Raw genomic sequence first — 451,589 nt, 5'->3', positions numbered from 1 at the left:
GGGATCAAGGCCACCTACGACATTCATGACAGCAACGAGGTGCTGGAATCCAAGCTGATGACCGGCAACACCGGGTATGACGTGGTCAGCCCTTCAAACCATTTTCTGTCGCGCCTGATCAAGGCCGGCGCCGTGCAGAAACTCGACAAGAGCCAGCTGCCGAACTGGAAAAACCTCGACCCGGTATTGCTGCACAAGCTTGAGGTCAACGACCCGGGCAACCAGTATGGCTACCCCTATATGTGGGGCACGGCGGGCATTGGCTACAACGTCGAGAAGATCAAGGCGATTTTTGGCAACACCGATATTACCCGTTCCTGGAAATTGTTCTTCGACGAAGAGAACATCAAGAAGCTCAGCCAATGCGGCGTGGCGATCATTGATAACCCCACGCAAATCCTGCCGATCACCCTCAACTACCTGGGCCTGCCGCCCCACAGCCACGAGCCGGCGGACTACAAGAAGGCCGAGCAGGCGTTGCTGAAAATCCGCCCTTATGTGCAGTACTTCCATGCCTCCAAGTACATCAGCGACCTGGCCAATGGCAATGTCTGCGCAGTGATCGGCTTCAACGGCGACGTGGTGCAGGCGGCGGCCAGTGCGAAGGAAGCCAACAATGGCATCAACATCGCCTACTCGATTCCGGATGAGGGCTCGACCCTGTGGTTTGACATGGTGGTGATGCCCAAGAGCGCGCCGCACGAGAAGAACGGTTACGCCTACATGAACTACCTGCTCGGACCCCAGGTGATTGCCAATATCAGCAACAGCATCCACTACGCCAACCCCAATCTGGCGGCGGATCAATATGTGGTACCGGCGGTGAAGCAGGACCTGGCGATCTATCCGCCGAAGACGGTGCTGGAGAAGCTGTTCACGGTCGAGGAGTTGCCGGCGGCGATTGCGCGGTTGAGTACGCGTTTGTGGACTCGGTTAAAGACTAATACCTGATCCGTCGCAAAGACCGCATTGCGATAATCGCCGGCAAGCAGGCTCCGGGGATCTGTGATACCTCGTCTTTCTGCGGGTCCCCCCGATCCCATGCAGCCGCCGGCTTGCTGGCGATGGTGGTCTAACGTTCACTACCAAAGTGCAGGATCAGTCACCCAACGCAGGCGTAAACCACCAACTCCACCAACATTTCTTCCCGCGCCAACCCCGCCACCACCACCGCCGCACGGTTGGGGAAGGGCGCCTGGAAGTATTCGGTGTACATTCCATTCACGGTCGCCAGATAGCTGCGGTCGGTGACATAGATCAGGACCTGGGTCACGGCGTCCAGCGAGCTGCCGGCGGCGTCCAGGGTGTGGCGCAGGTTGTCCAGGGTCTGCCGGGTCTGGGCTTCGATTCCCCCGGGCACCACCTGCCCCTCCCGATCGATGGGAATTTGTGCGGTGTACAGCGTGCCGTTGCCGACGACGGCCCATTCCAGCGGAGCGCGAGAGGCGAAGAGGTCGGTCTTGACTGCGTATTTCATGCAAATATTCCTGAAGCGTTGATAGAGAGTTGATCAGGCGTCGCTGCTTTCACCGGCACCACGTCGTCGGGATTCTTCGGTGCTTTCCACCAGCACTCGTTCACCGAGTTTTTTCAACCTGGCCCACACCTCGTCATCCACCTCCAGCCCGCCCACGAACGTGTGGTAATGCCGGGTAGTCAGGCCCGGGCACGGCAGGAGGGTGAAGTGGCGGGAGATCAACACGTTGATGCTCTGCTCATCATCCATGGCTGGTTGCGGCAGATCATGCACGCGCAAGGATGGCTGGCTGTCGCCGGCACTGAAGGTCGCGACCAGTTCCTGCCGCGCATCCCGCCAGTACGCGCAGAAGTTCAGCCCCTGATCGGCGCAACGAGCCAGGTAACCCAGCAGCAGGATGCGGTTGTGGCAATGGCGGATGCGGATCAAGGCGCTGCCGCCACGCAAAGCCTTGCTCACGCCCAGCTCGACGGCCTGGGCGGCGCAGCGCAGGATGCTTTGGCCGTGAGCGTCGAGGGTCAATTGCGCGGCGTCTTCATAGTTGGTTTCGATGGGCCGATCGACCTCATCATGCAGGAACGCCAGGGCTTTTTTCAGCGCGCCAATGCCGTCCAGGCCCTGCTGCTGCAGGCGGGCAATCATATCGGCAGCGTCGTCGCAGTCACCCGGTGCAAAGCCCAGGCCTTCGAAGGCCTTGCGGCAGATCACCTGTACTTCGTTGTACGAAACACGCATCAGACTTCTCCGTCCAAGGTGGGCATGACGGCGAAGTTCCAGTCGTCGTCAAAAGGCTGGCCGATCTCGCTGACCAGCGGCGCGCCTTGGAACAAGGTGATGCGCACCCAGCGGCTGGATTTCGGATCGAACTTGCCAGCGCCGAAGAACGCCAGTTTGCAGCGCAACAAGTCGATGGGCAGCATGTTGCGATGCAACAGATTGGCGCGGATCTCGCCATAGGCGCAGCAAGCCATGCCCTGCAGACGGCACACCGTGCCCTTGAATTGCGGTTGGGCGAGCAGAAAGTGCGCCGTCAGCTGCTGCGGGTGCTGCTCCAGATAGGCCAGTAGTGCTGTGTGGCAGCGCTGGATGTTGTGCGCGATGCCCAGCTGCATTTCCTTTTCCGCTCCCGGCTCCATGGCGCGCTCACCCAGGCGCGGCTCCTCTTTTTCTACCGAGCGATACCAGAAAAAGTGATTGGCTGCGGGGCTGTCCAGATCAAGCTCCAGTGCCCAACGGTAGTGGTTCTCCATCAGTACGCGCAGCTCCGTCAGCGGCATGTCGGCGTTGAGGCGAAAACCTTCGCTGACGGCCATCTGTTCCGCCAGGGGATCGACCAGCTGCGGGTACAGCTCCAGCAGCAGGCTCACCAGCAATTCCTGGCAGCCTTTACCGCCATGGCTCTGCGCCCAACCCTGGACTCGCGTCCACAGATCAGGACTGACAGGCTGTGCGTCGAACCACTGAATCAAGCGTGCCAGGTCAGCCAGCGTGCACTGATCGAGCGCCGCCTGGCGCTGGTCGTCGGTGACTGTCTCTTGCACATGTCGGCGCCCCCGGTCCAGCAATGCCCGCAGGCGCTCAACCCGCGGCAGATCCGCCGCTTGCCCCAGGACCTGCGCCAGTGCGGTTTCCCGAGCCCAGACCCACTGGTTAACCAGCTGCGGATGATTGATCAGGAACGGTGCCATGCCCAGGCCTGTGGAATTGCCGACACCCAGGTAACGTTGCAGGGCAATCGCCAGGCCAACCGCCCGTTGCGGATTGCGCGCCCGCGCCATGTGTTCGATCTGCTCGATACTGAAATGGCGCAGCAGGTACACGGTGAACATTTGCGCGCTGAAGGGCTGGGTGAAATCCTCATTGCCTTGCAGGCAGCTGAAGTCGGCGATGCCGAACTTGCCATTGCCGTACACGGCGGTGGTGCGATACAGATAGCCCACTTCGGCCAGCTGCTGGGGATCGGGCTGGGTGCCTTCGGCCAAGGCAGCGACGAACCGTTCAAAGTTGCGCAGGCTTCGATTGGCCCGGGACAACACCAGCACTCGCGAGTCAAATCGCCCGGCTTCCTGCAGTGGCACGTTGCGGCGCAGGTCCTGCAGTTGCAGCTCATCGACGTCACCAGCCAGCAGGACGAAGCTGACGTCCCATTGATCGGCGATCACCCGGTCGCTACGTTTTTCCGGGGGCAGGTAGGCCGAGAAAATCACGCAGTGGTAGTGGGCGTGGGGCGTATCGATTCGATAAATGGCGGTGCCGAAACCTTCGCCATCGAGGTCGAAGCGGCGGCGCCGGATACGCCATTGCTGGTTCATCATGCGGCGCATGCTGCTGCGCACGAAACTCAGGCGGCTCTGGAACTGGCTGCCCAGGCGATCGAGGTCCATGACCTGATCGGCCGGGCGCAGTATCGGCTGCGATGGTTCGCAAGGGGAGTACCACATCGTGACGCTTCCTGGATTATTCATGTTCAGACCGCCTGCTCGCGGGCCATGTACCGGGCGATTTTCAGCGCGTCCCAGAGCGACGGCAGGATCAGCAGCGACACTGGCACGGCGGTAATCACGATAAACGATTGCAGCGCGGTTACGCCGCCCGCACCAATGGTGATGAGCACCACGGCGGCCAGGCCCATGCCGATGGCCCAGAAGGCCCGCAGCCATTTTTTCGGCTTGTCGTCTCTCGACATGGCCATGGCGACGGTGAACGCCATGGCGTCACCATTGGTCGCTACCGAGATGAAGCTCAGGAACAGGAACAATGCCGAGACCAGGCCACCCAGCGGCAGGTTCTGCGTGACACCCAGCAGCAACGCTTCAGGCTGCGCGCCATTGGCGGTGACGATGCCCGGCGATTGCAGTTCCATGCCGATGCCGGTGCCGCCGACCACGGTGAACCAGAACATGGTCACGATGGGGGCGATGATGGACAGCGTCATGATCACTTCGCGGATGGTTCGGCCGCGGGAGATCTTCGCCACGTACAGCGCCACCATCGGTGCATAGCCAATGAACCAGCCCCAGTAGAATACTGTCCACCAGTCGAGCCATTTCGGGTCGGCGCGGAACAGCGTCATCGGGATGAACTGTTCCACGTGCAGTGCAAATGCAGTCGGGAAACCGCCCAGGATGAACGCGGTCGGTCCGAACACCACCATGAACACCGCCAGGCCAATCATCAACCACACGTTTATTTCACTGACGAAGCGAATGCCCTTCAGACCCACCAGGCATGAGGTGGTGTACATCACCGTGACCAGGATGATGGTGATGGCCTGGGTCGTCAGGTCGTTCTGAATACCCCACACTGAATGCAACGCGCTACTGATTTGCAGACCCAGGAATCCGATCGGGCCGATGGTCCCGGCGACTACGGCGATGATCGAGGTGGCGTCTGCCAGGGTACCAATCGGACCTTTGAGCGCACGCTCGCCAAGCAGCGGATAGAGCAGGGTTCGGGGTGCCAGTGGCAAGCCTTTGTCGTAATGCAGGTGCATCAGGACAATCGACAGCAGGCTGCCAAGCACCGCCCAGGCGAGGAAACCCCAGTGTACGAAGGACTGTGCAAGCGCGGCATGCGCAGCGGCCTCTGTATGCGCCTGCACACCGGTGAACAGCGGCGGCGGGCTGGCGAAATGCATCATGGGTTCAGCCGCGGCCCAGAAGGCACCGCCACCGGCGAGCAACGCGCACATGATCACGGCTATCCAGTTGAAGGTACTGGTGTCGGGTCGCTGGTCAATACCGCCAAGGCGCACCCGCCCGCATTTGCTGAAGCAGATGAACAGGCTTACGGCAAACGTCAGTAGCATGAGGATTTGCCAGTACAGGCCAAAGAACCGGGTCGACCAGGTGAACAGGGTGTTCACCAGTTTCGAGGTGCCTTCGATGTCGACCAGCGCGGCGATCAGAAAGGCGCCGAGGAAGCCGCCACTGATCAGGAACAGCGGCCAGTCGAGATCTTTTTTCGGCGGCGCGAGGGCCAGTGGCTGGCTTTCGGCTTGCAGGCTGCTAGATGTTTTCATGATGCCTCCAACATACGCGCTTGAGGCTGTGCATCGCCGATGAGGGAGATGAACGGGAGGCTATTGTTGTTGTTTTTCATAGTGTCCTCACGGTGAATTTCAGGGTCAGGCAATGGCAGTGGTGGCGGTTTCCAGCAGGCGCAGCCAGTTCAGTCCCATGATGCTGCGCACCTCGTCCTCAGCGAAACCACGGGCGCGCAGGCCCTGGGCGATCACCGGGAAATCCCGGCTGTCGCGGAACCACTGCAGCGGTTGCGGCCAGTTGGCGTTGTCGGCCGATCCCTCGCCGTAGTCCTTGTCCTTGCTCCAGCGTCCATTGCGCATCCATTCCAGGACACTAAGGGGTTGTTGCTGGCACAGGTCGGTGCCGATGCCTATGTGCTCGACGCCCATCAGGTCGGCAGTGTTGGCGACCATGTCGCAGAACGATTCGAGACTGCAGCCGGATGCGCCCTTGAGGTGGAACGGATAGGTGCTGAAACCCAGCAGGCCACCGGAATCGGCGATGCCGCGCAGCACTGCGTCGGATTTATTGCGCTTGGCGGCGTGGAAGCTCGAGGGGTTGGCGTGGGAAACGATCACCGGCCGGCTCGACAGGTCGATGGCTTCCAGGGTGCTGCGTTCGGCACTGTGGGACATGTCGATTAACATGCCCACGCGGTTCATCTCGCTGATCACCTGGCGCCCGAAGCGGCTGATGCCGTTGTCTTCGCGCTCGTAGCAGCCGCTGGCGAGCAGGCTCTGGTTGTTGTAGGTCAGTTGCATGACCAGCACGCCCAACTGCCGGAAGATTTCCACCAGGCTGATGTCGTCTTCTATGGGTGAGCAATTCTGGAAGCCGAAGAAAACCCCGACGCGACCTTCCTGATGCGCCAGGCGAATGTCGGCGGCTTCACGCACGGGGCGGATCAGCTCGGGCCAGGCCTCGAAGCGGCGGTTCCATTCACCCAGGCGCGACAGGGTTTCCCGCGCATTCTCGTGGTACGCGATGGTGGCGTGGACGGCGCTGAGGCCACCTTCCTGCATCTGGCGAAAAATCTCTTCACTCCAGTTGGAGTACTGCAGGCCGTCGATCATCAACAAGTCTTGCATAGTGCTCTCCGATTCAGGGCCGCACGTAGGTGGTCTTGACCACGGTGTAGAACTCGCGGGCGTACTGCCCCTGTTCACGCGGGCCGAAGCTCGAGTTTTTACGACCGCCGAACGGCACGTGGTAATCGGTGCCGGCTGTTGGCAGGTTGACCATCACGCATCCGGTGCGGGCGCGGCGTTTGAATTCGCTGGCATGGCGCAGGGACTGGGTGATAATTCCGGCCGTCAGGCCGTATTCGGTGTCGTTGAGTACCGCGAGGGCTTGTTCGATGTCGCTGACCCGGATCACGCAGGCAATCGGGCCGAATACTTCTTCGCGGTTGATGCGCATGTCGTTGCTGCTATCGATGAACAGCGCAGGGCGCATGTAATGGCCGGCAGGTTCCAGCGCCAGCACTTCACCGCCTTCGACCAGCGTGGCGCCTTCGGCCTTGGCCAGTTCCAGGTACTGTAGATTCTGCTCAAGCTGACGGGCTTCGGCGACCGGGCCAATGTGCACGCCTTGTTCAAGGGCATGCCCGACTTTCAACTGCCGCATGCGCGCGGTGAGCGCGGTGACAAAGCGATCATGAATGCCGTCGCAGACGATCAGTCGGGAGGAAGCGGTGCACTTCTGGCCGGTACCGAAGAAGGCACCGTTCAAGGCGCACTCGACAGCGATTTCCAGGTCGGCATCGTCGAGCACCACCAAGGCATTTTTACTGCCCATTTCGAGCTGGCAGCGCACCAGGTTGGTCGCGGTAGCGACGGCCACCCGGCGTCCGGTGTGTAGTGAGCCGGTAAACGTCAGCGCGTCGATATCGGCAGACTGGATCAGGCTTTCACCCACCACGCTGCCGCTACCCATGACCAGGTTGAAGGTGCCGGCGGGCAGGCTCTGGCGGCTGATGATTTCAGTCAGTGCCCAGGCGCTGGCGGGCACCAGGTTGGCAGGCTTGAACACCACGGCGTTGCCGAAGGCCAAGGCCGGGGCGATCTTCCAGGCGGCGGTGGCCATGGGGAAGTTCCATGGGGTGATAATGCCTACTACGCCTACCGGTTCGCGCTGCACTTCGATCTCGATGCCAGGGCGTACTGAGGCGGCTGTTTCGCCCAGCTGGCGCAGCACTTCGGCGGCGTAGTAGTGGAAGAACTGCGCGGAGCGACTGACCTCGCCAATGCCTTCGGCGAGAGGTTTGCCTTCTTCGCGAGAGAGCAGTTGACCGAGCTCTTCCTTGCGCGCCATCAACTCGTTGCCGATGGCCATCAACACCTGTTGGCGCTGTTCCAACCCGGTCGCGGCCCACACCGGTTGAGCGTCACGGGCCGCAGTGATGGCGCCCAGGGTCTGTTCTACGCTGGCCTGTTGGTAATGACCAACCAGATCGTTTACGTCCGACGGGCTGTGGTTAGCGATGACATCCATGCCGTCGCACCAGTCGCCAGCGATGTAGTTTTTATGAGTTTGCAGTGCCATGGGGAACCTCCGATTGCGTGGTTCCCATCTTGCGAGTATTAGTGTGCAAATAAAAATTAATAATAAATATGATTTGATAAGGAAAACTTACCGTGTTGCCAGAGCTGAAGATCACTCAATTGCGTTACTTCGTGCTGGTCGCGCAGCTCAAGAGCTTCCATGGCGCGGCAAAACAGGCGTATCGCACCCAGCCCGCGCTGTCCCTTGCTGTGCGTGAGCTGGAACAGAAACTGGGGCAGGCGCTGTTTGAGAAAGGCGGCAAAACCGAACTGACGCCTTTCGGTGAGCATTGCCTGCCGCTGTTCCAGGATTTGCTCGCGCATCACGACCGGATCGCCAGTGAAGTGAGCCTGCTGGCCCGGCATGAAATTGGCCAGGTGAGCATCGCGACGGTGCCGTCGGTGGCGAGCCGGCTACTGCCCCGGCTGCTGGCACAGTTTGTCAGCGAGCACCCGAAAATCCAGATCAGCATTCAGGATGGCAACGCCGATAGCGTGCAGCAACTGTTGGTGCAAGGTCAGGTGGATTTCGGCATAAGCAGCGTCTGGATGCCGGATGACAATATCGATTTCCTGCCAATCCTCAGCGACCGGGTGGGCGTGGTGTGCCGCAAAGATCATCCATTGGTGGCGGCGGGCGAGCAGTTGCACTGGTCAAGCCTGCAAGCCTACCCGTTGGTGCGTAACGGTACCTCGCGCCTGCTCGAAGGAACACAGGCCCACGAGTTGCTGCAGAGCAGCTTATTGTTTGTCTCCAACATGATTTCGCTGATCGCCATGCTTGAAGAGGGCATCGGCATAACGACATTACCGTCTTTGGCGTTTCCGTTGGGCAATGATCAACTGGTGTTCTTGCCGCTGGCGGAACCCAAGGTGGAGCGGCAGATTGGCATCCTGTGCCGCAAGAACCGCAGCCTGTCGCCAGCCGCGGCGGAGTTGATGGAGTTTTTGCGGGTGAATATCCAGTCGAGCTGAGTGAAGCTTGATATCTCGTGATGGTGTTTTGGCCGGCGACATTGATGGTGATACCCAGTCCATCGCGAGCAAGCTCGCTCCCACAGGTGTACTACGCTGTGTGGAATCGCAGGCTTATAAAAACAACGATCTCGGGAGATTCCTCCATGTTTGCTCCGGTTCACTCAATGCGCCGCTGCCTCGCTGTCGCCCTGGCCGCCACTGTACTCGCCACACCGGCCTTCGCCCTCGACACCGTCAAGTTCATGGCCCCCGGGTCGGTGGGGGGCGGTTACGACCAGACGGCGCGGATTCTGGGCAAGGCCATGGTCGAGGCGGGCACCGCCAAGTCGGTCACCTTCGAAAACAAGGGCGGTGCAGGTGGCACCCTGGGGTTGGCGCAATTTGCCAATAGCACCAAGGGCGACCCCAACGCATTGCTGGTGATCGGCGCGATCATGGTCGCCGGCATCGAGCAGAACAAACCGCAAATCAGCCTGAAGGACGTGACGCCCATTGCCCGTCTGTTCACCGAGTACAACGTGCTCGCCGTGCGCAAGGAGTCGCCCTATAAAACCCTGGATGACCTGATCAAGGACTTCAAGGCGAAACCCACCAGCGTCACTTTCGGCGGTGGTTCCAAAGGCTCGATCGATCATATCGGCATCGCCGAGTTGGCCGGCAAACTGGACATTCCGGTGAACAAGGTCAACTACGTCGCCTTCGCTGGCGGCGGCGAAGTGGTGGCGCAGGCCCTTGGCGGCCAGATCAAGGTCATCACCGGCGGCTATGCCGAGTTGGGGCAGTACATCAAGAACGGCCAGTTCCGTGTCCTCGCCATCGGGGCGCCGACCCGGGTCGAAGGCATTGACGCACCGACGCTCAAGGAGAGCGGCTACGACGTGACCATCGGTAACTGGCGCGGTGTGTACGGTGCGGCGAACCTCACGCCCGAGCAACGCACCCAGGTAACCGAGGCAGTGTTAGGCGCGACCAAGAGTAGGGTCTGGCAAGACAATGTCCAGCTCAACGCCTGGTCGCCCAGCATCCTGACGGGTGATGAGTTCGGCAAGTTCGTTGAAGAAGAACAGGTGCGATTGCGCGCGATGCTGGTCAAGGTCGGGCTGCTTTGAGATGGCCGGCACCCGGTCGGTCCTGCCCGCGCAACTGGCTATCGGTGTCGGTCTGATCGCCCTCAGCGCGGTGCTCGCGTATGGCGCCTGGCAGTTTCCGCCCGAAATGGGCTTTGTGATCCTGCCGGCCTATGTCTACCCCTATGCCTTGGCGGCGTTCGTCGGCGGCGTTGGGCTGTTGTTGTGCTACCAGGCAGTCACCGGCGGGTTTCGCGAACTGGCGGATCACGATGAGGAATCTGCCAAGGCGCTGCCCGGTGGCAAGGCTGGTGCCGCCTGGGTGACGGCGGGGCTGGTGGCGGTGGCGGTGCTGATCGATGTCATCGGTTTTGTCCTGGCCGCCGCCTTGTTGTTCGCCTGTGCGGCCCGAGGCTTCGGCAGCCGGCGGCCAGTGCGCGACCTCGCCATCGGCATGGCCCTGACCCTGCCGATTTACTGGCTGTTCAATGCGGGCCTCGGGGTTTCCCTGCCGCCGCTCGTCAATGCCTGGATCTGACTGCAGGAGATCGGCACCGTGGACATTCTCTCAAGCCTGGCGATGGGTTTCTCTGCAGCGCTGACGCCGATCAATCTGATGTGGGGCTTCATCGGCTGCCTGCTGGGCACCGCCATTGGCGTGTTGCCGGGCATCGGGCCGGCACTGACGGTGGCCTTGCTGCTGCCCATCACCGCCAAGGTCGACCCGACCGGAGCGTTGATCATGTTCGCCGGGATCTATTACGGTGCGCAGTTCGGCGGCTCCACCACCTCCATTCTGCTCAACACCCCTGGTGAGTCGTCGTCCATGGTCACGGCGCTGGAGGGCAATCTCATGGCGCGCAACGGCCGGGCCGGCCCCGCCCTGGCTACGGCGGCGATCGGCTCATTTGTGGCCGGCACCATTGCCACAGTCCTGCTCACGTTGTTCGCCCCGGTGGTGGCCAGGCTGGCGCTGAACTTCGGGCCGGCGGAGTACTTCGCGATTCTGGTGTTGTCATTCACCACGGTGTCGGCAGTGCTCGGCGCTTCGATGCTGCGCGGTTTTGCGTCGCTGGGGCTGGGGTTGGCGATCGGCTTGATCGGCCTGGACTCGACCTCCGGCATTGCGCGCTACACCCTGGGCGTGCCCGAGTTGGTGGATGGCATCGAGGTGGTGCTGGTGGCGGTCGGGTTGTTCGCGGTGGGGGAGGCGCTGTACAGCTTGTTGTATCAGAAAGAAGAAACCTCGGGCCGACATCGCCTGACTTCGCTGTGGATGACCCGCTCGGACTGGAAACGCTCGGTGCCCGCCTGGCTGCGCGGAACCCTGATCGGCTTTCCGTTTGGCTCGATTCCGGCTGGCGGTGCGGAAATCCCGACCTTCCTGTCCTATTCCACGGAACGCAAACTGAGCAAATACCCCAAGGAGTTCTCGGCGAACAAAGGCGAGGGTGCCATTGAGGGCGTCGCCGGCCCTGAAGCGGCGAACAACGCCAGCGCCACCGGCTCGCTGGTGCCGCTGCTGACCCTGGGCATCCCCACTTCAGCCACTGCGGCGATACTGCTGGCTGCGTTCCAGAACTACAACCTGCAGCCGGGGCCGATGCTCTTTGAAACCTCCGCGGACCTTGTCTGGACGCTGGTGGCTTCGCTGTACATCGGCAACGTGATTCTGCTGGTGTTGAACCTGCCGTTGGTGGGCCTGTGGGTCAAGCTGTTGCAGATCCCCAGGCCCTACCTCAATGCCGGCATCCTGGTGTTTGCCACAATCGGCGTGTACGGCATGCGCCATTCTTCGTTCGATCTACTGTTGATGCTGGGGATCGGTTGGGGCGGGGTGTTGATGCGGCGATTCGATTTCCCTGTGGCCCCGGTGATCGTCGGCATGCTGCTGGGGCCCATGGCGGAGAAACAGCTGCGCAACGCCTTGTCGATCAGCGAGGGCGACTGGCTGATCTTCGTCACGCAACCGATATCGGCTGCGTTCCTGGCGTTGACGCTGCTGGTGCTGGTGGTCCCGCCGCTGCTGCATGCCCGTGGCATCAAGCTGCATGAGGACGACTGAGCCGGCTTAGAAGGTGGGAGTGTATTTGACGCTGAACATCAGGTTGCGCGGCTCACCGAAGTAGTTGTTGCCATTGAGCTGGTTGTAGCCGGCGGAATAGTAGTGCTTGTCGAACAGGTTGTTGGCGTTCAGTGCCAGGCCGATTTCCGGAGTGGCCTGATAGCCGAGTCGCGCATTCCACACGGTGTAACCCGGCACCTCGTAGGTATGTTCGTAGCCCAGTGTATGGCTTTGCGTGGTGAAACCCAGGCCGGTGCTGACGCGGCTGAAGTCGCCGCTGAACTGGTAGTCGCTCCACACCCGCAGCATGTGCTTGGGTGTCCAGGTGCTGAAGGTCTTGCCTTCGTTGTCCGGGTCGTCGAGGTATTTGGTGGTGTTGTAGGTGTAGCCGGCGAACAGCTGCAGGCCATCGAGCACTTCACCGCTGATCTCCGCATCGAGCCCCTGGCTGCGGACTTTCCCCGAAGCAGTGGAGCAATACCAGTCGTCACAGGCGAACCCCGAGGCCATATCGTTGACCGCGCGGTTTTCCTGGTCGTAGCGGAACAGCGCCAGGGAGGTGTTGACACGGCCGTCCATCAGCTCTCCTTTGAGGCCGATTTCGTAGTTGCTGCCGATAACCGGCTTGAGCACCGAGCCGCTGACGGTGCGTGCGGTCTGGGGTTCGAACACGTCGGTGTAGCTGGCGTATACCGCCCATTCGCGGTTCAGGTCGTAGACAATGCCGGCGTAGGGCGTGACTTCACCGTTCTCGCTCATGGTGCTTGGCGCGTTGGTAGTGGCGACATTGGCGAAGGCTTGCTGGTCCGCCGATTTGTAGCTGTAGTCGTACCAGCTGACCCGGGAGCCGAGCACCAGGGTCAGCGGCTCAATCGGCTTGACCCGCCAACTGCCGTAGATACCTTTTTGCCGGATGTCGTATTTGCTGAGAGTCGCGCGGCCACCGGCAGTATTGAGCAAACCCTCGTAGCTGATCTCGGGCCGATGGTGGTCGATGTCGAAAATCGTGTCGCTGCTGTTGTTGAAGGTGCGGGCGAATTTGTCGTCGGACTTCAACTTTGAGTAGTTGCTGCCAAGCATGATTTCCTGGGGCATGGACAAGGCTTCAAAGCGCCCTGTGAGGTTCATGTCCAAGCCGATCTTGGTGGCATCGAAGTCAGTCGCGAAGTCGGCATATTGCACCCCGCTACCGTCGGCATTGATACCGGCTCCGGAGGACTGCAGGCGCTGGTTGATAGCGTCGTTGTCTTCGGTCATGCGCACTGCACCGACCTTGAGTGCCCAGTCGTCGTTGAAGCGATGTTCCAGGTCGGCATACACAGTGGTCACGTCAATTTGTGAGTGGTTCCAGGTGGCGCCGGTGAAGGTCGAACGGGGCACGTTCAACCCGTCGCCATTGGCATAGCGGGGCAGGCCGCGAATGATCGGGCGCGACTCGTTGTCGGAGCGGCTGACGGCCAGGCCCAGGGTGGTGTCCTCGCGCAAGTCGACGTCGAGAGCGCCGTACAGCGAGTGGGTTTTGCTCCACTCGTAATCGGTGAACGAATGGCTGTCGTCCTCGTCGGCAACCAGGCGTCCCCGCACCGTCCCGCTCTCGTTCAGCGGGCCACCGGCATCCAGTTGCAGACCATAACGGTCCCAGGAGCCGGCCCTGCCGGTGAGGGTCACGGTAGGTGCGTTCTGCCCGCGTTTGCGTACCAGGTTGATCGCACCGCCAGGGCTGCCGGTGCCTTGCAGCAAGCCTGATGCGCCGCGCAGTACTTCCAGGCGATCGAAGAAGATCAGGTCCTGGGTCGCCCAGTTGCCCAGGGCGTAGGTGTTGCGTGGGATCGGCACGCCGTCGTACTGCCAGTCATCGATCTGGAAGCCGCGGGAAGTGAGGATCATGCCTTTGCCCACGCCTTGCACACCGACCAGGCCGGTGGTCTGGTTGGCGGCGTCCTTGAGGTCGGTCAGGCCCTGGTCGTCCATCTGTTTGCGAGTCATCACGGTGACTGACTGCGGAATTTCCTTGAGGGTGTGGGTTCCCTTGCCGATGGTCACGGCCCGCGCGGCATAGGAGCCGGAGCCTTCAGTCGTGGCCACGACGCTGTTCTCAACGATGGTGGTCGCCCCCAGCTGCACTGCCGCGCTGCCATCGGCGCCAGGCTCGACGCTGAAGTTGCCTTGCCCGGTCACGCGCAATTGCAGGCCGCTGCCGGTCAGTGCCTGGTTCATCGCCTGTTCGGGGAGCATCCGGCCGACCACCGCAGGCGCCTGCTTGCCTTGTACCAGCGCCGGTTCAAGCGAGACGATATGCCCGCTTTGGCTGGCAATCGCATTCAACGTGGCGGCCAAGGGGCCGGCCGGCAGGTTGAAGGTCAGGGGTTGCGCCTGAGCCAGGATGGGGCTAGCCAGGGTTGCCAGGGCAACGGCGACGGAAAGGGCGTGGGGCCACGGGTTGAACACAGCGTTCTCCTGATGATGTGAAAGTGTCAGGAGATAGGTGGGACGAGAAACGAAAACCGGACACGAATAAGAAGTATTTTCAAAAATATTTTCCGCTTGGAGTTTTGCACCCTTCTTGTGGCTAGCGCCACAGGGTCACAGCTTCCAGTTCCATTCACGTGTTTCGTGCCCGGATCAACGTCAGCCACGGGCTGTAGCTGTCCACCTGGATCGGTAAGGTTTCTGCCAGCGCGGCGAGGGTCCGGGCCGGGTCGTCGAGGGGGAATACACCCTGGACCCGCAAGTGACGCACCTGCGGGGCAATCCGGATGAGTCCGCGCTGGTACGGACGCAGGGCCTCGACCACTTGCTCGAGGGGTTCGTCGAGCACATTCAGGCGTCCAACCAGCCAGTCGGCGCGACCACGCTGGTCGCCGGCCGTTGGCGTGATGCGCCCAGTGGCCAGCAGGGCGGACTGGCCTTCCTGCAGATCCCGTGTGGTGCCGTCCGGCAGTCGCAGCTGCACCGAATGCTGCAGCACAACGACCCGTGTGACGTCCTGTTCCTGGGCCACCAGGAAACGTGTGCCCAGGGCCTGCACCTGCCCTTGAGCGGTGCGCACACGCAATGGACGTTGCGGATCGGGTGCCACCTGAATCACCAATTCGCCGTGACGCAGAACCACCAGGCGTTGCTGGTCGTCGAAGCGCAGGTCCACCGCGCTGTTGGCGTTGAGGTTCAGACGGCTGCCGTCTGCGAGGTCGAATGCCTGGCGCTGACCGCGCCCGGTGCTCAGGTCGGCCAGTAACGAATCCCCCAGCGGGGTGCGGGCGCACAGCCACAGACTGCCGCCCAGCAGGCCCAGCCCGGCAATGACCCGCAGAGCATCCCGTCGAGAGCCTTGGGGTTGCAGCAGGATCTGCCGCGCTTCACTCGCCTGGCCGGGCAATCGGCGATCAAGGGCGCGAACGGTGTTGAACGAGGCACCCAGCCGGTCCTGTAATTGAGTCCAGGCCTGCAGGTGCGCCGGGTCCATCGCCAACCAGGCATTGAAGCGCGTTTGCAATGCGGCATCCGGGGTGTCGGCGCGAAGCTTGACCATCCAGTCGATGGCTTGCTCGCTGACCGGGTCCAGGCGCAGCTTGCTCATGGCGTCATCTCGCTCAAATAGCACTGACGCAGGGCCTGCTTCATGTAGCGGCTGACGGTGCGCTCCGATAAGCCCAGTTTCTGCGCAATGGCGACGTAGCTCAGCCCGTCGAGCTGGCTGTAAAGGAAAGTCGCCTTGACGATCGACGGCAAGCCATCGATGGCCTTGTCGATGGCGACCAGTGCTTCAATCAGCAGCATTTGCTCTTCAGGGGAGGGCGCCAGTGCTTCCGGCAGCAATGACAGGCGTTCCAGATAGGCCAGTTCCAGTTTGCGCCGACGGTGGCGGTCAAAGATCAGCCGGCGGGCGATGGTCGACAGGTAGGCGCGCGGTTGTTCGATGCTGTCCGGGTCGACCCGCGCCGCCAATAGCTGGCAGAACGTATCGGCGGCAGTGTCCTCGGCATCCGCGTGATTGCGCAGGCGTTGCTGGATGTGCTGCAGCAACCAGCGGTGATGGTCGCTGAAAAAGAAGCCCAGCTTGCGAGTCGAGGAAGGTTGCACCGGTCGGCTTTCCAGGTGTGAGTGAGAATCGATCGCAATATTACCTGTGAGAGGATGGCCACTGCAATCACACGATAGTGGCGTCGGTCGGCGTCGAAGATGCAACGAATGCCGCCCCAGGCCCTCATATGAAAACGAGCGGTGCCATTGAAGCGCAATGGCGACTGCGATTTCGATTCTCGAGCACAGGTGATTGTTATATGACGGCAGCGGAAAATAACCATGTGGCCTGGCTGGTTCAACAATCAATGCTGCACGCCGCCCGCCAGCGGGCCAAGCTTTACTCGGGGCAGGGCCGCTTGTGGCAACAGCCGTTTGCCCATACCCGCCCGCGAGATGCTTCGGCGCTGTCTTCAGTGTGGTTCACCGCGTATCCGGCATCCATCGTCACCCGTGAAGACGGCACCGTGCTTGAGGCTCTTGGCGATGAAACCCTGTGGCATGCGTTGTCGAAAATCGGTATCCAGGGTATTCACAATGGGCCGCTGAAAATGTCCGGTGGTTTGCGCGGCACGGTCCAGACGCCGACCATCGACGGTAATTTCGACCGCATCAGTTTCGAGATCGACCCGCAACTGGGCACCGAGGCGCAGTTGCAGGCGCTGACCCGCATGGCCGCCGCGCATAACGCGGTGATCATCGACGATGTGATCCCTTCGCACACCGGCAAGGGCGCGGATTTTCGCCTGGCCGAGATGGCGTACGAGGATTACCCGGGCCTCTACCACATGGTCGAGATCCGCGAAGAAGACTGGCCCCTGCTGCCGGAGATCGAAGAGGGGCGCGATGCGCACAACCTCAGCCTGCAGCAGGTTGATGTCTTGCGAGACAAGCATTACATCGTCGGCCAGTTGCAGCGGGTGATTTTCTTCGAGCCAGGGGTCAAGGAGACCGACTGGAGCGCTACACCGGTAGTGGTCGGCGTCGACGGTAAACCGCGGCGCTGGGTGTACCTGCACTACTTCAAGGAAGGCCAACCGTCATTGAACTGGCTGGACCCGACCTTCGCTGCACAGCAGATGATCATCGGCGACGCCCTGCACGCCATCGACGTGATGGGCGCGAAGATCCTGCGCCTGGACGCCAATGGCTTTCTCGGCGTGGAGCGCAAGCTCGATGGGACCGCCTGGTCGGAAAGTCACCCGCTGTCGATCACCGGCAACCAGCTGTTGGCGGGGGCGATCCGCAAGGCCGGCGGGTTCAGTTTCCAGGAGTTGAACCTGACCGTGGATGACATCGCCGCCATGTCCCATGGCGGCGCGGACCTGTCCTATGACTTCATCACCCGTCCGGCCTACCAGCATGCCTTGCTGATGGGGGATACCGAGTTCCTGCGCCTGATGCTGCGTCAGATGCACACCCTGGGCATCGACCCCGGCTCGCTGATCCACGCGTTGCAAAACCACGACGAGCTGACCCTGGAGCTGGTGCACTTCTGGACGCTGCACGCCCATGATACCTATCTGTATCAGGGCCAGACCTTCCCCGGCAATATCCTGCGCGAGCACATCCGCGAACAGATGTACGAACGCCTGGCCGGCGAACATGCACCCTATAACCTTAAATTCGTCACCAACGGCGTGTCATGCACCACGGCGAGCATCATCACGGCGGCATTGGGGATTCGTGATCTTGACGCGATCACTGCGGCAGATATCGCGCAGATCCGCCAGGTGCACCTGCTGCTGGTGATGTATAACGCGATGCAGCCAGGCGTGTTTGCGTTGTCCGGCTGGGATCTGGTGGGCGCCTTGCCACTGCCCGCTGAACAGGTCGAGCACTTGATGCTCGATGGCGATACCCGCTGGATCCATCGGGGCGCCTATGACCTGGTCGATCTGAACCCTGATGCGCCACTTTCAGCCGGACAGATGCCGCGGCCGAAGACGCTTTATGGCAGCTTGCCGACCCAGTTGAACGACCCTGACTCCTTCGCGTCCCAGCTGCAGAAAATCCTCGCCGCGCGCCGCGCCTACGACATCGCCGCCAGCCGCCAGATCCTGGTGCCAGATGTGCAGCATCCGGGGCTCCTGGTCATGGTGCATGAGCTGCCCGCCGGCAAAGGCACGCAAATCACCGCGTTGAACTTCGGCTCGACGCCGATTACCGAAACCCTGCACCTGCCGAACATCGCGCCGGGCCCGGTGGTCGACATCATTAATGAACGAGTAGAAGGCGACCTCACGGCCGAAGGTGATTTCACCATCACCCTGGATGCCTACGAGGGCCTGGCGCTGCGGGTGGTGAGCACTTCGCCGATGATCTGATTAACCAATAGCTACCTGAAAAACTCCCCCGGCGTTTCGCCAAACTGCTGCCGAAACGCCGCAATGAATGCCGAGGTCGATTCGTAACCGCAGGCCAGCGCCACATCGGTCACTCGTTCTTCCCGTTCCAGCGGGGTGAGCGCGCCCAGCAGGCGCAGACGCTGGCGCCAGGCGCGGAAGGTCAGGCCGGTATCGCGAAGGAAAAGGCGGCTCAGGGTCTTTTCCGTCACGCCGAATTTCTGGCTCCAGTGCGCCAGGGTTGTCTGTTGTTCCGGATGGGCCTGCAGGCTCTGGTAGATCTGCCGCAAACGAAGATCCTGAGGCAGCGGCAGCATCAAGTCGATCGTCGGCGCCTCCGCGAGCTGGTCCAGCAATACCTGAGTCAGCCGCCCATGGGCGCCGTGCTGCTCATACTCTACGGGGATTTTACTGAACGCCCTGATCAACTCGCGCAGCAGATCACTGACCCCCAGCACATGGCAACGCGGCGGCGCCCATTGCGTCACGCTGCAATCCAGGTACAGGCTGCGCATTTCCGTGCGCGGCGAGCTGAACACCCGATGCGGCATGCCCGCCGGTATCCATACCGCCCGTTCGGGTGGCGCTACGAAGCGGCCCACACTGGTCTGGACCTCCAATACGCCCTGAATCGCATACGACAACTGCACCCATGGGTGACTGTGGCGGCGGGTCAGCGCGCGATTGGGCAGTGATTCGGTACGACCGTAGACCGGTCTTGGCAGGCTGGGAAGCCCGGGTACACTGCGCCTTACGCTTTTTTCATGTCCTTTAGGCGGCATCAGCTGGCTCATCGGCGTTAGTCGGTAATCAGCAGGCACGTTAGAGTCGGTCCCACGTACTTGGCAACCCCCGGATGATGATCTGATGACTCGCCCTCGTTTCCTGCCCGACAATTTCACCCTGACCCTGATTGGCGTGGTCGTTATCGCCAGCGTGCTGCCTGCCAGCGGTCAGGTCGCAGTGGGCTTTGGCTGGCTGACCAACATCGCCATTGCGCTGCTGTTTTTCCTGCACGGAGCCAAACTTTCCCGTGAATCGATCATCGCCGGCGCCGGTCACTGGCGCCTGCACCTTTTGGTATTTGGCCTGACCTTCGTGCTGTTCCCGCTGCTTGGGCTGGCGCTCAAACCGCTGTTGTCGCCACTGATTGGCGACGAGCTTTACATGGGCATGCTGTACCTCTGTGCTTTACCCGCCACAGTCCAATCGGCAATCGCCTTCACGTCCCTGGCACGGGGCAATATTCCGGCGGCCATTTGCAGTGCGGCGGCGTCCAGCCTGTTCGGGATTTTCCTGACGCCTTTGCTGGTGACCTTGCTGCTGGACGTGCACGGCGACGGCGGATCAACCCTCGATGCGATCATGAAGATCAGCGTGCAACTGCTGCTGCCCTTCATTGCCGGGCAGATCGCCCGACGCTGGATAGGGGCGTGGGTGGGACGCAACAAGAGCTGGCTCAAATTCGTCGACCAGGGCTCGATCCTGCTGGTGGTCTACGGTGCTTTCAGCGAGGCGGTGAACGAGGGCATCTGGCAGCAGATTCCGGTATGGGAGCTGGCGGGCCTGGTGCTGGTGTGCTGCATCTTCCTGGCGCTGGTGCTGGCTTCCGCCACGGTGCTGGGCAAGGTGTTCGGGTTCAACCAGGAAGACCGCATCACTATCCTGTTCTGTGGCTCGAAGAAGAGCCTGGCCACCGGGGTGCCGATGGCACAGGTGCTTTTCGCCGGCAGCACCATCGGCGTGCTGATCCTGCCGCTGATGCTGTTCCATCAAATTCAGCTGATGGTCTGTGCAGTGCTGGCGCAGCGTTATGCCAAGCGCCAAGAGAGCGTTGCCGAATTGATGGGGCAGGTGGACCCCTGATGTGGCAGCAGGATTCGTATTGAACGGCAAGGAATTTCAGGCTGGTTTTAGCTTCACGAGGTTCTAGCGCCAGAGCGAATCAATCTAATCGAGCAGTTTGAAAATGGAGGTTTTTTGCTATCCTGAAGGTGTAGGTGAAGACGCAGACTGATGCGCAAGCGGATAGCGAGGAGACGCGGGGCAGCGTTCCGAAGGGTACACGGTTAGAAAGATCTCCGCGCTGAGATCCAGCCCTGATGCCGTGTGAAGCACTAGTGCAGTAAATACAAAGCGCTTGTGTGGGAGTCCTGATAAACCTTGTAAGCCGGAGACCAGCACTGGCCACCTACTCGAAATCCGAAGCCCGCTTAGAGCGGGCTTTTTCGTATAGTCGATAAAACCCTGCGACGTCCATTTGCGGACAAGTATTTTGGCCGTTTCGATCCCCTTTTGGCCAATCGCCCACTGTGAACCGACCCTGCTGTCAGCAAGAATCGGTAGCAGTCGCTACGACGACCAGATTCCTGCTGCTCCTTGCCTTTGGCTATTTTTCAAGCCTGCTGCCGTGTACAGAACATAAAAACCATCGTACTGACGTCACACTTGGGGAAATCAATGCAAACGATGAAACGCATTCTGGGTGCAGGCCTGTGCGGGCTGACACTGCTGGCCGCCGCGGCACACGCCGAACAGCGCGAACTGAGAGTTTATAACTGGGCAGACTACATCCTGCCATCGGTGCCCAAGGACTTCGCCAAGGACACTGGCATCAAGGTGACCTGGGACACCTTCGACACCAACGAGTCACTGGAAGCCAAGCTGTTGACGGGTAACTCCGGGTACGATCTGGTGGTGCCGTCGAACCAGTTCATCGAAACCCAGATCAAGGCTGGCGTGTTCCAGAAACTCGACAAATCCAAGCTGCCGAACTGGAGCCATCAGGACCCGGAACTGCTCAAGCTGTTGAACAAGAACGACCCCGGCAACCTCTACGGCGTGCCCTATATGTACGGCACCGTGCTGATCGGCTTCAACCCGGCCAAGGTCAAGGCTGCACTTGGCGAGAATGCCCCGGTGGACAGCTGGGACCTGGTATTCAAGCCCGAGAACATGGAGAAGCTCAAGGCTTGTGGCGTGGCCATGCTCGACTCGCCTTCGGAAATCCTGCCGCTGGCCCTGCATTACCTTGGCCTGGATCCCAACAGCCAGAATCCCGATGACTACGAAAAAGCCAAGGCGTTGATGATGAAAATCCGCCCGTATGTCACCTACTTCAACTCTGCCAAATACATGACCGACATTGCCAACGGTGACATCTGCGTCGCCATTGGTTATTCAGGCAGCTTTTATCAATTCGGCAACCGCGCCAAGGAAGCGGGTAATGGCGTAGTGGTGGACTGGCGCCTGCCCAAGGAAGGCGCGCCGATCTGGTTCGACACCTTCGCCATTCCCAAAAGTGCGAAGAACGTCGAGGAAGCCCACGAGTTCCTCAATACCCTGCTGGACCCTAAAGTCATCGCCCCGATCAGTGATTTCCTCGGGTACCCCAACGCCAACAAGGATTCGATCGCGCTGATCAACAAAGACATCACCGGCAACCCGAACCTGACCCCGACCAGCGAAGCCCTGAAAACCCTTTACGTCGTGCAACCGCTGCCACAGAAACTTGAGCGGGTGCGTACTCGGGTGTGGACCAGTATCAAGTCCGACAAATAACCCCTCGCTCCACACCGTCGGCGAAACGACGGTGTGCGCGGAGCTTCGCCGGCCAGAGCGACAGCTATGTGCTGCCCAGGCCTGAATCAAGCAGCTCGCGCACCCGATGGCCCAGATCGTTGAGGCTGAACGGCTTGGGCAATACCTGGGTGGACGCATCCACCGTGACCAGGCGCGAACCTGCGGCAAAACCGGTAATGAACAGCACATTGAGCGACGGGTATAGCCCCCTGAATTCCGCAGCCAGGCTGACTCCGTTCATCACGCCTGGCAAACCTATATCCGTCAGCAACAAGTCCAGATGGTCGAGTTTTTCCGCCTGCTTGATGGCTGACACGCTGTCCACGGCTTCGATCACGCGATAGCCCATCTCGCTCAGAAACTCCGAGACCATCTGCCGGATGGCTTTTTCATCGTCCACCAGCAGGATGACTTCGTTGTGGGCAGCCCGTAGCGTGGAATGCGCTTCGCTGGCTTTTTTTCGGCTATGCCCCGGCAGCGAACGGTCTACCGGGAAGTACATGGTGACGGTCGTACCGACCCCGAGGCTGCTGTGGACCTTGATCTGGCCCCCGGATTGCTGGGTGAAGCCATAGATCATCGACAGGCCCAGGCCGGTGCCTTCACCTATTTTCTTGGTGGTGAAGAAAGGGTCGAAGATGCGCGAGAGGATATCCGGGCTGATACCCGTACCCGAATCGGTGACCGAGATGCTGACATAGGTCCCCTGGGGCATATTCCTGTCAGCGGACGCTGCCGCATCAATGGTGCAGCGATCAACCATCAAGTTCAAAGTGCCGCCGTCGGGCATCGCATCCCGGGCATTGATGGCGAGGTTGAGCAGGGCATTTTCCAGCTGGTTGAGGTCGCAGCGGATGCGGTCGCTCGCTCTGAACGAGCACTCGACGACAATGCTGGGCCCCACCGTACGCCTGATCATTTCTTCCAGGCCCGCGACGACGGTGCGCGGTTCGAGCAGTTCGGGCTCCAGTGATTGTTGTCTGGAAAACGCCAGCAGCCGCTGAGTCAGGGCGGCCGCCCTGGAGGCGGAAGTCATGGCGACTGAGTTGTAGCGGGTGAGCTGATTGTGCTGACCCGCGTCGATGCGGCGCTGCATCAACTCAAGGCTGCCAATGATCCCGGCCAACAAGTTGTTGAAGTCGTGGGCGATGCCGCCGGTCAGCTGGCCGACTGCTTCCATTTTCTGACTTTGCCGAAGCTTGGATTCTGCCATGGCCCGCTCGTGCTGTTCGGCCTCAAGCTGCGCGGTGCGCTGGGCGATTCGGTCTTCCAGCAAATCGTTCCAGTCGCGCAGCGCTGACTCAAGTTGCACCCGGTCATCAACGTTCTCCAGGGTGCCATACCATTGCTCGCTGTGCCCGCCAGCGTCGAGGCTGCACAAGGCGCGCACCCTGAACCAGGGTAGCTCGCCATCGTGCTTGCGCAATCGGACGTGCAGATCGAAAGGTTCCAGGGTCGCCAGCGAATGATCCCAGCCTTGCGCCAGGGATTGGCGATCATCAGGGTGGGCGGCTTGGGTCCACTCCCGACCCAGCGTTTGCGCCGGGTTCAGCCCGGTGTATTCGTACCAGCGCTGATCGATGGAAATCAGCGCGCCTTGACTGTCGGCGCTCCAGGGCCACAACGGATTGAGCTCTGCGGCGATCCGGTAATGCTTCTCGCTTTCGCGCAGTTTTTCTTCGGTGGACCGCATGACCTGCAAGGTATTGAAGCGCTTGAGGACCGCCCCCAGCAGATTGCTGTAGACCCGCAGGAAATCAATGTCACTGTCGGTAAATTCACGAGGGCAGCGGCTGTCGACTTCGAAAATCCCGAACGGACGCTGCTCGGTGGCACCGTACACCAGCACGTTGACAAACGCTTGCACGCCATTCCTGATCTGGAAGTCGTGGTAGCGGAAGCGAGTTTCGGTGGCGACATCCACCGAGATCACCGGCAGATCGGTGTCCAGGGAGTAGCGCTCCGGGCTGCCTTCACAGGCTTGCACCTGGACCTTGCCCACGACATCCGGCGTCCAGCCAATCCCGTTGCGCACCAGGAAAGTGATGCCGTCTTCACGCAGCAACATAAACTTGGCGAGATTGGTTTCCAGCGCCTCACCCACCAGGCGACAGGCCTCGTCGAGGATGTGCTCAAGATCGTCCGACACCAGGGCCAGCTCGCCAAATTCGGCAAGCACCTTGCGCTGGCGCAGCAGTGTGTCCTCGATGTCCATGGGTGTACCCACTCAGGTTTTAATATCCGAGGGGCAGGGCGGCGGGTAGGTTCAACCGGTTTGATCGAAGGCTCGGGGTTTTGCTTGCACAGCAAGGCCGCGGCCGAACTTACAGCCAGGTATCTGCCAGACGCCGGTCCAGCTCCTCCAGATCTGCCATGCCCAATACACGCGTGGTGTTCAGGCCGCGCAGGTAGCCGCGCAGCTGATTGGCAGTGTCCCGCGCCAGCTCCGGGCTCGGCGCAGGCTCGCTCAATAACACGCTTTCGTACTCCACCAGATATTCGGCCACCCGTTCACGGTACTGGGGCAAGACGGCGTCGCGGATAAAGTCAAAAGTTCTCAAATAGAGACCCTCATCGATCTTGTTAGCTGGCATGCCTGCCGGGCCGGCGGGCAACTATTGCTAGAAGTAATAGTGAACATCACCAAAGGCAAGTTCTACTTTGCTGACAATACCCGGAAAATCACCATCATCGAACAGGGCGATGCCGTTCAACTGCTGAATCGCCCAATTTTTTTCAGGATGAGATTGATGCGTGCTCTTTTTGTTTTTGCCATGGCGTTTGCCTCGTTGCTGCTGGCCGGTTGTGCCTCCGCGCCGAACGATCCAACCATGACCTTGCAAACCAGCAAGACTCCGGCCCAGTACGCTGACTGCGTCGTACCCAAGTTGCAGGGCAGTGCGTTGCATCCGACCGTTTCCCAGACACAGCGCAGCTACCGGATCGTGGTGCCGAGCAAAATCTCGGCGGACAACGTGCTGGAAGCCTACAAGGCCGGCCACGGCGGCAAAGTGTTCATCTATGAGCGGCACTTGCTGGCGTCGAATTTACTGCCTTCCAGTTTTGAACGTGCAGCACAGGACTGCATCTAAGGTTTACTACAGAGCTCCTTTGGTTGGCCGCAACCAACCAATTTTTTAACCCCGCACCTCATTCGGTTGCGGGGTTTTTTTTGTGCTTCAGTTACCCCGGTAGGTCGAAAACCCGTAAGGACTGAGCAGCAGGGGGATGTGGTAGTGAGGAACGGTGCCATCCACCTCGAAAATCACCGGTACTTCCGGGAAGAAACTGGCCACTTTGTGCGCCTTGAACCACTCGCCAGTCTTGAAGGTGACGCGGTACGTGCCTTTCTCCAGGTTCTGGCCTTCCGGATACAAACCGGTAACCCGACCCTGTTCGTTGGTCGCGGCGCTGTTGAGCATGTCCCAGTTCTTGCCGTCCTGTTTTTCCAGCGTGACGTTGACCCCGGGGGAGGGCAGGCCATCCTGCAAGTTGAGTACGTGGACGCTCAGCGGGTTGGCTGCCGCTGATGCCAGGGTCGACAGGGCGCTCAATACGACGCCGGCGAAGAGAGATTTCAATACAGTCATGGTGATTTCCTTAGTTTTTAACAGCGGGGAGGACTTGGTTGATAGCAGCCAGTGCACAGCCTTCATCGAATGCAGCGCCACCGGCGCCGGCCACTCCGATGGCGCCGATCACCTGGCCCTCGAACTGCAACGGCACGCCCCCACCCAGCAGTAACAATTCACCCAAGGTGTTGAGGTTTTCTGCATCCGGGGTGCTGCGAGCGCGTTCGGCGAGAAGGCGCGTCGAGGTCTTGGTCGATAGCGCGGTGTAGGCTTTGCGTTGAGCGGCCAGCGTGTTGTGCGGGCCGACGTTGTCGTCGCGCTGCACGGCGACCAGGTTGCCGCCACGGTCGACGACGGCGGCAACGGCCGTGCGGCCATCGGCGTGGCAGGCGCCCAGCGTGGCATTGAGCAAGTCATTGGCCAGCGCCAGCGTAATGTCCATGCGCGGCACTGGCGCCTGGGCGGCGTGGACGAATACAGGGCTCATGGCGAGAGTGATCAGCAATGAAGTCGATAGGCCGGTACGCATGCTTGTTCCTTGATCGGGGCGGGTTAAGTCATTGGTCGCCATGATGCCCGGCACGTCCGCTCAGGATGATTGCCCGATCATTACCAATATGTAATGTGAGAACCGCGCGAAGCGGGCTAGCCTATGCGCCAGTACTGGAGGAAAAAATGCGTATCCTGGTGGTTGAAGACGAAGCGAAGACGGCGGATTACCTGCGCAAGGCCCTGACTGAGTCGGGCTATGTGGTCGAGATCGCCCTGAACGGGCTGGACGGCCAGCACCTGGCTCAGGAGAGCGAGTTCGACCTGATCATCCTCGACGTCATGCTGCCCGGCCTGGATGGCTGGCAATTGCTGCAGATCATCCGGCGCAAATGGCAGACCCCGGTACTGTTCCTGACGGCCCGGGATTCGGTGGACGATCGGGTCAAAGGGCTGGAACTGGGTGCTGACGATTACCTGGTCAAACCTTTCTCTTATGCCGAATTGCTGGCCCGGGTGCGCACCCTGCTGCGCCGCGGCCCACCGCGTGAGGTCGAACATTTCGTGGTCGGCGACCTGAGCCTGGATCTGCTGCGGCGCAAGGTCACCCGCGGCGGGGAGCGCCTGATCCTGACCAACAAGGAGTTCGCCCTGCTGCACTTGCTGCTCAGTCGGGAAGGGGAGGTATTGTCACGTTCGCTGATCGCCTCGCAGATCTGGCAGATGAACTTCGACAGTGACACCAACGTGGTCGACGTCGCGATCCGTCGCTTGCGGGCGAAGGTGGATGATCCTTACCCGCTTAAGTTGATCCACACCGTGCGCGGTATTGGCTACATGCTCGAGGTGCAATCCTGAACCTGTTCCCGCGCGCCCTCAGCCTGCGCCTGGCGGTGATGTTCGCGCTCGTCAGCGCACTGTTGCTGGGCGCGATCGGCTTTTACCTGTATCAGTCCCTGGAGCGGGAGATCGCCTGGCGCGATGACCAGGCCTTGCTCGGTCGCCTCGAGCGCATGCAGGCGTTAATCAACGACAGCGACAGCGTCGAGCAATTGCGCAGTCGGCCCAAGCTCTATGAGAACATGCTGGGCAATCGCGACAACCTGCTGTGGATCCTCGATGAAAGCGGCCAGGTGCTGATCGAAATCAACCCGGCCCAGATGAACCTGCCAAGGTTGCCAGCCACCCCCCAGGCGCTCGTTGCTGACGCAGATGCGTCAGAACCCGTGCGTCTTGCCTGGAAGGATGTCACCCAGGGCGACCGCCGTCTCACCCTGATCGCCGGCAAGTTGCTTGGTGAGCGAGAGCAGATGCTGGCGGCCTATCGATTCAAGCTCTGGCTGGCCATGTCGGTCGGTGCGCTGCTGGCTTTTGTGCTGGGCTGGTGGGTCAGCCAGCGTGGTTTGCGACCGGTGCGCCTGTTGGCCAGGCGTGCTGCCGGGATCGATGTGCAGCACCTGCATTTGCGCCTGGATGAGTTCAGTGAACTCAGTGAGCTGCAGGCGCTGAGCCATGCACTCAACCAGATGCTCGCACGACTGGAAGACGGCTTTGCCCAGCTGTCGCGTTTTTCCGAAGACCTGGCCCATGAGATGCGCACGCCGCTGAGCAACCTGATGGGCCATACCCAGCAGACACTGCGGCACAGTCGTTCAATCGAGGATTACCAAAACCTGCTGGTATCCAATCAGGAAGAATACGAGCGTCTGGCGCGAATGATCGACAGCATGCTGTTTCTCGCCCGCACCGAGCAGTCCGACGCGGCGGTGAAAGCCGTTCAAATCGACTTGCACGAGCTGATCGAGCAGCTCTGTGATTACTTTGAAGGCGTGGCGCAGGAGCGCGAGGTAGGGCTGATCAACCAGGCCCATGATCAGTTGCTGGCCGACCCCGGCCTGGTGCGCAGGGCACTGGCCAACCTGCTGGCCAATGCCCTGCGCTACGCGACGCCTGGCACGGCGGTGACGATCAGCAGCACCCTGCTGCAGGACCGCCTGGAGATCACGGTGCACAACCAGGGCGCGCCGATCGCTGCGGAACATCTTCCGAGATTGTTCGAACGGTTCTACCGGTGCGACCCGTCACGCAATCAGCCTGATGATTCCGGCGGGTTGGGCCTGGCCATCGTCCGGTCGATCATGCACCTGCATGACGGTTGGGTGAGCGTGGACAGTGACGAAACCGGCACGCGCTTTCGCCTGGGTTTTCCGCTCGCCGAGACTTGAGCGAATCACCCGGGACAGATGGTTTAATCAATTCGCGGATGCTGCTGCACCAGACGCTCGCGCTTGGCTTGCAGCTCGGCGATTTCGGCATCGAGGTCCTCGATCTTCTGCTCGATGTTGTCATGGTGCTCCTGCAGCAGCTCCCGTGCTTCTTCAAGGTCGGAAGCCGCTGGCGCCGCACCGCGTAGTGGTTTGTTGGCCGTTTCTTTCATCGTCACGCCCGTGACCAGGCCGACTACGGCGATCACCATCAGGTAATAGGCCGGCATGTAAAGGTTTTGTGTGCTTTCCACCAGCCAGGCGACGATGGCCGGCGTCAGGCCCGCGATCAGCACCGAGACGTTGAAGGCGCTGGCCAGCGCGCTGTAGCGGATATGCGTAGGAAACATCGCCGGGAGGGTGGACGCCATTACCCCGATGAAGAAGTTCAGCAGCACCGCCAGCATCAGCAACCCGGAAAAAATCAGGCCGAGCTTGCCGCTGTTGATCAGCATGAACGCCGGAATAGCGAGGAAGAACAAGCCAACGCTGCCGCAGATGATGAAAGGACGACGCCCAATCTTGTCGCTGACCAGCCCGATCAGCGGCTGGACGAACAGCATGCCGACCATTATCGCGATGATGATCAATACACCGTGATTTTCGCTGTAGTGCAGGTTGTGCGTGAGGTAGCTCGGCATGTAGGTGAGCAGCATGTAGTAAGTGACGTTGGTCGCCGCGACCACGCCGATGCAAGTCAACAGGCTGCGCCAGTGCTTGGTGGCGACTTCCTTGAAAGACACCTTCGGCCCACGGGCCAGGCCGTCGCGATCGTCCTGCTCCAGCTGCTCTACATGCTGCTGGAACGCCGGAGTCTCTTCCAGCGCATGACGCAGATAGAGCCCGATCATGCCCAGGGGCAGGGCGAGGAAGAACGGCAGACGCCAGCCCCAGGCTTCGAACTGTTCTTCACCTATGATGGTGGAGATCAGCACGACCACCCCGGCACCGAGCACAAAACCGGCAATCGAGCCGAAGTCCAGCCAGCTGCCGAGGAAACCACGCTTGCGGTCTGGGGCGTATTCGGCGACGAAGATCGAAGCGCCGGTGTATTCCCCTCCAACCGAGAAGCCCTGCGCCATTTTGGCCAGCAGCAGGAGGATCGGCGCCCAGATGCCAATCGAGGCGTAGGACGGGATCAGCCCGATGGCGAAGGTGCTCAGCGACATGATCACAATGGTGGCGGCCAGGACTTTCTGCCGGCCGTACTTGTCGCCCAGGGTACCGAAGAACAAACCGCCCAGGGGCCAGATCAGGAAAGGCACGGAGAAGGTCGCCAGCGCGGCGATCATTTGCACGCCAGGGTCGGCGCCGGGGAAAAATACCTTGCCGAGCACGTACGCGACAAACCCATAGACGCCGAAGTCGAACCATTCCATGGCGTTGCCCAGTGCGGCGGCAGTGATCGCCTTGCGCATCTTGGCGTCGTCGACAATGGTGATGTCTTTCAACCCGATTGGATTGACGTTTTTCTCAGATGATTGCATGCGAGCCACTCTGTACCTGATCAGTCTTGATGCAAGCCACCAGCCCGGTATAGCCCGGTCTAGAGGGGTTACCTTGGCCATGCCATCTTTTTGATGGCATGGCCTCTTGCTGTTCAGATACATAAGGACACTAAATAATTCACCACTTGCTGGTATTTTTTGCATTTGCCCAAAGTGGCAGGATCTTCGCCAAGCTGGAACTGTGCGAACTAAAAGCTGACCTGGCGGTCAGGATGATTTGCAGCACTTCTTTCATTCCGAGGATCGATCATGCGCAATTTCACGGTGCAATACCTGTTCAACGGCGAGCTCCGCTCCCACCTGTTCGAGCTCAAGCAAGAGCAACTACCCGCTCATGAGGCCGCCCTGCATCTGTTGGAGTTACATTATGGGGACGCGGAAAACGGCCTGATCATGCCCCCGGCTGACGCATCGCCGGAGGAAATTGTGCAACAAGCTGAGGTGGTAGGCTTGACGCAGATTAAGGTGCTCGATTGAGTGCAATCGCATTCCCCTTGGGAATGCACGCAACACGCGCCAGCGAGTACGCCACGCAGAGCCGTATTGCGTTAGCCGGCTAAGACGCTTGCTCACGGGCAAGTCGAATCGTCGCACCGCCGCTCCCATAGGTATTGTTGGTGGACACAGCATTTGTGTACGGCGCAGATCACTGTGGGAGCCAGCCTGCAGGCGATGGCGTCTGCACATTCGACATTGATGTGGCAGGGAGATAGCCATCGCGGGCAAGCCCGCTCCCACAGTGGAATGGTGGTGGACGCAGTATTTATGTTCGACGCAGACCACTGTGGGAGCCAGCCTGCTGGCGATGGCGTCTGCACATTCGATATTGATGTGGCAGGGAGATTGCCATCGGGGGCAAGCCTTGCTCCCACAGGTATTGGTGGTGACGCAGTATTTGTGTTCGGCGCAGATCACTGTGGGAGCCAGCCTGCTGGCGATGGCGTCTGCACATTCGACATTGATGTGGCAGGGAGATAGCCATCGCGGGCAAGCCCGCTCCCACAGGTTTTTTTTTGGCGGGCGCAGCATTTGTGTACGGCAGATATCTCTGTGGGAGCCGGGCTTGCCCGCGATGGCGTCTGCGGATTCGACATTGATGTGGCAGGGAGATTGCCATCGCGGGCAAGCCCGCTCCCACAGGGTTTTTGTGGTGGGCGCAGCATTTGTGTACGGCAGATATCTCTGTGGGAGCCGGGCTTGCCCGCGATGGCAATCTCCCTGCCACATCAATATCGAATGTGCTGACGCCATCGCGGGCAAGCCCGCTCCCACAGGGTTGTTGTGGTGGGCGCAGCAGTTGTGTACGGCAGATATCTCTGTGGGAGCCGGGCGTGCCCGCGATGGCGTCTGCACATTCGATATTGATGTGGCAGGGGGAAGACAATTGCTCCAACTGGGATTTGTGATGTGGGTCAGAACGTTGTCTGCCAGAGATTGCCGAACTGTTGCATCGGGAAGGTTTGGGTAAGGCACTTGACGAGGCTTACTCAGCAGAACGACAAACCCGGCGCGAGGCTTTCAAGGTCCGGGCAAAGCCCGCTTAGTTTGATAGTGAAACTGCGAGGTCGACCGCAGTGATAGGCACGTACATCAGGGTAATGAACGAATACGTTTTACGTGACCGGGCCAGGAATGCGCAGACCGGCAGGACGATCATGATCACATCCAGGACTCCCCAAAGCGCAAGCGGCGAGGCCTTGAAAAACCACACGTTAACGCACAGCCCGAGCAGCAGGTAGGTCGACAGCGACAGCAGGGCGTAGCGGCCATCCTGCTCGAAGTAGATGCGCAGGCCGTGCTGTTCGTCTTCGCTGCGGCTGGGAAGCAGCAGCGCTGCGGCTACGAACAACGATAACGCCAGCAGGACCAGCACCAGGAATTCGGTGAACGAAAAGGTCGTCTTGACCGCCGGCAGGGAGTTCACCGCCCACCAGAAATCCAGCTGGGTGGCGAACAGCATGATCGCCCAGACCAGGGGCACCCAGTCAGGTTTGGCGACCCGGCGAATGCGGAAAACGGTCAATGCACCCAGGAGCAGGCGGGTAACGGACAACCCCAGGATCATGGAGAGTACCGTGGCCACAATGGCGAAGTTGTTCATCACACCTCCTGTTCAGATCGCCAAACTGCGCAACACCGCAAAGTTGTCGCAAGCGTAGACCACCACCCAGCGACGTGCAGGCCTCAGCGCAGGCTCCACGACACCCCGGCGTACACACCCAGGCCTTCACCCGGCGTCGACCGCGCGGCATCCAGGCCCTTGTCGTCATAGCCCGGCGTGACCGTGGCGGCGTAGTGCTTGTTGGTCAGGTTGCGCAGGTCCAGCCAGGTCTGCCAGTCGTCCTTGGGCGAGTTGTAGCCTACCGTCGCACCGAACAGTGCATAGGGATCGGCGTAATAGCTGTTGGCGTAATCGACCGCCACTTTGGACACCCACTGGGTGTTCAGCCCGGCAAAAAATCCCTGGGGCCAGTCATAACGCAGTTCGCCCTGGTAGTAGTGCATTGGCAGGCCCGGCAGGCGGTTGTCGCCGAAGCGATCGTCGTCGCGGTAATGGAAGTCGCTGAACGTATAGCTCTGGCGCAGGCTCAGTTGACCGCCGTCGTCCCGGGACCAGAGGTTACTCTGCAGGCCGGCTTCGACACCCTGATGCACGGTTGGGCTGGCGTTGAGTTCGTATGGCGTGGTGGCGTTGGCGTCCGGCAGCACCGAAAGCAACTCGTTATGCACCTGGGCGTAGTACCAGGCCAGGCTCCATTGACCGAGGCGACTGTCGCCGCGCCCGCCGAGTTCCAGGGTGGTTGCGGTCTGGTTTTGCAGCTTGACCGGGTCACGTTGAGTGCCTGTGGCGGCGCCGCTGCCTGCCGGGAAGCGCTGGTTGGCGCTGTAGATCAGCGACCACGGATGCGGCCCTTCAACGGATCGGCTGAGGTTGCCAAACAGTTGCAGATCCGGGTTCACCTGATAGCGCAGGCCCAGGCGCGGGGCGTAGTCCCAGTCATTGAGGCTGGTCTTGCCGCCGCCGTCGGGGTAGGTCACGGCGCTTTCGCGGCGGGTGTAGATGGCGGCGAGGCCGGTGGTCAGCCACAGGTCGTCGGCGATCTGCAGATCGTTGCCTGCGTGCAGCACAGTGTCCGAGCCCTGATAGGTGAAATTGCGCATGGCGGTGCCCGGGGCGTACCCGGCGGTGTTGCCGGTGGGAATGCGCACCGATTCACTGGCGCCGGCGTTGGGCAGGTGCCTGGTCACTCGCAGGCCGACATTGCTCTGGCTTTCCAGGCCCCACAGAGTATCGCGACGCTTGTAGTCGAAGGTGCCGCTGACATCCGAGTACGCTACCTTCAGGCGGTTGGGGCCTTCGCGCAGGTCCATCGGATAGTCGTGGTAGACCAGCCCGGTCTGGATGCTTGAGTCGTCATCGATGAACCAGGTGGTCTTGTTGCCGATGAACGTGCTGCCCGGCTGATCGCGGCTGTCGTCCCGTGCGACATAGGCCGGGTTGGCCGCCCGTGCGTCGTGTTCGATGGAGTGCTTGCTCACGCGTCCGGCCAGATCGTTGTCAGTCTGGCGGTGACGCAGATAAAAGCGTGTTTCCAGGTTCGGGTTGAAGCGATAACCGAAGTTGGCGATCAGCCCCTGGCTTTTACTGGCGGTGTGATCCTGATACCCGTCGGCGCTCGCGTCGGTCACCGCCACGTAGTAATCGAATGCGCCCAGCACCTGCCCGGAACTGATCTGGCGCTGCTGATAGCCGTGACTGCCTACCGCATAGCGCACCTGCAACCGCGCCGCGTCGTAGCCAGTGTGGCTGATATAGTCGATGGCCCCACCCAGGGCCAGCGCACCCCGGTCAAACCCGTTGGCACCGCGCAGCACTTCCACATGATCGAGCCACAGCGGCTCGAGCAACTCATAAGGCGTGCCCCCCGGACCCGTCAGCGGCAGGCCGTCGAGCATGGCGTACAGCCCCGAGGCATGGGCGCCGGGCGCACGGTTGATTCCCGAGCCACGGATCGAAATCTTCACTCCTTCATTGCCCGCAGACTGTGCATAGACGCCCGGCTGATAGGCCAGCACATCCTGATTGCTGGCAACTCGACCCTGCAGCGCACGGCGCATGTCGACCACGTTAGTGCCGCCAGGCACCTGGCCCAGCCGCTCGCGGGCGTCTTCGATGGACGAGTCTGCGGTGCCTTGTCCGTCAGCTTCGATCAGCACCTGTCCCAACTCCATGCCCTGGGCCGCGGCGATGGCCGGACAAACGAAAGCCAGGCCCAGCAAGGCTGCCGGGAAGGAATGGGGCGAGGGCATGGGGAACTCCGGGTGAAAGGGGCGGGCAGTGAGAAGTGCGACGCAGGAAACACCGAAGGGAGCACATAACGGCCGAAAAACTAATGCTCCAGGCGGTATGCTGACCCTGATAAGCCCTCATTACGCGTCACATCCACCCCGAGACTAATTCACCGAGCCTGCTCGCTTGATATCACCGCAAAAAATATCGAGATTGCCGCTGTCCGGGGCAGTTCGCACGACGACCGAGTGCTCACTGGCAAGCAACACCGGCAGTTCCACTGGCGCACTTCTTGAGAATACCCAGCCGCGGATGGCCTGGCGTTCGGTGTTGACCTGGTCGTTCATTTCGTAGGCAACGGGGCCGGGCTGCTGGCAGCTGCCTTTGTTGATGAAGGTATATAGCCGCAGTGGCAGGGAGGCGCCGTCCGGAACGCCACTGATGATGAAGTTGAATCCGGTTTTCTTGCCCCAGTTGGCCAGGGTCACATTGCCGATTTGCCCGGTGTTATGCCGGGTGGCCTGGAGCGGCACGGATACTCCTTTCTGGGCTGGAGTGGTGCAACCGACCAAAGTGACGGTGATCAGCAATGCCAATGAGTTTCCGAGTTTCATGTCGAATCTCCAGAGTGGAAAAACTGCACTGGTAGATTAGTAGGTTTGTCGCTGTCGAATCTGCTGATTAGCGGGTTTGACTCTGACGTGGCGACAGGCAACTTATCGGTTCGCGGCGACCGGTTTTGGGGCCGTTTTGCCACCTGGCGCGAGCAAGCTCGCTCGCCATGGGGTTGGTGGTGCCCGAAACCTGGAGTAAGGCGATTGCTGCGTTGGGTGCACTCATACAGTGCTCACAAGTCAGTTATCGGAGAATTTGACGGTTGCTAGACTTCGCGGCTCTTGAGCTTTCTTGTTCAGCAATCAAACGGGACCCATGATGTTCAGTGAAATCCTGGTGGCTATCAACGGCAATGCCCAGAGCGACAAGGTCCTGGAGTTGGCCATGAAAGTGGCCCATGACGCGACGCGGGTGCATGTCGTGAGCGTGATCGCTTACGAATTCAGCGCACCGGATCTTGAATCCCGGCAAGCATCGCCTGCTTCGTGGACAGAGCAGTTGCACTGCGAAGAAGTTGTCGAAAAGGCCCGCCTGTTTCTTCAGGCTCGACACATCAAATGCACCGCCACCGTCATTGCCGGCGACCCGGAGAATGCCATCTGCAAGCACGCCCGGGAGCAGGGCTGCGATCTGATAGTGATGGGGCATCACCACATGTCGACGTTTGAGCGGCTGGTGGGCAACTCGGTGGCGTATGAGGTTTTGCAGAATGCTCCCTGCCCGATTCTGATTGAGGCGGGGTGAGGGGTGTCGTTATTTGCCACTGCGCAGCTGCCCCGGACTCGCCCCCAGCCGTTGTCGGAACAGCGTCGCCATATGCGCCTGGGAATTGAAGCCGCAGGTCAGGGCGATATCGGCCAGGCTGGCGCCTGAGTCGCGCAGCAGGGCGCGGGCCTTGGCCAGGCGCCGGTCGATCAGGTAGCTGTGCGGGCTTTTACCGGTGGCCTGCTTGAACGCCCGCATGAAAAACCCTTCCGACAGTTCAAGCAGGCCGGCCATCGCCTGCACACTCAGCGGCCCCTCAAGACCTGCATCGATGAACTCATCCAGCAGGCGCAGGCGATTGGCCGTCAGGGAGCCTGTCGGTTGCGCAGGCGAGGCGAAGTGCGCCGTTGCCCGCTCAGCCAGGGCCAGTGCCCAGGCCTGCCAATCGTCATCCACGGTGGCGTGCAGCATTGCGTTGCGCATGCGCAGCGCGAGGCGAATCGCTTGCGGATCGATGCGATTGTTAAAAGCGTGATCGCCCGGCAATTCCAGGCCATCGGTGCGCACCACCCGCAGGTATTCACCGCCCTGCGAGGACTCGGACAACACATCGCAACCGGTCGGGACAAACGCCAGGCCGTTGGGAGTGGCGAGGAAGGGCCGGACCCGGTCGCTGCCGATAGCGTGCACGCCACGCTGGCTGTCAAAGGCGAAACCAATGGCGGCCTGGCTTGCCACGTAACGGGTCGCGTAGGCGGAGGCGGGCAACAACTCAATCGCCCACGCCCCGGCGTCGACCCGGCGCACCGGTTCGGTCATGAGCGTTGAGGGCAGGCGATTTCGCGGGTTCATGCCCGCATAGTAGTGAAGATGGGGCAAAAAAGTCAGGTCGGTTTTCTGAAAGCCGACGTATCGCCTGCGTGCCTAGACTGGGCAAAACATCACGGAGACTGCCCATGCACACATTGACTCGCGACGACATCGAACAGGCGGCCCGCCTGGTGTACCAGGTCATGCCCGCCACGGCTCAGTACGCCTGGCCGTTGCTGGCAGAACGGCTGGGCTGCACAGTGTGGGTCAAGCATGAAAACCATACCCCCACGGGCGCCTTCAAGGTACGTGGCGGCATTACCTTCATGCACTGGCTCAAGCGCAACCACCCCGGCGTGAAGGGCATCGTCACCGCGACTCGCGGCAACCATGGCCAGAGCCTGGCGCTGGCTGCCAGTGCCGTGGGCTTGCGCGCGTTGATCGTGGTGCCCGAAGGCAACTCGGTGGAGAAGAACAACGCCATGCGTGGCTTCGGGGGAGAGGTGGTCGAGTGCGGTCGCGACTTCGATGATGCCCGGGTCGAGGCTGCCCGCCTGGCGCAGGCGCATGATCTGTTGCTGGTGCCGCCGTTTCACACTGAACTGGTCAAGGGCGTGGCCACCTATGCCCTGGAACTGTTCACTGCGGTGCCCGACCTCGACACCGTCTATGTGCCGATCGGTTGTGGTTCGGGGATCTGCGGGGTGATCGCCGCGCGCGATGCGTTGGGCCTCAAGACCCAGGTGGTGGGTGTGGTGTCGACGGAGGCTGACGCTGTCAGGTTATCGTTTGAGGCGGGAAAGATCTGTGAAACCCCTTCGGCGAACACCTTTGCCGATGGCCTGGCGGTGCGCAAGCCGATTCCCGAGGCGTTTGCCATCTACAGTGCGGGCGCGGCGCGAATTGTCGCGGTCAACGACGGTCAGATCGCCGAAGCGATGCGCATGTATTACACCGATACCCATAACCTTGCAGAAGGCGCGGGCGCCTCGGCCCTGGCGGCCCTGGTACAGGAGCGTGACGCCATGGCGGGCAGGACAGTCGGGGTGATCCTGTCGGGGGGCAACGTCGATCGTGGGGTATATGCACAGGTGATCCAGTAGCGGGACTGGCGATCCTTAAGCTTGGCGAATCGAATGATAGCTGTAACCGGGCGCAGGTGACTCCAGTCGCGGCGCTCGACTCTCAACATGGAAACATTTCCTCATACTCTCTTTATTTTAGTAGTTGTACGACGTCGTACGTACTGTGTTGGAATGCGCCCGTTCTCACAAAAAAAATAACGGAGATACCTTCCATGACGAGCATTCCTTCCGTCGAAGGCAAAGTCGCGGCGCCCGCGCAAAATCGTTTTGCCCGAATACTCAAGCTGCTGGGGCCCGGAATCATCGCCGTTTTGTCCTGGCTTGGCGCCGGTGATCTGATCACTTCGTCTGTGGCAGGGGCCAACTACGGCTACGCGATGATGTGGGTGCTGGCCGTCTCCCTGCTGTTGAGATACCTGATCGTCAACATCATTGCCCGCTTCCAGCTGTGCAATATCCAGGGCATGACCATCCTCCAGGGCTACGCCCAACTCAATCCGTTTTTTGCCTGGTTCATGCTTGTGTACGCCCTGTTGATGGGGCATTTGATGAACGCCTATATGATCAAGGGGGCCGGTGAGTCCCTGGCGATGCTGTTGAAAATCGACCAGCCTTTGTTATGTTCCCTGGCGGTGGTGCTGGCGGTGTGGCTGCTGGTGGGTCGCAACATCTACTCGATGATCGAAGGCGTCATGAAGGTGCTGCTGGCGATCATGACCCTGGCGTTCATTGCCCTTGCCGTCATGTCCGGTCCCGACGTGACCGGTATCATCAAAGGCACCATCGGTTTCAGCATTCCGCCAGATGAAGGCGTGCATGGCGCCTTGCTGGTGGCGGTATCGGTGATCGGCGCGGTGGCCGGCTCCATTGCCAACTTCGTGCACCCTTATGTCATGCGCCAGAAGGGTTGGACCGGACCGGAGCACAAGCGCATCCAGCGCAACGATCTGCTGTTTGCCGTGTTCGTCGGAATCGTGATCAACCTGGCCATCTGGATCGTCGGCGCGGAAATACTGCGGCCCAACGGCATCGAAGTAAAAACCCTCGCTGACCTGGGCAAGGCGCTGGAAATCTTCTTCGGCCCGATCGGCTGGTATGTGTTCTTCATTGGCGTATTTGCGACCCTGTTCGCCAGCATCTCCGGCAAAACCACCGCCTTTCCGATGCTCATCACCGACGCCTTCCAGCACGTGCGGCCCAAGCGTCGCGAGAAGTACGGCAAAGAGTTTCACCATGATCCGATGCACAAGTGGTTCATGCTGTTCATCCTCGTGACTCCGCTGGTCTGGTCGCTGCCTGGCATGCCGGACTTTGTGACCCTGACCATTGGTGTCAGCGCGCTGAACATCATCGGTTTGCCGGTCATCTCCCTCGGGCTGCTGATCATGTCCAACCAGAAGTCGTTGCTGGACAAGCAGTACCGCAACAATCTGTTCGAGAACATCGCACTGTTGTTTGCCACCGGCCTGGCCTTGTGGGTCGCGTTCCAGCTGGGCGTTGACCTGTTCAGCCTGTAGCAGCTGCAACCCTCGAGGGGCTCCTTGGCCCCTTGGCGGCGGGCATGCGGTTGATGGATTTGTTCATCGCTGAAAGCCTTACGAAAGTTTCCAGGCGCACCCTCCAAGCCACGCTCTGCTATCGTAAGAAAACCTCTAATCGTCCATCCGGGCGATTTTCCGTAAGCACGCTTTACGGCACCGTCATCACGGTCAGGTTTGCGAGTTAACGGAAAACCATTCCATGGAAACCCCGCCAGTAGATCGTCCACCCTCCGAACCCCAGTCTCGCGCCGAGAAGATTGTCGAGTTTCGAAGGCAGAAAAGCCTGCTCAAGACCGGTGCCCTGCAAGACGCAATTTTCAACAGCGCCTACTTTTCCAGCATCGCCACCGACGAAAAAGGCGTGATCCAGATCTTCAACGTGGGCGCCGAGCGCATGCTTGGGTATCTGTCCGAAGACGTGGTCGACAAGATCACCCCGGCGGACATTTCCGACCCTGCCGAGCTGATCACCCGTGCCGCAGCCCTGAGCCTGGAACTCAAGACCGTAATCACACCGGGCTTCGACGCGCTGGTATTCAAGGCTTCCCGGGGCATCGAAGATATTTATGAGCTGACCTACATCCGCAAGGACGGCAGCCGCCTCTCGGCAATGGTCTCGGTGACTTCATTGCGCGACAGCGCCGAAGTCATCATCGGCTACCTGCTGATCGGCACCGACAACACCGCACGCAAGCAGGAAGAAGCCACCCAGGCCCTGCTCGATCAACGCCTGCGCGACCAGCAGTTCTATACCCGCTCGCTGATCGAGTCGAACATCGATGCGCTGATGATGACCAATCCCCAGGGGATCATCTCCGACGTCAACAAGCAGATGATGGAGCTGACCGGCCGCACCCGCGACGAGTTGATCGGCGCGCCGTGCCGCAACTTCTTCACCGACCCTGCACGAGCCGATGCGGCCATCAAGCGCGTGCTCAGCGAGAACAAGGTCAGCGACTACGAACTGACGGTGCGTGCCTACGACGGCACCGAAACCGTGGTGTCCTATAACGCGGCGACCTTCCACGACCGAGATCGCAAGTTGCAGGGGGTCTTCGCCGCCGCCCGCGACGTCACCGAGCGCAAGCGCTTCGAGCGCACGCTCGAAGAGAAAAACGTCGAACTCGAACATGCCAGCCTGATGAAGTCGGAGTTCCTGGCGACCATGTCCCACGAACTGCGCACTCCGTTGAACGCCGTGATCGGTTTTTCCGAAGCGCTCAAGGACGGCATGGTGGGTGACATGACCGACACCCAGCGCGAGTACATCAGCGACATCTTTTCCAGCGGCCAGCATCTGCTGTCGCTGATCAATGACATCCTTGACCTGTCCAAGGTCGAAGCCGGGATGATGGCCCTGGAGCTCGAATCCGTCGAGCTGCAAGGCCTGCTGAGCAACAGTTTATTGATCGTGCGCGAAAAAGCGGCCCTGCAACGTATTCAATTGAAACTGGAAACCGACGCCGACCTGGGCACCTTCGAGCTGGACCTGCGCAAGACCAAGCAAATCGTCTACAACCTGCTGGCCAACGCGGTGAAGTTCAGCGCCGCTGGAGGCGTGGTCACGCTGGCAGTCAAGCAGGTTACGCGCGAGCAGGTCGGGATCATCGAAGGCGACTGGCCGGTGCACGGCTTTGAGGTGCCGTCCAGCGAGCATGAGCAGTTTCTGCAACTGAGTGTCAGCGATACCGGTATCGGTATCGCCCAGGCGGACATGGACAAGCTGTTCAAGGCCTTCAGCCAGATCGACAGCAGCCTGGCCCGCAAATTCGAGGGCACTGGCCTGGGTCTGGCAATGGTCAAGCAATTGACCGAGTTGCAGGGTGGCAGTGTCGCGGTTGCCAGCCGCGAAGGGGCAGGGGCCCGGTTCGTGGCCTGGTTGCCCATCCGTGGAACAACAATTGTGGAGGCGCCGTGGCTGAAATCCTGATCGTCGAAGACAACGCCGCCAATATGCGCCTGGCCCGGTTGCTGCTCACCAGTGCCGGTCACAGCGTCATTTGCGCGGCTGATGCGGAAACCGGCCTGAAGCTGGCACGCGAGCGGCAACCTGCACTTATCCTGATGGATATCCAGCTGCCGGGCATGGATGGCCTCAAGGCCACCTCGCTGCTCAAGGAGGACGCGGCGACAGCGGCCATTCCGGTGGTCGCGCTCACCGCCATGGCCATGAAGGAAGACGAGGAAAAGACCCGCCAGGCGGGTTGCAACGCCTACATCATCAAACCACTACGCTACAAGGAGCTCTACCGGGTCATCGACACGTTGCTGCAAAACACTCTGCCTCAACAGCCCTCTACCTGAGCTCTCTCCATGTCCGACACTGCCGCTACCCTGTTGATCGTCGACGATGAAACCCATGTGCGCAAATTGCTGCAGATCCTGCTGCAGAACCAGGGTTATCAGACACAAACCGCCAGTTCGGGGGAAGAGGCTCTCGCGATGATTGCGCAACAGCCGCCCGACCTGATCCTGCTCGACATCATGATGCCGGGGATGGACGGCTACGAAGTCGCCCGGCACCTGAAAACCGACAAGGCCACCTCGAACATCCCGATCATCATGCTCTCGGCCCTGGGGGAGCACAGTGCGCGCATATCGGGCCTGGAGGCGGGCGCTGAAGATTTTCTCAGCAAGCCGGTGGAAAGTGCCGAATTGTGGCTGCGGGTGCGCAACCTGCTGCGGCTCAAGGCGTTCGGCGACTACCTCAAAAGCCACAGCCTGATGCTCGAAGAGCAGCTGCAGCAGCGCACCATCGACCTGGAGCGCTTTCGCTCGGCAATGGATGCGTCGGGGGATGCGATTTTCCTGGTCAACCGCAGCAGCATGCAGCTGATCGAATTCAACCGGCGGGCCTGCCAGGTACTGGGTTACACCCCTGAAGAGCTCCTGCGCATGACCCCTGCGGACCTCAGCGACCAGACCATTGAAGAGCTCAAGGGCTTATATGACCAGATCATCGCCGGCACAGGGCCGATCGAGCCTGCGGAGTCGCGCATCCGTTGCAAGGACGGCAGTTTCCTGGAGGTTGAAGTCCATCGCCAGGCCTACAAGACCGGCGACGACTGGATCATTGTCGGCATCGCGCGCGACATCACCCAGCGCAAGGAAAACGACCAGCGCATGCTGCAAATGGCCCACTACGACACCTTGACCGGCCTGCCCAACCGCAATCTTTTTTTTACCACCCTGGAGATGGGGCTCACCCAGGCGGCGCTCAGCGATTGGCAGTTGGCCGTGGTGACGGTAGATCTGGACGACTTCAACAACGTCAATGAAACCTGGGGCCACCTGCTGGGTGACCAGATGCTGGCTGAACTGGCTCAGCGCCTGACCGGCTGCCTCAACGTCAGCGATACCCTGGGGCGCTTGCACGGTGACGAATTCGCCCTGATCCTGATGCTCCGCCAGGGCCAGGCGGACCCGCTGCAGACCGTCGAGCGCATCCGTGAAGTGCTGCGCCTGCCGTTTCAGCTCGACGGCCAGGACACGTCGATGACCGCCAGTATCGGCATTTCCCTGTACCCCAACGACGCCGCCGATGCCCAGAGTCTGATCAAACAGGCCAACACGGCCAGGCACCGGGCGAAGAAGATCGGCCGCGATACCTACCGGTTTTATACCGCGCAAATGAACGTGGAGGCATCGGCTCGCCAGGAGATGGAAAACGCCCTTCGCGAAGCCGTGCAACAGCAGGCGTTCGAACTGTTCTACCAGCCCAAGATCGGTCTGGAAGACGGCGCGGTGTGCGGGCTCGAAGCCCTGTTGCGCTGGCCGCGGCCGGGGCAGGCCAATGTGTCTCCGGCGGTGTTCGTACCTATCCTGGAAAGCATGGGGCTGATTACCGAGGTAGGTAACTGGGTGATCACCCAGGTCTGTCAGAAAATGGCCGAGTGGCAACGTGCCGGACAGGGACCGTTGCAGGTGGCGGTCAACGTGTCCGGCCAGCAGATCATCGAGGGCGACCTGATCGCCAGCATCCGCCAGGCCCTGATCGACAATCAGATTGATCCACACTGGCTGGAAATCGAATTGACCGAAAGCTCGCTGATGGAAAATACCGCCCACACCATCGCCAGCCTGCAAACGCTCAAGCAACTGGGGGTCAAGGTTTCCATCGACGACTTTGGCACCGGTTATTCCAGCCTGGCCTACCTGCGGCGATTCCCGATAGACAAACTCAAGATCGACATTGCCTTCATCCGCGAGGTGACCAGCAACCCCCAGGACGCCGCGATTGCCCGGACCATTATCGAACTGGCGCACAGCCTTGATCTGCAGGTTATCGCCGAGGGTGTAGAGACCCCAGAGCAGCTGGCATTCCTCACGGAAAACGGTTGTGATCAGGTGCAGGGTTACCTGTTCAGCCGGCCCTTGCCGGTCCCGGAGCTGGAGAAGTTCCTGCTCGCGCGACAGGCGTTTCACTGAATAAAATGATACTCGCCATAAAATTTTGAAACCTTTTGCCGTGGATCGCAATCCATCGCCCATAGGGGGGCAATTTTGCGCTTGCCGTCAGGTGGGCAAAAAGCAAAGGTTGGCTTTACACAAGACGACGTTGCCCAGTGCACGAAGGGCAGTCTCACAATGAGCCGGACTCAACATGCCAACTAATCATTTACCCGGGGCCGGGGCCGGGGCTGGCTTCCTGGCTTACGACACCCATCGGCTCGCCCTTATAGAGATAGGCGAGCGGATTCGCGACCTGGATGACACGCCCGCGCTGGCCTATGCGGCAGCGGAGATACTCGGCCGCACATTGCAGGTCAGCCGGGTTGGCTACGGCACCATTGACCCGGTGGCCGAGACCATCACGATCGAACGCGACTGGAACGCGCCGGGGATCGAAACCCTGGCCGGCGTCTTGAGTTTTCGCGAGTATGGCAGCTACATCGAAGACCTGAAAAAAAGCGAGACGGTGGTGGTGCGCGATGTTGCCGAGGACCCGCGAACTCGCGACAGTGCCCAGCAGCTCAAGGCGATCAGCGCCCAGTCGTTTATCAATATGCCCATCACCGAAAAAGGCCGGCCGGTGGCACTGCTCTACCTCAACCATTGCGAAGTTCGCGACTGGTCGGATGATGAACTGGCGCTGATTCGCGAAGTCGCCGAACGCACCCGCATGGCAACCGAACGCTGCCGTGCCCGGGATGATCTGCGCGATTTGGCCGCGTCCCTTGAGCATCAGGTACAGGTGCGCACGGAACAATTACGCCAGTCGCAGAAGATGGAGGCCGTGGGGCGCTTGACCGGACGCTTCGCCCATGACTTCAACAACCTGCTGACCGTCATCCGGTCGTCCTGTGACTTGCTCAAACGCCCTGGCAGTTCCGAGGAACGCCGTCTACGCCTGGTCGAAGCGATTTCCGAGGCCGTGGAAAGAGGCAGCAGCCTTACCGGTCAGTTGCTGTCATTTGCGCGCCGTCAGGCGCTCAATCCGTCGGCGCTGGATGTGAACGCGAGTGTCACAGCTATCGCCGACGTCATGAAGTTGGAGGCGGGGCCGGGGATCAACGTCGTCATCGATTTGCCCGGAGAATGCTGTGCGATTCTCGCTGATCCAGGCCAGTTCGAAGTGGCGCTGCTCAACCTGGCCAACAACGCCATTGAAGCCATGAACGGCCAGGGTGAACTGGTCATCAGCGTGACCCGGGCTGACCGTATTCCGGCTACCCGGGGTGACCCTGCCATTGACGGCAACTTCATTGCCATCGCTATCAGCGACAACGGCTCGGGTATAGCCCCGTTTTGTCTCGAAAGGATTTTCGAACCTTTTTTCACCACCAAGACCGTTGGCCAGGGCACCGGGCTGGGCTTGAGCCAGGTGTTCGGATTTGCCAAGCAGTCTGGTGGCGAGATACGCGTGGAGAGTTGCCTGGGTCAGGGCAGTGCGTTCACCTTGTATTTACCGTGTGCCTGAGCGGGCGAGTGGATAGCCCGAATCGTAAAATGGCGTTAGCATCGTAGACCTTCGGCCTGATGGCCTGTAGTTCAGATCAGGGTTGCATTTTGGAAAAGCTAAAACGCCTTCAAAGCGGAATCGAGGGGCTTGATGCTCTACTCAAGGGTGGGCTGGTCGCGGGTTCGTCCTATATCATTCAAGGACGCCCCGGTTCTGGTAAAACCATCCTTGCCAACCAGCTCGGGTTTCATCATGCGCGCAATGGCGGCCGGGTCCTGGTCGCCACGTTGCTGGCTGAATCCCACGATCGTCTGTTTCAGTTTCTCTCGACCCTGAGCTTCTTCGAGCCTGCCCGGGTCGGCGCCGAGATTCAGTTTGTCAGCGCTTTTGATACCCTGGAAAACGAAGGCCTGGACGAAGTGGTCAAACTGCTGCGGCGTGAAATCAGCCGGCAGAAAGCCACGGTGCTGGTGGTCGACGGTTTGCTCAATGCGCGCTCCAAGGCCGACTCACCCATCGACACGAAAAAATTCATCTCCGAGCTGCAAGGCCACGCGGCCTTCGCTGGTTGCACCGTGCTGTTCCTCACCAGCTCCCGGCTGGATGACGGCAGCCCCGAGCACACCATGGTCGATGGCGTCATTGAGATTGGTGAAGAGCTGTTCGGCACCCGCTCCGTGCGGCGAATCCAGATGCGCAAGACCCGGGGCAGTGGCGCGCTCACCGGCCTGCACGAATGCGAAATCACTGACGACGGCCTGGTGGTCTATCCACGCCTGGAAAGCCTCTACAGCCATCCATCCAGGCCTGACAGCGCAGACCTGACGCGCATCACCAGCGGCATTGGCGCGCTGGACGGCCTGATCGGCGGCGGACTGCACAGCTCCTCCGTAACCTTGGTGATGGGCCCCTCAGGGGTCGGCAAAACCACCCTGGGCCTCAAGTTTCTTGCTGAATCGACAGTGGACGCCCCCGGCCTGCATTTCGGTTTTTATGAAAGTCCGCAACGGTTGCGGCTCAAGGGCCAGTCGTTGGGGATCGACATCAAGGGCATGGAAGAAAGTGGGGCGCTGAGCATTGCCTGGCAGCCCACCACCGAGGGCTTGATCGACGGTCTGGGTGCACGCCTGCTGAGCATCGTCGAGCAGAAGGACATCAAGCGCGTGTTCATCGACAGCCTCAGTGGCCTGGCACGGGTGTCGACCACGCCGGCGCGGATCACTGATTTCTACAGCGCCCTGATGAGCGAACTGCGCGCCCGGGGCGTGACGGTATTCGCCTCGTGGGAGATGCGTGACGTGTTCGGTTCCGAAGTCAGTGCCCCGACGCCGGACCTGTCGAGCATCGTCGATAACCTGATGCTGATGCGTTTCTTCGAGACCCAGTCTGAACTTCGACGACTGCTTTCGATTCTCAAGGTACGAGACAGCTGCTATGACCCCTCGCTCCTTGAAGTGGTTATCCATGAACACGGCGTTGAACTGAAAAAGGCCTCACGACATGCAACGGCAGTCCCCAATGATTCTGCGTTGCCCCGTTCAATTTCCTAAGTCTGTGAGTCGGGTTGAATTGACATGACCACCATCCTGGTCGTCGACGACGAGTACTTGATCGCTGATATCCTCGGCTACGCGCTGGAGGATGAGGGGTTCATGGTGGTAAAGGCCAGCAATGGCCAAAAAGGACTTGAGGTGCTGGAGCGCGAGCGTCCTTCGCTGGTCATCACCGACTTCATGATGCCGGTGATGGACGGTCTCGAATTCGCCAAGGCGATTCGGGCACTGCCGGTGGCCAGTCAATTGCCGATCATCCTGATCAGCGGTGCCCAGGCCCACATCGGCATGCAGCGCTCGGACCTGTTCGATGCGGTGCTGGAAAAGCCGTTCAACATTGACCTGGTGATCGCCAAGGCGCGGGAGCTGCTGGCGTTGAGCTGACCGGCCTGGCAAACCTGCCATCACCGCCAGTCTGTTTGCCCCTTCTGGATCAATTGCGGCACTCCGACAACACTACCTTGCAGGTCCTGGGCGTGCCGCCTGATCGTCCGGCATAACGAATGCAGTTGTTCAGCGACTTCTGCCGGGCGATGCTCAGGGTAGCCCCCCACGCCAGGCCGCCTTCGCCGGCGGTGGGCAAGGCCTTGGCATAGCAACTGGAACCGACGTTCGAAGCCGTGTAGCGAGCGGTTGTGGTTCTGCCGGAACAACCAGCAGTCAGCGCCAGGTTAATGGCGAGCAGGGAGGGTATGACCCAGGTTGAGCAGGGATGCGCTGTTTTGGCGGTCATTCCCGTGTCCCCTGTAGCGACGTGATGGTGACCTGTTTAGCGTAGTCGGTTTATTTTCTACGCAATATTGAGTTTTCATTCCTGTAATGACAATGCCTTCGCAGCCGCTTTTGCTTAGCTGACCGGCCAGCTCAGTCTGGGCCCCGGTCCGTTGCTGGCGGGTCTTTGGGGTTATGCGCTGGTTTCATTCACACAACCTCCTGCGGCTCGCCGCGGCGGTCGTGAAGGTCGTGATCGAGTTGATGCATGGCATAGTCATGACGTAGACCTTAACTTTGGCGCGCCGGTCATGCGATAAGTCAGCAAAACGATGCCGGTGACCACAATCACCCCTCCCAGCACCTGCCCCGCGCTGAGCATTTGATCCAGCACAATCCAGCCCATCAGCAGCGTCGCCAACGGTTCGATGTTCATGACCGGCGCATTGCGTGGCATGTTCAGTCGCGGCACTGAAATGAACAGCACGATAAAGCCGGTGCCATACAGCACCACCAGGGTGGCGAGGGCCAGCCATCCGGTCGAGGTGGCGGGCAGGTTCAGTCCGCCTGGCAGGGCGCCAGTCAGGCCCGCCAGATTGACGCTGCTGAAGACGATAAAAATGGTCAACAGACTGCGCACCGAACCACGTACCTGCGCCAATTTGTGGTCGGTGATCCACAGCGCGCAGGCGAATACGCTGGCGGCGCAGAACGCGAGTGCGACGCCCAGGAGCCATTCCGGGCTGACGTCAGTGGTAGTCGAAAGGCGCCCGGGAACGTCGAGCACAAACACCAGCCCCACCAGAATCAAACCCATCAACATAGCGGTGCGCGCGGTCGGTTTCGGGCCGCCCATTGCCCAGGTAAGCAACGCCAGCAGGATGGGGAACACGTTGGCCACCAGCAGTGCCAGCGCCACCGGCACCCGCGCGACAGCCGAGTACAGACACAGGCTCTGCGCGGTAATCAGGAGGCCCAACAACAATTGCCAGCGCCAGGCACCTGCCGGCAGACGCAGACTCTGTTTTTGCCACAGCACCAGGATGGCGAGTACCAGCAAGGTCCCGCCAGAACGCAGCAAAATCGCCAGCAATACACCCGCGCCGTCATCGAAAGCGACCCGTGCCGCCACATGGTTGCCGGCGAACGCACAGCCCATGCACAACAGAATGATCACGGCGAGGTGGCGGGGGAAAGGCGCCGGTAGGGTTTGGGCAAGGGCAGGGCGGGGCATGGCAAATCTCGAAGGGTGACAGGCCAACTCGGGATGGCTCGTGGGTTTTTATTATGTTGTCGTACAACCGCTTCGATTTGTACCGTATTCAGCCAGGTCGGGCAAGAGGGTTGTTGAGCTATGAAGGCTTTAGGATTGGGCTTGGTGGGATTCTTCTAGTGCTTCGGCGAAGCTGTAGAGGTCGTATGACTCGTTAACTTAGCTTCTGTACCTCAGCGCCTCCACCAATGCAGAAAACGCCGCAGACGTCTGGCGTCTGTTGGGATAGTACAAATGGTAGCCCTGGAACTGAGGGCACCAGTTGGCCAGGACTTCCTGGAGTCGGCCGTCGGCCAGGTACGGTGCAACCAGTTCTTCGGGTACGTAGGCCAAGCCTATGCCATCGGCGGCGGCATTGAGTACGTGCATGATGCTGTTGAACACCAGTTGGCCGTCAACTTTGACCGTAAAAGCCTTGCCATCGTTTTCGAATTCCCAGGCGTAGATCGCCCCGGATGGTCGGTGGCGGATGTTCACGCATTCATGCCCGGTCAACTCATGGGGGGTTGTGGGAGCCGGGTTGCGGGCGAAGTATTCTGGAGAACCCACCACGGCCAACCGCCAATCCGGGCCTATGCGAACGGCGATCATGTCTTTGCTGATCGATTCGCCCATGCGGATGCCGGCATCAAATCGCTCCTCGACGACGTTGGTGAAGCCATAGTCGACGTAGAACTCCAGCGTGATATCCGGGTAGCTGGCCAGGAATTCTGCAAGCATCGGCCGCACGCACAATTCAATCTGATCGTCAGTACAGGAAATACGAATCGTGCCACTGGGCTTGTCCCGAAGCTCGCCCAGCGCTTCAAGCTCCGCAGTGATCTGGTCAAAGAGCGGGGCAATCGAGCGCATCAACCGTTCTCCCGCCTCCGTGGGCGACACATTGCGTGTCGTGCGGGCCAGCAGTCGGATCCCCAGTCTTTGTTCGAGTGCGCGGATCGTATGGCTTAGCGCAGAAGGCGTGACGCCCAGTTTGGCGGCGGCTTTGGTAAAACTCTGATCTCGCGCTACCGCCAGGAAAGCCTGCAGATCGTTGACTTTGGTATTGGCCATTACTGAATTTTTCTCAAAACCGCATGATGATTATGCCTACTAATCAAGATATCCCCTATCAGTCAAGCTATGTCACCTACGGGCGCTGGCTTGGGTTGCCGGTGCGGGTCAGGTGCATCGGTATGACCGCGTGGACTTGATTCCCTGGACCCGGCTCAACGCCTTTTTTACCCGGCGGCTGACAGTGGTTGGCTAACCGGGCAGGGCTGCCCCCCACAAACTTTGGATAAGAGGTTTTTGCATGACGGCTCAAGTATTCGACACCCCGGCAGGTGATGTTTCAGGCCGGCCTGGGACTGGCGAACAGCCGGCGTGCTGGAGTGGCATTTTCGCGATGACACTGTGCGTATTCGCGCTGATTGCCTCGGAATTCATGCCTGTCAGCTTGCTGACGCCGATTGCATCAGACCTGCAAATCAGTGAAGGGCTGGCCGGTTACGGGATCGCCATATCCGGCGCTTTCGCGGTGCTGACCAGCCTTTCGATTTCCAGGCTGGCAGGCTCGCTGGACCGCAAGACGCTATTGCTGCTATTGACCGGGATGATGTGTGTGTCGGGGCTGGTGGTAGGCCTGGCTCCGAACTATACGGTGTACATGATGGGGCGTGCGCTGATCGGCGTGGTGATCGGCGGGTTCTGGTCGATGTCGGCGGCAATGGCCATGCGCCTGGTACCTTCCCATAGCGTGCCCAAGGCGCTGGCGATCTTCAACGGTGGCAATGCGTTGGCAACCGTAGTGGCCGCACCGCTGGGAAGCTATCTGGGCAGTGTCATCGGTTGGCGGGGCGCTTTTTTGTGCCTGATTCCGGTCGCGATCATCGCGTTGATCTGGCAATGGATCAGCCTGCCAGCCATGCCGGCGGCGCCGCGCAAAGCGGGTGCTGGCAATGTCTTTCGATTGTTCAAAAGGCCATTGGTCAGTTTTGGCATGTTGAGTGTGGGCCTGTTCTTCATGGGGCAATTTGTGTTGTTCACTTATCTGCGCCCGTTCCTGGAAACTGTCACCGGTGTAGATGTCTCCCTGTTGTCGATGATCCTGCTGGTCATCGGAGTGGCGGGTTTTGTCGGGACCCTTGTGATCGGCACATTCCTGAAAGCCGGAATGTATCGCGTACTGGTCTGCATTCCACTGTTGATGGCCGCCATTGCACTGTCCTTGATTGTCCTCGGCGACGGAGTCGTGGCAGCGTTTGTATTGCTGGGTCTGTGGGGCCTGATCGCAACGGCGGCACCGGTGGGGTGGTGGTCATGGCTGGCGAAAGCGTTGCCCAGGGACGCGGAAGCCGGTGGCGGCCTGATGGTGGCCGTCATTCAGCTATCCATCGCGCTGGGCTCCACCCTCGGCGGACTGCTGTTCGACGCAAGCGGCTATCGCCTGACATTTCTCGCCAGCGCCATCTTGCTGGTGCTGGCGGCAGTGGCGGCCTTTTTCACGTCGCGAAATCAGCTTTGATGGGAGGCGGATTTGATCACGGCAGGCTAATGTCCGCCGCTTGAAACCCTCAAGGCAACCGTTCAATGGCAGAATCTCCCGAACCTGATCTTTTTGGAGACCACCATGCTTCGTGCATTTGAACGAAGGCTTGACCCTTTTCCTCCCGACGAGGTACCCCCGCCACCCGATGGCCTGGCGCGGTTCCTGTGGGCCTGCACACGGGGCGCGCGCGGTTATATTCTTGCGTTTGTGCTGCTGAGTGCCGGCGTGTCGATCTACGAAGCCTGGCTATTTTCTTTCCTGGGTCAGGTCGTGGACCTGCTCTCGACCTGGAAAGCCGGTGGTGATGCCGCAGCCCAGGAAAGTCGCGTGCTGTGGGGCATGGGCATCGTAATGGTGACCAGTGTCGCACTGGTGGCGTTGCGCACCATGGTGCAGCACCAGATATTGGCGATTAACCTGCCATTGCGGCTGCGCTGGGACTTCCACCGCCTGATGCTGCGGCAAAGCCTGTCGTTCTTTTCCGATGAGTTTTCCGGCCGGGTCACCACCAAGGTGATGCAGACTGCGCTGGCTGTGCGCGACGTGCTGTTCACGCTTATTGAGATCATCCCTGGCATCGGCGTGTACTTCATCGCGCTCATTGCGCTGGCGGGCGGCTTCGCACTGAAACTGATGCTGCCTTTCATTGCCTGGATCCTGTTGTTCGGGCTGGCCATGCTTTACTTCGTACCCCGTCTGGGGAAAGTCGGGCAGGAACAGGCGCACGCGCGCTCCTCAATGACCGGGCGGATCTCTGACGCCTATACCAACATCACGACGGTCAAGCTGTTCTCCCACTCCAATCGTGAAGCGCACTTCGCGCGCGCAGCCATGGAGGATTTCAAGCTGACCGGCTTTCGCCAGATGCGCCTCGTCAGCCAGTTCGAGATCGTCAACCAGGCATTGGTGGTGGCCTTGATCATGGCGGCCGGCGGCTATGCCCTGTGGCTATGGCACCAAGGCGAGGTCGGCGCAGGTGCCGTGGCGGCCATCACCGCCATGGCGTTGCGCATCAATGGCATGTCGCACTGGATCATGTGGCAAATGACCTCGCTGTTCGAGAGCATCGGCACCGTGCAGGACGGCATGTCCACACTGACCCGCGGCCCCAAGGTGCAGGATGCGCCGGACGCGGGTGTGCTGGTGACTTCCGGCGGGGCGGTCACTTTCGACAACGTCAGCTTCAACTACAACGGCGAACGCCAGGTGCTCGATGGCCTGAGCCTGAACATCCGCGCGGGCGAAAAAATCGGTCTGGTGGGCCGCTCCGGGGCAGGGAAGTCGACGCTTATCAACCTGCTGCTGCGCTTTTACGACGTCGACAAAGGAGAGATTCGCATCGACGGGCAAAACATCGCACACGTCACCCAAGACAGCTTGCGTAGCGCCATCGGCATGGTCACCCAGGATACTTCCCTGTTGCACCGCTCCATCCGCGACAATATCGCCTACGGCCGACCTGACGCGAGCGACGCGCAAATCCGCAGTGCTGCGGCCAGTGCGCAGGCCCATGAGTTCATCAGCCAACTGAGCGACCGACAAGGCCACACCGGCTACGACACCTTGGTAGGCGAGCGCGGCATCAAGCTTTCGGGCGGCCAGCGCCAGCGCGTCGCGATCGCCCGGGTGATGCTCAAGAACGCCCCGATCCTGCTGCTTGACGAGGCCACCAGTGCACTGGACTCGGAAGTCGAAGTGGCAATTCAGGAAAGCCTCGATGACATGATGCAAGGCAAGACCGTGATCGCAATCGCCCATCGGCTGTCCACGATCGCGGCCATGGATCGACTTATTGTCATGGATGACGGCCGTATCATCGAGCAGGGCACTCACAGCGAACTGCTCGCGAAGAACGGCATCTATGCGCGGTTGTGGCATCACCAGAGCGGCGGTTTTCTGGGGGAGGATCGAGGAGTGGCCGAGTTTATGGAGCAGGAGTGAGCGTGAAGCGTCCGGCGCGTCTATGCTTGCGCCGGCTCCACATTGGCCGCTGACCACAGTTCGTAAGCTTCTTTCATCCTCTGCCAGGTATCAGCGTCGGCGGGGATGAGGTGCTCGATGCGCAATGACGCCACGGTGATATCGAGCGGCATGCCGAACGTTGTAAAGGTGGATAAGAACCGCAGCTCCCCGTTGTTGGTGCGCACTCGGGTCAGTATCAAGGGTGACGATGGTGCATCCAGCGGGATGTCTGTAGGCCCTGCCAGGTTTTCGATAAGGCGCGCCAGGTCGGGATTGCTGATGGCTTCCCTGGTGGCGCGTTGCCACGCAATTGCCCGGATTTCCTGTGCGTTTACCAGACAGTCTCCCAAGCCACCGGGACGCAACAGGGTGTCGAGCAGGTTGAGACGCGACTCGCCATCGGCGCATACACCGGCCATCTCGAACAGCAACCCCGCGCTGGCATTGGCTGCGGTAATGTCCCAGTTACTGCTGATGACGATGGCGGGCGCAGGGTTATTGGCTTGCAGGATGTGATCAATAGCAGCATGCACCGCTTCCAGCGCCGGAGCGTCGAGCGCAGAAGCCGCGTAGCGGGGCGCATAGCCAGCCTTAATGAAGACCGCGTTGCAGTGCTCAAGGGGCACGTCCAGGGCAGTTAATAGAGCGTGCAATGTGGCGGGGCTAGCCTTGGCGCGACCTGTCTCGACGCAGCTCAGGTGACGCTGGGATACACCGACCAGAAGGGAAAGGTCCAGCTGGCTGAGCCCTGCTTGCTGACGAAATCGTCGCAGATGCTCGCCAGCGGTGGTGCAGGGTGCGGAGTGCGGGGGATGGAAGTTGTGGTGGCCCATGATTCAACTCTGACTGTCCATGTGAAGAGTGTCCATGACCTGTCAGGTCATTGTGAGACGCGCAACATTATCACTACTGTGTAGACGCCACCTACCAGGGAGAAGGACATGAGAGCCGACTACATCGCACTGCCTGTCTTGTTGATTTTTTCGTGTTATACCGGCTGGACGCTACTCACGGCCGAGCAGTCGCTTTTCGCCTTTGGTATCGAGTTGATGTCCCGGCCTGACACCGCGCAAGTGGTCATCGATCTCTACCTGATGGCGGCACTCGCTTGCGTGTGGATGGTGAACGACGCCAGGTCCAGAGGCGATTCATTGCCACGTGTACTGCCGTACCTTTTGCTCACGCTCGTATTCGCCTCCATAGGGCCACTCCTTTACATCGCGGTCAAAGGGGGGAGGGGGCAGGGCAGGGATGAAGTTTCCCGATAGCTATCCCGATAGGTGCAACAACGCATGAATCACATCCACAGCCATCTGTTCAGCGCTGTCCGTCCCGCCGAGTCAAAGGTTCTGCTAGATGGGTACAAATTTGCTATCTGTTCGAGAAACACAATCCATGAGAGTTATCCGTAGCAAGGACTTCACCGCCACTCGCGCCTGGGGCGCTGACGACATCGCTAATATGGGTGGAACCACCGTTCGCCTGCACTGGACCGACCAGCCGTACATATGGCATGTGAATGATGGCGAGGAGGTATTCGCCGTCCTCGACGGCACGGTCGATATGCATTATCGCGAAGCAGGCATCGAGCGCGTCGTGACATTGGTGGTGGGCGACGTGTTCTTCGCAGGGGTTGGATGTGAGCACGTTGCGCATCCTCGTGGAGAAGCGCGGATTCTGGTCGTAGAACGTGAGGGCAGCGTTTGAGCGGCCTGGTTTTCGCTCATCATTAGCAGTGCTCTGATAGACCGTTTCAGGATTTATAGCGTGCATTGGCGACAGGTTGCTCCTGGCCGATTCTGTTGAAAACGGGCGCACACAGCATCGTCCGGCAGTCCATGCGGCGCAATCCCAACGAGTAGGCTATGGTTCAAGCGCGCACGTGTCCCAATGTTCGTGAACGGCAAAAACAAAAAAGGATAGGTTATGCACTCATCCGTTATTTTTCGTCCGGCTGCGCCCGGTCGGTCGCTCCTTCTCTCACTGGGTCTGCTCGCTGCGGGTATCACCTCGGGCGCATGGGCTGACGACTATCCCCACTCCCAGGAGACGATTGGCACCGTCGAGCAGATCTATGACGGCGCCATGCTCCCCGATCTTGCGGTCAGTACCTACCGCAACATCGACCGGCTGTTCCCGACCCACAGGATCAAGGCCGGCGATCACCCGTATGCGCTGGTGAAATCGGACAAACAGTTGCCCAACGTTCGCTTCACGGTAGGGGACAAAAAGTACGATCTGTATGACTTCGTCGCACTGGACAGCATTACGGCGATGCTGGTGCTCAAGGACGGCAAGGTCGTGTTCGAGACCTATCAGCGTGGCAACACCGAGAAAACCCGCTGGATGTCGATGTCGATGGCTAAATCCATTACCTCCACGCTGGCGGCTGCAGCGATCAAAGACGGCCTTATCAAGGACCTCGATGCGCAGGTGGTGGATTACGTTCCGGAACTAAAGGGCAGCGCCTACGAAGGCGTGACCGTGCGCAACGTGCTGATGATGTCGTCGGGGGTGAAGTGGAACGAGACCTACACCGATCCTGCGTCTGACCGTCGCGCGCTACTCAAAGCGCAAATATCGCAAAAACCGGGTTCGGCCATGGCGTTGATGGCAAGTTTGCCGCGAGCCGCTGAGCCCGGCACGACCAACAATTACAGCACTGGCGAAACGCAGGTACTCGGAGAAATCGTTCGTGGCGCTGTGAAGATGCCGCTGGCCGATTATCTGTCGAAGAAGATCTGGCAGCCGTTCGGTATGGAGAGTGATGCCAGTTGGTGGCTCGATTCACCCGACGGCGTGGAAATCGGTGGCAGCGGTATCAGCGCCACGCTGCGCGATTATGGACGCTTCGGGCTGTTTTTCATGAACGGCGGCAAGATCGATGGAGCGTCGATTTTACCCGAGGGTTGGGTCAAGGAGGCGACGCTGCCGACTACCCTCAAAGGCGGCAAATCCCTGGACTACGGCTACATGTGGTGGACGGCATGGACCGAGCCGTCGGTGAAAGACGGCGCCTATTCCGCAGTCGGTATCCAAGGCCAGAACATCTACATCAACCCCGCCAATAACGTGGTAATTGTCACCTTCGGTGCCCAGCCCAAGCCGGTTGATAAAGAGCCGATCGACCCAATGGTATTCTTCGATGCCGTGGTAGCCGCGTTAAAGTAAATTGCGCGTGTCCAGGTATTCGATCAGCATCCTGACGATGGGTGTGTTCGTAGACGGGCCTTTTTCGATCTTGCAGTTTTTTTGAAAGGCCCGTTCAACCTCAGCGCCTACTCAGTCTTGTGGCGGTCCGCTAATAATTCCTCATCAACTATTCGCCAGGATGTTTCAGTGAGTTGGCCGCAAGGTTGGCACACCCAGGACCTGGCTCTTGAATGAGGACACCTATGAGCATCCGTATCTGGCATCAAAGTTTCACTGTTCTAAGCGACCTCGGTGCTTACGACGAAGCGTTGCGCGCACATTTTCGCAAGGTTGCCCGCCCAGGCACGCAAATCCATATGCACGGGATGCTCCCTGGCACGTACCGCAACAACTATCCCGGCGATGACATCAAGTATTCAGCGCTGCAGTACTTGCATGGCCTGCAGTTCATGGCGGCGGGCATCAACGCCCAGGATCTGCACCATTGGAAGGTTCGCGTGAAACGGATAGCACTAATGCCTATCTTCAACAGTTTGAACACCCGGCAGGGACGCAATGGCTACCGCATAGTTATTGACCATTAGCAGACATGCGCTCGGTTATCGTGGACTGGTTTGAAGTTTCGGAGTTCATCTCAGCTTCCCGGCCGTTTTCCAAACACCTCAAAGGCTGTTTATGCGAGACCCAAAGGGCGAGATGTTGCGGACTGGTCCAATCCACAGCCGTTTTCTGCCCGTCGCGACGGGCTGCAGCTGGCCAGGTGCAGACACTGAAACCGGGTTCTGAACGATCAGGTTTTCAGGTGGTGAAATGCTCCAGCCGTCGTACCATGGGCAGGTCGACAGAATGGAGGTTGATATGGGAAATGCTCAGGACAAACGAGTCGTTGTCATTGGTGCAGGCATCGTGGGTGCTTCGCTGGCGTATCATTTGGCTGATAAAGGCGCAAATATCACCGTGGTTGAGGCTGAAGATATCGCGTCGGGAGTGACTGGAACTTCATTCGCATGGATCAACACCCAGCACGGAAAACCCGACCCCATTGCAAAACTGCGCGCAGCTGCAATCGAGGCCTATCGTCGACTCGAATCCCGGTTACCTGACCTGAACATACGATGGACAGGTGCTTTGTCTTTCAACGCGACGGCGAGTGAAGCGCTGCCAGATTCAGGTCATCAGGTTTCGGCAAATCTGGTAGATCGATCGCAGATTCTCGGCCTTGAACCAAATCTCAGGAATCCTCCTCAATCTGCTGTGTATGCGGCTGATGAAGGGGCGCTGGACGCAGTGGCAGTGACCCATGCGTTGATCGCAGGTGCCCAGGCAAATGGGGCGAAGATTCTCACTCAGACGCGTGTTCTGGGCTTTGTAACCCGGGGCGCCACGGTGACGGGCGTTGAAACGACAATGGGTATCATCGATGCTGATGTGGTCGTACTTGCGGCCGGAACAGGCATCACGACCTTGACAGATAGGCTTGAGGTGTCTCTTCCAATAGAGGCCTCGCCTGCCATTTTCATCCGTTACAAGTCTCAACCCGGACTCGTGCACACCCTCATATCCAGCGCTGAGATGGAAGTGCGACAAAGTGCGGAGGGGGCGTTGCTGGCAGCAGAAGATTATCTGGATGACGCCATCGAGAATCAGCCCGCAGCGATCGCGCTTCGAACTGCCAAGACAATCCGGAACCAACTCCATGGGACGGGTTCCATCGATGTGCAATTGGCTTGTGTCGGACTTAGACCCATGCCTGCGGATGGCTTACCCATCATCGGTTATCTACCCAAAGTGGGCGGCGTCTATGTGTGTGTCATGCATCCTGGAGTCACTTTGGCGGCGATAGTGGGACGTCTTGCCAGCGAGGAAATCATCGACGACAAGGTATCCAACGCCCTTAGCCCATGCCGGCCCGATCGATTCCTTCAAGTGTAGCGAGGCCGCTTGCAAGGCCGCTATGGGCCGATTCCAATCTGCCGCAGAGGGATACTAGCGTCCGTTCGTGGATGGCGGTTATTGGCTGCATCGGCCATTGTCCGCCGAGATTCAGGCATCGGATGATCCGTGCAACCCTACTGCAAATGCCTCAGAAACAATCACAAAACAGGACTTTGGCCTGAACTGTGCGGATCGATTTCATAAAAAACCGAACGGTGCCAAAGACTCAAGCAAGCGCAACAATGCTGGTTTTTCGGCGGGTTGTTCTCCGATGCAACACACATGCGGGTCGCTGAGAGAGCACCAGACCGAAACCGGGTCGCCGACCTTTAACCCGTACGAGGCTTTTTTGAGGGTTTCGGTTGACCACGCGTCAATGGTTTCGTTGAGAGACCTGTGATACCGCTTGCCATTGACGCTATAGCTGAAGCTCATGAACCTTGCTCCGATCCACGGTCCCTCACTCCCCAGAAAGGTTACGTAGCCTCGTATCACTTGCCCAACGGGCACGTCATCAGCGCTCATCAATCATCTCCTGAGAATGTGCCCGATATGCAGGGGCGACGCGGTCACCGATGTTCTTCCTGTTTCGATGAGGCGCGCCGTTCACACGTTCATCGGCCTGGCGAATGTCATCAAGATTGCACAGCCGGGCCTTTCAACTCGATTTGATTTTCATCAGGGTCATTGAGGTAAATGGACAACCCTGTTCCCTCTGCGCCATAGCGCATCTGCGCCTTCTCCGCAGATACCCCGCGCTCAGCCAAGTGGCGGAGAATGGCCTGTTCATCAAACGGCTCAACCCGAAGGCAGACGTGATCGACGTTGTGTCCTTGCTTGCCCGCCGGCTGACCACCCTGACGACCAATCAGCCCGTTCACATCAACCAGGTCAATCATGGATGCGCCTGCACTCAGATGAATCATGCCAAGGTCGTCACGGCGCTTGTTGACCTCACATCCCAGGACTGATGTGTAAAACGCGAGGCTGCGCTCAATGTCCTGCACCCGAAGTACAACATGGTCTATACGTTGAATAGAAAAACTGCGCATGACGATCACTCCTGTCGGATCACCGATTTTAGTCCATCCCGACAGGGCGTGATCATTTCTCCGCGCGTTGCTGAAAAAGCAAAAGTCATTTGCGATTTGACCGGATTGTTGCGCCAACAGACCGAAGTTAGGATCAATCCATCGCTGCAACTCATAAGACCTTTGGCGTGAGCTCAGACAGTCATCTGTCGCTCAGCTGATCGTCCTTTCACTCGATCAACTCTGGAAACTCCAATGTCGACACTCTTCGAAGAATTCCGCATGGGCGATACCACGCTCAACAATCGTATTGTCATGGCGCCGTTGACCCGCTCTCGCGCACCCCATGATGCCGCCGATGAGCGGGTGGCGTTGTATTACACGCAGCGCGCCACCGCAGGCTTGATCGTCAGCGAGGGCACGCCGATATCCCGTGAAGGCCAAGGCTACCTCTTCAATCCCGGCATCTTCACCCCCGAACAAATCGCTGGATGGCGCCTCACCACCGATTCGGTTCATGCGGTGGGCGGCAAGATGTTTGCGCAACTCTGGCACGTGGGTCGTGTGTCCCATCCGTCGATCCAGGAAGGCGGGAAACTGCCGGTGAGCGCCACGTCGAAGCAAGCGGTTGGTGCGACAGCGTTCGGTTACGACGCTGACGGCAAGCCGGCGTTGGTAGCTCCACCTGCGCCGCGCCAACTGACAACGGCCGAAGTTTCGCGGATCGTCGGTGAGTTCGCCCAAGCGGCGGAAAATGCGATCGAGGCAGGTTTTGATGGCGTGGAAATCCATGGCGCTAATGGCTATCTGTTCGAGCAGTTCATGAATCCGCTGGTCAATGATCGAACCGATCAGTACGCCGCGGATCAGTTGGAAAATCGTCTGCGCTTCACCCTGGAAGTCATCGACGCGGTGGTTGAGCGAATTGGCGCGGGCCGTGTGGGCATTCGTATTTCGCCCTATGGGCAACTGTTCGATATGCCGCTGTATGAGCAGATCGATGAAACCTACACCGCGCTCGCGACCGAGATCGGCGCTCGGAAACTGGCGTATGTTCATGTGATGGATCAGTCCGGATTTCCTGCCCCGGGTACCGAGGCTGGCGGTGGTGGCCCGAAAGCGACCTTTATCAATTTGCTCTCGATCATCAAATCAAAACTGCCTGGTACCGCGCTCATTTTGGCCGGCGGTATGTCGCGCCAACGTGCGCAAGACATGATCAATGACTGCATCATCGACCTCGCTGCGTTTGGCACCGCTTACATCAGCAACCCTGATCTGGTGGCGCGCCTGCAGAACAACTGGCCGCTCACCGAAGCCAAGCGCGAGACCTTTTACGGCGGCGCAGCCGAAGGTTATGTCGATTACGCGCCCCATCGAGGGTAAGCAGCCGCGACCTTCCTGAAATGTTGGCAGCCGTCACCGGTATCCGGTGCGGCTGCTTTTTCATGCCTGATGCAAAAAGACGCAAGAGGACAATCAGCAGCCGTTCTGGTTTAGTACAGGTCACTGCGCCTTCTGCTGGAGACTTCCCCTATGCACCTCAAAGCGCACCGGTACTTTGCCATGGTCGCCGTGACCGGCAGCTTCTCGGCGACAGCTCGACATTTTCGCGTCCCGGCGTCCTCCGTCTCACGCTTCATCGCGGCGCTGGAGCGGGAGGTGGGCCAGCAGCTGCTGTATCGCAATACTCGGGCAGTCAAGCTGACGGATGCGGGCGAGCGCTATTACGTGCAGATCCGCGAAGTGTTGGAATTGCTGGATGCCGCCAATGAGGAAGTCACTGGCAAGGGTGGCGAGATTCGGGGCCTGGTGCGGATCAACGCGCCGGTTGCGTTCGGCAGTCTGCACATCGTGAAACTGCTGAATGGTCTGTATGACAGGTACCCGCAATTGACGGTTGAACTGACGGTCACCGATGCCTTTATCGATCCGGTTCAAGAGGGCGCAGACATCACCTTTCGGGTGGGGCACCTGGAAGACTCCGGACTGATCGGCCGAAAAATTTGCGACCAGCAATACGTGCTATGCGCTAGTGCAGACTACCTTGCGAAGCATGGGAAACCCGCTTCGCCAGATGATCTGCAGGACCAGGCGTGCCTGGTCTACAAGGGTACCGGTGGGGCGCAGCGCTGGTATTTCCGCAAGCCCGCCAGCAACGAAGTGACAATCATCGAGGTCCATGGCCCGCTCAGAAGCAACAATGCGCAGGTACTGGTAGAAGCGGCGCTCGCAGGGCGGGGAATTGTGTTTTTTCCTTCCTGGCTCTTCAGCAGAGAGAGCTTCATCAACAAGCAACTCATTCAGCTTTTGCCCGATTGGGAAGGGGCGGTCGAGGAGTCGCCCAGCCAGATACATTTGATTTCACCCGAGAATCGACTCCGCTCCCAGAAGGTACGCGTGGTGTGGGACTACTTCATCAGCGCGATTGGCTCTCCTCCTTATTGGGATGATCTCAGTGGGGTTTGAACTGACAGGCAACCTCAATGCGCCGACCATCATGCTCGTCTACGCGGAGATCACCTTGCTGAAATAAGCTTGTAGGGCCATGATCCTTTCTCCCGATGACTTTTTGATCACCGGTGTGCCATATAAATATTCCGTTGGCGCAGACCAATATGTGATTGTGAAATAGGTTGCGCTTCTCACCGTGACCGTTCGCTACCGGCCGATTACTGCCCTGACGAAAGGCTGTAATCGACCTCATGCGACTCTAGTTCGGTTTCCGCCGTAGATCGAAGAGCTGTAAGCGATCAGCGATTAGGGAACTAAACGGTGCTGACTGCCAACGTTTTTTGTCGACGATACAGGATCGTCGTCGCCGTGAACCCGCACACCGCCGCGAACATCAGCCAGTAGGCAGGTGATGCCTTGTCGCCGGTGGCCTGGACCAGCAGTGTCGAAATTGCCGGAGTAAAACCGCCAAACACCGCAGTGGCCAAGCTGAAGGCCAGTGAGAACCCGACTACCCGCACGTTCTGTGGCATGACTTCGGTCAGTGCCGCGACCATGGCGCCGTTGTAAATGCCAAAGAAGAATGAGAAGTACAGCAGGACAGCGAGCAGTCGTTCGAAACTCGCCGCCTCTGCCAGCCAGTGCATGGCGGGATAGGCGGTGAAAATGCACAGTAACGATATTGCCAGCAACAGTGGCCGACGGCCAATGCGGTCGGAGAGAGCGCCGCCAATAGGCAGCCAGATAAAGTTGCTGATGCCGACCAGCAGTGTCACAACCAGGCTGTCGGTGGTGCTCAGGTTCAGTACTGTCCTGCCAAACGTCGGAGTGTAGACCGTAATCAGGTAGAACGTGGTGGTGGTCATGGACGCCAGCAAGCCGCCCGCCAGGACGGTGCGCCAGTTGTCACGCATCGAGCGAAACACTTCGCGAGTTGTTGGACGATGGCTGCGAGCAGTGAACGCAGCGGTTTCTTCCAGTGAACGGCGAATAATGAAAATGAACGGGATGATTACGCAGCCAATGAAGAACGGGATACGCCAGCCCCAATCGGCGATTTCAGCGGCTTGCATCGTGGCATTGATCGTGTAGCCCAACGCGGCCGCGACGACGATCGCCACCTGCTGGCTGGCCGATTGCCAACTGGTGTAGAAACCGGTGTGACCGGGGGTGGAAATTTCCGCCAGATACACGGAAACACCGCCCATTTCCGCGCCTGCGGAGAAGCCCTGGAGCAGCCTGCCCAATAACACCAGAATTGGTGCTGCCACGCCGATGGTGGCATAGCCCGGTACCAGGGCTATCAATACCGTACCGGCGGCCATGATCGACAGCGTCACGATCAGCCCCTTGCGACGGCCCACCTTGTCGATGTACGCCCCCAGCACAATGGCGCCTAACGGACGCATCAGGAATCCTGAGCCGAAAACCGCGAAGGTCATCATCAGCGAGGCAAACTCGCTGGTGGCTGGAAAGAAGGTTTGGGAGATGTAGGTCGCGTAGAACCCGAACAGAAAGAAGTCGAACTGCTCGAGAAAATTACCGCTGGTGACCCGCAAAATGGCGCCCAATTTGGACCCCTTGGCTCGGGTTGTTGCCGTTGTCGTTTTCATCATGGCTACCGTTTTGCTCACTATTGTTTTTGGAATGAGTGCTTTAACCGTCAGTCGCTGCCGGCGTTGATCGGGTTGGGTTGACGCTTCTCGATGGCGTGTTTGAGCAGCGCTGCGCTGCGGAATATTCCATGGGCGAATTTGCTGTAGGGCATGGTCAGGAAAAACGCCATGACCAGGCCGAGATGGATGGCCAGCATCAAGCCCAAGGCGCTGGTTTCACGCAAAGCCAGCAGGGCCAGGCCGCTTGCGCTGACCAGAAACAGCAGCGCAATGAAGCCGCGATCCATGGGTTTCTGGTTCTCGTCGCCGTGAGCAGGATTGCGACGCAGGTTCAGCCAAAGTAGACCCGCCGGGCCGATCAGCAGGCCGATGCCACCGGCAATACCCAGCATCACCGGCAAGCTGAAGATCGGATAAGGCGCCGACCAGTTCAGCAGATAGTGAAAGAGCGTGGCGACACCGGTGGCGGCGAAGCACAGCATGAAGCCGTAGAAGGTGAGGTGGTGGAATCGGCGTCGCCACAAGGTGAATTGATCGTCGGCGTTGTTGCAGCCTTCGCCGTGGCCACCGTCCAGGTATTTGAGCTTCGCGACGTTGGCCGTAGCCTCCAGTGCAGCGGACGTTTTCAACGGCAGGGGCGCCGCAACCGGTGAAACGTTGCGCCAGAAGCGCCGTACACCCATGGTCAGGGCAAGTACGGCAAAGCCGAACACCGAGCCGAACATCAGGGCCAGGGTGTTATGCGGGAAAATCTTGTAGAAGTCGCCCCCGGGAATGGCCGTGAACAGGTTGCCCATGAGCATCAGGGTCAGGCATAAAAACAACGCCAGCCCCCCACCGGAAGCCAGTGCCAGGGTCAGGCCGTTGCGCTGATACAACCTGCCCATCACCTGCGGCCAAGCGTATTCGGCGTAAGTATCCAGGCGCACTTTGGCCATGGCTTTGGGTATGTTGACTTCGAATTCGTGTGGGGCGGCGTACTGGCAGGCGTGCAGGCACGCGCCGCAGTTATGGCACAGGTTCGCCAGGTAGTGGATGTCAGCCTGAGTGAATTCCAGGCGCCGGGTCATCGCCGGAAATACGGCGCAAAAGCCTTCGCAATAACGGCAGGCGTTGCAGATGGTCATCTGCCGCTGGACTTCACTTTCGTCAAGATTCAACACCGGGATCAAACCGCCCGACGCTTGGGGATCAAACAGTTGCATGTCGAGACTCCGAGTTTGCAGAGGAAACGCCAAAGCCCACCGACGCGGCTGCCTGCACGCCGGCGATGCGGCCAAACGCGGTACCGATGGCCATGCCGATGCCGGCGGTGTAGCCCTTGCCCAGAACGTTGCCGGCCATCATTTCTCCCGCGACGAACAGGTTGGGGCTCGCTTTGCCGTTGAAATGCACGGCAGCGGTTTCGTCGGTGGCGAGGCCGAGGTAAGTGAACGTGACACCCGGTTTAAGCGGGTAGGCGTAGAAAGGTGGTTTCTCCAATGGCCGCGCCCAATGGGTTTTGGCGGGCGTCAGTCCTTGGGTGTGGCAGTCGTCCAGCGCCGTGTGGTCGAACGTGCCAACGCGGCAGGCGCTGTTGTAGTCCTCGACCGTCTTGACGAATGTTTCTTGAGGCAGCTTCAACTGGCGGGCCAGGTCTTGCAGAGTATTGGCGGTGGTGCCGGGAAAGACCGGCGGCATGAAGCGGCCGATGGCTTGTTGATCGATGATCGAATATGCCTGCTGACCGGGTTGTCCGGCCACCAGACGCCCCCAGATCGCATAACGTTTTGGCCAGAAATCCTCTCCTTCGTCGTAGAAGCGTTCGCCATCACGATTGACCACCACACCGAGAGATACGCAGTCGATTCGGGTGCAGATGCCACCGTCGTAGAGTGGCGCGCGGGCATCAATGGCGACCATGTGTGCTTGCGTCGGATCGCCGATCACATCGGCGCCAAGGTCGAGCATGCGCCGCAGCAAAATGCCGGTGTTGAATCGGGTGCCCCGGATCAGGAAATTGTCCGATGGCCATTCACCGCGTTCGTTCTGACCCCAGGCTTCGCGCAGCCATTCACGATTGGATTCGAAGCCGCCGGCCGCCAATACACAGGCCCGCGCCTCAATGCGTTCGGCGGCGAAATGCTGACCATCGACTTCATGTTCGCCCACATGGGCGGCGACGAATTTCCCCTGATCCAACTCGATGTCGGTCACTTGCGTGTTGTAGCGAACTTTTACTCCCAGGCGCTCGGCGCTGCGGAAATACGCATTGACCAGCGCTTTGCCGCCGCCCATAAAAAATGCATTGGTCCGCGCCACGTGCAGCGCGCCGGACAGCGGTGGCTGAAAATGCACGCCGTGTGAACGCATCCAATCCCGGCAAGAGGAAGATGCCCGAATGGCAATGCGTGCAAGCTTTTCATCGGTGAGGCCACCGGTGACCTTCAACAGGTCTTGCCAGTATTCTTCTTCCGGATAGGTATCGATCAGCACGTCCTGCGGTTCGTCGTGCATGCACCGCAGGTTACGGGTGTGTTGGGAGTTGCCACCGCGCCAGATTTTCGCAGAGGCTTCCAGCAGCATCACGCTGGCGCCCGCTTCTCGCGCCATCAGGGCGGCGCACAAGGCAGCGTTGCCACCGCCTATGATTAAGACATCGATCATTATCGCTCCTCGATTTGCAAGGAAGCGGGAACGAAGTGCTCCTTGCGAGTGGGGAGAACGATAGGGTGGGGAAGCAGTGGCCGAAAGGCTGCTTTTGACGCGGGGTGTTTAGTTTTTCTAAAGGCTTTTCTCGTCAGGAGAGACTTATGCGTCCTGGGATTGAAGGAAGATTACGCGTCGACCCCTTCTAGCCACGTAGCGCCAGGCCATTGCTTGTCGAGGACCAACTGTCGCGCCACATCGACAATGACCAACCGCGTTGCCAGCGCCGCCGGAGAGAGTTCGTCATCAGCCAGCGTCGCCAGAAGATTACGCCGGCCCACGTGGGGATCGGCGATCCTGATCAGTGAAAGTCCGGACCCGTCTTTCAATGCAGCGGCCGCCCCCGGTTGTATCGTTGCCGCATGACCGGCCCGCACGGCGTTCATCAAAACAGCGAGACCGTCGACTTCCATAATGACATTGGGTGTCAGCCCGACCCGTTCGAACGCGCTCATCAATGCCGAGCGCAATCCATGTTGCGCGCTGGGCATCACCAGTGGCAGGCCGCCGAGGTCTGCTAATTGCACGCTGTCACCGGACGGCGCCTGGGGCAGACTGGGCGAGGCGATGACAAACAGCTTTTCATCCAGCAGCGGAGTCACGCTCCAGCGTTTACCCCCTTCCAGCTGAAACAGGATGGCCAGATCAATTTGCCGTGCGTTGAGCTGCGCCGCCAAGTGGCCGGAAAGCATTTCCACCAAATGCAGTTGTATGTCCGGATAACGCGCACGCATTGCGTTGATCAACGGCAACGCGAGCACCGTAGCGGTAGTCGGTGGTAAGCCCACGCTGACATAACCGCTCATTCGCCCGCGATGGGCGGCCATGATTGCGTTTTCCGCCTGGCGTAGCGTCAATTGGGCATGGTGTAAAAACGCAAATCCGGCGCTAGTGGGCGTCACGCCGGTAGAGGTTCGATTCAGGAGGCGAGTGCACAGTTCGCTTTCCAGCTTGGAGATTTGCTGACTAAGGGCTGAAACGCCAACATCCAGTTCAAGTGCCGCACGCCCCAGGCTGCCAAGCTCGATGATTTTTACGAAATAGCGCAGTTGTCTCAATTCCAATGTGGCTGCTCCCCGCGAATTTGTTATTCGAATACCTGAACGTTTGCCACGCAAGTTACGAAGCCCGAAGAGGCAGCATTGTCGCAGGTTTGGGGTGGCCGTTCAGCACGTGCGCTTTGTCGAGGACTGGTAGCACTTAGCCGATGGCTGCCCGTCGCGACGGGCAGCCATCGACGGGTCATCGGTTGAATCGCTCGACCAATGAATACTGAATTTTAGCGGTCTGGGTCAGTTCCTTGCTCAGCTCTGCCGAATGCCTGGCCTGTTCAGACGTCTGGTCTGCCAGATTGGCAATGGTCGTGATATTGCGGCTGATTTCCTCGGCTACGGCGGTCTGCTCTTCGGTCGCTGCGGCAATCTGGGTAGTCATGTCCGTGATGTTTGCCACCGCTTCACTGATCCCGACTAATGCTTTATCTGCTTCAAGCACCCACGCCACGCCTTCTTCGGCCTGGCGATGACCGCTTTCCATGGTTTTCACCGCATTGTTCGACGAGACCTGCAGCTTGGAAATCAGCCCGTGGATTTGCGCCGTGGACTCCGTCGTGCGCTGCGCCAACTGGCGCACTTCATCGGCGACTACCGCAAAGCCTCGACCCATGTCGCCCGCTCGCGCAGCTTCGATGGCGGCGTTCAGCGCCAGCAGGTTGGTCTGGTCGGCAATGCCCTTGATCACATCGACTACCGTGCCGATTTCATTGCTGTCCCTGGCCAGTTGCGCGACGGTCATCCCGGTTTCACCCACCACCACCGAGAGGCGCTGGATGGCTTCTCGGGTGTCCCGGGCCACTTCGCGTCCACGCCCGGTCAACACATTGGCTTCCTGGGTAGCGTCGGCGGTGCGCTGGACGTGGCTGGCGACTTCCTGTGTGGTGGCGGCCATTTGATTGACTGCGGCCGACACCTGCTCGGTCTCGACGCGTTGGCGGTCGAGCCCACGGGAACTTTCGGTGGCGAGGCCGTCGGATCTGCCGGCCAGGCCGGTTAGTTGTTCCGCCGTATCCTGCAACCGGGTGAGGCACGTCTTGAGCCGGGCGGCCTGGCTGATAAACGCCGTTTCAAGGCTTGCCTGGGGGCCACGTTCGTCGCTGTACATTTTTGCCAGCAACGCGTCGCAGGTTGAGGCTTCAGCCATTTTCAGCAGACGCAGCGCGCCGCGGTTCTGTCGACTCGACACCCATAGCCCGAGCGGCACCGATACCCCGACAGCCAGAATGATCGCCTCCGACATACCGAGGAACACGCCGCCGCATGCACCCACCAGGCCCATGGTCAACACCGGCAGTCAGGCGAGCAGGGCGGGTTGCCATTGATCACTGACCGGGACGGCCGACTTGCCCAGGCTAAGGCGTTTATAGAGCGCTTCGGCGCGACGGATCTGCTCGGCCGTCGGCTTGACCCTGACCGATTCATAGCCCACAACCTCTTGCCCCTGGAAAATCGGCGTGACGTAGGCGTTGACCCAGTAGTGGTCGCCATTTTTCGAGCGATTCTTGACGATGCCCATCCACGGCTTGCCAAGCTTGAGCGCACCCCACATATGCGCAAAGACGGCGGAAGGCACGTCGGGGTGGCGAACGATGTTTTGAGGCGCGCCGATCAGGTCGGATTTGTTAAAACCGCTGACTTCGACGAAGGCGTCATTGCAGTAAGTGATGACGCCCCGTGCATCCGTTGTCGAGATGAGTTTTTGTTGAGGCCCAAGGGCAACCTCGCGCTGCGTAACCGGTTGATTGTTTCTCATCTGTATTGCTCCTATGCCCTAAGCCATGGACATCGGCTGCAATATGAGAAAGGTTAATGAGTCATGCTAAAAAGGCAGGTCATGCGTCCGGAAAGAGGGGGGCTTAGACACTGCTAGTGACCAAAAACGGGCTTCCGGCGAAGCGTCTATTTTTTGCCGATAGTGCCTCAGGCAGTATCCGACCCAATGGGGACGCTGACCAGCCTCTGGTTAAGCCCGTCCCTGTGAGCGAAGCGAACGGTTTGAACCGGTCTGGAATCCAACGTATCAATCTTGATTTCCATCTATTGCTCCGTTCATTCAACTCTTAGGTGCTTTCACTGCCTGAAAAGCGGTGGGCGAGCTTTTGCTGCTCAAATCTCTCGCTGACGAAATCGATGAACACCCTGGTCTTGGCTGGCATAAGTGAGCGGGTGGCGAAGTACATGGCAATGGTTCCCGCATCGGCATACCAGTCCGGGACCAGGCGCAATAGGTCTCCTCGCTCTATCCAGCGCTGCACATCCGCCACCACGAGGAATCCGACACCGAGTCCAAGCAGGACTGCCTCGCGCATGGCGGCAGGGTCGTTGACGATAAAGCTTTCCCGCACACGGGCAGCCATTTCCACGCCGCGTTTGTCACGCATACTCCAGTGCCGGACACGGCCAGTACGACCGGAGCGCATGACGATTCCTTCCAGGTCTTCGAGTGCTCCCGGATTCATCGGTAGTGTTCTTCCACGCATGAAGGCTGGCGAAGCGACTGCAATAACATGAGCGGGGGCCAGTGGGCGGGAGATCACACCTTGGGCCAGTTCAAACCCTCCTCCAATAGCCACGTCGAACCCTTCGGCAATCAGATCGACTTGCCTGTTCTCGAAATGCCATTCAGGACGAATCAGCGGGTACTTGGCCAGAAACTCCGGGAGTAATGGCAATATCTGGCTGATACCAAAGGTGGGTGCCATGCTTACTTTCAATAGGCCGGCCGGTTCGCCTTTATCTGTCGCGACTGAGTTGATGGCATTTTGCAGGGCGTCCAGGTGACCGCCAATGGACGCCAGAAAGTGCTCGCCGGCTTCGGTCAGCGTCAATTTTCGAGTCGACCGATGAAACAATCGTACGCCGATGTTTCGCTCAAGAATGGCTACATTACGACTGACAGCGGCAGGGGTTAGCGCCAGTTGACGTGCAGCGGCCGAAAAACTGCCAGTCTCTGCGCTGTGGGCGAAACACTCGAGGTTGGCCAGCGTTTCCATGGGTCACCTGATACTGATGCTTGAAAATGAATCAAGTCATTACACTCTAATCAATTGATCTTCACGAGGCCATGATGATTTCACCTTAATCCAAGAGTGAAATATTCATGCCTACCCCAACTCTCCCGCTCGCTGGAAAAGTCGCCCTGGTTACTGGCGGTTCCCGTTCAATCGGTGCGGCTGTTGCCAAGCGTCTGGCCGCCGATGGTGCATCAGTTGCGCTGACTTACAGTGCTTCACCTGCCCAGGCTGAGAAAGTCGTTCAAGCCATTGCCAGTGAAGGAGGGCAGGCGATTGCGATTTCTGCTGATGCTGGCGATCCGGCAGCCGTGCGTGCAGCCGTTGCACGCACCGTTGAAATGTTTGGTCGCCTCGACATTCTGGTAAACAACGCCGGCCTCGCGCTCGGGGGCTCGATTGAGGGCATCGAGTTTGAAACGTACCAGCGCATGATCGCCGTCAACGTCACGGGCGTGTTCATCGGCACGCAGGAAGCCGTTCGCTACATGAAAGACGGTGGCCGGATTATCCATATCGGCTCTTCCATGACACGATACGCAGCGTTCCCGACGGCCTCGCTCTACACGCTGACCAAAGGCGCGATCACTGGTTTCAACCGCAGCCTGGTGCGTGATTTGGCACCTAAAGGCATCACCGTCAACACTGTTCACCCAGGCCCAATCGATACCGACATGAACCCGGATGGCGGCCCGGTGAGTGATATCGTGAAACCCGGCATCGCGCTTGGTCGCTACGGTCAGTCTCACGAAATTGCCAGTGTGGTCGCATTTCTTGCAGGTCCTGATGCCTCTTTTGTTACGGGTGCAGACATCGTCGCTGACGGTGGTTTCACCGCCTGATTTACTCTTTCATTGAGGGCGGTAAGTTACTTTGAGCGATCGACAGGCAGTTTCTGGCCGTCCAATGCATGCCGTGATGGGTGGCACTGGTTCGCACCATCGCCGCGCCTGAATGATTCGCCTGTCGTACCAATGGGTCATTGTTGCTTTTCGCGAAGGGCTGAGTGGCCAAGAGTGATCTGCAACAATGACTTGGACCCATTCAGCGCTAGCGGAATACTTTGTTACAAAACTACGCGTTGTCTTTTTACATGCACTTGCAGCGCTGTTCTATACCCACTTCAAGCGCATGGAAGTGTTGGCTCTTCATCGCAACAGTCGTATTGGTTGGAGCCCATTGGCTACTCGCCCTCCCTAAATGGCCGTTTCTGCTTTTCCATCGCGCATTCACTCACCAAACGCTTTAGAACATCGCCCCTAACTCCACCGGGAGGTTTCATGAGTGCATGGCAGCAGCTACGAGTGCGAATCAAACGAAAAGGCCTGCGTCGCACCATTAATACTCTGTGGAAGCGCTATGTGTTTTTCCACTGGGAGTTACTGTGGATGGAGCGTGACCTGGTCACGTCGGTTCCAGCTCAAAAGCTCAGGCCCTATTCGGGATTACGCTTGGTCCAGATCGATACTCGGAACGCAGATGCGTTCGCCAGGCACTTTGGCGATCGAGTGGAAATCATGCGCGAACTGGCCGCCGAAGGGCATACCGGGCATATGTACCTGGACGACAAGGGTGATGCCGTAGCATTCATTTGGGGCAGCAAACGCGACTACCATGATCGCCATTATTACGGCTGCTGGTTCCCGGTCAAGGACGGCGAGTTCTTCGCTTTCGGGGGCGAGATGACGCGACGTTACTTCGGTACGGCACTGTCAGTCGATGGCCAGATCTGTCTGTGGCAGGCCATGCAAGCACAAGGCTGCAACAAAGTGGTGGACGTCTGTGAGGCGCACAACATTCCTGCCCTTAAAGCGCACATTCGTATGGGGTATCGTGAGCAGGGGAGGATCAGGCATGTCTACGGGTTGTTCGGGCGCTGGCGTTTATTCCGCGAATCCCGCTACAGCGGCTCGCGACTCGATAGCCTTTGCAAGGCTCGGCGTTCCGCGTTGGCCGCGCCAGCGTGAGATGCAAACGCTCCTTTCACGCAAGCCGCTCACGTCCTTCCCTGGACATTAGCCGGCGAACAACTATTCAGAAGCTGTACCGGGCAGTCAGTTTCACATTACGTGGGTCGCCGTAGATGTCATACGGGCTATAGGCGCCATTGGCCACGCTGCTGTAGTAGGTACGGTCGAACAGGTTGCCTCCTCAAATCAAAGCCACTTTTGCTTCCCTGGAAATCGAGCCGTGAAGTTCGTCCCTGTCTCAGGCGTCGAAGTCACTTTCAAGTTTCCGCTGTGCGCGGTGGCGATCTGCGATGCGATGTACAAACCCAATCCGAGGCCCTCGCCACGTTGACCTGATTCCGATCGTGTGAAGGGTTCGAACAATAGCGGCAACAGGTTGGCAGGGATGGGGTCGCCCTGATTGGTCACGGAGATGACGATGTCATCAGCGTCGGCATAGGCTTGTACGCTGATGACGGCGGTCGTAGAGCCATGGGTGACTGCGTTGCCCAACAGGTTTGAAAGCAACTGGCTGATGCGCAGCGGATCGCAATACACCCCCGCAGGTAGGGCTATCGAACTGCTCAAGCGTGCGGCCGGGTTGGATGATTGAATTTCATCAACGGTCAGGCGCAGCGTGCGTTCCAGGTCATCTACCACCTGTCGTTTGCACGGTATCCCGCCGCCCATTCGGCCCCGGGCAAAATCCAGCACGTTTTCGATCAGGGTTCCCATTCGTATGGAGCTTTGGCGGATGGCTGCAACCAGACCCAGCGAACGTTTGTCGGCCGATTGGGTTTGCAGCAGTTCAGCACTCATGCGAATGGCGCTCAGTGGCGTACGCAAATCGTGTCCGAGCACGGCAATGAACTGCTCTCGCAGCCGGGCACTTTCATTGGCATCCACCAGCGAGGCTTGCGCAGCATGCAGGTCGCGCTGGGTATCGAGGTTCATGGCGATCAATTGAGCGAACAGCGTAAGCGTTTTCTCGATAGCAGGATCGTCCAGCTTTGCAGTAACGGAGTCGATGGCACACAAGGTGCCAAAAAAGTCGCCATTGGCTTTGATGATGGGGATGGAAATGTAGCTTTCCAGGCCGTAGATCCTGGGAGTGTGATGTCGCGAAAAAACCGGGTCTTGGCTCGCGTGGCCGAAAATGACCGGCTTTCTGTGCTGGCGGATTTCGTGGCAGATAGTCGATTCCAGCACCAGCTCTCCACCGGGCTGGAGCCCGAAGTTGATGGAGTCATCCACCGCGCAGGCAATCCACTTCTGCTCGGTCACTCTCGCCACCGCAGCAAATCGCATCCCGGTGATGTGTTTGACCATACTCAAGATGACCGGAACGGCGTCTATGCTGCGTATGGCCTCTACATCCGAGGAAAACTCTGGGCTGGTCATGATTTGGCGATTCGTATGGGGATGAGCAAAGACTATCTCCAAATGTGCCGCCGGGCCAATCCGAGGCCATCTGCCGCGGAGCGAGTATCGGGCCAGTGAGCGCTAACGTCAGTTGACCCGATCGGTCCTCGCATTGTGCAAGCCTCAGAAAGCAGGATTACCTGCAGCAAACGCCGCTCCCTCGATGTGATAGACCTGCGGTTCTGCCGAGAAATATTCCTGCAGGCCCGTCATGAACAACCGATGGTCTTCACTCGCTTCAAAGCCCGGGACGTGGTCCTCGAGTGATTGCCAGCGGACGATCAGGTTGAATTGCTGCGGGGTTTCGATCCCTTGGGCCAGCATGTGCCCGCCGTAACCTTTTGCGCGGCAGAGCAAAGAAGCCACCTGTGCAAATGCATGCCGGAAGCTTTCAATCTGGTCTTTGTGAACGGGCAGCAGAGCGATTTCATAAATCATGGGATTCCCCTGGAGTGAGTTCAGCGCTGGTGAGAAGCGACGGCACGACGGCAATCGCGATTTTTCCTTGAATACCGTTGTTAGGGCTTTCCAGTCGCGCATGGGCGAGCGCGAGGTCGGCGAGTGAATAGACGGCGCCAACGTGCGGGCGCAACTGACCGCGCTCAATCAATGCGCTCAACTCATCCAGCTTGCCGCGGTTTTGCCGGGTGAAGACAAAGTGATAACTCGCGTTCTTGCCCCAGGCCTGAACCAGGTTCTGTGGCTGGGCAATGTCCACGATGGAGACAACCCGGCCGAGTTGGGCGAGGGCGTCCGGGCTGCGGGCTAAGGTGTTGCCGCCGATGGTGTCAAATACCACGTCGACTCCGCGGCCATCCGTTTCCCGATTGATGGCGTCGACGTAATCCTCCTTTTCGTAGTCGATGATCACATCGGCACCCATGCTTCGTACGAACTCAAAGTTCGCTTCGCGCACGGTCGTGAAGACCCGCGCGCCAATGGCTTTTGCCAACTGGATCGCGACATGACCGACGCCTCCCGCGCCGCCGTGGATCAGAATGCTTTCGCCCACTTTGAGCGCCGCTCGCACGGTCAGTGCTTCCCACGCCGTTCCGCCGACCAGGCTCAGGCTGGCCGCCTCGAGATGGCTCAGGGAGGCGGGCTTCTTGCCGACAATGTTTTGGGCCGCAACGTGGTACTCGGCATAACTGCCCGAGCCGTCAAATATTTGCGGGGTGTACCAGACTTCGTCGCCGGGAGCGAAAGCCGTGACGCCCGGCCCGACTTCCTCAACAACGCCAGATACGTCGTGCCCGCTTATCGCCGGAAGTGGCACCAGGTCGGGATAATCGCCGCGACGCACCTGGTAATCCAGAGGGTTGATGGAGGTAGCGTGTACGCGTACCAGGACTTGTCCCGTGCCAGGTACTGGCTTGGTCACGTCGCAAAGTTCGAACGATTCCGGGCCACCGAAGGATTTGATGATCATCGCTTTCATTGTGAAACCTCACTTCTGGAAAAAGGGATATCGGGAATTATCGATGTGTGACCGCAGAGATAATAACTGCGTGTGTTCCTAGCTCTCACAGTGTCTTATTTCGGTTAAAAGGGATATCGAGAAATTTCGATATCATGCGGTAAAATATTACAGCTCTGTACCGATTATCTCGGCGAGTGCACGGATGGTTGCTTCGTTACGCTTGTAGTAGGTCCACTGACCAATGCGCCTGACTTCGACCAGCCCGGCTCGTTGCAGCGTTGCAAGATAGTCAGACACCGTCGACTGAGACAGACCGACGCCTTCTTGAATACTGCTGACGCAAACGCCAACCGTAAGCACATCTCCCTCATCCTGCGCAGGAAAGCTGTTCACCGGATCCTTCAATCCTTTGAGGATTTCGAGCCGGGTACGGTTTGACAGTGCTTTGAAAATTTCAAGTAAGTCCATTGCTTCAGGATATCGAAATTTACCGATATGTCAATGAGTGGACTAAGGCTCTGCAGGTGCTGCTGCGCCTAGTGGTGCAAAACAGGCGTCCAATCGCTAGCCATGGGTGGGTTGGTTTAAGCGTGCAGCCTTGAATTACTCATTTCCGCATGAGGTCTTGAGCGACGGCTGTTGGTCGATTATCTCCTGCTCCCTCACCGTGTTCATCCCAAGCAATGGCAGTCCCAACAGGGTCAACCCGACGCCCACCAGTGCACTCACGGTCAGCGGATCGCCGAACTGCAGCCACGCCCATAGCAGGGTCACCGGGGGCGTCAGGAACAGCGCACCGCTGATGCGTTGGATGCTGAAACGCTGCAGGCACAGCCAATAAAATCCATAACCGCCCAGAGTCGAGAAGACCACCAACCACACCACGCCCCCGGCAAAGCCGGCGCTGGTCGGCGGCAATATCGCTCCTTCGAGGCACGCCAGCACGGCAAACAACGGGATCACGGCGCATACCTGAATGAACAGCGCAGTGGAGGCGGGCATCAATGCGCCGGGCGAGGCTTTCTGGTACAGCGTGGCCGCCGCCAGGGAAAGGACTGCCAGCAGTGGCAGGCTGTAGACCCAGAGGTCTGTGGCGTCCCATTCCACGTTGGCGCCGCTGGCTACCAGCATGCCGGTCAGACACAACCCCAGGCCGACCCACTGCCAGCCGCGGGTGCGTTGCCCGGGCACGTTGACCGCCAGCACCACAATGGTCAGTGGTAGCAAATTGGCCAGGAGTGAGGCGGTGCCCGGCGCGACACCCAGTTGAATCGATGCGGCGATGGGGCCTATGTAGCCGCCAATCGCAAACAACCCCAGCAGGGCTTGATGGGCCACATAACGGCCGCCCAACGTCCGCAAACCCGCCCAGGCAAAGGGCAGTAACACAGCCGCCGCCAGGATAAAACGCCACACAGAGGCCAGGTAGACGCTTCCCTGATCCGCGACATAGCGGTAACCGATGAAACCAGAGCTCCAGCTGACGACCATGGCCGACAGCAGCACGGCGCTGATCAAAATAGGTGAGCGTATGACGTTCATCGAATGGCACCTGACAGGGGGCTGAGTTCGATGGTATGAATGATTGACTGATGCAATCAAACGATACGATTAGCACCACTGATGCAGGATTCATGAACCATGGCCGAAGCGTTTGATATCGATCTCCTGCGAACGTTTCACGCCGTCTTGCGCTTTGGGCAATTCCTGGCGGCGGCCAGCTTTTTGAACAAAAGCCCATCGGCGGTCAGCCTGCACGTTCGCCGCCTGGAAGCCGTGGCCGGGGGACGCTTGCTGGAGCGCGATAACCAGGCAGTCAGCCTGACTCCGCTGGGCCGTCGCTTTGCGCTCCAAAGCGCCGAACTGCTGCGGCTGCACGACGGGCTGCTAGCCAGCTTTATCGCGCCGGTGGCCAGTGGTCGAGTCAGGCTGGGCATTTCTGAGGAGTACGCCGGCGCGGTACTGGCTTGTACGCTGCCGCACCTGGCGGCGGATTTTCCCTGTGTCGAGCTGGAGGTTGAAACGGGTTCCAGTGGCCGTTTGAACACACGCCTGCAGCGTGGTCAACTGGACATGGCGCTGTTAGTGGCACCGGCTGATGTTGCTGTGTCGCAGGCGCGCTGCATCAAGACCTTCGGCATCACCCAACCTGTCTGGGTGGCCGCCCACGGCTACCTGCAGGACCTCGCCAAACCGGTGCCCCTTGCATTGCACGGCAAGGGTTGCCCCTATCGAAGCGTGGCTGTCGACGCGTTGAGTCAGCAGGGTCGCCGCTGGCGAACGGTGATCATCAGCGCCGGGGTGATCGCTTTGGAAGCCGCCATCGAGGCCGGATTGGCCGTTGGCATCGTTGATCGGGCCCGGGTAAGCCAAGGCATGCGCGTGCTGACGGTTGCCGACGGCTTCCCTGAGCTGCCCGTACACGAATTGCGCCTGATGCTGGCCCCAGGGGAATTAAGTGAGGCGGGGGAGGTGCTGGCTAGATTGATCAGCCTTGGTTTTGAGTGTTAGTGCCAGAGTTACGTTATCGTGCTGCATACGGTGCTGCGCCAAAAAACCCTCTGGAATGGCCCCGAGATGAGCGTCGATCGCCTTCCAGGCATTCACTCAAAGGATGAACACTATGGACCGCACCAACCATATCTGTCTGATGGCGATCTACAACGATTGGATGAACGCGAAGGTTTATGAGGCGGCCAGAAGTCTGACAGATGAACAGCTGTCAGTGGATAGGCAAGCATTCTTCGGTTCTATTCTCGGGACGTTGAACCACCTGGTAGCGGGGGACACGGTGTGGCTGCAGAGATTTGCCAAGCACCCAGCGAACTACTTGGCTCTGAAGCCGATTCAACAGCTCCCGGTCCCCCAAAGCCTCGACCAGTTACTGTTCTCGGATATCCGCGAACTGTCGGCACATCGCGTTTGGCTCGATCAGGTAATTGTCGCGTGGTCTCGCTCCATCAAAGAGTCGGATCTAGATTATCCCCTCAGTTACACAAGCATGAAGGGAGCCCCCGCTGACAGGAACTTTTATGGCTTGGTCATGCATTTCTTCAACCACCAGACTCATCACCGAGGGCAAGTAACGACTTTGCTCTCACAAAGTGGCGTCGACGTAGGCGATACTGATCTGGTCGCCCTTGTTCCTTCCGAGTCCCGCACATAAGCTGAAAAACCAGCTGGCTGATCTCTATGCCTGCTTCTTCGCTTGACTCGCTCAGAGCGCTATCTACAGTGAACGAAGGGACGTTTTTGGCCGTTTTCCGCGCCTCGCGACAGGCCTATGGGCCTGAAGCTAACCTTAGACTTTTCTACAACCGTTGACCGTTTCGCTGCTGTTTCACCTTATACATCTCGCGGTCTGCCAGCTTTGTGGCCTCATCCACAGTGATGTTGCCCGGTATCACGGTCACTACGCCAACACTCGCGCCGGTGTATTCAATTCCACCAAGACCATGGCCCAGTTCATATCGCCCGATTGTGGCTTTGGCCAGGCGAGCCTGAAGCAGTTCGGCGGCATGTCGCATGTCTTTTTCCTGGTCCGAGTGGCCGGAAGGTGTGCCCAGGGCGATCACGATGAACTCATCGCCGCCAGTACGCCCGATGATGTCGCTGCTCCTGAGGCCATGCTGCAGTTGGGCGGCGATGCCGCACAGTAGTCGGTCTCCCGCCAAGTGGCCGCGGGTGTCGTTGATGAGCTTGAAGCCATCCAGATCGATGACACTGATGAGGATGTACTTGTTCTCCCGCTGGGCGAGGGCGAACAGGCGCGCGGCGTCGTTCAGAGCGGCACGCCGGTTGGCCAGACCAGTGAGTGGGTCTGTCAGGGCCAGCTTGGTCAGCTCGGTGTTGGCGGCCTGGAGTTGCTCAACCAGCAGCCCACGTTCAAGGGCATATCCCAGTAACGCTGCCAGCAGCATCAGCAAGGGTTCCACTTCAGGGGAGCGAGCCACCTGATCGGAGCTGGCGGCGCATACGGTCCCCAACACCTGCCCATTCTGGGATCGGATGGGCGCGCTTACGTAAGTCCTGATACCCAAGGCTGCGGCGGCCTCCGAGTCACCCCAAATTTCGGCGACGTTATCCGAGTACATGCGATTTTCGTCCAGCGCGCGCTTGCACAAGGTGTCCGCCCAAGGCACGACCAACCCTTCGGGAATGACCATGTCACCGACGTTGCGTGCAAATTCGACACGCTGGACACCCTTGTCGGTGTCAATGGTCGTCAGGTAGGTCGACTCCATGCCGGTGACCTGGTTGAGCAGGGTCAGCAGGGGGCGCGTCAGCTGCTCCAGGGTCCGGGCTGTTGGAAGGGTATCGGAGAGAAAAGAGAGGATCTGATCCATTAGGGGTTGCCGATAACTAAGGGGTGGTTCAATTATCGACTGATCGGCGGATTACTGAACAGTGCAGAGTGTTACCAAAATAGAGTGACCGCTTCTTGCCGATTTTTACCCGTGATGGCAGCAATCGACCGAGCTGCCGGTCGGCAGCGGCTGAATTCGACCCAAGCAGGCAGTTAATACACTCGAACGGAACCTACGTCCATGTGGACCTTGGGCAGGTATTTTTCGTTTCAATCCCAAAAGTCCCGAGCCCGACTTACTCGATTACGTTCTCGATGCCCAACGCCGCCAATACCCCACGAACGTCGCCCGCCTGGGTTTTCTTGTCGTAGCCTCCCTCTGGAATAGACGATAAGCCCAGGCCGCGGAGGTCCGGCACCACGACGGTGTGATCCTTGGCCAAATCGGCGGCCAACGGTGCCCACATATCGCCGGTATCGCCGAAGCCATGCAGCATCACGACGGCCGGCCCTTTGCCGCCCACTCGCACATGGATTTTGGCACCGTCTACTGCGATGTCTTGCATATGAAACGAAGAAGGGAACGGCGTCACTTCAGCAGTAGCTGGGACGCTGACGGTCACGAGCATGGAAGCGATCAGTAGGGCTCGGATCATCACGGCGTCTCCAGATGTGTGTAATGGAGAAGCTTAGACCTACATCCGAAAATACGGATTTTGCGAAGCTTTACATTGTTTAGTGAATGCGATTTTCCTCGCGAACCTACAGCTATTTTATTTCTTTGATTGGCCGATAGCTGTCACTCGGGCGCCATCATGGCGGTGAGCGTCGCCGTGATGATTATTATTTATGGTGGTGGTCAAGGAGACGAGGATTGATGAGTGGGGGAGCTAACTCGGCGATATTTGACGAATGATTTTTTTCAAACTCCGCCTGGGCTTCATAGAACGTATCCCGCGCGGACAGCCACTCATCTAGATCTTCTATGGTGGGCGAGGATTTGGCTTGCAGCAGATCCCATTGACCCCTTTAGAATCGCGGTGTAATTCTGCGCGGAATTACGCCAGCACTGCCTATCGTGAAGGGCTGCAATCGACACAAAGCAGCCGGTCATTTTGGAAGCGACGGTGAGCATGAGCGGGATTTCAAACCAGGCTGAAAATGCTCGCTTCTCCAGTCTGTACATCGTACGCAACTAATGCCTCTTGAAAGGCGTCAGCGCTGCAAACGAGTTCACCGTGACTGTTCCAGATGGCAGAACAACCTGCTGCTACAAAGTCGTCGGCAGTGCCTATACAGTTCGCCATCATCACCGTCATGGAATGCTTTTTAGCAATCATCGGATAATGACTGTTTGCCGATGCAATACCTCTCTCAGACTTGGCCACGCTTGCCAGATACACCTGAGCGCCTGACTCTGCGGCTTGTGCGGCGTGGCTTGGTTGCAGTGACTCGTAGCAAATGGCGGGTGCAAGGACAAAATTTGCCTGACTCAGCACAAGCTTCTCGGTGCCCGGAGTGAAAAAAGGTAATTCGTCGAAATGTAGATGCTGTTTTGAATAGCTCGTGCGCTCCAGGCCGGGCTGGAAGGTGATCATGCTGATCTCGGTGCCTTTAGTTCCCTTCGTTGGCGCGCCAACAGCGATGGTCATCCCATATAGGTCGCTTAATCTCTGGAACTCATCAAAACGGCCGTCGCTCGGATGCACCGCCAAGACCTCAGCCAGCCTCGGTTCGTAACCGGTGAGGGAAAGCTCGGGAAAAAGCACGAGATCGGCGCCTTGGCTTGCAGCCAGGTGGATGACATCAATGTGTCTGGTGATGTTTTTCTGATATTCCCCGGGTACAGGGAGGATCTGCGCAGCGATTAGCTTCATTTCCCGTCTCGCTTCCATGTGTAGGGTTAACTTCGAGAGTGACTGAACGGTTGCTCAGCCTCTGCTTAAAAGTCAATGCATGCTGCACGAACGTTGGCAGTTTGAAAAGTGCGTACGCGGGAGTTTGCACGAACGACAATGGCCGCTCTTGGCCGATAACTGCCTACGAACGAGGCATGTAGTCGACTCATGGCTTACGGTTAAAACAGACGGAAATCGGCCAATAGACGAGGCCGGCGACAGGTAAAAGACTGGCCTGTATTCCCGGGCTTAAGCAGTAAATGGCTCAAGCGTATGTTTCGGCGCTGTTCGCCCATCAGCGTTTTAATGATATTGCTGTACCGGTTTTGTGACGCTCAGTCTGTACATCTGCGCTTGACGATTTTCCGTTTGCCGACTGTCATCCGGTTTTCAGTCGAGCGTTACGGTTCTTGGTTGCCATGCTCATAGCGCATTAGCAGGCTCCTCCAGCCTGCGCACATCGCCCAAAGAATCTCGCTGCATCGACTGCAGGTTTTTCTCGATGGTTTCGCAGAGGTCTTCCATCTGGATCTGGTGTTCGCTGTGGCGGAACGGGCTTTGCAAGTCGGTGCCGATGCGTTCGATGGCCAATAGCATAAAGCCCACGACGGTCGACGCCAGTGGCGTGAACCAGCCGAGGGATTCCACCAGGCCCACCGGCACGATCAGGCAGAACAGCGAGATAAACAGCCGCGGAAAATACACGTAAGGGTAGGGCAGCGGGGTATTGGCGATCCGCTCCATGCCTCCCTGGCTGTTGGACAGGTCCACCAGGGTTGACTCCAGCCGGGCCAGGCGAATGCTGTCCAGCCGCCCGGCCTTGTACTCCCGGGCCAGCAACGCTGCTGAGCCGGTGAGGATGTCGTTGGCAAAGTTATTGGTGGTGGCACTGCGAGCAAATTCCTCAGCGGGAATAAACGCGCGGACTTCCTCCGGACAAGCATGGCCTTGCAGATGCGCCGCCAGGCAATTCACATACGCCACGTGGCGGCGCAGCAGGGTCGACTTGACCGGATTGACCTCTGGGCCAGGGTCATCCAGCAGCGTCAGCACTTGACGGGCGAAGCTGCGAGAGTTGTTTATCATCGAACCCCACAACGTCCGCGCTTCCCACCAACGGTTATAGGCACTGCTGTTGCGAAAGCTGATCAGCACCACCAATGCCGAACCGAGCAATGTCAGGGGCATCAGCGGCAGGTTGATCTTGGCGTTGAGAAACAGCATGAAGTCCACGGTGACCGCAATGTCCCAGAGCAACAGCCAGAACAACGCCCAGCCCACATAACCCATGGTCTTGATAATCAGTCGGTATTTTTTGATGACGGCAGCTTTCAAACGGAAACCTCGTGGTGAGCGGTAAGCATTAACGCCTTACCTCGGACGCTGTTTTCGGGGGAAAGGTTCGGTTTGCGCCGCCGATTCATGATGAGTTCTACCAAGGCTGGCGGCGTTGCTTCTTCCTCAAATCGAACGCTGATTGACACGCGCCATCAGTTGCTCGGCACTTTCCTTGCGCTCCGAGTAGCGATCGACCAGAAAATCCTGGCGGTCGCGCAGCAGGAGGGTGAACTTCACCAGCTCCTCCATGACATCGACAACCCGATCATAGAACGGCGATGGTTTCATTCGCCCGGCGTCGTCGAATTCCATGTAGGCCTTCGGCACTGACGATTGATTGGGGATGGTGAACATGCGCATCCAGCGTCCCAGCACACGCAGCTGATTGACCACGTTGAACGACTGGGAGCCGCCACACACCTGCATCACTGCCAGGGTCTTGCCCTGGGTCGGACGAACTGCGCCGAGCTCCAGCGGGATCCAGTCGATTTGTGCCTTGAACACCGCCGACATCGCGCCATGGCGTTCCGGTGAACACCAGACCTGACCTTCCGACCACACCACCAGATCGCGCAGTTCCTGCACCTTTGGGTGTTCGACCGGAACATCGTCAGGCAACGGCAAGCCGGACGGGTTAAAGATGCGCACCTCAGCGCCGAAGTGCTCGAGCAGGCGGGCGGCTTCTTCTACCAGCAGTCGGCTGAAGGAGCGTTCGCGGTTCGATCCGTACAGCAGCAGGATGCGTGGTTTGGGGGCGCCCGGGGTCGATGTTTGCGAACCTTCGAACAGGGTGGCATCGAGGTTGGGCAGGTGTTCTGACATGGATTGTTCTCCTCAGAGAGTGCCGATGCGATCGAGCTCGTGTTTGAGTTCATCGCGGCTGAGACGGTTGAAGGGCAGTTCGAGGAAGGCCTTGCAGCGTTGTTCAATGCGCGCGAGCGTGGCACGGAAAGCGGCGTCGATCAGCGCTTCGTCACCGCTGACGTCGGATGGATCTTCCAGCCCCCAGTGGGTTTTCAGTGCCGGGCCGAAGTACACCGGACAGGTTTCGCCTGCGGCTTTGTCGCAGACCGTAATGACGATATCCGGCGGGTGTCCTTCGAAGGCGTCGTTGCCTTTGCTGTACAGACCATCGATGGAGATACCGGCCTGCTGCAAGGTAGACAGGCTGCGCGGCAACACCTGGCCCTTGGGAAAGCTGCCAGAACTCACCGCTTCGAACCCGGCGGGCGCCAGATGATTGAACATGGCTTCAGACAGAATGCTGCGGCAGCTGTTGGCCGTGCACATGAACAGGACTTGCATGGGGTACTCCAGCCGCTATGGGCGGACATCAAAGGGCGGATCGAAGGGGTTTCAGCAGCAGGCGCTTTCGCGCACAGGCCGTACATTCATGTTCTGCAGGCGTGAGGAGTTGTCCATGAGCCAATCGGCATTAGCCTTTGCCGTCACTCGCAGGATTTCGTGAACCCACTCCGGCAGCTGCGGGTTAAGACGGTAATACACCCACTGGCCCTGACGCCGATCCAGCAGCAGGCCGTTGCTGCGCAATTGTGCGAGATGGCGGCTGATTTTCGGTTGGCTATCGTCGAGCGCGCACATCAGTTCGCAGACGCATAACTCGCCCTGCTCGGCGATCAGCAGGGTGGCGCGCACGCGGGTCTCGTCGGCCAGGCTCTTGAAGATTTCAAGGGGGGTGATCATCGCAAGCGCTCTTTACATATGGATAATCGAATATACGGATAACCATATGTATTAAGCAAGTCAGAAACTCATGCGGCTTAGCCGAGGAGGCGTGGCGGCAATGCCATCTGCTTTTGTGTGCGTAATGGTTGTAGGGCCAATGGTTGCCAGGCTTGTGGCCTGGACTGTGCACGCGCGGTAGGCATGGGATGGAGTGTCTGCACTTTTCAGCTTTCAGCAGCAGTGCTTGGCTCCTGACCCGCCTCAGCTTCCATTTTCAAGCGGTCAGCCTTGCTGATGTATTTCGCCTTGGCCGGTGCCAATTTGGCGCTGGCCTTTTTCGCGTGAGCCTTCAATAACTGCTTTATTTTTTTCTGCCGGTTCATTTTTCTCTGCCCAACTTGTAAGTTCATCAATGATATCAGCTTACAAATTGAGGCAGATCCACATATGGACAAAACCTCCAGCGAGCTTCCACGGTTGCTCATCCGCCTGCCCATTCCCGCCGATGCTCGCGCGATCGCCACGTTGCACATCCGCAGCTGGCAGGCGACCTATCGGGGGCTGCTGTCGGATGGATACCTGAGTGCGCTGGACGCCAGCATAGATCGGCGCGTGGCCTTTCTGGCCAAAGCCATCGAGGATGGTAGCCAGGCAATTCGAGTGGCAGAACTGGAGGGCAACCTGGTCGGCTGGAGTTCATTCGGGTCCAGCCGTGACGAGGATGCCGCCGCAGGCGATGGCGAGCTGAAGGCCATCTACCTTGACCCACAGGCTTGGGGCCAGGGCATCGGCTCGGCGCTGTGGGCTGTGTCGCGCGAGGTGCTGGTGGGTGAGGGTTTGCAGCGAGTCAGCGCCTGGGTGCTGGACGGCAATGAGCGCGCCAGTCGCTTCTACCGCAAACTCGGTTTCACGGCAGAGGCGGCCAGCCAGCGCACCTTCGAGGAAAATGGCGAGCCACTACCGCTGACTCGCTATCACCTTCAGCTCAACGCTGGGTTGTGATCAATGGCTGCGCCAGGAACTCATCGATCAGCCCTACGACCTGCTGCTGGATTGCCTCTCGAGAGCGTCTGCCTTCGCCATCCTGGCAGATGATCCCGTCGCCTGGTACGTCCTCTTCAAGCATCGCCACCGCACCCGGTTTGCACAATGACAGGAAGCTGAAGTGACTGGCATCGCTGATCTCGATGTAACGACTGGATGCCGGGGGCAGGCGTCTGGCCAGGTTGGCAGATTCCAGCTCAGCGGGAAGGTCGGCAGATGGAGCGCCGGCAGCGATCACCAGGGTCGGCACCGGCAGCGCTGCCAGGCTGGCGTCGGTCATTCCCCGTGACTGGCCCAGGTCCAGGCTGACGACAGAGGTGACACGTTTATCGCGCAAATCCGCAGCCAGTCGGGTTCTCGCGTCCGGGGTGCTGGCGGGATTGATCTGTTGGTAAACGGAGCAACTGGCCAGCGTCGTGTGGACTTTGCAATCCAGGTCGAAGCGCTCGGGATCGAAACGTGCCCCGCCGATTTCCAACGCGGTCCAGCCGCCGAGTGAATGGCCCACTACGGCAACCCGTCCTGTCGCGACCTCGCCAAATCGTTTCGGCTGAGCCTGCACTGCATCGATGGCCCGGCTCAAATCGGCAGGGCGTTGCCATAACTGTGCTGCAGCCTGGGGGCTACGGTCATGAGTGGTGGTGCCGGGGTGGTTAACAGCGGCGACGATATAGCCCTTATGGGCCAAGGCAGTGGCGAGCCACGCCTGATTGCTCCAGTTACCGCGATAACCATGAGAGATCACCACCAGAGGATGCGCGCCGGCTGCCACGGGCGCATTGCGCACTGCAAGTACTCCGACGAATGCCGGGTTGTCAGCGATCAACTCGGGGGTTGCGGTAGATGCTGTGGGGTACCAGACGGCCAGCTCCAGTGGGCGGTGGTCTTGGGTGTCAGGTAGTGTGGAGCTCTGGAAGCCGACATGGGTGGTGTCAGCGACTGCACGGGTGGCCAGGCAGATGAGCAGAAGGGTGCCTATAGCGCTTTTCATTGTTTTTATCTTCCTTGAATGGATTCAGCCTGCGCATCAAAGCGTAAATCGTGCCGTCGTCAAGGCGGCTGGCTTAATGGCGGGTTTATGCGATCGATTGGCGGTTAGGCGCCAACACCGCTTCCTCCCCGGCAGTAGGCAAGGTTTCCGGCATGCCCACAACGAGCAAAACCAGCGCCACCGTTGCCACGCCAGCCAGCGTCAGGAACGCCGCGCTGTAGCCGGCCTCTTGCACGACAATGCCCGCCAGCCCGTTACTGAACGCCGCCCCCAGGCCGAAAACGGTCGTGAGCGCGCCGAGGCTGATGTTGAAGTGCCCGGTGCCTTTGGTGAGGTCTTTGACTACCACGGGAAACAGCGCGCCGAAGATCCCCGCACCGACGCCGTCGAGCAACTGCACGGCGACCAGCCAATAGGGGTCGTTGGACACGGTGTAGAGTGCGCCGCGCAACGGCAGAATCAGGAAACCGGCAAGCAGCAGCGGCTTGCGTCCCCAGACATCCGCCTTGGCACCCACCAGCCAGGCAACCGGCACCATGACCAACTGCGCCGCGACAATGCACGCCGACGTCAGTGGTGTCGCCATCTGTAGATTGACCTGGGCCAGCTTCTGACTTACCAGTGGCAGCATCGCGGCGTTGGCCAGATGGAACAGCGCACAACAGATGGCGAACACCAACAGTGGCTTGTTGGTGAGCAGCACTGACCATCCTGATGGTTGTTTTCCGTGCCCTGCATCGGCGGGATCGAAGCCTCGCGCGAGCTCGTGGTCGATCGCCCCGGCTGAAATAAACGTGACGGCCACCACACTGCCCAGCGCCATGACTGCCATCAGGTAGAACACGGCCACCGGGCCAAACAGGTACGCAAAACCGCCTGCAAGCAGCGCCGCGCAAGCGTTCCCCGCATGATTGAACGTCTCGTTACGCCCGGTCCGCTGGGTGAATGCCCGGGGACCGGTGATGCCCAGCGAAATGGCGCAGATCGCAGGGGCGAATACCGAAGCGGCGACGGCACTGATCGCTTGAGTCAGGGCCACCAGGCTGAACGAGGTCACAAATGGCAGCAGCAGGCAGCTGCCCGTCACCACCAGGGCCGCAATTGCAATAATCGCCCGCTTGCTACGTGCCCGGTCGATCAACGCTCCGGCAGGCGTCTGGGCCGCGAGCGCGGCGACACCCGCCAGCGTCATCACCAGGCCAATACTGGCCGGCTCCCACTGATGAACGGCCAACAGGTAGATGGCCAGATAAGGGCCGAGACCGTCGCGCACATCAGCGAGGAAGAAATTCACGCTGTCCAGCGAGATATTGTTACGGCGATCTTGATGGCTGACCAAGGCGATATCTTCAGTAATCGAGGTCTGGGGAAAGGACTCAACCTCCGCATCGCTAGTGACTGCCGGTGATGACGGTAAGTTTCATCAGCGCAGCTCGGGTGTGTGAGTAAGGAAAAACCCTGGATGCGGACAGCTCCACCTTCGAGATATCTGCCCCATTTGATCTAAGATTAAAGGAACCCTGCGGGAGGAAAAACGCCATGCCACTCGCGTTCGCACATGCACCCATCCTGGCCCTCGGTGTCCTGTTCTGCACGGCAGCATCCGCTGAAGGCGAAGCAGACCCCCATCACCCACCGCCAATACTTCCACTGGAATCCGAGGCGGTTCCGGCCCTGATCGCCTATCCGCCGCTTGCCGAGCCGCTCGCCCGCGGGGTTGTGATCATCCAGTATCGAGCAGAACACGCCAGGATCATGCCGGTATTCGGCAAAGCAGCGGTTGAGGTATCACCTCGTATGGCTCACCTTCACGTGACCGTCGACGACTGGCAGGGCACGTGGGCGCACACCAGCGAAGACCCGATCATCCTGGTTGGCCTGACCCCGGGTGCCCACAAGGTGCTGCTTGAGGTGGCAGACCCGACCCACAAGATCCTCACCCGTACGACCGTGAACTTTGTTGTTCCGGAAACGAAGCCGATGGACGATGCTCACTAAAAAGCATCCGCGCATTGGCTGACCATGGTCTGAAGGTGCTACTGCAACGACTCACGCTGGCGCACTGACAGGCGCCGACGCCAATCCCCGCCATGCTGGACTTGGCATTCCTCTTCAGAGTCGAACCGCACGCAGCGGTCCAACTGCACTGGATCGACACCCGCTTCGTGCAGCGCAATGGCCGTGAGTGCCCGCATGCGTGTGTCCTGCCCACAGGACAGGGCTTGCTCCTTGCTCGCGCGGGTCTCAAACACCCAGATCACCCTGAGGCTTTGTGGAAAAGCATCGTAGTCGACGGTGTGGGTCAGCCAGTCAAACCCGGTGATTTCAGCTTTCGCCGTTTCGCAGGCTTCGGTCAGCGTAGCGACCAGGCGGCGTTCGATACGGGCGCTGTCGCGCTTATTGGCAGGCATGTTGACTCCTAAAAGATAGTTGAAGCAAAGCGTGTGCGATCCGCGGCATTCAGCGCGGCAACCGGTGGATCCGCTCGTTGATCCACTCCCGACTGTACGTCAGCACCCTGTCGGCCAGCGCCGTCGGAAAATGGATGAACCCGTGTGCGCACTCCGGCAGATGGTGCACCTCAACAGATCGATTCGGTCAATGCGCTGGTGCGCTCGCACTACCTTCCCCTGTTTTCGCGCCTGGGCTGTTATTCACCCGGCTTGCTTGATCAGGCGGCCTGGAGTCAGGGGCGGCAGCGCACGCTGTTTGAATATTGGGGGCATGAAGCGTCCCTGCTGCCCTTGTCGATGTTCCCCTTGATGCGCTGGCGGATGGCGCGGGCAAGGCGGGGCGAAGATATTTATCAGCAACTGGCGCGTTTCGGTCGCGAGCACCAGGACATCATCCGCCGCGTCCTTGGCTCGGTTCAGGAACTCGGGGCGTTGGGCGCAGGCAGCCTGTCGACTCGCCAGGAAAGAGCCGGGCCATGGTGGGACTGGAGCGCGGAAAAACACGCGCTGGAATGGTTGTTTGCCGCCGGTGAAGTGACTGTCGCCGGACGACGTGGATTCGAGCGGTTGTATGACTTGCCGGAGCGGGTGCTTCCCGCGGTCATCCTCCAGCAGCCGATGCTCTCGGAAGATGAGGCCCAGCGTGGCCTGTTGCTGCATGCGGCCAATGCCTTGGGCATCGCGACGGAAAAGGACCTGCGTGACTACTTTCGCCTGAATCCGGGCGATGCGCGTTCGCGCCTGGCGGAACTGCTGGAGGCGGGCGCATTACTGTCCTGTGAGGTCCAGGGTTGGCGGCAACCGGCCTTTTGCCTGCCCGAGCCGAAAGTGCCACGCAAGGTCGAGGCCAGCGCCTTGCTGTCGCCCTTCGATTCACTGATCTGGGAACGCGGCCGTACCGAGCGGTTGTTTGATTTTCGCTATCGGCTCGAGATTTATACGCCCCAGGATAAACGGGTTTATGGCTATTACGTGCTGCCGTTTTTGCACAACGAACGAATATCTGCGCGGGTAGATTTGCGCGCGGAGCGCGCGCACGGCCGCTTGGCGGTGCATGGCGTGTACGAGGAAGAGCCGGGGCTGGATGATGAGGGGATGCTGGCGTTGGCGGTCAATTTGCGGCGGATGGCCGATTGGCTGGGGCTGGCGCAGGTGCAGTTGAGTTGCCAGCGGGTGAGTGCAGCCAGATTAAGAGTGGCATCGGCTGGGATTGAGGGTGCCTGAGCTGGCCTCATCGCGAGCAGGCTCGCTCCCACAGTTGGCCGCGTTTGGCAGAACAACGCGGTCAAAATGTGGGAGCTAGCCCGCTAGCAATTGTTTCAAAGTGGTTTACCGCCGGACTTGTTTCAACGTCTCGGCAATCAAGAACGCCAATTCCAGCGACTGATCCGCATTCATCCGCGGGTCACAATGGGTGTGGTAACGGTCTGACAAACCGTCCTCGGTAATCGGTCGCGCGCCGCCGATGCATTCGGTCACGTTCTGCCCGGTCATCTCGATATGAATCCCGCCGGCGTAACTGCCTTCGGCCTGGTGAACCTGGAAGAATTGCTTCACTTCGCCCAGGATCTGCGCAAAGTCGCGGGTCTTGTAGCCGCTGCTGGCCTTGATGGTGTTGCCGTGCATCGGGTCGCAACTCCATAGCACCTGTTTGCCCTCGCGCTGCACAGCGCGGATCAGGGCGGGCAGGTGGTCACCGACCTTGTTGGCGCCCATTCGGGCGATCAGGTTCAGGCGGCCAGGGTCGTTGTCCGGGTTGAGCACATCAATCAGGCGGATCAGGTCGTCGGGGTTCATGCTCGGGCCGACCTTGACCCCGATCGGATTGTTCACGCCACGCAGAAACTCGACGTGAGCACCGTCCAGTTGGCGAGTGCGGTCGCCGATCCACAGCATGTGCGCCGAACAGTCGTAGTAATCGTTGGTCAGGCTGTCGCGACGAACAAAAGCTTCTTCGTAATTGAGCAGCAAGGCCTCGTGCGCAGTGAAGAAACTGGTCTCGCGCAGCTGTGGCGAGCTGTCCATGCCGCAGGCGCGCATGAAGGCCAGGGTTTCATCGATGCGATCGGCCAGGTGGCTGTATTTCTCAGCCAGTGCCGAGTTGGCGATGAAGTCCAGGTTCCACTTGTGCACCTGATGCAGGTCGGCAAAGCCCCCCTGGGCAAACGCGCGCAGCAGGTTGAGGGTGGCGGTGGACTGGTGGTAGGACTGCAGCAGGCGTTCCGGATCCGGCACGCGGCTTTTTTCATCGAAGCCGATGCCGTTGACGATATCGCCACGGTAGGCCGGCAAGGTGACGCCGTCGATGGTTTCGTCATTGGCCGAACGGGGTTTGGCGAACTGCCCGGCCATGCGACCGACCTTGACCACCGGGCAGCCGGCAGCAAAGGTCATGACGATGGCCATTTGCAGCAGCACCTTGAAGGTGTCGCGAATTTTTGCTGCGGAGAACTCGGCAAAACTTTCAGCGCAATCGCCGCCCTGCAACAGAAACGCCCGACCCTGTGTCACTTCGGCGAACTGGCGACGCAACTCCCGGGCTTCACCGGCAAACACCAGCGGCGGATAGCTGGCCAGGGTCTGCTCGACCTGCAGCAAATGTGCAGCGTCGGGGTAGGCGGGTTGTTGCTGGATCGGCAGGGCGCGCCAGCTGTCAGGGCTCCAGGGTTGGCTCATCACGGTCTCGGTAGTTTTACGCTCGGACCCTCATGTTATCAGCAATTAGTGCGTGACCTGTTCCCGTTGCATCGCTGACAATCGCGCCTTTGCAGCCGCATCAGCGGTTGACTGCGCCGCTGTTTCCCCAAGCTGCAGGCCCGAGACGACCAGGAGACGAAATGACCGAGGAGCGCGTCGAGCATCTGCTCGCCGAGGTACAGGATGAGTTCGGCGTGATACGCGTGCTGGAAGTGGCGGATTACCGATTTCTCGAGTTCGGTGACGCCATCGAACAGAGTTGCGTGTTCACCGCCGACCCGAGCTGGCTCGAATACGATTACACCCGCGCGATGCTGATCGGCGCGTTGTGCCACGAGCAGCCGGAAAGTGCGCTGTTCCTGGGGCTGGGCGCCGGTACGCTGACCCAGGCCTGCCTGAAATTCCTGCCGCTGGAAGACGTCGAAGCCATCGAACTGAGGCCCGATGTGCCGCGCCTGGCCATTGAATACCTGGGGCTGGATGATGATCCGCGCCTGTATATCCGGGTCGGCGACGCGCTGGAGTTGCTGGACACTGCTGAGCCTGCAGACCTGATTTTCGTCGACCTGTATACCGATGTCGGGCCTGGGGTCGGCCACCTGGCCTGGAGTTTCCTGGAGAACTGTCAAAAGCGCCTGAATCCGGGCGGATGGCTGGTGATCAATCAGTGGGCCACCGACGATGGCAAGCCGCTGGGCGCTGCGCTGTTGCGCGGGCTGTATCACCGCCATTACTGGGAGTTGCCGGTGAAAGAGGGCAATGTGATTTTGCTGGTGCCGTCAGAGCTGGATCAGGAGCTGGACATGGACGCCCTGGTGGCCCGGGCCGAAGGGCTGGCGCCGCGATTGGGGTATTCGTTGCAGTCGCTGATCAAGGCGATTCGCCCGGCGACATGAGTCGGCGTCTGTGAGGGTCTCATCGCGGGCAAGCCCGCTCCCACAGGTTTCGAGTACGACGCAAATCACTGTGGGAGCGGGCTTGCCCGCGATGAAGGCCTCACAGTCAATACCTGCCTCAAAGCCCCTTAAACACGCCGGGTCGCTTCTCGATCATCGACCGCACCCCCTCCCTGGCATCCTCACTGCCCAGCAGCTTCTTCGCCAGCGGCGCCAGCCCCAGCGCTGCCGCCGTTTCTCCTTCATAGCGCGCCTGGCGGGCCGACATCAGGGTCGCCTGCACCCCAAGCGGCGCCTGACGGGCGATCCGTTCAGCCAACTCCAGCGCCCGTGGCAGCAAATCCTCACTGGCCATGACTTCCTGGACCAGGCCCAGGTGTAACGCCTCATGGGCATCGAACTCATCCCCGGTAAGTAACCAGCGCATTGCATTGCCCCAGCCGGCAACCTGATGCAGGCGCAAAGTGGCGCCGCCGAACGGGAAAATTCCCCGTTGCACTTCTTTCTGGGCGAAGCGGGTATTGCTGGCGCACAGGTTGATATCAGCGGCCAGCATCAATTCGATGCCAATGGTCAGGCAGTATCCCTGGGCGGCGACGATCACCGGCTTGCTCACCCGAGGGCCGGCCTGGATTCCCCATGGATCGCAGCCACCGGCGGGCACCTGCCAGCCTTCGGCCAGGCTGGCACTGGCGCTGACCAGGTCGAGCCCGGCGGTAAAATGCTCGCCGTGGCCAAACACCACCGCCACCCGCGCTTCGCGGTCGGCTTCGAACTCGCCATAGGCCAGGCTCAGTTCATTCAGCAGGTCGAGGTCGAACGCATTGCGCTTGGCCGCCCGGTTCAAACCGATCAACAGCACATGACCGCGCCGTTCGCGGCTGACTCGACTGGAGCAGGGCTGATTCATGGGGCAATTCCTCGGGCGGGAAGGGGGCGGTTGCCGGGCGCAGGGCAAAGGCGGCGGCTTAGCAGGGTGAACCGTTTTAGCGCCATCTCCAGCAGGGCCGGGCCTTTGAAAAGTAGACCCTGGTTGGATTCTGCGCAAAGCCTGTGACACAACGGCGTATGCGTCAGTTTTCCGACAAATAATGCTCCCTTTTTGCCCGAATTCCGGTATAGTGCGCGCCGGCCTTTAACCAGGCCGCGTTTAGGTAGCGCAATTCCCCGAAGTCAGCTTCGGCTGCACGTCCGCACAGCGGACTCTCCCTTGACGAATCTTTTTCATTCATTCGTTTTCGCAAATCCCCGCCGACAAAGCAGCCAGGGCGACTCTTGAGTCTTACACGGCATGCGCAGCTTTGGAGCATGGGTCTTTGCGGATGCACTTAGAGGCAGACCCATGACCCAGGAAACCGGCGGCTTCGCCGCTTTTAATCTTAATCCGAATATCCTTGCAGCCGTCATTGCGACTGGCTACGAAGAACCTTCGGCTATTCAGCAGCAATCGATCCCGATCATCATGGCCGGCCAGGACATGATTGGCCAGGCGCAAACCGGTACGGGTAAAACCGCTGCGTTCGCCCTGCCTATTCTGCATTGCATCGATCCTGCCAAGCGCGAGCCGCAAGCCCTGATCCTGGCGCCAACCCGTGAGTTGGCGCTGCAAGTAGCAACCGCTTTCGAAACCTACGCCAAGCAAATGCCGGGCGTTACTGTTGTGGCCGTTTACGGCGGCGCGCCTATGGGCCCACAACTGAAAGCAATCCGTAACGGCGCACAAATCGTTGTCGCCACCCCGGGCCGTCTGTGCGACCACCTGCGTCGCGACGAAAAAGTCCTGTCGACCGTGAACCACCTGGTTCTCGACGAAGCTGACGAAATGCTCAAACTGGGTTTCATGGACGACCTCGAAGTCATCTTCAAGTCCCTGCCTGCAACCCGCCAGACCGTATTGTTCTCGGCAACCTTGCCGCAGTCGATCCGTGCCATTGCCGAACGCCATCTGCGCGATCCGCAACACGTGAAGATCCAGACCAAGACTCAGACCGTTACCGCGATCGAACAGGCTCACCTGTTGGTTCACGCTGACCAGAAGACCTCGGCTGTATTGAGCCTGCTGGAAGTTGAAGATTTCGACGCCCTGATCATGTTCGTACGCACCAAGCAAGCAACCCTGGACCTGGCCAGCGCCCTGGAAGCCAAAGGCTACAAAGCCGCTGCGCTGAACGGTGACATTGCCCAGAACCAGCGTGAGCGCGTGATCGACTCCCTCAAGGATGGCCGTCTGGACATCGTTGTAGCGACCGACGTTGCCGCTCGTGGCCTGGACGTTCCGCGCATCACTCACGTGTTCAACGTTGACATGCCGTACGATCCAGAGTCCTACGTCCACCGTATCGGCCGTACTGGCCGTGCCGGTCGCGAAGGTCGTGCGCTGTTGCTGGTGACTCCACGTGAGCGCCGCATGCTGCAAGTGATCGAGCGTGTAACCGGTCAGAAGGTTGCCGAAGTTCGCCTGCCGGACGCACAAGCTGTTCTTGATGCCCGCATCAAGAAACTGACCAACAGCCTGTCGCCACTGGTGGCTGACGCCGAATCAACCCACGGTGATCTGCTGGATCGCCTGACCGCCGACATCGGTTGCACTCCGCGTGCCCTGGCCGCTGCCCTGTTGCGCAAGGCAACCAACGCCCAGGCGTTGACCCTGGCCGCGATCGAGAAAGAACGTCCACTGGTGCCGAACAATGCACCGCGTGGCGATCGTCCAGAGCGTACCGGTGATCGTCCGGACCGTGGTGATCGTGAGCGTCGCGCTCCGGTTCCATTGGCTGAAGGTCGTGCTCGTTGCCGTACCGCGCTGGGTGCGCGTGATGGTATCGCTGCCAAGAACCTGCTGGGCGCCATCCTGAACGAAGGCGGCCTGGCCCGCGAAGCCATCGGTCGCATCCAGGTGCGTGACAGCTTCAGCCTCGTCGAGCTGCCGGAAGATGGTCTGGAAAAGCTCCTGACCAAGCTGAAGGACACTCGCGTTGCTGGCAAGCAGTTGAAGCTGCGTCGCTATCGCGAAGATTGATCGGCCCTTGGGTTGATTGATCGAACATAAAAAATCCCCGACTGGTTCGGGGATTTTTTTTGCCTTTGAAGAGGTGCCTGCCGCTGCTGCTGCTGCTGCCGCTGCCGCTGCTGCCGCTGCTGCCGCTGCTGCCGCTGCCGCTGCTGCCGCTGCTGCTGCTGCTGCTGCCGCTCGGACTCACTGTAGGAGCTGCCGCAGGCTGCGATCTTTTGATCTTCAATTGCCCAAGATCAAAATCAAAAGATCGCAGCCTGCGGCAGCTCCTACGGGGTAGGTTAGTCAGTCGAGGTTGTTTGCGCTATCGGTCCGCCGCCCGCCGTTACCACCTGCACACTCATGCGCGGCGTTGCCAGATCCATTCCTGCCTCATCCAGATGGCGTTTGAGCGACAGGTTGAACGCCCGCGACACTTCCCACTGCTTGATCGGTGCCGTCTTGAACCGGGCGCGCAGGATCGCGTTGCCTGACTCGAAACTCTCGACGCCCTGGATCTCCAGCGGAGACCAGATGTTGCGCCGCTGCAGCGGGTCGGTGCGCATTTTCTGGCCGACGTCACGCATCAGCTTGATCGCTTCGTCGATGTCCATGCTGGACGGCACCGCCACCCGGAAAATCGCGTAGCCGAACTCCCGGGAGTAGTTCTTGATGCTTTTGATTTCGCTGAACGGGATGGTGTGCACGATACCGTCGATGTCCCGCAGGCGTACCGTGCGGATCGTGAGGCCTTCGACGGTCCCCAGGTGCCCGCCGACGTCCACGTAGTCATCAATGGCCAGTGAGTCTTCAATGATGATGAACAGGCCGGTGATCAGGTCGGCGACCAGGGACTGCGCGCCAAAACCGATGGCCAGGCCGATTACGCCGGCACCCGCCAGCAGCGGCGTGACGTTCATGCCCATGTTGGCCAGGGCGACGATCAGCGCGATGATGAAAATGGCCACGAACAGCACGTTGCGAATCAGCGGCATCATCGTTTGCGCCCGGGCGTTTGCCAGGCCTTTGCGCGAGCGGGTCAGGGCGTGGTGCACCGCGGTGTCGCTGAGAATCCAGATCAGCCAGGCGAAAATCAGCGTGCCGGCGAGGCTGAACAGCTTGACGCTGATTTCATGGCCTTCACCCTCGGTGAAGGCTATCAGCGACATGCCCCAGACGCGCAGGCCCAATTCGATGAACGCCAGCCAGACCACCAGGTGGGCCAGGGTGTAGAAGAAGCTTTTGAGACGATCTGAGTACAGTGCATGACGCTTGACCCCACGTTGCGGCCTGAGCGAGTGACGCCGCACCAGGCCGTTGATCACCATGCACAACACCAGCAGCACGGTACAGATCAGCGACTGGCGCAGGGCGGTGCTGGTGTCACCGGCGGATACGAACGTGGCAAACAGCGAGATCGCCACCAGCACCAGCGCCGGTACATACCAGAAGGTGCCCAGGATATCGATGCTGTCGCTGAGTGCGCGGCGGGTCAGGCGGCGCGACAGTGGCTGGTTGCGGATCAGGTGGGCGATCGGGCGGCGGAAACGCAAGATGAACAGGCCCGTGGACAGGGCTGCCAGGACATTGGCTATGGTCGCGGCGGTGTGGGCCAGGTGGGTGCCAAGGCTTTCCACCAGGCGCGGGTCGCTCAGCGCCTCACCAAACGCGGCAAAACTGCCGATCAGCCACAGTGGCCGGAAGGCCTGGTGCCGCAAGATGAACAAGGCGCGGTGCCGGTGCGGGCCGTCCAGAACGGAAAAAGCGATCACGCAGATAGCCGAGAAGCAGGTGCCCACCACCAGCGCATAGGCAAGGACCATGGCCAGGCTCTTGCCCAGTGACGAGGGCAGGGCGTAGGTCATGTAGACAGTCATGACCAGGGCGATCAACCAGGGCCCGAGTTTGCGCAGGGCGAAGCGCAACATATCCAGGGCCTTGGGGTGTTGGGGCAGCTCTTCGGTCAGGCCGAAGCGCATGCGCACGCGGTGGCCGAGCCAGATCAGCACGGCAGCAAGCAGGCTCCAGACCATCAGGATCATGGCGAAGGCGAAGATGATCGGCAGCCATTCGTTGGCCGGCAGAATCAGCGCTTGCAGCTCGTCCTTGGCCAGGTCGTACTCTTGGGACCAGCGGGTAATCGGGCTGTCCTCCCCGGAAAACTGTTTCTCGAAACTGGCCAGCGTGCCGCCGATCAAACCAAGCACACCTTGTTCGGCGGCTGGCTGGGCTTGCTTGGTGGCATCGCGGAGTTTTTTCAGGTCGGCCAGCAGTTTGCCGCGTTGCTGGTCGTTTTCCAGCGACTTGATGACATCGTCCAGGGACTGCCCGAGAGGCGCTTGTGCCTCCGGCTGGGGTTTCGCCGAGCCATTGAGCAGCCCGGGCAGGCCGACCGCCTCGGCAGACGCCAGCGGTAGCAGCGTCATGAGGCAGACGAAGAGGAAATACGGCAGGGCAAAAAGACGAACAAACACTAGGCGGTCAACCTTGGGAGATCAGATTGCCCGAGTGTACGAGCCCGCCAAAATCAATGCGAGTCGGGGCGAGTATTTATTCGTTGAGTTTGGCGAGGATCTTGAACACCACGGTGCCAAGGATCGTCAGCATGCCAATCCACATTGCGAACACGCCGGCATTCTTGTCGCGGAAATTGAATCCGATGGCCAGCAGGATCATCCCGGTGAGGATCGGGATCAGCATGGCGTGGAAGGATTGCATTGTGATCATGGCGACGGCCTTGTCGAAAGGGATTACTTGAATTCTAGGCGGGTTTGGTGGGTCGAGCACGGGCCGTGGGAGACTGGATTGCCGGCGATGGAGTCATTGAAATGGCCATCGCCGGCAAGCCAGGCGCCTACACAGGTGTCATGGCAATTCGTGACTGGCGTAGAACGCGCTCAGTACTTTCACCAGGTGCGCCAGGTCATGGCTGCCGCACAACTCGCGGATCGAGTGCATGGCGAACGTCGGCAAGCCGATGTCGACCGTGCGCACACCCAGGTGGCTGGCGGTGATCGGGCCGATGGTCGAGCCGCAGCCCATGTCGCTACGCACCACGAAGCTTTGCACCGGCACTTCTTCAGCCATGCACAAGTGACGGAAGAACCCGGCGGTTTCGCTATTGGTGGCGTAGCGCTGGTTACTGTTGACCTTGATGACCGGGCCGGCGTTGAGTTTCGGGCCGTGGTTGGCATCGTGCTTGTCGGCGTAGTTGGGGTGCACGCCATGGGCGTTGTCGGCCGATACCAGCAGTGATTTCTGGATGGTGCGGACAAACTCGTCACCCTCCGGCAGCAAGCGGCGCAAGGTTTGCTCAAGCATTGGGCCGTCGGCACCGCAGGCCGAGCAGGAGCCGACTTCTTCGTGGTCGTTGGCCACCAGCACGCAGGTTTCATCGGTCTCGGCGGTGAGCAATGCCTGCAAGCCGGCATAACACGACAGCAGGTTGTCCAGGCGCGCACCGGCAATGAAGTCGCCATGCAGGCCGATGATCGCAGCGGCCTGGGTGTCGTAGAAGCTCAGCTCGTAGTCGAGCACCACGTCGGCATTCAAGCCATGTTCCAGGGCCAGCTGGTTGGTGAGCACCGCACGGAAATCCACGCGCTCGTCACCGGCAAACTGCGCGAGGATCGGCGGCAGTTCGGTTTGGGCATTGATCGCCCAGCCCATGTTGGCTTCACGATTGAGGTGAATGGCCAGGTTGGGAATGATGGCAATCGGCAGCTTGAAATCGATCAGCTGGCTTTCGACCTTGCCGTCGCGGCGGAAAGTGACCCGCCCGGCCAGCGACAGGTCGCGGTCGAACCAGGGGGCCAGCAGGGCGCCGCCGTAGACTTCCACGCCCAGTTGCCAGAAACCCTGGCGTTGCAACTCCGGCTGCGGCTTGACCCGCAGGCACGGGCTGTCGGTGTGAGCGCCCACCAGGCGGATACCGCTGTTGAGTGGGGAGTGGCGGCCCATCTTGATCGCGACAATTGAAGAGTCATTGCGGGTGACGTAGTAGCGACCGTTCGCTTCGGTGTTCCAGGACTCGCGCTCGTCAAGGCGCTGGTAGCCCGCCGCTTCCAGGCGCTGTACAAGGCTGGCAGTGGCATGAAAGGGGGTAGGGGAGGCCTTGAGAAAGTCGATCAGGCCTTGGTTCAACTCTTCGCGCATAAAAAGCTCCAGACAGCAGTGGCGCCAGTTTAACGTATTGGGCGGCTAATGTGCCTATGGAGCCGATCCCTGTGGGAGCGGGCTTGCCCGCGATTGGCTGCCGCACGCATTAGCCTAGAACGGTGCGGGACACTCGAAGCGCAGGCGTTCGCCGGATTGCGGATGGGTGAAGCTCAGCATGCTGGCGTGCAGGCACAGCCTTGGCCAGGCGGCCAGTGCCTGTTCGTGGGCATAGAGCCCGTCGCCCAGCAGTGGATGACCAATGGACAGCATGTGCACGCGCAGTTGATGGGAGCGGCCAGTGATGGGCGTCAGTTCGACCCGGCACCAGTCACCGCAACGCTCCAGCACTCGCCAGAACGTCAGCGCGTGCTTGCCAAATTCGTGATCCACCACGTGGCGGGGTTTGGTCGGCGGGTCGTAGCGCAGGGGCAAGTCAATGCTGCCACTGTCCAGCTCCGGCTGGCCCCAGCACAGGGCGGTGTAGGCTTTCTCCGTTTCGCGGTCGTGAAACTGCCTGGATAACTCGCGATGAGTATCCGGGTCACGCGCCAGCAGGATGATGCCGGACGTCTCCCAATCCAGCCGGTGGACGATGCGAGCCTCGGGGTAGCCATTTTCCTGCAGGCGGGTGATCAGGCAGTCCTTGTTGTCCTCGGCCCGGCCAGGGACGGAGAGCAGCAAGGTCGGTTTGTTCACCACCAGGACGCCGGCGTCCTGGTGGATGATCTGGATGTTGGACAGCGGCATTAAAACAGCCTCGTAACAAACGCCAACGGCGACTCACGCCCTTCATTGTCCCCGCAGGAGCTGCCGCAGGCTGCGATCTTTTGATTTTGCATGAAGAACAAGATCAGAAGATCGCAGCCTGCGGCAGCACCTACACGGTCCCGAAGGGCCTAAGCCGCCGTGGCTCCAGCCGGATCGACTCAGCGATCAGGCAGGGTGATATTGAGTTCCAGAATCGAGCAGCTGCCCTGGTTTTCCAGAGCGACATGCACGTCATCGGACCCGATATTGACGTACTTGCGGATCACCTCCACCAGTTCCTTCTGCAAGGCTGGCAGGTAGTCCGGTGTACTGCGTTGGCCGCGTTCATGCGCCACGATGATCTGTAGACGCTCTTTCGCTACCGAGGCTGTGCTTGGCTTCTTGTTGGCTCGAAAGAAGTCAAAAATGTTCATTACCTACCTCCAAACAGGCGCTCGAAGAATCCCTTCTTCGTGACATCGAGGAAACGATGCTCCACGGTTTTGCCCAGCAGACGATCGACGGCATCGCTGTATGCCTGGCCGGCATCGCTCTGGTCGTCGAGAATCACGGGCACACCCGAGTTGGAGGCCTTGAGTACAGCCTGGGATTCCGGAATCACGCCCAGCAGGGTGACAGACAGGATTTCCTTGACGTCTTCGACGCCGAGCATCTCACCGTCATTCACGCGTTGCGGGTTGTAGCGGGTCAGCAGCAGGTGTTCCTTGATCGGATCCTCGCCCTTTTCAGCGCGGCGTGACTTGCTGGCCAGCAGGCCCAGCATGCGATCCGAGTCACGTACCGAGGACACTTCCGGGTTGGTCACGATGATCGCTTCATCAGCGAAGTACATCGCCAGGTGAGCGCCTTTCTCGATACCTGCCGGGGAGTCGCAGACCACGAATTCGAAGTCTTCCTTGAGCGCCATCAGGACTTTTTCCACGCCTTCGACGGTCAGCGCGTCTTTGTCGCGGGTCTGGCTGGCGGCCAGTACGTAAAGGTTTTCCAGGCGCTTGTCTTTGATCAGGGCCTGTTGCAGGTTGGCTTCGCCGTTGACCACGTTGACGAAGTCGTACACCACGCGGCGTTCGCAACCCATGATCAGGTCGAGGTTACGCAGGCCCACGTCGAAGTCGACGATAACTGTCTTGTGGCCGCGCAGTGCGAGGCCGGTACCGATAGCGGCACTGGTGGTGGTCTTACCCACACCACCCTTGCCGGATGTAACCACGAGAATCTTGGCCAAGGTGTTTCACCCCTAAGGAAAAAGGACATTTAGCCCCTGAAAAAACATCTCTGGAAAACTACTGCAGTCGGACAGCCTTGGCTGGAATCCGGCCCTGAACGGCGCTTACCTTCGGTAAACACTGCTTTCTGGCCATTTTCCCACTTCGTTCAAGCCGTTTTCGCTACGTTTTAGAGATGCTTGGAAAATGCGGCAGTATCCGTTAAAGCCGAATGATGTTCAACACATCGCCCGACAGGCTGACCTGAACGCCTGAACCCCATAAAGGGTCGCGTCGCAGGTCCTCCGAAACCTTGTAGTGGCCTGCAATGGAGACCAGTTCAGCGCTCATCTGCTGACAGAAAATCCTGGCCTTGGTGTCGCCTTTGACCCCGGCCAGCACGCGACCGCGCATCGGGCCGTATACATGGATGTTGCCATCGGCGAGAAGTTCCGCCCCCGGGCTGACGGAGGAGATCACCACCAGGTCGCAACCCTGGGCGTAAATCTGCTGGCCGCCGCGCACGGGGGAGGTGATGATTTTGGTCGGCTTGATCGTCGGCTCCGGTGGTTTCTCCGGTTTTTTCACGACAACCCCTTCATTCGGGTCCAGGGCTCGCTCACGGGCACCGGACGGTGGCAGCACCGGCAGGTCGACCGCGATGGCCGCAGCAATGTCCTCGATGCGACTGGCGCGGATCGCCAGGGTGCGCAGGCCATGCTGGCGGCACACGCGCATCAGGCCCGGCAGATCAACGGCGCCCTCACCCGGTGGAAGTTTGTCCAGGGCCAACACCAGTGGCGCGTTGCTGAAGAAGTTAGGCGCCTGGGCGACCTTGGCGGCCAGTTGTCGATCGAGGTTCTCGAGGTCGTTACGGGCCAGTTCCAGCACCGTAATGGCGAGCATGCTGCCCTTCAACTGGAACACGGGATCTTTGTCTAGCGGTTCGGTTTGGCTCATGGTCGGCATACAACGACTTGTCACTAAAAGTGCCGAGACTTATAACGAGAACGCCCGCAGGCCGCAAGCCGGGTCTAACGATGTAGAATGCGCGGCCATTGTCTTGACGGAACCTTTAATGGATCGCCCGCGTTTTCGAAGAGCATTTCTTTCCCCGCGTTTCTGGCCGCTGTGGTGTGGTCTGGGGCTATTGTGGCTGATTGTCCAACTGCCTTATCCGGCGTTGCTGTCCATCGGTCGGCTCCTGGGCGCCGTGATGTATCGCCTGGCGGGCGACAGACGGCGCATCGCCAAGCGCAATCTCGAATTGTGTTTTCCGGAAAAATCCGCCGCCGAGCGCAAACACCTGCTCAAGGAAAATTTCGCTTCCACCGGCATCGCCTTCTTTGAAATGGCCATGAGCTGGTGGTGGTCGCGCGAGCGGCTGGCGAAGCTGGCGCATGTCGAAGGCCTGGAGCATCTGCAAAAAGCCCAACGCGAAGGCAAGGGGGTGATCCTGATGGCCGTGCATTTCACCACCCTGGAAATCGGGGCGGCGCTGCTCGGCCAGCTGCACACCATTGATGGCATGTACCGCGAGCACAAGAACCCGCTGTTCGATTACATCCAGCGCCGCGGCCGCGAGCGCCACAATCTCGACTCGCTGGCCGTGGAGCGTGACGACGTGCGCGGCATGCTCAAGCTGCTGCGGGCCGGGCGCGCGATCTGGTATGCACCGGACCAGGACTACGGCGCCAAGCAAAGTATCTTCGTGCCGCTGTTTGGCATTCAGGCCGCAACTGTGACGGCCACCAGCAAGTTCGCACGGTTGGGCAAGGCACTGGTGGTGCCGTTCACCCAGGAGCGCCTGGCGGACGGCAGCGGCTATCGACTGATGATCCATGCGCCGCTCGAAGGCTTTCCGGGGGAAACCGAGGAAGCCGACTGCATTCGCATCAATCAGTGGGTCGAAGGCGTGCTGCGCGACTGTCCGCAGCAATACCTGTGGGCGCATCGGCGTTTCAAGAGCCGCCCACCCGGTGAACCCAAACTGTACGCCAAGCGCGGTTGAAACATGATCCCCTGCAGGAGCGGACTACCAACAAGCACCATGGAGCGTTGCGATGAGTCCCGTTGAACCGGTTACAGGCTTGATTCTTTCCGGCGGTGGGGCTCGGGCGGCCTATCAGGTGGGAGTGCTGGCGGCGATTGCCGAGTTGCTGCCGCAGGGTGCACGTAATCCGTTCCCGGTTATTGTCGGTACCTCGGCGGGTGCGATCAATGCGGTCAGCCTGGCCAGTGGCGCGCTGGATTTCCGTGCTGCCATCGAGCGCCTGACGGCGTTCTGGCAAGGCTTTCGCAGTCATTTGGTGTTGCGCAGCGACTGGCCTGGGGTGATCCATCAGGCCAGCCGCTTTGTCGGCCACAGCCTGCTCGGGATCGGTGCCCAGGTGCCGGTGGCCTTGCTTGACAGTTCGCCATTGCGCGGGCTGCTCGACGACAAGCTGCAGTTGTCCGGGATCGCTGAGGCGATCGCGCAGAAACAGTTACAGGCCGTGGCGGTCACTGCGTTCGGCTATGAGTCGGGTCAGGCCGTCACGTTTTACCAGGGCGGCGGCACCATCGACGCCTGGTTACGCCATCGTCGCATCGGCGTGCCTACGCAGTTGACCATTGAGCACCTGCTCGCCAGTTCCGCGATTCCGCTGCTGTTCGCGCCGGTGAAAATCGGTGAAGAGTATTTCGGCGACGGCGCGGTACGCCAATCGGCCCCCATCAGTCCGGCCCTGCATCTTGGGGCCAGCCGCGTGCTGGTGGTGGGGGTCAGCGGCAACCCGCGCGGGGTCGATCCCGAGCAGCCGCTGCAACGCGCCTATACCGGCCAGCAGCCGACCCTCGCGCAAATTGGCGGGCACATGCTCAACAGCACGTTCATCGACAGCCTGGAAAGCGACATCGAGCTGCTGCAACGTCTCAACCAGTTCAGTCACCTGATGCCCAATGGCACACCCACCCGAGCGCTCGGCGTGGCGCCGGTGGAGGTGCTGGTGATCTCTCCGAGCCAGCCGCTCGATGAGATCGCTGCGCGGCATCGGCAGGAATTACCAGCGGCGCTACGCCTGTTCCTGCGCGGGCCGGGGGCGACCAAGACGAGTGGAGCGGGGGTGTTGAGTTATCTGTTGTTCGAGGCGGGGTATTGCAGCGAGTTGATTGATTTGGGGCGGCGGGATGCGCTGGCCAAGCGTGAGGAGTTGTCCCGGTTTCTGGGGTTGCTGTAGGAGCGAGCTTGCTCGCGATGGACGTGAACGATGACGCTGGGAGCCTGACACCCCGTGGCGCTCTCTGGTCCTTCGCGAGCAAGCTCGCTCCTACAAATCGTGGCGCTCTCTGTCCTTCGCGAGCAGCCTCACTCTTACAAAATCAGAAGTGAACCTTGACCAGGAAGCTGGTCACGCTCTGATCGGTTTTGAAGCCCTGGCTGTCTTCGATACCGTATTTGTTTTTCCAGTAGTCATACTCGACACCGACGTACAACTGCTTGGCACCCAGGCTCAGGGCTTTGCCCAGGTCGTACTTGATTTGCGGATTGAAGTGCAGGTTGGCGTGGTATTCGCCTTTGTCGTTCACGTCGTTGTCGACGACCCAGTCCATGAAGCCGTCGATCAGCACGTCCGAGTCACCCACCGGGATGGTGTAGGACCAGGCTGGCGTGATCTGCCAGACGTCGTCACCCGGACGGTCGCCTTCGGTGTGACGGTTGTAGAAGTTCAACTGGAAGTAGTCGAAGCCGGGGATGGCCAGGTCGAAACCCGGACCGATCAGGTACGACTCGGTGTCGTCTTCGCCGAACTCATAGGTCATGGCCAGCAGCACGTCCTTGATCGGGCCGAACTCCAGCTTCTGGTTGAAAATCTTGTTGAATGACAAGCGCGGGCTGAATTCGCCGTAGTGAGTGTTCTTGCCGGCGAAAGAGTCTTCCTTGCCGTTGTAGAAAATCTTGTCGATGAAGAAGAAGTTGTCTCCGTATTTCCAGCCGTCGGCGTGTTCGAATGTCACGGTCTGCTGGATGCGCGGGTTGACCTGGAAGTCTTTGCCATACAGATAAGTCAGGCTGTTGTCCTGCCATTGCAGCAAGTCGCCGGCCATGGCCTGGCCCCCCGCCAGTAACGATCCTGCCAGCATCAGGCTAGTGCACGTACGTTTCATTCGGTTGCTCCCAAAAAGTAGTGGTATCACGTTATTTTTTTAAGGTCGGCGCTCTGGTGTGGCGCCTTTTTCTCAAGCTGCAAAAATCATCCATTCGGTCAGCTTTATTGCTGTTAGCAAAAGCTGCGCCAAGGCTTTGCGAAAACCAAAAAACTCCCGCTCGGCTGCTCAAAAACAGTCGATTGAGAGTGGTTCGGGGAGGCCTTGATACCGTCCAGAGCCGGGATAAGTTGGCTTTCTGGTCAGGAATTAAATCCGGGCTTTTTTTTAAAGCGGATTCAGGCGGCCGCGGAGAATACTGACTCCTTGGCCAGGTCTCAAGTGCCCCGCAACAGCGCACCGGCGACAGGTTTGGGGCACGGTTGCGGGTCATCTTAGAAGTGCACCTTCACCAGCAGGCTGGTGGTGTTTTCATTGGTGTCGAAACTGGCGCTGTTTTCGATGCCGTACTTGTCTTTCCAATAGCTGTATTCGATGCCGACGTACACCTGTTTCTCCCGCCAACCCATGGACTTGCCCAGGTCGTACTTGATCTGTGGGTTGAAGTGCACGTTGGCGTGATAAGTGCCACGGGCGTTCTGGTCGTTATCCACCACCCAGTCCAGGTAGCCGTCGATCAGTACACTCGAATTGCCGAGCGGAAGGGTGTAGGACCAGGCCGGGCTGACCTGCCAGACATCGCTGCCGGGGCGTGAGCCTTCGGTCTGGCGATAGTAAAAATTCAAGGTGAAAAAGTTGAAGCCCGGTATTGCGAGGTTAAAACCGGGGCCGATCAGGTAGGCCTCGCTGTCGTCTTCGCCATTCTCGTAGGTCATGGCCAGCAACACGTCCTTGATCGGGCCGAGTTCGAAGCGTCGGTCCAGGATCTTGCCGAAGGACAGTCGCGGGCTGAACTCGCCGTAATAGGCGTGAACGCCTTTGTTGCGGTCTTGCTCGCCGTTGTAGTAGGTGCTGTCGATGAACATGAAGTTGTCGCCGTACTTCCAGCCATCGGCGTGCTCGAATGTCACCGTCTGCTGGATCGACGGGTTGACCGCAAAGTCCTTGCCATAGAGATAGCTCAGGCTGTTGGTCTGCCACAGCAACAAGTCGCCGGCCATGACCTGGCTAGTGGTCAGCAGGGCGGCGCCCAACAGCAGGTTTTTCTGAGTCCGGATCATCTGGTGCTCCTTCTTGTTTTTATTGTTCAAGGCACGGGGGCTCCAACCCTGTGGGAGTGAGCCTGCTCGCGATGGCGGTGTATCAGTCAATGAAGTGTTGAGTCTGATAACGTCATCGCGAGCAGGCTCGCTTCCACCTGGCCGGGCGTGTACTTGTTTGTCAGTGCGCGTGGCAGTCGTTGATGGCGGCGCGTTCCTTGCCGCCGAGGATGTTGAACAGCAGGTTCAGCGACAGCGCGCTCAACGTCGCCATCGCAATTCCGCTGTGGGTGATCGGGCTCATCCACAAGGGCAGGTGGGCGAAAAACTCCGGCCGGACCACCGGGATCAACCCCATGCCGATGCTCACCGCCACCAGCAACTGGTTGCGACGGTCACCGATGTCGGCTTCCTGCAGAATCTTGATCCCGGTGGCCGCAACCATGCCAAACATGGCAATGGCTGCACCGCCCAATACCGCCGGTGGAATGGACGCCACCAGAAACGCCGCTTTGGGCAGCAAGCTCAGTACGATCAGCAAGCCGCCGGCGACGATGGTGACCGAGCGGCAGCGCACTCCGGTCATCTGCACCAGGCCGATGTTCTGGGCGAACGAGGAGTGGGTGAAGGTGTTGAAAAAACCGGCAAAGAATGAAGCACCGGCGTCGCACAACAGGCCGCGTCGCAGCATCCGCGGGCAAACTTCCTGCCCGGTGATCTTGCCCAGGGCGAGAAACATGCCGGTGGACTCGACGAAGATGATCACCACCACCAGGCACATGGACAGGATCGGTGCGAGCTCGAATTTCGGCATGCCGAAATGCAGCGGAGTGACGATCTGTACCCAGGGCGCCTGGGCCATGCCGCTGAGGTCGACCATGCCGATCAGGCCGCAGATCACATAACCCAGGCACATGCCGATCAGCACCGAGATATTGACCCAGAAGCCGCGCATGAAACGGTGCACCAGCAATATGGTGCCCAGCACCAGGGCGGCGATGGCCAGGTAGATCGGTGAGCCGAATTGCGCCGCACCGGCGCCACCGCCGGCCCAATTGACGGCCACGGGGAACAGCGACAAACCGATTGAGGTGATGACCGTGCCGGTCACCAGGGGCGGGAAAAAACGTACGACCTTGGACATGAACGGGGCGATGATCATGCCGAAAAAGCCCGCGGCAATGGTCGCGCCGAAAATGCCTTGCAGGCCGATGCCAGGCATTCCTGCCATGGCAACCATGCTGCCGACGGCGGCAAAGCTGGCGCCCATCATCACCGGCATGCGGATGCCCATCGGGCCGATGCCCAGGGACTGCACGATGGTGGCGATGCCGGCAACCAGCAGGTCGGCGTTGATCAGGAAGGCGATTTCTTCGCGACTCAGGCCTGCGGCCTGTCCGATGATCAGCGGCACCGCAATGGCGCCACCGTACATCAGCAGAACGTGCTGCAGTCCGACCAGGATCAGTTGCAACAGGGGCAAACGCTGAATAGCGGGTGCGTCGGGGATGCGCGCTTCGGATAGCTCGGACATGCAACACCTCGGATCTTTTTTATTCTTGTGATTTTGTGCATCAGGTCGACCGCGCCGCGGCCAATCGCGGGCAAGCCTTGCTCCTACAGAATTCCTGGGAATCCAGTGGGAGCAAGGCTTGCTCGCGATGCTTTTCAGCGGTTAATTGGTCTGGGCTCCCTGCACAATCCAGGCACCAATCAGGTCACGTTCCTGCTGGGTCATCTGGGTGATGTTGCCCAGTGGCATGATCTGGCTGGTGACCGCTTGCGCCTGGATACGCGGGGCGTTCTGGCGGATCTGGTCGGGGGTGTCGAACATCACGCCAGCCGGTGCAGCACTGAACAACGGGCTGGTCGGCTTGGCGGAATGGCAGACCGTGCAGCGTTCCTGGATCACGTTGTGCACCTTGTCAAAACCCGGGCCGGCATTCGCTGCCTGGGTTGGTGCCGTTGCAGGAGCCGTCGCTGGTGCAGCTTCAACCGGCTTCTTGTCACCGCCCAGGGCGGTTTCCGGCAGTGGCTGGTACTCGATGGCGGCCTTGGCGACTTCAGGCGCGCTGGACATCGGCTTCGGACCGGACACATAGGCCAGGCAAATCATGCCCACCGCTGCCACCGGCAGGGTCCAGGCAAATTTGTGGCTGTCGTGACGGGTGTTGAAGTAGTGACGTACCAGCACTGCCAGTACCGCGATCCCGGCCAGGATCAGCCAGTTGTACTGGCTGCCGTAGGTGCTCGGGAAGTGGTTGCTGATCATGATGAACAGCACAGGCAAGGTGAAGTAGTTGTTGTGCCGTGAACGCAGCAGGCCTTTGGCCGGCAGTGCCGGATCGGGCGTGCGGTTCTCGGCAATAGCCGCCACCAGCGCACGTTGTGCTGGCATGATGATGCGGAACACGTTGCCGACCATGATGGTGCCGATGATCGCGCCGACGTGCAGGTACGCACCGCGGCCGCTGAACACTTTACTGAAGCCGTAGGCGGCGCCAATGATCAGCACGAACAGAATGAAACCCAGCAGTGCAGGGCGCTTGCCCAGGGCCGAGTCGCAGAGGAAGGAGTAGACGAACCAGCCGACGAACAGCGAGCCGATGCCCAGCAGAACGCCTTCAGGACCGGTCAGGCTGCTGCCGGGTGCCAGCAGGTAGAGCGTCGGGTTGGAGTAGAACACCACGCACAGCAGCGCGATCCCCGACATCCAGGTGAAGTAGGCTTCCCATTTGAACCAGTGCAGGTTGTCCGGCATGGTCGGTGGAGCCAGTTTGTATTTTTCCAGGTGGTAGATACCGCCGCCATGGATCGCCCACAAATCACCGGCCAGGCCACTTTTCGGGTTGACCCGATTGAGGTTGTTTTCCAGCCAGACGAAATAGAACGACGCACCGATCCAGGCCACGCCAGTAATCATGTGAACCCAGCGCACGCTCAGGTTCAGCCATTCCAACAGATGTGCTTCCACAGTCTTTACCTCTCGCCTGTCACTCTGTTGTCGAGTGATCAGACCTTCTCTTATTGGTGGGGGGCAAGGATCAAACGCTCATCCTCTTTGAAAAAATGCTCATCGCAGTTATTGCCTGTGCCACTGCGATCAACCACCAGGAAGTCATCCCGCTTTTCGATCGTCAGCACCGGATGGTGCCAAACGCCGCGATGGTAATTAATGCCCTGCCTGCCGTTGGTGACGAAGGCGCGGACCAAGCCTGATACAGGTTCATCGCCAACTGGCGCGACCACGATCAGAAAGGGGTTGCCGAGCAGCGGAATGAAAGCCTGGCTGCCCAGCGGATGGCGCTCCAGCATGCAAACGGTCAGTGGCATGTCCTGCGCGTCGGCGCGGAAGATGCTGATGATGGCGTTGTCCTCCGGCGCAGCGGTTTCAACCGTCGCCAGTTTATGGAAGCGCATGGTCGAACCGTTGTTGATCATGAAGTGATCGCTGCCGTCGGTTTCAATGACGTCACCGAAAGGGGCGAAGGCTTCTTTGGTCAGCGGTTCAATCGTCAGTGTGCGCATGCTGTTCTTTTCCGAATTCTGTGTTGTTGGTTCTGTTGCTATCGCCAGCAGGCTGGCTCCCACAGGGGAATGCATTGCAAATGTGGGAGCCAGCCTGCTGGCGATTGGGTTCAGCGCTTATTTAGCGACCTTGCCGAGAACTCGCAGGCGGCTCACACCACCGTCCGGGAACACGTTCAGGCGGATGTGGGTGATGGGGCCCAGTGCCTTGATCTGCTCGGCGAAGGTGTGCTCGGCGTGCATTTCCAGCTTCTGCGCCGGCAACAGCTCACGCCAGAACAGCGACTGGGTTTCGATCTGGCTGTCGGTACCGCCTTTCACGAACGCGCCCTGGATCGAGCAGGTGTCCGGGTAGTTGCCCTTGAAGTGCAGGGTGTCGACGATGATTTTTTCGATCTCGCCCGGATGACCCAGCGCTACGATGACCCAGTCATTGCCCGGGGTACGACGACGTGCGGTTTCCCAACCGTCGCCCATGTTGATGCCACGGCCCGGGTTCAGAATGTTGCTCATGCGACCGAAGTGTTCGTCAGAGCAGGCAAGGGCGCGGCCGCCGTTCAGGGCTGCAGCCAGGTCAACTTGCTCGTTGTCGCCCACAGCCGACCAGTCGCGGAATGGAATGCCGTACACGCGCAGTCGAGCCACACCACCGTCCGGGTAGATGTTGAAACGCAGGTGGCTGAACGACTGGTCGTTGCTGATTTCGTGGTAGTGATGGCTGTTGCCCTGCAGCTCGACGGCCGACAGCACTTCAGTCCACTGGGTGTTGTCGTCTGGCTCGCCCGAGGCCAGGAAGCAGGCTTCCAGTGAGGCCGATGGCGGGAAGTTGCCGGTGAAGAATGAAGTGTCGATGTCCACGCCCTTGATCGAACCTGGTACACCCAGGCGGATCACGGCGCTGTCGTAACCTTCGAAGCGCTTGCGGCGCGACTCCCAGCCGTCCATCCACTTGCCGTTGTCATCGAACACGCCCTCCTTCCATACGGCCGGGGTCGGTTGGAACAGACGGTTGGCGTCTGCGAACCAGTCATCGGTGACCGAGATGATCTTGGTGCCCAGGCGGGCATCGGCCAGGTTGACGAACTTCTCGAAAGGTACGGCGTAAGCTTTCATTCTTCTTGTCTGCCTTTAATAAGTTGGCTTGGGATGCTTGCAAGGCCCCGGGTGTCATTTGCGTTTGAAAACACCTGGGCCAGGCTCGCTTATAGGGTCAGTAATCGGAACAGGGCGATCTTGTTGATCTCCGCCAGCGCGCATTTGAATTCGGTGTCGACCGAGTTGTTGATGCGCGTTTCGAACGCCGCGAGGATCTGATGCCGGTTGCTGCCTTTTACCGCCATGATGAAGGGAAACTTGAACTTGGCTTTGTAGGCGTCGTTCAGCTCGGTGAAGCGAGAAAACTCTTCTGCCGTGCATTGGTGAATACCGGCGCCAGCCTGTTCATTGGTGCTGGCTTCGGTCAACTGGCCCTGGACGGCAGCTTTGCCGGCCAGGTCCGGGTGAGCGTTGATCAACGCCAGCTGGCTGGCGTGATCGGCGCTCAACAGGATGTCGCTCATGCGCTGGTGCAGGGTTTCGATCTGGTCGATCGAGGCGTCCTGGCCCAGGTCAAAGGCCTTCTCGGCCACCCATGGCGAATGTTCGTAGATGTCGGCAAAGGCTTTGACGAAGGCGTCGCGGCTCAGGGTCGAGGGTTTGAGAGTTTGAAAAGTGCTCATTTTGCAGGCCCTTGGTACGGGTGGGTTTCGTGCCAGTGGCGAGCGATGTCGACGCGACGGCTGAACCACACCTGTTCATGACTTTTAGCGTATTCGATAAAGCGTTTGAGCGAAGCCAGGCGCGCCGGACGGCCGATCAAGCGGCAGTGCAGGCCGATCGAGAGCATTTTCGGTGCTTCGGCGCCTTCGGCGTACAGCACATCGAACGCGTCTTTGAGGTATTCGAAGAAATCATCGCCCTTGTTGAAGCCCTGGACCTGGGTGAAGCGCATGTCGTTGGTGTCCAGGGTGTAAGGGATCACCAGGTGCGGCTTGCCGGTCGGATTGTTCGGTTCCCAGTAGGGCAGGTCATCGTCGTAGGTGTCGCAGTCGTAAAGGAAACCACCTTCTTCCATGACCAGGCGCCGGGTGTTCGGGCCGGTGCGGCCGGTGTACCAGCCCAGTGGGCGCTCACCGGTGATCTCGGTCAGCACACGGATCGCTTCGAGCATGTGCTCGCGCTCCTGGGCCTCATCCATGTACTGGTAGTCGATCCAGCGATAGCCGTGACTGCAGATTTCGTGGCCGGCGTCGACCATGGCGCGGATCACGTCCGGGTGACGCTGGGCGGCCATGGCCACCGCGAAGATCGTCAGCGGAATGTCGAATTCCTTGAACAGTTTCAGGATCCGCCAGACGCCGGCGCGGCTGCCATACTCGTAAAGCGATTCCATGCTCATGTTGCGCTCGCCTTGCAGCGGCTGCGCCGAGACCATTTCCGAGAGGAACGCTTCAGACTCCTTATCGCCATGCAGAATGTTGCGCTCGCCACCTTCTTCATAGTTGAGCACGAAGGACAAGGCGATGCGGGCATTGCCCGGCCAGTGTGGGTGCGGAGGGTTACTGCCGTAACCGACCAGGTCGCGTGGGTAGTCAGCGCTCACTGCAGTCTTCCTTCTTGTTCGTTAACAGGTTGTGTGGCGGCCTGGCGGTGGAATCACAGGCTGGCGTCACAGCGATGGGATTATTGTATACAACTTTATGTGCACATTGTAAGTCTGAATTTTCGCATTTTTTACCCGCTGTCATCTTGCAGTGGTAGTGCAAGAAACCTGCCTGATTGGTCAGCTAATGGATCGAAGGTCCTTATGCGGCGTGCTGAGCGGCCGGATACGGCACTGATCCGCGGTTGGCGATAGCTGTGTGAAAAATGTCGTTTTTATTGTGTACAATTTTTTTGAGAAGTGTCTTAATCAGTCTCTAGCCGCAGCGTTTCGTGCTCCGAATCGGTGCGGTCTCCTTTTTAACTGACTTCGGGAGGCGCGAGGCCTGATGGCTCAACACCACAGGCGCGCAGAATCAATGGGACGTTTGACTACTCACGTTTTGGATGCAGCACACGGTTGCCCGGGCAGCTCGATCAAGGTCGAGCTCTACCGCGTTGAAGGCTCGCAGCTGGAATTGGTCGCCAGCGCGATAACCAACAGCGACGGGCGGGTCGATGCACCGCTGCTGCAAGGCGATGACTACCGTACCGGGGTTTATCAGGTGCAATTTCATGCAGGCGACTACTACCGCGCCCGTGGCGTGCAGTTGCCGGAGCCAGCGTTTCTGGACGTCGTGGTGTTGCGGTTCGGCATCTCTGCCGAACAGGATCACTACCACGTACCGCTGCTGATCTCGCCGTACAGCTATTCCACGTATCGCGGCAGCTGATCCCCCAAGCAGCTGCCCCAACCGGGAAGCGACTGCGCATATAGCTTCTTTGGTCTTTCGCCCGCTCACACTGCGGGCTTTTTTTTGCCTGCTGGAAAGTCAGAAGAGCACCACAATCCACTGTGGGAGCGGGCTTGCCCACGATGGGGCCCCAACAGGCAACATCACCTCCAGATCGTCCGAAGGCTCGGGCCGCGTTCGGACGATCTTTTGATTTTGCCTTGCTAACGGCTCAACAGCGACGCCGCACCCGCACCACTGAACAGGCCGGCACTGATCCGGTTAAACCAACTCTGCCCCTTGCCGCTTCGCAGATACCGCGCCGCGCCGTGCGCACCCAGCCCATAAGCCAACTTGCACAGCAGATCCAGCACCGTCCACGTCGCAATCATCACCAGCAACTGAGGCAGGAACGGTTGTTCGGCGCTCAAAAACTGTGGCAGAAACGCAGCGAAGAAAAGAATGTCCTTCGGATTACTTGCGCCCAATACAAATGCGCGCCCGAACAGTGCGCGAAAGCGCGGAACAGCCGCCGCCAGGGGCACTTCAGCGCCCACCGACGGTTGGCGCGATTGCTGCCAGCTCTGCCAGGCGAGGTAGAACAGGTACAGCGCGCCGACAATCTTCAGCGCGCTGAACAGCTGTTCCGAAGCCAGCAGCAGGGCGCCCAGGCCCAATGCCGAAGCGCTGAGCAGGCAGATCGAGGCAATCACACCCCCCAGGAAAGCGGGGTAAGACCGTCGCAGACCGTAATTCAGACTGTTGCTGATCATCAGCAACGATAGCGGTCCCGGGATCAGGATCACCACCAGTGCAGCGCCGCTGAACAGCAGCCAGGTTTCCAGACTCATCACTTTCCTCCATTTGCGCAAAAGCCCCACCCGACGGGGTGAGGCTGGTTCGGAACGCTTACTGCGTAACGCTTACAAGAAAACAAACTTGGCGATGAAGATCGCGCACAACACCCACAGGCTGACGGAAATTTCCTTGTACTTGCCCGTGCCGGCCTTCAGTGCCACGTAGGTGATGAAACCCAAGGCGATACCGTCGGCAACCGAGAACGTCAGGGGCATCATGATCGCGGTGACAATCGCCGGGATACTGTCGGTCGCTTCATCCCATTCGATGTGAGCCATGCCGCCCATCATCAACATGGCGACATAGATCAGCGCGCCGGCTGTGGCGTAAGCGGGAATCATCCCGGCCAGCGGTGCGAAGAACATCGCGGCAATAAATAGCACACCTACGGTGACTGCGGTAAGACCAGTCCGACCACCAGCGGCAACGCCAGCGGCACTTTCCACATAGCTGGTGACGGGCGGCACACCCACTACCGCACCGAAGACACTGGAAGCACTGTCGGCCTTGAGGGCGCGGGAGAGGTTTTCGATCTTACCGTCGGCATTCACCAGGCCGGCGCGCTGGGCCACGCCCATGAGGGTGCCGGCGGTGTCGAACATGTGCACGAAGAGGAAGGCGAGTACCACGCTGATCATGCTGACGTTGAACACGCCGGCGACGTCCATGGCCATCCAGGTCGGAGCCAGGCTCGGCGGGGCCGACATGATGCCTTCGTAGTGAACGAGGCCCAGGCCCCAGCCTGCCAGTGTCACGGTGATGATGCTGATCAGAATTGCGCCAAATACCCTGTGGTAGCTGAGAACAGCAATCATCAGGAAGCAGATGGCTGCCAGCAGCGGGCCAGGTTCGCGCAGGGAGCCCAGTTTGATCAGGGTGGCCGGGCTATCGACGACGATGCCCGCGGTTTTCAGGCCGATCAGCCCCAGGAACAACCCAACGCCGGCGCCCATGGCGTAGCGCAAACTCACCGGAATGCTGTTGAGCAGCCATTCGCGGATCCGCGAGAAGGTCAGGAACATGAACAGCACGCCAGACACGAACACCGCGCCAAGAGCCGTTTCCCAGTTGTAGCCCATGGTGCCGACCACGGTGTAGGTGAAGAACGCGTTAAGCCCCATGCCCGGCGCCAGGCCGACCGGCCAGTTGGCATAAAGGCCCATCAGCAGGCAGCCCAGCGCAGCGGCGATGCAGGTGGCGACAAAAGCCGCACCGTGATCAATCCCGGCATCGGCCATGATGTTGGGGTTGACGAAAATGATGTAAGCCATGGTGATGAAGGTTGTCAGACCGGCAATCAACTCGGTCTTCACCGTGGTGCCATGCAAGCTGAGTTTAAACAGACGCTCCAGCCAGCCGGTGGGGGCGGGCGGCGAGAGGTCCAGCGTCGATGCTTCGGATTTGCGGCTTTCCACAGCGAGTACTCCTCAAGAGTTTTATTGTTATTTCCAGGACCGGACCCATGAGGGCGGCAGCGGTCCTTTGAGGCACTTGCGAATTTGTTGACCGCTTGGTCAGGAACTCGCACGAGGTGGATTATGCTTTTGTGTACAAATAAAGCAAATATTGTTTTTGATCTTGTAGACGAAAAGTTTGCAGATCGGAGTATATCGCCTGACATGCCGCCTTCGCGAGCAAGCCCGGCTCCCACAGCGATATCCGCCGAACGCAAATGCTGCGTGCATCACCAACACCCTGTGGGAGGGGGCTTGCTCGCGAAAGGGCGAGGTCGGGCAATACATGCCCATCACGCCAGACTTAGCCGGTTGCATGGCTCCCCCCCAAAGCCAGATTCACCGCCAGCCAGCCATTCACCGCCGCCTCCCCAGCCTCGGCGAACACCTTCTCCAGCAGCTTCACCTGCTCGCGGCGCAACGACTGCTCGAATCGCGCGCCATCGCCAGTCAGTTCCAGCAGACGTTTGCGCTTGTCGGTCTCGGACGCCACGCTGGCCACCAGCTGCATTTCCGTCAGCTGGCGCAGGGGCATGTTCAGGGCCTGCTTCGTGACGCCTAGCAACTCCAGCAGTTGCTTGACGCTCAGGTTCGGGTAACGGGCAATGAAAAACACGATTCTCTGATGCACCCGGCTTAAGCCGCGACGCTCGAGCATTTCGTCAGCCTTGGCGGTGAACGCCTGATAGCCGAAGAAGAACGCTTCCATCGCCTGTTGTTGGGATCTTGGGTTTTTAAGGTCAAGCATATTGACGTATCCGCCTAAGCTGTCGTAATTTTGGTCAATCAGTTTGACTCATTTCCTTCAGGCCTCGCTACCGGTGATCCCATGGCATTTTCCGAACGTGTCTCACGCCTTAAAAGTTCGTTGATCCGAGAAATACTCGCCGCCGCTCAGCGCCCGCAAGTGATGTCGTTCGCTGGCGGCCTGCCGGCCGAAGTCATGTTGCCGAAGGTCGAATGGTCAGATATGCCCACTTCGATGGGTCAGTACGGCATGAGCGAAGGTGAGCCGGCCTTGCGCGAAGCGCTGGCGGCTGAAGCGCGGGCGTTAGGTGTGCCGTGTGAGGCGAGCCAGGTGCTGGTTGTCAGCGGTTCGCAGCAGACCCTCGATCTTGCGGCCAAGTTGTACATCGACAAAGGCACGCAAATTCTGCTCGAGGCCCCGACCTACCTGGCGGCGCTGCAGATTTTCCAGCTGTTCGGCGCCGACTGCATCACTGTGCCGCTGGAGGCCGATGGTCCTGACCTGATCAAATTGCGCACGCGCCTGGAACAGCACAAGCCCGCTTTCATCTACCTGATTCCGACTTTCCAGAACCCGTCGGCCGTGCGCTACAGCGAAGCCAAGCGTGATGCGGTGGCAGCGTTGCTCGATGAGTTCGGCGTGACGCTGATCGAAGACGAACCCTACCGCGAGCTGACCTTCGATGGCGGCAGCGCAACGCCAATCGTCAGTCGCTTGCGCAACAGTAGCTGGATCTATACCGGCACCGTGTCGAAGACCCTGTTACCCGGGTTGCGAGTGGGCTATCTGATTGCCAGCCCCGACCTGTTCCCGCATTTGCTCAAGCTCAAGCAGTCGGCCGACCTGCACACCAATCGGGTCGGGCAGTGGCAGGCGCTGCAGTGGATCGGCAGCGAGAAGTATCAGCGGCACCTGAGTGAGTTGCGCGATTTCTATCGACTGCGCCGTGATGCCTTCGAGTCGGCGCTGCACACGCATTTCTCCGACCTGGCAGATTGGCAGGTGCCGCAAGGTGGTCTGTTTTTCTGGCTGAAGCTCAAGCAGCCGCTGGATACTCGCACGTTGCTCCCGGCAGCACTGGCGGCGGATGTGGCGTTCATGCCGGGGGAGCCTTTTTTCCCCGAGCCTGATAAGCATCATGGCCATCTGCGCTTGAACTTCAGTCACATTGACCCGGCGCGATTGGATGAAGGTCTTGGCCGGTTGGCGGCGGTAGTGCGTCAGGCCGGGGTGGCGGACGCTGCCTGAGGCTGAGAACAAATAAACCGGCGCAGGGCCGGTTTATTGTTGTCAGGAATTTGTGGCCATCAACGGCATCAGAGAGTCTCAGGCCGCTGCAAATCGCTTATCCAGATAATCAATGATCACCTTTGACTCATACATCCAGGTGGTCTGCCCATTTTCTTCGATGCGCAGGCACGGCACCTTGATCTTGCCGCCTTGTTCCAGCAGGGTCTGGCGATCCTGTTCGTTGTTCTTCGCATCGCGCAGCGCGACCGGAACATTCAGGCGGCGCAGGGTACGGCGGGTTTTCACGCAGAACGGGCAGGCGTGGAATTGATACAGGGTCAGGTCCCTGGCGGCGGAGTTGACCTTGGCCTGAACCTCGGCTGGGCGCTGCTTCTTGCCCGGGCGGGTGATGAAGTCGATGAAAATGATCAGTTGGCCAAGGCCGACACGAAGCGCTTTTACGAACACGGTACAAGCCTCACGGTGGGAATTGATAAAGGCGCGCAGCTTACCTGATTTTTGCCGGACGAAAAAAAACCGGCGATGAATGCCGGTTTTCTCCGTGTTGCGAATTACTTGATGAGGCTGAGGAATTCGCTGCGAGTCGCGGCGTTCTCACGGAACTCACCGAGCATCACAGACGTGATCATCGACGAATTCTGTTTCTCCACACCGCGCATCATCATGCACATGTGCTTGGCCTCGATCACCACTGCAACGCCCAGGGCGCCGGTGACTTCCATTACCGCGTCGGCGATCTGGCGGCTGAGGTTTTCCTGGATCTGCAGGCGGCGGGCGTACATATCGACGATCCGCGCGACTTTCGAAAGCCCCAGCACCTTGCCACTCGGAATGTAGGCAACATGGGCCTTGCCGATGAACGGCAGCAGATGATGCTCGCACAACGAGTAGAGCTCGATGTCCTTCACCAGCACCATTTCGCTGTTGTCGGAGCTGAACAAGGCACCATTGGTGACTTCTTCCAGCGTCTGTTCATAGCCGCGGCAGAGGTACTGCATGGCTTTGGCGGCACGCTTTGGCGTGTCGAGCAGGCCCTCGCGGGATACGTCCTCGCCCAATTGGCCGAGAATCGCGGTGTAATTCTGTTCCAGGGACATGAAACTACCTGTGGGATTCTACGCAAAGGGCAAGGGTACGGTGGCGGACACGGCGCTGCAAGCGTGAAGCGACAGGTTTACTCGTCGCGACCTTCCATCATGGTGCGCTTGAGCATCACATAAACCGCTCCGGCACCGCCGTGTCGGGCCTGGCACGAGGTGAAGCCGAGCACCTGGGAATGCTGGCGCAGCCAGGTGTTGACGTGGCTTTTGATCATCGGGCGCTTGCCGTCCAGGCGCACGGCTTTGCCATGGGTGACGCGCACGCAGCGGATTTCGAACTTGGTGGCTTCGGCGAGGAAGGCCCAGAGGGTTTCCCGGGCTTTTTCCACGGTCATGCCGTGCAGGTCGAGGCTGCCTTCGAAAGGGATCTGGCCGACCTTGAGCTTGCGCATCTGGCTTTCCTGCACCCCGTCACGGGCCCACATCAGCTCGTCTTCGGGGCCGACGTCGATCACGAACTGGTCGGACAGGCCGTCAACGGTGGTGGCATCGGTGCGCACGGTGGCGGCCTGGCGCAGCTTGGCGATCTGCGCACGGTCAGCCTTGGGTTTGCCGGTTTCGGCGCGATCGTGCTTGATCGGCTTGACGCCTTGGATCGCACTTTTGAACAGGGAAAAATCGTCGTCTTGCATGTCAGCCTCCGCGAAGGGCGGCCAGTTTACCCAAGTCGGGGCTTGAGCCATAACAATTGAGGCCCGTCAGCAGGCGGGCCTTTGCATCAATCGTGTTTTTTCATCAGGTGCGGCGACATGTTCAGTTCCCGTGATTGCCGCGCGCGACGACGGCAGCGGCGCCACAACCATACGCCCAGGTACAAAACGAACAGCCCGACAGCCAGGATGATCGTCGAGCCCAGGGGGCTTGCATTCAGTTCGCCGAGTGCGGGCGGGCGGCCGAGCAGGCTGGCAGCGCCGGCCATCGCCAGCAGCACGCCGCAGGTGGCCAGCAGCGCAGCAAACGCGGCGCCAAAACGAAAACGCCAGTTGCTCTGGCCTTTGGGGCGCAGGCGCCGAGCGTCAAAACCATCGGATAACTTCATTCCGACCTTCCTCAATGGGTATCGGCCCTTCGACCGGGAGTTGACCGGGATGTTCCTGAGGCTAAGACAATTACAGCAAACGAGAGGCTTTTGCGGATGAGCGGCGATATGCACCGCTCGTCAGGCATCGGTCAAATCAGTTCGTGAGTCAGGGCGAGGGTGGCGAAGTTGTCCGCCATGATCGCCATTTCTGTCTGCTGCACGTGTTCGGCGCTGAGGAGTGTGCCCTTGTAGGGCAGGTCGCGGGTGGCACAGGCGTCTTCGACGAGGGTGCAGCGAAAGCCCAGGTTCTTCGCCGCGCGCACGGTGGTGCTGACGCTGGAATGGCTCATGAAGCCGCATACGATCAGGTCCAGCGAGCCCAGATTCTGCAGGCGCTCCAGCAGTTCGGTGCCGTGAAACGCGCTCGGCAGCAATTTGCCAATAATGGTTTCGTCTGCAAGGGGCTCCAGGCCCGGAATGAATTCACCGCGCTCGCCCTGGGGGTCAAACAGCCCACCCACGGTGCCAAGGTGGCGCACATGCACGATCGGCCGGCCGGCGGCGCGGGCAGCGCTTACCAGTTGCTTGATGTTCGCGACGGCAGCATCCATGCCGTTCAGGGCCAGGGGACCACTGAGGTATTCCTTCTGGGCATCGATGATGACAAGGGTCGCATGACTCAGATTGGCTGCTGCATAACCGCGGCCGCTGAGTTGAAACATCGTTTTTGGAACGGACATTCTGGGGCTCCTTCGGGTGGGGCTTTTGCGACATTGTCCTCTGGCTGAGCGCTTCTGTGAATCGCTACCATCGCAGATGCCGTCTTTACTGGCTTGCAGCCTTGTCAATACTCACAATTTGTTCATTGGCCTGGCATAAAAACAGAAAAGTCCTACATTTGCCGGGATGTTTTTACGGCGTCGTCGCAAGGCGTTTTGGCTGGTAGAATCGCCAGTCGTTTTTTCAGAGAGTTTGCCCCCGTGATCACTTCCCGACTTCGTACCCTGCGCGACCATATCCGTTGGGCCGTCAGCCGCTTCCATGGGGAGGATCTGTTCTTCGGCCATGGGACCGACAACGCCTGGGACGAAGCTCGTCAACTGGTGTTGGGTGCATTGCACCTGCCGTGGGAAATGGCGGACAGCTACCTCGACTGCAACCTGGAAGATGACGAGTTGGTCAACCTCCAGCGGTTGCTCAAACGGCGCATCGAAGAACGTATTCCCACTGCCTATTTGCTCGGTGAGGCCTGGTTCTGCGGCATGTCGTTCATCGTGGACGAACGCGTGCTGATCCCGCGCTCGCCGATCGGCGAGCTGATCGAAAAACGTTTCGAGCCATGGTTGGGCAGCGAGCCTGCACGAATCCTCGACCTGTGCACCGGTTCCGGTTGCATTGGCATTGCCTGTGCCTACGAATTCCAGAACGCCGAGGTAGTGCTGGCTGATTTGTCCTTCGAAGCGCTGGAAGTGGCCAACCAGAACATCGAGCGCCATGGCGTCGATGAGCGCGTGTACACGGTGCAGGGCGATGGGTTCGATGGGTTGCCGGGGCAGCGCTTTGACCTGATCGTGTCGAACCCGCCTTATGTCGATGCCGAAGATTTTGCCGACATGCCGGACGAGTACCAGCATGAGCCGGAACTCGGCCTGGCCTGCGGCGACGATGGCTTGAACCTGGTGCGCCGCATGCTCGCGCAAGCCGGCGAGCATTTGACCGAGAAGGGGTTGCTGATTGTCGAAGTAGGTAACAGCCAGGTGCACGTCGAGGCGTTGTACCCGGAAGTCGATTTCGCCTGGCTGGACTTCGAGCGCGGTGGACACGGGGTGTTCATGTTGACGGCGCAGCAGTGCCGGGAGCATCAGGCGCTATTCGCGTCCCGCGTCTGACCCGAGGACGCCATCGCTGGCAAGCCAGGCTCCCACAGGTTTTTGTGTCGCTCAGCCAGTATCGGAGCGACAGGAAAACCCGAGGACGCCATCGCTGGCAAGCCAGGCTCCCACAGGTTTTTGTGTCGCTCAGCCAGTATCGGAGCGACAGGAAAACCTGAGGACGCCATCGCTGGCAAGCCAGGCTCCCACAGGTTTTTGTGTCGCTCAGCCAGTATCGGAGCGACAGGAAAACCTGAGGACGCCATCGCTGGCAAGCCAGGCTCCCACAGGTTTTTGTGTCGCTCAGCCAGTATCGGAGCGACAGGAAAACCTGAGGACGCCATCGCTGGCAAGCCAGGCTCCCACAGGTTTTTGTGTCGCTCAGCCAGTATCGGAGCGACAGGAAAACCTGAGGACGCCATCGCTGGCAAGCCAGGCTCCCACAGGTTTTTGTGTCGCTCAGCCAGTATCGGAGCGACAGGAAAACCTGAGGACGCCATCGCTGGCAAGCCAGGCTCCCACAGGTTTTTGTGTCGCTCAGCCAGTATCGGAGCGACAGGAAAACCTGAGGACGCCATCGCTGGCAAGCCAGGCTCCCACAGGTTTTTGTGTCGCTCAGCCAGTATCGGAGCGACAGGAAAACCTGAGGACGCCATCGCTGGCAAGCCAGGCTCCCACAGGTTTTTGTGTCGCTAAGCCAGTATCGGAGCGACAGGAAAACCTGAGGACGCCATCGCTGGCAAGCCAGGCTCCCACAGGTTTTTGTGTCGCTCAGTCATTATCGGAGCGACGGGAATCCTGTGGGAGCCTGGCTTGCCAGCGATGGCGGCACCACAGCCCCCAAGGCCTACCTGTGCGTAGCAATCCAGATCAACAACCCCGCCTGAAACACCGCAAATGCCACCAGGCATGAGATGGTAAAGCGCAGCGCCGTGTCCTCGCGCCGGTACTTGCTGACCTTTTCCTCGTGTTGCTTGAGTTTGACCTCCTGCTCGGCCAGGTTCTGCTCGGCCTGCTGGAGCATCTGCGCCGCCTCGAGAATTTCCACCACCTGCACCTTCTCGCTGTTCCACTGCGCCTTCAGGTCGCCGACCGGCACCTCCTTGACGCTGCCCTTGAGATGCTGGGCATCGGCATAGATCACTTCAAAACCGTGCCCCTTGAGGAAGTCATCACGACGCAGGCGGGTGTCTTCGTTCAGCGCGTCCTTGTTATTGAGATCGCGGCCGTTGACCTTGTACCCGGGCCAGTGTTGCTTCAGCCAGGTGATGCCTTGGGTCGCCATGAAGCGACCGACGCCACGATTCATCGGTTCGATCTGCAAGCCGCTGTCGGGGCCGAAGTGCACGCTTTTGTCCTGGTGATCGACCCACACATCCAGCAGGTTCTGCTCCTTGCGCACTCGCTGGCCGGGCAGGGTGATGCTCATGCGCATCAGGCTGCGTTCCTTGTCATGACGTTCGGCGTAGCCGAATTCGACAAAGCGCAGCGGTCGTCCGCCGGTGTTGCGATCAGTCTGCAGGGGGGCCAGGCGCAGCATCTGGTGATGCTCGGCGTGCACGTCCGCCCACGGCAGCTCGACCGCTGGGGGCGCGTCCTGTTCAGCTGCGGTCGGGGTGTCAGTCATAACGGCAAGGTCCTGTCCAAGCTCGGCGTGTCGCCAGGCTTAATGCTGGCGACACCGGCTTATCGGCCGTTTTCTGCAGGACTGGAGGGTCAATAGCGCTTAGCTGGCACGAAGTCCGTCAATAAACCCGATGATGCGTGAGCCCAGCTCCGCGGCTAGCGGCAAATTCGGATCCTTGTAAGACGCCAACTGGCGCTTCACGTCGTTGGGTACGATGCGCATCACGTGGTTCATGCCTTCGATCAGTGCCAGTTCGGCGTCCGGCTTGGCCGCCTTGAGCAGCTTGGCGTCACCGACGCCGACCTGGATGTCGTTACTGCCCTGGATGATTAGCGCCGGCATCGCCAGCTTGGCGAACGCCGCTGCCGGATCCTGGCGAAACAGTGAGATCAGGTACGGCTGCACGCTCGGGCGGAAAATCACCTGCAGTTGCGGCGGCACGTTGTCGTCGGTGCGGCCGGCCTTGAGGCTGTCGAGCAATTCGTTGGCGCGCAACATCAAGGGCGCAGGCAGACGGTTGCTCAATTGCTGGCGCAGTACCTGGTCAATTGGCCGGGCGCTGCCGGACATGGAAATCACCGCCGCGGCATCAACATCGGGCGCGGCGAGGCTGGCGATCAAGGCACCTTCGCTGTGCCCCAGCAGAATCAACTGGCCGAATCGCGGGTCGGCCTTGAGCTTGCGCCCCCACGCCTGGGCGTCGGACACGTAGCCCTCCACTGACAGATTGCGCTCGTCCGGGGTGGCGGGCAGGCTCGCGGCAACGCCGCGCTTGTCGTAGCGCACGCTGGCGATGTTGTGTTTGGCCAGCACCCAGGCCAGGCGCTTGAGGCTGTCGTTGCGCCCGCCGTCGGGGTTGTTGCCGTCGCGATCGGTCGGGCCGGAGCCGGAAATGATCAGCACCACGGGCACGGGGGTGTCGGACTTTGGCAACAACAACGAACCAAACAGTTCGCCGCTGCCGGTGTCCAGCGAGATGGGACGTTGCAGGACAGTGGCCTGCACAAATCCGGTAAACAAGGTAAGGCTCAAGGCTAGAACTCGCAGCATCATCACGCCATCATTCACAAAGGTGCCGGTTGGACTCGCGGGCACCCATAAGGTTCGAGGATGAACTACTTGGGTAGCCTGCGTATACTGGCACGCATTACGTATTCACGTTCAATTCACGGAGCGTCCTGCATGTCCGGCAATACCTACGGCAAGCTGTTCACTGTCACCACCGCTGGCGAAAGCCATGGTCCGGCGTTGGTCGCCATTGTCGACGGCTGCCCGCCGGGCCTGGAAATCTCCCTGGAGGATTTGCAGCGCGACCTCGATCGCCGCAAACCCGGCACCAGCCGTCACACCACGCAACGTCAGGAAGCCGATGAGGTGGAAATCCTTTCTGGCGTGTTCGAAGGCCGCACCACCGGGTGTGCGATCGGCCTGTTGATTCGCAACACCGACCAGAAGTCCAAGGACTACTCGGCGATCAAGGATCTGTTCCGTCCCGCCCACGCCGACTACACCTACCACCACAAATACGGCGAGCGCGATTACCGCGGTGGCGGTCGCAGTTCTGCCCGTGAAACCGCGATGCGCGTGGCGGCCGGCGCGATCGCAAAAAAATACCTGGCGACCCAGGGCATCGTCATTCGGGGCTACATGAGCCAGTTGGGCCCGATCGAGATCCCGTTCAAGACCTGGGATTCGGTAGAAGACAACGCCTTCTTCAGCCCGGACCCGGACAAGGTGCCCGAGCTTGAGGCCTACATGGACCAGTTGCGCCGCGATCAGGATTCGGTCGGCGCGAAGATCACCGTGGTTGCTGAAGGGGTGATGCCAGGCCTGGGCGAGCCGATTTTCGACCGTCTTGACGCCGAGCTGGCCCATGCGCTGATGAGCATCAACGCGGTCAAGGGCGTGGAAATCGGCGCCGGCTTCGCCAGCGTCGCCCAGCGCGGCACCGAACACCGCGACGAAATGACCCCCGAAGGTTTCCTCAGCAATAACGCCGGGGGCATTTTGGGCGGCATTTCCTCCGGCCAGCCGATCGTTGCGCACCTGGCGTTGAAGCCGACGTCCAGCATTACCACGCCAGGCCGTTCGATCGACGTCCACGGCAACCCGGCGGATGTAATTACCAAGGGCCGTCATGACCCGTGCGTGGGCATCCGCGCCACGCCGATTGCCGAAGCGATGATGGCCATCGTGCTGATGGATCACCTGCTGCGCCACCGTGGGCAGAATGCCGATGTGCGAGTGAGCACGCCGGTGCTGGGTCAGCTTTAATGGCTGGCCTCACGGCCGCTGCTGTCTGATGACGACAGCGGCACTCCCGTACTGGCGGCTTTCCAGTTTCTATCTGTTCTATTTCGCCTTGCTCGGTTCGACGGCGCCGTTCCTGGCGCTGTACTTCGATCACCTGGGGTTTTCCAGCGCGCGCATCGGCGAGCTGGTGGCCATCCCGATGCTGATGCGGTGCGTGGCGCCCAATATCTGGGGCTGGCTGGGCGACTACAGCGGCCGGCGCCTGGCGATCGTGCGCTTTGGTGCGGTCTGCACGCTGCTTTCGTTCTCGCTTATTTTCGTCAGCAAGACCTACGCCTGGCTGGCCATGGTCATGGCCTTGCACGCGTTCTTCTGGCACGCGGTGCTGCCGCAGTTCGAAGTCATTACCCTGGCGCACTTGAAAGGCCAGACCTCGCGCTACAGCCAGGTCCGGTTGTGGGGCTCCATCGGTTTTATCATCACCGTCGTTGCGCTGGGGCGCTTGTTCGAGTGGCTGAGCCTGGACATTTATCCGTTGGCGCTGGTGCTGATCATGGCCGGGATCGTGATCAGCAGCCTGTGGGTGCCCAATGCCGATCCGGTGCAGAGCGAGCGGATCGCCGGCGACGGTTTTCTGCAACAGCTGCGCAGCCCGGGCGTCCTGGCGTTTTACGCCTGCGTGGGCCTGATGCAACTGAGCCATGGCCCGTATTACACCTTCCTCACCCTGCACCTTGAGCAGTTGGGCTACAGCCGTGGCCTGATCGGCATGCTCTGGGCATTGGGGGTGGTGGCCGAAGTCCTGATGTTCCTGGGCATGAGCAAGATCCTTGCGCGGTTCTCCGTGCGCCGGGTGCTGTTGGCGAGTTTTCTGCTGGCGGCGCTGCGCTGGGTGCTGCTGGGCTCGTTCGCCGAATATGTGTGGGTGCTGCTGTTTGCCCAGGTGCTGCACGCGGCCACCTTCGGCAGTTTTCATGCCGCTGCCATCCAATTCGTGCAACGTAGTTTCGGTGCGCGCCAGCAAGGGCAGGGCCAGGCGTTGTACGCAGCCCTGGCTGGCACCGGCGGCGCATTGGGTGCGCTGTACTCCGGCTACAGCTGGAATGCCCTCGGGGCGACGTTCACCTTTAGTATCGCCAGTCTCGCGGCCTTCGCCGCTGCCGTTATCATAGCCACACGCATGCAAGAGGACCGGCCATGAGCCTTACCCGTGAACACCTCGCCCAGGAAATCATCGATGCCGGGCGTTTTCTTTATGGCCGCGGCTGGTCGCCGGCCACCAGCAGCAACTATTCGACCCGTCTGTCGCCCACCGAGGCGCTGCTGACTGTGTCCGGCAAGCACAAAGGCCAGTTGAGCCTGAACGATGTGCTGGCCACCGACCTGTCGGGCAACAGCCTGGAACCGGGCAAGAAACCCTCCGCCGAAACCCTGCTACACACCCAGCTCTACAGCTGGCGCGCGGACATCGGCGCGGTGCTGCACACCCATTCGGTGAACGCCACGGTGCTGTCGCGCCTGACGCCGCAAGCCTTCATCGAGTTCGAAGATTACGAATTGCAAAAAGCCTTCAGTGGCGTATCGACCCACGAATCCCGGGTGCGCGTGCCTGTCTTCGACAATGACCAGGACATTGCGCGCCTCGCCGCCAAGGTTCAGCCTTGGCTGGAGGCGCACCCTGATTGCGTGGGATACCTGATTCGCGGCCACGGCCTCTACACCTGGGGCGCGCGCATGAGCGACGCGTTGCGGCAGATCGAGGCCTTCGAATTTTTGTTTGAGTGCGAGTTGAAGATGCGCTCGCTCTCCAACCGTAACGCATGAACCGTTAAGGAGTTGCCCTGATGAGCAGCCTGTCCGTTTACCACGTCTCAAGCCCTGACATTCCGAACAAGGTGCTGACCCATTTCGAAGACATCGCTTCGACCCTGGCCGAGCAGGGCGTGCGCTTCGACCGCTGGCAAGCGGCGGCGAAGATCCAGCCCGGCGCCAGCCAGGAAGAAGTGATCGCGGCGTACCAGGAGCAGATCGACAAGCTGATGACCGAACGAGGCTACGTGACGGTCGACGTTATCAGCCTCAACAGCGATCACCCGCAGAAGGCCGAATTGCGCGCCAAGTTCCTCGACGAACACCGGCATGGCGAAGACGAAGTACGCTTTTTCGTCGCCGGCCGCGGGTTGTTTACCCTGCACATCGACGATTACGTCTACGCCGTGCTGTGCGAGAAGAACGACCTGATCTCGGTGCCGGCCGGTACCGCGCATTGGTTCGACATGGGCGAACATCCGCACTTCGTGGCAATCCGCCTGTTCAACAACCCTGAAGGCTGGGTGGCCAACTTCACCGGCGAAGACATCGCCAATCGCTTCCCGCGACTCGAGGACTGAGCCGATGCCGATCAAAGCAATCCTCACCGACATCGAAGGCACCACCAGCGCCGTGAGCTTTGTGTTCGACGTGCTGTTTCCCTATGCGGCCAGGCACCTGCCGGATTTCGTACGGCAACAGGCCGGGCGCGCCGATGTGGCCAAGCAATTGGACGCAGTGCGCCAGGACAGCCATGAGCCGCAGGCGGATGTCGAGCGCGTCATCGAGATACTCCTGGGCTGGATTGCCGAAGACCGCAAGGCCACGCCGTTGAAGGCGTTGCAAGGGATGGTCTGGGAGCAGGGGTACAAGGCAGGGCAGTTGCAGGGGCATGTGTACCCGGATGCTGTTGAAGCGCTCAAGGCGTGGCATCAGGCGGGTTTTCAACTTTTCGTTTATTCGTCAGGCTCGATTCAGGCCCAGAAGCTGATTTTCGGCTGCTCGGAGGCAGGGGATTTGTCGCCGTTATTCAGCGGTTACTTCGATACGACCTCGGGGCCAAAGCGTGAGGCGCAGTCTTATCAGCGCATCACCCAGGCGATTGGCCTTGAAGCGGCGCAAATTCTGTTTCTGTCGGATATCGTCGAGGAACTGGACGCGGCGCGAGAAGCCGGCATGGCCACCTGCGGCCTGGCACGTGAAGGCGGGACGCTGACTGGTCACGTGACTGTCGACAGCTTCGCGAGCATCGATCCGACCAGATACTAAACAGTCTCCGGATAGACTATTGCCTGTAGGAGCGAGCTCGCTCGCGATGGTCGTCAACGATGACGCGGCAAGCCTGAGTGGCCAAGGCGCCTGGTAGTTTTTCGCGAGCAAGCTCGCTCCTGCAGGGCGCGTCTAAGGAGTCAGGCAGGGGCGTGTTTAGCCTTACAAACACCAGAAACAACTCAGGCCGTGAAGCGAAAGCTCTCACGGCCTGTCTGTTTGCAGCCCAGCAACAATTTACGCCGAATGATAAGTCGGCAGAGCGAACCGTTGCTGGCTTTGCAGCATCGAAATCTGTGGCAACTCGCTGGCTTGCTCAGCCAGGTCACGACGGATCGCGCTGATCACCCAGGACAACTGGTCGCCAGCATGCAGTTGCTGGTAGGAAATCGAGCGTTTGAAGACTTTGCCTTCCTGACTGCGCAGTGTCAGCAGGATGCCGCCGTCGGGGCGTGGCTGAGTGTTCACTTCGAAGTTGGAGAACAGGGAGGTAAATTTTTCTTGGATCAGGCTCATGTCTATCAGCTCCGTTAGCACTTGATTGGCAAGCATGGAGAGGTAGTTGCACCCTTTGTGCCAGCATTTGAAAATATTAAAACCTTTATAAATCAATAGGATAAAAAATCAGCCAATTTTTGCTTTCGTGCAATCTGCATGAAAGGCCATCGTGCATCCTGCATTTTGCGAGATTCGTGCGGTTTCAATGGAACCAATCGCCAAAACCGGGCTCACGTTGTCGCCGGTCTGTTATGCGGATACAAAACATTGCAAAAACTGCGTGTACAGCCCCTGAATCACTCACGTACTTTCGGCCACCACCCGACAATAAAAAGATCGAACGGGAGTAACGATGAGCCGCGCGCTGAACGACACGATTACCTGGGGCATGATGCTGCGCAAACTGCCCACCATCGCCAAGGCCCTGCCACGAGTGGTCCGGGGCATGAAAGCTGCCAACGTCAAGGATCCAACCCAGTCCTGTGGCCTGGGCTGGAGCTTCGAGCAAGCGACGTTGCGCAATCCCGACGGCCCGGCATTGCTTCAGGGCGATGTGCTCCTGACCTACGCCCAGGTGAACGAGTGGGCCAATCGCATGGCCCACCATTTGAGCGGGCAGGGCATCCGCAAGGGTGATGTGGTGGCGGTGTTCATCGAGAATCGTCCGGAACTGCTGGTGACTATCCTGGCGGTGGCCAAGGCGGGTGCGATCAGCGCGCTGCTTAATACCTCGCAAACCCGTGACACCCTGGTGCACAGCCTGAACCTGGTAGCGCCTGCGGCGATCATTGTCGGCGAAGAACTGGTGCCGGCGTTCTCCGCTGTTCGCGAGCGCGTGGCGCTGGAGCCCGCCCGCACCTGGTTCGTAGCGGATCAGGACACCTGCCGGCACCCGGGCATTGCGCCCGATGGTTTCATCAACCTGATGGCGGCCATCGCCGACAGCCCAAGCGCAAACCCGGTGACCAGCCAGCAGGTATTCTGCGACGATCCCTGCTTCTTCATCTACACCTCAGGCACCACCGGGTTACCCAAGGCCGGGGTGTTCAAGCACGGTCGCTGGATGCGCAGCTCCGCCAGTTTTGGCACGATCGCGCTGAACATGGCCCCGGACGATATCGTCTACTGCACCCTGCCGCTGTACCACGCCACCGGGCTGTGTGTGTGCTGGGGCTCGGCCATCAGTGGCGCCTCAGGTTTCGCCATTCGCCGCAAGTTCAGCGCCAGCCAGTTCTGGAATGATGTGCGCAAATACCGTGCGACCACCCTCGGCTATGTCGGTGAACTGTGTCGCTACCTGGTCGATCAGCCGCCCACTGCCCAAGACAGCCAGCACCGGGTCACCAAGATGATCGGCAACGGCCTGCGCCCCGGCGCCTGGGCTGAATTCAAGACTCGCTTTGCGGTGCAGCACATCTGCGAGCTGTACGCTGCCAGTGACGGCAATATCGGCTTCACCAACGTTCTCAACTTCGACAACACCGTAGGTTTTTCCCTGATGTCCTGGGAGCTGGCTGCCTACGACCACGACAGTGGCCAGCCTCTGCGTGACGCCAAGGGGTTCATGCGCAAGGTTGCCAAAGGTGAGCAAGGGTTGCTGCTGGCGAAAATCGACGACAAGGCGCCACTGGATGGCTACACCGACGCGCAGAAGACCGCAAAGGTGGTGCTGCACGACGTGTTTGAAAAGGGCGACCGTTACTTCAATACCGGCGACCTGTTGCGCAACATCGGCTTCGGTCACGCCCAGTTTGTCGATCGACTGGGCGATACCTATCGCTGGAAAGGCGAGAACGTCTCGACCACCGAGGTGGAAAACATCCTGCTGCAGCATCCGAATATTTCCGAGGCGGTGGCCTACGGGGTGGAAATACACAACACCAATGGCCGTGCCGGCATGGCCGCGATCACCCCGGCCGAATCCCTGGCGACCCTGGATTTCAGTGAGCTGCTGGCATTCGCCCGCGAACAGATGCCCGCGTATGCCGTACCGTTGTTCCTGCGGGTGAAGGTGAAAATGGAAACCACCGGCACCTTCAAGTACCAGAAGACCCGCCTCAAGGACGAAGGGTTTGACCCCGGTAAAACCGGCGACGATCCCATCTATGCCTGGTTGCCGGGAACTCACACCTATGTGCAGGTGACTGAACAGGTGCTGGCCGAGATTCATGATGGCAAACACCGTTATTGAATCTGGCTATGACCCTTGATCAGAAAAAAGAAGTGACAGTCTCCAGGCTGCTCGGGAAACTGTCGCCCTTTGCACTTACACAGAAAGTGGAGCCACCATGTCAGACCAAAGCCGCCAGATGACCCCCGAAGAAGCCGCTGAATTCGCCGAACAGGTATTCAACAAGGCGCGCGAGGGCGATGCGGCCATGATGGCCGCATTGCTGTCCAAAGGCCTGCCGCCGAACTTGCGCAACCACAAGGGTGACACCCTGTTGATGCTTGCGGCCTACCATGGCCATGTCGACACGGTGAAAGTGCTGCTCGAGCACAAGGCCGACCCGGAAATCCGCAACGACAATGGCCAGAGCCCGATTGCCGGCGCCGCGTTCAAGGGCGATCTGGCCGTGGTCAGCGCGTTGGTCGACGGTGGCGCGCAAGTCGAAGGCTCATCCTTCGACGGCCGTACCGCGCTGATGATGGCGGCCATGTTCAACCGAGTTGCCATCGTCGACTATCTGATCAGCAAAGGCGCTGATCCGAAGGCCAAGGATGCCAATGGCGTATCGGCGCTGGATGCTGCGAAGACGATGGGCGCAGTGGACACCACGGCGCAGCTGGAGAAGTTGCTGAGCTAATGGCTCAAGCCGGTCGAAAAACCCGTAGCGAGCAAGCCAGCTCGCCACGGGGGCTGTGACAGATTCCAGTTACATTCAGTAAACCCAGACCTCAACCCGCCGATTCCTGATCCGTCGCTCATCCGCGCTGTTCGCCGCCACGGGCATCTGCGCGCCAAAACCGCGGATCTCGCGCAGCACCACACCGCGCTTGGCCAGCTCCCGCCGCACCGCCATGGCCCGCAGCTTCGACAACAGGTCGGCGCGTGCCGGGTCCGTCTTGGCATCGCCAAATCCCACCAGTGTCACCTGCCGATCGGCCTTGTCGCGCTGTTTTATGTAATCCAGCACCCGCGACAAGTCCTGGCGCGCCTTGTTGTCCAGAGTGGCGCTGCCTTCTTCAAAGCGAAAATTCACGGTCAGGCGCTGCGCATGTCGGCTGAGGGTTTGATACTCCTCTGGCATCAACGCATTGGGTATCACGGACATGGCCTGGACGGTCTGCGCGATAAACCCGTTGGCTGCGACAATCTCCTGGCCCTGACTGCCCTGGGCGAATTTCACCAACGCTTGTGCCCAGGGATTGTTGCCCTTGGGCGGCAGGTAAAGGAACAGTCGACGTGACAGCGGGTAGTCTTCGGTGGCGATCAGATTGTTCAGTGGCAGCATCGCCTGGGAGGCACCGTCGGCAATCGCCACGGCTCTGGCCTGGCGCACGTAAGGCAATCCGATAAACCCGATCCCTTGAGGGTCCTGGCTGACGGCGTCCGACAATTGCTCGCTGGACTCGAAGCGTTGTGCGCTGGTGCTCAGGGTTTTCCCACGACCGTTGAGGACCAGTTCCTTCAAAGTGTCGTAGGTACCGGAGTGATCATCTCGCGCATACAGATGGATCGTCCCGCCGCTGCCACCGACTTCTTCCCACGTCCGGATGTCACCACTGAAGATGCGCGCCAGTTGATCGGTAGTCAGTTGTTTCAGCGGATTGTCTGGATGCAGGATGATCGCCAGGCCGTCGATCGCAATGACCTGCTCGGCGCCGGCACTCTTCAGGTCGCCCAGGGATTGCAGGCTGGCCAGTTCATTGTCCTTGATCGGGCGCGAGGCGGCGGCGAGGTCGGCAGAGGCTCTATGCAGCGCAGTGAAGCCGGTGCTGGAACCGTGCGCGGCGATCTCGACCTCCACCCGACGCCCCTCGGCGGTTTCGCCGACGACGCGCACTTCGTTGGTCTTGCCTGGCGCTTCGCGATGAACCTTGAGCACACCTTGTTCGCGCAGTAGCCCTTCGACCAGCGCCGGGCCCAAGGCTGCGCCGATGGTGTTGGAACCCTGGATGCGCAATACCGGGCCGTGCTCGGGCAGGGGTAACGCAACCGCCAGCGCCGATACGGGCGTGACAATGCTCAGCAGCAACAGGAACAATACGCGCAGCGGCATGCTGGCACCCTACAAGAGCAAAGGAAGTGCCCGCAGATTAAGTCAGTAGGGTTTCACAAAGATGACAGCTCAAAAGATCGCAGCGTACGCAGGAGCTGCGTAGGAGCTACGTAGGAGCTGTGTAGGAGCTGTGTAGGAGCTGTCGAGTGGAACGAGGCTGCGATCTTTTAAATATCAACTCAACTCAACTCAACTCAAGCCAGATCGGCGCATGATCCGACGGTTTTTCCATCCCGCGCAATTCATAGTCCACACCCGCATCCTTCACCCGTGGCAACAAGCCATGGGACGCCATGATCAGGTCGATCCGCAGCCCCCGCTTGGGTTCATCCTCAAAGCCACGGCTACGGTAATCGAACCAGCTGAAGCGATCAGCCACGTCCGGGTTCAGATGCCGGAAGCTGTCCACCAGCCCCCAATTCTTCAACCGCGCCATCCACTCACGCTCTTCCGGCAGGAAGCTGCACTTGCCGGTCTTCAACCAGCGCTTCATGTTGTCCGGCCCGATGCCGATGTCGCAGTCTTCCGGGGAGATGTTGACGTCACCCATGACTACAACCGGCTGCTCATTGCTGAACTGACTTTCCAGCAGTTGCTGCAAGTCATTGTAGAAGCGTTCCTTGGCCGGGAACTTGGTCGGGTGATCGCGGCTTTCACCTTGTGGGAAGTAGCCGTTCATGATCGTCACCGGCACGCCGTTGGCATCAGCGAACTTGCCCCAGATGAATCGGCGCTGGGCGTCTTCGTCATCGGTGGCGAAACCTTTGTGCAGCTCCAGGGGTTCCTGGCGAGAGAGCAGGGCGACACCGTAGTGGCCTTTTTGCCCATGGAAATACACGTGGTAACCCAGCGCTTGCACGTCGGCCAGCGGGAACTGGTCATCGTGGACCTTGGTTTCCTGCAGCCCGATCACGTCGGGCTGATGCTTCTCGATCAGCGCCGCCAGCTGATGCGGGCGAGCACGCAGCCCGTTGATGTTGAAGGAGACGATCTTCATGGTCGGCAGTCCTGGCGCAAAAGGGCGATGCTAACTGACATGCCTTCGAGGGGCCAGCCGTTGGTGTGTTTTCGGCTGTACTTGTCCATCCTGCGGCTCGCGGGTCGGCGAGCCCCGCGCACACCTGCGATCCACTTGGTCTATACCTTGTTAGACCCAGCGCACCTGCTGTTTTCAAACCAGCAAGGAACTGTGCCCGCACCCAGAGGCTCGTACCAACAAGAGCGCCGCCATTTTGAGCGGTGCCCCGGGGAGATTTGCCGTTATGCCCGAAACCTCGACCGCCATTGCCGATATCCACATGCTCGACAGTGGTTACTCCCGCGAAGCCCGCTCATTGCTGTACCAGGCCTACCGTCACGAGCCGACGTTCAGCTATCTGTTCGAAGCCGAACGTCCCGGCTACGAGCAGCGAGTGCGCGCCACCGTGCGCGAGCTGGTCAAGCAGCATTTCCTCCAGGACTTGCCCGCCATTGGCCTGCTGGTTAACGATCGCCTGATTGGCATCGCCCTGATCGCGCCGCCGCAACGTCGCCTGGGGATCACCGAAAGTTGGGCATGGCGTTTGCGCATGGTCCTCAGCACCGGGTTCCGCTGCACCCGCCGCTACCTGGAATACCACGATGCGGTCATGGCGTGCGTGCCGTCCGACTCTGTGCACCTGCTGCCCTTGCTGGGTATTCATCCGCAATTTCAGGGCAAGCACTTCGGCGAACAATTGTTACAGGCTGTGCACAACTGGTGCGCCGTCGATGAGCACTCCCAGGGCGTTGTGCTGGACACCGGCAACCCGCGTTACCTGGAATTTTACAAGCGCCAGGGCTATGAGGAGATCGGTGAAGTGGCTATTGGCCCGGTACGTGAGCACGTATTTTTTCACGCCAACCCCCAGGTCCTGCAAACCGCCACCGCATAAAGGACGAACTTTGCGCGCAAACCAGGCTCTATCACGCTCCCAAGCTCGTGATAGCATCCGCGCCTATGAAGTTTCCAGGAAGAATTACCAGTAGCGTGCTGATGCTGATAACCAGCTGCACAGCGCTGGCGCAAAGTGAATTGGATGTGCGGGTCAAACCGTCCAACGATGAACTCAAGGCCAATATAGAGGGCTATATCGGCAGCCTCGGCGATCGTGACGAAGAAGCCTTGTTGCGCTTCAGCCGCGGTGCCGAGGAGCAGGCGCGCAAGGCTGCCCAGGCCCTGGGTTATTACCAGCCGCAGATCGAGACAGACGTGAAGGGCGGCAAGAGCCCTCGGCTGATTCTCAACGTCGATCCCGGTGAGCCGATTCACCTGCGCAATGTCACTATTCGAGTCGAAGGACCGGCGGCGTCGCTGAAATCCTTTCGTGTTCCCAAAAGTGCTGCGCTGAAAACCGGCGCAGTGCTCAACCATGGCAATTACGAAGACGCCAAGCGCCTGATCCAGAACCAGGCTTCGCGTTTCGGTTTTTTCAGTGGGCATTTTTCCCGCCAGACTCTGTCGGTCGACCCCAGGGCCGGCGTAGCCGATATCGATCTGGTCTACCAGAGCGGCCCGCGTTACTCCCTGGGCAAGGTCAGTTTCGAGGGCGACACGCCATTCGACGAAGATTTGCTCAGGCGCATGGTGCCCTTCAAGGAAGGCGCTCCGTACGACTCCGAGCTGATCGCCGAACTCAATCAGGCGATGCAGTCCAGTGGCTATTTTGAAAGTGTGCGGGTCGATGCAGCCCCCACCGCTTCGACAAACAATGTGATCCCGGTCGACGTCAAGCTCGACACCCGCAAGCCGCGCACCATGGGACTGGGCCTGGGTTATTCGACCGACGTCGGCCCGCGGGTCAAGGCCAACTGGACGCGTCACTGGGTCAATCCCCAGGGCCACAGCTACGGCTGGGAAACCGAAATATCGGCACCCAGGCAGAACGTCGGGATTTTCTACGACATCCCCCTGGACCCGCCCCTGACGGACAAGCTACGTTTCGCTGGCGGCTACCAGAGCGAAGAAATCGCCGACAAGGACTCACTCAGCAAGCTGCTGACCATAGGTCCCGAGTGGCACAGCAAGCTGCCCAGCGGTTGGCAGCGCGTGGTGTCGCTGAAGTGGCAGCGCGAGGAATATCGACTCGGCGACGACTCGGGTCTCAGTACCCTGTTGATGCCCGGGGTCAGTTATTCCTATTTGAAAAGCGACAACCGCATCGACCCACACAACGGCTATCGCCTGCAATTCGAGACCAAGGTGGCCAAGGAGGGATTGGGCTCGGACAACAACCTGCTGTACGGCACGGCGCTGGTCAAAGGCCTGACCACGGTATTCGACAAACACCGCTTCCTTGGCCGGGTCCAGGTCGGCGGCAGCGCCACCAACGGCTATAAGTCGATACCACCGTCGCTGCGGTTCTTCGCCGGGGGTGATCAGAGCGTACGTGGTTACGACTACCAGAGCCTGTCCCCGGAAAACTCCGAGGGCGACCGGATTGGTGGCCGGTACATGGTCACCGCCAGTGCCGAGTACCAATACTCGGTCGCCGAAAAATGGCGGGTGGCGACCTTTGTCGATCAGGGCAACTCCTTTAATAAGCTCGAATTGCCGAACCTCAAGACCGGCGTCGGCATCGGCGTGCGCTGGATCTCGCCGGTGGGGCCGATCCGCCTTGACCTGGCCCACGCGCTGGATGACGACGGTGGTGTTCGACTGCACTTTTCCATGGGGCCCGAGTTGTGAATCGTGGTTTGAAGATAACGCTGCTGGCCATCCTCGGCCTGTTGCTGCTGATTATTCTGGCTATTTCCACCGTGCTTGGGACGGCGGCGGGCAGTCGCTGGGCGCTGGGTTTCGTGCCGGGCTTGAGTGTGGACAATTTCCAGGGTCGCCTGGGCGGTCAATGGAGCGCCGATCACCTGGTATGGCAGCAGGACAGCAGCCGGGTAGAGTTGAGCAAGGCGATCTTCGCCTGGTCACCCGGTTGCCTGGCCCGCCGGACCCTGTGCATCGAGCAGTTGCAGGCCGAGCAGGTCAGCCTGCAGTTTCCACCGGGCACCGACCAAGACAGCAGCGGGCCAATCAGCCTGCCTGACCTGGACCTGCCGCTGGCCATCGAGCTGGGTGATGTCAAGGTCGGGAGCCTGCTGTTCAACGGCAGCGAAGAACTCAGGGGCTTGCAACTGGCCGCCCACTGGACCGCCCAGGGCTTGAAGATTGACTCGGTCAAGCTGCAGCGCGACGAACTGAGCCTGAATCTGTCCGGCCTGCTGCAACCCAGCGGCAATTGGCCCGTGACCGCTGAAGGCAGCCTGACGCTGCCCGCGCCTGGCACCGGTCCTTGGGCCCTGGCCCTGAAAATCGACGGAGACCTGCTCAAAACCCTCAACCTCAAGGCCGACAGTAGCGGCTATCTGAACGGGCAGTTGACGGGTGAACTGCAGCCGCTGGTGGAGAACCTGCCAGCCAAGGTGCGCATTACGGCGGACGGCTTCAAGGCCAGCGCGGATCTTCCGGATACCCTGCAACTCAATAGGCTTGAACTCTCGGGCGCCGGTGACCTGAAAAACGGCTACCAGCTCCTCGGCACGGCTACGCTGCCGGCGGAACAAGGCCCGGTCGCCCTGGCGCTGCAAGGCAAGGTCGACGCACAGGGCGCGCAGATTGCCGGTCTGGACCTGAGCGCAAACGACAAACAGTACCTCAAACTCACCGGCCAGCTGGACTGGAGCAAAGGCCTGAGCGCCGATGCCAAGATCGACTGGCTGGACTTCCCCTGGCACCGCGTCTATCCGCTGATCGATGAGCCACAAGTCGCATTGCGCAGCTTCAACGGCGAAGTCTCCTACACCGACGGCAAATACCTGGGGCACTTCAAGGCTGCGCTGGATGGCCCGGCCGGTGCCTTCAGCCTGCAGAGCCCGTTCGCAGGCGACCTGACTAAAATCTACCTGCAGCAAATCCAGCTGGAAGCCGGGCAGGGCAAGGCCCAGGGACACCTGAACCTGCAATTTGCCGATGGCATCGCCTGGGATACCGCGCTGGATCTGTCGGCAATCGATCCGGCGTACTGGGTCGCGGAGTTGCCGGGCACGTTGGCCGGCCCGCTGCGCAGTACCGGTGAGATGAAAAATGACAAGCTCAGCCTTAACGCCGACCTCGACCTCAAGGGCAAGCTGCGTGGTCAACCTGCGGTCATCCAGGCCAAGGCCGATGGCGCCGGCGAGCAATGGAACCTCAGTGCCTTGCAGATTCGCCTGGGCGACAACAGCATCAATGGCAAGGGCAGCCTGGAGCAGAAACTCGCCGGTCAGATCGATATCAAGATGCCGCGTCTGGCGCAGCTGTGGCCACAACTGCGCGGTCAGCTCAACGGCCGGGTGGACGTCGCCGGTACACTCAAGGCGCCACAAGGCAAACTCGGCCTGCAAGGCACTCAGCTGGCTTTCCAGGACAATCGCCTGCAAAGTCTGAACCTGGACGCGACCCTGGACAGTGCGCAGCGGGCGAAAATCGACCTCAAGGGCAGCGGCATCCAGGCTGGCGATACTGCGCTGGGCACGCTGACGGCAAGCGGTCAGGGTGACATCAAGAAGCAAAAACTCAGCCTTGCCCTGCAAGGCCCGCAGCTCAAGCTCGCCCTCGGTCTGGACGGCGCGCTGGACCAAGGCAACTGGCGCGGACGCCTGGCCACGGGCGATATCCAGGCCGGCGGCCAGGACTGGAGGCTGCAAGGCCCGGCGAAGCTCGAACGCCTGGCCGACGGTAAAATCAACTTCGGCGCCCATTGCTGGCGGTCCGGCCCGGCCAGCCTGTGCGGTGAAGACCAGCGCCTGATGCCCGAGCCGAAGCTGCGCTATCACCTCAAGCAGTTCCCGATCGAAAGCCTGGCGCAGTGGTTGCCCAAGGACTTCGCCTGGAAAGGCGCGCTTAACGCCGACCTGCAGCTGGATCTGCCGGCCAGCGGTCCGAATGGCCAGATCAGCATTGATGCCAGTGGCGGCACACTGCGAGTGCGCGACAAGGATCAGTGGCTGGACTTCCCGTACCAGGCCTTGCTGCTCACCAGCAAAATGACCCCCAAGCGCATCGACACCGACCTGAACTTCGTCGGCGGCAAGTTGGGTGAGCTGCGGGTTCAGGCCCAGATCAACCCGCTGCCGGCAAACAAGCCCATGAGCGGCACGTTCCGCCTCAATGGCCTGGACTTGTCCGTGGCCCGGCCGTTCGTGCCGATGGTCGAAAAAATCACCGGGCGCCTGAATGGCAGTGGCACGATCGGCGGCACCCTGATGGCGCCTTTGGTTAACGGCAATCTGCTGTTGAGCGATGGCGAAGTGTCCGGACCGCAATTGCCGATCGAACTGCAAGCCTTGCAGCTGCAGGCGGTGATCGCCGGGGAAACCGTGCAGTTGAACGGCGGCTGGAAAAGTGGCAAGACCGGGCAGGGCACGCTCAATGGCAATATTGCCTGGGGCCAGGCACTGGTGGTCGACCTGGCACTCAAGGGCTCGCAGCTTCCGGTGTCCGTCGAACCCTATGCAAAGCTTGAGGTGGCCCCTGACCTGAAGATCTCGATGAAAGGCGATGAGCTGGCGGTCGCCGGCAAAGTGCTGGTGCCCAGAGGGGAAATCACCGTGCGCGAGTTGCCGCCATCGACGGTCAAGGTCTCCGATGACACGGTCATCGTGGGTCAGCAGACCGAGCAAGGCAAGGCGCCACTGGCGATGAAAATGGACATTGACGTGGAGGTGGGCGCCGACAAACTCAGCTTCGCCGGGTTTGGCCTGACGGCCAATCTGCAGGGCCACGTGCACATCGGCGACAACATGGACACCCGCGGTGAGCTCTGGCTCAACGACGGTCGTTACCGCGCCTACGGCCAGCGCCTGACCGTGCGCCGGGCCCGTTTGTTGTTTGCCGGGCCGCTGGATCAGCCATACCTGGACATCGAGGCCATCCGCCAGACCGATGACGTCATCGCCGGCATTCGCCTGAGCGGCAGTGCCGAACAGCCCACCACGCAGATCTTCTCCGAACCTGCCTTAAGCCAGGAGCAGGCCCTGTCCTACCTGGTGCTGGGGCGGCCGCTGAGCACGGATGGCGGTGATAACAACATGCTTGCCCAGGCGGCACTGGGCCTGGGGTTGATGGGCAGTGCCGGGGTGACCAGCGGGTTGGCCAAGAACCTGGGCATCCAGGACTTCCAGCTCGACACCCAAGGCAGTGGCGACCAGACCGCCGTGGTCGCCAGCGGCAATATCTCGGAAAAACTCAGCCTGCGGTATGGGGTTGGGGTGTTCGAGCCGGCCAATACCATTGCGTTGCGCTACAAGCTGAGCAAGAAGGTTTACCTGGAAGCGGCGGGTGGCGTGGCGAGTTCACTGGATATCTTCTACAAGCGGGATTTCTAAGCCGCGTTCCCTCTAGAACCCAGTCGCTGCCTTCGCGGGCAAGCCCGCTCCCACAGGGATCGGATGTCCTGCACGGATCTCACTTCAAGCGTCACCCATCCCACAGGTGTAACCCTGAACCTGTGGGAGCAAGCTTGCTCGCGATGGCGTCATCAAGGCCACCAGTACCCCCCCGTTTATCATCCAAATACAAAGCATCCTAACTATTACGTTGACATTCGCTGCCTAGGCAGTAACATCTTGTCATACATTCTCTGCCTAGGCAGCTAATCGGTGGCCAGATGAAACACTTCACCCCGGACGACTTCAAGAACTGCCACCTCGGGCTCCTGCTCGGGCGGGCTGCGCTGCTCAAGGACCGGATCATCGACACCCACATGGAACCTCACGGCATCACCGCCGCGCAGTTCAAAGTGTTGATCATCATGGCCCAGTTCGGCGTCGACACCCCGGCCGAACTTTGCCGGCACCTGTCCCTCGACAGTGGTTCGATGACCCGAATGCTTGATCGCCTGGAGCACAAAGGTTTCCTCGCCCGCCAGCGCTCGGAAGCCGACCGTCGTCAAGTGCAACTGGTACTCACCGCGCAGGGCCAGCAGCTGGCTGACCGCCTGCCAGACATCGGCGCGGCAGCCATGAACGAACTGGCTGGCGCCATCACCGAGCAAGAGCTGGCGACCCTGGAACAGATCCTGAAGAAAATTTTAGTCGCGGCGGGTGACTCCATCACCTTGCTGCGGGTAGGTGATAAATGAGCAGTAAACTCTCGCGCACCCGCTTGAGCCTGGTGCTGGTGGCCATGACCCTGGCGGGTTGTGCCAATTACAGTGGCTTGAAAACCGAAGGCGTCAGTCTGGATGCAAAAAGTCTCAAGGCCGGGCAGTCGCTGACCGGCGTCACCTTGTCGCCGGCCGCCTGGCCGAAAAGCGCCTGGTGGACGAGCCTCGGCGACCCGCAACTTGACGGGCTGATCCGCGAAGCCCTGCAAGACAGCCCCGACATGCAGATTGCCGAGGCTCGCGCGCATCAGGCCAGCGCCGCGGCCTACGCCGCCGATGCCGAGCGCATGCCGACGCTCGATGCCAGTGCCGGGGTCAGCCGGTCCCGCCTGGCTCGGGATCAGGACCCGCAGGGGCAGGGCGGGGCGTATTCCACCCTGCGTAACCTCGGTGCCAGTTTCAATTACAACTTCGACCTTTGGGGCGGTCAGCGGGACGCCTGGGAAGCTGCACTGGGCGAGGCCCGTGCCGCCGAAGTCGACCAACAGGCCGCGCAGTTGACCCTGGCCGCCGACGTCGCCCGGGCCTACAGCGATCTGGGCCAGGCCCACATCATCCATGACCTGGCCAGCGAAGACCTCAAGCGTACCCGGCAGATGCTCGACCTGAGCAAACGCCGCTTGAGTTCGGGTATCGACAGCCAGTACCAGTTCCAGCAGACCGAGAGCCTGGAAGCCAGCTCGCAGGCCAGCCTGATCGACGCTGAAAAACGCCTGAACAGCGCGAAGATCGCCATGGCGGTGCTGCTCGGCAAGGGCCCGGATCGCGGCAATGAAATCCCCCGGCCCAAAGTCCTCCAGGCCAGCGCCGTGGCACTGCCATCGGTGTTGCCGGCCGAACTGCTCGGTCGCCGACCGGACCTGATCGCCGCGCGCTGGCGGGTCGAAGCCGCGAGCAAGAACATCGCTGCCGGCAAGACCCGCTTCTACCCCAACCTCAACCTGAGCGCTGCCGCTGGTTTCGAATCGCTGCTGGGGGATGCAATGTTTGGTTCGGCCAGTCGTTTCTTCAACGTCGGGCCGACGATCTCCCTGCCGATTTTCGACGGCGGCCGCCTGCGTGCCGACCTCGATTCCCGCGACGCCGACTACGACCTCGCGGTGGCGCAGTACAACAAAAGCCTGGTCAAGGCACTCGGCGATGTCAGCGACTCGATCAATCAGCTGCGAGATATCGGCCGGCAGATCGGCGCGCAGCAGCACGCCACCGAGATCGCCCGGCAATCCTACGACACCGTGGTCCAGCGCTACGGTTCCGGCATCGGTAACTACCTGGACGTGCTCAGCATCGAGCAGCAATTGCTCCAGGCCCAGCGTCAGCTGGCCAACCTGAATGCCGAGCAGATCGACCTGTCGATCCAACTGATGCAGGCGCTGGGCGGAGGCTTCCAGGGTGACACCCTGGCAGCCGCCACTTCAGCCACGCAGCACAACTAATTCAAGGTAACTGTCATGGCCACTGCCGAAAACACTCAAAAAGCCGCCGATGCTCATCAGGACACCGGCAATCCGCGCAAGCGCAAGATCATGCTGGTGCTTCTGGCCATTGTCGTGATCCTCGCCGGTGCCGGCGTCTGGGCCTATCACGAGCTCTACGGGCGCTGGAACGAGAGCACCGACGATGCGTATGTGAACGGCAATGTGGTGGAGATCACTCCGCTGGTCACCGGCACCGTGGTCAGCATCGGTGCCGACGATGGCGACCTGGTGCATGAAGGCCAGGTGCTGATCAATTTCGACCCGAATGACGCCGAAGTCGGGCTGCAAAGTGCCCAGGCCAACCTGGCCCGCACCGTGCGTCAGGTTCGCGGCTTGTACAGCAATGTCGACGGCATGAAAGCCCAGGTCAACGCCCAGCAGGCGGAAGTGCAGAAGGCTCAGGACAACTTCAATCGCCGCAAGAACCTGGCAGCCGGCGGGGCGATCTCCCAGGAAGAACTGTCCCACGCCCGCGATGACCTGACCTCGGCGCAAAACGCCCTGGCCAATGCCCGCCAGCAACTCAAAACCACCAGCGCGCTGGTGGATGACACTGTGGTTTCGTCGCACCCAGACGTCATGTCCGCCGCCGCGCAACTGCGCCAGGCCTACCTGACCAACGCCCGCAGCACCTTGATCGCTCCGGTCACCGGTTATGTCGCCAAGCGCACGGTGCAGTTGGGCCAGCGGGTTCAACCGGGCACCGCGCTGATGGCGGTGATTCCCCTGGATCAACTGTGGATCGATGCCAACTTCAAGGAAACCCAGCTGCGCGACATGCGCATCGGGCAGCCGGTGGACATCGAAGCCGACCTCTATGGCAGTGACGTGAAGTACAGCGGCACCATCGACAGCCTTGGCGCCGGTACCGGCAGCGCGTTCGCCTTGCTGCCGGCACAGAACGCTACCGGTAACTGGATCAAGATCGTCCAGCGGGTGCCGGTGCGGATTCATATCAACGCCGAAGAGCTGGCCAGGCATCCATTGCGCGTCGGGCTGTCGACCCAGGTCGATGTGAACCTGCATGACCAGAGTGGTCCGGTGCTGGCGCAACAGCCGCCGCAAAAGGCCTCGTTCAGCACCAACGTCTACGACCGTCAGTTGGCCGAAGCCGATGCAATGATCGCCCAACTGATCCATGACAACAGCGCCGCGGCGAGCAAGACCGCGCAACGCTGATTCGCAACCACACAAACCCTGTGGCAGCGGGCTTGCCCGCGCCCACAGGGTCTGAAGCTCCAAAGGATTTGCGATGAGCAATAACGCCTCTTTCACGCCGCCCAGCCTGCTGCTCAGCACCATCGGCCTGTCGCTGGCGACTTTCATGCAGGTGCTCGATACCACCATTGCCAACGTGGCGCTGCCGACGATCTCCGGCAACCTGGGGGTCAGTTCGGAGCAGGGCACCTGGGTCATCACCTCGTTTGCCGTGAGCAATGCGATCGCCCTGCCGCTGACTGGCTGGCTAAGCCGGCGCTTCGGTGAGGTGAAGCTGTTTCTCTGGGCGACCATCCTGTTCGTGATTGCCTCGTTCCTGTGCGGCATTTCCACCTCTATGCCGGAGCTGATCCTGTTCCGGGTGATCCAGGGCCTGGTAGCAGGGCCTTTGTACCCGATGACGCAGACGTTACTGATTGCGGTCTATCCACCTGCAAGGCGCGGCATGGCCCTGGCGTTGCTGGCGATGGTCACGGTGGTGGCGCCGATTGCAGGCCCGATCCTCGGCGGCTGGATTACCGACAGCTACAGCTGGCCGTGGATCTTCTTCATCAACGTACCGATCGGTATCTTCGCGGTGATGGTCGTGCGTCAACAACTGAAGGCGCGCCCGGTGGAAACCAGTCGCCAGCCGATGGATTACGTCGGCCTGATCACCCTGATCATCGGGGTCGGCGCCTTGCAGGTGATCCTCGACAAAGGTAATGACCTGGACTGGTTCGAATCCAACTTCATCATCATCGGCGCGGCCATTTCGGTGATTGCCCTGGCGGTGTTCATCATCTGGGAAATGACCGACCAGCATCCGGTGGTCAACCTGCGCCTGTTTGCCCACCGCAACTTCCGTATCGGCACAATAGTGCTGGTGCTGGGGTATGCCGGATTCTTCGGGATCAACCTGATCCTGCCGCAGTGGCTGCAAACCCAGATGGGCTACACCGCGACCTGGGCCGGGCTGGCGGTGGCGCCGATCGGCATCCTGCCGGTGATCCTGTCGCCGTTTGTCGGTAAGTACGCGCACAAATTCGACCTGCGCCTGCTGGCCGGCCTGGCGTTCCTGGCGATCGGCCTGAGCTGCTTCATGCGCGCCGGTTTCACCAACGAAGTGGACTTCCAGCACATCGCGCTGGTGCAGTTATTCATGGGCATTGGCGTGGCACTGTTCTTCATGCCAACGCTGAGCATCCTGATGTCAGACCTGCCACCGAGCCAGATCGCCGATGGCGCCGGGCTGGCGACTTTCCTGCGTACCCTGGGCGGCAGCTTTGCGGCATCGCTGACCACCTGGATCTGGATTCGCCGGGCGGATCAGCACCACGCCTACATGAGTGAAAGCATCAGCACCTACGAGCCCGCCACCCGTGACGCGCTCAATGCGCTGGGCGGCCCTGGCAACCCGGCCTATGCACAACTCGATCATGTGCTGACCAGCCAGGCGTACATGCTTTCCACCGTGGATTACTTCACGCTGCTGGGGTGGGGGTTCATGGGGTTGATACTGATCGTGTGGCTGGCCAAACCGCCCTTTGCCGCCAAGGCCGGGCCTGCGTCGGCAGGGCATTAATGGTTGTGGCTGTAAAAAGATCGCAGCCTGCGGCAGCTCCTACAGGTGTACACATGACCCTGTAGGAGCTGCTGCAGGCTGCGATCTTTTGACCTTAAGAGGCTGTAAAATCAAACGGGGCCAACGCAAATCCGTTCTCATCGACCTGCAACGCCCACCCCTGGCGATCCCAGTCCCCCAGCACAATGCGCCTGGCCGCCTGCTCGCCAATCTGCAATTTGTGAATGGCTGGGCGGTGAGTGTGGCCGTGGATCAGGGTTTTTACCCCGTATTGCTGCATCACCCGCGGCACTTCCTCGGGGGTCACATCGACAATGTCATTGGCCTTCATTCGGGTCTGCGCCCGGCTTTCACTGCGCAGTTTGCGCGCCAGCTTGTGCCGCGTGCCCAGGGGCAGGTGGCGCAGGATGAACAGGGTGAGGGGATTGCGCAGGTAGCGACGCAGCTTCATATAGGCTTCGTCGCGGGTGCACAGGCTGTCACCGTGCATCAAGAGCACCGGTTCGCCTGCGAGTTGCACGATGCTCGGGTCTTTCAACAGCGTGCAGCCGGCCTGTTTGCAGAAAGCCTGGCCGAGCATGAAGTCGCGATTACCGTGCATCAGAAAAATGGCCGTGCCGCTGTCGCTGAGATCGCGCAGGGCCTGGCAGATGGAACGCTGGAAGGCGGTCATGGCATCGTCGCCAATCCACGCTTCGAAAAAGTCGCCGAGGATGTACAACGCACTCGCCGAGCGGGCGCGCCCGGAGAGCAAATCCAGAAACGCCCGGGTAATGTCCGGGCGCTCCTCTTCCAGATGCAAGTCTGAAATCAGCAGTATCACTCAATGATCTCGGCTTTCTCGATGATCACGTCTTCTGCGGGAACGTCCTGGTGGCCGGACTTCATGGTGGTGGAAACACCTTTGATCTTGTCGACCACTTCTTCACCGGCAACCACTTTGGCGAACACGGCGTAGCCCCAGCCCTGGGTCGTCTTGGCGCTGTGGTTGAGGAAGCTGTTGTCCGCCACGTTGATGAAGAACTGCGCGGAAGCCGAATGCGGCTCCATGGTACGGGCCATGGCTACGCTGTACTTGACGTTCGGCAGGCCGTTGTCGGCTTCGTTCTGGATGCTTGGGCGCTTGTCTTTCTTTTCTTTCATGCCTGGCTCGAAACCGCCGCCCTGGATCATGAAGTTACCAATGACGCGGTGGAACACGGTGTTTTCGTAGTGGCCGGCCTTGACGTATTCGATGAAGTTGGCAACGGTCAGCGGTGCCTTTTCAGCGTTCAGTTCCAGGACGATGTCGCCATGGTTGGTGGTCAGTTTGACTTGGGTCATGATCGGTACTCTTGATGAATTAAAGCTTCATGAGATAAAGCGTTTTCAATGAATTCGTGGTTTTGGGCATTGGTGCCTGCAACCGGTTCAGCCTGTATTGGGCCAAGAAACGCAGTTTAGCGCGACAGACGCGAATTTCGAGGCTGTTTTTCATTTGCAGGCGATTAAATGCAGCCGTTTTCGGGCCTGCTCTGTCAGCAGCTTGACGGCATCGGCTATGATAGCGGCTTTGATTTGTCAGGCCCCGTCTGCGGCCGCGCACTTGTACGTTCAAGGATCCTATGAGCAAGCCCACTGTCGAACCTACCTCGAATTCCAAGACCGGCCCAGCCGTGCCGGCCAATTTCCTGCGCCCGATCATCCAGGCGGACCTGGACTCGGGTAAGCACACGCAGATCGTCACCCGTTTCCCGCCCGAGCCCAATGGCTACCTGCACATCGGTCACGCCAAGTCGATCTGTGTGAACTTCGGCCTGGCCCAGGAATTCGGCGGCGTCACGCACCTGCGCTTCGACGACACCAACCCGGCCAAGGAAGACCAGGAATACATCGACGCGATCGAAAGCGACATCAAGTGGCTGGGCTTTGAATGGTCCGGCGAAGTGCGCTACGCCTCGCAATACTTCGACCAGTTGCACGACTGGGCAGTCGAGCTGATCAAGGCCGGCAAGGCCTACGTCGATGACTTGAGCCCGGAACAGGCCAAGGAATACCGCGGCACCCTGACCGAGCCGGGCAAGAACAGCCCGTTTCGTGATCGCTCCGTGGAAGAGAACCTCGACTGGTTCGCGCGCATGAAAGCCGGTGAGTTCCAGGACGGCGCGCGGGTACTGCGGGCCAAGATCGACATGGCCTCGCCGAACATGAACCTGCGCGACCCGATCATGTATCGCATCCGTCACGCCCACCACCACCAGACCGGTGACAAGTGGTGCATCTACCCCAACTACGACTTCACCCATGGTCAGTCGGACGCCATCGAAGGCATCACCCACTCGATCTGCACCCTGGAATTCGAAAGCCACCGTCCGCTGTACGAGTGGTTCCTCGAGCACCTGCCGGTACCGGCCCACCCGCGTCAGTACGAGTTCAGCCGCCTGAACCTGAACTACACGATCACCAGCAAGCGCAAGCTCAAGCAACTGGTGGACGAGAAGCACGTGCATGGCTGGGACGACCCGCGCATGTCCACGCTGTCGGGCTTTCGCCGCCGTGGCTACACGCCCAAATCGATCCGCAACTTCTGCGACATGGTCGGCACCAACCGTTCCGATGGCGTGGTCGACTTCGGCATGCTGGAATTCAGCATTCGTGATGACCTCGACCACAGCGCACCGCGCGCCATGTGTGTCCTGCGTCCATTAAAAGTGGTCATCACCAACTACCCGGAAGGCCAGGTCGAGAACCTCGAACTGCCGTGCCACCCGAAGGAAGACATGGGCGTGCGCGTCCTGCCATTCGCTCGGGAAATCTACATCGACCGTGAAGACTTCATGGAAGAGCCGCCAAAAGGCTACAAGCGCCTGGAACCCAACGGCGAAGTGCGCCTGCGCGGCAGCTACGTCATTCGTGCCGACGAAGCGATCAAGGACGCCGACGGCAATATCGTCGAACTGCGTTGCTCCTACGACCCCGAAACCCTGGGCAAGAACCCTGAAGGCCGCAAGGTCAAAGGCGTGGTGCACTGGGTACCGGCCGCGGCCAGCGTCGAATGCGAAGTGCGCCTGTACGATCGCCTGTTCCGCTCGCCGAACCCTGAGAAGGCCGAAGACAGCGCCAGTTTCCTGGACAACATCAACCCTCAATCGCTGCAAGTTCTCACCGGTTGTCGTGCCGAGCCTTCGCTGGGCAACGCACAGCCGGAAGACCGTTTCCAGTTCGAGCGCGAAGGTTACTTCTGCGCGGATATCAAGGACTCGAAACCAGGTCATCCGGTATTCAACCGCACCGTGACCTTGCGTGATTCGTGGGGCCAGTGATTCAAGGAAACAACTAAAGTGCTATCGATCTACAACACGCTCACCAAGAGCAAAGAAGTCTTCAAGCCGCTGGATGGCAACAATGTGCGCATGTACGTCTGCGGGATGACCGTGTATGACTACTGCCACATTGGCCACGGCCGCAGCATGGTCGCGTTCGACCTGGTGACCCGCTGGTTGCGGTTCAGCGGTTATAACCTGACCTACGTGCGCAACATCACCGATATCGAAGACAAGATCATCAACCGGGCGCGGGAGAACGGCGAGCCGTTCGACGCGTTGACCGAGCGCATGATCACCGCCATGCACGAGGACGAGGCGCGCCTCAACATCCTCAAGCCGGACATGGAGCCGCGTGCCACGGATCACATTCCGGGCATGCTGAGCATGATCCAGACCCTGATCGACAAGGGTTACGCTTACGCACCGGGCAATGGCGACGTGTACTACCGTGTGGCCAAGTTCATGGGTTACGGCAAGCTGTCGCGCAAGAAGATCGAAGATCTGCGCATCGGCGCCCGTATCGAAGTCGACGAGTCGAAACAGGACCCGCTGGACTTCGTGCTGTGGAAGGCCACCAAGCCGGGCGAGCCAAGCTGGCCATCGCCTTGGGGCGACGGTCGTCCGGGCTGGCACATCGAGTGCTCGGTGATGTCCACCTGCTGCCTGGGTGAGACCTTCGATATCCATGGCGGCGGCAGTGACCTTGAGTTCCCGCACCATGAAAACGAAATCGCCCAAAGCGAAGCGGCCACCGGCAAGACCTACGCTAACGCGTGGATGCATTGCGGCATGATTCGCATTAATGGCGAGAAGATGTCCAAGTCCTTGAACAACTTCTTCACCATTCGCGACGTGCTGGAAAAGTACCACCCGGAAGTGGTGCGTTACCTGCTGGTATCGAGCCACTATCGCAGCGCGATCAACTACTCCGAAGACAACCTCAAGGACGCCAAGGGCGCACTCGAGCGTTTCTATCACGCCTTGAAAGGCCTGCCGAGTGTTGCTCCGGCCGGCGGCGAAGCCTTTGTCGAGCGTTTCACCCAGGTGATGAACGACGACTTCGGTACACCGGAAGCCTGTGCGGTGCTGTTCGAGATGGTCCGCGAGATCAACCGCCTGCGTGAGACCGATATGGACGCGGCGGCGGGTCTGGCGGCGCGCTTGAAGGAACTGGCCAGTGTGCTGGGTGTGTTGCAGCTTGAGGCCGATGACTTCCTGCAGGCTGGCGCTGAGGGGCGGGTTGATGCGGCTGAAGTCGATGCGCTGATTGCTGCGCGTCTGGCCGCTCGGGCAGGTAAAGACTGGGCCGAATCGGACCGCATCCGCGACCAGCTCACCGCCATGGGCGTGGTGCTGGAAGATGGCAAAGGCGGCACGACGTGGCGTCTGGCTGACTGATTGCTTAGTTTGCTGCAAAACAAAACCCGCCTTGTGCGGGTTTTTGTTTTGTCGGGTGGATGCAGGTTCGGTGGCGTCTCGACTGTCATCGCGAGCAGGCTCGCTCCCACATTGGATCTTCGCCAGGTATGGGTTTTGTGGTGGACATAACACCCTGTGGGAGCGAGCCTGCTCGCGATGATCTCAAGCCGAACACTGCCAGTGCGGTTGAACACTCATTCAGCCTGGCGCAACCTTTTGTACAAGGTATTACGACTAACCCCCAACCGCCGGGCCAGGTGCGAAATATTCCCGCCCACAGCCTGCAACTGCCGACTTAAATCCTCGGCATCATCCAGATCCACTGCCAGCGGCTCCGGTGCGTCCACCGGCTCCATCTCCATATCGACAAAAAAATCATCGGGCAAATGCTCCGGGCGCACCGGTTGCTCCTCGGCCATGGCCAGCGCCACCTGCATCACGCTGCTGACCTGGCGCAAATTCCCCGGCCACGGGTGGCGAGCAAACAACTCCAGCACCTCACGACTCAAACCCGCCCACTGCGACGGTTCGCGATGCTGTTCCCACAATCGTTTGAACAGCTCCTGTTTGTCACTGCGTTCCCTTAACGGCGGTAACTCCAGAGTCAACCCGCCGATCCGGTAATACAAATCTTCGCGAAACCGGCCCAGTTGAACCTGTTCGCGCAGGGATCGATTGGTTGCGGAGATGATACGGATGTCGACCGGGAACAACTCACTGCTACCGACCGGTTGCACGCAACGCTCCTGCAACACTCGCAACAGACGAGCTTGAGTCGGCAGCGGCATGTCGCCGATTTCATCGAGAAACAGGGTGCCCTTGTCGGCCTTGCGAATCAGCCCGATGCTGCCTTTCTGGTTGGCGCCAGTGAACGCGCCTTTTTCGTAGCCGAACAGTTCGGACTCCACCAACTCGGCGGGGATCGCTGCACAGTTCACCGCGATAAACGCCTGGTTGCTGCGCGAGCTGGCCTGGTGCAGAGCCTTGACGAAAACTTCCTTGCCCACACCGGTCTCACCGTGGATGAGCAGCGGAATGTCCTTCTCCAGCAACCGCTCGGCCTGGCGAACCGCTTTTTCCACCCGGCTGTCGCCAAAATGCAAGGTATTGAGACTGATTGCAGCCGATGGCACTGCTGGTTGCTCGACGAACACTCGAGCCTTGACCGGCACTTGCTTGGGCCGTTTTAACAGGCACTGGAAGCGATTGCGTCCCGAGGTCTGCAGGGCGAAGGGCAGATCATCCGGCTGATTCAACAGTTCCAGCAATGACACCTTGAACAGGCTCTCGACGCTCACTCGCGACAGGCTGATGCCGAGCAGATTGTCCGCCCGTCGATTGGCCGACAGCACCTGGCCGCTCTCATCAAAAATCAGCAAGCCGGCCCACTGGCTGTCGAGGTTGTTCAAGCCGGTGTTGAACGTCAATTGGAAGTGCTGGCCGTGGAACAGGTTGAGAATCAGCCGGTTCTCCACGGTCTGACTCATCATCTTGACCATGCCCAGCGTGTGTGACGGTGGCAGGTAGCTGTCGCTGGACACATCCAGCACGGCGATCACTTTGCGCTCGGCATCGAAAATCGGCGCGGCAGAGCCGGTCATGAAGCGGTTGGCCTTGAGGAAATGTTCATCGTGTTCGATATGCACCGCCTGCTCACAGGCCAGCGCGGTGCCGATCGCGTTGGTTCCGCTGCAGCGCTCCATCCAGCTGGCCCCGGCGCTGAAGCCTCGGGTCAGTGTCGGCTCGATGAATCGCTGGGTCCCCCACGATGTCAGCACCTGGCCCTGATTGTCGGCGAGCATGATCAGGCAGTTGGAGTTACTGAGGATGTTCTCGTAGTACGGCAGGACTTCCTGATGAGTGGTCTGTACCAGCGAATGCTGGCTCTCCAGCAGTTGCGCTATGCCAGCAGCCGGCAGCTGATCGAAGGCCGGGGCGCTTTGATGGTCCAGACCAAACGCGCGGCAGCGGGACCAGGAGTCCTGAATGATGGCGTCATGGGAGAGCGGCGAGGCAGGTACGGCCATGGCAGGCGATCTCTGAGCTGACTTTTATTGTTTTTATGGGTACTTCAGTTGCCCACGACCTGCGTAGGAGCTGCCGAAGGCTGCTCCTACGGGGACCGTGAACGGTCCATAGAGTGTTGTTCACTATTGTTCATTGTCAACCGGCCAACTGTTCAATTGTTCATTGGCGGTTGTTCATTTCTGTTCAGCATCGAACCCCGGTCGCTCGCCAATTTGGCGTTTTTCCCGGTGGTTCAACGACTTGCGTTTCCTGGCATGAAACTCGCTCTACAGCCTGGGTCGCTTGACTCCAATAATAAAAAGGCCGAGCCATGTCGCTAACCCTGGAGCACGTCAGCCGCACCGTCGAAGGCCAGACCTGGATCGACGATGCGTGCCTGAATTTTGAAGCCGGTTCTTTCAACGTTCTGCTCGGTCGCACGCTGTCCGGCAAAACCAGCCTGATGCGCCTGATGGCCGGCCTGGACAAGCCCGACAGCGGGCGCATCCTGATGAACGGCGTCGACGTCACCCAGCGCCCGGTGCGTCTGCGTAACGTTTCGATGGTGTATCAGCAGTTCATCAACTACCCGACCATGACCGTGTTCGAGAATATCGCCTCGCCTTTGCGCCAGGCAGGGGTGTCCAGGGACCTGATCGAGAGCAAGGTTCAGGAAACGGCGAAGATGCTGCGCATCGAGAAATTCCTCCAGCGCCATCCGCTCGAACTGTCTGGTGGCCAGCAACAGCGCACCGCCATGGCTCGTGCCCTGGTCAAGGATGCCGAACTGATCCTGTTCGACGAACCGTTGGTCAACCTCGACTACAAGTTGCGCGAAGAGCTGCGCCAGGAAATGCGCGAGCTGTTCAAGGCCCGGCACACCATCGCGATCTACGCCACCACCGAACCCAATGAAGCTTTGGCGTTGGGCGGCACGACGACCATTCTTCACGAAGGACGGGTGATCCAGAGTGGCAAGTCGTCCGAGGTCTACCACCAGCCGCAGAGTGTGCTGGCGGCAGAACTGTTCTCCGAGCCGCCGATCAACCTGATGCCCGGGCGCATTGCCGGCAACGAAGTCAGCTTCGCCAATTTCGTGCACTTCCCGCTGAACGTCGACCTGCGACCGGTCGGTGAGGGTGAATACCGCTTTGGCGTGCGGCCCAGTCATATTTCCCTGGTGCCGAGCAACGACGATGACCTGGAGCTGGCAGTAACGGTCGAGGTGGCGGAAATCAGCGGATCGGAAACCTTCCTGCACGTGCGCAACGAACATTTCCTGCTGGTGCTGCACTTGCCCGGGGTTCACGAATACGACGTCGACGCGCCGATTCGCATCTATATCCCGACCCACAAACTGTTTGTGTTCGATGCCCAGGGCCGCTTGGTCCAGGCACCCGGGCGCCGTATCGCGAGGGTTGCCTGATGGCCGAGATCCGCTTGCAGAACCTCGCCCACAGCTATACGCGCACGCCGAGCGGTCCGGAGGACTACGCGATCCGCGAGATGGATCACATCTGGGAGCAGGGGGGCGCCTACGCCTTGCTCGGCCCTTCGGGCTGCGGCAAGTCGACCCTGCTCAACATCATTTCCGGCCTGCTCAGCCCGTCCCAGGGCCAGGTGCTGTTTGACGGCAAAGTGGTCAACGACCTGACCCCGGAAAAGCGTAACATCGCCCAGGTGTTCCAGTTCCCGGTGGTCTACGACACCATGACGGTGTTCGACAACCTGGCCTTTCCATTGCGCAACCAGGGCATGGCCGAAGCGAAAATCCACAGCAAGGTCCAGGAGATTGCCGAGGTCCTCGACCTGCAGGCGTTGCTGGGCAAGAAGGCGCGCAACCTGACTGCTGACGAAAAACAGAAAGTCTCCATGGGCCGTGGGCTGGTCCGCGATGACGTTTCCGCGATCCTGTTCGATGAGCCGCTGACCGTGATCGATCCGCACTTGAAGTGGAAGTTGCGGCGCAAGCTCAAGCAGATCCACGAGCAGTTCAACATCACCATGGTCTACGTCACCCACGATCAGCTGGAGGCCTCGACCTTTGCCGACAAGATCGCCGTGATGTACGGCGGCCAGATCGTGCAGTTCGGCACTCCGCGGGAACTGTTCGAGCGGCCGAGCCATACTTTCGTGGGCTATTTCATCGGCAGCCCCGGGATGAACCTGATCGACGTGCAGCCCCAGCCTGGGGGCGTCGGGTTTGCTTCGACCCACTTGCCGTTGTCCGACGCGCAACAGCAGCGTATCGCTGAATCCGAATGGCAGACCCTGAAGGTTGGCATTCGTCCGGAGTTCGTCCATGTGTGGGACGAGCCGTTCGATGACGCGATGCAGGCACAGGTCGTACACGTCGAGGATCTCGGCACCTACAAGATCATGACCTTGAACCTCGACGGCGCCCCGCTGAAAGTGCGCCTGGCCGAAGACAAGCCGGTGCCGCAAGGCACTGCCTACATCAGTTTCCCGGCCCAGTGGTTGATGGTCTATGCCGATGATTACCTGCTGGAGACGCAGCCATGAACAAGGTGCAGAACAACAAGGCCTGGTGGCTGGTGTTGCCGGTATTCCTGCTGGTGGCATTCAGCGCAGTGATCCCGATGATGACCGTGGTCAACTATTCGGTGCAGGACATCTTCGATCAATCCAGTCGTTACTTCGTCGGCGCCGACTGGTACAAGCAGGTGCTGCTGGACCCGCGGCTGCATGACTCGTTGCTGCGCCAGTTCATTTACTCCGGTTGTGTGCTGCTGATCGAGATCCCCCTGGGCATTGCGATCGCCCTGACGATGCCGACCAAGGGGCGCTGGTCGTCGCTGGTGCTGATCATTCTGGCGATACCGCTGTTGATCCCGTGGAACGTGGTGGGCACCATCTGGCAGATCTTCGGCAGGGCCGACATCGGCCTGCTGGGTTCGAGTCTCAACGCCATGGGCATCAGCTACAACTATGCGGCGAACACCATGGACGCCTGGGTCACGGTGCTGGTGATGGACGTCTGGCACTGGACTTCGCTGGTGGCGCTGCTGTGCTTTTCCGGCCTGCGGGCGATCCCGGACGTGTACTACCAGGCGGCACGGATCGATCGGGCCTCGGCCTGGGCAGTGTTCCGCCATATCCAGCTGCCCAAGCTGAAAAGCGTACTGCTGATCGCGGTAATGCTGCGCTTCATGGACAGCTTCATGATCTACACCGAGCCGTTCGTGCTGACCGGCGGCGGCCCGGGCAACGCCACCACCTTCCTCAGCCAGACCCTGACCCAGATGGCGATCGGCCAGTTCGACCTTGGCCCCGCTGCGGCTTTCTCGCTGGTGTACTTCCTGATCATCCTGTTGGTGTCCTGGCTGTTCTACACCGCCATGACTCACTCTGACGCCAACCGCTGAGGTCTGCCATGAGCAAAAGAAAGCTGATCCCGTTGCTGATCTACATCCTGTTCCTGCTGGTGCCGATCTATTGGCTGCTGAACATGTCCTTCAAGAGCAACACCGAAATCCTCAGCGGCCTGACCCTGTTTCCGCAGGACTTCACCTTGGCCAACTACAAGGTCATCTTCACTGATCCGGCCTGGTACACCGGCTACCTCAACTCGCTGTATTACGTGAGCCTGAACACGGTGATTTCCCTGAGCGTGGCGTTGCCGGCCGCCTATGCGTTCTCGCGTTATCGCTTCCTGGGCGACAAGCACCTGTTCTTCTGGCTGCTGACCAACCGCATGGCGCCCCCGGCCGTGTTCCTGTTGCCGTTTTTTCAGCTGTACTCCTCGATTGGTCTGTTCGATACGCACATCGCCGTGGCCCTGGCGCACTGCCTGTTCAACGTGCCGCTGGCCGTGTGGATCCTCGAAGGCTTCATGTCCGGGGTGCCTAAGGAAATCGACGAAACGGCCTACATCGACGGCTACAGTTTCCCCAAGTTCTTCGTGAAGATCTTCATCCCGCTGATCGGCTCCGGGATCGGTGTTACGGCATTTTTCTGCTTCATGTTTTCCTGGGTCGAGTTGCTGCTGGCGCGCACCCTCACTTCGGTGAACGCCAAGCCGATCGCGGCGGTGATGACTCGCACGGTCTCGGCGTCCGGTATCGACTGGGGTGTGCTGGCGGCGGCAGGGGTACTGACCATCTTGCCCGGGATGCTGGTGATCTGGTTTGTGCGCAACCACGTGGCCAAGGGTTTTGCCCTGGGCCGGGTATGAGGAGCTGATGATGGAATGGATGAGCTGGACTGTCCCCACCGCGGTGTTTTTCATCGTCATTGGCCTGATCCTGGTGGGCATGACGACGTGGGAGCTGCGTTCTCCGAGCGTCCTACGCCGCGGTTTTTTACCGATTGCCACCACCCGTGGCGATCGGCTGTTTATCGGTCTTCTCGGTAGCGCCTACCTGCATTTGCTGGTGATTGGCGCCACCGACTGGAGCATCTGGGTAGCGTCCGCGTTCTCCCTGGTGTGGCTGTTGGCTGTGATGCGCTGGGGCTAGTCGACATCGCTCGGCAAAGTTGCTCCAAAACTCAAACAGGAGGTCTCTATGTTCGACAAAAACAATAAGCTGCGACATAGCGTTTCATTGGCAGCCATGCTGGCACTCAGCGGGTTGAGCGCTGCGGCCTGGGCCGATGCCTATGAAGACGCCGCCAAGAAATGGATTGGCAGCGAGTTCAAGCCGTCCACGCTGACGCCAGAGCAGCAGCTCGAAGAGCTGAAGTGGTTTATCAAGGCTGCCGAGCCCTTTCGCGGGATGAACATCAAAGTGGTCTCGGAAACCCTGACCACCCACGAATACGAGTCCAAGGTGTTGGCCAAGGCCTTTACCGAGATCACCGGGATCAAGCTGACCCACGACCTGCTGCAGGAAGGCGATGTGGTGGAGAAGCTGCAAACCGTGATGCAGTCAGACAAGAGCATCTATGACGGTTGGGTCAACGACTCGGATTTGATCGGTACGCATTTCCGCTACGGCAAGACTGAATCAATCACCGACCTGATGGCCAACGAAGGCAAGAACTTCACCTCGCCGACCCTGGACATCAAGGATTTCATTGGCATTTCGTTCACTACCGCGCCGGACGGCAAGATCTATCAACTGCCGGACCAGCAGTTCGCCAACCTCTACTGGTTCCGCGCGGACTGGTTTGAACGTCCGGACCTGAAGGCCAAGTTCAAGGAAAAGTACGGCTACGAATTGGGTGTGCCGGTGAACTGGTCGGCTTATGAAGACATTGCCAAGTTCTTCAGCGAGGACGTCAAGGAAATCGACGGCAAGCGGATCTACGGGCACATGGACTACGGCAAGAAAGACCCGTCCCTGGGCTGGCGATTCACCGATGCCTGGTTTTCCATGGCCGGTGGCGGCGACAAGGGTATCCCCAATGGCTTGCCGGTGGACGAGTGGGGCATCCGCGTCGAGGACTGCCATCCGGTCGGCTCCAGCGTGACCCGTGGCGGCGATACCAATGGCCCGGCAGCTGTTTATGCGACGCAGAAGTACGTCGACTGGATGAAGGCCTACGCTCCACCGGAAGCCGCAGGCATGACGTTCTCCGAATCCGGCCCGGTGCCGTCCCAGGGCAACATCGCCCAACAGATCTTCTGGTACACCGCCTTTACCGCCGACATGACCAAACCGGGCTTGCCGGTGGTGAACGCCGACGGCACGCCGAAATGGCGCATGGCACCGTCACCGCGCGGGCCTTATTGGGAAGAGGGCATGAAGCTTGGTTATCAGGACGTGGGGTCCTGGACGTTCATGAAGTCGACGCCTGAAAAACAAAAACTGGCGGCCTGGCTGTACGCGCAGTTCGTGACCTCGAAAACTGTCTCGCTGAAGAAAACCATCGTCGGCCTGACGCCTATTCGCGAGTCGGACATCAATTCGCAGGCCATGACCGACCTCGCGCCTAAACTCGGCGGCCTGGTGGAGTTCTATCGCAGCCCGGCCCGTGTGCAATGGACCCCGACCGGCACCAACGTGCCGGACTATCCGCGCCTGGCACAACTGTGGTGGAGCCACATCGCCGAAGCCGCCAGCGGCGAAAAAACCCCGCAACAGGCACTCGATGGCCTGGCCAAGGATCAGGACGCGATCATGACCCGCCTGGAACGCTCCAAGGCACAGCCGGTATGCGGGCCGAAGATGAACCCGGAACGGGATGCGCAATACTGGTTCGACCAGCCCGGTGCGCCGAAGCCGAAACTGGCGAACGAGAAGCCAAAAGGTGAAACCGTGAACTACAACGAACTGCTGAAATCCTGGGCGGATGCGCGTAAGTAAAAGCTGACCGCGAATGGCGAACGGCACCGGAAGGTGCCGTTTTTATTTATGCCTGTACGACCGCAATCGCGAGCAGGCTCACTCCCACAGTTAGCCGCAGGCGTTCACACATGTTGTGTTCACCGCAGATCCACTGTGGGAGCGAGCCTGCTCGCGATTGCAGAGTATCAGGCACCACAGGTTTCGACTGACCTGACGCTTTCGCGGGCAAGCCCGCTCCCACAGGTAACCGCAGGCGTTCACACATGTTGTGTTCACCGGAGATCCACTGTGGGAGCGAGCCTGCTCGCGATTGCAGAGTATCAGGCACCACAGGTTTCGACTGGCCTGACGCTTTCGCGGGCAAGCCCGCTCCCACAGTTAACCGCAGGCGTTCACACATGTTGTGTTCATCGGAGATCCACTGTGGGAGCGAGCCTGCTCGCGATTGCAGAGTATCAGGCACCACAGGTTTCGACTGGCCTGACGCTTTCGCGGGCAAGCCCGCTCCCACAGTTAACCGCAGGCGTTCACACATGTTGTGTTCATCGGAGATCCACTGTGGGAGCGAGCCTGCTCGCGATTGCAGAGTATCAGGCACCACAGGTTTCGACTGGCCTGACGCTTTCGCGGGCAAGCCCGCTCCCACAGTTAACCGCAGGCGTTCACACATGTTGTGTTCATCGGAGATCCACTGTGGGAGCGAGCCTGCTCGCGATTGCAGAGTATCAGGCACCACAGGTTTCGACTGGCCTGACGCTTTCGCGGGCAAGCCCGCTCCCACAGTTAACCGCAGGCGTTCACACATGTTGTGTTCATCGGAGATCCACTGTGGGAGCGAGCCTGCTCGCGATTGCAGAGTATCAGGCACCACAGGTTTCGACTGGCCTGACGCTTTCGCGGGCAAGCCCGCTCCCACAGTTAACCGCAGGCGTTCACACATTTTGTGTTCACCGGAGATCCACTGTGGGAGCGGGCTTGCCCGCGATGACAGAGTGTCAGGCACCTCAGTTTTCGACTGACCTGACGCCTTCGCGGGCAAGCCCGCTCCCACAGTTTTCAGCGCGTCAGGAATTCTGCGGCCTCCGGCGGTAAAGAGCCGGGCTGGCGTCCGGAGCCTGAAATCTCAGTGCGCCAAACGCAAAAACGGCACCCGAAGGTGCCGTTTTGTTTTCTACCGATTACCGCCAAGCGATCAACCCGCCAATACCGCCTGCTGAACCAGGGTCAGCAACGGCTGTGGGTACACGCCGAGGAAGAAGGCGACCACAGCGATGGCCAGCAGCATCACGCCGCCTGCACGTTGTTCCCAGTGCAGTTGCGCATCGTGGCGACGCAGGTTCGGCTCGATCAGGTACAGGGTGACCATCACGCGCAAGTAGTAGAAGACGCCGATGGCGCTGCCCAGTACCAGGGAACCGACGAGCCACCATTGATGCGACTCGACGCCGGTGGCGATGATGTAGAACTTGCCGATGAAGCCCGCAGTCAGCGGGATACCCGCCAGGGACAGCATCATCACGGTCAGTACCGCAGTCAGGTACGGACGGCGCCAGAACAGGCCGCGGTATTCGTACAGGGCATCGGCGTCACGGCCGTTGTACGGCGAGGACATCAGCGTGATCACGCCGAAGGCGCCGAGGCTGGTGATGACGTAGGTGACCAGGTACACGCCAATGGCTTCCACGGCCAGGCCCTTGCTCGCCACCAGGGCGATCAGCAGGTAACCGAAGTGCGCGATGGACGAGTAACCCAGCAGACGCTTGAGGTTGCTCTGGGTCAGGGCCAGCAGGTTACCGAACAAAATCGACGCGATGGCGATGATGGTCAGCACGTCACTCAGCACACCGCTGCTTGCGGCTGGGGAGATCTGGAACAGACGCACCATCACGGCGAACACAGCGACTTTCGACGCGGTGGCCAGGAACGCGGCCACAGGTGCCGGAGCACCTTCGTAAACGTCCGGGGTCCAGAGGTGGAACGGTACCAGCGACAGCTTGAATGCCAGACCGACTAGCATCATGCCCAGGCCCAGTTGTGCCAGCGAGCTCGGCAGGCCGGTGGCCGCGAGGGCCTGGCCAATACCGACGAAGCTCAGGCTGCCGGAATCGGCATACAGCAGGGCCATGCCGAACAACAGGAATGCGGAACCGGCGGCCGACAGCACCATGTATTTGATGCCGGCTTCCAGCGAACGCTTGTTGAAGAAGGCATACGCCACCAGACCGTAGACCGGTACCGACAGCAGTTCCAGACCGATGAACAAGCCGGCCAAGTGCTGCGCGCTGACCAGCACCAGACCGCCGAGGGCGGACATCAGGATCAGCAGGTACAGTTCTTCACGGTTGCCCGGGTAACCCGAGCCGCCATCGCCGAGGTAGGCGTGGGCGAGGGTTACACAAGCGAGGGTGGCGACCAGGATCAGCGCCATGTACAAGCAGGCGAAACTGTCGATTTGCAGCAATGGAGTTACGGCCAGAGGCGCAACTTTCAGGGCAGGAAGGATCGACAGCAGCGCCAGGTTCAGACCTGCCACGGAAATCAGGAAGGTCTGCGAGTGGTTACGGCGCCAGGCAATCGCCAGCATCACCACGATGATCGTGACGGTGGTGATCAACAGCGGCGCCAGCGCGATAAAGTGTTGAGTCGTAAATTCCATAGCGCTCTTACCGGGCCGAAGCGAGTTGAGTGAAGGCGGTACTGAGCCATTGCTGCACGCCATGCATCGTGGCGGCAGAAGTATCGAGGAACGGTTGCGGGTATACGCCGAGGTAAATCAGCAGTACCGCAAGGCCCAGCACCATGATCAGTTCGCGAGCATCCATGCCATGCAGCACCGCGTCCGATTTGGACGGGCCGAAGTAGGCACGGTGAATCATGATCAGCGAGTACACCGAACCGAACACCAGGCCGGTCGTGGCAATCGATGTGATCCATGGAGCGCTGGCGAACGTGCCGATCAGGATCAGGAACTCACCCACGAAGTTACCGGTACCCGGCAAGCCCAGGGACGCGGCAGCAAAGAACAGGCTGATGGCGGGCAGGTAGGCGATCTTCGACCACAGGCCGCCCATCTGACGCATGTCGCGGGTATGGGTGCGCTCGTACAGCTGGCCGCTGAGGATAAAGAGCGCCGCTGCCGAAACACCGTGCGCCAGCATCTGCATCACTGCGCCCTGCAGCGCGAGCTGGCTGCCGGAATAGATGCCGATCAGCACGAAGCCCATGTGGGAAACGGACGAGAAGGCAATCAGACGCTTGATGTCGGTTTGCGCGAACGCCAGGAATGCGCCGTAGAAAATCCCGATCAGACCCAGGGTCATGGCGATCGGTGCGAACTCGGCCGAGGCATTCGGGAACAGCGGCAAGGCAAAACGCAGCAGGCCGTAGGCGGCGGTTTTCAACAGGATACCGGCCAGGTCGACCGAACCTGCAGTTGGCGCCTGGGCGTGAGCATCAGGCAACCAGGAGTGGAACGGCACGACTGGCAGCTTCACCGCGAAGGCAATGAAGAAGCCCAGCATCAGGATGTACTCGGTGGTGAGCGACATCTTGGTTTTCAACAGGTCGGCGTAGTTGAACGTGATCACGCCGGTGTTGTTGAAGTTGACCAGTACCAGACCGAGGATCGCCACCAACATGATCAGGCCGGAAGCCTGGGTGAAGATGAAGAACTTGGTCGCCGCGTAGATCCGGGTTTTCTTGCCGTCCGAAGAACTGTGACCCCAGAGCGCGATGAGGAAGTACATCGGCACCAGCATCATTTCCCAGAAGAAGAAGAACATGAACAGGTCGAGGGCGAGGAACACGCCGACGACACCGCCCAGGATCCACATCAGGTTCAGGTGGAAGAAGCCAACGTGACGCTGGATCTCTTTCCACGAGCACAGTACCGAGAGGATACCCAGCAGGCCGGTGAGCAGGATCATCAACAGCGACAGGCCGTCGAGGGCCAGGTGCACGCTGATGCCGAAACGCTGGATCCAGGTGTGCTTGAACTCAAGCGCCCAGGTTGGATCGGCGCCAGGCGCCGGGGCAAATGAATAGTTGCCGGTTGCCCACAGCCAGAGGCCAAGAGCGAGCAACAGGGACATGGTGATCAGCGCAATCCAGCGCGGGAGGGTAGCGCCGAAGCGCTCAGCCATCCAGCACAGCAGGCCGCCGATGAAGGGGATCAGGATTAGCCAAGGCAGAATCATGACGGGCTCAATTCCTTTCGCAAGTTCGCAAGGTTCATATTCAGACCGCTACCAGCACAATGGCGCCGATGACCAGCACGGAGCCGGCTGCCATCGAGGCCGCGTACCAACGCAGTTGACCGGTTTCGGTACGGCTCAAGGCGGTGTGACCGCCCTTGGCCATACGCGGGATCAGGCCGATGGTCTGGTCCAGCGGGTCTTTGCGCAGTACGTGGCTGATCGCCAGGTATGGCTTGACGAACAGTTTGTCGTAGATCCAGTCGAAGCCCCAGGCAGCGAACCACCAGGCCGAAAGGAAGCGGCCAATGCCGCTGTTGGCGATTGCAGTAACGAAACGACGCTTGCCGAGGAACAGCAAGGCAGCCAGCAGGATACCGGCCAGGGCGATGGCGCCCGAGGCGATTTCCAGACTGTGCTTGGCTTCGCCGCCGGCATGGCCGACGCTTTGCGGCAACACACCTTGCAGTGGCGGAACGATCATCGCGCCGATGGCGGTGGACAATACGATCAACACCGACAGGGGCAGCCAGTGAGCGATGCCATGACCGGCGTGCGCTTCAGTCTTCGCTTCACCGTGGAACGCGATGAAGATCAGGCGGAAGGTGTACAGCGAGGTCATGAACGCGCCGACCAGACCTGCATACAGCAGACCGTGGTTGCCGCTGGCAAACGCCTCCCAGAGGATTTCGTCCTTGGAATAGAAGCCTGCGGTCACCAGTGGCAGGGCCGACAAGGCCGCGCCGCCGACGATGAAGCTGGCGTAGGCCAGTGGCAGTTTCTTCCACAGGCCGCCCATCTTGAAGATGTTCTGCTCGTGGTGGCAGGCGACGATCACCGCACCGGAAGCGAGGAACAGCAGCGCCTTGAAGAAGGCGTGGGTCATCAGGTGGAAGATCGCACCATCCCAGGCACCAACGCCCAACGCCAGGAACATGTAGCCGATCTGGCTCATGGTCGAGTAGGCGAGGATACGTTTGATGTCGGTCTGCACCAGCGCGGCAAAACCGGCCAGCACCAGGGTCACACCGCCGACGATGCCGACCAGTTGCAGGATGTCCGGGGCCAGGGCAAACAGGCCGTGGGTACGGGCAATCAGGTAGACACCGGCGGTGACCATGGTCGCGGCGTGGATCAGTGCCGAAACCGGAGTCGGACCGGCCATCGCGTCCGCCAGCCAGGTTTGCAGTGGCAGTTGCGCGGATTTACCCACGGCGCCACCCAGCAGCATCAGGGTCGCCAGGACGATCCAGAAATCACCGACCTGGAACTTCTGCGGTGCCAGTACCAGCAGTTCCTGGACATTGAGCGTGCCCAGTTGCACGAACAGGATGAACAGGCCGATGGCCATGAACACGTCGCCGATGCGGGTCACGATAAAGGCCTTGAGTGCCGCGTTACCGTTGTTGCGGTTGCTGTAGTAGAAACCGATCAACAGGTACGAGCACAGGCCCACGCCTTCCCAGCCGAAGTACAGGAACAACAGGTTATCGCCCAGGATCAGGAACAGCATGCTGGCGATAAACAGGTTGGTGTAGGCGAAGAAGCGCGAGTAACCGTCTTCACCGCGCATGTACCAGGACGCGAACAGGTGGATCAGGAAACCGACGCCCACTACCACGCCGAGCATGGTTACGGACAGGCCATCCAGGTACAGCGCGAAGTTCGGCGTAAAGCCTTCAACCGCCATCCACTGCCACAACACCTGGGTGTAGTGGCCGCCTTCCGGCGGGGCGACGTTGAATTGCCAGATCACGTAGGCCGTGACGATGGCAGACAGGCCGATGGAGCCGACGCCGATCAGCGCCGAAAGGTTTTCCGAAAAGCGTCCCCGGGAGAACGACAGCAGCAGGAAACCTATGAGAGGGAATACGAAAGTCAGATAGAGAAGATTCATCCGCGCATCTCGCTGGCAGCGTCGATATCGAGAGTGTGGAAGCGGCGATACAGCTGCAACAGAATCGCCAGGCCAATACTGGCCTCGGCGGCTGCCAGGCTGATCACCAGGATGAACATGATCTGTCCATCCGGCTGGCCCCAGCGGCTACCGGCGACGATGAACGCCAACGCGGAGGCATTCATCATGACCTCCAGGCTCATCAGCACGAAGAGAATGTTGCGGCGGACCATCAGGCCGACCAGACCGAGGCAGAACAGGATGCCGGCGACCGCCAGACCATGCTCCAAAGGGATAGCAGGCATCGTCATTGCTCCTTGGCTTCGTTACGGCCCAAGTGGAACGCCGTGACGGCTGCAGCGAGCAGCAGCATCGAGGCGAGTTCAACCACCAGCAGGTAAGGACCGAACAGGCTGATGCCCACGGCCTTGGCGTCTACGGTGGTGTGGCCGATGGCCTGGCCGCTCTGATGGGCGAACAGCACATACAGCAGTTCAGCCAGCAGCAGCACGCCGAGGATGGTCGGGCCGAGCCAGATGCCAGGCTTGAGCCAGACGCGCTCTTGCTGAACCGAGGCCGGGCCAAGGTTGAGCATCATCACCACGAACACGAACAGCACCATGATGGCGCCAGCGTAGGCAATCACTTCCAGGACACCGGCAAACGGTGCGCCGAGGGCGAAGAACGTCATGGCCACGGCGATCAGCGAAATGATCAGGTAGAGCAGGGCGTGCACGGGGTTGGTGTGAGTGATCACGCGAAGCGTGGACACCACAGCGATACCCGATGCGAAATAGAAAGCGAATTCCATCTTTCTTCCTTAAGGCAGCAAGCTCTTCACGTTGATCGGTTCGGCTTCATTTTGCGCGGCGCCCTTGGGCTTTCCGGCAATGGCCATACCTGCAACACGATAGAAGTTGTAATCAGGGTTTTTGCCGGGGCCGGAGATCAGCAGATCTTCTTTCTCGTAAACCAGGTCCTGACGTTTGAACTCGGCCATCTCGAAATCCGGTGTCAGCTGGATCGCGGTGGTCGGGCAGGCTTCCTCGCAGAGGCCGCAGAAAATGCAGCGCGAGAAGTTGATGCGGAAGAACTCCGGGTACCAGCGACCGTCATCGGTTTCAGCTTTCTGCAGCGAGATGCAGCCGACCGGGCACGCCACGGCGCACAGGTTGCAGGCTACGCAACGCTCTTCGCCATCAGGGTCACGGGTCAGAACGATACGGCCACGGTAGCGCGGCGGCAGGTAGACCTGCTCTTCCGGGTACTGCAGCGTGTCACGCTTGCGGAAGGCATGGCCGAAGATCATCACCAGGCTGCGAAGCTGGGTGAAGAAACCATGCACGATGTCAATTATGTACTTCATGATTCTCTATCCTCACTGAGCCGCGACGGCGGGCGTGTTGAGCAACACGATCGCAGCGGTCACCAGCATGTTGACGAGGGTCAGCGGCAGGCAGAACTTCCAGCTGAAATCCATCACTTGGTCATACCGTGGGCGCGGAATCGAGGCGCGCAGCAGGATGAAGATCATGATGAAGAACGCGGTTTTCAGCGCGAACCAGATGAACGGGATCTGCGGCAGAATGCCGAACGGGCCATGCCAGCCACCGAAGAACAAGGTCACCAGCAGCGCCGAAATCAACACGATGCCGATGTACTCGCCAACGAAGAACATGCCCCATTTCATGCCGGCGTATTCAATGTGGTAACCGTCGGCCAGTTCCTGCTCCGCTTCGGGCTGGTCGAACGGGTGACGGTGAGTCACGGCGACGCCGGCGATGAAGAAGGTCAGGAAACCGAAGATCTGCGGAATGATGAACCACAGGTTCTGCGCTTGATATTCGACGATGTCGCGCATGTTGAACGAGCCGACCTGGATCACGATGCCCATTAGCGACAGGCCCATGAACACTTCGTACGACACGGTCTGCGCCGAGGCCCGCAAGCTGCCCAGCAGGGCGAACTTGTTGTTACTCGACCAGCCGGCGAACAACACCGCGTAGACCGACAGGCCCGCCATGGCGAAGAAGAACAGGATGCCGATGTTGATGTCCGCCACGCCCCAGGTCGGGGTGATCGGGATGATCGCGAAGGCAATCAGCAGGGCGCTCATGGCCACGACCGGTGCCAGGGTGAAGATCATCTTGTCGGCGAACGGCGGAGTCCAGTCTTCCTTGAAGAACATCTTGATCATGTCGGCCGCGATCTGGAACGCGCCGAACGGGCCGACGCGGTTCGGACCGTAACGGTCCTGCCAGAGGGCAAGCAAACGACGCTCGACCCAGCTCAGCAGCGCGCCGCACACCACCACGGCGAGCAGAATCACGATGGCCTTGAGAACCGCGATGATCACGTCAATCACTTCAGGCGTGAACCAGGTCATTGAGCTGCCTCCTGCAGACCGTCAACGGATTTGCCGAAGATCGCCGGTGGAATCCCGGCGATACCCGCTGGCAATGCAACCAGACCGGCACCCAGTTCTTCGTTGATCCGCAGTGGCAGACGCAGGGTCTGGCCAGCCACGTTCAAGCTGAGCAAGGCACCCTCGTTGACACCCAGGCGATCGGCTTCGGATTTGGCCAAAGCGACATAAGCAGCCGGAATACGCTCTTGAACCGGCGCGGCCTTGGAAGAGTTCTCTTCGCTGCCGAACAAGTGGAAGAACGGCACGACCTGCCAGGTACCCGGAGCCGGGTTGAATGCACGCGGTACAGCGGCGAACCAGTTCAGCGAATCGCCGGTGCTTTCGATCAGGCGGGTGCCTGGGTCGCCAGCGCGGATGTGACCACCGACTTCATCCTGGAACTTGTTCCAGGCTTGCGGCGAGTTCCAGCCCGGGGACCAGGCGAATGGCACTTGCTGACGCGGTTCGACCGAGCCCGAATAACCTTCCATCGAGAAGTTGAACGCGGTGTCGTTGTCCTGCGGTGTACGCGGTTCGTGCACGCTGATGTCGGCGCGCATGGCGGTACGACCGGAGTAACGCAGCGGTTCACGGGCCAGTTTCATGCCCTTGATGCGGAACGCGGCGGACGGTGCGGCATCGACGATACGGTTCAGTTGCGGCGTGCTGGCAGCAACGGCAGCGGTAACGTGGTCCAGCTGGGTCCAGTCGATCGGCTGGTTCAGCAGGGTGGCACGCAGGGCATGCAGCCAGCGCCAGCCTTCGTGGACCAGAATGCTCGCGTCCATGTACTTCGGATCGAACACCTGGAAGAAGCGCTGGGCGCGGCCTTCCTGGCTGACCAGGGTGCCGTCGCCTTCAGCAAAGCTGGCAGCGGGCAGCACCAGGTGAGCACGATCGCTGGTGGCGGTCTTCTGGTGGTCGGCGACGATCAGCACTTTCGCAGCGTTCAGGGCAGCATCAACCAGCGCCTTGTCGGTACGGGTGTACAGATCGTTTTCCAGCACGACCAGTGCGTCGGCCTGGCCATCGATCACGGCCTGCAGCGCTTCGTCGACCGAGTTGCCACCCAGCATGGCCAGGCCGAGGCTGTTGGCCTCTGGCACGATCAGGCTGATGGAACCGTTCTTCTCGCGCAGTTTAAGGGCTTTGGCGATGTTGGCAGCGGCTTCGATCAGCGCCTTGGAACCCAGGGAGGTGCCGGCGATGATCAGTGGACGCTTGGCGGCCAGCAGGGCGTCGGCAATGCGTTGGGCCAGTTCAAGGGCTTCGGTGTCGAGGCCTTCAACTGCTGGAGCGCTGGCGTCGAGGGCATGAGCCACGGCGAAACCGATGCGCGCCAGATCGTCTGGAGCGGCGTGCACGCACTCTTCGGCGATATCGTCGAGCTTGGTTTCAGCCAGGCTGGCGATGAACAGCGGGTTCAGCGCGTGCTGGCCGATGTTCTTCACGGCGGCGTCGAGCCAGGGCTGGACGCGCATGGCGTCGGCCATGTCTTCAGCCTTGCCCTTGACCGACTGACGCAGGGACAGTGCCATACGGGCAGCGGTCTGGGTCAGGTCTTCACCGAGGACGAAGATCGCGTCGTGGTCTTCGATGTCGCGCATGTTCGGGATCGGCAGCGGGCTGTCTTTAAGCACCTGCATGACCAGGCGAATGCGTTCCAGCTCGGCGGCTTCGATACCGGAGTAGAAGTGCTCGGCGCCGACCAGTTCGCGCAACGCGTAGTTGCTCTCGAGGCTGGCACGGGGCGAACCGATACCGACGATGTTGCGACCGCGCAGCAGGTCAGCGGCTTTATCCAGCGCTTCGTCGAGGCTCAGCTTGGCGCCATTGGCCAGCAAAGGCTGACGCGGGCGGTCTTCGCGGTTGACGTAGCCATAGCCGAAACGGCCACGGTCGCACAGGAAGTACTGGTTGACCGAACCGTTGAAGCGGTTTTCGATACGACGCAGTTCACCGTAGCGCTCGCCCGGGGAGATGTTGCAACCGCTGGAGCAGCCATGGCAGATGCTCGGCGAGAACTGCATGTCCCACTTGCGGTTGTAGCGCTCGGAGTGAGTCTTGTCGGTGAACACACCGGTCGGGCAGACCTCGGTGAGGTTGCCGGAGAACTCGCTTTCCAGGGTGCCGTCTTCAACGCGACCGAAGTACACGTTGTCGTGGGCGCCGAATACACCGAGGTCGGTGCCGCCGGCGTAGTCTTTATAGAAGCGCACGCAGCGGTAGCAAGCGATGCAGCGGTTCATTTCGTGGGAAATGAACGGGCCCAGTTGCTGGTTCTGGTGGGTACGCTTGGTGAAGCGATAACGGCGCTCGTTGTGGCCGGTCATCACCGTCATGTCTTGCAGGTGGCAGTGACCGCCTTCCTCACAGACCGGGCAGTCGTGGGGGTGGTTGGTCATCAGCCATTCGACGACGCTGGCGCGAAACACTTTCGCTTCTTCGTCTTCGATGGAGATCCAGCTGCCGTCGGTGGCGGGCGTCATGCAGGACATGACAATCCGACCACGGGTATCGTTGGCGTCGGTGTACTGCTTGACCGCGCACTGGCGGCAAGCGCCAACGCTGCCTAGGGCGGGGTGCCAGCAGAAATACGGAATATCGAGGCCTAGCGACAGACATGCCTGTAACAGGTTGTCTGCCCCGTCGACTTCGAGCTCTTTGCCGTCTACGTGGATAGTGGCCATGGTTCAAAGTTCTTCGTTGGCCCGGTGTCAGCGGGCGTGGCTAATGGAATCTTGTTATTCGCGTGATTCAACACAGCCGTTCAAGGCGTCATCACACGACAAAGCGAAGAGCACGGGCCCTTCGCCTTTTTAAGCGTTTACGCGCCGATTACGATCGGCCGTGCCAGAGGCGGGACGACGGCGCTGACAGGCGCGATGCCGGCTTCGAACTCATGGCGGAAGTATTTGATTGCGCTGCCCAACGGCTCCACGGCGCCCGGTGCGTGAGCACAGAAGGTCTTGCCCGGGCCGAGGAAACCGACCAGACCCAGCAGGGTCTCGATGTCGCCGGCTTGCCCTTCACCGTTCTCGATTGCGCGCAGCAGCTTGACGCTCCACGGCAAACCGTCACGGCACGGGGTGCAGAAGCCGCACGACTCACGGGAGAAGAACTCTTCCATGTTGCGCAGCAGGGACACCATGTTGACGCTGTCGTCCACCGCCATGGCCAGGCCGGTACCCATGCGGGTGCCCACTTTGGCGATGCCGCCGGCGTACATTTGTGCGTCCAGGTGTTCCGGCAACAGGAAACCGGTACCGGCGCCGCCCGGCTGCCAGGCTTTGAGCTTGAAGCCGTCGCGCATGCCACCGGCGTAGTCTTCGAACAACTCGCGACCGGTGACGCCGAACGGCAATTCCCACAGGCCCGGGTTCTTGACCTTGCCGGAGAAGCCCATGAGCTTGGTGCCCATGTCTTCACTGCCTTCACGGGCCAACGATTTGTACCAGTCCACGCCGTCGGCAATGATCGCCGGCACGTTGCACAGGGTTTCAACGTTGTTCACGCAAGTCGGCTTGCCCCACACGCCCACGGCGGCAGGGAAGGGCGGCTTGGAGCGCGGGTTGGCGCGGCGGCCTTCGAGGGAGTTGATCAGTGCGGTTTCTTCACCGCAGATGTAACGCCCGGCACCGGTGTGGACGAACAGCTCGAAATCAAAACCCGATCCCAGGATGTTCTTGCCCAGAAGGCCTGCAGCCTTGGCTTCTTCCACGGCACGGTTGAGGTGCTTGGCCGCGGTGGTGTATTCGCCACGCAGGAAGATGTAGCCACGGTAGGTTTTCAGCGCGCGAGCACTGATCAGCATGCCTTCGATCAGCAGATGGGGCAGTTGCTCCATCAGCATGCGGTCTTTCCAGGTGTTCGGCTCCATTTCATCCGCGTTGCACAGCAGGTATCGGATGTTGATAGCTTCGTCTTTGGGCATCAGGCCCCACTTCACGCCCGTGGGGAAGCCTGCACCGCCGCGACCCTTGAGGCCGGCGTCTTTCACGGTCTGGACGATGTCGTCCTGGGCCATGTCGGCGAACGCCTTGCGCGCAGCGGCATAACCGTTCTTGGCCTGGTACTCGTCGAGCCACACGGCTTCGCCGTCGTCACGCAGGCGCCAGGTCAGCGGGTGAGTCTCGGCCGACCGCTTGATGCGGTTGGCAGGACCAAAGGAAGTCAGGGTCATACGTAGCCCTCGAGCAATTTGGCAACGCCTGCTGGCTGCACATCACCGAAAGTGTCGTCGTCGATCATCAACGCCGGCGCCTTGTCGCAGTTGCCGAGGCAGCAGACCGGCAGCAGGGTGAAACGACCGTCGGCGGTGGTCTGACCCAGGCCGATGCCGAGCTTACTCTGGATTTCGCTGACCACAGACTCGTGGCCGCCGATGTAGCAGACCATGCTGTCGCAGACGCGAATGATGTGGCGGCCCACCGGCTGACGGAAGATCTGGCTATAGAACGTCGCCACGCCTTCTACGTCGCTGGCCGGGATGCCGAGGATTTCGCCGATGGCGTACAGGGCACCGTCGGGCACCCAGCCACGTTCCTTCTGGACGATCTTCAGGGCTTCGATCGACGCCGCGCGCGGATCTTCGTAGTGATGCAGCTCGTGCTCGATGGCCGAGCGCTCGGTTTCACTCAAGGTGAAACGGTCTGTCTGGATAAGCGTGCTGTTCATGCTTAGCGGTCCACGTCGGCCATAACGAAATCGATACTACCCAGGTACGCGATCAAGTCCGCGACCATGCTGCCTTTGATCACCGAAGGGATCTGCTGCAGGTGGGGGAAGCTTGGGGTGCGAATCCGGGTGCGGTAGCTCATGGTGCCGCCATCGCTCGTCAGGTAATAACTATTGATGCCCTTGGTCGCTTCGATCATCTGGAAGGATTCGTTGGCCGGCATGACCGGGCCCCACGAAACTTGCAGGAAGTGCGTGATCAGGGTCTCGATGTGCTGCAGCGTGCGTTCTTTCGGCGGCGGCGTGGTCAGCGGGTGATCCGCCTTGTACGGGCCTTCCGGCATGTTGCGCATGCACTGTTCGATGATCTTGATGCTCTGGCGCATTTCTTCGACGCGAACGATGCAACGATCATAGGCATCGCCATTGGCCGCCAGCGGCACTTCGAATTCGAAATTCTCGTAGCCGGAATAAGGACGCGCTTTACGCAGGTCGAAATCGCAACCGGTCGAACGCAGGCCAGCACCGGTGACGCCCCATTCAAAGGCTTCCTTGGTGTTGTAGGCGGCGACACCGATGGTCCGGCCTTTGAGGATGCTGTTGTCCAGGGCGGCTTTCTGGTATTCGTCCAGACGCTTTGGCATCCACTCGACGAAGTCTTTCACCAGTTTTTCCCAGCCGCGCGGCAGATCGTGGGCGACGCCACCGATGCGGTACCAGGCCGGGTGCAGACGGAAACCGGTAATGGCCTCGATCACCGTGTACGCCTTCTGGCGGTCGGTGAAGGTGAAGAACACCGGGGTCATTGCGCCGACGTCCTGGATGTAAGTCCCCAGGAACAGCAGGTGACTGGTGATCCGGAAGAACTCGGCCATCATGATGCGGATGACGTCGACCTTCTCGGGCACCTTGATGCCGGCCAGCTTCTCGACCGAGAGCACGTACGGCAGGTTGTTCATCACGCCGCCGAGGTAGTCGATACGGTCGGTGTACGGGATGAAGCTGTGCCAGGACTGGCGCTCGGCCATTTTCTCGGCACCACGGTGGTGGTAACCGACGTCTGGCACGCAGTCGACGATCTCCTCGCCGTCCAGCTGCAGGATGATGCGGAACGCACCGTGCGCGGAAGGGTGGTTCGGGCCGAGGTTGAGGAACATGTAGTCCTCGTTTGCCCCGGAACGCTTCATGCCCCAGTCTTCCGGCTTGAAGCGCGCGGCTTCTTCCTCGAGCTGTTGCTTGGCCAGGGTCAGGCTGAACGGGTCGAACTCGGTGGCCCGGGCCGGGAAGTCCTTGCGCAGCGGGTGACCTTCCCAGGTAGGCGGCATCATGATGCGGGTCAGGTGCGGGTGACCTTTGAAGTCGATGCCGTACATGTCCCACACTTCACGCTCGTACCAGTTGGCGTTAGGCCAGATACTGGTAACGGTCGGTACGCTGAGGTCGCTCTCGGACAAGGCGACCTTGATCATCACGTCACTGTTACGTTCGATCGACATCAGGTGATAGAACACGGTGAAGTCGGCGCCGCTCGGCAGCCCTTGACGCTTGGTGCGCAGGCGCTCGTCCACGCCGTGCAGGTCATAAAGCATGACGTACGGCTTGGGCAGGTTGCGCAGGAAGCTCAGGACTTCAAAAAGTTTGGCACGGGCAACCCAAAGCACCGGCATGCCGGTGCGGGTCGGCTGGGCGGTGAACGCCTCCGGGCCAAAACGGTTGTTCAGTTCGACGACCACATCCTGGTCGTCTGCCTTGTAAGGCGGGATGTACAGAGCACTGCCTGTAGTCATGGTTATTTATCGCTTTCGGTCAACGTAAAGAATGAAGCCAGTGTCTCGTTCTATAAAAGAAGCAGATCTGGATCAGACTTCGTCGGGGCTGCGCAGGTTGGTGACTGCGATTCGCTGTTCGCGGCGCTGTTCCTTTTGCGAAGGCATCTCGGCGCGGTATACGCCTTGATCACCGACGACCCAGGAAAGCGGACGACGCTCCTGTCCAATCGACTCCTGCAACAGCATCAAGCCTTGCAGGAAAGCTTCAGGGCGGGGCGGGCAGCCAGGCACGTAGACGTCCACGGGCAGGAACTTGTCCACCCCTTGAACGACGGAGTAGATGTCGTACATGCCACCGGAGTTGGCGCACGAACCCATGGAGATAACCCATTTAGGCTCGAGCATTTGCTCGTAGAGACGCTGAATGATCGGCGCCATCTTGATGAAGCAGGTACCGGCGATAACCATGAAATCCGCCTGGCGCGGCGATGCCCGAATAACCTCGGCGCCAAAGCGCGCGATGTCGTGGGGCGCCGTGAAGGCGGTGGTCATTTCCACGTAGCAGCACGAAAGACCGAAGTTGTACGGCCACAGGGAGTTCTTGCGCCCCCAGTTGATCGTGCCGTTAAGCACGTCTTCGAGCTTGCCCATGAAGATGTTTTTGTGGACTTGATCTTCTAACGGATCGGAAACGGTTTCCCGCTCGCCAATCGGATACTGCTCGTTAGGAGCATCGGGGTCGATCCTGGTGAGATTGTATTGCATTGCCAAAGCCTCATTGTTTCAGCTTCGCCTGCCGCTTGCGACGAGCTTCCGGAGCCCAGTCAAGGGCGCCCACTCGGAACAGGTAGACAAGACCTGCCAACAGAATTGCTATGAAAACGAGAGCTTCGACGAATCCGGTCCAGCCGCTTTCGCGGACGGACACAGACCAGGCAAAGAGAAAGAGGGCTTCGATATCGAAGATCACGAAGAGCATCGCGACCAGATAGAATTTGGCTGAGAGCCGCAAGCGGGCGCCACCTGTAGGTAGCATGCCCGACTCGAACGGTTCGTTTTTGCTGCGGCCCCAGGCTTTTGACCCAAGGAGGCTGGAAACACCAAGCATGAAGGCGCAGAGGCCGACGACGCCCAGAAGGAAAATGGCAAAGCCCCAGTTGTGGGCCATGAGTCCTGTCGCTTCGGGCATGCTGGAAATCCTTAACAGAGAGCAAAGGTCTCTGAGCTTGAAAAAGAAACAACGCAGTGACGATATGTCGCAGCAATCAATCCCGCTGATTTTATGGCACAACACGGTGCAAGTAAAATTCAGATAGCGAAATTATTTAATGGAATAAGGACATTGCCCACGGCAAAAGCGGCGTAGCCCTTGCGTTGCGGGCATTAGCCGGCTTTTAGGGAATTATGTTTTGTAAGGAATGTAACGAACATAGTTTTTACTAAATGATAATCAATACTGTTTGCGGCGGTTTTCAAACTGTTTAGGGGGCCTATGGTTGGGAAGTTGTCTTATATGCGCGCAACTGTAGGAGCTGTCGAGTGAAACGAGACTACGATCTTTTGATTTTTTTAACAGCAAAATCAAAAGATCGCAGCCTGCGGCAGCTCCTACAGGATTTTGTTGTTTCACGAAATCCCATGCAAAAAAACGCCCCGAGCAAGTCGGGGCGTCAGAGGTGCAGCGCTGCGGTTAGCTTTTCAGTCGGTCCGCAGCGGCTGTTATTTCAGGCGAAGCAGATCAGTGAAACTGTTCTTCTTCAGTCGAACCGGTCAGCGCGGTGACCGAAGACGAGCCACCTTGAATCACGGTGGTCATGTCGTCGAAGTAGCCGGTGCCCACTTCCTGCTGGTGAGCCACGAAGGTGTATCCCTTGGCGGCGTCAGCGAACTCTTGCTCTTGCAGTTTCACGTAGGCAGTCATGTCGTTGCGGGCGTAGTCGTGCGCCAGGTTGAACATGCTGTGCCACATGTTGTGAATGCCGGCCAGGGTGATGAACTGGTGCTTGTAGCCCATGGCGGACAGTTCACGCTGGAACTTGGCGATGGTCGCGTCGTCCAGGTTTTTCTTCCAGTTGAAGGAAGGCGAGCAGTTGTACGACAGCAGTTGGTCCGGGTATTCCTTCTTGATCGCTTCGGCGAAGCGGCGAGCTTCGTCCAGGTCCGGCTTGGCGGTTTCGCACCAGATCAGGTCGGCGTACGGCGCGTAAGCCAGGCCGCGGGCGATGGCCTGGTCGAGACCGGCGCGCACTTTATAGAAGCCTTCCTGGGTACGTTCGCCAGTTACGAATGGCTGGTCGTACGGGTCGCAATCGGAAGTCAGCAGGTCAGCGGCGTTCGCATCGGTACGGGCCAGGATGATGGTCGGTGTACCGGCAACGTCAGCAGCCAGGCGAGCAGCGGTCAGCTTCTGTACGGCTTCCTGGGTAGGAACCAGTACCTTGCCGCCCATGTGGCCGCATTTTTTCACGGAAGCCAGCTGGTCTTCGAAGTGAACGCCGGCGGCGCCTGCTTCGATCATGCTCTTCATCAGCTCGTAAGCGTTCAGTACGCCACCGAAACCGGCTTCGGCGTCAGCTACGATTGGCGCGAAGTAGTCGATGTAGCCTTCGTCGCCCGGGCCTTTGCCGGCTTTCCACTGAATCTGGTCAGCACGACGGAACGAGTTGTTGATGCGCTTGACCACGGTTGGAACCGAGTCTACCGGGTACAGCGACTGGTCCGGGTACATCGATTCGGCGGAGTTGTTGTCCGCAGCCACTTGCCAGCCGGACAGGTAGATCGCCTGGATACCGGCCTTGACTTGTTGCACAGCCTGGCCGCCGGTCAGGGCGCCCATGCAGTTGACGAAATCTTTCTCAGGGCGGAAGGACGGCTTGGCACCCTGGGTCACCAGGTTCCACAGCTTCTCGGCGCCGAGTCTTGCAAAGGTGTGCTCGGGTTGAACCGAGCCACGCAGGCGGACGACGTCAGCAGCGGAGTAGGCGCGTGTCACACCTTTCCAGCGTGGGTTTTCAGCCCAGTCTTTTTCGAGGGCTGCAATTTGCTGTTCGCGTGTCAGTGCCATGGAGATAAACCTCGTCGCGTCTTTTACGGAAAGTTGTTCTGCGGTGGAAAATACGTGCGCTCGCAGACCAGAAGCTTAGGTGGTCAAGTCGGATTCGGCGGGATTGGCGACGGGATGAACGATGGGCTCGAGGGGAAGTGAGCAGGTAAGGGCGAACTGGCGAACGCATTCGGGCATCGTGGGCCCTGGTGCAGACTTCAGTGTGGAGCCGGGTTACCTAATTACGCTTCCGTCCCTCGGGACAACTTCGTTCCAGTCGGCAACCTCGTCAAACACACCTTGTGGGCGGTACAGACACGAAGCGGTTCGCGGGGTAGGTGCGAACATCGCTTCGAAGGCCCTTGCCAGGGCCCCTGATTAGCGGGAGCGAGGCCATCATGCCCTTGCTTTTTTCGATCGTCAAACGTTTTGTAGTGCTTTTTTTCAAGCACTACATCTTTGGTCTAATACGACTAATCAGTCAGTTTTCGGTGGTTTAGTCCAAAGTATCGACTTTAACCCGCAGGGTCATGTCGTCCCGGCCTTGAGTCGAGTAGCTGCGGGTCAGGCCCTGTTTGTCGGACTGGGTCTGGCGATTCACCCCGGCCAGGGGGATCCACTCGCCAAGGCGCCCCGTGACAGTTGTGTCGGTGCTTTGCACATTCACTACATCGGGACGTTCCTGGCTCATGCGGTCACGGTTGGTACTGATATTCAGGTGAACGATGTCGCCGGTGACGCTGGCGGTGACGTAGAAGCCCTGGGTGACGTTGCGGTATTCGGTTTGGCTGCGCAAATCGCCGTAGGAATCGCTTTGACTGCTGGTCAGTGGCACGCTTTGGCCGACCTGGATCAGCGCAGGCGCACCTTCGCTGGCCTGGATCTGCTGGATGCCACCATCACGGCTGTCGGTGCTGCGGTTGATGATGCGAGTCTGGCTCGGCCTCGCGCCGTTCACCGAGTAGCCCTGGTCAGCCTGGAAGTTGTTTTCGCTGGTGTCGACGGTGATCAGCAGGCGCTTTGGCGCGGTATCCAGTTGGCTGATCAGTGCCTTAAGTTCGTCGATCTTGCGTTGATCTGCGTTGACAATCAACTGGTTGCCATAGGCGCTGACCTGGCCGTCCTTGCCGATGAAGTCCTGTGCCATCGGCAGCATGTCGGCGCTGGTGTGGTAGTTCAGCGGCACTATCTCGGTGGCTGCGCTGAGCGAAAAACTGCAGCTCAGCAGCAGCGTGGTGAGCAGGGTGCGTAGGGACATGTCCGTTATCTCCGCCAAATAAACAAAGCCCGTAGGAGCTGCCGAAGGCTGCGATCTTTTGATCCTGCCTTTGATTGATATTGCCAGTTTGTCGGCCCGGGGTGGGGCAAGTTGAATCACAGACAGCAAAACGCCCCGGCATCCGGGGATGGCGGGGCGTTTTGTGGTGTTGCTTCAGAAAAGATCGCAGCCTTCGGCAGCTCCTACGGATGTTCGCACAACTCTGTAGGAGCTGCCGAAGGCTGCGATCTTTTGATCTTCAGGAATGCCGAACCATGTCCACATGCGGAATCCCGGCTTCCAGGAATTCCTCACTGACCAGGCTGAAGCCCAGGCGCTCATAGAACGCCGTGGCCTGCACCTGCGCGCTGAGCATCTGCCGCTTCAGACCACGCTCCTCGGCCTCACCGATCACCGCCTGCATCAGCGCATCACCGACCTTCAAGCCACGCCAGTCCTTGAGCACCGACACCCGGCCGACGTGACCGTCAGGCAGGAGGCGCGCAGTGCCAATCGGAAAGTCACCCTCGAAGGCCAGGAAATGCACCGCTGTCGCGTCATCCGCATCCCATTCCAGCTCGGGCGGTACGGATTGCTCGGCGATGAACACCGTCTCACGAATGCGCCGGATCTCGGCGTTGTCCTTCTGCCAGTCTGCGACACGTACGTGAATTTTATTCATCGGCAAACCCCAGGCTTCCTTGCTTGATCAGCTCGCACAGCAGGCCGCGACCATCGTCATCGCCCAGCCATTCGCCGAGGTTATCGATGTGCAGCGCATCGGCGGCGCAGATCAGCTTCAACAGCTCGCGCAGCTTGCCCGGCAGATAACGGCTCTGGCCGCTGGCGAACAGCAGCAGGTCGTCATCGACTTCGGACCAGGCCAGGCGCGCGCTCGGGTTGCGAATCAGTACGGCGCCCTGTTCCAGGCTGGCAAGCAGGTCGTCTTCTTCGATCTCTTCCGGGCCTACCACCAGCTCCGGATAGCGCGGCTCGGTCATGAACTGGCCAAACCAGGTCAGCAACAGGCGCTCGTCGCTCATGTGTTCGGCCAGCAGGCCTTTAAGGCGGCCGAGGGCATCGTGCTGGATCTGGTGCGGATCGGCGACTGGCTGGGCATCGGCGTCGGTGTAGCGCTCTTCGTCCGACAGGAACTGGCTGAGAAAGTCGGTGAAGTGGGTCAGCACTTCAGCGGCGCTTGGCGCGCGAAAGCCGACCGAGTAGGTGAGGCAGTCGTCGACGGCCACGCCGCAGTGGGCCAGGCGCGGCGGCAGGTAAAGCATGTCGCCCGGTTCCAGGACCCATTCGTCGGTGGCTTCGAATTCAGCCAGGATGCGCAAGTCGGCGTGCTGCAGCAGTGGGCTTTCAGAGTCGCACATCTGGCCGATTTTCCAGTTGCGCTTGCCATGGCCTTGCAGCAGGAACACGTCGTAGTTGTCGAAGTGCGGACCGACGCTGCCGCCTGGTGCGGCGAAGCTGATCATCACGTCATCGACGCGCCAGCTTGGCAGAAAGCGGAAGTTTTCCAGCAGTTCAGCGACTTCCGGGACGAACTGGTCAACGGCTTGAACCAGCAGGGTCCAGTCCTGTTCCGGCAGCTTGCTGAATTCGTCTTCGGCGAATGGGCCGCGGCGCAACTCCCACGGGCGCTCGCCGTTTTCGATCACCAGGCGCGACTCAACTTCTTCTTCCAGCGCCAGGCCGGCCAGTTCGTCGGCGTCGATCGGGCTTTCGAAATCAGGAATCGCCTGACGGATCAGCAGCGGTTTTTTCTGCCAGTAGTCGCGCATGAACTCGCGCGCCGTGATGCCGCCCAGAAGTTGAAGAGGAATATCAGGATTCATGTGTAACCTATTGAAAAAAAGTACTTTTCAGACGGGAATAAAAACGCCCGGCGCTGCCGGGCGTTTCAAACGGGTGCAGCGGTCGATCAGATGCGCCTGGCTTGCTCTACAGCATTGCCGATGTAGTTCGCCGGGGTGAGCAGTTTCAGCTCGGCCTTGGCGGCGGCAGGCATGTCCAGGCCGTCGATGAAAGTTTGCAGCGCTTCGGGGCTGATGCCCTTGCCACGGGTCAATTCTTTCAACTTTTCGTACGGGTTTTCGATGTTGTAGCGACGCATGACGGTCTGAATCGGCTCGGCCAATACTTCCCAGCAAGCGTCCAGGTCGGCAGCGATCTTCTGGGCGTTGAGCTCCAGTTTGCTGATGCCTTTGAGGCTGGCTTCGTACGCGATGACGCTGTGGGCGAAGCCCACACCGAGGTTGCGCAGCACGGTGGAGTCGGTCAGGTCGCGCTGCCAGCGGGAGATCGGCAGCTTGCTCGCCAGGTGCTGGAACAGTGCGTTGGCGATACCCAGGTTGCCTTCGGAGTTTTCGAAGTCGATCGGGTTGACCTTGTGCGGCATGGTCGATGAACCGATTTCGCCGGCGATGGTGCGCTGCTTGAAGTAACCCAGGGAGATGTAGCCCCAGATGTCACGGTCGAAGTCGATCAGAATGGTATTGAAGCGCGCGATCGCGTCGAACAGCTCGGCGATGTAGTCGTGCGGTTCGATCTGCGTGGTGTACGGGTTGAAACCCAGGCCCAGCTCGTCTTCGATGAAGGCGCGGGCGTTTTCTTCCCAGTCGATCTCGGGGTAGGCCGACAAGTGGGCGTTGTAGTTGCCCACGGCGCCGTTGATCTTGCCCAGCAAAGGCACGGCAGCGACCTGGGCGATCTGGCGCTCCAGGCGATAAACCACGTTCGCCAGCTCTTTGCCCAGGGTGGTCGGCGAGGCCGGTTGACCGTGGGTGCGCGACAGCATCGGCACGTCAGCGAAACGGATCGCCAGTTCGCGGATGGCGTCGGCGGTCTGGCGCATCAGCGGCAGCATCACGTCATCACGGCCTTCGCGCAGCATCAGGGCGTGGGACAGGTTGTTGATGTCCTCGCTGGTGCAGGCAAAGTGGATGAATTCGCTGACGGCCGCCAGTTCAGGCAGCTTGGCCGCTTGCTCTTTGAGCAGGTATTCGATGGCCTTGACGTCGTGGTTGGTGGTGCGCTCGATCTCTTTGACGCGCTCGGCGTGCTCCAGAGAGAAGTTTTCCGCCAGGGTGTTCAAGACAGCGTTGGCTTCGGCGGAGAACGCCGGTACTTCGCTGATGGCAGAGTGAGCGGCCAGACGCTGGAGCCAGCGCACTTCGACCAGGACGCGAGCACGGATCAGGCCGTATTCGCTGAAAATAGGGCGCAGGGCCTGGGTTTTGCCGGCGTAGCGGCCGTCAACAGGGGAAACCGCAGTGAGCGAAGAAAGCTGCATGGGGTGTTCTCGGACAGTCGGGCAACGAAATGGGGCGCGTATCATACATGAAAAAATCCGCCGGTCCGTTGCCAACTGACCGGCGTATTACGCGTTACAGATCAAAATCGGTGTAGCGGGCGCTGTTCAGCTACTGCGCATCAGCGGATAAAGCTCTTTGAGCAATTTGCGCCGGCTGATCACCAACTGCCAGCGATGACCGCCCAACTGGCGCCACAGGCGCGCCGAACGAATTCCGGCCAGCAGCAGGGCGCGGATCTTCGAAGCGTTGCTTGGCTGCTGCAGGTTGCGCATGTCGCCGTGCACCTGAATGCGCTGGCGCAGGGTGCTCAAGGTGTCCTGGTACAACGCTCCACAGGCGGCGATCACGTTCTCGTGGGCCGGGCCGAAGTGCTCGACCTGGGACTGGATCTGCGGCAGCCGCTTGCCGATCACGTCCAGCAAGTCCTCGCGCTTGGCCAGCTGACGCTCCAGGCCTAGCATGGCCAGGGCGTAGCGCAACGGTTCGCGCTGCAGGGTGCTGGGGTCGCGTTCCAGGGCGCCGATCAGGGCGCGATAGCCTTCACGCAGGTTGATGTCGTCTCCGCCGTACACTTCCAGCGTGTCCTTGGGATCACGAATCAGCAGGCTGCCCAGCATGCAGGTCAGGCCCGCTTCGGTGGTCTGGCCGGTCTTGGCGATCTTGTCCACCAGGACAGCAGCGAGGAATACCCCGCCCAGCGCTGTCAGTTGCTCCTGGGTCGGGCTCATTGGGCTTGGCCCTTGCTCGCGTTCTTGCTCGTCCAGGGCTCGGCTATTTCGATCACGCCGCCACCCAGGCAGATCTCACCGTCGTAGAACACCACGGACTGGCCCGGGGTGACCGCCCGTTGCGGGTCATCGAAGGTGGCGCGATAGCCGGTAGCGGTTTTTTCCAGCGTGCACGGCTGGTCGCCCTGGCGGTAACGCACCTTGGCGGTCAACTTGCGTGGCTCGCTGAGGTCGATGGGGTTGACCCAGTAGATGTCCGAGGCGAGCAGGGCGCGGGAGAACAGGTATGGGTGGTCATTGCCCTGGCCGACGATCAGCTCGTTATGCTCCAGGTCCTTGATCAGCACGTACCACGGCTCGTCACCGGCGTCCTTGAGGCCGCCGATGCCCAAGCCCTGGCGTTGGCCGATGGTGTGGTACATCAAGCCGTGGTGGCGCCCGATGACTTCACCTTCGGTGGTCTTGATCTCGCCGGGTTGTGCCGGCAGGTACTGCTTGAGGAAGTCGCTGAAGCGGCGCTCGCCGATAAAGCAGATCCCGGTGGAGTCTTTTTTCTTCGCGGTGGCCAGGTCGTGCTTCTCGGCGATTGCGCGCACTTCGGGTTTTTCCAGCTCGCCCACCGGGAACAGGGTCTTGGCGATCTGTTCTCCGCCCACGGCGTGCAGGAAGTAGCTCTGGTCCTTGTTCGGGTCCAGGCCCTTGAGTAGCTCGGTGCGTCCATCGATGTCGCGGCGGCGCACGTAGTGACCGGTGGCGATCAGGTCAGCGCCGAGCATCATCGCGTAGTCGAGAAACGCCTTGAACTTGATTTCGCGGTTGCACAGGATGTCCGGGTTCGGCGTGCGTCCGGCCTTGTATTCGGCCAGGAAGTGCTCGAACACGTTGTCCCAGTACTCGGCGGCGAAGTTGGCGGTATGCAGCTTGATGCCAATCTTGTCGCACACAGCCTGGGCGTCTGCGAGGTCGTCCATCGCGGTGCAGTATTCCGTTCCATCGTCTTCTTCCCAGTTCTTCATGAACAGGCCTTCCACCTCGTAACCCTGCTCGATCAGCAGGAGAGCGGAAACGGAAGAGTCCACGCCGCCGGACATGCCGACAATGACGCGCTTCTTTTGTATGTCAGAAGGGGCTGGATCACGCATAGGGATTCAATGAGTGTCTTGAAAAAGGACGCGATTCTAGCAGGCCCAAGGCCACAAGGCTAAAGAGAAGGACGGATCAATTCCAGGCCGAAGCGCTGACCGCCCAGATAGTCGTCGATGCAGCGGATGATCAGTTCGCTGCGCCAGTTGTCGCGCTGTCCGATTAATTCCTCGCGGGTCAACCACTTGGCGCCGATGATGCCGTCGTCCAGTTGATACTCGGGGTGGTGTTTCAGCGGCTTGGCGATGAAGCAGACTCGCTGGTAGGTCACGCCATTGCTCGGGGCGGTGTACAGATAAATGCCCAATACCCCTGTGGGCTCGACGTCCCAGCCGGTTTCCTCGAGGGTTTCACGGATGGCAGCTTCGGTCAGGGTTTCATTCGGGTCCAGGTGACCGGCGGGCTGGTTGAGTACCGCTCGTCCGCCTTTGAGTTCTTCGACCATCAGGAAACGACCGTTGTCTTCGACGATAGTGGCGACGGTGATGTGGGGTTTCCAGTCCATAAAATGCCCTCAATGGTGAACATTGAAATCCGATCCCTGTGGGAGCTGGCTTGCCAGCGATAGCGGTGGGTCAGGCACCATCAATGTTGAATGATAGGGCCCCATCGCTGGCAAGCCAGCTCCCACAGGGCTTCGCGTTTTCTTCAAAAGCAAAAACCCCGGCACAAGGCCGGGGCTTCTTTGCAGCCTTACAACCTTACACCAGCGCAGCAATCGCCGCGTTGAAGGTGTTGCTCGGGCGCATTGCCTTGCTGATCAGCTGGGCATCAGCGTGGTAGTAACCACCGATGTCCACTGGCTGACCCTGTACGGCGTTGAGCTCGGCAACGATGGTTGCCTCGTTCTCGGTCAGGGTCTGGGCCAGCTGGCCGAATTGCGCCTGCAGTGCCGCATCTTCAGTCTGGGCCGCCAGGGCTTGTGCCCAGTACAGCGCCAGGTAGAAGTGGCTGCCGCGGTTGTCGATGTTGCCGACTTTGCGCGATGGCGACTTGTTGTTATCGAGGAACTGGCCAGTGGCCTGATCCAGGGTCTTGGCCAGCACCAGGGCTTTCGGGTTGTTGTAAGTAACACCCAAATGCTCCAGGGAAGCGGCCAGGGCCAGGAACTCGCCCAGGGAATCCCAGCGCAGGAAGTTCTCTTCCAGCAACTGCTGAACGTGCTTCGGTGCCGAACCGCCAGCGCCGGTTTCGAACAGGCCGCCGCCATTCATCAGCGGTACGATCGACAGCATCTTGGCGCTGGTGCCCAGTTCCATGATCGGGAACAGGTCGGTCAGGTAGTCGCGCAGTACGTTACCGGTCACCGAGATGGTGTCCTTGCCTGCACGGGTACGCTCAAGGGTGAACTTCATGGCGTCGACTGGCGCCATGATCTGGATGTCCAGGCCGGACGTGTCGTGATCCTTCAGGTAAGCCTGAACTTTCTCGATCACCACGCCATCGTGGGCGCGCATCGGGTCCAGCCAGAAGATCGCTGGCGTGCTGCTGGCGCGGGCACGGTTGACGGCCAGTTTGACCCAGTCCTGGATCGGTGCGTCTTTGGTCTGGCACATGCGGAAGATGTCGCCGGCTTCAACCGCTTGCTCCAGCAGCAGGCTGCCTTTGCTGTCGGTAACGCGAACCACGCCGCTGGTCTTGATCTGGAAAGTCTTGTCGTGCGAGCCGTACTCTTCGGCTTTTTTAGCCATCAGGCCCACGTTTGGCACGCTGCCCATGGTGGTCGGATCGAAGGCACCGTTTACCTTGCAGTCTTCGATGACGGCCTGGTAGATGGTCGCGTAGCAACGATCCGGAATCACTGCCTTGGTGTCGTGCAACTGGCCATCAGTGCCCCACATCTTGCCGGAGTCACGGATCATCGCCGGCATCGAGGCGTCAACGATGACGTCGCTCGGCACGTGCAGGTTGGTGATGCCTTTGTCGGAGTTGACCATCGCCAGCGACGGACGAACGGCGTAGACCGCCTGGATGTCCGCTTCGATCGCAGCTTGCTGATCGCTAGGCAAAGCCTTTATGCGAGCGTACAGGTCACCGATGCCGTTGTTCAGGTTGAAGCCGATCTGTGCCAGCACGTCGGCGTGCTTGGCCAGTGCGTCTTTATAGAACTCGGCAACGATCTGGCCGAACATGATCGGGTCGGAGACCTTCATCATGGTGGCTTTGAGGTGAACCGACAGCAGCACGCCTTTGGCTTTGGCGTCTTCGATCTCGGCAGCAATGAAGCTGCGCAGGGCGTTCTTGCTCATCACCGCGCAATCGAGGATCTCACCGGCTTGTACGGTGGTTTTTTCCTTCAGGACGGTGGTGGTGCCGTCTTGAGCGATCAATTCGATTTTGACGGCGTCAGCGGCGTCGATCAGGGCAGCTTTTTCGCTGCCGTAGAAATCACCGGTGCTCATGTGGGCTACGTGGGACTTGGAGTCCGCAGCCCAGGCGCCCATTTTGTGCGGGTGCTTGCGCGCGTAGTTCTTGACTGACAGCGGTGCACGACGATCGGAGTTGCCTTCGCGCAGAACCGGGTTCACGGCGCTGCCCTTGATCTTGTCGTAACGCGACTTGGCGAGCTTGTCGGCGTCGCTGGTCACGGTTTCCGGGTAGTCCGGTAGTGCGAAGCCCTGGGCTTGCAGCTCTTTGATCGCGGCTTGCAGTTGCGGAACGGAAGCACTGATGTTCGGCAGCTTGATGATGTTGGCTTCAGGCGTAACGGCCAGGTCGCCCAGTTCGGCGAGGTGGTCGGCTACGGCTTTGTCACCCAATTGCTCGGGGAAGCTGGCCAGAATGCGCCCTGCAAGAGAGATATCGCGGGTTTCCACGGCGATATCAGCGGAGGCAGTGAAAGCCTCTACGATAGGCAACAGTGAATAGGTGGCGAGGGCGGGAGCTTCGTCGGTGAAGGTATAGATGATCTTCGAGCGGGTGGGCATATTCGGATTAACTCTCTCTTCTTTGCTAAAGCGTGCGCAGAAACTCGAGGGGCGCCGGGTAAGCGCGTTCGTTCAAAGTCGTCCATGAGCCGAATGTCGAGGTTTGTGCGCGGTGATGTTGGGTGCATCAGTCGAGCGGCAAGCGGGTGGACTGCTGTAGCGGTCCTGCTTTTTCGGGCCGAAGCTCTCGCAATAGAGGGGTCGGCCGTCGTGACTCTGTGGTCAGCGGGCGGCATTATACATAGGTAGCTGGCAATCTGCCGATGGTTCATACACAACGTGTGTCGTCCATTGGTCTAAAGGTCGCAGGGGAGTGGGGGGCGTAGAGTCTTGCACCGTGCTTGAGTTTGGCGCTTTTCCCTTTGCATTCAGGCTTGTAGAACCCCAGCCGCACAGCTTTGCGGCAGATGGGTGGAACATGGGGTTTGCGTGCTGAATTAACTGGGGTACGCTCGAACCAAGCCAGATGTTCAATCCAAACAATGGAGTTCAGCATGGGATACAAGAAGATTCAGGTTCCGGCAGTCGGCGACAAAATCACCGTCAACGCGGACCATTCTCTCAATGTTCCTAACAACCCGATCATCCCCTTCATCGAAGGCGATGGTATCGGCGTTGATATCAGCCCGGTCATGATCAAGGTTGTCGATGCTGCTGTTAAGAAGGCTTACGGCGGCGATCGCAAAATTTCCTGGATGGAAGTCTACGCCGGGGAGAAAGCGACTCAGGTTTACGATCAGGACACCTGGCTACCTCAGGAAACCCTGGACGCAGTCAAGGATTACGTGGTTTCCATCAAGGGCCCCCTGACCACGCCGGTCGGCGGCGGCATCCGTTCGCTGAACGTGGCCCTGCGCCAGCAGCTGGACCTGTATGTGTGTCTGCGCCCGGTGCGCTGGTTCGAAGGCGTGCCTAGCCCGGTCAAGAAGCCAGGCGACGTCGACATGACGATCTTCCGCGAGAACTCCGAGGACATCTACGCCGGTATCGAGTGGAAAGCCGGTTCGCCGGAAGCGACCAAGGTCATCAAGTTCCTGAAAGAGGAAATGGGTGTCACCAAGATCCGTTTCGACGAAAACTGCGGTATCGGCATCAAGCCAGTCTCGCTGCAGGGCACCAAGCGCCTGGCGCGCAAGGCGCTGCAGTACGTGGTCGACAACGATCGCGACTCGCTGACCATCGTGCACAAAGGCAACATCATGAAGTTCACCGAAGGTGCCTTCAAGGAATGGGCCTACGAAGTGGCGGCTGAAGAGTTCGGCGCGACCCTGCTCGACGGCGGCCCATGGATGCAGTTCAAGAACCCGAAAACCGGCAAGAACGTCATCGTCAAGGATGCCATCGCCGACGCCATGCTCCAGCAGATCCTGCTGCGCCCGGCGGAATACGATGTGATTGCGACCCTGAACCTGAACGGTGACTACCTCTCCGACGCCCTGGCGGCCGAAGTGGGCGGCATCGGTATTGCGCCGGGTGCCAACCTGTCCGACACCATTGCCATGTTCGAAGCCACCCACGGTACTGCGCCTAAATACGCCGGCAAGGACCAGGTCAACCCGGGTTCGCTGATCCTTTCTGCAGAGATGATGCTGCGCCACATGGGCTGGACTGAAGCGGCCGACTTGATCATCAAGGGCACCAATGGCGCGATTTCCGCCAAGACCGTGACCTATGACTTCGAGCGTCTGATGGACGGCGCCACGCTGTTGTCGTCCTCGGCGTTCGGCGATGCGCTGATTTCGCACATGTAAGAAGCAACTCGTAACGAAAAACCGCCCTGCTCAAATCTTGAGTTGGGCGGTTTTTTTATAACAGAAGGTTGGGCGCAAAAATCATGCAATAACGGTTTGTTGCTCGCTGGCTGCGACGACTTTCGCGATATCCTGAGGCGCGCCGATGCTCACGGCGTGCAGGCCCTTGGGGCCCTGGATAATCTCGAACACCACAGCCTGGCCGGCCTTCAGGGTCTTGTACCCCTCCATCTGGATGGCCGAATAGTGGGCGAACAGGTCTTCGCTCTTGCCGTCTTCATTGATGAAGCCGTATCCCTTGGCGTTGTTGAACCATTTCACCTTGCCACTGACCTTGACACCTGACATACCCATATCCCTCTGCAACTGACTCCATCACTGGAGTATCATCCAGATAATCCGCAGTCGAATCTCATAAATAAGATTGACTCCGCGGACCTTTTTTACCCACTGTGGGCTCTATTGGTTGTAACACCGTTTTGCCGATAGTCAAGGTGACCGGGCAGTCGCAGTTGAAATCGTCCATAGCCGCCCCCACCACTGTATTCGCACAACTGACGAACCTTTCTTTCCATGCATGCAATCAGCCAGATTCGACTAACATTCAATCAGGATCATCCGGTTCTCCAGCAAGACAGTCCGGGGACCCACGACGACGATTCCGCAGGCATTGCTGTTCAGGAGGCAAAGCCTGCTTTACAGGCGCCACCGATGTACAAGGTGGTTTTGTTCAATGATGACTACACACCGATGGATTTCGTCGTCGAAGTGCTCGAGGTGTTTTTTAACCTGAATCGGGAGCTGGCGACCAAGGTCATGTTGGCCGTCCATACAGAAGGACGGGCAGTATGTGGAGTGTTTACCCGCGACATCGCCGAGACCAAGGCCATGCAGGTCAACCAGTACGCCAGGGAAAGCCAGCATCCGCTACTCTGTGAAATCGAGAAGGACGGTTAATCGCCGACCACTTGGGTATGAGGTGAAGCTATGTTAAACCGCGAGCTCGAAGTCACCCTCAATCTTGCCTTCAAGGAGGCTCGTTCGAAACGTCATGAATTCATGACCGTCGAACACCTCCTGCTGGCCCTATTGGATAATGAGGCTGCCGCCACCGTATTGCGTGCGTGCGGCGCCAACCTCGACAAACTCAAACATGACCTGCAGGAGTTTATTGACTCCACCACGCCACTGATCCCCGTGCATGACGAGGATCGTGAGACCCAGCCAACCCTGGGCTTCCAGCGTGTGCTGCAGCGCGCCGTGTTTCACGTACAGAGCTCGGGCAAACGCGAAGTGACCGGTGCCAACGTGCTGGTCGCCATCTTCAGTGAGCAAGAGAGTCAGGCAGTGTTCCTGCTGAAACAGCAGAGCGTTGCGCGCATCGATGTCGTCAACTATATCGCCCACGGCATCTCCAAGGTGCCCGGGCATGGCGATCACTCTGAAGGTGAGCAAGATATGCAGGACGACGAGGGCGGCGAGTCTTCTTCTTCTGGCAATCCCCTGGATGCTTATGCCAGCAACCTCAACGAACTGGCACGCCAGGGTCGTATTGACCCGCTGGTAGGCCGCGAAATGGAAGTCGAGCGTGTCGCGCAGATCCTGGCGCGTCGTCGCAAGAACAATCCGCTGCTGGTGGGCGAGGCAGGCGTGGGTAAAACCGCGATTGCCGAAGGCCTGGCCAAGCGTATTGTCGACAACCAGGTGCCTGATCTGCTGGCCAACAGCGTGGTGTATTCGCTCGATCTGGGCGCACTGCTGGCCGGGACCAAATATCGCGGTGATTTCGAGAAGCGCTTCAAGGCGTTGCTCAATGAGTTGAAAAAGCGTCCGCAGGCAATCCTGTTCATCGACGAAATCCACACCATCATTGGTGCGGGTGCCGCGTCCGGTGGCGTCATGGATGCCTCGAACCTGCTCAAACCGCTGCTGTCTTCCGGTGATATCCGCTGCATCGGTTCGACCACGTTCCAGGAGTTCCGCGGGATCTTCGAGAAGGACCGTGCCTTGGCCCGGCGCTTCCAGAAAGTCGATGTGTCGGAGCCTTCGGTGGAAGACACCATCGGTATCCTGCGCGGCTTGAAGGGGCGTTTCGAAGCGCACCACAGTATCGAGTACAGCGATGAGGCCCTGCGTGCGGCTGCCGAACTGGCATCGCGCTACATCAATGACCGGCACATGCCGGACAAGGCCATCGACGTGATTGACGAGGCGGGTGCCTACCAGCGCTTGCAGCCGGTCGAGAAGCGTGTGAAACGCATCGAAGTGCCTCAGGTCGAGGACATCGTGGCGAAGATCGCGCGGATTCCGCCAAAGCACGTCACCAGCTCCGACAAAGAGCTGCTGCGTAACCTTGAGCGTGACCTCAAGCTGACGGTGTTTGGCCAGGACGCTGCAATCGACTCGCTGTCGACTGCGATCAAGCTGTCCCGCGCCGGCCTCAAGTCGCCTGACAAGCCAGTCGGTTCGTTCCTGTTCGCAGGCCCGACCGGTGTTGGTAAAACCGAAGCGGCGCGTCAGCTGGCCAAGGCGCTGGGTATCGAGCTGGTTCGCTTCGACATGTCCGAGTACATGGAGCGCCACACCGTATCGCGTCTGATCGGTGCACCTCCAGGCTATGTCGGGTTCGATCAGGGCGGCCTGCTGACCGAAGCCATCACCAAGCAGCCACACTGCGTGCTGTTGCTCGATGAGATCGAGAAGGCGCATCCGGAAGTCTTCAACCTGCTGTTGCAGGTGATGGACCACGGTACGCTCACCGATAATAACGGGCGCAAAGCGGACTTCCGTAACGTGATCGTCATCATGACGACCAACGCCGGTGCCGAAACCGCAGCGCGCGCTTCGATCGGTTTCACTCATCAGGACCACTCTTCCGATGCGATGGAAGTGATCAAGAAGAGCTTCACGCCAGAGTTCCGCAACCGCCTGGACACCATCATCCAGTTTGGTCGCCTCAGTCATGAGGTCATCAAGAGCGTGGTGGACAAGTTCCTTACCGAGCTTCAGGCGCAGTTGGAAGACAAGCGCGTGCAGCTGGAAGTGACCGACGCCGCACGCAGCTGGCTGGCGGCAGGTGGCTACGACTCGGCAATGGGCGCTCGACCAATGGCACGCCTGATCCAGGACAAGATCAAGCGTCCGCTGGCGGAAGAGATCCTGTTTGGCGAACTGGCCGACCATGGTGGTGTGGTTCACATCGATTTGAAGGACGGCGAGCTGACCTTCGAGTTCGAAACCACGGCAGAAATGGCCTGACGTTAACCGCAACAAAGCAAAAGGCGCCGAAAGGCGCCTTTTTGCTGTCTGCCATTTGTACCCCGTCCCCCTGTGGGAGCGAGCTTGCTCGCGATGGCGTCAGCACATTCAACATTGATGCAAGCTGACCCACCGCCATCGCGAGCAAGCTCGCTCCCACAGGGGATCTGTGCAGGCTCCAAAAAATTTGGTCGTCGAATTGCAGACAAACAAAAACGCCCGGTGTAAGCCGGGCGTCTTGTATTGACCTGATTAGCGAGCGCGGTAAGTAATGCGCCCTTTGCTCAAGTCATAGGGCGTCAGCTCGACGCGCACTTTGTCACCGGTAAGAATACGGATGTAGTTCTTGCGCATCTTGCCGGAAATATGCGCGGTTACGACGTGCCCATTTTCCAACTCCACACGAAACATGGTGTTGGGCAGGGTGTCGACGACAGTGCCTTCCATTTCGAAGCTGTCTTCTTTCGACATGCAGTAAAGCCCTCGGTGTCCAATGAATGGCCCGGTGCAACTGCGCCAGGCAAAAGCGGCGTGCATTGTGCCCGAAAAATGGTGTTTACGCCAAGGGGTTTAGGGATTGCTCTAACTTAGAAGAACCCAGCGCTGGTTGATCAGCAGTTCGATGGGCCGATATTGCGTCTTGTAACTCATCTTTTTGCAGTTCTTGATCCAGTAGCCCAGGTACACCGCATCCAGCCCCAGGCGCCGGGCCTCGGCGATTTGCCACAGGATGGCGTACCGGCCCAGGCTGCGGCGTTCTTCGGCGGGTTCGTAGAAGGTATAGACCGCCGACAGGCCATTGGGCAGCAAGTCCGTCACGGCCACAGCCAGCAGCCGGCCGTCGCGGCGGAATTCATAGAAGCGCGAAAATGGCAGGTCGCGCACCAGGAAGGTGGAAAACTGATCGCGGCTGGGCGGGTACATGTCGCCATCGGCATGCCGCTGTTCGATGTAGCGCTGGTACAGGTCGAAGTATTCTTCGCTGAACTGTGGTTTGGCCGGGCGCACCTGCAGATCGAGGTTGCGCCTGAAAATGCGTTTCTGCTGGCGATTGGGTGCGAACTGCGCGACGGGGATACGCGCGGGTACGCAGGCATTGCAGTTCTGGCAATGCGGCCGGTACAGGTGATCACCACTGCGACGAAAACCCATTTCAGACAGATCTGCGTAGACATGCACATCCATGGGCTGGCTAGGGTCGAGGAACAGGGTGGTGGCCTGCTCTTCGGGCAGATAACTGCAAGAGTGGGGTTGAGTGGCATAGAACTTCAAACGCGCCAACTCGGTCATGATCAACCCTCGGGGATAAACTTTAAATAAGTGTAAGCCAAGCGCGCGAAAGTCGCTCAGCAAACCCAGCTGGCGCGGCTGGGTTGATCCAGGTGCAGGGCCAGGTAGCGGGCGAATTCGCTACGGGGAATCGCCCGGGCGCCGAGGCTGTGCAAATGGTCGGTGGGCATCTGGCAGTCGATCAGTATGAACCCCGAGTCTTTCAGATGTCGCACCAGTGTGGCAAAGCCAAATTTGGAGGCATTGTCGGCGCGGCTGAACATCGACTCGCCGAAAAACAGCTGCCCCATCGCCAGACCATAGAGGCCGCCCACCAGCTCGCCCTGGTCCCACACCTCCACCGAGTGGGCGAAGCCACGCTTGTGCAGTTCAAGGTAGGCGTCCTGCATCGCGGCGGTGATCCAGGTGCCGTCGGCATAATCACGCGGGGCCGCGCAAGCCTGGATGACTGCAGCGAAATCCTGGTCGAAGGTCACCTCATAGCGCTGTTGCCGAAGCAATTTGCCCAGGCTGCGCGAGACATGCAATTCGTCGGGAAACAGCACCGTGCGAGGATCGGGCGACCACCAGAGAATCGGCTGGCCTTCGGAGAACCACGGGAAGCACCCATGGCGGTAGGCCTGGATCAGGCGGTCGGCCGACAAGTCGCCGCCCGCAGCCAGGAGGCCGTTGGGATCGCGCATCGCTCGTTCCAGCGGCGGAAAGGTCAGTGAGTTGCGTTGTAACCAGGTCAGCATGGCATCCAGGCTTGCAGAAGGGGAGGGCGGTATCGAGCCGGTTGGCCCGTGATCAAGTTTGCCGTCAAACGCTGGAAATGTCGTCGATGTATTTTTCTGCGGTTGTGCCGTCGTGTAACCGCTCCTGCAACAGAGGCGCGGCGCTGCAACTTGGCGTTGTGAATGTGGTCGTAGATGAATCCCTCATAAGCCTTTGTCACGAAAGACAATGCATGCTCAAATTGGACCGCAGGTCGCACGCCCTTGGCTATGCTTGAAACTGAAGTTGCCAGCATGGCATCGGCCGTACAAACCCGTACAATGCGGGGCTGTTACACATTTTTGAGTTTGCGCCGTGTTTATGAAATGCGCGATGCAGTGGTAAAAAGTAGTTCCGGTTGCGCCTGTCAACTTTTTTGCCTGCCCGGATTGGGCAGTTTTATAGTCATTCAACAGATGGACGCGCCCCTGGCGCAGGAAAAGTAGCGTTTTGAAGAAATCCACCGCAGCACCAAAAACAGTCGTCGTTCCGCTCTGGCGGCAACAATTGCACTACCGACTCAAGGAAGGTGCATTGATCGCCATCGGTGCCTTGTGCCTGTTCCTGATGATGGCCTTGCTGACCTACGGCAAGGACGATCCGGGCTGGAGCCACAACAGCAAGATCGACGACGTACAGAATTTCGGCGGTCCTGCCGGCTCCTACAGCGCCGATATCCTGTTCATGGTGCTGGGTTACTTCGCCTACATCTTTCCGCTGCTGCTGGCGGTCAAGGCCTACCAGATCTTCCGCCAACGCCACCAGCCGTGGGAATGGAGCGGCTGGCTGTTCTCCTGGCGCCTGATCGGCCTGGTGTTCCTGGTGCTGTCAGGTGCGGCCCTGGCCCATATCCACTTCCACGCAGCCACCGGTCTGCCGGCAGGCGCGGGTGGCGCGCTGGGCGAGAGCCTTGGCGACCTGGCCCGCAATGCGCTGAATATCCAGGGCAGCACCTTGCTGTTCATCGCCTTGTTCCTGTTCGGCCTGACGGTGTTCACCGACCTGTCGTGGTTCAAGGTGATGGACGTCACCGGCAAGATCACCCTCGACCTGTTCGAACTGTTCCAGGGCGCCGCCAATCGCTGGTGGGCCGCTCGGGTGGAACGCAAGCAACTGGTCGCGCAATTGCGTGAAGTCGATGACCGCGTGCACGACGTGGTGGCGCCTACCGTTACCGACAAGCGCGAGCAGGCCAAGGTCAAGGAACGCCTGATCGAGCGCGAGCAGGCCTTGAGCAAGCACATGTCGGACCGCGAGAAGCAGGTACCGCCGGTAATCGCCCCTGCGCCACCGAAGCCGGCTGCACCCAGCAAGCGAGTGGAAAAAGAGAAGCAGGCGCCGTTGTTCGTCGACAGCGCGGTGGAAGGTACTTTGCCGCCCATCTCGATCCTCGACCCGGCGGAAAAGAAACAGCTCAATTATTCGCCCGAGTCCCTGGCTGCGGTTGGCCACCTGCTGGAAATCAAGCTCAAGGAATTCGGCGTTGAAGTGTCGGTGGATTCCATTCACCCGGGACCGGTCATTACCCGTTACGAAATCCAGCCGGCGGCCGGCGTCAAGGTCAGCCGCATCTCCAACCTGGCGAAGGACCTTGCCCGCTCCCTGGCGGTCACCAGCGTCCGGGTCGTGGAAGTGATTCCGGGCAAGACCACTGTGGGTATCGAGATTCCGAACGAGGACCGCCAGATCGTGCGCTTCTCCGAAGTGCTCTCGACCCCGGAATACGACAACTTCAAGTCGCCGGTGACCCTGGCCCTGGGCCACGACATCGGTGGCAAGCCGGTCATCACCGACCTGGCGAAAATGCCGCACTTGCTGGTGGCCGGTACCACCGGTTCGGGTAAGTCCGTGGGCGTGAACGCGATGATCCTGTCGATCCTGTTCAAGTCCGGCCCGGAAGACGCCAAGCTGATCATGATCGACCCGAAGATGCTGGAATTGTCGATCTACGAAGGCATTCCGCACCTGCTGTGCCCGGTGGTGACCGATATGAAAGACGCCGCCAACGCCCTGCGCTGGAGCGTGGCGGAGATGGAGCGTCGGTACAAGCTGATGGCGAAGATGGGCGTGCGTAACCTGTCGGGCTTCAACGCCAAGGTCAAGGAAGCCCAGGACGCGGGCGAGCCGTTGACCGATCCGCTGTACAAGCGCGAAAGCATTCACGATGAAGCGCCGCTGTTGACCAAGCTGCCGACTATCGTCGTGGTGGTCGACGAATTTGCCGACATGATGATGATCGTCGGCAAGAAGGTTGAAGAGCTGATCGCCCGTATCGCCCAGAAAGCCCGTGCTGCGGGCATCCACCTGATCCTCGCGACCCAGCGGCCTTCGGTGGATGTCATCACCGGTCTGATCAAGGCCAACATTCCGACACGCATGGCGTTCCAGGTGTCGAGCAAGATCGACTCGCGGACCATCATCGACCAGGGTGGCGCCGAGCAACTGTTGGGCCACGGTGACATGTTGTACATGCCGCCCGGCACCAGCCTGCCGATCCGGGTCCACGGTGCGTTCGTATCCGATGACGAGGTTCACCGTGTGGTCGAAGCCTGGAAACTGCGCGGTGCACCGGAATACAACGATGAGATCCTCGCCGGTGTCGAAGAGGCAGGTAGCGGTTTTGAAAGCGGCGGTGGTGGCGGTGATGACGATGCCGAAACCGATGCGCTGTATGACGAAGCAGTGCAATTCGTGCTGGAAAGCCGTCGCGCGTCCATTTCTGCGGTCCAGCGCAAGCTGAAGATCGGCTACAACCGCGCCGCGCGCATGATCGAAGCCATGGAAATGGCCGGGGTCGTGACGTCAATGAACACCAACGGTTCCCGCGAAGTCCTGGCACCTGGCCCGGTTCGCGACTGATCTGATTTTGCAAGGGCGGCGCCTCGCGCGCCGCCCGCACTCCCACGAATATCAAGAGGACTCCCATGCGTCTTATCCGCATGCTGTTGCTGCCGGTACTGGCTTTGACCACGCTTTCGGCCCACGCCGATGACAAGGACGTGGCGCGCCTGACCCAACTCCTGGAAAAATCCCAGACCCTGAGCGCACGCTTCTCCCAGCTGACCCTGGATGGCGGCGGCACCCAGTTGCAGGAAACCGCAGGGCAGATGTCGCTGCAACGCCCTGGCTTGTTCTACTGGCACACCGATGCGCCGCAGGAACAGCTGATGGTGTCCGACGGCAAGAAGGTCTCGCTGTGGGACCCGGACCTGGAGCAGGTCACCATCAAGAACCTCGACCAGCGCCTGACCCAGACCCCGGCGCTGCTGCTGTCCGGTGACGTGTCCAAGATCAGCCAGAGCTTCGACATCAGCGCCAAGGAAGCCGGTGGCGTGATCGACTTCACCTTGAAGCCGAAAACCAAGGACACCCTGTTCGACAGCCTGCGCCTGTCGTTCCGTAATGGCCTGGTCAATGACATGCAACTGATCGACAGCGTCGGCCAGCGCACCAATATCCTGTTCACCGGGGTGAAAGCCAACGAGCCGATCCCGGCGTCCAGGTTCAAGTTCGACATCCCCAAGGGCGCGGACGTCATCCAAGAGTAAGACGCAGTACCTGTGGGAGCGGGCTTGCCCGCGATGGCGTCGGGTCAGAAAACCATGATCTTGAATGTAATGTCGTCATCGCGGGCAAGCCCGCTCCCACAGGGACCGCAGCGTTCAAATAATTGAGTGATCGGCATCAGGACCCAGTGAGGTTTCATAAGCAGTGATGGACCTGTTCAGCAGCGCCCCGATAGCTCAACCCCTGGCCGCCCGCCTGCGTGCGGCCAATCTGGATGAGTACGTCGGCCAGGAACACCTGCTGGCCCGCGGCAAGCCCCTGCGCGAAGCCCTCGAGCAGGGTGCGCTGCATTCGATGATCTTCTGGGGCCCGCCGGGAGTGGGCAAGACCACCCTGGCGCGACTCCTGGCTGAAGTCTCGGACGCGCATTTCGAAACGGTCTCGGCGGTACTGGCCGGGGTGAAGGAAATCCGCCAGGCGGTGGAAATCGCCAAGCAGCAGGCCGGGCAGTACGGCAAACGCACCATTCTGTTCGTCGATGAAGTGCACCGCTTCAACAAGTCCCAGCAGGATGCGTTTCTGCCCTACGTTGAAGACGGCACCCTGATTTTCATCGGCGCGACCACCGAAAACCCCTCGTTCGAACTCAACAACGCCTTGCTCTCCCGGGCCCGCGTCTACGTGCTCAAAAGTCTCGACGAAGCGGCCCTGCGCAAGCTGGTGCAGCGCGCCCTGACCGAAGAGCGCGGCCTGGGCAAACGGCAGCTGACCCTCAGCGATGAAGGCTTCCAGATGCTGCTGACCGCCGCCGATGGCGATGGCCGGCGCCTGCTCAATCTGCTGGAAAACGCCTCGGACCTCGCCGAAGACCACTGCGAAATCGGCGTCGACCTGCTGCAGAGCCTGCTCGGCGATACCCGCCGGCGTTTCGACAAGGGGGGCGAGGCGTTTTACGACCAGATCTCCGCGCTGCATAAGTCGGTGCGCGGCTCCAATCCCGATGGGGCGCTGTACTGGTTCGCGCGAATGATCGACGGCGGTTGCGACCCCCTTTACCTGGCCCGGCGCGTGGTGCGCATGGCCAGCGAAGATATTGGCAATGCCGACCCCCGCGCCCTGAGCCTGTGCCTGGCGGCGTGGGAAGTGCAGGAGCGCCTGGGCAGCCCGGAAGGCGAGCTGGCCGTGGCGCAGGCCATCACCTATCTGGCCTGCGCGCCGAAGAGCAATGCGGTGTACATGGGCTTCAAGGCCGCCATGCGCAGTGCTACCGAACATGGCTCCCTCGAAGTGCCGCTGCACTTGCGCAACGCACCCACCAAGCTGATGAAACAGCTGGGCTATGGCGACGAGTACCGTTATGCCCACGATGAGCCGGACGCTTACGCGGCCGGCGAAGATTATTTTCCTGAAGAACTCGAGCCGCAACCGTTCTATCAACCCGTGCCTCGGGGCCTGGAGTTGAAGATCGGCGAGAAGCTCAACCACCTTGCCCAACTTGATCGTCTGAGCCCCAGGCAGCGGAGAAAATAGTGATTCCACTGGTTATCGCCGTTTCGATCGGCGGCGTCGCCGGCACGCTGTTACGCTTCGCCACCGGCAATTGGGTCAACGCAAATTGGCCGCGGCACTTCTATACCGCTACGCTGGCCGTTAATATCGTGGGCTGTCTGCTGATCGGCGTGTTGTACGGCCTGTTTCTGATACGCCCGGAAGTGCCGATAGAGGTGCGCGCCGGGTTGATGGTTGGCTTCCTTGGGGGGCTGACGACTTTTTCTTCTTTTTCACTGGATACGGTGCGCCTGCTGGAAAGCGGGCAAGTCCTGCTAGCCTTGGGCTATGCGGCCATCAGCGTATTCGGCGGGCTGCTCGCCACCTGGGCCGGCCTGTCCCTGACCAAACTTTGATAACGAGAGACCGACATGCTCGATTCCAAACTGTTACGTAGCAACCTTCAGGACGTAGCGGACCGCCTGGCATCCCGTGGCTACACCCTGGATGTTGCGCGCATCGAAGCGCTGGAAGAACAGCGCAAGACCGTCCAGACCCGCACCGAAGCACTGCAGGCTGAACGTAATGCGCGTTCCAAGTCCATCGGTCAGGCCAAGCAGCGCGGCGAAGACATCGCGCCGCTGATGGCGGACGTCGAGCGCATGGGCAACGAACTGGGCGCCGGCAAAGTCGAGCTGGACGCCATTCAGACCGAGCTGGACTCGATCCTGCTTGGTATTCCGAACCTGCCGCACGAGTCCGTGCCGGTCGGCAAGGATGAAGACGACAACGTCGAAGTGCGCCGCTGGGGTACGCCGACCGCTTTCGATTTCCCGGTTCAGGACCACGTGGCCCTGGGCGAAAAATTCGGCTGGCTGGATTTCGAAACCGCCGCCAAGCTGTCCGGTGCACGCTTTGCCCTGTTGCGCGGGCCGATCGCTCGTCTGCACCGTGCCCTGGCGCAATTCATGATCAACCTGCACACCAGCGAGCATGGCTATGAAGAGGCGTACACGCCTTACCTGGTCCAGGCGCCGGCGCTGCAAGGCACCGGCCAGTTGCCGAAGTTCGAGGAAGACCTGTTCAAGATCGCTCGTGAAGGCGAAGCCGATCTGTACCTGATCCCGACGGCCGAAGTGTCGCTGACCAACATTGTGGCCGGCGAAATCGTCGACTCTAAACTGCTGCCCATCAAGTTCGTCGCCCACACGCCATGCTTCCGCAGTGAAGCTGGCGCGTCGGGTCGTGACACCCGTGGCATGATCCGCCAGCACCAGTTCGACAAGGTCGAGATGGTCCAGATCGTCGAGCCATCGACTTCGATGCAAGCCCTGGAAGGCCTGACCGCCAACGCCGAGAAAGTCCTGCAACTGCTGGAGCTGCCTTACCGCACCCTGGCGCTGTGCACGGGCGACATGGGCTTCAGCGCGGTCAAGACCTACGACCTTGAAGTGTGGATTCCGAGCCAGGACAAGTACCGCGAGATTTCGTCGTGCTCCAACTGTGGCGATTTCCAGGCCCGGCGCATGCAGGCGCGTTTCCGCAACCCGGAAACCGGCAAGCCTGAGCTGGTTCACACCCTCAACGGTTCTGGCCTCGCGGTCGGTCGTACCCTGGTCGCCGTGCTGGAAAACTACCAGCAGGCCGACGGTTCGATCCGCGTACCGCAGGTGCTGAAGCCGTACATGGGTGGCCTCGAGGTCATCGGCTAAATGGACTATCTGCCGCTGTTTCACAACCTTCGCGGCAGTCGTGTGTTGGTCGTCGGTGGGGGGGAGATTGCCTTGCGCAAATCCCGCCTGCTGGCCGAAGCCGGTGCCCTGCTGCGAGTGGTTGCACCTGAAATCGAACCGCAGTTGCGTGAGCTGGTGGCTGGCAGCGGGGGCGAGTGCGTGCTACGCGGTTACGTCGAGTCGGATTTGCACGGTTGCGGGCTGATCATTGCCGCCACCGACGACGAACCGTTGAACGCACAAGTCTCCGCCGATGCCCATCGGCGCTGTGTGCCGGTCAATGTGGTGGATGCACCTGCGCTGTGCAGCGTGATCTTCCCGGCGATCGTCGACCGTTCGCCGTTGATCATCGCGGTCTCCAGCGGCGGTGATGCACCGGTGCTGGCGCGCTTGATCCGCGCCAAACTGGAAACCTGGATTCCCTCCACTTACGGTCAGTTGGCCGGTCTGGCGGCGCGTTTTCGCAGCCAGGTCAAAGGGCTGTTCCCGGACGTGCAGCAACGCCGGGCGTTCTGGGAGGATGTGTTCCAGGGGCCCATCGCCGATCGGCAACTGGCCGGGCAGGGCAGCGAGGCCGAGCGCCTGCTGCAGGCTAAAATCGACGGTGAAGCCACGGTGGCGACCGGCGAGGTGTATCTGGTGGGCGCAGGCCCGGGTGATCCGGACCTGCTGACGTTTCGTGCACTGCGCCTGATGCAGCAAGCCGACGTGGTGCTGTATGACCGCCTGGTGGCGCCGGCGATTCTCGACTTGTGCCGTCGCGATGCCGAGCGGATCTATGTTGGCAAGCGTCGGGCCGATCATGCGGTGCCCCAGGATCAGATCAACCAGCAGTTGGTAGATCTGGCCAAACAGGGCAAGCGCGTGGTGCGGTTGAAGGGCGGTGATCCGTTCATCTTCGGCCGGGGCGGCGAGGAGATCGAGGAACTGGCAGCCCATGGCATTCCGTTCCAGGTGGTGCCCGGCATCACTGCTGCCAGTGGCTGCGCCGCTTACGCTGGCATCCCGCTGACGCACCGCGATTACGCGCAGTCCGTACGCTTTGTCACCGGTCACCTCAAGGATGGCTCCACCGACCTGCCGTGGGCCGACCTCGTCGCGCCGGCGCAGACGCTGGTGTTCTATATGGGGCTGGTGGGCTTGCCGATCATCTGCGAAGAACTGATCAGGCATGGCCGTGCGGCAGATACCCCGGCGGCGTTGATCCAGCAAGGGACCACGGTCAATCAACGGGTGTTCACCGGGACCCTGGCCGATCTTCCACGGCTGGTGGCGGAGCATGAAGTCCATGCCCCGACCCTGGTGATTGTTGGGGAAGTGGTGCAACTGCGCGAGAAACTGGCGTGGTTTGAAGGGGCTCAGGCGCAGGTCTGAATCTGCAATTGCGCAGTCTGGGTGAAAAAGATCGCAGCCTTCGTCAGCGCCTACAGGATTATGCGATCCCCTGTAGGCGCTGCCGAAGGCTGCGATCTTTTGATCTTAATGCTGCTGCCAGACCCCTTTCCCACTCAACCGCGCTCGATCATGCCCGCCATTAAAATCCTGCTGCGGCCCCTTAGGCACAACCCCGGTCGGATTGATGGTCTTGTGACTGCCGTAGTAGTGATTTTTGATGTGGGTGAAATCCACTGTCTCGGCAATCCCCGGCCACTGATACATTTCCCGCAACCAGTTCGACAGGTTCGGGTAATCGGCGATCCGCCGCAGGTTGCATTTGAAGTGCCCATGATAAACCGCATCAAACCGAATCAACGTGGTAAACAGCCGAACATCGGCTTCGGTCAGGTACTCGCCCACCAGGTAGCGATTGGCACCCAATAGCGCTTCCAGCCGGTCCAGCTCCGCGAACACTTCGTCGAATGCCTGTTCGTAGGCCTGCTGCGACGTGGCAAAGCCCGCGCGATACACGCCATTGTTCACTGCCGGATAAATTCGCTCGTTCAGCCCATCGATCTCATTGCGCAGCGCCGCTGGGTAAAAGTCCAGGGCGTTGCCGGTCAGGTCATCGAACGCACTGTTGAACATACGAATAATTTCTGCCGATTCGTTGCTGACGATACGTTGCTGCTGCTTGTCCCAGAGCACCGGCACCGTGACGCGACCGGTGTAGTTGGCGGTATCGGCGGTGTAGCGCTGGTGCATGAAATCAAAGTGATCCAGCTTGTCACCGGTGGAGCCGAGATTCTCGTCGAAGGTCCAGCCGTTTTCCAGCATCAGCCAACTGACCACCGACACGTCGATGAGCCCTTCGAGGCCTTTGAGTTTGCGCAGGATCAACGTGCGATGGGCCCAGGGACAGGCAAGGGAAACGTACAGATGATAGCGCCCGGCCTCGGCGGCAAAGCCACCGACACCGCTGGGGCCGGGCTGGCCGTCGGCGGTCACCCAGTTGCGGCGCTGGGCCTGCTCGCGCTGGAATGCGCCGTCTTTGCTGCTTTCGTACCACTGGTCATGCCAGCGACCTTCAACTAACAACCCCATGTTCAAGACTCCTCAACCAATAAGCATTGGAGAGGAGTCTATTCCGATAGGTTCGAACAAAAAGCGCAAAGGTTGGGCGGTTATGATCGGTTAAATCGATCTGTCCCGGGCTTCCCAGTACTGCCGGGCCGTTTCGAACGCCTGCTCCCGGGGTTGGCCGAGGCCGCGCAAGGCCAGGGCCATGGTCGAGATCAGGGCCATTTGCGGGTAGCTGTCGACCACGTCGCCGCGCCACACCGCCTTCAAGTGTTCAGGGTCCAGTGCAGACGGTTTGACGTGCCGCTGGCTGGACATCTGTGGCCATTCCTCATCCCAGCTGACACCGCCGGTAGTGCCATAGAGGTGGCTGTCGGCGTCCGGGTTGATCTCGATTTCGCCACCATCGCCCTTGACCACGATCGCGGTGTCGCCGAGCAGGCCGCTGGCATCGCGGTGCACCGCCTGGTATCCGGGATGGAAAATACTTTGCAGGCCGCAGCGCGCGCCCAGCGGGTTGAGAATACGGGTCAGGGAATGGATCGGCGAACGCAGGCCCAGGGTGTTGCGCAAGTCGATCATGCGCTGAAGTTGCGGCGCCCAGTCCACCAGCGGCATGAACGCCAGGCCGCCATCCTCCAGCGCGGCACCGACCTGCTGCCAGGTGCGGCACAGCGGGATCTGCAATTGTTGCAGCAACTGCTCGCTGTACAGCCGGCCGGCCGTGTGCGCGCCGCCACCATGCATGAAAATTCGCACGCCGTTTTGCGCCAGGCACTTGGCCGCCAGCAGGTACCACGGCAGGTGGCGCTTTTTGCCGGCGTAGGTCGGCCAGTCCAGGTCAACATTCAACGCTGGCGCCTGCAAACGCTCACGCAAGGCTTCGGTAAAACCGGCCATTTCCTCGGCGCTTTCTTCCTTGTGGCGCAACAGCATCAGAAATGCGCCCAGCTGGGTGTCCTCGACCTGATCGTCGAGCACCATGCCCATGGCGACCCGAGCTTCGACCCGGGTCAGGTCGCGGGCACCACGCTTGCCCTTGCCGAGAATTCGCACGAACTGAGCGAACGGGTGTTCGGCGGGGGTTTCGAGGGTCAGCGCTGGGTAGTCGGTCATAAGCAATTCGTCGGTTTGGGCAGGCCCGCCAGTTTCGCGGCGAGTTTGGCAGGGGTGCCTTTGAACAGTCGGTTGAGGTGCAGGCTGTTGCCTTTTTCCGGGCCGAGCTTCAATGCGGTGTACTTGATCAGCGGTCGCGTAGCCGGGGACAACTGGAACTCGGCATAAAAACTGCGCAACAGGTCGAGGATCTCCCAATGTTCGGGGCCCAGCTCGATGTCTTCGGCGGCGGCCAGGGCGCTGGCCACTTCGGCGGACCAGTCGCTGAGTTCAACCAGGAAACCGTCCTTGTCCAGTTCGATGGCGCGGGCGCCGACTGTCAGCGCATTCATAACCAGCTGTTGACCTTGTCGTAGTGGACAGACAGTTCAACGAAGGCCGGGTAGTCGATGCTGGCGGCCCAGTCCGGAACGTTCACCGCCCGCGCCTGGACGTCTTCGGCCAGCACGAACAGTTTCAGGGCGCGAGTGCTCAGCGCGTTGAAGGGGGCAGTGCCCGGTTGCAAGGCATGGACTGCATCGCCACAGAGCAGCAGCCCATCGTCAGCTCCGATGATGCGCAGGCAACTGGTCAGGCGGTCGTCGCCGAAGGGGGAATGAGACACTACGTGCAAGGTCGACATCAGAGGGTAATCACCTGATCGTAACGGTCAATAAGTGCGGTGACTTCGTGGGCGGCCAGCGCCTGGGCTTCATCCAGCGCAAAACTGCTCAGGCCCCGGGCGGCGGTACTGTCGGCACAGACGAACAACGCTTCTACACCGAACATTGGCAGCGCTTGCAGATTGGCACTGAGGTCTTTCTGCTGCAGGGCCCTGGCGTCCTGTCCGGTGGCGAGCTGGAACACTCCGTCATCGAGAAACAGCAGGCCGATGGGCAGGTCGAAGGCGCCCCCGGCGAGCACAATGTCCAGCGCCTCCCGTGCGCTCGGCCCGGACCAGGGCGACTGGCGGCTGATGATCAACAAGGATTTGGCCATTTTACGCGCCTCCGAAACAGATCAGGCGGTCGGCGTCCTGGACCGCGTCGTGCAACTGGCCGAGGCCGGACAGCTCCCATGGTGCACCGACCGCGACCGAACGCTGGTAACGACTGGCTTCTTCCTCATTCAACACACCGCGACGCAGCGCGGCGGCGATGCACACCACGCCGTCGAGCTGATGGTCGGCGACGAGTTCGCGCCATTGCCGGGGCAGGTCCAGCTCATCCTGGGCAGTCACTACACTGGTCGATGCGTTATAGACGCCGTCCTGGTAGAAAAACAGCCGGACAATCTCATGCCCCCCGGCCAGCGCGGCCTGGGCAAACAACAGGGCACGGCGCGAGGAGGGCGCATGGGCGGCGGAAAACAGCGCGATGGCGAACTTCATGACGGACTCGATCAGCGGAACTGCGAGCATGATAAAGCTTTATCGGCTGTGCGGCGAAGTAGGTTTCTGTAGAGGCCGAGGCACTGTGTGCAGACGCCATCGCGGGCAAGGCTTGCTCCCACAGAGGTGTCGGCCATCCACAAATACTGCGCTCACCACCAATACGCTGTGGGAGCGGCGGTGCGAGGATTCGACTTGCCCGCGAAAGCGGCCGGCGTCTCAACCACGATATTTGGATCTACCGCGGCATATACCCCAACTGCCAACGCCGTGGAATCTTCAGCGACAACACCCCGATCACCCCCGCCAGCAGCCCGCTGACAAACAGCGCCTTGAGCCCCAGATGATGCTCCAGCAGTGCACCGAACACCGCGCCGGCGAACATCCCGGTCCACGGGATCAACTGCACTCGCCAGCCATTGCGCCGTTCGCCCAGCATCCATCGGCCCAGTCCACGACCAAACCGCGAGAGGGCGCCAGTCACGTAGGTGAGCCCGACCGGCAGGCCATTGACCTCTTCCACGGCCGCATTGAGCATGCCCATGGCGATGATCGCCGCGAGCAGGGCGGGCAGCTGATCTGCATATGGCCAGGCCGCCGCACCGCACAGCAGCATGGCGATGCACAGTAATAACGGCAGCGCCCGGCGGCCGCCAACACGGCTGACAACAATTCCCAGGGCATTGCCGACGACGAAGGTGGCGACCAGGATCACCAGGCGCAAGGTCAGGCCCAGATCGCCGTCACTGATGGCCACGGCGAGGCGGGTGGTGTTGCCGCTCATGAACGAGACGAAATCGCCACTGGCCATGAAGCCAATGGCATCGGTCATGCCGGCGAGCACCGAGAGGCTGGCGACCAGCGACAGGCCGATGCGACCACGCCATTTGCGGGCGTGCAGATGGCCGTCGCTGGCTCGGTTACTGGAGGACGATGGCAACATCGGCGCAGGCATCCTTGTGTGATGGGTTAGTGGGCCAACCCATATAACTCGCAATACTCCAACCAGTCCATGCCCGCCATCTCGGCCACTTCGCGGTGAACTTCCAGGCGCTGCGCCTGATAGTCCGCTTCAGTCGCGGCGGTCAATTGCAGCGTCAACTCCCAGGCAAACAGACCCAGGCGCTCGGCCTCGGCTTCGAAGGCTTCGTGCAGCCGTTCTTCGCGATACTGCGCGGCGGTCTCGCCCTTGGCCTGGGCCAGCAGAGGGTTGAGGGTGTCGAGTTCTACGCGCAGTTCAGGGCGCTCGTCGAGAAACTTCTTCAGCGCCTGATCATGTTGCTGTTCGGTTGCTGCCATGGTCGCTCCTTGGCAAGGGATTACGAAGTCTGCTTCTTGCTGGCCTTGGCCGCTGCCGCCAGACACTCCAGGGCAAATTGCTCAGGGTAGGTCATCTGGATTGGCGTGGTCTCGCCCTTGACGGTGCGTTCGCCTTCAAGGATGTAGCGGATGCGCTTGTCGGTCACACCGATGCGCTTGGCGATCCAGGACGGGGTCTGGCCAATCTGGCTGATCAGCTTGTCGGCGTATTCGGCGGTAGGTTTGTAGTATTCGGCGTTGGGTGTCATGACCTTTCCAGAAAATGGCCCGCAAATCGGGCAATCGGACGTTTATGGCGCGACAGGGTGCGCGAATCGTATCGCGGTGTCGCGGTATAAATGAAGTAAAGCAGAATGAAACGCCCTGCCTGGATGATACAGTCGGCTTTTTCCTGATGAGTGAACGCAATGCGAATTCTGCTGCTGGCCCTGGCCGCTACCCTGCTGGCGGGCTGCGCCGGCTCGGTGATGAACGATGCTCGGACCAAAACCCCGTACCAGACCCTGAAGTCGGACAAACCGGAAAAAGTCGTCGCCCAGTGCGTGCAGTTTTCCTGGCAGGACGAAGCGGTTTTCGGCGTCGATGCGGGCGCCTACCTGCAACCGGGCGAGAAGGGTGGGTCGACCGTCTACACCCGTGCTGCGGAGTCGTTCGTGGACGTGACCACGGATGCGTCGGGGACTGTGCTGAGCTATTACGCCCAGCACGACGATTTTGTGGCCAAGCGCCGCTTGGCTGCGTTGGCAACCTGCCTCTGATTCAACGAAATTACACATTTCAACCTGTGAGTGAGCCTGCTCGCGCCCACACGGTGGTTGTGTATCGCCTGGAGGGTCAGGCGATGGTCAGGCGCTTCTGGAAAAAGAAGCGCTTGTGCCCCGGCGGGTAATCGGCGATATGCCCGAACTCGCTATAACCCATCTTGCGGTAGAACCCCGGGGCCTGGAACTCGAAGGTGTCGAGCCAGATCCCCAGGCATTCCTTCTCCCGGGCGTGATCCTCGGCCATTTGCATCAGCCGTGAGCCCAATCCCTGTCCCCGGGCATTTTCCGGCACCGACAGCAATTCGATATATAACCACTGGTAAAACACCTTGCCGTACAAACCGCCGAGAACCTGGTCGTGCTCGTCGCGCACCAGCAAGGCGATCGGCTGCGCTTTCGTAACTCCCGTCTTCGAGGCGTTGTAGGCGCGCAACGGCAGGAGAATCGCCTGGTGCTGCTCTTCAGTGGGGTCTTGCGTGACTTCTATGTGCAGTGTCATCAGCTAAATCCTTATGGCCATGAGTGAATCGGCAGCAGCGTAGCGCGACGCGTGCGGTTTGATCCAGCCCTGGCGTGGAACTGTCGCGCAAGCGCAAATGTCTAGCCTTAACAGCGTCATTCGAGAACGCAGCCGATGAGGAACCACCGTGAATATTTTTGAAGCCTTGCGCGAAAGCCATGACCGTCAACGTACCTATGCCGACGCGCTGATCCAGACCAGTGGCGATACCCCGGAGCGTGCCGAGGCCTACAAGCGCCTGAAGTCCGAGCTGCAGGCACACGAAACCGCCGAGGAGCGGCATTTCTACATCCCGTTGATGGAATTCGACAATGGCGTTGACCTCAGCCGTCACGCCATTTCCGAGCACCACGAGATGGACGAGATGATGGAAACCCTCGACGAGACCGAGATGTCCAGCCCGTCCTGGCTGGCCACGGCGAAGAAATTGTCCGAGAAGGTCCATCACCACTTGAAAGAGGAGGAGCAGAAGTTCTTCCAGATGGCCGGCAAATTGCTGAGCGACAAGCAGAAAGAGACGCTGGCAGGGCAGTACTTGAAGGAGTTCGACGAGCAGCTCGCTCAGGCGTCCTGAAGGGCTTCTTCGCCTCGAATTTCGCCCGCAACCCCGGGGGAGCGCCGGGGATTGCGACCGGTGAAGGACAATGCGGCGCCGGGGAGGCGCAATACGCAATCGCGACCATACTTCGTACTGCTCTTGAAGCGTTCACTCTGTTTGTCCCCCGAAACTGAAAACAAAAAGAGACTGAATCATGAAGTTCGAACCTTTGGCCAAATCGCTGATAGCGACCTCCCTGGCGCTCAGTTGCCTGTCTGCTTATGCGGCCTCAGTGGCCCCGGTCGCCGCCGAAAACGGCATGGTCGTCACCGCCCAACACCTGGCCAGCCATGTGGGTGTCGATGTGCTCAAGAACGGTGGCAACGCCGTCGATGCTGCCGTCGCAGTCGGCTATGCGCTGGCGGTGGTCTATCCCGCAGCGGGCAACCTTGGCGGTGGTGGTTTCATGACCATCCAGCTGGCCGACGGACGCAAGACCTTCCTCGACTTCCGTGAAAAAGCCCCGCTGGCCGCCACTGCCGACATGTATCTGGATAAAGAAGGCAATGTCGTTCCGGACCTCAGTACCCGAGGCCACCTGGCAGTTGGCGTTCCGGGCACCGTGTCGGGCATGGAGTTGGCCCTGTCGAAGTACGGCACCAAGCCGCGCAAGGAAGTGATCGCCCCGGCGATCAAGCTCGCTGAGGACGGTTTTGAGCTGCAGCAGGGCGATGTCGAGCTGCTGGAATACGCTACGGACGTGTTCAAAAAAGACATGAAGGATTCCGGCTCGATCTTCCTGAGCAACGGCGAGCCGATGCAGGTCGGGCAGAAACTGGTGCAAAAGGACCTGGGCAAAACCCTGCGGGAAATTTCCGAGAAGGGCGCCGACGGTTTTTACAAAGGCTGGGTTGCCGACGCTATTGTCACGTCCAGCCAGGCCAACAAGGGCATCATTACCCAGGCCGACCTCGACAAATACAAGACCAGGGAACTGGCACCCGTAGAGTGCGACTACCGGGGTTATCACGTGGTCTCGGCGCCACCGCCAAGCTCCGGCGGCGTGGTGATCTGCGAGATCATGAATATCCTTGACGGCTACCCGATGAAAGACCTGGGTTACCGTTCGGCCCAGGGCATGCACTACCAGATCGAAGCCATGCGCCACGCCTATGTCGACCGCAACAGCTACCTCGGCGATCCGGATTTCGTGAAAAATCCCATCGAACACCTGCTGGACAAGAACTACGCGACCAAAATCCGCGCCGCCATCGACCCGAAAAAGGCTGGCGTGTCGCGCGAGATCAAGCCCGGCGTTGCGCCCCATGAAGGCAGCAACACCACCCATTACTCGATCGTCGATAAATGGGGCAATGCGGTGTCGGTGACCTACACCCTCAACGACTGGTTTGGCGCCGGCGTCATGGCCAGCAAGACCGGGGTCATCCTCAACGACGAAATGGACGACTTCACCTCGAAGATCGGCGTACCGAACATGTATGGCCTGGTGCAGGGCGAGGCCAACGTCATCGCTCCCGGCAAGGCGCCGCTGTCGTCGATGAGTCCGACCATCGTGACCAAGGACGGCAAGGTGGTGATGGTCGTCGGCACCCCCGGGGGCAGCCGCATCATTACCGCAACACTGCTGACTATCCTCAACGTGATCGACTACGGGATGAACATCCAGGAAGCGGTGGATGCCCCACGTTTCCATCAGCAGTGGCTGCCGGAAGAAACCAACCTGGAAACCTTCACCACCAGTCCCGACACGGTGAAGATGCTCGAAAGCATGGGCCACAAGTTCGCCGGGCCCCAGGATGCCAACCACGTCGCGGCGATTCTGGTCGGCGCGCCTTCGCTTGAGGGCAAGCCGGTTGGCAAGAACCGCTTCTACGGAGCCAACGACCCGCGGCGCAATACCGGCCTGTCACTTGGCTATTGAAGGTTGTATTTAAAGGGGGACAGATCTATTTTCTGTTCCCCCGCACCACCCACTCAAGGAAGGACAATCATGACCACCGCACTGCTGATCGTCGACGTACAGCACGCCTTGTGCACCGGCCAGTACCAATGCTTCGATATTCAACGGGTGATTGCCAACATTAACACGCTCAGCGCCAGGGCAAGGGCCGCCAGCATCCCGGTCGTGCTCATCCAGCACCAGGAAAAGGGCGACTTGCTGCAACATGGCTCCGAGGGCTGGCAACTCGCCAAGGGACTGGACACTTCGCCCGAGGACCTGCGAATAGGCAAGACCACCGGGGACTCCTTCTACCAGACCCCACTTGAAGCGTTGCTGCTGGAGCGTGAGGTTGACCGCCTGATCATCTGCGGCCTGCAAACCGACTATTGCGTAAACGCCACCGTCCGCCAGGCGCATGCCCTGGGCTACGACGTGGTACTCGCCGGCGACGCGCATTCCACGGTCGATAACGGCAATACCACCGCCGAAGACATCATTGCCGAACACAACAAAACCCTGGCCCACCTGACCGGCCCGGTAGGCCGGATCGATATAACAGCGGCCAACGAAATCAAACTTTAACGCCGAACCACGGCTACACTTATCGCCTGTTCCACCAACCCACATCCTTCCCTGGCATGAGGCGAATCTGTCGTGGAAGTTGTCGCACTTCTCTCTGGCTACCTGATGGCGTGGGTGATCGAGCCGGTCGCCCATCAGTTCGTTGGCATCTTTGACCTCAATGGCCGCTTTGGCCTGTTGTTCCTTGGCGTGTCCTACTCGGTCGCCTACAGCCTTTTTCGTTACCGCAGGCGTCGCGGTTTGACTGACGCTTCATCGTTCTGGCAATTCATCGGCGCCGGCAAGGTGCATTTCCACCCCTCTGCATTACTGGATTACCGCTACTACTTTGTGCGCGCCATCCTCAAGGTCGCCCTGGTGCTGCCGATCGTCGGCATCGTTGACCCGCACATCCTGCGCTCGGCCGACTACGTTGGTTTTTTCACCAACCTGTGGGGCGCTCGCGTGCAAGTGCAGCAACACCTCGGCCTGTCATTGCTGTACGGACTGGGTGTTTTCCTGGCGCGAGACTTCACCCATTACTGGACCCACCGCGCCTTTCATACGCGCTGGCTCTGGGCGTTCCACAAGGTCCACCATTCGGCACAGGTATTGGTGCCGGCGACAGCCAGCCGCGTGCATTTCCTGGAGAAGGTGGTGGAAAAGCTCTCCATCAGCGTGATGGTCGGCGCCTATGCCGGCGTATTCTGGTATGCCTGTGGCGGCGAGGTCAGCCGCTACACCCTGTTCGGCGTGACCTACCTGGTGTTCATCCTCAACGGGCTGGCGGCGAACCTGCGCCACAGCCACGTGTGGTTATCGTTCGGCCCAGCCATCGAACATGTGCTCAACAGCCCGGCCCAGCACCAGATTCATCACAGCGATGCGCCGCGCCACTTTGACAGGAATTTTGGCGTCAACCTGTCCCTGTGGGACTGGATGTTTGGCACGCTCTATGTCACTACGTCCAAGCCTGAGTCGCTGCAGTTCGGTATCGGCTACCAGGAGTGCGACCGGTATCGGACCCTCTACGGCTTGATTGTCAATCCGTTCGTTGAAACGGCGGATAAATTACGGCCTGATCGGGCGCGAGTGTCACGGTGTGCAGTCATTGAGCAGCCCACTGTCGCCGCTACTGGCCGGGTATCGTGGCGCGCTCGATGGCAGCCGGCACCGCATACACCTTGTACCAATGATTCATCCCTTCAATGGCAGTCTTCGCCGGCGCACTGTCACGGGCCCCCACCAGTTCCGCACAGGCCTGCGCCTTGGCGATGAGGGGGGGAGCTGTAGGAGCTGCCGAGTAAAACGAGGCTGCGATCTTTTGATCTATCCTTGCCTACCAACAATACCGCAATCCACCCCCACGGAGACAATCCGCCATGCCCCTCCAGGCCCTGCGCGCCGACGCCAGTCACCTCGACCTCATCGCTCCGTTGTTCGACGCCTATCGCGTTTTCTACCGCCAACCTTCGAACCTGGTGCAGTCGCGCGCTTTTATCGCCGAGCGTATCGCCCGGGACGAGTCGGTGATTTTCCTTGCCCAGGACGCCACAGGCGAGGCGCTGGGATTTGTCCAGCTGTTCCCGACCTTTTCCTCCATCGACGCGCACCGTACGTGGCTGCTCGGGGACCTGTTCACCACGGCCAATGCCCGCGGTCGCGGAGTCGGGACTTTGCTGATGAATACGGCACGCTCCTTTGCCGTGTTGTCGGGCGGCAAAGGCATGGTGCTGGAAACCGCTACCGACAATTTCAACGCCCAGCGCTTGTACGAGTCACTGGGCTACGTGCGCGACAGTGGTTACTACACCTACTGCCTCGATTTGCAGCAGCGCTGAAGTCAGCGTGCCGGCAGGCCCCAGGACGCGCGAACCTGCTCGTACTGCGCCTCGGGCATTTGCACCAGCACTGGCAATTGCCGAGGGTCCAGCCAGCCAAGCAAGCGGGTGATGTCCGCCGTGTCCATGGCCGTGCAACCCGCCGTTGGCGAGGTGGGGTTGCGCCAGATGTGGAAGAAAATGCACGAGCCTGCGCCGCGGGTCGCCGGGGTGTTGTGATCGATGAAGATGCCTTGGCGATACAGCACGTCCTCGCTGCGCATGCGCTCGGAGCTGTTCCAGTCTTTGGCAATGGCGGCGCCGTCGACCAGTTCGTTGTAGCGCGTGGATTGGCTGTCATCCACGCATTCGGTGGATGGCGTCAGCGCCAGGTAAGGCAGCTTTGTCGGCGCGGCTGGATCGAAACCGAATGCCGTGCCCAAGGTGAATACACCGGCAGGTGCCTTGCCGTCGCCTTCACGTTTGACCGGGCCTGGGCCGGGTTCGAACGAACCCTTGCCCCAGGCCATCCCGTGCTTGCCAACTACTACCGCAAAGGCGTCGCCGGCTTTGCGCAAGGTGCTGCCATCGCGTTCATAGCGCTGGGCGCTGCCCTGGATGTCGTCCCAGCTTTTGCTGGTGACCACGATCAATTGCTGGCTGGCGTCGATCAGATCGCGAGCGCCCAGGGGGGTGATCGGGAAGTCCATCACCTGTTTTTTCGCGCCTTCGCCCGCGTAGGTGAAGTGCCACCACTCCTTCGAATAGCCGGAAAAGCCCGCCTTTTCCATCGCGCTGGTGAGCCGCTGGCGATTGGCTTTTGCCGTGGCATTGATCGCGGCGCTGGCGGTGTGGGCGCGCTCGTCGAAACAATCAAAACCGGTGCCCATGTCGACAGCTCCATCATGCCACCGCTGGTCAACGGGCGCGGTGCAGTCTGCCTGCGAAGCTGCCGGCGTCCATTTGGCGGCTGGCAGCGCTTGCGGTCCGGTCAGGGTCAGGTCGACGGTTGAGCCTTTGGAGTGGCCGGAAACCCGCGCCACATAACCCAGTCGCCAGAAGTCCTGCTTATCTACCCGAGGGTAAAACTCGGTCTTGCGCGGGTCGCCCGGCTCTGTCGCAAAGCGGCCCATGTCGGCCACTGCGCGGTTGGGACGATAGCAGTCGAAAACCTTCAAGCCATAGCCTTCGGCCCGCAGGGATGACTGCACCCGGGCCAGGGCCTGTGCGGTCTCCAGGGACAACAGGCACTCGGCGGCGCCATACCCTTCAAGCGCGCGACCGGTGAAGTTATGGGCGCTGGCGTAGCGCATGTCCTGCTCGATGCTCGGGTCGATAGTGCGCAAATACACCATGTGCCCGGGCCGGGACTCGGCGCTGGCCGTGGCCACCATGGCAAGGTTCAGAAGGGCGAAAATTGCAGTTCTCAGGCGCATGGTCAGAGTGGCTTCCGGTGGATATGATTGGCCGCTTGGCTGGCTGAGCTTAGCCTCCACAACGATAGAAGGGATAGATGAATGGACTCATGGACGCTGCATTGGCTGGAAGCCTCGGGCGATCTGGCCGGGTTTCGCGCGGATTTGGCTGGCGAATTCGCCGCCGCCTACCAAACCCTCTCGCGCCTGCTGCCGCCGCCAAGGCTGGATATTCTGATCCAGGTACTGCCCGGCGAAACCATCCCGGAAATGGGCATCGTCGGGCGCGCTTATCGCAGCAGCATGTTCTCGATGACCCTGGATCCGGCCAACCCGAATTTCCTGGCGAGCCTGCGCAATGGCACGCTGCACCGGCAGATCATCCATGAGGTTCATCACTGCCTGCGCATGGCGGGTCCCGGCTACGGCTGGACTCTCGGCGAGGCATTGGTCAGCGAGGGCCTGGCCGGACAGTTCGTCCGGCATCTGCTCGGCAGCACAGCGGAACCCTGGGAGAGCGCGGTAAACCGCGAGGATCTGCTGCGCACTCCGACCGATCGCCAGGCCCTCGACGCAGCGTACTACGACCACAGCGCGTGGTTCTTCGGCACCGGCGTTCATCCAAGATGGCTGGGCTACACCCTTGGTTATCAGATGGTGGAGCAGTGGCTGGCGGGGGCAGGTGACATTGACGCGGCGACCTGGATCAATGTCCCTGCCAGCTTGATCATCGATTCGGCAGTCGAAGCAGGGTTGGTTTTACAGAAAACCTGAGTTAATCCCCAAACACCGGCCGGAAAAAACTGCGCTCATAGCTGAGAATGCACTTGGTTTCCTCAGCGTACTTGAAGGCGGCAATGCACTCCGGGTCTTGCATCGAGTCCTGGCGATAACGCTCATACTCCGCCAGGCTCGCAAAGGTGAACATCGCCATGGCGATATTGTTGGCGCCCTCGGAAGGCAGAAAATAGCCGTGATGCTGCCCGCCGAATTTTTCAACCAGTGGAATCCACAGCTTCGCGTAGTACTCGAACGCTTCGAGCTGATAGGGATCAAGCACGTACTTCAGATAACAAGTGACCACGATGTTTCCTCAATAATTGCCAATCAAAGTGCTATGAAATCACGGATCGCCCTGGCCCGAATCTTACCTGGAAAACTTTTTCGCCCCGGCCACACATAAAATCACCGCCACCGTCACCCCCAGCATGCCCGGGCTGACCTGCTCATGCAGCAGCGTGGCTGCCAGAGCCAGGCCGAAAAACGGCTGCAGCAACTGCAACTGGCCGACTGCCGCGATACCGCCCTGCGCCAGTCCGCGATACCAGAACACAAAACCCACCAGCATGCTGAAAATCGACACGTACCCCAGGCACACCCACGCCGAGGGCGTGATGCCCGAGAGGGTCGGCGGCGCGAGCCACCAGGCCAATGGCGCCATCACCGGCAACGACAGCACCAGTGCCCAGCAGATTACCTGCCAGCCACCGAGGGTCCTGGACAGCTTTGCGCCTTCGGCATATCCGAGGCCGCAGGCGAGGATCGCCGCCAACATCAATAAATCGCCGATGGGCGAGGCGGTCACGCCTTGGGAGAGAGCAAAGCCGACTACCAGCAGGCTGCCCAGTATCGAGAACAACCAGAACACCGGTCGCGGACGTTCACCGCCGCGCAGTACGCCAAACACCGCCGTGGCGAGGGGCAGCAAGCCGACGAAGACGATCGAATGGGCGGATGTCACATATTGCAGAGCCAGGGCGGTCAACAGCGGGAAACCCAGGACAACACCCAACGCGACGATGGTCAGGGGCACCAGTTGATGCCGCGCCGGGCGCTTTTCCCTGAACAGCCACAGCATGCACAGCGCCAGCAACCCTGCAATGCTGGCGCGGGCCACCGTGAGGAACACCGGATCGAACTCCAGCACGGCCAGGCGGGTGGCGGGCAGCGAGCCGCTGAAGATCAGCACTCCGATAAAACCGTTGAGCCAGCCGCTCGCGGACTTTTCCCGGCCAGGGTTTTGCAGGCTTGATGCACGTTCCATTTCGTCACACTCAAATTTGCAGAAAGCCATCCTAGGGTCGAGAATCAATAACAATCAAAAAATTGTCATGGATACATCGCCCATGCCGCGCTCGCGTTACAAATTCCTGGTGGATACCTTTGCCGCCGATATCCGTGCCGGTCGCCTGCTGCCGGGCACCCGCTTGCCGACTCACCGCCAACTGGCCACCCGTGAAGGTCTGGCGCTGGTGACCGCGAGTCGGGTGTACGGCGAGCTCGAAGCCATGGGCCTGGTGAGTGGCGAAACCGGGCGCGGCACCTTTGTCCGGGAGACTTCGCTGCCGCCCAACCTGGGCATCGACCAGCAGGAAGTCGTCGCTGGCATGATCGATCTCAACTTCAACTATCCGTCGCTGCCGGGGCAGGGCGAAATGCTGCGCAGTGCATTGCGCCAGTTGGCAGCCGGCGGTGACCTGGAGGCGCTGTTGCGCTATCAACCCCATGCGGGGCGCATGCACGAGCGTGCGTCGGTGGCGCGGCACCTGGGCGCGCGCGGGCTGACTGTCGATGCCGCTCAAGTGCTGGTGGTCAGCGGCGCCCAGCATGGCCTGGCGGTGACGATGATGGCGCTGCTCAAGCCGGGCGACGTGATCGCCGCAGACGCCTTGACCTATTCGGGCTTCAAGGTGCTGGCCGAAGCGCTGCACCTGGAAATCGCGCCGATTCCTGGTGGCGCCGGCGGGCCGGATCTCGAGGCCCTGGAAAAACTTTGCCGCAGTCGGCGAGTGCGGGCGGTGTACAGCATGCCGACGCTGCACAATCCCTTGGGCTGGGTGATGCCTGCCGCGCAACGTGAGCAATTGGTGGCAATTTCGCGCAAGCACGGGCTGCTGATAATCGAGGATGCAGCCTACGCGTTCCTCTGCGAAAACCCGCCGCCACCGCTGTTTACGTTGGCGCCGGAGCGGACCGTCTATGTGTCCGGTTTATCCAAGAGCATCGCCACCGGCCTGCGCATCGGTTTTGTCGCCGCGCCTCTGGACAAGGTGGCCGCCATCGAGCGCGCTATCCGGTCCACCACCTGGAACACCCCGGGGGTGATGACTGCGATTGCCTGTGCCTGGCTGGACGATGGCACGGTGATGCAACTGGAAACCCAGAAGCGGGCCGACGCCCAGGCCAGGCAGATCGTTGCGTTGCGTGCGCTGGATGGGCTGCGCTGCGTGACGCATCCGTCGTCGTATTTCCTGTGGTTGCCGCTGGGCGAAGATGCCCGGGCGGACCAGATTACCAAGGCGTTGATGGAGGAGAGTATTGCCGTTTCGACGGCCGAGCCGTTTGCCACTTCGGCGCATGTCCCCCATGCGATTCGCCTGGCATTGGGGTCGGTGGACATTGATACGCTTGGGCAGGCGTTGGCTCGGGTGAAGTGGATGGTGGAGGCGTATTCGTAGGCGGGCAAGATCATAAAAGTCGCGTGCAAGCCTTGCTCCCACAGTGTCCTTGCCGATCAGAAAAAAGTGCCATGCTCGCCGGCCCTGTGGGAGCGAGCCTGCAGCTTCAAACCCATTGTCTACCCCCTGGGGGTTACTCACTCAGCGTGATAGGAATTTTTTTGGTGATACGCATACTTGCCTGGCCGCTGGCAAAAGTCATCCGTTTCCTGGCCGGGACGTATTTCACCTCAAAGGTCCGACAATGAAGCTTGAACTCATACAGATGGCGGGTCGCGATGGCGATGTCGCCTACAACCTGCAGCGCACCCTGGATGCCGTTGCGGCCTGTGCGCCAGGTACCGATATCGTGATTTTCCCGGAGTCGCAGATCACCGGGTTTCTCGATCGCGCCAATATTGCCGCACTGGCCGAGCCGCTGTCCGGGCCCAGTGTCCAGGCGATCTGCCAGGCGGCCCGGGAGCGTGACGTCGCGGTGGTGGTGGGGCTGATCGAACGCGATGGCGAGCAGTTCTACAACACCTTGTTGTTCATTACCCCGCAAGGCATCGCACTGCGTTATCGCAAGACGCACCTGTGGGTGTCCGAGCCGGGCCTGGTGCTGCCGGGTGATCGCTACGCCACGGTGCAATGGCGCGGCGTGCGAGTCGGATTGCTGATCTGCTACGACATCGAGTTCCCGGAAAGCGCCCGGGCCCTGGCGGAACTGGGCGCGCAACTGATCCTGATCAGCGACGGCAACATGCACCCCTACGCTCGGGTGCACCGCACCGCAGTCGCCGCCAGGGCCCAGGAAAACCAGGTATTCGCGGTGATGGTCAACCGCGTGGGCGAGGGTGATGGCGAAACCTACGCCGGCGGCAGCACCGTGGTCGACCCCTTCGGCCAGCGCTTGCTGGAAGCCGGAGCGCAGGAGTGCCGACAAGTCGTCGAACTGGACATGGCGCGGATCGCTCCGGCCCGCGCGCTGTACGACTACCACGCGGAAAAACGCTTCGGCTTGCCGGGCGAGTTGATCGAACACCCCGACGGTCGCCGCGAATGGTTGATTCCCTAAAGCAGCGCTTTTGCAGCTCAACGATAAAAACAATCACAGCGGCCGATGTGTCTTCAAGAACAGATCAGCCAAGGAGCACCTCATGATATTCAAGCGATTGCTGCACGCAGGCCTGGTCGTGCTCTGCGGTTCCAGTGTTGGCACGAGCTGGGCCGATGCCCCGAGCGTGAATCTCTATAACTGGTACGACTTTATTGCCCCCGAAACGCCCAAGGACTTCCAGAAGGACAGCGGCATTTCCATCGTGCTGGATACCTTCGACAGCTCCGAGGTCATGCAGAGCAAACTGATGGTAGGGCGTACCGGCTACGACGTAGTGGTGGTCACCGCCGACGTACTGCCGAACCTGATCAAGGCCGGAGTGCTCCAGGAACTGGACGCCAGTCAGTTGAGTAACCGTTCCAACCTCGACCCGGACATTCTCGCCAAGGTAGCGATCAACGACCCGGGCAACCGATACGCGGTCCCGTATATGTGGGGCACTACCGGCATCGGCTACGACGTAGAGCAGATCAAGAAGGTGTTGGGCGCCGACGCCCCCGTGGACTCCTGGGACATGATCTTCAAGGAAGAAAACATTGCCAGACTCAGCCAGTGCGGGGTGGCGATGCTGGATTCCCCCGGCGAGATCATCCCCATTGCCTTGCACTACCTGGGCCTGCCCGCCGACAGTCAGAACCCGGAGGACTATCGCAAGGCCGAGGCGCTGCTGCTGAAGATCCGCCCATACATCACCTATTTCGACTCTTCAAAGTTCATCACCGACTTGGCGAACGGCAATATTTGCGCGGTCGTGGCCTGGTCGGGCGGGGTGCATGACGCTCAGGTGGCGGTGGCGAAGGCGGGCAACGGGCGCCAGCTGGTTTACCGCATTCCCAAAGAGGGTTCGTCGGTGTGGGTGGAGAACCTGGTGCTGCTCAAGGACGCCCCGCACTCACCCCAGGGTTTGAGTTTCATCAACTACATGCTGCGTCCCGAAGTGATTGCCAAGAGCTCGAACTACCTGGGATACCCCAACGCCAACAAAACGGCGACGCCCTTGGTCGATCAGGTTCTGCGGGACAATCCGGGCGCCTATCCGTCGGCCGCGACCCTCGCCACATTGTTCCCCGGCAAACCGCTGCCACTCAAGACCGAACGCATCCGTACCCGGGTCTGGACCAAGGTCAAGAGCGGAACCTGACTGGCGCGATTCACAGACCAGGCGCACCGCGAAAACGCAGGATCTGCGCCCCGTCATACGGATCGACCAGGTAGTGCGCCTGCACGCCGAACGTGTCTTGCAGGCGCTTGGGCGTGAGCACTTCCACGGGGGCGCCCAGCGCCACCAGTCGACCGCGCTCGAGCACGGCCAGGCGGTCACAGGTGAGTGCCTGGTTGAGATCGTGCAGGGCGATCACCGTGGTGACGGGCAGGGCATGCACCACCTGCAAAATCGACAGCTGATGCTGGATGTCCAGGTGATTGGTGGGCTCATCCAGCAGCAGGATCTGCGGCCGCTGGGCCAGGGCGCGAGCGATATGCACGCGCTGGCGCTCACCGCCGGAGAGGCTGCGCCAGGTGCGATTTTTCAAGTGCGCGGCATCGACGTCAACCAACGCCTGCTCGACAATGTGTGCGTCTTCCCGGGACCACGGGCGCAACGCTGACAGCCAGGGGGTTCGCCCCAGGGCAACGGCGTCGAGCACACTGATGGCATCCTCGGTGTTCGCCTGCTGTTCAACTACGGCCAGGGTTTGCGCAATCGTTCGCCGTGGCAGCTTGCCCAGGCGTGTGCCGCCCAGGAACACTCCGCCCCGGGACGGCTCGCGTACCCCGGCGAGCAACTTGAGCAAGGTCGATTTGCCAGAGCCATTGGGCCCGACGATGCCCAGCGTTTCCCCGCGTTGAATGTGCAGATCGATGTCGTGCAACAACTGCACCTCGCGGACATCAAAACCCAGCCCGGCGCAGCTCAATACCGACTCTTTACGGCTCACCGGGCATTCCTCCGCCCGACCAGGATCAACGCAAACACCGGTGCGCCCACCAGTGCGGTGATGACCCCGACCGGAATCACCTGGCCCTTGATCAACGTCCTCGACAACACATCTGCCGCAATCAGGAACAGCGCGCCACCCAGTGCGCTGGCAGGCAGCAGGCGGGCGTGACGGGTGCCCAGCAACAGGCGCACGGCATGGGGAATGACCAGCCCGACAAAACCGATGGAGCCGACGATCGACACCATTACGGCCGTCACCAGCGCCGCGCTGCCCACTAATATGAACTGGACCCGGCGCACCGGGATGCCAAGGGAGGCTGCGGAATCGACCCCGAACGTGAACGCGTCCAGCGCCCGCCGGTGCCACAGGCACACCGCCAGGCCAAGCAGGGCCACGGGCACCGATAACCACACCGACGGCCAGCGCACGCCACTGAGATTGCCCAGCAGCCAGAACAGGATGCCGCGAGCCTGCTCGGCACTGGCGGACTTGGTGATCAGGAACGCCGTCAGCGCGTTGAACAATTGTGAGCCGGCAATGCCGGCCAGGATGATCTGCCCGGTGCCGCTGGATGACCCGCTGACCCGCGCCAGCAAAATCACCAGGACGAAGGCTGCGACAGCCCCGGCGAAAGCGCCGACGGACAACGAAATGGCCCCCGCGCCCAGCCCCAGCAACGCCACCAGAACCGCCCCTGTGGAAGCCCCGGCGGAGATACCCAGCAGGTAGGGATCGGCGAGTGGATTGCGCAACAGTGATTGCAGGATCACCCCACAGGTGGCCAGGCCTGCACCACAAGCCGCGGCCACCAGTGCCCGGGTCAGGCGATAGTTCCAGACGATGCCTTCGTCGATCGGGTCGAGCACATGACCGGCGGACCACAACTTGTTGGCCAATACCTGGAACACCACGCCCGGCTCGATCGGCGTTTCACCAATGGCCACGCCGGCGATCACCGCCAGCAGCAGTGTGACGAAGGCCAGCAGCGTGCGAATCAGCGTCCCGGTCATTTCGGCAAGTCGTAGCCGTTGATGGCGGTGGCCAGTGTTTCCAGGCCATCGAACATCCGCAGGCTGGCCTGCATCGCCATGGCGTCGAGGATGATGATGCGATTGTTTTTCACCGCGTCCATGTTGCGCGTGACCGGGTCACTGCGCAGGAAGGCCAGTTTCTTTTCGTGGTCGTCAGCCGGGAAGCGGCGCCGATCCATACGGGCAATCACCAGGAATGTCGGGTTGGCCTTGGCAATGGTTTCCCAGCCCACCGTTGGCCATTCTTCGTCGGACTGCACCACGTTGCGCACGCCCAGGGTATTAAGCATGAAATCGGGAATGCCCTTGTGGCCGGCGACATAGGGATCGATATCCAGGCTGGCGCTGGAGAACCAGAACAGCGCGCTGGTGTGCTTGAGGTCCTTGTTTTGCACCATGGCAATGGACTTCGCCAGGCTGGCCTTGAGCTCGGCGTTCAACTTCTCGCCACGCGCCTGCACATCGAAGATTGCCGCCAGCTGGCTGACGCTCTTGTACAGGCTGTCGATGCGAAACGCTTCGAGACGCGTGCCGTCGGCGCCCACCAGGTTGTCCTTGGCTTCGCAGTCGGAAGGCATCAGGTAGGTGGGAATCTGCAACTCATGGAATTGTTCGCGGGTGCCGACGGCGCCTTGCGGGCCGACCATCCACTCCAGTTCCACTGCCACCAGCTGCGGGCGCTTGCCAATTACCGCCTCGAAGCTCGGCTCGTTGTCAGCCAGGCGCGGCACCTTGTCGTTCTCGGTCTTGTAGCGGCCCAGCACGTCGTTGAACCACAGCGAGGTGCCCACCAGCCGGTCGCTCAATCCCATGGCATAAAGCATTTCGGTGCCGGCCTGGCCGATGGTCACTGCTCGGCTCGGTGCCTGCTGGAAGGTCAGCGTGCTGCCGCAGTTCTCCAGGGTCAGGGGGTATTGCGTCGGTGCGGCCTGGGCGAGGGCGCACAGACCCAGGCCCGTGCAGAAGGTGGCGAAGCGGGGCAGCAGCATGGGGCGATCTCCAGTTGAACCGTAAACGGAGCAGGGCAATACGGTCTGGAAACACATCATCGAACGCTGCAGCAAATGCAGTGCACGGCTGGTCACCAAGATGACCCGCGCGCCAAGGATGTCCTTCCCGGACACCCCGCCGGTTAGTGATTTGCTTGGCCGGCAGGTCTCCTGACTGGTGCGTCATCACCTGGCTCCGGCCTTCCCGGGAGCGATCCCAGTGGCAGTCGTGGAGCAGGCTCAGCACCTACAGTTGCGGGGGCAGTTCCGTTTAATGCTGCGCGAGCATCACGGATTCCCTATTAATCCCATGTGGAAACCGGCGGCGGCATGGTAGTCGATCCGGCTGCCCTTGGGGAACCCGCGTGCCCAATTCCCGCAGGAGCTGCGCAGGAGCGGCGTAGGAGCGGCGTAGGAGCTGTCGAGTGCAACGAGGCTGCGATCTCTTGATCTTGCCTTTGAGCTAATCTCAGCAATCCAGCAATCCAGCAATCCAGCAATCCAGCAACAGCCCACTCCACCCCAGGAGCCCAGCCATGTTCAGCCACATTATCCTAGGCGCCCGCGATCTCGCCGCCATGACCACCTTCTACGACACGATCCTCCAACCCCTGGGCCTGGAGCGCATGCCAGACGAAAACGACGGCGGCCCACCGGGCTCGGGCTGGCAGTATCCGGGAAAGAGCTGGCCACAGTTCTTCATCCAGCTGCCCTACAACGGGTTACCGGCGAACTGGGGTAATGGCACCCAGGTCAGCTTTGCCTGCCGCTCGCGCGAGCAGGTGCAGGCCGCCTGGTCAGCGGCCATCGCCACAGGCGCGACGGATGAGGGCGCCCCCGGGATACGCGCGCATTACTCACCGGATTATTTCGGCGCCTATTGCAGGGATCCGGAGGGCAACAAATTGTGCTTTGTGCATGCGGATGGGTTGGAGTGAGAAGGCGTCAGTGCAGCCAACACAAGACGTCTAGTGCACCGCCACCTGCCGGCGCTCCCCCATCGGCGACAGACCAAAATAGCGGCTGTAGCACTTGGAGAAATGTGCCGGCGAAACGAAGCCGCACGCCAGGGCGACATCGCGGACCTGCGCCTCGCTACGCAGCAGCAACTGCCGGGCCCGGGACAGGCGCAGCTCCAGGTAGTACTGGCTGGGTGTGCGCTTGAGGTGTTTGTGAAACAGTCGCTCCAGTTGCCGCACCGACACCTCGTTCAAGCGCGCCAGTTCTTCCAGCCCCAGCGGCTCCTCGATGTTGGCTTCCATGATCGCCACAATCTGGCTGAGCTTGGGCTGGGAGGTGCCGAGCTTCTGCCGCAGCGGCACGCGCTGGCGTTCCTGAGCGCCTCGGGCGCGATCACACAACAGCAGTTCCGCAGCATGTGTGGCGATGTCCCGCCCGCCAGGTTCACGGGCGATCAACTGCAACGTCATGTCCATGGCCGCCACTCCGCCGGAGCAGGTGTAGCGGTCGCGATCGAGTTCGAACAACTGGTTGGAAATGACGATCCCGGGAAAGCGCTCGCTCAACGCCTCGTAGTCCTCCCAGTGGATCGTGCAGCGGTAACCCTTGAGCAGGTCAGCCCGGGCGAGCAAGTGGCTGCCGGTGCAGATACCGCCCAGGGGCACCTGCAGATGCGCCAGTTTGCGCAGCCAGCCGAGCAACGGTCGGCTGCTGTGGTTGGACACGATCGGGTTGGAGCCCACCACAAACAACATGTCGAGTTTCGGTGCGTCTTCGATCGAGTAGTCGGGCAGGATGCGCATGCCGTTGCTGGCGGTGACCGGCTCCAGGCTGGCGGCGATGATCAGGGTGCGGTACATCGGCTGGCGGGCGGCCATGTTGGCCATGCGCAAGGTTTCCACGGCGGAGGCGAAGCCGATGGTGGTGAAGTTCTGGATGACCAGAAAACCCACGGTTTTCACTGGCCGTTGTTCGTAGGCAGACATGGGCCATCCTCTTGTTCTGCGCTTGTACAAATAAAAAAACCGGCCAGCTTCGTGGTGGGAAAGCGGCCGGAAAGAGGTGAACGGGGGGGCAGCTTGGCGCTATTGAACCTCAGGCGTTGCGGGTTTCAGGAGAAGCTGGCGCAGGACGTATCCTGGCCTTGAAAATAGTGCCCATGCACACGATGGACAGGGTCAGCGCACCGGTGGCCAGCACTTCCATGCGGTGCTGAGGCAGAATCAGCATGACGGTCAGGATGCTCAAAATGCACAAAATCACCAGGTAGCTGAGCCACGGGTAGAACCACATCTTGAAGACGATCGGGTGTCCCGAGGCGTTCATTTTGCTGCGCAATATCAGCTGCGACACGGCAATCGCCAGGTACACCAGCAAGGCCACGGCTCCGGAACTGGCCAGCAGGAAAGCGAACACCTCGTTGGGGGCAAAGTAATTCAGTGCCGTGGTCAGGAAGCCCACTGCGGTGCTGGCCAGCACGGCGATGTAGGGTACGCCGGAGCCTGAGGTTTTCTGCAGGATGCGCGGGCCGTCGCCCCGTTTGCTCAGGGAGTAGACCATGCGCGAGGCGGTATAGATGGCGGAGTTCAGGCAGCTGGCGACGGCAATCAGGACCACGATGTCGACGATCATCTTCGCATGGGGAATGTTCATCAGCTCCAGCGCTCGTTGATACGAGCCCACTGTCACCAGCATCGGGTCATTCCAGGGAACGATGGAGATGATCAGGAACACCGAGACGATGTAGAAAATCCCCATTCGCCACACGACCGAGTTGGTCGCACGGGTGATCTGCTTCGACGGGTTCTGCGATTCGGCTGCGGCAATGGTAACAATCTCGGTGCCCATGAAACTGAACACCGTAGTGAGCATCGCGCCGATGACGGCGGTCCAGCCATTGGGCATGAAGCCGCCGAACTCCTTGCTGAGCTGGGCCACGCCACTGACGGTGGTCTCGGGCAGCCCACCCGCCAGCGCCAGCGCACCGAGGGCGATGAACCCCAGCACGGCGATGACTTTAAGCATGGCAAACCAGAATTCGAACTCGCCGTAGCGCGCCACGCTGAACAGGTTGGTCAGGGTCAGTAGCCCGGTGACCGCTATGGCGAACTCCCAAGTCTGGATGGACGGGAACCAGGCGTGGAGGATGGCGGCGGCAGCGATGGCTTCGATGGGAATCACCAGCACCCAGAACCACCAATAGAGCCAGCCGATGGTGAAGCCGGCACTGCGGCCCATGGCGCGTTCGGCGTAGGTGGAAAACGACCCGGTGTCGGGCGAGGCCACAGCCATTTCGCCAAGCATGCGCATGACCAGCACCACCAGGGTGCCGGAAAATATATACGCCAGGATCGCCGCAGGTCCGGCCGACGCGATGGCGTGGCCCGAGCCGATGAACAGGCCGGCGCCAATTGCTCCGGCGATGGACAACATGGTGACGTGACGCTGCTTGAGGCCTGGCGCCAGAGTTGAGGAACTGGACATGAGACTTACCCTTTTTTTGTTGTATTTGAGAGGGTGAAGCGTTAACCGCAGTGTTACCTGGTCGGGCACGTCCGTGCGCTGTTCAAGTCATTCAAGCGAAGGCTTCGCGTACCGCAGCGCTGATACCGGACACGCAGACGTCGAGGATCAACTGGCCTTTCTCGCGGCTGGAACCTTTAGGCGAAGACAGCGTGCCGCACGCGGGCGTGCGCTCTGGGATGATCGGGAAGACGTCGTAGGGCGGGAAGGTGGCGGGGGGATGATCCACCGCCCGGTCGAGATCGACCTTGTCCGGGTGCAAGGCCAGCATCAGCGAAGTTTCGAAGACGCCGCCGTGCTCGATATCCCAGCCGAGGAAGCCCTCGGGGTACAGCTTGGCTATGACGGCCGGATCGTTGACGAAATCCCAGTAGGACAGCACCACCACCTTGAAGTCGGTGATGCCGCCATAGCGCAGTTCGCGCAGCGCCAGGTCGATGCCCTCGACGATGAACATCGAGTTTTCAAAATGCCCATTCATCAGCACCAGCTTGCGCGCTCCGTGGCGTGCCAGCTCGCGAATGATGTCCTGCACGGTGTGGGTGAGGGTGGCGCCATCGAGGCTGGTGGTGCCAGGAAAGTGATTGCCACCGCCGGATTTCTGCTGGGACTTGTAGCCGTACGCCAGTGCGGGCAACACCAGGCCACTGACGTTATGCGCCACCGCCTTGCAGATCGCGGTGGGCAGCAGGACATCGACCTCCATGCACATGTGGTGTCCGTGCTGCTCCAGAGCGCCCACCGGCAGGAAGATCGGGCAGCCGGTCGCGACTTTTGCCGCGTATTCCGGCCAGGTGAGTTCTCCAATGACGACGCTGTTGTTCATCTGTACACCCATCTAAGTAATTGACCCACAGGTCATTTTCAGGCCGTGGCGGGTAAAACGATTCGATCAGATTGGCAGGTGGCAGATTTGTCCAAATCCGACCCGTAGTTGGCATTACGGCCTCATGCAGCTCCTTGTGGCGGCCACAGGTCGGGTCTGATCAATTGCAGGTCGGGCGTGCACAAAAAACACTGATGGCGATCTGCTGCAATGCTGCCAGCCAGCCAAGGATGCGTGGGCTTGGCCGCGACACGGATGAGGCACTTCCAACACCCGGGGAAACATGTCATGAACAAGCGCATCGACCTTTCACGCCGTACCTTCCTCAAGACTTCCGGCATCCTCGCAGGCACCGCGGCGCTGTGCGGCTTGCTACCGGCGAGAAGCTTCGCCGCTGCGGAAAAAGAACTGGTCATCCTGGCGTGGGCCGGGCACGCCGAGCCGGACATCGTTGCCGATTTCGAGCGCCAGTACGGGGTCAAGGTCCGGGCCAAGTACTACACCGGCGGCGACAACATGCTGGGGCTGATCTCGCAATCGCCGCCCGGCACCTTTGACCTGATCCTGTCCGATGCTGAATACGTGCAACAACTCAATGCTGCCGAATACATCGAGCAACTCGATCCGGCGGATTACCCCTTTGATGATTTCTACCCCGAGTTCCAGCATTTTCCAGGGCACTGGCAGGGCGACAAACTTTATTCGGTGCTGATCCGCTTCGGATTCCTGGGCATTGCCTACAACACTCAACTGGTTCCCGAAGCCAAGGTGCAAAGCTACGACCTGTTCTGGGACGAAAGCCTCAAGGGCAAGGTCGGGCACTTCGACTGGCACCTGCCCAACCTGGGGCAGATCAGCCTGCTTGACGGCAACGCGCGGCCTTACGACATCGATGCCGCGCATTGGCAAAGCGTGCAGCAGAAACTCATGAGCCTGCGCCCGCAAATCGGCGGCTTCTTCGATTATGGCGGGACCTTTTCTTCGCTGAAAAACGGCCAGGTGCATGCCATGTGCGGCATTGGCGACTGGATCACCGGGGTCCTGCAGCGCGCCGGCGCTCCGGTAAAAACCGTGTTGCCCAAGGAGGGCGGGCTGCAATGGACGGAGTCCTACTGCATCGCCCGGAAAGCCCACAGTCCGGATCTGGCGAAGAAGTTCATCCAGTACATCACCTCACCCCAGGGCCAGGTCAAGTCGGCAAAAATGGCCGCGTACCCCGCGCTTATTCCCAGTAAAAAAGGTTGGGAGCTGCTCAACCAGTCCGATCTCGCCGAAGCCAGGCGCCAGGGCATGGTGCTGGGACAACGCAACGTCATGGATGACATCCGCGACGGCCGCATCAAGTATCGCGAGCTGCCGGTCCAGCAGAGCCTGGAAGACTGGAACGACTTCTGGTCGCAATACAAGGGTGCCTGACAAGACGCGTGGAGAAGGTGGCAATGATTTCAGACAAGTTGAAGACTTCACCGCCGGTACTGTCCGACAGCAGCCCCGCCATACGCCAGCGCACCACCAGGAAGGCCGTGCACGTGCCGTGGTTCGGGCTGTGTTTTTCGCTGCCGATCCTGATCTGGCAACTGGTTTTTTTCGTGTTTCCGCTGGCCTTCCTGGTGGCGATCAGTTTCTGGGTGGTGCGCAACTTTCGGTTGGTGCCGACCTTCGAGTGGCTGAACTGGAGCTACATGTTCAGCCGCGGGTTCTTCTGGGACGCCTATGTGCACACCCTGGCCATGGCGGCGGGCGCCACTGTACTGGTCAGCCTGGTGGCGTTTCCGTGTGCCTACACCATTGCCTTCAAGTTTCGCGATTCTGCCCGGCAGCTACTGGTACTGCTGCTGATCACGCCGTTTTTCACCAGCTATCTGGTGCGCACGTATTCGTGGCAGGTGTTCCTGAGCGACAACGGGATTCTCAACGCGGCGCTGGGGCTGCTAGGCATCGGCTCGGTGGCCATGTTGAACACCACCGTCGGCACCTATGTCGGCTACTTCACCCTGTGCCTGCCCCTGGTGGTGCTGCTGCAATTGTTCAGCCTGATGTACATCGATCGTTCGTTGATCGAGGCCGCGCACAACCTCGGCAGCGGGCGTTGGCGCACCGTGCTGCTGGTGGTCATACCTTCGGCGCGGATTGGCATCGTCGTGGCAGCGCTGTTCTGTTTCATCCTGACCTTCGGTGATTTTGTCAGCCCGCTGTACCTGGGCGGCGGTCAACCACCGACCCTCAGCACCCTGATCACCGACACCACCAAGTCCGGTCAGCAATGGCCCCGTGCAGCGGTGATTGCGACGGTCATGATCATCACGCTGCTGATCACGGCCTTTGCTGCGGTTCGCTTTGCTTATCGGAGACGCCCATGAACGAGCATCGCCTGATCAACTTCCTGCTGCGCAGCTTTGTCGTGCTGGTGTTCATGTTCATCTTCACGCCCATTGCCGGCAGCTTTGTGTTCTCGTTCAATATCGACCGCTTTCCGTCCTTGCCCCTGGGCGGTTTCAGCCTGCACTGGTACGAGGTCATCGCTGCGGATCCGGCAGTCTGGCAGGCGTTCAGGAACAGTCTGCTGGTGGGCGTGGTGGTGTCACTGGTTTCGACTCTATTGGGTTTCACTGCGGCCTATACCGACTTTCGTTACCAGTTTTTCGGCAAGTCGATCTACATGGCACTCGCGACGCTGCCGCCGACCATTCCGGTGGTGATCATGGGCCTGGCGATGCTGGCGTTCCTTTCCCGGGTAGGTCTGTCAGGGTCGATCTACGCAGTGATGATCAGCCATATCGTGATGTGCACGCCGTTCGCCATGGCCGTCATCCGCATGCGGCTGGCGCAGATGGATCCCCATATCGAGGCGGCGGCGTGGAACCTGGGAGCCAACCAGTGGAAGGCCATGCGCTTCGTGATCCTGCCATTCACTGCGCCGAGCATCTTCGCCGCATTGTTCGTGACCATGGCAGTGTCCTTCGACGAGTTCGCGGTGGCCTGGTTCGTCTCGGGCCTGAACGAGACCGTTCCGGTGCGCATCCTCAATACCTTGCAAGGCCAGGTGAGCCCGACCATCAACGCCATCGGCACGATTGTCTTCATTACCACCATGAGCCTGGTGATCTTCGCGCAAATGCTGTTGATGCGTCGGCGCAACGCCTGACCGCGACGAGCGCCCCTACACCCCTCCAACCCGAAGGACTACGCCATGACTCAACCGCTGGTGGTATTTGACAACGTGGTCAAGCATTTCGGCAGCTACCAGGCTGTCGAGCGGCTCAACCTGGAGATCTACAAAGGCGAATTTGTCGCCATCATGGGTTCCAGCGGGTGTGGCAAGACCACGACACTGCGCATGCTCGCCGGGCTCGACAAACCGAGCGAGGGCGAAATCCGCCTGAACGGCGAGCGCATCAATGACCTGTATTCCTGGCAGCGGGAGACGCCACTGGTGTGGCAGAACCTGGCGTTGTTCCCATTTTTGAATGTACTGGAAAACGTCGAGTTCGGCCTGCGCATGCGCGGCATGGCCAAGGCGCAGCGGCGCAAAAAGGCATTGCACTGGCTTGAGCGTCTGGACCTCGGGGAGTTCGCCAATCGGGACATCAGCCTGCTGTCCGGGGGCCAGCGCCAGCGTGTGGCGCTGGCCCGCTCACTGGTCACGGAACCCCCGATCCTGCTGCTCGACGAGCCATTGAGTGCCCTCGATGCGCACCTGAGTGTGCGCATGCAGGGGGTACTCACCGGGCTGCAAAAGGACTTGGGCATTACCTTTGTCTATGTCACCCACAGTCAGTCCGAGGCCTTCGCGATGGCGGATCGCGTGGTGATCATGAGCCGTGGCCGGGTGGAGCAGATTGGCACGCCCCAGGCGGTATTTGTTGAACCGCACAATCGCTTCGTGGCCGAGTTCGTCGGCGGCAAGAACATCTTCCCCGGCACGGTGGCAGGGTTCGACGACAGCGGTCTGGTGCGGCTGGAATCAGCGCAGGGTAGTTTCGTCGCGCGACTGCCGGAGGGCAAATCGGTGAGTGCAGGGGAGGCGGTCACGGTCTGTGTCAGCGCCGAGCATATCGAACTGACCACCCGGCCGGTGCGGCAAAATCGGCTGGCGTGCACTGTCGTCGGGGAGGAGTTCATTGGCTCGATGGTCAACGTGTATCTCGAAGCCAGCGGCGGCCTGGAGCTGAAGGTGCAAAAGACCCATGCCGACTATAACCAGCTGGGCGTGCATTGCGGGCAGAGCCTGTTCGCCGAGTGGGACGGGGGACATGCGCTGATTTTGCGCGATGGCAGCTGACCCCCGACTGCCACCCTCTGCACAAGCAAAGATTGCTCGTTATGACCTTGGGCCAGTCGAAATCCAGGCTGGCCGACCGTCAGCGCGCATTTGAGAAAACCAAGTCCGGACTTTGCAACAGTCAGACGCAGACCGCAGTCAGCGTCCTGAATTCTTTTTATTTACGTGGCTTCCAGACGACTTGTTGGGTTACCCGTCGGCGCGTTTGTCGCTCATCATTCTGTTTGAACTCCTGTTAATGCAGCTCCGTCATCTGAACTGAGGGCGGCTGCGAAACTGTCGTGGCGCACCCGAAAACGCATTTTTCGAAAGGCGAGGGACGTCATGAATATTCCAGACAGCAGGACTGAAGGTCAGAACGATCATCAGGGCTCCGCAAGACCGGAGGCCGATTTTCAACATTTGAAGGAAGGCGTCACCGAGGCGCTCGGTGACGCGAGGCAACAAGCGGATGCGCAGTTCGGGCAGTACCGCGATACCGCTGCCGATCAGATCGAGGCATTGGCCAAAGGGGCAAAGTCCTTTGTCTCGGAGATCGAAGACAAGGACAGCCTCGGCATGTCCGACTACCTGGCCGACATGGCCGAATCCATGACCGGCCTGGCCGGTAATCTGCGTGGCAAAAGCGCCGAGCAGTTGCTGCACGATGCGGCCGACCTGGCGCGCAACAATCCGGCCCTGTTCCTGGCAGGCAGCGTCGCGCTGGGATTCGGCCTGTCGCGATTCCTCAAGGCTGGTACTGCTGCGGCCTATACCGCCAGCGCGCAAAAGCCTTCAGAGAACAGCAGCTCTGCGCCTGCGCCCGGCAGCTTTGGTGCGCAGCGCCCGTACGAAACATCGGTCGCTGCGCACACCGGGCTAGACACCGGCATCACCCCGTCCGCGCCGGGCGAGCAGGACCATCCCACCGACTTTGCGACCCCGACAACTCCAGGTTCGAATGACTTCAAGGGAGCACTGTGATGAACAGAGAAAACCCAGATCTGCCGGGCGCACGCCCCGTACCCGTGGTTGAAACCGACGCTTCAGTCGTCGGCCTGTTGCGCCAGTTGTCACGTGAGGTGCCGGCCCTGTTCACCAAGGAACTGGCCCTGGCCAAGGCCGAGCTGCAGGCCAGTCTCACTACGCTCAAGGCCGGCATTGCCGGGGTGGCCGGCGGGGCAATTGTGCTGCTGGCGGGCTTCATCATCCTGTTGATGTCGGTGGTCTACGGCCTGTCGATGGTGATGGCGCCCTGGCTCGCGGCACTGATAGTGGGCGTGGTGGTGATGATCATCGGATTCGCCATGCTGCAGTCGGGTAAAAAACAATTCGAGCCATCCCACTTCAAGCCTGATCGCACCCTGGATGCCTTGAACAAGGACCAGGAAGCCCTGCGGAGGAAAGTCTCATGAAAAGCGAATTCGAACTGGAATCGGAAAAAAGCCCGGAAGCGATCGAGCGTGAAATCGACGCGCAGCGCGCCAGCATTGGCAACATCGTCGATGCACTGGAGAGCAAGTTCACCCCGGGCCAGATGTTTGACCAGGCGTGGGGCGTGATGCAAGGCAACGGCACCGCGTTCCTCTCCAACCTGGGTACCAGCGTGCGCAACAATCCGGTGCCCGCCGTGCTGACCTCGGTGGGGTTGCTGTGGCTGATGATGAGCCAGAATCGCCCCCCAAGCCCGAACGTCGGTTATCGCAGTGGTCCAGAGCACAGCAGGGTCGGAGAGTGGGCCGATGGCGTGTCGGACGGCATTGACAGCGCGCGGGACCGCTTGCACCACACCGCAGATTCCATGAAGGAAGGCTACCAGTCCGTCAAGGGCAAGGCCGCGCACCTGGGCGACAGCCTGGGGGCCGCCACTGACAACGTCAGTCACGCCATGCACGACGCCAGTGATCGGCTCGCGCGCGGTACGCAGGCAATGGGGGATCAGTTCACACATCTACTCAGGGAACAGCCGTTGATGGTCGCTGCGGCGGGCATCGCGTTAGGCGCGTTACTGGGCGCCGCGATCCCCTCGACGGCTACCGAGCAACGTTACCTGGGCAAAACCAGCGCGGGACTGACGGACAAGGTCAAGCAGCAGGCGCGTGAAGGATTTGAAGCGGTGCGCGATACCGTCACCAAGACCACTGATCATGCCGATGCGCCAACGGCGGCCCAGACGGATATGAACAGTAGCGTCCCGAACGGGCAACAACGCACTGCCTCCAGCGCTCCAGCGGACTTGTCCGCAGGGTTGGGTACTTCCTGACAGCAGGTGTGAAAAAAGGGAGGCCTGCGTCAGGCCTCCCTCTATTTCGTGTGACACCTGTGGTCAGTTTCCATCGGCCACTTTGCGCTCTATCTCATCGACCTTTTTCTGCAGCTCTTGGGTGTCCTGCTCCTTGGTGCGGGTGGAGGAGGGCGTGATGACTTCGTCCACTGCGCGGGTATCGTCGTCCGTGTCCGCCAGATCCCTCTGCACCACATTCACCGGCTTGCCGGACGAGTCCCTGGGTGGTGCGTTGGATGTCACGGGTGATTCGCCATCATTGCTGCGGTCATCATTGTCGTTCATGTCGCATACCTCCATCGGCTTTCACATTGGATGCAAGGGTGCTGGTCGAGTTCGGGATTTTTCATACCCGCTGACCGCCGGCCCCCGGTTATTCAGGACGGCGTCGCCTCGGTCCAGTCGAGCTTGGCCGACTCGCGCCAGCGCACTTCGACAACGCCGTATTTTTCCGCCTGGGGCCTGGATACCACTTTGAGCGGCGGCCTTCCGGGTTTGGGGATGGGCGCTATGCCGGCATCACAACTTGCCCAATGCCAGGCATCGCGATTGCTCATCACTTTTGCACGGATGATGAACGACCTCGGCTCCCCGTGGAGCAGGTATTCAATGATGTAGAGACCGGTGCTGTTCATGAGGACCCTCCTTATGCTCATAGACAAAGGAGTGGTGGTGTCAGAAAAAATTCAAAGCAATTTCCCGGCGGCGTTAAGCGCTTATTTTCAGGAAAAAAAATGCACTTTATAAGGTTCTGGAGACTCCCTTTTCCAGCCGCTCAGCTGCAGATCAGCCTGACTGCCTTGGCGGCACGTTCCAGTTCCTGTTTGACGTCCACCGGTATTCGCTGCTTGCGCAAGGTTTGCTCCAGGAAGGCCTGGTTGCCCCGACTGTCGACTTCGGCATCAATGGCGGCGTCCTCGGCACCGATCGCCGTGGCGTGGGATTCCATCACCGAGTCAATCTCGACATCGTTCCTGGCGGCATCCAGGGCGCCGACGAGTTTCGCCACGTCCTCTTCCTCGGCCTTGGCATAAGCATCCACCGTCAAACCTGCCGCCAACGCCCGAGCCCGCACTTCGACTCCTTTCAATGCCTCCCTGGCTTCCCCGCAGCGTAATTCCTGGGTGTGGTTTTGCACATCGCGCCACTGCAGCAGTGAGTACGTCAGCGTGCCGACCATTGCCAGGGTGATACCGCTTATCAGGATCGGCTTCATGGGTGGATTCTCGAGCGGATGCAAAAGGGCGCGCTATTTCTTTCAGGCATTCACAGCGTAGCACCGGGCAGCGAGGGTCAGCGGCTTCAATATCTTTCCAGGTGCCGCCATTGCGCTTTCTCCATGCGGCCCATAACGTATTGGTTTTCGTCGCAAAGCAGGTCGACCATTGATCGAAAGACGCCAGTTCAGTGAAGGGTTAAAGGGCAAGAACCTTCGTTACCTGAATGACAACGCCAGCGCGACACCTCAAGTGGTGCGCTGCGGGTTCCTGCTGCTTGAGCATTTTTCGCTGCCGGCCTTCACGCAGGTGCTGGATACGCTCGTGACCGCCAATCTGTTGCGTCCAGGAGTGTTCACCACGCGCACCTTCGGCTTGAGCGAAGGCGAAGTAGTCAGCGATCTGGGGCTGGTCATTCGCCCGGATGCGCGTCTCGACGGTTCAGCGATCAAGGGGCTGGATCTGCTGGTGGTGTGTGGTGGTTATCGAACCGAACTCAAGGCCAACGAAGCGTTTATCACTCAGCTCAAGGCCGCAGCGGAGCAGGGCGTGATGCTCGCCGGCTTGTGGAACGGCGCCTGGTTCCTCGGCAAGGCGGGCCTGCTCGAGGGCTATCGCTGCGCCATTCATCCGGAACACCGCCCGGCGCTCGCGGAAATCTCCCGCGCGACCCAGGTCAGTAGTGAACCCTACGTCATTGATCGCGACCGGCTCACGGCGTCCAGTCCTTCGGGCGCCTTTCACATGGCCCTGGACTGGATCAAGAGTCTCTACGATAAAGCCCTGGTCGAGGGTGTCGAAGACATCCTGGCCTTTGAGGAATCGCGTTACCGGCGAATCAAGCCGGCGGAGAACATCTGCGTCAGCGCGCCGTTGCGCGAGGTGGTCAAGCTCATGGACACCAATCTTGAAGAGCCGCTGGAACTGGAGCAACTGGCGGTCTACGCCGGTCGTTCGCGGCGACAACTCGAACGCCTGTTCAAGGAACAGCTGGGCACCACGCCGCAACGCTATTACCTGGAGCTGCGCATTACCGAGGCGCGCCGGCTGCTGCAGCACACCGAGTTGTCTCAGGTCGAAGTTCTGGTGGCCTGCGGGTTCGTCTCGCCAAGCCATTTCAGCAAGTGCTACAGCGCCTACTTCGGCTACCGGCCGTCCAAGGAAAAGCGCCTGGTGAAGTAGCGTCGGGACGCTGCCCGGAGGAACTGCGTTGGTCTCGTTATTCTGTGGCTATGCTTGACTGACCGTCGCATCGGAAGACATCCATGCCCTCTAGCGCAGCCCTGCTCAGTCGCCCGCGCCAACTGCTGATCCTTGGGGTGCTCGGCCTTTGCGGCTGTGTGCGTCTGGGGCCGGATTTCCAGGCGCCGGGCGAAGCATGGAGCCGGCAATGGCGCCGCCCGGCCCTGGAACAGGCCAGCCGGCGCGAACAGAGTCCGGACCTGCGTGAGTGGTGGCAGGTGTTCAACGACCCGTTGCTGGATCGCCTGATTGCCGCTGCGGACGCGGGTAACGCAGACCTGAAAGTCGCGGGGCTGCGGGTCATGGAAGCCCGGGCGCGGCTGGGGATTGCCGAAAGCGGGCGTTACCCGCAGCTGCAGCAAGCCAGTGCCGACAGCCTGTACTTCAACCGCCGGCAATCCGGCGGCAGCAATCCGCAGGACAGCCACTTCTGGCAGCACAGCGTGGGTTTCGATGTGGGCTGGGAGCTGGATTTCTGGGGGCGCTTCAGCCGCGCCATCGAGTCGGCCGACGCCAGCTATTTCGCCGCGCGTGCCAACTACGAAGACGTGCTGGTGCTGCTGCACGCGCAAGTGGCGGACACCTATTTTGCCTTGCGCACCACCGAGGCGCGGTTGCGGGTGGCAAAGCAGAATGCCCGGCAGCAACAGCGTAATTTCGAGATCACCGAGAAGCTGTTCAACAGCGGGCAGAACGCCGAGCTGGATCTGCAGCAGGCCCGGACTCAATACCTGGGCACCCTGAGCACCATCCCCAGTCTTGAGGACCAGCTGCAACGCACCCGCAATGCCCTGGCCGTACTGATCGGCCAGCCACCCGGCGGCGTTCCGCAGTTGGCGGCGAGTGACGGGCTGATTCCGCTGGTGGATCGGGCGGTGCTGCAGGATGTGCCCGCCAGCCTGCTGCTGCGTCGCCCCGACGTGCGAGCTGCCGAGCTCAATGTCGCTGCGCAGTCGGCGCTGATCGGCGTGGCCGAAAGCGATTTTTATCCCTCGTTGACCTTGCTTGGCAGCATCGTCTGGTCCGCTGATTCACTGGATGGCACCCCGCGCAGCCTGGACCTGATAGGGGGGCCGAGCCTGCGCTGGAATCTGTTCGACCATGGCCAGATCAGCAACAACGTGCGAGTGCAGGATGCGCGGTTGCAGCAGTTGATCGAAGTCTATCGCGACAAGGTTCGCCAGGCGGCACGGGAAGCCGATGATGCCGCTGGCGGCTTGATCAAATCCCTTGAGCGCGAGCGCATCCTGGGCGAGGCTGAAGTGGCCGCCAAGCGCTCGCTGGTGCTGGCCAGCGCGCAGTACCGCGAAGGTTACTCGGACTTCCAGCGAGTGCTGGATGCGCAGCGGGCGCTGCTGGAGCAACAGGACAACTACCTGGTGGCCCGCAGCAATGCCGTGAGCAATGTCATTGCCCTGTACAAAGCCTTGGGTGGCGGCTGGTCCAGCGCCCAGCCAATGGTCGATCCCGCCACTCGCCGGCAGATGCAAGCGCGCACCGACTGGGGCGATCTGCTGGACGAGCCTGCAGTTGCCCAGCCTGCCTTTCCCCAGCCCGACGAGGTCAAAACACCATGAGCGACACTGTCCCGCCCTCGTCTGAAACACCGCCGGCGCCAGCACCTGCACCCGCTCCAGATCCGAGCCGCAAGGGCCTCAAGTGGGTGTTGGTGTTGATTGTCCTGAGCCTGGCCTGGTACCTGCTGGCGGATCGCTTCACGCCGTATACGCAGCAGGCGCGGGTAGGGGCCTTCGTAATTCCGGTGGCGGCGGAAGTGGCAGGGCGGGTGATTCGGGTCAATGTGCGGAACAATCAGGATGTGAAGGCCGGCGAGGTGCTGTTCGAGGTCGATCCCCAGCCGTACCAGATTGCCGTGGATCGGGCGCGAGCCGATCTTGAGTCGACCCGGCGCCAGATCGGTGCCGGCACTGCCGGCATTGCTGCCGCGCAGGCCAACCTGAGGGCGGCCCAGGCCAACGAACTCAAGGCGCGCCAGGACAATCAGCGCCTTGAAGGCTTGTATCGGGACGATCCGGGGACCATCTCGGTGCGCTTGCTGGAAGTCTCCCGGGCCAATCGCGAACAGGCCCTGAGCCAGGTCGCCGCAGCCCGCGCCGAAGTCCAGCGGGCACGGGAACAGGAGGGCGGCAGCGAGGAGGACAACGCGACCCTGCGCAGTGCCGCCACGGCGTTATCAAAAGCCGAACTGGATCTGGCCAATACCCGGGTGCGCGCGCGATCCTCCGGGTTGATCACGGACCTGCGCACCGATGCCGGCCAGTTTGCCGCTGCCGGAGGTCCGGTGATGACCCTGATTGCGATCCACGATGTGTGGGTCAGTGCCGACATGACCGAGAATAATCTGGGCCTGGTCCAAATCGATACGCCGGTGGCGATCGTGTTGGATGCGCTGCCGGGGGAGGTGTTCGAGGGGCGCGTGCGCAGCGTGGGTTACGGGGTCAGCGTCGGTCAGGCGCCCGCGCCCGGAACCCTGCCCAGTGTGCAGAACAGCCGCGACTGGTTGCGCCCGGCGCAGCGCTTCCCGGTGATTATCGAGTTCTCCTCCGAAGCCAAGGAGCACTTGCGCGACAGTCGCGGGATCCGCGCCGGCGGGCAGGCTGAAGTTATGGCTTTTCCCCGCGAGGGCAATCCGCTGAACCCACTCGGCCGCTTGTTTTTGGGCTTCATGAGCTGGCTGTCGTATGTCTACTGACACCACGATCAGGGCCCGGCGCGCGTTGCGCCTGGCCACGGGCACGGCGCTGTGCCTGGCGGCGAGTTTCGGCCTGGGCTTGCCGATTCCTTTCGTGGCGCCGGTGCTGGCGGTGTTGTTGCTGGCGACGCTGAATCGGCCCCTGCCATTCAAGGCAGCACTGGTCCTGGCGCTGGCGGCGCTGCTGACGACCGGCATCGGTCTGTTGTTGATTCCGGTCCTGCGGTACTACCCGCTCAGCGGCGTGTTGTTGATTGGCCTCTGTCTGTTCCTGGTATTGCGCTTCGGCCTGCGCGGTGGCAATGCGCTTATCGTCACGTTCCTGGTCATCGGCCTGACCATGATTTCGTCAGCCGGGGTGGCCGATTTCGGCCTGGCGGCGACGGTCATCGAGGCACTGGTCAAGGGCCTGCTGCTCGCAGTGCTGGCCGTGGCATGCAGTCACTGGCTGTTTGCCGAACCGGCGGATGCTCCGCCATCGCCCAGTCCCCCAGGCTTGCCGCCTGCCGAGACCGCACGGGTGGCGCTGCGAGCCACCCTGATCGTCCTGCCGACCTTCCTGCTGGCATTGATCGACCCGGCCAGTTACCTGCCGATCATTCTCAAGGCGGTCAGCCTGGGTCAGCAAAGCTCGACCAGCCACACTCACAGCGTCGGTCGGGAGCTGGTCGGCTCGACCCTGCTGGGCGGTTTGCTGGCGATCCTGTTGTGGTGTGCACTGAGCCTGTTTGTGCACCTGTGGATGTTTTTCCTGTGGATGCTGCTGTTCGGCCTGGTGCTGGCGCGCAAGCTCTACCGGCTCAGCCCAACGGGTTTAAGCCCGGGGTTCTGGCTCAACAGCCTGATCACGATGATCATCCTGTTGGGCCAGTCGGTGCAGGACAGCGCAGCGGGCAAGGACGTCTACACTGCCTTTGCCATACGCATGGGATTGTTTATCGCCCTGACGCTGTACGCATGCCTGATGGTCAATCTGCTCGAGCAACGCCGAGCACTCCCCGCCGCCCCAACCTCGCTCCCCACCCCGTAGGAGCTGTCGAGTGAAACGAGGCTGCGATCTTTTATCACCCAGCGCACACCAGCCACCAACATGTCGCCCCAATTCCCACAGGCATTTTCCCTACAACGCAGGCGTACGCGGCGGGATCAGGCGCTTGGACCCGGTGGACTCGAACGCACTGGCCAGGCGCAGCAACGACGAATCGTCATAGGCACGACCGGCAAAGGTCAGGCCCACCGGCATGCCAATGTCCGGCATCACGCCCATCGGGACCGTCACCGTAGGGACGCCCAAGTGGCGGATGGCGAGGTTGCCATTGGCGACCCAGACGCCGTTGCTCCAGGCGATGTCCGCAGAACGGGGATCGACATCGGCATTCGCCGGTGCCACGTCGGCAACTGTCGGAAACAGCACCGCGTCCAGGCCCAGGCGATCCATCCAGTCTTCGAGATCGATGCGCCGGGTTTGTTCCAGTCCGCGCAGGCCGTCAGGCACCGTGGTGATCTGGTCCCACGGCGTGATGCCGCGTTCGGCCATGCGCACATACTCGTCCATGCCCGCAACCAGGTCGCCTTCGCGGTTGGGCAGGGTGCCTGGGTCGTGGGGAAAGATCAGCGGGCCGTCGACGTCGACCAGCCGGTTGAGCTTTGGATCCCCGTTGGCCTGCAGGAAATCATCGAACGCCCAGGTCGTCAGGTCCCAGAGTTCGTGGTGCAGAAACGCCTTCGACACCAGGCCCCGAGTGAAGACCGTCGGTGCTCCGGGGCGATCACCCTCGCAATTGGACACCAGCGGGAAATCCACTTCGATCACTTGCGCGCCCGCTGCTTCCAGCGCCTGACGCGCCTGTTGCCAAAGCCCGATCACCGAATCCCGGGTGATGATGCGCTGGCCTGTCGGCCCGCCAATGCCCGGCGCTTCTGCCGTGCCAGCCTCGGGGTCGGCATTGATATACATGCGCGGTACGCCCAGGCGTTTCCCGGCCAGGGCCTCAGCCTTCGCGGCCAGCGCTGGGTAGCTCGCCGGACGCACCGAGGCCACGCTCGGAATCGGTACCCAGGGCTGCATGCGCCACAGGTCGCCGCGGGTGTCGGGATCTTCCGCGACCACCACATCGAGCACTTCGAGCAGATCCGCCATGGTCCGGGCGAAGGGCACGACCACGTCCATGGTCGGCGTCAGGGGCCAGTTGCCGCGCACCGAAATCACCCCGCGCGAAGGCGTATAGGCACACAAACCGTTGTTCGATGCCGGCCCACGGCCACTCGACCAGGTTTCTTCCGCCAGCCCGAACGCGGCGAAACTGGCCGCCGTTGCCGTACCCGCGCCATTGGACGAACCGGAAGCAAAGGGCGCAGTGAGGTAATCGGCGTTGTACGGGCTCTCCGCACGGCCATAAACCCCGCGTTGCATACCGCCATTGGCCATGGGCGGCATATTCGTCTTGCCCAGGCAGATCGCACCCGCACCACGCAGGCGCTCGATGGTGAACGCATCACGGTAAGCCACCAGGTCGACGAAGGCCGGGCTGCCGGAGGCGGCCGTCAGCCCCTTGACCAGATAACTGTCCTTGGCGGTGTAGGGAATGCCATCGAGCGGGCCGAGGGTCTGGCCCTTGGCGCGGCGCTCATCGGATGCCTGCGCTTCGGCGAGGGCTTCAGGGTTGCGCACCACCACTGCGTTCAGCGCTGTCGGCGTGTCGCGCCCGTCGTAGGCATCGACCCTGGCGAGATAAGCCTGGACCAGTTCAACGGCGGTGGTCTGGCCCGACTCGAGCGCCGCCCGCAGCTGCGCAATGGAAACCTCAGTGACCTCGATCATGCGGTTACCCCCGACATTGTTTGAATGATGTGCTGGGGTGAACCAATACGCTGGGTCCGGGGGGCATCACACTTCTCAACTTGGATATTCATATGACTCTCGTTGCACTGCATTCGCGACAGGGCCTGAGCTTATCGGTCGAGTGCCTATTTTGCACCAGAGTGGGCGCGCCGCCGGCAAAAAAAGTACCGAAGCCTCAACCCTCGCGGCCATGCGCAGCGGCGGCCAGCTGTCCGGTATCGACCCGCACGAACACCGAATCGCCCACCGCTGTCAGCACGCCATCGGCATACACCTCGCAGATCACCCGGGTCTTGCGGCCAACGTCACCTTCGACTTTGGCGCGCAAGGTCAGCGGCACACCCATGGGCGTCGGCTTGATGAATTTGATGCCCAGGTTGCCGGTGACGCAGTCGATGCGCGGCAGGCTATCGGCTGTGCGGGTTTCGGCGCGGTAGTGATAGGCCATGGCGGTCCAGTTCGAATGGCAGTCCACCAGCATGGCGATCAGTCCGCCGTACACCAGGTCGGGCCAACCGCAGTACCGGGCATCGGGCAGGTGCTCGGCCATGACATGGATGCCGTCTTCGTGCCAGAAGCTCTTGATATGCAAACCATGGGGATTCTTGCCGCCACAGCCATAGCAGACGCCTTCTGGCGCGGCGCAGTCTTGCAGGGAAGTGTCGAGCATGGGAGGTTCCTCTTTTTATTCCGGGAATCTGCCAAGCCTATAAGAATTACCTGACCTGTGGGAGCCTGGCTTGCCGGCAATGACGCCCCTGAGATCGCCATCGCCGGCAAACGAGCGCCTGCAAAATGCGCTGCCTTACGGTTTCACGACCACCGCCCCGCCCGGTAGCCCGACGCTGTTCACCGCCCCATAGGACACCCGCGGCACACCCCGCATCCGCTGCTCCAGCAACCGCGTGAGCGACTCCTCGGGATTCAGGTAAGCGTCGCCGAAATCCGCGCCGATCTGGTTCGGGTGGGCGACGATTTCCAATACTCCGTCGGTCGGCATGGCTGCGTTACGCAGGTCCACAGGCGTGCACACATAATCGGCAGTAGCGCCGGCCAATTGCTGGAGACGGGCGTTGAGCAAGCGCTTGAATACGCGCTTGGGCAGGTTGAGGTTTTCTCCCAGGTTGCGCGCCAGACGCACCGGCACGCCCTGGCGGGCGGCGAAGCGCGCGACGATTTCGCCGATCGGCCAGATGTTGTGCACGTGTTGATGGGAATCCAGATGGCTGGGTCGCACGTCGTTGTCCAGGCAGCGTTGCCATTGCGCCTCAAGCTCCTCCAGAACCGCTTGGCGATCTTCGCGGCTGAGCCAGAGGCGATGGCGGGGCAGGTTGAGGTCGAATACCCCGGCGTTGTCGCAGAAGTGTGGGCGCGAAAGAATGCCCAGGCTCAACGGCTGGCCGTAGGTGAGGTTGAAGTGCAGGCCGATGCGCCCGGTCAGCAGCGGATGCCGGGCCATGACGCATGCGGCTTCGAAGGCCGGCATGTTGGCCATGGCCGTGGCGGAGCTGATCACGCCCGCCTGGAATGCACCGAAAATCACGGCGTTTTCGTTTGGGCTGAGCCCGAAATCATCAGCGTTGACTATGACTTGACGTGGCATGTTTGCCCTCCAGTATGGCGGTGTTCCTGGCTTTGACCTGCTTGGCAGCGGGGGCAGGCGTGGTCACGGCGGCTTCCACTGGTTGCCCCGCTGCCGGTTTTACGGCCTTGGCCGCACGCCGCGCTTTCCATTGTTGCAACCGCGGCTTGAGCGCCTGCCATACCCGCAACGCCAGCCCCAGGGCGATACCGCTGGGTCGCCAGGAATAGAAGCTCCAGCGCCAGTGCTCCAGTTGCCCGGTCATGCGCTCGTGCAGTTGATGACTGGAATTTTCCAGGCTGACGCGCGAGGCATCGATCCAGCGCCAGTTGTCGTCCAGGCCCCAGCGAATCCACTCTTCGAGCAAGACGCGGCCGCTGCCCAGGTCGGCGTATTGCGGCAGGAATGCCAGGTTGTAATCGTACAGCCGACCCTGTTCGAGCAGCCCGAGGCGGTAACTGATGCAGCGCCCGTCCAACTCAAGGATTACTACCCGCACCAGCCCCTGGGCGGCGAGGGCGGTGAAGGCTTGATTCATCCATTGGCGGTGGCGCTCATCGGCAAAAATCCCCACCCCTTCGTCACCTTTCCAGCTTACCGCCTCGACTTCACTGATGGCCTGCAGCAACGGACCCATGGTCGACGCATCCGGGGTGATGCGCCGCACTTGTGCACCACAGGCAGCGATGCGTTTGCGTGCGCGGCGCAGTTTGTAGCGCGGGTCGCCGGAAATTTCCTGGTGGTCAGCCTCGCTGATCTGGTGCACCGGCACGCGACAACTCAGGCGCCGTTCACCGGTAGAGCTGCGCGCCATCCAGTGGGTCAGGGCGCTTTCCTCGCCGGCGGCAGCGCAAAACTCGTTCAATTGCAGCAAGGCGTGGGGCAGTTTGCGGCGAACCTGCGCCAATGCCTGGCGCACGTCCCCGGCGTCCAGGCGGGCAAGCAGCGCCAGGCGATCGGCCAGGGGGTAGCCCAGGTGGTGCAGCACCCGGAAAGGCAACCCGCCGAAACGCTCCACCGATGCCACCAAGGGCAGGCACAACTGCAGCTCATCGCCTCTCCAGGCCAGCAGCACATGCACCTGGCATCCGACGGCCAGGGCCTGTTCCGACGCGCACATCCAGGCCAGCGTGTTGAACGGAGTGTGCTCCGCGACCCGCAGGCGCAACGCTTCATAAGCCGCTGCCGGGAAGTCGGGTGTACACAGCGAAGTACGCCATTCAAATCGTGCTGTCATAGGTTCAGGTCGGTCCGTGGCGTTCATGAGGCGCTCCAGCGCAGGGCGAACAAGGTTTCCCCAGGCAGCTCGAAGCTGATGCGGCCGCCCTGGCATTTGAAAGGTGCTTCGCGGCTGCGATTGTCCGCGCCGAAGTAATGCAATGTGCCGTTGTTCAGCGGGCAGGCCGTGCCCTCCAGGCTGACCAGCTGGATGCGCGCGCCTTTGTTGACCCCGAACAGACTGCGTTGATGGTCGCTGGCCATGGCCAGCACATCCACTTCGAAGGCGTCGTTCTCCAGGCGCATCACCTCGTGCAGCCAATGCTGCTGCATGAACTGCTGGGCATACCCCACCGGTTTGAGCTCGTAGTGCTCTTCGTCGAGCATGCGCAGCATGCCTTTGCGATGGTCAGATTCGTCGGCGGCCTGGAACCAGCCGAGCATGTCGAGCAAGCCATCCTGGGATGAATTGATCGCTACCGAGGCCCACCACAGTGAAGCGTAATGGGTCTCCTGGTCGTACGGGCTGAGGCTGCTCCCGCTGGACATGTTGGTTTGGTCCAGCAGCAAGGCCTTGCGTGGGCGACCTTGGGCATCGAGCCCGACCAGTTCGGCAGCGCGCCGCACGCTGTCGCGATAGACCCGGGTCGCCAGCAGGTCGCGCACCATCCATTCGTGCCAGGCCAGCGCGTCGATGCTGTCCCCGGATTCGGCGAGCAGGCGCCTGGCCCAGTCGATGCCACGCCGGTCTTCGGCGTTTTCGATGAACGGACCGTTGATGAACCGCGAGCTCGCTGGCATCACAATGCGCACCCCGGCCTTGGCATTGGCCGGGTCGCTGCGTACCTGGCGGGCCATGCTATTGAAGATCGCCTGATAGCTCGCGTAGTCGCGGTAGTTGAGGTTTGGCTCGTCGGCGAAGCCGATGTAGTGCGTGCCTTTGCCGCCGAGGGCGCGAGTGGCGGCCAGCCAGGCATCGAGCCCGGCGGTGCTGTTGGCATCCAGGCGCAGGTCGGCCACTCGGTACCGCCCGGCCAGCAGGGTCAGGTTCTGCGTGATGCCGAAGCGCTCCTGGAACAGGCGACGGAATTTGTCTTCGTAATGCGGCCGGGTCGCCATGATATCGACCAGGCTGTAATGAGTCGCAGCTGTGGCCTTGAGCGCATCGAACAAGGCAAAAGTCGATGGCGGTGGCAACGCGTAGGGCATGGCGATGCCCAGGTTCGGGGTCTTGCCGATCACTCCCGGGTGCAGGGTCAGGCGGGTCTTGCCGAAGTCTTCGCGCACGGGTTTGAGTTGCTGTGGGGTCTGGGCAAACAGGTTGGCCGTGCCATCGAGCCAGAACGCCACTTTGCCACTGCCGCGCAAACGCAGGCGCCAGACCTGGTCAGCGGCGGCCACCGGCAACTCGATCTTGTCGAACTGCCAATACGCCGGGTAGGGCTTGAGGGCCAGCGACAGCTGCTTGCCGTCATCCAGCCGTTGCGCCTGCAAGGCCTCCACGCCGCCGTGGAACTTGCCTGCCAGTACCGCGCGCTCACCGGCCGCGACCTTGAAGTACAACTCCTCGTTGTCCCCGGGTTCGGCGCTGAAATGCACCTTGGCCGGGGCAAACAGCGCGACCGTGCGCTCGTCGTGCTCCACCGTGTACCGGCGGAAGCTGTAGCCTGGAATTTCCAGGCGGTAACTGGCCGCGCTCGGTGCCAGCGGCCAGCTTTGTCTGCCACTGGTTTCACTCGCGGCTATCTTGCGTTCGGCCTGCAATTTGCCCTGCCCATCGATCAGGTACAGCTGTTCTTCATTGGCTTGTGCCTGCCAGGCCGGCGTCCAGCGCACGGTCAGCGTGTCGGGGCTATCGGGTTGCAGGTACAGGCTGCCGTCGCGAATTTGCGCCCAGCGCATAGGGGCGGCTTCGACGCTCAGACACAAACTGGTGAGCAGTAACAGCCACTTCATGCTGACTTCCGTTGCAGCATTTGCAGCATGGGCGCCACGTCGCTGGGCAGGATGATCAGGGTTTGCCAGATAGGCACCCGACTCAAGTGGCAGTACAGCAGCAGCAGTGCCACAGTCACCGCCAGGTAGGCAATTGAAGAAGCCGCTGCCGCACCGACGATGCCATAGGCGGGGATCAGTATGAGGTTCAGCGGCAGGCTGAGCAGGGCGCTGAAACCCATCAGCAGGGAAATCGCGCCGGGACGGTTCTTGCCCAGCAGGTCCAGGCGCAGGATGCTCATGTAACACAGGCCCAGCAGGCCCGGCAGCAGTGCCAGGAGGGCCGGGTAGGCCGGTTGATAGGCAACCCCGAACAGGGTAATGATCAGCCATTCACCGATCAGCGCCATGGACAGGCACGCACCGATCATCACCGTGGCGGTGAGGCGCAATGCCAGGGGCGTGAGTTTCTCAATGCCCTTTTCCTGCTGTAGCAGGTTCTTCATCAGCGGAGTGGTCACGGCTTCGGGAACGATCAGCAGCAATTCGGCAGCCGCGCTGGCCATCGCGTAATGGCCCAGGGCCGTGGTACCCAACATGGCGCCGATGAACAGATAGTCGGAGCGCAGGATCACCTGCTGGAATAACAGGTCGGGATGGCTGCGGGCGCTGTAGCGCAGCAGTTCTTTCTGGCTGGCCCGATCCCACTGCAAGATCACCGGCTGGGCTCGCTTGAGCCACATCCAGCCGGTCAGCACCACCATGCTGAGCCCGGCCAACCAACTGATCAACGCGGCTTCCAGTGCCGCGTTTTTCCACATCCAGAACAGGGCGAGAAACAGCAGCAGCGGCGCCACCGATTCGATCAGGCGCAAGACGTTGAACGCCATCACGTTGCCCGAGGCGTTGTGCAGCGTCAACAGGCCACTCTTGAGTACCGTCAGCGGCACCGCCAACAACAATAACCAGGCGAGCAAACCCAGTTGCAGGGTGATGTCCAGTTCGCTGCCAAACTCCCGCGTCAGCGCCACTACCACCACCGTCAGCAACCCGGCGAGCAAGCAGCCGTACACCAATACCTGACTCAGCAACAGACCCATGGGCCGATGCTGCGCTGCCTGGAAGCCGACGGCCGAATTGAGCCCGCCACTGGTGGCGGCGCTGATCAGTTCGGGCAGGGTACTGAGCAGGGCAAACAGACCACGCTCGCTTGGCCCCAGAATCCGCGCCAGCAAGACGTTGCGCAGCAGGCGCACGGCGATCATCGCCAGCTTGGTGCCCATGCTCACGGCCAGGTTTTTCAGGTACGTGTTGCGACTCATGCGCGGGCTCCGCGGCAGATGCGCCAGGACAACAACTGCGGATTGCGCGCCACCCGTTGGCTGACGCCGAACCTGGGCAGTGCCAGCGGATCCGAGTGGCCACGGTAAATCCCGGTAGCGGTGCCCAGGGCAAACGGGAAATCATGGTCGGCGACCTGACGCCGCACCCGCGCATCGTTGTCACCATTGGGGTAGCAGTAGACTGGCAACGGCCGTTGGCAGCCGTTGTGCAGCGCATCGCGGCTACGGCGGATTTCCTCCGCCAGGGTACGATCGTCGAGCCCCGTGAGGATCGCATGGCTGGCACCGTGCGGACCGAAACGCACCAGCCCGGAATTTTCCAGCTCACGCACCTGCTGCCAGTCCAGTGCCTGGGGCATGGATTCGGCCGGACACTCGTCGGTGAGGCGGCTGAGCGCCTGGGGCGGCAGGCTTTTCAGGCTCTGCAGAAAGCGCAGCAGCGCCAGGCTGCGGCGTTGCTCGTTGGCATCGTGCAGCAACGCCGGCAGTGGCCGGCCGGCCTGTTGCAGGGATTCGATCAGGTGTATCCGCGCTTCCTCGCCATGAGTGCCCCAGAGCGTTTCGCCAAGGCTTTCCCACCAGAACCGCTGGCGGCTGCCGATGAAATCGCTGGAGAGAAAAATACTCGCCGGCACTTGATGCTTGAGCAATACCGGGAAGGCATGCAGGGCGTTGTCGCGCCAGCCGTCGTCGAACGTCAGGCTCACTCTTGGCCGCTTCGTCGGGCTTTGGGTGGGTTGCAGGATGTCCATCAGCGGCACGCAGTCGAAGTGCCTGCTCAGCCAGCCCAGAAAGTGTTCGAACGCCTGGGTTCCGATGCACAGTTCGTTGCGATGGGGCAGGTCGGCGGCGTTGTCATCGGGCAGCACCCGATGCAGCATCAGGATCACCCCGGCGCCTTGCAGTTGATTGCGCCCCACTGACGAGTTCAGGTACAGCCATCCGCTGGTCTGTTTGAACAATTGCATAATCCCCATGGTTCCATCCTCTCAGCGATTTTGTTCGGGGTTCCATCGTGCATAGCGTTGGCCGCGCAGGAACTGCCACAGCCCGATGCTCATCCCGGCAAGGGTGACCAGCAGGAAGGCGGCGAGGCGGAAGGGTTTGGGCAGGCGGTGTTGCGAGTCCAGAAGACCGGCGATGGCGATCGCATATCCGAGCAGTTGCGCGACCAGGAACACCTGGTAGAAAGCATGCTCCTGCCACAGCCAGAAATTGCTCAACAACAACGGCAGCAACAGGATGGGGGCCAGGCGGCGGATCAGCTTGTGGCTGATCAGCGCGATGGCGTACAGCCCGTGCTTGAACGGGTTGAGCAGTTCGCGGCGCTGGGCCAGGCTTTGCAGACCGCCGACGGTCACGCGCTGGCGCCGGCGGAATTGTTTGTCTGCCTCGTCGACACCCTGGTCGATCACTTGGGCCTGGGGCACGTAAACGATGCGTTTGAACGCCACAGGCGCGCAGGTGCTGATAAAAAAATCATCGTTGACCTCTGCCGGCACGGTCTGGAACAACTCGCGTCGCAACGCCAGTAGCGCGCCATCGGCGGAGACCATGCAGCCGGTGCGATTCTCCACCCGGCGCAACCAGCCTTCGTAATGTCGATACAGGCTGTCGCCGATGCTCAGGCCTTTGCCGGTCACCGGGATCACCATGTGCCCGGCGCAGGCGCCGACCGCAGGGTCTGTCAGCGGCGCGAGCAGGTGGCCGAGGGTGTCGGTGGCCCATTGATTGTCGGCGTCGGTAAACACCAGGATGTCACCGCTGCTCAGTGCTACCCCGGCGTTGAGGGTCGCGGCCTTACCCCCGCGGGGCAGGTCGAGCACCGTGATGCGCGGGTCGACAACCTTGTGCGCACAGGCCACGGTGGCGTCGGTAGAGCCGTCGCTGGCCAGGATGATTTGCAGCGAGCGTGGCTGGTAATCCTGGGCCAGCAGCGTGCGCAGTTTTTCCTCGATGTGCCGCGCCTCGTTGTGGGCGGCAATCACGATGCTCACGTTCATCGGTGGCGCCGGCGCTGGACGGCGCGCCGGGTACAGCGGTGCGAGCAACGTCAGCAGCATGGGATAACCCAGATAGGCGTACACCGGCAGCAGCAGGCACATCCAGAAAATGAATTCAGCCACGGGCGGGCCTCCTGGCATTCCATTGGCAAAGGCTGAGAATGAACGCGGCGCCGGCCAGGTGCAGACGCACCCAGTGCAAGCCCCAGAGTTGCACCGTCAGGCCGACGCTGCGGTGCCTGGCACTCTGGCGCAAGCTCAGCATCAGCGCCGGCAACAGTGTCAGCACAACCATCAGCAGCGCGTGATGCGGGTAGCCGTTGAGCAGTGCTGAAATGGCGAGGAAATCCACTACCCAGGCCATGATCGACAACAACGGAAAGCGTAGCAGTCGCAGGCTCACGCCGTGGGTGCGCAGCAATTGCAGATGACTGCCCTGACGCCACATTTCCTTGCCCATCCATTCCCGCCAGCTGCCTTCGTAACCCCAGTGCAGGGCCACGCTTTGGTTGGCGGTGAGCAGGCGCGCGCCGTGCTTGCCCAGGCGCAGGGTGAACTCCTTGTCTTCCCCGGTGCGCAGGTTTTCGTCGAAACCGCCGACCTTGTCGAACCAGCTGCGCTGCATCAGCAGGTTGGCACTGGGCAGCCAGTCCACCGTCTGCACGGTATGGGCGCTGGGGCGCAGCGTACGGCGCTGCCACGCGGTGGCGTACCAGGGCGCTTCGGCGGGGGTGTGCAGGTCCAGGCCAAATACATCGGCCTGGCCGGCGGCGTCGAGTTCGATCAGCCGGGTCAGCCAGTCCTCGGGCATCTCGATGTCGGCGTCGATAAACGCCAGCCAGTGACCGCTGGCGACGGCGGCACCGCGATTGCGCAAGGCGCCGATCGCCAGGCCAGGCATCACCAGCACCTGGGCGCCGAACTGCCGGGCAATCTGCGGGCCCCGATCAGTGGAGCCATTGTCGACCACGATCAGCTCGCATTGCAGGTCGGCGGCATGCGCGGCCTTCTGCGCAGCGAGCAGCGTGCGCCCAATATGCCGCGCCTCGTTGAACATCGGGATGACGATGCTGATGCTGTTCATGTCCGAGCCTCGAAGGGAGCGCTTTCTTCAGCTTTGATACGCAGCACGCTGGTCAGCGCGAGCATGATCCACAGGTACTTGTGGTTCGGCGCACTGAGGAACATCAGGAACAGCGTCAGCGAGACAAAGCTCATGCTCAGGTGCGTCAGCATGTCGACCTGCTCGCTATTGCCGCGCAGCCTCCAGGCGCGACGCGCCCGCGTCAGGTTGTACATGGCCAGGCCGAGCATGCCGACAAACATCAGCCCGGCAGGAATCCCCAGCTCACTGAAAATCTCCAGGTAGGTGTTGTGCGCGTGCCGGTACAGTTCCTCGGGGTTGCTGTTGAAGGCGAAGGCCTTCGAATAACCGGTGGCTGCGTAGTGCAGCGGGAAGGTACCGGGACCGGTGCCGATCAACGGGTTCTCGGCAATCATCCCGCTGCCGACCACGATGTAGGACGCGCGGCGGCCCAGGGACGCGTCCTGGCTCCTGGCGCCGGAGCTCAGGATGCTCAAGGACTCGATGCGTTTGATGTAGCTGGCCGGCATCGCGTACAGCGCAAGCGGAATCACGATCGCCAGACCCAGCATGGCAAACCCCAGATGCCGCGGACGGATGCGGGGCAGCAATGCCCGGTAGTGCCAGGCGCCGATCAACAGGCTGATAAACAGCACCACCAGGCCCGAGCGGGATTCGGTCTTGGTAATGCCGACCAACAGCAGGAGGGTGCATCCACCCCAGAACAGCCGATGCAGCATGTTCGAGCTACGCATGACCAGAAACAGCGCCAGGGGCACGGCAAAGGCGATCATCAGGGCGAAATTGTTCGGGTCTTTCAACAAGCCGGCAGCACGTCCGGCGTCCTGGTATTTAACGGAGAACAGCGTCATGGCGCAGGTCACCGCGACACTGAGGGTGACCAGTTTGGCGAAGGTGTTCAGATTCAGTTCGCGACCAATCAGCAAGGTGATGATAAACAGCACCAGGCCGACACTCAGGTCACGCAGATGCCCAAGCGATACGCTCATATTGTCGCTGTTCAGCAGGCTCAGCAGGTACAGCGCCATGAAGCTGAGCAGAAAGCGCCAGATATTGCTGCGCAAGCGTTCGGCCGGCAGCTGGTGCATCGCCAGTTGCAACATCAGGATCAGCACCAGCGAGGCCCCCAGGATTTTCGAACCGGGAAAGGCGCTGTCCTTGAACAGGCCCTCGAACGGCAGGATGGCGGCGATGCCCAATAGGCCCCAGGTCGGCTTGCGGTACAGGACCGCGACGCCGACCAGGCCCAGGACCACCCCCGGCGCCAGGAAAGGAAAAGGGCTGGCCAGCAAACCAAGGCAGACCAGGGCGAGCAAACTGACGATCGAGAGCGGAACAATCACGCGCGTGCCTCCCGTGCAGTACGGATATAAAGCTGCGACCAGCGTTCGGCCAGGGCCTTGAGGTCATAGCGATCCTGTTGCGTACGTCTTGCGTTGTCGATCAGTTCGCCGGTCAGTGCCGGCTCGGCCAGCAACGTACCGATCTGGCGGGCGAGGGCGCTGCTGTCGGCCGGCGTTGCCAGCAAGCCGTTGTGTCGGTCCTGCAATACGTCTGGAATCCCGCCGACCGCGAACGCTACCACCGGCACCCCGGCCTGCATCGCCTCCAGCAGAATCATCGGCGTGCCCTCGGTGCGCGAGCTGATCACCAGCGCATCAAGTTGTCGCCACCACTGGCCCATGTCGGTCTGGTAACCGGGCAAGCGGATGCGCTCCTGCAAGCCCGCTGCGTCGATGCGTGCCAGCAGTTCCTCGCGTTCCGGGCCGTCGCCAAGCATCACGGCGTCCAGGTGCGGGTACTGCTGACACAGCGGTATCAGCGCATCCAGAAACAGGTCCGGGCCTTTTTCACTGCTTAGCCGGCCAACGTAACCGGCGAGAAAGCGCTGCCGGTCGGTACTGGGGGGCAATTGCCCGGTGGCGGCTGGCAAACCGTTGGGAATCACCTGCAGCTTCTGCCCCTCGACCCTGGCTTGACGGTGCAATACGGCGATGCTTTCGGCGACGCAGACCACGCGATCCACCGAAGCCGTGCGGCACAATTGCAGGCTGAGCCAGGTGTAGAACTTCTGCTTGCGACTGCGCGGGGTGAAGCCGTGCTGAGTAATCACCAGCGGCAGGCGCAACAGCGTCGCGCCAACCCAGCCGAACAACAGGCCCTTGAAGTTATGGGTGTTGATCAGCGGCCGCTCGCTGCGGCGCCGGCGCAGGTGCCTGAGCAAGGCGCCCAGCCCCGCGCAACTGCGGCAGTCGACGCCGGCTTCGCGAAACCGCGCGATCAGCTCTGGCGGCGCATCCAGAAACAGCACCTGGTGCTGCCCGGGTGTTGCCAGGCAGTGATCGAGCAACATCCGCTCAGCCCCATAGAAGCCACCGCTGCTGAGCAAATGAATGATCGGCAGGGTGCTTGCAGGTGCAGTCTGGCTGAGCGGCGCGTTCAATTGCGCACCCAATGCGCGAAGCGCGGCACGGTCCAGTTCTTGTGCGGGTTGATCGGCTCGACGTTCTGATCGTTGATCACCAGCAGCACTGGCAAGCCCAGTTCGTGGGAGATTTGCGCTGGATGCTTGAAGCGGTGATCGAAGAATTCACGTACGTAAACGAAGGCGATCGCCAGCAGCAAACCGGTGAGCAGTCCCAATGGGATGATCACCATCGGTTTGGGAAATGCGGCTTCCGTCGGCTCGAACGGTGGGCTGAGAATCCGTGCGTTGGACAGGTCGTTGTCCAGCGAGCGGGCGGTGCTGCTTTCAGCAAAACGCTGGGCGTAGGTGGAGAACGCGGCGTGCAATGCCTCGATCTCGGTGTCCATCTGGCGCAGCTTGCTCTGGGTTTCCTGCAACTGGTGAATGCGGTTCTTGAACTGGGCAATGCGCGCGGTTTTCTGGTCGATCACCGAGCCGATCACGGCCAGGTCGGCGGTGCGTTCCTGAATGCGGTTGTTCACCACTTTGAGAAACTGCCCGCGAGTCCGGGTAATCTGTTCGCGCTGCAGCAACATGGGTTCGCTGCCAGGCTGGAACACCGACAGGTCATTCATGTAACGGCTGACCTGGCTGATCAGCAATTCGCCGAGTTGCTTGACCTCGCGATCCTCGAACGCCACGTTGTCGGTGGTGGTGGTAAAGGTATAGGGGAAGGAGTAATCGTTGAGTTTGGCGTCCTTGGCCGCAGCCAGGCTGGTTTTCAGGTAGTCGAGCCAGCGTTTGCTTTGCAGCAGGCGATCCTGGTAGAGGTTGAGTGCCTGCTCCTCGGTGTTGATGGCGTTCAGGCGGAAAGTGATTTCCTCCCGAGGATCCGCCGAGCCGACGCCTTCAAGCAGGGCGAGCCGGTTGCCTTCCAGGCCGTCGAGACGCACCTGGTACTGCATTTTCTTGGTTTCGTAAAAGCTCTGCGGCAGGTCGATCGATTGCAGAGCCTGACGGCTGACCAGGTAGTTCTGCAGCAGGGCGGCAACGAACTTGGTGCCCTGGGCCGGGTCGGGAAAGCTGTAGACGATCGAGATCACGTTGGAACCGGGCAGGGTCTCGACCTTCAGGTCGCTCATGGCTTGCTGCGTCAGAGCATCCAGTTCGGTGTCCCGTACCGGGTCGGTTTCCAGGCCCAGTGCATTGCGCACAGGATTGATCAGGTGTTCGCGAATGGGTGTGGTGACGTAGTCCTTGAATGGCTGCGCTACCAGTTTGGTGAACGGGCTCACCGGCGGCGTGTACTCGCTGTTCTCGCGCATCTGGCTGAGCGTTTCGCGAATCAGTCCCGGCGAACGCAGGATATTGCTCTCGGTTTCCATGTCTGCCAGCGATGGCGGAATGAACGAAGCGTTCTCCTGGTTGAGAGAGGTGGTGGCATCTCCCTGGGAGAGTTTTTTGGACTGCACGATCACTTGGGCGGTGATATCGAAGCTCTGCTTGAGCATCAGCGGCAAGATCAGTGCGATCACTGCAAAGATCAGGAAAACTCGTTTCACCAACTGCTTGTTGGCGAAAAAGATCCTGAAGAACTCGTGCAGGTAGTTTTCTTTTGGATTCATGACGGTCACCTGAGAGTTAGTTGTCGCTGCCTTTGTTGTCGACGCGGTAGCTGAAGCTCATGCCCACGCCCTGGAACAGCACCACGTCCGCCAGTTGCCGGGCGAGTTCGCCGGCGCTGGCCAGTTTGGTCTTGGGCACGTACAGCATGTCGTCAGGCTGCAGGTAGGCGATCTGCGTGGCATCGCCGGACAGGGCCTTCTCCACGTCATAACGATGGGCAGTCACCTGGTTGCCGTTGCGCCGCATGATCATTACCGAGTCCAGGCGCGCCTTGACGTTGGAACCGCGGGCCATGGTCAGGGCTTCGAGCACCGACACCGGACGGCGAATCGGGTAGGAGCCCGGCTGGCCGACTTCGCCCAGTACGTAGATCTCGTTGCCGGCGGTGGACTTGAGCAGCACGTCCACGGTCATGCGGCCCGGCAGGGTGGCGTAGCGTTTATTGAGGAAGGTTTCCAGCTGGTTGACCGTCATGCCCTGCAGCGGTACGGCGCCGATTTCCGGAAAGCTGGCGTAGCCGTCGGTGCCGACGATGATCTCGCGGCTCATGCCGGTATTGGGGTGGTTGAGTGTCGACTTGAGGTTCTGCTCGTTGGTCAGCGGGCTGACCACATTGAGCGACAGTGTGTTGCGATTGGGCTGGAACAGCTGCTTGCGCTCATACGCACGCTGGATTTCCACGCGGGCCTGTTCGCGGGTCAGGCCTTCGACTTTCACCGAAGTGTTGGCCCCCGGAAGCTCGATGGTGCCGTCGGGCAGTACCAGCTGGTTACCGTTGAGCTGGCTGGCCGCGGTGAAATTCAGCGCAACCATGTCGCCCGATTGCACGCGGTAGGCGTCAGAGCCACTGGTGCTGACGTGGAAGATCACGTCCAGGACATCCTGGGGCCGCAGGGTCTGCTCGACCTGGGGCACGTCAGTGGCCTGGGCATTGGTCGGTGCAGCGGTAAGAATCTGCACCGGCATCGACTGGGTTTCTTGGGAGGTGCTGGAGCAACCTGCAAGCGGCAGCAACAGCAGGACAAGCATTCTGGCGTTCATGTCGTCATCCTTTGGCGTTCGCTCACAGGTTTTTGTAGAGCCATTTAGGCATGTAGTACTTGCGTCGATTAAACACACTGCCCACCAGTTTTGCCCCGGCCTGGGTCAGGCGCTGGACAGCGGCCTGGGCCACTTCCCAACGGGTGTCTTCGGCGCGCACGACCATGATCACGCCGTCCACCTGGGTGCTGATGACCAGGGTGTCGGCGGCCGAGTAGACCGCGTCGCCGTCGATCACGACAAAGCGGTAGCGGCTGCCCAACTGGTCGAGCAACGGGCTCAGGGTTTCAGGGGTCAGGTGTTCGTCGCCCCGGGCATAACGCCCATTGGGCAGCACGTGGAAGGGCAGGCTGGAGACGTCCACCACACAGTCCTGTAGCAAGGGCGGGCTCTGGGTGTTGAACAACAGGTCGCGAAAGCCGCGCTCCTTGGTCAACCCAAGCTGTTGGGTGAGGTTGCTGGTGGACTGGCTCGCGTCGACCAGCAACACCTGGCCGCTGCTCATCTGGGCCAGTTGACTGGCCAGCACCAGGGCGCTGGTGGTCGTGCCCGCGCCGGGGTTGGCGGCGGTCAGGAAGAGGATCCGCAGATCTTGATCGAGCACAGTCGAAGTCAGGTTGGACTCGCTCGGGTTCGCGATTGTCAGGCTTTTTGCAGTTGAACCGTCCATTTAACTCGCTCCGTGGCCGCTGAATACTTTGAAGGGGGTTTTCAACAGGATCTTCAGATCAAGCAGCAGGCTCTGCTCGGCGATATAGCTGAGGTCCAACTCAACGCGCTGGTCGAAGTCGATATTGCTGCGCCCGGAGATCTGCCACAGGCCGGTCATGCCGGGGTAAATGCTCAGGCGCGCAAGATGATTGTCTTTGTAGCGGTAGGCATTGAACGAGGTGGGCCGAGGGCCCACCAGGCGCATGTCGCCGGCCACCACGTTGAACAGGTTGGGCAATTCGTCGAGGCTGCTGCGCCGCAGGAAGCCACCGATGCTGGTGATGCGGGGGTCCTTGTCGATCTTGAAATCGATCGCATCGGCGCCGTGTTTGTTGAGGTGACGCAGGGATTCCTTGAGCTCCTCGGCGTTGGCAACCATGGTGCGGAACTTGTACATGCCGAACGTGCGACCGCGGTAGCCGGTGCGTTTTTGCACGAACATCACCGGCCCCGGGCTGCTGAACTTGATCACCAGCGCCAGGCCCAGCAGCAACGGCGAGATCAGCACCAGGATGATCAACGCCCCCAGGAAAGCCAGTACCCGGTTGGTGCGCGATAACGTCCAGGGGCGACCACCATCGCGACCAGTGATCCAGCCACGGCCCTGCATGTGGATGGCGGCATCCATGCGGATGCGGTGTTCGGGGTCCAGCCGCTTGTCCCGCCTCAATTGTTTGAGGGGTACACCTTTTTCATGTCCAGTCATGGCATCCTCCGCTGAAGTTCAGCCGCGAACGGCGCGTGGGCGATAGGCAGTGGGTAGTAGTCGCGAAACCAGGCAACGAAGCGCCCAAGTCCCTCATCCAGCGCGATCCGTGGCTGGAAACCGGTGGCCTGGGCCAGGTCGCTGGCATCGGCACAGGTATTGAGCACATCGCCAGGTTGCAGGGGCAGCAACTCGACCACGGCTGTTTGTCCAAGGTGTTTTTCCAGCAGCGCCAGGTAAGCCTTGAGCTCGACCGGGTGTTGCCCGCCAATATTGAAAATGCGCCACGGCGCCATGCTGCTGGCCGGGTCCGGGGTTTCCCGGTCCCATTCAGGGTTGGCCTGCGGTGGCCGCTCAATCAGGCGGGTGATGCTTTCGATGATGTCGTCGATGTAGGTGAAATCACGCTGGTGCTCGCCGTAGTTGAACAGCTTCAACGGCTGGCCTTGGGCAATCGCCCGGGCGAACTGGATCGGCGACATGTCCGGGCGGCCCCAGGGACCGTACACGGTAAAAAAGCGCAGCCCGGTGCAGGGGATGCCGAACAGATGGCTGTAACTGTGGGCCATCAGCTCGTTGGCTTTCTTGGTCGCGGCGTACAGCGACAGCGGGTGATTGACGCCGTCCCGGACCGAGTAGGGCGTGTGCTGGTTGGCGCCATACACTGAACTGGACGAGGCGTAGATCAGGTGCTGAACCGGGTGGCGCCGGCAGCTTTCGAGTATGTTCAGGAAACCACTGAGGTTGCTGTCCAGGTAGGCCCGCGGATTTTCCAGTGAGTAACGCACGCCGGCCTGGGCGGCCAGGTGAATCACCACTTGGGGTTGTTCACGGGCGAACAGCGCCTCGATGGCCGCGGCATCGGCCAGGTCGACTCTTTCGAGCTGGAAACGGCCGACCTGCTCCTGCACCCAGGACACTCGATCGTGTTTGAGTTGCGGCTCGTAGTAGTCGTTGAAGTTATCCAGCCCGCACACTTGATGCCCGTCGCGCAGTAGCCGCAACACACAATGGGCACCAATGAAGCCGGCGGCTCCGGTCACGAGAATCTTCATGGACGCAGCGCCTCGGGCACGATGTGACGCAAGCCGATGCCGCTGTAGTGCAGGCCGGCGGCCGCCACGTGCTCGGGGTTATAGAGGTTGCGCCCGTCGACGATCACCCGCGAACGCAACTTGCTGGCCAGCAGCTCGAAGTCGACCACGCGAAAATTCTTCCACTCGGTGCAAATCACCAGGGCGTCGGCGTCTTCCAGGGTGTCATCGCGAGTGGCGCACAGGTGCAGGTCGTTGCGATAGCCGTAGAGGCGACGGCATTCGGACATGGCTTCCGGGTCGTACGCCTGCACGCTGGCGCCCTCGGCCCACAAGGCTTCCATCAGATAGCGGCTGGGGGCTTCGCGCATGTCGTCGGTATTGGGTTTGAACGCCAGGCCCCAGATCGCAATGGACTTGCCGGCCAGGCCTTCGGGGAATCGCGCTTTGAGTTTGCCGAAGAGGATGTGACGCTGGCTGTCGTTGACGTCGGTCACGCTGCGCAGCAGGCGCAATGGCATGCCGTTGTGTTCGGCGGTGTGCAGCAGGGCGCGCAGGTCCTTGGGAAAGCATGAGCCACCGAAGCCGCAGCCCGGGTAGATAAAGTGATAACCAATGCGCGGGTCCGAGCCAATGCCCTTGCGCACCGCTTCGATGTCGGCGCCCAGCAGTTCGGTGAGATTGGCCAGTTCGTTCATGAAGCTGATGCGAGTGGCGAGCATCGCATTGGCCGCGTATTTGGTCAGCTCGGCACTGCGATTGTCCATGAACATGATTTTTTCATGGTTACGACAGAAGGGGGCGTAGAGCTCGCTCAGCTGCTCGCGGGCCTGCTCGTCGTCGGTGCCGACGATGATCCGGTCCGGGCGCATGCAGTCGGCCAACGCGCTGCCCTCCTTGAGAAACTCCGGGTTGGACACCACCCGTACCTTAAACATTGTCCTTTCCCGGCATCGCAATTCTTCGCTGGCCGCGGCGACCACCTGATCCGCCGTGCCGACCGGTACGGTGGACTTGATGATCAACGTGCGATCGGCCTCCATGAAACTGGCGATCTGACGGGCCACGTTGAGCACGTGGCTGAGGTCGGCGGAACCGTCCTCATCGGCGGGCGTGCCCACGGCGATGAAGATGAGCTCGGCGTGTTCCACTGCATCGCTGGCCTGGGTGGTGAACAGCAAACGACCGGCCTTGATGTTCTCTTCCAGCGTGCCGGAGAGTCCCGGTTCACTGATCGGCGGTACCGCTTGTTGCAGCTGCTTGATCTTGTTCGGATCAATGTCGACGCACAGGACGCGATGTCCGACATCGGCCAGTGCCGCTGCTTGTATCAGGCCAACGTAGCCCGTACCAAATACGCTCACGTCCATTTTGGCGTGCCTCGTAAGACGGTGGAGAGGATCAGAATTAGACTGTCAAAATGGGTATAGACCAGCCGTGGAAATCCGTGTCAGCAAAATGACGTGTTGCATCGGCAAGACAAACCCCAAGGTTGGGGGCGATATGCCATCAAGTGCTTGTCGCAGCTGCGTTTGCCCCGGTTTTGAGGGGTTTGAGGGGTGTTCAAAGAAAACGATAGACGGTCGTTGAGCGATTCTGGGGAGGGTTTGTACGCTTCAGGTGTGTCAGATTTGAGTCAACGTTTTTTTGACGCTTTGTAAAGAAGTCCGACATTTCTTGCGCAAAAATGGCTATGTGCCAGCGCCAAGAAATAGCCGACAAACTATTGGCAAAATGCATTGCCGGGTGGCAACTCTTCGGGGATAAAGCTTGCGATTATTCGAGGTGATTCGCGCGAACGATCACAGCGCGGATACAGCATCTACCCTCACGCCAAGGCGCGTTTGTTAGCGAGCAGCGCTTCAGTTCATCACTGCGGACGACCCCTTGAGCATCTCCGAGCGTGCAGTGCGCACTGGATCATGCAGCAGCGAATATCCGCGCTCCAGCAGCGTGCGGCCGATTAATCGCGAACCACCCTCATTCAGGTGCGAATCGTCCAGGTACAACAACTGCCCCTGAATGATCGGGCTGCAAACCCCCGCCGGGCATATCACCTGATTGGGGTCGATAAAGCGCACCTGGGGAAATTTCGCCCGCACGTCCGCCCAATACGGTGCGAGCGCGCTCTGGGCTACCGAACAATCGCGCTCGGAGCCAAACATCAAACGCCTGATCGGGCAACTGGCGGCCTTTTCGATGTGCTGGTTGCTCAGGATCACGATGACCTGGCCGCTGCTCTCCACCACCCGCCGAATGCTCGCCTCAACGATATCCCCCGCATCGGCTTCCTTGGGCCAGACCGCCGCCATCACCACATAAGGGTATTTGTTCTGCTCGATCAGGCTGAACACCCGCTCGTTGCGTTTCGCGCAGTGGGCGGCGTACACCGGCGACATATCGGCGTCGTAGCCGGGGATCGGCGGGCACGAGTCCATGGTGTAATCCATGATCGATAGATTGTCGGGTCTGGCCAGCAGATCGACCATTCCCGTGAAGTGATTGGCAAACGAGTCGCCGATCATGATGCCGTCCAACACCGCTTTTTTCGTGCCCAGGCGGCATGAGTCATCAGGACCGGTGCTGTACAACGCATTGGTGACATGACAGCCGCGACGAATTTCGTTCGGCCGGCTCTGTGTCATCGCTTCCAGCGCTGAAACCTGGGGACCAAAACGCTGCGGGAAACCGTTGAAAACAACGCTCAGCACGGCAATGGCAGCCAGTCCCAAGGCCGGGAGCGCAAATCGGCGAACGAACACCCGGGAGAAATGCCAGCTCGCGCCGGCGCGCCGGAAGGGTACCTCGACATAACGCCAGGACAGCCACGACAGCCCGATCGATACCGCGATCAGCAGCGCACCGACGGGTATGTCGACAGGGATTTCCAGATAATTGAGGTAGGCAATCAGTGGCCAGTGCCACAGATACAGCGAATAGGAAATCAGCCCGATAAACACCATTGGCCGGCAGGTCAGCAATCGCGAGTGCCTGTCGCCGCTGCCCGCGAGAATCAACAGCGCTGCACCCAGGCAAGGGATCAGGGCGTTAAGTCCGGGAAAGGTCGATTTCGCGTTCAAGGCAAACAGCGCGAAACCGATCAGCAGGTAGCCCGCCAGCGCGAGGGCATGGGTGGTCAGCTTGCCCATGACACGGGGCTGCTGCAGATAGATGCCCAACACCCCGCCCAGCATCAGCTCGAAAAAACGCGTCGGCAGCAGGTAGTAGGCGGCCGTGGCGAAGACGCCCGTCGCGTACTCGGAAACGGCCACTGCGAGCACCACGCCGATCCCCAGGATCGGCAGAACGTAACGCGGTGCCAGGCGATAAACCAGCACGATGAACAGCGGCCAGATGACGTAGAACTGCTCTTCGATGCCCAGCGACCAGGTATGCAGAAGAGGTGCCTCGCCGGCATCGGCGGCGAAGTAGTTGCCGTACTTGATCCAGATATAGATGTTGGAAACGCCCAGCAGGGAGAGCAGGGCGCTGACGTTGAGCCGGATCAGGTCGGCCGGGGACAGGATAAAAGCGCCAACGATCACCGTCGCCAGCAACACCGTCGCCAGCGCCGGGACGATACGATTGATGCGTCGCTGATAGAAGCCCTTGAGCGAGAACGCGTTGCGCCTGACCTCGGAATACACCTGGGAGGTGATCAGGAAACCGGAGATCACGAAGAAAATATCCACGCCCACAAAACCGCCTGGCAGCAGGCTGGTATTGAGGTGGTGCAGCAGTACCGCGATCACCGCTACAGCTCGCAGACCATCGATGTCCGAGCGGTATTTGCCTTCAGCCATGCGCCTGACCATCCCTAAAGCTTTCGCCATCCAGCCAAGTCCGACCCATGACAACCACAGTCAAGATTTTGGACAGTTAAACCCACATGTCATTTGTAGCTGGGAATTGGCTGGACGCAAATCGCCGTCAGTCGCCGCAGGCGCCCGGCACCCGGGCAATCGTGATCGGACAAAAGTCCTGCCAGGCCGCTATCCTTGGCCGACGCTCACCGAACGGGTCGACCCATGCTTGAAGTCCACGCAGTGTTCAAAAGCTACGCAACGCCGCAAGGGCCCTTGCCGGTGCTGCAAGGCGTCGACCTGATGTTGAAACCTGGCAGCAGCCTGGCCTTGATGGGCGAATCGGGCAGCGGCAAGAGTACTTTGCTGCACCTGATCGCCGGGCTGGACAAGGTGGATCACGGCACCATCACCAGCGGCGAGTATCGGCTGGAGCAGATGAACGAACGACAGCTGGCCAACTGGCGCCGCAGTGAAATCGGCCTGGTGTTCCAGCAGTTCAACCTGATCGGCAGCCTGCGCGTGGAGGATAACCTGGCGTTCCAGGCGCGCCTGGCCGGGCGCCATGATCGGCAGTGGCAAGCGCACCTGGTGCAGCGCCTGGGGTTGGCAGATCTGTTGCGCCGCTACCCGGAACAACTTTCCGGAGGACAACAGCAACGGGTTGCTTTGGGTCGCGCGCTGGCGTCCAGACCCAAATTGCTGCTCGCCGATGAGCCCACCGGCAGTCTCGATGAGGGCACCAGCGATGAGGTATTGACGCTGCTGCTGGAACTGCTCGACGACAGCCCCACGACCTTGCTGATGGTCACCCACAGCACTCGGGTCGCCGCGCGCCTCGCCGACAAAGTGGTGTTGCACCGTGGTCGCCTGGCTGGCGCGGACGGGCGCTGAGGTGCGGGTTTTCTACCAGGCATTACGCGCGCTGCTGAGCCACTGGCGGCAGCACCCGGTGCAATTTTTCAGCGTGCTGACCGGGCTGTGGCTCGCCACCAGCCTGCTCACGGGCGTACAGGCCTTGAACAGCCAGGCACGGGACAGTTACGCCCGGGCCAGCGAGCTGATTGGTGGCGAACCCCAGGCCAGTCTCAGTGCCCCGGGCGGGGGAACATTTTCCCAGCAACTGTTTGTAGACCTGCGGCGTGCTGGTTGGCCGGTTTCGCCGGTGCTGCAGGGACGGGTGACGCTCAAGGGACTGGAACAACAGCGACTGCAACTGATGGGCATTGAACCGGTGTCGCTGCCGGCGGGTTCTGCGGTGGCCGGGCGGGCGCTGGCGATCGAGCAGATCGTCGAGTTTTTCACGCCCCCGGGCAGCACCTGGGTCGCACCCCAAACGTTGCGGGCCATGGGGCTGCATGAGGGCGAACGGCCGGTCAGTGCCAACGGCCAGATCTTGCCACCACTGCATGCCCAGGCCGACATGGCGCCTGGCGTACTGCTGGTGGACATCGGCTTTGCCCAGCAGATTCTCGACCAGCCCGGTCAAGTGTCGCGCCTGCTGTTGCCCAAGGATTTCAGCGCGCCGCTGCCGGACGGGTTCAGCGCTGTGCTGCAACTCACGCGCAGTGGTGAAGAAAACAATCTGGCGCGCCTGACCGAAAGCTTTCACCTGAACCTCGATGCCTTGGGTTTTCTTTCATTCGTGGTCGGCCTGTTCATCGTCCATGCGGCCATCGGCCTGGCCTTGGAGCAACGCCGTGGTCTGCTGCGGACTTTGCGTGCCTGCGGCGTCAGCGCGCGGATGTTGATCGCTTGCCTGGTCGTCGAGCTGGGCGCTTTGGCGCTGGTCGGCGGAGTGGCCGGGGTCACCAGCGGCTATCTGTTGGCGAGTGTGCTGTTGCCGGATGTCGCCGCCAGCTTGCGGGGCCTGTATGGCGCCGAAGTCGCCGGGCAACTGAACCTGAGCCCGTGGTGGTGGTTGAGTGGCATCGGCTTGAGCCTGCTCGGGGCGTTGCTGGCCGGAACCAATAGTCTGTTGCGGGCGGCGCGCCTGCCCTTGCTGGCCCTGGCCGATCCCCAGGCCTGGCACCAGGCCCACTCGCGCTGGCTGCGCCGCCAGGGCTGGGTCGCAGCGCTGGCAGCGGTGATCGCGCTGTTGGCATTGTTCCTGGGCGATAGCCTGGCCAGCGGCTTTGTGCTGCTGGCTGCGTTGTTGCTCGGGGCCGCGCTGGCGCTGCCGGTGGTGCTCAATCTGGTGTTGAACGCAGTGCTGCAGCGCAGTCGCTCGGTGCTCGGCCAATGGTTCGTCGCTGATTGCCGCCAGCAGTTGCCGGCGTTGAGCCTGGCATTGATGGCGCTGCTGCTGGCGCTGGCCGCAAACATCGGCGCCGGGAGCATGACCGGCGGTTTTCGCGAGACCTTCAGTCACTGGCTGGAACAACGCTTGAGCGCCGAACTGTACCTCAACCCACAGAACCCGGCGCAGTCGGTCGAGTTGTACGCCTGGCTCAAACAGCAGCCGCAGGTCGAGGCGGTGCTGCCCAACTGGCAGGTGTCGACGCAATTGCAGGGTTGGCCCACGGACGTCTTTGGCGTGATCGACCACCCAACCTATCGCCAGCACTGGCCGCTGCTGGAGGCCCAGGGTGACGATCCATGGAAGCGCCTGGCGAGCGACGACAGCGTGATGCTCAGCGAACAGCTGGCCCGCCGGTTGAAGGTCCGGCTGGGGGATTCGCTGCCAATGACCACGCCCGGTGGAACCTGGTCGCCGCAAATCATCGGCATCTATGCCGACTACGGCAATCCCAAAGGCCACGTACTGGTCAATGAGCGACACCTGCTGCGCCATTGGCCACAGCTGACGCCCAATCGATTCAACCTGCGAATTGATCCGGCCTCGATTCCGTCTTTCCTCACCACGCTGCAGGCGCGCTTCGCCCTGGATGACAATCGGATCGTCGATCAGGCGCGGCTCAAGGACTGGTCCTCACAGGTGTTCGAGCGCACCTTTGCCGCAACCGCCGCGCTGAACAGCCTGACCCTGGCGGTCGCGGGGGTCGCTTTGTTCATCAGCCTGCTGACCCAGAGCCAGAGTCGTCTGGGGCAACTGGCACCGCTGTGGGCGCTGGGGGTGACGCGGCGCCAATTGATGTTGCTGAACCTGGGGCAGACCTGGCTGCTGGCGGTGCTGACGTTGGTCCTGGCATTGCCGCTGGGCATCGCCCTGGCCTGGTGCCTGGACGCCGTGATCAATGTCCAGGCGTTCGGCTGGCGCCTGCCGCTGCGGGTGTTTCCGTGGCAGCTGTTGCAATTGATGGGGTTGGCCCTGCTGGCGACACTGCTGGCGTCGGCCTGGCCGCTGTACTCGTTGTATCGCACGCAACCGGCGGATCCGCTGAGGACCTTTGCTCATGAGGATTAAGCTCGCAGTACTGCTGCTGATCCTGCTCAGTGGCTGTGATCAGCCGGCGCCGGTCGAAAAAGGGTTTGCCGGTCTGGGCAGCACGGCGTCGTCATTTACCCCGGTCGTTCCAGGGCGGGTGTTCAGCTTTCCGGCTGATCACGGCCCCCATGATGGTTTTCGCATCGAATGGTGGTACGTGACCGCCAACCTCAAGGACGCCCAGGGCCGCGAGTTCGGCGTGCAATGGACCTTGTTCCGCAGCGCCCTGCAGGCCGGGCCGACAGCGGCGGGCTGGGCCAGCCAGGTGATCTGGCTGGGGCACGCGGCAGTGACCTCGGCCACCGCGCACCACGCCGCCGAGCGTTATGCCCGGGGTGGGGTGGCGCAGGCGGGCGTCGCACTGGCGCCGTTCAAGGCATGGATCGATGACTGGCACTTCAGCAGCCAGGGGCGCGATGCGCTGGCCGACCTGCAACTCAGCGCCCGGGACAAGCACTTCAGCTACAACCTGCGCCTGACGTCCACACGCCCGTTGGTATTGCAGGGTAATCAGGGCTTTAGCCAGAAATCGGAACAGGGCCAGGCGTCGTACTACTACAGCCAGCCGTTTTTCCAGGCCAGCGGCGAGCTGGTGATCGATGGCACCCGCTATCAGGTCAGCGGCCCGGCGTGGCTCGATCGCGAATGGAGCGGCCAGCCTCTGACCGCCAACCAGACGGGCTGGGACTGGTTCTCCCTGCACCTGGACAGTGGTGAGCAGGTAATGCTTTATCGCATGCGGCAAAAGGACGGTGAGCCTTACCTGACCGGTACCTGGATCGATGCCCAGGGCCGCACCCAGGCGTTGCACGCCAGCGAGATCAGCCTGGCGCCCGAGGGCACCGCGAAGGTGGCCGGTCGCACCATGCCCGTCAGCTGGTCGATCAGGATTCCGGGCAAGCAACTCGACATCCGCCTCCGTGCGCTGAACCCGAATGCCTGGATGGATTTGCGCATTCCCTACTGGGAAGGACCGGTGCACCTGAGCGGCAGCCATGGCGGCCAGGGCTATCTGGAAATGACCGGGTATTAGCCGCGCAAACGGCTTGGAACTCCAGCCCACCTGCAACTCTCTACCGTACGAACCCCTGCCGGGAACGCCGCATTTTATGACTGCGGTGAGCGTGGCCGGGACAGTCGACGATCCTGAGCCTGAGGAGGCCAGCAATGAAACCGGTAACCGAAACGGAACACCCTGACGAGCCCCGGCCACCCGGGGAAGTCGAGCGCGACAATGATGCGTTGCGGCCCACCGACCCCAATCGCCGCAAGGAACAAGGCAAAGGCACCGCCAGCGGGGAATCGACGGCGCAGGAGACGGCTGACAATTCCTGATGATTATTCAAATATAACTTTCACACAGTTCTGACAGTAAGTTTATTGGTCGGACGGTGAATTCGAGAATTGGGTTGCATGATATTTAAAGTGACATCCTGTTAAATATAATGTCGATAAATTTCATGTTGGTTTCGGCGATTTATCTTCAAACCTATATTAAAATAGAGTTCGTTCGCCCAGTGTCATGGCTCTTTACCAGTGCATGGATTGCCAAGGCCATTGCACTGGGCGAACCCCTCTTCATCAGTCATTGCCAGGTTATGCGGCGTTCACAGGGTCGCTCTTTTTTGTCGTTAAATTCCGAGTGTCATCTCTACTTGTAGATTGCCTGGTTTGCACAATTGAAAATTGCACCGTTGGGACTGAAACGAACCGACCGGGCTGATGGTCAATGAAACAGGCACATCGACCCGGAGCGGCTACAACATGAAAATCCTGATGGTTCTGACGTCCCACGACCAGTTGGGTGACACCGGCAAGAAAACCGGTTTCTGGCTGGAAGAATTCGCTGCACCCTATTTTGCCTTCAAGGACGCCGGTGCCCAGTTGACCCTGGTGTCACCGAAGGGCGGTCAGCCGCCGCTGGACCCCAAAAGCGACGAGCCGGATGCGCAGACCGCCGCCACCGAGCGCTTTCGCAAGGATCCTGCGGCGCAATCCGCCCTGGCTTCAACCGCGTTGCTGAGCAGCGCCAGGGCCGAGGACTACGATGCGGTTTTTTACCCCGGCGGCCACGGCCCGCTGTGGGACCTTGCCGAAGACAAGGTGTCGATCGCACTGATCGAAGCGTTCTACAAGGCTGGAAAACCGGTCGCGGCCGTCTGCCATGCGCCGGGTGTGTTGCGTCACGTCAGGGGCGCGGACGGCCAGCCGCTGGTCAAGGGCAAGCGGGTGACGGGCTTTACCAACTCCGAGGAGGAGGCGGTGCAACTGACCGATGTCGTACCGTTCCTGGTTGAGGACGTGCTCAAGGCCAACGGTGGCCTCTACTCCAAGGGCGACGACTGGGCCAGTTACGTGGTGACTGACGGGTTGCTGCTGACGGGGCAGAACCCGGCGTCTTCCGAGGCAGTGGCCGAGGCGCTGCTGGCCAAGCTGCGCTAACCCTTCGCCAAAGAGCTACGGTGCACGGCCTGAAGTCAGGCGAAACACTGCTCGATTGAACGGCGCTGCGTTTCGGCGTACAGCGCCAGTTCATCAATGGTCGAGCGTCCCAGGGCCTGCTCGAAGGCGTGGCGGTTCGAATGCTCACCGTAGTGGCTTTGCGCAGCGTCCCCAAGGTTGGACTGAAAAATCCCCGCCGCACTGACCGGCAGGAAATCCTCGTAAACCAGCGGTTCCACCCGCAGATAGCCATTGCGTAGAAGTTCCTCCAGCGCCATGGTTTGCAGCGCTCCCGCAGCCCGGCCCTTGTCCGTCACGAAGTAGCGAAAATACGCCAGCTCTTGCTGGCGCATGCCCTCGAGCGTGTCAGGAAACTCGCTGAAATGCCGCTCCATCAACGCGTTGTAGCGTGCGGCGTTGCTCTCGTTGGGAAATTCGCCGAGTTCATCCCGGGCCGCGTTGAGCAGCCGGTCATACAGTGCGCGCCCTTTGGGGGTGAGCGCGGCGCCCCGTTGTTCGATTTCGCCAAAGCGGGCGCTGTGGCTGCCGCGACTGTCGGCTTGATCGGTAAAAGCGATCGGCTCATCCAGCGCCTTGAAACTGGTCTGGCGCAGCAAAATCGGACACTGGCGACGGGGTGGGCCTTCGACCACCGCCTTGGGGGTGATGCCGTGGTCCGGCATTTGTGCCTGTACGACATCGATGTCCAGGGTACGTGGCGTCAAGTGATTGATGTGGGGGCCCTTGAACGCCACCACGTCGGCGATCAGACGGTGTTGGGCGCTGAGTTTTTGATACTGCTCGGCGGTGACGGTGGCGCTGTGGTGCCAGCGGAAGGTTTCCAGCGCCTGTTCGACGAACTGTTGCGCCTGCTCTTCGCCGAGGCCGCCCTCGCGTTCGGCGCACTCGATAAGGTGCAGCGCCGCCGGGGTGAAGATCCTGCGATTATCCAGGACCGCCTGGGCGAAGGTGCGCAGTGCCTGATCTTCGATCAGCTCAAGGCGTAGCAATGAGGTGAACACCCGAAACGGGCTGACTTGCAATGCGGCTTCGTGCACCGCGCGAAACGCGGTCGAATGCACCGGCACCCCCGCCGGGGTCAGGTCGTAGTAGCCAACGGGCTGCATGCCCATGACCGCAAACAGGCGGGCCAGAGTGGCCAGTTCATCAGCCGTACCGACGCGAATTGCGCCATGGCGCTCCAGGTCCAGGCGCTGTATTTCGCCGGTACTGTCCAGTTGCCGGGCCACTTGTGGATCGCTTTGCAGCACGTGACGGTTGGTTTGCTCCACCAGTTGCATCAGCGCGCCGTACAGCGGGACCTCTTCGCGGTACATGTCGGACATCGCTTTGGAGAAGCGTTGGCGGATCAGGTCGGGGCTGACGAAGCTCGGATGGCTCATGGAAGGTTTTCCTGGCGCTGGCGTGAAGGATGGGCAAAAGATCGCAGCCTTCAGCGTCCCCGACAAACGAAGAATCTTCCGAACTTCATTCTGTCACGGACTGCAAACAGGGGTCAGACCGGCAAGTGCGAGCGTTGGGATGCCAAAAATTCTCCATACAGTCGCGCCGTGTGTGCGGGCTGTTCGACCATCGGCATATGCCCGACGCCTTCGCCGATCTCCACCCGCAGGTCGGCAATGCCCTTGCTCCAGACCGCCACGCTGCTGACATCGATCAGCCGGTCCTTGCGCCCCCACACCAGCAGGGCCGGGCACTTGATATCGGCCAGTCTTGGCTCCATCGGCGGGCTGGCGCGAAAGTCCCTGAAGATCTCCTCCAGCTCATCGCGAGACTGTTGATAGCGTTGGGCGAAGGCATCCAGCACCACCCCCGGCACCCAGGGCGGATTGGCCATGGTCATGGCATAGAACTGGCGGAATTCCTCCCGGGAATGAATCAGGAACGGGTTATGCCCCTTGCCCAGCTGCCGCTCCAGATCACTGATCTCCGGTGCAGTGACGCCGGCCGGGTCGATCAGCGCAACCGACGCGATGCGGTCCGGGTAGTGGGCGGCAAGCCAGGCCGCCATGTAACCCCCCATGGAGTTGCCGATCACATGCACTTTTTCCACGCCGCAGACGTCGAGCAGCTGGATCATGCGCTTGGCCTGGAGCGGGATGTCGTAGCCGCCACCGGCCTTGAACCCGGTTTCGCCATGGCCGGCAATATCGGGGATGATCACCCGGTACTGGCCGACAAAATGCCGGGCGAAGCGCAGCCACAGGTTCTTGTCGGCGCTGTAGCCATGCAGCATCAGCACGCTGCTGGTGGCCTCGTATGGCCCACCTTGCCAGGTCGAGACCGTCATTTCGGGGATCGGCACGACGATCTTGTGCAGCCGGTACAGCTTGGCTTCGATGGCGGTGCTCAAGTCATACAGCAAGTAACCGATAGCGGGGTAGCTCAACCAGCTCCAGGCCACGAAAACAGCGATAGCGACAACCAATAAAAGCATCAGCGTCTTCCTTCTATCTAACGAATCAGGAGAGCAGGTGATCGGCGGGTTTCAGCGCCCGGGTGAGCCGGTGATAGCTGAAACTGAACCCCGGAAACATGGCGATTACATGACCGCTCTTGCTGTGATACCAGCTGTGGCAACCGCCAGACTTCCATACCGTGCGCTCCATTTCTCTGTGGATCATTTCAGTGTAGGTACGTTCCGCCTCAGGGCGCACCTCTATGCTGCGTAAACCCTGTTTTTTTAACGTGCCGATACAGTCGAGAATGTAGTTCATCTGCGATTCGATGATGAACAGTGCCGAGGTGTGGCCGATTCCGGTGTTGGGCCCGGTGACGATAAACAGGTTGGGAAAGCCCGGCAGGCTGGTGCCGAGGTAGGCCCGGGGGTATTGCGCCCAGACATCTTGCAGACGCGTCGCGTTCTTTCCGTAGACCGGATAGGAAATCACCCCGTCGGTGGCGTCGTAACCGGTGGACCAGACGATCAGGTCCAGATCGAGGTGCTGGCCATCGCTGGTCACGATGCCGCTCTCGTCAATACGGGCAATCCCTTGTTCGCGGCTGTGCAGTGTCACATTGCTGCGCCCGAGCGCCGGGTACAAGGTGCTGGAAACAATCACCCGTTTGCAGCCGATGGCGTAATCCGGGGTCAGCTTGCGCCGCAGTTCGGGATCGGCCACCTGGCGCTTGAGAAAACCCAGCGCCTGTTGCTGGACCAGGCGGATCGCCGGCCGGGAGTACTTGAAGGCAATCACCCGGGTTTCAAATTGCCAGTAGATCATCCAGCGCAACAGCTTGTAGGCCGGCTTGAGGCCCAGGAGCCAGCGCTGGAACCGGCCAAACCGGCGATCTGCCCGGGGCAGCACCCAGTGTGGCGTGCGCTGGAACACATGCAGCTGCTGAACGTGCGGCGCGATCGCCGCGATCACCTGGGCAGCACTGGCGCCGCTGCCGACAATGGCCACGCGTTTGTTGCGGTAGTCGTAGGCGTGGTCCCACTGGTTGGTGTGAAACGTCTTGCCCTTGAAACGTTCCTGGCCTTCAAAGCGGGGCACCACCGGCTGGCTCAGCGGCCCGGTGGCATTGATCAGGAACTGCGCCTGGAACATCCCCCGCGAGGTGTGCACCACCCAGCGCCGGTTGTCATCGTCCCATTCGATGCGCTCGACATTGGTCTGCAGTTCGACCTTGTCCCGCAAGCCGAAATGCTCGATCACGTACTCGGTGTAGCGTTGCAGTTCGGCCTGTTCGGCGAACATCTGCGTCCAGCGGTACGGCGCAAATGACAAGGAATAGAGCGGCGAGGGCACGTCCACCGCAGCGCCGGGGTAGGTATTCTGGCACCAGGTCCCGCCAAAGAAATCCCGCCGTTCCAGCAGGCGGAAATCTTCGATACCGGCCTTGAGCAAATTGATCGCCGCGCACTGGCCGCCGAATCCGCTGCCGATGATCAGCACTTGAAAGGTTTGCATGGACTTCCTTTTTTGATGGCGCGCCCCTTCATGTATAGCCAAACATTCGGCCCACGCCTGCCATCAATGTCGGGATATTCAGGCCGCCAGCCGGTGATGGCTATTTAACGTTGCCCTGATAGACTTCAGCACACACGCAACCCAGGTGTCAGCAGGTTCTGTTCAGTGGCATAGAGGCCCCATGGAAAAATCGGGAGTCAAAGGACTTTCACTGGCACGCAGGCTCTACACCTCGCGAACGTTAGGCTTGGCCCTGGGCCTGTTGTGCGTGGCCGCAGCCATGTACCCGCTCGATCCGCCGCATTGGGTCTGGGCGCTGATGCTATTCAATGGCCTGGTCTGGCCACACGTGGCTTATCAATGGGCCCGACGCAGGAAAATTCCTTACCACGCCGAACAGCGTAACCTCCTGGTGGATGCCTTTCTCGGCGGATTCTGGGTCGCCGCCATGCAATTCAATCCGCTGCCCAGCGCCGCGACCATTTCCATGATGGCCATGAACAACGTCGCAATTGGCGGGCTGCGTTTCCTGCTGGCCGGCACGGCGGCGCAGATCCTTGGCCTGGGCGTCGGCCTGCTGATCTTCGCGCCTGCCTTCGTGCCTGAAACCAGCCAACTGCAGTTGTACGCCTCCTTGCCCCTGCTGTGCCTTTATCCTTTGGCTTTAGGCTGGATCTGTTTCCGCCAGGCCCACACACTTGGCCAGCACAAACGTGAGCTGCTGGCGTTGAGTCGCACCGACAGCCTGACCGGCCTGCTCAACCATGGTGCCTGGAAAGACCAGCTGGAACTGGAGTTTCAACGGTGCCGCCGGCAGGGCAAGGGCGGGGCGATTGCGTTGATCGATATCGACCACTTCAAGGCGATCAACGACACTTACGGGCATGTGGCCGGCGACATCGTCCTGCGCCAGCTGAGCAAAATGCTCCGGCAGAACCTGCGGGTAACCGACCTGGCCGGGCGTTACGGCGGTGACGAATTCTGCGTGATCCTCCCAGACCTGCCCCTGAGCAGCGCGGCGGCGGCCATGGATGTGCTGCGCGACCGTTTTGCGAAATTGGGCCATGAACAGGACCCGGCGCTGAGAGTCAGCCTGAGCATTGGCCTGGCAGCATTGAACCCGACCCACACAGACGCCATCTTGTGGCTCAATGATGCGGACCAGGCGCTGTATGAAGCCAAGACCACCGGGCGCAATCGGGTTATCTGCAGCAATGACAGCCGGTCTGAGTGGGAATTGCTGGATTCGGTATAGCGACTTTGGATGCGCGGTGCTGTAACCGCATCGCGAGCAAGCTTTGCTACGTCAGGGATAGCGCCAAAAGATCGCAGCCTCGTTGCACTCGACAGCTCCTACACAGCTCCTACACGGCTCCTACGCAGCACCGGAGGCCGCAAACCCAGCCTCGGTCACTCCTTGACGCTCATGAACTCCTCAGCCCAACGAATATATTCCTCAGGTTGGGTATAGGTATGGGTCAACTCGGTAGCACTCAAATCCGATGCCTGAGTGAAAATCTGCCGCTGCTCACGCAGACTGTCATAGGTCGCCTTGATCGCCGCAAAATACGCCCCATGCCCATCAATCGTCACCCGCACACCCAACTCGGCCAGGCGCTTGTCATCACGCAACAGCGGGTTGCCATAAGTCACCAGCATCAACGGCACAGTCAGGTGCTCGGCCAACTGCTCAAGGTGATCAAAATCACGCACACCCACCATGCAAATCCCGTCCGCCCCGGCACGTTGATATTGCTGAGTTCGGCTGATGATTTCCTGGACGGGCAGAATGCCGGCGTTGGTCCTGGCAATAATCGCCATCTCCGAATCAACCCGGGCTTCCAGCGCCGCGCGGATCTTGCCGACGCCCTCGGCAACCGTGATCAGGTCAGTGGATTTGCGGCCGAATTGCGCCGGCAGCAACGTATCTTCAATGGTCAGGGCGGAGATTCCCGCGCGCTCCAGTTCAACGATGGTGCGCATCACATTCAGCGCGTTGCCATAGCCATGGTCGGCGTCGGCAATCACCGGCAGTTGAGCGACGCGGCCAATGCGCGTGGCCTGTTCCGCGAACTCGCTAAGGGTAATCAAGGCAAAGTCGGGGGCGCCCAGGACCTGCAGCGATGCGACCGAGCCGCCGAGAATGCCCACTTCGAAACCCAGGTCTGCGGCAATGCGCGCCGACATCGGGTCGAACACCGAAGCGGTGTGGTAGCAGGCATTGGAGGCGAACAGCTCGCGGAAGTTACGCCGTAAATCTTGATGAGAGAGCCTGGACATATGAGTTCCACCATTGAAATGGACGGGCTTGAGCAAAAGTGTCAACGCCGAAGAAACAAAAGGCTATCACGCGAGCGCAGGAAGAATGATGACGAATTTACCGAATGCCCTGGCAAAGCCCTTGCCAGGGCCGATCAGGCGGCGGCCGCCTCTCGCAGCGGGTCGACCAGTGGCACGGCGCGTACCGAGTCGCCGGGTTGCAGTTGCAGGCGCTTGGCAGTGAGACGATCGACCACCAGGCTGCCGTCCACCTGCTGCCCATGGGCCGCAGTAATCCGGCAGTTTTCCAGGCGGCGATTGTGGATCAGCCAGAGCGGCGCCTGCTCGTCCAGGCTGCCGATGGCCAGCGTCAGCGCCTGGCTGTCGCGTACCGTGCGGATGTCGGACACCGGGGCCTCGATGACCGGCCCGGCGTCAAAGATGTCGATGTAACCCTGATGGGTAAATCCTTCGGCGGTGAGGATCCTCAGCGCCGGTTCGGTGTTCGGGTGGGCCTTGCCGATCACCGCCCGGGCCTGCTCGGTCAACAGGCAGGTGTAGAGGGGCTGGCGGGGCATCAGTTCGGCGATGAAGGACTTGCTGCCCATGCCGGACAACTGGTCGGCATGGTGGAAATCCTTCCTGAAAAAGTGCCGGCCCAGGCTGTCCCAGAAGGGCGAGCAGCCATCGAGGTCGGCATGCCCCCGCAGTTCGGCAATCAGCCTGTCGCCGAACAGATGGGTGAACTCGGCCACAAACAGCAAGCGTCCCAGTGACAGCAACCTGCCGTTGCTGCTCGAACGCAGGTCGGGATGCAGGAACAGCGAGCAGAGTTCCGATTGCCCGGTCATCTCGTTATTCATGACCAGTGTCGGGATCTGACGCTCGATCCCCAGGTCTGGCGACGAGCTGTGTGTCATTGCGACCCGATAGTTGTACCAGGGCTCGCGCAGGCCTACGGCGCCCTTCAAGGCGCTCACGCCGACGATTTGCTGCTCGTCGTCCTCGAGCACGAACAGGTAATCGGCATCAGCGCGTTCGACCTGCTCGGCAAAGGTGCGCCGGGCCCAGCGCACCCGGTGCGCCAGCCGATCTTCGTTGGCCGCAAGGCTGGTAAACCCGGGACCGGCCTGGCGGACCAGCGCCAGCAGGGCAGGCAAGTCGGTGGCGCTGACCGGGCGCACGATCATTGCGCCGCTCCCGAAGTCTGTCCTGGGGCGATTCTTCGAAGGCTGTTCACAGCGCGACCACGCGGATCAGGCTGCCGGCGTGCACATTCAACGCGGCGCACAGTTGCGGGGGCAAGGCCACAGGTTGCCCGGCACGCACGTCCAGGTCGGCAACGATCGCGCGGAAGTCCCTCAGCGAATCATTGCTGACCAGATATCGGCCGCGCGCATCGATGGCGGCAACCGGCCTGACGCTGGCAGTGAATCCCTGGGCCACCGACCGGATGGCGCAAAGAGGCGCATGCAGGGTCGGCCCACCGTCGAACAGATCGACATAATGATTGGTCTTGAAGCCCTCGCGTTCGAGAATATCGAAGGCTTCCTGGCCATCGGGATGGATGCGGCCGATGCACGCCTGCGCAGCCTCGGGCAGCATCGGCACATAGATCGGGTAATGCGGCATGAGCTCCGCCAGGAAGGTCCGGCTTTGCAGGCCACACAGGCGCTCGGCCTCGGTGTAGGGCAGGTCGAAAAAGTGTTTACCCACCGCGTCCCAGAACGGTGAATGGCCTTCATCATCGCTGAACCCGACTATCTCGGTAATCACCGAGTCGGCAAAACGATGGCGGTGAGCGCCGATGAACATCAGGCGAGCCCGTGACAGCAATTCGCTGAACCGGCTCCCGACCAGGGTCGCCTCGACATGAAAGCCGCGCAGCAAGGTGTGCCCGCTCAGGTCGTGACACAGTGACAAGGCGGGTACGGCATGTTCGACGTTGAGTTCCCGCGAGGCGGCGGTGTAATCCCGGTGACGCAGGCTGTAGAAGGGCGTTTCGAAACCCGCCGTGGCGAGAATTTCCGAACAGCCCATCAGGCGTTGGGTATCGATGTCTTCCAGCACGAAGAAGTAGTTCTGCGGTCCTTGCACGGCGGCGTCTTTTTCAAATGAATCGCAGGATCCGATAATCCGCTCGCGCAGGCGTCCGGTGTCGTCGGGCAAAGACGTGACGCCCGGCAGGCTGTCACGGGCTAGTCGTTGCAGCTGGGGCAGGTCGCTCAATTCGACTGGACGCAAGACCAGCATGGATGCACTCCTGTATCAAAGGGTCGGGTGACAAGCACCCGGCCTGACTATCACTGTCGGTTTCCACGCATTGCAGGGGCGGCTCACCTGATCGGTATCAGGCGCCACTCTTCATGTTTTTCAGTTTTCACGACGCTGGCAGGGTCGCGGCGAGTCGTTAAACGCGCTCAGGCCGGCAGCGCTATGCCACAAAGGTCACGGGGTGAAGGAGATCATTATTCTAAAGATTCAGAGGGGGCATCCGGGCTCCTGCTGGATGTTTTTTCGTTTAATTCACAGTTGATGAATCCAGTATTTATGCAACGCGCCGTGGCTGTCTAGTGATTTTTTCAGGGCTTTTTGCTTCCCTCGGACACGGCGTGAGGCCTGTCAGTAAAGGCCTACAGACATGGTCGTAGTTCGTGTAGGCCACTTGCCAATCCGTGTGTCAGACACTGCCGTGTTGCACCCAAGAAAACGCCTGCAGACTAGCCGCGGCGTGTTACCGTTTCCTGACTTTTTGCAGCGAGCATTCCCAATTGCGGGCGACCCGTTTGACCTTGATCTGCCATGCGAGAACCGTCGCACAAAAGTTGGCGCGGTTTCCTACAAATGAGCCGTTGGAAATGGATTGGCAATCGGCACAGGGTTCCCGCAGTCGCCAATTCAAAACGTCGTCAAGACTCCTGTCTGCACCGGAGTTGCGCGCCCGGCAAACCGCTGGTTTATTCGGCCGTGAAGTGGAGACTGTGGAGGCGCTGCGCGACTGCGACTTCGGTCGGTGGTGCGGCGCGCAGATTGATGACGTGCACGAGGCCGAACCCCAGGCGCTGCAGGCCTGGCTCCAGGATGCTGATTCGGCGCCCCATGGCGGCGAATCGGTCGCCGCGCTCACTCTCCGGGTGGCGGCCTGGCTGACCGCGCTTGAGGCGACACCCGGGCACATAGTGGCGGTCACCCATCCATTCGTGATTCGTGCGGCGTTGACCTGGGCCCTGAAAAGCTCGGCGTTTAACCAGATTGATGTTGAACCGCTGTCGATCGTCGAGCTGCGGTTCAACGGGCGCTGGCGTTTTCGTTTAACAGGCGATGGGCATGAGGAATCGCAGCCATGAAAAAACTCCTGGTGATTGGCATCGGCGCCGGCAACCCTGACTACATCACCCTGCAGGCGGTCAAGGCGCTGAATAGCGCCGATGTGTTTTTCCTCATGGACAAGGGTCAGAGCAAGGACAAACTCATCGACCTGCGGCGCGACATCTGCGAGCGCTACATTACCCACAAGGCCTATCGTTTCGTCGAGGCCCCAAGTCCCGAGCGGGAGCGGGGAGAGGTGGACTACAGGGCCAGCGTGGAAGACCTGAACCTGGCCAGGCAGTCGACCTTTGAGCGGCTGATCCATGAGCAGATGGCCGACGACGAGTGCGCGGGTTTCCTGGTGTGGGGCGATCCGGCGTTGTACGACAGCACCATCAGGATCCTCCAGGCGATCCTCGATTCTGGCTGCTGTGAGTTCGAATTTGAAGTCATCCCCGGGATCACCAGCGTCCAGGCCCTGTGCGCCCGGCATAAGGTGCCACTCAATCGCATTGGCCAGTCCATCGAAATCACCACCGGGCGTCGTCTGGCGGCGGGGCAGGTGAGCGATGCCGACAGCCTGGTGGTGATGCTCGACGCCCAGGATGCCTACCACCAGGTGGCAGATCCGCAGACCGAGATTTACTGGGGCGCTTATCTGGGGACACCGGATGAGCTGCTGATCCACGGCAAGCTCGAGGACGTCGCGCAGGAAATCGAGCGGGTGCGCAAGGCGGCTCGGTTGGCCAATGGGTGGATTATGGACACCTACCTGTTGCGCAAGCCTTGAATCAGGCGCCGTCCATGCCGGCCCCTTCGCGAGCAAGCCCACGCCCAAACCGCTCCCGATACACCGATGGCGGCACCCCCACGACACTGCGAAACGCCACCCTGAAGCTTTCTACCGAGCGGTAACCGCAGCGCTCGGCAATCTGCTCGGTATTCTCCCGGGTGCCTTCCAGCAACTCCCGCGCCCGACCCACCCGTTCATGTTGCAGCCAGGCCTTGGGCGACAGGCCGGTGGCTTCGGTGAAGCGGCGCAGGAAGGTGCGCTCGCTCATGGCCGCTTCACTGGCCAGGTCGCGCACCTCCAGCGGCTGGTGCACGCGCTCGCGGGCCCATTGCATCACTCGCGAAAGATCACTGCGCGCCGCCACACTGACCGGCGCCGGAATGAATTGCGCCTGGCCGCCGGTGCGTTGCGGCGACATCACCAGGCGCCGCGCCACCGAGTTGGCGACCTGGGTACCGAAGTCCCGGGCCACCAGGTGCAGGCAGGCATCGATACCGGCCGCACTCCCGGCCGAGGTGATCAGTTGGCCTGCATCGACGTACAGCACCTGCGGGTCCACCAGAATCTCGGGAAAGCGCTCAGCCAGTTCGCTGCTGTAGCGCCAATGGGTGGTGGCGCTGTGGCCATTGAGCAAGCCGGTGGCCGCCAGCACGAACACCCCCGAGCAGATCGACAACAACCGTGCGCCCCGTGCATGGGCCTGGCGCAGGGCCGTCAACAGCGCCTCGGGTACCGGGGCACTGCGGTCGCGCCAGCCAGGGATGATGATGGTGCGGGCCTCTTGCAGCAGTTCCATGCCGCCATCGGCCAGCACCCGGAAACCGCCCGTGGCGCGCATCGGGCCCGGGTCCACGGCGACAATGCAGTGGGTGTACCAGGGGAAATCGAACTCCGGCCGGGCAAGGCCGAAGATCTCCACGGCAATGCCGAACTCGAATGTGCACAGGCCATCGTAGGCCAGGATCGCGACCGATCCAGGGGCGGAATGCATTTGGCGGAAACTTCCCGGTAAGTGTCTTGTGCGCCACTGTAGCCCGAAGCGAGCTGTCGATACAGTCATCCCACACCCCTCAACACCCAGGAGTACTGCCCATGACCAGCCTCGTTCGTGAAATCCCCGCTGCACCCTCGGCCATCGCCCTCATGCATTTCAGCAATCGCCTGACCTTCGAGACCGATTGCTCCGACGTCTACGGCAGCCAGGCGGCCGGTGAAGTGGATTTCATCCTGGTCGACGTCCGCGGGCCACGGGCGTTCGAGCGCGGTCATGTGCCGGGGGCGATCAATATCCCGGGGCGATTGCTGACGGCTCAAAGCCTGGCGCACTACCCCAAAACCAGCCTGTTTGTGGTCTATTGCGCCGGCCCGCATTGCAATGGCGCGAACAAGGCTGCCGTGAAGCTGGCCGCGCTGGATTACCCGGTCAAGGAGATGATCGGCGGGGTGACCGGATGGCTGGATGAGGGATTTGCCCTGAATGTTGCCGTGCCGCGCGTCGTCACCCCGGGCATTGGCTGCGAATGTTGAGCCCGCCAGCAACCCGATAAGTGCACCGCGCCACCGGCCATTTGGCCAGTTGGCGCGGATCTTCCACACTGGATCATCACGCTGATCATTCTTGCAGTGTTCTTGTAAATATTTGTCGCCTGGACGTAATTTAACGGCTTGTAGCCGCTCTAGACTGCCGGCCACTTCGGTTTTTTCCAACCGAAAGCGACCAATCGAACGCTGCCAATAAAAACCTCCGCACACAGGAGTTGTGAATGAAGAAGCTAGTGATGTTCGGTGCCCTGGCACTGTCGATGCTGTCCCTCGGCGCCGTGGCTGATGACGCCAAGCCGATCCGTATCGGTATTGAAGCCGGCTACCCGCCATTTTCCATGAAAACCCCTGACGGCAAACTCACCGGTTTTGACGTGGATATCGGCGACGCATTGTGCGAGCAGATGAAGGTCAAATGCACCTGGGTCGAGCAGGAGTTCGATGGCCTGATCCCGGCGCTGAAGGTCAAGAAAATCGACGCCATCCTGTCGTCCATGACCATCACCGACGACCGCAAGAAGAACGTCGATTTCACCATCAAGTACTACCACACCCCGGCACGCTTCGTGATGAAGGAGGGCAGCGAGGTCAAGGATCCGCTGACCGAACTCAAGGGCAAGAAAGTCGGTGTGCTGCGCGCCAGTACACATGACCGCTTCGCCACTGAAGTGCTGCAGCCTGCCGGCATCATCCTGGTGCGCTACGGTTCGCAGCAGGAAGCCAACCTGGACATGGTGTCCGGTCGCCTCGACGCGATGCTGGCCGACTCGGTCAACCTGGACGACGGTTTCCTGAAAACCGACGCAGGCAAGGGCTTCGCGTTTGTCGGCCCCACCTACGAAGACGCCAAGTATTTCGGCGGCGGCGCAGGTATTGCAGTGCGCAAGGGCGATACGCAACTGGCGGAAAAATTCAACACCGCCATCACCGAGATTCGCGCCAACGGCAAGTACAAGCAAGTGCAGGACAAGTATTTCGATTTTGACGTTTACGGTCATTAATCAAACCGTTTAAAAAAGTGGCAACCGTTAGCGCGGTTGCCATTTTTTTTGTCACGTGCGCAGATCCAGAGACACGGAGCTTCAACATGCAACGCATCGACCATCCACTGCCCTGGAGCCACCTGGGCACCGAACGCACCCTCAGTGTATTTCGTTACGGCGAGGGCACGCGCAAGGTGTACATCCAGGCCAGCCTGCATGCCGATGAATTGCCGGGCATGCGTACCGCCTGGGAATTGAAGAAGCGCCTGGGCGAACTCGAGGCCCGGGGGCAGCTGCAAGGGGTGATCGAACTGGTGCCGGTGGCCAACCCGATTGGCCTCGATCAGCATGTGCAAGGCAGTCATATGGGCCGCTTTGAACTGGGCAGCGGCAAGAACTTCAACCGTTCGTTCGTCGAACTGAGTGCACCGGTCGGGCAGTTGATCGGTGAGCGGTTGGGCACCGATGCCGGCGCCAATATCGCCCTGATTCGCCAGGCCATGGTCCAGGTGCTGGACGGCTTGCCGGCGCCCATGTCGCAACTCGAAGCCATGCATCGCCTGCTGCTGCGCCATGCCTGCGATGCCGACATTACCCTCGACCTGCATTGCGATTTCGAGGCGGCGATTCACCTGTATGCCTTGCCGCAACACTGGCCGCAGTGGCAGTCCCTCGCAGCGCGATTGCAGGCTGGTGTGGCGCTGCTCTGCGAAGATTCCGGTGGCAGCTCGTTCGACGAGTCCTGTTCGTCGCCCTGGTTGCGCCTGGCACGGGCGTTCCCTGAAGCGGCTATTCCACCTGCCAACCTGGCCACCACCCTGGAACTGGGGAGCATGGGCGACACCCGGGTCGATCAGGCACAGGCCAATTGCGAGGCGATACTGGGCTTTCTCGGCGAGCAGGGTGTGATCAAGGGCCAATGGCCGGCAGCACCGGACACATGCTGTGAAGGCATGCCGTTCGAGGGCACCGAGTATCTGTTTGCGCCTCATCATGGCGTGGTGAGTTTTTTGCGCGAAGCGGGCGAGTGGGTTGAAAAGGGCGATCCTTTGTTCGAAGTGGTGGACCCGTTGAATGATCGGGCTACCACGGTGTGTGCCGGGACCAGTGGCGTATTGTTCGCCATTGATCGCGGGCGGTACACCCAGCCGGGAACATGGCAGGCGAAGGTGGCGGGGCGCGAGCCGATTCGGATCGGGAAGCTGATCAACGACTGATAGCCAGGTTCTGCGGTGGGTGCAAGTCCGCTTCGCGAGCGGGCTCGCGAGGGCGGCTTGAACAACATCGAATACCTCACAGTGTTAGGCTTCAATCCAATCCTGCACCTGTGAAGGAAGGTTTATGTTGAAGTTTTTCGCTCTGCTGACACTCCTGGCGTCCGCCGCCGTCCACGCGCAAACCCCGCTGCAAGCCGATCTGCCGCTCAAATACCTGGAGCAAACCCACGCCGATTCGCGCAACCTGCCCCTGGTGATTTTCCTCCACGGCTATGGCAGTAACGAAGAGGACCTGTTCGGCATCAAGGATCAATTGCCCGAGCAGTACAATTACCTGTCGGTACGCGCGCCGATGGTGATGGAAGAAGGCAGGTACCAGTGGTTCCGCCAAAAAGGCCAGGGTGCCTACAACGGCGAAACCGATGACCTGAAGAACAGCAGCCAGGTTTTGCTGGACTTCATCACCCAGGCCGCCAGCAAATATCGGACCGCACCGAACAAGGTGTTCCTCGTGGGCTTCAGCCAGGGTGCGATCATGTCCTACGAGGTGGCGCTGCGTCATCCGCAGGCGCTGGGAGGCATTGCAGCGCTGAGCGGGCGTATCCTGCCGGTGCTCAAGACCGAGCTCAAGACCGAGCTCAAACCCGATGAAAAACGCCAGCAGCTGGCGATCTTCATCGGCCATGGCACCGCAGACAAACGCCTGCCTTACGTCGATGGCACAGACGCCAACAGCCTTCTGCAAAGCCTGTCGCTCAAGCCCCAATTTCATGCCTACCCTGGGGTGGGTCACAGCATCAGCGCCGCCGAAATGCAGGACTTGAACGCCTGGCTACAAAGCCTCAACCCTTAGGTTTATTTACCGCTGAGCATCCGCTTGATCAGGGTTTCATGCGCCGCCATGTCGCCGGGCCGGGAAATCACCCGGACCACCGCCATGTGGCTGCCAGAGGCCGCCATCAGCGTGGTGTTGAGGGTTTGCCCACCCCCCTGGGTGGCCGTGCTGTCAACCTGGCGCACACCCAGGCCGGTGCTTTTGAGGGTCAGGCTTTTCTCGCTCAACTTGTTGTAGTCGGGAAGGGCCGTGCGCTGCGCCGCGTCAAAGTCCGCCGCAGTGCCGTCGAGAAAGGCGCCGTCATTGTCCTTGACCTTGAGACCCTCGGGCAGGGTGTTTTCTGCGGCGATCACCACGGTCTTGGTGGTTTCGTTGGCGTACATGGTCCCGCTGGCCCCCGAAGAGCTGGCCGGCAATGGCGTGGCGACGAAGCCTTTGGGCAGGGTAAAGATGAACTTGCCGCCCAGCATCGACACCTTCTGCGACGATGCGGAACTGCTGGTGGCCTTGGCCGCCTGAGCATTCAGGGCCCCCAGGCTGGCAGCGACGGCCAGCAACAGGACAACGGCTTTGTTGCTCAACAATGACATTCGGAATCTCCAGGGATTGTCGCGCGTCAGCCGCGAACGGTTCAGACGCGATCATCCCATGCCGCGTGCAAGTCACTCCAGTACCGGTGCTCGGCCAGTCACTCGTCGCAAGCCTGGGCGCGCACGCTGACCGCAGGTTTTGCCAGCAGGCGTCGGGTCACACCGAGCATGGCCACCGAGACCGCGACGCCGAGGGCAAATGCGCTGAGGCCCATTGTCGGCAAGGCCATGGCCAGGACCAGGCAAAAGGCGGCAAACGAATACATGCCAGTCGCCGTGGCGCGCAGCAACGCAGCCGTGAAAGCCGGCCCACGGGTTTGCTGGGAGAACACCGCCATTACGCTGCCGAGCACCGGGAATACCGCGAGCAGACCGCTCCAGCGCTCGCCCACGGTACTTGCCAACAAGGTGACCGCCAGCGTCAGCAGGGCACCGGCGACCATGCGCCATAGCAGTCTGTCAGACTTGGGGGCGGTGCCTGAGATCACGGGCTGCACCGACGGAAACAGATAAGGCGCCGCCAGCAACGCGCTCGCAGCGGCGATTGTGGAAAACACCAGGGACGCGGGGATCGACGATAAAATCACCGCCAACATGGCCCACACGGCTAACGAAAGACTCAGCGCGGTCGGCCAGTTGCTGCGCTGTGCGACCTGGGCATAGGTGACGCAAAAGGCGATCATCGCGAACATGGCCGATAACGCGGCGGTGGCCGAGCGGGCGGCAAATGCTTCGCCTTGTTCGATGGCCAGGAAGAACAGAATCGGCCCGACCACCACTGGCAGTCCTGACAGCCACCCGGCTACGCTGGGGCCCCAGCGTTTGCCCGCCAGGGAGATGAGTAGCAGAAATCCGGGAATGACCAGCAGTTTGAGCAATAGCACGCACGCGTCTCCATCCTGTGTGAGACTGCCACGTTAGCATGCGCCAGACGGATTGTTGTATAGCTTTGCGGTTTTTGTATACAACATTCAAAGCTTGTACAGTTTGGGTTTTGGCGTATAAATTTTGGGCATCCTCTGCGCTGAATCGAGCCCATCATGAATCGCTCCCGATCCATTCTGCGTCATAGTTTGTGGCTGCTGGCCTTGTTGGCCGGTCATGCGCTGGCCAACTGGCAGGAGTCGTTGCCTGGGGCGCGGATCATCGGTGCCGGCGAACTTCGCTGGTTTGGCTTTGATGTCTATAACGCCCGCCTGTGGAGTGCAGCCAAGCCTTTGGCGAGCGACCAGCCGTTTGCCCTTGAACTCATTTACCAGCGCAAGATTTCCCGGGACGACCTGGTTCAGGCCAGCGTCGATGAGATCAGGCGCCTGTCAGGCGAGTCGGTGAGTGCCGCGCAACTGGAGGCATGGCAGGGGCAGATGCAACAGGCATTTGTCGATGTGCAGGCCGGAACGCGGATCACCGGGGTGTATCTGCCGGGGCAGGGGGCGCGGTTTTACGTCGGGCAGCGCTTGCAGCACGAGGTGAACGACCCGGCATTCGCCCGGGCGTTTTTTGATATCTGGCTGGACCCGCGAACACGCAATCCGCAGTTGCGCGAGCAATTGATGGGAGTGGCCAAATCCCGGTAGGCGCTGCCGCAGGCTCGGGCCGCGATCGGACGATCTTTCAATTTTGCTTGCAAGCGCTCCCACCACAGACAAGATCCCCGTAGGAGCTGCCGCAGGCTGCGATCTTTTGATCTTGTTCGCAAGCGCTCCCAACACAGACAAGATCAAAAGATCGCAGCCTGCGGCAGCTCCTACAGGGAGATGTTTGATTGATGTGTAGAGCTCAGGGATCGTTTTGTTGATGTGGAGCAGGGGACCGTTGATGCGTGGAGCCCGGTGCGACAGGTGTCACACCGGGTGTGTTGCCAGGCTGCGCGGTTCTTCGTGGGTCCCCGTGCCGCCTGTTGAACGCTTTACGCCCGCTCGATGGCCAGCGCCACGCCCTGGCCGCCACCGATGCACAAGGTGGCGAGGCCTTTCTTGGCGTCACGCTTGATCATTTCATGCAGCAAAGTCACCAGCACCCGGCATCCCGATGCGCCAATCGGGTGGCCGAGGGCGATGGCGCCGCCATTGACGTTGACCTTGTTCATGTCCCAGCCCAGGTCCTTGGCCACCGCCAGGGATTGCGCGGCGAAGGCTTCGTTGGCTTCGATCAGGTCCAACTGAGCGATCGACCAGCCGGCCTTGTCCAGGCAGCGGCGAGTGGCCGAGACCGGGCCGATGCCCATGATCGCCGGATCAACGCCGGCATTGGCATAGGCAGCAATTTTTGCCAGCACGGGCAGCCCCAGGGCTTTGGCTTTTGCCGCGCTCATAAGCATTACGGCCGCGGCGCCATCGTTGAGCGACGAAGCATTACCGGCGGTCACCGAACCGTCTTTTTTGAACGCCGGGCGCAGTTTGCCCAGGGCGGCGGCGCTGGTGTCGGCTCGCGGCTGCTCATCGGTGGCGAACGACAGCGGTTCACCCTTGCGCTGGGGAATCAGGATCGGCGTGATTTCATCGACAAAACGTCCGCCTTCAATGGCGGCCGAGGCTTTCTGTTGCGAGGCCGCGGCGAAGGCGTCTTGTTGCTCGCGGGTCAGGTTGTACTGCTCAACCAGGTTCTCGGCGGTGATGCCCATGTGGTAGTCGTTGAACGCGTCCCACAGGCCGTCGCTGATCATGGTGTCGACGATTTGCGCGTGGCCCATGCGCAGGCCGGTACGGGCGCCGGGCATGACGTAGTTGGACAGGCTCATGTTCTCCTGGCCGCCGGCGATCATCACCTCGGCGTCGCCGCAGCGAATCGCCTGGGTGGCCAGGTGCAAGGCCTTGAGGCCCGAACCGCAGACCTTGTTCAGGGTCATGGCTGGCACGGTGAACGGCAGGCCGGCCTTGATGGCGGACTGGCGCGCGGGGTTCTGCCCGGCGCCAGCGGTCAACACCTGGCCCATGATCACTTCATCCACTTGCGCCGGGTCGAGCCCGGTCTGCGCCAGCAACTGACGGATCACTGCGGCGCCCAGGTCCACGGCGGACACATTGGCCAACGCACCCTGGAAGCTGCCAATGGCGGTACGGGTGGCGGCTACAATTACGACGTCTTGCATGGAATTATTCCTCACTGCGCAGCGAACTGCATTTCCGGAACGTGATCGGGCACGATCAGTTTACCCGCGGTCTTGGCGACGATTTCCTCGACGCTGACACCCGGTGCGCGCTCCTTGAGAATGAACGCGCCGTTTTCGATTTCAAGGTAAGCCAGGTCGGTCAGCACGCGCTTGATGCAACCGGCACCGGTCAACGGCAGGCTGCATTTCGCCAGGAGCTTGGACTCACCGTCCTTCGAGGCGTGGGTCATGATGACGATGATGTTGTCTGCACCGGCCACCAGATCCATGGCGCCGCCCATGCCCTTGACCAGCTTGCCGGGAATCATCCACGAGGCGATGTTGCCTTGCACGTCGACTTCGAAGGCGCCCAGCACGGTCAGGTCGACATGCCCGCCGCGAATCATCGCGAAGGACTCGGCCGAGGAAAAGATCGACGCACCGATGCGCGCGGTCACGGTTTGCTTGCCGGCGTTGATCATGTCGGCATCGATGGTTTCTTCGGTCGGGAACGGGCCCATGCCGAGCAGGCCGTTTTCCGACTGCAGCATGACTTCCATGCCTTCGGGGATGTAGTTGGCGACCAGGGTCGGGATGCCGATGCCCAGGTTCACGTAGAAGCCGTCCTGCATTTCGCGGGCGACGCGTTGAGCCATTTGTTCGCGGGAAAGTGCCATTGTTGTTATTCCTTCAATTCGGGCCGGGGGCAGGTGATCACTTACGCACGGTGCGCTGTTCGATGCGCTTCTCGAACGTGCCGCAAATGACCCGGTCGACGTAGATGCCAGGGGTGTGGATCTGCGCCGGGTCCAGCTCGCCGGGCTCGACGATTTCTTCGACTTCGACCACGGTGATCTTGCCGGCGGTGGCCGCCAGCGGGTTGAAGTTCTGCGCGGTGTGGCGATAGATCACATTGCCGAAGTGGTCGGCTTTCCAGCCTTTGACGATGGCGAAGTCACCGGTGATGGACTCTTCCATCAGGTACTGGCGACCGTGGAATTCGCGCACTTCCTTGCCGTCGGCGACCGGTGTGCCGACGCCGGTGGCGGTAAAAAAGGCTGGAATGCCAGCGCCGCCAGCGCGCATTTTTTCCGCGAGGGTACCCTGGGGCGTCAGGACGACTTCGATTTCGCCTTTGAGCAGTTGGTCTTCGAACAGTTTGTTCTCGCCGACATAGGAGGCTACTACCTTGCTGATCTGCCGGTCTTCCAGCAGCACGCCCAGGCCAAAGCCGTCGACGCCACAGTTGTTGGACACCACAGTGAGGTCGCGTGTGCCTTTGCGCTTGATCTCGGCGATCAGGTTTTCCGGAATCCCGCACAGACCGAAGCCGCCGGCGATGACGGTCATGCCGTCTTCGAGACCTGCCAGCGCCTCCTCGTAGGAATTCACACGTTTGTCGAAACCTGCCATATGCACCTCTTTTATTCTTTATGGGCGGCTGGCTAGCCGAATGACTGAAGTGTCTCGCCGCAAGATTGATTTGTTAAGTTGATTTTTAGCAAGTATTAATAGATAAAACTCACTAATAGTTTTTCATTTGCCAAGGCCACTCTGCGCTGTGGTAGCAAAGCTTGCTCGCGATAGCCATTCCGGGGGCGCCATTGCACGCAGGCCATGCACCCACAAGCTTGCAGCTCAAGTCTCGAGATTCCAGGAGCCAAGCGACATGACCGTCAAACAGATCCGCGCCTTCCTCGCCGTCGCCCAGAGTCTGAGTTTCGCCGTAGCCTGCGAGCGCCTGCACCTGTCGCAATCAGCGCTGAGCCTGACCATCAAGGCGCTGGAACAAGGCCTGGGCGGGCGCTTGTTTTCGCGCAACACCCGCAACGTCGCACTGACGGCCGAAGGTGAGGCACTGGTGCCCCTGGCGCGGCGCCTGATCGCCGACTGGGACAACGCCGAGGATGAGTTGCGCCAGCGCTTCACCCTGCAACGCGGGCGAGTCACGCTGGCCGCGATGCCCTCGTTTGCCGGCAACCTGTTGCCACCGATCCTCAAGACATTTCGTGCGCGTTACCCCAAGGTCAATGTCACGGTAAATGACGTGATCAACGAGCAGGTGCTGGAAATGGTGCGGGATCGACAGGTCGAGCTGGGTGTGGCGTTTGAGCCGACCACCAGCTCGTCGCTGGCCTTCACACCGCTGTACATGGATCGCTTCGTCGCGGTGGTGTCCCTGGATTCACCGCTGGCCCGGCTTGACGATATTACCTGGGAGACCCTGCTGCAGGAACCGTTCATCACCCTGCAGCGCCCGTCCACGGTACGGGTGATGCTCGAGGAGCATCTGCAGGCGCGTGGAATGAAATTGCCGGTGGAGTTTGAAAGCCATCAGCTGGCAACGGTGGGGCGTATGGTTGCCAGCGGGCTGGGCGTCAGCGCGGTCCCGGCATTGTGCGCCGGGCAGATGCGCGAACTGGGTGCGCATTGCCTGACCCTGCATGACCCGGTGATCGAGCGGGCGATCGGAGTGCTGACCAAGCCTGGGGTGGAGTTGTCAGCGGCGGCGCAGGCGTTGTTTGATGTGCTGAAAGAAGAAAACGCGAGTCAACGATGCTCATGAGCTGAAGAGCGTCAGGGTGGGAGCAACTGTCTTCCCCCTGCCACATCAATATCGAATGTGCAGACGCCATCGCGGGCAAGCCCGGCTCCCACAGTGGTCTGCGCCGTACATAAATGCTGCGTCCACCACCACTACCCTGTGGGAGCAAGGCTTGCCCGCGATGGCAATCTCCCTGCCACATCAATGTCGAATGTGCAGACGCCATTGCCAGCAGGCTGGCTCCCACAGTGATCTGCGCCGTACATAAATGCCGCGTCCACCACCACTACCCTGTGGGAGCGGGCTTGCCCGCGATGGCCATCTCCCTGCCACATCAATGTCGAATGAGCAGACGCCATCGCCAGCAGGCTGGCTCCCACAGTGTTCTGCGCCGTACATAAATGCCGCGTCCACCACCACTCCCCTGTGGGAGCGGGCTTGCCCGCGATGGCCATCTCCCTGCCACATCAATGTCGAATGAGCAGACGCCATCGCCAGCAGGCGGGCTCCCACAGTGATCTGCGCCGTACATAAATGCTGCGTCCACCACCACTAGCCTGTGGGAGCAAGGCTTGCCCGCGATGGCAATCTCCCTGCCACATCAATCGAATGTACAGACGCCATCGCCAGCAGGCTGGCTCCCACAGTGGTCTGCGCCGTACATAAATGCTGCGTCCTCCACCACTATCCTGTGGGAGCAAGGCGTGCCCGCGATGGCAATCTCCCTGCCACATCAATGTCGAATGTGCAGACGCCATCGCCAGCAGGCTGGCTCCCACAGTGGTCTGCGCCGTACATAAATGCTGCGTCCTCCACCACTATCCTGTGGGAGCAAGGCGTGCCCGCGATGGCAATCTCCCTGCCACATCAATGTCGAATGTGCAGACGCCATCGCCAGCAGGCTGGCTCCCACAGTGGTCTGCGCCTTACATAAATGCTGCGCCCACCACCATTCCACTGTGGGAGCGGGCTTGCCCGCGATGGCAATCTCCCTGCCACATCAATGTCGAATGTGCAGACGCCATCGCGGGCAAGCCCGGCTCCCACAGTGATCTGCGTCGTACATAAATGCCGCGCCCACCACCATTCCACTGTGGGAGCGGGCTTGCCCGCGATGGCGATCTCCCTGCCACATCAATGTCGAATGTGCAGACGCCTTCGCGAGCAAGCCCGCTCCCACCGGCGCCTGGAAAATCAGGTGGACAGGTGTTGCGCCAGCAACGGCAGCAGCTGTTCGCACGACGCTTCGATCTTCAGGTCTAGCAGCTCATCGGCCCGCGTCTTGCCCAGATTGATCGCAATCAACGGTTTGCCCTGATCCACCACGGCCCGGCACAAGCGAAACGCCGAATACGCCATCAACGAAGACCCCACCACCAGTAATCCAGCGGCTTTCTCAACCGTCGCCATGGCCCTGGCGGCCGTTCCCTGTGCGACGTTCTCGCCAAAGAACACCACGTCCGGTTTCATCCGCTCACCCGCACAATGGGGGCAACGCGGCACCTGGAAGCGCGCTTCGAAAGCAGGGTCGAGCAGGGTGTCGCCATCCGGCGCCTGCACTGCATCCACACCTGCCAGGTAAGGATTGCGCTGTTCCATCTGGTGCTGGATCGAGTCGCGCTCGCTGCGCTCCCCGCAATCCAGGCACAGTACCCGCTGCAAGCTGCCATGCAGTTCGATAACGTCATGGCTGCCGGCGTGATCGTGCAAGGAGTCGACATTCTGAGTGATCAGCGCGCTGATTCGCTGGCTGCTTTGCAAACCGGCCAACGCCTCGTGCGCCACGTTTGGCTGGGCCAGGCGCACGCGCGGCCAGCCCAGCATCGCCCGCGCCCAGTAGCGGCGGCGGGACTCGGCAGCTGAGAGAAACTCCTGGTACATCATCGGCTGCCGACCACGGCGCACGCCCTGGTTGTCCCGGTAATCGGGGATGCCCGAGGGCGTGCTGATACCGGCTCCGGTCAGCACCACGAAGGGTTGTTCGGCCATCAGGTGTCGGAGCTGATCGAGTTGTTCGCGGATTCGGCCATCTAGCATGTTCAACACTCCAGGGATGTGCACAGTGTAGAAGCTGCCCCCCACCTGGTGTGTTATTTACGCGCCTCCAGTATCAGGTTGAACGGCGTCTGCGTGGCTCGGCGGAATGTCGTGAAGCCCGCCTCCGTGAACACCTTGCGCAACCGCGCCTCGCCGGCCTGGGCGCCGAGCCCCAGGCCGACTTCCTGGGACAGCGAATTGGGGGTGCAAATGAAAGTGGATGCGGCATAGAACAGGCGGCCCACCGGGGTCACGTTGTCGTCCAGGTCATCGTTGGCGAAAGGCTCCACCAGCAGCACCGTGCCGTCGGGTTTCAGCGATTGGAACGCGTGTCGCGCCGCGCCTACCGGGTCGCCCATGTCATGCAGGCAGTCGAAGTAGCAGACCAGGTCATAATCATCGCCCGGATAACTCTTGGCGGTGCCCTGGAAGAACCGCGCACGCCCGGCCACGCCACCTTCCTCGGCGCGCTGGGTGGCGACGCTGACGGAGGGGGCGTGGTAATCGAACCCGACGAAGCGCGAATCCGGGAACGCCTGGGCCATGATCACCGTGGACGCACCATGGCCGCAGCCGATGTCCGCGACCTTGGCCCCGGCCTCCAGCTTGGCGACCACGCCCTCCAGCGCCGGCAGCCATTCGCTGATCAGATGCGCCTTGTAGCCTGGGCGGAAGAACCGTTCAGTGCCGCTGAACATGCACGGATGGTGATCGCCCCAGGCCAGGGCACCATCGCCGCGCATGGCCTTGACCAGTTTGTCCTTGTCGTGGAAAAACGACGCGACCACGCCGATTCCGCCGGCTACGTACACCGCAGAATCTTCGACCGCCAGCGCCTGGGCCTGCTCTTGTGGCAGGCGGAACTGGCCGTCGTGGTGTTCCATGTAACCCGACGCAGCGTGTGCGCTGAGCCATTCGCGCAGCAGGCGCGGATTGCAGCCGGTCTTGTCGGCGAGGGCTTCGGGGGTAAGGGACTGACTGTCAGCCATCGCGCGGTACAGCCCCAGTTCTTCGCCGAGGATGACATTGGCGAGCATCGCCGCGCCCCCCATGTCATTGATCAGCTTGCCCATGAAATCGTTGAGTCTGGCCTCGTCCATCACGTGTGCTCCTTTGGCAGGATCACGGTCCAGGGGCGCAGGGTTTCGACGCGTTCGCCACTGGGCGGTGGTCGTGGGAATGAACAGGACGCCAGGGGGTGTCCTGTGTGCATTAAGTTTAGTTCGCAGGGCCTGAGGCGCGTTTCCAAGCGACGAAAGTGCTAACTGGAGCAAGCCGGCTCCCACAGGCGGACTCGGGTGTTGCGTGTATGGGAGTGTATCCAGCCCGCCTGGCGATACAGTTGCCCACACTCCCGGCCCCCACCGAACACAGGCCCGATACATACCGACGCTTAGCTGGACATCCGTTTCCAGCACCCCGGAATCAACCGCATGCACAGTCCCAAGCCCCCAGCAAAAAACCGCGTCGGCCTCGGCCTGCGTCGAGGCCTGATGAAGGACTTGCAGGCTGCCCCGGCAGGGGATTTCGACTTTCTCGAGCTCGCCCCGGAAAACTGGATCGGCGTGGGGGGCGCGCAGGGTGCGGCGTTGCGCGCCCTGGCGGAAAAGTTTGCGCTGTCGTGCCATGGCTTATCGTTGTCCCTGGGTGGGCCGGCACCGCTGGACGTCGCATTTGTGCGCGAAGTCCGGGTTTTTCTCGAGCTCTACAATGTGCCCCTGTACAGCGAACACCTCAGCTACTGCAGTGATGACGGCCACCTCTACGACCTGCTGCCCTTGCCGTTCACCGAAGAGGCGGTGCACCACGTGGCCGCGCGGATTCGCCAGGCCCAGGACATCCTGGGGCGGCGCCTGGCGGTGGAAAACGTGTCCTATTACGCGGCGCCGCGCCAGGACATGGACGAAGTCACGTTCACCAATGCGGTGCTGCGTGAAGCTGACTGCGACCTGCTGCTGGACGTCAACAATGTGTACGTCAACTCGATCAATCATGGTTTTGATCCGCAGGCGTTCCTGCTCGGCATCGACCCGGGGCGGGTGGTGGGCATGCACGTGGCCGGACATTTCGACGAGTCTGACACCTTGAAGATCGACACCCACGGGGCTTCGGTGAAGCCTGCGGTCTGGTCGTTGCTGGCGCAGGCCTACGCGCGGTTCGGTGCGCAACCGACGCTGCTGGAACGGGACTTCAATTTCCCGGTGTTCGCCGAGTTGGTCGCCGAACTGCACATCATCCGCCGCCTGCAGGCCGCAGGAGTGAATCGTGGATAAGCCCGGCCTGTTTCAGGAGCAGATCACCTTTGGCCGCTACCTGCGCGACCCCGACCATTGCGCGCCGCCAGGCCACATGGACGCGGCAAGGGCCCAGGTTTACCGCGACCTGATCTTTGCCAATCTGTCGCAATTACTCAGCGCCACTTTCCCTGTGTTGATCAGGATCCTCGGTGAGGCGCGCTGGCGCCTGCTGGTGCGCAGTTTTCTGCGTGACCATCGCGCGCGCACGCCGAAATTCGGCGAGATCGCCGAGGAGTTCGTGGGCTTTGTGGCGACTGTCCCCCAAGGCGACTGGCCCGGGTTCATGGTCGAGCTGGCACATTACGAATGGGTCGAGATGGCGTTGCAACAGTCCGACGCCGACCCCCTGCCTGTCAGCACTGGCGCAAGCTTACTGGATTGCCCGCTACGCGTTTCGCCCCTCGCCTGGCCATTGGCGTATGCCTGGCCGGTCCAGCAGGTCGGGCCGGATTTCCAGCCGTCGATGCCGCCGGCCCAGCCTACGTTGCTGCTGGTGCGTTGCGGCGAAGACTGGAGCGTGAAGTTTTCCCAACTGAGCCCATTGGCCTGGCGCCTGTTGCAGCGCATAAACGAGCTTCCCGCACTTAATGGCCAGGCCCAGTTGCAAGCCCTTGCACAGGAGGCCGGTGCTGAAGACGTGCCCGCTTTCGTGGCAAGCGGCCTGGCCTTGTTGCAGCAGTTGCACGGGGAGGGCGTGGTGGGAGGGGTGGCCCGGTGAGTGTGAGTCCCGGGCCGAGCACTTACCGGGAGCGGGTCGCATCGCCCGGCCAGCCGGCCTGACCCAGGGCTTTGAGCAGCGTGTGTGCGTCCAGTCCCGGCACCGCATGGCCGTTGCCTTCGGCGGAGTCGGAGGCCAACAAGGCGTTGATGATCGCTTCCTCGACGGCTTCGGTGGCAGCCAGAAACAACTCGCTGATGTGATCGTTGTTGACCATGCGCAACTGGTCGCACGTCGGTGCACCCTTGCCCTCATAAGCGGCTGGCGGCATCTGGTTGCCGGTAGCGAAGGCGATGAAGATGTCGCCACTGTGGTCCTCGTTGCCGCCACCGGTACGGGCCAGGCCGAGGCTGGCGCGTTGGGCCAGGCGCGTGCACTGGTGCGGCAGCAGCGGCGCATCGGTGGCCAGGCACACCACGATCGAGCCCATGCCCGGATACGGCAGCGATGCCTTGAGGAAGGGGGAGTCGGCCTGTTCCATGTAGCGTCCCACCGGATAACCGTCGACCCGCAGTTCATTGCGAATGCCGTGGTTGGCCTGGACGATGGCGCCGACGGTCCAGCCGCCCTGCGCGGCGCTGAGTCGGCGCGAGGAGGTGCCGATGCCGCCTTTGAATTCATGACAGATCATGCCGCTGCCGCCACCCACCGCACCTTCGGTCACCGGGCCGCCGGTCGCGGCTTCCAGGGCCTGGGCGACGTGCTCGGGCTTTACATGGAAGCCGTTGATGTCGCTGAGCAGGCCGTCGAAGGTTTCCAGCACCACCGGCATGTTCCAGTAGAGTCGGCCGTCGTCCGGTTGCTGCTGGCGATCCAGCGCAATCAGCGCATCGCGCACCACGCCCAGGCTGTGGGTGTTGGTGAACGCAATCGGGCTGGTCAACAGGCCGGCTTCGCGAATCCACTCCAGGCCCGTGGCATCGCCGTTGCCATTGAGTACATGGACCCCGGCAAAGCATGGCTGCTGGTTGGTGGAACCCTGCCGCGGTTCGATCAGGGTGACACCGGTGAGGATGTCGCGACCGTCGGCAGTGCGTCCTCGCACATTGCTGTGACCAACCCGTACGCCGGGCACATCGGTGATGGCATTGAGGGGGCCGGGTTGCAGTTGGCCAAACTGGATGTTCAAGTCGCGGGCACGTGGTTTCATCTGTAGTCTCATCGTCAGGTTGTGGCCAAGTGCGTGCAGAGTACTGGCAGGCAGATTGCTCACCCATTCCCATCATGGGTTACTCGAAAGGGGTAGTGCGTGGACGCGTTGTTGAGAGAGTTACCGGTGCACCAGGGCCTGGCGCGGGTATTTGCCGAGGTGGGGCATGACGGTTTCTGGCGTGCGCTGGTCGATACCCTGCGTTTGCTGGTGCCCCTGGACAACGCGCTGGTGGCGGTGATGCGGGCGGGCAGGGTGCCCAGGCTGCTGATCGACTTCGACTCCAAAGGCAGCGCCACCGAGCACGACGAACTGGCCGACTACAGCGCCGGCATGTACTTGCTGGACCCCTTTTACCAGGTGGCCTGCGCCGGTATCGCCGACGGTTTGCACAGCCTCGAATCAGTGGCGGCTGACCAGTTTCAGCAGAGTGAGTATTACCTCAGCTACTTCCAGCCGGTAGTTGGCGGGGACGAGTTGCAGTTCATGCTCAACATGGACGGCGCGGTACTGGGCCTGTCCCTCGGTCGTTCGACGCGCTTCACGCTCGAAGAGCAGGGTCGGCTATTGTGCGTGCGTGACTGGGTGCTGGCGGCGATCCGCCGTCACGTGCAATTGCTCCCCGCGCTAGCACCCACCGGCGAAGCCGCAGCCGGTGACCTGGCCTCTCTGCTGGACCGCTTCGACGCGCGCCTGACGGTGCGCGAAATTGAAACGGCGCGCCTGATCCTGCAAGGGTTTTCCAGCAAGGCGATCGCCCAGCAGATGGGCATCTCCCCGGAGACCGTGAAGGTTCACCGGCGCAATCTTTATCAAAAGCTCAACGTCAACGGGCATGGCGAGTTGTTCGCGCTGGTGCTGCAGCCGCGTTGAGCTGAAACCGGGTCGTTCTGATCGCGAGCAGGCTCGCTCCCACAGGGGATCTTCGCCGGGCGGGGAATACGTGCACGACGCGGGGTCCATGGTGGGAGTGAGCCTGCTCGCGATGCGGGTGCTGCGGTCCTATAGCCGGAACACCAGCGCCTTCAGCCCACACTCGATATCAGCGTCTGGAAACTCCGGCGGGTTTTCCAGCCGCCGCTCGAACCGCAGGCTCGGCGCTTCCCGGGTGACGCCTTCGATGAGGAAATCTGCACCGAATGCCGGGTCGTTCATGCAGGCCAGCACCGTGCCCTCGGCGCCCAGCAGCTCCGGGAGCCGACGCAGGACTCGCTGGTAATCCTTGGTCAGCAGGAAGCTGCCTTTCTGGAAGGACGGCGGGTCGATGATCACCAGGTCATAGGGCCCCTTGCCGATCACCTTGCCCCAGGACTTGAACAGGTCGTGCCCCAGGAACGTCACCTTGCCCAGGTCGTGCCCGTTGAGTCGGTGATTGTCGCGACCACGGCTCAGGGCCGCGCTGGACATGTCCAGGTTGACCACATGCTCGGCGCCGCCTTCGATTGCTGTCACGGAAAAGCCGCAAGTGTAGGCAAACAGATTGAGTACGCGCTTGCCCTGCGCATTGGCCCGCACCCAGTCGCGCCCGTAGCGCATATCGAGGAACAGGCCGTTGTTCTGCTTGCGGCCCAGGTCCACCCGATAGCGCAGGCCACCCTCGGTGATGGTCATGTCATCGATGGCGTCCCCCACCAGCCATTCGGTGGTGCTTTGCGGCAGGTAGCGGTGCTGCAACGCGAGCGTATGTGCGCCGCAGGCGACCCAGGCAGGCGAAGCGGCGAGCCGCAACAGGTCTGCCTTCAGCGCCTCCAATTGCGCCGCCTGCGGTTCCTTGAACAGCGACACCAGCACCACCCCCTGCAACCAGTCGACGGTCACTTGCTCCAGGCCCGGCCAGCAACGCCCACGGCCATGGAACAGCCGGCGGGTTTCGGCGGGGGCGTCTGCCAGGGCGGTCAGCAGATGGGCGTGGAGGAGGGCGAGCGCTTCTGGATTCATCGGCCTGGTTCGGTCATTTGAGGGGGCGGCATTTAACCACAACTTGGGCCAGCGCCTGCTTTCCGGGCGTCGGGAGTTATCACGTTTAATTTAAGTTTTCGTGAGGATTTGGCGATCTGACGGCCCACATACTCGGCTCCATCGAACACCAGCCGCCGGGAGAGCCATCATGTTGCAGCAACCCACGGTCAGCACACATCCGCGCTGGCTACGGCTGACTCACTGGCTCAATGCCTTGGCGGTGCTGGTGATGGTTGCCAGCGGCTGGCGCATCTACAACGCCTCGCCGCTCTACGATTTCAGTTTTCCTCCGTCGATCACCCTGGGCGGCTGGCTCGGCGGGGCGCTGCAATGGCATTTCGCGGCGATGTGGTTGCTGGTCATCAATGGCGTCATTTATCTACTGGTCAACCTCATCAGCGGGCGCCTGTCTCGACGGTTTTTCCCCCTGTCGCCCAAGGGCATCCGGCACGACGTGCTGGCCGCGCTGCGAGGCAAGTTGGGGCATGCGGACCTGCGTCAGTACAACCAGGTGCAGCGCCTTGCCTACCTGTTTGTGATGCTCGACATCGCGCTGCTGGTGGTTTCCGGGCTGGTGCTGTGGAAGTCCGTGCAGTTTCCGTTGTTGCGCGAGCTGCTGGGCGGCTACGAAGCGGCGCGGCACGTGCACTTTATTGCCATGGCGCTGTTGCTGGGGTTTGTCGCGGTGCACCTGGTGATGGTCGCGCTCGTCCCCAAAACCCTGGTTGCCATGCTGTTCGGTCACAAGGAACCCTTATGAAAAAGCGCATTCAAGGACCCGGGCTGGATGAGGCGTCCATTCTCGCCGACGCTCGAAAAATCATCGCCCCGCAAATCGAAGACCCCTCGCGTCGCTCGTTTCTGTTGCGTGGCCTGACCCTCGGCGGGGTGGCGATGTTGTCCGGTTGCAACCTGACCGACAACGACAGCGTCGAGACCGCGTTGTCTTCGATGTCGCGCTTCAACGATCGGGTGCAGGGCTGGTTGTTCAACCCCAATGCACTGGCGCCTACCTATCCGGCGTCGATGATCACCCGGCCATTTCCGTTTAATGCCTTCTACGGCATCGACGAAGCACCGACCGTTGATGCCGACAGTTTCCGACTGGAAGTCACCGGCCTGGTCGCCGACAAGCGCAGTTGGCGCCTGGAGGAACTGCGCGCCATGGCCCAGGCCGACCAGATCACCCGGCACATTTGCGTCGAAGGCTGGAGCGCGATCGGTCGCTGGGGCGGTGTGCCTTTCAGCGATTTCCTCAGGCGCATCGGCGCCGATACGCACGCCAGATACGTGGGCTTCAAATGCGCGGACGATTACTACACCAGCATCGACATGGCCACCGCGCTGCACCCGCAAACCCTGCTGGCGCTGACCTACGACGGCGCGGTGCTGCCGCGGGAGTACGGCTTCCCAATGAAGCTGCGCATGCCCACCAAGCTGGGCTACAAAAATCCCAAGCATATCCAGGCGATTTTCGTCAGTAACACCTACACCGGCGGCTACTGGGAAGACCAGGGTTACAACTGGTTCGGTGGCAGCTGACGGACATCCGCCAGGTTCATCCGCGCAGCCCGTGTTGCGCACATTCGCACCTCAGCTCCAGGAGATTCATCATGAAAAAACTGACCAGCATTGCCCTGTCCCTGTGCCTCGCAGCAGGGGCCGCCAGCGTGTTTGCCGCCGATACCATGAGTCAGGAAGGCATGAGCAAGGACTCGATGTCCAGGGACGCGATGAAAAAAGACTCGATGAACAAAGACAGCATGAGCAAGGACGCCGTGAAGCAGGACAGCATGTCCAAGGACGGGATGAAAAAGGACAGCATGTCCAAAGACGGGATGAAAAAGGACGCAATGTCCAAAGACGCCATGAAAAAGGACGACATGGCCAAGTGATCTTCGCTTCGCGAACGGCTGGACGCCTGATTTCGTCGACTGCCTGTATCAAAAATGAATTTCCGCCGAGTCCGCTGCTCATACCTGTAAGCAGCGGATTTGAGCCCGCGAAATTTTTGAGCAATCAGGGAGTGGCACCGTCATGAGTCCAGTCACAACGGCAAACGATCACCTTCCCGACGGGTTGATTCTTGTGGTCGAGGATGATCCGTTGATCCTGGAGTTTCTCTGCGAAATTCTTCAGGACGAAGGTTTTACCGTTGAACCCCAGATCAGTGCGGATGCTGCAGCGGTCTATCTGGAGCAGCACTGCGACAAGGTCAGTTTGTTGCTGACCGATATCACCATGCCCGGCAAACTCAACGGTGCCGACCTGGCGAATCAGTTCGGCGATCGCTGGCCGGACAAGCCGATCATGATCATGTCAGGGTTCGAAACGCCGGAGACTTCCGGGGTCCGGCACGACGTTTCTTTCATCAAGAAACCCTGGGCGCTCGGGCAATTGCTCGATTGCGTTGAAGGGGCACTGAAGAAAGCCCCGGTGCAACGTTGATCCTGTACATTGGGTGAAACCCCGCCCGTTACCTGGATAGGAAGTCTGCTTTTGCCTGCTGACGATGCTGTTTTCAATCGCGCTTACCGCGCCTTTCTCTTCGACATGGATGGCACCGTTCTCAACTCCATTGCTGCCGCCGAGCGAATCTGGACCACCTGGGCCCTGCGCCACGGCATCGATGTCGCATCATTCCTGCCCACCATCCATGGCGCCCGCGCCATCGACACGGTTAACCGTCAAGGTTTGCCGGGCATTGATGCACAGGCAGAAGCAGCCTGGGTCACCCAGGCCGAGATCGAGGATGTAGAGGGCATTGTCGAGGTGTCGGGGGCCGCGCGATTCTTGCGGTCGCTACCGGCCAGGCAGTGGGCGATCGTGACTTCGGCGCCCAAGGCATTGGCTTTGCGGCGGATGGCAGCGGCCGGTGTGCCGGCGCCAGACGTGATCATCACCGCCGAGGATGTCAGCGCGGGCAAGCCTGATCCTGCCGGTTACAAACTGGCGGCTGAGCGGTTGGGCGTAGAGATTGGCGAGTGCCTGATTTTTGAAGATGCCAGTGTGGGTATCCAGGCGGCTGAAGCGTCCGGCGCTGATTTGCTGGTGATCACCTCGACGCATCCGCACCCGATGGATACGCCCCACGCAACACTGGAAAGCTATGAGCGGGTGAGTGTTGCGGTGGATGTAGACGGGCAATTGACCTTGCAAAAGCGCTAAGACAACTCCGCCCGTATGGGCTGCCGCAGGCTGCGTTAACAACTGCGTCCGTAGGAGCTGCCGAAGGCTGCGTTAACAACTGCGTCCGTAGGAGCTGCCGCAGGCTGCGATCTTTTGATCTTCAGCAATTTACGAAAAATCAAAAGATCGCAGCCTTCGGCAGCTCCTACAGAATCAAAAGATTGCAGCCTTTGGCAGCTCCTACAGGGAGCCGCAGGACGTGTCGGGCTGGCTTACTGCCCCGACGCAGCACCATCGTTGATCAGGATGGCCCGGGCCAGGTCTTCATCGGTAGCGTTCAGGCCGGGATTGTCCTGGCGAATCTGATGCATCACCGACTCCAGATACACCCCGCGAATGGCGCCGCCGCTGGCAACGAAGCTTGAGGCATCATCCTTGGCTGGAATCATCAATTTGTGATCCTTGAACGTGGAATACAGCGACGCTGAAACCCCGGCCGAAGTGGCGACATCGCCGGCATCGACTTTGGCCATGGCAGAACCGAACGGCAAGCAAAGTACCAGTGAAGAGATCAGAACAAGACGGCGCATGACGGTGTCCTCCGACAGCTTGAAGCATAAGGGAATTACCACATACCTTAAGATGCATGTCGGGGCTCACTAGTTCCTTGAGCGGCAGATAATCATTTCAGACAACAAAACCTACCCGGCATTTCAAGGCCCCCGCGCACGTATGCAGGCCCTGGCAGGCATGCCGTGGGATACCGCAATGCAGATAGATTGCGCGCAGCTGTCTGTTTCCCCAAAGCGTCACCTGTACCGGTGATCAGCGCCCAGGCTGGCGGGGCTCGGCGGGTCTAAACTTGGCAGTGCGCCCATCGCAATGGGAGAACTGCAATGATCAATACAGCTACTGCCTGCATGCTGGCCGATTACAAGCGCTGGGCGGACCTGCGCCTGTTCGACAGCCTTGCCGCGCTGCCACCCGGTGAAGTCGATAGGCAACGGGTCTCGGTGTTCAACAATATGATTGGCACCTTGAACCACATCTACGTGGTGGACTGTATCTGGCAAGCCCACCTGGAGGGCCGCGGACACGGTTTCAAGACGTCACACGATCTGCTCCACGCTGACCTGCCGGACCTGCGCCAGGCCCAGAAGGACATTGATCACTGGTACTGCGACTGGAGCGCCAGGCAAACCGATGCCTCGCTGCTCAAACCGGTCGAGTTCGCATTCGTTTCCGGCGAAAACGGCACCATGAGCGCCGGCGCGATGCTGATGCACGTGATCAACCATGCCAGCTATCACCGTGGCTGGGTGGTGCAGATGTACTTCGAGATCCCGGCCATGCCTCCGGTAACGGATCTGCCGGTGTTCCTGCGCGAATATGATCCGCAGTTGAAGACACAGAAAGCACCGGCGGCGGCGCCGACATGTGTCGGGCTATTCGCGAGCGCCACCAACGTTTTGCCGGATCGTTATCGTTGACGCCGCTACACACTCTCGACAGCGGCGACAGCACAATGTCGAAGGGCGGAGCATCGGCACGCAACTGGCTGCTGCCTTCGATCAAACTTTACTCGGTCAGCACCTTCCTGAACGTTTCCACCAACGGCCGCAAGTTGATCCGGTGCCAAGCCGCCCACAACGGCGTGGTAAACGCTATCCACGGGACCTCCCGTAACACCACCCCTGGTGGCGCATTTCGACTCAAGCCTTTCTGAATCATCGCAATCCCCAGCCCTGAGGCGACCAGCCCCAGGGCGGTGAAGGGTTCGGTGGCTTCCATGCGGATGTCCGGGGTGAAGCCGGCGCGGATGCAGGCACTGACGAAGTCTTCGCGACTGGCGCGGTTCTGCCGGTGTTGCACGCCGATCCACTCCTGGGTGGCCAGGTCCGCCGGGGTCAGCATGCTTTGCCGTGCCAGCGGATGGTGCTCGGGCAGGGCCAGGAGCATCGGGTCGTCGAGGACCTGAAAGCCGAGGAGGTCGGGGTCGTCGTCGGTCGGTGGTTCGCTGACAAGGGCGATATCCAGACTACGCTGACGCAGGCCTTCGAGTTGTTCGGCGCAGCTCAGGTTGTACAGCGCGACGTGCACGCCTGGCCGGTCTGCCCGCAGCACGCGCAAGGCATTGGGCAGCACCCCAGCGTGCATGGCGTTTTCGATGTAGCCGATGCACAGGCCGCCTTCCTCACCGCGACCCAGGCGTTTGCCAAGGGATTCCAGGCGGTTGGCATGGGTCAGCAGGGCGCGGGTTTCGGCAAGGAAGGTCTGGCCGTCGCGGGTCAGGCGGATGCGTTGCTGGCTGCGCTCGAACAGGGTCAGACCCAGGCGTTCTTCGAGCTGGGCGATCTGCCGGCTCAAGGGCGACTGGGAAATGTGCAGGCGCTCGGCGGCGCGGCCGACATGCTCTTCTTCGGCGACGGCGACGAAGTAACGCAGTTGGCGGATGTCGATCATGTCAGACCCTCAGGGACTCAAGTGCTGCACATTATGTCTTGGACGGTCCGATCATCACAATCCAGAATCTGCTCAACGGTCGATTGACCGATCTCTGAATACGACGAGGTTTGCATCATGAGCTTGAAAGACAAACTGCCCGGCGCCCTGGGTTTTGGCACCGCGCCGCTGGGCAACATGTTCCGTGCCATTCCCGAGGAAGAGGCGCTGGCCACCGTGCACGGAGCCTGGGATGCCGGCGTGCGATATTTCGACACCGCGCCATTTTATGGCTCGGGCCTGGCGGAAATGCGCTTGGGTGCGGCGCTGGCTGGGTACAAGCGCGACGACTATGTGTTGAGTAGCAAAGTCGGGCGGGTAATTCTCGATGAGGTCGAGGATGCCGCGGCCCGGGACCTGGGCGAGAAGAGCGGAGTGTTCGAACACGGCCGGCCTAACAAAATCGTCAATGACTACAGCGCCGACGCGACGCTGCGCTCAATTGAAGACAGCCTCGAACGCCTGCAAACCGATCGCCTGGACATCGTCTGGGTGCATGATATTGCCCAGGATTTCTACGGGGACCAATGGCTCGAATACTTCAATCAGGCCCGCACCGGTGCCTTCAAGGTGCTGACACGCCTGCGTGAAGAAGGGGTTATCAAGGGCTGGGGGCTGGGGGTGAACAAGGTCGAGCCCTGTGAGCTGACTCTGGACCTGACCGAAGCGCAGCCGGATGGTTTTCTGCTGGCCGGGCGCTATACCTTGCTTGATCACGACCGGGCCCTGCAGCGCTTGATGGCGTCGGCGCTGGCGCAGAATGTCGAGATCGTGGTCGGTGGCCCTTACAGTTCCGGGATCCTGGCGGGCGGTGCACATTTTGAGTACCAGAAGGCCAGCCCGCAGATCGTCAGCAAGGTCGAACAGATCAAGCGCATTGCCGCGGCCCATGGTGTCGACGTCAAGGCTGCTGCGTTGCAGTTCAGCCTGGCTAACCCGGCAGTGGCGGCGGTCATTCCAGGTTCCAGTCGGCCGGGGCGGATTGCCGAGGATGTGGCGGCGCTGTCGGCGGTTATTCCTGCGGCGTTCTGGCAGGCAATGCGTGAAGCGAAACTGGTGTCCGAGCGGGCGCCGTTGCCAACGATGGGAGCTTGAAGATGAAAATTGATCTGAGCGAAAAACTGGCCATTGTCAGTGGCAGTACGGCCGGTATTGGCCTGGGCATCAGCAAGGCGCTGGCCGAATCCGGTGCAACGGTGGTGGTGATCGGCCGGGATACGGCCAAGGTCGAGCAGGCCCTTGAGAGCATTCGCCAGAGCGTGCCGGGCGCGCAGGTGCGGGGCCTGACGGCGGACCTTGGGACCGCAGAAGGCGCAGCGCAGCTGTTCGCTGCCGAGCCACGGGCGGACATCCTGGTGAATAACCTGGGGATCTTCAACGAGGTGGATTTCTTCGACGCGCCGGACAGTGAATGGACGCGCTTTTATGAAGTCAACGTGATTTCCGGCGTGCGCCTGTCCCGGCATTATGTGCCGGACATGGTCAAGCAAGGCTGGGGCCGGGTGATTTTCCTGTCCTCGGAATCCGGGGTGGCGACGCCAGCCGACATGATCAATTACGGCGTGACCAAGAGTGCTAACCTCGCGGTGTCCCATGGCCTGGCCAAGCGGCTGGCGGGCACCGGTGTGACGGTCAACGCGATCTTGCCCGGCCCGACGTTCACCGACGGCCTGGAGCAGATGCTCAAGGATGCCACCGCCGAATCCGGCCGCAGCGCCCGGGAGGAAGCTGACGCCTTTGTGCGCAAGGCGCGCCCGACTTCGATTATCCAGCGCGTGGCAGATGTCGAGGAGGTTGCCAATCTTGTGGCTTACATCGCTTCGCCATTGTCTTCGGCCACCACCGGCGCTGCTTTGCGTGTCGATGGCGGTGTTGTCGACAGCATGGCAATCTGATTTTTTTGATTGATGGATTGAGAGAGAACCTACATGGCAACTGCATCAGCGTTCATTGATATTCCGGCTTCGGCCGACGATGTCTGGCAATTGATTGGTGGCTTCAATTCGCTGCCGGACTGGCTGCCGTTCATTCCGAAAAGCGAACTGAGCGAAGGCGGGCGCGTGCGCAGCCTGCAGACCTCGGACGGCGCGGTAGTGGTTGAGCGGCTTGAGTCCTTTGATAACGCCGGGAAGACTTACAGTTACTCGATTTTGCAGGCGCCGTTTCCGGCCACTGATTATCTGGCGACGATCCGCGTTGAGGCTCAGGGCGAGGGTGCGCGCGTGACGTGGTCGGGGCAGTTTGTACCGGTGGGCGTGACCGAGGAGGAAGTGGTGGCGTTGTTCAGCGGGATTTACCAGGGTGGCGTGCAAGCTTTGCGGGCCAATTATCCGGGGTAACCCCGATCGACATGGGGCCAGTGTGGGAGCGGGCTTGCCCGCGATGGCGGTGGGTCAGGCAACGCACATTTTGAATGTGCCAGCCTCATCGCGATTCATCGCCCCATGAACCTCAGGTCTGGGCAATGGGCGGTTGCCGGCACTCAAGCACCAGCCGAGCGCCGCCCAGTTCGCTTTCACCGAGGTCCAGGGTGAACCCATGCAGGCTGACGATCGCTGCGACTATCGACAGGCCCAAGCCAAATCCGCTTTGCTGATTCCCGCCCTCGGCGCGGTAGAACCGCTGGAACACGGCTTCTCTTTCTGCCAGCGCAATGCCAGGCCCAGAGTCGAGCACTTCGATTCGCGTATGCCCCCCCGCATCGATCCCGCGCAAAATCACCTCGCCACCCGGTGGCGTGAACTTGATCGAGTTGCTCAGCAGGTTGGCCAAGGCCTCGAACAACAAAGCCCGATCGCCATTGAGCGGCGGCAACGTAGCGGGCAGCTGCAGCCTGAACGTCAGTTCGCCTTCCTCCGCCAGTGGCAAGTAGAAATCATGCAGCTCCTGCAGCATGGGCAACGGGTCAAGCTGCACGAAACCGGAGCGCCGCTGCCGGTCTTCCAGTTCGGAGATCCGCAACAGGCCACGAAAGCGTGCCATCAGGGTATCCGCCTCACCCAACACTGAATCAAGCTGCGCGGCCAGGGGCGAGCCGTCGTCCGCCTGCTGCTGAATCCGGTACAGCTGCGCCCGCAGGCGCGTCAGTGGGGTGCGCAGGTCGTGGGCGATGTTGTCGCAGACGCCCTTGACCTCATTCATCAGGCGCTCGATGCGTTCAAGCATGGCGTTGACGATGGCGGCCAGCATGTCCAGTTCGTCACGGCGATTGGACAGCGGCAGGCGGCGGGTCAGGTCGCCGGCGACGATCGCCTCCGCGCTGGCCTGGATTGCGCGAATCCGCCGCAGGGGGCGGCGGCGCAACAGGTGCCAGCCAGCGATGCCCGGAAGTATGGTCAGGGTCACTCCCCAGAACAGCGCGTGCAAAATGATCCGCGTCACCGCGAACAGCGAGCCGTTGTCGCGCACCAGGATCAGCCAGCGACCGTCCTGCGTCTGGGTGGCGACCGCGTCACAGCTGTCGGCAGGCAGGCTCGGGTCATCGGAATCGGCGCAGTCGCTCAGCATGTGGATTTTGCCGTCCAGCAGCAGACCTTTGGGGATGTGGTCCAGCGCGCCGCTGAGGTAGCGGTGCTGATCGTCAAACAGGCCATAAGCGTCGATGCCGCGAATGTCGAACGTCATGCTGACGGCCAGGGCGTCAAGCAGTTGCTGGCCCTGGAAATGCGAGAACAGGTGCTGGCGTTGCAACAGCGAGTGCTTGGCCAGGTTGTCGAGGTAGGCGGACACCTCGTAGTACATCACGCCCATCAGAATCCCGCTCCAGATCACGAACAGCGAACTGTAGAGCGCCAGCAACCGGCTGCTGGAGGAGCGCCAGCCGTTAGAGGGGTTCGGCAATGACATAACCTGAGCCTCGCACGGTCCGAATCAGTGGGACATTGCCAGGCGGGTCGATCTTTTTGCGCAGGCGACCGATATGCACGTCGATGAGATTGGTGCCGGGGTCGAAGTGATAACCCCATACCTCCTCGAAAATCATCATGCGCGAGAGAATCTGCCCGGTATTGCGCATCAGGAATTCGAGCAGTTTGTATTCGGTGGGCAGCAGCGTCAGCAGTTGGCCGTCGCGACTGGCTTCGTGGGTGATCAGGTTCAGCTCAAGGTCGGCGACCCGCAACGTAGTGATCTGGGCGGTGACGGTGTTCTGCCGGCGCAACAGGACTTCCACCCGGGCTGCCATTTCATCGGTGGCGAAGGGCTTGGTCAGGTAATCGTCACCGCCTGCGCGCAGCCCGCGAACCCGCTCATCGACGTCGGAGAGGGCGCTGATCATCAGGATGGGCGTGGCCACACCCATGGTGCGCAAGGTGGTGACGATCGCCAGGCCATCCAGCTCGGGCAGCATGCGGTCGAGGGTGATCAGGTCATAGTTGCCACTGACTGCCCGCTCGAGGCCTTCTCGGCCGTTATCCACCCAGTCCACGTCAAGGCCATGGCTGCTGAGTTCGGCAACGATTTCCCGGGCGGTCACGGCGTCGTCTTCGATGGTCAAGATTCGGGTCATTGGCGGGCCTGATTGGGGTTCACAACGGTGGATCCATTTTGCCAAGAAAACAGCTCGTTCTTTCTAAATAAAAATTCATCCGCAAATGCAATGCATAAAACCCGCTGATATCGACGTTTTGTTGCAATTTGCATGATGCTGGCAAGTTCAATTTTTATAAGCTATTGAAAAATATAGTTTTATTAAAAAATCGCGCTTGGCACGCCGACTGCAATTGTTCAGGCAGCTACTTGTAACAATATCTTTCCTGCCTGGAGCGACACAATAATGAATAGATCCTCGGATGGTTTCTATCCTGCCGCAGAAGAATCAAACGCGCGGTCGGGCGTTTCCTGGGGTGCGATTTTTGCCGGTGCCGCTGCGGCGGCGGCGTTGTCGCTGATCCTCGTATTGCTGGGCTTTGGCCTTGGCTTCTCGGCGGTTTCGCCATGGGCCAACGAAGGCGTAAGCGCCAAGGGGCTGGGCATTTCCACGATCGTCTGGCTGGCCTTCACACAAATCGTCGCATCGGGCCTCGGTGGCTACATTGCGGGCCGTCTGCGGGTCAAATGGGCCAACATGCACGGCGATGAAGTTTACTTCCGTGATACCGCCCACGGCTTCCTTTCGTGGTGCGTTGCAACGCTGGTGGCCGCGACCCTGGTGGTCGGTTCGGTCAGCAGCATCATCAGTGGTGGCGTGCAAGCCGGTGCCAGTGTGGTCGGGGGTGCAGCCAGCATGGCTACCCAGGCAGCAGGTTCGGCAGCGGGCAACACCGACAGTGACCAGTATGGTTACTTCATCGACAGCCTGTTCCGTGATGATCGTCCAGCCGCCGTCGGCGATGACGCCGCCCGTGGCACCGTCACCCGCATCTTCGTACGCAGCCTGAACGACGGCCAACTCGCCGCCGAAGACCGTACCTACCTTGCACAACTGGTTGCCCAGCGTACCAACCTGACCCAGGCCGATGCCGAACGTCGTGTTGACGAAGTGTATGCCCGTACCCAGAAAGCCGTGGCCGACGCCAAACAGGCTGCCAAGGAAGCGGCTGACACCGCTGCCAAAGTGGCTGCCACTACCACCTTGTGGATGTTTGTTGCGCTGCTGATCGGTGCCTTCTTCGCCAGCCTCGCTGCCACCTTCGGCGGTCGTCGCCGTGATGCCGTGGTGTATGTCGAGTCCGACGCCTACGTCACTACTACCAACTCGATTCGTTAAACCAGGAGAAACCTCATGCGCTCATTACTGTTGTTCTTTCTCGGTGTGCCGATCCCGATCATTATCCTGATCGCCCTGTTTATGCACTGATAGTCCTGGAGCTTGTGCTCCTGCCGCTTCTGCCTCTGGTAGAAGCGGCTTTTTTGTTTAAGGGGGATTCATTCGATCGGCGTGTCCAGGAAGGCTTCCAGCTGCTCCGCATATGCTGTAAACGCGCTGATCTGTGGAAACTGCTCACTGTCCACCTGCTCCGGCACCACCAGCCGAGAGAAGCTCCAGGCTACCGCCACGCTGATCCCGGCCTGGTCGATCGAACCATCGGCCTTCAAAGGCGCAAACTCCAGCTCGCGCTCAAGCGCCGAATATGCCGCTGCCAGTTGTCCCTCCACCCGTTCCACCCAGGGTTCATATTGAATCTCGGCGGGCCGCAGGTTGCGTTCGTAATACAGCTGTACGGATTTTTCACAGGCGGCCAACGCCAGGCCAGTCAGGCGCAATGCGCGCAAGCGTTGATCGAGTTCGCCGGGCATCAGGGTCTTGTTCGACCCGGCCAACGCCTCCAGGTAGTCGATGATCAGCGTCGAGTCGATCAGCACATCGCCGTTGTCCAGCACCAGGGTTGGCGCCTTGACCACTGGATTGATCTGCTGGAACTGCTCGAAGTGACGAAACACCGAGACTGATTGATGTTCCAGAGGGATGCCCAGGCACTTGGCGCTAATGGCCACGCGCCGCACGTAGGGCGAATCGAGCATGCCGATCAGCTTCATGGATACTCTCCTTGGGGTCGGGCTTATGGAATGCTCAACCTTAGCTCAGGTTGGGCGCGGTGCAATAGATGTACAGGGAGCCGCCGTTTGTCCTCTATATACAGCCACCCGATTGAATTTCTTGCTATAAACGCACTCCGATAACCACTGCAACGACTGCCGTAGAGCATTTTCGGGGTCTTGTCGGACGAATTCACTGTCTTTTCAGTTGCTGAGGCCTCAAGTCGGCCTTAGACTGCCGCCCCTCGTAAATTGAGTGCCGGGTGGCGCTTGGAATAAATGGCGCCTTTGCGTTGGCCTTCCCAGGCCCAGCGGAACGCTCCCTAATTCGCCTTAATGCACGTTTTTTTATAGAGATATCAATGACAAAGGACAAGTTGCTGGCCATGCCGGCGGATGACTACATGAATGCCGAGCAACATGCTTTTTTCTCCGAGCTGTTGCAAAACATGAAAGTCGAAACCCATGAGCGCATCGAACAGAACCGCATCGCCATCGAGAGCCTGGACACCCCAGCCGATCCGGCCGACGCTGCTTCCGTCGAAGAAGAGCGCACCTGGCTGGTAAACGCGATCGATCGCGACCAGCGCATGCTGCCTCAGTTGGAACAAGCCCTTGAGCGCATCAAGGAAGACAGCTTCGGCTGGTGCGATGACAGCGGCGAGGCAATTGGCCTCAAGCGCCTGCTGATCAGCCCGACCACCAAGTACTGCATCGAAGCACAAGAGCGTCACGAACAGATCGACAAGCACCAGCGTCAGGCCTGATTTCGTTTCGTAGCGCTTACATCGCGGGCAAGCCCGCTCCCGCAAGGTTTGCGTTGAACCTGTGGGAGCGGGCTTGCCCGCGATGCTTTTTATCGTCTGCACAAAACCCGACACGCTTCTATTGATCTGCTGCAATAACCGCGACTAACGGACCATGGATAATGGCCAGGTAGTGGCGTTAAATGCGGGTACAACAATTAGAAGACACGTGGGGTGACGATGATGACGAGAGACGGATCTCTGGTTGGGCCAGTGCCGGCACCAGTACCGGCAACCCGCAACCAATGGCTCACGCCGACGCTGCAAAGTGTCGCGCTGCTGCTCCTGCTAGGGGGCATCACGCTGGGAGGCTGGTCGCTGGCTGTCGGCCTGCCGCTGGCGATGCTGATTATCTGGCTGCCGCGCCTGCGGCAGCGCAGAGCCCCTGAGGCGCCTGCCGACACATCCGACGGCATCGCCGGGTTGACCCGCGATCTGTCGTACGCCACCAGCCACAATGCGCTTTCAGCCGCCGGCGTCGCCTATTCGGTCAAGCAACTGGCCGACCGCCTGCAGTCGCAACTGGGGGCGGCTGCGCAAATCGTCAGCAATGCCGAAGTACTGATTGCCACCGAACAAGCCACATCACTGCTCAGCCAGCAAGCGCTGGGGGCCGCCAGCGAAGCTCATCACAGCAGCGCGGCCGGACGTTCGCAACTGGTCGAGTCGATCGCGCGCATGCATCAACTCAGTCAGCGCGCGAGCAACAGCCGGGAAATGATCGAAGCCTTGAGCCTGCGCAGCGACGACATCCAGCGAGTGACGCTGGTGATCCAGTCCATTGCCAGCCAGACCAACCTGCTGGCCCTGAATGCGGCCATCGAGGCGGCGCGGGCAGGTGAACATGGCCGGGGCTTTGCGGTCGTTGCCGATGAAGTGCGCGGCCTGGCTGCGCGCACGGCGACCGCAACGGGCGAGGTCGGCGAGATGGTCGCCGATATCCAGCAACGCACGGCGCAAGTGGTGGAGCAGATTCGTCAACTGTCCAGCGATCTGGACCAGGGCGTCGAACAGGTCGAGCAAACCGGACAGCACCTGGAGAACATCGCGCGGCTGGCAGCCGGGGTTGAACACCAGGTCGGCGAAATCGCCCAGGGCGCGGCGACCAACCGCGAGCAACTGGACAGCCTGTTCCACGCCATCGAGCAGATGCGCAGCGACCTGGGCGTCAGCGACCAGCAGACCCAACGACTGGCGCTGGCCGCAGTGCAAATGGAAGGGCAGGCCGAAACCATTAGCGAGCGGCTTGCCGAAGTCGGCCTGGATGATTACCACCAACGCATCTACGACCTCGCCCGCGAAGGCGCAAGCCAGATCACGGCGCGATTCGAAGCTGATATCGACCAGGGACGTGTCAGCCTCGATGACCTGTTCGATCGCAATTACCAGGCGATTCCCAACACTCATCCCGGCAAGTTCCAGACCCGCTTCGATCGTTACACCGACCAGGTGTTGCCGGCCATCCAGGAACCCCTGCTGGCCCGTCACGAGGGCCTGGTGTTCGCCATCGCCTGCACGCAGCAGGGCTATGTGCCCACCCATAACAAGGTGTTCAGCCAACCGTTGACTGGCGATGCGCAACTGGACGCGCTGCACAATCGTACCAAGCGCAAGTTTGCCGATCGCACGGGCATTCGTTGTGGCAGCCATCAGCAACCCGTGCTGCTGCAAACCTATACCCGCGACACCGGTGAATTGATGCACGATCTTTCGGTGCCAATTCTGCTCAAAGGGCGTCACTGGGGTGGTTTGCGCCTGGGCTATAAACCAGAGAGTCCGCGCTGACCTGGAGGCCATTGTTACGGGTTCGGCAACTAAGCTGTGCAGCGGCGTTGCTGTTTCCTCGCCGGGAAACTCATTAACCTACCGACATAGTTAGGTGACTAATGAATTAGGCGAGGCAATATGCAAAGCAAAGTGGATGTTGCGGTGATGATTGGCAGCGCTGTGCCCTCGAACCTGCGGGCGATGGGGCAGAGTGTCTGCTGGGTGGTGCTGCTGAACGGGGAGCGTCGCGGTACGGCGTTCGCCAGTCGCAATGAAGCGCAGGAGTGCAAAGCTGCCTGGCTTGCGCAATTGAGCGCAACACAACAAGGCAGCCTGCACTGAGTCCGCTGCTTAGTGCACCTGGTGCATGCGCAGGTTGAGGTCGTCGACCACCCGCGCCCAGTCAGCATCTTCGCGCAATTGTTCTTTCAGGAAGCCCGCCTGCTGCGGCGTCCAGAATTCGGCGTCGATCAGCTTCTTGTCGTCGGGGAGGGGAGAGTGACTGGCGATGAAGTCGTCGATCGCCTTCTCGCTGGAATCCAGGCCCAACTGGTCAAACAGGCCTTTCAAATCATGTGTAGGTGCATCCATGTTGATCTCCTTGAGTGCCGCGTCGAGTGCAAGTGCTGAAGTACGGCTCATTGCATCTGAGGCGGCCGCGCTCCAGGAGTTCGATAGCGATGTTCTAAAGCAGGGCAAGCATAGACGGCAAACTGAAGGTCAGGCTTTTAACGCGCCCTCATCAACAGCCAGCTTGAGTGCCTTGGCGGCATCCTGGGCGGCAATGGCGGCCACGTCGGCGGTCTTGAACCAGCGGTCCTTTTCGACCTGGTGGCAGGTGACGGTGGTCAGCGGCGGTTTGGCGCGCATGATGATGACTGCCTGGAACTCACCCTCGACTTCCCTGACTTCGCCCCGGATGAAAAATTCGCCGATATCAAATTCCGTCACGTCGCAGCCTTCCCATGAGAATATTCTGTTGTTTTGAACGTCGCCCGCCGTTGGGACGGATTTCATTGGTCGGGCAGTATGGCAGTAGTTGCCTGCCGGCGGCTGAGATAAGTCGCCGGCATGACGAAACGCCTGTCGAAGCCGCAGTCAGTGGCGGCACTCCAGGGCGTGGCCTGCAAATGATTGCACGGGGAGCCAGGCAGTTGGCTGAAGTGTGTTTAAGTGCACCTGTGAAGTCCTTTTCACGGGTTTGCCGACGTCTGTTCGTCGTTATGGGTAGTCTGGAAGAGCGTCGCTGCTCTAGAATCACCCGCAGTGCCGGGCATACGTGCCTATCCAAAGCGATTTTTGCCTGGCGATCTGTTGGAAAAATGCTTTTTTCAAAGCGATTTTTTCCCGGAGTTGATAGTCCGTTTTCTCTGGCGTAAAAAAGGCGCTGTACTCCAAGTCTTGAAAAGCGCCAGACAGGACGACGTGGGTGGTATTCCATTATTCTGTTGATCTGGGATTCACCCCGGTTTATGTGTTCATTTCGGCATTGCCGCTATTTTCTGCCGTGCGCCCGTTTCGCGCGCGGCACCATTTCAGATGTGGGGATGTTTCCTTGGCAGTAAGTAATCTCGATATGCATGCTTTGTTCGTGCTGGGTGATCTGCGGGCAAAGCTGGTTAAACAGTTTCAGTCACGTTTCGTTTACATCACCGAACAAAACGCCGAAGGCATTTACATTGCCGAAATCGATACCGAAGAGTCGTTGGTCGTTGATGATAAACCCGGGCTCAAGCTCAAGGTTGGCGATCACTTCAGCGCATCCGTGCTGCCCAGTCGCGAAGGCGGCAAGCTGGATATCAAGTTTCGCGAAATTAAACTGACCGTTTACGGCCTTGGCGATTATGCGTTCGTGACTACCGCTGATGGCCACGGCATCGTGTTCAAGGAAGGCCATAGCGTGGTGATGGTGTTCGCCGCGCACCAGCAGTTGCAGGAAGGTTTGACCAAGACTCTCAAGGCCGTCACGGCCAAGGCCGCGAAATGGCGCAAGGGTGAACTGGTGACCTTCAAGGCCAGCGAATAAGCGGTCGGCACTGCAGTACATTTGCGAAAACAGATTCACGCCCTTCGAAAGCAGGAACCTCTACTACAGTCAGTGGACTGAGTATTTTGAGGCTCGCGGTCTTCTGCCCGGCCATCCTGCTATTGCTGTGAACAGCACGAGGTGCAAAAGCATGAAAGGATTACGACGGTTCCTGGCCGCTGCCCTGGCCACTGGCGCTTTGTTCGCTTCATCCGGCCCGGTGGCCGCCGCCCAGGCGCCCATCCATTTTGCCGACCTGAATTGGGAAAGCGGCAGCCTGATCACCGATATCCTGCGGATCATCGTCGAGAAGGGTTACGGACTGCCCACCGATACCCTGCCGGGCACGACCATTACCCTGGAAACCGCGCTGGCCAACAACGATATCCAGGTGATCGGCGAAGAATGGGCCGGGCGCAGTCCGGTCTGGGTCAAGGCCGAGGCTGAAGGCAAGGTGGTGAGCCTGGGCGACACGGTCAAGGGTGCCACCGAAGGCTGGTGGGTGCCCGAGTATGTGATCAAGGGTGACCCGGCCAAGGGCATCAAGGCCGTGGCCCCGGACCTGCGCAGCGTCACCGATCTGCCCAGGTACAAGGACGTGTTCAGCGATCCGGAATCGCCTGGCAAGGGCCGCTTTCTCAACAGCCCGATCGGCTGGACGTCCGAGGTGGTCAACAAGCAGAAGCTCAAGGCCTACGGGCTGGACGACAGTTACGTGAACTTCCGCAGCGGGTCCGGGGCGGCGCTGGATGCCGAGATCAGTTCCTCGATTCGTCGAGGCAAACCGATCCTGTTCTATTACTGGTCGCCGACGCCGCTGCTGGGCCGCTTCAAGCTGATCCAGCTGGAAGAACCGCCGTTCAATGCCGAAGCCTGGAAGACCCTCACCGACGCCGACAATCCCAATCCGCAACCGACCCGCTCGCTGGCGTCGAAGCTGTCGATCGGCGTCTCCACCCCGTTCCAGAAGCAGTACCCGCAGATTGCCGAGTTTTTCAGCAAGGTCGATTTCCCGATCGAGCCGTTGAACAAGGCGTTGGCCCAGATGAGCGAAAAACACACCGCGCCACGCCAGGCGGCCGAAGCGTTCATGAAGGCGCATCCGGACGTTTGGCAGGCCTGGGTGCCCAAGGATGTCGCCGCCAAAGTCGCTGCCGAGTTGAAGTGAGTTTGGGCCTGCCCTTACATAATCGTTCGGGGAGGTTCATCCTGCGCGCACATTTCACGCTGGAAGTTTGACTATGAGCCTGGTAATTGCGCAATGGATGGCTGCCGTCTTCCTCCTGATCAGCCTGGTCCACCTGTACTGGGCGGCCGGTGGCAAGCTGGGCAGCGAGGCCGCCGTGCCGCGAGTGCCCAGGGAGGACGACCAAGGCTCCAGGCCGGCCTTCAAGCCTTTTGGATTTGCCACGCTGCTGGTGGCGGTCGGCCTGCTGCTGATCGCGATGCTGGTGTGCCTGCGGGTCGGCCTATACCTGCCGACGGTGCATCACTGGTCACTGCAGTGGGTGATCAGCGCCATTGCGATGCTGATGTTCGCCCGGGCGATTGGCGATTCGAATCTTGTAGGGTTTTTCAAACAGGTCAAGAATTCCAAATTTGCCCGCCTCGATACCTGGGCGTATTCGCCGTTGTGTGTAGTGCTGGGGGCAGGGTTGCTGGCGGTGGCTTGGATCTGAAGAGCGGGGCACGGCAACGGTGCTATCAAGCCTTGCTGGAAGCCCCGCTGAACGCTGCAGGGTACTTGTCCAGGTAAGCATCGTTGAGCTGGGTATCCTGGGAGCGCATGAATCGCTTGAAATCAGGTATCAGCAGAACCAGCAGGGATAACAGCAGCACCATGGCACCCAGCAGCGTGATGGTTATCGCGACTCCCAGTTGGCCAATGAAGGTGCTCATCGCAAAGCTCCCCAAGGGACTGGCCGCTGCGGACAGGAACGCAACCGTGGCGAACACGCGGTTGCGATGCGATTTTGGTGTCGCCAGCAGCCGTACGGACGAGGTAGGGATGTTGATCAGCATCAGTCCGACGCCACCGCAGAAAAACGCGACGGTGACGATAACCGAAGATGTAACGGTCCCGAACACCAACAGATTGCAACCCAATAGTGCGAACCCGGCGGACACACACATGTCCCGAGGGATTCGGCCGGACAACGATCCGATGATCTTGTAACTGCCCAGCAGAATGCCCAGCCCGAAGCTGGCATCCAGCAAACCGATGTAAGTCACCGGGTATTGGATGACGTCTTTCACATAGAGCGGAATCAGAAGGGTGAAAAACGGGTAGAGGGCAAAGTTGATCAACATCGCAATAAGCGCCAGGTAAAACTCCACTTTCACGCCGTAGACCACCTTGAAGCCGGAGTAGATCATGCTGAAGCCATTGGCAGTCGCAGGGTTTGCGCTGTCGTCGGGAGCGCCGATGGGGCTTGGGATGGTCGCAATCAATAACCCGGCGACGAGGATCGCAAAAAAATCCGCAGCTAAAGCGAAAGTGATGCCAAATCCGTAAATCAACCCGCTGGCCAGCGCCGGTCCCAGCAGCATCGACAACGACGACATCACGCTTTTGCTCCTGAAGGCCAGCGAGACTTTGTCGTCGCTGGCAAACAAAGGAATGATCGACGCCTGCAGCGGGTCACGCACGCCAACGATCGCGCTGCTGAGCATCATCAGCGCACCCACCGTCCAGGGGTTGAACTCGCCAGTGGCCGACAGCATCAACATAAGCAGCGCGCTGGTCAGGCTGAGCCATGAGGCGAGCTTGATGATCCGGATTTTGTTGTACTTGTCGCCCATCCACCCCAACAGGGGCCTGGCCAGCACCTCTGCCGCGATGGAACAGGCAATCATGTTGGCGAAGTAGAGCGCCGAGCCGGTTTCCTGGAGCACCCACCACGCGACGGCAAGTTGATTGCAGCGTCCGCCCAGAACCATTAGAAAAAAACTGAACTGAACCTTCAGTAGTCGGCGGTCGATAACAGGAAACTCCCACAGGCTGTTTGAGAAATCTGCACTCATTGATTTACCGATGAGCTGTGGGAGCAAGCCTCGTTCCCACAGGATCCCAGGGTGCCCGTGGCTCAGTTCCCGCTTTCCATGCTCCGACTACTTACTTCGGCCGGCACATCATCCCCGGCCATGCGCTTGCGAAACAGCGCCGCCCGGGCCAGCAGCAGGGTGGTCACCGGTACCGTGATGGCCAGCAGGATCGGAATCAGCCAGGCGTGCAGCACTGGCGCGGATTTGAGCGCCGAGAAGTAGATGATCGACGCCAGTGCCACGCTCCAGGCGCCCAGGGTCGACGCCAGGGCCGGCGGGTGCATGCGCTCGAAAAAATCCTTCATGCGCAGCAGCCCGGTGGCGCCGATCAGCGCAAACAGGCTGCTGAGCACCAGCAGGATCGCCACCGGCACTTCAACCCACAAAGACAGTTCCGCGTTCATTCGATCACCTCGCCGCGCAGGAGGAATTTCGCCAGGGCAAACGAGCCGACGAAGCCGAACAGCGCGATCAGCAGCGCTGCTTCAAAGTAGGTGTCACTGGCATAACGGATGCCCAGGGTGAGCATCATCAGCATCGCTACGATGTACAGGTAGTCCAGCGCCAGTACCCGGTCTTGTGCCGAAGGCCCCTTGAACAGGCGAATCAGGGTCAGGACCATGGCCAGCGAGAAGATGAACAGGCTCAGCAGGATCGCATTCGACAGCAGCGGGCTCATTCGAAGATCTCCATCAGGGGGCGTTCGTAGGTCGCCTTGAAGTGCTCGATGAACAGTGCTTCGTCATCCAGGTCGAACACGTGCAGCAACAGAATGCTGCGGTCCAGTGCCAGCTCCGACCAGACCGTGCCGGGAACCACCGTGGTGATCATCGACAGGGCCGCCAGGCCATTGGCGTCGCGCAGCTCCAGCGGCACCTTGATGAAGCGCGAGCGCGGCGGTCGGCGTCCAGCATTGAGCACGCTCCAGGCGACGGCGAGGTTGGACACCACCACGTCACGTCCCACCAGCAGGAACAGGCGCAGGATCACGCCAGGGCGACGAATGCGGATCGGCAGGGGGCGCAATTTGCGCATCATCAGTGGCGCGCAGATGCCTAAGACGGCCCCCAGCAGCACATTACCCGGGCTGATCGACAGGTTCAACGCCAGCCACAATACCCACAGCGCCAGTGACAACCAGGGCGCAGGAAACAGACGATTCATGGGCGCACCTCCACGATCGCGGCTTGCGCTTCGGGGCTTGGCACGGCGCGAGTGCCGAGCACTGCCATGACGTACTGCTGGGGATTGTTCAAGGCGTCTGCAGCGGCCTGGGTGTAGCGCAGCAGTGGCTCGGCCTTGAAGGTCAGCGCGATGCTCAGGCCCAACAGTGCAAAGATCGGCACACATTCAAAACGGCGCAATAGCGGCGACGGTCGCTCCTCCGGCGTCCAGAAGCGCTGGATGCCCAGGCGCGAGAAGGCGATCAGCGAGGCCAGGCCCGAGATGATCAGCAGCGCCAACAGGCCCCACGCGGCGTTCGACACCGGTTCATCGCTGCCGGTGCCCAGGCCCATTGGGTTGAGCAGGGCGTGCAGCAAACCCAGCTTGCCGATAAAGCCCGAAAGCGGCGGCATGCCAATGATCAGCAGCGAGCAGGCGATGAAGCTCAGGCCGAGGAAGGCCATGGTCCAGGGGATCACCTGACCGACTACGGCCTTCTGTTCGTCATCGAGGTTGATGCCTTTGGCTGGTTGCAGGGATTCCATGGGCCGGGGCAGCAGGTCGCCGTCATCGAACAAGGGTATTTCATTGGCCGAGCGCGAACGTTCGATCAGCTCGGCCAGCAGGAACAGCGCGCTCAACGCCAGGGTCGAGCTGACCAGGTAGAACAGCGCCGCGCCGATCAGCTTGGGCTGGGCGAAGCCGATGGACGCCAGCAGGATGCCCGCCGACACCAGGATGCTCAGGCTGGCCAGGCGTTCGAGGCGTTGCGCGGCAATGATCGCCACCGCTGCGCAGATAATGGTCGCCATGCCGCCATAGATCAGCCAGTCGCCGCCAAAATACGCCGACGCCCCGGCTTGTCCGGAAAACAGCAGGGTCCACAGGCGCAGCAAGGTGTAGACGCCGACCTTGGTCATGATCGCAAACATCGCCGCCACCGGGGCGCTGGCCGCGGAGTAGGCCGGTACCAGCCAGAAATTCAGCGGCCACATGCCGGCCTTGGCCAGGAACGCCACCGCCAGGATCGCGGCGCCGGCATGCAGCAGGCCCCGATCGGCCTCCGGCACCAGGGGAATCTTCAGCGCCAGGTCGGCCATGTTCAGGGTGCCGGTGACGCCGTAGATCAGCGCCGCGCCAATCAGGAACAGCGACGAAGCCAACAGGTTGATCGAAATGTAATGCAGGCCGGCCGAGACCCGGGAGCGTCCCGAGCCGTGCAGCATCAGCCCGTAGGAGGCGGCCAGCAGCACTTCGAAAAACACAAACAGGTTGAACAGGTCGGCGGTCAGGAAGGCGCCGTACAGGCCCATCATCTGGATCTGGAACAGCGCGTGGAAGCTCGAGCCCGCACCGTCCCAGCGGGCCATCGCAAACAGCAGGGCGCTGACGCCGATGATCCCGGTCAGTACCAGCATCATCGCCGAGAGGCGGTCGACCACCAGCACAATGCCAAACGGTGCCTGCCAGTTGCCCGGCAGGTACACGCCGATGGAGCCGGGAATGCCGGTTTCCTGGGTCCATTGCAGCAACAGCACGGCAATGCCCAGCCCGACCAGGCTGGAGAACAGGTTGATCCTGGCCTTTAGCGGACGGTGTTTTTCCCCGAGCATCAGCATCAAGGCGGCAGTCAGCAGCGGCAGCAGAATCGGTGCGGCAATCAGGTGCGGCATCAGGTTCATTCCTTAGGCTCCCGGCCGTCCACATGGTCGGTACCGGTCAGGCCCCGGGAAGCCAGCAGCACGACGAGGAACAGTGCTGTCATGGCGAAGCTGATGACGATGGCGGTGAGCACCAGCGCCTGCGGCAATGGATCGGTGTAGTGCAGCAGGTCCTGGGGCACGCCGTCCTTGATGATCGGCTCCTTGCCGATAAACAGGCTGCCCATGCTGAAGATGAACAGGTTAACGCCGTAGGACAGCAGGCACAGGCCCATGACCACCTGGAACGTCCGCGGCCGCAGGACCAGCCACACCCCGGACGCCGCCAGGACGCCGATGGCGATTGCGATGACTTCTTCCATCAGACGGCTCCTTTGCTGGCGACGGATTTGGGCAGGGCCGCGGTCTTGTGGCCACGAACCGACTGGTGGGCGAGGGCGGTGAGGATCAGCAAGGTCGAACCCACGACCACTGAATACACGCCAATGTCGAAGAACAGGGCGCTGGCGATGTGGATGGCGCCGAACACCGGCAGGTCGAAATGCCAGGTGTGGGTGGTCAGGAACGGATAACCGACCGCCATGGCCCCAAGCCCGGTGACCGTGGCGAACAACAACCCCGTGCCCATCCAGCGCAGCGGCCGCAGGCTCATTTGCGCCTCGACCCACTGGGTCCCGGCCACCATGTACTGCAGGATGAACGCGACCGACATCACCAGCCCGGCAACGAACCCGCCACCGGGCTGGTTGTGACCGCGCATGAACAGGTAGATCGACACCACGAAGGCGATCGGCAGCAGCAGGCGCACCAGTACCGCCGGCACCATCATGAAGCCCAGGGCGGTATCGCTGGCCTGGCGCGGGTTGACCAGGTCGGTCACCACGTCGGGCGCCAGCAGGCGTTGCTGGGCCGGCAATTGCAGGCTCTCCTTGGGTGGGCGGAAGCGTCGCAGCAGGGCGAATACGGTCAGCGCCACGGCGGCCAGCACGGTGATTTCACCCAGGGTGTCAAAGCCGCGGAAATCCACCAGCATCACGTTGACCACGTTACTGCCACCGCCTTCGGGCAAGGCGCGGCTGAGGTAGAACGAGGAAATGTCGTTGGGGGTCTGGCGCGTCAACATGGCGTAGGACAACAGCGCCATGCCGCCACCGACAGCCGTCGACAACAGCAAGTCGCGCAAGCGCCGGATGCGCGCCTTGCGCAAGGTGCTCGGCAATGGCGCCACCTCTTCGATCCGCCGCGGCAACCAGCGCAGGCCAAGCAGGATCAGTACCGTGGTGACCACTTCAACCACCAGTTGCGTCAAGGCCAGGTCCGGCGCGGAGAACCAGACGAAGGTGATGCAGGTCATCAGGCCACAGACGCTGACCATGGTCAGGGCTGCCAGCCGGTGGTACTTGGCCTGCCAGGCAGCGCCCAGGGCACAGGCGATCGCCAGCAGCCACAGGGTGACGAACACGGCCGAACCCGGGATTTTCGGCCGGTCGCCCCAGGTCAGGCTGCCGTGCAGCATCGGGATCAGCCCCACCAGTACAGCGGCCAGGACCACCAGGAACAGCTGGGTTTGCAGGCGCTTGGTGCTGATCCGCCGCTCCAGGCGCCGAGCCAGGCGCATCATCACCACCAGGCTGCGTTCGAACTGGCGCTTGCCATTGAAGCGGCCAATCAGCGGCGGGTACTTGAAGCGTCCACGCTTGAGCTGATTGCGCAGCAACAGGTAGAGCACGATGCCGCCGCTCATGGCTATCAGGCTCATGATCATCGGCGCATTCCAGCCGTGCCAGATGGCCAGGCTGTACTCCGGCAATGGGCCACCGACCACGGGAAGCGCAGCGGCGGCCAGCAGCGGGCCGACCACCTGTGCCGGGAAAATCCCCACGACCAGGCAGGCAAACACCAGCAGTTCGACCGGCGCACGCATCCACCGTGGCGGCTCGTGGGGGGTGTGGGGCAGGTCGGTAGCGGTCGGGCCGAAGAACACGTCAGCGGTAAACCGTAACGAGTAGGCGACGCTGAAGGTACCGGCGATGGTCGCGACAATCGGCAGGGCCATTTCGACCCAGGCCGTGGCATTGATGAACACGGTTTCGGCGAAGAACATCTCTTTTGACAGGAAACCGTTGAGCAGCGGTACACCGGCCATGGAGGCGCTGGCGACCATGGCCAGGGTGGCGGTGTAGGGGATCAGCCGGATCAGGCCACTGAGCTTGCGAATGTCCCGGGTGCCACTTTCGTGGTCGATGATCCCGGCGGCCATGAACAGCGAAGCCTTGAAGGTGGCGTGGTTGAGAATATGAAACACCGCCGCGACTGCTGCCAGCGGGCTGTTCAGGCCCAGCAGCAGGGTGATCAGGCCCAGATGGCTGATGGTCGAGTAGGCCAGCAGCCCCTTGAGGTCGTTCTGGAACATTGCGCAGTAGGCGCCCAGCAACAGGGTGCAGGCACCGGCGCCGCTGACGATGTAGAACCATTCTTCACTGCCGGACAACGACGGCCAGAGCCGCGCCAGCAGGAACACCCCGGCCTTGACCATGGTCGCCGAGTGCAGATAGGCCGAGACGGGCGTCGGCGCCGCCATGGCGTGGGGCAGCCAGAAATGAAAGGGGAATTGCGCGCTTTTGCTCAGGGCGCCGATCAGGATAAGAGGCAGCAGGACAGGGTAGAGGGCATGTGCGCGAATCAGCTCGCCGGCGGCCAGGACCTTGTCGAGGTCATAGCTGCCGACCACATGGCCAAGCAGTATGACCCCCGCCAGCAGGCATAATCCGCCGGCACCCGTGACCATCAGCGCCATGTAGGCGCCGCGTCGGGCGTCGGCGCGGTGATGCCAATAGCCGATCAGCAGGAAGGAAAAGAGGCTGGTCAGCTCCCAGAAGAATACGATCTGGATCAGGTTGCCGGAGATGACGAGCCCGAGCATGGCGCCCATGAACGCCAGGAAAAACGCGAAAAAGCGCGGCACCGGGTCGTCCGGCGACATGTAGTAACGCGCGTATAACGAGACCAGTGTGCCGATGCCCAGCACCAGCATGGAGAACAGCCAGGCAAAACCGTCCATGCGCAAGACGAAGTTCAGACCCAGGCTGGGCAGCCAGAAGAATTCCTGGCGAATGACCCCGCCGTCGACAATTTGCGGGTACAGCAAAGCGACCTGGACGGTGCCTATGAGGGCGACCAGGCCAGCCAGTAGCGATTCGGCATTGCGCGCGTTGTGCGGCAGCACGGCGGCCACACAGCTGCCAACAAAGGGCAGAAGCAGTAGAACTATCAGGGACATAGGCTTCTAATCTGCGGAGGTTTGTGAAGCATCATACGTGCCAGTCCCCGGATTACCAAACGCGAACCTGTGGCAGAATCCTACATGGAGTGCGCAAAAGTCATGCTGTCTGGTGGTTTGGCATGCTGTGACATGCAGGTCTGGCCTCATCGCGAGCAAGCCTGCTCTCACATTAGATCATCGGTGAATGCAGGGCATGCGTCTGGCACAGATCCACAGTGGGAGCGGGCTTGTTCGCGAACACTCTCGATCAAACGCCGCACGTACTGCCGGTCAGCGTTGGGTTTCGCTCTCCAGGTCTTCCTGCGCCACAACCACCTTACCCTTGGTCTTCAACTCACTGACAATCACCGCTGCCACAATCAACCCCGCGCCGACCAACGCAATCGCCGGCAACCGCTCCCCGGCCATGCGCCCGACAATCCCGGCCCAGACCGGCTCGCCGGCATAGATCAGGGTAGCGCGGGTCGGCGAGACGCTTTTCTGCGCCCAGTTCATCGCCACCTGGATCGCCGCGCTCGCCGCCCCCAGGCCCAGGGCGCTACACAGCAGCAGCCAGGAAAAGTCAGGAATGCGCTCCTGGGTCGGCACCACCAGCAGGAACGACAGCACCGAGGTGACTGCCAGTTGCACCACCGTCACCCGGCGCACATCGACCTGACCGGCAAAGTGACTGATCAGAATAATTTCCGCAGCAATCGCCACGGCGCTGATCAGCGTGGCGATTTCACCCGGGCTGAAATTCAACGATGCGCCCGCAGGGCCTGACAGCAGCATCAAGCCGGTAAACGCCAGCATGATGCCGATACTCGGCATCAGCCCTGGACGCCGCCCCAGCACCAGCCATTGAAGCAACGGCACGAAGGGCACGTAAAGCGCCGTGATGAACGCCGACTGGCTGCTTGGAATGCTCTGCAACCCGACTGTCTGCAAGCCGTAGCCCAGCATGATCGCCACACCGATAAACGACCCGGCCCGGAGCTCGAACAGTGTCAGCTCGCGCAGGTGCCGCCAGGAAAACAACGCGACGATGAGCGCCGCTGCAGCGAAGCGCAGGCCGACGAAAAACATCGGGCCGCTGACGGTCATCGCATGCTGCACCAGCAGGAAAGTCCCGCCCCAGACCATGGTGATCACCACCAGCACGCATTCGGCTTTGCTGAACCGCGAGAAGCGGGGAGAAGTATTGGGGGAGGAGTTCACCGACGTCATGTCCTTGCGCGCTACCGGATGGGGACGCACAATGCGCCGTATGTTGCGCAGTATACTGCCCAACCCTACCGAGTGAGCAATATAGTGCACAAAGATTCCACGCAACGGGCTTCGGTCCTGCAACACGTCAGCCTTAATGTCCGGCGACTGCGCCACGCCGCCGATATGAGCCAGACCGCCCTCGCGGAAAAATCCGGGGTCAGCCGGCGGATGCTGGTGGCAATCGAAGCCGGTGAAAAAAATGTCAGCCTGACCACCCTCGACCGCGTTGCCGAAGCACTCGACGTTGCCTTCAGCGACCTGATCCAGGCCCCCGATGCCCGCGATCCCAGCCGCATCAACGAACTGGCCTGGGCCGGCACCATTCCCGGCAGCAAGGCGGTGCTGCTGTCCAAAGCCAGCGCCACCCGGGAGGTGGAGCTCTGGGAATGGCGCCTGGAGCCAGGCGAGCACTATCCCTCCGAACCCGATGCCGACGGCTGGAGCGAACAGCTCTACGTCTTCGAAGGTTGCCTGACGCTGATGCTCGGTGACGTCCCCCACCGGATCGCGGCCGGGGAGTTCTACATGTTTGCCAGTAACCAGCCGCACTCCTATCGCAATGAAGGCGAAGTCGCCGCGCGTTTCGTGCGCAACGTGGTGATCTGAACCGCCAGCAGCGACGGTCGCCAAGGCTGCTATCGCTACTTTGGTACTGCTCTCTGACGCTGACCCGGGTTTGGCGCTTATGATCGTCCAGGACAACCCTGACCTGTGAGAACCCCATGAGTGAAATCCACCGCGAGCAGGCGAATGACGCCATCCGCCAGGCGGACATCCTGATCATCGGCGGCGGCCTGAGTGGCGCGATGCTGGCCGTGCAGCTGCTGCGCTTGCCGGGCCAGCGTTCGGTGCTGGTGATTGAGCCCCGTAACGAGCTTGGTCGGGGCGAGGCCTACAGTGCGGTGGAACTGGGACACACGCTCAACGGCAACGCGGCGCGGATGAGCGTCGACCCGGACAATGCCGATGACCTGACGCAGTGGCTGACGGCACATATAGCGGCGGGCGGCTGGCCCGAGTCCGATCAGCAGTCTGTGCCTGTCAGTGAGCTGTTCCCCCCGCGCGGTCTGTTTGGCGAGTATGTGCAACAGCGCCTGGCGCAAGCCCAGGTGGCTGGCGCCGCGAACGGTTCTAGCGTGGAACACGTGCGCGCTGAGGTTGTCGACCTCGAGAACCTGGCCGAAGGCGTGCGGTTGACCTTGAGCGACGGGCAACGCCTGCAGGGCGCTTACGCGGTGCTGGCCACTGGGATGTTCCCCGCCGCACGCACGCCCCAGGCCCAATCCAGTGGCTTGAACGCAGCGGCACTGGACCCTTGGGATGTCGCCTCGATGCGCCAGCTTGATCCGCAGTCGACGGTTTTGATCATCGGTTCCGGCCTGACCATGGTCGATGCCGTGGTCTCGCTGGAGCAGGCTGGGCACCGCGGGCCGATCGAAGTGTTTTCCCGCCACGGCCTGCTGCCCCACGTGCGCCGCCAGCCGCCGGCCTGGGCCGACTTTCTCGGCGATGACCCGAGCATTCGTACGCCACGGCAACTGGTACGCGAGCTGCGCCGCCATTGCCGCGATGCGATTGCCCGGGGGATCGACTGGCAAGCGCCCCTGGACACTGTGCGCGTGCACATTCCACGGCTGTGGAGCCAGGCGACGGACGCGCAGCGTCGGCAGTTCGTACGGCACGTACGGCCGTGGTGGGAGAGCCATCACCACCGCTCGCCACCCTTGAGTGCCGAGCTGGTCGCGCGGTTGCACGGGGAAGGGCGGCTGCGGATTCAGGCGGCGTCCTTCAAGGGGCTTGAACCTTCGTCGGGGAATGGGCTGGGTATCCGCATCCGTCGGCGTGGCGAGCCGCAGGAGTGCGTGGTCCGTGGCGCGGCGTTGATCAACTCCAGTGGCATCGAATATGACTGGAGACGGGTTGCCCGACCTCTGCCCCGGCAGTTGCTGGCGCGGGGCCTGATTCAGCCCGGACCGCTGGCACTGGGCATCGCCGCCTCCGTGGACGGCGCGGTGATCGGTGCCGATGGGCAAGTCGCCGGTCGGCTGTTCGCCATGGGGCCGCCGTTGCGTGGAATGTGGTGGGAGAGTACGGCAGTGACGGATGTGGCACTGCAGGCCAAAGCGCTTGCCCGCAGATTGACCCAACCCCTGTAGGGCATGGCCTGTCGGACCCGCCTGCAGAGAAGGATCGAATCAATAACGCTGATATTTCGAACCAAACTCCGGCCGGTTCTCCGCGACATACAGCTTGCTCGCCTGAACGTCCTTGTGATCGACGCCCACCGTATTGACGTTCAAGGTAGCCGGTTGGCTGACCGGCGCAGCGGCCACCACTTGTGCGGTTGCGTGCGGGGCAGCGATGGCCGAAGTGGCACCCAGGACCGACAGGGCAAATCCAAGACCGATGATGATTTTCATGAGGTAGCTCCAGAGCGTGGGAAGAAGATGTGGCCACTGTAGAGCTGGAGCCCGTCGATGAAAAAACACCCATGGGCATAGTCTTTATCAAGGATGTTGATCGGCCTGTGCTGATTCAGTCCTGTGCGCCGAGCATCTGCACCGGGTAGGAAAATACATACCCTTCACTGCGCACGGTCTTGATGTAGGTCGGCTCGCGCGAGTCATCCATCAAGCGTTGGCGCAACCGGCTGACCAGCAGGTCGATGGAGCGGTCGAACAGGTCGGCGTCGCGACCCTGGGTCAGGTTCAGCAATTGATCACGGCTGAGCACGCGCTGGGGATGGTCGAGGAACACCCGCAACAGCCGATATTCGGCGCCACTCAGGGCGACCCTGGTGTCATCTTCGTCCAGCAGATGACGGGCGGTGGTGTCCAGGCGCCAGCGACCGAAGCCCAGCAAGCGGCCGCTTTCGCTGACCAGCAGGTTAGGCGGCAGCATCCGCGTGCGCCGTAGCACGGCGTTGATGCGGGCAAGCAGTTCACGGGCGGAGAAGGGTTTGGTCAGGTAGTCATCGGCGCCCATTTCCAGCCCGAGGATTCGGTCGGTTTCATCGTTGCGCGCCGTGAGCATCAGGATCGGCGTCGCCTTGTGCTTGCCCGAGCGCAGTTCGCGACACAGCTGCAGGCCATCATCGCCGGGCATCATGATGTCCAGCACGATCAGGTCCACCTGGTTGGCCTCCAGAAAGCTGCGCATCTGCCGTCCATCGGCCACGACTGTGGTGCGCAAGCCGTTCTTCTTCAGGTAATTACCGACCAGCTCGCGGATCTCCCGATCGTCGTCGACAATCAGGATGTGGTTCACGTGTTCCATCGCTCGATTCTCTTGTTATTGAACTCTGGGTTTTGTATCGGACTGTATCCGTCGCACCGTGGGACACGTTATGTCGCGATCGCACAGGTTTTACGACACAACGTGGATACCTCGGGCCGGCCAAATAGGCTTCACCGAGAGCAGACTGCTCATCCGCCACCTGCAGGAGTCACCCGACGTGAACAACGCCTTGTCGACCATTACAACCGCTAAGCACCGGCGCCTGGTGGGGCCTTCGATCCTTGCTGCGGTGTTGCTGCAGTTGGGCCTCCTGGGTACGGCCAGCGTGCAGGCCAGCACCACCGTAACCGCGGCGGCTACGGTCAGCACCAAAGTCGATCCATCTGCCGTGTTCGGCCCGTTGAAGCACATCCAGGCCGGTCTGCTGAATGTAGCTTACGCCGAGGTGGGGCCGGCCGAGGGCCCCGTGGTCATTCTGCTGCACGGCTGGCCTTATGATATTCACAGTTACTCCGAGGTGGCACCTTTGTTGGCTGCGCAGGGTTATCGCGTGCTGATGCCTTATGCCCGGGGGTACGGTGATACGCACTTTCTCTCCGACAAGACGCTGCGCAACGGCCAGCCTGCCGCACTGGCCAGTGATGTCATCGACTTCATGGACGCGCTGCAGATCAAGCGGGCCGTGTTGGGTGGCTATGATTGGGGCGCACGTTCGGCAGACATCGTTGCGGCACTCTGGCCGGAGCGGGTCGAAGCCTTGGTGGCGGTCAGCGGTTATCTGATCGGCAACCAGGCGGTAGGCAAGAACCCGTTACCGCCCAAGGCCGAGTTGCAGTGGTGGTACCAGTTCTATTTCGCGACCGATCGCGGCCAGGCCGGGTATGAGAAAAACCGGCATGACTTCGCCAGGTTGATCTGGGAACTCGCCTCACCGAAGTGGGCCTTCGACGATGCCACGTTCGAGCGCAGCGCTGCAGCCCTGGACAACCCCGACCATGTAGCAATCACCGTCTTCAACTACCGCTGGCGCCTGGGATTGGTACAAGGGGAAAGCCGTTACGAGGCCCTGGAGCAGCAGCTGGCCAAGGCGCCCGCCATCAGCGTGCCAACCATCACCCTGGAAGGCGACGCCAACGGCGCGCCGCATCCAGCTCCCGAGGACTATGCGAAACGCTTCACCGGCAAGTATGAGTTCCGCTTGATCAAGGGCGGCATCGGCCACAACCTGCCCCAGGAAGACCCGAAGGCCTTTGCCAAAGCAGTGATTGATGCCGATAAATTGTGACCGGCTGAACGAGCGCTAACCTGTGGCAGCGGCCAGAATCGATGCATCAGGTACACCGCCATCGCGGGCAAGCCCGCTCCCACAGTGATCTGCGCCTCACACAAATGCTGCTAGGCCACCACTCGATAACACGGCACATACGCCGCGCCACCCGGCAGTTTCATCCGGTGCTGGGCGACGAAGGCCTTGAGCAGTTGATCCAGCGGCTGCATGATCGCGGCGTCGCCACGGATCTGATACGGCCCGTGTTCCTCGATCAGGCGGATGCCCTTGTCCTTGACGTTGCCGGCAACGATGCCGGAAAACGCCCGGCGCAGGTTGGCGGCCAGTTCATGGGCGGGCAGGTCGCGGCTCAGATTCAGGTTGGCCATGTTTTCGTGGGTCGGATCGAACGGGCGTTGCAGGCTTTCGTCGATCTTCAACAGCCAGTTGAAGTGGAACGCATCGTTACGCTCGCGGCGGAATTGCTTGACCGCCTTGAGGCCCTGGGTCATCTGCCGGGCGACTTCGGCCGGGTCGTCGATGATGATCTCGTAGTGCTGTTTCGCCGCTTCGCCCAGCGTGGCAGCAACGAACGCGTCCAGCTGCTCCAGGTAAGGCGCTGCATGCTTGGGCCCGGTGAGGATCACCGGGAAGGGCAGGCCCTTGTTGTCCGGGTGCATCAGGATACCGAGCAGGTACAGGAACTCTTCGGCCGTGCCGGCGCCGCCCGGGAAAATGATGATCCCGTGGCCCACTCGCACGAAGGCTTCCAGGCGTTTTTCGATGTCCGGCAGGATCACCAGCTCGTTGACGATCGGGTTCGGCGCCTCGGCGGCGATGATTCCCGGTTCGGTCAGGCCCAGGTACCGGCCACCATGGATGCGCTGCTTGGCGTGGGCGATGGTCGCGCCCTTCATCGGGCCTTTCATCACGCCGGGGCCGCAGCCGGTGCAGATGTCCAGGCTGCGCAGGCCCAGTTCGTGGCCGACTTCCTTGGTGTACTTGTATTCCTCGGTGTTGATCGAATGGCCGCCCCAGCACACCACGATCTTCGGCTCGATGCCGGGGCGCAGGGTGCGGGCGTTGCGCAGCAGGTGGAAGACGTAGTCGCTGATGCCCTGGGAATTGCTCAGGTCGATGCGTTGGCTGTCCAGCTCGTTTTCGGTATAGACGATGTCGCGCAAGGCGCTGAACAGCATTTCCCGGGTGCTGGCGATCATTTCGCCGTCGACGAACGCGTTGGCGGGGGCGTTCAGCAATTCCAGGCGCACGCCACGGTCCTGCTGGTGAATGCGGATTTCGAAATCCTTGTAGGCTTCGAGAATGGTCTTGGCGTTATCAACGTGAGCGCCGGTATTGAGGATGGCCAGGGCGCATTGGCGGAAGAGGGTGTAGGTGCTGCCGGAACCGGCTTCGCTCAGTTGCTGGACTTCACGTTGGGAAAGGGTTTCCAGGCTGCCTTTAGGGCTGACAGAGGCGTTGATTACATGTCGTTGGGTCATTCAATGATCCTTAAAACGATGTCATTCACACGAAGGGCCGGTAAATGGCATCCGAATAGTGTGTATCCATGAAAGAAGATGGCACGAACTGCGCGGTATCGCCACGTTGCCCTTTGACGATGAAAAGATGAAAAGGAGCTGCAGCATAGCTAAATCTGTCGATGAGGCGATAATGCCCCGCAGTCTTTTGCCCCTCAATCTATGACCTGATGCAAGGAACCCTGTCGTAATGTTTGAAATCCAGCCAATGAACGCCCAGACCTATCGGCAACAGACGCGGCGCAGCACGGTGATTATCGCCTTGGTGTTCCTGGTGCTGGCGATGCTGTTGTCGAGCGTGGCGGTGGCCGTATTCGGCGAGCCTGGCGGCGACAACATGCGCTTTAACGTCGGTGGGGTGTTCGTGGCGGTGTTGCTGATGGTCGCGTTGATGCGTGGGCTATTCTGGAGCCAGCCGTGGATGGCGGCCGCCGTGTATGGCTGGCAGCTCAAGCGCAGCCTGATGAGCATTACCAATGTCATGCATCAGGTGACGGCGGCGGTGGATCGCGATGATCACCAGGCGATGAAGTTGCTACGCTTCTATCATCTGGGGCTGACCCAAATGCATGAGCTGGACGGCAACTCCAGCGACCACGGGCAATTGAACCGCGAGATTGACCAGCACAAGGCGCGAATGGAAGCGCTGGGTATCGAAACCGGGCAGACACGACTGGATCCTGCCTGGATCGACGCCCTCAAGCAGACGCCGACACCCTAAGAGGTCAGGGAATGACATGGGACAACTGTCCATTAACGATCAACTCGATCACACCCAACCGGCCATGTTGTTGAACGGCAGCGAGGCGGTGTCCAGGCTGAAAATCCGCTCACTGGTGTTTTTCCTGATCGCCGTGTGCGTGTCGATGGCCTCCGTCGCCGGCTGGGAAGTCTGGAACTCGCGCCAATACCACCTGCGCGACAAGGAAGTGGCGATGTCCAACCTTGCGCAGGCCCTGGCCTGGCAGGCGCAGGCGTCAATCAAGCAGGCTGACACGCTGCTGCTCACGCTGGTCGAGCGCCTGGAAAACGAAGGCATCGAATCGGCGCGCCTGCCCAGGATGCAACGCCTGCTTGGGGTGCAGCGCCGGGAGCTGAGCCAGTTGCACGGCCTGTTTGTCTACGACCAGAGCGGGCAGTGGATCGCCAACTCCAACGGCGCCGGCCTGCCCAACGCCAATAACTCGGACCGGGAATACTTCATCTTCCACCGCGATCATCCTGATCGTGGACCGCACATCGGCCCGTCGATCAAGAGCCGCTCCAGTGGCGAATGGATCATGACGGTGTCGCGTCGGGTCAATCATCCGGACGGCAGTTTTGCCGGCGTGGCGCTGGCGACCATCCACCTGAGCCATTTCCTCTCGCTCTATGACAGCATCGACATGGGCCAGAACGGCGTGATCAACCTGATCGCCGATGACGCCACGATTGTCGTGCGCCGTCCGTTCAAGGAATCGGAAGTCGGCAGCAGTGTGGCCAATGGCCCGCTGTTTACCCAGTTGCTGCCGTTGGGTAACGCCGGGACGGCCAGGGTCCGGTCGGTGGTCGATGGCGTGGAACGGGTGGTGGGCTTTCGCCGGGTCGAAGGGTACCCTCTGATTGTGTTCGCCGCGCTGAATCAGGACGAAGTCTTGGCCAGCTGGCGCGAGGCATCGCTGCTGAGTGCCGGCATCGTGGCCCTGTTCCTGGGGCTTCTGGGTGCCCTCGGTTACCGGCTGATCCGGCTGATGCAGCAGCAGAATCGCATTCAGAGTGTGCTGCTCGACGCCCAGGAAAAACTGCTCGAGGTCAATCGCGGCCTGGAGCTGCTCGCTCTGGAAGATGCCCTGACCGGCCTGTCCAACCGACGCCAGTTCGATCTGTTCATCCTGACCGAGATGCGCCGCGCCCGGCGCACCCAGACTCACCTCGCGCTGCTGTTGATTGATGTCGATCATTTCAAGCGTTTCAACGATCTGTACGGCCATGTGGCGGGCGACGCATCCTTGCGCAAGATCAGCTTGATCATCAACTCGCACATCAAGCGCCCAGGTGATCTGGCGGCCCGATACGGTGGCGAAGAGTTCACGGTGGTGCTGCCGGGCACCGACTATGTGGGCGCCTTCCTGGTGGCGGAAAAAATTCGTCGGGCGGTGCAGCTGGCGGCGATCGAACACAGCGAGGGCGTCGAAGGGGTGGTCACCGTCAGCGTCGGGGTCTGCGCCTGGGACCCGGCCTCGCATGAGCAGCCCGACGACCTGGTGCGTGCCGCCGACAGGGCGCTGTACGTGGCCAAGGCCAGTGGCCGCAACATGAGTGTGATCGACAAGTAGCTTCAGCGGCGCCCGTCTCGTCGCAAACGCCTGACCAGCCTCAGGTAGACCCACAGGTTCAGCGCCAGCACCACGGCGCCCAGGCCCACCTGGATGCCCGGGGTCAGGCCGGCGGGATAGATCGCCGGCCAGATGTAATGCTCGACGAAACCACCGCCGTAGCCGCTCTGGCCGGCGGCATCGCGCATGCGGTTCTCCCAGTCGGTCAGCGGGCACATCAGGTGAAAGACTTCCACCGAGATACCCCACGCGACCGCAGGCAGGTGCAGCACCGCCAAGTGGCGCCATTTGAGCACCAGCAGCCCGCCGAACAGCACGAACAGAATGAACAGCAGATGAAACAGCACCAGCCCGTCGGCGGCGATTCGGTACAGCATGTGGGCTTCCCTGGGTGTGCCGGATGGACCGCACCATGGTACCCGGTCGATGGCCGGCAAATAACTCGAAATTGTGCATGCCTTCGCGGGTAAGTACTGGCAAAGTTGCAGGTCTTTTTTCCGGTCGCAGAACGTCATGTCCAACGCTCATATGCCCCGCAGCGCATTCCTGCGCGGCGCCGTGGCGATCCTTCCCTTGTCCCTGGCGACTGCCCCTTGGGGCCTGCTGGCCGGTTCCATGGCCATCGAAGCCAACCTCACGCCCCTGCAAGGCCAGGGCCTGTCGAGCATCGTGTTTGCCGGCGCGGCACAGCTGGTGGCCATCGGCATGCTCAAGGGCGGTGCCGGGATTTTCTCGATACTGCTGACCACGCTGCTGCTGACCTCCCAGCATCTGCTCTACGGCATGAGCCTGCGCTCGGTGATCTCACCGCTGCCGGGACGCTGGCGCGTGGGTCTGGGCTTTTTGCTCACCGACGAACTGTTCGCCCTGACCAGCCAGCATGACAAGCAGCAGTTCAATCGCTGGTACGCGCTTGGGGTCGGGTTGACGTTCTACGTGGCCTGGAACCTTTTCACCCTGGCCGGCATCGTGCTCGGCAGCAGCATCCCGGGGCTGGAACACCTGGGCCTGGACTTCTCGATTGCCGCAACCTTCATTGCCCTGATCACCCCGGTGGTGCGTAACGTGCCCACGGTGGTGTGCGTCGCGGTGGCGCTGTTTTGTTCCGTGCTGTTCAGTTACTGGCAGTGGGGCTCGGCGCTGGTGCTGGCGGGGCTGGCAGGCATGACGGCGGGATTTATGTGCAACAAACTTTATCCGGGGCAAACAGCATGATGGTCTGGGCGGTGATATTCGGGATGGGTGCGCTGGTGTTCCTCAACCGCTACGTCTTTCTGGAGCCGCGCCTGCCGGTGCGCCTGAGCAGCAACGCCCGGCAATTCCTCGGCTTTGCCGTGCCGGGCATGCTCACCGCCATCTGCGGGCCAATCGTGTTCATGCCGGACAAACAACTGAACCTGCAATGGGACAATCCGTACTTGCTCAGTTCAATGGTGGCGGTGGGGCTTGTGCTGTACACCCGCAGCACCTTGCTCAGCATGCTGTTGAGCATGGCGGTGTTCTTCGTGCTGCGTTGGTGGCTGTGAATCTGTTCTACGCTTAAACCGATTAACGATCCCTTCAGGAAGAGAGGCGAACATGGCGAATGAACCCAAGCAGCCGGACCCGGATGAGCCTACGCAAGAGGAAATAGAAGAGCAGAAAAAGCGTTCGACCCAAGACTGGAAACATGACGACAGTCGAGAACTCTCGGACCGTGATCAGGAGCGTCCGCTGAAACCTTGAAGCGTATTTTTCGCTCGCGGCGGCGCCTGCTAGCTTGTGTGCAGGCGCTGCCGCGATTCAGAGGGACGCTCAGACATCTTCCAGCTCGCAGAAGTCGGGGTGCGTTGCCCGATAGCCCAACGTCCTGTCGATCCAGGCATTCAGTTCATTGACCATCACCGGCGGCTTGCCCGGATAGCGCTGCAAGGTTGTGCGCAGCGTGGTATCGATGTTGGGCACTGAGGCCAGGTTTCGGGTCTTGATGTATTGCCCGATGAAACAATCGAGTTGATAACGTTCCGTAGTCGAGAGGTGGACACACTCGACACTGCTGACTTGCTGGATATAAAAATCGTCGCGCAACTGGGTTCTCTGCAAGGCTGGAGTTCTGGGTTTCCGTCCGTGGAAATGCGGCGCGCATGCTAGCGGCACTGCTCCTGAATGTATGTATGACAATTAAATTGTCAGACAGGCGGTTGGCGCGGCAAAACGCCATATTTCAATGGACTGTTACACGGGTGAAACACTATGTGTAACGTTGCGAGGGCCTGCAGATTTAACGGTTCCTGTCAGGCAAGCGGTTCGATCAGTTCGGGGCCCTGGTTGCGCACATTGCCGACCGCCTTGCTGACCCGGAACCACTCGAACACTTCGCTGGCTTCGCCTTCAAATAATGCCATCTGTTCGGCGCGTTCCCTGGGTGTGGCGGGGTCGAGCCATTCCTCGGCCAGTTCCGGCGATAACACGATGGGGCGGCGGTCGTGGATGTCGAGCATGCCGCCGGCGCTGTCGGCGGTCAGGATGACAAAGCCGTCCTCGGGGGTGGGTTCGGCGGCCGCTGCGGGAAACTGCCCAATGGCGGCGCAGTAGACCGGCGCCCGGTCCTTGCGGCGGATCAACCAGGGTTGTTTGCTACCGTCGCCGCTGTCGACCCATTCGAACCAGTTGTCCACCGGTACAATCGCCCGGTGCGGCCAGATGGGGCGGAAGTAGGGGCCGTGGGCGACCTTTTCCACCCGGGCGTTGATGGGGGGTGCGCGGTCTTTGGCCCAGTGCGGTCGCCAACCCCAGCGCACCAGGTCGGCGTGCAGGCCGTCGTTTTCCAGGTGCAGCAGAGCAAGACGGGTGGTCGGGGCGGCGTTGTAGCGGGCCAGGGGTTCATCGCCGATGTGGTTGATCAGTGCGTCGGGGATGCTCAGTGCTGCGACGAAATCGTGGATGCCGCGGTATTGGGTCAGGCGTCCGCACATGGGTTGGTCCTCCGGTGGCGGGGTACATATCCGCTGCTGCAGTAATAGCTGGTCCCGCCCTTACGGGGCGTCTGCAATCTACAGCTCGCCGTGGCGGCCTTCGGGCCGACCAAGGCGTCAAGCCGGCGCGCTGCGCTTATATGTCTGCATATGACCACCTGTGGAAGCAAAGCTCGCTCGCGATGGCGGCTTATCATTCACCATCAATGTAGACTGGCCCACCGCATCGCCTGGCCAAGGCAAACCATGAAACAGCTGTACAAACTCCTCGCTCCACTGGTTCTAGCCACCGGACTGGCCGGCTGCATTGCTGCACCTATAGCAATGACCCCGCAAACCGAACAACGTTTAACGGCGCAACCTCCCATCCGGTTTTTACTGACCTTCGACGACGGCCCCAGCGCTTCAAGTTTCTGGAACCCGACGCTGACTGTCCTCGACAGTCTCGCGCAAAATCCGCTGCAACCGCACATCAAGGCGGTGTTTTTCGTGCAGACCCGGGCTGCCAGGGCCGGGGGCAGTGAGATTGGGCGCGAGGTCATGCGTCGGGAACAGGCAGAGGGTCATGTCATCGGCTTTCATACCGCCACCCCCGGACACAGCAACCATCGCTCCCTGGACGATCAGGCGCTGGAGCAATCGCTCGCCAACGGCAGCGCCGATATCGCCGCGATCACCGGCGCGGCGCCTGTCCTGCTGCGGCCGCCGTTCTGGAGTTACGACAAGCGCACATTCGCCGCCTATCAGCGGCACGGCCTGCACATGCTGCTGACGGACCTCAGTGCCAACGACGGCAAGATCTGGGGGTTTAACGCCAGCCCGCGGCGGCGCTCGCATATGCTGCGGTCGATGTCCGAAGTTCGCGAGCGCATCGCGCAAGGTCAATTGCCGGTAGTGGACGGGGTGATCCCGGTGGTGGTGACCTTTCATGATCTCAACCGCTACACCGCACGGCATGCGCGCGAGTATCTGCAGATTCTCCTCGACAGCGCCCGGGAGACAGGGGTGCCGGTTGCGCAAAAACCTTTTTATGATGACAGCGCTGCTCTGCAACGGGCGGCCCTGGCGCGCACCGTGCTCGACAGTTCGCAGCCGGTGCAACTGCCGGGGCTGTGGAACTGGATCTGGTCCGGGGATTCACGCTGAAAAACACTCAAAGTGAGAGCTGGATAACATTTGGCGTGCGCGCAACTGACGAAGTGCATCTATCGTCAATGGGATCTTTTCCATTAACTGCCGCCAGAGTCGTCAGCCATGGTGCCTATCGCAGTCCTTTCCAGTATTGTCGAATCCGGTTTCGAGCCACTGTCCTGTGAATGCACGGAGAGCCTGGGATTGCTGGAAATCACCGTATTCGATCCCGATACCCACGAGGTTGTGCTGCTGGTCCGCAATGTCTCCACAGCGGACCTGGCCACCATCCGCGACATCAACAACCTCATTGCCGAACTGCGCACGGAAATGAACGCCGGGCGCCGCGCGTTCGCCGGTTGAGCGCGCTTGCTGCCCCAGGCTGCAGGTCAGGTGTCCTGAGTGGATTCCAGCGCGCGCGGCAACAACTCATCGATCATCTGCAGGCAGTGCTTCAACCCCGGCGACACATCGCCCGCCCGCCGGCTGAGGATGATCGGTGAAGTCGCGTTGTCCTCCAGCAGTGCCGTAAACCCTATGTCGTCACGGTGCAACAACTGCACGGACGCCGGCACCAGGGTGACGCCGATGCCAGCCCCGACCAGGCCGATCGCGGTCTGCAACTCGTTGGTCCATTGCGCCACCTGGATGCTCACACCGTAGGACTCGAACAGGGCGATCACATGGTCGGCGTAACTTGGCCGCGGATTGCCCGGGTACAGTACGAACGGTTCCCTGGCCAGCTCCCGCAGGCTGATCGGCGCGCCCAGCAGTGGGTGGCCGGCGGGGAGGGCGGCGACCAGCCGGTCTTCGGTGAGCACGGTCTGGATGATGGCCGGGTCGTCGATGCGGATTCGTCCAAAGCCGATATCGATCCTGCCAGCCTTGAGCGCATGGACCTGCTGGAGCGTGGTCAATTCCGACAGCCCAAGTTCCAGCTCCAGTGGCTCGCCGCTGCGCAAGCGCCGGATCAATTCCGGCAGTACCCCATAAAGCGTCGATGGCGCAAAACCGATGCCCAGCCAGGTCTTTTCCCCCTGGCCTATGCGCCGGGTGTTGTCACACACCTTGCCCAGCTGTTCCAGAAGTGCGCTGGAATGTTCATGGAAGAACCGGCCGGCATCGGTCAACTTCAACGGCCGGCCGCGCTCCAGCAACATCACGCCCAGCTCATCCTCCAGCTGTTGAATCTGCCGGCTGAGGGGCGGTTGCGCGATGTGCAGCAGTTCTGCGGCTCGGGTGAAGTTGAGGGTTTTCGCCAGCACCTGAAAATAGCGCAGATGACGCAGTTCCATGGAACCTCCAAAAGCTGATCGGCTGGATACCTTTAAGGTATCAAGTCAGACCAATTCTATATTGGCTTCCAGAAAAAAGCCGTACCAGAATCGGGTTCAGAACTCCAAGAACCTGACGGGTATCGAAATGCTTGCAACAGCCATTGAATCGATCGAGACGATCATCGTCGATCTGCCGACCATTCGCCCGCACAAGCTGGCCATGCACACCATGCAGAACCAGACGCTGGTGATCATTCGCGTGCGTTGCGCCGACGGCATCGAAGGCATCGGCGAAGCCACCACCATCGGTGGCCTGGCGTATGGCAACGAGAGCCCGGACAGCATCAAGACCAACATCGACCGCCACTTCGCACCGCTGCTGCTGGGCCAGGACAGCGCCAATGTGAATGCTGCGATGTTGCGCCTGGAGCGCAGCATCCGTGGCAACACTTTCGCCAAGTCAGGTATCGAAACCGCCTTGCTCGATGCCCAGGGCAAGCGCCTGGGCCTGGCGGTCAGCGAATTGCTCGGTGGCCGGGTGCGCAATGCGCTGCCGGTGGCCTGGACCCTGGCCAGTGGCGATACCGCCAAGGACATCGCCGAAGCGGAGCAGATGCTCGACCTGCGCCGCCATCGCATCTTCAAGTTGAAAATCGGCGCCGGTGAAGTCAATCGCGACCTGGCGCATGTGATCGCCATCAAGAAAGCCCTGGGTGATCGAGCCAGCGTCAGGGTGGACGTCAACCAGGCCTGGGACGAAGCGGTGGCCATCCGTGCCTGCCGAATTCTCGGCACCAACGGCATCGACCTGATCGAACAGCCGATCTCGCGCAACAACCGCGCCGGCATGGCGCGCCTGAACGCCATGAGCCCGGCGCCGATCATGGCCGATGAATCCATCGAATGTGTGGAAGACGCCTTCAACCTGGCCCGTGAGGGCGCCGCATCGATCTTCGCCCTGAAGATCGCCAAGAACGGCGGCCCGCGCGCAGTGCTCAAGACTGCGGCCATCGCCGAAGCAGCGGGTATTGCGCTGTACGGCGGCACCATGCTCGAAGGCGGCATCGGCACCATGGCCTCGGCCCAGGCGTTCATCACCCTGAACAAACTGGCCTGGGACACCGAATTGTTCGGCCCGCTGCTGCTGACTGAAGACATCCTCAGCGAACCGCTGGAGTATCGCGATTTCGAGCTGCACGTACCGACCACCCCGGGCCTGGGCCTGAAACTGGACGAAGAGCGCCTGGCGTTTTTCCGCCGCGACAAGTCTGCCACTGTTCTTCATCAAGTCTGAGGAGTGCATCATGCTGTTCCACGTAAAGATGACCGTGAACCTGCCGGTCGACATGAATACCGAGTTGGCCACCAGGCTCAAGGCTGACGAAAAGGCCTTCTCCCAGCGCCTGCAAGACCAGGGCAAGTGGCGCCACCTTTGGCGCATTGCCGGGCTGTATGCCAACTACAGCGTGTTCGACGTCGACAGTGTCCAGGAACTGCACGACCTGCTGATGCAATTGCCGCTCTACCCGTACATGGCGATCGAAGTCACCGCGATGTGCCGGCATCCTTCGTCGATTCGCGAGGATGACCGCTGAACCCAGCCTGTTCAGTTCGCTACGCTAATAATTACAAGATGAGGAACCACCATGAACGTCAAGATTTCCCATACTGCTGCTGCCCAGCAATTTCTCGAAGAAGCCAGCGGCCTGCACAACGATGCTGGCAGCCCGCGGGTCAAGGCGCTGATCTACCGCATCCTGCGTGACTCGGTGAACATCATCGAAGACCTGGCGGTAACGCCGGAAGAGTTCTGGAAAGCCGTCAACTACCTCAACGTGCTGGGTTCGCGCCAGGAAGCCGGGCTGGTGGTCGCGGGCCTGGGGCTGGAGCACTATCTCGATCTGTTGATGGACGCCGAAGACGAGCAGGCCGGCAAGGCTGGCGGCACCCCGCGCACCATCGAAGGCCCGCTGTACGTGGCCGGTGCGCCCCTGTCCGACTTCGAGGCTCGACTGGACGACGGCAATGATCCGGGCGTGCCGCTGTTCATGCAGGGCCAGGTGCTCAATACCGCTGGCGAACCTCTGGCAGGTGCGGTGGTGGACGTCTGGCAGGCCAATACCGGTGGGACTTACTCCTACTTCGATAGCAGCCAATCGGAATTCAACCTGCGCCGGCGCATCGTGACCGACGCCGAGGGTCGTTATCGCTTCCGCAGCATCGTGCCGTCCGGCTACGGCTGCCCACCGGATGGCCCGACCCAGCAACTGCTCGATCAACTGGGCCGTCACGGCCAGCGCCCGGCGCATATCCATTTCTTCATCTCGGCCGCAGACCATCGCCACCTCACCACCCAGATCAACCTGGACGGTGATGAGTACCTGCATGACGACTTCGCCTACGCCACCCGTGACGAGCTGATTGCCAAAATCACCTTCAGCGAAGACCAGGCCCGCGCGGCGGCCTACGGTGTCAGCGGCCGCTTTGCTGAAATCGTCTTCGACTTCACCCTGCAGTCCTCGGCCCAGCCGCAAGAGCAGCAACGCATGGAGCGGGTTCGCGCACTCGAAGACTGATCCCTGTACAACCTGCAGGAGCCCGGCCTGCCGGCGATGGCGATAGAGATACCGCCATCGCTGGCAAGCCAGCTCCCACAGGGGCCCGGGTGTACGCGGGAGTTTGGCTCGCCACCAATCCGCAGGAGCCCGCTCCCATGTGTCGGTCAACGCGTACATCGGTGCCGGTACTGCTCTAGAATGACCAGAACATCTATAACAACAACGAGAGTGACCCGATGATGCACGCGCAACTGTTGAGTCAGCGCAGCACGGTATTCGACCATGCCGACCCCTACGCCGTGTCGGGCTACGTCAATCAGCATGTCGGCAACCATTGCATCCTGATGCCCCGTGCCGGGCAACCCCTGGCCAGTCTCAATCATCGCAAATTCGCCAGCCTCGACCTGTGCCGTATCAGCTACGGCGGCAGCGTTCGCGTCACCTCGGGCGCGCTGGAAACCATCTATCACCTGCAAGTGTTATTGCGCGGCAATTGCCTGTGGCGTGGTCACGCCCAGGAGCATTATTTCGCCCCCGGCGAATTGCTGCTGATCAACCCCGACGATCCGGTGGATCTGACCTATTCCGACGATTGCGAAAAATTCATCCTCAAAGTCCCTGCCTCGTTGCTGGAGTCGGTCTGCGACGAGCAGCGCTGGCGTTATCCGGGGCAGGGCGTACGGTTTCTGGAAAACCGCTACCAGCTCAATGAACTGGAAGGTTTCGTCAACCTGCTGGCGATGATTTGCCAGGAGGCCGAGGCCACCGAGCAGATTCCCCGGGTGCAGGAGCACTACACGCAGATCATCGTCAGCAAGATGCTCAGCCTGATGAAGACCAACGTCAGCCGCCTGGAACTCGGTTCCCAGGCTGCGACGTTCGAAGCGATTGCCGATTACATCGCCCGCAATCTCAAGCACGACATCGACAGCGAAGAACTCGCGCGCCAGGCCAGCATGAGCCTGCGTTCGTTGTACGGCCTGTTTGAACGCAACGCCTGCACCACGCCGAAGAACTACATCCGCCAGAAGCGCCTGGAACGGGTCAATGCTTGCCTGAGCGACCCGACCTGCATCGTGCGCAACGTCACCGAAGTGGCGATGGATTACGGCTTCCTGCACCTGGGACGGTTCTCCGACAGCTACCGCAAACAGTTCGGCGAACTGCCCTCGGACACCCTCAAGCGCCGGCATTGAGCCCGCAAACCCCACCAATGCCTCTGTAGGAGCTGTCGAGTGCAACGAGGCTGCGATCTTTTGCTCTTGAAAAAGCGAAAGTCAAAAGATCGCAGCCTCGTTGCACTCGACAGCTCCTCCGCAGCTCCCACGCATTGGCCACATACAGCTGCACTAAACGGATACAGGTCTGCACCCAGCGGATAGTCCGTCCCGTCCCCCCGTCCTAGCATGGCCCTGCCTGAAATAAAAACAATGGAGGCGGCGGCCATGACCCTGCGACCCGAATACCTGCAATCCCTGCTTGAAGACGATCCAGAGCAGGGCATCTATCGCTGCAAACGCGAGATGTTCACCGACCCGCGCTTGTTCGACCTCGAGATGGAACACATCTTCGAAGGCAACTGGCTGTACCTCGCCCACGAAAGCCAGATCCCCAACAAAAACGATTTCTACACCACCACCATGGGGCGCCAGTCGATCTTTATCGCGCGCAACAAGGACGGTGAACTCAATGCCTTCATCAACGCCTGCAGTCACCGCGGCGCGATGCTGTGCCGGCACAAATCCGGCAACAAGAGCTCCTATACCTGCCCGTTCCACGGCTGGACCTTCAACAATTCCGGCAAGCTGCTCAAGGTCAAGGACCCGGCGGCGGCCGGTTACCCGGCGAGCTTCAACTGCGAAGGCTCCCACGACCTGACCCGGGTCGCCCGTTTCGAATCCTATCGCGGCTTCCTGTTCGGCAGCCTCAAGGCCGACGTAGTCCCGCTGGTGGAACACCTTGGCGAATCGGCCAAGATCATCGACATGATCGTCGATCAATCCGCCGATGGCCTGGAAGTGCTGCGCGGTTCCTCCAGCTACATCTACGAAGGCAACTGGAAACTCACTGCGGAAAACGGTGCCGACGGCTACCACGTCAGCTCCGTGCACTGGAACTATGCCGCCACCCAGAACCAGCGCAAGCAGCGCGAGGCCGGCGATATCAACCCGACCATGAGCGCCGGCAGCTGGGCCAAGCAGGGCGGTGGTTTCTATTCCTTCGACAAGGGGCACATGCTGCTCTGGACCCGCTGGGCCAATCCTGAAGACCGCCCGCTGTACGAGCGCCGCGACGAGCTCGCCCAGGACTTCGGCAAGGCTCGCGCCGACTGGATGATCGAGAACTCGCGCAACCTGTGCCTGTACCCCAACGTGTACCTGATGGACCAGTTCAGCTCGCAGATCCGCATTGCCCGGCCGATCTCGGTCAACCGCACGGAAATCACCATCTACTGCATCGCGCCCAAAGGCGAAAGCGATCACGCGCGCTCCAGCCGCATCCGCCAGTACGAGGATTTCTTCAATGTCAGCGGCATGGCGACGCCGGACGATCTCGAAGAATTTCGTTCCTGCCAGACCGGTTACCAGGGCAGCGTTACCGCCTGGAACGACATGTCCCGCGGTGCCGAGCACTGGATCGAAGGCGCCGATGAGGCGGCCAGGGAAATCGACCTGCAGCCGTTGCTCAGCGGCGTGCGCACCGAAGACGAAGGTCTGTTCGTGCTGCAGCACAAGTACTGGCAGCAGACCATGCTCAAGGCGCTGGCCGCCGAGCAGGCGAAGCTGATCGACGTGGAGACCGTGTGATGACCATTACCTACGAAGCCGTGCGCGATTTCCTCTACCGCGAAGCGCGCTACCTCGATGATCGCCAGTGGGATGAGTGGCTGGAACTGTACGCGCCGGACGCGACCTTCTGGATGCCGTCCTGGGACGACAACGATGAGCTGACCGAGGACCCGCAGCGGGAAATCTCGCTGATCTGGTACGGCAATCGCACCGGCCTCGAAGACCGTGTGTTCCGCATCAAGACCGAGCGTTCCAGCGCCAGCGTGCCGGACACCCGCACCTCGCATAACCTGAGCAACATCGAACTGCTGGAACAGGCCGACGGCATCTGCAAGGTGCGCTTCAACTGGCACACCCTGAGCTTTCGCTACAAGACCGTCGACAGCTACTTCGGCAGCAGTTTCTACACCCTGGACATGCGCGGTGAAAACCCGCTGATCAAGGCCAAGAAAGTGATCCTGAAGAACGACTATGTTCGTCAGGTCATCGATGTTTACCATTTGTGAGGCCGTCGCCATGACCCATTCCATCGCGTTCAATTTCGAAGACGGCGTCACCCGGTTCATCGACGCCAATCCAGGTGAAACCGTGGCCGATGCCGCGTATCGCCAGGGCATCAACATCCCGCTGGACTGCCGCGACGGCGCCTGCGGTACCTGCAAGTGTTTTGCCGAAGCCGGTCGTTATGACCTGGGCGAGGAGTACATTGATGACGCCCTGACTGCCGACGAAGCCGAGCAGGGCTTTGTGCTCACCTGCCAGATGCGCGCGCAAAGCGACTGCGTGGTGCGGGTGCCGGCTTCCTCGGATGTCTGCCGCACCCGGCAGGCCAGCTTTGAAGCAACCATCAGCGCCGTGCGCCAGCTGTCCGACAGCACCATTGCACTGTCGATCAAGGGCGAGTCCCTGAGCAAACTGGCGTTTCTGCCGGGGCAATATGTGAACCTCGGGGTCCCGGGCAGTACCCAGACCCGCGCCTACTCCTTCAGCTCGTTGCAGCATGACGGTGAAGTGAGCTTCCTGATTCGCAACGTGCCTGGGGGACTGATGAGCAGTTTTCTCACCGGCATGGCCAAGGCCGGCGACAGCATGAGCCTGGCCGGGCCATTGGGCAGCTTCTACCTGCGCGACATCCGTCGTCCGTTGTTGCTGCTGGCCGGTGGCACCGGGCTGGCGCCCTTTACGGCGATGCTGGAGAAAATCGCCGAGCAGGGCAGTGAACATCCGTTGCACCTGATTTACGGGGTGACCCATGATTTCGACCTGGTGGAGCTCGATCGCCTCGAAGCCTTCGCCGCCCGCATCCCCAACTTCAGCTTCAGCGCCTGCGTGGCCAGCCCTGACAGCCAGCACCCGCTCAAGGGCTACGTGACCCAGCACATCGAGCCACGGCATCTGAACGATGGCGACGTTGACGTCTACCTGTGCGGCCCGCCGCCGATGGTCGAGGCGGTCAGCCAGTACATTCGCGAACAGGGCATCGCGCCGGCCAATTTCTACTACGAGAAATTCGCCGCCAGCGCGGCGTGAGCCCGTACAAGAACTGCGGCACCTGAACCATCGAGGTACACATGAACAGATTCCACGAAAAAGTCGCCCTCATTACCGGCGCCGCCCAAGGCATCGGCCGGCGGGTCGCCGAACGCATGGCGGCCGAAGGTGCGCGGCTGATCCTGGTCGATCGCTCCGAACTGGTGTTCGAACTGCAACAGCAACTGGGCCAGGACAGCTTCGCGCTGACCGCCGATCTTGAGCAATACAGCGAATGCGAGCGCGTGATGCAGGCCGCCGTTGAACGTTTTGGTCGCCTGGACATCCTGATCAACAACGTCGGCGGGACCATCTGGGCCAAGCCTTTCGAGCATTACGAAGCGTCGCAGATCGAAGCCGAAGTGCGCCGCTCGCTGTTCCCGACGCTGTGGTGCTGCCATGCCGCACTGCCGTTCATGCTGGAGCAGGGCAGCGGGGCGATCGTCAACGTCTCCTCCATTGCCACCCGCAGCATCAACCGCGTGCCCTACGGGGCGGCGAAGGGCGGGGTCAACGCACTGACCGCGTGCCTGGCGTTCGAAACGGCCGGGCGGGGCGTTCGCGTCAATGCCACGGCGCCCGGAGGTACCGATGCGCCGCCACGGGTCATCCCGCGCAATAGCGCCGAACAGAGTGCCGAGGAGAAGGTGTGGTATCAGCAGATCGTCGACCAGACGCTCGATAGCAGCCTGATGAAGCGCTATGGCACGCTTGATGAGCAGGCAGGTGCGATTCTGTTCCTGGCCAGCGACGACGCCTCCTACATCACCGGCATGGTCATGCCCGTGGGCGGTGGCGATCAGGGCTGACTGGCCCGGGCCTGAGCCACCCTAGAGGCGACGCTGGAACGCCCTGACGATGCGCAGCGTGGCATCGTTGGTGCTCAGATTGTGCACCGAATCGAGCGGGTGCCAGATGCAGTCGACGATTTCATTGGTCGGCCGCGCGACCTCGTAATCCACCACCGACGCTTCGTACACGTGGTGACAGGTGTCGCCGGATTCCAGTGCCATCAGGTACAGAAGCTCGTCGACCCCCAGGCTGGTTTCCTCCTGAAGCTCGCGCCTGGCCGCGTCCGCAACGGTTTCGCCGCGCTCGACCTTGCCTCCGGGCAGGGTCCAGCGGCATCGATGCTTGCGTACCAAAAGTATGTGGCGATCCTGCTCGCAGATGACGGTGGCGCGTACTTTCATGCTCTATCCAAATACTGGCTGTCACAATAATGTCATGAAACTGCAATATTCAGACCGTGCAGCGTAGTGTTTCAGATGATTGGAGCCCGGGAGGAGGGTGAAAGTGCAATCGCTGACGTCACGACGTCTGGTCAGCACGTTCGCCAAAAGCAGGTGTAAGGTAGAAAGGTCAATCCTGGAGATGATTCGCAACGGAGGTTGTCATGAGTGTACCGATGCTGAACAAGATGCATATGAACGGTTACGACGTACTCAGCGTGAACAATGGCCCTTGGCGTGTCTGCACCAAGGGCGACCGTCTGGGCGCGTTTGCCAGCCGTGAAGAGGCGTTGGCCTTTGCGGCGTCCTTGCCCGGCTACCGCGACAGATCACCCAGACCTGCCACTAAACAATAACGGCTTGCGTGCAATGTGCGGTGGCGGGGGAGCACGCTCCCTCGCCACCCGTTCGCTCAGTGCGCCTGGTTGCGTGTGATCGCCCTGGCCTTCACTTCCCCGGCATACTGCGCCAGGCGCTCTTCATCCCCTTGAAGCACTTCACACAGGCGCTTGGCGGCTTTGGCGTCCACCTCGTTGCCCGACTGCTGCAATTGCTCGGCAATGCGCAAAAGCTCTACCGCCGACCAGCGCAGGTCCGAGGCAACGCCCTGCAAGTCCCGCCGAAGTTGCTGTTCAGATTCGTTAAGCCACATGCTGACCTCCTGTATTGATTCTCCGTTTCGAAATACTAGACCCTTTTTACCGTGACGGAAGTTGTGTCGCTGCACGCAGGCGTTTGCCTTTGGTCGGGAAGGTTAAGCGAGTCCGCAGCGGCGTTGTCGTAGTGGAGTAGCGATTTCGCGCTGTGTCAGAGGCCACTTTCAAATGACGACCACCGATGATTTCAGGTTTCACGCCCATGAGCTGATCGTTGACCTGGATGCGGCCACCACGGAAATGATGAAGTTGATATCTGCCCATCAGCTCAGCGGCCCGGAGTGGGAGCGGGTCACTCAATGGCAACACGAGGCCTATGAGCGCTGGATGAATTACCTGAATGCGCGAACTTACGAGGCGCCCGATGACACCGGGCAATGATGAGCTTTTGTGTATCAGATGGATGTCTGCGCCGGCACGCGCTACATTTTCCTTTTTAAGCGAAGGAAACCTTCATGCGGATGCTCATCGCAGGAATCATGCTGGCGACATTGGCTGGTTGTTCATTGCCGGCTTCCGTCGTGCCCGGTGAACCGAACGTCAGCAAGTACAGCGAGAAGCCGCCCAAGGAGTACGCCGCGTGCGTCTTGCCGTTATGGCAGAAGCAAGTCTCGGCCACGCGCCAGACCTCGATCTCTAACGGCTACCGGATCAATGCCCCCGGCATGATCACCGCAGACGAGATCCTAGATATCGTGAAGAACAAGAGTGGCAGCCGCGTGTCCCTGTACCAGGGGCCGCCCTGGGCCAAATCCGGCGCGCTGCGTCAGGCCGTGCGCGACTGCCTGTAGGCTTGAGCCACGCTTGTGTTCAGTTGCTGATGTCGGTCAGCGGGATGCCTTGGGGGCTGGCGCTTTTCCTGTCGCGCCGATCAGTGATCCAGGTATCCACCTGCTCGGAGAATTCTGCCGGGGCCTTGCGACCGACCTTCCTCGCCAGATCAAGAATGGTCTGCTGGGCCAGTGCTTCTTCCATGCGCTTTTGCGCCACCATCATGGCGCCGTGCACTGAACAGTGGCCGTCCAGCGCCCACTCGGGCGTATTTCCCTCGAATAGCGCACACCGCCCGCGTATTTCCTTACAGTCGAAAATCAGCTTCTGGCCATCGATCGCATTGACGATGTCGAGCAGGCTGATTTCGTCAGCAGGGCGGGCCAGCTTGAACCCGCCGCGCACACCCTCGGTGGCACTCACCAGCTTGGCCTTGGCCAGCCGGGTAAAGATCTTGGCCAGGTAATCCAGCGGTACACCTTGCAACTCGGCAAGGTCGCGCACGCTGGCCTCCCGGGTCTCGCCACGGTTGCCCACCAGAAAGAGCAGGCAATGAATGCCGTATTCGACGCCCGCGCTGTAAAGAGACATGTTCATCTCCGACTAAAGTAGTCGCCAATATTAACAGCCGGCTGCGGGCATGGCAACGTCGGGCCCCAATCCCCGCCTCTCTGCGCTTTAGCCTGCCTACCTGCTAAACCCTTTCCCGTTAGGCCATCAATGACGTCGATGGCAACCATCAAAAAAAATCGATTGCTTTGGTTAACTAGGACTAATACAGTCGCCGTTACTCGGAGCGGCACGGTGATCATTCAGCGTGACCTCAAACCATTCCAATATCGGGTCTTCCCTGGAGTCACAGATGAAACAGCACATTCTGGTAATCGGCGCAGGTTTTGGTGGCATGTGGACAGCATTGAGCGCCACACGCCTGTTCGATCTTCATGGTCACGATGCGGTCGAAGTCACCGTCCTGGCCCCGCAGGCCGAGCTGCGAGTGCGACCGCGGTTCTACGAGCCCAATGCCCACCAACTGGCGGCGCCCATCGGCGAGCTGTTCGATGCGGTCGGCGTACGGTTCATCAAGGGCTCGGCTGAAACCATCGACGTCCACAGCAAGCAGGTGGGTTACCTGGATGCGGCGGGCGCCCAACAGCTGTGCAGCTACGACAAACTCGTTCTGGCCACCGGCAGCCGCCTGGCACGGCCGGTCACCGCGGGGGTGAACGAACACGCTTTTGACGTTGACCAGATCGAACAGGCCGTGCGCCTGGAGCAACACCTCAAATCACTCGCCGGCCAGCCGGACAGCGCCGCGCGTAACACCGTGGTGGTGGCGGGCGGTGGCTTTACCGGGATTGAAACAGCGACTGAAATGCCCGCCCGGCTGCGCGCCATCCTTGGCGAAGCGGCGGATATCAAGGTGATCATCGTTGATCGCGGCGAAAAAATCGGCGCGTCGATGGGCGCCGACATCAGCGTTTCCATCGCTGAAGCCAGCGCCGAAGTGGGCGTGGAGTGGCGCTTGAAATCGTCGGTGGCCGGCGTCGATGCCGACGGAGTGACCTTGGCCGATGGGCAGCGCATTGAAGCCAGCACCGTAATCTGGACCACCGGCGTACGTGCCAGCTCGCTCACCGAACAGATCCCCGGCGAGCGCGATGCCTTGGGCCGCCTGCATGTGGACAGCCACCTGAAAGTGATTGGCCAGGACGACATTTTTGCCACCGGCGATGTGGCCTACGCGGCCTCCGATGACATCGGCAACCATGCCCTGATGACCTGCCAGCATGCCATCGTCCTCGGTCGCCACGCCGGCAACAACGTCGCCGCCCAATTGCTCGGGGTCGCCCCGACGCCCTACAGCCAGCCCAAGTACGTGACCTGCCTGGACCTCGGGGCCTGGGGCGCGGTGTACACCGAAGGGTGGGATCGCCAGGTCAAGCTGGTCCGTCAGGAAGGCAAGGCGCTGAAAACCCAGATCAACACCCAGTGGATCTATCCCCCTGCAGCCAATCGTGAAACCGCGTGGGCCGCTGCCGATCCGCTGATCCCGATTGCCTGATGCTGCCGTAGGAGCTGTTGTAGGAGCTGTCGAGTGCAACGAGGCTGCGATCGTTTGATCCTGTTCTTTTGAGGGCAGCCGCCAAAAGATCGCAGCCTCGTTGCACTCGGCAGCTCCTACACCACGGCGCACGACGGCGCACCACGGCATATGACGGCATATGACGCCTCACGGCAGCGACGTCGGCGCAAGTCGACCCCAGGGATGAACACTTGCCTATGTGAAATAATCTCTGTAAATTTTCATGAAATTTAAATAATAAAATTTCATGAGGCCCGCATGTTCCACCAATCCCCCCAGCATGTCCCCAGCTATTACGCCCACACCTGCGCCGATCGGCTGGTAGAGCGCGACCCGCTGGTGGGCGAGCAGCACACCGAGGTGCTGATCATCGGGGCGGGGTTCAGCGGGTTGCACACGGCCTTGCGCCTGGCGCTCGCCGGCAAACGCGTGACTTTGCTGGAAGCCAGTCGGGTGGCGTGGGCGGCGTCCGGGCGCAATGGCGGGCAGGCCATTCTTGGCTGGTCTTGCGACATGCCGCCGCTGGAGGCCGCTTTGGGGTACGAGCGTGCGCGGCGCCTGTGGGACAGCATGCGCTGGGCGGCGAGGGAACTGCGGGACCTGCCCGGGCGGCATTATTTCGACTGCGATTACCGCCCCGGCCATCTCTGGACCTCAGTGATGCCGCGACGGGTCAGCCTGCTCACGCAGTGGCAACACGAGGCCAGCCACAAGTGGGGACACGACGCCTTGCAGTTCATTCCCCGGGCGGAGTTGCCGAACTGGGTGGCGAGTGACCGTTACCAGGCCGGGCTGTTCGACCCCGAAGGCGGGCACCTCAACCCGCTGAAACTGGCACTCGGCCTGGCCGCCGCCATCGAGCGAGCCGGCGGCCGTATCCATGAACAGAGCAAGGCGCTGGATTATTGCCAGGAACGCGGCGGGTATGTGGTCACCACCGAGCGTGGGCGCATTCGCGCGGATGTGCTGGTGCTGGCGTGCAATGCGTACCTGGATCAACTGGACCCGCAACTGTCGAGTTGTGTGCTGCCGGTCGGCACCTATCAGGTGGCTACCGCACCGCTGGCGGAGCAGCAGGCGATTGCACTGCTGCCGCGCAATGTGTGCGTGACCGACAATCAATTCGTGCTCGATTATTTTCGGCGCACGCCGGATCACCGCCTGCTGTTCGGCGGCGGCTGCACTTACCTGGGGGGCATGCCCAAGGACATCGGCGCCGCGACCCGGCCGTTTCTGGAGCGGGTGTTTCCCCAACTCAAGGGCGTGGACCTGGAGTTCGCCTGGGGCGGGCACATCGATCTGACCCTCAAGCGCACGCCCGACATTGGTCGTCGGGGTGACCTTTACTGGCTGCAGGGCTACTCCGGCCACGGCGTCCTGCCGACACTGGCCGGGGCCCGTGCGGTAGCCGACGCGATACTCGGTCAGCCGGATGACCTTGCGCTGTACCAGGGTCTCGTCAACGAGCGTTTCCCCGGGGGCAAATACCTCGCCGCGCCGCTCGAAGCCGTGGGCAAGGCCTGGTATCGACTGCGCGACAGTCTGTGAACCGCACAATTTCCGGAGCCTTCTGATGGACATGCAAGAAGAAATATCGGCGCTGGCGATCCTGATCCAGGACCTGCGCAAACACAAAAAATACACGCTCAAGGAGCTGGCGGACAAAATCGGCCGCTCGGTGGGTTTTCTCTCCCAGGTCGAGCGCGGGTTGTCCCGGCCGACGGTGGCAGACCTGACGGCCATCAGCGAAACCCTCGGCGTGCCCACCACCTACTTCTACAGCCTGCCCAAACCCATGGCGCTGCCCTGGGTCACCCGCCCGGACGAGCGCCGCACCCTGTATTACGCCGATGGCATCACCGACATCCTGGTCTCGCCAAAAATGCGTGCCTCGTTCTCGATGCTCGAAAGCCGGCTGGAACCAGGGGCAAGCAGCGGCGACCGGCACATGAACGACAGCTCGGAGCAGGGTGGCTACGTGCTCGAAGGCGAGCTGACGCTGTGGCTGGATGACGATCAACCGGTCACGTTGCGAGCCGGCGACAGCTTCCAGTTGGCCAGTCATACCCATTGTCGTTACGGCAATCTCACCGACCAACTCACCCGCGTGCTCTGGGTTTACACCTGATAAAAACAAGGAACATTACGATGGATGCTGTCTGCTCTGATCTGGTTGCTGAAGTGCATGCGTTTCGCCAGCGTTTCCCGGATGTGCGTTACGTTGACCTGATCTCCCTGGACATCCCCGGGCATTTTTACGGAAAGCGCTACCCGATCGAGATGCTCGAAAAAGTAGCCGCTGGCAGTGTGCTCAAGCTGCCGCAGAACTGTGTGCTGCTGGGTACCCAAGGCGGGCTGTTCAAAATTGGCGATTACTGCTTCAACGACGGCGACCCGGACGCTGCGCGCCGTTTGGTGCCTGGAACACTGAAGCGGGTGAGTTGGGAAAAGCAACCGCTGGGCCAGATGCTGATTACCTCCGACGGCACGGCCAACCCCATTGAGTTCGAGCCCCGTGAAGTCCTGGCGCAGGTGCTGCAACGCTTGAACCGCAAAGGCATCTTTCCGGTGGTCGCGTTCGAGCTGGAGTTCTACCTGTTCGATCGCCAACTGCGCGACGGCCTGCCGCAGTTCGCCCGCGATCCGCTGACCGACGATCCCGATGATCAGCCGAACATGCACATCGAGCGGCTGTCGCGCTTTTCAACGGTGCTGGATGACATGGTCGAGACTGCGCGGGAGCAAGGCATCGAGACCACGGTGATCACGGCGGAGCTGGGGCCCGGGCAATTCGAGATCAACTTCGGTCACCTCGACGATGGCCTGCGCGCCGCAGACTGGGCCGCATTGTTCTGTCGAAGCAGCCGAGGCGTGGCCCTCAAGCATAATTACCGCGCCAGTTTCATGGCCAAACCCTATGTGCAGCACCCCGGCAGCGGCATGCACGTGCATGTGAGTCTTTACGATAGTGACGGGAACAATCTGCTGGCAGCCAATGAACAGCGACCCCTGCGGCACGCCGTGGCGGGCTGCCTTGAAGTGTTGCCCCACTGCATGCCCATCTTCGCCCCGAACCACAATGCCATGCGGCGCTTGAGTGGCACGGTGAACACCGCCACTCGAGCGAGTTGGGGCTTTGAAGATCGCGATGCCTGTTTGCGGGTGCCTGATTCAGACTTGAAAAACCTGCGCATTGAACACCGTTTGTCGGGTGCCGATGCCAACCCTTACCTGGTGCTTGCGGCGATTTTGGTGGGTCTGGAGCAAGGGATGGAAGCGGGCCAGGAACCGATCACTCCGTTAAATGAAGATCGCAGCAGCGGCATCGCATTCCCGACGCAGATGCTCGAGGCGGTGCAGGCCATGCAAGGCTATGCGCCTCTTCGCGAAAGCCTGGGTGCGGAGTTTGTGGACGTGTATTGCGAGAACAAACGGCAGGATCACTTGGCATTCATGAACGAAATCAGCGCACGGGAATATCGCTGGTTCATGTAAGGCATCCTTAAAAAACATGTGGATATATAAGGGCTTATAAACCTTAGTAACTTTATGGTTAATTAAAACATCTTGTTACAGTGGGAAATATTAAGTAATATTCACCCCGCGTTCACCACCACGGTTTATGCATTTTTAAGTCCCAGGCGTCCATCAGCTGCCTGGGATTTTTTTTGCCCGGGATTTGACCGCGCCGCAGTCACCCTCACGGCAGCGCCTCCCACCTGACGTCGGTCAGCCCGCATTTCTGCGCCTGCGCCCGCAGTTCAGCCAGACCCTGTTGCGCCGGATCCTCGCCATAGGCCAAGCCGACACCCGCGTGCAGGCAGGCGTAATACCAGGCATCGGCATCGGTCATGTGTGAATCGGGCTGGACAAAGACCTGTCGAGCGTCGTTCAAGCGGTAAGTGATTTGAAAGTGCAGGGGGCGCATCCGATTCTCCAGGCGAAGCCATTACGACTCTAATGGCTTATCGCCAGTTCCCTTTCTTTTCGGTGGTGCAGGGATTTGCGGGGGGATGCTTGAGCATTCACGGTAGGAGTAAAGCTCCTACAGTTGATCGGGGCTATCAGCTTTTCGATTCCTTCGTCCCCAGCACATCACGGATGCTGTCCACGACGTTGCTGTCCTTGATCACATCATTCAGCCAGCCCTCAAGCGGCATGTTGCCCCATTTGATCGCGCGTTCGATCAGGTACGGCACCGGGCTTTGGGGTTCGGTCTGTTTGAAGAACTGGGCGATGCCCGCCAGTTGGGTGAAGGCCTCGTCGCGGGTCAGGGGGGTGGTGCGCAGGGGGATGGATGAGGGATCTGGCTGGGGCTGGGTCATGGCGGCACCTGCGGGTTGGTCGACAACGCTTGGCTGGACGGGCACAACGGGGGCGGGATGCAGCTCGATGCCGCGGTCCTTGAGCAGTTTTTCGGCCAGTTGCCCGGCACGGGTCAGTACGTCCGTCAGCGCGGCGAAACTCGGGGCATCAGCGCCAAACAGCCGGTCTGCGGTGCTCTGCAATTGCTGGCAAGCGCCCAGGCTGGCGGCGATTTCGCCGGCCTTGAGGCGCGGGCGTTTTCGGGAGGTGGTCATCCCCGGCTACGGTAGCTTGAGAGCTACGCGACGCCACATAATTATCAAACAATTGAACCTGCTCTCTGGTCGGGTCGAAGTTTCGATAATAATCAACGTGTGTTCTATAGGTAAGAAATTGTTCCGATTGTGGTCCATGAGTCAGTAGAGCAACAATGGCCGCACATTGCATCAGCCAGTAGATTTCAAACGAGGATTCAGTGCCTCGATCATAGCCAAGATTTTCGCCTTGCTTGTACAACTCAGCGGCCAGTTGGCTGGGATTGTCGCGGTTTATCGTCGCCTTTGAGGTCAAACCGGTCGGGTCATTTGCTATGACGAATACTCGATAGCGCTGCAATAGAAGGGCATCCACGAGCGTCAGGTCCGGGCAGGTGGGGGGTATTAGCGGTTCAAAAACCTGCGCTTCACGATTGTTCGGTAGCCAAGTCAAGTTTCTCTCCACTTGGGAAGGTGCCTTGGCCAACTCGGTGATAGGGGCTTCATCAACAACCTGATCGGCGGATGTGGGTGGAAGACCCGTCTTTTGCCCGAAAAGAGCTTTCAGATGATTCAGTAGTTTTGACATGGGAAAGCCTTCAGCGGTCCAATCCACGTTAATTATCAACATCTGCTTCCATCTACATATTAAATAGCCGATTCTCTGTTAGTTGCAGGCTTCTCGATTAGCAACTCGTCCAATTCTCTGTGACGGCATTTCATAACGAAATCCACTGCGGCTTCTACGTCTTTTTGAAAATGTTCGAAGCTTGCGCGATCTATTTCGTAATGTTCCTCGTAGTCAATCATGCCGTTGCTGACAGGAAATGAGACGTAGAACCTCTCGGAGGCAAAGGCTTCGCCGCGCCGCCGGCAATTTCGACTCAGCGACCTGCGTAAATTACATAGTCCATTTCGTCAGTAAGTGGGGCGTGTTCAAACATTGTCTGCGCCAAATGCTGGATGTGCTTGGACCATGCGACCTGCTTCACCCATTCTTCCGGCATGCCAGATACCCCATATAGAGCTCCCGCTATCTGTCCAGCGGTGGCTGCGACGCTGTCCGCATCGTCTGCGAGATTGGCAGCCAGCAGAACTGCATCCCTGAAGTTATCCGTGTTCCACACAGCCCATAATGCCGCTTCAAGCGTATCGATGACGTAACCCGAGGATCGAATTTCATCGCGAGTTTTCTGTTTGTACTCGCCAGCATTGATGATCAACGGGCGGGGGTATAGGGCGCGGACCATCGGAGACAAAGTTTCGTTCTTGTCCGCCCCGTTGAGCGCCAAGTGCAGTTGAGCACCTAGCAATTCGCAGCAATTCACTGCCTCTACAGCCCTGTGGGTGCATCGGCTTTGGGCTGAGCTTTCCCGCCAAGTGCCCGACAAGGAGTGACGCCGGAAGATTGCTGTAGGTGCCAATCGTATGATGGTTCCATTGCCAGCGGTGGAGGGATGGTCATTACCGTACCAGTCAACACCTTGCGCAAGTAATCCTTCAAGTGCGTTACGAGTGGCATTGCCGATGTCAAAGCACTTCCCGTTGTGGCTATTTTCGCCGTTTTTATACCAACGGCAGAGGCGCTGGGAATAATCACGGAAATCAAATTTGTGGTTCGCGACGTAGGTGTCTGCGAGTGCCAACGCCATGCTTGTATCGTCGGTCCACTGCCCTGGTTCAAGGTTGAAGGGGCCTCCTCCAACCATGTCACGTACATGCTCGCGATCGCGAGGTTTGAACTCCAGTGTTGTACCTATCGCATCGCCAATTGCGAGTCCGAGCAGGCAACCCTTCGCTCGGTCCAGCGCTTGCTCCTGATTGAGGCTGCAAGGCCTGGACGTCAGCCACTCGGGTTTCTTGTTCGGTGGCTTAGGGGCGTCCGGCTGCAACATGTAATCCATGCGTTGACGCAGCTGAGGGGACGGCGGGGGGAGGAGATGCTCGTAACGCTCAGTGTATTTGGAGAGCGATTCGTCAGAGCTTCTTAAATCGATCATGGAATTTCCTATCCCAGCGGTAGTCGTGCCCCGTTATCAATCCGGCTTCAAACCGCTGTTCTTCTTCTCTCCCATTTGCTCCTTGAGTCGCCGCAGTGTCGGCGATTCGCCGCCGGTCAATTCGATTTTGAACTCGGCAAAGGCGTGCTCCAGTGCGGCGTACTGCTGCAAACCTTCTTCGGTGAACAGGTAGCGTCCGGGAATGTCCCGCCATTCCATCGGTGTGCGGATCTGGCCGGTTTCCGCCAGGACTAGCAACGGCTCCAGCTCCACGGCCAGTTTTGCCGCGGCTGGGTCTTGTGCTTTCAGCGCGTCGATGGCTGCGCGGAGCTTCAGTGCTTTTTCTTTCAGTTTTTCAATATTCATACGCAGCTCTAGTTGGAGGTAATGCCAATGAGTTTCGGCACTCCCCACTCGGCACGGTTAGGGGTCAGGTACTGGAATGCTTCGCCGGTGCGCTGGATCGCGCCGCTCAATTCTGTCGTAGGGGCGACTTTACTGACAAATACCTCAGTTGGCTTCAACGGCGCCATCTCGAAGATGGAATAGCGCGGGGCCTCGCTGCCCAGTGGCAGGCCGAATGAGTCGGCCAGGGTTCGTCCGGAGTTGGCCGCGGCCTGCAATTCCTCGTGGGTAGTGAAGAATGGCGAGTACGGCGACACGCCCTGGCCTTCGGGCACAATCTTGATCAGGGGTGAGTTGATCATCCTGACCTCGGGAATCGTCGAGCCCGAAGCCACCTGGTCAAACGCCCTGGAGTAAATGGTGGTGGTGTCCGCATCCGGCGCGGCGGCTTGCAGCTTGCCCAGCAGTTTCTCGCCGTCGGTCGTGTTCAGGAAGCCTTCAATCTGCTCGTTCGACAATCCCTTGGTCTTGAAGGTCTGGACCTTCTTGATCTGGTCCTCCACCGACACGAACTCGGGATCCTGCTTGGCGTAATACTCACGCATCGTCTCCGGCTCAGCCTTCGTCAGCGGCGTAGGCTCCTTCACCTGCAACTCCGCCTGCGCCAGCAACTTCTGCTCATTACGGGCCAACCAGCCCGCCAGCTGCTTGTTGGATATCTCGGCCTGCAACCGCGCGCTGCGTGTTGCGATGCTTTCCATGCTGCCCACCACACCCGCTTTCATCTGGCCCCGGGTCAGGTAGGTGACGATGGCAGTGAGCAGCAGCAACACCAACTGCTCCTGGCCGCGTGCGAGTTGTGGCTGCGCGCTCTAGTCTGAGGCCTGGTGCCGAGACCTAGAAATCAGTGGGTTTTGAATTTTCTTTAAGATTGTTTTTTGCAATTACTTCAGTATGGTTTGGTAGTGCCAATTACTACTTTGCGCTAACAAGGTTGTAAGTGAGCTCTGAGCGCTACAAACTAGATATATGCAGTTCTCGGAACTGTTTTTTTTCTGAAAGCTTTGCCGCATTTCATGAGTCCGTGATTAAGTTTGCAGGAATCGCGCTAAGTTTTAAAAGAGGGTCAGCAATTTCATATGAATAAAAAAATCTCCGTCAGCACAGACACTGCCACCATCGTGATATTCGACCTTGCCGCTATCAAGCATAGAATTACAGATGCGCCGGACTGGTGGAGTATCTTGGAAGATGAAATATTTGAAATGAATGCTGGTAATATAGCGTTTTTTGGCATGGGGCAGGATGGTAATTTCACTATTAATATAGTGAGTGATATAGGCTTTGACTTCGGGTCATTGTTTGTTGACTTTCCTTCTGGTCAGGTATTCATTGGTGCAGGAGAAGATACGACAGGTGGAGGCTTGGAGCCTGATTTTTCTGAAGCTATTCAGGGGGACATAATAAATCTAAGTTCCGGATTTTATCTGGTTAAATATAAAAGAGTGGCTGACTGTTTGGAGCTTGCATTTCTTCCGTCAAAGCAGAAAATTAATTATTTTAACGATCCAATAAAGCTATGAGCCGTGGGCGACGCCCTCATCCGTCGGAACGCCTACCGCGAAATAATCCCATGGTCAATCGCATACTTCACCAGCGCCGCCGGCTTATCAATATTCAACTTACGACGAATACTCAAACGATGCGTCTCCACAGTCCGCACGCTGATATCCAGTTCCCGCGCCATTTCCTTGTTGTTCAGCCCTTGGGCCATTTTGTACAGCACCTGGTTTTCCCGAGGAGTCAGTTCGTTGTCGGTGTTTTTGTCGGCGATCAGGCGCTGGGCGATTTCGGCGCTGTAGAAGGAGCCGCCGTTGGTGATGGCGTCGATGGCGGCGATGATTTCCCGGGAGGGTGAGTTTTTCAGGACGTAGCCGCTGGCACCGGCGCGCACGGATTCGCTGACGTATTCGTGATTGTCGTACATGCTCAGCACCAGCACTTTGAGCGCCGGGTAGCGGTTGCGCAGCAGCCGGGTGAGTTCCAGGCCGTTCATGTCCTTGAGGCCGATGTCGACCAGCACCAGGTCGGGTTGGCAGCGCCCGATCATGGCGATGGCGTCTGCGCCGTTTTCGGCTTCACCGACGACTTCCAGGTTGGCCATGACGGACAGCAGGGCCTTGATGCCGTCGCGGACCAGGGAGTGGTCGTCGACCAGGGCGACGCGGATCGGGGAGGGCAGGTTCATCGCGGCTATTCACTCTTGTTGTGGTGGTGATCAGCGGGGAGCGCCGGTGGATTTCAGGGGCAGCAGTACGTCGAGTTCGCTGCGGCCCGGTGTTGATGTCAGGGTGAACTGGCCGCCGAAGTGGTCGACTCGCTCGCGGATATTACGCAGGCCGATGCCGGTGTGGCGACGTTCGACCTGGGCGACGTTGAAGCCGATGCCGTCGTCGACCAGGGTCAGGCGCACGCCCTGTGGGCAGCCGTGCAGGGTGATGTCGACGTTGCTGGCCTGGGCGTGGCGTTCGATGTTGGTCAGGCCTTCCTGGACGATGCGAAACAGCGAGACGGCGGCGCCGTCGACGAGGTCGCAGGCGAATTCGTTGTCGTTGTAGTTCACTTTGAGGCCGCTGCGCTGTTCGAATTCGGCGGCGAGCTGGCCAATTGCAGCGGGCAGGCCGAGGGTGTCGAGCAGGGATGAGCGCAGGTCATGGGACAGGCTGCGCACTTCGCCGATGGCTTCGCCCAGGCGTGCGGTGGCTTCGCGCAGGATGCCCAGGCCGCGGTCCTGGCCGTTTTCCAGCACCAGGCTGGCCAGTTCGAACTGGAATTTGATCGACACCAGCACCTGGCTGATGCCGTCGTGCAGCTCGCGGGAGACCCGGGAGCGTTCTTCTTCCTGCAGGCTGACGATGCGTTGGGTCAGGCGCTGGAGTTTTTTGTCGGCGAGGCGGTGTTCGCTGACGTTGAGGGTCATGCCGCTGGCGAAGACCAGCAGTACCGCGACCAGGGCCACGGCGGCGATGGCGAGCATGGTTTTGCGGATGCCTTGGGCGACTTCGTCACGGGCTTGCTGGGTGGCGCGTTCGACGTCTTCGAGGTAGATGCCGGTGCCGAGCATCCAGCCCCAGCGGTCGAGCATGATCACGTAGGCGAGTTTGTCGGTGACCTGGCCGGAGGAGGGTTTGTTCCAGGCGTAGCGCTGGAAGCCTTCGCCGGATTGGGCGCTTTTCAGCAGGGCCTGGATGACCGGCAGGCCGTGGGGGTCTTGCATGTCCCAGAGGTATTTGCCCACCAGTTCGGACTGGCGCGCGTGCATCAGGCTGCGGCCTTCGCGGTCGTAGACGAAGAAGTAGCCGTTGATGCCGAAGCTGAGTTTGCGCAGTTCTTCCAGGACTTTTTGCTGGGCCTGGGCGTCGCCGTGGCCGTCGTCGTAGAGGGGGGCGATGAGGCTTTGCGCCATTTCGACGTAGTTTTTCAGTTCGGCGCGCTTGCTGGCCAGGATGCTGTCTTCGATGAGCTGGGCCTGCTGGTCGCCGAGTTGGCGGTTGAGGGAGATCACCAGGGCGCAGATGACGGCGATGGCCAGGACCAGCGGCAGGATCCCGAGGGCAACGATTTTGTGTTTGAGCTGCATCGGTGCTCCTGGTCGGGGCAAGGGGGAAGGCTGGGCATGATATGCCAAAGATACGCGGGTTCTGTAGTGGTGCCGGGTGGGGTGACCTGTGGTGGTGTGGCAGACGGATTCGTGCGTCTACGTAGAACTACGTAGACGCTGCGTACGTAGTTCTGCGGATTTATTTGTGGACGGCATGCGCGGATATTGGGCCAGCTCCGCACAGCGGACACAATTATAAAAAATTACCGCCGCAGCCATGCGCTGTCGGCAGGAGACGCATATGCCCCGTCTGGCTAAACACCTTGCCTGGTTTGCCGTGGCTGTCCTGGGAGCGTTCGCGCTGAGTGTCGTGGCCCTGCGCCGCGGTGAAGCCATCAACGCCCTGTGGATCGTAGTCGCAGCAGTCGCCATCTATCTCGTCGCTTATCGCTACTACAGCCTGTTCATCGCCAACAAGGTGATGCAGCTCGATCCCAACCGAGCCACGCCTGCCGTGCTCAACAACGATGGTCTGGACTACGTTCCCACCAATAAACACGTGCTGTTCGGTCACCACTTCGCGGCCATCGCCGGCGCGGGGCCTTTGGTCGGTCCGGTACTGGCGGCGCAGATGGGCTATCTGCCCGGTACCCTGTGGCTGATCGCCGGTGTGGTGCTGGCCGGTGCGGTGCAGGACTTCATGGTGCTGTTCCTGTCCACCCGCCGCAACGGCCGCTCCCTGGGCGATATGGTACGTGAGGAAATGGGCCGCATCCCTGGCACCATCGCCTTGTTTGGCTGCTTCCTGATCATGATCATCATCCTCGCGGTGCTGGCGCTGATCGTGGTCAAAGCCCTGGCCGAGAGTCCGTGGGGTATGTTCACCGTGATGGCGACCGTGCCGATCGCGATGTTCATGGGCATCTACATGCGTTATATCCGCCCGGGCCGCATTGGCGAGATCTCGGTGGTGGGCGTGTTGCTGCTGCTGGGCTCGATCTGGCTGGGTGGGCAGATTGCTGCTGATCCGGTGTGGGCCAAGGCGTTTACCTTCACCGGGATCCAGATCACCTGGATGCTGATTGGTTACGGGTTTGTCGCTGCGGTGCTGCCGGTATGGCTGATCCTGGCACCCCGCGACTACCTGTCGACCTTCCTGAAAATCGGCACCATCGTGGCCCTGGCGATCGGCATCCTGGTGACCATGCCAGACCTGAAAATGCCAGCCCTGACCCAGTTCATCGACGGCACGGGCCCGGTGTGGAAAGGCGGTCTGTTTCCGTTCCTGTTTATCACCATCGCCTGTGGTGCGGTGTCGGGTTTCCATGCGCTGATCGCTTCCGGCACGACGCCGAAGTTGCTGGCCAGCGAGGGGCATGCCCGTTACATCGGTTACGGCGGCATGCTGATGGAATCCTTCGTGGCAATCATGGCGATGGTCGCCGCTTCGGTAATCGAACCGGGCGTGTACTTTGCCATGAACAGCCCGGCGGCGATCGTCGGTTCCGATGCGGTGACGGTTGCGCAGACGGTCAGCAGTTGGGGCTTTGCGATCACGCCGGACGCGCTGGAAGCGGTGGCCCGGGATATCGGCGAGACCACCATCCTGGCCCGTGCCGGTGGTGCGCCGACCCTCGCGGTGGGTATCGCGCAGATCCTGCATCAGTTGCTGCCGGGTGAAAATACCATGGCGTTCTGGTACCACTTCGCGATTCTGTTTGAAGCGTTGTTTATTTTGACAGCGGTGGACGCCGGCACCCGTGCCGGGCGCTTCATGCTGCAGGACTTGCTCGGCTCGTTTGTGCCGGCGCTGAAGCGCACCGAGTCCTGGGCCGCCAACCTGATTGCCACCGCCGGCTGCGTGGCGATGTGGGGGTATCTGCTGTACCAGGGCGTGATCGATCCTTTGGGCGGCATCAACACCTTGTGGCCGCTGTTCGGTATCTCCAACCAGATGCTGGCGGGTATCGCGCTGATGCTGGCAACGGTGGTGCTGATCAAGATGAAACGTCAGCGTTATGTGTGGGTGACCATGCTGCCTGCGGTGTGGCTGTTGATCTGCACCACGACTGCCGGTTTCATCAAGCTGTTTGATGCCAACCCGGCGATCGGTTTCCTCGCGCTGGCGAAGAAGTACAGCGATGCGCTGGCCAACGGGCAGATTCTGGCGCCGGCCAAGGACATCAACCAGATGCAGCACGTGATCTACAACGCCTACACCAACGCAACGCTGACGGCGCTGTTCCTGCTGGTGGTGTTCAGCATCCTGTTCTTTGCCCTGAAGGTCGGGATTGCCGCCTGGGGTAGCAAGGAACGCACGGACAAGGAAGCACCGTATCAGGCGCTGCCAGAGGCCTGAGGAGGGCAGCATGTTTAATGACTTGAGTCGGCTGGGCAAGTACCTGGGGCAGGCGGCGCGGTTGATGGTGGGGATGCCTGACTATGACAACTACGTCGAGCACATGCAGACCAGGCACCCGGACCAGCCGATGATGGATTACGAGATGTTTTTCAGGGAGCGGCAGGAGGCGCGGTACGGGAGCAAGGCCGGGCCGAAGTGTTGTTGATTTGTTGATTTGTTGAATGCTTGAGTAATACCTGTGGGAGCCAGCCTGCTGGCGATGGACTTCAATGATGACGCGTGCATTCTGGATGTACGCGTCGTTGTCGAGTTCATCGCCAGCAGGCTGGCTCCCACAGTTGTCTTTGCAGTGACTGCTGGCTCCCGCAGCTGTTTGCGCAGCGACTGTTGGCTTCCGCAGCTGTTTGTGCAGTGACTGATAGTGTTTGCAGCAAACTGAGCTGCGATCAGCTACCGCCACTGCCACCACTGCTGCTGCCGCCACCGGCTTTGTCCGCACCGCCTGCCTTGGAGCCGCTGGGGGTTGGGCCGTTGTCGGTGGTGTTGCCGTCTGCGCCCTGGGGCAGCGAGGCAGCATCCGGATCGGCGTTGGTGGCTTTAGGCGCCGGGTCGCGGGTCTGGCTGGTGCCATCCGCCGACGGCGTGCCACTGGTGGATTCGCCGGCCGCGAAAGCGTTGAGCGAGAAGGCAGACATGACGCCTGCAAGCGTGAGCACCGCAATTTTTCTGTTCATCATGTTGAATCTTCCTTGCGAGTGGTTAACACAGCATTGGAAGGATGCATTGGCCATAGGTGCTGGCCAGCGGACGAACGGTCGGGTGCGATTTTTCGGGGCAGCCGACGCCGCCTGCGCGGGTGCGTGCGGCGGCTCAGCGTGTTTATCGGTGGTGTTTAACGGCGCAAACGAATCTTCTGCCAGTTATCGTTGCTGGTGAGCGTCCCCGTATCGCCGCGTACGGCGTACAGGGTTGCCCGATACAGCGCAGTGAAGCGCGAGCAGTGCAGCCCGCGCAGCTTGCGGTAGGCCCAGGTCCAGCCATGCTTGGGTAGGTTATCCATGCGACCTCCTCTGTCCAGATGATCCGTGCCCTGAGGGTAGCAGGTAACCGGGCCCAGAGGCGGCAATTGGATCCAGGCCGCCAGCGCCGGAGTCAGTAGCGCATTTCCACCGCCACATAGGCGCCGATCCCGTCACCCGGGTACAGGGACGCGGTGTCCTGCCCCTTGGCGTCGTAGAGCGGTTGCACCGCCGTGACGTATTTCTTGTTCGCCAGGTTTTTCAGGTCCAGCGAGACTTTCCAGTCCTTGTTCGGCGTTTCGTAGCCTACGTTCGCGCCGAAGATGGTGTAGGAGGGCGCATAAAAACTGTTGGCGTAATCCACCGCCGTGCGCGAGGCCGACTGCACGTTGACCCCGGTATAGAAGCCGCTTGGATGTTCGTACTGCACTTCGCCCTGGTACACGTGCTTGGGAATGCCCGGCAGTTGGTTGTCGCCGAAGGTTGGGTCATGGCGATAGTAGAAGTCGTTGTAGGTGTACACCTGGCGCAGGGAGACCTGCTCGCCGCTGTCGTTGTCCCACAGGCGAGTGTTTAAACCGGCTTCAACGCCCTGGTGAATCGTCGGCGTGGCGTTAAACGCGCCGGTGACGGCGGCGGCAGTGGGGGTGGCGCCGATCAACTGGACGTTGAGCAACTCGTCCTTCACCCACGAGCGATACAGCGCCAGGCTGCCGTCGAAAATCCCTGCGGAACCCTTGATGCCGACCTCCACGGTGTTGGCTTTCTGTTCCACCAGCGGCCGCACATAAGGCGCGGTGGGGCCGGAGCCGGAGTATTCCCAGGACGCCGGAGGGTCGACCGAGCGGCTGACGTTGGCAAACACCTGCAGGTCTGGATTGAACTGGTAGCGCACACCGATCCGCGGCGCCAGGCTCCAGTTGTCGTAGGTCAAGTCGGTGGGGAAGGCGGTGGTGTTGGCCACCAGCGACTCCTTGACGTTGGCGTGGCGACGCACGTTGATGGCGGACACGCCGGTGGTGAGCCACAGGTCGTCGACCAGTTCCAGGTCGTTGCCCAGCGAGAACACATGGTCGAAGGACGAGCCGTAGTCCACCCGCTTGCGCGTCTGCTTGTTGGCGAAGGCGGAGTCGACTTCGCCCTTGAGGTGTTCGGTGGAGGTGAAGGCGATGCTGGAGCGGCTTTCGTGGCCGAACCATTGATCAGTGCGGTCGTAGTTGATCACGGCGCTGAGGTCGTGCCAGGTCCAGAAGCTTGGGTTGCTCGGGCTGTTGGGGCTGTTGTTGTGGGCGTACTCGTAGTAGGCCAGGCCCACGGACAAGGTGGCGTCGTCGTCGAAGGTGTAGGTGGTCTTGCTGCCGGCCCAGACGCTGCCCGGGCGACGGCTGCCGGCGCCGCTGGAGGCCGCGGTGGCGCTGGCGCGGTCGCTGTGGTGCTTGACCTGGTCCAGGGTAGTGGCGCTCGGGTCGTTGTGGTACTCGTCGCGGTAGCGCAGCATCAGCTGGGTTTCGAGTTTGGGGCTGAATGTGTAGCCGAAGTTGGCGACCACGCCCTGGCTTTTTGACAGGCTGTAGTCGCGAAAGCCGTCGCTGCGATAGTTGTCGGCGTTGATGTAGTAATCGAAGTTGCCCTCGACTCCGCCGAAGCTGGCGCTTTGTTTGTTGTAGCCATAGCTGCCGGCCTCTGCCCGCAGGCGCAGGCCCGGGGCGGTGTAGCCGGTCTGGTTGACGAAGTTGATCGCGCCGCCCAGGCTCAAGGCGCCGTACTGGAAGGCGTTGGCGCCGCGCAGGATTTCGGTGTAGTTGACCCCGGAGCCGTTGAGGAATTCGTAGGGTGTGCCGCCGGGGCCGGTGATGGGCAGGCCGTTGAAGAGGAATTTGATGCCTTCGCGAAAGTAGCCGGGCGAGGTGTTGGCGCCTGAGCCGCGGATGGAGATTTTGGCGGCGTCGTTGCCGCCGGTGGATTGCACGAATACGCCGGGTTGGTAGGCGAGGGTGTCTTGCAGGGTGGCGGTGCGGCCTTTGGACACTTGTTCGCTGTCGACGATACTGGTGCCGCCGGGTACTTGGTCGAGCTTGGTTTTTGCGGTTTCGGCGGGGGTCGCTTGCTGGCCTTTTACGGTGACGGTTTGCAGTTGTGGTTCGGTTGAGCCAGTGGTGGTTTGTTCATCTGCCTGGGCGGCGCCTGAGAGCAACAGGGCGGAGCTTAGTCCTACTGTTGTTAACCAGGTGGCCTGGCGGATGGCGTGCGCTAACGTGTGTAGCTCTCCCCGGAATACTGATGGCATCAAAGTTAATCCCCAATGAATAGATAGAGTTGTCTGGGCTTTCTATTCGTATAGTCATGCTTGGGGTGGGTCTAAGCAGTAAGTGTGCCAGTGCTTCTTTTCGCTCTTTGGCAGGGAGTTTGATTGTGATGTTTGCTGTTGGGGGGGCTTTTATTTGGATTAGTGTTTGTGGGGCAACACTTCAGGGTACATATCTGTTTGCGCGGTGACGGCCGCTATCGTTTTCGCCCTTACGGCGCGCTACACCGTTTCTTCTGTAGGAGCTGTCGAGTGACACGAGGCTGCGATCTTTTGATCTTGCTTTGTGTGCATATCCATTGCTGCGGTAACGGCGGCTTATGGTTCCGCTCTTACAGCGGGTCACTTTTAAAAAGCGCAAAAGTAACCAAAACGCTCTTGCCCCACCACTCGGCACCTCGCCTAGGCTCGGTGTGCCCTCACTCCGGCATTACTCCGCGGGTCGCCGCGATGGGCCATCCCTGGCCCAGCGCGGCTAAACCGGCATCCTTGCCGGTTTCCCCGCTGCGCAATGCCTGCGTTCGGCCAGCGTGGTTAACGGGGCGCCTGCGATCAAGAGCTTGCCGTGGCGGCCTTCGGGCCGACCAGGGCTTCAAGCCGGCGCGCTGCGCTTGGTTGTTCGTGTGCATCCTCAGGCTGGCGCTGCTGCGGGCGGCGGTGAACGATAATGCCCATTTATTGAATCCACACAACCTCTGTGGGAGCCGGCTTGCCGGCGATGGACGTCAACGATAACGCGGGCGGTGGATGATCGCGGCGCCTTCGGAATCCATCGCCAGCAAGCTGGCTCCTACAGGGATTTGGGGGAGGGTGTTGCCAGGCGCTGATGGTTAGCGAGTGTTATGTAAACTGTTTGCAGCGCAACACCAGTTGGACAGATTGCAAGTTTAACGACAAATTATTCGGCAGATAAATGCATATCGATATAATTGTTTTGTGGCTTATAAGTCTGTAACTGTGGAGTGCTGTTCACGCATAATTAACTGCGGTCCCCGTGTTCGCGGGCCATTCCCAATTACCAACTTACACCCGATCACCATCCCCCAATCACTGGCATGCTCGGTGCATACACCCACTCAAAGATTACATTCCCAGGTCACTACTCCGAGGATGCGTCATTGAGAACGGCCTTCAAACTTTTCGGCACTTTCGCTCTATATAGTGTGCTGACTGCCTGCTCACCCCCATCGCCCCCCCAGCCCGGCGCGCAGCATGCCGATGGGACGATGAGCAATGGCGTGGTTACCTATTCGGCGGCGGACTTTCATGAGCCTGCTCCAGGGCGCGACGGTGGCACCCTGAAGGTGTCCGCCGCGTCCGATGCCGGCAGTTTTGATATCCATGCCTTGTCTAACGGCAACATCCAGTGGCTGGGGCGCATTCTGTTTGATTGCCTGGTCTATCAGGATGAAGAGGGCAACATTAGCCCATGGCTGGCGCGGTCCTGGGAAATTTCTCCGGACGGCAAGACCTACACCTTTCACCTGCGCGACGACGTGACCTTCAGCGATGGCGAGAAATTCAACGCCGCGGCGCTGCAAACCAACCTTGAACACATGCGCGATCCGGCGACCAAGTCGCCATTGGCGGCGGCTTATATTGCGCCGTATCTGGACGGCAAGGTGGTCGATGAATACACCTTCGAGGCCCGTCTGCGTGAACCCTATACGCCTTTCCTCGACGTGCTGGCCCAGTCCTGGCTGGGAATGATTTCGCCCAGGCAGATTCGCGAAGCGCCGAAGACCATTGCCACGCAACCGGTCGGCAGCGGCCCGTTCCTGCTGCAAAGCTATACCCGGGATCAGGGCGCGGTTTTTGTTAAACGTTCCGGTTATCACTGGGCGCCGGCGGTCACGCGGCATGTAGGTGCGGCGTACCTGGATCGCATCGAACTCAGCTATGTGCCCGAAGCGATGATCCGCTTCACTTCGCTGGAGTCTGGCCAGTCGGATTTCGCCCTGGATGCGCCCGCGCAGAATGCGGCGGCTATTCGGGCCAATCCCGGGCTGGTGATGCGCAGCCGGATTCGCAAGGGCAATCCGAGCCGCAGCATGACCTTCAACGTCGAGCAGGCGCCCTTTGATGACGTACGGGTTCGGCGCGCGGTGGCCAAGGCGATCGATCGCGAAGGCCTGGCGTGGATCTCCGGCTTTGGCGAATTCCTGAGCAAGGCCGACCTGCTGGCCGCGAATACCCGCTTCTATCAACCCGAGAACAGCGCCCTGGCCTATGACGTTGCCGCCGCCAACGCACTGCTGGACGAAGCGGGCTGGACCGGGCGCGATGCCCAGGGCTATCGCAGCAAAAACGGGCAGCGCCTGCAGGCCACTTTGCTGACCTACGACAACCCGGCCTTTCCGGCCAGTGTGTCGGTGGCGATCCAGGCGGACCTGAAAAAAGTCGGCTTCGACATGCCGATTGAAATGCTGCCGCTGACTCGGGTCACGGAGAAGCGTTATGCCGGGAAATTCCAGGCCATCGCCTCCGGTTACTGGCACACCAACACGCCCGACGGTTTGTTCGTGCTGTATCACAGCCAGTCGATCAGCACCGCCAAACTGATTGGCCAGAACGCCGGACGCTTCCGTGATGCCGAGCTGGATCGGCTGCTCAGCGCGGCGCGGCGCTCCCGGGATCCGGTGGAGCTGCAGACGCTGTATCGCCAAGCGCAACAACGCCTGGTGGAGACGGTGCCGGCGGTGCCTTCGGTGGAAAGCCAGGTACTGACCGCGTACGGGCAACAGGTCAAGGGCGTGATTTTCGACACGTCCCACAACGTTCCGTTTTTCACCAGCATCTGGCTGGACCGGGGGTAACCATGAACCTGCTCAAGCATGTTGCCCTGCGCCTGCTGGCCGGCATCGGCGTGCTGTGGGGCGCGGCGACGCTGACATTTCTGGCGGTGAACTTCAGTGGCGGCGACACGGCGTTGGCGATTCTGGGTGGTCCGGATGCCTTGCCCACCCCGGAGTTGCTGGCACGGGTGCGGGCCGAGTACGGGCTGGATCAGCCGCTGATCGTGCAGTACGGCCATTACCTGCAGCGCCTGGCTCACGCCGACCTGGGTGAGTCCTATCGCCTGCGCATCCCGGTGGCCCGGGCGATTGGCGAGCAGGTCGGTGCAACCCTGCAACTGTCAGTCAGCGCTGCGGTACTGGCAGTGGTGCTGGCGCTGGTCTGCGCGATCCTCACCGCCAACCGTGCGCCCTGGGTTAGCTCGTTTGCGTCGGGCAGCGAACTGGTGATTTCGTCTGCGCCCTCGTTTGTGATCGGCATCGTGCTGTTGCTGGTGTTTTCGTTTCACTGGCATTGGTTGCCGCCGTCCGGTTCGGTGGGCTGGCGCTCGCTGGTCTTGCCATCGGTGGCCCTGGCGTTGCCGGTGGCGGCGGTGCTGACGCAGCTGTTGCGCCAGTCTCTGGAAGACACCCTAGAACAACCCTTTATTGCGATGGCCCGCGCCCGTGGGCTGTCCGAGACCGCCGTGCGCCTGCGCCATGCCTTGCGGCATGCGCTGGTGCCCCTGGTGACCCTGGCCGGTTTTGTGTTTGCCAGCCTGCTGGGCGGTGCCGTGGTGATCGAGTTGCTGTTTGCCCGCCAGGGTATCGGCCGCCTGATGCTCGACGCCACCAGCAACAAGGACGTGCCCATGGTGCTGGGGGTGACCCTGCTCGCCGCTGCGGTGTATGTGCTGGTCAACCTCGCCGTGGATTTGATTAACCGCTGGATCGACCCTCGGGCCGATCAAGCGTGAGTGCCTATGAAAAAGGAAAAACCATGAATGCCCCGATTTCTCCTGAAGTAACCGACGCCCTGTTGCGCCAGCGTTTTGCCGACGTGTTTGCGCGCATTGCCGAGACTGCCGTTGTGCGCGAACAGCAGCGCGAGCTGGCCCATGAGGCGGTAGGCTGGCTGCGCGCAGCGGGGTTTGGCGCATTGCGCGTGCCGGTGGCGCAGGGCGGCCTGGGGGCCAGCCTGCCGCAGTTGTTCGGCCTGTTGATCGACCTGGGTGAAGCCGACTCGAACCTGCCGCAAATCGTGCGGGCGCATTTCGGGTTCGTCGAGGGCCGGTTGTCCAGCCGCGATCGCGATTCCCAGGACTACTGGTTCGCCAAGGTGGTCGATGGGCAACTGTGGGGCGCGGCCATGGCCGAGCGCAGCGACACCACGCGCAACTCGGTGACCCTGAGCGCCGTGGAGCCGGGCAATGACCAGGCGGGCTGGCTGCTCGATGGCGAGAAGTACTATTGCACCGGCACGCTGTACGCGAACTGGATTGCGGCGGTGGCCCTGGACGGCGATGATTTTGTCAGCGTGGCGGTGCCCACCGATGCGCCGGGAGTGACGGTCGAGGACGACTGGGACGGTTTCGGCCAGCGCCTGACGGGCAGTGGCACTACGCGCTTCCACGGGGTGAAGGTGCCGGTCGCGCACATCGTGCGTCGTTTCAAAAAAGACGAGTTGCGCGCCGAATCGTACCTGACCGCTTTCTATCAGCTGTTCCACCTCGCCACGCTGGCCGGCATCGCCAATGCGGTGCTGCGTGACGCCACCGGGTTCGTCCAGGGCCGCACCCGCGCCTTTGGCATCCCGGGGCAGTCCAGCCCCAAGGACGATCCGCTGGTGCAACGGGTGATCGGACGTTTGTCCAGCCTGGCCTATGCCGCCCGTACCCAGGTGCTGGCGGTGGCGCAGGTGCTGCAGGAGGTGCATGACGCCGAGCAGGGCGGGTATGCCAGCGAGCAGCATTACACCGAGGCGGAAATTCGCGCTTATCAGGCGCAGCAGATCGTGCTCGAACAAGTGCTGGAGGCCACTACCTTGCTGTTTGAAGTGGGCGGGGCCTCCGCCACCAGCGAGTCGCGACGCCTTGATCGGCATTGGCGCAATGCCCGCACGCTGGCCTCGCATAACCCGGCGATCCTGCGCGAGCGTGCGCTGGGTAACTACTACCTCAACCACATCAGCCCCAACGCCGCCTGGCGCCAGCTGCAGGCAGCCGATGCCGCGCAGCAGGCCGGCGGCGCCCGTGACGAAGCGAGTGCCGTATGAGCAAAGCATCGAGCAATACCCGTGAAGGACAGATGAGCCTGGGCATGAACATCCTCGGCTTCGGCGCGCACTCGGGCGCCTGGCGTGCGGCCGAAGTGCCCGCCACGGCGTATCTGGACGTGGAGTACTACCGCAACATCGCGCGGATCTCCGAGCGCGGGTGCCTGGATGCGATCTTCCTGGCCGACGGTCCGGCGCTGGGTGGCGATGTCGCCAGCCAGCCCGCCGGGCGCCTGGAACCCACGGTGTTGCTGACCGCCGTGGCACTCGCCACCCAGCGCATCGGGGTGATCGCCACTGCGTCCAGCACCTACAACGACCCGTTCAACATCGCCCGGCGCTTCGCTTCGCTGGACCATATCAGCGGTGGGCGCGCGGCCTGGAATGTGGTGACCAATGCCGGTGACGCCGCCGCGCAGAACTTCGGTCTGGCCGGCGCGCCCTTGCACGTGGATCGCTACGCCCGCGCCGACGAATTCATCGACGTCACGGTGAAGCTGTGGGACAGCTGGGAAGACGACGCAATCATCGGCGATGCGCGCTCCGGGCGATTTGCCGACCCGGCAAAAGTCCACACCATCGATTTTGTGGGCAAGCACTTCAGCGTCAAGGGCCCCTTGAACGTCCCGCGCTCGCCCCAAGGCCGGCCGGTGCTGGTGCAGGCCGGGTCGTCCGAGGGTGGCAAGGCCCTGGGCTCGCGTTACGCCGATGCGATTTTCACCACCCAGACGACCCTCGAAGACGGGCAATTTTTCTATCAGGAAATGAAAGAACGCGCCCTCGGCTGGGGACGCAACCCGCAGCACCTGAAGATCATGCCGGGCCTGTCGACGGTAATCGGCAGTACCGAGGCCGAGGCCCATGCGCGATTTGATGAGCTCAATGCCTGGCACGGCGAACACGGCTTGCTGGAGCAGGTGGCGGGGCGGGTCGGCATTGCCGCCAGCGAACTGGATCCGGACGCGCCGCTGCCGTGGGAGCGCATTGGCGCGGTGGCGGATTTCGAGCGCGGCTCCCAGGGGTTTCTCGAGGCACAGTTGAACCTGGCGCGGCGGGAAAACCTGAGCATTCGCCAATTGTCGCGGCGCATCCTGGTGGGCCATCGGTTGCTGGTGGGCACCCCCGAGCAGGTCGCCGAGACCTTGTCGCACTGGTACCTGGCGCACGCCGCAGACGGCTTCAACATCATGCCAGACATGTTCCCCTCCGGCGTCGAGATCTTCGTCGACGAGGTGGTGCCGCTGCTGCAAAAGCGCGGCCTGTTTCGTCACGAATACACCGGCAGCACCTTGCGCGAGCACCTTGGCTTGCCGTTTCCCGGTAATCAATACGCGCTGCGGGCCTGAGCCTGGGCGTTTCTCTGTTTAAACAAAAGGATGAACCATGCGTTACCGTCAATTAGGCAACAGTGATCTGCAAGTCAGCGTGCTGGGCCTGGGCACCATGACCTGGGGCCACCAGAACAGCGAAAGCGATGCCCACCAGCAGATCGAGCTGGCCCTGGCTGAAGGCATCAATTTCATCGACACCGCCGAGATGTACCCGACACCGACCCAGGCCGACACCTGGCGCACTACCGAGCGCTACATCGGCAGCTGGCTGGCCAGCAGTGGCCGGCGCGGCGACGTGGTGCTGGCGAGTAAAATCGCCGGTCCGGCGCGGGATCCGGCAGGGCAGAACCATATTCGCGATGGCCTCAGCCGGCATGATCGGCGCAACATCGTCGAGGCCCTGGACGGCAGTCTCAAGCGCCTGCACACCGACTACCTGGACCTGTATCAGCTGCACTGGCCCGATCGCAAGACCAACTTTTTCGGCCAGCGTGAATACCCTTACCAGGACGATGCCGAGAGCGTCGCCATCGAGGAAACCCTCACGGTGCTGGCCGAGCAGGTCAAGGCTGGCAAGGTACGGCACATTGGCGTGTCCAACGAAACGCCCTGGGGCGTGGCCGAATTTCTCAAGCACAGCGAGCGCCTGGGGCTGCCGCGCATTGTCAGCGTGCAGAACCCCTACAGCCTGCTTAATCGCCTGTACGAGGGCGGCCTGTCGGAGTTCAGTCATCGCGAGGGCGTCGGCCTGCTGGCGTACTCGCCCCTGGCGTTTGGTGCGCTCACCGGCAAGTACCTGGGGGGCGCACGTCCCGAAGGTTCGCGGCTGTCTTCGGTGTATCGCACCTTCAACCGGTATGACAGTGCCTCGGCGCAGGAAGCCATCGCCGGTTATGTGCAGATCGCCAGACAGCACAACCTGAGCGCTGCGCAACTGGCGCTGGCCTATGTCATCGACAAGCCGTTCGTGGCCAGTGCCTTGACCGGGCAAACCAGCCTGGCGCAGTTGCGCGACAACCTCGGCGCGCTGGACGTCACGCTCAGTGACGAGGTGCGGGCGCAGGTCCAGGCGATCCACCAGCGAATTCCCAATCCCGCGCCATGACCCGAGGCACGCAGACTGACTTGGCTCGACAAAAGGAAAGGTGAATGGCGCAGACACTTGCGACGGTGATTGTGGAACCGGCAGCGGGCGAGGGCGGGTATCGGCCGTTGCGCCTGGCCAGGCTCGGCCAGGTGCGCCCGGGTCTGTGGCTGGCCGGGCTGTTCGTGCTGCTGTTGCTCCTTGCGGCGGCGATTCCGGGGGCGCTGGCGCCGTTCGATCCGCTGGACGCGTCGGCCCGCCTGGCGTTTCAGCCACCCAGCGAGCTGCATTGGCTGGGCACCGATGAAAATGGCCGGGATGTCCTCAGCCGGTTGATTCACGGGGTGCGCTCGTCGTTGTTCATGGGCCTGGCCGCCACCGCGCTGGGCCTGGCCTGGGGCGCGGTACTGGGCCTGGCGTCGGGGCTTGGGCCGCGCTGGCTGGACGCGGCGCTGATGCGCGGCATTGATGTGCTGCTGGCGTTTCCGGACCTGTTGCTGGCCCTGGTGATCATCACGTTTTTCGGCCAGGGCACGGCCAACCTGATCCTCGCGGTGGGCATTGCCGGGGTGCCCCGTTATGCCCGGCTGGTGCGCGCGCAGACGCTCAATGTGCGCCATGCCGGTTATGTCGAAGCGGCGGTGACCCTCGGCCAGTCGCGGCTGGCGGTGGTGCTGCGGCATGTGCTGCCGAATGCGTTCAAGCCGGTGCTGATCCTCGCCACCATTGGCATTGGCGGGACCATTACCGCCGGAGCCGCCCTGAGCTTCCTCGGCTTTGGCGCGCCGCCGCCCGCGCCGGAGTGGGGCGCGATGATGGCGATCGGGCGCAGCTTCCTGGCGAATGCGCCGTGGCTGGTGGCCTGGCCGGCATTGATCATCACCCTCACCGTCGTCTCCATCAGTGCCATCGGCCGCGAACTGCTGCGTCGCAGCGAAGGAAAACCGCTATGAATGCAAACATCCAGGCCCTCGGCCCGCTGGTTGATATCCGCGACCTGACCGTACGATTCGGTCAGGCGCAACCGGTGCTGCATGGCGTGAGCCTGCAACTGCATCGTGGTGAATGCCTGGCGTTGGTGGGCGAATCGGGCTCGGGCAAAAGCGTGACCGCGCGGACCCTGGCCGGGCTCACCGGCCGGGGCGCGCAGGTACATGCTGCCAAACTGGCGTTCCAGGGCATCGACCTGCGGCAGCTGCACGAGCGCGCCTGGCAGCGCTTGCGCGGGGCGAGTATCGGCTTTGTCATGCAGGACGCGCTGGGTGCACTGGACCCGTTGCGTCGGGTGGGCGCCGAGATCGAAGAGCCGCTGCAGCTGCACACGGCATTGGGCCTGGAAGCGCGCCGGCTGCGAGTGCTGGAGCTGCTGCGCGATGTCGGCGTACCCGAGCCGGAGCTGCGCGCCCGCCAATACCCGTGGCAGTTGTCCGGCGGCTTGCGGCAAAGGGCGTTGATTGCCTCGGCCATCGCCTGCAATCCACGGCTGATCATTGCCGACGAGCCCACCACGGCCCTGGACGCCACGGTGCAGGCCCAGGTTATCGCCCTGCTGGAAAGCCTGCGCGGCGCGGACAACGCGCTGTTGATGGTCAGTCACGACCTTTCCGTGGTCTCGCGCCTGGCGGATCGGGTGGCGGTGATGCGCCATGGAGTCATCGTCGAGCAGGGGACTGCCGAGCAGGTGCTGCAGGATCCGCAGCATGGGTACACCCAGTCCCTGCTGCGGGCCGCCAGGGCGGTGCACTTCCAGCCGGCGCGCAGGTTGCTCGCGGTGGTGGAGCCCGAGCTTGAACCCCAGGGCGAGGTGTTGCTTGAAGCTCGCGGCCTGAGCAAATCCTTTATTGGCCCGGACCAGCGTCGGCGTACGGTGCTGGACCAGGTGTCGTTGCAGCTTCGTCGCGGCGAGACCCTAGGCATCGTCGGGGAGTCGGGTTCGGGCAAGACGACCTTGACCCGCCTGATCCTCGGGCTGGAAAGCGCCGACGCGGGCGATGTCTGGATCAACGGGCAGCGCTGGGCGGCACTCGATGCCAGGCAAAAGCGCCAGGCGCGGCGTGCGGTACAGGTGGTGTTCCAGGACCCGCTGAACTCCTTCGATCCACGTTACACCGTGCAGCGCGTATTGTTCGAGGCGCTGGCCGTGGCGGGCCTGCCGCGCCGGGACTGGCGCAAGCGGGCCGTGGAGTTGCTCGATCTGGTTCGCCTCGATGCCAGCCTGTTGGTACGTCGGCCGATTGAGCTGTCCGGCGGACAGCGCCAGCGCATCGCAATCGCCCGGGCGCTGGCGTCGCAACCGCAGATTCTGATCTGCGATGAACCGGTGTCGGCGCTGGACGTGTCGGTGCAGGCGCAGATTCTCGAGCTGCTCGACGACCTCAAGCGGCGCCTGGGACTGGCCTGCCTGTTCATCTCCCATGACTTGGGGGTGATCAATCACGTCAGCGAGCGGGTGCTGGTGATGAAGGACGGCGTGGTGGTCGAGTCCGGCTCGGTGCGCACCGTGTTCGACCGCCCCGCACATGCCTACACCCGGGCACTGATCGACGCGATCCCGACCCTGGAAGCCGAACGCGCGCCTGTGGCGTTCTATCTGCAACTGGCGATTTGAGGCTTGCGATGCGCCCTGATGCACGCCCCAATAATCCCGCATGTACTCAAACTGTAGGAGCGAGCTTGCTCGCGATGATTTCAAGTGCGCCGCGTTTAGCCTGGCGGCACGCGTTATCGTTGACCTCCATCGCGAGCAAGCTCGCTCCTACAGTTTCAGTACATTCGGGATGGTGGGGTCGCCTTCGCAGGCAAGCCAGCTCCCGCAGGGATCGTGTTTATCCAGCCAAGAACCACTGGCCTCTCACCGGGGTTCACCCTCACCGACAGCAACTGTTGGCCCATCAACAGCTGCTGGGCACATTGTTCTTTCTGGCCTTGCTCAGAGGCCCGATTCGCGCCGAAAACCCCCTGTCTACTGCCGAAAAAACCCGGCATGCCTTGTGCAATAGCCCTGTTCCCGGACTATAGGCATCAGGACCCATGCGATTATTTGCCCCTTATTTGCGACCTTACGACCGCCGATCCAGCTTGTCGCTCAAGCATTTGCCCCTCCTTGGATTCGCTGCGATGTGCGGCCTGTTGACGGGTTGCGACCAGGATCAATCCGCTGTTGCCCGCAGCGATCAGCCGGTCAGCGGCGGGACCCTGGTGTACGCCACTGACCGCGAACCCACCTGCCTTGATCCCCATGTGGGCGGGGACATGCCGCAAGTGTTCGTCGCGCAGCAGTACCTCGACTCCCTGGTGTCGATGGATGAAGAAGGCCGCATCGGGCCCTGGCTGGCCAAGCGCTGGGAGGTCTCCGCCGATGGCCTGGCGTACACCTTCCACCTGCGCGATGACGTGCGCTTCACCGACGGCACACCGTTCGATGCGACAGCGGTCAAGGCCAACCTCGATCACATGGCCAACCCGAAGACCCAGTCCAGTACTGCCGGCGGCTACATCCGCCAGTACCGCAGCACCGACGTGGTGGATGCGCACACCGCGGTCGTGCACCTCGCCACACCCTATGCTGCATTCCTGGAGGTGCTGGCCCAAGGGTTTCTCGGTATCCAGTCGCCCACGGCACTGGCGCGGCCGCGTGATGTGAACTGCGAAAGCCCGGTGGGCAGCGGGCCGTTCAAGGTGGTGCGCTGGGACCGCCAGAGCCAGGTCGAGCTGGTACGCAATGCCGATTACAACTGGGCGCCGCCCACCGCCAAGCACCAGGGCCCGGCGTGGCTCGAGCGTATCGTGTGGAAATTCATTCAGGAGCCGTCGGTGCGTTTTGCTTCGCTGCAAGCCGGCGAGGTGGATGTGATCGAGGCGCTGCCGCCCGAATCCCATGAAGCCGCCCGGCGTAATCCCGACCTGGCGCTGATCATCGCCCAGCGTCCGGGCAACCCCACCAATGGCACGCTGAACATCACCCGCGCGCCGTTCAATGACCTGAAAGTACGCGAGGCGTTTGTGCGCAGTGCCGATGTTGAGGGGGCGTTGAAGAGCGTTTACTTCAATGAGTTTCCCCGGGCAGGGGGCCCGCTCAGTTCGGCCACGCGTTTCTACAGCCCGGACTTCCAGCATGCCCAGGATTACCAACCGGCCAGGGCCGCGCGGCTGCTGGACGAAGCCGGCTGGACCACGCGCGATGCCGAGGGCTATCGCACCCGTGACGGCAAGCGCTTGCAGGTGCGTGTGATCATGGGCAACCGCACGCCGCCCTCGGAATACACCCTGTGGGAGCAGGTGCAAGCAACCACGCGCCTGGCCGGCTTCGAGCTGATCGTCGAGCAAATGAGCGACGTGCAGAGCACCAAGCGCCAGGCTGACTGGGATTACGACATCCGTCTGGGCTACTGGAACACCAACACCGCCGACGTGCTGCGGATCATCTTCGGCGCCGATTTCATCAGCCCGGCCGGCGTCGGTGGCTATCACCAGAACACCGCCGGCTACACCGATCCGGTGTTCGAAGGCCTGGTGCAGGGCGCCTTGACCACCCAGGACGCCGAACAGCGCCGGGCGTTGTATTACCAGGCACAGCAGCTGGCTTCCAGTCAGTACCTGCAACTGACCACCTACCCGCAGAGCTCGCGCCTGGGCATCTACAAGACCACCCAGGGCGTGCGCCTGGAGCCTTCCCTGGCAGTGACCTACCTCTATGACGCATGGGTGAACAAATGACGAGTGAAACCCTGGCCACTGAACGGCCCAACCCGCGCCGCGAGCGCCTGGTTCGCCTGGGTCGGCGTGCCCTGTGGCGCCTGCTGGGAGGCGTGCTGGTACTGTGGGCGGTCGCCACGCTGACGTTTTTCGCCCTGCGCCTGATGCCGGGGGACCCGGTGCTGGCGATCCTGGGCGGGCCGAGCGGCAATCCAACCGCAGAAACCATTGCCGAGGCCAAGCGCGAATATGGCCTGGACAAGCCCCTGGCGGTGCAATACGTGCTGTACCTGGGGCGGTTGGTCCAGGGCGACCTGGGCGTGTCCTATTCCCAGCATTTGCCAGTCACCCGGGTGCTCGCCGAGCAGTCATGGCCGACGCTGGAACTGACCATCACTTCGCTGTTGCTGGCCTGGGTGTTGGTGCTGGCACTCACCGTGCTGACGGCGGGACGCCGGCGCTGGGTGTCGAGCCTGGCTTCCCTGGCCGAAACGCTGTCGGCGGCGCTGCCGCATTTCTGGCTGGGGATCCTGTTGCTGGCGGTGTTCGCCTTCGGCCTGCGCCTGTTCCCGCCAGCCGGCAGCGATGGCTGGCGCACGCTGGTGTTGCCGTCGGTGGCGCTGGCCATTCCGCTGGCCGGATTTATCGCCCAGGTCACCCGCGAGTCGCTGGAAATGACCCTGGATCAACCCTTCGTGCTTACCGCCCGCACCCGCGGCCTGAGCGACACGGCAGTGCGTTTCAGGCACGCATTGCGTCACGCGGTGCTGCCCGGCATCTCGTTGTCGGGCTGGGCCATTGGCGCCCTGATCAGCGGCGCGGTGGTCATCGAGGTGATCTTTTCCCGCAAAGGCCTTGGTCGCCAGTTGTACCAGGCAGTGCAGGCTCAGGACCTGCCGCTGACCATCGGCATCAGCCTGGTGGTCGCCGCCGGATACGTCCTGGCCAACATCCTCGTCGACCTGCTGTACCTGTGGGTCGACCCTCGCCAACAGGAGCAGTCGGCATGAGTGAACTCACCCTCGAAGCAGCGCTGCCCGGCACTCGGCTGCAGCGTAGTGCAGGCAAGTGGCGCCTTGGGCCGTTACTGGCTTTCAGCTTTCTCGCCTTCCTGATCATCGCGGCACTGTTGCCGCAGTGGTTCGCCCACAGCGATCCGTTGGCGATCGTGCCGCACGATGCCTTCCATCCGCCCGGCTGGGCGCACTGGTTCGGCACCGATCAATCCGGGCGCGACATCTTTTCCCGGGTGATCCACGGCACCCGGCAGTCGCTGTTCATTGGCCTGGCCGCCACCGCCCTGGCGATGAGCATTGCCATCGTCCTCGGTCTGCTCGGCGGCCTGGGGGGCGCTTACCTGGATCGCGGCGTCGGCTGGTTGCTGGAAATTCTCTTTGCGTTCCCCAGCCTGATCCTTGCGCTGCTGTTCGTGGCGGTGTTCGGCAGCGGCATTGGCCCGCTGATCGTGGCCACCGGGTTGGGCGGGGCGCCTGGCTATGCGCGAATGGTCCGCGGCCAGGTGCTGGCGGTGCGCAATGCCGGGTACATCGAGGCGGCCAAAGCCCTTGGCCATCCACCCCTGCGAATCATCACGCGCCAGCTGCTGCCCAACGCCATGCGCCCGCTGATCGTCACGCTGACCATGGGCGTCGGCCAGGCCATCGTCTGGGCGTCCGCCTTGAGCTTCCTCGGCCTTGGCGCCCGGCCACCGGCGCCGGAGTGGGGGACGATGCTGTCGATGGGCCGCGATTTCATTGCCAATGCCTGGTGGCTGACGTTCTTCCCCGGGCTGTTCATCGTGCTGACCACGCTGTCGACCACGGTCGCTGGCCGTTACCTGCAACAACGCCTGGAGGGCCGTCTGACATGAGTGACAAACATCTGATCGTCGAGGGCCTGTCCATCGAGTTTGCCGGCCAGTCGGTGGTGCGGGATCTGTCGTTCACGTTGGCCCCGGGCAAGACCCTGGCCCTGGTGGGTGAGTCCGGCTCCGGCAAAAGCGTCACCGCCCGCAGCCTGATCGGCCTGGCAGGAGCCGGTGCGCGAGTGAGCGCACGGACCCTGAGTTACGGCGGGCAGGATCTGCTCGGGTTGTCCGAACGCGGCTGGCGCGACTTGCGCGGCAAAGGCATCGGTTTTGTCCTGCAGGACGCGCTGGTGTCGCTGGACCCACTGCGCCCGGTGGGCAAGGAAATTCTCGAGGTGCTCAAGACGCACAACTGGGGTGACCGTCGCAGCCGCGCCGGGCGGGTGATCGAACTGCTGGAAAAAGTCGGTGTGCCCGAACCGCAGCTGCGTGCCCGCCAGCGACCGGATCAGTTGTCCGGCGGCCTGCGTCAGCGCGCCCTGATCGCCAGTGCGCTGGCCCTGAGCCCTGGCCTGGTGATCGCCGACGAGCCGACCACGGCGCTGGATGCCACGGTGCAGGCGCAGATTCTGCAAGTGCTGCAGGAGATCAAGGCGCGCGGCGACTCATTGCTGATCATCAGCCACGACCTGGCCGTGGTCGCGCAGCTGGCCGATGAGGTGCTGGTGCTGCGCCACGGCGAAGTGGTCGAGCAGGGGCCGATGGACCAGGTGCTGCGCCACCCGCGCCATCCCTATACCCGCACCTTGCTCGACGCGGTGCCGGCCGAGCATGCTCGGGGCACGCGGCTGTCGCCGCAGCGCACGGCCGTGGTCGCACCACCCCGGCCGGGCACGGACTCACCCGTGGTGTTGCAAGCCACGCAGTTGGGTAAACGTTACGTGGGGCCTGACCAGCAGTCGCGCCAGGTGGTCGATGGCGTGAGTTTCGAGCTGCGCGCCGGGCGCACCCTGGGCATCGTCGGCGAGTCCGGTTCCGGCAAGACCACCGTGGCCCGCATCGTCCTTGGCCTGCTGGAACCGGATGCCGGCCAGGTGCAATTTCTCGGCCAGCCCTGGTCCGGTGCCGGCACGCAGCGAATCGAAGAACGGCAGCGGCGCCCGCACCGACGGGACATCAGCGTGATCTACCAGGACCCGCTGAGTTCGTTCGACCCGCGCTGGAGCGTCGGGCAAATCCTCGCCGATGCGCTGGATGTCGCCGGCATTGCCACCGCGCAGCACACCGCACGGATCGCAGAATTACTGACCCAGGTGCGCCTGCCCAGGGAGCTGGCCGAGCGGCGCCCCTTGCAGCTGTCGGGCGGCCAGCGCCAGCGCGTGGCCATTGCCCGGGCCATTGCGAGTAACCCGAAAGTGATCATCTGCGACGAGCCGGTCTCGGCACTTGATGTGTCGGTCCAGGCCCAGGTGCTCGACCTGCTGGCAGATCTGCAAGCCTCCCTGGGCCTGGCGTATCTGTTTATCTCCCACGACCTTGGGGTGATCCGGCACGTCAGCGATGAAGTGCTGGTGATGCGCCACGGCAAGGTCGTGGAAAGCGCCTCGGTCGAGACGCTCTTTCACAGCCCGCAGCATGAATACACCCAGCGACTGCTCGGCGCGGTGCCGCGTCTGCCGGGCGCTGGCGTGACCCTGGTCGTGCCGCCACTGGAACCGGAAAACCCGGGGTGGCTGTTCGATGAATCCCGGCTTTGGAAAATCGCCATTTAAGCTCGACTTGAACAAGGAATTGCCATGACTACGTTGACTGCCGTACCCAAGACCCCGGTTGCCTCGGTGGAAGAACTCAATGCCCGGGCGGACGTGTTGCTGCCGCTGATTGCCGCCGGTGCGGCGCAGCGCGAGCGTGAGCGGCAACTGCCTTACGAGGCAGTGGCGCAGATCGCCAAGGCGGGGCTGTTCACCACGCGCATCCCGACCCGTTTTGGCGGCGCCGCAGGCTCGGTCAAGGATGTGATCGGCTTGCTGATGCGCATCGCTTCGGCCGACTCCAATGTCGCCCAGGCATTGCGTCCCGGGTTCGGCTTTATCGAGGGCTTGCTGGCGTCTGGTGCGCAGGGCGCGGAGGACGAGCGCGAACGCTGGTTCGAGCGCTACCTGCAGGGCGCCATGGTGGGTAATGCCGGTTGGGAAGTCGGTGGCGCCAACGGTTCAATCAGCGCGCGGATCGTGCGCGACGGCGAGCACTATCGGGCCACTGGCAGCAAGTACTACAGCACTGGTTCGTTGTATGCCGACTGGGTCAGCGCCGTCGCTCTGGATGAGAACGAGCAGCCGGTGTCGTTCATCCTGCCGCGTGACCGCAAGGGCCTGGAGCTGCTCGATGACTTCGACGCGATGGGCCAGCGCCTGACGGCCAGCGGCACCACTCATCTGCATGATGTGCTGGTGCGCTCGGATGAAATCCGCACCCGCACCGTGGAGGAGGGCAAGCGCACGATCGTCACGCCGTTCCTGCAGTTGTTCCTGGCCGCCGTGCAGGCAGGCATCGCGCGCAATGCGCTGAACGATGCCGTGGCCTTTGCCAACGATCACGCGCGCCCGATCAAGCACAGCAGCGCCTCGCGGTCGGTGGATGATCCTTATGTCGAGCTCAGTGTCGGCGACATCTCGGCCCGTGCGTTCACGGCCGAAGCGGTGGTGCTGCGCGCAGCCGAGGCGATCGATCGGGCCTGGGCCGGCGACCTCGATCCCCAGGCGGTGGACCAGGCGGCCATTGCCGTCGCCCAGGCGCAATACATCGCGGCCGAGTCGGCGCTCAAGGCCGCAGAACTGGTGTTCGACGTTGGCGGCGCTTCCACCACCGGCCGCGCGCACAACCTTGACCGCCATTGGCGCAATGCGCGCACCGTGGCCAATCACAACCCACGGCACTGGAAAGCCGCGGCGGTTGGGGCCTGGCAATTGAAAGGCACGCCACCGCCGACTTCGGGGCTGTTTTAAGCGTAGGGCTGGACTCGCACCATTGAACCGGGCACCGCGTGTGCCCATTTTTGCCTGAAAGCTGCGCGGCCACAGGCGTTATTCAGGAATGCCCTTGGTCATGACTTGGTCCTTTTCATCGCTGGCCCCATCCAATCACCGAAAACTTCACTGGAACGTACAGCACTTGCCGGCGACACCCGGGGCTTTCGTGCGATTTTTCATCGGCAATTTCAAGGGCTGGTACGTGGCGATCCTGCTGCTGCAGATCGCTGCGGTGATCTGCACCCTGTTGATTCCCTGGGGGCTGGGGCAGATTACCCGCACCGTCAGCAATGGCCTGGAAGCCGAGCGCGCTTTCGAAGTGTTGCAGTGGCCGCTGACACTGTTCGGCGCACTGCTGGTGCTGGAAGTGCTGTTTACTCGGGCCGCAGCCGGTTGCCATATCCACGTCCTGCCGTTGCAGCGGCGCACAGTCACCCATGTGGTGTTTGCCTACTTGCAGAAGCACTCGCACCGTTTCATCAGCAACGAATTTGCCGGCGCCCTGGCGCACCGGGTTTCCGAAATCGCCCTGGGGGTCAACCAGACCCTGAGCATCCTGCTGTTCGATCTGATCCCGTTGCTGGTGACCCTGAGCCTGGCCACTGTGCTGTTGTGGACAGCCTCGCCCTTGCTGGCACTGTTCATGGCCGGCTGGTCGCTGCTGTTTATCGCCGTGTGCTACTTGTTGGCCCGGCGCAGCCATCCGCTGGCGCAACAGTACTCCGCGGCGCGCAGCACCAGCTCGGGCAAGGTGGTGGATGCGGTGTCCAACCTGGCTAACATTCGCCTGTTTGCCCGCCACGCTTTCGAGCACAGCTACCTGGGCCGGTTTCTCGACAAGGAAGTGGCGGCGGCCTATCGCTCGCTGGGCTACATGGAAAAGATTCGCTGGTTCCAGACCAGTTGCGGCGTGGTGCTCAAGCTGGGGTTGTTGCTGCTGGCGCTGTACCTGTGGCGCAACCAGCGCATCGACATCGCCGCGTTTGTCATGTCCACCAGCCTGTCGCTGCTGATCATCAGCGACGTCGGCAACCTGTCCCGGCGCTTTCTCGAGTTCTTCGAGGCCACTGGCAACATTGCCAATGGGGTGCGCACGCTGATTCGACCCCATGAAGTGATCGACCGGCCCGGTGCCACGGCGTTGCAGGTCAAGCGTGGGGATATCGAGTTTCGCGACGTCGGCTTCAATTACGGTGCCGACCAGCCGATCTTCCAGCGCCTGAATATTTTCATTCCGGCGGGGCAGAAGGTGGGGCTGGTGGGTGCATCGGGCTCGGGAAAATCCACGCTGCTCAACCTGCTGCTGCGTCTTTACGATGTTCAGCAGGGCGCGGTGCTGATTGATGGCGTCGATGTGCGCGACGCCACGCAACATTCCCTGCACCAGCAAATCGGCCTGATTCCCCAGGAACCCGGGCTGTTCCACCGCAGCATTCGCGAGAACATTCATTACGGGCGCCTGGATGCCTCGATGGAGGAGGTGGCCGAGGCGATTCATCGCGCCGGTGCCAGCGAATTCATCGACAGCATGGAAGACGGTTACGAGTCGCTGGTAGGCGAGCGGGGCGTCAAATTGTCCGGGGGCCAGCGCCAGCGCATCGCCATTGCCCGGGTGCTGCTCAAGAACGCGCCGATCCTGGTGATGGACGAAGCAACCTCGAGCCTCGATTCGATTACCGAGCGCTTTATCCAGGACAAACTGGACGAAATCATGGGCGACAAGACGGTGCTGGTGGTGGCGCATCGGCTGTCGACCGTCGCGCACCTGGACCGCATCCTGGTGTTCGACAAGGGCCGGGTGATCGAGGACGGCAGCCACGACGAATTGCTGAGTCAGGGCGGGCAGTATTTCCGCTTGTGGAGTCGCCAGTTCAGTGCGCAGGCGGATACCGTGCCGGCCTGACTGTCGGGGGCGCAACAGTGCTTGGACAATCTGTGCTGATCGGTCTCGTTGAATGCACGTATTGGCCTGTTTTTGCTGCGTTTTACCCTGGCACGAAGGCTGCAAAGTCCAGCGGCGAGCGCGACTATACGAATAGATGCTCCAACCCATTAACAGGCCAGGGGTATCCATCAATGCGGGAAAAATTTGAAACACGCGCTTGGCGTTCGGACTCGTTAAAGGCGGCGTCCAGCCTGGGAATTGTTTGCATGCTGTTCCAGGGCACTGTCGCTGCAGCGCCGACTGATCCGACGCTCGCGACCGTAGTGGTCAACGGCGCCCAGGCCAGCGAAGTGCAGAAAGCCCAAAGAGAGCTGAAAAAAGTCGCCGGGCAAACGGCGGTGGTGGACAACCGCGAGATCGAGCGCGGCCGGGCGGCCAACGCCGAGGACGTATTGGCGCTGCAACCCGGCGTCTTCGCCCAGGCCACCAGCGGCTCCGGCGCCAACAAGATTTCGATCCGCGGCTCGGGGCTCAACACCTTCTATCAGGGCTACGTGCTGGGGATCAAATTCCTCTACGACGGCCTGCCGCTGACCGGACCTGGCGGCACCCAGGAAGACATGCTCGACATGGCCTCGGTGGATCACACCGAGGTCCTGTACGGCGCCAACGCCTTCAAGTATTCGGCCTTGTCCCTGGGGGGCGCGATCAACTTCGTCAGCAAGACCGGGCGCACCGACCCGGGCAATTACGCGCGCTTCGAAGCCGGCAGTTTTGGTTATCGCAAGCAGCAGTTGAGCACCGGCGGGGTGGTGGACAACAGCGATTACTACGTAAGTGTGTTGCACAACGAGCGCGACGGGTATCAGGACAACACGCCGAACGAAGGGCAGGGCATCGTTGCCAACTTTGGCCATGTATTCAACCCCAAGCTGGAGACCCGCTTCTTCGTGCGTTATCGCGAAGAGACCCTGACCCAGGGCAACACGCTGACCAAGTACCAGCTCAAGCACGACCCCAAAAGCAACAACGTGCCCACCGGCCGGCGCAAGGACGGCTCGACCCTGCTGGGCAGCAAGACCACCTACACCTTCGACGACAACGCCAGGCTGGAAGTGGGCCTGGGCTATAACAACTATCCCTTGTACAACGGCTGGCGCTATTCCGCCACGCCCCAGGACTGGCGCTCAAAGGACATCAGCCTGACCCTGCGCTACCTGCGTACCGGCGATACCTTCCTCGGTCTGCCCAGCGACAGCAGCCTGACCTTCAGCAGTACCCGCGCGTACCTGGCGGATGTCAAATCCCACGCCAGGGGCAGTGGCACACGCCTGCAGGAAACCAACTACACCGGCTCGCGCGACACGGTGTTTTCCCTGGGCAACGAGCTGCAGTTGGGTGAGCGCACCTGGCTCTCCAGCGGCCTTTCGTTTATCGATATCAAGCGCAAGGCGCAAATCGAATACACCACCGGGACCAATACCAGCGAATTTCCCAACGGCGTCGAATACACCGAACACGACATCGCCCCGCGCCTGGGCCTGCGTTATCAGCTGACCCCGGAATTCGAACTGTTTGGCAACGTCAGCCGCTCGATCGATCCGCCGGTCACCTGGCAGCTGGGCAGCACCGGCACTCCCTACATCCGGGACGTGCGGCCACAGAAAGGCAACACGGTGGAATTCGGCATCCGTGGCGGGCACGGAATTTTCGACGGCAGCCTGACGGTCTATCGTTCGTGGATCCAGAAAGAGCTGCTGTCGGTGGTCGTGCGCCAGGCGAGCGCCACCCAGGACCAACTGGTGGCGACGTCCAACGGCAGCAAGACCATTCACCAGGGCCTCGAAGCCGGGCTCAATGCGTTGCTGTGGGAAGGGCGCAATGGCGACTCGGTCACCCTGCGCCAGGCCTACACCTTCAACGACTTCCACTACCGCGACGACGCGACCTTCGGCGACAACCAGCTGCCGAGCCTGCCCCGCCAGGTCTATCAGGCCGAACTGCAGTATCGCCAGGACAGCGGCTTCTACGCCCAACTCAACGCCCGCGCCGCTTCCAGTTACTACGTCGACTTCGCCAATACCCTCAGCGCACCCTCGTACACGGTCTGGGGGGCGAAGGTGGGGTACGAGGCGCCAGGCAAGAAGTGGGAGGTGTTCCTCGACGCGCGCAACCTGACCAATGAGCGTTATGCCACGGCGGCGAATACGGCGTATGACGCCAGGGGCAATGACTCGGCGAATTTCTATCCGGGGGATGCGATCAACGTGACCACGGGGGTGGCGTTTCGGTTTTAGCATGCAAACCCTGCGCATAGCCCGGCCCTTGCAGCGAGCTTGCTCGCTCATCGGTGACGGGCGGTCGTGACCCGGGCACTCATTATTTTTTGACAGCGGCCGATAACTTGCTTTAAGGCGCGGTTGCCTCAACGAATAGCGTGAACCTATGCCCAATGAACTACCTGCTGTCACCTGTGCATCGTCCAACCGCTCAAGCGTAGCGCTGGCCCGTGGCTCGCTGTTCAAGTTTGTCGGCTTGCTGGCGGGGGTGTTTTTCCTGGCCAGCTGCTCGCTCATTTACCTGGCACGTGACCTGGATCGGAACGAAGAAGTCGAAAGTGCCTTCTACACCCGCAAGGCTGTGCAATCGCTGGAAAAGTCCCTGCGCACAACCGTGAAGGACTACGCCTTCTGGGGCGATGCCTACCGGCATTTGCATGTCAAAGTCGATTCCGACTGGGCCTTCGTGCGACAAAACGTCGGGCCGACCCTGTATTCGGATTTCGGCTTCCAGGGTTTGTTTGTCGTTGATGCGGTGGATCACACTGTTTACTCGGTGATCGAAGGTGAACTGCAGTCCGTCGCCGCCAGCGAGTGGTTGCATCAGGCTTTGCCAGGAATTCTTGCCGAGGCCCGAGCGGGCGCTGAGACGGAAACGGCTACGACGACATTCGTCACTATCGCCGGAGTGCCGGCCCTGGTGGCGGCAGCAGCCATCACGCCGGGCACTGATCCGACCGTGGTGCCTGATGGCAGGCCACCGTCGGTGTTGATCTTCGTGGATGTTTTTACCGATGCCAAACTGGCGAAGATGGGCGAAGAGTTCGGCATCAATCAACTACGAGTCGCGACCCCGGACGACGCGACTTCGGTTTTTGCGTTAGGCGACGACGGTTCGGCGGGCAGCCTGCATTGGCGTCCTTCTAGCCCTGGCGTGCGTTTGCTGGGCGTGGGTTTGCCATTGATCGGCCTGGCGGCGCTGCTGGTGTGCCTGATGACCTGGGCCATCCTGCGGCGCACCACCGCTGGTGCACGGGTGCTGGATGCCAGTTTTGCGACGCTCAAAAGCAGCCAGGATGCACTCGCCACCAGCGAAGCGCGGTTTCGCGACGTTGTCGAGGCCAGCTCGGACTGGGTGTGGGAAATAGACACGGGCGGGCGTTTCACCTATTTGTCGGATCGCTTTGATGCAGTGACCGGCCTCTCTGGAAGCACCTGGATCGGTGAATCCATCAATGCCCTGCTCAGCACGGAATTAGGGACGCTGACCCAGTGGCTGAGCATCCCGAATCGCCGCCCGGACATCAGCATCCTGTGCTATTTCGCCGATAGCCAGGGGCGCCAGCGTATCACCCGTCTGTCTGCTCGGGACATGGCGGGCATGGGCTTTCGCGGTACGGCCACGGACGTCACCGAGGAGGTCGAAGCCCGCCGCCGTATCGAATTCCTTTCCCAGCACGACGCCTTGACCGGGTTACCCAACAGGACACGCCTGCAAGAGTTCCTCGACGGCAAGCTCAAGGCCGTGCCGACGGCGGAGCAACCGCTGGTGATGCTCAGCCTGGACCTGGATCGATTCAAACCGGTGAATGACTTGCTCGGGCACGCGGCAGGTGACTGTGTGCTCAATGAAGTATCGAGCCGGCTGGCAGACTGCATACGCAACGGGGACCTGGTGGCTCGGGTGGGCGGTGACGAGTTCGTGCTGATTCTCACCGATGTCAGTTCCCAGGAGGAAGTGGAAGCACTCTGTCAGCGCCTTATCGAATCCATCGAGGGGCCGGTGGTGGTGGGCGATCAGGAGGTGTTCGTCAGTGCCAGCATCGGCATCGCCATGGCGCCAAACGATGCATGCGAGGCGGCCGAACTGCTGCGCTATGCCGATATCGCGCTGTATGAGGCCAAGGCCGCAGGCCGCAATACCTGGCGCTTTTACGCAGGCGAAATGAACACCAGGATCATCGAGCGCAGGCGCCTGGAAAACGACCTGCGGTTCGCGATCAAGCACGGCGAACTGAAACTGCATTTTCAACCACGCTATCGGATCGCCGACGGGCAGATGGTGGGTGCGGAGGCGCTGGTGCGCTGGCAGCATCCCGAGCGTGGGCTGGTACCCCCGGATGTCTTTATTCCCATTGCCGAGGAGTCGGGGTTGATTCTGTCCTTGAGCAACTGGGTGCTCGACACCGCCTGCCATTGCGCGGTCCTGTGGCCGGAGCATTTGTTCGTATCAGTCAACCTGTCGTCTACCGAGTTCAAGCGCGGCAATCTGGTGGAGCGCATTCAGAAGGCACTCAAGGATTCCGGTATAGACCCGGGTCGGGTAGAACTGGAAATTACCGAAAGTGTGATGCTTGAAGATGCTTCTGGCGCACTGGAAGTGATGCGCACGCTCAAGCGCCTGGGCGTGCGGATTTCCATGGACGATTTCGGTACCGGGTATTCCTCGCTGAGTTACTTGCGGGCATTCCCGTTCGACGGTCTCAAAATTGACCGCAGCTTTTTGAACCGGCTGGATGAAAGTGAGGATGACAAGGCCATTATCCGCGCGATCGTTGGCTTGGGGCGCGCACTGTCGCTGACGGTCACTGCGGAGGGCATTGAAACTGCCGAGCACCTTAAACTGCTCAAGGCGGTGTCATGCGATGAAGGACAGGGGTATTACCTGAGTCGACCGCTGGATCTTGATGCTTTCAATGAGCTGGTGTGCGTCAGCGAGGGTTCGGTGTGACGGGCAGACGTTGCCGCCACGCCGTGTTCAGCGGGTCCAGACCTTGACGTAGTCGATGCGGAACGTGGAGGGCAGATCGGCGTCATCCACTACGCCGAACCAGTCCCACATCGCCTCGCTGTCGAACACAATCTGCATCGGGAAGAACCAGTGCGTGTTCTTCGCCTCCCGAACCAGCACCCCATCGACGTACCAGCGCAGGGTGTCCGGGCGCCAGTCGAAACCGTAGACGTGAAAGGTGTCCGCCAGCCGCCACGGCGCAGTCCAGGTGCTGCCTTCGCTCAGGTGTGCGTCGCTTTGTGGTGTGGCCCAGACATGAGCATTCATGTTGTACATGACGTCGAATTTGCCGTTGGAGGTCTTGCCACCGATCTCGAAGATATCGATTTCGGTCGCGTTTTCCGGCAGTCCGGTCCAGGCCAGCCAGAACGCACTGGAGCCCGCCGAGTTCATGGGTTTGGCTCGGGTTTCGTAATAGCCATAGAGCCGGCGTTCGATGGTGCGCACCATCGCCGAACTGTAGTCCTTGTAGCCCAGGCGCACGTACTTTTCGGGCAACGTCTGCTTGCGAAACGAGATGTTCAGATTGCCATTGCCGACCTTGGCATTCTCTGGCAGAAACAGCGCCGGTTTGCGTCCGAGCGAGTCAGTGCCCGTCGCGTCGTTGACGTGCCAACGGTTGGCGTCGATGGCGTTGCCGTTGAAGTCGTCGGACAGACGCGCATCCAGCACCCATTGCCCAGCATTCGCCTGGTCGGATAACGGCAGGTTGACGTTGGTTCGAGCGGGCGTCGGGCCTAGCGAGCCGGTGCGGGTCCAGGCGCTGGAGGAGGCTGGCAGCGTCAGCGCCCATTTTTCGGTGAGGTAATCCGCCACCTGCTGACGTTCTGCCTGAGAGGCGAGCAACCGATCGTAGACCAGCACTTCGGCAATATCACCGCGCAGGATTTCCGAGGTGCCCACCACGTTGCGCGCCACGGCGAACGGGCCAATGGGAACGTTCGTGGTTTCCAGGAACGCCACTGTCGGCGCATAGGCCCCGGTCTGCTGGACGCTGAGGCCGAAGTTAGGCGCCACATTGTCGTTGTCGACCGGTTGCGGGCGGGAGCTGAACAAACGCTGCCAGGCCTTTCCACCGGCCTGGTCCGGCAAGCGACGAGAGACCACAAACACCGTTACCGGTCCTTTGGCGGTGCGGATTGCCCTGCCGGTGAACGCCGATGCACCGTTGAACCGCAGCACAGAGTGTCCATTGATGGCATTCTCCACGCGCAAGGGCAGCGAGGCGGCGGCCGGATCATCGAGGCTCACATCATGGGTTTGCCCGGATTTGTCCTGCCAGCGAGACACCCGATTCTGTGCATCAAGGCTCATGTGCGCCGGATCGGCGCCATCGAGCCACAGAACCAGGCCCTCGGTGACAGGCAGGTCGGAAGCCGCCTGCACACCGGAGCTTGATATGAGCCACAACATTGTCAGCACGCATTGCCTGAACATGAAGAAGTCCTTCCCTGAATCAGTCAGCCGTTATTTGATGGCGTATGCCAGGATCGGCGTGGGTTGAGGCTGATAGCCCTGCGGATTGTTCGATTGCCAGCGCCAACTGTCCGCGAGCATTTGTCCCAGATTGCGTTGTGCACTCCAGCCCAGGTCGCGGCTGGCCTTGCTCGCATCGGCCCAGCACTGCGCCACATCACCGGCACGCCGGGGTGCGAAGCGGTACGGGATGCTGATCCCGGTGACGTCTTCGAAGCTGCGGATCAGTTGCAGCACGCTGTAGCCGATGCCGGTGCCAAGGTTCCAGATGTGAATGCCGTGGTCTCCGTGCAGTCGCCCAAGGGCCTTGAGGTGACCTTCGGCCAGGTCGACGACGTGGATGTAATCGCGCACACAGGTGCCGTCGATGGTCGGGTAATCGTTGCCGTAAACCATCAGTTCACCGATCCGCCCTGTCGCCACCTGAGTGAGGCAGGGCAATAGGTTATTCGGCACACCGTTGGGGGCCTCGCCGATCATTCCGCTTTCATGAGCACCAATGGGGTTGAAGTAACGCAGCAGGGCAATGTTCCAGCGTGGATCGGAGCACGTCAGGTCGGTCAGCAACTCTTCGGTCATCAACTTCGAGCGGCCATAGGGATTGGCCGGTTTGCCGGTGCCCAGGTCTTCGCCGATGGGCGTGCACCTCGGTTCCCCGTAGACAGTCGCTGAGGAACTGAACACCAGGTTGAACACTTGCGCCCGCGCCATCGCCTGGCAGAGCGTGAGGGTGCCTGCGACGTTGTTGGCATAATAGTCCATGGGGTTACGCACGCTTTGCGCCACTGCTTTGAGTCCGGCGAAATGCACCACAGCCGCGATGTCGTAGTCGCTGAAAATTTCGTCGAGCAGCCGCGAATCGAGGATGTCTCCTTCGATGAATTCGATTCGCGTGCCGCTCAGTGACTCCAGTCGGGTGATCGATTCGACACTGCTGTTGCTCAGGTTATCCAGCACCAGCACCCGGTGGCCGGCTTCCACCAGTTTCAACGCGGTATGGGAGCCGATGTAACCAGCACCCCCGGTAATGAGCGTAGTTTTGCGCATGACGATGTACTCCAGAGAGACAACGGCGATCACCGAGTGGTGAACACCAACTTGAATTCATGCGGCCAGCGCGGGTGCAAGACGCTGTAGGCCAAGGCGTATGTCAGCCCGCCGGCGAGGATATCGGCGATCAGGTGCAGGTAGCCCGACAACCCCGAATGGCGCGACACCCAAGACACGACGGCGACCATCACCAGCGTGGCGATCACGCTGCGGTAGGCGGATTCAAAGAACGTGCGCCAGCCATAACCGATCGCCGTGTTCAGTCCGATTACCTGCAACGGGGTAATCGCGACCATGCGGATCAGCAGCGCGACTGCCGCCGACATGCCGCCATATACGGGCCCGAGGACATACACCAGTGCCAGCGCCAGCAGGGTGGTTAGCACTTCAGCCTTGAGCGTCAGGCAGGTACGATTCACTGCCACCAGCGCCGTCGTTGCATACAACGCCAGATTGCCCAGCGCGGCGGTGCAGGCCAGCACTTGCAGGAGCCCGATGGCGTCAGCCCATTTGGCACCGAAGATCAGCAGGATGATGTCTTCGGCGGTCAGCGCGATGCCTACAAACAATGGCGTCAGCACAAAGCCGCTGATGGCCGTTGTGTCACCGATGAGCCCGACCAGTCGTGACGGTTCGGCGCTGCGCCGCGCGAAGGCTGGCAGCGCATAGCTCATCAGCCCGTTGTAGATGGCGGATCGTGGCAGGTCGATGATGCGCATCGCCAGGTTGAACATACCAACTGCGTGCGCGCCCGCGGTGATGCCCAACACCAGATTCACCCCGCGTTGCAGGGTTTGCGAACTCATGACGTTGATCGCCACCGGCGCCCCTGTGCGCAGTAGGTCAATCAACAGCGGCCCGTCGATGGCGAAGGGAATGCGCCGCCGATCTGCGCGCATCAATACGACAACCGACACCAGATCCATGATCAGCGCCTGGGCTATCACCGCCCACGGGCCGAACCCCAGCAGCGCAACGATAATGCCGGCACCGCCTCCGGCGACTTTGCCCAGCAGAGTGCGTGAGGCGAGCAGCTTGAAATTGCCTCTGCGGCGCATCTGCGCGACGTAGACCCGCGCCATCATGGTGAACAGGATCTTCACCGACGCGATGGCCGCCATCCACTGCAGCGCTGGCGATGGCGTGTAAAACATCGCACCCAGAGAGATCACCAGGATCGACGCCAGACTGATCAGCACTGAAAACCAGAACGCGGTGCTGATGTGTCTGTCTTCCAGGCGTTCGAGCCTGACCAGCGGGTCCTCCAGCACCGACGAGTAGAGAATGCCGACCACTTCGACAATGGCAATGATGATGGTGCCGATGCCCAGCTCGGTCGGAGTGAGTAAATGGGCATACACGACAAAGGTGATCATCGACAGGAAAATCAGGCCGAATTTCTCGGTGAAGATCCAGATCAAGGTCGCCAGGCGCTGGTTAGCCATAGAGGGATCTCTGATTCAAGCCGTCCTGCGCATCGTCTTCGCCAAGGCGTAGACGTAGCGCAGGGTCGGTTTGCCGCGGGAGAAAATCAGCGTTTGCCACGAGTGCTGCAGCATGTTGCGGAACACATTGATCACATGCGCGTGGTCACCGCGCCGGGACGAGGCACAAAGAAAATCGGCGTGGTTTGCAAGCACGAAATCAATGCGCTGCTGCTTGCTCATGTGTGCGCCGTAGCGGGCAAGATAGAGCTCGATAAACTGGACTTTGTAGGGGTAGTACTTGCGCGGTTGGGCGGTGATGTTGCCGCTGTTGACGCCGCGTCGCAGCAAGAGTTCGGGCACCGTGTGGATCTCCCACTGCTCGGCGATCCTCGTCCACAGCAACCGGTCCTCGGCATAGCGCAGGGCCTGATTAAATCCGTCCAGCGCGACGATCACTTCGCGCAACACCAGCACGCCGGACGTTCCGTTGATCACGTTTTCGCGCATGAAATCGGCAAAATGATCGCCGCCCTTGCGCCGGTCCTCCAACTGTCGGGTGCCGTCGCTGAACTCGCTGATCTGGTAGCAATCGATCAGCCCGACCTGACGTCCTTCGCGCGTGAGTTGCTCGTACAGCGCAAGTTGTTTTTGCAATTTTTCCGGGTGCCATTGGTCGTCGGCATCGAGAAACGCGATAAACGTCTCTGTGGCGCTGAACACACCTTGATTGCGTGCGGCGGCCGGGCCTTGATTGGCCTGCTGCAGGAGGACCAGTGCAAACGGCGCGGCGTAATCCCTGACGATTTGCGGGCCTTGGTCGCTGGAGCCATCGTCGATGACGATCACCTTGTCCGGCCGTCGGGTTTGCTGGCCCAGGGAGTCGAGCGCCGCCCCGATGCTGGCGGCAGCGTTGTACATCGGGATGATGACGCACACCGATCCTGACGTTGAGGGAGAACTGTTCAACATGATTTGTACTCCTTGGGCATCGCGCGCTTGCGCGGGACGGCTTGGGCATTCGAGCGCACGAGCGGCGCGGGGCGTTTAACGCTGTGATGGCGGAAAGAGAGTGCGAGGACGCAGAACACCAGGAACTCGGCCGAGCGATAGTTGGGGATCACGTAGGCCACGTAGTTGGTGACCGCGAACAACCCGATGATCACCAAAGCGCAGGCGTGATAACGCGCTGACTGGTCGGCAGTAATCGCCCGGTAATGCTTGGTCAGCACTTCGGCGAACAGCAGGATCAGTGCGATCAGCTGAATCAGTCCGCCATTGAGCAAGGTCTCGACATAGCCGCTGTGGGCGTTGCCGATGTAGCCCCAACGGTTGATGAACCCGGTTGCATCAGGACTGCTCCAGAATGTGCCGAAGCCGTAGCCCTTGAGGAATCGATCATCGATCAGTGGCCCGAGCAGCTCCCAGATCAGGGTGCGGTCGGTGAGCGACGGGTCACGGCCGACGAGCTCCAGCAGCAGTGCGTAATTGCCGTACAGAAACAGGCAGATCAGGCCATACATCACGGTCGCGGCGAAGAACGCCGTCAGTGAACGGTTGATGCGCAACCGGATCAACGTGAGGAAATACCAGTAGCTCGCGGTGCCGGCCACGATCAGCGCGATCCCGGTGGCGGACTGCGCCAGCCCGATGGCGACCAGGCAAAACGCAGCGTACACAATGGCCAACGGGTTGCGTTGGCGGATCATCGGCAGGAGTAAGAGAATGGCAATGGCGTTGATCCGGGCGCCGGCGTTCTTTTCCGGAAAAATACCCTTGAACGCGCCGTCGCGAATGCCACCGCTGATAAAGGCGAGGTCGGGCCGGATCACCGCGAAAATAAGGCCCATGAGCGCCGCTGCGCCAATCACGCAGCCGAGCATGAAGGAGATTCTTTCCAGGCTGTAGTGATAGGCGATAAAGCCTGCAAAGAACACGACGCTGATCATCGCAACGAAGCGTTTCAAGCTCAGGGTAGCGTCGTCGGATGAGCTGATTGAAACCGCTACGCAGAACAGGAATGCCAGCAGAAAAGCGTTTTGTCGGTAGAAACTTTTGCTGAGGAACACCTTGTTGCGGATAAAGAAGAAGAGTGGAACCAACAGTGTGATCAAACCGCAGACCTGATTGGCGACGTTACCTTCGAGGTCTTTTTGCGCGTCGTCGAGACTGGCTGCGCTACCCATCCCGAGAAAGAACGTGATGATCTGGAAGTAGAACAGCACGCCGAACAGGGCAAAGGCGTCACGCAACGTGGAATAGCGCACGGGAAGTCGGTTCATGGCGATGGACTCCGGAGCAACGCCGTCAGGTAGGTGTTAACCGCGCGACCACTGACGAAGCGCGCGGCGGCATCGATGCGCCGTTGTCGATTGAGGTCTCGGGGCAGGGCCATCTCCAGGCTGATGGCCTGCGCCAGCGCCGAGGGATCGTCGACATTGACCAGTGGCGCGACGCTGCCCTGCGCGAGAATCTCTTGTGGTCCGTAAGGGCAGCGCGTCGATACCACTGGGGTCCCGGTGGAGAGCGCCTCGACCAGCGCATTCGGGCTGCCCTCGAAGCGTGACGACAGGACGAAACAATCCGCTGCCCCAATCTGCGCCAGCGCATCGTTGGCATAACCCGGCAGATCGACACGCTCGGCGATCCCGAGAGCAGTGGCTTGCGCCAATAATTCGGCCCTCAGCGAACCTTCGCCAAAAATGATCAGCCGGGTGTTGTGATCCGGCAGTCGGGCGAAGGCATCAAGCAATGTATCAAAGCCTTTTTGCCGGGCCAGCCTTCCCACTGCGACGATCACCGGAATGGTTTTGCCCACCAGCCAGGGGTGTGTCGCGGGCCCCGGTGGCCGGTCGCGAAAGTCATTGTCGAGCACGGGATTGTCAGCGGTGGTCACGTCGCGCGTACGGGCCAGAGTCGTATCGACCAGATCCTGGGCCACACCCTGTGACACGCAGATCACCGGGTTCGGAATCAACCGGTAGAGCAGCGGGGCACACAGGTACGCGAGCCGGACGTGCAGCGCCGGATTGACGTGTTTGTCACGAGAAAACGCGTTGCGCTCGCTGACGTGTAACCGCGCCAAAGTGCCCGACAGCACGGCGGCGACGATGGCAATCACGTTGACGTGGGTGAGGGCGGCCAGTTGCGCATCGAAGCGATTGCGCCGCAAAAATCGAGTCAGCGCCGGGACAGCGGCGACGCTCCGTGGGCTGTGCAGCGACACTTGTTTGACTCGCGGATCGAGTCCCGCCAGGTTCACTCCTCCACCCGTGAGCATCAGCAGGGTCACATCGTTGCCAGCCTCGACCAGGGCCCCGGCCAGGCGCGCCATCATTTTTTCGGCCCCGCCCGCGCTGAGGTCCTGGAGAATAATCAACAGTTTTTTCATTGACTCCACACCTGATAGTAAGCCTGCGCCGCGTGGTGGCTGGTGAAGGGACGTACCGCGTCGGCGACCGCTTCCCCGGCGATGGACCTATCGGTCTTCAGGCTTTGCAGCATTGCCTGAGCCAGCGCCGGCACATCGTTGACCCGTACCAGTTGCCCGACGCGACCGTCGTCGAGCAATTCACGTGGGCCGGTGGGGCAATCGGTGGCCAGCACCGGCGTGCCGAGGGCAAGGGCTTCGACCAGCACGGTCGGCATACCTTCATGCAGCGAACTCAGAATCAGCAGGCGCGCTTGGCGGATCAGCGGATAAGGATTGGGCAAGTAGCCGGTGAAATGGACCTGGCGCGAAATGCCCAGCCGTCGTGCCTGTTCTTCCAGTTCGCCGCGCAGCGGGCCGTCCCCTGCAATGACCAGATAAGGCAGCGTGGCCTGACCCGCTGCCAGCGCATAAGCCTCCAGCATCAAGTGAAAGCCCTTCAATTCCACCAACCGACCGACGCCCAGCCAGAACCGCGCGGGTACATCAGCGGGTAGCGGTGCTTGCGCGGCGCTGAGCAACTGCTCGGTAACCACCGCATTCGGGCAGTAACGAATCCGCCGGCGACCCCAGGGCATCAGACTCGTAAGCGCCTGGCGCAGACCGAGCGAGACCGCTACCACTCTGCCGCTGCCACACAGGTACAGCGCGTACAACAGGCGCAGGCTGCGGACCCCGGTGTGTTGCTCGGAGCAATCCAGTGCGGTGTGCCGGGTGTAGATGACCTTGCAGGGCGTACCAAGCGTGGCGAACCAGGTACAGAGATTGGCTTGCTCTTTGGCGCCGATCAGGTGCGTCACTTTTTCGCGCAGAATCAACTGGCGCAGCAACACCACCGAGCGCAGCAGGCCGGTGAAACCACTGCCACCGCCGGCAATCGTCGGCACGTCGTCGTTGTCCGGTCGTTCGCCGTTCATGACGAAGAAACTGACGCGTCGGCCGTCTTTGAGAAATTGTGCGGCCAGCCGTTGCTGCACGCGCTCGACGCCACCACCGGTCTTGAAATCTTTGAGCGTGAAGAGAATATGCATGGTCATTCCCGGCGCTTAGGGCGCAGTGATATCAATCGAGACTTTGTGCCGAACGATCATGTCGGCCAGCTGCAAAAAGTTACGTGGGTAGTCGAGCAAGTAGCGCTTGATGGTGTGCGGCTCGCGGTACATGCGGTAGAACGCGCGCAGGTGCAGGCGGTTGATTTTGGCGGGGTAGTAGCTCTCGCTGGCGGTGGCTTCCTGGCGGATGAAGCCGCCGCAGGTGAAGGCCACTCCGTCGAAGCCTGCATTCATCGCATCGATCATGAAGCTCTCTTGCAGCCCGGCGCCGAGTCCCACCAACAGCAGATTCGCCCCGGTGGTACGGATGTCAGCGTGAAGGTTTTTGGCTTGCGCCTGATTGAAATATCCGTTGTGGGCGCCGGCAATAATCAGCTGCGGATAACGCACGCGCAGCTTGGCGATAAAGGCCTCCAGCTCGGATTGCGTGGCGCCGACGATGTACACCCGCAAGTGCTGCTGTTCGGCATCGCGCAACACCGGGTCTGCAATCGAGGTGAAATCGAAACTGACCCGCTGCACGGGTTGGCCGGTCACCCGCGACATGAATCCCGACATCAACATGCCGTCGCAGAAGTAGGCGACGGAGGCTGGTGGCTGACGGATGAAACTGCCGATCGAGGCAAAATTGATGAAGGAAAATGCCCGGTTGCCCATCAGCAGATTCGGTTCGTAATGGTCCATCAAGGCGAGCCGGATCATGATGCGTCACCCGATTCCAGCGCCTGCTGGGTCTGGCGGCCGACCGAGACATAGGTGAAGCCACGCTTGCTCATGCGCTGCGGTTCGAACAGGTTGCGGCCGTCGAAAATCAGCGGCTGCTTGAGCTGGCGCTTGAGCAGTTCGAAGTCCGGCGCGCGGAACAATGTCCACTCAGTGACGATGACCAGCGCGTCGGCGTTTTTCAGGGCCGCTTCCTTGGTACCGGCGAGGGTAAAGTCATCGCGGGCACCGTATAAGCGCTGGGCTTCTTCCATGGCCTTGGGGTCGTAGGCCTGCACGTTGGCGCCTGCCCGCCATAGGGCTTCCATCAGCACGCGGCTCGGCGCCTCGCGGATGTCATCGGTGTCGGGTTTGAAGCTCAAGCCCCACAACGCGAAGGTCTTGCCCTGCAGCGCGCCGTTGAAGTGATCGGAAATCTTGCGGAACAGCGTGGTTTTTTGTTCGTTGTTGCGCGAGTCGACCGCTTTCAATAATCGCGCGTCGATGTCGACCCCTTCGGCGGTGTGGATCAGTGCCTTCACGTCTTTGGGGAAGCACGAGCCGCCGTAGCCAATACCTGGGTAGATGAACTGATAACCGATGCGCGGATCGGAGCCTATGCCGTGGCGGACCATTTCGATGTCGGCCCCGAGTTTCTCGGCGAGATTGGCCATTTCGTTCATGAAGCTGATCTTGGTCGCGAGCATGCAATTGGCGGCGTATTTGGTTAGCTCGGCGCTACGCACGTCCATGACGATGATCTTTTCGCGGTTGCGGTTGAACGGCTCGTACAACTCGCGCATCACCTCTTCGGCACGCGGACTGTCGGTGCCGATGATGATTCGGTCGGGGCGCATGCAGTCGTCGACCGCGCAACCTTCCTTGAGAAATTCGGGATTGGACACGACATCGAACGTCAGGTCGTGATGGTCGCTTTCGTGCAATGCCTGGGATATACAGTCGCGGACCAGGTCAGCGGTGCCGACCGGCACGGTGGACTTGTCAACGATGATGACGTGGCGTTGCAGGTGAAGGCCGATAGTGCGCGCCACGCTCAGCACGTGTCGCAGGTCAGCCGAGCCGTCCTCGTCGGGAGGCGTGCCAACGGCGATCAGCAGCACTTCACCATGGCGCACCGCTTCACCAAGGTCGGTGCCGAACCGCAGTCGACCGCTTTGGTGATTGTCTCGTACCAGCGTCTCCAGCCCCGGTTCGTAGATCGGCAGCGTGCCGCGTTCGAGCGATTGCACCTTGGCTGCGTCAACATCCACGCACAGCACATCGTGCCCAACCTGCGCCAACGCGGCGCCCTGAACCAGTCCCACATAGCCGATGCCGAATACGCTCACATTCATGGTAAACCTCGGTAGGTTGTGCTGACGGCCCGGTAACCAGGCACGCGCTCAGTAGATGTTTTTGGAGAACAGGGAGAGGGGGGTCTTGAGCAGAATCTTGATGTCGAGCCACAGCGACCACTGGTTGATGTAGTTCAGGTCCTGAGCGACCCGTAGCTGCATTTTTTCCAGGGTTTCGGTTTCGCCGCGGTGCCCGGTGACCTGCGCCAGCCCGGTGATTCCGGGCTTCAGGCGATGGCGGGCCATGTAGGCGCGAACCTTGCCGGTGTAATAGATGTTGTGAGTGACGGCATGCGGACGGGGACCGACCAGCGCCATTTGCCCGAACAACACGTTGAACAATTGCGGCAGTTCATCGATGGAACTGCGGCGCAAGAAGCGTCCCAGTGGCGTAACGCGATCGTCGTCGCGGGTGGCCTGGCGCACCTGCTGATCGTCGTGCACGCGCATCGAGCGAAACTTCCAAACCTTGATCACTTCGCCGTCACAGCCGTGGCGGTTCTGCTTGAACAACACCGGCCCCGGCGACGAGAACTTCACGGCGATCGCCACGCCTATCAGCAGCGGGCTGAGCACCATCAGCGCCACCGCAGCGAGGCTGCGCTCGAACAAATCCTTGCAGAACAGGCTGCCGGGATGGGAGGTGATCAGGCTTTCGTTGAGGTAGATCGCCGGCATCCGCTCGATCTCCGAGATCGAATGGTTGAGCAGGACCATGCTGCCGAAATCAGGAATCCAGACCACGTCGACGTTCATGTCGAGCAAGTCGATGTACAGCGCTTCGATGGTGGCGGCGTCGGCCATCGGCAATACGATGTAGACCCGGCGTGCTTCCAGGCGAGTGATGATCTCGCGTATGTCGTCGACATGCCCCAGCAGCGGCAGGATGCTTGGCGCCGGTCGGACCAGGGGCGTGGCGGAAATGAAGCCCAGCAACAACGTACGGTCGGGATGAATGAGTTTTTTCGCCAGCTCATGCGCCGTGGAGCAGGTGCCGATAATCACCGAACGGCGATCGTTGCGGCTTAGACGAGTGTGCAGTCGTACTGCAAAATGCAGCGGCAGGAAGCTGCACATCTGGACCAGAAATCCCGCGATCACCCAGACCAGCATCACCTGCCGTGAAAACAGGGCAGTGGTCTGGGTGACGAATGCGATGGCGCTCAGTCCCGCCAGCAAAATCAGCCACCCGGCGAGCAAACGACTGAGCCCGACCAGCAGCCCGTGGCGCTTGTGATAAACCTGCATCAGGCTGTAAGTCGGTACCGATCCCAGAATGGTCAGGATCATCAGCACCCGGTATTCGCTGGGCAGGCTGCCGACCCGCCATTGCACCAGCAGGATCAGGAGCAGGTTGACCAAGGTCATGGCGCACAACCATTGCCCCCAGAATGTCATGCCCCGGCGGTGTGCCATTTGAGCGGTATTAAGCGGCGTCATCGACTCGACCTCATAAAAAAAGAACGAACGGGTGCCGGAAGCGAGGGAGCGGGCTCCATCGCCACTGGGGCAGTTTCAGGTAGGGATGTGCTAGCGCGGGGCGAAGTCGTAGTCGTAGAAGGTGCGCGAATGGCTATATCCGTACTTTCGCGCCTTGCGCAGATCGACCTGGTTGAGTACGACGCCGAACACCGGGGCCTGGCTTTGCTGGAGTACAGCGAGGCCTTTCTGCACTTGCGCCACAGGGGTGCTTTGGGCTTTAACCACGTAGATGACGGAGTCCGAATGCTTGGCCAGCAGCAGGGCGTCGCTGACCATTTCCGCCGGTGGAGAGTCGATGATGATGTGTTGGTATCGGCCCTTCAGCGCCTGCAACATGCGACCCAGGCGTGGGGAACTCAGCAGATCCTGCACGGGCGGCCGGTGTGCCGAGCCGTACGGGTCCTGGGGCGAAGGCAGTCGAGGTGCGTCGAATGGGTCAAGTGGAGAAAGCGTCAGGCTCCCGGCCGGCAACATGTCCAGATTGCCCACCGTGCGGATGCAGTCCTCAAGCCTGGCCGTACCAGCGATCACGTTCGCCAGGCCTGGATTTTCTGGCGGGAAATCGAAGTTCAACGACAGTGTTGGCTGACGCATGTCGGCGTCGATCAACAGTACCCGCTCCAGTGAAGTGAGTGAACAGGCGAGGTTGTTGGCGATGGTGCTTTTGCCTTCACCGGCCACTGACGAGGTGACCAGCACCACCTGCGCCGGTGCCTCAGTGTTTTGCAGCATGAGCCAGGTGCGCAGGTTGCGGATGGTTTCGCTGAATCGCGGGTTGTCGTTGTCTTCGAACAACCGGGCCAGTTGCCGACGGCTTTTCTTCGTCACCAACGGCACTACGCTGAGCAGTGGCACGCCGAGGGTGCTTTCGATGGTTTCATCGCTTTTGAAGGTGTTACTCAGGGTCTCCAGCAAAAAGGCCAGCGCAATCCCGATGACCGCAGCGACCAGCGCCACAATCGCGATGATCAGGGCTTTGCGCGGTTTGCTCGCTTGCGTCGGGGCAATCGCAGCATCGACGATCCGCGCCTTGGCCGAATCCATGTCGGAGGTGGCGGCGGTTTCCTTCAGCCGTGTGACGAAGGTTTCGTAGAGTGCGCGAGTGCTGTCGACTTCACGTTGATATTCGCGCAGCTGGAATTCCTTGCGCGAGATGTCCTGGATCTGCGCTTTGTTGGTGTTGAATGATTGGCGCAAAGCGCTTTCGCTGGCAACCGCTAGCTGGTACTGGCGCTCGATGCCAGCGACCACTTGCTGCACTTGCAGCCGCAGGCTGCTGGCGGCGGTACGCAATTCGGTCTGGGCAGACACCAGTGCCGGGTGTTTCGATCCATAGCGCCCGGACAGCTCTTCAACCTTGGCTTGCGCCTTCGCCAGATCAGCCTGGAATTGCTGGATCAATGGGTTGCTCAGCACCGCTGGCACACTGGACAGTCGGCTGATATCACCATTGCTCAGCGCCTGCGCCTGGCGGAACTGACTTTCGGCTTCGGCACGATTGCGCCGCGCATCGATCATCCGGTTGCCGGTCATTTGCAACTCGTTGGCGCTGATGGTGGCGACACCGTCGACGTCCACCAGGCCTTGTTCCTCGCGATATCCCTGCAGCCTGTTTTCAGCGGTGCGCAGGTTATTGCGCAGTTCGACCAGGCGGGTGTTCATCCAACTGGTGTTGTTTTGCGAGGATTTGAGGCTGGTGTCCTGCTGGCTGTCGATAAAGCCCTGGGCCAGGGCATTAGCGGTGGCGGCCGCGAGCGCCGGATCGGGTAGCTCAACTTCAATTTCGATCAACTGGCTCTTGCCGACAAACTTGACGCTGGTGTGCAACATCAGGTTCTGCGTGACCTCGTTGAAAACATCCTCCTCGGTCGGCTCAGGCTTGGGCGCCGGCAAGTACTCCATCCATGGTAGCCACTGACCGCGATTAAGGTCGGCCAGCCATTGGCGCGGCGTGAACCATGATTTTGGTTGCTGGCGCGGGTCGGTGATTGGGTTCGTGGTCAGGCCAAGCTTGTTCACCGCCCGTTCTGCGAGGTCTCGCGATTGCAGCAATGCCAACTGCGTCTGCAAGTAATCAGTCGTGGTCGAGCCACCGGAATCGGCGTTCTGCTGAAAACTCATGACGGGTGGCGTCTTGTCTTTGATCAGCAGGGTCGTGCTGCCGACATATTGGGGGGTGATGAAGGACAGTACGGCCGCTGCGAGCGCGCAACTGAGCAACACCAGAAACGCGATATTCCACTTCGCGGCCCAGACGGTTCGCCAGAGCTGAAGCAGGTCCAGGGTGTCCGACTCTTCGTTGTTCGACGCACGCAAGTGCGCCTGGAGGGGACGTTCGACGTAGGTGCTAGGGCTGTTGTCCATAATTAGAAAAAGCCTTGTGCAATGGAAATGGTGTCACCCGGACTGATGACCGTGGTGCGGCTGATGTCGTCGATCACGGGTGGACCACCGACACCTCGCAGAATCGTCACGCGTTTCATCGAGGCGCGTTCGGTCAGCCCGCCGCCCAAGGCAATGGCTTTCTCAAGCGTGAGTCCGGGCTGAAACGGATAGCTCCCCGGCTTCTGCACTTCGCCATTGATGTAGAACGGTCGGTATTCGATCTGGCTGAGGCTGACCTTGGGATCGACCAGATAGCCTTGTTTGAGGCCTTCGACGATCTTGTGCTCGACCTGATTGGGGGTCAGTCCCCGAGCGATGACCTCGCCCAGAAACGGGTAGGAAAAGGTGCCGGCATCGTTAAGGCGGATCTTCTTGAAACTCAGCTCCGGTTCGCCGAACACCGTGATGCGCAAGACATCGCCCGCTGCCAGCTTGTAATCGGTAGTGGAATCGGCGGCGTGGGCTGCGGGAATCAGCCACCCCAGTAGCAACAGGAAAACGATGCGCGCATTCATGGGCCTGGCCTCTTAGAGACTAACGTCGAAACTGATCTGGAAGACGTTGCGGGTGAAACTCTCGTTGTCAGCGTCCGAGTCGTTGTCGCGGAATCGGTAACCGAGTTCGATGTCCAGCCAGCGGCGCATCTTGTAAATCACCGCCAGGTTGTAGTCCTGCAGGTTGTCGCTGCGCGACTGACCCTCGTAGTCGTAGCGGCCCATGCCGGCCTGGGCGACGGTGGTGATGCGTTCTGTCCAGCCATGGCGCCAGCCAACCTGGGTGAAGGTCGACTTGACGGCATCAGCGCCGTCGTCGCCTTCGGCCATGGCCTGTCGGGCAAGAAAGGTGAAGGTCGAGTAAGTGCGTGGTTTCCACCGCAGGTCCACTTGCCAGGTGGGATTGCTCAAGTCGCTGGCACCGCTTTCGTCGAAATCCTTGCGCTCATAACCGACCTTGAGTTTGCCGCTGGTACGAGCGCTCATGTCCCATTCGGCGCCGCCCAGCAACGCATTGGATCTGCTGCTGCGGGTGCTGCCCGATTGCAGGTAATCGAACCGGGTGTGGTCGTATTCGAGCAGGCCGCGCGTGTTGCTGCCGAGGCGGTGATACCAGGTACTGATAAAGCCGCTGGTGTTGCGCTCTTTGTCATCGTTGATCCCGTCGGCGTTGTCGTAGCGCAGTTGCGCATAACTGGCGCCGAGGTCGATCTGGTTGGCAGCCGTCCTGGCGCCGAAGGTGTACACGCCATTGACCCGTCTGTTGTCGATTTTGTCGTTGATGCCTTCGACGGCGGTCGAGGTCGTGCGCTCGTACTTGCGCGCTTCAGCTTCCAGTTTCAGTCGATGGCGATCGGTGAACTCCATGATGCTGTCGGCGCGTAGGCGCTGGGCGGTATTCGAGGCATCTTCATCCTGGTGATAGATGTAGCGCGTGGGTTCCCAAATCAGCCGCGTCGCGCTATTGCGGTCTTCAGCTTTGAGCTCGAAAGAAGGCGCGAGCCGGGTGACCATCGTGGATTGAACATCGTGTTCAATTTCACGAAAGTTATCGTCGTAACTTTCCGATAGAGCGAACTTGGGCGTGAAGTCGAAGCCGTAGACATTGATGGCTTGCGGCTCCAGGCACCAGGCCATTTCGGGGTATAGGCAAGCCAAGAGCAAGGCAGCGGGGCAGCGAGAGTTCAGGGCCATGGTTCTTGGTCCACAAAGTGGTTATCGGCGTAAGACGAAGGGCGCGCGCGGGAGTTATTGTCGTTGTCGCTCAAGCAAGCCCAGCGGTACGCGCACAGGCTGTTGCCGGTTGAGAAACTGCAACAGCATCATGACGCGCTCAGCACCCAGCATTGACAGACAGACACCTTCAAACGGTGCCAATGGTCCTGCAATGATGTGCAAGGTATGGCCAGGTTCGAGCGTGTTGGCAGGGGAGGATTCAAGCGATGTGGCATTGCGCACGCGTAGGTGTTCAATCACCTGATCGTTAACGATAGCCGGCACATGATTGAATTCGACGATGCGGCTGACGCCACGGGTTGAACGGATAGGGCCCCAGTTATCATCGCCACCCAGCTGGATGAACAGGTAACCCGGGAACAAGGATTCGACGACCTTGTGCGGTTTTCCCCGCACCATGCGGTCACTTATCAATTGTGGCCGAAACGTAGCGTAACCCTGCTGAAGCAAATTGAATTCAGCTCGTTCATCCTGGCGCGGCTTGCACTGCAGTAAATACCAATTGGAACCGTTGCGGCGACCCGTGAGCATGCTGGAATACTCCATACATAGCGAAAATTAAGCATGCTGAATTTACACACGTGAGTGCGTACTCATGCTTGTTGGAGGCTAGTAGGCTGATCAAAGCCAGAATGGTAAAGCCAGATGCGGCGTATGTTTTTATTGGCAGGGTAAGTGTTTCAAAAATGAATCACTTATGGTCGTGCGTTGTTATAGGCGGGTTGTCTTAGGTATAAACAGACGGCGACTTTCGTTGGGTAAAGCTGCCGCACGGTCTGCTTATGCAACCCTTTGGGGATGTTTGCCAAATAACTGGCTGGCAACTACCGAGGTGGAAACGAAACGGTTCGGCAGTTGGCTGCTCAGCCACGTACTAGTTATCGGCCAGACCTGAGTCGCTGTCAAACAGAAATAGTCAAAAATAATACCGTTTATCAAATCCGCAGAATCACGCGATTCAAGTATCTGTTTCATAAGCGTTTTTCTATTGTTGAAATCTCGTAAAACTTTTTCGCTTGCGTGTGGTCCTGGGGTTTATAGACCTTCGATAATGTCAGGTTGATTACAAATGTGGACTTTCCCCACAAGTGGGTGACATAACGCAGTATGTAAACGCTCTTCGTTGTGCATGCGGTTTTGGATCCTTATTGTCCAGTCTGCTATACCTCACAACTTCCGTTAGTTGTCGTTTTCGGACGACGCTGCGTATGAAGAGTGACGTCAATGAAATGACAGTGCTGTTGCCCAAAATGATTCGCTCACGAACCATGTATCAAGGGGGAGTATTGCCATGACCATTCTCGTGACCGGTGCTGCAGGGTTTATCGGGTATCACACCGCTACGCGCTTGATTGAGGACGGGGTTGAAGTCGTCGGGATCGATAACCTCAATGGGTACTATGACGTTACGCTCAAACAGGCTCGGCTCGCCGCATTAAAATCTTTGCCAGGCTTCGAATTTCATCAATTGGACATCGTCGACAAACCTGCGCTGATGGCGCTGTTCGAACAGCATCGTTTTGAATACGTCGTTCATATGGCAGCGCAGGCCGGAGTCAGGTATTCACTTGACCAACCGGACGTTTACGGGCAATCAAATCTGGTGGGTTTTCTGAATGTGCTTGAAGCCTGTCGTCGTGTTCCTCCAGAGCATCTGATCTACGCGTCGAGCAGTTCGGTGTACGGGGCCAACTGTAAAATGCCATTCCGGGAAGATGACCCGGTCGAGCAGCCGGTTTCACTCTACGCCGCAACCAAACGCGCCAATGAATTGCTGGCTTACAGCTATTGCCACCTTTATGGCTTGCACGCTACCGGGCTGCGCTTTTTTACCGTGTATGGGCCTTGGGGACGGCCCGACATGGCGCTATTCAAATTCACTCAGGCGATGATCGAGGGGCGTGCCATCGATCTCTACAACGAAGGGCAGATGGCGCGGGATTTCACCTACATCGACGACATTGTCGAGTCCATATACCGCTTGCTCAGCAAGCCCCCTGTGAGCGCGCAGGGGCGCGGCGCTAATCGGTTATTCAATATCGGACGCGGCAGTCCGGTCGCGCTCCTCGCGTTTGTCGAGTGCCTGGAGCAGGCGCTGGGCATTGAGGCACAGCGCAATCATCTGCCGCTGCAGGAAGGTGATGTGGTCAAGACCTGGGCGGATGTCTCCGCGCTTTCCACGTGCATCGGCTTCAGCCCACAGACGTCGGTTGACGTGGGCGTGCAAGCGTTCGTTCGCTGGTACCGGGCGTATTACCGTGTTTGAGCGGGGCAACGTCGCCAGCCATCGCTGTAGGGCACGATGCAGAAATGGCACATCCCGGAAAGGACGGGACACCACGCTATCGGATCGCCGACGGACAGATGGTGGGGGCGCAAGCACGGGGTACTCCTCCGAATTACCTGTGGGCATTCCCGTTCGACGGTCTCAAAATTGACCGCAGCTTTTTGAACCGGCTGGATGAAAGTGAGGATGACAAGGCAATTATCCGCGAGATAGTGGGGCTGGGGCGCGCACTGTCGCTGACGGTGACTGCGGAGGGCATCGAAACTGCCGAGCACCTTAAACTGCTCAAGGCGGTGTCATGCGATGAAGGACAGGGGTATTACCTGAGTCGACCGCTGGATGTCGACGCGTTCAATGATCTGGTGTCGGTCAGCGCGTAGCCCGTGTGAAGCGGCTTCCTTGAGCCCCGGGTGACCAGCGGCCTGAGGAGGCTAGGGCGTAACGCCCTAGCTGACAGCAGATGTCACTTTTTCTTTTTTGCCGGCTTGTCTGACTTCTCTGATTTCTTGGCCTTTTCTGGCTTGCTATCAGCTTTCTTGGCCTTCTCTGGCTTGCTATCAGCCTTTTTTGCAGATTTTTTCGGCTCGGCCTCTGTTTTCTTGTCTTTCTTGTCGGAAGATTTCGAAAGCGCCGAAGCCGCCGCTGATTTCTTGGCCGGTGATGACTTTTTGTCTTTCAATTCCTTGCTGGCTTTGGAAGCGTCACCTTTGCTTTTTTTCTCGTCTTTAGCCACGTTGACCACCTCTCGGAGTATGCCGGTATTGGCACAGTGCCTGTGCAAATGTTCACAAGCTGATCATTAGGCGAGCGCGTACAAAAGCGGTTCAACTTTTTTTGCTGCGGCGGGATGGCTTTGGTCGTTGAATAGACGGGAGCTGGAGGGGGCGTCTGGGGGGAGCGCAGGAGGGGAGGATCCGTGCAAACAAGCGCAAGAATTCGCACGCACACAGCAGATGGAGCCCAAACCCCAGAAACGACAAAGCCCTGAATAATCAGGGCTTTGTCGGTACAAATATGGCGGAGGCGATGGGATTCGAACTCATGGACCTGTTACAGTCGACGGTTTTCAAGACCGTTGCCTTAAACCACTCGGCCACACCTCCGTTTGCGTTGCGGGCGCCATAATACCTGAATGAAACACACTGTCAAACTCTCTGAGTAGCTTGTTACAAGGCGTCTGTTATGATCTTTGCGACTGAACGTTTCAAACCAACAGGAGTGTCGCCATGCGCGAACAGGATTACGCAGTTAATAACAGCGTGCAGGCTGAGCAGCTAGAGGTTAGCCGCGTCCTGCGCAACACTTACGGCCTACTCGCCCTCACTCTCGCATTCAGCGGCGTGATGGCCTATGTCGCCCAGCAGATGCGTGTCGGCTACCCGAATATCTTCGTGGTGCTGATCGGTTTCTACGGCCTTTTCTTCCTGACCAACAAACTCCGTGATTCCGCGTGGGGCCTGGTGTCGGCGTTTGCCCTGACCGGTTTCATGGGTTTCCTGCTCGGCCCGATCCTCAATCGCTACCTGGGCATGCAGGGCGGCGCGGAAGTGGTCAGCTCGGCCTTCGCAATGACCGCGCTGGTGTTCGGCGGCCTGTCGGCTTATGTGCTGATCTCGCGCAAGGACATGAGTTTCCTCAGTGGTTTCATCACTGCCGGTTTCTTCGTGTTGCTGGGCGCGGTAGTTGCCAGCTTCTTCTTCCAGATCAGCGGCCTGCAGCTGGCGATCAGCGCCGGTTTTGTGCTGTTCTCCTCGGTCTGCATTCTGTTCCAGACCAGCGCCATCATTCACGGCGGCGAGCGTAACTACATCATGGCTACCATCAGCCTGTATGTATCGATCTACAACCTGTTCGTCAGCTTGTTGCAGCTGTTCGGCATCATGAGCCGCGATGATTGATCGCAGGCTCTAATAAAAAACCCGCCTCGGCGGGTTTTTTATTGCCTGCAATCCCGGTTACCGGGCAACCATAATGCTGCCGTCGGCCTGTTGCCGGTAGATCGTGTAAGGCAGCACCAGGGTGTCCATCACGCCGGACAGCAACACATCGACCAGGACGATGGCCGGCGCAGTGGTCGGCGTATTGGCTTCGCGGCCTCTTTCGAGCGGGGCATTGAGGTAGCAGAAGTCGAAGATCACGCCGCTGTAGATACGCGGGACTGCGCCGCAATAACTCTGCTGTTCCTTGAGAATCCTGGAGGCTACTGCGTCGCCGCGCGCCACCGTCTGGACCGTACCGCAACCCGCGAGCATCAGCGCTGCCAATGCCATGACCTGAATTTTCATGCTGCCAATCCTTAGCTGTAAAACATCCAATCTACGTGTTTCGCAACAAAATATCACTCATTCCATCGGCGGCAATCGGCGTTTGACCGGGGTCTTTTTCACGATTGCGGTGTTGGTTTCAGCATGGGTGTTGAGGCGGTCGAGCAGGGTGTCCAGCTGTTCCATCGAGCGCACATGCAGGCGGGCGATGAAACAATCGTCGCCGGTGACCTTGTCGCACTCGGTGAATTCGGGGATCGCCTGGATCTGCCGTTCCACTTCCTGCAATTGCCCTGGCAGCGGACGGATGCGCACGATGGCCTGCAGCTGATAACCGAAGCACTTGGGGTCGATCTCGACGGTGTAGCCTTTGAGCACGCCGCGTTCTTCGAGGCGGCGCAAGCGCTCGGCCACGCTGGGCGAAGACAGGCCGCTGATACCTGCCAGGGCCTTGAGCGAGCGCCGCGAGTCTTCCATGAGGGCCTTGATCAGCACCTGGTCGATGTCGTCGGTCATGGCGAATCCTCCGTTAGGTAAATAATCAGATTCACCTTTGTAAAAAAGGTAGATGGGGATTCTAGCCTGCTTTTTGCTATGGAGGCGCCTGGCAGCTGATGGGCATAATCTGGCTTCAATTACAGGAGTCAGATGATGGACAAATCAATCCGTCGCGGGTCATTCGAGATGACCGCCGCCATGCTGATTTCCGGCACCATCGGCTGGTTTGTGCTGGTGTCCGGGCAGCCGGTGCTGGACGTGGTGTTCTGGCGTTGTGTGTTTGGTGCCGGCACCTTGCTGCTGATCTGCGCGGCCTTTGGTTTCCTGCGTCCCGGCCTGTTGACGCGCACCACGTTCCTGCTGGCGGTGCTTAGCGGCGTGGCGATTGTCGGCAACTGGGTGCTGCTGTTCGCGTCCTATTCCCGGGCATCGATTGCCATCGGTACGGCGGTGTACAACGTCCAGCCGTTCATGCTGGTGGGGCTGGCGGCGGTGTTCCTCAATGAAAAAATTACCCTGCAGAAACTGTTCTGGCTGGGCATTTCGTTCATGGGGATGCTGGCGATTGTCAGTGCCCACGGCACTCAGGGCGAGAGTGGCAATGACTACCTGATGGGCATCGCGCTGGCGTTGGGCGCGGCGTTTCTGTATGCCATCGCGGCCTTGATCATCAAGCACCTGACCGGTACTGCGCCGCATTTGATCGCGTTGATCCAGGTCTGCACCGGAGTTCTGCTGCTGGCGCCGTTTGCGCATTTTTCCGCGCTGCCGCAAGCGCCGAGTGCCTGGGCCAGCCTGGTGACGCTGGGCATTGTTCACACCGGGGTAATGTATGTGTTGCTGTATGGGGCGATTCAGAAATTACCCACGGCTTTGACCGGGGCGTTGTCGTTTATCTATCCGATCGCGGCGATCTTTGTCGATTGGTTTGCGTTTGGTCATCAACTGCAAATGCTGCAGTGGATTGGCGTCGCCGCGATTCTGCTGGCGGCGGCGGGTATGCAGCAGGGGTGGAACCTGGGGTTGCGTCATCGGGTGGCGCAGTAGGTCAAATACTCCACCGCGGCGCTGTCTTCGCCAGGCGTTGGCGCATCTGGTCGACGTTGGCCAGCAGCTGCAGAATCAGTAACCGGTTACCGTCCAGCGCGCTGTACACCGGCTCGCCCAGGCTGGGGCCTGGCGCCGGCTCTACAGGCCGGTTGAGACGCTGGTACGCGCCGGTTTTCAGCGCCCGGGCCATGCCCACCAGCTGCACCCGAATCAGCCGGTGCTCGGCTTTCAACAGGGCTTGCAACTGGCCCATGGCCGCTGGATCCCTGGCCTCGGGGCGGGTGTTGGCAAGTATTTCCAGGGTCGACACGCACATGCGCAGGTTGCGCTGCAGGGCGTCGAGCTCGGTCATGGAAACCTTCACTTCCTTGGACACCGAGGGCATCAGTGAGCGCAGTTGCACCATCACGCTGTTCAAGCGGCCCATGAGTCGATGGTGTTCGTCGTCCGTGACCGACTGGCCGTTGATGATGCGCCCGTAGAGGGTCGCGCAGTCGCGCAGGGCATCGGCCAGGTTGTAGCGCCAGGAGAACACCGCGTACAGCGGCAGGGCAAAGGAAAACGCCAGCGCCAGGGCAATCCCGATGAGGATGTCGACCCCGCGCCACAAGCCATCGCTGACCGGGTTGTCCCCATGGCCTGCGACGATAAATACCGTGATGCCCGCCAGCAGTGCGGTGTAACCGCCTTTGCCGATGGCGTGGTAGGAGAAAAAACCGCAGACCACCGACATCACGAAATAGGTCAGCCACGGCATTCCCAGCCAGCTCTGCTGCAGCACCAATAGCAGCCCGATTGCGGCACCGACCAGCGTGCCGATCGCGCGCTCGGCGGCTTTTTTGCCGATGTTGCCGTGATGCTGCAAGCCCCCGATCACCACCAGCATCGTCACCGACGCCCACTCGCCATGGGGCAGGTTGATGCCGGTGGTCAGCAGGATCGACGCCAGCAGCCCGAGCGAAACCCGCACCGCATGGATCAGCCTGGCGTGTTGGTAACGCCGGTACGGGTCCAGCAACGGACGCAGTAACCGGCGCAGCAGGGGTGGCAGTCGGTGCGTTCTGAATAGGGTCAGATCGGCTGTCCTCAGAAGATGTAGTCGGTCGTCAGGAAGCTTGAATTGCGCCCGCTGATGATCTCGCTGATGAGTTCCTTGTTGTTTTCCTGGAACTTGGTCGCCACCAGTGTGCGGATCGAAAACACCCGCAGGGCATCATGCACCGACAACGTGCCTTCTGCAGAATTCTTGCGGCCGTTGAACGGGTAGGTGTCCGGTCCTCTCTGGCACTGGGCGTTGAGGTTGATCCGGCCGACCTGGTTGGCAAAGGTGTCGACCAGCCGGCCCACCGCCACCGGGTTGGTGCCGAAGATGCTCAGCTGCTGGCCGAAATCCGATTCCAGTACGTAGTCGATCACCGTATCCAGATGACGGTACGGCACGATCGGCACCACCGGCCCGAACTGTTCTTCCTGGTAGACACGCATCTGCGGCGTCACCGGGTACAACACCGCCGGGTAGAAGAAGGACGCGCGGGTTTCACCGCCGTTGGGGTTGACCACGCTGGCGCCTTTGCTCTGCGCATCGGCTACCAGGGCGTGCAGGTAATCGACCTTGCTCGCTTCCGGCAGGGGGGTGAGGGACACGCCGTTTTCCCACGGCATTCCGGGTTTAAGGGTGGCAAGTTTGGCGTTGAACTTCTCAATGAAGGCATCGACCACGTCTTCATGGACGAACAGGATCTTCAGCGCGGTGCAGCGTTGGCCGTTGAACGACAGCGAACCGGTAACGGCTTCGTTGACGGCGTTATCCAGCTCGACTTCCGGCAGGACGATGCCGGGGTTCTTTGCATCCAGGCCCAGGGCCGCACGCAAGCGGTGCGGTTTGGGGTGGAGTTTTTTCAGGTCACTGGCGGCCTTGTTGGTGCCGATAAACGCGAAGATGTCGATCTTGCCGCTGGCCATCAGCGCGCTGACGGTTTCGCGACCGCTGCCGTAGATCACGTTGATCACCCCGGCCGGGAAGCTGTCGCGGAACGCCTCCAGCAACGGACGGATCAACAGCACGCCGAGTTTGGCCGGTTTGAACACCACGGTGTTGCCCATGATCAGGGCCGGAATCAGCGTGGTGAAGGTCTCGTTCAGGGGGTAGTTGTAAGGACCCATGCACAACGCCACGCCCAGCGGCACACGCCGGATCTGCCCGAGGGTGTCCTGTTCCAGCTCGAACCGGCTGGAGCGGCGATCGAGTTCCTTGAGCGCATTGATGGTGTCGACGATGTAGTCGCAGGTGCGGTCGAACTCTTTTTCCGAGTCCTTGAGGTTCTTGCCGATTTCCCACATCAGCAACTTGACCACCGCCTCGCGCTGTTCGCGCATGTGCCGCAGAAAGGTCTCAACGTGCTGGATGCGCTCGGCCACCCGCATGGTCGGCCACAAACCCTGGCCCCGGTCGTAGGCGCGCACGGCGGCGTCGAGGGCGGTCAACGCGGTCTCGGCATCCAGCAGCGGCGTGCTGCCCAGGATCACCTGCTGGTCGCCCTGATCGCTGCTCAGGTACACCGGGCTTCGCACCTGGGCGAGGGGGCCGTTCCAGGTTTTCAGTTCGCCGTCGACCAGGTATTCACGTTGTTCGGTCTGGCCCTCAAGGCGGTATTTCTCCGGGATGCTGCCGGCTTCAGGGAACAGGTGGTCAAGGATATGTGCAGTGGTCATGTCGCTACCCCGTCTGGATTGGCTGATGCGCAGATGAAACGTTTTAGCAGACCTGGCCCGCGCTTGTCATGGTTGATGTGCGCGGCAGCTGGGAAAGCGCAGCCGTTGAGCAATCCGATTCACTGGAAAAGCCTAGCCCTTGTTTGGGTGTACGGCGCCAGCGTAAACCCGTCTTTTTTCGCGGTGAATTATGGCCAGTGGCTATGCGTGCTTCGGACGGACGGTTATGCTCCGGGGGTTTTCTATTTGCCAATGATGAATAACTACAGTGACGTTATGAGCCAATCAGAGACGCGAGCGACTGTTCTAGCGCTGTACCCGGAAGACTCCCGCGAAGCTGCGGCGCTGCTCAAGCAGGCCGTTCCCCTGATGGTTCGTCACAACATCCCTCCTAACCCGGTGCACTACGCGCTTTGGTACACCTACAGCAAAGGCCAGGTGCCGGAGCTCAACCGCCAGCTGGACAAGGTGCTGGAGGACTTCCCGCAGTTTCCGCCGGAGTCCGCCTCGAAGCTGTTTCGCGACTACATCATTCGTGACGAGCTGGAAGTGGCGCGGGCGGGTCAACAGCAGGCCATCAATCTGGTCGATGACATGGCGCGAAACGTATCGCGCAGTGTGGAGGGTAATCGCAGTTTCCAGACCAGTCTGGGTCACTGCCTGGACATGCTCGAGGCGCCCGCCGACGAGCGCTTGCCGGATATCCTCAGCGAACTGCAGCAAAGTACCCGGCTGATGCAGAGTCAGCAGGAGCGCTTCCTGTCCCAGCTGCACAGCGCCCAGGACGAGATCAAGAGCCTGCGCGACAAGCTCCAGCGCGCACAACTGGCTGCGACCCTCGACGGCCTGACCGAACTGCTCAACCGTGCAGCGCTCACGCACGTTCTGGAACAGGCGTTGGCCAGGCCATCGCAAGGGCTCGCGTTGGTCATCCTGGATATTGACCACTTCAAGCAGTTCAACGACCAGTATGGTCACCCCCTGGGCGACCGGGTGCTGCAGCATGTCGCGCAAACCCTGCGCAACGCCTTGCCGGCCCATGCCCATGCCGCGCGATATGGCGGCGAAGAGTTCTGCGTGGTGCTGGAACAATGCCCCGACCACGCCACCGCCCGGGCCTTCGCCGAGCAACTGCGGCTGAAGATCCAGTCCCTGCGCATCAAGACCCGCGGCGATGGCAAGCTGCTGGACACCATCACGGCGTCATTCGGTACCGCCTTGGCCCGGCCCGACGACACCCTCGACAGCCTGTTGGTCCGCGCTGACGATGCGCTGTACCGGGCCAAGCATAATGGGCGCAATCAGGTGATGTGATGGGTGGCGGGGCAGGTGATGTTGATGTCGGATGTCACGGCCTCTTTGTCGGAACGCCGCCCGGAGCAAGCCCGCTCCAGGGGGGGGCGGTCAGCAGGACCTCGTCGGTAGGACGCGTCTGTAGCGCCATTCTGAAAATGCTTTTTTGCGCTTTTTTCGGTTGTGACAGGTCACCTCGTGTCGTTACGTTAACCCGCAGGCTTCATTGTTCAGAGGAGGCCGGGGACGACTGTCGATAGAGGATCACCTAGTGCAAGCACCCAAGAAATTCCTGGCGTATGCCGCCGTCCACCAAGCCCTGACCCAGGTCGATCTGACCGAAAAAGGTAGCCCCGACCACGCCGTGCGACTGCTGGTCGACGAGGTCCTCGGGGGGCTGGCGGCGAAGGGCTGGCCCGTGGCGCAGGAGTTGACCGGTCCGAGGATTGTCTCTGCCGAAGATAATTACGGTCTGCTCGGTTACGATCCCGCAGAAGTCAGGCTCGGCAATGCGCACACCTGCTGGGTGGATGAGTTCTCGCTGCTGCGCACGCAAACCACCAGCCAGATTCCCGCCGCGCTGCAGCGAGTGGCGGCATTGCGCCAGCCGGGGGAAACGATCCTGCTGGCCGCGCCGGGGATCACGTTCCGGCGCGACAGTCGCGATCGCTGGCATTGCGCGCAGCCGCACCAGATGGACATCTGGGTATTGGGCGATCCGTCGATGTCGACTCGAGAACATCTGCTGCGCCTGGTCGACGATGTCATGCAATCGGCGGTACCGGAAAAATCCTGGATCTTCACCGACAGTCGGCATCATTACACCGAGGGTGGAATCGAAGTAAGCGTGTTGAATGAGCGCATTCCGGTCGAGGTCCTGGAGTGCGGTCTCATCGCCGAATCGTTGTTGCAGCGACTGGGTATCGATCCGCTACGCCACGGCGGATTGGCCTTGGGCATGGGCCTGGATCGCCTGACCATGTTGCGCAAGGGCATCGCGGATATTCGCCTGTTGCGCGACCAGAACGAGCAAGTCCAGGCGCAGATGCGCGACCTCAAGCCGTGGGTGCCCGTGTCACGTTCGCCGGCGATTGCCCGGGATGTTTCGCTGGGGGTCACGCCAGGGCTGAGTGAGGAGGTGTTGACCGAACGCATTTGCCTGGCTGCCGGCAAGTGCTCTGGCTGGATTGAGGAGGTCCAGCTCAAGAATCGCTGGAAATATGCCCAGTTGCCACCTCATGCAATTGAACGGCTGGGCATACTGCCGGGCCAGGAGAGCGTGCTGCTGCGTGTGGTGTTGCGCAATTGTTCGAGGTCGATCACCACCGCAGAGGCCAATAGAGTGTATTCGGTGATCCAGTCAGCATTGCATGAAGGGGTTCCGGGAAAGGGCAGCAGGATGAATCTGAGCACGATCTGAGCACCAACCCAGGGAGGTTTCACCGCGATCGATTCACCAGCGCAATCACCAATGCCATACCCACCAGCACCAGGGCAACCGCAAAGGTGATGCGCATCCCGCTGGCAACTGCCTGGGGGTGCGCCAGGTTGTGCGTCGCAGCAGTTGAGGCCATGGCGAATACCGCTCCCAGAACCGACGCTCCGGTGACAAGTCCCAGGTTGCGGGACAAATTCAGCAAGCCGGCAATCACTCCCCGGTTATCCTGGGTAACCTGGGCCATCACCCCGGTGTTGTTGGCCGTCTGGAACAGCGCATAACCCAGTGTTACCACCATCATCGGCGCCACATAGCCCACGATGCCAGACCCCAGCGGGAGGGCCGACAATCCCAGGCAACCGAGCACCATTGCACCAAGGCCGCCGAAGGTTATGCGACGGGTGCCGAAGCGGTCGACAACGCGGCCGGCCGGCACACTTGTCAGCGCCGCCACCACTGGCCCGACGGACAGTACCAACCCCACCCGCAGCGTCTCCAGTCCCAAGCCCTGGGCCAGGTAAAAAGGCCCAACCACCAGTGTCGCCATCATCACGGTGGTGACCAGCGCGCTCATGACCAGGCTGGCGCTCAAGTGCCGGTCGCGGAAAATGTTCAGGGAGATTAAAGGTGATGCGGCGCGGGCCTCGACATGGATGAACAGGCCAAGCCCTAACAAGGCGCCGAGCAACAGCGCGCCATTGAGCCATCCGAAGCTGCCGTGCCCGAGTGTCATGGCCAGTGCATAGGCCCCCAGCGTCAATGCCAGCAGCGCAGTACCCAGACTGTCGAAGCCCGCGGATGGCACCTTGGGGGTTGGTGCCGCAGCAGGCAGATGGCGGTACGCCAGCAGCCAGGTCAGCAGCCCCAGCGGCACAGTGACCAGGACCATCGCCCGCCAGCCGAAACCATCGATCAACAGGCCGCCCAACGAAGGTCCCATCGCGGTGCCCACTGCGGACATGGTCCCCAGCAGCCCCATGGCACTTCCGGTGCTGGCCTTGGGGACGGACTCACCGACCAGCGCCATGGTCAACGCCATCATGATCGCTGCAGCCAGGCCTTGCAGCGCCCGGGCGCCAATCAGCACTCCCAGGCTGGGTGCCAGGCCGCACAGGGCCGAGGCAAATGTGAACAGCGCAATGCCGCTGAGCAGCAGTCGCCGCCGACCCAGCTTGTCGCCGAGCCGGCCGACGCTGACGATCAGCGTGGTAATGGCTAACAGATAAGCAATCAGCACCCATTGCACCTGTTGAAAGGATGCATCGAACGCTTCGGCTAATGTCGGTAGGCCTACATTGACGATGCTGGTGCCGAGTGCGGCCAGTAACATGGACAGGGACAGGCTGAGCAACGCCAAGGCAATGGGCGCGGAGGGCTGGGCAACGGTCATCGTCGGCTTCATGGTGAACCTCGGGCTCGGACAGCCCCGGATTGGGCGGCTGTCAGAAATCTACGCCCTGGACTAACATGGCGGAAGGCGCACAGGATGCACTTGATACCTGCACCAGACGCCATCTTCCACCATCGCGAGGCATGTAATGGGCACTCCCGACCTGAATTTGCTGGTGACCCTCGATGTGCTGCTTGCCGAAGGCAGTGTTGCCAAGGCGGCCAAGCGTTTGCGCCTCAGCCCCTCGGCTATGAGCCGGGCCCTGGCGCGACTGCGCGCGACCACCGGTGACCCGTTGTTGGTGAGGGCGGGGCGCGGTCTCGTGGCCACACCGCGGGCATTGCAGTTACGTGAACGCGTCAGTCAGTTGGTGCAGGAGGCCGAAGCGGTGTTGCGCCCGGCGGAGCAGCCCGACCTGGCACATGTGACGCGCACACTCACGCTGCGCACCCGCGAGGGTTTCGTCGAGAATTTCGGCGCCCGGCTGATCGCCCGTGTGGCCGAACAAGCTCCGGGACTACGCCTGTGCTTTGTGCACAAGAACAACAAGCAGAGCATGGCGCTGCGCGATGGCATCGTGGACCTGGAGACCGGCGTGGTAGGCAAATCCGCGAGCCCGGAGTTGCGCACCCAAGGGCTCTTTCACGACCGTATTATCGGTGTGGTGAGGGCCGGTCACCCATTATCCCGGGGCACAGTCACGCCGGTTCGCTACGCGTCGGGCAGCCACGTCGCTGTTTCGCGGCGCGCAGAGGAAAGGGGGGCGATCGACCAGGCCCTTGAAGCGATGGGTCTGGTGCGGCGGATTTCGACGAGCGTTGCCGGGTTCGGCACCGCACTGGTGCTGGCCCGGGAGAGTGACTTGATCGCCAGCGTGCCGGAGCGTCACACCGCCAATCTGCGGGCGGACATGCATGCTTTTGAACTGCCCGTCGATCTTCCGCCCTTGACGATCGCGATGCTTTGGCACCCACGTCTGGATGCCGACCCGGTGCATCGCTGGTTGCGCGCTTGTATGCGGGAAGTGTGTTCGAGCCAGGAGTCACTGGCCAATCTGGCGACACCGGGCCAGCCCTGAACGATCAGCGCACTACCCCCCGAGCGTGGTGCGAAGGCCGTGCCGGCTGCGCGGTAGTGGCGCGGTTGAGCAGGTGGTCGGCCAGCACGTCGTTGAGAAAGCGGAACTGGTCGTTCAGGCCGACCACTTCGTTACTGAAGTGATTGGCGGCGGCCGGCATCAGCAGGTCTTCAAACTGTTTGTCGAACACCAGCGCGAACACTTTGCGCGATACCACTTGCTGGGAATAGTAGTTATTGCCAAACACCGGAAAGCTCACGGAGAGGGTGACGGGGTGGATCATGACGGTTGCTCCTCGGACAATACGAGCCAGGAAAAAATGCTCAGCGTGACGGCCGTCAGGGCCAGGCAGGTCAGGAGATGAATCAACATGATGGGCCCCTCCGGTATGGGGTGATGGCTTGATGGGATTGATCCTACGCTGACGAAATTTTTGCGGAAGGCATTCGCCGCGATGGTGGTTATCGATGGGAATGATGGTCGGTCTTGGCGGTGTACTGACCGACGCCCTCGCGGGCAAGCCCGGCTCCCACAGGGATGTCCGCCGTACACAACTGCTGCGTTCGCCATCAACCCCTGTGGGAGCGGCGGTGCGACGATTAGGGTTGCCCGCGATGGCGGTGCTGAAAGTAAAAACGATCTGAAGGCGCACGCCACCGCCGCCTATACTCAAACCACAGTCCCTGCGAGCGCCGAGCATCCTGTTTGGCCTCGCGTTTGTCAGGAAGCCGCGACCTTGAACCTGCGTTCGCTGATCGTCGCCGTGCTGTTGGTCGTGGCGGGATGCGCCACGCCTGAGCGCGCGCCTGTCAGACAACCCCCGATCATCGTGGCGCAGGCCACCTGGCAACAGGTGGATCGAGAGATTGTGGCGGCTTCCCGCTCGGCCACCGAGCAAGCCAAAGTCTTCGCGCGTGGCTCCATGGAGCATTGGCGCACGCGGATCTACGAGCAGACTGAAGAGAACTTCATCCCCTGGTTCAGCAGCTACTGGACCCAGGAATGGATGTCGATGAAGGTCAGCTGGTACACCATCAGCGCCAAGGGAGAGCAGGACGCCTCGGCCAAGCGCCTCGCGCAGTACCTGCTTGATGAATACCAGGAAAGGGTGCTGGCGCCGGTGGCCGTCGAGGTCGACCCGGATGCGATTCTGCATCAGGCCACCGAGTTCTACGTGCAGCTCATGGGCCAGCAGCTGCAGGTGATTGCCCAGCGTCATCGCGTGCCCATGGACCAGCTCAACGCCCGCGCCAACAAGATCCCGGCCATTGCCCTGGGCCCACCGGCTGCGCGGGACGCTTCGCTTTACCAGGTCATTCACACCGACCTCAATACGCTGCCGGCGTATTCGGCGCTGATCGAAAAAATTCACGTCGCCGGTGGCGACAGGGGCGTGGGTTCGACTGACACGGCCATGGCGCCCGTGGCCAAGCGTGCCAGTCAACGCATGGAGGCCGAAATGGCCCCGCGCGGCGCCGCCAGTGCCGTGGCCGCAGCCGCCGGCAAGCTGGCGGGAGGCTTGATCACGGTGGGGGTGGCGGGCATACGCGCAATCATCCGGGCCAACGACCGCCCCGACAGCGAGGCGCTGATCCGCAATAGCCTGGGCAACACCTTCGACAAGGCCTGGCAGAAGCTGGTGCAGAACCCGACGACCGGAGTGATGGCCGGCACCTTGTACATGGCGGGGCAGGTGGAGGGGAACCTTGGCGGGAGGGTCGAACAGCCGTCGGTCGGATCCCAAGGCGCAGCTGTCGACTGGAGCCCGACGGAATCGACTAGCCAGCAGCTCGACCCTCTACCCCCGGCAGGAGAATAACCATGTCTTACGTTGATGGCTTGATCGCTGCAGTACCCACCGCCAATCGTGAAAAATTCAGGAAGCACGCCGAGTCGGCCGCGGTCATTTTCAAGGAAAACGGTGCCTTGAGCGTTGTTGAATGCTGGGGTGATGACGTGCCCGACGGCAAGGTCACGTCGTTCCCCATGGCGGTGAAACTCAAGGAGGACGAAACCGTGGTGTTTTCCTGGATCGTCTGGCCGGACAAGGCCACCCGCGATGCCGGCATGAACAAGCTTATGTCCGACCCGCGCATGCAGCCGGACGTCAACCCGATGCCGTTCGACGGCCAGCGCATGGTGTTCGGCGGATTTAACATGATCGTGCAGGCCTGAGGCCCGGCGCAGGGTCACTCCGCCGACGGGGTGATCCTGCAGCTCTTGCGGTTGCGGATCTCGATGTCCGTGGGGCGCTCTTTGATAAACTCAAAACGCGGTTCACCTTCGCTATAGTGGACCAGCCATCCCCAGTCCAGCTCGGACTCGTCCTGACCCGGCCGCGGTGGCATTGCCCACCAGGGTTCCTTGCTGATGATCTCTCGCATGACCCGCTCCCGTTGATGGGGTTGTCTGAACTATAACTTGCCTATCAGGAGCTGCCAGGCATGAGCGACGAAGCCCACGAGCCGACCAAACGGCTGTTTTTCGCCCTGGACTGCGCACCTGTACAGCGCAAGGCCATCGCCCAATGGCGCAGCGCGCTGCAATTGAGGACCGGGCGCCCGGTGCCAGCGGAAAATTTTCACCTGACGCTGCTGTTTCTCGGTTCGGTCAGCGTGGCGCAGATCGCCGAGATCTGCACGGCGGCTGGCAAGGTTGCGGTGCCGGATGAGCCCCTGCGGGTGGAACTTGATCGCCTGGATGCCTGGCGCCGGGCCGGCGCGCTGGTGCTGGCGTCGGAGCAGGCACCTGCGCCGTTGCTGCGCCTGGTGTATGGGCTGGAACAGGCGATGCTGCCGTTCGGACTGGAGAATGCGCCGAAGGAGTTCCGCCCGCACCTGACGCTGATGCGCGATTACCGGGGGCAAGAGCCCGAGTCGGAGACGCCGCCGGCGTTTTTTCTGCGGGCTGATCGATTCGTTTTGTTTGAGTCCCACAAGGGGCGTTATCGGGCGCTGGCCGACTGGCCGTTCGGCGGCGCATAAAAAAAGCGCCCGAGGAGGGCGCCAAATTCACCTGAGCCGAGGGAGCCAGGTGAGGCCGTTCTTCATGAAAGAAATGCAGCGGTGGTAAGGCGCTGCCGGAACGGAAAATTTTTGCCGCAGATACCCGTAGGAGCTGCCGAAGGCTGCGATCTTTTGATCTGTTGTGCTCTTATCAAGATCAAAAGATCGCAGCCTGTGGCAGCTCCTACGCGAGCAGTCGTGTTATTTGCCGAGCTTTACCCGGGTCCAGCCCCGTGCCATCACCCGCTGGACCCCGATCGGCATATCCGGAATGGCATACAAGGTCGCGATGACCGCCTGGGACGGGTACGACCCCGGGTCATCGCGAATCGCCTCGTCCACCAATGGCGTCGCCGCCGAATTGGCGTTGCTGTAGCCGATGTTGTTGGTGATCTCGGCAATGATGTCCGGGCGCATCAGGAAGTTCATGAACAGGTAGGCGTTGTCGACGTTCGCCGCGTCCCGGGGGATCGCGACCATGTCGTAGAAACTGCCGGCACCTTCCTTGGGAATGCTGTAGTCGACCGTCACCTTGCCGCCAGCCTCCTGGGCACGGGCCTTGGCCTGCAGCACGTCGCCGGAGTAACCGACGGCCACGCAGATGTTGCCGTTGGCCAGGTCGGAGATGTACTTGGAGGAATGAAAGTACGCCACCGATGGCCGAATCTTCATGAACAGCGCCTCGGCTTCGGCGATCTGCGTTTTGTCCTGGGAGTTCACTGGATACCCCAGGTAGTGCAGGGCGGCGGGGAGCATTTCAGTCGGTGAATCGAGGAAGCTGATGCCGCAGGCTTTGAGCTTTTGCGCATTTTCCGGTTTGAACAGCAGGTCCCAGGAATTGGTCGGGGCGTTGGCGCCGAGTACTTCCTTGACCTTCTGCGGGTTGAAGCCGATGCCGATCGAACCCCACATGTAGGGGAAGGCATGCGCGTTATTCGGGTCGCTGGCGGAGGCGTTTTTCAACAGCACCGGGTTGAGGTTTTGCCAGTTCGGCAGCTTCGACTTGTCCAGCTCCTGATAAACCCCAGCCTTGATCTGCTTGGCGAGGAAGCTGTTGGACGGCACGACGATGTCGTAGCCGGATTTGCCGGCGAGCAGCCGTGCCTCCAGGGTTTCGTTACTGTCGAACACATCATAGGTGACACGAATACCGGTCTCGTCTTCGAACTTCTTCACGGTGTCCGGGGCGATGTAGTCCGACCAGTTGTACACGCGCAGCACCTTGTCATTGGCCTGGGCGCCGGTGGCGATTGCGCCTGATAAAGCCAGTGTCAGCAAAGTCCTGCCAAACATTTTCATCGGTACAACTCCATTTCTTTTTATTCAAGTACGCAAAGCAACATTGCAATCAACCTAAAACCGTCCGCCGACGTCCCCGTCGCTCCCCAGGACCCCGCCGAACCCTCTCGGACCCCGCCGGACCCCGTAGGAGCTGTCGAGTGAAACGAGGCTGCGATCTTTTTTGCTTCTATAAAAGCAAGATCAAAAGATCGCAGCCTGCGGCAGCTCCTACATCAAGCGGTGGCACCCGCCATTCGCTTACCAGGCTGCCACGACTCGCTGGCCGTCTGGTCCATCGCTTCCTGGATCGCGCGTTTGCGCGTGGCTTCAGCGCGCCGACTGAAATACCAGACCATGAACGTCACGATCGACACCGCCAGCAGAATCAGGCTGGCGACCGCATTGATCTCAGGTTTCACCCCCAGGCGCACCGCCGAGAACACTTCCATCGGCAGGGTCGTCGAGCCCGGCCCGGAGACGAAGCTTGCCAGCACCAGGTCATCCAGCGACAGGGCAAACGACATCATGCCGCCGGCCGCCAGTGACGGCGCAATCATCGGAATGGTGATCAGGAAAAACACCTTGAACGGCTTGGCCCCCAAGTCCATGGCGGCTTCTTCGATGGACAGGTCCAGCTCCCGCAAGCGGGCGGAGACTACCACCGCGACATAAGCGGCACAAAAGGTGGTGTGGGCGATCCAGATAGTGACGATGCCACGCTCCATCGGCCAGCCGATCAACTGCGCCATGGCGACGAACAGCAGCAACAGCGACAGGCCGGTGATCACTTCCGGCATCACCAGGGGCGCCGTGACCAGGCCGCCGAACAGGGTACGGCCCTTGAAACGGGTGACCCGCGTCAGCACGAAGGCCGCCAGGGTCCCCAGCGCCACCGCCGCAATCGCGGTGTAGCAGGCGATTTCCAGCGAGCGCAGTACCGAGCCCATCAGCTGGGTATTGTCGAGCAGGCCTACGTACCACTTCACCGACCAGCCACCCCATACCGTCACCAGTTTCGAGGCGTTGAACGAGTAGATCACCAGGATCAGCATCGGCAGGTAGATAAACGACAGGCCGAAAATCAGCATGAACTTTGAAAATCCGAAGCGTTTCATCCCCGACCCTCCATCTCTTTGGCCTGGCTACGGTTGAACAACAGGATCGGTACGATCAGGATCAACAGCATCACCACCGCCAGGGCGGAAGCCACCGGCCAGTCACGGTTGTTGAAGAATTCCTGCCACAGCACGCGCCCGATCATCAGGGTCTCGGGGCCGCCGAGCAGCTCCGGAATCACAAACTCGCCAACCACAGGAATGAACACCAGCATGCAGCCGGCAATGATGCCGTTCTTGGCCAGCGGCACGGTGATCTTCCAGAAGTTGTTGAAGTTGCTCGAGCCCAGGTCAGAGGCGGCTTCCAGCAGGCTGTTGTCATGCTTGACCAGGTTGGCGTACAGCGGCAGCACCATGAACGGCAGGTACGCGTACACCACGCCGATATACACAGCAGTGTTGGTGTTGAGGATCTCGATCGGGTGCGAGGTCAGGCCGGTCCACATCAGGAAAGCGTTGAGCAGTCCGTTGTTGCTGAGGATGCCCATCCACGCATACACGCGGATCAGGATCGCGGTCCAGGTCGGCATCATGATCAGCAGCAACAGGACGTTTTGCGTTTCCTTGCTCGCCTTGGTGATCGCGTAGGCCATCGGAAAACCGAGCACCAGGCACATCAGGGTGCTCAGGAACGCCACCTTGAGCGAACCGAAGTAGGCCGAGATGTACAGCTCGTCCTGGGTCAGCAACGAGTAGTTGCCGAGGTTGAGCAGCAGCTGGAATTTCTGCTCGGCGAAGGTGTAGATCTCCGAGTACGGCGGAATGGCCAGGGCCGCTTCCGAGAAGCTGATCTTCATCACCAGAAAGAACGGCAACAGGAAGAACAGGCACAACCACAGGAACGGAATGCCGATGACCAGTTTGCGCCCGCTGGGTACCAGTCTGAGGAATTGCTGGTTGAAGGTTCTCATGAGCGCAGTACCACGCCGCTGTCGTCTTCCCACCACACAAACACCTGATCGTCCCAGGTCGGGCGCGCACCACGGCGTTCGGCGTTGGCCATGAACGACTGCACGATCTTGCCGCCGGGCAATTCAACGTAGAACACCGAGTGGCCGCCGAGGTAGGCAATGTCGTGGACCTTGCCCTTGGACCAGTTGTAGCGGAACTCCGGTTGGGTGGTGCTGACCAGCATTTTTTCCGGGCGGATGGCGTAGGTGATCGACTTGTCCTGGACCGAGGTGCTGACCCCGTGGCCGACGTAGATCTTCTGCTCCAGGTCCTTGCTGTGAATGATCGCGTGACCCTCGAGGTCCTCGACCACGGTGCCTTCGAAGGCGTTCACGTTGCCGATGAATTCGCACACCATGCGGCTGACCGGTGCTTCGTAGATGTCCACCGGGCTACCGATCTGGGCGATCCAGCCCAGGTGCATGATCGCGATGCGCTGGGCCATGGTCATGGCCTCTTCCTGGTCGTGGGTCACCATCACACAGGTCACGCCGACCCGCTCGATGATCTCCACCAGTTCCAGTTGCATCTGCGAGCGCAGCTTTTTATCCAGTGCGCCCATCGGCTCATCGAGCAGCAACAGCTTCGGGCGCTTGGCCAGGGAGCGGGCCAGGGCCACGCGCTGACGCTGGCCGCCGGACAGTTGATGCGGCTTGCGTTTGGCGTATTGGGTCATGTGCACCAGGCGCAGCATTTCCTCAACGCGGGCGTCGATTTCGCTGGCAGGCAAACGGTCCTGCTTGAGGCCGAAGGCAATGTTCTGCGCCACGGTCATGTGCGGGAACAGGGCGTACGACTGGAACATCATGTTGATCGGCCGTTCGTACGGCGGCATGTCGGTGATGTCGACGCCGTCGAGCAGGATGCGTCCTTCGGTCGGCCGCTCGAAGCCTGCGAGCATGCGCAGCAGGGTCGATTTGCCGGAGCCGGAACCGCCGAGCAGGGCGAAGATCTCGCCTTGATGGATCTCTAGCGAGACGTCATCGACTGCGGTGGTTTCGTCGAATTTCTTGGTGACGCGGTCGACTTTCACCAGCACCTTTTTCGGTGCCTGGTGACCTTCAAGAGCCTTCCTGTAGATGCTGGAGGCGTTTGCCATGTGAAACTCCCAACAGGTTTCAGTCGTCGGGCCAACGCGGCCTGACTTAAGAGTGAATTGCAAACCTGGGCTGTCAGCTGATGGCGACCCCTGTAGGAGCTGCCGAAGGCTGCGATCTTTTGATCTTTTGATCTTGAAGAACAAAGTCAAAAGATCGCAGCCTTCGGCAGCTCCTACGGGGGATACCCCATCGGCCCTGGCTTGTTCGGCGCCGCCATCCTGGCTGCCTGGGTCGTACTTGTTGTTATCGCAGTGTGTTGTTTCGCCAGTCACGGGTGCGTAAAGACGCACCCGCAGACTCACGGGGGCAGTAAAGAGTTGATTTCAGGTCAGCGAGTGTTACGCAGCGCAGCCCGTTGCCGGCACGCGTTGCCAAACGCCTGGAAAATATTCAAGTAAGGCGGATTCGCCAGCACCTGCCACTCCGGATGCCACTGCACCCCAAGCGCGAACGCCGGGCTGTCCTGCACCGAAATCGCTTCGATCAAACCGTCCGGCGCAACCGCTTCGGCGCGCAGCCCGGGTGCCAGTCGATCAATGCCTTGGCTGTGAATCGAATTGACCATGAACTCGGCGGGCAACTGCAGTGCTTCAAACACGCCGCCCGGCTGGGTGGTCACGGCATGGGCAGGTGCGTACTGCACGGCCAGTTCCGGGCTGTCCGCTTCGCGGTGATCGAGCATGCCCGGCAGCTCATGAACCTTTTGATGCAGGCTGCCGCCGAACGCCACGTTCATTTCCTGGAAGCCGCGGCAAATGCCCAGCACCGGAACGCCCGCGGCAATGGCCGCACGCAACAGGGGAAGGGTGGTGGCATCCCGCGCCGGGTCGTGATCCGTGCCGGGGGCGCTGGCCGGGCCTTGATAGTGGAAAGGCTCCACATTCGAGGGCGAGCCGGTCAGCAGCAGGCCGTCGAGTTGCCCTAGCAGGTCCTCGATATCGATCAGCTCACCCAGGGAAGGAATAACCACAGGCAACCCCGACGCAGCGACGCTGACAGCACGCAGGTACTTGTCGCCGCTGATGTGGTAGGGGTGCAGGCCAATCTGTTTGACGCACGCAGTAACGCCGATCAATGGCTTGAATGCCATTTTTATCACCTCGAAGTTTCACACTTGAACGAGCTTTTCCGGAGCTTAGCCTTGTTGATTTTAATTAACAACTCCCATGTAAAAAATTCTAAACGCCGCGCGTCCGATCCTCAGGAGTTGCGCGGCGTGCGCAGTCGATTTGGCACTCTCGTCCCCATAAAAGGCCCGAAAATAAAGCTTTACAGCCCAGGTGTTCGCTATTGACTTCACTTGGCCTTTCGGATTGACTGGGCTCGCAACAAGGTAGTGAACATAATAATTAACAGCTAATAGGTGCATCATGTCGGTCCCCCTGCGTACCGTTCAACTCAACGAAGCAAACGCATTCCTTAAGAAATATCCTGAGGTTTTGTACGTCGACCTTCTGATTGCGGATATGAACGGTGTGGTGCGCGGCAAGCGCATCGAGCGCACCAGTCTTCATAAGGTTTACGAAAAAGGCATCAACCTCCCGGCGTCACTCTTCGCCCTGGACATCAACGGCTCTACGGTGGAAAGCACCGGCCTGGGCCTGGATATCGGTGACTCTGACCGGATCTGTTTCCCTATCCCTGGCACCCTCAGCATTGAGCCGTGGCAGAAGCGCCCAACCGCGCAACTGTTAATGACCATGCACGAACTCGAAGGCCAGGCGTTCTTCGCAGATCCCCGCGAAGTGCTGGCCAACGTGGTGCGCAAGTTCGACGACCTGGGCCTGACCATCTGCGCCGCGTTCGAGCTTGAGTTCTACCTGATTGACCAGGACAACGTGAACGGCCGTCCGCAGTCGCCGCGCTCACCGGTATCGGGCAAGCGTCCGGTGTCGACCCAGGTGTACCTGATCGACGACCTGGACGAGTACGTCGACTGCCTGCAAGACATCCTCGAAGGCGCGAAGGAGCAGGGCATCCCTGCCGACGCCATCGTCAAGGAAAGCGCCCCGGCGCAGTTCGAAGTGAACCTGCATCACGTGTCCGATCCGATAAAGGCCTGTGACTACGCGGTGTTGCTCAAGCGTCTGGTGAAGAACATCGCCTACGACCATGAGATGGACACCACTTTCATGGCCAAGCCGTATCCGGGCCAGGCGGGCAATGGTCTGCACGTGCACATTTCGATCCTGGATAAGGAAGGCAACAACATCTTCGCCAGCGAGGATCCCGAGCAGAACGCCGCGCTGCGACACGCGATCGGCGGTGTGCTCGAGACCCTGCCGGCGCAGATGGCGTTCCTGTGCCCGAACGTCAACTCGTACCGTCGCTTCGGCGCGCAGTTCTACGTACCGAACTCGCCGAGCTGGGGCATCGACAACCGTACCGTGGCAGTACGGGTGCCAACCGGTTCGCCGGACTCGGTGCGTATCGAACACCGCGTTGCCGGCGCTGATGCCAACCCGTACCTGCTGATGGCGTCGGTTTTGGCCGGCATTCACCATGGACTGACCAACGAAATCGAACCGGGCGCACCGGTGGAAGGCAACAGCTACGAGCAGAACGAGCAGAGCCTGCCCAACAACCTGCGCGACGCATTGCGCGAGCTGGACGACAGCGAAGTCATGGCGCGCTACATCGACCCGCTGTACATCGACGTGTTCGTGGCGTGCAAGGAAAGCGAGTTGGCCGAGTTCGAGAACTCCATCTCGGACCTTGAGTACAACTGGTACCTGCATACGGTTTGATTGGCCAACACCCATCTTTGATGGCGGGCAAATAACCCTGTAGGAGCTGCCGAAGGCTGCGATCTTTTGACTTTGCTTTCAAGGATCAAGATCAAAAGATCGCAGCCTTCGGCAGCTCCTACAGGGCATTCATTCCAGCGATCACTAATTCCCTGCGTCGAGTCACAACCATGACAAACACCCGTAGCGACTGGGAGCAACGCTTCCAGTCCCTTTCCATCGAAAGCCGCGCCTTCATCGACGGCCAATACCGCGCAGCGCTCAGCGGTGACACTTTCGAATGCATCAGTCCGGTCGATGGCCGCTTTCTGGCCAACGTCGCCAGCACCGACGAAGCCGACGCCAACGAAGCCGTGGCGGTCGCGCGCCGTACTTTCGAATCCGGCATCTGGGCCAATCTGGCCCCGGCCGAACGCAAGCGCATCCTGATCCGCTTCGCCGACCTGATCCTGGCGCACCAGGAAGAACTCGCCCTGCTCGAAACCCTCGACATGGGCAAGCCGATCAACGACTCGATGAACATCGACATCCCGGCGACCGCCAACGCGATCCGCTGGAGCGCCGAAGCCATCGACAAGATCTACGACGAAGTCGCCGCCACGCCCCACGACCAGCTTGGCCTCATCACCCGCGAACCTGCCGGTGTCGTGGCGGCCATCGTGCCGTGGAATTTCCCGCTGATCATGGCCAGCTGGAAGTTCGCCCCGGCGCTCGCTGCCGGCAACTCGTTCATCCTCAAGCCTTCGGAAAAATCGCCACTGACCGCCATCCGCATCGCGCAGCTTGCGCTCGATGCCGGCATCCCCAAAGGGGTGTTCAACGTACTGCCGGGCTTCGGTCATACCGTCGGCAAGGCCCTGGCGTTGCACATGGACGTCGATGTGCTGGCGTTCACCGGCTCCACCGCGATTGCCAAGCAGCTGTTGATCTATTCCGGGCAAAGCAACATGAAGCGCGTCTGGCTCGAAGCGGGCGGCAAGAGCCCGAACGTGGTGTTCGCCGACGCGCCGGACCTGCGCGCGGCGGCCCAGGCGGCTGCGGGTGCTATCGCCTTCAACCAGGGCGAAGTCTGCACCGCTGGCTCCAGGTTGCTGGTGGAACGCTCGATTCGCGAGCAGTTTATTCCGCTACTGGTGGAGGCACTGCAGGCCTGGAAACCGGGGCACGCCCTTGATCCGCAAACCACTGTCGGTGCCGTGGTTGATAAGCGTCAACTGGACAACGTGCTGCGTTATATCCAGGTCGGTAAAGACCAGGGGGCGCAACTGATCGCGGGCGGCAGTCGCACCCTGGAAGCCACCGGTGGACTGTATGTGGAGCCGGCGATTTTCGACGGTGTGACCAACGCCATGACCATCGCCCGGGAGGAAATCTTTGGCCCGGTGCTGTCGCTGATCACCTTCGATACCGCTGAAGAAGCCCTGGCCATCGCCAACGACAGCATCTTCGGCCTGGCGGCGGGTGTCTGGACCAGCAACCTGAGCAAGGCCCACACCTTCGCTCGCGGCCTGCGCGCCGGTAGCGTGTGGGTCAACCAGTATGACGGTGGCGACATGACCGCGCCGTTCGGCGGGTACAAACAGTCGGGTAACGGTCGGGACAAATCGCTGCATGCGTTCGACAAGTACACCGAACTGAAAGCGACCTGGATCAAGCTCTGAACCCTTAAAAAAGCGACGGCCGCCGGCACATGCCAGCGGCCATCGGAGAAACCTATGAAACAGACACATGTAAACAGCTACTACGCCGCCACCCGCAATTTCACCGGCGACTTCCCGGTGCTGGAACAAGCGGTGGACTGCGACGTCTGCGTGATCGGCGCCGGCTACACCGGTTTGTCCTCGGCACTGTTCCTCTGCGAGGCGGGCTACAGCGTGACCGTGCTCGAAGCCGCCAAAGTCGGTTTTGGTGCCAGTGGTCGCAACGGCGGGCAACTGGTCAACTCCTACAGCCGCGACGTCGACGTGATCGAAGAGCGTTACGGTGACAAGACCGCCGAAGTGCTCGGCAGCATGATCTTCGAAGGCGCCGACATCATTCGCCAGCGCATACAGCATTACGACATCCAGTGCGACTACAAGCCTGGCGGTATCTTCGCTGCGCTGAACAAGAAGCAGCTCAAAGGCCTGACCGAGCAGAAAAGCAGCTGGGAACGCTACGGCAACAAGAACCTGAAAATGCTCGATGCGGCCGATATCAAACGTGAAGTCGGTTGCGACCATTACGTCGGCGGCCTGCTCGACATGCAGGGCGGCCACATTCACCCGCTCAACCTGGCGCTCGGCGAAGCCTCGGCGATCATCGGCCTGGGCGGCAAGATCTACGAACAATCGGCGGCGGTGGAAATCACCTATGGCGAGCCGATCACCGTGCGTACGGCCAAGGGCGTAGTGCGCGCCAAGTACCTGCTGATCGCCGGCAACGCCTACCTGCCGCAGGGCCTGGACAATCGAGTAACCAGTAAAAGCATGCCGTGCGGTTCGCAAATCGTCGTCACCGAGCCGTTGTCCGAACAGGTGGCGCGCAGCCTGATCAAGAACAACTACTGCGTCGAAGACTGCAACTACCTGCTCGACTACTACCGCCTGACCGCCGATAACCGCCTGCTGTACGGTGGTGGCGTGGTCTACGGTGCACGAGAGCCGGACGACATCGAGCAACTGATCAAGCCGAAGATCCTCAAGACCTTCCCGCAGCTCAAGGACGTGAAGATCGACTACCGCTGGACCGGCAACTTCCTGCTGACGATGTCGCGCATGCCGCAATTTGGTCGCATCGAGAAAAATGCCTACTACATGCAAGGCTACAGCGGCCACGGTGTCACTTGCTCGCACCTGGCCGGCAAACTGATCTCGGAAATGATCCGCGGCGACGCCGAACGCTTTGACGCCTTCGCCTCCTTGCCGCACATGCCCATGCTCGGCGGCCGCACCTTCCAGGCCCCGCTGACCGCCATGGGCGCCGCGTACTACGCGCTGCGTGATCGCTTCGGTATCTAAAGCAGGCGCCTCCCTGTAGGAGTGAGCTCGCTCGCGATGGGCGTCAACGATAACGCGCGTTGTCTGCACGAACGTGTTGTCTGGACGTTCTTCGCGAGCGAGCTCGCTCCTACAGCAACACCCCCAAACGTGATTTAATACCCGACTTTCAAATCTCCGGGACAGGGAAGCGGTACCTTCGCGGCCACAAGTCGCCCGCCATCCACCCCCATAACCCTTAAGTTTTCCTCGCATAAGGCTGTCATGGACACGGGCTCACGACTCAAACTAGTACGCGAAAGCTACAAACTCTCCCAGCGCGAGCTGGCGCGGCGTAGCGGCGTCACCAACGCGACCATCTCCCTGATCGAACAGAATCGCGTCAGTCCCTCCGTCAGTTCCCTGAAAAAACTGCTCGAAGGCATCCCCATGTCCCTGGCGGACTTCTTCACCTTCGACCAGCCGCCCCGCGAGCACCAATACGTCTTCCGCGCCAGCGAACAGCCGGATCTCGGCCGTCACGGGCTGCGGCTGCTGCTGATCGGTGCATCGGTGCCGAGTCGGCAGATGCGCCTGTTGCGCGAGCAGTACGCACCTGGGGCGAGCTCGGGGGAGGAGCCCATCGTGCATTCGGAAGGCGAGGAGTGTGGGCTGGTGACGCGCGGCACGGTCGAGTTGACCGTCGATGGCCAGATCAGCGTGCTCAATGCGGGCGATGGCTATTACTTCCCGACGACGCTGCCGCACCGCTTCCGCAATATTGGCCAGGATGAAGCGGAAATCATCAGCGCCAACACCCCGGCCAACTTCTGATATCACTGCGGGCTGCAGCAGGTGGCGAAGGCTGCGTCCGCAGCTCGCTCTGTCACAGGCGGTTCCAAGCCACGCTGTTTGATTCTTGCGGCAGGAGTAGATTTCCTACGCGATTTTCGAACGCCAAGATCAAAAGATCGCAGCCTTCGGCAGCTCCTACGGGAGGTGTATGTCAGTTGAAATAACGAAGCCCCGAATCGTCGGGGCTTTTTTTGATTTATAGGCGAGTGTCGCCGGCTTTACTGCCTGGCCTGTGGTGAATGCGGGTTGCGGGCCGTGTGCTTGGGTCCGGCCATGGCCCATGCCAGCAATCCGAACAGTGGTACAAAGACGATCACCACAATCCACACCAGCTTGTTACTCGACTTGCCCTCGGCTTTACGCACCCGATTAATCGCCCACAACTCGACCAGCACCAGAACTGCCGCGAGTACGATCCAGATCGTTTCGATTTGCATAAGCCACCTCCTGATAGTCCTTCAGTTAGGCGGGCAGGGGCGCTCAGGGTTCATTTTATTGCTGTACAGAGCTCCACCAGCGTCCCGTCGTGGCAGTTAATGGCTGTCACGGACCCATCGCGAGCAGGGCTCGCGCCCACAGGGAGCCAGCGGTGCGGGTTAGTTCGAGTTGGCCAGTTTGCCGGTGGAAAGACGGCGCTTGTAGGCGCTGTCGCGATTGGCCAGCCAGTAGTAGAGCGGCGAAGTGATCAGCAGGCCGACCAGCCATGATAAGTCCGCGCCATTGATGTGCTCGGAAATCGGCCCTACATACAGCGGCGTGTTCATGAACGGAATCTGCACCACGATGCCGATTGCGTAGGCCAGCAGTGCCTGCGGGTTGTAGCGGCCGTAGATTCCGCCATCCACCTGGAAGATCGAGTTGATGTCGTACTTGCCTTGGTGAATCGCGTAGAAGTCGATCAGGTTGATCGCGGTCCACGGCACCAGCACCACGAGCAGCACCAGCACCATGTCGACGAAGTGACCGATGAAGTCCGCCGAGGCGCCGACGGCTGCGAAGCAGCAGCCGGCGAGGACGATGATCGAGATGGCGGCGCGACTTTTGGCGGTGGGGATCCAGCGGTAGGCGAAGGTTTGCACCAGGGTGATCAGCGACAGCACGGCGCCGTAGAGGTTAAGGGCGTTGTGGCTGATGACGCTGAGCAGGAACAGCACCAGCATCAGTGGGCCGATGGAGCCGGTGGCGAGTTTGACCGCGTCCATGGTGTCCATGCCTGCGGGCGTGGCCAGCACAGCCACGGCGCCGAAGATAAACGACAGGCTGGAGCCGAGCACGGTGCCCAGGTAGGTGGTCCAGAACGTGGCGGCTACCGGCACGTTGGCCGGCAGGTAGCGCGAGTAGTCGGAGACATAGGGCGCGAAGGCGATCTGCCAGAGCGCGGCCAGGGATACGGTTGCCAGCCAGCCGGAGATGTTGAAACTGCCGCGGGTGAGGAAATCGGCGGTCTGCACGTGGGTGAAGATGTAGCCGAAACCCAGCACGATGCCGGCCCCGAGCACCCAGGTGCCGATGCGATTGAGCACGTGGATGAACCGGTAGCCAATGATGCCGATGATGCCTGAGCCAAGCGCACCGATGACGATGCCCACCGGCACCGGCACGCTGTCGACCACGCCGTGCAGGGACTTGCCGGCCAGGACGATGTTGGAGGCGAAAAAGCCGATGTACATGATGCCGGCGATCAGCACCACCAGCAGCGCACCCAGTGAGCCGAACTGGGCCCGGCTCTGGATCATTTGCGGGATACCCATCTGCGGGCCTTGGGCCGAGTGCAGCGCCATCAGTACGCCGCCGATCAGGTGCCCAACGAGGATGGCAACGATGCCCCACACCAGGTTGAGGTGGAACATTTGCACGGCAAGGGCGCCGGTGACGATGGGCAGCGGCGCTATGTTGCCGCCGAACCAGAGGGTAAACAGGTCCCGGGTCTTTCCATGGCGATCTTCGGGAGGCACGTAGCCGATCGTGTGTTTTTCAATGAGCGGAGCGGAGGTTGCTGCAGAGGTGACCATGAGGAACTCCAAGGCAATTTGAGTACGTGGACGTACTTCGGTGAGCGCTGCCCGGGGGCGACGCTTTTCTTGTTGGAGTCGATGATGTGCGGTCGGGCGGGATAGATAAATTAGTAAGTTTGTTGGTATAGACGTTAAAAAAAGTAGGTCTGCGGGCGCGGTAAACCTGTGGGACCAAGCACGCTCCCACGGGGAATTTTTGCAGGGAAGAAAGTTGCTCAAGCCGGGCTTTATTTGCAAATGGATAGCAGCATTCGCTGCAGCATTTGATCGCAGCCAGCGAGTTGGTCGAGGCTGACGAATTCGTCGGGTTTGTGGCCCTGGTCCATGCTGCCCGGGCCGCAGACGACGGTGGGTATGCCAGCGGCGTCGAACAGGCCGCCCTCGGTGCCGAAGGCAACGGTGGCGAACTCGCGGGAGCCGCAGAATGCGGCGAGCAGTTCTGCCGCTTCGCTGTGCGCGTCGGTCGCCAATCCCGGGTACGCCGACAGTTCGCTGAAGCTGATACCACTGTGCTCACTGACGGCGCGCATGCGCGGCAGCAGTTGCTGCTCGGCGTACCGCTGCAGCTGCTGCGCGACCTCACTGGGATCCTGGGCCGGCAGCGCGCGAATCTCAAAGTCGAAACGGCAATCGGCGGGGACGATGTTGAGCGCCTTGCCGCCGCTAATGACGCCGGTCTGCACGGTGCTGAAAGGCGGGTCGAAACGGGCGTCCTGATGCTCGGGGGCTTTGAGCCGACTGCCGATCCGTCCCAGTTCGCCGATCAACTCGGCGGCGTATTCAATCGCGTTGACCCCGAGCGGCGCATACGCGGAATGGCAGGCCTCGCCGTGGATATCGCAGCGCATCGCCAGTTTGCCCTTGTGACCCAGCACCGGTTTCAACTCGGTCGGCTCGCCAATGATGCACAGCCTGGGTTTGACCGGGCGCTGCTGCAGCGCCTTGAGCAACGAGCGAACACCCAGGCAGCCAACTTCTTCATCGTAGGACAGGGCAATGTGCACCGGCATGCGCAGATCCGCCTGCACCAGCGCCGGCACCAGGGCGAGCACGCAGGCGATGTAGCCTTTCATGTCTGCGGTGCCACGACCGTACAGCTTGCCCTCGCGCTCGGTCAGCGCAAACGGCGGCAGGGTCCACGGCTGGCCGTCGACCGGCACCACATCGGTGTGGCCGGAGAGGACGATGCCCGGCACATCCGCCGGGCCGATGCTGGCGAACAGATTGGCCTTGCTGCGCTGCTCGTTGTAGATCAGCTCGCAGGGCACTGAAAAATTCGCCAGGTAGACGCGCACGAACTCGATCAGCTGCAGGTTGGATTCGCGGCTCGTGGTGTCGAACGCCACCAGGGTTTTAAGCAGGTCGATGCTGTGACTCATCGATCATCTCCGGCGACGCCATAGCCTGGGGACCTGTCGGGGGCCAGTGCGCGGTCGATGTAGTCCTGGACCTGGGGACGGTAGGCTTCCCAGAGCTTTTCCAGTTGCGCGATCGGCGCTTCGTCAGCCCAATCGACCCGCAGGTTGATGATCGGCCAGGTCAGTTCACCGACCACCACCAGCGCTGCGGAATGCACCGGACCGGCTTCACCGCCTGCTTCGATCGCGGCGTTCATGGCGGTGATCAGGCGGTCTGCCAGTTGCCCTTCACCGTGTTCAAATGCGCTGACCATGGCCTCGATCACCGAACGGTCCGCGAGCATGTTGCCGGCAGCGACGCATTGCTCACCGGACACTGCATTGTGCTTGCCGAGGGTTTCGCTGCCGCTGAAATGGGCGGTGCGCCCCAGGTGGTCGATGGCGGTGATTTGCCGGTACTGGCTGTAGCCGTTGCGCGTCAGCACCTTGTCCAGGGCTTCTGCGGGCGCCAGCCCCTGTTCCATCAGGGCCAGGGTTTCCGGGCCGAGGGAGGGCAGGGTGATGTTCTGTGTCGAGACGGCACCGACACCCGGCAGCAGCCAGGGGCAACGGGCGCCGACAGCGATGCTGGAGGAGCTGATGGCGATGCCGAACTGGCCGGTTTCGGGGCAGCGGGCGGCGATGGAGAAGGTCATGGGGGGGCTCCTTGGTTGGCCTTTTTTAGGGTGCTGTCTGAGCTGGCCTCATCGCGAGCAAGCTGTGCTCCCACAGTGGCAATCCCAGAGTGACTAGCTGAGGGAGCAACGCTTGCTCGCGATGGCCGCGCCGCGGTCTTTACTGCGGAATCACCGCAATCACATCAATCTCCATCAACCACTGCGGCTGCCCCAGCGCCGACACCACCAGCCCGGTGGAAATCGGGAACACGCCTTTAAGCCATTTCCCCACCTCCTGATAGACCGGCTCGCGGTAACGCGGGTCGATCAGGTAAGTGGTGGTCTTGACGATGTGGCTCAGGTCGCTGCCGGCCTCTTCCAGCAACTGCTTGACGTTGCGCATGGCCTGCTCGGTCTGCGCCCGCGGGTCACCGAGGCCGATCAGGTTGCCCTCGAAATCGGTGCCGACCTGCCCCCGGACATACACCGTATTGCCGGCGCGCACGGCCTGGCACAGGTCGTTGTCCAGACTCTGGTTGGGGTAGGTTTCCTTGGTGTTGAACATGCGAATACGGGTATGAGTTGGCGTGGACATGTAGAGCTCCTGAACAGGGAATTAGGCACTGATCGGCGTTTTGGGCGCGATCGAAATAGTTTCGGCCTGGCGCTGTGCGGCATTGTGGTAGTCGAGGTATGAGCGCTGGATGGCGATGTGGTCCGCGACGTACCTGGCGTCATGCCACACGCCCCAAATAAACGACGAACCGCGCCGGGACTGCCACGGCAGGCCGAGGAAATACACGCCGGGCTCGTTGGACACACCGCGTTGATGCCTGGGCTTGCCGTGCTCATCGAAGGCGTCGACGTGCAGCCAGCTGTAATCGGTGGCGAAGCCGGTGGCCCAGATAATCGAGGTCACGCCAGCCCGGGCCAGGTCGAGCTCGAGAATCGGCGTGGTCACGCAGTCCGGATCGGGGAAGGTGTGGCGCGCCTCGGGTTCCTGGGGCAGGTCCAGGCCATTGCGCTCTATGTAGGCGTCGGCCGCGTCGAGCAGCGCCAGGTAGTTCTCGTCGCCGCGTGCCAGGTTCTCGGCCAGGTTCGGCTTGAACGTCGCCACGCTGCCGTTGAAAGCCTGGGTCAACCCCACCAGCGTCATACCGCGATGAGCCAGGCCGCGAAAGTCCACGGTGCGCCCGCCATGGGCACCACTGACGGCGATGGTCACGTGCTCCCGACCGGGCTTCATCGCCGCCTGGTCCCATTCGCCGAGCACCCCCAGCCACCAGCAGAAATCCCGGTTGCGATAAGCGCGAGGCGGGCGGTCGTGGGCCCCCACCGAGAGGTAGACCTTTTTCCCGGCACGTTGCAGTTCATCGGCGATCTGCACCCCGGAAGAGCCCGCGCCCACCACCAGCACTGCGCCTTCCGGCAGTTGCCCAGGGTTGCGGTAATCAGCGGAGTGGATCTGCAGCAACGATGTGTCTTGCGGTGCAATGGGCGGAATGACCGGGCGCTGGAATGGCCCGGTGGCCGCGACGACCCGGTTGGCTTCGATCACGCCTTGGGAAGTTTCGATGGTGAAGCCAGGACGACCGACATTGCGCTCGACCTTCAACACCTCCACGCCGGTACGCACGGGGGCATTGAATTTTTTCGCGTAGGCTTCGAAGTAGTCGGCAACCCGCTCCTTCGGCGCAAAGCCATCGGGGCTCAGGTCATCAAATTCGAGGCCAGGAAACCGATCGTGCCAGGCCGGGCCGTTGGCCACCAACGAATCCCAACGGCCAGTGCGCCAGCGTTCGGCAATGCGCTCACGTTCCAGCACCAGGTGCGGCACCCCGAGTTTGCTCAAGTGCTCGCTCATCGCCACGCCAGCCTGACCGGCGCCGACAATCAGCGTGTCTGTTTTTGTTATTTCAGTGGTCATCTCTCTACCCTTCGACATGGGATTCAGGCGCTTGTGGCCTGCCATCTGTTGGGCTCAAGACTAGGGATGACCCTGGTATCGGTAAAATATTATTAAGCTGGCATTTGAGTACAAATAACTGAGGCAGAGGCTTTGGCTTGGGATGATTTGCGGGGTATGCGCTTGATCTATCAACAACTCAATCGCCGGGTCGATAGCAGCCTGATGCCGCAGACAGGCGCCCGCGGTGAGTCGCCAGGCCAGCTTTATCGCGCAGTCGAGTGGATAACTGCGCGAAGCTGATTATGCTGTAGGAAACCTTGCAGCGATGCGAGGTCGTCAGCCTGTTCGCATGCGTTACGACATCAGCCCCAGGGCCTGGGTGCGGCGTTTTGGTAGTGGGGTACTCCGGCCTACAACAAGAGACACACGGAGAACACTCATGGCCGCAATCGACAACACCACCACGGGCAGCCCGCCCAATCAGGGGATCACCAGGGAGGAGCGCAAGGTCATCTTCGCGTCCTCCCTGGGCACGGTATTCGAGTGGTACGACTTTTATCTGTACGGCTCGCTCGCCGCGATCATCGCCAAGCATTTTTTCGCCGGGGTCAACGAGACCACTGCCTTTATCTTCGCGTTGCTGGCGTTCGCCGCCGGGTTTGCCGTACGGCCTTTCGGCGCGATCGTGTTCGGGCGCCTGGGCGACATGATCGGGCGCAAGCACACGTTCCTGATCACCATTGTGATCATGGGGATCTCAACCGCCATCGTGGGTTTCCTGCCAGGTTACGCGACCATCGGCGTGGCAGCCCCGATCATCCTGATCACCTTGCGCCTGCTGCAAGGCCTGGCGCTGGGTGGTGAGTACGGGGGCGCGGCGACCTACGTGGCCGAACATGCACCGAAAGGCCGGCGGGGTTTTTTCACCTCCTGGATACAAACCACGGCGACCCTCGGGCTGTTTCTGTCGCTGCTGGTGATCCTCGCCTGCCGCACCATCCTCGGCACTGAAGCTTTCGAGGCCTGGGGCTGGCGGATTCCGTTCCTGCTGTCGCTCCTGCTGCTGGTCATCTCGGTGTACATCCGCCTGCAACTGAGCGAGTCGCCAGCGTTCCTGAAAATGAAGGCCGAAGGCAAGGCGTCGAAGGCGCCGCTGACCGAGTCCTTCGCCCGTTGGGACAACCTCAAGATCGTCATCATGGCGTTGCTGGGCGGCACGGCAGGGCAGGCGGTGGTCTGGTACACCGGGCAGTTCTACGCGCTGTTTTTCCTGTTGCAGACGCTAAAGATCGACCCGCAGACTGCCAACTTGCTGATCGCCGGTTCGCTGCTGATCGGTACGCCGTTCTTTGTGATATTTGGCAGCCTGTCCGACCGTATCGGGCGCAAAGGCATCATCATGGCTGGCTGCATTCTGGCCGCGCTCACTTACTTCCCGATCTTCCATGCGCTGACCCAGTACGGTAACCCCGACGTGTTCACCGCCCAGGAGCGCAATCCGGTCACGGTGATTGCCGATCCGGAGCAGTGTTCGTTCCAGTTCGACCCGGTGGGCAAGGCCAAATTCACCAGCTCCTGCGATCTGGCCAAGACCCTGCTGGCCAAGCGGGCCATCCCCTACAAGAACGAGAAGGCCGAGCCGGGAACGGTGGCGCAGGTGCGTATTGGCGACAAGGTGATTACCAGCTTCGAAGGCACCGGCATGCCGGCTGCCGACTTCAAGACCCGCAACGACGCCTTCACCGCATCGCTGAGCACTTCGCTCAAGGAGGCCGGCTACCCTGAAAAGGCCGACCCGGCGAAGACCAACTACCCCATGGTGTTGCTGCTGCTGACCATCCTGGTGATCTACGTGACCATGGTGTATGGCCCGATTGCCGCCTGGCTGGTGGAGCTGTTTCCCACGCGCATCCGCTACACCTCGATGTCGCTGCCATACCATATCGGCAACGGCTGGTTCGGCGGCTTCCTGCCGACGGTGGCGTTCGCCATGGTCGCGGCCACGGGTGATATCTATTACGGGCTGTGGTACCCGATCGTCATTGCCGTAATGACTGCTGTGCTGGGCACCTTCTTCCTGCCGGAAACCAAGGATCGCGACATCCTCAACGACTGATCCCGCGAGGCCCTCTCTCGTAAGGGAGGGGGCCCTTTCTGAACCATCACGCCGGCGCATGCTCCAACCTGTTCCCTCCCTGGGAAGTATTACTCAATCGACGCCGCGTTTTCGGCGAAGCCAGCCTGGATAGCGGCGCGTCTCTCTTACAAGGAAGCAAGAACCTCATGCAACAGTCCCCAGCCCCATCCCTGTCGACGCCGGTCACCGGCGAACTGCTAGCCTCTTTCCGTCATGGCAAGGGCTTCCCGCTTTTCATGCTGGTCCTGGCCCTGGTCATGCTGGGCATGGCGTGTTTTGTCCTGTACCTGGGTACGATCCTGCCCTTGGACAGTTCCGGCCCCGTCAGCGTGAATTCAAGCCGTGGCACGAACCTCAATTTTTCCAGCCCACAGATGCTCATCTATTTCACCAGCGCGTTGCTGGCCGTGATTGCGGCGGGTTTGTTCGGCCTTTACGTGTGGCAAAAGCGTTTGCGCCAGGCCAGTTACGAAGTCTATGAACACGGCATTGCCTGCACCGTCGGGTCGAGCAAGGACTTCGTGCCTTTCGCCGGGATTGAAGACCTGTACCTGTTCAGTTCGGGCCAGGTCGCCATCAGCGGCCTGATCACCAACCTGGCCTACCGCCGCAATGCCAGCGAGCCATTCCACCGGGTCATTGAATCGCTCAAGGGGTTCCACGACTTCCAGCAACTGGTGCGCGAGCTGCACGTGCGTGAGCGCCTGCCGGCGGTGCTGGAAACCGTTGAAAGCGGTGGAGTGGTGACCTTCAACTACCTTGCGGGCAAAGCGGTATGGGGCAAGCGCCTCAAAGGCAACTTCCTCGACGTGACCACGCAGCCGATCCTGGTGACCCGCGCATTCCTCGAGGTACAAGGGCGCAAGGTGCCGATGTCGAGCTTGCGCACGCTGGATTTGAGCGACTGGAGCGAAAAGGTGGTGATCAGGGACGAGGCCGGGAAAGAAGTGCTGTCGACGCTGTGCACAGGGATCATGAGCCACGACCTGTTTCTCAACACCCTTGGCGTCATTCTGGATAACGCAGCGGCAGCTCGCGGGGAGACCGCTGCGTACACCCCGGTCAGTTCTTGATCACGTACCCATACGCGCGAATACGCCCTTCAACTTCCTTCAAATACACGCCCTGAAGTTCCGGGGTGAAGCCGGGAAGGCAGTTGATGCCTTCTTCCAGCGCCAGGAAGTACTTGAGCACCGCGCCGCCCCAGATTTCCCCGGGCACCACGCACAGCACGCCAGGGGGGTAGGGCAGCGCACCCTCGGCGGCGATGCGACCATCGGCATCGGCCAGCGCCACCAGCTCGATGTTGCCGCGGATGAATTCGAACTGCGCCGCTTGCGGGTTCATCGCCTTCACTGGGAAGTGTTCCTTGCGGAACATCGCTTTCTGCAATTGCTGCACATTGTGGCTGCGATACAGGTCGTGCATTTCCTGGCACAGCTGGCGGATCGTGTAGTTGCGATAACGCTCCTCGTACCGCGCATAAATCGCCGGCAGTACCCGGCTCATCGGCGCGTTGTCATTGACGAAGCGCTCGAAACGCGCAATCTGCGCGGCCAGATGAGTCATCTTCGCCCAGTCTTCCGCCGGGGTCAGCAGGAACAGGATCGAGTTCAGGTCGCACTTTTCCGGAACGATGCCATTTTCGCGCAGGAAGTTGGCGAGGATGCCGGCGTGTATGCCGAAGTCGGTGTAGCTGCCATCCACCGGGTCGATGCCCGGGGTCGTAAACAGCAGCTTGCAGGGGTCGATGAAGTACTGCTTCTCGCCGTAGCCCTGGAAGGCATGCCAGCGGTCTTTGGGGTGAAACTCGAAGAACCGCAGGTCATTGGCGATTTCTTCAGTGGGGTAGTCTTCCCAGGCACGCCCTTCAATGGTCGCCGGCACGAACGGGCGGACCATGGTGCAGGCTTCGAGGATCAGCTTGCGCGCGTCGATGCCGAATTTCACGCAGTCATCCCACAGCTTCAGGCCACTGCGGCCGGCGTGGATACGTGCGTTGACATCCAGCGAGGCGAATATCGGATAGAACGGACTGGTGGAGGCCTGGGCCATGAACGCATTGTTCAGCTGCGCATGGTTGCAGTAGCGGGCCTGGCCCTTGATGTGCCGGTCTTTCTTGTGCACCTGCGAGGCCTGGGAAAAACCGGCCTGCTGCTTGTGCACCGACTGGGTGACGAAGATGCCCGGGTCGTCTTCGTGCAGGTCCAGCAGCAGTGGCGAGCAATCCTTCATCATCGGGATGAACTGCTCGTAGCCGACCCAGGCCGAGTCGAACAGGATGTAGTCACACAGCTTGCCGATGCGATCAACCACCTGGCGGGCGTTGTAGACGGTGCCGTCATAGGTGCCGAGCTGAATGATCGCCAGGCGGAACGGGCGGGCGACCTGGGCCTTGTCCGGTGCCACTTCGGCGATCAATTCGCGCAGGTAGCTCTCTTCGAAGCAATGGGCATCGATGCCGCCGATAAAGCCGTAAGGGTTGCGCGCGGTCTCCAGATACACCGGCGTGGCGCCCGCCTGGATCAATGCGCCCTGGTGATTGGACTTGTGGTTGTTGCGGTCGAACAGCACCAGGTCGCCGGGCGTCAGCAGGGCATTGGTCACCACCTTGTTGGAGGCGGAGGTGCCGTTGAGCACGAAGTAGGTCTTGTCGGCGTTGAACACCTTGGCCGCGTGTTTCTGCGCCAGCAGCGCAGGGCCCTCGTGAATCAGCAGATCGCCCAGTTTGACGTCGGCGTTGCACATGTCGGCGCGAAACAGCGTCTCGCCGAAAAAGTCGAAGAACTGTCGGCCGGCCGGGTGTTTGCGGAAGAACTGGCCACCCTGATGGCCCGGGCAGGCGAAGGTCACATTGGCTGATTCGGTATAGCGTTTGAGCGAGTCGAAGAATGGCGGCAACAGGCTTTCTTCATAGGCCTTGGCCGCGGTTTCCAGCTGGTTGCCATGGTATTCGGCATTGTTGCGCGAACGGTCAAAGATGCCGTTGACCTGCAGCAGCACGTCTTCCAGGTGCTTGTACACATCACGCGCGCGGTTGCCTGTACCCGGGGAGGTGGCGAGGAAAATCGGGATATCGAATCCGGTGCGCTGGAGCGATTCCAGGGCCCCGGCCATCACGTCTTCCACCGAGAACACGGCGACGGCGATGTCGGTGTAGTCGGTCTGACTGAGCGGCACTACTTGCCGATAAGTCTGGAAGCAGTCGATCGCGGAATCACTGGCAGCAATTTTCAAAATTTTCATGCGGGGAAATCTCCTGGCGGACACTCACTTGTCCACCGTTTGCAAGAGATCAATGTACCGAGGGAACCATCAAGGTTCCCTGACCTGAATCATGCCAACACTGGTTATAGACGTGTTTGGCCAGATTGGTAGCGACGGACAATCCGGGGTCGACTCCGGACAAGCCATGCCTGTCCCTGACGCTGACAATCCGCCGGGTGCTTGAACCTTTTTGCAGTGGAGTGCGAAATCCATGGTGGCTACCCGCGTTGATGAAGTACTGAAAATCGGCTTCTGGCTGACGGAGCGTTTCGACCTGTTTGCCCTGGCCAATGCCCTGGAGCCCTTGCGCCTGGCCAATCAGGTGGCGGGGCGCACGGTGTGCCAATGGCAAATACTCAGCCTGGAGGGGCATTCGCTCAGCGCCAGTAACGCGATCGCTACCTCCACGGCACGACTGGATCAGGCATCAGCGCTGGACGTGCTGATCCTGTGCGCGGGCGAACACCTGCCCCTTGAGACGGATTTTGAGCAGAAACTGCGCTACTGGACCACACAGCCAATCCTCTTTGGCGCGCTCGGCAAGGCCGGTTGGTTGCTGGCGCAAATGGGTGCGCTGGACGGTTTTCGCTGCAGCTTGCCGGAGCCCGACTCGCCCTTGGCCTTTGCTGCATCCAGGGCGCTGAGCCCGGTGGCCGCGCCGTTCTGTGTCGATGGCCCGCGCCTGACGTGCGTCGGGCCCGAGGCCGTGCGAGGGTTGGTCTGCGAGCTGCTGGCCCAGGTCCACGGGCGCGCCCTGGTACTGCGCATGGAGCAACACCTCGTACGCCAGACACGGCCACTGCAGCCGCTGCATCAAGCCCCGGAAAAACTGCAGACGGCGCTGGCCCTGATGAGCGAGCACCTCACCCATATGCTTGCGATCGACGAACTGGCCGAGGCCATGGGGATATCCCGGCGTCACCTGGAGCGCCTGTTCAAGCGCACCCTCGGCTGTTCGCCGTCCCGGCATTATCTTGATTTGCGCCTGCAACAGGCCCGGCGTCTGCTGCAGGCCGGTGACCGCTCGATCGCGCAAACCGCCGGCGAATGCGGCTTCGTCGCGGTGCAGCATTTCATTCGCTGCTATCGCCAGTACTTCGGCGCGCATCCGCGTGAACATGTGGTTGCGTGCACAGCGGATCTGACCAACTACAGGTCGGATTCGCGCAAAAAACCTCGCCTTGCATCTGTTCGAATGATCTCCAGCGGCCCACCAGAGTGGCGCCCTCTGTCGCTCAATCACTGACAAGGATCAAAGACATGCAAATGCCCAAAACCATCCAGATCAAGAACGGCGAAAAAGTCAGTCCGACCTTCTCGGCTCAGGAATACGCCAACCGCCAGGGCAAACTGCGCGCTTATCTGGCGCAAAACAACATCGACGCGGCAGTCTTCACTTCCTATCACAACATCAACTACTACAGCGATTTCCTCTATTGCTCGTTCGGCCGCCCTTACGCCCTGGTCGTGACCCAGGACAGCGCCGTCACCATCAGCGCTAACATCGATGGCGGCCAGCCTTGGCGCCGGACCGTGGGCACCGAGAACATCGTCTACACCGACTGGCAGCGCGACAACTACTTCGTCGCCATCCAGCAAGCCTTGCCCAAGGCGGGGCGCATCGGCATCGAGTTCGATCACTTGAACCTGCTCAACCGCGACAAACTGGCCAGCCGCTACCCTCAGGCCGAGCTGGTGGACATCGCTGCACCCTGCATGCGCATGCGTATGATCAAGTCGGCCGAAGAGCACGCGATTATCCGTCACGGTGCACGGGTGGCGGACATTGGCGGCGCCGCGATCGTCGAAGCACTGCGTGACCAGGTGCCGGAATATGAAGTGGCGCTGCATGCGACCCAGGCCATGGTGCGCGAAATCGCCCGGACCTTCCCGGACTCGGAGCTGATGGACACCTGGACCTGGTTCCAGTCCGGCATTAACACCGATGGCGCACATAACCCGGTGACCTCGCGCAAGGTCAACAAGGGCGATATCCTCAGCCTCAACTGCTTCCCCATGATCGCCGGCTACTACACGGCGCTCGAACGCACGCTGTTTCTCGACCACTGTTCCGATGAGCACCTGCGCCTGTGGGAAGTCAACGTCAAGGTCCACGAAGCCGGGCTGAAGCTGATCAAGCCGGGCATGCGCTGCTGCGATATCGCCGAGCAGCTCAATGAGATTTTCCTTGAGCACGATCTGCTGCAGTACCGCACTTTCGGTTACGGGCACTCGTTCGGCACCCTGAGCCATTACTATGGCCGCGAAGCCGGGCTGGAACTGCGTGAAGACATCGACACGGTGCTGGAGCCGGGGATGGTGGTGTCCATCGAACCGATGATCATGCTGCCCGAAGGCCTGCCGGGGGCTGGCGGTTACCGCGAGCACGACATCCTGATCGTCAACGAGCAGGGCGGCGAGAACATCACCAAATTCCCGTACGGGCCGGAGCACAACATCATTCGCAAGTAACGGCGTAACAGACCGGCGTGGGAGCTTCGCCGCTCCCACGCTTGTTCATCGAACATTGCTGGACACCACACGGCATGCGCGCCCAAGAACGTGCAGCCCTTGCTGACCTTGAACCCTGCCAAGTAAAACAATAGAGGGTATTTGTCATGTCACACGTCTCGACTGTTCTCCCCCGTTTTTGCACCTCCACCTCGGGAGGTGCGCAATGAGCACCGCAAGCCTCACCCTCGCGCAGACTCATGAAAAAACTTCCGAGCGCAAAGCCCTGCGCCGCGCCGCCAGTGCCAGCTTCATGGGTAACTTCGTCGAATGGTTCGACTACGCCGCCTACGGTTACCTGGCCACCGTCATCGCCCTGACATTCTTTCCGCAGACCGACAAGGCCAGCGCCTTGCTGGCGACGTTCGCGGTGTTTGCCCTGTCGTTCATCGTCCGTCCCCTGGGTGGCCTGGTCTGGGGGCATTTTGGTGACAAGTATGGGCGGCGCAGCGCGTTGTCCTGGTCGATCCTGATCATGTCGGTCTCGACGTTCTGCATCGGCATCCTGCCCACCTACAATCACATCGGCCTGTGGGCACCGGCGTTGCTGCTGGTGATCCGCCTGTTCCAGGGGTTCTCTGCGTCCGGTGAATACGCCGGTGCGTCGGCATTCCTCGCCGAGTACGCCCCGGAAGGCAAGCGCGGCCTGTACACCAGCATTGTCCCGGCCAGTACCGCCGCCGGTTTGTTGTTTGGCGCGGTGTTCGTGGCGGGCCTGCATGCCTGGCTCAGCGTCGAGGACCTGCACAGCTGGGGCTGGCGCTTGCCGTTTCTGCTGGCGGCGCCGTTTGGCCTGGTGGGGCGTTACATCCGCATGAGCCTGCAGGACACGCCCAAGTTCCTGGAGATGGAAAAGCGCCTCGAAGCCAAGGAATGTGCGACCCATGCCCCGGTTCGCGAGCTGCTGACCGTGCACCGGCGCAGCGTGATCATCGGCATCGGCGTGACCTGCCTGAACGCCGTGGCGTTCTACCTGCTGCTCAGCTATATGCCGACTTATCTGTCGACTGAAATGGGCATGAGCGAGAGTGATTCGTTCCTGGCGTCAACGGTGTCCCTGGCGACCTACATCGGCCTGATTTTCCTGATGGGCAGGCTGTCGGACCGCTTTGGGCGCAAGACCATGCTGCTGACGGCGTCGGTATTGTTCCTGTTGCTGACCTTCCCGTTGTTCGGAATGCTCGATCATCAGCCACTGCTGGTGGTGTTGATGATCCAGATCGCATTCGGCGCAATCCTGGCCATGAATGACGGCACCTTGCCGTGTTTCCTCGCGGAGATATTTCCCACTCGTGTGCGCTTCAGCGGGTTTGCCTTCAGCTTCAATATCGCCAATGCGGTGTTTGGCGGGACCGCTCCGTTTATCGCGACCTGGCTGATCCAGATGACCGGTAACAAGATGGCACCGGCCTGGTATCTGCTGGCCGCTGCAGCGGTAGCGTTGGTGGCCATGCTGGCTAGCCGGGAAACGGCGCACAAGGCTTTGCAGGATTAATGTGGGAGCAAGACTTGCCCGCGATGGCGTCCTTGCATCAATGCACTGCCAGCTGCTTGCGCTCACCAATTGGCGACACTCCAAAAAACCGGCTATAGCATTTGGAAAAATGTGCCGGGGACACAAAGCCGCAGGCGAGCGCGATGTCGCGGACCTGCGACTCGCTACGCAGCAGCAATTGCCGCGCCCGCGACAGGCGTAGCTCCAGATAGTACTGGCTGGGGGTGCGCTGCAGGTGTTTGTGAAACAGGCGCTCCAGCTGGCGCACCGACACTTCGTTCAAGCGCGCGAGCTCTTCCAGGCTGACCGGCTCCTCAAGATTGGCTTCCATGATCGCCACCATCTGGCTGAGCTTGGGCTGCGAGGTCCCCAGCTTCTGCCTTAAAGGCACGCGCTGCTGCTCCTGTGCCCCGCGCACCCGGTCGCACAGCAGCAACTCGGCGGCATGGGCGGCGATGTCGCGGCCACCGGGTTCGCGGGCGATCAGTTGCAAGGTCATGTCCATGGACGCCACGCCGCCGGAGCAGGTGTAGCGGTCGCGATCCAGTTCGAACAGCTGATTGGAGATGATGATCCCGGGAAACCGCTCTTTGAGTGCCTCGATATCTTCCCAGTGAATGGTGCAGCGGTAACCCTTGAGCAGATCCGCGCGCGCCAGCAGGTGGCTGCCGGTGCAGATGCCGCCCAGCGTGACCTGCTGATGGGCAAGCTTGCGCAGCCAGTTGAGCAGTGGCCGGCTGCTGTGATTGGAGACTATCGGGTTTGCGCCGACCACGAACAGAATGTCCAGCTCGGGGGCGTCGACGATCGAGTAATCAGGCAGGATGCGCATCCCGTTGCTGGCGCTGACCGGGTCCAGTGTGGCGCCGATCACCACCGTGCGAAACATCGGCCGGCGCGCCGCCATATTGGCCATGCGCAGGGTTTCCACGGAGGAGGCGAAGCCGATAGTGGTGAAATTGGGAATGACCAGAAAGCCAACGGTTTTCACCGGCCGTTGTTCACCTGCCGGGCCGTCCACGGGCGGTGTGTTCGCCTTCATCAATACTCTCCGCTGTACCATTGACGCGTTCTGCGCAGGTAGCGACCTGTCGCGGCTTCATCGCGTTTTCATGAGGGTGATGTGCAGGACCGAGTGCTTGAATATTACACCCAGTGCTCGCTCAACAGGCGCACGGCCTCGGCCTCCACGGCGCCCTCGTCGGTGCCATCGGAAAAGACCGCGCAGGTGGTGATATCCGGGCCGCAAACACTGCGATAAACCGCCACGACACTGCCGGGGCCGACGCCGGTATGACCGCTGAGGATGCGTCCGCTCTCGACCGGCCCGTGCATCAGGCCGAGGCCGTAGCCGGGGGCGATCCAGGGACGTCCCGGGATCGGTCCACCGAGCGTGCGCACTGCCTGCATTTGAGCAAGCAAGGAGTGCGCCAGGAAGTCTGAAGCGAATAAACGGTCCAGGCACAAGGCGGCCTCCACCAACGGCCCTACCAGCAGCCCGTGGTATACCCAGCCCGGGTCATAGGTGGGGACAGCGCCCATGTTTACCCCGTGCAGATCGACTTCACGCCTGACGAGACGGACCCGGGACAGGCCAAGCGGTGCGAACACCCGTTGCGCCAGGGCTTCATCCAGGGCAAGGCCAGTCACGCGTTCGATCAACCGCGCCACGTACAGATAACCGACATTCGAATAGCCCCAGCCATCTCCCGGTGCATAACGCAGGCGGCTTGCGTCAAGGCGTTGCAGCATTTCATCCGCCGGCCAGGGAGCGTCACCGCGGGCTACTGCGCCGTGGTAATCGGCCAGTTCGCTGTAGTCCGCCAGGCCTGCTTCATGGCGCAACAGTTGGCGCAGGGTGAAGGGGCCTTCGGGCAGAGGCTGATCCAGCTCGATCAGGCCATCGCGCACCAGCGTCAGGGCGGCAGCCGCCAGCACGGTCTTGGTAAAGCTCCACCAGGGGATCGTCGCATCGGACCGATCCGGGGTCAGGGGTGTACCGTTGGAAACAAGGGAGAAAAGCATTGCTGGCTGCTCTGAAAAGGGGCGCGGCGTGAGTTTGCCAGAATGCAAAAGCCGGTGATCAAATGTTTACATCCGGCCATTGCTGCATGACCTTAGCGCAGCCAGTGCACCAGCACGCCCGCCAGCGCGCATGCCAGCAGTACTTCGATCACACCGCGCTTGAAAACCAGCAGCGCGATCGCCGCGACCAGTGCAAGCAACAGCGACACCCAGTCGAACACACCACTGAATCCGCCTGGCCACAGCACGTGGTAGCCGAAAAACACCGCGAGGTTGAGAATCACCCCGACCACCGCTGCGGTGATGGCGGTCAGCGGCGCAGTGAATTCAAGTTGGTTGTGGATCGATTCCACCAGGGGACCGCCAGCCAGGATGAACAGGAACGAGGGCAGGAAAGTAAACCAGGTCACCAGCGCCGCCGCGAGCGCGCCTGCCAGGAACGCCTGGTCCGGGCCAAATAACTGCTGCACATAGGCGCCGATGAAGCCGACGAACGCCACCACCATGATCAACGGGCCGGGGGTGGTTTCGCCCAGCGCCAGGCCGTCGATCATCTGGGTGGGTGTCAGCCACCCGTAATGACTGACTGCGCCCTGGTACACATAGGGCAGCACCGCATAGGCACCACCAAAGGTCAGCAGCGCGGCCTTGGTGAAGAACCAGCCCATCTGGGTGAAGGTGCCGTGCCAACCAAACAGGAGGGTGAGCGCCCCCATCGGCAGCGTCCACAGGATGGCCCCGATAAACGCCAGGCGCAGCAATTTCAGGCTGCTGAAGCGGGCATGTGCGGGTGGCGGGGTATCGTCATCGATCAGCGCGGGCCCGAACGATTTACCCTTGGCCACTGCTGT

The 451,589-nt window shown here is 60.7% G+C and carries 425 protein-coding genes, 1 tRNA gene, 7 pseudogenes and 1 riboswitch (2 of these 434 cut by a window edge); of the genes and pseudogenes, 194 read left to right on the top strand and 239 right to left on the bottom strand.

All coding sequences use genetic code 11. The annotated features are described in order from the left end of the window. Window positions 1-951 carry the 3' portion of a polyamine ABC transporter substrate-binding protein gene (locus tag HYI44_RS02670; protein ID WP_225568679.1) on the top strand. The gene continues 138 nt to the left of window position 1, outside the view, so only the last 951 of its 1,089 coding nucleotides appear in the window; the start codon falls outside the window, past its left edge; it ends in the stop codon at window positions 949-951. A gap of 151 nt (window positions 952-1,102) precedes the next feature. Here HYI44_RS02670 and HYI44_RS02665 read toward each other — a convergent pair whose 3' ends face one another. From HYI44_RS02665 to HYI44_RS02640, 6 genes are all read right to left on the bottom strand, one after another. Continuing rightward, window positions 1,103-1,477, bottom strand: coding sequence for a RidA family protein (locus HYI44_RS02665; RefSeq protein WP_122838514.1), 375 nt, complete (start codon window positions 1,475-1,477; stop codon window positions 1,103-1,105). 33 nt (window positions 1,478-1,510) lie between these two features. Further along, window positions 1,511-2,212 (bottom strand): DUF3726 domain-containing protein, encoded by a 702-nt coding sequence (locus HYI44_RS02660; protein ID WP_225568678.1) that lies wholly within the window; start codon window positions 2,210-2,212, stop codon window positions 1,511-1,513. Further along, the gene (locus tag HYI44_RS02655) at window positions 2,212-3,942 is read right to left on the bottom strand and encodes a hypothetical protein (RefSeq protein ID WP_225568677.1); all 1,731 of its coding nucleotides are present in this window, start codon (window positions 3,940-3,942) and stop codon (window positions 2,212-2,214) included. Before HYI44_RS02655 ends, HYI44_RS02660 begins: the two co-directional genes overlap by 1 nt. A gap of 2 nt (window positions 3,943-3,944) precedes the next feature. Next, a complete protein-coding gene (locus HYI44_RS02650; RefSeq protein WP_225568676.1) occupies window positions 3,945-5,498 on the bottom strand; it encodes a BCCT family transporter in 1,554 nt (517 codons plus the stop codon). 105 nt (window positions 5,499-5,603) lie between these two features. Next, entirely contained in the window at window positions 5,604-6,590 is a 987-nt protein-coding gene (locus tag HYI44_RS02645; protein ID WP_225568675.1) for a dipeptidase, read from the bottom strand. A gap of 13 nt (window positions 6,591-6,603) precedes the next feature. Next, on the bottom strand, window positions 6,604-8,046 hold the full coding sequence (locus tag HYI44_RS02640) for an aldehyde dehydrogenase family protein (RefSeq protein WP_225568674.1): 1,443 nt from the start codon (window positions 8,044-8,046) through the stop codon (window positions 6,604-6,606). Window positions 8,047-8,138: 92 nt separating this feature from the next. Between HYI44_RS02640 and HYI44_RS02635 the strand changes: the two genes are divergently transcribed. The 4 genes from HYI44_RS02635 to HYI44_RS02620 all read left to right on the top strand — a co-directional run bounded on the left by HYI44_RS02635 (window position 8,139) and on the right by HYI44_RS02620 (window position 12,155). Further along, window positions 8,139-9,020: a LysR family transcriptional regulator gene (locus tag HYI44_RS02635; RefSeq protein ID WP_122838520.1), complete on the top strand. Its 882-nt coding sequence runs from the start codon at window positions 8,139-8,141 to the stop codon at window positions 9,018-9,020. A gap of 146 nt (window positions 9,021-9,166) precedes the next feature. After that, window positions 9,167-10,132: a tripartite tricarboxylate transporter substrate binding protein gene (locus tag HYI44_RS02630; protein ID WP_412548468.1), complete on the top strand. Its 966-nt coding sequence runs from the start codon at window positions 9,167-9,169 to the stop codon at window positions 10,130-10,132. Between the two features lies 1 nt (window position 10,133). After that, the gene (locus tag HYI44_RS02625; RefSeq protein ID WP_122838522.1) at window positions 10,134-10,628 is read left to right on the top strand and encodes a tripartite tricarboxylate transporter TctB family protein; all 495 of its coding nucleotides are present in this window, start codon (window positions 10,134-10,136) and stop codon (window positions 10,626-10,628) included. A gap of 18 nt (window positions 10,629-10,646) precedes the next feature. Next, window positions 10,647-12,155, top strand: a complete 1,509-nt coding sequence (locus tag HYI44_RS02620; protein ID WP_122838523.1) for a tripartite tricarboxylate transporter permease — start codon at window positions 10,647-10,649, stop codon at window positions 12,153-12,155. Between the two features lie 6 nt (window positions 12,156-12,161). On the opposite strand, the gene HYI44_RS02615 is transcribed toward HYI44_RS02620, so the two are convergent. The 3 genes from HYI44_RS02615 to HYI44_RS02605 form a co-directional block, all read right to left on the bottom strand. Further along, complete coding sequence (locus HYI44_RS02615; protein WP_225568673.1) at window positions 12,162-14,603, bottom strand: TonB-dependent siderophore receptor; 2,442 nt, start codon at window positions 14,601-14,603, stop codon at window positions 12,162-12,164. A 154-nt stretch (window positions 14,604-14,757) separates the two neighbouring features. Beyond that, complete coding sequence (locus HYI44_RS02610; protein ID WP_225568672.1) at window positions 14,758-15,732, bottom strand: FecR family protein; 975 nt, start codon at window positions 15,730-15,732, stop codon at window positions 14,758-14,760. Further along, a complete protein-coding gene (locus tag HYI44_RS02605; protein WP_122838526.1) occupies window positions 15,729-16,235 on the bottom strand; it encodes a sigma-70 family RNA polymerase sigma factor in 507 nt (168 codons plus the stop codon). The genes HYI44_RS02610 and HYI44_RS02605 overlap by 4 nt, the downstream gene beginning before the upstream one ends. A 200-nt stretch (window positions 16,236-16,435) precedes the next feature. Here HYI44_RS02605 and treS point away from each other — a divergent pair, with 200 nt between their 5' ends. After that, window positions 16,436-18,502 carry a maltose alpha-D-glucosyltransferase gene (treS, locus tag HYI44_RS02600; protein ID WP_225568671.1) on the top strand — a complete coding sequence of 689 codons (2,067 nt, stop codon included), beginning with the start codon at window positions 16,436-16,438 and terminating at the stop codon, window positions 18,500-18,502. A gap of 11 nt (window positions 18,503-18,513) precedes the next feature. On the opposite strand, the gene HYI44_RS02595 is transcribed toward treS, so the two are convergent. Continuing rightward, the gene (locus HYI44_RS02595; protein ID WP_122838644.1) at window positions 18,514-19,302 is read right to left on the bottom strand and encodes an AraC family transcriptional regulator; all 789 of its coding nucleotides are present in this window, start codon (window positions 19,300-19,302) and stop codon (window positions 18,514-18,516) included. An 85-nt stretch (window positions 19,303-19,387) separates the two neighbouring features. Here HYI44_RS02595 and HYI44_RS02590 point away from each other — a divergent pair, with 85 nt between their 5' ends. After that, on the top strand, window positions 19,388-20,386 hold the full coding sequence (locus HYI44_RS02590) for a bile acid:sodium symporter family protein (protein WP_122838528.1): 999 nt from the start codon (window positions 19,388-19,390) through the stop codon (window positions 20,384-20,386). A 594-nt stretch (window positions 20,387-20,980) separates the two neighbouring features. Then, entirely contained in the window at window positions 20,981-22,081 is a 1,101-nt protein-coding gene (locus tag HYI44_RS02585) for a polyamine ABC transporter substrate-binding protein (RefSeq protein ID WP_122838529.1), read from the top strand. A gap of 64 nt (window positions 22,082-22,145) precedes the next feature. Here HYI44_RS02585 and HYI44_RS02580 read toward each other — a convergent pair whose 3' ends face one another. Continuing rightward, complete coding sequence (locus HYI44_RS02580; RefSeq protein ID WP_225568670.1) at window positions 22,146-24,317, bottom strand: ATP-binding protein; 2,172 nt, start codon at window positions 24,315-24,317, stop codon at window positions 22,146-22,148. A 109-nt stretch (window positions 24,318-24,426) separates the two neighbouring features. Then, window positions 24,427-24,663, bottom strand: coding sequence for a hypothetical protein (locus tag HYI44_RS02575; protein ID WP_122838645.1), 237 nt, complete (start codon window positions 24,661-24,663; stop codon window positions 24,427-24,429). Window positions 24,664-24,852: 189 nt separating this feature from the next. Between HYI44_RS02575 and HYI44_RS02570 the strand changes: the two genes are divergently transcribed. Beyond that, window positions 24,853-25,194: a hypothetical protein gene (locus HYI44_RS02570; RefSeq protein ID WP_122838531.1), complete on the top strand. Its 342-nt coding sequence runs from the start codon at window positions 24,853-24,855 to the stop codon at window positions 25,192-25,194. Window positions 25,195-25,281: 87 nt separating this feature from the next. Here the strand turns inward: HYI44_RS02570 and uraH (HYI44_RS02565) are convergent, their stop codons facing one another. After that, the gene (uraH, locus tag HYI44_RS02565) at window positions 25,282-25,692 is read right to left on the bottom strand and encodes a hydroxyisourate hydrolase (protein WP_045059040.1); all 411 of its coding nucleotides are present in this window, start codon (window positions 25,690-25,692) and stop codon (window positions 25,282-25,284) included. A gap of 10 nt (window positions 25,693-25,702) precedes the next feature. Further along, entirely contained in the window at window positions 25,703-26,161 is a 459-nt protein-coding gene (locus HYI44_RS02560) for a GlcG/HbpS family heme-binding protein (RefSeq protein ID WP_225568823.1), read from the bottom strand. Between the two features lie 188 nt (window positions 26,162-26,349). Here HYI44_RS02560 and HYI44_RS02555 point away from each other — a divergent pair, with 188 nt between their 5' ends. After that, on the top strand, window positions 26,350-27,021 hold the full coding sequence (locus HYI44_RS02555) for a heavy metal response regulator transcription factor (protein WP_045059042.1): 672 nt from the start codon (window positions 26,350-26,352) through the stop codon (window positions 27,019-27,021). Next, the gene (locus HYI44_RS02550; protein WP_045059043.1) at window positions 27,018-28,388 is read left to right on the top strand and encodes a heavy metal sensor histidine kinase; all 1,371 of its coding nucleotides are present in this window, start codon (window positions 27,018-27,020) and stop codon (window positions 28,386-28,388) included. Before HYI44_RS02555 ends, HYI44_RS02550 begins: the two co-directional genes overlap by 4 nt. Before the next feature lie 23 nt (window positions 28,389-28,411). On the opposite strand, the gene proP is transcribed toward HYI44_RS02550, so the two are convergent. Next, window positions 28,412-29,914, bottom strand: a complete 1,503-nt coding sequence (gene proP / locus HYI44_RS02545; protein WP_225568669.1) for a glycine betaine/L-proline transporter ProP — start codon at window positions 29,912-29,914, stop codon at window positions 28,412-28,414. Window positions 29,915-30,184: 270 nt separating this feature from the next. Between proP and HYI44_RS02540 the strand changes: the two genes are divergently transcribed. Next, the gene (locus tag HYI44_RS02540) at window positions 30,185-30,412 is read left to right on the top strand and encodes a hypothetical protein (RefSeq protein WP_122838535.1); all 228 of its coding nucleotides are present in this window, start codon (window positions 30,185-30,187) and stop codon (window positions 30,410-30,412) included. Between the two features lie 1,063 nt (window positions 30,413-31,475). Here the strand turns inward: HYI44_RS02540 and HYI44_RS02535 are convergent. The 3 genes from HYI44_RS02535 to HYI44_RS02525 all read right to left on the bottom strand — a co-directional run bounded on the left by HYI44_RS02535 (window position 31,476) and on the right by HYI44_RS02525 (window position 34,840). Further along, window positions 31,476-32,036, bottom strand: coding sequence for a hypothetical protein (locus HYI44_RS02535; protein ID WP_225568668.1), 561 nt, complete (start codon window positions 32,034-32,036; stop codon window positions 31,476-31,478). Window positions 32,037-32,119: 83 nt separating this feature from the next. After that, complete coding sequence (locus HYI44_RS02530; protein WP_225568667.1) at window positions 32,120-34,246, bottom strand: TonB-dependent receptor family protein; 2,127 nt, start codon at window positions 34,244-34,246, stop codon at window positions 32,120-32,122. A 144-nt stretch (window positions 34,247-34,390) separates the two neighbouring features. Next, a complete protein-coding gene (locus HYI44_RS02525; protein WP_122838540.1) occupies window positions 34,391-34,840 on the bottom strand; it encodes a hypothetical protein in 450 nt (149 codons plus the stop codon). 319 nt (window positions 34,841-35,159) lie between these two features. On the opposite strand from HYI44_RS02525, the gene HYI44_RS02520 reads away from it, so the two are divergent. Then, window positions 35,160-35,585, top strand: a complete 426-nt coding sequence (locus tag HYI44_RS02520) for a universal stress protein (RefSeq protein WP_225568666.1) — start codon at window positions 35,160-35,162, stop codon at window positions 35,583-35,585. A 9-nt stretch (window positions 35,586-35,594) separates the two neighbouring features. On the opposite strand, the gene HYI44_RS02515 is transcribed toward HYI44_RS02520, so the two are convergent. Then, the gene (locus HYI44_RS02515; protein ID WP_225568665.1) at window positions 35,595-36,398 is read right to left on the bottom strand and encodes a helix-turn-helix transcriptional regulator; all 804 of its coding nucleotides are present in this window, start codon (window positions 36,396-36,398) and stop codon (window positions 35,595-35,597) included. 104 nt (window positions 36,399-36,502) lie between these two features. Here HYI44_RS02515 and HYI44_RS02510 point away from each other — a divergent pair, with 104 nt between their 5' ends. From HYI44_RS02510 to HYI44_RS02475, 8 genes are all read left to right on the top strand, one after another. Next, window positions 36,503-37,459 carry a threonine dehydratase gene (locus HYI44_RS02510; RefSeq protein WP_225568664.1) on the top strand — a complete coding sequence of 319 codons (957 nt, stop codon included), beginning with the start codon at window positions 36,503-36,505 and terminating at the stop codon, window positions 37,457-37,459. Between the two features lie 194 nt (window positions 37,460-37,653). Then, on the top strand, window positions 37,654-38,958 hold the full coding sequence (locus HYI44_RS02505) for an Nramp family divalent metal transporter (RefSeq protein WP_225568663.1): 1,305 nt from the start codon (window positions 37,654-37,656) through the stop codon (window positions 38,956-38,958). A 223-nt stretch (window positions 38,959-39,181) separates the two neighbouring features. Continuing rightward, window positions 39,182-40,912 (top strand): PAS domain-containing sensor histidine kinase, encoded by a 1,731-nt coding sequence (locus HYI44_RS02500; RefSeq protein ID WP_225568662.1) that lies wholly within the window; start codon window positions 39,182-39,184, stop codon window positions 40,910-40,912. After that, window positions 40,897-41,286: a response regulator gene (locus HYI44_RS02495; protein WP_122838647.1), complete on the top strand. Its 390-nt coding sequence runs from the start codon at window positions 40,897-40,899 to the stop codon at window positions 41,284-41,286. Before HYI44_RS02500 ends, HYI44_RS02495 begins: the two co-directional genes overlap by 16 nt. 9 nt (window positions 41,287-41,295) lie before the next feature. Then, the gene (locus HYI44_RS02490; RefSeq protein WP_225568661.1) at window positions 41,296-43,410 is read left to right on the top strand and encodes an EAL domain-containing protein; all 2,115 of its coding nucleotides are present in this window, start codon (window positions 41,296-41,298) and stop codon (window positions 43,408-43,410) included. A gap of 175 nt (window positions 43,411-43,585) precedes the next feature. Then, window positions 43,586-44,902: a sensor histidine kinase gene (locus HYI44_RS02485; RefSeq protein WP_225568660.1), complete on the top strand. Its 1,317-nt coding sequence runs from the start codon at window positions 43,586-43,588 to the stop codon at window positions 44,900-44,902. A gap of 89 nt (window positions 44,903-44,991) precedes the next feature. Continuing rightward, window positions 44,992-46,434 carry an ATPase domain-containing protein gene (locus HYI44_RS02480; RefSeq protein WP_225568659.1) on the top strand — a complete coding sequence of 481 codons (1,443 nt, stop codon included), beginning with the start codon at window positions 44,992-44,994 and terminating at the stop codon, window positions 46,432-46,434. Window positions 46,435-46,458: 24 nt separating this feature from the next. Beyond that, window positions 46,459-46,821 carry a response regulator gene (locus tag HYI44_RS02475; protein WP_122838548.1) on the top strand — a complete coding sequence of 121 codons (363 nt, stop codon included), beginning with the start codon at window positions 46,459-46,461 and terminating at the stop codon, window positions 46,819-46,821. Between the two features lie 49 nt (window positions 46,822-46,870). Here HYI44_RS02475 and HYI44_RS02470 read toward each other — a convergent pair whose 3' ends face one another. The 3 genes from HYI44_RS02470 to HYI44_RS02455 all read right to left on the bottom strand — a co-directional run bounded on the left by HYI44_RS02470 (window position 46,871) and on the right by HYI44_RS02455 (window position 49,474). Then, a complete protein-coding gene (locus tag HYI44_RS02470; protein ID WP_122838549.1) occupies window positions 46,871-47,170 on the bottom strand; it encodes a DUF4189 domain-containing protein in 300 nt (99 codons plus the stop codon). Window positions 47,171-47,425: 255 nt separating this feature from the next. Next, window positions 47,426-48,382, bottom strand: coding sequence for an EamA family transporter (locus HYI44_RS02460; protein ID WP_225568658.1), 957 nt, complete (start codon window positions 48,380-48,382; stop codon window positions 47,426-47,428). 198 nt (window positions 48,383-48,580) lie between these two features. After that, window positions 48,581-49,474 carry a LysR family transcriptional regulator gene (locus tag HYI44_RS02455; RefSeq protein ID WP_225568657.1) on the bottom strand — a complete coding sequence of 298 codons (894 nt, stop codon included), beginning with the start codon at window positions 49,472-49,474 and terminating at the stop codon, window positions 48,581-48,583. A gap of 241 nt (window positions 49,475-49,715) precedes the next feature. Between HYI44_RS02455 and HYI44_RS02450 the strand changes: the two genes are divergently transcribed. Then, window positions 49,716-50,927, top strand: coding sequence for an MFS transporter (locus HYI44_RS02450; RefSeq protein WP_412548467.1), 1,212 nt, complete (start codon window positions 49,716-49,718; stop codon window positions 50,925-50,927). A gap of 105 nt (window positions 50,928-51,032) precedes the next feature. Then, window positions 51,033-52,892, top strand: a complete 1,860-nt coding sequence (locus tag HYI44_RS02445) for an ABC transporter ATP-binding protein (RefSeq protein ID WP_225568656.1) — start codon at window positions 51,033-51,035, stop codon at window positions 52,890-52,892. Between the two features lie 20 nt (window positions 52,893-52,912). Here the strand turns inward: HYI44_RS02445 and HYI44_RS02440 are convergent, their stop codons facing one another. Then, the gene (locus tag HYI44_RS02440; protein WP_225568655.1) at window positions 52,913-53,746 is read right to left on the bottom strand and encodes a helix-turn-helix domain-containing protein; all 834 of its coding nucleotides are present in this window, start codon (window positions 53,744-53,746) and stop codon (window positions 52,913-52,915) included. 108 nt (window positions 53,747-53,854) lie between these two features. On the opposite strand from HYI44_RS02440, the gene HYI44_RS02435 reads away from it, so the two are divergent. The 5 genes from HYI44_RS02435 to HYI44_RS02415 all read left to right on the top strand — a co-directional run bounded on the left by HYI44_RS02435 (window position 53,855) and on the right by HYI44_RS02415 (window position 57,998). Next, the gene (locus HYI44_RS02435; protein WP_225568654.1) at window positions 53,855-54,181 is read left to right on the top strand and encodes a DUF2834 domain-containing protein; all 327 of its coding nucleotides are present in this window, start codon (window positions 53,855-53,857) and stop codon (window positions 54,179-54,181) included. A gap of 127 nt (window positions 54,182-54,308) precedes the next feature. Beyond that, a complete protein-coding gene (locus tag HYI44_RS02430; RefSeq protein ID WP_225568653.1) occupies window positions 54,309-54,620 on the top strand; it encodes a cupin in 312 nt (103 codons plus the stop codon). 219 nt (window positions 54,621-54,839) lie between these two features. Continuing rightward, window positions 54,840-56,084 carry a serine hydrolase domain-containing protein gene (locus HYI44_RS02425; protein WP_225568652.1) on the top strand — a complete coding sequence of 415 codons (1,245 nt, stop codon included), beginning with the start codon at window positions 54,840-54,842 and terminating at the stop codon, window positions 56,082-56,084. A 224-nt stretch (window positions 56,085-56,308) separates the two neighbouring features. Further along, entirely contained in the window at window positions 56,309-56,650 is a 342-nt protein-coding gene (locus HYI44_RS02420) for a hypothetical protein (RefSeq protein WP_225568651.1), read from the top strand. 262 nt (window positions 56,651-56,912) lie between these two features. Beyond that, entirely contained in the window at window positions 56,913-57,998 is a 1,086-nt protein-coding gene (locus HYI44_RS02415; protein ID WP_412548472.1) for an NAD(P)/FAD-dependent oxidoreductase, read from the top strand. 201 nt (window positions 57,999-58,199) lie between these two features. Here the strand turns inward: HYI44_RS02415 and HYI44_RS02410 are convergent, their stop codons facing one another. Together HYI44_RS02410 and HYI44_RS02405 are read right to left on the bottom strand one after the other, a co-directional pair. Next, a complete protein-coding gene (locus HYI44_RS02410; RefSeq protein ID WP_201148256.1) occupies window positions 58,200-58,526 on the bottom strand; it encodes a hypothetical protein in 327 nt (108 codons plus the stop codon). A 110-nt stretch (window positions 58,527-58,636) separates the two neighbouring features. Further along, window positions 58,637-59,053, bottom strand: a complete 417-nt coding sequence (locus HYI44_RS02405) for a VOC family protein (protein WP_122838566.1) — start codon at window positions 59,051-59,053, stop codon at window positions 58,637-58,639. Window positions 59,054-59,287: 234 nt separating this feature from the next. On the opposite strand from HYI44_RS02405, the gene HYI44_RS02400 reads away from it, so the two are divergent. Together HYI44_RS02400 and HYI44_RS02395 are read left to right on the top strand one after the other, a co-directional pair. Next, the gene (locus HYI44_RS02400) at window positions 59,288-60,418 is read left to right on the top strand and encodes an alkene reductase (protein ID WP_225568650.1); all 1,131 of its coding nucleotides are present in this window, start codon (window positions 59,288-59,290) and stop codon (window positions 60,416-60,418) included. Between the two features lie 150 nt (window positions 60,419-60,568). Further along, window positions 60,569-61,501 carry a LysR family transcriptional regulator gene (locus HYI44_RS02395; protein WP_225568649.1) on the top strand — a complete coding sequence of 311 codons (933 nt, stop codon included), beginning with the start codon at window positions 60,569-60,571 and terminating at the stop codon, window positions 61,499-61,501. 299 nt (window positions 61,502-61,800) lie between these two features. Here the strand turns inward: HYI44_RS02395 and HYI44_RS02390 are convergent, their stop codons facing one another. From HYI44_RS02390 to HYI44_RS02365, 7 genes are all read right to left on the bottom strand, one after another. After that, window positions 61,801-63,102, bottom strand: coding sequence for an MFS transporter (locus HYI44_RS02390; RefSeq protein WP_225568648.1), 1,302 nt, complete (start codon window positions 63,100-63,102; stop codon window positions 61,801-61,803). Window positions 63,103-63,149: 47 nt separating this feature from the next. Further along, window positions 63,150-64,307, bottom strand: coding sequence for a tricarballylate utilization 4Fe-4S protein TcuB (gene tcuB, locus HYI44_RS02385; RefSeq protein ID WP_122838569.1), 1,158 nt, complete (start codon window positions 64,305-64,307; stop codon window positions 63,150-63,152). Next, on the bottom strand, window positions 64,294-65,748 hold the full coding sequence (tcuA, locus tag HYI44_RS02380) for an FAD-dependent tricarballylate dehydrogenase TcuA (protein ID WP_225568647.1): 1,455 nt from the start codon (window positions 65,746-65,748) through the stop codon (window positions 64,294-64,296). Before tcuA ends, tcuB begins: the two co-directional genes overlap by 14 nt. A gap of 170 nt (window positions 65,749-65,918) precedes the next feature. After that, window positions 65,919-66,854, bottom strand: coding sequence for a LysR substrate-binding domain-containing protein (locus HYI44_RS02375; protein WP_122838571.1), 936 nt, complete (start codon window positions 66,852-66,854; stop codon window positions 65,919-65,921). A gap of 178 nt (window positions 66,855-67,032) precedes the next feature. Beyond that, on the bottom strand, window positions 67,033-68,124 hold the full coding sequence (locus tag HYI44_RS02370) for a methyl-accepting chemotaxis protein (RefSeq protein WP_412548466.1): 1,092 nt from the start codon (window positions 68,122-68,124) through the stop codon (window positions 67,033-67,035). 15 nt (window positions 68,125-68,139) lie between these two features. Continuing rightward, on the bottom strand, window positions 68,140-68,598 hold the full coding sequence (locus HYI44_RS29495; protein WP_412548465.1) for a PAS domain-containing protein: 459 nt from the start codon (window positions 68,596-68,598) through the stop codon (window positions 68,140-68,142). 307 nt (window positions 68,599-68,905) lie between these two features. Further along, a complete protein-coding gene (locus HYI44_RS02365) occupies window positions 68,906-69,838 on the bottom strand; it encodes a LysR family transcriptional regulator (RefSeq protein ID WP_225568646.1) in 933 nt (310 codons plus the stop codon). Window positions 69,839-69,945: 107 nt separating this feature from the next. Between HYI44_RS02365 and HYI44_RS02360 the strand changes: the two genes are divergently transcribed. Continuing rightward, window positions 69,946-70,698, top strand: coding sequence for a 3-oxoacyl-ACP reductase family protein (locus tag HYI44_RS02360; RefSeq protein WP_225568645.1), 753 nt, complete (start codon window positions 69,946-69,948; stop codon window positions 70,696-70,698). Between the two features lie 438 nt (window positions 70,699-71,136). Further along, window positions 71,137-71,823: an N-acetyltransferase gene (locus HYI44_RS02355; RefSeq protein WP_225568644.1), complete on the top strand. Its 687-nt coding sequence runs from the start codon at window positions 71,137-71,139 to the stop codon at window positions 71,821-71,823. Between the two features lie 189 nt (window positions 71,824-72,012). Here the strand turns inward: HYI44_RS02355 and HYI44_RS02350 are convergent, their stop codons facing one another. The 5 genes from HYI44_RS02350 to HYI44_RS02330 form a co-directional block, all read right to left on the bottom strand. After that, the gene (locus HYI44_RS02350; protein WP_225568643.1) at window positions 72,013-73,206 is read right to left on the bottom strand and encodes a GAF domain-containing sensor histidine kinase; all 1,194 of its coding nucleotides are present in this window, start codon (window positions 73,204-73,206) and stop codon (window positions 72,013-72,015) included. 144 nt (window positions 73,207-73,350) lie between these two features. Beyond that, a complete protein-coding gene (locus tag HYI44_RS02345) occupies window positions 73,351-73,665 on the bottom strand; it encodes an antibiotic biosynthesis monooxygenase family protein (RefSeq protein ID WP_225568642.1) in 315 nt (104 codons plus the stop codon). Beyond that, window positions 73,655-74,665 (bottom strand): zinc-dependent alcohol dehydrogenase family protein, encoded by a 1,011-nt coding sequence (locus tag HYI44_RS02340; RefSeq protein ID WP_225568641.1) that lies wholly within the window; start codon window positions 74,663-74,665, stop codon window positions 73,655-73,657. The genes HYI44_RS02345 and HYI44_RS02340 overlap by 11 nt, the downstream gene beginning before the upstream one ends. A gap of 147 nt (window positions 74,666-74,812) precedes the next feature. Beyond that, window positions 74,813-75,115: an ArsR/SmtB family transcription factor gene (locus tag HYI44_RS02335; protein WP_045057854.1), complete on the bottom strand. Its 303-nt coding sequence runs from the start codon at window positions 75,113-75,115 to the stop codon at window positions 74,813-74,815. Between the two features lie 135 nt (window positions 75,116-75,250). Next, window positions 75,251-76,189 carry a DMT family transporter gene (locus HYI44_RS02330; RefSeq protein ID WP_225568640.1) on the bottom strand — a complete coding sequence of 313 codons (939 nt, stop codon included), beginning with the start codon at window positions 76,187-76,189 and terminating at the stop codon, window positions 75,251-75,253. Window positions 76,190-76,288: 99 nt separating this feature from the next. Here HYI44_RS02330 and HYI44_RS02325 point away from each other — a divergent pair, with 99 nt between their 5' ends. Together HYI44_RS02325 and HYI44_RS02320 are read left to right on the top strand one after the other, a co-directional pair. Beyond that, entirely contained in the window at window positions 76,289-77,158 is an 870-nt protein-coding gene (locus tag HYI44_RS02325) for a LysR family transcriptional regulator (protein ID WP_225568639.1), read from the top strand. 112 nt (window positions 77,159-77,270) lie between these two features. Continuing rightward, a complete protein-coding gene (locus HYI44_RS02320) occupies window positions 77,271-77,813 on the top strand; it encodes a DinB family protein (RefSeq protein ID WP_225568638.1) in 543 nt (180 codons plus the stop codon). Window positions 77,814-77,958: 145 nt separating this feature from the next. Here HYI44_RS02320 and HYI44_RS02315 read toward each other — a convergent pair whose 3' ends face one another. The 7 genes from HYI44_RS02315 to HYI44_RS02285 form a co-directional block, all read right to left on the bottom strand. Continuing rightward, complete coding sequence (locus HYI44_RS02315; RefSeq protein WP_225568637.1) at window positions 77,959-78,993, bottom strand: GGDEF domain-containing protein; 1,035 nt, start codon at window positions 78,991-78,993, stop codon at window positions 77,959-77,961. Between the two features lie 256 nt (window positions 78,994-79,249). Continuing rightward, a complete protein-coding gene (locus tag HYI44_RS02310) occupies window positions 79,250-79,609 on the bottom strand; it encodes an alpha/beta fold hydrolase (RefSeq protein ID WP_225568636.1) in 360 nt (119 codons plus the stop codon). Window positions 79,610-80,098: 489 nt separating this feature from the next. After that, entirely contained in the window at window positions 80,099-80,830 is a 732-nt protein-coding gene (locus tag HYI44_RS02305; protein ID WP_225568635.1) for a carbon-nitrogen hydrolase family protein, read from the bottom strand. Between the two features lie 444 nt (window positions 80,831-81,274). Continuing rightward, on the bottom strand, window positions 81,275-82,186 hold the full coding sequence (locus tag HYI44_RS02300; protein ID WP_225568634.1) for a bestrophin family protein: 912 nt from the start codon (window positions 82,184-82,186) through the stop codon (window positions 81,275-81,277). A 126-nt stretch (window positions 82,187-82,312) separates the two neighbouring features. After that, entirely contained in the window at window positions 82,313-83,011 is a 699-nt protein-coding gene (gene arsH, locus HYI44_RS02295; protein ID WP_122839969.1) for an arsenical resistance protein ArsH, read from the bottom strand. 12 nt (window positions 83,012-83,023) lie between these two features. Next, window positions 83,024-83,494, bottom strand: coding sequence for an arsenate reductase ArsC (locus HYI44_RS02290; RefSeq protein ID WP_225568633.1), 471 nt, complete (start codon window positions 83,492-83,494; stop codon window positions 83,024-83,026). A 51-nt stretch (window positions 83,495-83,545) separates the two neighbouring features. Beyond that, window positions 83,546-83,893 carry a metalloregulator ArsR/SmtB family transcription factor gene (locus HYI44_RS02285; protein ID WP_225568632.1) on the bottom strand — a complete coding sequence of 116 codons (348 nt, stop codon included), beginning with the start codon at window positions 83,891-83,893 and terminating at the stop codon, window positions 83,546-83,548. 70 nt (window positions 83,894-83,963) lie between these two features. Between HYI44_RS02285 and HYI44_RS29490 the strand changes: the two genes are divergently transcribed. Then, window positions 83,964-84,074: a DUF2798 domain-containing protein gene (locus tag HYI44_RS29490; protein ID WP_122839972.1), complete on the top strand. Its 111-nt coding sequence runs from the start codon at window positions 83,964-83,966 to the stop codon at window positions 84,072-84,074. Between the two features lie 25 nt (window positions 84,075-84,099). Here HYI44_RS29490 and HYI44_RS29340 read toward each other — a convergent pair whose 3' ends face one another. After that, window positions 84,100-84,360 carry a DUF2986 domain-containing protein gene (locus tag HYI44_RS29340; RefSeq protein WP_318653921.1) on the bottom strand — a complete coding sequence of 87 codons (261 nt, stop codon included), beginning with the start codon at window positions 84,358-84,360 and terminating at the stop codon, window positions 84,100-84,102. Here HYI44_RS29340 and HYI44_RS02270 point away from each other — a divergent pair. Then, complete coding sequence (locus HYI44_RS02270; RefSeq protein WP_225568631.1) at window positions 84,323-84,877, top strand: GNAT family N-acetyltransferase; 555 nt, start codon at window positions 84,323-84,325, stop codon at window positions 84,875-84,877. The genes HYI44_RS29340 and HYI44_RS02270 overlap by 38 nt on opposite strands. Here HYI44_RS02270 and HYI44_RS02265 read toward each other — a convergent pair. Beyond that, window positions 84,861-85,910 (bottom strand): alpha/beta hydrolase family protein, encoded by a 1,050-nt coding sequence (locus tag HYI44_RS02265; protein WP_225568630.1) that lies wholly within the window; start codon window positions 85,908-85,910, stop codon window positions 84,861-84,863. The genes HYI44_RS02270 and HYI44_RS02265 overlap by 17 nt on opposite strands. 85 nt (window positions 85,911-85,995) lie before the next feature. Continuing rightward, window positions 85,996-87,249, bottom strand: coding sequence for an MFS transporter (locus HYI44_RS02260; protein ID WP_225568629.1), 1,254 nt, complete (start codon window positions 87,247-87,249; stop codon window positions 85,996-85,998). Window positions 87,250-87,449: 200 nt separating this feature from the next. On the opposite strand from HYI44_RS02260, the gene HYI44_RS02255 reads away from it, so the two are divergent. Beyond that, the gene (locus HYI44_RS02255; RefSeq protein ID WP_225568628.1) at window positions 87,450-87,908 is read left to right on the top strand and encodes a DUF6130 family protein; all 459 of its coding nucleotides are present in this window, start codon (window positions 87,450-87,452) and stop codon (window positions 87,906-87,908) included. Window positions 87,909-87,946: 38 nt separating this feature from the next. Here the strand turns inward: HYI44_RS02255 and HYI44_RS02250 are convergent, their stop codons facing one another. Continuing rightward, window positions 87,947-88,321: a hypothetical protein gene (locus HYI44_RS02250; RefSeq protein ID WP_225568627.1), complete on the bottom strand. Its 375-nt coding sequence runs from the start codon at window positions 88,319-88,321 to the stop codon at window positions 87,947-87,949. 49 nt (window positions 88,322-88,370) lie between these two features. Then, window positions 88,371-88,496, bottom strand: a pseudogene (locus HYI44_RS02245) (alpha/beta hydrolase); the annotation flags it as partial. On the opposite strand from HYI44_RS02245, the pseudogene HYI44_RS02240 reads away from it, so the two are divergent. Continuing rightward, a pseudogene (locus HYI44_RS02240) lies at window positions 88,496-89,587 on the top strand (winged helix-turn-helix domain-containing protein); the annotation flags it as partial. The pseudogenes HYI44_RS02245 and HYI44_RS02240 sit on opposite strands and share 1 nt — an antisense overlap. 105 nt (window positions 89,588-89,692) lie before the next feature. On the opposite strand, the gene HYI44_RS02235 reads toward HYI44_RS02240, so the two are convergent. Then, entirely contained in the window at window positions 89,693-91,039 is a 1,347-nt protein-coding gene (locus HYI44_RS02235; RefSeq protein ID WP_122839301.1) for a class II 3-deoxy-7-phosphoheptulonate synthase, read from the bottom strand. 161 nt (window positions 91,040-91,200) lie between these two features. Between HYI44_RS02235 and HYI44_RS02230 the strand changes: the two genes are divergently transcribed. Continuing rightward, window positions 91,201-91,956: a spermidine synthase gene (locus HYI44_RS02230; RefSeq protein WP_045060215.1), complete on the top strand. Its 756-nt coding sequence runs from the start codon at window positions 91,201-91,203 to the stop codon at window positions 91,954-91,956. Between the two features lie 118 nt (window positions 91,957-92,074). Here the strand turns inward: HYI44_RS02230 and HYI44_RS02225 are convergent, their stop codons facing one another. Then, complete coding sequence (locus HYI44_RS02225; RefSeq protein ID WP_225568625.1) at window positions 92,075-92,866, bottom strand: crotonase/enoyl-CoA hydratase family protein; 792 nt, start codon at window positions 92,864-92,866, stop codon at window positions 92,075-92,077. Between the two features lie 432 nt (window positions 92,867-93,298). Between HYI44_RS02225 and HYI44_RS02220 the strand changes: the two genes are divergently transcribed. After that, a complete protein-coding gene (locus HYI44_RS02220) occupies window positions 93,299-94,972 on the top strand; it encodes a DEAD/DEAH box helicase (RefSeq protein WP_045060217.1) in 1,674 nt (557 codons plus the stop codon). Between the two features lie 275 nt (window positions 94,973-95,247). Here HYI44_RS02220 and HYI44_RS02215 read toward each other — a convergent pair whose 3' ends face one another. From HYI44_RS02215 to minC, 7 genes are all read right to left on the bottom strand, one after another. Next, complete coding sequence (locus tag HYI44_RS02215; protein WP_225568624.1) at window positions 95,248-97,419, bottom strand: mechanosensitive ion channel domain-containing protein; 2,172 nt, start codon at window positions 97,417-97,419, stop codon at window positions 95,248-95,250. A gap of 76 nt (window positions 97,420-97,495) precedes the next feature. Continuing rightward, window positions 97,496-97,672: a hypothetical protein gene (locus HYI44_RS02210; protein WP_163019418.1), complete on the bottom strand. Its 177-nt coding sequence runs from the start codon at window positions 97,670-97,672 to the stop codon at window positions 97,496-97,498. Between the two features lie 138 nt (window positions 97,673-97,810). Next, a complete protein-coding gene (locus HYI44_RS02205) occupies window positions 97,811-99,100 on the bottom strand; it encodes a M18 family aminopeptidase (protein ID WP_045060220.1) in 1,290 nt (429 codons plus the stop codon). 114 nt (window positions 99,101-99,214) lie between these two features. Beyond that, window positions 99,215-99,850, bottom strand: coding sequence for an RluA family pseudouridine synthase (locus HYI44_RS02200; protein WP_122839298.1), 636 nt, complete (start codon window positions 99,848-99,850; stop codon window positions 99,215-99,217). A gap of 179 nt (window positions 99,851-100,029) precedes the next feature. After that, window positions 100,030-100,284 carry a cell division topological specificity factor MinE gene (gene minE / locus HYI44_RS02195; RefSeq protein ID WP_007944431.1) on the bottom strand — a complete coding sequence of 85 codons (255 nt, stop codon included), beginning with the start codon at window positions 100,282-100,284 and terminating at the stop codon, window positions 100,030-100,032. After that, entirely contained in the window at window positions 100,284-101,096 is an 813-nt protein-coding gene (gene minD, locus HYI44_RS02190; protein WP_045060222.1) for a septum site-determining protein MinD, read from the bottom strand. Before minD ends, minE begins: the two co-directional genes overlap by 1 nt. Before the next feature lie 202 nt (window positions 101,097-101,298). Beyond that, window positions 101,299-102,036, bottom strand: coding sequence for a septum site-determining protein MinC (gene minC, locus HYI44_RS02185; RefSeq protein WP_045060241.1), 738 nt, complete (start codon window positions 102,034-102,036; stop codon window positions 101,299-101,301). 118 nt (window positions 102,037-102,154) lie between these two features. Between minC and HYI44_RS02180 the strand changes: the two genes are divergently transcribed. The 3 genes and pseudogenes from HYI44_RS02180 to HYI44_RS02170 form a co-directional block, all read left to right on the top strand. Further along, window positions 102,155-103,087, top strand: a complete 933-nt coding sequence (locus HYI44_RS02180; protein ID WP_122839297.1) for a lipid A biosynthesis lauroyl acyltransferase — start codon at window positions 102,155-102,157, stop codon at window positions 103,085-103,087. Between the two features lie 52 nt (window positions 103,088-103,139). After that, entirely contained in the window at window positions 103,140-104,294 is a 1,155-nt protein-coding gene (locus tag HYI44_RS02175; protein ID WP_122839296.1) for a patatin-like phospholipase family protein, read from the top strand. A 17-nt stretch (window positions 104,295-104,311) separates the two neighbouring features. Then, window positions 104,312-104,389 (top strand): annotated as a pseudogene (locus HYI44_RS02170) (outer membrane lipoprotein carrier protein LolA); the annotation flags it as partial. A gap of 47 nt (window positions 104,390-104,436) precedes the next feature. Here HYI44_RS02170 and HYI44_RS02165 read toward each other — a convergent pair. The 8 genes from HYI44_RS02165 to puuE all read right to left on the bottom strand — a co-directional run bounded on the left by HYI44_RS02165 (window position 104,437) and on the right by puuE (window position 112,530). Next, entirely contained in the window at window positions 104,437-105,222 is a 786-nt protein-coding gene (locus HYI44_RS02165; protein WP_122839295.1) for an outer membrane protein OmpK, read from the bottom strand. 374 nt (window positions 105,223-105,596) lie between these two features. Next, window positions 105,597-106,382 (bottom strand): hypothetical protein, encoded by a 786-nt coding sequence (locus tag HYI44_RS02160; RefSeq protein WP_225568623.1) that lies wholly within the window; start codon window positions 106,380-106,382, stop codon window positions 105,597-105,599. A gap of 160 nt (window positions 106,383-106,542) precedes the next feature. Next, window positions 106,543-107,895: a nucleobase:cation symporter-2 family protein gene (locus tag HYI44_RS02155; protein ID WP_225568622.1), complete on the bottom strand. Its 1,353-nt coding sequence runs from the start codon at window positions 107,893-107,895 to the stop codon at window positions 106,543-106,545. 141 nt (window positions 107,896-108,036) lie between these two features. Then, window positions 108,037-109,335: a urate hydroxylase PuuD gene (locus HYI44_RS02150; RefSeq protein WP_225568621.1), complete on the bottom strand. Its 1,299-nt coding sequence runs from the start codon at window positions 109,333-109,335 to the stop codon at window positions 108,037-108,039. 50 nt (window positions 109,336-109,385) lie between these two features. Then, window positions 109,386-109,889: an ureidoglycolate lyase gene (locus HYI44_RS02145; RefSeq protein ID WP_122839292.1), complete on the bottom strand. Its 504-nt coding sequence runs from the start codon at window positions 109,887-109,889 to the stop codon at window positions 109,386-109,388. 117 nt (window positions 109,890-110,006) lie between these two features. Continuing rightward, window positions 110,007-111,002 (bottom strand): allantoicase, encoded by a 996-nt coding sequence (alc, locus tag HYI44_RS02140; protein WP_045060229.1) that lies wholly within the window; start codon window positions 111,000-111,002, stop codon window positions 110,007-110,009. 89 nt (window positions 111,003-111,091) lie between these two features. Continuing rightward, complete coding sequence (gene uraD, locus HYI44_RS02135; protein WP_045060230.1) at window positions 111,092-111,607, bottom strand: 2-oxo-4-hydroxy-4-carboxy-5-ureidoimidazoline decarboxylase; 516 nt, start codon at window positions 111,605-111,607, stop codon at window positions 111,092-111,094. Next, the gene (puuE, locus tag HYI44_RS02130; RefSeq protein WP_045060231.1) at window positions 111,604-112,530 is read right to left on the bottom strand and encodes an allantoinase PuuE; all 927 of its coding nucleotides are present in this window, start codon (window positions 112,528-112,530) and stop codon (window positions 111,604-111,606) included. The genes uraD and puuE overlap by 4 nt, the downstream gene beginning before the upstream one ends. A gap of 418 nt (window positions 112,531-112,948) precedes the next feature. Between puuE and uraH (HYI44_RS02125) the strand changes: the two genes are divergently transcribed. After that, window positions 112,949-113,302, top strand: a complete 354-nt coding sequence (uraH, locus tag HYI44_RS02125) for a hydroxyisourate hydrolase (RefSeq protein WP_008031462.1) — start codon at window positions 112,949-112,951, stop codon at window positions 113,300-113,302. Between the two features lie 224 nt (window positions 113,303-113,526). Here uraH (HYI44_RS02125) and HYI44_RS02120 read toward each other — a convergent pair whose 3' ends face one another. The 3 genes from HYI44_RS02120 to HYI44_RS02110 form a co-directional block, all read right to left on the bottom strand. Beyond that, window positions 113,527-114,153 (bottom strand): LysE family translocator, encoded by a 627-nt coding sequence (locus tag HYI44_RS02120; RefSeq protein ID WP_225568620.1) that lies wholly within the window; start codon window positions 114,151-114,153, stop codon window positions 113,527-113,529. A gap of 72 nt (window positions 114,154-114,225) precedes the next feature. Continuing rightward, window positions 114,226-115,575 carry an NCS2 family permease gene (locus HYI44_RS02115; RefSeq protein ID WP_045060233.1) on the bottom strand — a complete coding sequence of 450 codons (1,350 nt, stop codon included), beginning with the start codon at window positions 115,573-115,575 and terminating at the stop codon, window positions 114,226-114,228. Window positions 115,576-115,918: 343 nt separating this feature from the next. Then, window positions 115,919-116,362 (bottom strand): MarR family winged helix-turn-helix transcriptional regulator, encoded by a 444-nt coding sequence (locus HYI44_RS02110; protein ID WP_122839289.1) that lies wholly within the window; start codon window positions 116,360-116,362, stop codon window positions 115,919-115,921. Window positions 116,363-116,443: 81 nt separating this feature from the next. Here HYI44_RS02110 and HYI44_RS02105 point away from each other — a divergent pair, with 81 nt between their 5' ends. After that, window positions 116,444-117,610: a PLP-dependent aminotransferase family protein gene (locus HYI44_RS02105; protein WP_122839288.1), complete on the top strand. Its 1,167-nt coding sequence runs from the start codon at window positions 116,444-116,446 to the stop codon at window positions 117,608-117,610. Window positions 117,611-117,688: 78 nt separating this feature from the next. Here HYI44_RS02105 and HYI44_RS02100 read toward each other — a convergent pair whose 3' ends face one another. From HYI44_RS02100 to HYI44_RS02080, 5 genes are all read right to left on the bottom strand, one after another. Then, window positions 117,689-118,060 (bottom strand): glutathione S-transferase N-terminal domain-containing protein, encoded by a 372-nt coding sequence (locus HYI44_RS02100; protein ID WP_122839287.1) that lies wholly within the window; start codon window positions 118,058-118,060, stop codon window positions 117,689-117,691. A gap of 104 nt (window positions 118,061-118,164) precedes the next feature. Further along, window positions 118,165-118,710 carry a GTP cyclohydrolase I FolE gene (gene folE / locus HYI44_RS02095; protein ID WP_045059149.1) on the bottom strand — a complete coding sequence of 182 codons (546 nt, stop codon included), beginning with the start codon at window positions 118,708-118,710 and terminating at the stop codon, window positions 118,165-118,167. 77 nt (window positions 118,711-118,787) lie between these two features. Further along, window positions 118,788-119,345, bottom strand: a complete 558-nt coding sequence (locus HYI44_RS02090) for a Smr/MutS family protein (RefSeq protein WP_122839286.1) — start codon at window positions 119,343-119,345, stop codon at window positions 118,788-118,790. Between the two features lie 86 nt (window positions 119,346-119,431). Next, window positions 119,432-119,752, bottom strand: a complete 321-nt coding sequence (locus tag HYI44_RS02085; protein ID WP_045059151.1) for a hypothetical protein — start codon at window positions 119,750-119,752, stop codon at window positions 119,432-119,434. A 131-nt stretch (window positions 119,753-119,883) separates the two neighbouring features. Continuing rightward, a complete protein-coding gene (locus HYI44_RS02080) occupies window positions 119,884-120,474 on the bottom strand; it encodes a cysteine hydrolase family protein (RefSeq protein ID WP_225568619.1) in 591 nt (196 codons plus the stop codon). 240 nt (window positions 120,475-120,714) lie between these two features. Here HYI44_RS02080 and prmB point away from each other — a divergent pair, with 240 nt between their 5' ends. Further along, window positions 120,715-121,623, top strand: a complete 909-nt coding sequence (gene prmB / locus HYI44_RS02075) for a 50S ribosomal protein L3 N(5)-glutamine methyltransferase (protein WP_122839283.1) — start codon at window positions 120,715-120,717, stop codon at window positions 121,621-121,623. A gap of 829 nt (window positions 121,624-122,452) precedes the next feature. Here prmB and HYI44_RS02070 read toward each other — a convergent pair. Next, window positions 122,453-123,232 (bottom strand): hypothetical protein, encoded by a 780-nt coding sequence (locus HYI44_RS02070; RefSeq protein WP_225568618.1) that lies wholly within the window; start codon window positions 123,230-123,232, stop codon window positions 122,453-122,455. Between the two features lie 99 nt (window positions 123,233-123,331). Continuing rightward, window positions 123,332-124,285 carry an alpha/beta hydrolase gene (locus HYI44_RS02065; protein ID WP_225568819.1) on the bottom strand — a complete coding sequence of 318 codons (954 nt, stop codon included), beginning with the start codon at window positions 124,283-124,285 and terminating at the stop codon, window positions 123,332-123,334. A gap of 129 nt (window positions 124,286-124,414) precedes the next feature. Between HYI44_RS02065 and aroC the strand changes: the two genes are divergently transcribed. Genes aroC through mtnC form a run of 5 tightly spaced genes read left to right on the top strand, consistent with a single transcriptional unit; the run spans window position 124,415 to window position 128,563 of the window. After that, window positions 124,415-125,506 carry a chorismate synthase gene (gene aroC / locus HYI44_RS02060; RefSeq protein WP_225568617.1) on the top strand — a complete coding sequence of 364 codons (1,092 nt, stop codon included), beginning with the start codon at window positions 124,415-124,417 and terminating at the stop codon, window positions 125,504-125,506. Window positions 125,507-125,534: 28 nt separating this feature from the next. Further along, the gene (locus HYI44_RS02055) at window positions 125,535-126,686 is read left to right on the top strand and encodes an MFS transporter (RefSeq protein WP_225568616.1); all 1,152 of its coding nucleotides are present in this window, start codon (window positions 125,535-125,537) and stop codon (window positions 126,684-126,686) included. Beyond that, window positions 126,683-127,309 (top strand): methylthioribulose 1-phosphate dehydratase, encoded by a 627-nt coding sequence (locus HYI44_RS02050; RefSeq protein WP_122839279.1) that lies wholly within the window; start codon window positions 126,683-126,685, stop codon window positions 127,307-127,309. Before HYI44_RS02055 ends, HYI44_RS02050 begins: the two co-directional genes overlap by 4 nt. A 20-nt stretch (window positions 127,310-127,329) precedes the next feature. Then, window positions 127,330-127,875 (top strand): 1,2-dihydroxy-3-keto-5-methylthiopentene dioxygenase, encoded by a 546-nt coding sequence (locus tag HYI44_RS02045; RefSeq protein ID WP_122839278.1) that lies wholly within the window; start codon window positions 127,330-127,332, stop codon window positions 127,873-127,875. Window positions 127,876-127,879: 4 nt separating this feature from the next. Then, on the top strand, window positions 127,880-128,563 hold the full coding sequence (mtnC, locus tag HYI44_RS02040) for an acireductone synthase (protein ID WP_225568615.1): 684 nt from the start codon (window positions 127,880-127,882) through the stop codon (window positions 128,561-128,563). Window positions 128,564-128,800: 237 nt separating this feature from the next. Here the strand turns inward: mtnC and HYI44_RS02035 are convergent, their stop codons facing one another. Beyond that, the gene (locus HYI44_RS02035; RefSeq protein WP_045059161.1) at window positions 128,801-129,079 is read right to left on the bottom strand and encodes a DUF3509 domain-containing protein; all 279 of its coding nucleotides are present in this window, start codon (window positions 129,077-129,079) and stop codon (window positions 128,801-128,803) included. A gap of 334 nt (window positions 129,080-129,413) precedes the next feature. Between HYI44_RS02035 and HYI44_RS02030 the strand changes: the two genes are divergently transcribed. Further along, window positions 129,414-131,252 (top strand): long-chain-acyl-CoA synthetase, encoded by a 1,839-nt coding sequence (locus HYI44_RS02030; RefSeq protein WP_225568614.1) that lies wholly within the window; start codon window positions 129,414-129,416, stop codon window positions 131,250-131,252. Between the two features lie 97 nt (window positions 131,253-131,349). Next, a complete protein-coding gene (locus HYI44_RS02025; RefSeq protein ID WP_045059163.1) occupies window positions 131,350-131,868 on the top strand; it encodes an ankyrin repeat domain-containing protein in 519 nt (172 codons plus the stop codon). A gap of 75 nt (window positions 131,869-131,943) precedes the next feature. On the opposite strand, the gene HYI44_RS02020 is transcribed toward HYI44_RS02025, so the two are convergent. Both HYI44_RS02020 and xthA read right to left on the bottom strand, forming a co-directional pair. Then, window positions 131,944-133,284, bottom strand: coding sequence for a substrate-binding domain-containing protein (locus HYI44_RS02020; RefSeq protein WP_225568613.1), 1,341 nt, complete (start codon window positions 133,282-133,284; stop codon window positions 131,944-131,946). 184 nt (window positions 133,285-133,468) lie between these two features. Next, complete coding sequence (gene xthA, locus HYI44_RS02015; RefSeq protein ID WP_122839274.1) at window positions 133,469-134,281, bottom strand: exodeoxyribonuclease III; 813 nt, start codon at window positions 134,279-134,281, stop codon at window positions 133,469-133,471. Window positions 134,282-134,546: 265 nt separating this feature from the next. On the opposite strand from xthA, the gene HYI44_RS02010 reads away from it, so the two are divergent. From HYI44_RS02010 to HYI44_RS01980, 7 genes are all read left to right on the top strand, one after another. Beyond that, window positions 134,547-135,197 (top strand): GNAT family N-acetyltransferase, encoded by a 651-nt coding sequence (locus HYI44_RS02010; protein ID WP_045059166.1) that lies wholly within the window; start codon window positions 134,547-134,549, stop codon window positions 135,195-135,197. A 65-nt stretch (window positions 135,198-135,262) separates the two neighbouring features. Beyond that, a complete protein-coding gene (locus HYI44_RS02005) occupies window positions 135,263-136,990 on the top strand; it encodes an autotransporter assembly complex protein TamA (RefSeq protein WP_122839272.1) in 1,728 nt (575 codons plus the stop codon). Continuing rightward, window positions 136,987-140,661, top strand: a complete 3,675-nt coding sequence (locus HYI44_RS02000; RefSeq protein WP_225568612.1) for a translocation/assembly module TamB domain-containing protein — start codon at window positions 136,987-136,989, stop codon at window positions 140,659-140,661. Before HYI44_RS02005 ends, HYI44_RS02000 begins: the two co-directional genes overlap by 4 nt. Window positions 140,662-140,942: 281 nt before the next feature. After that, window positions 140,943-141,416 (top strand): MarR family winged helix-turn-helix transcriptional regulator, encoded by a 474-nt coding sequence (locus HYI44_RS01995; RefSeq protein WP_045059169.1) that lies wholly within the window; start codon window positions 140,943-140,945, stop codon window positions 141,414-141,416. Next, window positions 141,413-142,876 carry an efflux transporter outer membrane subunit gene (locus tag HYI44_RS01990; RefSeq protein WP_225568611.1) on the top strand — a complete coding sequence of 488 codons (1,464 nt, stop codon included), beginning with the start codon at window positions 141,413-141,415 and terminating at the stop codon, window positions 142,874-142,876. The genes HYI44_RS01995 and HYI44_RS01990 overlap by 4 nt, the downstream gene beginning before the upstream one ends. Before the next feature lie 15 nt (window positions 142,877-142,891). After that, window positions 142,892-144,097 carry an efflux RND transporter periplasmic adaptor subunit gene (locus HYI44_RS01985; RefSeq protein WP_045059171.1) on the top strand — a complete coding sequence of 402 codons (1,206 nt, stop codon included), beginning with the start codon at window positions 142,892-142,894 and terminating at the stop codon, window positions 144,095-144,097. 73 nt (window positions 144,098-144,170) lie between these two features. Next, complete coding sequence (locus HYI44_RS01980; RefSeq protein ID WP_122839269.1) at window positions 144,171-145,700, top strand: DHA2 family efflux MFS transporter permease subunit; 1,530 nt, start codon at window positions 144,171-144,173, stop codon at window positions 145,698-145,700. 94 nt (window positions 145,701-145,794) lie between these two features. Here HYI44_RS01980 and lpxH read toward each other — a convergent pair whose 3' ends face one another. Further along, the gene (lpxH, locus tag HYI44_RS01975) at window positions 145,795-146,523 is read right to left on the bottom strand and encodes a UDP-2,3-diacylglucosamine diphosphatase (protein ID WP_122839268.1); all 729 of its coding nucleotides are present in this window, start codon (window positions 146,521-146,523) and stop codon (window positions 145,795-145,797) included. After that, a complete protein-coding gene (locus HYI44_RS01970) occupies window positions 146,520-147,023 on the bottom strand; it encodes a peptidylprolyl isomerase (RefSeq protein ID WP_045062337.1) in 504 nt (167 codons plus the stop codon). Before HYI44_RS01970 ends, lpxH begins: the two co-directional genes overlap by 4 nt. Window positions 147,024-147,304: 281 nt before the next feature. On the opposite strand from HYI44_RS01970, the gene HYI44_RS01965 reads away from it, so the two are divergent. Together HYI44_RS01965 and cysS are read left to right on the top strand one after the other, a co-directional pair. Further along, on the top strand, window positions 147,305-149,002 hold the full coding sequence (locus HYI44_RS01965) for a glutamine--tRNA ligase/YqeY domain fusion protein (protein WP_045062335.1): 1,698 nt from the start codon (window positions 147,305-147,307) through the stop codon (window positions 149,000-149,002). Window positions 149,003-149,020: 18 nt separating this feature from the next. Continuing rightward, window positions 149,021-150,403: a cysteine--tRNA ligase gene (cysS, locus tag HYI44_RS01960; RefSeq protein ID WP_225568610.1), complete on the top strand. Its 1,383-nt coding sequence runs from the start codon at window positions 149,021-149,023 to the stop codon at window positions 150,401-150,403. A 215-nt stretch (window positions 150,404-150,618) separates the two neighbouring features. On the opposite strand, the gene HYI44_RS01955 is transcribed toward cysS, so the two are convergent. Next, window positions 150,619-152,451: a sigma-54-dependent Fis family transcriptional regulator gene (locus HYI44_RS01955; protein ID WP_225568609.1), complete on the bottom strand. Its 1,833-nt coding sequence runs from the start codon at window positions 152,449-152,451 to the stop codon at window positions 150,619-150,621. 311 nt (window positions 152,452-152,762) lie between these two features. On the opposite strand from HYI44_RS01955, the gene HYI44_RS01950 reads away from it, so the two are divergent. From HYI44_RS01950 to HYI44_RS01925, 6 genes are read left to right on the top strand one after another with little or no spacing between them, the layout of a single operon-like run. Next, on the top strand, window positions 152,763-153,857 hold the full coding sequence (locus HYI44_RS01950) for an ABC transporter ATP-binding protein (RefSeq protein WP_205892398.1): 1,095 nt from the start codon (window positions 152,763-152,765) through the stop codon (window positions 153,855-153,857). Continuing rightward, complete coding sequence (locus HYI44_RS01945; RefSeq protein ID WP_122839265.1) at window positions 153,857-154,954, top strand: ABC transporter ATP-binding protein; 1,098 nt, start codon at window positions 153,857-153,859, stop codon at window positions 154,952-154,954. Before HYI44_RS01950 ends, HYI44_RS01945 begins: the two co-directional genes overlap by 1 nt. After that, window positions 154,951-155,817: a carbohydrate ABC transporter permease gene (locus HYI44_RS01940; protein WP_033057091.1), complete on the top strand. Its 867-nt coding sequence runs from the start codon at window positions 154,951-154,953 to the stop codon at window positions 155,815-155,817. Before HYI44_RS01945 ends, HYI44_RS01940 begins: the two co-directional genes overlap by 4 nt. Window positions 155,818-155,825: 8 nt before the next feature. After that, window positions 155,826-156,626: a carbohydrate ABC transporter permease gene (locus tag HYI44_RS01935; protein WP_045062323.1), complete on the top strand. Its 801-nt coding sequence runs from the start codon at window positions 155,826-155,828 to the stop codon at window positions 156,624-156,626. Between the two features lie 10 nt (window positions 156,627-156,636). Continuing rightward, a complete protein-coding gene (locus HYI44_RS01930; RefSeq protein WP_225568608.1) occupies window positions 156,637-156,909 on the top strand; it encodes a DUF2160 domain-containing protein in 273 nt (90 codons plus the stop codon). A 48-nt stretch (window positions 156,910-156,957) separates the two neighbouring features. After that, on the top strand, window positions 156,958-158,700 hold the full coding sequence (locus HYI44_RS01925; protein WP_045062319.1) for an ABC transporter substrate-binding protein: 1,743 nt from the start codon (window positions 156,958-156,960) through the stop codon (window positions 158,698-158,700). Window positions 158,701-159,874: 1,174 nt separating this feature from the next. On the opposite strand, the gene nuoN is transcribed toward HYI44_RS01925, so the two are convergent. The 22 genes from nuoN to HYI44_RS01815 all read right to left on the bottom strand — a co-directional run bounded on the left by nuoN (window position 159,875) and on the right by HYI44_RS01815 (window position 186,047). Further along, the gene (gene nuoN, locus HYI44_RS01920) at window positions 159,875-161,338 is read right to left on the bottom strand and encodes an NADH-quinone oxidoreductase subunit NuoN (protein WP_122839255.1); all 1,464 of its coding nucleotides are present in this window, start codon (window positions 161,336-161,338) and stop codon (window positions 159,875-159,877) included. 7 nt (window positions 161,339-161,345) lie between these two features. Then, a complete protein-coding gene (gene nuoM, locus HYI44_RS01915) occupies window positions 161,346-162,878 on the bottom strand; it encodes an NADH-quinone oxidoreductase subunit M (RefSeq protein WP_122839254.1) in 1,533 nt (510 codons plus the stop codon). A gap of 40 nt (window positions 162,879-162,918) precedes the next feature. Further along, a complete protein-coding gene (nuoL, locus tag HYI44_RS01910) occupies window positions 162,919-164,772 on the bottom strand; it encodes an NADH-quinone oxidoreductase subunit L (protein ID WP_225568607.1) in 1,854 nt (617 codons plus the stop codon). After that, window positions 164,769-165,077, bottom strand: a complete 309-nt coding sequence (nuoK, locus tag HYI44_RS01905) for an NADH-quinone oxidoreductase subunit NuoK (protein WP_007905077.1) — start codon at window positions 165,075-165,077, stop codon at window positions 164,769-164,771. The genes nuoL and nuoK overlap by 4 nt, the downstream gene beginning before the upstream one ends. A 2-nt stretch (window positions 165,078-165,079) precedes the next feature. Next, window positions 165,080-165,583, bottom strand: coding sequence for an NADH-quinone oxidoreductase subunit J (gene nuoJ / locus HYI44_RS01900; RefSeq protein WP_225568606.1), 504 nt, complete (start codon window positions 165,581-165,583; stop codon window positions 165,080-165,082). A gap of 9 nt (window positions 165,584-165,592) precedes the next feature. Then, window positions 165,593-166,141, bottom strand: a complete 549-nt coding sequence (gene nuoI / locus HYI44_RS01895; protein WP_045062308.1) for an NADH-quinone oxidoreductase subunit NuoI — start codon at window positions 166,139-166,141, stop codon at window positions 165,593-165,595. Between the two features lie 9 nt (window positions 166,142-166,150). Next, window positions 166,151-167,158, bottom strand: coding sequence for an NADH-quinone oxidoreductase subunit NuoH (gene nuoH, locus HYI44_RS01890; RefSeq protein WP_028623953.1), 1,008 nt, complete (start codon window positions 167,156-167,158; stop codon window positions 166,151-166,153). Further along, a complete protein-coding gene (gene nuoG / locus HYI44_RS01885; RefSeq protein ID WP_122839252.1) occupies window positions 167,155-169,869 on the bottom strand; it encodes an NADH-quinone oxidoreductase subunit NuoG in 2,715 nt (904 codons plus the stop codon). Before nuoG ends, nuoH begins: the two co-directional genes overlap by 4 nt. Before the next feature lie 137 nt (window positions 169,870-170,006). Further along, the gene (gene nuoF / locus HYI44_RS01880) at window positions 170,007-171,362 is read right to left on the bottom strand and encodes an NADH-quinone oxidoreductase subunit NuoF (protein ID WP_225568605.1); all 1,356 of its coding nucleotides are present in this window, start codon (window positions 171,360-171,362) and stop codon (window positions 170,007-170,009) included. Beyond that, on the bottom strand, window positions 171,359-171,856 hold the full coding sequence (gene nuoE / locus HYI44_RS01875; protein WP_008020715.1) for an NADH-quinone oxidoreductase subunit NuoE: 498 nt from the start codon (window positions 171,854-171,856) through the stop codon (window positions 171,359-171,361). Before nuoE ends, nuoF begins: the two co-directional genes overlap by 4 nt. A gap of 2 nt (window positions 171,857-171,858) precedes the next feature. Further along, window positions 171,859-173,643, bottom strand: coding sequence for an NADH-quinone oxidoreductase subunit C/D (nuoC, locus tag HYI44_RS01870; RefSeq protein ID WP_122839250.1), 1,785 nt, complete (start codon window positions 173,641-173,643; stop codon window positions 171,859-171,861). Window positions 173,644-173,715: 72 nt separating this feature from the next. Then, a complete protein-coding gene (locus tag HYI44_RS01865) occupies window positions 173,716-174,390 on the bottom strand; it encodes a NuoB/complex I 20 kDa subunit family protein (RefSeq protein ID WP_008146035.1) in 675 nt (224 codons plus the stop codon). A 10-nt stretch (window positions 174,391-174,400) separates the two neighbouring features. Continuing rightward, window positions 174,401-174,814 (bottom strand): NADH-quinone oxidoreductase subunit A, encoded by a 414-nt coding sequence (locus HYI44_RS01860; protein WP_003223812.1) that lies wholly within the window; start codon window positions 174,812-174,814, stop codon window positions 174,401-174,403. A gap of 549 nt (window positions 174,815-175,363) precedes the next feature. Then, the gene (gene aceA / locus HYI44_RS01855; RefSeq protein WP_045062291.1) at window positions 175,364-176,689 is read right to left on the bottom strand and encodes an isocitrate lyase; all 1,326 of its coding nucleotides are present in this window, start codon (window positions 176,687-176,689) and stop codon (window positions 175,364-175,366) included. A gap of 475 nt (window positions 176,690-177,164) precedes the next feature. After that, window positions 177,165-177,926, bottom strand: coding sequence for a secretin N-terminal domain-containing protein (locus tag HYI44_RS01850; RefSeq protein WP_225568604.1), 762 nt, complete (start codon window positions 177,924-177,926; stop codon window positions 177,165-177,167). Between the two features lie 259 nt (window positions 177,927-178,185). Then, on the bottom strand, window positions 178,186-178,608 hold the full coding sequence (locus HYI44_RS01845; protein ID WP_205892405.1) for a GNAT family N-acetyltransferase: 423 nt from the start codon (window positions 178,606-178,608) through the stop codon (window positions 178,186-178,188). Beyond that, window positions 178,601-179,770 carry a cupin domain-containing protein gene (locus tag HYI44_RS01840; RefSeq protein WP_045062287.1) on the bottom strand — a complete coding sequence of 390 codons (1,170 nt, stop codon included), beginning with the start codon at window positions 179,768-179,770 and terminating at the stop codon, window positions 178,601-178,603. Before HYI44_RS01840 ends, HYI44_RS01845 begins: the two co-directional genes overlap by 8 nt. 86 nt (window positions 179,771-179,856) lie before the next feature. Then, window positions 179,857-181,227: an adenylosuccinate lyase gene (purB, locus tag HYI44_RS01835; protein WP_045062286.1), complete on the bottom strand. Its 1,371-nt coding sequence runs from the start codon at window positions 181,225-181,227 to the stop codon at window positions 179,857-179,859. A 126-nt stretch (window positions 181,228-181,353) separates the two neighbouring features. Then, window positions 181,354-181,977, bottom strand: a complete 624-nt coding sequence (gene hflD / locus HYI44_RS01830; RefSeq protein WP_122839246.1) for a high frequency lysogenization protein HflD — start codon at window positions 181,975-181,977, stop codon at window positions 181,354-181,356. Next, window positions 181,974-183,119: a tRNA 2-thiouridine(34) synthase MnmA gene (gene mnmA, locus HYI44_RS01825; protein WP_122839245.1), complete on the bottom strand. Its 1,146-nt coding sequence runs from the start codon at window positions 183,117-183,119 to the stop codon at window positions 181,974-181,976. Before mnmA ends, hflD begins: the two co-directional genes overlap by 4 nt. 59 nt (window positions 183,120-183,178) lie before the next feature. Further along, window positions 183,179-183,625 (bottom strand): NUDIX hydrolase, encoded by a 447-nt coding sequence (locus HYI44_RS01820; protein ID WP_122839244.1) that lies wholly within the window; start codon window positions 183,623-183,625, stop codon window positions 183,179-183,181. Between the two features lie 196 nt (window positions 183,626-183,821). After that, a complete protein-coding gene (locus HYI44_RS01815) occupies window positions 183,822-186,047 on the bottom strand; it encodes an NADP-dependent isocitrate dehydrogenase (protein ID WP_225568603.1) in 2,226 nt (741 codons plus the stop codon). A 494-nt stretch (window positions 186,048-186,541) separates the two neighbouring features. Between HYI44_RS01815 and icd the strand changes: the two genes are divergently transcribed. Continuing rightward, complete coding sequence (gene icd, locus HYI44_RS01810; RefSeq protein WP_045062282.1) at window positions 186,542-187,798, top strand: NADP-dependent isocitrate dehydrogenase; 1,257 nt, start codon at window positions 186,542-186,544, stop codon at window positions 187,796-187,798. Between the two features lie 81 nt (window positions 187,799-187,879). Here the strand turns inward: icd and cspD are convergent, their stop codons facing one another. Next, window positions 187,880-188,146, bottom strand: a complete 267-nt coding sequence (gene cspD / locus HYI44_RS01805) for a cold shock domain-containing protein CspD (protein WP_122839407.1) — start codon at window positions 188,144-188,146, stop codon at window positions 187,880-187,882. Between the two features lie 225 nt (window positions 188,147-188,371). Between cspD and clpS the strand changes: the two genes are divergently transcribed. Both clpS and clpA read left to right on the top strand, forming a co-directional pair. Continuing rightward, window positions 188,372-188,755 carry an ATP-dependent Clp protease adapter ClpS gene (gene clpS, locus HYI44_RS01800; protein ID WP_045062280.1) on the top strand — a complete coding sequence of 128 codons (384 nt, stop codon included), beginning with the start codon at window positions 188,372-188,374 and terminating at the stop codon, window positions 188,753-188,755. 30 nt (window positions 188,756-188,785) lie between these two features. Then, a complete protein-coding gene (gene clpA, locus HYI44_RS01795; RefSeq protein ID WP_045062279.1) occupies window positions 188,786-191,056 on the top strand; it encodes an ATP-dependent Clp protease ATP-binding subunit ClpA in 2,271 nt (756 codons plus the stop codon). Window positions 191,057-191,308: 252 nt separating this feature from the next. Here the strand turns inward: clpA and infA are convergent, their stop codons facing one another. The 3 genes from infA to aat form a co-directional block, all read right to left on the bottom strand. Continuing rightward, on the bottom strand, window positions 191,309-191,527 hold the full coding sequence (gene infA / locus HYI44_RS01790) for a translation initiation factor IF-1 (RefSeq protein WP_002553999.1): 219 nt from the start codon (window positions 191,525-191,527) through the stop codon (window positions 191,309-191,311). A 111-nt stretch (window positions 191,528-191,638) separates the two neighbouring features. Next, window positions 191,639-192,346, bottom strand: coding sequence for an arginyltransferase (locus HYI44_RS01785; protein WP_122839241.1), 708 nt, complete (start codon window positions 192,344-192,346; stop codon window positions 191,639-191,641). A 56-nt stretch (window positions 192,347-192,402) separates the two neighbouring features. Next, complete coding sequence (gene aat, locus HYI44_RS01780; RefSeq protein ID WP_122839240.1) at window positions 192,403-193,083, bottom strand: leucyl/phenylalanyl-tRNA--protein transferase; 681 nt, start codon at window positions 193,081-193,083, stop codon at window positions 192,403-192,405. Window positions 193,084-193,552: 469 nt separating this feature from the next. On the opposite strand from aat, the gene HYI44_RS01775 reads away from it, so the two are divergent. From HYI44_RS01775 to cysG, 6 genes are all read left to right on the top strand, one after another. Next, complete coding sequence (locus HYI44_RS01775; protein WP_122839239.1) at window positions 193,553-195,961, top strand: DNA translocase FtsK; 2,409 nt, start codon at window positions 193,553-193,555, stop codon at window positions 195,959-195,961. A gap of 65 nt (window positions 195,962-196,026) precedes the next feature. Continuing rightward, on the top strand, window positions 196,027-196,650 hold the full coding sequence (gene lolA / locus HYI44_RS01770; protein WP_045062272.1) for an outer membrane lipoprotein chaperone LolA: 624 nt from the start codon (window positions 196,027-196,029) through the stop codon (window positions 196,648-196,650). 166 nt (window positions 196,651-196,816) lie between these two features. Further along, window positions 196,817-198,139 (top strand): replication-associated recombination protein A, encoded by a 1,323-nt coding sequence (locus tag HYI44_RS01765; RefSeq protein WP_225568602.1) that lies wholly within the window; start codon window positions 196,817-196,819, stop codon window positions 198,137-198,139. Next, complete coding sequence (crcB, locus tag HYI44_RS01760) at window positions 198,139-198,513, top strand: fluoride efflux transporter CrcB (protein WP_045062268.1); 375 nt, start codon at window positions 198,139-198,141, stop codon at window positions 198,511-198,513. The genes HYI44_RS01765 and crcB overlap by 1 nt, the downstream gene beginning before the upstream one ends. 15 nt (window positions 198,514-198,528) lie before the next feature. Continuing rightward, window positions 198,529-199,809, top strand: coding sequence for a serine--tRNA ligase (gene serS, locus HYI44_RS01755; protein ID WP_045062266.1), 1,281 nt, complete (start codon window positions 198,529-198,531; stop codon window positions 199,807-199,809). Then, window positions 199,810-201,204 carry a siroheme synthase CysG gene (gene cysG / locus HYI44_RS01750; protein ID WP_122839236.1) on the top strand — a complete coding sequence of 465 codons (1,395 nt, stop codon included), beginning with the start codon at window positions 199,810-199,812 and terminating at the stop codon, window positions 201,202-201,204. Between the two features lie 105 nt (window positions 201,205-201,309). Here the strand turns inward: cysG and HYI44_RS01745 are convergent, their stop codons facing one another. The 9 genes from HYI44_RS01745 to HYI44_RS01705 form a co-directional block, all read right to left on the bottom strand. Beyond that, complete coding sequence (locus tag HYI44_RS01745; RefSeq protein WP_225568601.1) at window positions 201,310-202,311, bottom strand: glutathione S-transferase family protein; 1,002 nt, start codon at window positions 202,309-202,311, stop codon at window positions 201,310-201,312. Between the two features lie 90 nt (window positions 202,312-202,401). Next, window positions 202,402-203,403 (bottom strand): glycosyl transferase family protein, encoded by a 1,002-nt coding sequence (locus tag HYI44_RS01740; RefSeq protein ID WP_225568600.1) that lies wholly within the window; start codon window positions 203,401-203,403, stop codon window positions 202,402-202,404. Continuing rightward, window positions 203,400-203,735, bottom strand: coding sequence for a TusE/DsrC/DsvC family sulfur relay protein (locus HYI44_RS01735; RefSeq protein WP_122839233.1), 336 nt, complete (start codon window positions 203,733-203,735; stop codon window positions 203,400-203,402). The genes HYI44_RS01740 and HYI44_RS01735 overlap by 4 nt, the downstream gene beginning before the upstream one ends. Further along, window positions 203,732-204,025, bottom strand: coding sequence for a sulfurtransferase complex subunit TusB (gene tusB, locus HYI44_RS01730; protein ID WP_122839232.1), 294 nt, complete (start codon window positions 204,023-204,025; stop codon window positions 203,732-203,734). The genes HYI44_RS01735 and tusB overlap by 4 nt, the downstream gene beginning before the upstream one ends. Further along, window positions 204,025-204,381: a sulfurtransferase complex subunit TusC gene (tusC, locus tag HYI44_RS01725; protein ID WP_225568599.1), complete on the bottom strand. Its 357-nt coding sequence runs from the start codon at window positions 204,379-204,381 to the stop codon at window positions 204,025-204,027. Before tusC ends, tusB begins: the two co-directional genes overlap by 1 nt. Window position 204,382: 1 nt before the next feature. Then, window positions 204,383-204,772: a sulfurtransferase complex subunit TusD gene (tusD, locus tag HYI44_RS01720; protein WP_122839406.1), complete on the bottom strand. Its 390-nt coding sequence runs from the start codon at window positions 204,770-204,772 to the stop codon at window positions 204,383-204,385. A gap of 238 nt (window positions 204,773-205,010) precedes the next feature. Next, window positions 205,011-205,715: a YoaK family protein gene (locus tag HYI44_RS01715; protein WP_225568598.1), complete on the bottom strand. Its 705-nt coding sequence runs from the start codon at window positions 205,713-205,715 to the stop codon at window positions 205,011-205,013. A 26-nt stretch (window positions 205,716-205,741) separates the two neighbouring features. Further along, window positions 205,742-206,071: a DUF6388 family protein gene (locus HYI44_RS01710; RefSeq protein ID WP_225568597.1), complete on the bottom strand. Its 330-nt coding sequence runs from the start codon at window positions 206,069-206,071 to the stop codon at window positions 205,742-205,744. 20 nt (window positions 206,072-206,091) lie between these two features. Then, entirely contained in the window at window positions 206,092-206,340 is a 249-nt protein-coding gene (locus tag HYI44_RS01705) for a hypothetical protein (RefSeq protein WP_045062247.1), read from the bottom strand. A 159-nt stretch (window positions 206,341-206,499) separates the two neighbouring features. On the opposite strand from HYI44_RS01705, the gene HYI44_RS01700 reads away from it, so the two are divergent. Then, entirely contained in the window at window positions 206,500-206,850 is a 351-nt protein-coding gene (locus HYI44_RS01700) for a hypothetical protein (protein WP_225568596.1), read from the top strand. A 76-nt stretch (window positions 206,851-206,926) separates the two neighbouring features. On the opposite strand, the gene HYI44_RS01695 is transcribed toward HYI44_RS01700, so the two are convergent. Beyond that, the gene (locus HYI44_RS01695; RefSeq protein ID WP_225568595.1) at window positions 206,927-207,355 is read right to left on the bottom strand and encodes a GNAT family N-acetyltransferase; all 429 of its coding nucleotides are present in this window, start codon (window positions 207,353-207,355) and stop codon (window positions 206,927-206,929) included. A 148-nt stretch (window positions 207,356-207,503) separates the two neighbouring features. Between HYI44_RS01695 and HYI44_RS01690 the strand changes: the two genes are divergently transcribed. From HYI44_RS01690 to HYI44_RS01670, 5 genes are all read left to right on the top strand, one after another. Further along, on the top strand, window positions 207,504-207,950 hold the full coding sequence (locus tag HYI44_RS01690) for a hemerythrin domain-containing protein (protein WP_122839227.1): 447 nt from the start codon (window positions 207,504-207,506) through the stop codon (window positions 207,948-207,950). A 178-nt stretch (window positions 207,951-208,128) separates the two neighbouring features. Then, window positions 208,129-209,856, top strand: a complete 1,728-nt coding sequence (gene ggt / locus HYI44_RS01685; RefSeq protein ID WP_122839226.1) for a gamma-glutamyltransferase — start codon at window positions 208,129-208,131, stop codon at window positions 209,854-209,856. Between the two features lie 69 nt (window positions 209,857-209,925). After that, on the top strand, window positions 209,926-210,459 hold the full coding sequence (locus HYI44_RS01680) for a cysteine hydrolase family protein (RefSeq protein WP_122839225.1): 534 nt from the start codon (window positions 209,926-209,928) through the stop codon (window positions 210,457-210,459). 105 nt (window positions 210,460-210,564) lie between these two features. Further along, window positions 210,565-211,716, top strand: a complete 1,152-nt coding sequence (locus HYI44_RS01675; protein WP_263868193.1) for a sterol desaturase family protein — start codon at window positions 210,565-210,567, stop codon at window positions 211,714-211,716. 104 nt (window positions 211,717-211,820) lie between these two features. Beyond that, complete coding sequence (locus tag HYI44_RS01670) at window positions 211,821-212,279, top strand: GNAT family N-acetyltransferase (protein WP_225568593.1); 459 nt, start codon at window positions 211,821-211,823, stop codon at window positions 212,277-212,279. Between the two features lie 2 nt (window positions 212,280-212,281). Here HYI44_RS01670 and HYI44_RS01665 read toward each other — a convergent pair whose 3' ends face one another. Further along, on the bottom strand, window positions 212,282-213,694 hold the full coding sequence (locus tag HYI44_RS01665; RefSeq protein ID WP_225568592.1) for a M15 family metallopeptidase: 1,413 nt from the start codon (window positions 213,692-213,694) through the stop codon (window positions 212,282-212,284). Between the two features lie 81 nt (window positions 213,695-213,775). Between HYI44_RS01665 and HYI44_RS01660 the strand changes: the two genes are divergently transcribed. Further along, entirely contained in the window at window positions 213,776-214,447 is a 672-nt protein-coding gene (locus tag HYI44_RS01660) for a DUF2268 domain-containing putative Zn-dependent protease (protein ID WP_201147349.1), read from the top strand. Between the two features lies 1 nt (window position 214,448). Here the strand turns inward: HYI44_RS01660 and HYI44_RS01655 are convergent, their stop codons facing one another. Both HYI44_RS01655 and HYI44_RS01650 read right to left on the bottom strand, forming a co-directional pair. Continuing rightward, on the bottom strand, window positions 214,449-214,757 hold the full coding sequence (locus HYI44_RS01655; RefSeq protein WP_122839215.1) for an NIPSNAP family protein: 309 nt from the start codon (window positions 214,755-214,757) through the stop codon (window positions 214,449-214,451). 63 nt (window positions 214,758-214,820) lie between these two features. Beyond that, the gene (locus tag HYI44_RS01650) at window positions 214,821-215,717 is read right to left on the bottom strand and encodes a DMT family transporter (protein WP_225568591.1); all 897 of its coding nucleotides are present in this window, start codon (window positions 215,715-215,717) and stop codon (window positions 214,821-214,823) included. 82 nt (window positions 215,718-215,799) lie between these two features. Here HYI44_RS01650 and HYI44_RS01645 point away from each other — a divergent pair, with 82 nt between their 5' ends. The 3 genes from HYI44_RS01645 (at window position 215,800) to HYI44_RS01635 (ending at window position 219,371) form a co-directional block, all read left to right on the top strand. Next, window positions 215,800-217,131 carry a PLP-dependent aminotransferase family protein gene (locus HYI44_RS01645; RefSeq protein WP_225568590.1) on the top strand — a complete coding sequence of 444 codons (1,332 nt, stop codon included), beginning with the start codon at window positions 215,800-215,802 and terminating at the stop codon, window positions 217,129-217,131. A 244-nt stretch (window positions 217,132-217,375) separates the two neighbouring features. Then, a complete protein-coding gene (locus HYI44_RS01640) occupies window positions 217,376-218,188 on the top strand; it encodes a carbon-nitrogen hydrolase family protein (RefSeq protein ID WP_122839212.1) in 813 nt (270 codons plus the stop codon). 82 nt (window positions 218,189-218,270) lie between these two features. Continuing rightward, entirely contained in the window at window positions 218,271-219,371 is a 1,101-nt protein-coding gene (locus HYI44_RS01635) for a polyamine ABC transporter substrate-binding protein (RefSeq protein WP_122839211.1), read from the top strand. Between the two features lie 10 nt (window positions 219,372-219,381). Here HYI44_RS01635 and HYI44_RS01630 read toward each other — a convergent pair whose 3' ends face one another. From HYI44_RS01630 to HYI44_RS01620, 3 genes are read right to left on the bottom strand one after another with little or no spacing between them, the layout of a single operon-like run. Continuing rightward, a complete protein-coding gene (locus HYI44_RS01630) occupies window positions 219,382-220,167 on the bottom strand; it encodes an ABC transporter ATP-binding protein (protein WP_225568589.1) in 786 nt (261 codons plus the stop codon). Continuing rightward, entirely contained in the window at window positions 220,164-221,180 is a 1,017-nt protein-coding gene (locus HYI44_RS01625; RefSeq protein ID WP_122839209.1) for a FecCD family ABC transporter permease, read from the bottom strand. Before HYI44_RS01625 ends, HYI44_RS01630 begins: the two co-directional genes overlap by 4 nt. After that, window positions 221,177-222,190 (bottom strand): ABC transporter substrate-binding protein, encoded by a 1,014-nt coding sequence (locus HYI44_RS01620; protein ID WP_225568588.1) that lies wholly within the window; start codon window positions 222,188-222,190, stop codon window positions 221,177-221,179. Before HYI44_RS01620 ends, HYI44_RS01625 begins: the two co-directional genes overlap by 4 nt. 143 nt (window positions 222,191-222,333) lie before the next feature. After that, a riboswitch (cobalamin riboswitch) is annotated at window positions 222,334-222,529 on the bottom strand. A 197-nt stretch (window positions 222,530-222,726) separates the two neighbouring features. On the opposite strand from HYI44_RS01620, the gene HYI44_RS01615 reads away from it, so the two are divergent. Next, window positions 222,727-223,128 carry a VOC family protein gene (locus tag HYI44_RS01615; protein ID WP_045062210.1) on the top strand — a complete coding sequence of 134 codons (402 nt, stop codon included), beginning with the start codon at window positions 222,727-222,729 and terminating at the stop codon, window positions 223,126-223,128. Window positions 223,129-223,158: 30 nt separating this feature from the next. Here HYI44_RS01615 and HYI44_RS01610 read toward each other — a convergent pair whose 3' ends face one another. The 3 genes from HYI44_RS01610 to HYI44_RS01600 form a co-directional block, all read right to left on the bottom strand. Beyond that, a complete protein-coding gene (locus HYI44_RS01610) occupies window positions 223,159-224,136 on the bottom strand; it encodes a GlxA family transcriptional regulator (RefSeq protein ID WP_122839207.1) in 978 nt (325 codons plus the stop codon). Window positions 224,137-224,245: 109 nt separating this feature from the next. Continuing rightward, window positions 224,246-225,634 (bottom strand): GABA permease, encoded by a 1,389-nt coding sequence (gene gabP / locus HYI44_RS01605; protein WP_225568587.1) that lies wholly within the window; start codon window positions 225,632-225,634, stop codon window positions 224,246-224,248. Between the two features lie 91 nt (window positions 225,635-225,725). Continuing rightward, complete coding sequence (locus tag HYI44_RS01600) at window positions 225,726-226,499, bottom strand: creatininase (RefSeq protein ID WP_122839205.1); 774 nt, start codon at window positions 226,497-226,499, stop codon at window positions 225,726-225,728. Window positions 226,500-226,787: 288 nt separating this feature from the next. Between HYI44_RS01600 and HYI44_RS01595 the strand changes: the two genes are divergently transcribed. From HYI44_RS01595 to HYI44_RS01565, 7 genes are all read left to right on the top strand, one after another. Continuing rightward, window positions 226,788-227,915, top strand: a complete 1,128-nt coding sequence (locus HYI44_RS01595; protein ID WP_122839204.1) for an extracellular solute-binding protein — start codon at window positions 226,788-226,790, stop codon at window positions 227,913-227,915. Between the two features lie 23 nt (window positions 227,916-227,938). Beyond that, window positions 227,939-228,859 carry an ABC transporter permease gene (locus HYI44_RS01590; protein ID WP_225568586.1) on the top strand — a complete coding sequence of 307 codons (921 nt, stop codon included), beginning with the start codon at window positions 227,939-227,941 and terminating at the stop codon, window positions 228,857-228,859. Then, complete coding sequence (locus HYI44_RS01585; RefSeq protein ID WP_122839203.1) at window positions 228,856-229,644, top strand: ABC transporter permease; 789 nt, start codon at window positions 228,856-228,858, stop codon at window positions 229,642-229,644. The genes HYI44_RS01590 and HYI44_RS01585 overlap by 4 nt, the downstream gene beginning before the upstream one ends. 45 nt (window positions 229,645-229,689) lie before the next feature. Beyond that, entirely contained in the window at window positions 229,690-230,781 is a 1,092-nt protein-coding gene (locus HYI44_RS01580) for an ABC transporter ATP-binding protein (RefSeq protein ID WP_225568585.1), read from the top strand. A 324-nt stretch (window positions 230,782-231,105) separates the two neighbouring features. Next, a complete protein-coding gene (locus tag HYI44_RS01575) occupies window positions 231,106-231,744 on the top strand; it encodes a hypothetical protein (RefSeq protein WP_225568584.1) in 639 nt (212 codons plus the stop codon). Then, window positions 231,744-232,175, top strand: coding sequence for a phage holin family protein (locus HYI44_RS01570; protein ID WP_122839200.1), 432 nt, complete (start codon window positions 231,744-231,746; stop codon window positions 232,173-232,175). Before HYI44_RS01575 ends, HYI44_RS01570 begins: the two co-directional genes overlap by 1 nt. Further along, the gene (locus HYI44_RS01565; RefSeq protein WP_122839199.1) at window positions 232,172-233,023 is read left to right on the top strand and encodes a DUF3618 domain-containing protein; all 852 of its coding nucleotides are present in this window, start codon (window positions 232,172-232,174) and stop codon (window positions 233,021-233,023) included. Before HYI44_RS01570 ends, HYI44_RS01565 begins: the two co-directional genes overlap by 4 nt. A 63-nt stretch (window positions 233,024-233,086) precedes the next feature. On the opposite strand, the gene HYI44_RS01560 is transcribed toward HYI44_RS01565, so the two are convergent. The 3 genes from HYI44_RS01560 to HYI44_RS01550 form a co-directional block, all read right to left on the bottom strand. Further along, entirely contained in the window at window positions 233,087-233,329 is a 243-nt protein-coding gene (locus tag HYI44_RS01560) for a hypothetical protein (RefSeq protein ID WP_201147360.1), read from the bottom strand. 92 nt (window positions 233,330-233,421) lie between these two features. Next, entirely contained in the window at window positions 233,422-233,679 is a 258-nt protein-coding gene (locus HYI44_RS01555; protein WP_045062182.1) for a DUF6555 family protein, read from the bottom strand. 140 nt (window positions 233,680-233,819) lie between these two features. Beyond that, entirely contained in the window at window positions 233,820-234,260 is a 441-nt protein-coding gene (locus tag HYI44_RS01550) for a hypothetical protein (RefSeq protein ID WP_122839197.1), read from the bottom strand. Window positions 234,261-234,429: 169 nt separating this feature from the next. Here HYI44_RS01550 and HYI44_RS01545 point away from each other — a divergent pair, with 169 nt between their 5' ends. From HYI44_RS01545 to HYI44_RS01530, 4 genes are all read left to right on the top strand, one after another. Further along, window positions 234,430-235,443, top strand: coding sequence for a GlxA family transcriptional regulator (locus HYI44_RS01545; RefSeq protein WP_225568583.1), 1,014 nt, complete (start codon window positions 234,430-234,432; stop codon window positions 235,441-235,443). A gap of 83 nt (window positions 235,444-235,526) precedes the next feature. Continuing rightward, on the top strand, window positions 235,527-237,080 hold the full coding sequence (locus HYI44_RS01540) for an efflux transporter outer membrane subunit (protein WP_225568582.1): 1,554 nt from the start codon (window positions 235,527-235,529) through the stop codon (window positions 237,078-237,080). Continuing rightward, window positions 237,077-238,216 carry an HlyD family secretion protein gene (locus HYI44_RS01535; protein ID WP_201147361.1) on the top strand — a complete coding sequence of 380 codons (1,140 nt, stop codon included), beginning with the start codon at window positions 237,077-237,079 and terminating at the stop codon, window positions 238,214-238,216. The genes HYI44_RS01540 and HYI44_RS01535 overlap by 4 nt, the downstream gene beginning before the upstream one ends. Then, window positions 238,206-239,246: a DUF2955 domain-containing protein gene (locus HYI44_RS01530; RefSeq protein ID WP_225568581.1), complete on the top strand. Its 1,041-nt coding sequence runs from the start codon at window positions 238,206-238,208 to the stop codon at window positions 239,244-239,246. The genes HYI44_RS01535 and HYI44_RS01530 overlap by 11 nt, the downstream gene beginning before the upstream one ends. Window positions 239,247-239,336: 90 nt before the next feature. Here the strand turns inward: HYI44_RS01530 and HYI44_RS01525 are convergent, their stop codons facing one another. From HYI44_RS01525 to HYI44_RS01440, 18 genes are all read right to left on the bottom strand, one after another. Then, window positions 239,337-241,037 carry an amidase gene (locus HYI44_RS01525; protein WP_225568580.1) on the bottom strand — a complete coding sequence of 567 codons (1,701 nt, stop codon included), beginning with the start codon at window positions 241,035-241,037 and terminating at the stop codon, window positions 239,337-239,339. A gap of 196 nt (window positions 241,038-241,233) precedes the next feature. Continuing rightward, window positions 241,234-241,728, bottom strand: coding sequence for a PaaI family thioesterase (locus tag HYI44_RS01520; RefSeq protein ID WP_122839192.1), 495 nt, complete (start codon window positions 241,726-241,728; stop codon window positions 241,234-241,236). A gap of 135 nt (window positions 241,729-241,863) precedes the next feature. Further along, complete coding sequence (locus HYI44_RS01515) at window positions 241,864-242,661, bottom strand: ChbG/HpnK family deacetylase (protein WP_225568579.1); 798 nt, start codon at window positions 242,659-242,661, stop codon at window positions 241,864-241,866. Further along, window positions 242,633-243,877 (bottom strand): GNAT family N-acetyltransferase, encoded by a 1,245-nt coding sequence (locus HYI44_RS01510; RefSeq protein ID WP_225568578.1) that lies wholly within the window; start codon window positions 243,875-243,877, stop codon window positions 242,633-242,635. The genes HYI44_RS01515 and HYI44_RS01510 overlap by 29 nt, the downstream gene beginning before the upstream one ends. A gap of 23 nt (window positions 243,878-243,900) precedes the next feature. Then, window positions 243,901-245,814: a hypothetical protein gene (locus HYI44_RS01505; RefSeq protein ID WP_225568577.1), complete on the bottom strand. Its 1,914-nt coding sequence runs from the start codon at window positions 245,812-245,814 to the stop codon at window positions 243,901-243,903. Next, on the bottom strand, window positions 245,811-247,115 hold the full coding sequence (locus HYI44_RS01500; protein ID WP_225568576.1) for a lipopolysaccharide biosynthesis protein: 1,305 nt from the start codon (window positions 247,113-247,115) through the stop codon (window positions 245,811-245,813). Before HYI44_RS01500 ends, HYI44_RS01505 begins: the two co-directional genes overlap by 4 nt. Beyond that, window positions 247,112-248,113, bottom strand: coding sequence for a polysaccharide deacetylase family protein (locus HYI44_RS01495; protein ID WP_225568575.1), 1,002 nt, complete (start codon window positions 248,111-248,113; stop codon window positions 247,112-247,114). The genes HYI44_RS01500 and HYI44_RS01495 overlap by 4 nt, the downstream gene beginning before the upstream one ends. Before the next feature lie 12 nt (window positions 248,114-248,125). Then, a complete protein-coding gene (locus HYI44_RS01490) occupies window positions 248,126-249,262 on the bottom strand; it encodes a glycosyltransferase (RefSeq protein ID WP_122839188.1) in 1,137 nt (378 codons plus the stop codon). Then, window positions 249,255-250,223 (bottom strand): glycosyltransferase, encoded by a 969-nt coding sequence (locus HYI44_RS01485; RefSeq protein WP_225568574.1) that lies wholly within the window; start codon window positions 250,221-250,223, stop codon window positions 249,255-249,257. The genes HYI44_RS01490 and HYI44_RS01485 overlap by 8 nt, the downstream gene beginning before the upstream one ends. Next, on the bottom strand, window positions 250,220-251,587 hold the full coding sequence (locus HYI44_RS01480) for an O-antigen ligase family protein (protein WP_225568573.1): 1,368 nt from the start codon (window positions 251,585-251,587) through the stop codon (window positions 250,220-250,222). Before HYI44_RS01480 ends, HYI44_RS01485 begins: the two co-directional genes overlap by 4 nt. Next, window positions 251,584-252,687 (bottom strand): glycosyltransferase family 4 protein, encoded by a 1,104-nt coding sequence (locus tag HYI44_RS01475; RefSeq protein WP_225568572.1) that lies wholly within the window; start codon window positions 252,685-252,687, stop codon window positions 251,584-251,586. Before HYI44_RS01475 ends, HYI44_RS01480 begins: the two co-directional genes overlap by 4 nt. Further along, complete coding sequence (locus HYI44_RS01470; protein WP_122839185.1) at window positions 252,684-254,276, bottom strand: GumC family protein; 1,593 nt, start codon at window positions 254,274-254,276, stop codon at window positions 252,684-252,686. The genes HYI44_RS01475 and HYI44_RS01470 overlap by 4 nt, the downstream gene beginning before the upstream one ends. Before the next feature lie 16 nt (window positions 254,277-254,292). Beyond that, entirely contained in the window at window positions 254,293-255,318 is a 1,026-nt protein-coding gene (locus tag HYI44_RS01465) for a polysaccharide biosynthesis/export family protein (RefSeq protein ID WP_045061561.1), read from the bottom strand. Window positions 255,319-255,340: 22 nt separating this feature from the next. Then, window positions 255,341-255,988 carry a CpsD/CapB family tyrosine-protein kinase gene (locus HYI44_RS01460; RefSeq protein WP_045061560.1) on the bottom strand — a complete coding sequence of 216 codons (648 nt, stop codon included), beginning with the start codon at window positions 255,986-255,988 and terminating at the stop codon, window positions 255,341-255,343. Next, window positions 255,989-256,735: a sugar transferase gene (locus tag HYI44_RS01455; protein ID WP_225568571.1), complete on the bottom strand. Its 747-nt coding sequence runs from the start codon at window positions 256,733-256,735 to the stop codon at window positions 255,989-255,991. After that, complete coding sequence (locus tag HYI44_RS01450; protein ID WP_122839184.1) at window positions 256,732-257,790, bottom strand: NAD-dependent epimerase; 1,059 nt, start codon at window positions 257,788-257,790, stop codon at window positions 256,732-256,734. The genes HYI44_RS01455 and HYI44_RS01450 overlap by 4 nt, the downstream gene beginning before the upstream one ends. Continuing rightward, on the bottom strand, window positions 257,787-259,139 hold the full coding sequence (locus HYI44_RS01445) for a UDP-glucose dehydrogenase family protein (protein ID WP_225568570.1): 1,353 nt from the start codon (window positions 259,137-259,139) through the stop codon (window positions 257,787-257,789). Before HYI44_RS01445 ends, HYI44_RS01450 begins: the two co-directional genes overlap by 4 nt. Before the next feature lie 492 nt (window positions 259,140-259,631). After that, window positions 259,632-261,572, bottom strand: a complete 1,941-nt coding sequence (locus HYI44_RS01440) for an acyltransferase family protein (protein ID WP_225568569.1) — start codon at window positions 261,570-261,572, stop codon at window positions 259,632-259,634. Between the two features lie 225 nt (window positions 261,573-261,797). Between HYI44_RS01440 and HYI44_RS01435 the strand changes: the two genes are divergently transcribed. The 5 genes from HYI44_RS01435 to HYI44_RS01415 all read left to right on the top strand — a co-directional run bounded on the left by HYI44_RS01435 (window position 261,798) and on the right by HYI44_RS01415 (window position 267,402). Beyond that, window positions 261,798-262,466 (top strand): ABC transporter ATP-binding protein, encoded by a 669-nt coding sequence (locus HYI44_RS01435; RefSeq protein ID WP_225568568.1) that lies wholly within the window; start codon window positions 261,798-261,800, stop codon window positions 262,464-262,466. 1 nt (window position 262,467) lies between these two features. Beyond that, on the top strand, window positions 262,468-264,939 hold the full coding sequence (locus tag HYI44_RS01430) for an FtsX-like permease family protein (protein WP_225568818.1): 2,472 nt from the start codon (window positions 262,468-262,470) through the stop codon (window positions 264,937-264,939). After that, complete coding sequence (locus tag HYI44_RS01425; protein ID WP_225568567.1) at window positions 264,929-265,993, top strand: lipocalin-like domain-containing protein; 1,065 nt, start codon at window positions 264,929-264,931, stop codon at window positions 265,991-265,993. The genes HYI44_RS01430 and HYI44_RS01425 overlap by 11 nt, the downstream gene beginning before the upstream one ends. 134 nt (window positions 265,994-266,127) lie before the next feature. Continuing rightward, window positions 266,128-266,295 (top strand): hypothetical protein, encoded by a 168-nt coding sequence (locus HYI44_RS01420; protein WP_163019417.1) that lies wholly within the window; start codon window positions 266,128-266,130, stop codon window positions 266,293-266,295. Window positions 266,296-266,724: 429 nt separating this feature from the next. After that, window positions 266,725-267,402 (top strand): type 1 glutamine amidotransferase domain-containing protein, encoded by a 678-nt coding sequence (locus HYI44_RS01415; protein ID WP_225568566.1) that lies wholly within the window; start codon window positions 266,725-266,727, stop codon window positions 267,400-267,402. Between the two features lie 35 nt (window positions 267,403-267,437). Here the strand turns inward: HYI44_RS01415 and HYI44_RS01410 are convergent, their stop codons facing one another. From HYI44_RS01410 to HYI44_RS01400, 3 genes are all read right to left on the bottom strand, one after another. Next, complete coding sequence (locus HYI44_RS01410) at window positions 267,438-268,805, bottom strand: VOC family protein (protein ID WP_225568565.1); 1,368 nt, start codon at window positions 268,803-268,805, stop codon at window positions 267,438-267,440. A 113-nt stretch (window positions 268,806-268,918) separates the two neighbouring features. Further along, complete coding sequence (locus tag HYI44_RS01405; protein WP_045059717.1) at window positions 268,919-269,860, bottom strand: alpha/beta fold hydrolase; 942 nt, start codon at window positions 269,858-269,860, stop codon at window positions 268,919-268,921. Window positions 269,861-269,885: 25 nt separating this feature from the next. After that, window positions 269,886-271,337: a flavin-containing monooxygenase gene (locus HYI44_RS01400; RefSeq protein ID WP_225568564.1), complete on the bottom strand. Its 1,452-nt coding sequence runs from the start codon at window positions 271,335-271,337 to the stop codon at window positions 269,886-269,888. A 181-nt stretch (window positions 271,338-271,518) separates the two neighbouring features. Here HYI44_RS01400 and HYI44_RS01395 point away from each other — a divergent pair, with 181 nt between their 5' ends. Beyond that, complete coding sequence (locus HYI44_RS01395) at window positions 271,519-272,592, top strand: diguanylate cyclase (RefSeq protein ID WP_225568563.1); 1,074 nt, start codon at window positions 271,519-271,521, stop codon at window positions 272,590-272,592. Between the two features lie 155 nt (window positions 272,593-272,747). On the opposite strand, the gene HYI44_RS01390 is transcribed toward HYI44_RS01395, so the two are convergent. The 3 genes from HYI44_RS01390 to HYI44_RS01380 all read right to left on the bottom strand — a co-directional run bounded on the left by HYI44_RS01390 (window position 272,748) and on the right by HYI44_RS01380 (window position 275,849). Next, window positions 272,748-273,617 (bottom strand): isocitrate lyase/PEP mutase family protein, encoded by an 870-nt coding sequence (locus HYI44_RS01390; protein ID WP_122839176.1) that lies wholly within the window; start codon window positions 273,615-273,617, stop codon window positions 272,748-272,750. Window positions 273,618-273,751: 134 nt separating this feature from the next. Next, window positions 273,752-274,786, bottom strand: a complete 1,035-nt coding sequence (astA, locus tag HYI44_RS01385) for an arginine N-succinyltransferase (RefSeq protein ID WP_225568562.1) — start codon at window positions 274,784-274,786, stop codon at window positions 273,752-273,754. A 46-nt stretch (window positions 274,787-274,832) separates the two neighbouring features. After that, complete coding sequence (locus HYI44_RS01380) at window positions 274,833-275,849, bottom strand: arginine N-succinyltransferase (RefSeq protein WP_225568561.1); 1,017 nt, start codon at window positions 275,847-275,849, stop codon at window positions 274,833-274,835. Window positions 275,850-276,367: 518 nt separating this feature from the next. Here HYI44_RS01380 and HYI44_RS01375 point away from each other — a divergent pair. Both HYI44_RS01375 and cobF read left to right on the top strand, forming a co-directional pair. Beyond that, window positions 276,368-276,943, top strand: coding sequence for a histidine phosphatase family protein (locus HYI44_RS01375; RefSeq protein WP_225568560.1), 576 nt, complete (start codon window positions 276,368-276,370; stop codon window positions 276,941-276,943). After that, entirely contained in the window at window positions 276,940-277,695 is a 756-nt protein-coding gene (gene cobF / locus HYI44_RS01370; RefSeq protein ID WP_225568559.1) for a precorrin-6A synthase (deacetylating), read from the top strand. The genes HYI44_RS01375 and cobF overlap by 4 nt, the downstream gene beginning before the upstream one ends. Window position 277,696: 1 nt before the next feature. Here the strand turns inward: cobF and ftrA are convergent, their stop codons facing one another. After that, window positions 277,697-278,689 (bottom strand): transcriptional regulator FtrA, encoded by a 993-nt coding sequence (gene ftrA / locus HYI44_RS01365; RefSeq protein ID WP_225568558.1) that lies wholly within the window; start codon window positions 278,687-278,689, stop codon window positions 277,697-277,699. Between the two features lie 101 nt (window positions 278,690-278,790). On the opposite strand from ftrA, the gene HYI44_RS01360 reads away from it, so the two are divergent. From HYI44_RS01360 to HYI44_RS01345, 4 genes are all read left to right on the top strand, one after another. Beyond that, entirely contained in the window at window positions 278,791-279,225 is a 435-nt protein-coding gene (locus HYI44_RS01360) for a rhodanese-like domain-containing protein (RefSeq protein WP_225568557.1), read from the top strand. Window positions 279,226-279,461: 236 nt separating this feature from the next. Next, entirely contained in the window at window positions 279,462-280,241 is a 780-nt protein-coding gene (locus tag HYI44_RS01355) for an ABC transporter substrate-binding protein (protein ID WP_045059728.1), read from the top strand. 86 nt (window positions 280,242-280,327) lie between these two features. Next, the gene (locus HYI44_RS01350; RefSeq protein WP_225568556.1) at window positions 280,328-281,440 is read left to right on the top strand and encodes a succinylglutamate desuccinylase/aspartoacylase family protein; all 1,113 of its coding nucleotides are present in this window, start codon (window positions 280,328-280,330) and stop codon (window positions 281,438-281,440) included. A 124-nt stretch (window positions 281,441-281,564) separates the two neighbouring features. Further along, on the top strand, window positions 281,565-282,293 hold the full coding sequence (locus tag HYI44_RS01345; RefSeq protein WP_201148961.1) for an alpha/beta hydrolase: 729 nt from the start codon (window positions 281,565-281,567) through the stop codon (window positions 282,291-282,293). A 2-nt stretch (window positions 282,294-282,295) separates the two neighbouring features. Here HYI44_RS01345 and HYI44_RS01340 read toward each other — a convergent pair whose 3' ends face one another. Together HYI44_RS01340 and HYI44_RS01335 are read right to left on the bottom strand one after the other, a co-directional pair. Then, on the bottom strand, window positions 282,296-282,865 hold the full coding sequence (locus HYI44_RS01340; RefSeq protein WP_122839167.1) for a hypothetical protein: 570 nt from the start codon (window positions 282,863-282,865) through the stop codon (window positions 282,296-282,298). A 98-nt stretch (window positions 282,866-282,963) separates the two neighbouring features. After that, window positions 282,964-283,749 carry a hypothetical protein gene (locus HYI44_RS01335; protein ID WP_122839166.1) on the bottom strand — a complete coding sequence of 262 codons (786 nt, stop codon included), beginning with the start codon at window positions 283,747-283,749 and terminating at the stop codon, window positions 282,964-282,966. A 156-nt stretch (window positions 283,750-283,905) separates the two neighbouring features. Here HYI44_RS01335 and HYI44_RS01330 point away from each other — a divergent pair, with 156 nt between their 5' ends. After that, window positions 283,906-284,442, top strand: a complete 537-nt coding sequence (locus tag HYI44_RS01330; RefSeq protein ID WP_225568555.1) for a chalcone isomerase family protein — start codon at window positions 283,906-283,908, stop codon at window positions 284,440-284,442. Window positions 284,443-284,774: 332 nt separating this feature from the next. On the opposite strand, the gene HYI44_RS01325 is transcribed toward HYI44_RS01330, so the two are convergent. Genes HYI44_RS01325 through HYI44_RS01315 form a run of 3 tightly spaced genes read right to left on the bottom strand, consistent with a single transcriptional unit; the run spans window position 284,775 to window position 287,369 of the window. Then, window positions 284,775-285,956: an acetyl-CoA C-acetyltransferase gene (locus HYI44_RS01325; protein WP_225568554.1), complete on the bottom strand. Its 1,182-nt coding sequence runs from the start codon at window positions 285,954-285,956 to the stop codon at window positions 284,775-284,777. A gap of 11 nt (window positions 285,957-285,967) precedes the next feature. Beyond that, complete coding sequence (locus HYI44_RS01320) at window positions 285,968-286,633, bottom strand: CoA transferase subunit B (protein WP_045060542.1); 666 nt, start codon at window positions 286,631-286,633, stop codon at window positions 285,968-285,970. A gap of 37 nt (window positions 286,634-286,670) precedes the next feature. Next, the gene (locus tag HYI44_RS01315) at window positions 286,671-287,369 is read right to left on the bottom strand and encodes a CoA transferase subunit A (RefSeq protein ID WP_122839163.1); all 699 of its coding nucleotides are present in this window, start codon (window positions 287,367-287,369) and stop codon (window positions 286,671-286,673) included. A gap of 256 nt (window positions 287,370-287,625) precedes the next feature. Between HYI44_RS01315 and HYI44_RS01310 the strand changes: the two genes are divergently transcribed. Then, on the top strand, window positions 287,626-288,522 hold the full coding sequence (locus tag HYI44_RS01310; RefSeq protein WP_225568553.1) for a LysR family transcriptional regulator: 897 nt from the start codon (window positions 287,626-287,628) through the stop codon (window positions 288,520-288,522). A gap of 1,173 nt (window positions 288,523-289,695) precedes the next feature. Here HYI44_RS01310 and HYI44_RS01305 read toward each other — a convergent pair. Both HYI44_RS01305 and HYI44_RS01300 read right to left on the bottom strand, forming a co-directional pair. Beyond that, a complete protein-coding gene (locus tag HYI44_RS01305; RefSeq protein ID WP_225568552.1) occupies window positions 289,696-290,538 on the bottom strand; it encodes an NAD-dependent protein deacetylase in 843 nt (280 codons plus the stop codon). Window positions 290,539-290,591: 53 nt separating this feature from the next. Next, window positions 290,592-291,638 (bottom strand): class I SAM-dependent methyltransferase, encoded by a 1,047-nt coding sequence (locus HYI44_RS01300; RefSeq protein ID WP_225568551.1) that lies wholly within the window; start codon window positions 291,636-291,638, stop codon window positions 290,592-290,594. 333 nt (window positions 291,639-291,971) lie between these two features. Here HYI44_RS01300 and HYI44_RS01295 point away from each other — a divergent pair, with 333 nt between their 5' ends. Both HYI44_RS01295 and HYI44_RS01290 read left to right on the top strand, forming a co-directional pair. After that, complete coding sequence (locus tag HYI44_RS01295) at window positions 291,972-292,811, top strand: DUF692 domain-containing protein (RefSeq protein WP_122839415.1); 840 nt, start codon at window positions 291,972-291,974, stop codon at window positions 292,809-292,811. Continuing rightward, window positions 292,804-293,553: a DUF2063 domain-containing protein gene (locus HYI44_RS01290; protein ID WP_225568550.1), complete on the top strand. Its 750-nt coding sequence runs from the start codon at window positions 292,804-292,806 to the stop codon at window positions 293,551-293,553. The genes HYI44_RS01295 and HYI44_RS01290 overlap by 8 nt, the downstream gene beginning before the upstream one ends. A gap of 22 nt (window positions 293,554-293,575) precedes the next feature. Here HYI44_RS01290 and HYI44_RS01285 read toward each other — a convergent pair whose 3' ends face one another. Next, window positions 293,576-294,703, bottom strand: coding sequence for a P1 family peptidase (locus tag HYI44_RS01285; RefSeq protein WP_225568549.1), 1,128 nt, complete (start codon window positions 294,701-294,703; stop codon window positions 293,576-293,578). A gap of 99 nt (window positions 294,704-294,802) precedes the next feature. Between HYI44_RS01285 and HYI44_RS01280 the strand changes: the two genes are divergently transcribed. Continuing rightward, window positions 294,803-295,576 carry a helix-turn-helix transcriptional regulator gene (locus HYI44_RS01280; RefSeq protein ID WP_225568548.1) on the top strand — a complete coding sequence of 258 codons (774 nt, stop codon included), beginning with the start codon at window positions 294,803-294,805 and terminating at the stop codon, window positions 295,574-295,576. Window positions 295,577-295,705: 129 nt separating this feature from the next. Here HYI44_RS01280 and HYI44_RS01275 read toward each other — a convergent pair whose 3' ends face one another. Beyond that, the gene (locus tag HYI44_RS01275) at window positions 295,706-296,641 is read right to left on the bottom strand and encodes a class I SAM-dependent methyltransferase (RefSeq protein WP_122839419.1); all 936 of its coding nucleotides are present in this window, start codon (window positions 296,639-296,641) and stop codon (window positions 295,706-295,708) included. A 169-nt stretch (window positions 296,642-296,810) separates the two neighbouring features. Between HYI44_RS01275 and HYI44_RS01270 the strand changes: the two genes are divergently transcribed. The 5 genes from HYI44_RS01270 to HYI44_RS01250 all read left to right on the top strand — a co-directional run bounded on the left by HYI44_RS01270 (window position 296,811) and on the right by HYI44_RS01250 (window position 299,830). Next, on the top strand, window positions 296,811-297,422 hold the full coding sequence (locus tag HYI44_RS01270; RefSeq protein ID WP_122839420.1) for a cytochrome b/b6 domain-containing protein: 612 nt from the start codon (window positions 296,811-296,813) through the stop codon (window positions 297,420-297,422). Then, window positions 297,419-298,204: a molybdopterin-dependent oxidoreductase gene (locus tag HYI44_RS01265; RefSeq protein WP_122839421.1), complete on the top strand. Its 786-nt coding sequence runs from the start codon at window positions 297,419-297,421 to the stop codon at window positions 298,202-298,204. The genes HYI44_RS01270 and HYI44_RS01265 overlap by 4 nt, the downstream gene beginning before the upstream one ends. A gap of 71 nt (window positions 298,205-298,275) precedes the next feature. Further along, a complete protein-coding gene (locus HYI44_RS01260; RefSeq protein WP_201148552.1) occupies window positions 298,276-298,557 on the top strand; it encodes a pentapeptide MXKDX repeat protein in 282 nt (93 codons plus the stop codon). Between the two features lie 142 nt (window positions 298,558-298,699). Next, on the top strand, window positions 298,700-299,110 hold the full coding sequence (locus tag HYI44_RS01255) for a response regulator (RefSeq protein WP_122839423.1): 411 nt from the start codon (window positions 298,700-298,702) through the stop codon (window positions 299,108-299,110). 51 nt (window positions 299,111-299,161) lie between these two features. Further along, window positions 299,162-299,830: an HAD-IA family hydrolase gene (locus HYI44_RS01250; RefSeq protein WP_225568547.1), complete on the top strand. Its 669-nt coding sequence runs from the start codon at window positions 299,162-299,164 to the stop codon at window positions 299,828-299,830. Window positions 299,831-300,063: 233 nt separating this feature from the next. On the opposite strand, the gene HYI44_RS01245 is transcribed toward HYI44_RS01250, so the two are convergent. Continuing rightward, a complete protein-coding gene (locus tag HYI44_RS01245; RefSeq protein WP_201148555.1) occupies window positions 300,064-300,381 on the bottom strand; it encodes a DUF2388 domain-containing protein in 318 nt (105 codons plus the stop codon). A gap of 306 nt (window positions 300,382-300,687) precedes the next feature. Here HYI44_RS01245 and HYI44_RS01240 point away from each other — a divergent pair, with 306 nt between their 5' ends. After that, a complete protein-coding gene (locus tag HYI44_RS01240; protein ID WP_225568546.1) occupies window positions 300,688-301,281 on the top strand; it encodes a DinB family protein in 594 nt (197 codons plus the stop codon). Here HYI44_RS01240 and HYI44_RS01235 read toward each other — a convergent pair. Next, window positions 301,211-301,369: pseudogene (locus tag HYI44_RS01235) on the bottom strand (LysR family transcriptional regulator); the annotation flags it as partial. The gene HYI44_RS01240 and the pseudogene HYI44_RS01235 sit on opposite strands and share 71 nt — an antisense overlap. Beyond that, window positions 301,370-302,254: a LysR substrate-binding domain-containing protein gene (locus HYI44_RS01230; protein ID WP_225568545.1), complete on the bottom strand. Its 885-nt coding sequence runs from the start codon at window positions 302,252-302,254 to the stop codon at window positions 301,370-301,372. Between the two features lie 117 nt (window positions 302,255-302,371). On the opposite strand from HYI44_RS01230, the gene HYI44_RS01225 reads away from it, so the two are divergent. The 3 genes from HYI44_RS01225 to HYI44_RS01215 are packed head-to-tail and all read left to right on the top strand — an operon-like array spanning window position 302,372 to window position 304,632. Further along, entirely contained in the window at window positions 302,372-303,388 is a 1,017-nt protein-coding gene (locus tag HYI44_RS01225; RefSeq protein ID WP_225568544.1) for an aldo/keto reductase, read from the top strand. Between the two features lie 2 nt (window positions 303,389-303,390). Next, window positions 303,391-304,188: an SDR family NAD(P)-dependent oxidoreductase gene (locus tag HYI44_RS01220; RefSeq protein WP_045060395.1), complete on the top strand. Its 798-nt coding sequence runs from the start codon at window positions 303,391-303,393 to the stop codon at window positions 304,186-304,188. A 33-nt stretch (window positions 304,189-304,221) separates the two neighbouring features. Then, window positions 304,222-304,632: an SRPBCC family protein gene (locus HYI44_RS01215; RefSeq protein WP_225568543.1), complete on the top strand. Its 411-nt coding sequence runs from the start codon at window positions 304,222-304,224 to the stop codon at window positions 304,630-304,632. A gap of 112 nt (window positions 304,633-304,744) precedes the next feature. Here the strand turns inward: HYI44_RS01215 and HYI44_RS01210 are convergent, their stop codons facing one another. Next, the gene (locus HYI44_RS01210; protein WP_122839430.1) at window positions 304,745-306,139 is read right to left on the bottom strand and encodes a sensor histidine kinase; all 1,395 of its coding nucleotides are present in this window, start codon (window positions 306,137-306,139) and stop codon (window positions 304,745-304,747) included. Further along, window positions 306,117-306,800 carry a response regulator transcription factor gene (locus HYI44_RS01205; RefSeq protein WP_225568542.1) on the bottom strand — a complete coding sequence of 228 codons (684 nt, stop codon included), beginning with the start codon at window positions 306,798-306,800 and terminating at the stop codon, window positions 306,117-306,119. The genes HYI44_RS01210 and HYI44_RS01205 overlap by 23 nt, the downstream gene beginning before the upstream one ends. A gap of 267 nt (window positions 306,801-307,067) precedes the next feature. On the opposite strand from HYI44_RS01205, the gene HYI44_RS01200 reads away from it, so the two are divergent. Then, window positions 307,068-308,000: a hypothetical protein gene (locus HYI44_RS01200; protein ID WP_225568541.1), complete on the top strand. Its 933-nt coding sequence runs from the start codon at window positions 307,068-307,070 to the stop codon at window positions 307,998-308,000. Between the two features lie 158 nt (window positions 308,001-308,158). On the opposite strand, the gene HYI44_RS01195 is transcribed toward HYI44_RS01200, so the two are convergent. Beyond that, on the bottom strand, window positions 308,159-308,770 hold the full coding sequence (locus HYI44_RS01195) for a glutathione S-transferase (protein ID WP_122839432.1): 612 nt from the start codon (window positions 308,768-308,770) through the stop codon (window positions 308,159-308,161). Between the two features lie 362 nt (window positions 308,771-309,132). On the opposite strand from HYI44_RS01195, the gene HYI44_RS01190 reads away from it, so the two are divergent. The 3 genes from HYI44_RS01190 (at window position 309,133) to HYI44_RS01180 (ending at window position 311,685) form a co-directional block, all read left to right on the top strand. Further along, entirely contained in the window at window positions 309,133-309,537 is a 405-nt protein-coding gene (locus HYI44_RS01190) for a TraR/DksA family transcriptional regulator (RefSeq protein WP_007907888.1), read from the top strand. Between the two features lie 219 nt (window positions 309,538-309,756). Continuing rightward, complete coding sequence (locus tag HYI44_RS01185) at window positions 309,757-311,361, top strand: methyl-accepting chemotaxis protein (RefSeq protein ID WP_412548464.1); 1,605 nt, start codon at window positions 309,757-309,759, stop codon at window positions 311,359-311,361. A 120-nt stretch (window positions 311,362-311,481) separates the two neighbouring features. After that, on the top strand, window positions 311,482-311,685 hold the full coding sequence (locus tag HYI44_RS01180; protein WP_122839433.1) for a hypothetical protein: 204 nt from the start codon (window positions 311,482-311,484) through the stop codon (window positions 311,683-311,685). Between the two features lie 9 nt (window positions 311,686-311,694). Here the strand turns inward: HYI44_RS01180 and HYI44_RS01175 are convergent, their stop codons facing one another. Together HYI44_RS01175 and HYI44_RS01170 are read right to left on the bottom strand one after the other, a co-directional pair. Then, a complete protein-coding gene (locus tag HYI44_RS01175) occupies window positions 311,695-311,934 on the bottom strand; it encodes a DUF2789 domain-containing protein (RefSeq protein ID WP_122839434.1) in 240 nt (79 codons plus the stop codon). 129 nt (window positions 311,935-312,063) lie between these two features. Next, window positions 312,064-312,294: a hypothetical protein gene (locus tag HYI44_RS01170; protein ID WP_045060403.1), complete on the bottom strand. Its 231-nt coding sequence runs from the start codon at window positions 312,292-312,294 to the stop codon at window positions 312,064-312,066. Window positions 312,295-312,898: 604 nt separating this feature from the next. On the opposite strand from HYI44_RS01170, the gene HYI44_RS01165 reads away from it, so the two are divergent. The 3 genes from HYI44_RS01165 (at window position 312,899) to HYI44_RS01155 (ending at window position 315,048) form a co-directional block, all read left to right on the top strand. Next, on the top strand, window positions 312,899-313,369 hold the full coding sequence (locus tag HYI44_RS01165; RefSeq protein ID WP_082069195.1) for a hypothetical protein: 471 nt from the start codon (window positions 312,899-312,901) through the stop codon (window positions 313,367-313,369). Window positions 313,370-313,520: 151 nt separating this feature from the next. Then, window positions 313,521-314,537 (top strand): ABC transporter substrate-binding protein, encoded by a 1,017-nt coding sequence (locus tag HYI44_RS01160; protein ID WP_045060405.1) that lies wholly within the window; start codon window positions 313,521-313,523, stop codon window positions 314,535-314,537. Between the two features lie 73 nt (window positions 314,538-314,610). Next, complete coding sequence (locus HYI44_RS01155) at window positions 314,611-315,048, top strand: DUF3995 domain-containing protein (protein ID WP_225568539.1); 438 nt, start codon at window positions 314,611-314,613, stop codon at window positions 315,046-315,048. A gap of 25 nt (window positions 315,049-315,073) precedes the next feature. Here HYI44_RS01155 and HYI44_RS01150 read toward each other — a convergent pair whose 3' ends face one another. The 8 genes from HYI44_RS01150 to HYI44_RS01115 form a co-directional block, all read right to left on the bottom strand. Beyond that, window positions 315,074-316,393, bottom strand: coding sequence for an MFS transporter (locus HYI44_RS01150; protein ID WP_225568538.1), 1,320 nt, complete (start codon window positions 316,391-316,393; stop codon window positions 315,074-315,076). A 62-nt stretch (window positions 316,394-316,455) separates the two neighbouring features. Further along, complete coding sequence (locus tag HYI44_RS01145) at window positions 316,456-316,818, bottom strand: Na+/H+ antiporter subunit G (RefSeq protein ID WP_122839437.1); 363 nt, start codon at window positions 316,816-316,818, stop codon at window positions 316,456-316,458. After that, a complete protein-coding gene (locus HYI44_RS01140) occupies window positions 316,815-317,093 on the bottom strand; it encodes a K+/H+ antiporter subunit F (RefSeq protein WP_045060409.1) in 279 nt (92 codons plus the stop codon). The genes HYI44_RS01145 and HYI44_RS01140 overlap by 4 nt, the downstream gene beginning before the upstream one ends. Further along, complete coding sequence (locus tag HYI44_RS01135) at window positions 317,090-317,578, bottom strand: Na+/H+ antiporter subunit E (RefSeq protein WP_201148566.1); 489 nt, start codon at window positions 317,576-317,578, stop codon at window positions 317,090-317,092. The genes HYI44_RS01140 and HYI44_RS01135 overlap by 4 nt, the downstream gene beginning before the upstream one ends. Continuing rightward, a complete protein-coding gene (locus HYI44_RS01130) occupies window positions 317,575-319,260 on the bottom strand; it encodes a monovalent cation/H+ antiporter subunit D (protein ID WP_122839439.1) in 1,686 nt (561 codons plus the stop codon). The genes HYI44_RS01135 and HYI44_RS01130 overlap by 4 nt, the downstream gene beginning before the upstream one ends. Then, the gene (locus HYI44_RS01125; RefSeq protein WP_003202835.1) at window positions 319,257-319,601 is read right to left on the bottom strand and encodes a Na+/H+ antiporter subunit C; all 345 of its coding nucleotides are present in this window, start codon (window positions 319,599-319,601) and stop codon (window positions 319,257-319,259) included. Before HYI44_RS01125 ends, HYI44_RS01130 begins: the two co-directional genes overlap by 4 nt. Next, on the bottom strand, window positions 319,601-322,519 hold the full coding sequence (locus tag HYI44_RS01120; protein WP_122839440.1) for a monovalent cation/H+ antiporter subunit A: 2,919 nt from the start codon (window positions 322,517-322,519) through the stop codon (window positions 319,601-319,603). Before HYI44_RS01120 ends, HYI44_RS01125 begins: the two co-directional genes overlap by 1 nt. A gap of 273 nt (window positions 322,520-322,792) precedes the next feature. Further along, complete coding sequence (locus HYI44_RS01115) at window positions 322,793-323,821, bottom strand: DMT family transporter (RefSeq protein WP_225568537.1); 1,029 nt, start codon at window positions 323,819-323,821, stop codon at window positions 322,793-322,795. Here HYI44_RS01115 and HYI44_RS01110 point away from each other — a divergent pair. Then, window positions 323,816-324,379, top strand: a complete 564-nt coding sequence (locus HYI44_RS01110) for a helix-turn-helix domain-containing protein (RefSeq protein ID WP_122839442.1) — start codon at window positions 323,816-323,818, stop codon at window positions 324,377-324,379. The two genes, HYI44_RS01115 and HYI44_RS01110, sit on opposite strands and share 6 nt — an antisense overlap. 116 nt (window positions 324,380-324,495) lie before the next feature. Beyond that, window positions 324,496-325,929 (top strand): FAD/NAD(P)-binding protein, encoded by a 1,434-nt coding sequence (locus HYI44_RS01105; RefSeq protein WP_225568536.1) that lies wholly within the window; start codon window positions 324,496-324,498, stop codon window positions 325,927-325,929. Window positions 325,930-325,968: 39 nt separating this feature from the next. Here HYI44_RS01105 and HYI44_RS01100 read toward each other — a convergent pair whose 3' ends face one another. Together HYI44_RS01100 and HYI44_RS01095 are read right to left on the bottom strand one after the other, a co-directional pair. Next, window positions 325,969-326,193 (bottom strand): hypothetical protein, encoded by a 225-nt coding sequence (locus HYI44_RS01100; protein WP_122839444.1) that lies wholly within the window; start codon window positions 326,191-326,193, stop codon window positions 325,969-325,971. A gap of 115 nt (window positions 326,194-326,308) precedes the next feature. After that, window positions 326,309-327,049, bottom strand: a complete 741-nt coding sequence (locus HYI44_RS01095; protein ID WP_122839445.1) for a response regulator — start codon at window positions 327,047-327,049, stop codon at window positions 326,309-326,311. A 178-nt stretch (window positions 327,050-327,227) separates the two neighbouring features. Here HYI44_RS01095 and HYI44_RS01090 point away from each other — a divergent pair, with 178 nt between their 5' ends. Continuing rightward, window positions 327,228-328,295: an alpha/beta fold hydrolase gene (locus HYI44_RS01090; RefSeq protein WP_225568535.1), complete on the top strand. Its 1,068-nt coding sequence runs from the start codon at window positions 327,228-327,230 to the stop codon at window positions 328,293-328,295. A 110-nt stretch (window positions 328,296-328,405) separates the two neighbouring features. Here the strand turns inward: HYI44_RS01090 and ppnN are convergent, their stop codons facing one another. Continuing rightward, window positions 328,406-329,779: a nucleotide 5'-monophosphate nucleosidase PpnN gene (gene ppnN, locus HYI44_RS01085; RefSeq protein WP_122839447.1), complete on the bottom strand. Its 1,374-nt coding sequence runs from the start codon at window positions 329,777-329,779 to the stop codon at window positions 328,406-328,408. A 229-nt stretch (window positions 329,780-330,008) separates the two neighbouring features. Between ppnN and HYI44_RS01080 the strand changes: the two genes are divergently transcribed. Next, window positions 330,009-330,539, top strand: coding sequence for a DUF3087 domain-containing protein (locus HYI44_RS01080; protein ID WP_225568534.1), 531 nt, complete (start codon window positions 330,009-330,011; stop codon window positions 330,537-330,539). 64 nt (window positions 330,540-330,603) lie between these two features. Continuing rightward, a complete protein-coding gene (locus HYI44_RS01075) occupies window positions 330,604-332,133 on the top strand; it encodes a diguanylate cyclase (protein ID WP_412548471.1) in 1,530 nt (509 codons plus the stop codon). A 2-nt stretch (window positions 332,134-332,135) separates the two neighbouring features. Here HYI44_RS01075 and HYI44_RS01070 read toward each other — a convergent pair whose 3' ends face one another. Further along, entirely contained in the window at window positions 332,136-332,510 is a 375-nt protein-coding gene (locus HYI44_RS01070; protein WP_122839449.1) for a DUF2784 domain-containing protein, read from the bottom strand. 136 nt (window positions 332,511-332,646) lie between these two features. On the opposite strand from HYI44_RS01070, the gene HYI44_RS01065 reads away from it, so the two are divergent. From HYI44_RS01065 to HYI44_RS01055, 3 genes are read left to right on the top strand one after another with little or no spacing between them, the layout of a single operon-like run. Next, window positions 332,647-333,348, top strand: a complete 702-nt coding sequence (locus HYI44_RS01065) for an AzlC family ABC transporter permease (RefSeq protein WP_122839450.1) — start codon at window positions 332,647-332,649, stop codon at window positions 333,346-333,348. Beyond that, entirely contained in the window at window positions 333,348-333,659 is a 312-nt protein-coding gene (locus HYI44_RS01060; RefSeq protein ID WP_201148586.1) for an AzlD domain-containing protein, read from the top strand. The genes HYI44_RS01065 and HYI44_RS01060 overlap by 1 nt, the downstream gene beginning before the upstream one ends. A 52-nt stretch (window positions 333,660-333,711) precedes the next feature. After that, the gene (locus tag HYI44_RS01055; RefSeq protein WP_177328566.1) at window positions 333,712-333,858 is read left to right on the top strand and encodes a hypothetical protein; all 147 of its coding nucleotides are present in this window, start codon (window positions 333,712-333,714) and stop codon (window positions 333,856-333,858) included. A 69-nt stretch (window positions 333,859-333,927) separates the two neighbouring features. Here HYI44_RS01055 and HYI44_RS01050 read toward each other — a convergent pair whose 3' ends face one another. Next, on the bottom strand, window positions 333,928-334,200 hold the full coding sequence (locus tag HYI44_RS01050) for a hypothetical protein (RefSeq protein ID WP_201148574.1): 273 nt from the start codon (window positions 334,198-334,200) through the stop codon (window positions 333,928-333,930). Between the two features lie 206 nt (window positions 334,201-334,406). Then, window positions 334,407-335,087 (bottom strand): SOS response-associated peptidase, encoded by a 681-nt coding sequence (locus tag HYI44_RS01045; RefSeq protein ID WP_225568532.1) that lies wholly within the window; start codon window positions 335,085-335,087, stop codon window positions 334,407-334,409. Window positions 335,088-335,333: 246 nt separating this feature from the next. Between HYI44_RS01045 and HYI44_RS01040 the strand changes: the two genes are divergently transcribed. Both HYI44_RS01040 and HYI44_RS01035 read left to right on the top strand, forming a co-directional pair. Beyond that, window positions 335,334-336,233, top strand: coding sequence for a polysaccharide deacetylase family protein (locus HYI44_RS01040; RefSeq protein ID WP_225568531.1), 900 nt, complete (start codon window positions 335,334-335,336; stop codon window positions 336,231-336,233). 108 nt (window positions 336,234-336,341) lie between these two features. After that, complete coding sequence (locus HYI44_RS01035; protein ID WP_045062862.1) at window positions 336,342-336,581, top strand: DUF1652 domain-containing protein; 240 nt, start codon at window positions 336,342-336,344, stop codon at window positions 336,579-336,581. A 26-nt stretch (window positions 336,582-336,607) separates the two neighbouring features. On the opposite strand, the gene HYI44_RS01030 is transcribed toward HYI44_RS01035, so the two are convergent. Next, window positions 336,608-337,513 (bottom strand): LysR family transcriptional regulator, encoded by a 906-nt coding sequence (locus HYI44_RS01030; protein WP_045062861.1) that lies wholly within the window; start codon window positions 337,511-337,513, stop codon window positions 336,608-336,610. Between the two features lie 127 nt (window positions 337,514-337,640). Here HYI44_RS01030 and HYI44_RS01025 point away from each other — a divergent pair, with 127 nt between their 5' ends. From HYI44_RS01025 to HYI44_RS00990, 8 genes are all read left to right on the top strand, one after another. Beyond that, complete coding sequence (locus tag HYI44_RS01025; RefSeq protein ID WP_163019428.1) at window positions 337,641-338,789, top strand: muconate cycloisomerase family protein; 1,149 nt, start codon at window positions 337,641-337,643, stop codon at window positions 338,787-338,789. Between the two features lie 10 nt (window positions 338,790-338,799). Further along, complete coding sequence (gene catC, locus HYI44_RS01020) at window positions 338,800-339,090, top strand: muconolactone Delta-isomerase (protein WP_122839455.1); 291 nt, start codon at window positions 338,800-338,802, stop codon at window positions 339,088-339,090. Between the two features lie 51 nt (window positions 339,091-339,141). Next, entirely contained in the window at window positions 339,142-340,071 is a 930-nt protein-coding gene (catA, locus tag HYI44_RS01015) for a catechol 1,2-dioxygenase (protein ID WP_122839456.1), read from the top strand. A gap of 218 nt (window positions 340,072-340,289) precedes the next feature. Further along, window positions 340,290-341,249, top strand: coding sequence for an AraC family transcriptional regulator (locus HYI44_RS01010; protein ID WP_045062850.1), 960 nt, complete (start codon window positions 340,290-340,292; stop codon window positions 341,247-341,249). 249 nt (window positions 341,250-341,498) lie between these two features. Further along, window positions 341,499-342,860 carry a benzoate 1,2-dioxygenase large subunit gene (benA, locus tag HYI44_RS01005; protein ID WP_225568530.1) on the top strand — a complete coding sequence of 454 codons (1,362 nt, stop codon included), beginning with the start codon at window positions 341,499-341,501 and terminating at the stop codon, window positions 342,858-342,860. Further along, window positions 342,860-343,348: a benzoate 1,2-dioxygenase small subunit gene (benB, locus tag HYI44_RS01000; RefSeq protein WP_122839458.1), complete on the top strand. Its 489-nt coding sequence runs from the start codon at window positions 342,860-342,862 to the stop codon at window positions 343,346-343,348. The genes benA and benB overlap by 1 nt, the downstream gene beginning before the upstream one ends. Before the next feature lie 10 nt (window positions 343,349-343,358). After that, window positions 343,359-344,372: a benzoate 1,2-dioxygenase electron transfer component BenC gene (gene benC / locus HYI44_RS00995; protein WP_122839459.1), complete on the top strand. Its 1,014-nt coding sequence runs from the start codon at window positions 343,359-343,361 to the stop codon at window positions 344,370-344,372. 41 nt (window positions 344,373-344,413) lie between these two features. Next, complete coding sequence (locus HYI44_RS00990) at window positions 344,414-345,181, top strand: 1,6-dihydroxycyclohexa-2,4-diene-1-carboxylate dehydrogenase (protein ID WP_122839460.1); 768 nt, start codon at window positions 344,414-344,416, stop codon at window positions 345,179-345,181. Window positions 345,182-345,202: 21 nt separating this feature from the next. On the opposite strand, the gene HYI44_RS00985 is transcribed toward HYI44_RS00990, so the two are convergent. Then, window positions 345,203-345,565, bottom strand: a complete 363-nt coding sequence (locus HYI44_RS00985) for an NUDIX hydrolase (RefSeq protein WP_045062840.1) — start codon at window positions 345,563-345,565, stop codon at window positions 345,203-345,205. 203 nt (window positions 345,566-345,768) lie between these two features. On the opposite strand from HYI44_RS00985, the gene HYI44_RS00980 reads away from it, so the two are divergent. After that, window positions 345,769-345,960 carry an SPOR domain-containing protein gene (locus HYI44_RS00980; protein ID WP_045062838.1) on the top strand — a complete coding sequence of 64 codons (192 nt, stop codon included), beginning with the start codon at window positions 345,769-345,771 and terminating at the stop codon, window positions 345,958-345,960. A gap of 56 nt (window positions 345,961-346,016) precedes the next feature. Here the strand turns inward: HYI44_RS00980 and HYI44_RS00975 are convergent, their stop codons facing one another. After that, entirely contained in the window at window positions 346,017-346,256 is a 240-nt protein-coding gene (locus HYI44_RS00975; protein WP_122839461.1) for a hypothetical protein, read from the bottom strand. Window positions 346,257-346,428: 172 nt separating this feature from the next. On the opposite strand from HYI44_RS00975, the gene HYI44_RS00970 reads away from it, so the two are divergent. Next, the gene (locus HYI44_RS00970; RefSeq protein WP_122839462.1) at window positions 346,429-346,641 is read left to right on the top strand and encodes a hypothetical protein; all 213 of its coding nucleotides are present in this window, start codon (window positions 346,429-346,431) and stop codon (window positions 346,639-346,641) included. Window positions 346,642-346,715: 74 nt separating this feature from the next. Further along, entirely contained in the window at window positions 346,716-347,051 is a 336-nt protein-coding gene (locus HYI44_RS00965) for a hypothetical protein (protein ID WP_122839463.1), read from the top strand. A gap of 19 nt (window positions 347,052-347,070) precedes the next feature. On the opposite strand, the gene HYI44_RS00960 is transcribed toward HYI44_RS00965, so the two are convergent. Continuing rightward, window positions 347,071-347,622, bottom strand: coding sequence for an RrF2 family transcriptional regulator (locus HYI44_RS00960; protein WP_122839464.1), 552 nt, complete (start codon window positions 347,620-347,622; stop codon window positions 347,071-347,073). 271 nt (window positions 347,623-347,893) lie between these two features. Here HYI44_RS00960 and HYI44_RS00955 point away from each other — a divergent pair, with 271 nt between their 5' ends. The 4 genes from HYI44_RS00955 (at window position 347,894) to HYI44_RS00940 (ending at window position 352,612) form a co-directional block, all read left to right on the top strand. Next, window positions 347,894-349,096, top strand: coding sequence for an NAD(P)/FAD-dependent oxidoreductase (locus tag HYI44_RS00955; RefSeq protein WP_122839465.1), 1,203 nt, complete (start codon window positions 347,894-347,896; stop codon window positions 349,094-349,096). A gap of 279 nt (window positions 349,097-349,375) precedes the next feature. Beyond that, window positions 349,376-350,665 carry an NAD(P)/FAD-dependent oxidoreductase gene (locus tag HYI44_RS00950; protein WP_225568529.1) on the top strand — a complete coding sequence of 430 codons (1,290 nt, stop codon included), beginning with the start codon at window positions 349,376-349,378 and terminating at the stop codon, window positions 350,663-350,665. 25 nt (window positions 350,666-350,690) lie between these two features. Next, entirely contained in the window at window positions 350,691-351,245 is a 555-nt protein-coding gene (locus HYI44_RS00945; protein ID WP_225568528.1) for a helix-turn-helix domain-containing protein, read from the top strand. A 20-nt stretch (window positions 351,246-351,265) separates the two neighbouring features. Continuing rightward, complete coding sequence (locus HYI44_RS00940) at window positions 351,266-352,612, top strand: glutamine synthetase family protein (protein ID WP_225568527.1); 1,347 nt, start codon at window positions 351,266-351,268, stop codon at window positions 352,610-352,612. 205 nt (window positions 352,613-352,817) lie between these two features. Here the strand turns inward: HYI44_RS00940 and HYI44_RS00935 are convergent, their stop codons facing one another. The 6 genes and pseudogenes from HYI44_RS00935 to HYI44_RS00910 all read right to left on the bottom strand — a co-directional run. Next, entirely contained in the window at window positions 352,818-353,045 is a 228-nt protein-coding gene (locus tag HYI44_RS00935; RefSeq protein WP_045062821.1) for a DUF6555 family protein, read from the bottom strand. Window positions 353,046-353,181: 136 nt separating this feature from the next. After that, window positions 353,182-353,673: pseudogene (locus HYI44_RS00930) on the bottom strand (type VI secretion system protein TssA); the annotation flags it as partial. A gap of 651 nt (window positions 353,674-354,324) precedes the next feature. Further along, a complete protein-coding gene (locus HYI44_RS00925) occupies window positions 354,325-354,564 on the bottom strand; it encodes a hypothetical protein (protein WP_225568817.1) in 240 nt (79 codons plus the stop codon). Then, window positions 354,561-355,676, bottom strand: coding sequence for an ADP-ribosylarginine hydrolase Tri1 (gene tri1 / locus HYI44_RS00920; protein ID WP_225568526.1), 1,116 nt, complete (start codon window positions 355,674-355,676; stop codon window positions 354,561-354,563). The genes HYI44_RS00925 and tri1 overlap by 4 nt, the downstream gene beginning before the upstream one ends. 36 nt (window positions 355,677-355,712) lie before the next feature. Then, complete coding sequence (locus HYI44_RS00915) at window positions 355,713-356,042, bottom strand: hypothetical protein (protein ID WP_225568525.1); 330 nt, start codon at window positions 356,040-356,042, stop codon at window positions 355,713-355,715. A gap of 8 nt (window positions 356,043-356,050) precedes the next feature. Beyond that, window positions 356,051-356,890, bottom strand: a pseudogene (locus HYI44_RS00910) (DUF6861 domain-containing protein); the annotation flags it as partial. Between the two features lie 270 nt (window positions 356,891-357,160). On the opposite strand from HYI44_RS00910, the gene HYI44_RS00905 reads away from it, so the two are divergent. Continuing rightward, window positions 357,161-357,604 (top strand): DUF6386 family protein, encoded by a 444-nt coding sequence (locus HYI44_RS00905; protein ID WP_225568524.1) that lies wholly within the window; start codon window positions 357,161-357,163, stop codon window positions 357,602-357,604. 32 nt (window positions 357,605-357,636) lie between these two features. Here the strand turns inward: HYI44_RS00905 and HYI44_RS00900 are convergent, their stop codons facing one another. Both HYI44_RS00900 and HYI44_RS00895 read right to left on the bottom strand, forming a co-directional pair. Then, the gene (locus HYI44_RS00900) at window positions 357,637-358,269 is read right to left on the bottom strand and encodes a response regulator (RefSeq protein ID WP_225568523.1); all 633 of its coding nucleotides are present in this window, start codon (window positions 358,267-358,269) and stop codon (window positions 357,637-357,639) included. 30 nt (window positions 358,270-358,299) lie between these two features. Next, window positions 358,300-359,661: a cache domain-containing protein gene (locus HYI44_RS00895; protein WP_225568522.1), complete on the bottom strand. Its 1,362-nt coding sequence runs from the start codon at window positions 359,659-359,661 to the stop codon at window positions 358,300-358,302. A gap of 262 nt (window positions 359,662-359,923) precedes the next feature. On the opposite strand from HYI44_RS00895, the gene HYI44_RS00890 reads away from it, so the two are divergent. Together HYI44_RS00890 and HYI44_RS00885 are read left to right on the top strand one after the other, a co-directional pair. Then, window positions 359,924-361,981: a carbon starvation CstA family protein gene (locus HYI44_RS00890; protein WP_122839521.1), complete on the top strand. Its 2,058-nt coding sequence runs from the start codon at window positions 359,924-359,926 to the stop codon at window positions 361,979-361,981. Window positions 361,982-361,991: 10 nt separating this feature from the next. Further along, window positions 361,992-362,189 carry a YbdD/YjiX family protein gene (locus tag HYI44_RS00885; RefSeq protein WP_122839522.1) on the top strand — a complete coding sequence of 66 codons (198 nt, stop codon included), beginning with the start codon at window positions 361,992-361,994 and terminating at the stop codon, window positions 362,187-362,189. A gap of 241 nt (window positions 362,190-362,430) precedes the next feature. On the opposite strand, the gene HYI44_RS00880 is transcribed toward HYI44_RS00885, so the two are convergent. The 3 genes from HYI44_RS00880 to HYI44_RS00870 form a co-directional block, all read right to left on the bottom strand. Beyond that, window positions 362,431-362,721 carry a hypothetical protein gene (locus tag HYI44_RS00880; RefSeq protein ID WP_225568521.1) on the bottom strand — a complete coding sequence of 97 codons (291 nt, stop codon included), beginning with the start codon at window positions 362,719-362,721 and terminating at the stop codon, window positions 362,431-362,433. 155 nt (window positions 362,722-362,876) lie between these two features. After that, window positions 362,877-363,044 (bottom strand): hypothetical protein, encoded by a 168-nt coding sequence (locus HYI44_RS00875; RefSeq protein ID WP_163019432.1) that lies wholly within the window; start codon window positions 363,042-363,044, stop codon window positions 362,877-362,879. Window positions 363,045-363,136: 92 nt separating this feature from the next. Continuing rightward, window positions 363,137-365,290, bottom strand: coding sequence for a TonB-dependent receptor family protein (locus HYI44_RS00870; protein ID WP_225568520.1), 2,154 nt, complete (start codon window positions 365,288-365,290; stop codon window positions 363,137-363,139). A 1,244-nt stretch (window positions 365,291-366,534) separates the two neighbouring features. Here HYI44_RS00870 and HYI44_RS00865 point away from each other — a divergent pair. The 15 genes from HYI44_RS00865 to HYI44_RS00795 all read left to right on the top strand — a co-directional run bounded on the left by HYI44_RS00865 (window position 366,535) and on the right by HYI44_RS00795 (window position 389,198). After that, the gene (locus tag HYI44_RS00865; protein ID WP_225568519.1) at window positions 366,535-368,124 is read left to right on the top strand and encodes an ABC transporter substrate-binding protein; all 1,590 of its coding nucleotides are present in this window, start codon (window positions 366,535-366,537) and stop codon (window positions 368,122-368,124) included. Between the two features lie 2 nt (window positions 368,125-368,126). Beyond that, on the top strand, window positions 368,127-369,059 hold the full coding sequence (locus tag HYI44_RS00860; RefSeq protein ID WP_225568518.1) for an ABC transporter permease: 933 nt from the start codon (window positions 368,127-368,129) through the stop codon (window positions 369,057-369,059). A 23-nt stretch (window positions 369,060-369,082) separates the two neighbouring features. After that, entirely contained in the window at window positions 369,083-370,357 is a 1,275-nt protein-coding gene (locus HYI44_RS00855; RefSeq protein WP_225568517.1) for an acyl-CoA dehydrogenase family protein, read from the top strand. Next, a complete protein-coding gene (locus tag HYI44_RS00850; RefSeq protein ID WP_225568516.1) occupies window positions 370,354-371,703 on the top strand; it encodes an LLM class flavin-dependent oxidoreductase in 1,350 nt (449 codons plus the stop codon). The genes HYI44_RS00855 and HYI44_RS00850 overlap by 4 nt, the downstream gene beginning before the upstream one ends. A 37-nt stretch (window positions 371,704-371,740) precedes the next feature. After that, a complete protein-coding gene (locus HYI44_RS00845; protein ID WP_225568515.1) occupies window positions 371,741-372,793 on the top strand; it encodes an NADP(H)-dependent aldo-keto reductase in 1,053 nt (350 codons plus the stop codon). 44 nt (window positions 372,794-372,837) lie between these two features. Further along, entirely contained in the window at window positions 372,838-373,725 is an 888-nt protein-coding gene (locus HYI44_RS00840) for an ABC transporter permease (RefSeq protein WP_225568514.1), read from the top strand. Further along, entirely contained in the window at window positions 373,722-375,380 is a 1,659-nt protein-coding gene (locus tag HYI44_RS00835; protein WP_225568513.1) for a dipeptide ABC transporter ATP-binding protein, read from the top strand. The genes HYI44_RS00840 and HYI44_RS00835 overlap by 4 nt, the downstream gene beginning before the upstream one ends. Before the next feature lie 509 nt (window positions 375,381-375,889). Next, window positions 375,890-377,488 carry an ABC transporter substrate-binding protein gene (locus tag HYI44_RS00830; protein WP_225568512.1) on the top strand — a complete coding sequence of 533 codons (1,599 nt, stop codon included), beginning with the start codon at window positions 375,890-375,892 and terminating at the stop codon, window positions 377,486-377,488. After that, on the top strand, window positions 377,485-378,477 hold the full coding sequence (locus HYI44_RS00825; RefSeq protein ID WP_225568511.1) for an ABC transporter permease: 993 nt from the start codon (window positions 377,485-377,487) through the stop codon (window positions 378,475-378,477). Before HYI44_RS00830 ends, HYI44_RS00825 begins: the two co-directional genes overlap by 4 nt. Next, a complete protein-coding gene (locus tag HYI44_RS00820) occupies window positions 378,474-379,337 on the top strand; it encodes an ABC transporter permease (protein ID WP_225568510.1) in 864 nt (287 codons plus the stop codon). The genes HYI44_RS00825 and HYI44_RS00820 overlap by 4 nt, the downstream gene beginning before the upstream one ends. Then, window positions 379,334-381,046 (top strand): dipeptide ABC transporter ATP-binding protein, encoded by a 1,713-nt coding sequence (locus tag HYI44_RS00815; protein WP_122839533.1) that lies wholly within the window; start codon window positions 379,334-379,336, stop codon window positions 381,044-381,046. Before HYI44_RS00820 ends, HYI44_RS00815 begins: the two co-directional genes overlap by 4 nt. A 24-nt stretch (window positions 381,047-381,070) precedes the next feature. Beyond that, the gene (locus HYI44_RS00810; RefSeq protein WP_225568509.1) at window positions 381,071-382,279 is read left to right on the top strand and encodes an acyl-CoA dehydrogenase family protein; all 1,209 of its coding nucleotides are present in this window, start codon (window positions 381,071-381,073) and stop codon (window positions 382,277-382,279) included. Window positions 382,280-382,379: 100 nt separating this feature from the next. Continuing rightward, the gene (locus HYI44_RS00805) at window positions 382,380-384,206 is read left to right on the top strand and encodes an ABC transporter ATP-binding protein (protein WP_225568508.1); all 1,827 of its coding nucleotides are present in this window, start codon (window positions 382,380-382,382) and stop codon (window positions 384,204-384,206) included. A gap of 173 nt (window positions 384,207-384,379) precedes the next feature. Beyond that, on the top strand, window positions 384,380-386,485 hold the full coding sequence (locus HYI44_RS00800) for a TonB-dependent receptor family protein (protein ID WP_318653920.1): 2,106 nt from the start codon (window positions 384,380-384,382) through the stop codon (window positions 386,483-386,485). A gap of 148 nt (window positions 386,486-386,633) precedes the next feature. Beyond that, window positions 386,634-389,198: an EAL domain-containing protein gene (locus tag HYI44_RS00795; RefSeq protein WP_225568506.1), complete on the top strand. Its 2,565-nt coding sequence runs from the start codon at window positions 386,634-386,636 to the stop codon at window positions 389,196-389,198. 27 nt (window positions 389,199-389,225) lie between these two features. On the opposite strand, the gene HYI44_RS00790 is transcribed toward HYI44_RS00795, so the two are convergent. From HYI44_RS00790 to rfaH, 14 genes are all read right to left on the bottom strand, one after another. Beyond that, window positions 389,226-390,695 (bottom strand): family 16 glycosylhydrolase, encoded by a 1,470-nt coding sequence (locus tag HYI44_RS00790; protein ID WP_225568505.1) that lies wholly within the window; start codon window positions 390,693-390,695, stop codon window positions 389,226-389,228. Window positions 390,696-390,725: 30 nt separating this feature from the next. Next, on the bottom strand, window positions 390,726-391,781 hold the full coding sequence (galE, locus tag HYI44_RS00785; RefSeq protein ID WP_225568504.1) for a UDP-glucose 4-epimerase GalE: 1,056 nt from the start codon (window positions 391,779-391,781) through the stop codon (window positions 390,726-390,728). A gap of 29 nt (window positions 391,782-391,810) precedes the next feature. Further along, window positions 391,811-393,229, bottom strand: a complete 1,419-nt coding sequence (locus HYI44_RS00780; RefSeq protein ID WP_225568503.1) for an oligosaccharide flippase family protein — start codon at window positions 393,227-393,229, stop codon at window positions 391,811-391,813. A 15-nt stretch (window positions 393,230-393,244) separates the two neighbouring features. Then, entirely contained in the window at window positions 393,245-394,180 is a 936-nt protein-coding gene (locus HYI44_RS00775) for a glycosyltransferase family 2 protein (RefSeq protein WP_225568502.1), read from the bottom strand. Further along, on the bottom strand, window positions 394,174-395,490 hold the full coding sequence (locus HYI44_RS00770; protein WP_225568501.1) for an O-antigen ligase family protein: 1,317 nt from the start codon (window positions 395,488-395,490) through the stop codon (window positions 394,174-394,176). Before HYI44_RS00770 ends, HYI44_RS00775 begins: the two co-directional genes overlap by 7 nt. Then, window positions 395,487-396,599, bottom strand: coding sequence for a glycosyltransferase (locus HYI44_RS00765; protein ID WP_225568500.1), 1,113 nt, complete (start codon window positions 396,597-396,599; stop codon window positions 395,487-395,489). Before HYI44_RS00765 ends, HYI44_RS00770 begins: the two co-directional genes overlap by 4 nt. After that, window positions 396,596-397,669, bottom strand: a complete 1,074-nt coding sequence (locus tag HYI44_RS00760) for a glycosyltransferase (RefSeq protein ID WP_225568499.1) — start codon at window positions 397,667-397,669, stop codon at window positions 396,596-396,598. The genes HYI44_RS00765 and HYI44_RS00760 overlap by 4 nt, the downstream gene beginning before the upstream one ends. Window positions 397,670-397,684: 15 nt before the next feature. Next, window positions 397,685-398,392, bottom strand: a complete 708-nt coding sequence (locus HYI44_RS00755) for a WecB/TagA/CpsF family glycosyltransferase (RefSeq protein WP_225568498.1) — start codon at window positions 398,390-398,392, stop codon at window positions 397,685-397,687. Continuing rightward, window positions 398,389-399,747: a UDP-glucose dehydrogenase family protein gene (locus HYI44_RS00750; protein WP_225568497.1), complete on the bottom strand. Its 1,359-nt coding sequence runs from the start codon at window positions 399,745-399,747 to the stop codon at window positions 398,389-398,391. The genes HYI44_RS00755 and HYI44_RS00750 overlap by 4 nt, the downstream gene beginning before the upstream one ends. A gap of 48 nt (window positions 399,748-399,795) precedes the next feature. After that, complete coding sequence (locus HYI44_RS00745) at window positions 399,796-401,187, bottom strand: undecaprenyl-phosphate glucose phosphotransferase (RefSeq protein WP_225568496.1); 1,392 nt, start codon at window positions 401,185-401,187, stop codon at window positions 399,796-399,798. Between the two features lie 90 nt (window positions 401,188-401,277). Then, window positions 401,278-403,593 carry a GumC family protein gene (locus HYI44_RS00740; RefSeq protein WP_225568495.1) on the bottom strand — a complete coding sequence of 772 codons (2,316 nt, stop codon included), beginning with the start codon at window positions 403,591-403,593 and terminating at the stop codon, window positions 401,278-401,280. Between the two features lie 2 nt (window positions 403,594-403,595). Further along, window positions 403,596-404,129, bottom strand: a complete 534-nt coding sequence (locus HYI44_RS00735) for a polysaccharide biosynthesis/export family protein (protein WP_225568494.1) — start codon at window positions 404,127-404,129, stop codon at window positions 403,596-403,598. 12 nt (window positions 404,130-404,141) lie between these two features. After that, window positions 404,142-405,302, bottom strand: a complete 1,161-nt coding sequence (locus HYI44_RS00730; protein WP_225568493.1) for an outer membrane beta-barrel protein — start codon at window positions 405,300-405,302, stop codon at window positions 404,142-404,144. A 54-nt stretch (window positions 405,303-405,356) separates the two neighbouring features. Then, window positions 405,357-405,875 (bottom strand): transcription/translation regulatory transformer protein RfaH, encoded by a 519-nt coding sequence (rfaH, locus tag HYI44_RS00725; protein WP_225568492.1) that lies wholly within the window; start codon window positions 405,873-405,875, stop codon window positions 405,357-405,359. A 760-nt stretch (window positions 405,876-406,635) separates the two neighbouring features. Here rfaH and HYI44_RS00720 point away from each other — a divergent pair. Continuing rightward, window positions 406,636-407,610: an NAD-dependent epimerase/dehydratase family protein gene (locus HYI44_RS00720; RefSeq protein ID WP_225568491.1), complete on the top strand. Its 975-nt coding sequence runs from the start codon at window positions 406,636-406,638 to the stop codon at window positions 407,608-407,610. Between the two features lie 115 nt (window positions 407,611-407,725). Next, a pseudogene (locus HYI44_RS00715) lies at window positions 407,726-408,011 on the top strand (EAL domain-containing protein); the annotation flags it as partial. A gap of 83 nt (window positions 408,012-408,094) precedes the next feature. On the opposite strand, the gene HYI44_RS00710 reads toward HYI44_RS00715, so the two are convergent. Next, a complete protein-coding gene (locus HYI44_RS00710) occupies window positions 408,095-408,373 on the bottom strand; it encodes a hypothetical protein (RefSeq protein WP_163019433.1) in 279 nt (92 codons plus the stop codon). A 273-nt stretch (window positions 408,374-408,646) separates the two neighbouring features. Beyond that, a tRNA-Ser gene (locus tag HYI44_RS00705) sits at window positions 408,647-408,734 on the bottom strand. A gap of 123 nt (window positions 408,735-408,857) precedes the next feature. Here HYI44_RS00705 and HYI44_RS00700 point away from each other — a divergent pair. Next, window positions 408,858-409,529, top strand: a complete 672-nt coding sequence (locus HYI44_RS00700; protein ID WP_045057637.1) for a Bax inhibitor-1/YccA family protein — start codon at window positions 408,858-408,860, stop codon at window positions 409,527-409,529. 57 nt (window positions 409,530-409,586) lie between these two features. Here HYI44_RS00700 and HYI44_RS00695 read toward each other — a convergent pair whose 3' ends face one another. Further along, a complete protein-coding gene (locus HYI44_RS00695; RefSeq protein WP_122839539.1) occupies window positions 409,587-409,916 on the bottom strand; it encodes a YceK/YidQ family lipoprotein in 330 nt (109 codons plus the stop codon). A 57-nt stretch (window positions 409,917-409,973) separates the two neighbouring features. Then, the gene (locus HYI44_RS00690; RefSeq protein ID WP_045057639.1) at window positions 409,974-410,411 is read right to left on the bottom strand and encodes an Lrp/AsnC family transcriptional regulator; all 438 of its coding nucleotides are present in this window, start codon (window positions 410,409-410,411) and stop codon (window positions 409,974-409,976) included. A 135-nt stretch (window positions 410,412-410,546) separates the two neighbouring features. Between HYI44_RS00690 and HYI44_RS00685 the strand changes: the two genes are divergently transcribed. After that, complete coding sequence (locus tag HYI44_RS00685; RefSeq protein WP_225568490.1) at window positions 410,547-411,440, top strand: DMT family transporter; 894 nt, start codon at window positions 410,547-410,549, stop codon at window positions 411,438-411,440. Between the two features lies 1 nt (window position 411,441). Here HYI44_RS00685 and HYI44_RS00680 read toward each other — a convergent pair whose 3' ends face one another. Together HYI44_RS00680 and HYI44_RS00675 are read right to left on the bottom strand one after the other, a co-directional pair. Continuing rightward, window positions 411,442-412,485 (bottom strand): FUSC family protein, encoded by a 1,044-nt coding sequence (locus HYI44_RS00680; protein WP_122839542.1) that lies wholly within the window; start codon window positions 412,483-412,485, stop codon window positions 411,442-411,444. Window positions 412,486-412,529: 44 nt separating this feature from the next. Further along, a complete protein-coding gene (locus tag HYI44_RS00675) occupies window positions 412,530-414,155 on the bottom strand; it encodes an NADP-dependent glyceraldehyde-3-phosphate dehydrogenase (protein ID WP_225568489.1) in 1,626 nt (541 codons plus the stop codon). 276 nt (window positions 414,156-414,431) lie between these two features. On the opposite strand from HYI44_RS00675, the gene HYI44_RS00670 reads away from it, so the two are divergent. Together HYI44_RS00670 and HYI44_RS00665 are read left to right on the top strand one after the other, a co-directional pair. Next, on the top strand, window positions 414,432-415,469 hold the full coding sequence (locus HYI44_RS00670) for a GGDEF domain-containing protein (RefSeq protein WP_225568488.1): 1,038 nt from the start codon (window positions 414,432-414,434) through the stop codon (window positions 415,467-415,469). A gap of 250 nt (window positions 415,470-415,719) precedes the next feature. Beyond that, window positions 415,720-416,868 (top strand): hypothetical protein, encoded by a 1,149-nt coding sequence (locus HYI44_RS00665; protein ID WP_225568487.1) that lies wholly within the window; start codon window positions 415,720-415,722, stop codon window positions 416,866-416,868. A 19-nt stretch (window positions 416,869-416,887) separates the two neighbouring features. Here HYI44_RS00665 and HYI44_RS00660 read toward each other — a convergent pair whose 3' ends face one another. After that, a complete protein-coding gene (locus tag HYI44_RS00660) occupies window positions 416,888-418,288 on the bottom strand; it encodes an MFS transporter (protein ID WP_225568486.1) in 1,401 nt (466 codons plus the stop codon). Between the two features lie 136 nt (window positions 418,289-418,424). On the opposite strand from HYI44_RS00660, the gene HYI44_RS00655 reads away from it, so the two are divergent. Next, complete coding sequence (locus HYI44_RS00655) at window positions 418,425-419,354, top strand: LysR family transcriptional regulator (protein WP_225568485.1); 930 nt, start codon at window positions 418,425-418,427, stop codon at window positions 419,352-419,354. A 4-nt stretch (window positions 419,355-419,358) separates the two neighbouring features. Here the strand turns inward: HYI44_RS00655 and HYI44_RS00650 are convergent, their stop codons facing one another. Then, a complete protein-coding gene (locus tag HYI44_RS00650) occupies window positions 419,359-419,637 on the bottom strand; it encodes a hypothetical protein (protein WP_201148043.1) in 279 nt (92 codons plus the stop codon). 453 nt (window positions 419,638-420,090) lie between these two features. Here HYI44_RS00650 and HYI44_RS00645 point away from each other — a divergent pair, with 453 nt between their 5' ends. Both HYI44_RS00645 and HYI44_RS00640 read left to right on the top strand, forming a co-directional pair. Next, window positions 420,091-421,173, top strand: coding sequence for a hypothetical protein (locus tag HYI44_RS00645; protein WP_122839549.1), 1,083 nt, complete (start codon window positions 420,091-420,093; stop codon window positions 421,171-421,173). Window positions 421,174-421,175: 2 nt separating this feature from the next. Continuing rightward, complete coding sequence (locus tag HYI44_RS00640; protein ID WP_045057647.1) at window positions 421,176-421,529, top strand: DUF1428 domain-containing protein; 354 nt, start codon at window positions 421,176-421,178, stop codon at window positions 421,527-421,529. Window positions 421,530-421,543: 14 nt separating this feature from the next. Here HYI44_RS00640 and HYI44_RS00635 read toward each other — a convergent pair whose 3' ends face one another. Next, complete coding sequence (locus tag HYI44_RS00635; protein WP_045057648.1) at window positions 421,544-421,738, bottom strand: hypothetical protein; 195 nt, start codon at window positions 421,736-421,738, stop codon at window positions 421,544-421,546. A 60-nt stretch (window positions 421,739-421,798) separates the two neighbouring features. On the opposite strand from HYI44_RS00635, the gene thpR reads away from it, so the two are divergent. Further along, window positions 421,799-422,338 carry an RNA 2',3'-cyclic phosphodiesterase gene (gene thpR / locus HYI44_RS00630; RefSeq protein WP_225568484.1) on the top strand — a complete coding sequence of 180 codons (540 nt, stop codon included), beginning with the start codon at window positions 421,799-421,801 and terminating at the stop codon, window positions 422,336-422,338. 222 nt (window positions 422,339-422,560) lie between these two features. Here thpR and HYI44_RS00625 read toward each other — a convergent pair whose 3' ends face one another. The 5 genes from HYI44_RS00625 to HYI44_RS00605 form a co-directional block, all read right to left on the bottom strand. Next, window positions 422,561-423,658 carry a polyamine ABC transporter substrate-binding protein gene (locus tag HYI44_RS00625; protein ID WP_225568483.1) on the bottom strand — a complete coding sequence of 366 codons (1,098 nt, stop codon included), beginning with the start codon at window positions 423,656-423,658 and terminating at the stop codon, window positions 422,561-422,563. Window positions 423,659-423,873: 215 nt separating this feature from the next. Beyond that, complete coding sequence (locus tag HYI44_RS00620; protein ID WP_122839552.1) at window positions 423,874-424,755, bottom strand: ABC transporter permease subunit; 882 nt, start codon at window positions 424,753-424,755, stop codon at window positions 423,874-423,876. After that, window positions 424,752-425,666, bottom strand: a complete 915-nt coding sequence (locus tag HYI44_RS00615) for an ABC transporter permease subunit (protein ID WP_045057652.1) — start codon at window positions 425,664-425,666, stop codon at window positions 424,752-424,754. Before HYI44_RS00615 ends, HYI44_RS00620 begins: the two co-directional genes overlap by 4 nt. Next, the gene (locus HYI44_RS00610; protein WP_045057653.1) at window positions 425,663-426,805 is read right to left on the bottom strand and encodes an ABC transporter ATP-binding protein; all 1,143 of its coding nucleotides are present in this window, start codon (window positions 426,803-426,805) and stop codon (window positions 425,663-425,665) included. Before HYI44_RS00610 ends, HYI44_RS00615 begins: the two co-directional genes overlap by 4 nt. Window positions 426,806-427,134: 329 nt before the next feature. Continuing rightward, window positions 427,135-427,896: a gamma-glutamyl-gamma-aminobutyrate hydrolase family protein gene (locus HYI44_RS00605; RefSeq protein ID WP_122839553.1), complete on the bottom strand. Its 762-nt coding sequence runs from the start codon at window positions 427,894-427,896 to the stop codon at window positions 427,135-427,137. 280 nt (window positions 427,897-428,176) lie between these two features. Here HYI44_RS00605 and HYI44_RS00600 point away from each other — a divergent pair, with 280 nt between their 5' ends. The 4 genes from HYI44_RS00600 (at window position 428,177) to HYI44_RS00585 (ending at window position 433,344) form a co-directional block, all read left to right on the top strand. After that, window positions 428,177-429,553 carry a glutamine synthetase family protein gene (locus HYI44_RS00600; RefSeq protein WP_045057655.1) on the top strand — a complete coding sequence of 459 codons (1,377 nt, stop codon included), beginning with the start codon at window positions 428,177-428,179 and terminating at the stop codon, window positions 429,551-429,553. A 170-nt stretch (window positions 429,554-429,723) separates the two neighbouring features. After that, entirely contained in the window at window positions 429,724-431,214 is a 1,491-nt protein-coding gene (locus HYI44_RS00595; protein WP_225568482.1) for an aldehyde dehydrogenase, read from the top strand. 54 nt (window positions 431,215-431,268) lie between these two features. Continuing rightward, complete coding sequence (locus tag HYI44_RS00590) at window positions 431,269-432,552, top strand: NAD(P)/FAD-dependent oxidoreductase (protein ID WP_225568481.1); 1,284 nt, start codon at window positions 431,269-431,271, stop codon at window positions 432,550-432,552. A 243-nt stretch (window positions 432,553-432,795) separates the two neighbouring features. Continuing rightward, entirely contained in the window at window positions 432,796-433,344 is a 549-nt protein-coding gene (locus tag HYI44_RS00585; protein WP_045057658.1) for a cupin domain-containing protein, read from the top strand. Window positions 433,345-433,583: 239 nt separating this feature from the next. On the opposite strand, the gene HYI44_RS00580 is transcribed toward HYI44_RS00585, so the two are convergent. The 6 genes from HYI44_RS00580 to HYI44_RS00555 all read right to left on the bottom strand — a co-directional run bounded on the left by HYI44_RS00580 (window position 433,584) and on the right by HYI44_RS00555 (window position 439,321). Then, entirely contained in the window at window positions 433,584-433,802 is a 219-nt protein-coding gene (locus HYI44_RS00580; protein ID WP_201148051.1) for a PLD nuclease N-terminal domain-containing protein, read from the bottom strand. Between the two features lie 159 nt (window positions 433,803-433,961). Next, on the bottom strand, window positions 433,962-435,377 hold the full coding sequence (locus tag HYI44_RS00575; RefSeq protein ID WP_225568480.1) for a purine-cytosine permease family protein: 1,416 nt from the start codon (window positions 435,375-435,377) through the stop codon (window positions 433,962-433,964). Window positions 435,378-435,607: 230 nt separating this feature from the next. Continuing rightward, complete coding sequence (gene argE, locus HYI44_RS00570; RefSeq protein ID WP_225568479.1) at window positions 435,608-436,759, bottom strand: acetylornithine deacetylase; 1,152 nt, start codon at window positions 436,757-436,759, stop codon at window positions 435,608-435,610. Further along, window positions 436,756-437,433 carry a DUF1028 domain-containing protein gene (locus tag HYI44_RS00565; protein WP_225568478.1) on the bottom strand — a complete coding sequence of 226 codons (678 nt, stop codon included), beginning with the start codon at window positions 437,431-437,433 and terminating at the stop codon, window positions 436,756-436,758. The genes argE and HYI44_RS00565 overlap by 4 nt, the downstream gene beginning before the upstream one ends. 139 nt (window positions 437,434-437,572) lie before the next feature. Further along, the gene (locus HYI44_RS00560; protein WP_045057663.1) at window positions 437,573-437,989 is read right to left on the bottom strand and encodes a RidA family protein; all 417 of its coding nucleotides are present in this window, start codon (window positions 437,987-437,989) and stop codon (window positions 437,573-437,575) included. Between the two features lie 21 nt (window positions 437,990-438,010). Further along, window positions 438,011-439,321: a flavin-containing monooxygenase gene (locus HYI44_RS00555; RefSeq protein ID WP_225568477.1), complete on the bottom strand. Its 1,311-nt coding sequence runs from the start codon at window positions 439,319-439,321 to the stop codon at window positions 438,011-438,013. 421 nt (window positions 439,322-439,742) lie between these two features. Between HYI44_RS00555 and HYI44_RS00550 the strand changes: the two genes are divergently transcribed. Then, entirely contained in the window at window positions 439,743-441,419 is a 1,677-nt protein-coding gene (locus HYI44_RS00550; RefSeq protein WP_122839560.1) for an MFS transporter, read from the top strand. A gap of 167 nt (window positions 441,420-441,586) precedes the next feature. Continuing rightward, entirely contained in the window at window positions 441,587-442,513 is a 927-nt protein-coding gene (locus HYI44_RS00545; protein WP_225568476.1) for a hypothetical protein, read from the top strand. On the opposite strand, the gene speF is transcribed toward HYI44_RS00545, so the two are convergent. Then, complete coding sequence (gene speF, locus HYI44_RS00540) at window positions 442,503-444,686, bottom strand: ornithine decarboxylase SpeF (RefSeq protein ID WP_045057665.1); 2,184 nt, start codon at window positions 444,684-444,686, stop codon at window positions 442,503-442,505. The two genes, HYI44_RS00545 and speF, sit on opposite strands and share 11 nt — an antisense overlap. 232 nt (window positions 444,687-444,918) lie before the next feature. Here speF and HYI44_RS00535 point away from each other — a divergent pair, with 232 nt between their 5' ends. The 3 genes from HYI44_RS00535 (at window position 444,919) to HYI44_RS00525 (ending at window position 448,713) form a co-directional block, all read left to right on the top strand. Continuing rightward, on the top strand, window positions 444,919-445,953 hold the full coding sequence (locus HYI44_RS00535; protein WP_225568475.1) for a GlxA family transcriptional regulator: 1,035 nt from the start codon (window positions 444,919-444,921) through the stop codon (window positions 445,951-445,953). A gap of 14 nt (window positions 445,954-445,967) precedes the next feature. Then, window positions 445,968-447,179, top strand: a complete 1,212-nt coding sequence (locus HYI44_RS00530; RefSeq protein ID WP_122839564.1) for a M24 family metallopeptidase — start codon at window positions 445,968-445,970, stop codon at window positions 447,177-447,179. Between the two features lie 205 nt (window positions 447,180-447,384). Further along, a complete protein-coding gene (locus HYI44_RS00525) occupies window positions 447,385-448,713 on the top strand; it encodes an MFS transporter (RefSeq protein ID WP_122839565.1) in 1,329 nt (442 codons plus the stop codon). 37 nt (window positions 448,714-448,750) lie between these two features. On the opposite strand, the gene HYI44_RS00520 is transcribed toward HYI44_RS00525, so the two are convergent. From HYI44_RS00520 to chrA, 3 genes are all read right to left on the bottom strand, one after another. Continuing rightward, window positions 448,751-449,755: a GlxA family transcriptional regulator gene (locus HYI44_RS00520; protein WP_122839566.1), complete on the bottom strand. Its 1,005-nt coding sequence runs from the start codon at window positions 449,753-449,755 to the stop codon at window positions 448,751-448,753. Window positions 449,756-449,859: 104 nt separating this feature from the next. Then, window positions 449,860-450,738 (bottom strand): serine hydrolase domain-containing protein, encoded by an 879-nt coding sequence (locus HYI44_RS00515; RefSeq protein ID WP_225568474.1) that lies wholly within the window; start codon window positions 450,736-450,738, stop codon window positions 449,860-449,862. Between the two features lie 92 nt (window positions 450,739-450,830). Next, on the bottom strand, window positions 450,831-451,589 hold the 3' portion of the coding sequence (gene chrA, locus HYI44_RS00510; RefSeq protein ID WP_225568473.1) for a chromate efflux transporter. 600 nt of this gene lie beyond the right edge of the window; only the last 759 of its 1,359 coding nucleotides appear in the window; the start codon falls outside the window, past its right edge; its stop codon occupies window positions 450,831-450,833.

This window comes from Pseudomonas sp. Y24-6 (assembly GCF_020295325.1).
Taxonomy (GTDB): Bacteria; Pseudomonadota; Gammaproteobacteria; order Pseudomonadales; family Pseudomonadaceae; genus Aquipseudomonas; species Aquipseudomonas gregormendelii.
The sequence above is the reverse complement of the archived record's forward strand: the minus strand, read 5'-3'. Positions and strand labels throughout refer to the sequence as shown.

Bases quoted from the DNA above. Each gene is read 5' to 3' on its own strand.
- HYI44_RS02665 (WP_122838514.1), bottom strand. From the start codon at position 1,477: ATGAAATACGCAGTCAAGACCGACCTCTTCGCCTCTCGCGCTCCGCTG.
- HYI44_RS02660 (WP_225568678.1), bottom strand. From the start codon at position 2,212: ATGCGTGTTTCGTACAACGAAGTACAGGTGATCTGCCGCAAGGCCTTC.
- HYI44_RS02655 (WP_225568677.1), bottom strand. From the start codon at position 3,942: ATGAATAATCCAGGAAGCGTCACGATGTGGTACTCCCCTTGCGAACCA.
- HYI44_RS02650 (WP_225568676.1), bottom strand. From the start codon at position 5,498: ATGAAAACATCTAGCAGCCTGCAAGCCGAAAGCCAGCCACTGGCCCTC.
- HYI44_RS02645 (WP_225568675.1), bottom strand. From the start codon at position 6,590: ATGCAAGACTTGTTGATGATCGACGGCCTGCAGTACTCCAACTGGAGT.
- HYI44_RS02640 (WP_225568674.1), bottom strand. From the start codon at position 8,046: ATGGCACTGCAAACTCATAAAAACTACATCGCTGGCGACTGGTGCGAC.
- HYI44_RS02630 (WP_412548468.1), top strand. From the start codon at position 9,167: ATGTTTGCTCCGGTTCACTCAATGCGCCGCTGCCTCGCTGTCGCCCTG.
- HYI44_RS02625 (WP_122838522.1), top strand. From the start codon at position 10,134: ATGGCCGGCACCCGGTCGGTCCTGCCCGCGCAACTGGCTATCGGTGTC.
- HYI44_RS02610 (WP_225568672.1), bottom strand. From the start codon at position 15,732: ATGAGCAAGCTGCGCCTGGACCCGGTCAGCGAGCAAGCCATCGACTGG.
- treS (WP_225568671.1), top strand. From the start codon at position 16,436: ATGACGGCAGCGGAAAATAACCATGTGGCCTGGCTGGTTCAACAATCA.
- HYI44_RS02595 (WP_122838644.1), bottom strand. From the start codon at position 19,302: ATGCCGCCTAAAGGACATGAAAAAAGCGTAAGGCGCAGTGTACCCGGG.
- HYI44_RS02590 (WP_122838528.1), top strand. From the start codon at position 19,388: ATGACTCGCCCTCGTTTCCTGCCCGACAATTTCACCCTGACCCTGATT.
- HYI44_RS02585 (WP_122838529.1), top strand. From the start codon at position 20,981: ATGCAAACGATGAAACGCATTCTGGGTGCAGGCCTGTGCGGGCTGACA.
- HYI44_RS02580 (WP_225568670.1), bottom strand. From the start codon at position 24,317: ATGGACATCGAGGACACACTGCTGCGCCAGCGCAAGGTGCTTGCCGAA.
- HYI44_RS02570 (WP_122838531.1), top strand. From the start codon at position 24,853: ATGCGTGCTCTTTTTGTTTTTGCCATGGCGTTTGCCTCGTTGCTGCTG.
- uraH (WP_045059040.1), bottom strand. From the start codon at position 25,692: ATGACTGTATTGAAATCTCTCTTCGCCGGCGTCGTATTGAGCGCCCTG.
- HYI44_RS02560 (WP_225568823.1), bottom strand. From the start codon at position 26,161: ATGAGCCCTGTATTCGTCCACGCCGCCCAGGCGCCAGTGCCGCGCATG.
- HYI44_RS02555 (WP_045059042.1), top strand. From the start codon at position 26,350: ATGCGTATCCTGGTGGTTGAAGACGAAGCGAAGACGGCGGATTACCTG.
- proP (WP_225568669.1), bottom strand. From the start codon at position 29,914: ATGCAATCATCTGAGAAAAACGTCAATCCAATCGGGTTGAAAGACATC.
- HYI44_RS02540 (WP_122838535.1), top strand. From the start codon at position 30,185: ATGCGCAATTTCACGGTGCAATACCTGTTCAACGGCGAGCTCCGCTCC.
- HYI44_RS02535 (WP_225568668.1), bottom strand. From the start codon at position 32,036: ATGAACAACTTCGCCATTGTGGCCACGGTACTCTCCATGATCCTGGGG.
- HYI44_RS02530 (WP_225568667.1), bottom strand. From the start codon at position 34,246: ATGCCCTCGCCCCATTCCTTCCCGGCAGCCTTGCTGGGCCTGGCTTTC.
- HYI44_RS02525 (WP_122838540.1), bottom strand. From the start codon at position 34,840: ATGAAACTCGGAAACTCATTGGCATTGCTGATCACCGTCACTTTGGTC.
- HYI44_RS02520 (WP_225568666.1), top strand. From the start codon at position 35,160: ATGTTCAGTGAAATCCTGGTGGCTATCAACGGCAATGCCCAGAGCGAC.
- HYI44_RS02515 (WP_225568665.1), bottom strand. From the start codon at position 36,398: ATGAACCCGCGAAATCGCCTGCCCTCAACGCTCATGACCGAACCGGTG.
- HYI44_RS02510 (WP_225568664.1), top strand. From the start codon at position 36,503: ATGCACACATTGACTCGCGACGACATCGAACAGGCGGCCCGCCTGGTG.
- HYI44_RS02505 (WP_225568663.1), top strand. From the start codon at position 37,654: ATGACGAGCATTCCTTCCGTCGAAGGCAAAGTCGCGGCGCCCGCGCAA.
- HYI44_RS02500 (WP_225568662.1), top strand. From the start codon at position 39,182: ATGGAAACCCCGCCAGTAGATCGTCCACCCTCCGAACCCCAGTCTCGC.
- HYI44_RS02490 (WP_225568661.1), top strand. From the start codon at position 41,296: ATGTCCGACACTGCCGCTACCCTGTTGATCGTCGACGATGAAACCCAT.
- HYI44_RS02485 (WP_225568660.1), top strand. From the start codon at position 43,586: ATGCCAACTAATCATTTACCCGGGGCCGGGGCCGGGGCTGGCTTCCTG.
- HYI44_RS02475 (WP_122838548.1), top strand. From the start codon at position 46,459: ATGACCACCATCCTGGTCGTCGACGACGAGTACTTGATCGCTGATATC.
- HYI44_RS02470 (WP_122838549.1), bottom strand. From the start codon at position 47,170: ATGACCGCCAAAACAGCGCATCCCTGCTCAACCTGGGTCATACCCTCC.
- HYI44_RS02460 (WP_225568658.1), bottom strand. From the start codon at position 48,382: ATGCCCCGCCCTGCCCTTGCCCAAACCCTACCGGCGCCTTTCCCCCGC.
- HYI44_RS02455 (WP_225568657.1), bottom strand. From the start codon at position 49,474: ATGGCCAATACCAAAGTCAACGATCTGCAGGCTTTCCTGGCGGTAGCG.
- HYI44_RS02450 (WP_412548467.1), top strand. From the start codon at position 49,716: ATGACGGCTCAAGTATTCGACACCCCGGCAGGTGATGTTTCAGGCCGG.
- HYI44_RS02445 (WP_225568656.1), top strand. From the start codon at position 51,033: ATGCTTCGTGCATTTGAACGAAGGCTTGACCCTTTTCCTCCCGACGAG.
- HYI44_RS02440 (WP_225568655.1), bottom strand. From the start codon at position 53,746: ATGGGCCACCACAACTTCCATCCCCCGCACTCCGCACCCTGCACCACC.
- HYI44_RS02435 (WP_225568654.1), top strand. From the start codon at position 53,855: ATGAGAGCCGACTACATCGCACTGCCTGTCTTGTTGATTTTTTCGTGT.
- HYI44_RS02430 (WP_225568653.1), top strand. From the start codon at position 54,309: ATGAGAGTTATCCGTAGCAAGGACTTCACCGCCACTCGCGCCTGGGGC.
- HYI44_RS02425 (WP_225568652.1), top strand. From the start codon at position 54,840: ATGCACTCATCCGTTATTTTTCGTCCGGCTGCGCCCGGTCGGTCGCTC.
- HYI44_RS02420 (WP_225568651.1), top strand. From the start codon at position 56,309: ATGAGCATCCGTATCTGGCATCAAAGTTTCACTGTTCTAAGCGACCTC.
- HYI44_RS02415 (WP_412548472.1), top strand. From the start codon at position 56,913: ATGGAGGTTGATATGGGAAATGCTCAGGACAAACGAGTCGTTGTCATT.
- HYI44_RS02410 (WP_201148256.1), bottom strand. From the start codon at position 58,526: ATGAGCGCTGATGACGTGCCCGTTGGGCAAGTGATACGAGGCTACGTA.
- HYI44_RS02405 (WP_122838566.1), bottom strand. From the start codon at position 59,053: ATGCGCAGTTTTTCTATTCAACGTATAGACCATGTTGTACTTCGGGTG.
- HYI44_RS02400 (WP_225568650.1), top strand. From the start codon at position 59,288: ATGTCGACACTCTTCGAAGAATTCCGCATGGGCGATACCACGCTCAAC.
- HYI44_RS02395 (WP_225568649.1), top strand. From the start codon at position 60,569: ATGCACCTCAAAGCGCACCGGTACTTTGCCATGGTCGCCGTGACCGGC.
- HYI44_RS02390 (WP_225568648.1), bottom strand. From the start codon at position 63,102: ATGATGAAAACGACAACGGCAACAACCCGAGCCAAGGGGTCCAAATTG.
- tcuB (WP_122838569.1), bottom strand. From the start codon at position 64,307: ATGCAACTGTTTGATCCCCAAGCGTCGGGCGGTTTGATCCCGGTGTTG.
- tcuA (WP_225568647.1), bottom strand. From the start codon at position 65,748: ATGATCGATGTCTTAATCATAGGCGGTGGCAACGCTGCCTTGTGCGCC.
- HYI44_RS02370 (WP_412548466.1), bottom strand. From the start codon at position 68,124: ATGGGCCTGGTGGGTGCATGCGGCGGCGTGTTCCTCGGTATGTCGGAG.
- HYI44_RS29495 (WP_412548465.1), bottom strand. From the start codon at position 68,598: ATGAGAAACAATCAACCGGTTACGCAGCGCGAGGTTGCCCTTGGGCCT.
- HYI44_RS02365 (WP_225568646.1), bottom strand. From the start codon at position 69,838: ATGGAAACGCTGGCCAACCTCGAGTGTTTCGCCCACAGCGCAGAGACT.
- HYI44_RS02360 (WP_225568645.1), top strand. From the start codon at position 69,946: ATGCCTACCCCAACTCTCCCGCTCGCTGGAAAAGTCGCCCTGGTTACT.
- HYI44_RS02355 (WP_225568644.1), top strand. From the start codon at position 71,137: ATGAGTGCATGGCAGCAGCTACGAGTGCGAATCAAACGAAAAGGCCTG.
- HYI44_RS02350 (WP_225568643.1), bottom strand. From the start codon at position 73,206: ATGACCAGCCCAGAGTTTTCCTCGGATGTAGAGGCCATACGCAGCATA.
- HYI44_RS02345 (WP_225568642.1), bottom strand. From the start codon at position 73,665: ATGATTTATGAAATCGCTCTGCTGCCCGTTCACAAAGACCAGATTGAA.
- HYI44_RS02340 (WP_225568641.1), bottom strand. From the start codon at position 74,665: ATGAAAGCGATGATCATCAAATCCTTCGGTGGCCCGGAATCGTTCGAA.
- HYI44_RS02335 (WP_045057854.1), bottom strand. From the start codon at position 75,115: ATGGACTTACTTGAAATTTTCAAAGCACTGTCAAACCGTACCCGGCTC.
- HYI44_RS02330 (WP_225568640.1), bottom strand. From the start codon at position 76,189: ATGAACGTCATACGCTCACCTATTTTGATCAGCGCCGTGCTGCTGTCG.
- HYI44_RS02325 (WP_225568639.1), top strand. From the start codon at position 76,289: ATGGCCGAAGCGTTTGATATCGATCTCCTGCGAACGTTTCACGCCGTC.
- HYI44_RS02320 (WP_225568638.1), top strand. From the start codon at position 77,271: ATGGACCGCACCAACCATATCTGTCTGATGGCGATCTACAACGATTGG.
- HYI44_RS02315 (WP_225568637.1), bottom strand. From the start codon at position 78,993: ATGGATCAGATCCTCTCTTTTCTCTCCGATACCCTTCCAACAGCCCGG.
- HYI44_RS02310 (WP_225568636.1), bottom strand. From the start codon at position 79,609: ATGATCCGAGCCCTACTGATCGCTTCCATGCTCGTGACCGTCAGCGTC.
- HYI44_RS02305 (WP_225568635.1), bottom strand. From the start codon at position 80,830: ATGAAGCTAATCGCTGCGCAGATCCTCCCTGTACCCGGGGAATATCAG.
- arsH (WP_122839969.1), bottom strand. From the start codon at position 83,011: ATGTCAGAACACCTGCCCAACCTCGATGCCACCCTGTTCGAAGGTTCG.
- HYI44_RS02290 (WP_225568633.1), bottom strand. From the start codon at position 83,494: ATGCAAGTCCTGTTCATGTGCACGGCCAACAGCTGCCGCAGCATTCTG.
- HYI44_RS02285 (WP_225568632.1), bottom strand. From the start codon at position 83,893: ATGATCACCCCCCTTGAAATCTTCAAGAGCCTGGCCGACGAGACCCGC.
- HYI44_RS29490 (WP_122839972.1), top strand. From the start codon at position 83,964: ATGCGGCTTAGCCGAGGAGGCGTGGCGGCAATGCCATCTGCTTTTGTG.
- HYI44_RS02270 (WP_225568631.1), top strand. From the start codon at position 84,323: ATGGACAAAACCTCCAGCGAGCTTCCACGGTTGCTCATCCGCCTGCCC.
- HYI44_RS29340 (WP_318653921.1), bottom strand. From the start codon at position 84,360: ATGAGCAACCGTGGAAGCTCGCTGGAGGTTTTGTCCATATGTGGATCT.
- HYI44_RS02265 (WP_225568630.1), bottom strand. From the start codon at position 85,910: ATGAAAAGCGCTATAGGCACCCTTCTGCTCATCTGCCTGGCCACCCGT.
- HYI44_RS02255 (WP_225568628.1), top strand. From the start codon at position 87,450: ATGCCACTCGCGTTCGCACATGCACCCATCCTGGCCCTCGGTGTCCTG.
- HYI44_RS02250 (WP_225568627.1), bottom strand. From the start codon at position 88,321: ATGCCTGCCAATAAGCGCGACAGCGCCCGTATCGAACGCCGCCTGGTC.
- HYI44_RS02235 (WP_122839301.1), bottom strand. From the start codon at position 91,039: ATGAGCCAACCCTGGAGCCCTGACAGCTGGCGCGCCCTGCCGATCCAG.
- HYI44_RS02230 (WP_045060215.1), top strand. From the start codon at position 91,201: ATGACCGAGGAGCGCGTCGAGCATCTGCTCGCCGAGGTACAGGATGAG.
- HYI44_RS02225 (WP_225568625.1), bottom strand. From the start codon at position 92,866: ATGAATCAGCCCTGCTCCAGTCGAGTCAGCCGCGAACGGCGCGGTCAT.
- HYI44_RS02220 (WP_045060217.1), top strand. From the start codon at position 93,299: ATGACCCAGGAAACCGGCGGCTTCGCCGCTTTTAATCTTAATCCGAAT.
- HYI44_RS02210 (WP_163019418.1), bottom strand. From the start codon at position 97,672: ATGATCACAATGCAATCCTTCCACGCCATGCTGATCCCGATCCTCACC.
- HYI44_RS02205 (WP_045060220.1), bottom strand. From the start codon at position 99,100: ATGCGCGAAGAGTTGAACCAAGGCCTGATCGACTTTCTCAAGGCCTCC.
- HYI44_RS02200 (WP_122839298.1), bottom strand. From the start codon at position 99,850: ATGCCGCTGTCCAACATCCAGATCATCCACCAGGACGCCGGCGTCCTG.
- minE (WP_007944431.1), bottom strand. From the start codon at position 100,284: ATGAACATTTTTGACTTCTTTCGAGCCAACAAGAAGCCAAGCACAGCC.
- minC (WP_045060241.1), bottom strand. From the start codon at position 102,036: ATGAGCCAAACCGAACCGCTAGACAAAGATCCCGTGTTCCAGTTGAAG.
- HYI44_RS02180 (WP_122839297.1), top strand. From the start codon at position 102,155: ATGGATCGCCCGCGTTTTCGAAGAGCATTTCTTTCCCCGCGTTTCTGG.
- HYI44_RS02175 (WP_122839296.1), top strand. From the start codon at position 103,140: ATGAGTCCCGTTGAACCGGTTACAGGCTTGATTCTTTCCGGCGGTGGG.
- HYI44_RS02165 (WP_122839295.1), bottom strand. From the start codon at position 105,222: ATGAAACGTACGTGCACTAGCCTGATGCTGGCAGGATCGTTACTGGCG.
- HYI44_RS02160 (WP_225568623.1), bottom strand. From the start codon at position 106,382: ATGATCCGGACTCAGAAAAACCTGCTGTTGGGCGCCGCCCTGCTGACC.
- HYI44_RS02155 (WP_225568622.1), bottom strand. From the start codon at position 107,895: ATGTCCGAGCTATCCGAAGCGCGCATCCCCGACGCACCCGCTATTCAG.
- HYI44_RS02145 (WP_122839292.1), bottom strand. From the start codon at position 109,889: ATGCGCACACTGACGATTGAACCGCTGACCAAAGAAGCCTTCGCCCCT.
- alc (WP_045060229.1), bottom strand. From the start codon at position 111,002: ATGAAAGCTTACGCCGTACCTTTCGAGAAGTTCGTCAACCTGGCCGAT.
- uraD (WP_045060230.1), bottom strand. From the start codon at position 111,607: ATGAGCACTTTTCAAACTCTCAAACCCTCGACCCTGAGCCGCGACGCC.
- uraH (WP_008031462.1), top strand. From the start codon at position 112,949: ATGGGACGTTTGACTACTCACGTTTTGGATGCAGCACACGGTTGCCCG.
- HYI44_RS02120 (WP_225568620.1), bottom strand. From the start codon at position 114,153: ATGAGTCTGGAAACCTGGCTGCTGTTCAGCGGCGCTGCACTGGTGGTG.
- HYI44_RS02110 (WP_122839289.1), bottom strand. From the start codon at position 116,362: ATGCTTGACCTTAAAAACCCAAGATCCCAACAACAGGCGATGGAAGCG.
- HYI44_RS02105 (WP_122839288.1), top strand. From the start codon at position 116,444: ATGGCATTTTCCGAACGTGTCTCACGCCTTAAAAGTTCGTTGATCCGA.
- folE (WP_045059149.1), bottom strand. From the start codon at position 118,710: ATGTCCCTGGAACAGAATTACACCGCGATTCTCGGCCAATTGGGCGAG.
- HYI44_RS02090 (WP_122839286.1), bottom strand. From the start codon at position 119,345: ATGCAAGACGACGATTTTTCCCTGTTCAAAAGTGCGATCCAAGGCGTC.
- HYI44_RS02085 (WP_045059151.1), bottom strand. From the start codon at position 119,752: ATGAAGTTATCCGATGGTTTTGACGCTCGGCGCCTGCGCCCCAAAGGC.
- HYI44_RS02080 (WP_225568619.1), bottom strand. From the start codon at position 120,474: ATGTCCGTTCCAAAAACGATGTTTCAACTCAGCGGCCGCGGTTATGCA.
- HYI44_RS02070 (WP_225568618.1), bottom strand. From the start codon at position 123,232: ATGACTGACACCCCGACCGCAGCTGAACAGGACGCGCCCCCAGCGGTC.
- HYI44_RS02065 (WP_225568819.1), bottom strand. From the start codon at position 124,285: ATGATGCTGCGAGTTCTAGCCTTGAGCCTTACCTTGTTTACCGGATTT.
- aroC (WP_225568617.1), top strand. From the start codon at position 124,415: ATGTCCGGCAATACCTACGGCAAGCTGTTCACTGTCACCACCGCTGGC.
- HYI44_RS02055 (WP_225568616.1), top strand. From the start codon at position 125,535: ATGACGACAGCGGCACTCCCGTACTGGCGGCTTTCCAGTTTCTATCTG.
- HYI44_RS02050 (WP_122839279.1), top strand. From the start codon at position 126,683: ATGAGCCTTACCCGTGAACACCTCGCCCAGGAAATCATCGATGCCGGG.
- HYI44_RS02045 (WP_122839278.1), top strand. From the start codon at position 127,330: ATGAGCAGCCTGTCCGTTTACCACGTCTCAAGCCCTGACATTCCGAAC.
- mtnC (WP_225568615.1), top strand. From the start codon at position 127,880: ATGCCGATCAAAGCAATCCTCACCGACATCGAAGGCACCACCAGCGCC.
- HYI44_RS02035 (WP_045059161.1), bottom strand. From the start codon at position 129,079: ATGAGCCTGATCCAAGAAAAATTTACCTCCCTGTTCTCCAACTTCGAA.
- HYI44_RS02030 (WP_225568614.1), top strand. From the start codon at position 129,414: ATGAGCCGCGCGCTGAACGACACGATTACCTGGGGCATGATGCTGCGC.
- HYI44_RS02025 (WP_045059163.1), top strand. From the start codon at position 131,350: ATGTCAGACCAAAGCCGCCAGATGACCCCCGAAGAAGCCGCTGAATTC.
- HYI44_RS02020 (WP_225568613.1), bottom strand. From the start codon at position 133,284: ATGCCGCTGCGCGTATTGTTCCTGTTGCTGCTGAGCATTGTCACGCCC.
- xthA (WP_122839274.1), bottom strand. From the start codon at position 134,281: ATGAAGATCGTCTCCTTCAACATCAACGGGCTGCGTGCTCGCCCGCAT.
- HYI44_RS02010 (WP_045059166.1), top strand. From the start codon at position 134,547: ATGCCCGAAACCTCGACCGCCATTGCCGATATCCACATGCTCGACAGT.
- HYI44_RS02005 (WP_122839272.1), top strand. From the start codon at position 135,263: ATGAAGTTTCCAGGAAGAATTACCAGTAGCGTGCTGATGCTGATAACC.
- HYI44_RS01995 (WP_045059169.1), top strand. From the start codon at position 140,943: ATGAAACACTTCACCCCGGACGACTTCAAGAACTGCCACCTCGGGCTC.
- HYI44_RS01990 (WP_225568611.1), top strand. From the start codon at position 141,413: ATGAGCAGTAAACTCTCGCGCACCCGCTTGAGCCTGGTGCTGGTGGCC.
- HYI44_RS01985 (WP_045059171.1), top strand. From the start codon at position 142,892: ATGGCCACTGCCGAAAACACTCAAAAAGCCGCCGATGCTCATCAGGAC.
- HYI44_RS01980 (WP_122839269.1), top strand. From the start codon at position 144,171: ATGAGCAATAACGCCTCTTTCACGCCGCCCAGCCTGCTGCTCAGCACC.
- HYI44_RS01970 (WP_045062337.1), bottom strand. From the start codon at position 147,023: ATGACCCAAGTCAAACTGACCACCAACCATGGCGACATCGTCCTGGAA.
- HYI44_RS01965 (WP_045062335.1), top strand. From the start codon at position 147,305: ATGAGCAAGCCCACTGTCGAACCTACCTCGAATTCCAAGACCGGCCCA.
- HYI44_RS01955 (WP_225568609.1), bottom strand. From the start codon at position 152,451: ATGGCCGTACCTGCCTCGCCGCTCTCCCATGACGCCATCATTCAGGAC.
- HYI44_RS01950 (WP_205892398.1), top strand. From the start codon at position 152,763: ATGTCGCTAACCCTGGAGCACGTCAGCCGCACCGTCGAAGGCCAGACC.
- HYI44_RS01945 (WP_122839265.1), top strand. From the start codon at position 153,857: ATGGCCGAGATCCGCTTGCAGAACCTCGCCCACAGCTATACGCGCACG.
- HYI44_RS01940 (WP_033057091.1), top strand. From the start codon at position 154,951: ATGAACAAGGTGCAGAACAACAAGGCCTGGTGGCTGGTGTTGCCGGTA.
- HYI44_RS01935 (WP_045062323.1), top strand. From the start codon at position 155,826: ATGAGCAAAAGAAAGCTGATCCCGTTGCTGATCTACATCCTGTTCCTG.
- HYI44_RS01930 (WP_225568608.1), top strand. From the start codon at position 156,637: ATGGAATGGATGAGCTGGACTGTCCCCACCGCGGTGTTTTTCATCGTC.
- HYI44_RS01925 (WP_045062319.1), top strand. From the start codon at position 156,958: ATGTTCGACAAAAACAATAAGCTGCGACATAGCGTTTCATTGGCAGCC.
- nuoN (WP_122839255.1), bottom strand. From the start codon at position 161,338: ATGGAATTTACGACTCAACACTTTATCGCGCTGGCGCCGCTGTTGATC.
- nuoM (WP_122839254.1), bottom strand. From the start codon at position 162,878: ATGATTCTGCCTTGGCTAATCCTGATCCCCTTCATCGGCGGCCTGCTG.
- nuoL (WP_225568607.1), bottom strand. From the start codon at position 164,772: ATGAATCTTCTCTATCTGACTTTCGTATTCCCTCTCATAGGTTTCCTG.
- nuoK (WP_007905077.1), bottom strand. From the start codon at position 165,077: ATGCCTGCTATCCCTTTGGAGCATGGTCTGGCGGTCGCCGGCATCCTG.
- nuoJ (WP_225568606.1), bottom strand. From the start codon at position 165,583: ATGGAATTCGCTTTCTATTTCGCATCGGGTATCGCTGTGGTGTCCACG.
- nuoH (WP_028623953.1), bottom strand. From the start codon at position 167,158: ATGACCTGGTTCACGCCTGAAGTGATTGACGTGATCATCGCGGTTCTC.
- nuoG (WP_122839252.1), bottom strand. From the start codon at position 169,869: ATGGCCACTATCCACGTAGACGGCAAAGAGCTCGAAGTCGACGGGGCA.
- nuoF (WP_225568605.1), bottom strand. From the start codon at position 171,362: ATGACCCTGACTTCCTTTGGTCCTGCCAACCGCATCAAGCGGTCGGCC.
- nuoE (WP_008020715.1), bottom strand. From the start codon at position 171,856: ATGAACAGCACGCTTATCCAGACAGACCGTTTCACCTTGAGTGAAACC.
- nuoC (WP_122839250.1), bottom strand. From the start codon at position 173,643: ATGACTACAGGCAGTGCTCTGTACATCCCGCCTTACAAGGCAGACGAC.
- HYI44_RS01865 (WP_008146035.1), bottom strand. From the start codon at position 174,390: ATGCAATACAATCTCACCAGGATCGACCCCGATGCTCCTAACGAGCAG.
- HYI44_RS01860 (WP_003223812.1), bottom strand. From the start codon at position 174,814: ATGCCCGAAGCGACAGGACTCATGGCCCACAACTGGGGCTTTGCCATT.
- aceA (WP_045062291.1), bottom strand. From the start codon at position 176,689: ATGGCACTGACACGCGAACAGCAAATTGCAGCCCTCGAAAAAGACTGG.
- HYI44_RS01850 (WP_225568604.1), bottom strand. From the start codon at position 177,926: ATGTCCCTACGCACCCTGCTCACCACGCTGCTGCTGAGCTGCAGTTTT.
- HYI44_RS01845 (WP_205892405.1), bottom strand. From the start codon at position 178,608: ATGAATAAAATTCACGTACGTGTCGCAGACTGGCAGAAGGACAACGCC.
- HYI44_RS01840 (WP_045062287.1), bottom strand. From the start codon at position 179,770: ATGAATCCTGATATTCCTCTTCAACTTCTGGGCGGCATCACGGCGCGC.
- purB (WP_045062286.1), bottom strand. From the start codon at position 181,227: ATGCAGCTTTCTTCGCTCACTGCGGTTTCCCCTGTTGACGGCCGCTAC.
- hflD (WP_122839246.1), bottom strand. From the start codon at position 181,977: ATGAGCCCGACCCAGGAGCAACTGACAGCGCTGGGCGGGGTATTCCTC.
- mnmA (WP_122839245.1), bottom strand. From the start codon at position 183,119: ATGCGTGATCCAGCCCCTTCTGACATACAAAAGAAGCGCGTCATTGTC.
- HYI44_RS01820 (WP_122839244.1), bottom strand. From the start codon at position 183,625: ATGGACTGGAAACCCCACATCACCGTCGCCACTATCGTCGAAGACAAC.
- HYI44_RS01815 (WP_225568603.1), bottom strand. From the start codon at position 186,047: ATGCCCACCCGCTCGAAGATCATCTATACCTTCACCGACGAAGCTCCC.
- icd (WP_045062282.1), top strand. From the start codon at position 186,542: ATGGGATACAAGAAGATTCAGGTTCCGGCAGTCGGCGACAAAATCACC.
- cspD (WP_122839407.1), bottom strand. From the start codon at position 188,146: ATGTCAGGTGTCAAGGTCAGTGGCAAGGTGAAATGGTTCAACAACGCC.
- clpS (WP_045062280.1), top strand. From the start codon at position 188,372: ATGCATGCAATCAGCCAGATTCGACTAACATTCAATCAGGATCATCCG.
- clpA (WP_045062279.1), top strand. From the start codon at position 188,786: ATGTTAAACCGCGAGCTCGAAGTCACCCTCAATCTTGCCTTCAAGGAG.
- infA (WP_002553999.1), bottom strand. From the start codon at position 191,527: ATGTCGAAAGAAGACAGCTTCGAAATGGAAGGCACTGTCGTCGACACC.
- HYI44_RS01785 (WP_122839241.1), bottom strand. From the start codon at position 192,346: ATGACCGAGTTGGCGCGTTTGAAGTTCTATGCCACTCAACCCCACTCT.
- aat (WP_122839240.1), bottom strand. From the start codon at position 193,083: ATGCTGACCTGGTTACAACGCAACTCACTGACCTTTCCGCCGCTGGAA.
- lolA (WP_045062272.1), top strand. From the start codon at position 196,027: ATGCGTCTTATCCGCATGCTGTTGCTGCCGGTACTGGCTTTGACCACG.
- HYI44_RS01765 (WP_225568602.1), top strand. From the start codon at position 196,817: ATGGACCTGTTCAGCAGCGCCCCGATAGCTCAACCCCTGGCCGCCCGC.
- serS (WP_045062266.1), top strand. From the start codon at position 198,529: ATGCTCGATTCCAAACTGTTACGTAGCAACCTTCAGGACGTAGCGGAC.
- cysG (WP_122839236.1), top strand. From the start codon at position 199,810: ATGGACTATCTGCCGCTGTTTCACAACCTTCGCGGCAGTCGTGTGTTG.
- HYI44_RS01745 (WP_225568601.1), bottom strand. From the start codon at position 202,311: ATGGGGTTGTTAGTTGAAGGTCGCTGGCATGACCAGTGGTACGAAAGC.
- HYI44_RS01740 (WP_225568600.1), bottom strand. From the start codon at position 203,403: ATGACCGACTACCCAGCGCTGACCCTCGAAACCCCCGCCGAACACCCG.
- HYI44_RS01735 (WP_122839233.1), bottom strand. From the start codon at position 203,735: ATGAATGCGCTGACAGTCGGCGCCCGCGCCATCGAACTGGACAAGGAC.
- tusB (WP_122839232.1), bottom strand. From the start codon at position 204,025: ATGTCGACCTTGCACGTAGTGTCTCATTCCCCCTTCGGCGACGACCGC.
- tusC (WP_225568599.1), bottom strand. From the start codon at position 204,381: ATGGCCAAATCCTTGTTGATCATCAGCCGCCAGTCGCCCTGGTCCGGG.
- tusD (WP_122839406.1), bottom strand. From the start codon at position 204,772: ATGAAGTTCGCCATCGCGCTGTTTTCCGCCGCCCATGCGCCCTCCTCG.
- HYI44_RS01715 (WP_225568598.1), bottom strand. From the start codon at position 205,715: ATGTTGCCATCGTCCTCCAGTAACCGAGCCAGCGACGGCCATCTGCAC.
- HYI44_RS01710 (WP_225568597.1), bottom strand. From the start codon at position 206,071: ATGGCAGCAACCGAACAGCAACATGATCAGGCGCTGAAGAAGTTTCTC.
- HYI44_RS01705 (WP_045062247.1), bottom strand. From the start codon at position 206,340: ATGACACCCAACGCCGAATACTACAAACCTACCGCCGAATACGCCGAC.
- HYI44_RS01700 (WP_225568596.1), top strand. From the start codon at position 206,500: ATGCGAATTCTGCTGCTGGCCCTGGCCGCTACCCTGCTGGCGGGCTGC.
- HYI44_RS01695 (WP_225568595.1), bottom strand. From the start codon at position 207,355: ATGACACTGCACATAGAAGTCACGCAAGACCCCACTGAAGAGCAGCAC.
- ggt (WP_122839226.1), top strand. From the start codon at position 208,129: ATGAAGTTCGAACCTTTGGCCAAATCGCTGATAGCGACCTCCCTGGCG.
- HYI44_RS01680 (WP_122839225.1), top strand. From the start codon at position 209,926: ATGACCACCGCACTGCTGATCGTCGACGTACAGCACGCCTTGTGCACC.
- HYI44_RS01675 (WP_263868193.1), top strand. From the start codon at position 210,565: ATGGCGTGGGTGATCGAGCCGGTCGCCCATCAGTTCGTTGGCATCTTT.
- HYI44_RS01670 (WP_225568593.1), top strand. From the start codon at position 211,821: ATGCCCCTCCAGGCCCTGCGCGCCGACGCCAGTCACCTCGACCTCATC.
- HYI44_RS01665 (WP_225568592.1), bottom strand. From the start codon at position 213,694: ATGCGCCTGAGAACTGCAATTTTCGCCCTTCTGAACCTTGCCATGGTG.
- HYI44_RS01660 (WP_201147349.1), top strand. From the start codon at position 213,776: ATGGACTCATGGACGCTGCATTGGCTGGAAGCCTCGGGCGATCTGGCC.
- HYI44_RS01650 (WP_225568591.1), bottom strand. From the start codon at position 215,717: ATGGAACGTGCATCAAGCCTGCAAAACCCTGGCCGGGAAAAGTCCGCG.
- HYI44_RS01645 (WP_225568590.1), top strand. From the start codon at position 215,800: ATGCCGCGCTCGCGTTACAAATTCCTGGTGGATACCTTTGCCGCCGAT.
- HYI44_RS01640 (WP_122839212.1), top strand. From the start codon at position 217,376: ATGAAGCTTGAACTCATACAGATGGCGGGTCGCGATGGCGATGTCGCC.
- HYI44_RS01635 (WP_122839211.1), top strand. From the start codon at position 218,271: ATGATATTCAAGCGATTGCTGCACGCAGGCCTGGTCGTGCTCTGCGGT.
- HYI44_RS01625 (WP_122839209.1), bottom strand. From the start codon at position 221,180: ATGACCGGGACGCTGATTCGCACGCTGCTGGCCTTCGTCACACTGCTG.
- HYI44_RS01620 (WP_225568588.1), bottom strand. From the start codon at position 222,190: ATGCTGCTGCCCCGCTTCGCCACCTTCTGCACGGGCCTGGGTCTGTGC.
- HYI44_RS01615 (WP_045062210.1), top strand. From the start codon at position 222,727: ATGTTCAGCCACATTATCCTAGGCGCCCGCGATCTCGCCGCCATGACC.
- HYI44_RS01610 (WP_122839207.1), bottom strand. From the start codon at position 224,136: ATGTCTGCCTACGAACAACGGCCAGTGAAAACCGTGGGTTTTCTGGTC.
- gabP (WP_225568587.1), bottom strand. From the start codon at position 225,634: ATGTCCAGTTCCTCAACTCTGGCGCCAGGCCTCAAGCAGCGTCACGTC.
- HYI44_RS01600 (WP_122839205.1), bottom strand. From the start codon at position 226,499: ATGAACAACAGCGTCGTCATTGGAGAACTCACCTGGCCGGAATACGCG.
- HYI44_RS01595 (WP_122839204.1), top strand. From the start codon at position 226,788: ATGAACAAGCGCATCGACCTTTCACGCCGTACCTTCCTCAAGACTTCC.
- HYI44_RS01590 (WP_225568586.1), top strand. From the start codon at position 227,939: ATGATTTCAGACAAGTTGAAGACTTCACCGCCGGTACTGTCCGACAGC.
- HYI44_RS01585 (WP_122839203.1), top strand. From the start codon at position 228,856: ATGAACGAGCATCGCCTGATCAACTTCCTGCTGCGCAGCTTTGTCGTG.
- HYI44_RS01580 (WP_225568585.1), top strand. From the start codon at position 229,690: ATGACTCAACCGCTGGTGGTATTTGACAACGTGGTCAAGCATTTCGGC.
- HYI44_RS01575 (WP_225568584.1), top strand. From the start codon at position 231,106: ATGAATATTCCAGACAGCAGGACTGAAGGTCAGAACGATCATCAGGGC.
- HYI44_RS01570 (WP_122839200.1), top strand. From the start codon at position 231,744: ATGAACAGAGAAAACCCAGATCTGCCGGGCGCACGCCCCGTACCCGTG.
- HYI44_RS01565 (WP_122839199.1), top strand. From the start codon at position 232,172: ATGAAAAGCGAATTCGAACTGGAATCGGAAAAAAGCCCGGAAGCGATC.
- HYI44_RS01560 (WP_201147360.1), bottom strand. From the start codon at position 233,329: ATGAACGACAATGATGACCGCAGCAATGATGGCGAATCACCCGTGACA.
- HYI44_RS01555 (WP_045062182.1), bottom strand. From the start codon at position 233,679: ATGAACAGCACCGGTCTCTACATCATTGAATACCTGCTCCACGGGGAG.
- HYI44_RS01550 (WP_122839197.1), bottom strand. From the start codon at position 234,260: ATGAAGCCGATCCTGATAAGCGGTATCACCCTGGCAATGGTCGGCACG.
- HYI44_RS01540 (WP_225568582.1), top strand. From the start codon at position 235,527: ATGCCCTCTAGCGCAGCCCTGCTCAGTCGCCCGCGCCAACTGCTGATC.
- HYI44_RS01535 (WP_201147361.1), top strand. From the start codon at position 237,077: ATGAGCGACACTGTCCCGCCCTCGTCTGAAACACCGCCGGCGCCAGCA.
- HYI44_RS01530 (WP_225568581.1), top strand. From the start codon at position 238,206: ATGTCTACTGACACCACGATCAGGGCCCGGCGCGCGTTGCGCCTGGCC.
- HYI44_RS01525 (WP_225568580.1), bottom strand. From the start codon at position 241,037: ATGATCGAGGTCACTGAGGTTTCCATTGCGCAGCTGCGGGCGGCGCTC.
- HYI44_RS01520 (WP_122839192.1), bottom strand. From the start codon at position 241,728: ATGCTCGACACTTCCCTGCAAGACTGCGCCGCGCCAGAAGGCGTCTGC.
- HYI44_RS01515 (WP_225568579.1), bottom strand. From the start codon at position 242,661: ATGCCACGTCAAGTCATAGTCAACGCTGATGATTTCGGGCTCAGCCCA.
- HYI44_RS01510 (WP_225568578.1), bottom strand. From the start codon at position 243,877: ATGACAGCACGATTTGAATGGCGTACTTCGCTGTGTACACCCGACTTC.
- HYI44_RS01505 (WP_225568577.1), bottom strand. From the start codon at position 245,814: ATGAAGTGGCTGTTACTGCTCACCAGTTTGTGTCTGAGCGTCGAAGCC.
- HYI44_RS01500 (WP_225568576.1), bottom strand. From the start codon at position 247,115: ATGAGTCGCAACACGTACCTGAAAAACCTGGCCGTGAGCATGGGCACC.
- HYI44_RS01495 (WP_225568575.1), bottom strand. From the start codon at position 248,113: ATGGGGATTATGCAATTGTTCAAACAGACCAGCGGATGGCTGTACCTG.
- HYI44_RS01485 (WP_225568574.1), bottom strand. From the start codon at position 250,223: ATGAACAGCATCAGCATCGTCATCCCGATGTTCAACGAGGCGCGGCAT.
- HYI44_RS01470 (WP_122839185.1), bottom strand. From the start codon at position 254,276: ATGAATCCAAAAGAAAACTACCTGCACGAGTTCTTCAGGATCTTTTTC.
- HYI44_RS01465 (WP_045061561.1), bottom strand. From the start codon at position 255,318: ATGAACGCCAGAATGCTTGTCCTGCTGTTGCTGCCGCTTGCAGGTTGC.
- HYI44_RS01460 (WP_045061560.1), bottom strand. From the start codon at position 255,988: ATGGACGGTTCAACTGCAAAAAGCCTGACAATCGCGAACCCGAGCGAG.
- HYI44_RS01455 (WP_225568571.1), bottom strand. From the start codon at position 256,735: ATGACTGGACATGAAAAAGGTGTACCCCTCAAACAATTGAGGCGGGAC.
- HYI44_RS01450 (WP_122839184.1), bottom strand. From the start codon at position 257,790: ATGAAGATTCTCGTGACCGGAGCCGCCGGCTTCATTGGTGCCCATTGT.
- HYI44_RS01445 (WP_225568570.1), bottom strand. From the start codon at position 259,139: ATGGACGTGAGCGTATTTGGTACGGGCTACGTTGGCCTGATACAAGCA.
- HYI44_RS01440 (WP_225568569.1), bottom strand. From the start codon at position 261,572: ATGGCTGAAGGCAAATACCGCTCGGACATCGATGGTCTGCGAGCTGTA.
- HYI44_RS01435 (WP_225568568.1), top strand. From the start codon at position 261,798: ATGCTTGAAGTCCACGCAGTGTTCAAAAGCTACGCAACGCCGCAAGGG.
- HYI44_RS01425 (WP_225568567.1), top strand. From the start codon at position 264,929: ATGAGGATTAAGCTCGCAGTACTGCTGCTGATCCTGCTCAGTGGCTGT.
- HYI44_RS01420 (WP_163019417.1), top strand. From the start codon at position 266,128: ATGAAACCGGTAACCGAAACGGAACACCCTGACGAGCCCCGGCCACCC.
- HYI44_RS01415 (WP_225568566.1), top strand. From the start codon at position 266,725: ATGAAAATCCTGATGGTTCTGACGTCCCACGACCAGTTGGGTGACACC.
- HYI44_RS01410 (WP_225568565.1), bottom strand. From the start codon at position 268,805: ATGAGCCATCCGAGCTTCGTCAGCCCCGACCTGATCCGCCAACGCTTC.
- HYI44_RS01405 (WP_045059717.1), bottom strand. From the start codon at position 269,860: ATGCTTTTATTGGTTGTCGCTATCGCTGTTTTCGTGGCCTGGAGCTGG.
- HYI44_RS01400 (WP_225568564.1), bottom strand. From the start codon at position 271,337: ATGCAAACCTTTCAAGTGCTGATCATCGGCAGCGGATTCGGCGGCCAG.
- HYI44_RS01395 (WP_225568563.1), top strand. From the start codon at position 271,519: ATGGAAAAATCGGGAGTCAAAGGACTTTCACTGGCACGCAGGCTCTAC.
- HYI44_RS01390 (WP_122839176.1), bottom strand. From the start codon at position 273,617: ATGTCCAGGCTCTCTCATCAAGATTTACGGCGTAACTTCCGCGAGCTG.
- astA (WP_225568562.1), bottom strand. From the start codon at position 274,786: ATGATCGTGCGCCCGGTCAGCGCCACCGACTTGCCTGCCCTGCTGGCG.
- HYI44_RS01380 (WP_225568561.1), bottom strand. From the start codon at position 275,849: ATGCTGGTCTTGCGTCCAGTCGAATTGAGCGACCTGCCCCAGCTGCAA.
- cobF (WP_225568559.1), top strand. From the start codon at position 276,940: ATGAAAAAACTCCTGGTGATTGGCATCGGCGCCGGCAACCCTGACTAC.
- ftrA (WP_225568558.1), bottom strand. From the start codon at position 278,689: ATGCATTCCGCCCCTGGATCGGTCGCGATCCTGGCCTACGATGGCCTG.
- HYI44_RS01360 (WP_225568557.1), top strand. From the start codon at position 278,791: ATGACCAGCCTCGTTCGTGAAATCCCCGCTGCACCCTCGGCCATCGCC.
- HYI44_RS01355 (WP_045059728.1), top strand. From the start codon at position 279,462: ATGAAGAAGCTAGTGATGTTCGGTGCCCTGGCACTGTCGATGCTGTCC.
- HYI44_RS01350 (WP_225568556.1), top strand. From the start codon at position 280,328: ATGCAACGCATCGACCATCCACTGCCCTGGAGCCACCTGGGCACCGAA.
- HYI44_RS01345 (WP_201148961.1), top strand. From the start codon at position 281,565: ATGTTGAAGTTTTTCGCTCTGCTGACACTCCTGGCGTCCGCCGCCGTC.
- HYI44_RS01340 (WP_122839167.1), bottom strand. From the start codon at position 282,865: ATGTCATTGTTGAGCAACAAAGCCGTTGTCCTGTTGCTGGCCGTCGCT.
- HYI44_RS01330 (WP_225568555.1), top strand. From the start codon at position 283,906: ATGAATCGCTCCCGATCCATTCTGCGTCATAGTTTGTGGCTGCTGGCC.
- HYI44_RS01325 (WP_225568554.1), bottom strand. From the start codon at position 285,956: ATGCAAGACGTCGTAATTGTAGCCGCCACCCGTACCGCCATTGGCAGC.
- HYI44_RS01320 (WP_045060542.1), bottom strand. From the start codon at position 286,633: ATGGCACTTTCCCGCGAACAAATGGCTCAACGCGTCGCCCGCGAAATG.
- HYI44_RS01315 (WP_122839163.1), bottom strand. From the start codon at position 287,369: ATGGCAGGTTTCGACAAACGTGTGAATTCCTACGAGGAGGCGCTGGCA.
- HYI44_RS01310 (WP_225568553.1), top strand. From the start codon at position 287,626: ATGACCGTCAAACAGATCCGCGCCTTCCTCGCCGTCGCCCAGAGTCTG.
- HYI44_RS01305 (WP_225568552.1), bottom strand. From the start codon at position 290,538: ATGCTAGATGGCCGAATCCGCGAACAACTCGATCAGCTCCGACACCTG.
- HYI44_RS01300 (WP_225568551.1), bottom strand. From the start codon at position 291,638: ATGGACGAGGCCAGACTCAACGATTTCATGGGCAAGCTGATCAATGAC.
- HYI44_RS01295 (WP_122839415.1), top strand. From the start codon at position 291,972: ATGCACAGTCCCAAGCCCCCAGCAAAAAACCGCGTCGGCCTCGGCCTG.
- HYI44_RS01285 (WP_225568549.1), bottom strand. From the start codon at position 294,703: ATGAAACCACGTGCCCGCGACTTGAACATCCAGTTTGGCCAACTGCAA.
- HYI44_RS01275 (WP_122839419.1), bottom strand. From the start codon at position 296,641: ATGAATCCAGAAGCGCTCGCCCTCCTCCACGCCCATCTGCTGACCGCC.
- HYI44_RS01270 (WP_122839420.1), top strand. From the start codon at position 296,811: ATGTTGCAGCAACCCACGGTCAGCACACATCCGCGCTGGCTACGGCTG.
- HYI44_RS01265 (WP_122839421.1), top strand. From the start codon at position 297,419: ATGAAAAAGCGCATTCAAGGACCCGGGCTGGATGAGGCGTCCATTCTC.
- HYI44_RS01260 (WP_201148552.1), top strand. From the start codon at position 298,276: ATGAAAAAACTGACCAGCATTGCCCTGTCCCTGTGCCTCGCAGCAGGG.
- HYI44_RS01255 (WP_122839423.1), top strand. From the start codon at position 298,700: ATGAGTCCAGTCACAACGGCAAACGATCACCTTCCCGACGGGTTGATT.
- HYI44_RS01245 (WP_201148555.1), bottom strand. From the start codon at position 300,381: ATGCGCCGTCTTGTTCTGATCTCTTCACTGGTACTTTGCTTGCCGTTC.
- HYI44_RS01240 (WP_225568546.1), top strand. From the start codon at position 300,688: ATGATCAATACAGCTACTGCCTGCATGCTGGCCGATTACAAGCGCTGG.
- HYI44_RS01230 (WP_225568545.1), bottom strand. From the start codon at position 302,254: ATGATCGACATCCGCCAACTGCGTTACTTCGTCGCCGTCGCCGAAGAA.
- HYI44_RS01225 (WP_225568544.1), top strand. From the start codon at position 302,372: ATGAGCTTGAAAGACAAACTGCCCGGCGCCCTGGGTTTTGGCACCGCG.
- HYI44_RS01220 (WP_045060395.1), top strand. From the start codon at position 303,391: ATGAAAATTGATCTGAGCGAAAAACTGGCCATTGTCAGTGGCAGTACG.
- HYI44_RS01215 (WP_225568543.1), top strand. From the start codon at position 304,222: ATGGCAACTGCATCAGCGTTCATTGATATTCCGGCTTCGGCCGACGAT.
- HYI44_RS01210 (WP_122839430.1), bottom strand. From the start codon at position 306,139: ATGTCATTGCCGAACCCCTCTAACGGCTGGCGCTCCTCCAGCAGCCGG.
- HYI44_RS01205 (WP_225568542.1), bottom strand. From the start codon at position 306,800: ATGACCCGAATCTTGACCATCGAAGACGACGCCGTGACCGCCCGGGAA.
- HYI44_RS01200 (WP_225568541.1), top strand. From the start codon at position 307,068: ATGAATAGATCCTCGGATGGTTTCTATCCTGCCGCAGAAGAATCAAAC.
- HYI44_RS01195 (WP_122839432.1), bottom strand. From the start codon at position 308,770: ATGAAGCTGATCGGCATGCTCGATTCGCCCTACGTGCGGCGCGTGGCC.
- HYI44_RS01190 (WP_007907888.1), top strand. From the start codon at position 309,133: ATGACAAAGGACAAGTTGCTGGCCATGCCGGCGGATGACTACATGAAT.
- HYI44_RS01185 (WP_412548464.1), top strand. From the start codon at position 309,757: ATGATGACGAGAGACGGATCTCTGGTTGGGCCAGTGCCGGCACCAGTA.
- HYI44_RS01180 (WP_122839433.1), top strand. From the start codon at position 311,482: ATGCAAAGCAAAGTGGATGTTGCGGTGATGATTGGCAGCGCTGTGCCC.
- HYI44_RS01175 (WP_122839434.1), bottom strand. From the start codon at position 311,934: ATGGATGCACCTACACATGATTTGAAAGGCCTGTTTGACCAGTTGGGC.
- HYI44_RS01160 (WP_045060405.1), top strand. From the start codon at position 313,521: ATGAAAGGATTACGACGGTTCCTGGCCGCTGCCCTGGCCACTGGCGCT.
- HYI44_RS01155 (WP_225568539.1), top strand. From the start codon at position 314,611: ATGAGCCTGGTAATTGCGCAATGGATGGCTGCCGTCTTCCTCCTGATC.
- HYI44_RS01150 (WP_225568538.1), bottom strand. From the start codon at position 316,393: ATGAGTGCAGATTTCTCAAACAGCCTGTGGGAGTTTCCTGTTATCGAC.
- HYI44_RS01145 (WP_122839437.1), bottom strand. From the start codon at position 316,818: ATGAACGCGGAACTGTCTTTGTGGGTTGAAGTGCCGGTGGCGATCCTG.
- HYI44_RS01140 (WP_045060409.1), bottom strand. From the start codon at position 317,093: ATGAGCCCGCTGCTGTCGAATGCGATCCTGCTGAGCCTGTTCATCTTC.
- HYI44_RS01135 (WP_201148566.1), bottom strand. From the start codon at position 317,578: ATGAATCGTCTGTTTCCTGCGCCCTGGTTGTCACTGGCGCTGTGGGTA.
- HYI44_RS01130 (WP_122839439.1), bottom strand. From the start codon at position 319,260: ATGAACCTGATGCCGCACCTGATTGCCGCACCGATTCTGCTGCCGCTG.
- HYI44_RS01125 (WP_003202835.1), bottom strand. From the start codon at position 319,601: ATGGAAGAAGTCATCGCAATCGCCATCGGCGTCCTGGCGGCGTCCGGG.
- HYI44_RS01120 (WP_122839440.1), bottom strand. From the start codon at position 322,519: ATGTCCCTGATAGTTCTACTGCTTCTGCCCTTTGTTGGCAGCTGTGTG.
- HYI44_RS01105 (WP_225568536.1), top strand. From the start codon at position 324,496: ATGAGTGAAATCCACCGCGAGCAGGCGAATGACGCCATCCGCCAGGCG.
- HYI44_RS01100 (WP_122839444.1), bottom strand. From the start codon at position 326,193: ATGAAAATCATCATCGGTCTTGGATTTGCCCTGTCGGTCCTGGGTGCC.
- HYI44_RS01095 (WP_122839445.1), bottom strand. From the start codon at position 327,049: ATGGAACACGTGAACCACATCCTGATTGTCGACGACGATCGGGAGATC.
- ppnN (WP_122839447.1), bottom strand. From the start codon at position 329,779: ATGACCCAACGACATGTAATCAACGCCTCTGTCAGCCCTAAAGGCAGC.
- HYI44_RS01080 (WP_225568534.1), top strand. From the start codon at position 330,009: ATGTTTGAAATCCAGCCAATGAACGCCCAGACCTATCGGCAACAGACG.
- HYI44_RS01075 (WP_412548471.1), top strand. From the start codon at position 330,604: ATGTTGTTGAACGGCAGCGAGGCGGTGTCCAGGCTGAAAATCCGCTCA.
- HYI44_RS01070 (WP_122839449.1), bottom strand. From the start codon at position 332,510: ATGCTGTACCGAATCGCCGCCGACGGGCTGGTGCTGTTTCATCTGCTG.
- HYI44_RS01065 (WP_122839450.1), top strand. From the start codon at position 332,647: ATGTCCAACGCTCATATGCCCCGCAGCGCATTCCTGCGCGGCGCCGTG.
- HYI44_RS01060 (WP_201148586.1), top strand. From the start codon at position 333,348: ATGGTCTGGGCGGTGATATTCGGGATGGGTGCGCTGGTGTTCCTCAAC.
- HYI44_RS01055 (WP_177328566.1), top strand. From the start codon at position 333,712: ATGGCGAATGAACCCAAGCAGCCGGACCCGGATGAGCCTACGCAAGAG.
- HYI44_RS01045 (WP_225568532.1), bottom strand. From the start codon at position 335,087: ATGTGCGGACGCCTGACCCAATACCGCGGCATCCACGATTTCGTCGCA.
- HYI44_RS01040 (WP_225568531.1), top strand. From the start codon at position 335,334: ATGAAACAGCTGTACAAACTCCTCGCTCCACTGGTTCTAGCCACCGGA.
- HYI44_RS01035 (WP_045062862.1), top strand. From the start codon at position 336,342: ATGGTGCCTATCGCAGTCCTTTCCAGTATTGTCGAATCCGGTTTCGAG.
- HYI44_RS01030 (WP_045062861.1), bottom strand. From the start codon at position 337,513: ATGGAACTGCGTCATCTGCGCTATTTTCAGGTGCTGGCGAAAACCCTC.
- HYI44_RS01025 (WP_163019428.1), top strand. From the start codon at position 337,641: ATGCTTGCAACAGCCATTGAATCGATCGAGACGATCATCGTCGATCTG.
- catC (WP_122839455.1), top strand. From the start codon at position 338,800: ATGCTGTTCCACGTAAAGATGACCGTGAACCTGCCGGTCGACATGAAT.
- catA (WP_122839456.1), top strand. From the start codon at position 339,142: ATGAACGTCAAGATTTCCCATACTGCTGCTGCCCAGCAATTTCTCGAA.
- HYI44_RS01010 (WP_045062850.1), top strand. From the start codon at position 340,290: ATGATGCACGCGCAACTGTTGAGTCAGCGCAGCACGGTATTCGACCAT.
- benA (WP_225568530.1), top strand. From the start codon at position 341,499: ATGACCCTGCGACCCGAATACCTGCAATCCCTGCTTGAAGACGATCCA.
- benB (WP_122839458.1), top strand. From the start codon at position 342,860: ATGACCATTACCTACGAAGCCGTGCGCGATTTCCTCTACCGCGAAGCG.
- benC (WP_122839459.1), top strand. From the start codon at position 343,359: ATGACCCATTCCATCGCGTTCAATTTCGAAGACGGCGTCACCCGGTTC.
- HYI44_RS00990 (WP_122839460.1), top strand. From the start codon at position 344,414: ATGAACAGATTCCACGAAAAAGTCGCCCTCATTACCGGCGCCGCCCAA.
- HYI44_RS00985 (WP_045062840.1), bottom strand. From the start codon at position 345,565: ATGAAAGTACGCGCCACCGTCATCTGCGAGCAGGATCGCCACATACTT.
- HYI44_RS00980 (WP_045062838.1), top strand. From the start codon at position 345,769: ATGAGTGTACCGATGCTGAACAAGATGCATATGAACGGTTACGACGTA.
- HYI44_RS00975 (WP_122839461.1), bottom strand. From the start codon at position 346,256: ATGTGGCTTAACGAATCTGAACAGCAACTTCGGCGGGACTTGCAGGGC.
- HYI44_RS00970 (WP_122839462.1), top strand. From the start codon at position 346,429: ATGACGACCACCGATGATTTCAGGTTTCACGCCCATGAGCTGATCGTT.
- HYI44_RS00965 (WP_122839463.1), top strand. From the start codon at position 346,716: ATGCGGATGCTCATCGCAGGAATCATGCTGGCGACATTGGCTGGTTGT.
- HYI44_RS00960 (WP_122839464.1), bottom strand. From the start codon at position 347,622: ATGTCTCTTTACAGCGCGGGCGTCGAATACGGCATTCATTGCCTGCTC.
- HYI44_RS00955 (WP_122839465.1), top strand. From the start codon at position 347,894: ATGAAACAGCACATTCTGGTAATCGGCGCAGGTTTTGGTGGCATGTGG.
- HYI44_RS00950 (WP_225568529.1), top strand. From the start codon at position 349,376: ATGTTCCACCAATCCCCCCAGCATGTCCCCAGCTATTACGCCCACACC.
- HYI44_RS00945 (WP_225568528.1), top strand. From the start codon at position 350,691: ATGGACATGCAAGAAGAAATATCGGCGCTGGCGATCCTGATCCAGGAC.
- HYI44_RS00940 (WP_225568527.1), top strand. From the start codon at position 351,266: ATGGATGCTGTCTGCTCTGATCTGGTTGCTGAAGTGCATGCGTTTCGC.
- HYI44_RS00935 (WP_045062821.1), bottom strand. From the start codon at position 353,045: ATGCGCCCCCTGCACTTTCAAATCACTTACCGCTTGAACGACGCTCGA.
- tri1 (WP_225568526.1), bottom strand. From the start codon at position 355,676: ATGATCGATTTAAGAAGCTCTGACGAATCGCTCTCCAAATACACTGAG.
- HYI44_RS00915 (WP_225568525.1), bottom strand. From the start codon at position 356,042: ATGAATATTGAAAAACTGAAAGAAAAAGCACTGAAGCTCCGCGCAGCC.
- HYI44_RS00905 (WP_225568524.1), top strand. From the start codon at position 357,161: ATGAATAAAAAAATCTCCGTCAGCACAGACACTGCCACCATCGTGATA.
- HYI44_RS00900 (WP_225568523.1), bottom strand. From the start codon at position 358,269: ATGAACCTGCCCTCCCCGATCCGCGTCGCCCTGGTCGACGACCACTCC.
- HYI44_RS00895 (WP_225568522.1), bottom strand. From the start codon at position 359,661: ATGCAGCTCAAACACAAAATCGTTGCCCTCGGGATCCTGCCGCTGGTC.
- HYI44_RS00890 (WP_122839521.1), top strand. From the start codon at position 359,924: ATGCCCCGTCTGGCTAAACACCTTGCCTGGTTTGCCGTGGCTGTCCTG.
- HYI44_RS00885 (WP_122839522.1), top strand. From the start codon at position 361,992: ATGTTTAATGACTTGAGTCGGCTGGGCAAGTACCTGGGGCAGGCGGCG.
- HYI44_RS00880 (WP_225568521.1), bottom strand. From the start codon at position 362,721: ATGATGAACAGAAAAATTGCGGTGCTCACGCTTGCAGGCGTCATGTCT.
- HYI44_RS00875 (WP_163019432.1), bottom strand. From the start codon at position 363,044: ATGGATAACCTACCCAAGCATGGCTGGACCTGGGCCTACCGCAAGCTG.
- HYI44_RS00870 (WP_225568520.1), bottom strand. From the start codon at position 365,290: ATGCCATCAGTATTCCGGGGAGAGCTACACACGTTAGCGCACGCCATC.
- HYI44_RS00865 (WP_225568519.1), top strand. From the start codon at position 366,535: ATGAGCAATGGCGTGGTTACCTATTCGGCGGCGGACTTTCATGAGCCT.
- HYI44_RS00860 (WP_225568518.1), top strand. From the start codon at position 368,127: ATGAACCTGCTCAAGCATGTTGCCCTGCGCCTGCTGGCCGGCATCGGC.
- HYI44_RS00855 (WP_225568517.1), top strand. From the start codon at position 369,083: ATGAATGCCCCGATTTCTCCTGAAGTAACCGACGCCCTGTTGCGCCAG.
- HYI44_RS00850 (WP_225568516.1), top strand. From the start codon at position 370,354: ATGAGCAAAGCATCGAGCAATACCCGTGAAGGACAGATGAGCCTGGGC.
- HYI44_RS00845 (WP_225568515.1), top strand. From the start codon at position 371,741: ATGCGTTACCGTCAATTAGGCAACAGTGATCTGCAAGTCAGCGTGCTG.
- HYI44_RS00840 (WP_225568514.1), top strand. From the start codon at position 372,838: ATGGCGCAGACACTTGCGACGGTGATTGTGGAACCGGCAGCGGGCGAG.
- HYI44_RS00835 (WP_225568513.1), top strand. From the start codon at position 373,722: ATGAATGCAAACATCCAGGCCCTCGGCCCGCTGGTTGATATCCGCGAC.
- HYI44_RS00830 (WP_225568512.1), top strand. From the start codon at position 375,890: ATGTGCGGCCTGTTGACGGGTTGCGACCAGGATCAATCCGCTGTTGCC.
- HYI44_RS00825 (WP_225568511.1), top strand. From the start codon at position 377,485: ATGACGAGTGAAACCCTGGCCACTGAACGGCCCAACCCGCGCCGCGAG.
- HYI44_RS00820 (WP_225568510.1), top strand. From the start codon at position 378,474: ATGAGTGAACTCACCCTCGAAGCAGCGCTGCCCGGCACTCGGCTGCAG.
- HYI44_RS00815 (WP_122839533.1), top strand. From the start codon at position 379,334: ATGAGTGACAAACATCTGATCGTCGAGGGCCTGTCCATCGAGTTTGCC.
- HYI44_RS00810 (WP_225568509.1), top strand. From the start codon at position 381,071: ATGACTACGTTGACTGCCGTACCCAAGACCCCGGTTGCCTCGGTGGAA.
- HYI44_RS00805 (WP_225568508.1), top strand. From the start codon at position 382,380: ATGACTTGGTCCTTTTCATCGCTGGCCCCATCCAATCACCGAAAACTT.
- HYI44_RS00800 (WP_318653920.1), top strand. From the start codon at position 384,380: ATGCGGGAAAAATTTGAAACACGCGCTTGGCGTTCGGACTCGTTAAAG.
- HYI44_RS00795 (WP_225568506.1), top strand. From the start codon at position 386,634: ATGCCCAATGAACTACCTGCTGTCACCTGTGCATCGTCCAACCGCTCA.
- HYI44_RS00790 (WP_225568505.1), bottom strand. From the start codon at position 390,695: ATGTTCAGGCAATGCGTGCTGACAATGTTGTGGCTCATATCAAGCTCC.
- galE (WP_225568504.1), bottom strand. From the start codon at position 391,781: ATGCGCAAAACTACGCTCATTACCGGGGGTGCTGGTTACATCGGCTCC.
- HYI44_RS00780 (WP_225568503.1), bottom strand. From the start codon at position 393,229: ATGGCTAACCAGCGCCTGGCGACCTTGATCTGGATCTTCACCGAGAAA.
- HYI44_RS00775 (WP_225568502.1), bottom strand. From the start codon at position 394,180: ATGTTGAACAGTTCTCCCTCAACGTCAGGATCGGTGTGCGTCATCATC.
- HYI44_RS00770 (WP_225568501.1), bottom strand. From the start codon at position 395,490: ATGAACCGACTTCCCGTGCGCTATTCCACGTTGCGTGACGCCTTTGCC.
- HYI44_RS00765 (WP_225568500.1), bottom strand. From the start codon at position 396,599: ATGAAAAAACTGTTGATTATTCTCCAGGACCTCAGCGCGGGCGGGGCC.
- HYI44_RS00760 (WP_225568499.1), bottom strand. From the start codon at position 397,669: ATGCATATTCTCTTCACGCTCAAAGATTTCAAGACCGGTGGTGGCGTC.
- HYI44_RS00755 (WP_225568498.1), bottom strand. From the start codon at position 398,392: ATGATCCGGCTCGCCTTGATGGACCATTACGAACCGAATCTGCTGATG.
- HYI44_RS00750 (WP_225568497.1), bottom strand. From the start codon at position 399,747: ATGAATGTGAGCGTATTCGGCATCGGCTATGTGGGACTGGTTCAGGGC.
- HYI44_RS00745 (WP_225568496.1), bottom strand. From the start codon at position 401,187: ATGACGCCGCTTAATACCGCTCAAATGGCACACCGCCGGGGCATGACA.
- HYI44_RS00740 (WP_225568495.1), bottom strand. From the start codon at position 403,593: ATGGACAACAGCCCTAGCACCTACGTCGAACGTCCCCTCCAGGCGCAC.
- HYI44_RS00735 (WP_225568494.1), bottom strand. From the start codon at position 404,129: ATGAATGCGCGCATCGTTTTCCTGTTGCTACTGGGGTGGCTGATTCCC.
- HYI44_RS00730 (WP_225568493.1), bottom strand. From the start codon at position 405,302: ATGGCCCTGAACTCTCGCTGCCCCGCTGCCTTGCTCTTGGCTTGCCTA.
- rfaH (WP_225568492.1), bottom strand. From the start codon at position 405,875: ATGCTCACGGGTCGCCGCAACGGTTCCAATTGGTATTTACTGCAGTGC.
- HYI44_RS00720 (WP_225568491.1), top strand. From the start codon at position 406,636: ATGACCATTCTCGTGACCGGTGCTGCAGGGTTTATCGGGTATCACACC.
- HYI44_RS00700 (WP_045057637.1), top strand. From the start codon at position 408,858: ATGCGCGAACAGGATTACGCAGTTAATAACAGCGTGCAGGCTGAGCAG.
- HYI44_RS00695 (WP_122839539.1), bottom strand. From the start codon at position 409,916: ATGAAAATTCAGGTCATGGCATTGGCAGCGCTGATGCTCGCGGGTTGC.
- HYI44_RS00690 (WP_045057639.1), bottom strand. From the start codon at position 410,411: ATGACCGACGACATCGACCAGGTGCTGATCAAGGCCCTCATGGAAGAC.
- HYI44_RS00685 (WP_225568490.1), top strand. From the start codon at position 410,547: ATGGACAAATCAATCCGTCGCGGGTCATTCGAGATGACCGCCGCCATG.
- HYI44_RS00675 (WP_225568489.1), bottom strand. From the start codon at position 414,155: ATGACCACTGCACATATCCTTGACCACCTGTTCCCTGAAGCCGGCAGC.
- HYI44_RS00670 (WP_225568488.1), top strand. From the start codon at position 414,432: ATGAGCCAATCAGAGACGCGAGCGACTGTTCTAGCGCTGTACCCGGAA.
- HYI44_RS00660 (WP_225568486.1), bottom strand. From the start codon at position 418,288: ATGAAGCCGACGATGACCGTTGCCCAGCCCTCCGCGCCCATTGCCTTG.
- HYI44_RS00655 (WP_225568485.1), top strand. From the start codon at position 418,425: ATGGGCACTCCCGACCTGAATTTGCTGGTGACCCTCGATGTGCTGCTT.
- HYI44_RS00650 (WP_201148043.1), bottom strand. From the start codon at position 419,637: ATGATCCACCCCGTCACCCTCTCCGTGAGCTTTCCGGTGTTTGGCAAT.
- HYI44_RS00640 (WP_045057647.1), top strand. From the start codon at position 421,176: ATGTCTTACGTTGATGGCTTGATCGCTGCAGTACCCACCGCCAATCGT.
- HYI44_RS00635 (WP_045057648.1), bottom strand. From the start codon at position 421,738: ATGCGAGAGATCATCAGCAAGGAACCCTGGTGGGCAATGCCACCGCGG.
- thpR (WP_225568484.1), top strand. From the start codon at position 421,799: ATGAGCGACGAAGCCCACGAGCCGACCAAACGGCTGTTTTTCGCCCTG.
- HYI44_RS00625 (WP_225568483.1), bottom strand. From the start codon at position 423,658: ATGAAAATGTTTGGCAGGACTTTGCTGACACTGGCTTTATCAGGCGCA.
- HYI44_RS00620 (WP_122839552.1), bottom strand. From the start codon at position 424,755: ATGAAACGCTTCGGATTTTCAAAGTTCATGCTGATTTTCGGCCTGTCG.
- HYI44_RS00615 (WP_045057652.1), bottom strand. From the start codon at position 425,666: ATGAGAACCTTCAACCAGCAATTCCTCAGACTGGTACCCAGCGGGCGC.
- HYI44_RS00610 (WP_045057653.1), bottom strand. From the start codon at position 426,805: ATGGCAAACGCCTCCAGCATCTACAGGAAGGCTCTTGAAGGTCACCAG.
- HYI44_RS00605 (WP_122839553.1), bottom strand. From the start codon at position 427,896: ATGGCATTCAAGCCATTGATCGGCGTTACTGCGTGCGTCAAACAGATT.
- HYI44_RS00600 (WP_045057655.1), top strand. From the start codon at position 428,177: ATGTCGGTCCCCCTGCGTACCGTTCAACTCAACGAAGCAAACGCATTC.
- HYI44_RS00595 (WP_225568482.1), top strand. From the start codon at position 429,724: ATGACAAACACCCGTAGCGACTGGGAGCAACGCTTCCAGTCCCTTTCC.
- HYI44_RS00590 (WP_225568481.1), top strand. From the start codon at position 431,269: ATGAAACAGACACATGTAAACAGCTACTACGCCGCCACCCGCAATTTC.
- HYI44_RS00585 (WP_045057658.1), top strand. From the start codon at position 432,796: ATGGACACGGGCTCACGACTCAAACTAGTACGCGAAAGCTACAAACTC.
- HYI44_RS00580 (WP_201148051.1), bottom strand. From the start codon at position 433,802: ATGCAAATCGAAACGATCTGGATCGTACTCGCGGCAGTTCTGGTGCTG.
- HYI44_RS00575 (WP_225568480.1), bottom strand. From the start codon at position 435,377: ATGGTCACCTCTGCAGCAACCTCCGCTCCGCTCATTGAAAAACACACG.
- argE (WP_225568479.1), bottom strand. From the start codon at position 436,759: ATGAGTCACAGCATCGACCTGCTTAAAACCCTGGTGGCGTTCGACACC.
- HYI44_RS00565 (WP_225568478.1), bottom strand. From the start codon at position 437,433: ATGACCTTCTCCATCGCCGCCCGCTGCCCCGAAACCGGCCAGTTCGGC.
- HYI44_RS00560 (WP_045057663.1), bottom strand. From the start codon at position 437,989: ATGTCCACGCCAACTCATACCCGTATTCGCATGTTCAACACCAAGGAA.
- HYI44_RS00555 (WP_225568477.1), bottom strand. From the start codon at position 439,321: ATGACCACTGAAATAACAAAAACAGACACGCTGATTGTCGGCGCCGGT.
- HYI44_RS00550 (WP_122839560.1), top strand. From the start codon at position 439,743: ATGGCCGCAATCGACAACACCACCACGGGCAGCCCGCCCAATCAGGGG.
- HYI44_RS00545 (WP_225568476.1), top strand. From the start codon at position 441,587: ATGCAACAGTCCCCAGCCCCATCCCTGTCGACGCCGGTCACCGGCGAA.
- speF (WP_045057665.1), bottom strand. From the start codon at position 444,686: ATGAAAATTTTGAAAATTGCTGCCAGTGATTCCGCGATCGACTGCTTC.
- HYI44_RS00535 (WP_225568475.1), top strand. From the start codon at position 444,919: ATGGTGGCTACCCGCGTTGATGAAGTACTGAAAATCGGCTTCTGGCTG.
- HYI44_RS00530 (WP_122839564.1), top strand. From the start codon at position 445,968: ATGCAAATGCCCAAAACCATCCAGATCAAGAACGGCGAAAAAGTCAGT.
- HYI44_RS00525 (WP_122839565.1), top strand. From the start codon at position 447,385: ATGAGCACCGCAAGCCTCACCCTCGCGCAGACTCATGAAAAAACTTCC.
- HYI44_RS00520 (WP_122839566.1), bottom strand. From the start codon at position 449,755: ATGAAGGCGAACACACCGCCCGTGGACGGCCCGGCAGGTGAACAACGG.
- HYI44_RS00515 (WP_225568474.1), bottom strand. From the start codon at position 450,738: ATGCTTTTCTCCCTTGTTTCCAACGGTACACCCCTGACCCCGGATCGG.